The sequence below is a fragment of the Priestia sp. J2 genome (assembly GCF_020790095.1).
In the GTDB taxonomy this organism is placed as follows: Bacteria; Bacillota; Bacilli; order Bacillales; family Bacillaceae_H; genus Priestia; species Priestia zanthoxyli.
In genome coordinates this window covers 2,642,418-3,103,790 of sequence record NZ_CP086208.1, presented here as the reverse complement: position 1 = coordinate 3,103,790, position 461,373 = coordinate 2,642,418, and the positions used below count along the sequence as shown (strand labels likewise).

The following is a 461,373-nucleotide window of genomic DNA, read 5'->3' as shown; positions in this document are numbered from 1 at the left end:
CCGACCTGACCAAATTCTAGAAGTAGCGGAAAAAATCATTACGATTCAACGTGATTACGGAAACCGCTCTGTGCGTAAAAACGCGCGTTTTAAATACACGGTTGATCGTCTTGGATTAGAAACGGTAAAAGAAGAGCTTGAAAACCGTCTGGGCTGGAGCTTAGACGAAGCAAAATCTTATCACTTTGATCATAACGGAGACCGCTACGGCTGGGAAAAAGGTGTGAAAGGAAAATGGCACTTTACTCTTTTTGTTCAAGGTGGACGTATTGCTGACTTTGAAGACTATAAGCTTATGACGGGTCTTCGTGAAATTGCAAAAGTTCATAGCGGTGATTTCCGTTTAACGGCCAATCAAAATTTAATTATCGCGAACGTATCCACTCAAAAGAAAAAGCAAATTAGTGACTTGATTGAACAGTATGGATTAACAGACGGCAAGCATTATTCGGCTCTTCGCCGCAGCTCATTAGCTTGCGTATCGCTTCCGACTTGCGGGCTTGCGATGGCAGAAGCTGAGCGTTATCTTCCAGTTCTTCTTGAGAAAATTGAAGCAATTGTAGATGAAAACGGTCTTCGTGATAAAGAAATCACGATTCGTATGACGGGCTGTCCTAACGGCTGTGCACGTCCTGCTTTAGGTGAAATTGCTTTTATTGGTAAAGCGCCGGGTAAATACAATATGTACCTTGGAGCAGCATTTGACGGCAGCCGTTTAAGCAAAATGTACCGTGAAAATATCAGTGAAGAAGAAATTTTAAATGAACTGCGTGTCTTACTTCCTCGCTATGCAAAAGAAAGAGAAGAAGGCGAGCACTTTGGTGACTTTGTCATCCGCGCTGGAGTAATTGAAGCTGTAACAGACGGCACGAATTTCCACGCATAATACGTATGAAGGGACTTTTCTAACTTACAGAAAAGTCCCTTTTTCTATTTTAATATTCTCTAACAAATACAGCTACTCCAAATACCCCTAATCTTTCAGCAGTAATTTGTTCAAAGCCGTTGTCAAGTAAACAATGAGCTGCAGTGCGGTAGCGCTTGCCTTGAGCTAATGAGCCTCCGCAAGGATTTGCGCGGCCAATTACCGTTGCTTCTACGATGGTACGAGGAGCTTGTCTATCCAATGGATTTCGCTCCCAAAGAATTGTCACCACATCCGGAGGACGCGGAATAGATACATTACCTGTGTGTTCATGCATAGCCATCACCTCCTTACCCTATAGTAAATGTAAAAAACGCCAAACTGCTTGTACACATGCTGATTTTTATTAAAAAAGGCGTTCAACTATGCCCCAGTTAATCAATTTTATGGCAATGAAGGAATCAATAGAAACAGCTGATAGAAAAAAAGAATGCTATAATGTAAAAGAAAGGAATTTTCACCAAGGAGGGAGAAACATGCAGCAAAAACGAGTAGCGGTTATTACAGGGGGAGCAAGCGGGATTGGCAAAGAAACTGCCTTAAAGTTCGCGCAAAAAGGAGACGCAGTGGTCATTGCTGATTATGATGAAGGAAAAGGAAAAGAGACTCTTCAACAAATTGAAGAAGCTGGAGGCCACGCTTTATTTGTGCAAACGGACGTCACCAAGTTTGAAGAAGTGGAAGCACTGATTGAGAAAACGGTGAATACATTTGGACGAATTGATGTGATGTTTAACAATGCAGGGATTGGACGTCCTACATCTATTTTAGATCAAGACTTAGAAGAATATCACCGTATTATTAATGTGAATCAGCACGGCGTTACATATGGGATTATGGCAGCAGGCAGGAAAATGAGAGAGTTAGGTATTAAAGGCGTCATTATCAATACGGCCTCTATTTTTAGCTTCTTAGCCTCACCCGGAACGTATGCTTATCATGCAACAAAAGGAGCTGTTGTGATGATGACAAAATCAGCTGCGCTAGATCTCGCTAAATACGGTATTCGCGTCGTCGCCGTTGCGCCAGGATTTGTTGATACGCCTATTATTCAAGGCTATAAAGACAACGGTATGATTGAAGGAATGAAAGCGAAAACAATGAGCAGAGAGCTCACTAATCCAAAACAAATTGCAGATATGGTTTATTTGCTGTCCTTAGAAGAAGCGGGAGCTGTAAACGGCAGTGTCATCATGGCTGATGATGGGTATACGGCGTTTAAATAAAACGAAAAAGGATTCTTTTCTTAAAAAGAATCCTTTTTTTATTATGTAGGAGGCAGGGAGCTATAAACAAGCGTATCGTGAGCTTTTCCGTTTTGATACATATAGTTTTTTAACACTCCTTCTTGTTGAAACCCGAGCTTTTCAAGCACGTGCTGAGATGCCTTGTTTTCAAGAAACACGACAGCTCCAATTCGCACTAGCTGAAGGGTATCAAATCCATAAGCCATAACAGCCGAAGCAGCTTCCGAAGCATAGCCGTGACTCCAGTGCTGAGGGTGTAGCTCATAGCCAATTTCCGCGCGCTTATGCTTTTGGTTCCACTGATTCAATCCAACTGTCCCGATTAGTTCCCCCGTATCGAGCCGTTCGATTCCCCAGCGCAAACCTTTTTGATTTCTGTAGTTTTCAGCAAAAATATCAATCAGCACCAAAGCTTCTTGGAAAGTTGTGAATTTTTCTTGCCCGTAATATTTGATAACTTCTTCCTGAGAGAAGCAGTCGAAAATAGTATCTGCATCCGCTTCTGTTATTTCACGCAGTGTAGTGCGAGGTGTACGAAGAATAGGAAACATACGTTTCTCCTTTCTATTTTATATAGAAAGATTTCGTCAGCTCAGAGAAAATACCTTTTATTTTTCTGTTATAAATTAAGTAGAAATATGAGCTAAACGACTAATAAAAACATAAGAACAGCTTCTAAATAACGCAAACATTTGTTACGTACTAGCACTAAAAACAGTATACTAAAAAAACAAATAGGACTAGCTGCACGTTTAGCAGCTAGCTTTCCCATTTGCAAGAACCTATTTTTTCGTTAACTGATTGCGATCTTCAATTTGAGGAGGCTCTTCAAGCCATCCGTTTTGAATCATAATTTTTCCACCTTCTTTTGCAAAAAAGTAAATGTCTTTAGCCAGCTGCAGCATTTTGAGCGGCAAATCACTTCTTAAGCTAAAAGCACCCCCTAAAGCATTGCTTCCTAGGCCAAAGGTACTTAGAAGACTGGTGTTGTACATCATTAATTTATCTGAAAAAGGAGAAACAGTTGAGCTTGTTGCTTTTCCGGCATGGGTAGCAGGAGGCTCTATATAGCTATGACGTAAAATATCTCCGAGTTCTGTTTCAATTTTTTTTGATAGCTTCATCCCGCTGACAAAATGCTGCTGTGCCTCTTTGTTGCCAGCTGCTTGAGCAAAGCCAATCATCAGCTGCATTCCGACAAGGTTTGTATCAACGGCATGTTGAATAAGCGACACTTCAATTGTATTAAGAGATCTTTTTTCACTAAGCCAACTTAGCCCGCCGATATAATTTTGTTCGTGGACAAACCGAACTTCTTTTGGCATCGAAACGTAAGGAGGCTTTGCAATGACGCCGGTTTCTAATAATATCTGAGTGGATTGATTGTATATGTTCTGCGATTCTGATGTTGCATTTACAAAAAAACTCCGTATATCTTCCCGGTAGGACATCGTTGAATGCAAAGCAAATAGGCCTGTTTCAATCTGAGACATTAAGCGTACGTACATGATTTCAAACATGGAGTCGAACAGTTTCGGCACTCCTAGGTTTACATCATGTTTAGTAAATCCTAAAGGAATAACCGCACCTTCGTTCTCTAAAATTTCTTTGATTTGCTCTGTAATATTTAATGAGCGGCTATAATACAGCTCAAAAAGCTCTTTATGATCTTCTTTACCTTCAAGACAATATTCTAAAAACCTCGAAATCATCGTTTTTTCTTGATAAGTCATCCATAAGTTAGCGAGCTCCGAGGACGTGAGCGGCGGAAGTTTTGATGTGCTCATTGTACACATTCCTCCTGAAAATAGTGATATGTAAATATGTATAGCTTCCTTAGTATTTCTTTTATTTATAGGAATATTCTTCTTTTTACTTTACTGAAAAAGATTCATTAGCTGTTATTATAGTAAGATAGTTGAAGGAAATAAAACTTACCAACAAGTCAGTTGTATGATAACTGATATGAATAAAACTAAGTTTTTCTATTACTTTAAATAATTTGACAATTGGTGTTATTCTTACTATTATGGAAACATAAGTTTTACATATATTTCTAGAGTTCAGCAACACATTCTAGCAGCACTATAAGTAAGGAGCTTACGATGAAGCACATTGTCCAAGCAACAGATCATCCTAGAACGAAAGAGACGTTAAAAGAAGATTTATGCAGGTTAGGCATCACACAAGGGATGACTATCATGGTTCATTCTTCACTATCTTCATTAGGGTGGGTAAACGGAGGTTCAGTAGCCGTTGTTCAAGCTTTAATGGAGACAGTGACAGAGGAAGGAACGATCGTTATGCCGTCACAGTCGGTCGATCTTTCGGATCCATCAGAATGGGGCAATCCGGCTGTGCCAAAAGAGTGGTGGGAAAATATTCGGGAAACGATGCCTGCATATGATCCAGCCCACACGCCAACAAGCGGGATGGGACAAATCGTGGAAACTTTTCGAACATATCCTGGCGTAAGAAGAAGCAGCCATCCAATGTATTCATTCGCCGCTTGGGGAAAGGACAGCGAAGACATCTTAAGAGATCATCCCCTTGAATTTAGTTTAGGCGAAAATTCTCCTCTTGAAAGGCTTTACAAAAAACATGCCTTTGTTTTATTATTAGGTGTCGGGTTTGGGAATAATACTTCTTTTCATCTAGCAGAATATCGGATTCCATATCGAAATGTGATTCAAAAAGGATCTCCAGTTATAGATTCAGGAAAGCGAGTATGGAAGACGTATAAAGAATTAGAGTTTCGAGAAGGGCTGTTTGAAGAGATAGGTGAAGCGTTTATTGAAGCAAAAGGAATAAAAGCTGAAAAAATTGGTTCAGCACGTGCATACTTCTTTTCAATGCCTAAAGCCGTCGATTTTGCTGAAACGTATTTGAAAGCGCTATAGTGAACGGTTGTATATTTTCTAAGTTGTCTGTATATCAGACAACTTGAAGTGAGACAAACAAGAGTTGCCGACACGTCTAGACTTTATATTAACAAAGCGCAGCAGTGGTTTAAGCAAGATAGTTTACTTTTTATGTTTCTTGTTTCATAATGGCACTTGTCTGTGAATTTATTCAGTCAGGTTGTCTTACAATTATGGAGATAAAAAGCAAGTGTTAAATAAATTCATTAAAAAATTTAAATGTATAGAAAAAAAGGAGAGAATACAATTATGTCACTACGTGATCAAGCACTACATATGCATCAAGAAAAACAAGGTAAGTTAGAAGTTAAATCAAAAGTTGAAGTTCAAAACGCTCAAGATTTAAGCTTAGCTTACTCTCCGGGAGTAGCAGAACCTTGTAAAGAAATTCATGAACATCCAGAAACGGTGTATGATTACACAATGAAAGGAAACATGGTCGGCGTTGTGACAAATGGTACTGCTGTTCTTGGTCTTGGAAACATCGGACCTGCGGCTTCACTTCCCGTTATGGAAGGAAAAGCAATTTTATTTAAAAGCTTTGCAGGCGTAGACGCATTCCCAATTGCACTTGATACAACAGATACAGATAAAATTGTTGAAACTGTGAAATTAATGGCTCATACATTCGGAGGCATTAACTTAGAAGATATCGCAGCTCCACAGTGCTTTGAAATTGAAGAGCGCCTGAAAAAAGAAGTAGATATTCCTGTGTTCCATGATGATCAGCACGGTACAGCAATCGTAACGGTAGCAGGACTTGTAAATGCATTAAAAATTGTAAACAAATCAATGGAAGACTTAAAAATCGTCTTAAACGGAGCAGGAGCTGCCGGCATTGCTATTACAAAACTTCTTTATTCTTACGGCGTACGTGACATGATCATGTGTGATACAAGAGGTGCTATTTATGAAGGCCGCCCTCAAGGTATGAACAAAGTGAAAGCTGAAGTGGCTTCTTATACAAATGTAAACAAAGAAAGCGGTACGCTAAGCGATGTAATTAAAGGCGCAGATGTATTTATCGGCGTATCTGCAGCAGATGCATTATCTCAAGAGATGGTTAAATCAATGAATGAAGATGCAATTATCTTTGCGATGGCAAATCCTAATCCCGAAATCAAGCCAGACGCTGCAAAAGAAGCAGGAGCGGCTGTTATTGGAACAGGTCGTTCAGACTTCCCTAACCAAGTAAATAACGTTCTTGCATTCCCTGGAATTTTCCGCGGTGCGTTAGACGTTCGCGCTACTCATATTAACGAAGAAATGAAAAAAGCTGCTGTTGAAGCAATTGCAGCCCTTATTACAGAAGAAGAGCTAAACGCAGATTACGTGATCCCTGGACCATTTGATCCTCGCGTAGCACCAGCTGTAGCGGAGTCTGTAGCAAAAGCAGCAATGGATTCAGGCGTTGCCCGTATTACAATTGATCCAGCACGTGTAAAAACACATACAGAACAATTAACAAAAATCGAAAACTAATAACGGATAAAAAAGCCCTTTGAAACAGCGTTTCAAAGGGCTTTTAGGTTAAAGACCTGCTGTAACCCCAGTGAAATCTAAACGTAACACCATTTCATCTCCTATATGATGTACAATAAAGAGAAAAGAACCCAGGTTTTGTATCATAAAGGGAGGAACCAAGATGTACACCGTATTTTCAACATTTAATGTACCGGATGAAAAAGCTGAAGAAGTGATTGGAATTTATAAAAATCGTTCAAAATCAGTCGACGAGGCTCCAGGATTTGTAGACTTTCTACTTCTTCAAAACGATAAGCGAGCAGGGGAGCTCACCGTTCAGCTTACATTTGATACGAAAGAGAATTATTTAAGCTGGGTACGAAGCGAAGATTTCAAGCGTATTCATGATTTAGAGAAAAAGTACCCTGATCAAGAACTGGCAGCCGTCATCCCAAAAGTTTCTCAGTACAAAGTGGTGGCACGATGAGTTCACTTCCCGTTAATAAGATCGTCGAAAGAGTAACGGAGAAAATCTACGAGTTAGAACCTTCTTTGCTCGAAAAATTCGGAGAGCGCGGCAAAGAAAGATGCCATGAAGATAATCATTATCATATGAAGTATCTCGAGACAACATATAAGTTAGACAACCTGCAAATTTTTACGGACTATGCCTTATGGTTAAACAATTTACTCACAAGCCGAGGCATGAAAACACAGCATATTATTGATAATTTTAATTTTATACAAGAAGCGCTGTTTGAACTAGATAATTACGGTGATAAACAAGTACAGGCGTATGTGACTTACTTAGAAGAAGCGAATCATATATTGAAGCAACAGCAGCTTTAAAAAGAAGCTAGGACCAAAGTGTTTTAGTTGAAAGAAAATCCGAACGCGTTTGATTCTTGATAAAGAATTCAACCCGTTCGGATTTTTTCATTGGTAGGGTGAACGTAGGTTTCCTGGATGTCGTTATGTTTCATTTTTTGTTTTACATATGTATAAAGGTGGAAATAAAAAAGAAAAAGGAGAATACATATGCAAAAACAGCTAACAAAAGGAATCCTGTCCTTAGTCACTCTCTGTATGATTGGAAGTGCGGCAGCCTGTTCAGGTGAACCGGCTAACAAGACAAAATCAGACAATCATAAAGCAGAGGAAAAACCAATTGAAGACCGTCAAGAATTGATAAAGCTACAGCAGTATTCCAATGACCCAGACATTAAAAAGGGGAAAGAAGAAGATTTTGACTTGATCGGTACGTTAAAAAAAGACGCTAAAAAAGAAATGACGCTGAGTATTGATGATCAACTTGTTAAAGTACCAAAGAGCTCTGGGATGGAAGTGGAAGGCTCACAGCTAAAAAATATGCTTAATAAAGAAGTAGAAGCTGAGATTGACGCAGCTACACAAGAAGCAATTAGTATTGAATTAACTCCAAAAGCAAAAGCAGATAAAGATGGCGTGTACGAACAAGATGGAAACGAACGTAAAGTTGTGGGTATTTTTATAGAAGAAAGTAACAAACATATAACGGTAAAAGTTCCAAACGGCAAAAAAACGTATCAAAAAAGCACTGACTTTGAAAAAGAAGAAAAAGGCAGTTTAAAAGAAAAGACAGTATACCTTGAAATCAACTCAGCTAACGAAGTAGAAAGTATAGAAAAAGAAGACCGTGAATAAATAAAGCTACAGTTCTTCTTTCCTTCCTTGCTCTCTTGACTTTTTGAACTGTGTCACTTAACGTTACAGTAGAGAAAGAAAAAAGGTGGTTTATGGAAGATGAACAGTGAATTTACCATTGCCGTGCACAGCTTAGTGTTCCTAGCAAATTTACCAGATCACCGGGCAAGCAGTGAATCGATTGCTTATAACATCTGTACCAATCCTGCACGGGTTCGGAAAACAATGAGTACACTCAGAAAAAACAACTTGGTTCGGACAAAAGAAGGGCTAGGCGGCGGTTATACTTTAGGCTGCAGCCCTGCTGAAATAAGTCTTGGGCTGATTTACCGAGTTGTATCGACAGGAACGTTGAAGCCTCACTGGTGCAGCGGCGACCCTGACGCTGACTGTATTGTGAAATCAAACATTCAAACAGTTATGGACGACATTTTCACGGAAAGTGAGCAAAGCGTAATCAGGCATCTAGATCAAATTACGATCGAAGACGTGCTGAAAAAAGTTAGAACTGCTCACTAAGAAGCACCTTGCTTATGCAAGGTGCTTTTGTTATGACTCTTTAGAAGCTGCTGTTTCATTCACTGCTGCTTTTAAGTCGTCATTTACTTTTCTTCCATTCTCTAAATACTCTGTTTTGAAGCCGCTTTTTAAAGCCCATGTGTAGAAGAGAAGAGAAACAACAACAATAATTCCCATATCCCATCCATATTTAATAACATTAAGGCCTCCAAACTTTTCGCTTCCAAGCCATGAGATAGTCATCATACAAAGTAAGTATACAACCATCCATACGCCGCCTTTGAAGTTCTGTCGAAAGCCTTTCCATTTAGCCTTTGCTTGATAATAAAAATAAATAGGAAGGCCGATTAAAATAATAAACAAAACTTGTCCAGTTAGCGGCCAGCGCGCCCAATATAGCGTTAAAGAAGCAAAAATAAAACCAAGCGGCGCAATGATGCTTAATCCTTTTAAACGAAGGGGACGATATAAATCGCTGCCAGTTCGTCTTAGCGTCATAACCGTAACAGGACCTGTAATGTAAGAGATAAGCGTAGCGACTGAAATAATTTCAGCAAGCACGCCCCAGCCCCGAAATAAAAACAAAAAGACAAGAGCAACAGCTAAGTTAAAAAACATGGCCTGACGCGGAACACCATAAATCGGATGAAGGCGTCCTAGGACACTTGGCAAATATTTATTTTGTTCCATACCATAAATCATTCGAGCAGTAGTAGCTGTATACGTAATACCTGTTCCAGATGGTGAAACAAACGCATCTGCATACAGGACAATGACAAGCCAGTTAATGTTAAGGGCAATGGCTAAATCTGCAAACGGAGAGTTAAAGTTTAAATGACTCCATCCCTTCGCAATATCAGAAGGATTTACAGCCCCGATAAAAGCAATTTGTAGAAGCAAATAAATGACTGTAGCAACTAAAATTGAGCCTACTACCGCAATCGGAATAGAGCGGCCCGGATTTTTCGCTTCTCCCGCCATATTAATAGGGCTTTGAAAACCGTTAAAAGCAAACACAATCCCAGACGTAGCAACTGCTGTAAGCACGCTAGCCCAGCCGTTTGGTGCGATGCTGCTTCCAGAAGTGAAGTTCTCGCCGTGAAAGCCTACAAATAAAAGTGCTCCGATTGTAAGTCCCGGTATAACAATTTTAAAAATAGTAATTAACGAGTTGGCTTTGGAAAATAGTCCAACTGTCCAATAATTCAGTAAAAAGTAAATAATCAATAGCACAGTAGCGATAGCTAATCCTTCGCCAGTTAACGTTCCTTTTTCTACGAGGTGGCTTGTCCACTGTGCCCACTTCCAAGGCCACGAACTCATATACTGTACAGAAGCTACTGCTTCGACTGGAATAACGGATACAATCGCAATCCAGTTTGCCCAAGCAGCAATAAAACCAATAAACGAACCGTGTGAGTACTGCGTATACTTGACCATCCCGCCGGCTTCGGGAAACATGGATCCTAATTCACTGTAAGAAAGTGCAATAAATAAAATAACGACCATTCCAATGACCCATGATAAAATAGCAGCCGGCCCTGCAATTTGAGCTGCTCGCCACGCTCCAAATAACCAGCCGGAACCAATAATTGATCCAAGTCCCGTCATGGTTAACGCGAATGTTCCCATTCTTCGATGTAAATTGTTCATCTGACTAACACCTTTCATGTAAAATAAGTCTTTCGTTTAAACGTTGTTGCTTTATTATTATTATTCTGAAATCTTTAGCTGTCAACTTTTGTCGTTACATGCAGTTCTTAATACCTATTGATTTCCAGTTATGCAGGACAGCTATCCTCAACCTTTCTGTCATAGCAATTAAAGCGCTTTACTTTCTTTTTCATCCTACAAGAAACCCTACAGAAATAGATAAAAACCGACAAAAAGTTATCAAGTTCGTATCTTATGCACTAGCAATATGAAAAAATTAGGGGATAAGTGGTAGTTATATTCCCTAAAATTGTGAAGAGAAAACACACTTCATAATAAAGCCCCTTTTGAATAGCGGAATAAATACCTTCAAAAGGGGTAAGAATTGGCTTTTTGAGCCTTTATCTTTCTTGATGTTTATACTCGAGTAATTTTACGACGTTTTCTACATCATTTTCAGCAGAAAGGTCGTTGATATTCACTTTGTAAATAAGCGTATCCGTTGCAAAGAATTCATCTTCTCCCTCAGGTTTTACTTTCAAGTTTAAGATTTTTACCCGCACAATATGAGTGAACTTACCGCCTTTACCTGGCTGTATTTCACCCATTTGTATTCCGATATCATCTTTTTTAATCGGGCGAACTTTTACTTTTTTATGCTGTTTACCGTACACCTTCTCATAATGAGAAGTAATATCTTGATGTACCCAAGGTTCAAGAGATTGATAAATAAAATCTTTTACAACAGGCTGACTTACGTGTGATTCTATATTTTCTTCTGGTATATTTTCTTCTGCGGAAATGGAAAGCGTAAAACAAAAAAAGACAAATGCTGCTAAAAACAAAAATTTTCCCACGAAAAAACCCACCTTACCTGTTCGTTTATGTAGCTGATTTTCTAGATCTGCATCTTTATCTTTTGAACAAAGGCATGAAGGTATGCACAGTTTTTTGTGAAATTCACCTGATTAAAAACCAATTTCGTTTAAATAAAATATGTTCTAAATAATTGATTGAAAATTCAAACGCGGTTTACGTACAAAAATAGCCAAGTGCGCCTTTACATAGGGACACTTGGCTATTTTCATGAATATTTTATGCTGCTGGTTTCTTATTGCCTTTGAAAATAAAATAAAGAGCTAATAACATAAATGCTACACCAATCCAGCGGGATAGATCAAAGGGTACTTCTTTGCTTCCAAACCAGCCAAAATGGTCGATAATCATACTTGCAAATAACTGACCGATAACAGTTGAAATATTAGCTGCTGTTACGCCAATTTTAGGAACGGCTAAAACGGTTAGAAACAAATAAGATGCTCCGAATAAAGCGCAAGTAAGCTGCCATTTAGGGACATCAAAAACAGAGAGAATGTTTCCTTGTCCAAAGAAGACCACGACAATCGTTAAAATCATGGCACCTGTTGCAAAGGTTAAAAAAGCTGTTTCAAACGTACCTGTTTTTTTACTTAAAGTACCGTTAATAGAAGACTGAGCGCTTAGCGTTAATCCTCCTATTAAGGTAAGTATCACCATCAATAAACTCATTGTAAAACCCTCCTAGAAAATAAGTACAAGCGCAATTCCCATACATACAATAGCCATTACGCGTTCTTTGTTAATTTTAATTTTGCTGCTGCCAAGCCAACCAAAATGCTCAATGATCATGCTTGTAATCATTTGGCCCACAATAACCGCAACCATTGAAACGCCAATTCCGATAAAGGGGATACTAATCACTAGAATCGTTAAATAAACCGTACCTAATAATCCACCGGTTAAATTCCACTTAGGCGCTTTTAAGACGTAAGGTAAATCTCCCTTTCCAGCAAATAAAGTGGTCAGACCTAAAATGAGCGTTCCCATGATAAAAATATAATAACTGCTTTCAAGTTTTCCAACTGTTTTTCCGAGTTCTCCGGCAATGGCGCCTTCCATACTTAAAGCAGCGCCGCCTAAAACCGCAACTAAATAAACCAACAACTTCACGTTTATCACTCCAATATTTCTTTATATTTGTATATCTAGAAAAATAGATATAATGAGTGAAAAAAACTCGTTAAAGTTTTTTTCGTAAGAATGAAGAAAGCTCTTGAAGCGTCTCTTCGTTTCGGCGATAGTATGTCCATTGACCGTGCCGAATTGACTCTAACAAACCTGCTTTTTGCATCATGGAAAGATAGCTGGATACTGTTGACTGAGACAGCTGAGCTTTTTCTTGAATATCTCCCACGCAAACACCGCCTCTGCTGCTGACCTCCTTAGGCAAATGTGCTTGTTTGTCTTTAAAATGCTTTTCAGGTTCTTTTAACCACTCTAATATATTTAATCGAGTTTCATTAGATAATGCTTTAAAGATATCAATAGGTTTCATACTTATTATTTTATTCGTCACAGCTCAGATGTCAAATGTTCAAGTTTGCATTTTATAGCTAAATAACTAGCAATGGGTTGAATTATAACAGCTGTGAACAAAAAGTCAACTTATAATAGGGTATAAAGAAGAACGTTTTATCCAGCTGCTTTTCTATTTATATAAGTAGAAAGTATCTTATTTTTGTGAGTAGAACAGATGACATATCCCTTATTTTTTAAGGGATAGTTTAGTAAAATAGAAAAAAGTGAATAACAAAAGAAGCTAGTCTATTTACTCAGGGGGAGGGCTGCATATGCAAGGGAAAACAAAACAAGTGCGCTTTCGTAATATGGTAGCGTATGGATTTGGGGATTTGTTTGGCGGAGGATCCTTTTTTATTATCGGCACATTATTTATGGTTTTTTTAACGGATGTAGTCGGGCTTTCTCCTGTAGAAGCAGGAACGATTGTAGCTCTTGGAAAAGTGTGGGATGCTTTGTTAGATCCAACCATTGGGTACATATCTGATCATCTTCAGACAAAAAAAGGACGAAGAAGAGTCTTTTTTCTTTTTGGAATCATTCCAGTTGCCATCACGTTCAGTATGCTGTGGATTCCTATTGAAGGCTCACATATGTTTAAATACTCCTATTTTATCTTAGCCTATCTTTTATTCAACACGGCGTTTGGTATGGTGATGGTTCCTTACAACACGCTAGCAGCAGAAATGACGACAGATTATAGTATTCGTTCGAAAATGACGGGAATACGCATGGTCTTTTCACAAGGGGCTTCATTTTTAGGTGCTTTTTTCCCGAAACGAATCATTGATGCGTTTCCAGGTGGACAAGGATATTTAATCATGGGCATTATCTTTGGTCTTCTTTTTGCTCTTCCATGGATTTTTGTCTACAAGGGAACATGGGATAGCGGAGAAGTAGTGGAACGAAAAAAGAAAAACGGATTTTGGTTAGAATTTAAGCAGCTGTTTATCAGTTTTGGAAGTGCATTTAAAAACAAGTCGTTTAACGTGTACCTTGCCATGTATTTAGCATCTTACATTGCAATGGATGTATTTAATGCTCTTTTCTTTTATTTTATTGCCTATTACATGCTGCGCGAAGCGATCTATGCAGATACCCTGAGCTTTGTGCAAATTACACAAGTGCTATTTATTCCTCTTGTTACGTACATAGCCATTAAGTTAGGAAATAAATTAACCTATAACTTCAGCATGGTCATTTGGGGAACGGGCATTATTTTATTCAGTTTCCTAACAACAGATAGCTCGTTAGTTCTTATTTACTTAGCGGCATTTTTTTTAGGAAGCGGTCATTCGGGAGCGATCATGATTCCATGGAATGTACTGCCATTTGTATCAGATGTAGATGAGATGATTACGACAAAAAGACGAGAAGGCGTGTATGCAGGGCTGATGTCATTTATTCGAAAATCGTCTCAGGCGCTTGCGATTTTTCTTGTTGGTATTGCCTTAAAGAATATTGGCTATGTACCAAATGCCGAGCAGTCAGCGTCTACGCTAGCCGGCTTACAAAAGCTGTTCATGATTGTACCTGCTATTTTAATTCTCATGGGAATTATAGCAACCATATGGTTTAAAATAAGTCCGAAAAATCACAAAATTTTATTAGCTGAAATTGAAAGAAGAAAAAAGGGGGGGCCGGCGACCGCCGTTACTCCTGAAGCGAAAGCGGTTTGTGAAAGTTTAACGGGCTATAAATACGAACAGCTTTGGAAAGACGTAACCATTTCAAAAGAAATTCGAGATAAAACGGTTGTTTAGCCTTTAGATTCACGAAAAAAAGTAAAATTTTTAGCGCGAGGATTCGCTAATTATATCCAATAAGAAACTTCCTCTGACGTATTGCCTTTTAACAACAATAGAAATTCTCCTGCCTATCGACTCATTTTTTAGGTGAATTTTAGAAAGGAAGAATTTCTTGCCATCAAAGATGTGCAATTTGGCACGTCTTGATAGGGTGGATTGTACAATTTATAATGAAACTATAAACTAACCACAGGCGCTTTCAAGGCGCAGGTATAAATTAGAAAAAAGGAAGGTACAGTTTATGCCAATTCGATATGTTTGTCCACAATGCCAAGGAGCCGGTAAGAAATTTGGATTGATAAAGTGCAAAGTGTGCAACGGCGAAGGAAACATCATCATGTCTTCTAATGAGCCAGATCCAACTAAAAATAAAAAATTAAAATCATCTTCTAAACAAGATAAAGCAATGTAGGCTATTGCTAATAAAGGTATGTATGAACCCCGCTTTTCTACAAAAAAGCGGGGTTTTCTGCTAGACAGACGAACGCTTTTCTTATGATACAATAAAATAATAGATAGGGAACCGAAAGAAGGGGGAAATAGATGGAATACACCGCAAAACAATTTACGCCGCAGTTAGAAAAGCATATACATAAGGTTGAAAGGTCTATGCAAGAACTTCTTAAATCCATATATGAACAATATAAAGAAGCTTTTGAAAAAAAGGGGATGGAGATCTCTGTAGATGTGATCCGTGAAGGGGAAAATCCTTTTCACCCTGGTTATCACGCCACTATTCAAGTGGGTATTTTAGAAAAAGATGAGTTTTTAGATGGTCTTTTTATTCCTATCTGGCACTGTGTACGCACATTTTTGGGCATTCGTTCTTCGAAGAAGCTCCCAGGTAGCAAGATAACCGGAGAGCTGATGGAAGAAACAGAAGAGGAAATAACAAAAGAAGTAGTAGCCTATTTAGACATGCAGCTAGAAGATTAGAAGCAACCTGCTTCTAATCTTCTTTAAATTGAAGAAGGTGCAGTTTCTTTTTCAATTTGTCTTTTAGCACGAATAAAGGCCGTCAGCTGCTGAATTTCTTCTTGAGATAGTTCCGCACCGTCGACCGTAATTCTATGAGTCTGAGGCGATGTTAATTCGATGGGTGCATCTGAAGGAGAATGAGGTTCCTTTTCCTTACCTAGCAAGTAGTCTGTTGATGTATCAAATAGTTCTGCGATTGTAACGAGTGCTTCAAGAGAAGGACGACGATAGCCAGATTCGTATCCTGCGTAGGTGCTTTTAGCAATTTCAAGCTGGTCAGCTGTATATTGAAGAGACCATTTTTTTTCTTTCCTGAGTTGAGCTAATCTGCTTAACATTCATGACGCTCCTTTGTAGGTGTAGTATGTAAAAAACCGAGGCATTCAGCTCGCGCGCAGATCTTTGGAATCAAACCGTGAGCTAATTTACATTTTTATTCATTATATCATTGCCGTAGAGAAAAGTGTACGCGAAACGAATAATTTTTCTCTTGATTTATTGAATTTGGGTTACTATAATTACAGGTGAAGTACGCGAAATGAATATAATTTATTTGATAGATTGTCAGGTTTTTTTACAGAAATTAAGCAAAGGGGATGTCGGTTTTGAAAAAACTATTATTGTTATCAACTGGCGGAACGGTCGCTTCACTTGAAGGTGAAAATGGACTTGTTCCTGGAATGGAGCCAGATCAATTACTAAGCTACATACCTGATTTAAATGAACATTGTCAAATTGACAGCAAATCTCTTATGAATCTTGATAGTACAAATATGCAGCCTGAATGTTGGATAGAGATGGCAAAAGCGATTGAAGAGCATTATAATGAATACGATGGTTTTGTTATTACCCATGGAACAGATACAATGGCCTACACATCGGCAGCTCTTTCTTACATGCTTCAGCATTCTAAAAAACCAATTGCGATTACAGGATCTCAAATTCCTATTTCATTTAGTAAAACGGACGCGAAGCGCAATATTGCAGATGCGATTCGCTTTGCATGTGAGGAAACAGGCGGAGTCTATGTAGTCTTTGACGGTCGTGTGATTCAAGGCACAAGAGCAATTAAGCTTCGTACAAAAAGTTATGATGCATTTGAAAGCATTAACTATCCATACGTGGCGTCTATCCATGATAATACGGTGGAATATACAAAATCGGTTGGCTCTAGTAAAGAAGAGTTGACGGTTAATACATCTCTTTGTACGGATGTGGCAGTTGTCAAACTGTTTCCCGGAATTAAGCCTGAATTTTTCGATGGATTAAAAGATGTATATCAAGGCGTTGTTGTTGAAAGCTATGGAAGTGGAGGAATTCCATTTCAAGTTCGCAATATTTTAGCCAAGCTTGTTGAATTGACAAATCACGGTGTATCCGTTGTCATTACTACTCAGTGCCTTGAAGAAGGAGAAGACATGGGCATTTATGAAGTAGGCCGAATGATTAATCATGACAGCGTCGTTCGCTCAAAAAACATGAACACAGAAGCCATTGTTCCTAAATTAATGTGGGTGCTCGGACAAACCAAAGACCCTCACCAAGTGAAAAAGATGATGGAAACGTCGATTGCAGAAGATATTAATTAAAAAAGAAAGCAGGTACAGCTATGAAACAAGAAACAGCAGGATATCGTACAGAAGCTGATTTTCTAGGAGAAAAACAAATTCCAGCAGACGTATACTACGGTGTACAAACCGCACGTGCCGTAGAAAATTTCCCGATTACGGGTTATAAAGTACATGAAGAAATGATTAAAGCGCTTGCTATCGTAAAAAAAGCGGCAGCGCTTGCAAATATGGATACAAAGCGCTTATATGAAGGTATTGGAAATGCGATTGTGCAAGCAGCTGATGAAATCTTAGCAGGTCAGTGGCATGAATACTTTATTGTGGATCCTATTCAAGGCGGAGCAGGAACGTCAATGAATATGAATGCTAATGAAGTGATTGCAAACCGTGCCCTTGAAATTATGGGAGACAATAAAGGCGAATACGGTAAATTAAGTCCTAACAGCCATGTGAATATGTCTCAATCAACAAATGATGTATTTCCAACGGCTATCCATATTTCAACGCTGAACTTATTAAATAAACTTCTTGTTACAATGAATGATATGCATGATGTATTTAAACGAAAAGCGCAAGAATTTGATCATGTAATTAAAATGGGCCGTACGCATCTTCAAGATGCTGTACCCGTTCGTCTTGGTCAAGAGTTTGAAGCATACAGCCGCGTGTTAGCGCGCGACATTAAGCGTATTAGCGCGACGCGTGACCACTTGCATGAAGTAAATATGGGAGCGACAGCTGTTGGAACAGGCTTAAATGCAGATCCTCGCTATATTGAAAATGTAGTCAAACACTTAGCCGATATCAGCGGTCTGCCGCTTGTACATGCAGAGCATTTAGTGGACGCTACTCAAAATACAGATGCTTATACAGAAGTATCTGCGGCGCTTAAAATCTGTATGACGAATATGTCTAAAATTGCCAATGACCTGCGTTTAATGGCATCTGGCCCCCGTGCAGGCCTAGGTGAAATTAGCCTTCCTGCTCGTCAGCCTGGTTCTTCAATCATGCCAGGAAAAGTAAATCCGGTTATGGCTGAATTAATAAATCAAATTGCGTTTCAAGTAATGGGAAATGACCAAACGATCTCTCTTGCTTCAGAAGCAGGTCAGATGGAGCTTAACGTCATGGAACCTGTGCTTGTATTTAATTTACTTCAATCAATCAGCATCATGAACAACGGTTTCAGAAGCTTTACAGATCACTGTCTAGCAGGAATTGAAGCAAACGAAACGCGGATGAAAGAATATGTAGAAAAAAGCGTAGGGATTATTACAGCTGTTAACCCTCACTTAGGCTATGAAGTCGTATCGCGTATTGCGCGTGAAGCGATTTTAACAGGAAAACCAATTCGTGAGCTTTGCCTTCAATACGATGTGTTAACAGAAGAGGAATTAGATCTCATTTTAAATCCATTTGAAATGACGAACCCTGGTATTGCAGGAAGTTCATTATTTGATCGTCAATAAAGAGAACGGCTTCCATAAGGAGGCCGTTTTTTTTTATAAAGACATTTGCTGAATGACGCGGCGCATTTTCTGAGCTGTTGCAGCCAAGACGTCATCATTTTCAGCATATTCGGGAATTTGCGTATAAAAATCTCCGAAACACTCCTCTTTATATCTCGGAACGATGTGCATGTGAAAATGAGTTAACTCGTTAAACATACCCCCGTTTTGAGAGAGAGTAACTCCGTCTGGAATAAAAAGCGTCTTAACTGCTTTTGTCATTAGCTTCGCTGCATTCATCACGGCCAATATGTGTTCAGTATCGAATTCGTCGATTTCCACTATATGTGCTTTAGGAAGAATTAAGAGGTGTCCTTCGTTAAACGGCTTGTGGTCTAGCAGGCATGTCACAAACGAATCTTCAAATATCATATGCGATTTTTCTTGGTTATTTGCTAATCGACACCCTAAGCAATCTATACTTGGATTCCCCATCATATGTTCTCTCCTTTTTTAAGATAACTAAAGTGTAGCATGAGAGGTGTCAGGAGGAATAGATTGAAATATACACAGTTGTTTTTTCGCTTAGTAAAGAGAGCACTGGTATATGACCTGGGCTCTTTGGTTCGTTCTTTTTATTTATAGGCTTTGCTGCTTTATCTAAAATTTACCATGGTTTTAATTGTAAAATAAATATCTTTACAGTATAATGACAGTGTAACAGTTAACTGTAACTGAAAAGGGGGGGATTGTTTGAAAACATATACAGGCAAGCAAATTACGGAATTATTAAACAATGAAGGTGCGGACTTGAACCTGCGTACGGTGCGGTATTACACGCAAATAGAAATTGTTCCTCCGCTGGAGCTAGTGGGAAATAAGCGCGTCTATACAGATCAGCATGTTCATTACTTTCGAGCCGCTTTAACATTATCAAAAGCAGGGGAGTCACTAGCTTCCATTCAAGAAACGCTGCGTTCAATGAGTGTGGAAGAAGTGAAAAGTATAGGTGCGCAGCTCCCTCTTTACCAAAGCAAACAAATTCAAAATCAAGAAATGCATCAAGTCAATGAAGATGTGTTTGTCGCTATGAATCGGAAGTTATCAGCAGACGTACGGCAAAAAGTAATTGAGTCTGTTACTCAGATTTTAAAGGAGCATTCATCGCATGATTAAATTAGCGGTGGCAAAATCAGTAATGGAAAAAGAAGAAGGAATGAACCACCTATGTATTACAATTGAACGATCGCAAATAAAAGTTAAAAACATCACGATTGATATTCAGCTGCCCGAAGGTTTGTTCAAAACAAGAAACTTAAATGGGTACTGTGAAAACCCACAAGGACAAATCGAAGTAAAACATATTGACGATGAACCTTTATTAATAGAGCTCTACACGGAAGAGACCGTTTTATATCCACAGGCAGAGATTGCAGTTGCGGTGACTTACCGCGATGAACACTTGCATATACAGCAAGAAAGACATTCTCTAATGATTAAATTTACCGATGAAGATTTGATAGGGGATTCATTTTTAAATCAAGAAGTCAGTGCAAAAGTAAAAAAATTTGCTCGTATTAATTCAGTGGAAAGAGGCGGTCACATGAACTTAACTCCCTATGTAGTAGAACAAACAAGTAAAGGAGAGCGTGCCTATGACATTTATTCAAGGCTGTTGCTCGACCGAGTGATTATGCTCACAGGTGAAGTTACGGATGAGGTGGCTACTAGCATTATCGCTCAGCTTTTATTTTTAGATGCAGAAAACCCAGAAAAAGATATTAGCATTTATATTAATTCACCGGGAGGGTCCATTACAGCGGGCATGGCTATTTTTGATACGATGCAGCTTATACGTGCAGATGTAAGTACATTGTGTATAGGGCTAGCAGCATCTATGGGTTCAGTTTTACTAGCGGGCGGTCAAAAAGGGAAACGTTTTGCTCTTCCTAACAGCGAAGTGATGATTCATCAGCCGCTAGGAGGAGCAAAAGGACAAGCAGCTGAAATTGAAATTCGAGCGAAGCGTATTTTGCGCTTAAAAGACCACCTAAATGAACTTCTGTCTGAACGAACAGGACAATCGCTGTCAACGATTAATAAAGACACTGATCGAGATACATTCTTTACAGCGGATGAAGCAAAAGAATATGGCTTGATTGATCAAATTTTAGTTCATCAATAAGGAGGATACCATGTGGAAAAGTCAAATCGTTACTCAGTAGAATATGAATGGGGAAACGTGATTTATTACCAAGAAGTAGAAGCAATGACGATACACGAAGCAAAAGAATACGTTCAACATACAAAAGTAAACGCCGCTATTCGCGCTGTTCATGTCATAGAAGATGTCGAATCGTAACGAAAAACTGGATCCTTTCGGGGATTCAGTTTTTTTGAGCAAATGAAGCAGGGATTTATAGGAAGAAAAGAGAATGCAAAAAGAGATTTAAAAACGAGCAGCTGGTAGCATCATTCAGCAAGAACATCTCATTTCAATTACAAAAAGAAAGGTAGATGTAAATGAAAAAAGTATGGTCTGGATTAGTAGTTCTCATTGCTATTTGTTGGGTGATAACAGGATGTCAGCAAAGCAGTGCTTCAAGCGGTACTGTTGAACAAAAGCTCGTAATCGAAAAATACATAGCCGATAATCAATATGGCCATGCGGTTAAAATGAAAGACCAAAATCAAGTGCAGAAAGTGCAGCAGTGGTTAAAAGATGTATCCTGGAGAGAAGAAAAAGCTGAAATGATTCGAAAACCTAACTACATTCTTCACTTTGAACCGGTAGAAACCAAAAAGGATATAAAGGTACAATCTTATCGGATGTGGGTCAACTTAGACAACGAAACCGTTGAATTAGCTACAGATACACACTACGCACAGTTAAAGGGCAAACAAGCAAGGTCATTTATTGAACTAGTAGAACCGAAATAGAAAGCAGCTATAAAACAATGTCCAATGAAAGCTGAAATTTGTTCATATTGAAGCTATCTTCACCGATATGCTTGAGGATCTCGAAGGGACAGAGCTACTCATTACTAACGCGCTTGATATGAGGATGTAGAAATATTAAATGTCAGAGGTGACAAGCAGCAATTATTAAATGTAGCCATAAAGAATTACACTTACAGGTAGGTCCATTATTAAAACATTTTGCTATAAGAAGTAAGGGAAAAAGAGAAATCAAGACGCTGATTTCTCTTTTTTATTTAGGCGTGTCGATGATTATTATTTCCGCGCATTTTGCGTAAAACAAAACTCACAATTAAAACTAAAATAACAGCACCAATAATTGCAGGAACAATTGCGAATCCGCCGATCTCTGGACCGAAATCTCCAAAAATTAGAGAGCCTAACCATGCTCCAATGAACCCAGCGATGATGTTTCCGATAATTCCACCTGGAACATCTCGTCCTGTTAACACACCAGCAAGCCAGCCGATAAGTCCTCCAACAATAAGCGTCCAAATAAATGACATATACCTAACCTCCTTTTTATAGGGAATTCCTTTTCAGTCTTTCCTAAAACACATTTTGTCATGCGACATGCTTGCTGCAAACCCTTTTGCATTTTTTCATCTATTTATCATATATGCTAAAATAGTCTAACTTCAAATTGAAATGTTATGTATGAGAATTCACTGTGAAAGTAACGATAAAATGAAAGAGAGAAGTTCAGCTTATGTACGTTTTAGACTAAATTTAGCTCATTCTATTCGCAAAAAAGGACATCCGGTTTATTTTTAAAAGCTTTTTCCCTTAGTTTTACTTTTTTCAACAGTATTTGTGATATCATTTTAAGTAAACAAATTCTTAACGGGAGAACAATATGGAGTCATTATTATTAGATAAAAAGCTTAAACACATTACGAATTTAATTCTAGAAAAAAAAGAAGAGTTCTCAAAACAAAAACAAGATGAAGACAAAGATATTCAACAACAGTTAGAACCGTGGCGCGTTCATTTAATTAAAATATACGCTGATTCTGTATCAACAAATGATACGAAAAACTTTGAAGTGCTTGAGGAATGGGGAAGAGAAGTAGCGAATTTACTCGTTACTCTTCAGCTTCCGTTAGATGTAGCATTAGAAGAAATCAGCTATTACCGAAATATTATCGGGGAAATTATTAAAGAAGAAGCAAAAGCTGAAACGTTTACGTTTGATGCCTTCTATCAAGTTATTTCTCGTTTCAACTTAGTAGTGGACAAGGCTGTGCACTGGGTTAGTAAATCGTATATGACCGACTTTGCAAACAAAATTCAATCGGCTCGCTATGCAATTGATGAACTTTCAATTCCTGTGGTACGCATTACGAAAGAAATTGGCGTGATTCCTCTTGTTGGCGATTTAGATACAAATCGTGCTCAAATTTTAATGGAAAATGCCCTTCAGCACGGCAGCGAGTACAAGCTAAATTGGCTGATTATTGATTTATACGCAGTTCCAATTATTGATACGATGGTAGCGGACCAAATTTTCAAAGTAATCGGTGCTTTAAAATTATTAGGAATTCAAGTAGTTTTAAGCGGTATCCGTGCTGAAATTGCTCAGACGATGGTGAACTTAGGGTTAGATTTGGCTGATATTACAACTTTCAGTAGCCTTCACCAAGCAGTGGAATATGTTAATCAAGCGGACTAATATAAAACAAAAGCCCATGAGTATGTAACCATATCATGGGCTTCTATTGATAGAAGAAAATTTGAAGTTTATTTAATAAAGCATCTAATGATTGACTAACTTGAAGTGTGTTAGGACTTGTCATTCCTTCACGGACAGCCGTTTGAATCATCAACGTTCGTGTCTGTTCGATCTCTTCTATTAGTATTTGGTACATAGATTTGTCTTTTTGATGGGTTGAAAGCAGCATGTTAATTCCTCTTTTTTATAGTGATTATGGTTAAATTAACATTAATAGGTTTATTTTTCAATATTATGAAATTAAAAATAGTAAATTTTAAGAATTTTTCATATGAAAAAAGAACCTCTTTTTCAGCAGAGGTTCTTTTTCTAATATAATAATTTATTATGCATGTTTATGACTACCACGCATTTTTCTCATAATGAAACTTACGATTAATACTAAAATGATTGATCCGATAATGGCAGGAATAATAGCAAATCCACCTACAACTGGTCCGAAGCTTCCAAAGATAGCTGAACCTAACCAAGAACCTATAAAACCAGCAATAATGTTACCAATAATACCTCCTGGAACGTCTCTTCCCGTAATTAATCCGGCAAGCCACCCAATAATACCACCTACAATAAGTGCCCATAAAAATGACATAAATATCATCCTCCTTTTTAATGATGTATTGCTTATATAGGTTAGTACCCCACTTAAAATAAAACTATTCATAGAATAACAAAAAAAATAAAAAAACTTGGAAAAGGACTTAAGAACTGGGATAGAGTCATAGAAAATAGACTAACTAGTATATAATAGAAAAAGGAACATAATTTAGAAGAGAAAGGAGACATGAAGTGAAAATAAAAAATCAAAGCGATATAGTAGAACAACACTTGATTCAGCACTGGATGTATTTTCAGCATACGAAGAAATCTGTGAAGGTGGATACACCAGAAATGAAATGGATTTCTGCATCTCCTTATAATCGCGGTATATATGCAGGAACCCGTCATATTGAGCCTGCGTTAGAGATATGTTCTTCGGAAGGGGAAGAACCTCTATGGATTGTTGGTCCATCTTCATATGATAACCTTGGGCCAGTTCTTCATAAAAATGGATTTGTTCCTTATGAAAAATGGATCGGAATGATTCAGCACATTCAAGAAAAAGAATACGTACACACAGGAGTAGAAGAGTTTCAATGTAAGCGAGTGCACACAGAAGCTGAATTGAAAGAATGGATTACGGTATACATAGATGGCTATCAAAAACCAAAAGAATATCAAGCTGACTTTCTTGAAAGGTTTAGGGAGCTTATGCAGCACACTGACCAATATCACTTATATTTGGGTCTTTATCATAACCGGCCAGCTGTAGCTGGGTCTCTCTTTTTTTATGACGGTACAGCGGGTTTGTACTGTATCACTACAGCTAGACATATGAGGAGAAAAGGCCTGGCTACCGCCTATTTGAAGGAAGTTCTTACTGAAGCAAAAAAACAGGCAGATACGTGTATTTTGCATGCTACAAGTGCAGGAAAGCCAGCCTATGAAAAACTTGGTTTTACAGCGGTTAACGAATTTGATGTATACAGATGGAGAAATAGAGATAGAAAATAATGTGCTGAAGCTTGTGAAACAAGAGACAAAATTCGACAAAATTTTAAAAAAGTGTAGCTTCCACTTCGTTTTTGGTGTATCCTAGGAAAAAGCAGCAGTATGAGCTAGTGTTGTACATAGAACACAGATAAAAGGAGTCATTATGAAACATTTTTTTAAAACGAGCACGTTTTGGATAGGTTTAGTTGTCGGAATCGCGCTCACATTTGGGGGATATTTTACTGTTACTAGTATTTATGATTATTATTTAGGACGAGAACAGCTGAAAGTATTGACTGCCTCTCAGAAAAACCTTCAAACTGCTTTTAAAGAGTATAATCAGCTTATGGCCGAAAAAAAAACTAAAAAGCAATTTATCAATGAACTCGATGATATTTCAAATACGATAAACTATGAATATAATGAATTAGCTTCCCTTGATCCTACGATGAAAACGATGTATAAGCATACGGGCGTCATCGATGATATGGAACTGATGATTGATAATATTGATAGCATTTATGAATTAACGATGAATGATCATAAAGACGCAACAAAACCGCTTCAAACCTACGTATCTGATTTAATGGAATATGTAGAAAAAGATATGAAAAAAGAAATAAGCATGCTAAGTAAATAGAAAAAAACAGCTGTCTAAACAAATAGGCAGCTGTTTTTTTGTTGATTATAAAAGGAATCTTTTGCTTGCAGGCGAAAGATTATACTATGCACCCACTCACTTACGTGCACCACGTTCACAAAAAAGGGAGGACATAGTATGAAAAAAGTGGTGATTATCCTATTTAGTTTATTTTCATTAGCCGCATGTCAGGTTCCTACAGCTGAAACGCTTGAAGATCCTTATCCACCCGCTATAAAAATAATAGCCGAAGGCAAAGAAGCCATCATCAAGCCTTTATTTTTTTGCTGGACCGAATGTGAAGCTGATTTTGGCGAACGAAAAAATTTTAGACAAATTGTTATGAAAGATAGTATTCCCGTCTCTCAAGATGGTCAAGTGTCCATTGAAATAGATGGTAAAAAACCTAATGCGCTTTATTACAAACAAATTCGCAATCAGTCTATCTATGAAAACATAATAGAAAAAAAGGACATAAAAAAAACAGCTGCTATTACAGTAGATTCTACCTCTCGCAGTGATCGGTATATACTCGTAGCGGACTGGAAAGATAACAACGGTGAAAAGTTAATCGGGCGCGTCTACTATACTCCAGTAAAATTTGAAACGCCATAGATATGGCTCTCTATGCTGTAATAGAGAGCCATATGTTTAACTAATAGAATTAAGCGCCTGTGCAAGAGAAGAAGTAGTCTTGACCTGTTCAAATGAAAGCCCTAAGCGAATTGCAGTTTGAGAAATTTCCGGTCGAATTCCAGATAAAATTGTTTGCACCCCGATCAAACGAAGAGCTTTTACCAAATTAAAAATCTCTTGTGCCATCATCGTGTCAATCGTAGCTACACCGAGCAGGTCAATACATAAATGTTCAACGCCTTTTTCCGAGCATTGCTGAAGCGTGTTTTCTAAAATAAACTGACTTTTGACCGTTCCAATATCCCCCACAAGAGGCAGAAGGGCAACTTTGTTTTGAAGCATGATAACAGGAGAACTTAATTCATTAATTAACTCTTTCTGAGCGTTCAGCTGTTCTTGCGTATTCTTATGATATTCTTGAATAAAGATATAAATAGATAGATCAAAGGCTTTAACAATAATGTCATACCACATAAATATCTTATCCACGCTTACCTCTTCTGGGTGCAAAGAGATAAACTTCTTTAAGTAATTAACGACAATTTTTTGTGAATTAAAATATTCTCGAACGATAAAGTGAAGAGGCGTACTTAAATGCTTTGGATCACGTGCAAGTTCGACCGACCACTGCTGGAAATCGGAAAAAAAGTATTCCTCATCTTTTATAAATACGTCAAATAAATGCTGAAAATAATCTTGATTTTGCTGCTTCAGTTCTTTCACAATTACTGGATTTTTACTCGAATACACGGAGAACTCGTTTTCATCGTCGAGCTGATTGTACCAGTCTTCAGTTAATTGAAGAGAATGTTCTTTAAAAAAATGATATAGGTCCTGATTTCTATGCATGAAGACTCTCCTTACATATGTATAGTCTAATTGTTTTATAAATAAAGGCATAAAAGCATCCACTGACATAGAGTGCGGATGCTTATAAATAAATCCATTATGAAGCGCATTTATTTTCCTATATGCCTTGTTTTCCCCAACTGTAAACTCTCAAACCCAATTTATTAAAAAATAAACATTTTTTAACTAACATCTTCATGCATTTTAACTCTTTTTCATAAGGCATCACTTCTTGCGCTTATAGCTTTAGCTTCGGTAAGGCATCTTTAATGCTTTGATAGACTAAAATAAAGGACATATCATCTTCTATAGTGCTCATATGTATGGCCATGTTAGGGGAAATTCCGGTTAAAACGAGCTGAGTTCCCATTAGCTTCAGCCAATTGTAAATATTAAGAATATCACGGCCGAATGAATCGTTAAATCCAGCTAACCCTGAGACGTCTACGATTAAGTAACGATCTTTGCTGCTTGTGTTACGCGAGGTGAAGCTATTAAATAGCATTTCTATACGCCGCTCGTTTAAAGTTCCGATTAATGGAAGAACAGAGATTCCTTCTTCTATTGGCACGATAGGAGTGGATAGCCTTTCCACTTCTTCTAAAGCTTGCTGAAGCTGTTCCTGGGCTGTAATCTCTATTGTTACGTCTTTTTGAACACCAATAAAGTAGTATTTATCTTCTTCCTCTACATATGTCGGGTCAATCGTTAGCTGATTATGAAAGAAAGAGCCGTCTTTTCGATAATTCACAAGCGTAACAGAAACTGACTGATTGCGGCTGATAGCGCTGCGAATTTCATCAACGTGGTGCGGGCTTGTAAGAGGCCCTTGTAGAAAACGGCAATTTTCCCCTAATACTTCTTCTTCCTTATAGCCGGTCATAAGGGAAAACCCTTGGTTGAGGTAAATAATTGGATTATCAGGTAAAGAAGGATCCGTCACGATAATACCAGATTGCGAACTATGAAGGGCTTTATTTAAAATGGACCATTTTGAATCTTGAGCTTCAGGTGTAGTCAATGCATTCCCTCATTCCTTGGAATTTTTATAAAAATATTGTGACATAAACACGTTTAAAAAACAATTTTCGACGCGTTTGCTTCTAGAGAAAGAATGAAGATAAGGAAAAATATGTTATAATAGTTTTGGGGGGCAAAGGGAGTGTGAACAAATGTGATAACTATCAATTTATTTAACGTTAGTTTCTTTGTGATGGCGCTAGTAGGCTTTATTCTCATTTTTTGTTTGCGTATAAAGTTTAAGCGGCCACTGTCATTCTTTAAATGGTCTTTTTTGTTCGGAACGGTGCTGCTGTTGCTAAGTTTATACTTGTTTATGGCGACCAGCCAATATATTCATTTGATATGCAATACAATCGGCTCAGTTATGACAGCGCTCTATCTTATCAGTATTATGGTGGGAACAGAAGAGTCATAAATACATATGTTTGAAAGTCTATTGAAAGTGGAAGATAAGTAGAAATGCTTAAAAGAGAACGAGACGAACTTACATTCTTTGAGCCGAAATGATGACAACTGGAAAAACACCTCGGTAAAAAATGCCGAGGTGTTTTTCGCAAATAAAAGGGAAAGGAGAATATTTAAAGAAATACTAGTCATGTTTTACTGAGTGTAGTAAAATAAAAAGTTATTATTCTATTTTTATATTGTTGCTATTGGCAACATGTGTTAGTCTAAAAGTGGTATACATTTTAGGCGATCTTGAAAAAGAGAGACGAGAAGCTTTTATTCAAGTTTCTTAAAAGCTTTACGTTTACTGAGGTGAAACAATGAAATCTCAAGTACAAAAATTTGTAGGCTATTTATTAGCTGGTGATCAAGACAGCGCTTGGGAAGTTGTGCTGGAAGAAATCCAACAGGGAAAGAACAGCCTAGATATTTATGAAAATTTAATTACAACCGCAATGCGAGTAACTGGAGATATGTGGGAAGAAAATATCATTTCTGTAGCTGATGAGCATGTTGCAACTACGACGTGTGATTATGTGCTAACTCGCTATCGCTTTTATAAAAAAATTCAGGGACACGCTTCAGACACTGCTCCAAGGGCACTGCTTCTATGCTTGGAACAAGAACAGCACTTCATTGGTTTAAAGATGGTGGCTTTATTGTTTGAGGAACATGGTTGGAATACTCGCTTTTTAGGGGCCAATCTACCTCTGGAATACGCTGAGAAAATGGCTATAGAATGGAAGCCGCACATGGTAGGATTATCTGTCAGCATTCCTTATCATATTGAGAGGCTTGCTGAATATACCAAAACTTTGGACAAATTAGAATCAAGACCAACAGTAATGGTAGGAGGGCGTTTAGTTTCTCAAATTGATTTCCGTTCTTACTGTTCTGAGCATACACGCCTAATTCCGGATCTTTACCAACTAAATAACTGGTTAATCAGTTATCACAAAGGAGTGGAAGTTAATGTCGATGCTTGAATATGTTCCAATTCCTTACTTTCTAGTGGATACTGAATTTAATATTTTGGAATGGTCGCAACAATCAGGTCATTTATTTAAGCCTTCAGCTAATTTTTTAGATCTTGTAGACGTATTTAGTCAAGAAAAGGCGAGAAAGTTTTTAAGCTTGCGCCAAAAAGATTCTCGAGAATTGTCTGTAGACGAACCCCATGATGAGCAAACGCTTGTCCAAAGCCGAGGCCAGGCTATTCAGAAAGTAGAGCTTGTGATGCAAACCAATGATTCGCCGTATTCACTGTTTGAATGCTTAATTCAATGGGATAGTGATATAGGTCATTTAGTTTGTATTCGCCAAGATGAACGTATACAAGAGCTAACGAATCTTGTTCAAGACCATCGGAAACGATTAGCAGATACAGATTTTGAACTGCTTGAACAAAAAGAACGTCTCGAAAAATCATTACAAAAAATTAAGCAATTGTCCGCTTCTTTTATTAAATTATCCTCTAAAGTAGGGCTTATACCTCTTTTTGGAGACTTAGACACAGCTCTTGTAGCTGAAAATACGTCCATTTTGCAAAACTTTGCACATGAAGGAAATTACACCACGCTTCTATTTGACTTTGGGGGCCTAGATATATTAACAACCGAAGGAATTCAAGCTTTTGCAGGCTTTATGCAGTCCTTCTATCTTATGGGGATCACATGCTATATTATTGGCATGAAACCGCACCATACGGCTGCTTTGAAAAATAGAACCTTTGGTGATCAAATTATTTATATGAATAACCTAAGTGAAATTATTGCTGTGAATAAAAATGTGAGTTAAAAGGGTGGAGGAGAAGAAAGTTATTCTTCTCCTCTTTCTGTATACACTTCTTTTGTTACAATTAAACATTTATTAAATCACATACTTGAAGGGTTTAGTGAGTTTTGAAGAATTGAGTCCGTCATCTTGCATTTAATAATTGATTTATTTCCACATCACATGACAAAAAAATTGAAGAAAATAGCAAAGATGACTAAAAGCCTCTTCCTAATGAAAGAAGAGGCTTTTTTGTTAAGAGTTTGCTGACATCGTATGAGACGGCAAAATGATGTCTTGGTCTACTAGGAAGGATAAAAGTTCCCGTGTAGCATATGACATATAGCGATCTTTTTTCAAAATGATGCCGAGCTCCCACATTGGAGTAGGTGCAGCAATTGGAATACTTTTAATAAAAGGGTTATTGATCTTCGGAAACACGGACTTTGGTAAAATGGCAATACCTAATTCAGAAGCGACTAGTTCAATAATCAAATCCCATTGAGAACTTTCGTACGCTATTTTTGGATGAAAACCCGCTTGAATGCACTCATGAATAATGCGATCATGAAGAGAGAAATCTTTGCTGAACAGGACAAACGGCTCTTCTCTAAGCTCGCTCAAAGCAACGATTGATTTGGCTGCCAGCGGATGCTCATGATGAATGTATAAATTAAACTCTTCTTCAATAAACGGATAGACGTGAAAAAGAGGGTTTTGAATAGGCAATACGATAATGCCAAGGTCTACTTGTTCGTTTTCTACAAGTTCGACAATTCGCTTTGCGCCAAGCTCCACAAGCTCTAATTTCACCTGAGGATGTTTTGATGTAAAGTTTTTTGCAATCATCGGGAAAACGACAGTCCCTACTAAAGGAGGAATTCCTACTTTAATATCTCCTGTAGGCAGATTTCGTAAATCATCTAACAGAGCATGCAGCTCGTGAAGAGTGGATACCAGCTTTTGGCTTTGCCCGTACACAATCTGTCCTGCATCGGTTAATGTCAGCTTTCGAGTAGAGCGATCAAAAAGGTCTACGCCGAGTTCTTCTTCTAGTTTCTTTACAATTTTACTTAATGCTGGCTGAGACAAGTGAATCGCAGCTGCTGCTTTCGTGAAACTTTTTTGATTGACTACTTCCATGAAATGTTGCAGTTCTCGAATATCCATAAATTCTCCTCACTAGTATTCTTAGTTTTCATACTATTTATTCTATTTATCTATTTTACTTATGATTCAAATAAATGTAAACTCTTACATAAGGAAGTGAATAGTGATTCATCTAAAAATAGCACATCAAATTCCTCTAAATACGTTAGAAACCCGCATATTTGTAAGCGTTAACAAAAAAGTACCCTCGAAGAAAATCCTAAAAAAATATTTTTTTCTCCCGTAAAACACAGCCGCGAGCGCAGAAATAACACGTGTTGAAATGTTCATTTTGTATACTGTTCTGACAATTAAGAAAGAGGAATAAAATGGTATAGTGCACCACTAAGGTGAGTCTATTCATTCTGCAAACGAGCCGTACATAAAAAAAAGGGCCGGTTTGTTAAAAATAATTGGGGGAGTGGTTGAGATGACATATGTTAAAGGACTAGAAGGAATCGTTGCAGCTGAAACAAAAGTAGGGCATGTTGATGGAGAGAAAGGTCAGCTGATTTATCGCGGATATTGGGCAAAAGATTTGGCCATCAATTATTCTTTTGAAGAAGTTTCTTATTTAATTTGGAACGGTACGCTGCCAAATCATGATGAGTTAAAAGCATTTAAACAAGAGATGGTGACTCATCGTACGCTTCCAGCTAATATTGTTGCGTTAATGGACTGTTTGCCAAAAGACACAGAAGTGATGAGCGCGCTTCGCACATGTATCTCGGCGTTAGGAGACCCTTCATACAGCTGGCCTCCGACAAAAGAGCAGGCGCTTGCGATTACAGCGGTAACACCTACCATTATTGCCTATTGGTATCGTAAAATGAATGATTTAGAAGTAGTAGAGCCTAACGAGCATTTGGATCATGTAGCAAACTATTTATACATGATTAACGGAGAAATTCCAGATCAAAGTTTGGTTACGGCGCTAAACGCCTATTTTGTTTTGACAATTGAGCATGGAATGAATGCCTCAACCTTCTCATCACGCGTTATTTCATCTACCGAATCTGACATGGTTTCAGCTATATGCGGAGCAATTGGCGCGATGAAAGGTCCGCTTCACGGAGGAGCTCCTTCTGGTGTTATTACCATGTTTGATGAAATTGGAAGTGAAGAGAATATTGAGCCTTGGGTTCGTAAAAAATTAGATAATAAAGAGAAAATCATGGGATTTGGTCATCGCGTTTATCGTACACATGACCCGAGAGCAGAAGCATTAAAAGAAGTATCGAAACAAATTTCAGGAGACAACGGGCTATTTGATTTAATTGTTAAAATTGAAGATAAAACCATTGAATTACTCAATGAATACAAGCCGGGGAGAGGCATTTATACCAATGTAGAATATTTCGCTGCAGCGGTTATGAAAGCGGTTGAGCTTCCGTCTGAACTATTCACTCCGACCTTCACAGCAAGCCGTGTAGTTGGCTGGACAGCTCATGTCGTAGAGCAGTCAGAAAATAATCGTATTTACCGACCGCAGTCTGCGTATATAGGTTATACGCCAGTTGAACAAAATCAATAAATAAACTCGGTTTCACCTAAAAAACGTCGGTAGATCCGACGTTTTTTTCATATGGTTAAATATATTCTTTTTGAGAATAAAATCGCTTTAATAAATAGAATAATCCGACTGCTAAGCATAAACTTGCTGCAGCTAAGCTAGAGGTAATCATGGCGTGTTCACCTTCGGTCGGGGTATGTGAAAGTTTATAGCTGCTGTAGCATAAGAGAGCTGTGATACATAAACAGCAGGAGCTAATCAATCCATACCGCTTTTTGAACCCAATAATAGATAGTAATACAATCAAATAAATCCCGCTCACCATCATCATAATTGGAAACTGAGGGTGGAATTTAATTGTATATAACAAATAATCGATGTGAGAATAGTGATGAACCGCCGAGGACTTTGTTAGCCCTCCGGTCAAACTAGCTGATAAAGGTCCTTCAAGCATCGAAGAGCCGTTGTACCAAGTAGCGACTGAGGAAAGTAAAAAAACAAAACAACTTGCAAATAGCTGCGTCATACATTTTATTGACACGTATAGAAAGCTCCTCTCAATAACCATCTTTTGTTAATACAAGTCCGAAAATTATTATAGCAGGTTTTGAAAGTAAAAAAAGCACTATTGGAATGGTTTCATAAAACGTTCATATTTCAAAAGGTTTGTTTTTTCAAAAGAAAGGGAAAAAAGGTGAAACGGAAGATATGAATAGAGGAGAGAGAAAGATGAAGGCAGCAGTGATTTTGAATCCAAACGCAGGAAACAAAAAATTAGTAAATGAAATTGACTTTATATGTGATCGGTTAAACACAGCATTTGAGGCGGTTACTTTATATAAAACAGAGCAGCCTGGAGATGGTGCCGAGCTGGTAAGAAAATTGGAAGGCGAAGCGGATGTCATTATTGGAGCAGGAGGAGACGGGACGATTTATGAGTTGATCAACGCTCTTGCTCCGCTGAAGCAACGCCCTGTATTTGCTATTTTACCCGGAGGAACGTGCAACGACTTTTCGCGTGCAATCGGAATGAATCAAAATCCTTTAAAAGCAGTGGAGCAAATTATTGAAAAGCAGACGGAAGCAGTGGATGTTGGAAAACATGGCGAAGATTATTTTTTAAACTTTTGGGGAATCGGTCTCGTAGCTGATGTATCTGAAAATATTTTAGAAGAAAATAAAGAGAAATTTGGTAAGCTCTCTTACTACATGAGCGTAGGTAGAACGTTAAATCAAGCAGAGCCTTTTCAATTAAAAATGACGAGCGAAAAAGCTTCCTATGAAGGAGAAGCAGTTATGGTGTTAATTGGGAACGGTCCTTTTTTAGGAGGAACTCGCGCTATGCTAGGAAACAGCTCATTTCAAGACGGATTATTAGATGTATTCGTTATTAAAGAAATGGGAATCGAGCCGGTTATGGCATGGTTACAAACAACTCCTGATGAGGAACAGCTTGACCCTGAAAGCAACCTTATGCATTTTCGGACAAAAGAAGTCCATATTGAAACCACTCCTGAAAAAACGGTAGATTGTGATGGAGAAAAAGAAACGACAACACCTTCAACGATTACGGTTCTCCACAATCACATAAATATGATAGTAGGAAACAAATAAAAAAAACGCTGAAACTTCAAGCGTTTTTTTTATGAAGACAGCCATCGCGGAGAAGTGAAGAGCATAATCATTATGCTGCTCATCGTAATAACAAGCATGGAGTAGCAAAAAGCTGTAAATCCGATAATATGTAAGCCCACTATCATAATCGTACTGTCTAAGATAAAAATGGTTATTCCTATATTGATTTTCCATTTTTTTGATACAATAATAGCGATTAAATCCAGACCGTCCGAACTGATGCCGTAGCGAAGCATCAGTCCTATTCCCATTCCTACGAGTGTGCCTCCAAGCAATGAGCTAAAGATCAAAGGAAGCTCCAGCGTGCCTTCGAGAATAGACAGCCATTCTGTCATAAAAAAAGAAACAAACAAACCTATACTTCCATAAAAAAAGTTTTGGCGATGACGAAAAAAAGCATATAAATAGACAGGTACGTTCAAAAAGAAAATGGACATTCCGATAGGAGTTCCAAACACATAATATACGATAAGCCCAAATCCTATAAGTCCACCGTCTAGTAAGTGATACGGAGCAATAAACCCGTTTAGCCCTAGTCCAATTAATAAGCTGCCACAGCAAATCGAAACCACTCTCGAAAAAATATTCCTCACCCTATACGTTAAATTTTAATGGGAGTACTCGTCCATCTATGTATATGACAAGCTTAGGTTATTTAGAAGTAAAGAAGAAGAAAAAAGAAAATTATGTAAAAAGTATTGATTCTATAACTCTGATATTCTATAGTTAATCTAACTTCGTTTTCACGACAATTTCTTGATTTTTTACCATACTGTTTAACTGTTTGTATTTTTTAATATATAAAAAAGTTGTGTTCTGTAAAAAGCATACGATTGTAATAAGTCGATAAAAGCAAGCCGTTATATAAAGGGGTTGATTACGTGTAGGATTCTCTTTCTTTTCAGTCATACTAAAAAGAAAGAGGGATTGTCGTGAAAAATCGTTCCGTACTTTTTTTATGGTTTGGTCAAAGCCAAGCTAATTTAGCAGATGTATTATATATTGTTGCGTTAATAAGCATTCTTTACGCTCAAAATAGTTCTCCTGTGCTGCTTTCATGCATTCCGTTTACCATTACGGCTGCTAAGTTTTTGAGCAGTTTTACGGTGCCTTTTCTTATAGATCGCTACAGAGCTAAGCGTATTCTTGTGGTGTCTCAGCTGTTAAAAACCAGTGTTTTGTCTATGTTTTTCTTGTGGCATATGTCGCTTATCAGCATGCTGTGCTGCGTGGCGCTTATTGCTTTTTTCGATGGGTGGGCAGCTCCGGTTCAAAGCTCTATGCTTCCTCATTTAGTAGATAAAGAGAAGCTGTTAAAATGGAACAGTATGTTTAATGTCACGGATCAAACGATTCAAATTGCAGCCTATCCGCTTGGAAGCTTTCTGATTATTAGCTGGGATGCTACCGGCCTTTTATGGCTGTCATTTTCGTTATTTAGTTTGTCACTCATATTCATGCAGGCCATTCGCATGAACGTTCATTCTTCTAAAACAAAGCAAAAACAAGGGTTAAAAGAGGGATGGAAGCTAATTTGGCATTATCCGCGCCTGCGGGTTTTATTAGTCATGGAGGTTTTAGAAGGGATGGCTGCCGGCGTTTGGGCATCAGCTATTGTCTACGTGTTTGTGAAAGAAATATTAAATAAAAATGAAGCTTGGTGGGGATATATTAACAGCAGTTTTTTTGTTGGAACGGTTCTTGGTGGTTTCGTTTTGCTGAAGATTTCAGTTGAGCAAGAGAGAAGTCTTTATCATATCGTAATACTAGGCAGTCTTTTTTCAGGTTTCTTTACATTATTGTTCGGAGTGATATCTGTGCCGTTTCTTTCCCTTTTACTTAGTTTTACTATTGGCATTGCCCTTCAAATAAGCGCTACGTGTTCTTACACGCTTACACAAACGGCCGTTCCTTTAGAAAAGCTTCCTAAGGTGCTTTCCGCTACGCTGAGCGTTTCATATGTGACGTTTGGGCTTTCGGTGCTGCTGCTTGGCGCTGTTGCTTCGCTAAATGTGACGGCGGCGTTTCTAACGGCAGGAGGACTGATTGTAATCAGCGGCTGCGTAGGTTTATTCTTACGAAATTATGCGCTTGCTAACTAAAAAAGGTTGCTGTTTGCAACCTTTTTTTAAAACAGCGTATTTTCTCTCCTCAACCATAAGCCGTATAAGGTTGTTTGCTTTAAATATCCCCTTGTGTAAAAGTAGGGAGCTTTTCACGAAAACGAAAGGAAAAAAAGTATAGCTATCGAATTATGTTAAGAGCGTTGAGCTAAAAGGAGTGATTAAATGGTTGTCATTCGACAGGCGGTTGAAACTGATCGAGAGCGACTGGCTACGTTAATGCAAGAATATATAGTGAAATTCTGCGAGCAGCCTGACCCTTCCCGGAAAGCTTTAACTTTACATATTAAGCGTCTATTGAATAATCCTTCCTACGGTATCCAGTTTGTTGCTGAATTGGAAGGGAAACTAGTAGGTTTTGCGACGGTGTACGTATCGTGGAGCACCCATTATTTTAAAGAAACAGGCGTCTTAAAAGATTTGTACGTATCTCCTTTAAACAGAGGAAATAAAATTGGTGAACGTTTGTTTAAGATTTGCCTTGCCTATTCTCAAAAGTATGAGTTTGCAGGAATGACCGCTGAGTGCAGCAGTGAAAATAAAGTTGCTCAAAACCTTTATCAAAAAATGAACGGTAAAGAAAATGAAGGGGTTCAATACCGTTTTTTTTAAGAGAAGTACAGCTTTTACTTTTAAGACTTCTACTAAATGGCAAAAATATGTTATAGTATGAAAAGTGAAATTGATGAAAATGTCGGTGGGCTATATGTTAGATGATGGTATGAATAGTAGGGGGAAGTTGGACTAGCTGTTTGAAAGGCGGCCATCCTATTTTTAGTATAGCCGCAAGGAAGGAGCAGGACCTTGAAAAAAAATCCAATCTTAAACGCGTGGAAAATAGTAACTGCGACGAGTGGTTTTTTACTTGCGCTGTTTATCTTTAAAGTCCGAAAAGGAAGATAACCATATAAAAAGAGCTCCTCGATTGAGGAGCTTTTTATTATTTAGTAATAGGAAACGTCAAGGGAGTCACTGTTGATAAAGAATCTCGGTAAGAATGATAGGTGAAATAATGACGTGTTGGACTATAAATAGTCATGTAAAGTAAATAATCATATTTCGTTTCCATATAGAAAAAAACGCCGTCTTCGTGGAGTGCATAGAAAGAGTATGAAATCCCTAGCAGCTTTTGCTTTTGTACGCTTGTGCTTGGATTTTCTTTAATCCATTCATAAAGTTCAAAAACACTCACTCCTGGTGAAGATTGCAGCGTATGTACTTTGTCATGTAACTTATCAGATACATCGGAAACCGACTGTTTTAATTGGTTAAATAAGTTGGACATTTGTTCTTTCATTGTGGTGATCTCCTTTATGGGTAGTCAGCTATTAGCATGCTCAGAGAAATCCACGCTTATGTATAGTTAGTGAATGGCTGATTTGAATTTGCCGCCCTGCGCTTCCTGGGTATCCATAATGGTTGTAAATGCATGTGGATCAATTTCAGAAATAATAGTTTTAAGCTTGGTAATTTCTAAACGCGTCACAACTACGTATATGACTTCTTTTTCTGTGCCTTCAAATCCGCCTTTACCATACAGTTTCGTCACGCCGCGGCCTAGACGATGCGTAATAGCGTCTGATAGCTCTTCATAGTGATTTGAAACAATAAAAGCTGCTTTTGTTTCATCAAGCCCTTGAATAATCGCATCGATTGTTTTAGAAGCAATATAGTACGTAAGGATCGAGTACATGGCTTGTTCCCAACCTAGCACGAACCCTGCCCAAGCGAAAATAAAGATATTTAAAAACATCACAAATTCGCCTACAGAAAACGGGATTTTTTTTGTTAATAAAATACCTAAAATCTCAGTTCCGTCTAATGCTCCACCGTGACGAATGACCGTTCCTACACCTGCTCCTAACAGCAGCCCGCCAAATACAGTAGCAAGAAGCGGTTCAGATGTTACAGCTGGAACATGGTGCAATTGAGATTCTACAATGGATAAAGCAACAACTGCAAACATAGATGAAAAGCAGAAGCTACGACCAATTTGTTTGTATCCACTATATAAAAAAGGGAGATTAAAGATGATGATAAGAAGACTGAACGGCAATTTTGTTAAGTAAACTAAAATTAGAGAAATACCGATAATACCGCCGTCAATGACGGAATTTGGGACTAAAAATAATTCGATAGAAACGGCAGCCAAGGAAGCTCCAATTAACATCATAATGTAGCGATAAATGAGCCGACCTGCCTTTTCCTTTTTGTGCTGTTTCGTTGTCATAAAATCTTTCCTTTCAACATACTGCCTATACGCAACTCTTACTAGTATAACTAAGTCTTGGGAACTCTATCCAATTATCTACTTTAAAAAAGACTAGCCAGAATAAACAAAATCCTGTTAAATTAAACGGTAGACATTTGCTGAAATAAAGGAGCTGTACATATGATAAACGTTTATATTCCACCGCTTCAAACAAGCGCTGGCGAAAAAGCGGCACGCTATATTGATACATTAACCAAACCGATAGGAAGCCTTGGAAGGCTCGAAGAAATAGCAGTTGAATTAGCGGCCATGACTGGGGAAACCTTTCCGACAGTCACGCCGCCAGGAGTCCTCGTTTTTGCAGGCGATCATGGAATTGTAAAAGAAGGAGTTTCAGCTTATCCTCAAGACGTAACGGCACAAATGGCGCTGAATTTTTTGCAGGGAGGAGCAGCTATTAACGTGTTTAGCGGGCAAATAGATGCCCAGTTCAAACTGATTGACATCGGCATTGCTTCTGACCTTTCCCACAAGGACCTTGTACAACGCAAAGTGAAGCTGGGCACAGCAAGTTTTTATAAAGAAGACGCGATGACGCGCAGTGAGGCAGAATTGGCTGTTCAAGTCGGATATGAAGAAGCTGAAGAGCTTATTGCCCAAGGAATTAAATGTTTGATTGTGGGAGAAATGGGCATCGGAAACACTACGTCAAGCACGGCTATTTTAGCTGTATTGACAGGAGAAAAAGTCTCTAAGCTTGCAGGAATGGGCACAGGGATTTCTGACGAACAACTGCGCCACAAAGTGAAGGTAATTGAAGAAGCGCTGCAAAACAGGCACATCAACCCTCAGGATCCGATTGATATTATTAGTAAAATAGGGGGGCTTGAAATTGCAGGAATGACAGGTGCTATGCTGGCGGCAGCTGCTCACCGTATTCCTATTTTAGTAGATGGTTTTATTTGTACAGTTGCAGCTCTTCTGGCGACAGAAATCAATACACAAGCAAGAGACTATATGTTTGCTAGTCACGAATCTGTTGAACAAGGTCATGCGTGTGCAATGAAGCTTCTTGGCAAGAAACCGCTTCTCAACCTCAATCTTCGGTTAGGTGAAGGAAGTGGAGCTGCTGTTACATTTCCGCTGCTGCACTCGGCTTCGCTGATGATTGCTAATATGGCTACGTTTCAATCTGCGGGAGTGTCTGAGAAAGAATAAACCTAAAAAAGACATGGGAACAAAACCATGTCTTTTTTCTTTATTTTATAAAAAAATCTTATATTTTTAACATCATAAACCAATAAACGCTAAAGCTAGCACCTGTTAAAATAAATGATCCAATAATTAACAATACCAGTGCAACGCGTCGTTTAATCGCTTGAATTTCTCTATCTTTTGGCAAACGTCCCATTGGTCTTCCTCCATTATGTAAATATTTCACGTATTTTCCTATTTTACTCCGCTTTAAAAAGAGAGAACATATGTCAAAGTTACTAAAAAACAAATTATTTTACAAAAAAATTGTATCCACGTTACAGCAGGGCAAAGAATACGTATTTTTTCAGTTAGAAAAGGACTGCTCTAAAGGTTTACTTACATGGCAACAACCTTTATCATATAACTGACTATACTATGATGTTATCCAAAGTTGGAAGAAATCTCAATAAATGTGAGTGTTATAATTACATGATAAGAGTCAGAAAATTTTAAAAAAGAGTGTGAGCAAACAATGAACGGTATGTTGATTATTCGGAACGGTGCTCCTTTTGATGAAGGAGCTTCCGTGCCTATTCCAAAAGATAAAGCTTGTATTATCGGACGAAGCAGTGAAGAATGGGAGCCTTATCTGGCCTTTCAAAGTGCTTACATTTCACGCAAGCATTTTGAAGTAACGTACGAAAGCAACGCATTCTTCATTACAGACTTGTTTAGTAAACACGGGACAAAAGTAAACGGAGAAGAGTTACAGCCTGGAACCCCTCGTTTCTTGAAAGAGCAGGATGTCATTACCTTAGCAAATGAGGAGGCAGCTTTAGTATTTAGAAATGATGATATGGATGCAACCCTCGATTTAGGACCTTTGCTAAAACAAATAAATAAGCCATTTTACACATTAGATCCAATTTTGCAGAAAGTAAAAGTAAAAGAGGAAACGTATATTCTGTCAGATAAAGAATACGCGTGCTTAGCTTACCTTCTAGAATATAACAATCAATTTGTTTCAAAAGAAGCATTAAAAAAAAGCGTTTGGCCTGAACGAGTAGAGTCAAATGGAGAAATTCTGGTAGCAGCGGAAGAGCTGAATGCGCTGATTTACCGGGTTCGCAAAAAAATAGGAACATATTTAGAAATCGAAGTGATTCGAGGAAAAGGATATTGGCTGCACTTTAACGAAAATGGACGTGAATAGAATCACGTCCATTTTTTAATCTCGTTTTACAGCATGTACACGTATATGTTTAGCTTCTGCTAGCCAAGATCCGTTTTGAAATAGTTTGTCTTGCATTCGATTTTCTAAGCGCGTAATGAGGACATTTTTAGTTTCTGTCGTCACGTGAGCAAAAAGAGGGGCTGCATTTGTTTCGAGCCAATTACGCAAGCCGTTTTCCCCTTTTAACAAGAGGGGCCGGCTGTAGTGTATGGCCGTGGTGACTTGAAAATTCTGTGATTCCAAAAGAGAAGAATATTCAGCTACAGAAGGGAAGTACCATGGGAAATCTACATCGTTATAAGGGATATCAAACGTTTTAAATTGACGAATGATTTCTGTGAAAATTTCGTCCATGTTTCCTTTTCCCCAAAATTCTGCTACAAATCGGCCATTTGGTTTTAAAGCATTGTAAATGTTTTTAATGACAAGGTGAGGGGGACGGATATCGTGTAAAGTTGCATTGGAAAAAACTGCGTCAAATTGTTCGTAATAAGGAAGGTTAAGGGCGTTTAACTGTTCAAAGGATAGAGTCGGGTACTGATGACGAGCCTGTTCAATCATATTTTCAGAGCAATCGATACCCGTTGCACGGACATGAAGCTTATTGAGCTGCGAAATAAATTCGCCAGTGCCACAGCCAATATCTAAAATATGTTCGCCAGCTTGAGGAGAAAGAAGGTTCATAGCACTTCCTCCAAATGAAGAAACAAACGGAAGATGATACACTTGAGCAATTTTTTGTTGATTAACAGTTTGACTCATGAAGTGATTCCTCCTTTGTAAAAGATGATGACGATCGTTTTATAAGAAGAAACAAGCTTTGAATAGTAGATATGAAGTTATTGATAGAATTATACCATATATCTTACTTATTATGCCGAAAACTCCAAAGAAAAAGCGCACCAAACTTCTAGCTTGGGCGCTTACAAGTCGAACTATTTTATAACCATTAACCGAACTGAACAAATAGAGGAAGATCTGTATGACCCATCTCACGTACGTAGACGTATAAATTTCCTTTATGATGAATTTCATGGTCAATGGCCATTTGTAAAAGCTGTCTTCCAGGAAGCTTTCTTCCAAACGCTGCAGTTGCGTCAATGGTCTTGTTTAAGTCATCTTCGCTAAGTGAGCGTAATACGTCTACTGTTTTGTTCGTATATTCAGCTGCAAGGTCCGATAATGACTTACCGCCAAAATCAGCTTTTTGACCAAGTGGAGATAAATCACCGGATTTTACCACTGATGCAAATGCATAAAAGGATGTTAAAATATGCGTAGATAAGTCAAAAGCTGACATAGATGTCGGGGCAGGCTTGTATTCGTAGTGACCTGCTTCAATTTTGTTGATTAATTCATTAGTTACGTTTCGATGTGCTAAAAAGTGATGAGTCATTTGTTCAACTGTCATGATAAAAGGCTCCTTTATTATGTATTCGCTTCTGAGTATAGCATCTGAAAATCAGAAAGCGAAGAAAAAACTTTAATAAAAAGAAAAACAGCTGCTTACATGCAACTGTTTTTCTTTTTATTAGAAATTACGTTGTTTTAACTCTTCAAGTAATAACTCCATACCTTCGCGGCTTAAAGTTAATTTGCCATCTGCGATTGTTACGTTGTCAGAAGATACTTCACCAGTAATCGCACAAGCACCGTTCGGCTCATATTTCTTTAAAATAATTCGATCTGTTTCGACAAAAATTTCAACAGGATCTTTTACATCTATTTCAAGAACACGTCTTAACTCTTTAGGAATTACGATACGACCTAAATCATCTACTTTTCTTACAATACCAGTCGATTTCATTTTTTAATCACCTTTACTTTTATATTTTATTGAGTACACAAAATATTATTTTTGGAATTTCTAAGATGATTATATACTAGATAACCGCTAAATTTGTCGAAGTTATTAATATGTAAATGAACTGTAATATTATTGAAATATTATCTGTAAATACAAATCCTCCTACAAAATGGAATATGTAGGGCTCTTTGTATGATATAGGAGATGAAGGAATTAATTACATTTGACATACAATTTTATTTATGTTTATACAGCAGTTTAGGAGAGAGGATACATGTAAGCGTGGAAGCAAACAAGTTGAAAAAATGAAGAAAATATGATTAAATTTAAAAAGTAATTTGCTCAAAATAATTAAATCGTAATGATTACGTATTTCAAATAAAAATTGATAAAGCGAAAGGATGACAAAGAGTTTGGCTAAAAAATCAAAAGTTGTAAAAGAACAAAAGCGCCAAGAGATAGTAGCGAAATATGCGCAATTGCGCCAAGAGTTGAAGGAAAAAGGAGATTACGAAGCGTTAAAAAAATTGCCTAGAGATTCTTCACCAACGCGCTTAAATAATCGCTGCCGCGTTACCGGTCGCCCTCGAGGCTATCTTAGAAAATTTGAAATGTCACGCATTGCTTTTAGGGAATTGGCCTACAAAGGACAAATCCCAGGTGTTAAAAAAGCAAGCTGGTAGTATAAAAGCCCTCATAATGAGGGCTTTTATTATTTATTAGCTGCAAAGTATCGAGCAATTCCTTGATAAATACCTGTAGATATTTGCTGCTGATACGCATTAGAAGAAACAATTTGCTCATCGTGAGCATTTGATAAAAAGCCTAATTCAAGAAGTACAGCACGCTGGTTGTTTTCTCGAGTAACATAATAATCTCCAAAACGAACCCCCATATCCTTCATAGAAGGCGCATTTTCAGCCATGCTTTCTTGAATGTATTTTGCTAATTCTTTATCTTTAGCTTCACTGTAATAAAATGATGCGATGCCGTTTGCAGAAGATGAAGTAGAAGCGTTATAGTGAACGCTGATAAATGCATCTGCATGCTTTGCTTCACTAACGTTCACACGTCCGCTCAGTGAAATAAAAGTATCGTTTGAACGCGTCATAAATACATTTGCTCCGGCATTAGCTAAGCGGCTTGCCACAAGTTTTGCGGTTGTTAACGCTAGGTTTTTCTCAATCGATGACTTGCCTGAAGTGCCAGGGTCATATCCGCCGTGCCCAGCGTCTACCACAATAATTTTATCTTTTAAAGCAGCAGATGGGGAAGGCAAACTAGCTGAAGTTGTAGAACCAGCCGCAGCTGTTAACCCTTTTGACACCCATGCTGTTTGACTTGCAGAGTACTGAATTTGCACCCAGTCATTCGTTTCGCCTACTTTTTTGAATCGTTCGCCTGCTTTTGCTACACGAATAATTCCCGCACTTAAGCTCGGCTGACTGCGCAAATTTGAAGCTTTTGTAATTTGAATCGACTGGGCTGGTTGTGAAGACTGTCCAGAATTAGCTTGTAAATACTGACTTGCTACCCAGCCCGTTTGGCCGCTTGCCGTTTTAATCTGAGACCAAGATCCGCTTTCTTTTAAAACCATTACTTTTGAATTGCGCGGTAAGTTTGTTACGACCGATGCGCTTGTGCTTGCAGAAGAACGAACGTTTAATGAACTGGCGTTAACGACCGCTGACTTAGATGACGTGGATCCAGAATCTTTAGCTGGCGCAGAAGAAGCAGAGCCTGCTTGTAGGTACTGACTTGCCACCCAGCCCGTTTGACCACTTGCTGTTTTAATCTGTGACCAGGATCCGCTCTCTTTTACCACCGTTACTTTGGAACCCCGGGATAAGTTCGTCACGATAGACGCGCTTGTGCTCGCAGAAGAGCGAACATTTAATGAGCTAGCGTTAACAACAGCTGACTTGGATGTTGTAGAACCCGAGTTACTAGGCGGTGTAGAAGAACCGGATCCTGCTTGTAGGTACTGACTCGCTACCCAGCCCGTTTGACCTGATGCTGTTTTAATCTGTGACCAGGATCCGCTTTCTTTTACCACCGTTACTTTGGAACCCCGGGATAAGTTCGTCACGATAGACGCGCTTGTGCTCGCAGAAGAGCGAACATTTAATGAGCTAGCGTTAACAACAGCTGACTTGGATGTTGTAGAACCCGAGTTACTAGGCGGTGTAGAAGAACCGGATCCTGCTTGTAGGTACTGACTCGCTACCCAGCCCGTTTGACCTGATGCTGTTTTAATCTGTGACCAGGATCCGCTTTCTTTTACCACCGTTACTTTGGAACCCCGGGATAAGTTCGTCACGATAGACGCGCTTGTGCTCGCAGAAGAGCGAACATTTAATGAGCTAGCGTTAACAACAGCTGACTTGGATGTTGTAGAACCCGAGTTACTAGGCGGTGTAGAAGAACCGGATCCTGCTTGTAGGTACTGACTCGCTACCCAGCCCGTTTGACCTGATGCTGTTTTAATCTGTGACCAGGATCCGCTTTCTTTTACCACCGTTACTTTGGAACCTCGGGATAAGTTCGTCACGATAGACGCGCTTGTGCTCGCAGAAGAGCGAACATTTAATGAACTGGCGTTAACAACGGCTGACTTGGATGTCGAATTTGCCGTAGACGTACTGTTTGTTTGTGTTTTGTTTATGTATTGAGATGAAATCCAAGCTTCTTTACCGTTATACGTAATTTTAGCCCATCCCTTGCTTTCATCTACTATATTAACGGTGTTTCCCTTCGTTACTTTTCCAACGATAGCGCCGCTTGTACTAGGCGTTGCACGTACATTTAACGATGTAGCAGTTACTTTGGCCGATTCAGCTGCATCTGCGTCAATCGAATGCAAAAGCAATGAAGAGCTTAAAAGAACAGAAGAAACGGCTGTGTACATGACATGTTTTTTATTCATTTTTTCCTCCTTGCAAATTACAAATTTCAACATAAGTTAATTAGTATACAAAGCATATATCGGCAAATAGCCCAAAATTTTGAGTTAAATCTACTATTATCTCATAATGCCGATATTATCCATCATACTATATGTCGAATTTCAATTGTATAATGAATTTGAACTATCTGCCATCCTTAACGATAAAATTTTACATTAATGTAAAATATAATTATATCAAAGGTGAAATGTAGGGATGTCAAGGGCATATAAAGGTCTTTAGCCCTTTGTTCACCGATGTTTTGAGGACATGTTTTATACTAGAAAAAATGTAAAATAGTATAAAGCAGCTGAATGTGAATATGATAGAGGAGAGATAGCAAATAAAAGAGTATCTATCTTTTGGAGGAGGAAACATCCACAATTATGAAACATTCAGAATAAAAATAACAAAAATATATAAAATAATATAAAGCCTGTCTATATCGATGGAAAAGCTCATAGCATAAACAAAAAGTAAATAGTTAGAAAATTCTTTCTTTTTATTTTAAAACATGGTACAGTATAAAAAAGTGAAAGGGTGGAAACTGATATGCGAAAGATTGTTCAGTATGAAACAAAGTGGTCGCTTTTGTATCAAATGGAAAAAGAAGCGTTACTTAATACACTAAAAGATTTTTCAGTAGACATCGAACATATTGGAAGCACGTCCGTTCCAGGATTGGCAGGTTCACCAATCGTTGATATTTTAATCGGCGTCAAACGCGAAGAAGACATAAATGAAGTGCGCGCTATATTAAAAAATAAATCTCACGTATACGTAGCGGAAAAGGAGATGTTCGTCTTATTAAAAGAAGGCGTTCCAGCTGCACACTACCCTCCAATTATGACAGCTAAAAATGCCCGTAAGCTCATTCCACATGATGCTAGAAGAAGTCATGTGTACGTAACGGTCAGTGAATCACCTTATTGGAATGAACGAATTAATTTCAGGGAGCAGTTACGCTCGAGCGAACGTGCTAGAAAAAAATATGAAGGTATGAAATACGAGCTTTCAAAACGATTGTGGAACGATATTTCTACCTATGAGTACAAAAAAGAAGAATTCATTCAGCGCAGTCTATAAAAAAACGTCATTTCAATTGAAATGACGTTTTTTTAATTAATTATCTTGTAAAACAATGGTCTCAAGCTTATCAGCAGTATTTACTGCGAGAACCGTATAGTTTTTACCGCTTTGAAGATTTGTTCCAGGAAGACTTAGTATTTCTTTTCCGTCTGCTGTGGAAACAGATAAATCATACGAACCCGGATTTACTACTTGATAACCTGAAATGCTTTTAAAAGACAGATCTTTAAATAAAGGAGCAGCCCCTTTAGGACCTACGTTTACCGCAGGAGCATCAGGAGATAAATGAGCAACACGTAAGCTTGCTTTTCCATCCATCCCTTGCTTATTATTCGTAAAAGCCTGCAGTTCAAGATTTTCGGCTTTATTTACAGCGGCTACTGTATACGATTTTCCACCGTCTACAACAAGGGTAGCTTCGATGATGGAATCTTTTGTTCCTTTTGTCTTCGCTTCGTATACTTCTACTTTATGAGAACCAGCTGACAAAGGCAGGGAGTTGGAGACATCTTTAAACTTTGCTCCTTCTACTAAAGCTTTGTCATCCACAAAAATGTCTACAGCTGGAGCATCTGGTGAAGCATGAACGATACGAACTTCTGCATTTTGAGCTGGTCGCTCATCTGCAGCAGGAGGTGTTTCAGCGGCAAATACTAACATGCGGCTAAGTGCCAAGAAGGCAATCACTGCTACCATTACGAATAGTCGTTTCATCAAGTATCACTCCTTTTTTAGTATACACAGCTTTATGTAAAGAGAAGGACTGTGCAGTTGTTAGCGTATACTAAATAAAATCAACTATTCGTTTGTTTGTTAACTTTTAACGTGTTTACTGAGATTTCTGACGGAAAAATCGAAGAATAGCCAAAATATTGTACAAGGTTGTTAAGAGCCACGTCAATAAAAAGCCTAGGCCAAGTCCGATATTGGCATCTATATACGTATGCGTGAAGTCATCATATACGACGTAGGCAAGAGGAGCAATTGACAGTAAAAGGAGAAGAAAAAACAAAAGTGTTTTCCATCTGCTTAAAGTGAAGGTTAGATAAAAGAAAAGGAAAGCGGAAAACAATAGAAGACCGTCTCGAATAGCCCAAGGTAAAACGCCGATATGTGGATTAGCGAGAAGAAAGGTTGGAACAATTGAAAGGAGGAAAAGGAGAGACAGCAAAGTCACGTGAAGGGTGTTCTTTTTTGTAAAAGCCGGCACCAATAAAAACGCTGCCGTTGCACCTAAAAGAAAATTACAAATTAAAATAAACTCCATCCAAACACCTCATTTATCGAGTATTACTTTTAGTCTATTCAAGACGCTGTTAAAGTAGATAAAAAAAGCTGCGATGAACATCGCAGCTTTTGATCATTCGAATTTAAATCCTTGTTTTTCAAGCATCGCTCGAACTTCTGGATAATAAATGGTTTTGTAAATAGCGGATACAGTTTGTGACCAGTTGCGGTCATCTGCACCGTTTGTTCTCTTTTTCATATACTCTGCCATTTCAGCATCATAGTCTTGAATCAATGACTTTAAGTCATGATTATAGCTTTCACGATGGTGCACAGCAGCTTGTGGTAATCGAGGCTTTTTCGCAGAATGATCTGCCGGATGTCCAATGACAAGACCGCTTACTGGGAATACGTATGCCGGTAAATCTAGGAGTTCAATGACTTCTAGTGGCTTTCTGCGAATTCCGCCGATTGGTACTGTACCTAAACCGAGTGACTCTGCTGCAACTGTTGCTGCTTCTAAAGAAATTCCAGCATCGGTTGCCCCCACTAAAATTGACTCAAGCCCATCGGTTACGCCAAGAGGCGCATCGTTAAGCTCAGCTGCAATCTTAGCACGATTAAAATCTGCACAAAAGATTAAAAATAGAGGAGCTTGGTCAATCCACGCTTGGTTGCCCGCAAGCTCTGAAAGCTTTTTCTTCTTTTCTTTATCTTGGACGCTAATAATAGTTACTTGCTGTCCGTTAATAGAAGAAGCGGCTGACTGAGCAGATTGAATAATTGTATCTAAATGCTCGTCGCTTACTGCTTCGTCTGTATATTGACGGATAGAACGATGATCTTGAATTGTACGAATTGCTTCATTCATGATGCGTCATCCTTTCAAAGAAGTTATTTTTAGCCTTGTAATGTTTTTACATCTAAAGGTGCTACAAGTACGCCAGTTTGAGCAAATGCTACAAAACTTTGGAAATGAGCTGATTTATTGTGTGCTTGAATTGCTTCTTCGCTTTTCCACTCTTCAATCATCATAAATGTGTTAGGTGTAAAAGCATCTTCAAATAGTTGATAGTTGCTGTTTCCTTCTTCTTGTAAAGAATGCTTAATTAGTTCTTGTACGTTTTCTAAAAATTCTTCTCTTTTTGCTGGGTTAACTTTCATTGAAGCTTGTAAATGAATCATGGATGATTCCTCCTTTAATAATGATGGTGCTTTATATTATTTGTTTTGTTTTTAATCTTTCATTCAATTTACGATTAAAATGAAGATAAGTTCGAATATCATCGAACAATGAAACTATAACACCGATTAAATAACAGTGCAAGGAATTTAGTTCGAAAGTTATCGAACATTGATACACAAAAGAAGCTGTGTTATATTTTAAGCATGAGAAAACCTTATCAACCACCGAAATCTGAAATTAAATTAACGCCTATTTTACATGCGTTGAGTGATCCTAACCGGCTGCGAATTGTACAGTGTTTAGCGACAAGAAAGGAGCAGACCTGTTCGTATTATCAAAAATTAAATGTATCAAAATCAACGCTATCACATCATATTAAAGTACTTCGCGAAGCTGGAATTATCAAACTACGTATAGAAGGTACGCAGCACTATTATTCCTTGCGTTTAGAAGAACTTGAGGAACTGTTCCCAGGTCTGCTTCCTTCCATTATCAATATAGATGAGCAATTATTTTAAAAGCTGAACGATGTTTTGTTCAGCTTTTTTGTTCAAAATAAATGTGTCCATGCAGGCTGCATCCGGGATTAAAAGAAGAACGACAGTGAGGGCAAGTCGAGTTACAGGTTAAATATTCATTAATTGAGAGCTCATGTTTACATACTCCGCAAAGAATAGCTTTTTCATTAAACATAGATGTTGGCCATCTTTTAATGTCGTGATCCGCATGTGCGTTATGACATTGATAGCATGGATAATATGTATGACAGCAATAAAATTTTATTGCGATAATATCTTTATCCGTATGATAGTGCGTACAGCGCGTTTCGGAATCCACTGTGTCACCTTTTACTGCAGGTACAGATTTGTTCATTATCATCACTCCTTATGAAAAGTATAGCATGCTTTTATACGCCTTATCATACATATGTAAAAAGAAAAATGCTATAATAAAACCATCGTTTTACATGTCAGATTGCATGCTAAAAAGATTAGATAAAAATTGATGTCAAAACAGATCGATTAAGTGATGCAAAGAGAGGAAGAAAAAATGAGTAAGCAAGTTATCGTTTTTACCGGAGGCGGAACAGCGGGGCACGTAACGCCAAACATTGCCATCATGAAAGAATTAGACAGTGAAAAATGGGATATCCATTATGTCGGTTCTCACAATGGTATTGAGAAAGAATTAATTACAAAATTAAACGTTCCATATCATGCGATTTCAAGCGGGAAGCTGCGTCGATATGTAGATATGGAAAATGTAAAAGATGTATTTCGAGTAGCAAAAGGGGTTGGCGATGCACGTCGCGTGCTGAAAAAACTAAAGCCTTCTCTTGTTTTTTCAAAAGGCGGTTTCGTCACAGTTCCTGTGGTAATGGCTGCTAAATCTTTAAACATTCCCGTGTTCATTCATGAAAGTGATTTAACACCGGGACTGGCAAATAAAATTGCGCAGAAATTTGCCACTAAAATTTTTACTTCTTTTGATGAAGCCGCAAACTACTTTCCAAAAGAAAAAGTGCAGGTTGTTGGTTCACCTATTCGAAAAGAGCTATTTAGCGGAAGCGCAGCGAACGGGGAAAGCTGGCTACGCTTTTATGATAAGCGCCCCATTTTAACGATTATGGGCGGAAGTTTAGGAGCACGCCGTATTAATGAAATCGTTCGAGAGTCTTTGCCTGAACTGCAAAAGAAATTCCAAATTGTACACCTTTGCGGAAAAGGCAATATTGATACAAGCCTTGAAAAAGAGTCAGGATACCGTCAGTTAGAATACGTAAACGAACAGCTTCCTGATGTTCTAGCGGCAACTGATTATGTGATTACACGCGGTGGATCCAATGCCATTTTTGAGTTTTTAGCTCTTCATAAACCGATGATGATTATTCCTTTATCAAAAGCACAGAGTCGCGGAGATCAAATTTTAAATGCACAATCTTTTAAGAAAAAAGGCTACTGTATGGTTGTAGAAGAAGAACAGTTAACAAAAGAATTGTTTTTACGTGAAGTAAGTGAGCTTCAGCAGCAGGCAAGTACAATGAAGCGTACAATGCGTGAAGCAACAAAAACGGATGCTATTTCAATTCTTGTAAATGAAATTGAGAAAATGAGCTAAAAAAAGCGTTCTTATCTCCTCGATAAGAACGCTTTTTTTCTTCTGAAATTATTATTTTAAAATAATGAATAAATATAGAAAAATAAAGCTTTTAAAATTTCAAAAAATGTTGTTGACAGTAAATTTTAACAGGAGTAAGATTACTCTCATAAAACGTTCCACTGTGAAACGCTGAGTCTTTTCTGAAAGAGAAGGAAAGAGCGGAGGACCCAATTATCAGGGGTGAATCTCTTAATTGAGTAGGGTTACTTTCTTGACCCGAACCCGTCAGCTAACTTCGTAAGCGTTAAGAGAGAGGATGGTGTAATCGTGGTCGTTTTCTATAACAGCGGATAGTACGCTCCTTTCAAAATATAGGTGAAAGGAGCGTCAGGATGCATTTATCTAAGCAAATGATTCAAATGATTGAATATCGGGCAATGTGCGACCAGCAATCTTTTGATCTAGCAAACCGCTATTTGTCTACGTTAGCTAATCAAAGTTTTAAACGCAGCAGTAAAAGTCATCATTAAGTCTAAAAATTAAATAACAAATATACGCTTAATCAATTATGAGCGGGGGACCCAATATTTTGTACGTATGTACTAGGGGTGAATCTCTTAACTGAGTAGGGTTACTTCCATAACCCGAATCCGACAGCTAACTCCGTAAGCGTTTTGGGAGTAAAAAATTCGTGTCAATCACGGCTTATTTGTCGTGCATTAAACCGCGGAAGAGAACTCTCTTCTGCGGTTTTTTAGTGGAAAAAAATAGCATCACGTCTCGCGGTTAGCTTTTTTGGACGTGATGCTTTATGAAAAGAAACCGTCACTAAACTTAGAAGCTATCATTTTTGTCAGGAAACAGTTAGGAGGAAGCAACTTGGATATGATGATGCTTGGAACGCTTGCCTTATTAGCGACTGCTATGTACGGAATTATTCGCTGGTCGTCTCATGTAGTAGACGACAGAGAGGAGAAGTGAACATGTCGTTCATTTTGTCAGGTATTTCAGTTCTCGTTTTAATTTATTTAGTATATGTACTGTTAAATCCAGAACAATTTTAATAAGCGGAGGAATAAAAAGTGGGGATTTTTCTACTATCAGTTGCGCTGCTGCTTATTTTTGTAGCGCTTATTGCAAAGCCCGTAGGTATTTATATAGCGAATGTGTTTTCAAACGATAAAAACACTAGCTTGATAGGAAAGATAGAAACGGTGATGTTTAAAGCAGCAGGAATTAAAGGGCTTAATCAGACGTGGAAGCAATATGCATTTGCTCTTGTTTTGGCGAATACGTTTATGATTTTTGTGGTGTACCTTATCTTCCGGTTTCAAGGGGTACTGCCGTTTAACCCAAGCCACATCAAAGGAATGGATCCGGCACTTGCTTTTAACACGGCCATTAGTTTTATGACAAATACGAACTTGCAGCACTACAGCGGCGAATCAGGATTGTCCTATTTCTCGCAGATGGCCGCCATTGTATTTATGATGTTTGCTGCACCAGCAACGGCACTTGCAGTAGCAATCGCTTTTATTCGTGGGCTGGCAGGGAAAGAAATGGGAAACTTTTTTGTTGATTTTGTAAAGTCAATTACGCGTATTTTACTTCCTATCGCTTTTATAACAGGCATTTTATTTATGTTTTTAGGTGTCCCTCAAACGTTAAGCGGAACGGTTACTGCCCATACAATAGAAGGGGCAACACAGCAAATAGCAAGGGGACCAGTTGCTTCTTTTCTTTCAATTAAAGAGCTAGGAAACAACGGAGGGGGATTTTTTGGTGTCAATTCAGCTCATCCATTTGAAAATCCTAACGCGTTGAGCAATGTATTACAAATCGTCCTTATGCTTTTATTGCCAACAGCACTTCCTTTCACATACGGAAAAATGATCGGAAAGCGTAAGCAAGGCCGCATTTTGTTTGTAGCGATGAGTATGCTGTTTATCGTTATTTTAAGCACAGCGTTCGTAACAGAGTGGGGTGGCAATCCAAGACTTGATGCTTTTCATTTGAACGAAGCGAACGGTTATATGGAAGGGAAAGAAGTCCGTTTTGGTGTCGGCATGTCGACGCTTTACGCCATCGTGACGACAGCAAGTGAAACAGGTGCAGTCAACACCATGCACGATACTCTTACGCCTCTTACCGGGTTGTTAACGCTTGGAAATATGATGTTAAATACCGTATTCGGCGGTGTCGGAGCAGGATTTATGAATGTCATGATGTACGTCATTATCGCCGTATTTTTATCAGGTTTAATGGTTGGAAGAACACCAGAATACGTAGGTAAAAAAATTGAAGGAAAAGAAATGAAGCTAATCGCCGTGACGCTTATTTTGCAACCGCTGCTAATTTTAGGAGGAACAGCTGTAGCACTTACCACTCATTTAGGAATAGAAGGTATATCAAATCCAGGCTTTCACGGGTTAAGTCAGGCACTGTATGAATTTACGTCGTCAGCAGCAAACAATGGATCCGGCTTTGAAGGACTCGGTGATGCAACGCCGTTTTGGAACATTTCAACGGGAATCGTTATGTATATTGGACGCTACTTCGGACTAATTACGATGCTGGCGGTATCGAGCTCACTAGCATCCAAACAGCTTGTTCCCGAAACACCTGGGACATTTAAAACAGATACGTCTTTATTTAGCGGCATTTTAATTGGAACTACCGTTATTGTAGGAGCACTTACGTTTTTCCCAGTGCTTGTGCTTGGGCCGGTTGCTGAGTATTTAACACTGTAATCAAGAAAGCGGAGGATCATAATGAATAAACGGAATTTTGCAAATAATATTGAATTGGATCGCAACAGTCATATTCAAGGTTCTGTGGATACACAAGCTTCATCGATTTTTATTCAATCAGTAAAGCAGGCTTTTATCAAGCTCAGCCCAAGAACGATGATAAAAAACCCTATCATGTTCGTAGTAGAAATCGGGTTTATAATTACGCTTTTTTTAGCCGTTGTTCCGGACCTTTTCGGAGAAAGTACAGTAAGCACAGGATTTAATGTTGCCGTATCTCTCGTGTTATTTTTTACCATTGTTTTTGCTAATTTTGCAGAAGCATTAGCAGAAGGTCGAGGAAAAGCACAGGCAAACTCATTAAAGAAATCTAAAGGCGATATTACAGCTAATCAGCTTCAAAACGGGCAAATGATACAAGTTTCGGCATCGCAACTAAAAAAAGGAGATATCGTCGTCGTTTCACAAGGCGAAATGATTCCTGGAGATGGAGAAATTATTAAAGGACTGGCGTCTGTTGATGAATCGGCTATTACGGGTGAATCGGCACCTGTTATGAAAGAAGCAGGCGGGGATTTTAACTCTGTAACTGGAGGTACAAGAGTTGTCAGCGATGAAATTACAATTAAAATTACGTGTGAGCAAGGTGAATCGTTTTTAGATAAAATGATTTCGCTTGTTGAAGGAGCAGAGCGTCAAAAAACGCCAAATGAAATTGCGCTAAACACGGTTTTGACAAGTTTGACGATTATTTTTTTACTAGTTGTTGTGACGCTTCCTGTCTTTACAAACTATTTACATTTTCAACTCGACACGGCTATTTTAATTTCACTGCTCGTCTGCCTTATTCCTACGACGATTGGAGGATTATTATCGGCCATTGGAATTGCTGGAATGGATCGAGTCACGCAGTTTAACGTGATTGCTATGTCAGGAAAAGCAGTAGAAGCAGCTGGTGACATCAATACAATTATTTTAGATAAAACCGGCACCATTACGTTTGGAAACCGAATGGCTCATCAGTTAACGACTGTAGAAGGCGTAGACGAACGTGAACTGTACAAATGGGCGTTTGTTTCTTCTCTTTACGACGAAACACCAGAAGGACGCTCGGTGGTTGATTTTATCCAAACTCGCATGGGAGTAGAAGACCTTAGAAAAACGCAGGGAACGTTTGTAGAATTCAAAGCTGAAACGCGAATGAGCGGCATTGACTTACAGAATGTATCTGTACGAAAAGGAGCAGTGGACGCCGTCACGGCATGGGTAGAGTCAAATGGCGGGAAGGTTCCCTCTGATTTACAGCAAAAAGCGAACGAAATTGCAGGAGCTGGTGGCACGCCGCTTGCCGTCGCCGCCGATGATAAAATTTATGGCTTGATTTATTTAAAAGACACGGTAAAACCAGGAATGAAAGAACGCTTTGATGAACTTCGTAAAATGGGCATTAAAACAGTCATGTGCACAGGAGATAATCCGCTAACCGCAGCAACTATTGCAAAAGAAGCTGGAGTAGATGAATTTATCGCGGAATGCAAGCCAGAAGACAAGATTCAAGTCATTAAATACGAACAGCAGCAAGGCAAGCTAGTTGCGATGACAGGTGACGGAACAAATGATGCCCCTGCACTTGCTCAAGCTGACGTTGGTTTAGCAATGAACAGCGGAACCTCAGCTGCTAAAGAAGCAGCAAATATGGTGGACTTGGATTCGGATCCCACTAAAATCATTGAAGTCGTTTCAATCGGAAAACAGCTATTAATGACAAGGGGTGCCTTAACTACATTCAGCATCGCAAACGATATTGCTAAGTATTTCGCGATTATTCCAGCGATGTTTACCTTGGCGATTCCGCAAATGGAGGCTCTTAACGTAATGAAGCTGAATTCACCTCTATCTGCTGTATTGTCAGCGCTTATTTTTAATGCGGTCATTATCCCGCTGTTAATTCCCTTAGCCATGAAGGGAATTGCCTATAAGCCGATGAGTTCTAACGCACTGCTGCGAAAAAATTTGTTCATTTACGGATTAGGTGGGGTATTAGTTCCATTCATTGGGATTAAAGCGATTGACTTATTACTTTCATTTGTGATGTAGAGGAGAAGAAACGATGATACAAACAGAACGAACGGGAAGCATTATTGTTCGCTTAACGATTATGATGATGATACTTTGTGGTCTTATTTATCCTGTTATGATGACAGGTATTGCTCAAACAGCTGTTCCAAGTAAAGCAAACGGCAGCCTAATCTATTCAAACAATCATCAAGTTATCGGTTCTAAGCTGATTGGGCAGCAGTTTACAAGCAATGCATTTTTTCACGGCAGAGTTTCTAGTATTGATTATAACGGGGCAGGGTCTGGCTCGTTGAATTTAGCACCTTCAAATAAAGACCTTACGAATCGTATCGAGAAATCCGTAGCGGCGTGGAAAAAAGAAAACGAGGTACCAAAAGAAGGGATTCCGATTGATGCCGTCACGAATTCGGCTTCTGGACTCGATCCGGATATTACGCCACAAGCTGCATATGCACAAGTAGAGCGCGTGGCAAAAGCAGCCCATATTAAAACCCAGACGCTAAAAGAGTTAATCAAAGAACATACTCAGCAAGGGGCTTTTGGTGAAAAACGAGTAAATGTAGTAGAGCTAAATTTAGCTGTTCAACGAGAACGCTAATTACACGCACTCGCTTCATGCACTGAAGCGAGTGTGATAAAGGAGCACGAACAATGAAAGAAAAAGAAGCTCATCCATACTTTCGAAGAAAAACTCCGGAAGAACTATTGCGTGAACTTCATGATCAGAAGCGCGGAAAGCTTAAACTCTACATCGGTGCCGCACCGGGAGTAGGGAAGACTTATAAAATGCTTCAAGATGCGCATGACTTAGTCAAAGAAGGCGTAGATGTCGTAGTTGGATATGTAGAAACACACGGCAGGAATGAGACTAAGGCGATGATTGGAAATCTAGAAGTAATCCAAAGAGAAACCGTTTTTTATAAAGGAAAAGAATTACAAGAACTTGATTTACTGGCGATTGTAAGAAGGCGGCCAAAAGTTGTCCTTATCGATGAACTCGCTCATACAAATGTACCGACAAGCCGCCATAAAAAACGTTTTGAAGATGTTTCTTACCTGCTCAACCAAGGTATTTCAGTTATGTCAGCAATGAACATTCAGCATATGGAAAGCGTACATGACCTCGTATATGCTGTTACCCAAGTAAAAGTTCGTGAAACGGTGCCAGATTTATTTATTCAGCAAGCAGATGAAATTCAACTTGTCGACGTTACACCGGAACAGCTGCAAAAGCGTCTTCGTGAAGGCAAAATATACGAAGTCCATAAAATTGAACAAAGCCTGCAGTCTTTTTTTAAGCTCGCAAATCTCCATGCCCTTCGTGAATTAACGCTCAGAGAAATAGCGGATGAAGTGGACGGTAAGCTCATTCATTCCCATGAAATTGGTGTAACAGGTATTTGCGAACGCATTTTAGTGTGCATTCAATACAGTGAAACAGCTGAAAAATTGATTCGAAGAGGCTGGAGAATGGCGAACCGATTGAAAGCAGATTTGCTGCTGCTCCATGTTTTTAAAGGCGATCAGACTGAGAGGGAGAAAACACAAATCAAACAGTGGCAGGCATTCGCTGACCGTTTCCACGCATCGCTAATTGTTGAAGAAGCTAAAAAGCAAAAACCAGCTGCAGTGATTGTGAACGTAGCCAAGCAGTATCGCGTTACTCAAATCTTACTAGGGCAATCAGCGAGGACAAGATGGGAAGAGATTCGAAAAGGCTCTATTGTGAATACAATTATGCGACAGACTCATAACATCGATATTCATATTGTTTCAGATTCAGCAAAACAACAAAAATAAAATGCATATATAACAAAAGGAGAATATGAGTGAATATTGCGTTCTTTTTACTTCCTAAAAAAGAAGTGGTTACCCTATCGACACGGTCAACAATCCGTCAAGCATTGGAGAAAATGGAGTATCATCGCTACTCTTCTGTGCCGCTTATTAATCAAAAAGGAGAATATGTAGGGACTTTGACAGAAGGAGACTTGTTATGGAAGCTAAAAAGCTTAGAACATATAGAACTCCATGAGTTAGAACACCTACGAATTGAGGAGGTTCCAAGACATCGCGATTACGAAGCTATCACCATTAACGACGAAATGGAAAGTATTTTGTCACGCGCGTCTGAACAAAATTTTGTGCCAGTTGTAGATGATCAAAACATTTTTATTGGACTCGTGCGGCGAAGAGAGATTATAGAGTATTGTATCTCCCAAATTTTTATACATGGAGAAACGCCTTTAAATGTGAAGATTTAGTTAAGTTTGCGTAAAAAACATAATTTTTACATAAAAGGTAGTCTTTTTTTATATAATTAATGTTATAATAAGAGATGTAAAGACGAAACTTGCGTAATGTAAGCCTCTAACATTTGTTAGAGGTTCTTTTTTTACATAACATAAAACATTTGATTTCAGTTCTTTCTATGGTTAAGTTAGAATAAGTGTTAAAGTAAGAGGTTTCTTGCTTTTTTACATAAGAAAAGTGAGCTGTACAAAGGAGACAAAGCATATTGACTACGGAAAAAACAAAAAGCGATCAATTACGCAGCATATTCAAAACTATTATCTTCGCTATCGCTCTAGTATTTATGATTCGCGCATTTTTATTTTCTCCGTATATTGTAGAAGGCGCTTCAATGAACCCAACGCTGCATAACGGAGAGCGGTTGTTCGTGAATAAACTGTCGTATTCGCTCCATGATATTCGCCGCGGAGATATTGTGATTATTAAAGATGAGGCTAAGAATAAGCATTATGTAAAAAGAGTAATCGGTCTGCCAGGTGAAAAAATCGAAATGAAAAAAGATCAGCTTTATATTGATGATAAAAAAGTAAGTGAACCTTATTTAAAAACGAATCGTCAAATTGCCAACAACATGGATATGGAGCTTACGGGAGATTTTGAACCCGTACAAATACCTAAAAACGAAGTATTTGTAATGGGTGACAACCGTCTGTACAGTATGGATAGCCGCAACGGTCTAGGTCTTATTGATGAAAAACGAATTGTCGGAAAAAGCGAATTTGTATTTTATCCGGTCAAAAAAATAAGAAAAACAACGTAAAAAGAAATGCCGATAAAGGTATTTCTTTTTTTATGCCTATGTCTACTCCGCTTATAGATGGGCAAGCTAAGGGAAAAAAGGTGTGAATCAATTGAAGACGGCCTATGAAAAGTTATTTAAACATTTTAAATTTGTTGATGCTCTTGAGATGAAAAACCGATTAGCAATGGGACCTATACTCACATACGCTTCACGAGAAAACGGGGAAATATCCGATATCGATCTGACTTTTTACGAAAAACGAGTAGGGGGCGTCAGTACGGTAATTATCGGCCCCGCGTTTATCACAGAAAATGGCCAAGTAGCACATGGTCAAATCGGAATTCATCGTGATCAGGTCATACGAAAGCTTCATCAACTAACCCAAATGATTCATAGAAGAGGAGCTAAAGCGATTCTTCAACTATCGCACGGGGGAAGAAAGTGCGTAGAAATGGAAAGTAAGTGGCAAGCAATTAGCCCTAGTGAAAAGCCTCACAAACGTAAAGGAAAAAAGCCTGTTCAAATGACCGAGCGCGATATAACTTATATTGTTCAAGCGTTTGGCGAAGCTACCACAAGAGCTATGGAAGCAGGGTTTGATGGAGTGGAAATTGACGGAGGAAATGAATGTTTACTGCAGCAGTTTACGTCAAGGCAAGCCAATGAACGAAGTGATTCTTATGGAGGAAGCGCAGAAAACCGCTTCACTTTTGCACTTGAAGTTATTCGTGAAGTGACGCGTCGAGCAGCACATGCGGGCAAACCATTTATTGTGGGATATACATTAGCGCCCAAAGAAAAAGGCTATTTAGGAAATAAAGTGGAAGATACATTTGAGTGGATTGATCGTCTTGTTCATACAGAAATTGATTATTTACATATCAGTGCTTTGCATGAACCTACCTCAAAAAGGGAAGAAAATCATTCACTGCTTTCTTCGATCATTAAGCACGTCAATTACCGGGTCCCTCTTGTGGGTACAGGAGGACTTACGGCAACGGAAGTCGCAGAAGCTTTTGAGCAAGGTCTGGCTTTAATTACGATTGAACAAGCGTTAGTTGTACAGCCAGATTGGGTAGAAAAAGTGATAAATAGCGATGAGCCTACTTCTATGGATGTGACGTCATTAGATAAAGATGTGAGTTTACCACCTGAAGTGCTAGCTCACTGGCAAGACATGCATAAAAATGACCGCCCTTATTAAGTGAGCGGTCGTTTTTATGTTGTTGACTTAACAAGAAGAATTTTATTTTACTGATACTATAACCAAGCAGCATACATAGACTAAAAGAAAAACTAAAAACACAGTTGACTTCTAGGAATAGTTAGGATTACAATATAAACAACTTATTTATAAAACGGACAGCTGATCGGACATACCGAAGGCTTCTAGCAAACAACTGTTGGAGGCCTTTTTGTGCTCTCTAACAGAAGATTAAAGTGGAGGGACAACATGAAAAAGTTAATTACGTTTGCACTTATTGGCTTTTTAGCTCAGTTAATTGACGGATCACTTGGAATGGCGTACGGGGTGACATCAACTACCCTACTTTTAACGTTTGGAATTGCACCAGCTGTGGCTTCGGCATCTGTTCACTTGGCAGAAGTTGTAACAACAGCAGCGTCTGGTGTTTCACATATTAAATTTGGCAACGTAGATAAATCGATGGTTTTAAAACTGATTATTCCTGGTTCCATCGGGGCTTTTGTAGGAGCCTGCTTTCTAAGTAATTTACCTGGAGATGCAGTAAGACCTTACGTTTCAACATTCTTATTGCTCCTAGGAGTTTATGTGTTATTTCGCTTTTTATTTACGTTGAAAACAAACGAAGAAAAGAGCACCAAACCTTTATCGACGAAGCAGTCCATTCCGTTAGGATTAATTGCTGGATTTGCTGATGCTACAGGAGGAGGCGGCTGGGGGCCGATTGCAACGCCTGTATTGCTAGCTAAAAAAGGCACAACAGCACGGAAAGTCGTTGGAACCGTTGATACAAGTGAATTTGCTATTGCCGTCTCGGCTACACTTGGCTTTTTAATTTCTCTTGGCTGGGAGCAGGTAAACTGGTTCTGGGTAGGCGCTCTTATGATTGGCGGAATTATCGCGGCTCCGATTGCTGCATGGTTTGTTCGTATTATCCCGGCTCACTTGCTTGGTTCGCTTGTTGGTGGGTTTATCATTTTAACAAATGCTCGAACACTCTTAAATACATGGGTATCAAGCAGCTCAACGCAGATAGCTGTATACGCATTTATCCTTATTGTATGGGCAGCAGCAATCGTTTACTCATTTTTACAAGGGAAAAAATATAATCAAAATCGAAACGTAGAAGTTTCGTAATAAAAGGATGGAATAAAAATAGCTTAGTTAAAGAAAGATCTGAACGTGTTTGATTCTGTATAGAGAATCAAATGTGTTCAGATTTTTTTATGGTTAGAGTGAAGGCAGTTTCATGTATGTAGTGGCCTCTAGCTGTTGGCCGGAGGGCAAGGCGAGGACTTACGCGTAAAAAGCGGAACATGTGAGACACGGCAAAAGTGGTCGCCCTCGGAAAACGAAGCCTTGCACGGAAGTCAACAACGGTGTAACAAGGGAGCATACTAGCGTATTTATCTCATGCTCGTCTTTAGATTGGGATGATTTTGTTATGTCTCAATCTCTTTTAGTATCTGAATACCGTAAAATAGACGAGCGTAGATATTTTTTTTGCGTCTTATGATACAATAGACGAGTTCATTCATGAGTGGGAATACTTTCTAACACATATAAAATTCATTGAATCGTCGAGGTGTGAAGAGTAAGTGGTCTATTTTATTTTAGTATTAGTAGCAGCTATCGAAGTAATTGTCTTGTTGATTAATCGACCTGTATTTGCAAACATTCCGTATGTGCAAGTATATATTGTTCCTTTGTTAATAGTAATTGTCATAACGATGTTACTTTCGCGAAATCCAAAGAGGTTTATGCGGTGGTTTAAACAAGGGCTTATTACGATTTCAGTCGTTGTACTTGTATTCGTACCGGTTCTCTATGCCAAAAATCTCCCGCTGTATGGTTATAATGAAGCAAAAAAAATGCTTGCGCAAAGAGAACAGCTCTTGCTAAGTCAGTTCCAAAAAGGAAAATACGTATATCCAGCAAAAGACAGCCCTAAAAAATACAGGTATCTATTCAAAGTTAATCGTGGAAACGGCATGCTTGAATATGTATTCGACCCATACACAGGCGGTTATGAAGTTGTGACAGATGTGATAAAAAAATAAAGGTTTAGCTTATTTAAAGCTAAGCCTTTTAATATGAGAAAAATTGAAACTTTTTGAAAATCTGTGCGTATTTATTAAAGAACGTTCACAAAAAAGTCACAAAAGGAGTTGCACAATGGCAAAGTTAGAATACCGACTGCTAAAGCCTGACGATACGTTTGTATCTATTTATCACTATCAGTCTATTGAACTTGAACAAATTTTAGCAAGAAGAGAATGCGAATTTTTTGTTAAAGAAGGAGTAACGTATAAACAAACTTCATCTGCAGTCGAAGATGATATCCATATTGTTTATGTAAAAGAACATGAAAATGGACCGAAAGAGCAAGCAGAAGATGATCACAGAGAGATTACGTTAGAAGTCCGCGAATTAAATTCTCTTCGAGGACATCCAGTTTTATTCGTCTCTTCATTTTATACGCATTTGGACGTATTAAGCTATATCGGAACAGTTTATACATACTATAATGGATGGGAATGGGAAAGAGACTCTGCGGAAATTGATGAAGATCGCAGCGTATACAGTTTATATGTAACAAAAACAGGCGTAACGTATGAAAGGGGAAAGGCGTAATGTCCAAAACAAAAAAAATGATGGCGGGGGTTTTGACCACTGCTTTAATGACATCGCTCGTTGCCTGTGGTTCAACTGATCAGGCAAGACCGGCTAAACCGAAAGATAAATCGTGCGACAAGTGGAAATGGGATGAAGATACGAAAACGTACTACTGTTCAGATTCTTCTTCTTCGCACAGCGGTTCATATTATCACGGAGGGCGCTACTACGGGTCTAAAAAACAGCTGACCTCATCGTCGTCCTATAAGTCATTTAAATCAAGCAGCTCGTATAAATCTGGAATTGGGAGCGGCTCTAAAGGCGGTTTTGGCGGGTAATGCATAAAGAAAAGCGAGAAATGTTTTATAAAGAAATTCAAGATTTTTGGTACGACTTATATGGAACAGAGTATGCTCTTTATGACGTACATATGGAGTCTTCTCACATCATTCATTCTATTAAAGAAGCAGCAAATCAAATCGGGGAACTATTTTTTAAAACGGCACCTTTACTTCGTTCATTAGATGATCAGACGCTTCTTTCTTTAGGATTTCCAAAAGCCAGTTTACCGTACCTGCGACTGAAAACGATGGAAACAGAAAGTGTTATTTCACGCCTTGATTTTGCTGTTACGGCTGATCAAATCAAGCTTTTAGAACTAAATGCGGATACGCCTACATTCATCAAAGAATTATTTCATGTAAATGAGTTAGTCTGTCGGCATTTTCAGGTTCAAAACCCTAATAAGCTTGAAGAAAAAAAGCTTGCTTTAGCATTAAAACACGCCATTTTTGAAGCTTATAACGAGCTCGATAGAACGAACTATCCAAACGTCGTTTTTTCTTCTCATGATACACATGAAGAAGATAAGCTAACCACTCTTTATTTAATGAAGCTAGCCCGTGTAGATGCTACATACGTTCCGTTATCGCAGCTTCGAATTGTCCCTGCCTCTACAGTTGAAGAAGGTGAACATATAGAAGCGGGCGTGTATGATCAACATGGACAAAAAATAGACGTACTCTATCGCCAAACTTATCCGTTTGAACATTTAATTGAAGATGAAGATCCGAGTACGCATGAAAAAGTCGGACACATGCTTTTAACATTGGCACAGCAAAAACAAGTAGCCATAATCAATCCGCCTTCTGCATTTTTACTGCAGTCTAAAGCCGTGCAAGCACTCATTTGGGCTTTGTATGAACAACATCATCCTTTCTTCACTAAAGAAGAGCATCACATTATTGAAACATACTTTTTACCAACGTATTTAGAAGAAGATCCATTTATTGAAAGAAAACAAGCATTTGTGAAGAAACCATCGTTTGGTCGTGAGGGAGATACCGTTGAAATTTATAATGAAGACGGAATCAAAATAGACGAAGATCAGCATAAGACATATCAAGAATACACGGCTGTATATCAACAGTTTATTCCTTTGCCAACTGCAAAAATGAAGACGCAAACGAAAACAGTAGAGGCTCATATCATGTACGGGTGCTTTTTATTAAATGGAAAAGCAAGTGCAGTAGGAATTCGAGCTGGAAATCAAATTACAGATAACGAATCGTATTATTTGCCGATTGGATTAAAATGAAAAGGGGAACTAAAAATGACACAATGGATTGATTGGGCTAGTATAGGGAGTTTTTTATCTCACGTAGCGGTAGGATTAGTGCTATTATTTATCGGAGTAATCGTATTTGAATTAACAACAAAATTTAATGATCGTGAACTCATAAAAAAAGGAAATGTCGCAGTCGCTTTGAAGTTATGGGGAAAAGGAATTGGGCTTGCTATTGTCATTTTCACTGTGTGGAGCAACAGCTTAAATTTGGTAGATGCAACTCTTTGGGGAGTAGTAGGTATCATTACTCAAGTAGTGACATATTGGATTATTGAATTTATTATGACGCCTAAAACGAGCCTAGCCAAAAAAGTAGAAGAAGGAAATGTAGCGGTTGGAGTAACTCTTTTTGCAGCATCGATAGCCGTTGGCCTTATTGTCGCTGGAAGCTTAACATATTAAAAGGAGGCGATTCCTGTTTTACGGGGAATCGCTTTTTTTATGTCCAGATTGCTCGTGTTCACTTAGTAATAATATACGTGTATTTTCACGGTCGGCACGAACAATTTTTTGCTGTGTGTAAAGCGGAATGACAAAGAGCAAAATAAATAAAAAAACATAGCTCATTTTTGTTATCCTCCCATATAAATTGTAAACGCCTGCTAATAGTGTGTGACAAACAATACGTAAATATAGCATATTTGACTGGATAAACTGGGAAAAATTGAGGGGTGCAAAAAGAATATAATCTTACCTTCAACAAAAACTAAAAGCAGTATAGAGACACGTCTTTTATTAAGAAAGGAGTTGGGAAAAGTGAAAAGGTGGCTCATTTTGTTTTTATTGATCGTAATCGCATCTGGATGTGGACGTCCAGATGAAACGTCTCAACCGAGCATTTTCCTTATACCAGAAGGGTACAAAGGATGGGTTATGGTCGAATATGATAAAGATAACGGAAATCCTAGCAAGACAGAAGGAGACTACACTGTATTTAAAGTAAACGAGCAGGGAGTCGGGAAAACCAAAACGCTTTTAAGCGGCGGCGGCTGGGCAAGAAATAAATATTTCTATGTAAATAAAAATGGAGAGCGAAAGCAATTGAAGCAAGGGAAGATGATTCATGGCACGACTCAAGGTAACAAAAATCATACGGTAACCTACTTTTTCGTCGGCACCGCAAAAGAGTTCGACAAGGCCGGGGACTATCGAAGAAAACTTACCGAAGAAAGTTCTTCGTAAAAAAGAAACGCTGCCTCTTTGGCAACGTTTCTTTTCTATCTTCATTTGAATGTGCAAAAGACGGTGTCTTTTAAACGTTGAATTTCGTTTAGTGCTTCTTCCTGCTTATGAATTACCCAATCTGGCAATGAGTGTTCAACCGACAGCTCGTCGAAACAAGCCCCGCATGTTTTAACTTCAATATAAGATTCAATATATTGAAGGTGATCTAAGTTATAAGCCCAAAGTCGACGTTCAGGGCAGATTGTTTCCAAGTAAAGCGGAAGCTGAAAAAAAGGATCTACTGCTTCAGAAAGTTCTAACGGTCCTTGGCCCTCAGCGCTGATGACGTCTAGATAACCACAGTGAGGACACGTGCATGAGTGCGTTGACCCGCTCAATTTTTTATCCAGTTTTACAACTCGCGCACATAGTTCACAGTTTGGACATTTTACTAAGATAAAGTCAAGGAACTTATCTAAAAATTGCTGCTGTATTACTTGTTGATTTGTCATTTTTTGTACCTCTAACTGTCAAACTTTTTTTAGTTACGAAAATAAATCATGAAACCTACATACTATTCATAACACATGATGGGGGTTAAAACAACAAAAACCCTTTTCGACAGCAGGGTTGTGTGATATAGTATGACAAATCAGAATAAATAAAGAAAAATGGTGAGAAAACATGAGTCAAAACGAACAATGGACATCAAAACTCGGCTTTATCTTGGCATCCGCCGGTTCAGCAATTGGAATCGGAGCCATTTGGAAACTTCCTTATGTAGCCGGAACAAGCGGAGGAGGGGCCTTTTTTTTACTGTTTATCTTGTTTACAGCAATTATTGGTTTGCCGCTTTTGCTTGCTGAATTTGTACTAGGTAGACATACACAAAAAGAAGCAATTCGTGCTTATGATGCAGTTGCTCCCGGTTCTCTTTGGAAAGGAATCGGGTATTTAGGCGTGATTACATGCTTCATTTTATTATCTTTCTATAGTGTAGTAGGAGGATGGATTTTACAATATATTTTTGCAAGCGTCACGGGTCAGCTCAATGGAGTAAGTGACTACGGGAGTTTATTTAACTCCACCATTGCTAATCCAACAAATGCTGTTATCTCTCAATTTGTTTTTCTTCTTTTAACAATTGTTGTAGTAGCAAGAGGTATTCAAAATGGTATTGAAAAAGCAAACAAAATTTTAATGCCTGCTCTCTTTATTTTATTTATTATTATTATTATTCGTTCTTTAACATTAGACGGAGCGATGGAAGGCGTATCTTTCTTTTTGTATCCAGATTTTTCAAAGCTTACCTCCCAAACCATTTTGTTTGCAATGGGACAAGCATTCTTTTCGCTTAGCGTAGGCGTTTCGGTTATGGTTACGTACAGTTCGTATCTGTCCAAACAGCAAAACTTGCCAAAATCGGCTATTTCAATTTCAGCGTTAAATATTTTGATTTCTTTACTAGCAGGTTTGGCAATTTTCCCTGCAGTCTTTTCAATGGGCGTAAAGCCGACGGAAGGACCAGGTCTTTTATTTATTGTATTGCCTTCTATTTTTGAACAGCTTCCGTTCGGAATTGTGTTTCAAACTTTCTTTTTGGCGCTGTTTTTATTTGCTACTTTAACATCTGCGTTTTCGATGTTAGAAATTATTGTTGCTTCATTAGCCAAAGGAGAGCAGCATAAGCGCATAAAGCTATCTTGGATTTCGGGCTTACTAATCTTTGTGGTAGGAATACCTTCAGCACTATCGTATGGTTTATTAAGTGACGTATCGATCTTTGGAAAAAGCATCTTTGACGCTTTTGATTTTCTTGTAAGTAATATCCTTATGCCTCTCGGTGCTCTTTTAATTGCCATCTTTGTTCCTTGGAAGATGAAAAAAGATGTGTTAATTGAAGAGTTTAAGCATGGTTCGACGAATGTGAAGCGCTGGTTCTCTTTATGGCTTCTTGCTATTCGATACATCGCACCTGTTTTAATTATCATTGTATTTATTAATATGCTAGGCTTTATCTAACGAAAAAACGCTGTTAAAACGCTTGGTTTTAACAGCGTTTTTTTTGGAGGAAAAGGAGGAGTATGATGCTGGATTTCTTGTACGATATGTTTGTAGGAGCAGGGGTATTTATTTTATTATTCGTTCTTTTGCTAGTAGCGAGAACGTCGGGGAAACGCAAGAAATAGGCGGGTATAATTCCCAGTGTAAAAACCCCAAAAAAGACTAACACCACAGAATTAAACTATGATAATATATTATCCTATGAGCATAACCAATGCTCACATATGTTGTGATGAAGCGTTTTTTAGAAAGAGGGATCATCTTGAGTGGAGAAGTTCTTGTCAAGATTTTATCTCAAGCGTATGAACAAAAAAAGACATTACCAATCGTCTCATTCTCGTCTTTTTTTGAACAAAAAAAGGTGGGCTTTCGTTTAAATAACGATGTGTCCGCTGATATCATCTACCATACGCTTACATGTATTCAGAGAAAAACGTGTGTCCAAGATGTGTTAGTGGAAGTACTAAAAGTTGATAGTCCAAACAATGACGGGGCATTTTCTGATTGTGTATATATTTTAGCAAATGGTACAAACCAGCAAGTGAAAGAATGGGTTCAACCCTTACATCCTAAAAGAGTTACACAAGGATATCAGCACGGGACACCCATTGATGCGCCACAGTTAAAAAATGACTACCACGTGTTTGCCGTTACTTGGTCATAAGCGTTTAACCCAAAAAACATCCTGCTGTCGCTGCAGGATGTTTTTTGTTAATAAGGATGGGCGTCTTTTCCTTTTTCATTAGCTTCTTCTACCGCATCAGCAGCTTTGTTGCTTCCTAACGGTGAACCGCCTTCTTTTGGCAATTTCCCATATGTAGGAGTCATTTCTGCTCCCATTTCAATTTCTAAAGAACCATCATCATGCATGAGAAGACCGATACCATTAGCTACTCGATTGCCGTAGTCAAAATCACATTGAGTTAAAAGCTCAATCATCTTTGTTTGAACGGTATGGTGACAGCACTTTAAACCGTCTACTAAGTTTTGAATAAGCTCATCACGTTCCCAGTCTTCTAATAAACGATAGCGTTCACCAGCTTGCTTAAAGTCATTTGTACGGTCAATTTTTTCTTTTTTTACATTCCCTTCAACATAAGGCTGATGAGGTTTTGGATAATCATGCGCTTCTTGAAGACCTCCAAGAGAAGATGGCTCATAATTCACATGCGGGTTCTGACCAGGAGCTGCATCTACATGATAGGCCATTTGACCATCTCGTTGATTTGTTGCTACATGTTTTTTCGGCGCGTTAATAGGCAGTTGCAAGTAGTTTGTTCCCACGCGGTGACGCTGCGTGTCGGAATAAGAAAACGTTCTTCCTTGCAGCATTTTATCATCAGAAAAATCTAGCCCATCCACAAGCACACCCGTACCAAATGCGACTTGCTCCGTTTCAGCAAATACGTTGCTTGGATTTTTATCTAGGACCATTTTACCTACTGGAAGAAATGGAAACTGGTCTTCCGGCCAAATTTTCGTGTCATCAAGCGGATCGAAATCTAGTTCGGAATGCTCTCTGTCTTCCATGACTTGCATACAAAGTTCCCACTCAGGGTAGTTGCCGCTCTCAATCGCTTCATACAAGTCTTGAGTAGCGTGACTGATATTTTTAGCCTGAATTTCCTCTGCTTGTTTTTGGGTCAAATTTTTAATTCCTTGTTTTGGTTCCCAATGGTATTTAACAAGAAAGGCATCGCCATCTTTGTTTACCCACTTATATGTATTAACACCGGAACCTTGCATTTGCCGATAGTTAGCAGGTATTCCCCAAGGTGAAAATAAAAAAGTAATCATATGCATAGCCTCAGGTGTATGAGAAATAAAATCAAAAATACGCTCGGTATCTTGACGGTTTGTCACAGGATCGGGCTTAAAAGCATGAATCAAATCAGGGAATTTAATAGCATCGCGAATAAAAAATATTTTAAGGTTATTTCCTACTAAGTCCCAGTTCCCGTCTTCTGTATAGAACTTTACAGCAAATCCCCTTGGGTCTCGCATCGTTTCTGGAGAGTCCTTTCCATGAGTTACGGTAGAAAATCTGACAAAAACGGGCGTCTGTTTGCCTGCTCCTGAAAAAATTTTTGCGCGGGTATATTTTTCAACGGGCTCGTCCCCAAGTTTTCCGTACGTTTCAAAATATCCATGAGCTCCCGTTCCTCGGGCATGAACAACACGTTCCGGTATACGTTCACGATCAAAATGCGAAAGTTTTTCAATCAGCTGGTAATTTTCAAGAGTAGCAGGTCCTCTGTTGCCTACCGTTCGAGAATTTTGGTTATCACGAATGGGGTGACCTTGACGCGTCGTAAGCGTCTGCTCGTTCTCTCCGTTTGCATAGCGTTTGTCTTCCGAGTCACCTGATCCGCTAACATTTGTACCATGAATGCCTTTATGGCTCATAAAATAATCCTCCTTATTTAAAACATAACCAAGACTATTTTTTTCAGCACGCGCTTTTTTATTCATTAATATGGAAATAATATAAATTTTTAGAAGAAAAGCTGTTTTGCTGAAGAGGGGAACAAATCCACTAAACGAATAATTTTAAAAAAAGTTTCACATTTCAAAAAAAAATAAATTGTTTTTTTTGAAATATAAAGATAATGTTACGGGTGATTTTTTACCTATTATTAGTGTAGGAAAAGGAATAATATTGGAATATATTAGCTTTTTTGTCGAACTTATTAAGTGTTAAACGACAATAAACTACGACAATATACACCATACGGCTGCGCTACTGTCGTTTCCTGTAACATAAATGTAATATTAGTGATGTTATTTTGTAATAATGTGTTGTTACAATGTAAACGTCTTATAGATTAGTAGATTATGGCATTGGAGGAACCTTTTTTTATGAAAAAGTTGATATATTCGTTAGCGTTATGTGGATCTTTAACAGTAGTACCTACAATTAGTGAAGCTGCTTTAGGAGATGCTACGCTGCACCCAGGAACAAGTAATTCAGATGTGAAAGAATTACAGCAAAAATTAAAAAACAAAGGTTATTTTACATATGGTACAACAACAAACTATTACGGTTCAATCACGACTAGCGCAGTAAAATCGTTTCAGCGCGCAAATGGTTTATCAGCAGATGGTATTGCAGGTCAAGCTACATTTAATAAACTGCTAGGAAGCGGAAGCTCATCAAGTTCATCAGTTAGCTCAAGCTCATTGCTGCGCGTTGGTTCAACAGGACCAAACGTACAATCTTTACAGCAACAGCTAAAGAATAAAGGCTATTTTAAAGGAACTACAACTCAATACTTCGGTTCAATTACAAAGAATGCAGTAATGGCATTTCAACGTGCAAATGGACTGTCTGTGGATGGAATTGCGGGTCCAGCTACGTTAAGTAAATTAAAAAATGGGGGTTCTAGCGCTTCAACTGGCGGTTCTAGCTCTAGCAGCTCAACTATTTTACGTCAAGGTATGAAAGGTTCAGCAGTAAGCAGCCTTCAGCAAAAACTAAAAAATAAAGGTTACTTCTCAGCTGGTGTAACAGGATACTTTGGCTCAATTACAACAAGTGCAGTAAAATCATTTCAACGTGCAAATGGTTTATTAGTAGACGGAGAAGCGGGTCCGGATACGCTAAATAAATTAAACTCAAGCAGCTCAAGCAGCTCAAAACCTTCAACATCAACAGGAAGCAGCACAAGCTCAAGCTCAGCTTCAAAAGTTATTTCATACGGTAAACGTTTTATGGGAACACCTTATGTTTGGGGCGGAGCTGCGCCTGGAGGATTTGATTGCAGTGGTTACCTTAACTATGTATATCGCAATGCAGTAGGTGTAAGTCTTCCTCGTACAGTTTCTAGTATCTATCAAACTGGTACGCGTGTAAGTTCACCTCAGCCTGGAGATATCGTTTTCTTTGAAACGTACCAACCAGGAGCTAGCCATGCTGGAATTTATATCGGAAACGGTCAATTCATGCATGCAGGTTCTTCAACAGGCGTAACAATCACATCATTAAGCAACTCTTACTGGTCAAAACGTTACTTAGGAGCAAAGCGTTACCTATAAGAGTGTAACAAAAAGGAGTAGTTGCATAACTATTCCTTTTTTCTATGCACCGTAAACGTAAAAGTAGGAAATTTTTGTGTCGTTTGGTATGATAATTGGAGAATAAACAAAAGGAGTGTATAACATGGCTATTGTAGATGTAACCATTATTCCGGTAGGTACGGAAACGCCAAGCGTGAGTCAGTACGTAGCTGATATTCAAAAAGTGCTGGCCAAGCATGAAGATGAAATTACATATCAATTAACCCCTATGAATACATTGATTGAAGGGGAATTAAGCACGCTGCTAAAAATTGTTCAAGAGATGCATGAAGTACCTTTTGAAAATGGTATTCAGCGCGTGTGTACAAATTTACGAATTGATGATCGCCGTGATAAAGAAAATCATACGATGGCTGGGAAATTACAATCAGTACAGTCTAAATTAAAAGCGAAATAAATAATATGCACTACAATAAAAAACGCTTGAGTATCTACTCAGGCGTTTTTTATTGTAGTTATACTTAATTGGCATGCACAAGAGAAAAAATTTGAAAAGCTACGCGCAGCCGAAGGGTTTCCTCTGACGTGTGAATAGGTCTTTTTAGTAACTCTTCGCATTTTTCGATTCGATAGATTACCGTGTTCCGGTGAACGAATAACTGCTTAGCAGTCTCTGAGATTTGGCAATTGGAATTTAGATATGTTTCAAGCGTGTCAAGTAAGATGGAGCGATCTTTCTTATCGTACTGCAGCAAACCTTCTAATGTTTGAGAATAGTAATCCTGTAAATCGTTTGCTGGAAGCAACCTCAGCAGCTCTTTGAACTGTTTTGGCTGATAAAATTGAATAAGCTTTGACTGATCTTTAAAATGGATGGTTTCAAGAGCTTCAACAGCTTCTTTATATGAATCAGCGATTGTAAGTAGGGATTGGCTTTGGTTTCCAATTCCAAATGACATTCGCTTATCATAGTGACGGTAAACAGCTTCCTGCAAGCGATGCAAGCATTCTATAATCATAGGTTGAGAATGAGGTGTAAACAAGAGAATGTAAAGATTGTCATAGAAAAACAAAACGGCCTCTGTAGGACCTGCTGATAACTCATATTGAAGGAGCTCATAGATCATATCATCATCGCTGTAAGGCGTGAATGTAGAATGAATTTTCCCAACGGCGCAAATATAGCTGTTTCCTGCTGATAAGCCCATCATCTGTGCTTGAAAGGAAGCATCCTCAGGCGTTTTATAATAATTGTTAACAAGCTGATTGAAAAAATCGTTTTTTCGTCGCCTTTCAGCTTCATACAAAGCCTGCTGTCTCATCATTTCGAAGGATAAAACGTTTGTCGCTTGTTCAATCGTTAGGAGCGCTGAATCGGATAAAGAAACTTGGTGTTCAATAAATAAATAACTGTACTTTCTCGTATGAGTAGCAATCGGAAAAAGCGTAACGGTTTTTTTTGTGTTCAAAAAGGAAAAGGTTGTATATTTTGACGTTCGTAAAAACAGCTGCTTAGCGCCCGCTACCGCTTCTTCCATTGGGAGCGAAAAAGGTTCGCGTTTGTTTGTGTAAAAGAGTTCATGGCCATGGGTATCAAAAAGGGCAACGTGAGCATTGCATAACGTTTGAATGGATTGCATAATTTTCTCAATGCCTTTTCCTTGTAAGATGTAGGAGGAAAATAGCTGATGTGTGACCATCGCTTGCTGAAGCTCGGCTGTTTTTTTATCTAAAATAAAGCTGAGAGATTCATTAATAACCGCGCCTAACGTTTCGTCCGTTTGGAAATCAATGATTGGAAAGTGAAGTTCATCAGCTAGCTGACAAATAGAAACAGGCACGTGTTCGAAAAAACGCTTCGTTTTTATGGCCAATCCTGCACATTTCTTTTTAGCCATTCCTTCTACAAGTTTTGCTAAGCTTTCTTCATGTTCTTTGAAGTGATAACCCGTTGTAATTAAAAATTCTCCTTCTTTTAAAAAAGATAAAATATCGGGTGCGTCCATCATATTGACGTTATGTACTTTGCGGGTGACCCCTTTTTGTCCGGCTACTACAGATGCTTTCTCATAAATCGGAATGCGTAAAAGAGTTTGTAGTTCCATTATTCATTACTCCTTTTGTTAAAAATTCTCACATTTCCCTGCGCGTATTTTTATCTACCTTCTATTTTATAAGAAAGTTTAGTTAAAATAAATAAAATTTTCAGAAAAAAATGTATAAATTGTTAATGAAGAAGTTTATTTAATTCTGTAAGATAAAATAAATAACATATAACGTTAGAAAAAGTAACGTATATAAGACTTTGTGTATTTAGTGATAATAGCCAAAAAAACACTAAATCATTGTAGGAAGTGTTAATGAAAACAATCAGTCATTTTCTTAAAATGAAGATAGCAGGAGGGATAGCAATGGTTGCAGATATGACGGGAAAATCTAAGCTTTGTCAGCAAATCGAAGAAAACATTAGCTGGTTGTCACAGTTTGGGTTAGATGAAAAAGAAGGTGTCACGAGGCTTTTATATACGGAACAGTGGAATGCAGCTCAAAAGGCATTGGAAGAAAAAATGAAGGGACTTCACCTCAAAACGTATTACGATGATGTAGGAAATTTATTTGGACGGTTGCAAGGAACGGGTCCAGAACAACAAGTTATTTTAACAGGATCCCATATCGACACCGTGATAAACGGAGGAAAATATGACGGGGCTTTTGGTGTTGTGGCAGGTATCATTGCTCTGCAGTACCTATATGCGCATTATGGCTCCCCTACAAAAACCTTAGAGGTCGTATCACTTTGTGAAGAAGAAGGTAGCAGATTTCCTCTTACGTATTGGGGATCAGGTAATATGAATGGATTACACAGCAAAAGTGATGCAAAACATGTTATAAATAAAGAAGGGGTTAAGCTGGATGACGCAATGAAACAACTCAATTTCGGAGAAGGCCTCCACAGCGAGCCATACCGCACGGACATCGCTTCTTTTATTGAACTGCATATCGAGCAAGGAAAGCAGCTTGAAATGTCTCATTGCGATATCGGAATTGTTTCTAGTATCGTCGGGCAGAAACGATTTACAGTATCTGTTAAAGGTGAAAGTAACCATGCGGGCACAACCCCGATGAACATCCGGAAAGATGCATTTTATGTGAGCTGCAAACTCGCTAAGGCATTTATTGAATTGAGCGAAAAATATCATAACGCTTTATACGTAACGGTTGGAAAAATTACACTTTCTCCAAATGCACCGAATGTAATACCAGGATATGTAGAATTCACGGTCGATATAAGACATCATGAGTATAAGGTTTTACAAGAAGCAGAACGAGAAATGAAGGAAATTATCAAGCGAACAGCAGGGGATTTAGAAGTGAATCTCAACTGCTGGATGGATGAAAAACCTGTTGCCATGAGCGAACAATTATCTGAACTTTCCAAAATTATTTCCTCGGAAAAGAATATCTCCTCCCGAGAATTAGTAAGCGGTGCAGGACACGACTCGCAGGTATTCGGGCGAAGAGTTCCCACATGTTTGTTATTCGTCCCGAGCCAAGATGGAATCAGCCATTCCCCAAAGGAATTCACCAAAGGAGAACAGTTAGAAAAAGGAGTAAAGGTATTAATAGAACTATTATATAAACTTGCCTACTAGGAGGAATTTGACATGACTATAACAAAACAGCTTCATACACCGCCGCGTACGATTATGACACCAGGCCCCGTAGAAGCAGATCCACGCGTATTAAGAGCATTAGGAACACCTATTTTAGGTCAGTTCGACCCCGCATTTACGCGCATTATGAACGAAACGATGGAAATGCTTCGTGAGCTATTTCAAACCAAAAACAAATGGGCTTTTCCCGTTGATGGAACGTCTAGAGCTGGGATTGAAGCAGTTCTTGCAAGTGTAGTTGAACCGGGCGATAAAGTATTCGTCCCGATTTTCGGCCGCTTCGGCTATTTATTAACGGAAATTGCCGAGCGCTACGGAGCTGAGGTACACAATATTGAATGCGAATGGGGAGAAGTGTTTGACCCTGAGACCGTAATCCAGGAAATAAAAAAAGTAAACCCAAAAATCGTTGCAATGGTTCATGGCGAAACGTCTACAGGAAGAATGCAGCCTCTTAAAGAAATTGGTGCTGCATGTCGCGACCAAGATGTTTTATTTATTGTCGACGCAGTAGCTACTATCGGCGGTACGGATGTAAAAGTAGACGAGTGGAACATTGACGCATTGATTGCAGGTACACAAAAGTGTTTATCTGTTCCGTCGGGTATGGCACCTATTACGTACAATGATCGTATTGAAAAAATTATCATGGAACGTAAAAAAGTTGAAAAAGGAATTGCGACAAAAGCAGATGCTCAAACTGTTCGTCTGCGTCCAAATATTATCAGCAACTATTTTGATTTGAGTCAGCTTCAAGACTATTGGAGTGAGCGCAGGCTAAATCATCACACGGAAGCAACGTCCATGCTCTATGCTTTAAGAGAAGGACTGCGCGTTATTTTAGAAGAAGGGTTAGAAGAAAGATTTGCAAGGCATCGTCTCCACGAAAAAGCACTTGTAGCCGGAATTAAAGCAATGGGATTATCTTTATTTGGCGATGAGCACTCAAAAGTTCCAACCGTTACGTGCGTCTTAATTCCATTAGGAATTGACGGGGAAGCAGTTCGTTCTACGCTTCTTGAACAATTTGGAATTGAAATCGCAAGTTCTTTTGGGCCGATGCACGGAAAAATATGGCGTATCGGCACAATGGGATACAGCTGCCGTAAAGACAACGTTCTCTTTACATTAGCCGGTCTTGAAGCAGTGCTTATTCGAAACGGGGCAAGCGTAAATGCAGGTTCTGCTCTGCAAGCAGCTTTAGAAGTTTATGAGGAAGAAGTAGCGTTGTCTAGTCTGTAAAGATTCGTTATTCACCATATAAAGAAAAGAGGAGATTTTCTATGAGCGAATACTTTTTCACACACCCATATGCATCGCAGCGTACGTGCACGTTTGGAAAAAACGGAATGGTAGCAACTAGTCAGCCTCTTGCCGCTCAGGCGGGTCTTGAAATGTTGAAAAAAGGAGGCAATGCAGTAGATGCTGCTATTGCCTCCGCAGCTTGTTTAACGGTGGTAGAACCTACTTCAAATGGAATTGGCGGAGATGCATTTGCTCTTGTGTGGATAAATGAAGAACTATATGGACTCAACGCGAGCGGTCCTGCTCCTGCTTCTATCTCTATTGAGACTCTGCGCGCCATGGGGATAAAAGAGATGCCGGCTCGCGGTTTTGTTCCTGTTACGGTCCCAGGTGCCCCGAGTGCGTGGGTGGAGCTGTCAAAACGCTTTGGCCGGCTACCGTTAAAAGAAGTGCTGCAGCCGGCTATTTCTTATGCGCAAGAAGGGTTCCCAATCTCCCCAATTTTAGGGTACAATTGGGAACGAGCGTTTGAACGATTTACACACGCGTTAAAAGGTGACGAATATAAACACTGGTTTGAGACATTTACTAACAATGGATCTGCTCCTAAGGTAGGGGAAATGTGGCGATCACCAGACCATGCTGCTACGCTGCTTGAAATTGCCGAAACGAATGGAGAATCTTTTTACAGAGGGGATTTAGCTGATAAAATAGCAGCTTTTTCGAAAAAACACGGCGGATTTTTAGCAAAAGAGGATTTAGCAGCTTTTAAAGCAGAGTGGGTAAAGCCGATTTCAACTTCTTACCGAGGATACGATGTGTGGGAAATACCCCCTAACGGCCAAGGTCTTATTGCGCTTTTAGCTTTAAATACGCTAAAAGGTTTTTCTTTTGATGCCAAAGATTCTGTCGATACATACCACAAGCAAATTGAAGCTATGAAGCTAGCGTTTGCAGATGGACAAAAATTTATTACAGATGCTGATAAAATGACAGTAGCAGTTGAAGATTTGTTGAATGATTCTTATGCAAACAAGCGCAGAGGGCTGATTGGTGAAAAAGCGCTTATTCCCGAAGCCGGACAGCCGTCTCATAGCGGCACGATCTATTTGGCTACAGCTGATGGAGAAGGAAACATGGTATCATTCATTCAAAGTAATTACATGGATTTTGGCTCAGGACTTGTCGTACCTAATACGGGCATATGCCTGCAAAACCGCGGGCACAATTTTTCGTTAGACCCACAGCACCATAACCGGTTAGAGCCTGGAAAACGAACCTATCATACCATTATTCCTGGATTTTTAACAAAGAATAAAAGTGCTGTAGGTTCATTTGGTGTAATGGGTAAATTTATGCAGCCGCAAGGACATGTGCAAGTCATCATGAATATGATTGATTTTCATCTAAATCCTCAGGCAGCTTTAGATGCACCAAGATGGCAGTGGATTGAACATAAAAAGGTTCTTGTGGAAAAAGAAATGCCTTCACATATTGTAGAAGCATTAGAACGCAAAGGGCATGATATTCATGTGGCTACGAGCAGACATACGTTTGGAAGAGGGCAGATTATTTTAAGAGATGAACAAACCGGTGTATTATACGGCGGCACAGAAGCGCGAACAGACGGAGCCGTCGTTGCTTATTAAATCACAGAGAAAGGAGCGCGAGAAATGCGACAATTGGATATTTTTATAGCGTTTTTTCGCTCAGGTATGCTCGGCTACGGAGGAGGACCTTCAGCTATTCCACTTGTAAAAAAAGAAGTAGTCGATACGTACAAGTGGATGGATGACGATGAATTTGGCGATTTGTTAGCAATTGCCAATACGCTGCCTGGGCCTATTGCGACAAAGCTGGCTGGATACATCGGCTATCGAGTCGGCGGTATCTTAGGTCTCGGTACAGCTTTATTTGCAGCCGTTATTCCAACCGTTTTTTTAATGGTATTACTGTTGACCACTTTAACGCAATTTAAAGATCAGCCCTGGGTTATGGGGATGACCAAAGCAGTCGTTCCTGTAGTGGGAGTGATGCTCGCGGTTATGACATGGGATTTTTTTAAAAAATCAACGTCTGGTTTAGGCTGGACGCCAGCTATTATCTTACTCATTATTAGTTTAGGACTAATGGAATTTGCCCATATTCATCCAGCAGTTATTATTATTGTACTTATGGCAGCAGCTTGGATTCCGCTAAAACGAAAAGGAAAAAAAGGCGAAAGTGATGAGCACAAGCAAAAGAGGGAATCGGTATGATTTATATTCAGCTATTTATGGCGTTTTTTGTTTCAAATATTTTAGGCTATGGAGGCGGACCTGCGTCGATTCCGCTCATTCAAAAAGAAGTTGTAGACCGCTACCATTGGCTTACCGTTAAAGAGTTTAGTGAAATGCTGGCAATTGGAAATGCGCTTCCAGGTCCAATTGCGACAAAAATGGCGGGATTTATCGGATATCAGCAGGCAGGGATTTTAGGCTCGGTGATTGCTCTTTTTGCAACGATTGCTCCGTCGGTTTTGCTTTTAGTCATTTTACTTCGAATATTATTTAAGTATAAAGATTCACCAAATGTTAAGAAAATGACCAACTACATTCGTCCCGTAATCGCTATTTTACTTGGCTTAATGGCGTATGAATTTTTTATGAATTCATACGGTGATTCAGGTATATGGCAAACTCTATTTTTAGTAGCAGCCAGCTTTCTTTTATTGGAAAAATTACGTGTGCATCCAGCGTTCGTTATTGTCGGAGCACTCGTATACGGAGCTGTTTTTCTTGCTTAAATGAAGCTCTCAAATGCTGAGAGTTTTTTTTTGTAAAAGAGACGAAAAGAGGGAGAACAATGGTTGAAAAAGCACTATTAGAAGACGTGCAGGACCTGGTTAACCTGCGAATGCTGCTCATGAAAGAACTGGGAGAACTAAATGGGAGTGAGAAGCTGTTTCGAAAAGCGACAGAAGAATATTTTACTGCGAATATAAATAGCCCAAATAATTATACGGCTATTTTAAAAGTCGATGGAAAAGTTGTATCAGCAGGAAGCCTCGTCTTTTTTATACGTCCGCCTTCACCGGGTAACCTTCAAGGAAAAGAAGCATATGTTATGAACATGTATACAGCTTTTGATCACCGAAAGCACGGCTATTCTTCCGCTATTTTAAAGCACTTGATGCAGTACGGCCAAAAAAGTGGTGTAAATCGAATATGGTTAAATGCTTCTGCCGCTGGAAAAAGCTTGTATCAAAAACATGGATTTATTGAATATGACTCTGAAATGGAATACGTGGTTGAAAAAAATTAAAGTGACAAAACTCTTGATAGAGATAGGTTTGAAGGGGCATTGGTTTTTAAAAAATAAAAAAAATTAATAAAAAGTGTTGACGAAGATAAAAAAACCATTCATAATACAAATCAACATCACACAACATTACACACAACTTGGAAGCGACAAACAGTTTCAAACGATCGGAACTGATTATCCAAGTACGCATACATAGTCAATACTGAGCGTTGATAGGAGCACGAGTAGAAAAAATTTCCCTGTATCAGAGAGCTGACGGTTGCTGCGAGTCAGAACAAAAATTTTTTCGAAGTACATTCCTTGAGCATCTTTTCCGAGCAGGAAAAGACGGCCTGGCCGTTATTTTAATGAAGAGGCAAGCAAAATGCTTGCAACTAGGGTGGTACCGCGAATTTTCGTCCCTACTGACTCTTAAGAACAATCTTAAGGGTGAGTAGGGACTTTTTGTATTTCGGTCCATTATAATTTTATATCCATTACAAGCGATGAAAAGAGCATAGTAGCAAAATCTTCCCTGTATTCAGAGAGCTGATGGTTGGTGCGAATCAGTACAAAAGAGATTGCGAATTACATTCTTGGAGCTTTCTTTTGGCAATAGTCAAAAGCGGCAATAGCCGTTATCTTAATGAAGAGGCAAGCAATGCTTGCAATTAGGGTGGTACCGCGATCAATTCGTCCCTACTGATACAATCAGTAGGGACTTTTTGTATATCCGCATAAGCGGCTGTGTAGGTGTAAAACGGATTTTTAAATACAAACTAAACGAAAAGATCCGTTCAAGGTTGTAAAATCAAAGGAGGATTTTTAAAATGACAAAATCACTAGAACAATTACGAGGACAAATCGACGAAATAAATTTAGAAATTTTAGAATTATTAAATAAACGCGGTGAAATCGCACAAGAAATTGGAAAAGTAAAAGGTACACAAGGTGTGAATCGCTTTGATCCAGTTCGTGAACGTAAATCATTAGATCAAATCTTAGCTAACCATAATGGTCCATTCGAAGCTTCAACAATTCAGCATATTTTCAAAGAAATTTTCAAAGCAAGCTTAGAACTTCAAGAAGACGATCACCGTAAAGCACTTCTTGTATCTCGTAAAAAGAAATCAGAAGATACAATCGTTGACATCAACGGCACAAAAGTAGGACCTGGAAACTTAGAATTCGTAATGGGACCATGTGCAGTAGAAAGCTACGAACAAGTAAAAGAAGTGGGCTTAGCGCTTAAAGAACAAGGCATTACATTAATGCGCGGCGGAGCGTTCAAACCACGTACATCACCTTACGATTTCCAAGGTCTTGGAGTGGAAGGATTAAAAATCTTACGTCAAGTAGGAGATGAGCTAGGTCTATCAATTATCAGTGAAATTGTTTCTCCTCAAGATATTGAAACGGCTCTAGACTACGTAGATGTGATTCAAATTGGTGCACGTAACATGCAAAACTTCGAGCTATTAAAAGCTGCAGGTTCTGTAGACAAACCAATTCTTTTAAAACGTGGATTGGCAGCAACAATTGAAGAATTCATTAACGCTGCTGAATACATTATGTCTCGCGGAAATGGAAACATTATTCTTTGTGAACGCGGTATCCGCACATACGAGCGTGCAACACGCAACACATTAGATATCTCAGCTGTTCCAATCTTGAAAAAAGAAACGCATTTACCAGTTGTAGTAGACGTAACGCATTCGACAGGACGCAAAGACTTACTATTACCATGTGCAAAAGCAGCGATTGCTATCGGCGCAGATGCTGTAATGGCAGAAGTTCATCCAGACCCAGCAGTAGCACTATCAGATTCAGCACAGCAAATGAACATTCCTGAATTCCACAAATTCATGGAAGAATTAAAAGGTGCAGCAGTAAAATTATCTTAATTTCATAGTGATACAGTGATAAGAAACTAGTAGCAAACATTTCCCTGTCTCAGAGAGCTGACGGTTGGTGGAAGTCAGTACAAAAATGTGAGCGAATTACACTCTTTGAGTACTCTTTTACAGAGCGGTCAGCGGATCGTTAACAATTCGAGGTGGCAAGTAATGTTTGCAACTAGGGTGGTATCGCGAGAAAAACTCGTCCCTATGACGTAGGGGCGAGTTTTTTATTTTTTATAACAGAAAGGAATCGATAATATGAGATATTTAACAGCAGGAGAATCGCACGGACCTCAATTAACAGCGATTATTGAAGGAGTACCAGCAGGACTTGAGTTAACAGCCGAACATATTAATGAAGACTTAGCAAGAAGACAAAAGGGACATGGGCGCGGACGCCGCATGCAGATTGAAAAAGACCAAGTTCAGATTAAAGGCGGTGTTCGCCACGGTGAGACGCTTGGTTCACCAATTGCTTTAGTCGTTGAAAACAAAGATTTTACGCACTGGAGAAATATTATGGGTGCTGATCCAGTTGATCATGATGAAGAAGTAAAGAGACAAATTACAAAACCTCGTCCAGGTCACGCGGATTTAAATGGAGCGATTAAATACGGCCACAGAGATATGCGAAACGTATTAGAACGTTCATCTGCTCGTGAAACGACGGTACGAGTAGCCACAGGCGCAGTTGCCAAACAAGTATTAAAAGCTGTAGGTGTAAATATTGCATGTCACGTACTTGAAATCGGCGGTGTGAAAGCTGAAAAAACGGCATATGAGTCGCTAACAGAACTTCAGGAAAAAACTGAAGCGTCACCTGTTCGCTGCTTAGATGAAGAAGCGGGACAGAAAATGATGAAAGCAATCGATGATGCAAAAGAAAATGGAGACAGCATTGGTGGCGTAGTGGAAGTAGTAGTAGAAGGAATGCCTACTGCAGTAGGCAGTTACGTGCACTATGATCGTAAGTTAGATTCAAAGCTAGCTGCTGCTATTATGAGCATTAACGCGTTTAAAGGCGTTGAAATCGGCGTAGGCTTTGAAGCAGCTCGCAGACCGGGAAGTGAAGTCCATGATGAAATTCTATGGGATGAACAAAACGGCTATACGCGTAAAACGAATAATGCAGGAGGTTTAGAAGGAGGCATGACAACAGGGATGCCGATTGTGGTGCGAGGCGTCATGAAACCTATTCCTACCTTATACAAGCCGCTGCAAAGTATAGATATTGATACAAAAGAGGCGTTTGCTGCAAGTATTGAACGATCAGACAGCTGTGCAGTACCGGCGGCGGCGGTTGTAGCAGAATCAGTGATTGCTTGGGAACTAGCATCTGCTATTATCGATCAATTTGGGGCAGATCGAATTCAGTTAATTCAAGAAAATGTAAAAAAACACGAAGAATACGCAAAGCAATTTTAAAGAATAGAGGAGAATGAAAGGTGAAAACACGTGTATTACTTATTGGCGTTGGCCTTATTGGAGGATCATTAGCGCTAGCTATGAAGAAGCATCGTCACGTAACAGTCGTTGGAGCTGATATCAACACAAATGAAGTACAAGTAGCCAACCAGCTAGGTATCATTGATTATGTAGCTGAAGATATAAAAACAGAAGCAGCCCAAGCAGATTATATCGTGCTTGCTACTCCAGTAGAGTATACGACAGCATGGATACACGACCTTTCTACTTGGAAGCTTAAAGAAACGGTTATCGTAACGGATGTCGGAAGTACAAAAGGTGAAATTATGAAAGCAGCCCAAGCGCTGAATAAAAAACGTATTTCATTTATTGGGGGGCATCCGATGGCTGGTTCTCATACGAGCGGTGCAGTCAATGCACGAGCGGATTTATTTTGTTCGGCGCGCTATATTTTAACGCCGTTTGAAAATGAGCAAAAAGAAAAAATAGATGCGCTTATGCATTTGCTAGAGCCTACAAGTGCACAATTTGTACCGCTTGATGCAGCTACTCATGACCAAATCACCGGAGTTGTCAGTCATTTACCACATGTGATTGCAACCAGTCTAGTAAGACAAGTCAAAGGCTATTCAGCAAATAATCATCTTGTTACAGAAATGGCGGCAGGCGGTTTTCGAGATATTACGAGAATTGCTTCAAGCAACCCTCATATGTGGAGAGACATATTAAAGCAAAACCGTTCTATGCTTTTAACATTGCTAGATGACTGGATGAAAGAAATGGAACAAGTAAAACTATTAGTAGAAAAAGGTGACGGACACGAGTTATTTGATTACTTTTCAGATGCTAAAGAATTTCGTGATTCGCTTCACGCATAAAAGGAGAGACAGATTGTGACAGTAAAAGCTTTACGAGGAACGATTCAAATTCCAGGAGATAAATCCATTTCTCACCGTTCCGTCATGTTTGGTTCAATTGCAGAAGGAACAACAACAATTAACGGATTTTTGCCGGGAGATGATTGCCTTAGCACCATTTCCTGCTTTCAAAAACTAGGTGTAGATATTCAAATGATTGATGAACAAAGCGTCGTGGTAAAAGGAAAAGGTATACAAGCGCTAAAAGAGCCATCTGATATTTTAGATGTCGGAAATTCGGGCACCACGATTCGCCTCATGATGGGGATTTTAGCAAATACACCCTTTCATTCAACGTTAATTGGAGACGAATCTATTGCCAAACGCCCTATGAAGCGTGTGACTGGTCCGCTTCGTGATATGAATATTCATTTAGACGGCCGAAAAGACGCTAATTTTACACCGCTTGTTATTCGAGGTGGGAAAGCAAAAGGTATACACTATACATCTCCTGTTGCAAGCGCACAAGTAAAATCAGCTATTTTACTTGCTGGACTGCAGGCGGAAGGAACAACTTCTGTAACGGAACCGGCGAAATCGCGTGATCATACAGAACGTATGCTAGAGGCGTTTGGAGTTAAAGTGAAAGAAGAAGGATTAACCGTTTCAATTGAAGGCGGTCAAACGTTAAGAGGAACGCATGTAGAAGTGCCTGGTGATATTTCGTCAGCTGCATTCTTTTTAGTAGCGGGGGCTATTATTGCAAACAGTCGCATTAAAATTCAAAAAGTTGGGATGAATCCGACTCGAACGGGTATTTTAGAGGTGCTTTCAAATATGGGGGCTTCGATCGAGACAGTCAAAGAAACAAAAGAAACGGCAGAGCCTTATGCAGATTTAGTTGTAGAAGCTTCTCACTTAAAAGGTACGGAAGTAGGCGGAGACTTAATTCCGCGTCTAATTGACGAAATCCCAATTATTGCACTAGCTGCCACACAGGCAGAAGGGATTACCGTTATTAAAGATGCTGCAGAGTTAAAAGTCAAAGAAACAAACCGTATTGATACGGTAGTGAATGAGTTAACCAAAATGGGAGCTAACATTGAAGCAACGGAAGATGGAATGATTATTCACGGAGGTACAAAACTTCATGGAGCAAATGTAAACAGCCACGGAGATCACCGTATCGGTATGATGCTTGCTGTTGCCTCTTGTATTGCAGAAGGGGAAACAATTATTGAAAATCGTGACGCGGTATCCGTTTCGTACCCGCAGTTTTTTGCTCACTTAGAGTCTTTACAGCAGTAAATTCCCTTATTATGTTAAAATAGCAGTTTGAAAGTTGTAAGGAATTTATAAAATTAAAACCAATGACTCTATATTTCGCCGGAGAAATCCGATATAATCATTACAACACCTCTAGTATTAAATAGAATTTGGTGAATGATTATGTTTTTGATGATTGTCTACATCGGGGCCATTTTATTTTTTATAAAAATGTTTATGGATCGAGATTTTATTTGGTTTTTGTTTCTATTGCCATTTTTGATGTTTGTTATGTTTTTTGAAACAGACTATCTTGATCATGTCCCTGAATCTGGAAGGTTAATTATCTTTACGTTTTCTTTTTTAGTCATTTATGCAATGGTTTTAGTGTATAATCGATACTTTAGAAAAGAAGGATGTAAAGAGTAAATTCAAATGTGAATCCATTGATAATGATAAAAAAAGCATGCCCTACGGCGTGCTTTTTTTATCGCTTGAATTGACATCCACTGGTGTAAGCGGCTTTTTAGCAGGGCCTTCTACCACAGATCCGTCGTAAGAAAAACGAGAACCGTGACAAGGACAGTCCCACGTGCGGTCACCGGCGTTCCAATTTACTTCACATCCTAAGTGCGTGCATGTAGTATCGACGCAGTGAAGCTTCCCTTGAGGATCTTTATACGCCCCCGTACGTTTGCTGTTTACATATACGACCGACCCTTCATCATTTTGAAGCTGATCGAGTCCTTTTTCAGGCATTGAAAACTTACCGGTAATAAAGTGTTCAGCCACATCAAGATTTTGACGAAAGAAATGCTTAAGGCTAGGGTCCGCATAAAAACGAGACGGATTATACAACTCTGCATATGGGTTGTCTTTCCCGGTTATTGCATCTCGGATAATATGTGCTGCAATGGTGCTATGAGTCATGCCCCATTTTTTAAATCCGGTAGCAATAAAGATATTTGGCTTGCTTTCTTTAAGGGGCCCGATATATGGAATTTTATCAAGCGTAAATAAATCTTGTGCAGACCATTTATAACGAAAATGTTGGACAGTAAAATTTTCTTCGGCGAACCTCTGAAGGGACTCATAGTGAAACATAGTATTAATTCCTTGTCCAGCTTTGTGGCCTTCTCCGCCAATTAAGATGAGTTCTTCTCCGTCAACTTTTGTTGAACGCAGCGAATGAGTAGGCTGATCAGCACTTAAATACATGCCTCCAGGGTAAGCTTGTTCAACTTTTGCTGCTAACACATACGAACGTTTGGCATACATACGCGTATAGTAAAAGCCCGCTCCATCATAAAATGGAAAGTGTGAACACGCCACTACATATTTGCAAGAAATGCGATGTCCGTCTCTTGTGACAACGGTGGGCGATGTGCTTTCTTCTACATCCGTTGCTACGGTGTTTTCAAAAATCAATCCGCCGCTTTCTGTGAATTTTTTTACTAAATGAAGCAGATATTTTAACGGATGAAACTGAGCTTGATCTTTCATAATAGCTGCTGCTCTAATATCAAAACTAAAAGGAAGCTCTGTTGCAAATTCACATGGAATATGTAATCGCTGATAGGCTCGAAATTCTTTACGAACTCGATGGTCAAACTCCAGCGTTTCTCCGTATAAGTAAGCATCTTGTACTGAAAAATCACAGTCAATGTTTTCCGTTTGAATTAAGTTTTTCATAAACTGCAGAGCTTGTTCGTTTGCTTTATAATACAGCAGCGTTTTTTCTTCGCCAATGTGTGAAAGCAGTTCATCGTAGATAACGTCATGCTGAGCTGTAATCTTTGCTGTTGTGTGACCGGTTGTACCATTTAAAATATTATCAGCTTCAATTAACGCCACGTTCAGTCCTTCTTTTTGTAATAAATAAGCCGTTGTAATACCGCTAATACCGCCTCCTACTACTACAACATCAACTTTTCGATTTTCTGAAAGAGATGGGTATGTTGGAAACTTTAAATGATCGCGCCAGTAGGGCTCAGTATCCTTTGGGATATTTGCCAATTTATTCACCTCCATATGATAAGTCTTATTTTTACCATAGTTTTCTAAAAAAATGTATGCAAAATAAAGGAATCTACTCTAATAGCACCTCTTGGCTATACCTATTTAAAGAAAAGGAGGGGAAAAGAGTGATTACAATCAGCCTTTGTATGAATGTTGCGAACAAAGAAGAGGTTAAACGAAAATATTTGGTCTTCAAGATTCTTCTTTTTCAACGTGGCTTCCGCACCTGCACCTTGCCGTCTGCTACGAAAGAATTGGTGAATAAAAAGCAAAGTATGAAATAGTAAAGGTTACAGATTTAAACATGAAGAGCAATAAATTCATATAAATGATAGGGAGTATCATATAATAAAAGTATAGAGGCTGAATTCGGCAAAGGGCATTGAAACATCAAGGTCCAAATAAAAGGGCAAACGGCATGTTTGTCCTTTTTTCATGATTATAGTGACAATTTTCATATATAGTAATAAAGTATATATATAGCAAAAAAATCCCAAATTTCAAGAATATAAAAAACGGCTTAAAACCAAAACAAGTTGTACTCTCAGAGTATGTAGAACGTGCAAAAAAACGAAATAATATGTAGTATTGTAATACAGGACGTAATTGGGAAGAAAAATGAAAACGTTGACAAAAAGAGGAGGGGTACCATGTTGGGTTCACTACCTAATGTTATAAATACGTCAACGCTTGTGTCTTCAAGTGAACAACAAGAAGCGTCATCTGAATCATTTAAAACATATACTCATAAAGGAAAAAAATTCAAGGTCTATTTACCTAAATCTTATCATATTTTAAAATCTTACCCACTAATGGTTATGCTGCATGGATGTACACAAAATGCAGATGATTTTGCGATAGGCACGCAAATGAATGAGCTCGCCGATGAAAAGGAATTTATTGTCGTATACCCACAGCAGTCTTCTAACTCAAATATGAATAAATGCTGGAACTGGTTTGAACCGCTCCATCAAATTAGAGGGTTTGGCGAACCAGCTATTATCGCAGGAATTGTAAAAAAAGTCCAAAACATGCACTTTATTCAGAAAAATAAAGTGTTTATTGCCGGTCTGTCGGCAGGAGGAGCAATGAGCATCGTTATGGGGGTAACGTATCCAGAACTATTTGCTGGAATAGGTGTGTCAGCAGGTATCGAATATCAGGCGGCTCTTAACGTATTTAATGCGTATTCTGTCATGGCCAGTAAAGGTCCTTCCCCCGTTAAACAAGGGAGAATTGCTTATCAACAAATGGGAAAACGGGCAAAGCCACTGCCGCTCATTGTATTTCATGGTAACGCTGATTCTACGGTAAATGTAGCCAATGCAGATCAAGTGGTTCACCAGTGGATTACAACGAATAATCTTGCTTATAACGGAAGAATAGATGGATGGATTCAAGATAGCCCGGTTAAAACGAGAGAAGAAAAAATTCTCTTTGGACGTGATTATACCACATATCGCTACGAAAGCAGTAAGGGAGAATTGGCTATTGATAAATATATTATCAATGGAATGGGGCATGCATGGTCCGGAGGGAATTCAGCGGGCAGCTATACAGACCCTAAAGGCCCCAACGCTAGCCGAATCATGTGGGACTTTTTCATGAGTCAAAAAGTATAAACAGAGCATATAATGAGGTTCAGTTGCGTTCTTATCGCAGAGAAGAAGAGCTGAAAGTAGCTCTTCCGGCCCTTATTAGTATAAAAAAGCAGCTGTAGGAACCATCATTTTAACTAGACGTGTTTTTCTAAAAATTAGGATTTGATTATTTAGAAAACGGGTACTGTAATAAAGAAAATAAGAAGCCGAAATTACATAGCTTAGGATTGACAGCTTATAGTTGTAAATGTAAGATAACTGCGAGCTGCATTTTGTATGATTAAAACATTAAAATAAGCCGAAAACTGAAAAAATAAATAGAAATCGTAAGATGAGCGGGTAAGGAAAAGGAGATTAAAAAATGAATATTGCATTTTTCTTAGTACCAAAAAGTGATGTTGTAACACTAAATATTCAATCCACATTAAGACAGGCTCTTGAAAAAATGGAGTATCATCGCTATTCTACAGTTCCGCTGGTTGACGATGATGGTAAATATGTAGGCGTTCTTACTGAAGGAGATCTTCTTTGGAAGTTAAAAAGCCTAGGAGACTATCGCTTTCAAGATACGGAAAATATTAAATTAACAGAGATTGACCGCTATCAAGATTATAACCCAGTTGCTATATATGATGAAGTTCAAAACATCCTTTCAAAAGCAATTGACCAAAATTTTGTTCCTGTAACGGATGATCAAGGTGTATTTATTGGAATTGTGAGAAGAAGAGAAATTCTGGAGTTTTATGCAGAAAGCGCAAGTAAAGTGAAAAATCAAATATAAAAAAGGCCATCTTTAGATGGCTTTTTTTCTTGTCTTAGCTGCCCCGCATATACTCCTAAAAACAGGCTTAGGTCATGGCCCACAGCAATGCACTTCCTTGTACTAGTTTACATAATCTATTTATATATAGGTATAAAATTGCCTATATAAATCTTATTTATAGATAAGGATGGTTTATGTGAGTTACAACAACAAAAAGAACTGTTGCTGGTGTTCTAATCAGTATTATTACAAAACTTCTGGTTATGATCCAAGAAGTAGCCATGAAGGAAAATGCTGTCATAACGATTATAAGCATAACGATCATTGTCCTAAACATGATGATGATCATCGTTCAGGTCATAAAAAATGTCATCATGGCGGGGGTCACGGTGGCGATCACGGCGGTCACCACGGTGGGGGTCATGGCGACAATCATGGTGGACATCACGGCGGTAACCACGATGGAGGGCATCACGATGGTAACCACAGTGGCTGTCATCACGGCGGTTGTAGAAAACGTCATTGCTGCAAAAGACGTAACTGCTGCTGGGGCTGGGTTTTTTAATACAGGAGCTTCAAAGCAACAGAAAGAACTCAAGAAATTGAGTTCTTTTTTTGTAAGTTGAAACTTATAAACGGTATACTTCGTATATATAGTAAGAGCATTTTGGAGGAGGAAAAAAATGTTTAAAAAAATGTTTGCTAAAATTGGAGTTGGAGCTGCCAAAGTGGATTTACGACTAAATGAAACGGCCTATACGCTCGGTCAAGTAATTGAAGGAGCTATTGTCATCCAAGGTGGAAACGTTCAGCAACATATTAATTTAATTGATGTTGAATTTTGGCTTGAAGTTCAAATGAAAAGCGGTCAAATGCATACACATCGTGTGGAAAGCCTGCGCGCAGCTTCTGCATTTACAATTAATGAAGATGAGAAAAAGGAAATTCCATTTACATATCATTTACCTTTGGATCTTCCAATCTCTGCGAGCAACGTTAGCTATTTCTTTAAGACACACTTAGATATTGAAGGGGGAGTTGACTCAACAGACCGGGACCCTGTGCGCATTAAAGCACCAAAAAGCTTATATCAGCTAGTAGAGGGCTTTGAAGCACTTGGGTTTAGAGAAAAACACCATTCAGGAAAATTTAACGGATACAAACAAGAATTTGCATTTTTTCCTACAGACTTCTTAAAGGGATATGTAAATGAGGTTGAGTTTGAGGTAGCCATTGAACGAGAAGGTATACGAGTGTTATTGGAGCTAGATTTGCCTTCTTTCGGCCGGGAGAGGGAAATAAAAAACGAACTCTTTTTTACAAATGATGAACTAAGCCATCCATCCACTATCGCTCGTTTGCTGGAAGAAGCGATGGAAGAGATGATGGAAAATCCTCGAGACTATGAATATTATAAGCCTTCTCACTATGATCAGCATTCACATCATCCACGTATGAGCGGGTTAGGAGGAGCAATGGGAGGCTTTGCAGCCGGTATGTTAGGCGGGCTGCTCATTGAGAATTTGATCGATGATATGTTTGAAGACTCGGCGCTTGGTGAAATTGGAGAAGATATTGAAGAAGCCGGGGAGGATCTGTTGGATGGAGACTTTTTTGATGGAGGAGACGATTGGTAAAAGGGATTTTGAATAACTAAAAAGGATGATTAATGATGATCATCCTTTTTTTCTTTCTTCTTCCTTTTTTTTACTTCTATATACTTAATGTGAAAATCTTCTATAATCAAAACTTTAAAGTAAAATTGCTCATGCTGAATGATATCATTTTTGGTCACATCAAACTTTTCGGTTAACACCCACCCGGCAATGGTATCTACTTCTTCCTCGCTAATATCCGTACCAAGTAAATCATTTACTTGGCTAATGAGCATTTTTCCGTCAAGAATATAGTGATCGTCTTTAATTTTTTGTACATAAGGAATTTCGTCCGTGTCAAACTCATCTCGAATTTCTCCCACAATTTCTTCAATAATGTCTTCTACTGTCACAAGCCCCGCGGTTCCACCATACTCATCAAAAAGAATAGCCATTTGAATGCGTTCTTTTTGCATCTTTACGAGCAAGTCATGAATAGGTACGGTTTCAATTACTTTAAAAATAGGCTTGACATATGATTCTAACGTATTAGTTCCGTCTTTTTCGTTAAATACAATATCATTATAAATTTCTTTAATATTAACGAGACCAATTATCTTATCTTTATCTCCATCTTCAACAATTGGATAGCGGGTATATTTTTCGACATTTGCAATTTGCAAAAAAACCTCTACCACGTCATCTTTAGAAGCACTTACAATTTCCGTTCGTGGGACCATTACTTCTTTAGCTAAACGGTCATCAAAATCAAAAATTTTGCTCATATATCGATATTCGGACTGATTAATTTCACCGCCTTCAAAGCTTTCAGATAACAAAATGCGAAGTTCTTCTTCACTATGAGCAGCTTCATTTTCCGAAATCATCGTTATACCAAACATCTTGGTCAACATACGAGCTGAGCCGTTTAATATTTTAATGAACGGATACATAAGTTTGTAAAACACGATAATCGGTTTTGCAAAGTTCAGCGTAATTTGTTCAGCCATTTGAATAGCAAACGTTTTAGGAGCTAATTCTCCTAAGACAACATGTAAAAAGGTAATAACAACAAATGCAATGACAAAAGATAAAATACCAGCAAGCGGCTCGTTCGTATGGAAGGTAGTAAAAAGAGGATGAAGCAACCGATCTAGCGTCGGTTCACCAAGCCAACCAAGCCCGAGAGCCGTGATGGTGATACCAAGCTGACAAGCCGATAGATATTCATCTAGATGCGTAATAACGTGTTTGGCAGATACAGCTTTTTTGTTTCCTTCTTCTAGAAGCTGGTTGATTTTTGAACTCCTTACTTTTACAATAGCGAATTCTGTCGCTACAAAAAAAGCAGTTAATGCAATCAAAACTGCGACTAATAGTAATTTTACGGCGATCATCAAAGTCACCACCTTGTACGTAAATGTATATCTTAAGTGTTAGCCAAAGTGGAGAAAACATGTATTAAATCGGGAAAAGAAAAACGCACATAAAAAAACTGCTTCTATCTTTAAAAAGAAAAAGAAGCAGTTTATTATGTTACATGTTCATTTAGGGGAATTAATCTTAACTTTACCATCATGGTCTATCACATATCGGTTCTACAGTTCAACTGACTTTTAGCAAACGTATTGCGAGCGTGTTATGACACCTCCTTTAACTGTAATCCGAGTATATATGATGCATCTCTCACTCCTCTCTATTAGTTAACTGTATTATAATACATAATTAATCAAAATACTACAAATATTCAGAAAATAATCCAAAATGCATAGTTTTTTGTCATTTTCTGAAATATATGCGCAAAAGAGATTGAGACACAACTATATCAATCAAATCTAAAGGGGAACAAATTGGATAAATGGTCGAGTATGGATCGCTTGTTCCACCGCTGTTGATTTCCGTGCATGACTTCACTTCCCGCAGAAGTCTTCGCCTTTCCCTCCAATCAACAGCTAGAATCAACTCTAAACATAACCTATATTCACCATACTAATGAAAAGATCCGAACGATGAATCGTTCGGATCTTCCTTTAATTAAAATACGTTTGCCCCAGCCTCTTTGTAATTAATGCAGCTTATGGTTATTAGGCATCTGAGGAGAGGCAGTAGCTTTTGCGAAACTTGTGATCATTTGCTGCATATCTTCTTTTGCAAGCTGCGGCACTTGATAATAATGATGTTTGTTTTGATAAAGAGAAATTTCATAAGCCATTTCAATCCAATTAGGAACACTGTCTCCGAATATTCGGCGAACAACAGGATTAGTTATTTCTAAAGCTGTCATAGTTAAAAGAGATGCTTGAGACTTGACTAGACCCAGCATATGACCTGAAATTCCTTTTTCATTAATTTCCTCAACGGACTGATTCGGCTTTTTAGGCTGCGAAGGCTTTAAGCCATAAACAAAGGTATGAGACTGCTTCATGTTATATACATGTGTAGAACCGGCCGGCTTTTGGCCAGTAGAAAAAGCCTCTACGATTAAATTATATTCATTTAAAATAAACTGATATTGCCGATCAATAATATCAAGCAGCTCTTGTTCTTTTACATATTGCCTAAACATCATAAACTGATCCATTACATTGATCGAGCCGGCAAGTGTTTCATGAACGTCAAATAGCTCATGCCCTCCATGGTTCAATTGAGGGGGGACAGCTCCAGTTTGCATGTTTGTAGGAAGTTCGTGATTATTCATACTAAGTCCTCCTTAAAATCGGTATCGACTATAGTCTTTAAACTTCTTCAAGTTTTATACTCAAACTTGATTTATTCATAAAATGTTGCTCTACATAACTTAATTTACCTCTAGTTAGTTAATTAAAGGGTAAAAGTGAAAGGGTTTTATAAAAAAAAAGCGAATATCAATAACAATTCACGATCTATAGATAGGGGAATCAAAAAACATGAATGAGCTGCTGTCATACTCAAGTGAATTAAAACATGAAGCAAATCAACTGGTGGTATCCAACCGTTTATTTAATTTGTTAAGAGAATACGGTTGCCCGCTCTCAGGGGAGAGTTTTGAGTTAAATGTCATGACAAATCGCATCATTAATTTTTACGTAGGAAATGATGAAATGGATGAAGAATCTATTTTTCACATGGGGTATCATCTTACAAAGCGTTTTCAACCTTATAAGATGATATTTGCTAATGAAAAAGGTAAGTATCAGTGGAGTGTGTATATGATTCAGAAGGGTGAAGAGTGGAAGCTTGATATTTCCGTGCTTCCAGAAAATATCGTGAAGGGCAAAGTTGAGAAACAAGTATTATTAAAATCACTTCTCACTGAAAAGAAGCGGGAATGTATTTTATTTTTCAAGCAGCAAAGCGGATATAATCGCTACTATACGAGTGATCATGTCTATAAGGCTGTGCTAGAAGATGACATTTACGATGATATGTCTTTTTTTATGTGGCTGCAAAAACAAAAAAAAGGAAATCAACAAACGTAAAAAAAGAGCCGATTGGGCTCTTTTTATGCATGTACGGATGTTTTTACAGGTAAAGCAGCTTTTAGCATCCAAATATGTTTTTCAATGTTGCCAATTGTTCCAATGAATAAGTCAGCTGTTACGTGATCATGTGCTGCTTCAGCTTTTTCAACTGCATTTTTTAGGTTTTTAACAAGTAGCGTATAGTCATTAATTAAGGTTTCTACCATTTCTTCACTCGTTTGCTCATTCCCATCTTCAGAAAGAGTAGCTGCTTGTAAAAATTGCTTCATCGTAGCAATTGGGCTTCCTCCAATGGCTAGTAATCGTTCTGCATATTCATCTATATAGTCCGCCGTCTCATTATAGAATTCTTCAAATTTTTCATGAAGCGTAAAAAATTGAGGCCCTTTTACATACCAGTGAAAGCGATGTAGCTTTGTATATAATACGTTAAAATCGGCAATTTGTTGGTTCAATACGTTTTCTAAATTCATAGTTAATAGCCTCCTAATGAGTTGTTGTTATCTTATGTTTATATTATATCAAATATCAAATTAAAATCAATACTTATTTATAATTATTATTAAATAATAATCAGAATGCTTTTAAATTGCAGTTATTCTCTTTAAAAACTCTAAAGATATGATAGGATAGAGCAAGAGTATTGAAAGGAAGAAGGGGTAGTCATGCATATTACACCAGAAGCAAAACAATTAATTAACAATATACTTGAAGAGCAGGAGATAACAGGAATTCGCTTGTATTTCAAAGGAATTAGCTGTGAAATCCCTAACATTGGGTTAGCTTTTGAAGAGCCTTTTGAAAATGATGAAATGTATGAAGTCGACGGAGTACAAGTAGCAATGGAAGCTTCTATTGTGCCTTATACAAATGAATTAATGTTAGATGTCCATACAACGCCGTACGGCCCAGGTTTAGCGTTAGTTGGAGCTAAAGAAGCTGAGTAAAAAATTTATGTAAGAGAAGCTAACAGGTTTGTTGTTTGTTTTGGTAAACCTTGGTTTACTTAATTCAAACGTTAGTGAAATGGAGGGGGACCTATGCTTCTTTCTCATCATGTAACGGTTGAACAAAGACAGCAAATCAAACGCTTTAAACAGCAAATACAAGACGCAAAAACGCTAGATGAGCGCCGTTTGTATCAAGCCCAGCTAAATAAATTTGTTGAGCGCCTATTTATTGAGAATCGCTTGCAGCGCAGCGGCGAACAATAAAAAACACCTAGAAAAGAAGCCTTCAAAGAAGGTTTCTTTTTTTTTTAGTAGATTATTATACTTTTACACCTTGTAATTATTCATTTTCTTATATATCGCCCTTTATCTATTTGAAATTCGGTTTTCTGTATGAATATAGCACTAAAAACGTGTAAGTGACTGTTAAATGAAAGCGCTTTCTGTTATAGTGAAGGTATAGAATTGTACTTGTTCACCTACAATGTTCATAAGGAGTGGTTTGTATGATTGAAAGAGGAAACTTCTTAATTGGTTTAGCGTGGGGAACATCTTTGAGCATACCTTTATGGATCGCCTTCTTTGGCTGGATAAAATTAGTTTGGCGCTTGCTTTAAATAAATAAAAACAAAAAAGTAAAAAACTTCAGTGGATATGCGCTGAAGTTTTTTTAAATAGTATAAATAGGTATTAAGAACTATTGAATAAATTGTATTTTCAAACGATAAGTAAATAAGACTACTAAAATATTATTTTTGGATTTTTTAGGATTCTAATGTTTTAGGTCTTATTACATAATAGAAAGCGGGAGTACAAATTGAAAAGCTATCGTTTAGTAAGTTTCTCTACCTTATGTATCTGTCTATTCGTTTTATTCATTTCACCTTTTCAAGACACATCTAGTGCATCAACTGATAAATATCAAAATTTCAAGCAGCTCTCACAGCACGAGTCTTCAGCTAGCTATAAAGTGACGACTAAAGAAGCGAAAAGCCCTGTCCTTATCTTTGCTCCACACGGTGGAGGAATTGAAGGCGGGACAAGCGAAATTGCCAAAGAGCTTAGCAAACAAAATGCTCTTTACCTATTCGAATCGTTAAAATCGAAAGGCTCGCGAGATCTGCACCTCACAAGCACTCATTTTGATGAGCCCACAGCGCGTAAGATGGTAAGCATGTATGATAATGTTTTATCTCTTCACGGATATTCCGGGAATAAAAAACATATTTTTGTGGGGGGAACTGATCGGGAACGTGCAAAAAAATTAACGCAATTATTAAATCAAAATGGATTTCCCGCGGAACTGATTACAAAAGGGCACGATGAGATTGCAGGCATTAACTCTAAAAATATTGCAAATAAAAATCGTACCGGCAAAAGTATTCAATTAGAGATTAGCCAACCGCTGCGAAGTGCTATGTTTCATTCATTCACTTCACAAGGAAGAGATTCGTCTAAAACTCAAACTTTTTATAAGTTTACAAATGTGCTTTCTACATTTGTTTCCACTTCTTACTGAATCCAAAAAAGAATGCTTTCGCAAGCATTCTTTTTTTATAAACTAGTTTTGCTATTCGTGACTTATAATAGGTTTCCAGTTAAAATCTTTTACATCTTGAACAGAAGGCTTTCTCACGTGCTGTAAGCTTTCTTTATTACATGCTCCATAAACTGTAAAATTTTGCTGAGCTTCTATTAAAGAAATAGAGTTAGCTCCTAGTTCATTGGCATTCAGCTTTTGATACGGATCGTCTTCCCAAAAACATATCTCACAAATATCATAGTCACCATCACTGTCTAACGATTGATAACCGCAGCAAGGGCACGTATACTTTTTCATTGTTCCTATCCTTTCTGTATGGGATTTTAAGCTAGAAAAAAGTCAGCCATCTTATTTAACTATTTTACTATATTCAAGGATAGTCTGAAAGAATATTCAAAAAATTACGCGGCACCTTACCTAGGATTTGTGAACATTTTATAACGAATTGGTGATAGTTCTTGTGAGATTGAGTGAAAAAGGAGTACACTTACTAGGAAAATAGATCGTGTTCGGAAACGTCTACATAAAAACATTTTTGGATATGATGAATGAAAAAAGAAAAAAGAGATAGGGAGTCATAAATATGAAAAAAATAATAGGTTTACTTTTAGCATGCTTTTTAGCTGTCCCGACAGTTAGTTTTGCTCATACACATGTGCAAACAACAGTACCGGAAAATGGTGCAACTGTTACAGCTCCTCTAAAAGAAATTAAATTAACCTTTGAAACACCGATTGAGAAAATTAGTACAATGACCGTTGCAAAAGATGGACAAAACATTTCACTTGCATCGCAAAAAGTAGAGGGTCATGATTTAATAGCTTCTGTTGATCAGCCTCTTGAAAACGGATCTTACGCAGTAAACTGGGAAATTGTAGGGGAAGATGGGCACGTAATAAAAGATTCGATTGCTTTTAAAGTAGATGTGAAAGATGAAGCAAAAGAAGAGAATACTCAAGCAGCCGGAAAAGATAGTGAAAAAAAGCAGGGCGCCACGCAATCCGAACAGCACCAAAAAAGTGCAGCAGCAAATGATGAAAAAACGGAGAACAATGATTCTTCATCGTTTTTTGTTATCGTGATTATTGCTATTGTAGTGGTGGTTGGAGCATTACTCTTAATCTTCAGAAAGAAAAAGGCTTAAAAAGATGAGTGTTTTGTTGCCTGTTTTTGAGTGGTTCACATACGTAGCTCTTTCCTTATTATTAGGATTTGCCGTACTGCAATATGTACCCCTTACAAAAAAGCCAACAATTTTATTATCAAAGCGATGGCTACTTGCAAGTGCAGCGGCTGTCGCTCTTTTTTCGGTTGGAAATTCGCTTGAGATTATTTTATCTTTTTCAAAAATAAGAGGGTTAGGTGAAACAGTTCGTCTTGTATTATTGGAAACACGAACAGGACACGCTTGGATTTTTGTTGTACTGATTGCTATTTTATGTATCGTTGCTGTTTCAATAGAGAGCCACCCTCATATGTATACATTACTGACTGTAGCCTTAGTGGGAGGAATCGCCTACGCAAGTCACGCAGCATCCGCTTCTGTGCTTAGCGGCATGTTGTCTCATTCCCTTCATATTTTAGCAGTTGGACTGTGGGGAGGAGTGGTTCTGATTGTTGCCGCTTTTTCAAAAGAAACCTCCAATTGGAAAAGTTTCTTAAGCTGGTTTACTCCTTTTGCGATCGCTTGTTTTGTGCTTCTTTCATTAAGTGGGTTCATTTCGATGGTTATTATCATGGGGCTGTCCAACTATGTAAATTCATGGGCTACAGATTACGGGCAATCTCTTTTGTTAAAGCATATTACGATTATTCCGCTGCTTGCATTTGCCGTCATCAATGGCTTTCTTATGAAAAAAGCGATAAAACATCCAGAATATAAGCCCGTGATGTGGATTCGAGCAGAAAGCATTGTTTTGCTGATCATTTTTTTATTTACAGCTATCATGGTAACGCAATCGCCGCCAACTAATATAAGTCATATGGCAATGGATTCATCGATTCTTCCGTTTATTTATGGGAAACAAGTGACGCTCCCTCTAACGTTTCACGTAACGGTTGTAGGTATCCTATTCTTATTTGTCGCACTGCTGTTTTTTGTGTATGTACTTATTTGTTTTTACAAAAAGACAGTATGGCTTAGCTTATTAAGTGCAGGTTTGTGTGTTTTTGCGTTTTATATTGCGATGATGACAAGTATTCAATTCTAAAAACAGTGAGAAATATCTCACTGTTTTTTTATTAGCCATTAAAAGCTGTGTTATCTCTCGGGCCTTTTCCCATAGAGGGAGGCATCGGCATTTGAGAATTAGAACTAGAAGCAGAACCAGAGCTGGACGTAGAGCCGCTTGGAGGCGATATATTTCCTGCGTTTCCAAAAATAACGATCCCGCCAGAAATGGTTCCAATTGAAATAGATTTAATATAAACAGACATTCTTATTCAACCTCTCATCTAGTAAAGAAATTCAGTGTACCATAGTATATGACCAGCTTGTCATTTTTGTATAGACGAGTTCAAAAAATAGGTAAAAGCTTAGAAGTTCAGGTTGAGAAAGGAAATAGTGTAAAATAAGATAGAACTTTGAAGGTAAAGTGTGCGGTGTCTGCCTAAAGTGTGTACACCACCTATTAAAAGAAGTAGAAAGGAACTAAGATGAATACGCAAAAAGGAATTCATTTTTCATTTAAAAAATTGTGGTTGTTAACAAACCCTCCGACAGGGAAGTTAGTCATTTCGTTTATACTGGCCTTAATCAATACGGGAGCTTCTCTTTCCATTCCTCTTGTTATTAAAGAAGTGATGGAGAAAATTTCAACAGGCGTCTCACCACAGCTTGTGACAGGACTTCTTGGCTTATTTGCTGCTCAAATGGTAACAAGCGCACTGTCTCTTTATCTCCTTGCTCAAGTAGGGCAAGGTGTTGTAAAAGAACTCAGACATAAAGTGTGGAACAAGCTCATAAAGCTTCCGGTTTCATTTTACGACCAAAATCGTTCCGGTGAAATGGTAAGCCGCATTACAAATGATACAACCATTGTGATGAACTTATTGTCAACAGAAATGATTGACTTTGTTAAAAATATTTTATCTATTATCGTTGCCATTGTTATTTTATTTACGCTTGATGTACCCATGACGCTCATTTTATTAGCGGTTATTCCCGTTATGTTTGTACTGGTTATGCCGCTAGCGAGAAAAATACATAAAATTTCACGTGAGCAGCAGGATAAAATGTCCAAGCTTACAGCTTTTTTAGCTCAAATGCTGAGTGAAATCCGCTTGATTAAAGTATCCGGTTCAGAGAAAAAAGAAGTTGATTCGGGCTTACAATCGTTTCAGTCACTCTACCTCTTCGGTGTTAAAAGAGCTAAAATTGAAGCCATCATTACACCGATTATTAGCACGGTAATGACTGCTGTTATGATTGCCATCGTCGGGTTTGGTGCGTACCGGGTGAGCGAGGGATTTATCACTGCAGGAGAGCTGGTGGCTTTTGTTCTTTACCTTTTTCAAATTATGGTTCCGGTTGGTTCACTTACCCGATTTGTTACGAGCTTTCAGCAAACTAAAGGAGCTTCAGAAAGAATTTTTGATATATTAGCTGAGAAAGAAGAGAACTATGAAAATGGAGAAGTTCTTGAACAGGTAGGGAGTTTAAGGTTCGATAAAGTTGCTTTTCAATATGAAGATAAACCCGTATTGCAGGAAGTTTCATTTTCTGCTAAAAAAGGAGAAGTTACCGCTTTTGTTGGACCTAGCGGAGCTGGGAAATCTACTGTTTTTTCGCTTATCGAACGCTTTTATGAGCCTTCATCGGGGCACATATTCTTGGATGGAACAGACAGTCAAAACGTCAACTTACGTTCGTGGCGTCACCTGTTTAGCTATGTTCAGCAGGATTCTCCGATTTTAGCAGGAACAATTCGAGAAAATCTCATTTACGGGTTAGAGAGGCATGTGACGGATGAAGAAATAGAAGAAGCAGCGAAGTTAGCGAATGCTCATCATTTCATTCAGTCCTTTGAAGCTCAATACGAAACAATGATTGGAGAAAGAGGTATTAATCTCTCAGGAGGACAGCGACAGCGTATTGCAATTGCCCGAGCACTGTTACGCAATCCCCAGTTTTTACTACTGGACGAAGCGACAGCTAGCTTGGACTCCGAATCAGAAAAGCTTGTGCAAGAGTCATTGGAAACGGTAATGAAAGAACGCACATCACTCGTCATTGCTCATCGTCTATCTACGGTCATTAATGCGGACCAAATTGTTGTAATAGAAGAAGGGCAAGTTACAGGAAGCGGAACGCATAAAGAGCTGTTAGCCTCTCATTCTTTTTACCGGCGTTTGGTAGAGCAGCAGTTTCAAACATCCCTATAGAACAAACAAAAAAAGACTGCTTTCGAGCAGTCTTTTTTTAGTTTATTTATTTAGCTTTTTAACTAATTCATCACCCATTAACTCAGAAGAAAAAGGATCTCGGCTTGTGACAATTTGATCATTTGCCCAAACAGCATATGCTTTTTTATCCATCTCAGGGATGTAATTAGCCACTTCACGAAGTTCTTGTTCTAAACTGTATGGTAAAAAGGGAAGTACTTCTTCCGGTTCAATTTCATCAGGATAACCGGTTACGTCTAGTCCTTTAATTAACAGTTCATCATCGGATCCTTTCAAGAAAGCAAACACAGAAGGTCCGTGACACTCAGCTGCTAAAATACCTCCGTTGTCGTACACTTTGTTCATAAGTGCATGCAAGTCCACATTTTTTGCTAAGTCAAACATAGCGCCGTGGCCGCCTACTACTAAGATAACGTCATAGTTCTCAGCATCTACTTCTTCAAGCTTCATTGTCTGATCCGCTCTTCCTGATTCATATAATTTCTTATATGTTCCATTTGGATCAAAGTCTTCTGAAATACTTCGAACGTCTACTTCCGGCTTACCTCCAAAAGGTGAGGCTAAATCAACGGTGTGTCCTGCGTTCTCAAGCTTCTGCAGCGGAGCAAATAATTCTTCTGCCCACCAACCTGTGTGATAATCTTTCTCTTCGTATCCGCTTGATAATACAGCTAACACTCTTGCCATGTTTATACCTCCTAAATGATGTAAAACGTATAGTGATACATATCATGTATTCATTGTGAACTGTACCCTATATAAAAAAACTTTAAACAATGGCAGGTTATGAAAAGGTAGCGTGAATCATAAACAAAACCAAAAAAGAGATAGCAAATTTAAGATGCCACTTTTTATCTGTACGCTTATAGCGCTTCACGCCCATCACGAGCAGACAAGCTAGAACAGCCATCGTGATAATTCCTGAAAAGTACGTAAAATTTGCTTGAAATCCTTTTATCAAAGCCATATAACCATGTAAAATAATCAAAGCAGTTGATATAAGGGCAACGGGAACGTGCCACTGACGAACGTACTTGGCTAAAAACTGAATAAGCGGTTTTAACTCAAACTTTCCTTTTTTAATTTGCGATATCGGTTTCCATTTTAATAATAAAAAGATAGGATAAATAGCTAAAGCTGCAAAGAAACCAATTCGTGCGATAGAACCAAGCTCTTTAAAATTCCCTTCGTATATTTTAGAATCAAGCGGAAGGGAATGTTTATAAATAGGGACGTAAATAAGCCCTGCTACAACTAGTAAAAAAGATATAGTAAAGATAAAGATCACTTTTTTACGCTCACTTTTATTTTTGATTAACGTCTGTAGCCATGATTTTTTAGCTGGAGATTTAGCGGAATTCATTTTCTTCCTCCTTGGAAAAAACTAGTTAGTATCAGTATGAACTTTTTTTCTTAAAAAATCTTTAAAAATCCTTCTTTTTTAAAAAAATTCATTTTTTTCTTTGCAATACGCGTTATAGTTAAACAAAGGGTTTAAAAAGGAGATGAATACATGAAAAAAAGAATAAGTATATCTATAATCAGTCTTTGTTTACTTTTAACAGCCTGTGGTCAGGAACCTGCTCAAAGCACAAATGCTGAGCAGCCAAAACCGTTGGACGTAAACCTTCAAGGCCCAGAGGCGTTACAGAAAAATGAAAGCGGTATCTACAAAGCCGAAGTTACATATGGAGACGAAAAAGTAAAAAATGATGACGTTGAGATGATTGAATTTGAAATAGAGAAAAAAGATGGCGAAGGGAAAGGGAAGATGTTAAAGCCGAAACAAATAGGAAAAGGTGTATATGAGATACAAACATCTTTCTCTGAGCCTGGCACATATACCGTGCAGTCACATGTTTCTGCAAAAGGGACGCATAACATGCCTCTTATAACCGTTACGGTTAAATAAAAGAAGTCAAGGATGCTAATTCCTTGGCTTCTTTTCGCTTAGTATGTCCGTTAAATTCCCATTCTACAAGGGGAAAAGGTTATTTGGAATAGGATGATGTTTTCTATCATCAATTAAAGTAATACACTGAGCCAGCTGTTCAATCCCTCGTTTGATCGTATTCTTATTTACTTGTGAGATGCTTAATCGGATAAGAGTGTCTCGTTTATATTCTGGTAAAAAAAATCTAGAAGCATCATCAACATATATGTGCTGCTCGTTTAGCATGTGGACAATCTGTTTTACTTTCACATGCTCAGGCAAACTAATGGATAAATAGAATCCTGAAGGTGGCTTAGAAAAATGTGTATGAGCGGGCAGCAGTGAATCACATGCTTCTACAAGAGTTTGCATTTTGGTATGGTATACCTCTTTTATCTTTTTAAGATGACTAGTAAACATGCCGCTTTTTAAATAAATTTCAAGAGCACCTTGGGAAAGCGCTGAACTATTAAAATCTGAACTGAATTTATAGCGTAAAAAGTTGCTATTCATTAACGAAGGAAGCACGATAGCAGCAATGCGTAACCCAGGAAGAAAAATTTTCGAAAAGCTTTTAATATAAATGACTCGTCCAGAAGGATTAAAAGAAAATAAAGGATCTGATTTTGCATCGGGATCAAGGTCGCCCAAAAAGTCATCCTCGACTATATATACATCGTATTTTTCGGCCAGCTCCACGATTTTTTTCTTCTCGAAATTTGTATAACAATGTCCAAGAGGATTATGGAATCTTGGAATAATATAGAAAAATTTTATGTCATTATTTCGAAAAATGTACTCCAAACGATCAAGATCAATCCCTTCCATCGATAGCTCGATCCCAAAAGTAGTAGTTTGGTGCAGGGTAAGAGACTCGATAAAACCGAAATAAGTGGGCTGTTCAATCAGGATATTATTTTTTCCATTTGGAAATGGCATAGAAACTAATAAGTGAAGAGCTTGCTGAGACCCAGATACAACAACTAACCTTTCAGCTTGAGTGAACACCTGTAGGCTCTGCAAGTGTTTCACTAACTGTACCCGCAATGAGTAAGAGCCTTGTTGATCAGAGTATGTAAAAAGCTCTTCTTTGTAGTGTTCAATTGCTTGGTTTATACAATGCTGAAATTCAAGATAAGGCATAACGTTTTTATCTGGACCAGCAGACAAGAAATCAATCACTTCGTTTTCATTCGTCCTATGTTGAAATTCTGCCACAACGTAGTAGCCGCTTTTAGGAACAGAATAAATTAAATGCTCTTTTTCTAATTCGCTGTACGCTTTAATAACGGTATTCTTGCTGCACGAAAAATGGTGGGAGAGTCGGCGAACAGAAGGGAGTTTACCACCTGCAATAAGCGATCCATTTGCTAGGCCAAGCTTAATTTCTTCCATGATTTTTAGATATTTCAAACTCATAGGTCCTACTCCTTTAATTTGTACCCGTACAGTTAGGTAAAAGAATGATTTATTTTACTAGTTGTCCTGCGCTATCCTTTTAATTATATCAGAACTTTTTTTAGAAAAATGGTACAGTTCTGAAAAATAAAAAGACAGGGGTAGGGTAAGATGCAAAAAGAAACGAGAGAGAAAATCGGCTTATTGTTAGGGGTAGTAGGCGTTATCTGTTTTAGCTTAACCCTTCCTTCTACAAGTGTTGCAGTCGAGTATTTCGGAACGACAGTCGCCGGTTTAGGAAGAACAGCTATAGCTGCTATCTTAGTAGCTGTGATATTGATTGTACGAAAAGAAAAATTTCCTTCTCTTCGCCAATTTAAAAGTCTGCTGATCGTTGCTTTAGGCGCAGTTTTAGGGTTTCCTCTGCTCACTTCCTGGGCAATGAAATCATTGCCTGTTTCTCACGGAGCGGTTGAACTCGCTCTTTTACCATTAGCCACAGCCGGTTTTGCGATGTTTAGAGGAGGGGAACGTCCTTCTTTCAAATTCTGGATATCAAGCATGATTGGTTCTGCAGCTGTTATCGTGTATGCTCTTCACCTCGGATTTGGTCAACTGCAGTTTGCCGATGCCGCTCTACTAGCAGCGGTGCTGATACTTGGACTGAGCTACGCAGAAGGAGGGGTGTTAGCAAGAGAATTAGGCAGCTGGCAGGTAATTGCTTGGGCCATTATCATCGGTGCGCCATTTTTTATGATTCCAGTGGGACTAAGCATTACAGCTGAAATGCTTCATGCGCCTTTAAAAGCGTGGGTTAGTTTGATTTATCTATCAGTCGTGAGTCAATTTTTAGCATACGTTGCTTGGTACAGCGGGATGGCTATGGGGGGAATAGCCAGAGTTAGCCAGGTTCAATATTTGCAGCCGTTTTTAATGATTCTGTTTGCAGCTCTATTTCTAGGCGAATCAATTACACTTTTTACTCTTGCTATAGCAATAATTGTTGTCTTTTCGGTTGTACTAGGCAAAAACGCCTCGGTATCAAAAAAAGAAGTGCATCCCCAGAAAATGATGAATAAAGACGCTTAACTAATATGTAAATTTGTTACATTAAAACAGCATGCTCTATTTCCGTTAGCAATCGGCAGGTTCATTCAGTCTCCTGTTTTTCTATGTAAGTTTCAAGAGCCAAAAGATAAGAAATGAATGAATTTCCTATGTAAAAAAGGTATATAACGGTTTTTTTTCACATAGGTTGAACATTATACAAGAACTTGTACACCGAAAAAATACAATTAGACAAATAATTCGTATTGGGCTTGTCATATACATAGAGAGAAGAGGTAGTGATGAAAAAGGACGGGAGATAGAGGAGATAACGAGATGAACACTTTTTTAAAAGGAACGTTTATTCTAGCAGGTGCTGCCTTTGCAGGAGAGTTAATTGAATTTCTTGTAAATATGGTACTTGCTAGAGAATTAGGAAGGGAAGGCATGGGCATGTACATGACTGTTCTTCCTATCATTTTTCTTATTGCCACCGTAGCCAACTTAGAACTGCCTATTTCTATTTCTAAATTTCTTGCTGAACATCATCGCAAAGAACATCAGCATATGATGAAGCATGCCACCATTTTTGCGACTGCTGTGAGCTTGGGGATCTTTTTTATTACACTGGCCGTATTAGCAGCCTTTCCATTTTTCAGTCACTATCATCCTTACTTGAAATGGGTTGTACTATGTTTCATTCCGGTTGTTTCATTTTCAGCGGTGCTTCGTGGATATTTTACGGGTAAAAATAATATGACGACCATCGCTGTGTCTAATTTTATTCGCAAAGCCTTTCAGCTAACTATTTTATTTGTTGTTTTTCAAATGTTCGCTTTCACAGATGTTAAAATGTCTCTGTTTATTGCGATTTGTACACTGATTGGAACCGAAGCTGTTATTTTGCTTTATTTTTTTATCACGTATGTTACTCAGTTAAGTGTTTTATCAAGAGGGCACAGGCCTCTGCTTTCTCCAAGTGAGATTCGGAAAAAGCTGTTAGGCGTCTCACTTCCGACCACGGGACTGCGTTTATTTAATGCGGTATGTAATGCTATTCAGCCGTTTTTAATCAAACACGCGCTCGTTTTATCGGGCATGACGTTAACCGGGGCAACGCAGCATTTTGGTATGCTAACAGGGGTAGCGATGTCGATCGGCTTTTTTCCGGCTTTCTTTGCTCACTCTCTTTTAGTAGCACTCATACCTGCTGTATCTGAAGCTCATGCGAAAAATCAGGAAGAACAGCTTCAAAGACTTTTGACTCAAAGTATGCAAATGACATTTTTATATGGGATTCCGTCTATAGTGGCGATGTATTTCTTTGCTGAGCCGCTTACTAACTTGTTTTTTCATTCTACAGAAGCCGTGTACTATCTAAAGGCTTTATGGCCGTATTTTCTTTTTCACTTCTTTGCCGTCCCGCTTCAAGCTTATTTAATTGGACTCGGCTATGTAAAAGATGCTTTTTATCATACGATTTGGTCTCATATTGTCTCTTTTTCCCTGATGTTTTTCTTAGGATCACAAACAAATATTGGCATGCAGGGAATTATTATCGGGATGAACTGTGGCGTGGTTGTTTTGACCGTTCTGCATTATGTAACGATTTGCAAAGTCATTAACGTTTCCTTTTTTTCACTTAAGCATAAAACGCATTTATCTTAAAAAAAACCTCCAACAGTGAAGTTGGAGGTTTTTTGGTTACCAGTTATTCATAATTGAGCTAAACAGTGTAGCAGGGTCTTGTCCGCCGCCGCCTGATAAGTATTTCGTTGTTTGCGTAGAATTAGCATTATCAAAGCCAGCGTGGATAGAAACGACTGCATCATCGGTATACCCGACAAACCAAGCATCTTTGACGTCGTTGGTTGTACCGGTTTTACCTGCAGCATCTCGTGAAGAACGAGCGTTAACACCTGTTCCATAGCTTTTTTCAATTACGTCTTGCAGCATGGATGTCATTGTATCCGCATTTTCTTCACTCATTACTCGCTCTGTCTGAATGTCTGGCTTTTTCACTTCACCGTCGCGCATCTCAATTTTTCGAATTGCGTACGGCTTAGTCATGACGCCTTTGTTAGCGAAGGTTGTATATCCTTGTGCTAACTGAAGGGGAGAGAACGTTGTCGTCGTTCCTCCAAGAGCAAGCCCTAATTTTGACTTATCGTCATCTTCAAGAGGAAGTCCAGCTTTTTCCATGAATTTTGCGCTTGTATCAATACCAATTTGTTTTAAAAGCCAAACAGCTGGAACGTTAAGTGAACGAGTAAGTGCTTCACGCATTGTCACATGCTTTTGATATTCACCTTCTGCGTTTTTAGGGCTATATCCACCGCCAAAGTCTTGTCGTTCGTCACTTAAGAGTGAAGTTGGTGTATAATCTCCAGTTTCTAAGGCTGGACCATATACGGCTAAAGGCTTAATAGCTGAACCAAGCTGATAGCCGCTTGTAGCACGGTTTAAGCCGTTTCGCTCATAGCTGCGTCCTCCATACATCGCTGAAATCCCACCTGTTTTAGGGTTGACAGCTGAAATCCCAACCTCTACTTTACTGTTGATGGCATCATCTCGGAACGTATGATTTGCTACAGAGTTATTAATCGATTCCTGTAAATTAGGATCTAAATCTGTATAGATGGCATAACCACCCTTATAAAGGTCATCAGCAGATACGCCATATTGTTGAGCAGCTTCTTTAATTACATAATCAATAAATGCTTGATTTGAGTTCGGTTTTTTAACCGGAATACTAGGCTCGACTACACGTTCATTTAACGCTTGCTGATACTGAGTATCGCTAATAACGTTTTGGTCATGCATCAGTTTCAATACAACGTTTCGTCGGGCTGTTGCTTTTTCTGTACTATTGCTTGGTGAATACGTACTCGGCGCTTTTGGGAGTCCTGCTAAAAGCGCAGCTTCGCCTACGGTTAAATCTGATACAGGCTTATTAAAATAAATCTGAGAAGCTGCACCAATACCGTATACACCGCTTCCGAAATAAATTTGATTTAAATATAATTCCAAAATTTGATCTTTTGTAAATTGTCTTTCTAAGCCTAGTGATAGAAACATTTCATCTACTTTACGTTTAATGGTCTTATCACTAGATAAGTAAAGATTTCTTGCTAACTGCTGTGTAATGGTACTTGCGCCTTCAGCTTTACTCATTGTTACAATGTTCTTAAAAAGGGCGCGGCCAATACCTTGTAAATCAATCCCAAAATGCTTGTAAAAGCGACGGTCTTCCGTTGCAACAAACGCCATTTTTACATAATCGGGAATTTCATTGCTCGAAACATTTTGACGGGGAACAGTTTTATACAATTCGTCAATCTTACGGTCATTTTTGTCATAGACTACCGTACTTTGAACCGACTGCAGTTTCGAGTAAGATAAATCAGCCGTTTGCTGAAATTGCTTTAATACATAGGTAACTCCTAGCATTACAATTAAAACAACGACTAAAAAGGCTAAAATAAATTTCCTCATGTTGGTTCACTCCACTAAGTAATAATTCCATGTTCACACATAGCTACATTCTTCGTCTTTACAAGGTCGTTATGTAAAGAATGCTGAAGTTTGTTGACCCATTCAATCTTTTAACAAAGAGATGGGTGATAAAGTATTAACGTTTACAAGCTGACGCGCTAAGTTTAATAAAGGCTATTATTCAAGTGCAGGTAAGTTTTTAGGGTATAAGACGATTGACATAAATAGCTCTTTACGCAGTTATTTTTTGCTTACTCGCAGATGCTTCGTTTTTTTATTAAACTGAAACAAAGTGAAATACAATCATCTGAACTTAGTTTACCCATAAATTTGTGTTTGTCAAATAAAGTCGTATAAAGCACCATTCGGGGCTTTGTTCCCCTTTATGAAAAACCAAGGGGGTATTTTACGTTCTGTTTCTCATAGAAAAAAGTTGTTATAACACGTATAAGAAATACGATTTAGTACGCTCGGGTATAAATGCTGATATCTGTTGAAAGTAACGAAATAAAGCAAAAATTAACTAATTTATCAGACTAGGGCACTTTTTATACGAAGGAGGACGGGCGAGTTTTAATTATTATCCACCTTTTGACGGGAGCACTTAGATAAAAGTGGAATATTTCTTTACCCGCTGTAAGTCAAACGAATTAAATACCTAGCTGCATATGAGCAATGGCCATATGAAGTTATTCAGTATTATGTGATACTGCCAGCAAAACATACAGGTATTTCTTTGACAGTAGTTCCTTTACAAATGCTTCGAAAGTTCTTATAATAAAATTATCTTTAATTCGAGATATTTAAAAGGAGTGGATATACGTGAAACATATTTTTAAAAAAGGAACGGACGAGACGAAACCGACTTTATTGCTGTTGCATGGTACAGGAGGTACAGAACAAGATCTGCTCCCTGTTGCAGATATGATTGATTCCTCTTGCTCCGTATTATCTGTAAGAGGAAATGTACTAGAAAACGGAATGCCCCGTTTCTTTAGACGTTTAAAAGAAGGAATATTTGATATAGAAGATTTAATTGAACGTACAAAAGAACTTCATCAATTTTTAGATGAAGCGGCTGAAACATATTCATTCGACCGACACAACATCGTAGCTGTAGGCTACTCAAATGGTGCCAATATTGCAGGAAGTTTGCTGTTTCATTATGAGAATTCTTTAAAAGGGGCGGCTCTTCTTCATCCGATGGTTCCAAGAAGAGGAAGTGAAGTGCCTAAGACCGACGCCTCTATCTTTATCGGCGCAGGTACAAACGATCCTATTTGCCCAGCATCAGAAACGGAAGAACTTTCTGCTCTTTTAGAAAAAGCCGGAGCGGACGTACAGGTCCATTGGGAATCATTTGGACATCAGTTAACACGAACAGAAATTGAAGCAGCTGAAAAATGGTATCGGTCAAAATTTTAATTTCAAAACTTTCCGCACTCGTGCGGGAAGTTTTTTTATTTTCAAAAAACAAGGACAGTTATCATACAAAAGATAGATATAAATGGTAAAAAGTACTTTTTTTACTGAATGAAGGGAAATTTTATGATATCATTTTATTTCCGGTATATCCTTGCAGAACAGCTATTTTTAGGTAAAGTATCAAATTATTTTAAAATTCCTGGCTTCTATCACAAAAAAATGAAACCAAAGTCTGAGTAAACCGTTATAATAAATGCAGGATTTAAATTCAAAAGGATGGTTAAAAGCATATGACTCGTTTTTTTATTGTTTTACTTTTCGTTCTAATGGTTATATGTGTATATACCATTATTTCGCAAACCCTTTACCGTCGCTATCATTCATCAGTCATAATAAAAGGGGCAAAAAAGCATAAAATAGCTATAACATTTGACGATGGGCCTCATCCTGTTTATACGCCAAAAATTTTGGACTTGTTCAAACTGCATGAAATGAAAGCTACTTTTTTTATTGTGGGAGAACTAGGGGAAAAACACCCGTCTATTTTAAACAGGATGATTGATGAAGGACATGAAGTAGCTATACATCATCATCGTCACGTGAGTGCATGGACGCAAACACCTTGGCAATTAAAAAGACAAATTCATCAATGTGCACAGGTTATAGAGAAAGTAACAAATCAAAAGCCGCTTTTTTATCGTCCGCCGTGGGGACATTTAAATATGAGCAGTTTATTAATGGCCAAGCCATATCACCTCGTGATCTGGACAGGAATCTTTCAGGATTGGACACTAAAAACAACGAAAACGGCATTAGTTCAAAAACTAATGAGTAAAGTAGAAGATGGAGCCATTTTTGTTTTACACGATAATGGAGATACCCCGGGAGCAGATGAAAAAGCACCTGAAATGACGATTGCGGCGTTAGAAGAATTTTTACCTTACTTAAAACAGCAAGGGTATGAAAGTATAACCATGCAGCAATTGATGAATCAATCGTAAATAGAGGAGCGAGCAGTGGACTTAACAATTATTTCTCAGTATATACATTCCTATGGTTATATTGTTATTTTACTTGTACTTTTTTGTGGGATCGTTGGAATTCCAGCGCCTGAAGAATCATTTTTAATATTATTAGGCATGTTTATTGCCAAACATCAGCTGAACTTATACGAATCATCTCTTTTTGCTTTTTTAGGTGTTATAACTGGAATGCTTACTGCTTACGGGCTAGGAAGGTATGCGGGAACCCCATTTTTTGATAAATACGGAAAATACGTAGGGTTAACCAAAGAGAAAATTGAAGCGGCAAGCGGCAGCTACCATAAATATGGGATATGGACCATTTTATTTGGTTTATATATTCCAGGCTTACGTCAAATTAGCCCATATATGGCAGGAATAAGTCGCTATCCGTTTTTGCTTTATTTGCTGTTATCGGTGGTAGGCAGTCTAGTATGGGTCCTTTCTTTTCTCGTTCTAGGTTACTATGTAGGAGACCGGATTCATATTTCGTATATCATTATGGGAGCTGTAGCTTTTTTTGTTATTTATTTACTTATAAAAAGAAAAAGAAACCGAAAACGTCTTGAGAGGAGGGATGGTCAATGAGGAAGGTTCTGTTCTTGCCGCTTTTTCAGATGCCATCTGGTCATCACCAAGTAGCAGACGCCGTTATGGATGCCATCATGGAACGTTTTTCCCACGTTATTTGTCAAAAAATTGATTGTTTAAGCTATTGGAGCAAACCGCTTGAACAAATGATTTCATCGATATACATGAAATGGATTTCTGTTTTTCCAAAGCAGTTTGAAAAATTTTATTACGGGCATGTATACAAAAAAAACGACCATACGATGGATGATTTTGTCGTGAAAAAGTGGCCGATTATCGAATATCATATGAAGAAATTAATTGATGCAGAGCAGCCCGACGTCATTGTTTGCACACACAGCTTTCCTTCCTGTGTATTAAGCGGCTTAAAAGAAAAAGGAATCATTGATCTTCCTATTATAAACGTATACACCGACTTCTTAGTAAGCGACGTATGGGGTAAAAATGGAATCGAGCTTCACTGCGTGCCTGATCAGGATACGAAAGCATTTCTACAAAACGTTCACGGTGTAAAAGAGTCTTCTATTTATGTAACGGGCATTCCCGTTCATAAAGCGTTTTTAAAAAGACGGATTGACCATCTCATGCCACAGAAGCATATCCTGATTGCCGGCGGAAATTCGGGCCTTGGGAATGTACGCAAAATGCTTCAGCAGCTTCCGCAAAACTGTACGTATATGTATTATGTGCTGTGTGGAAAAAATAAAAAGTTGTATCAAGAACTAGTGAAACTAAACCACCCGAAAGTTAAAGCGGTCCCGTATGTAAAATCAAGAGAGAAAATGAATGATTTATATGAAGGAGCAGATGCCATTGTCACAAAAGCAGGAGGCGTTACAATTAGCGAAGCCCTTCATAAGAGACTACCTATTTTTATTCATTCATCTCTTCCCGGTCAAGAACAAATTAACATTGAATATCTAAAAGAAAAAGAGCTGCTGATACCGCTTAATGATGCTGAAGCCTTTGAACAGCAGCTTAAGAACATTTTAGAAAATGATGTGAAACGAAACCGGTTGATAAAACGAATGGACGAATATGTAGACAGCTTAGAAGTAAAAGTAGATCGCGTGCTTGCAGATCACTTTAAGCTGTATCGATATGAGACAAGTCAAAATCAATTTTAAGCAGAACATTGGTTATTTCTTTTTACATTCGATAAACTAACTGTAGATATAACATCTGTAGAAGGTTAAATGAAGTAAAAGGAGATTACAATATGAACTCAGTTATTGAAACGATTTTAAATCATCGTTCTATTCGCAAATATGAAGACAAACCATTGTCGGAAGAGCAAATTCAGACGATTGTAGAAAGCGCACAGGCAGCTTCCACATCAAGCTATATTCAAGCGTACTCCATTATTGGAGTAAAAGATAAAGAAACGAAGCGAAAGCTTGCCCAATTAGCAGGAAATCAGCCTTACGTAGAAACAAATGGACACTTCTTTGTATTTTGCGCTGACTTTCATCGTCATGATGTCATTGCAGAAATGGAGAAAAAAGATTTATCGACAGCGCTCGAAAGCACAGAGCAGTTCATGGTAGCTATTATTGACGTTGCCCTTGCTGCGCAAAATGCAACGCTTGCTGCTGAATCAATGGGACTTGGAGCTTGTTATATTGGCGGTTTGCGTAACGAATTAGAAGAAGTAAGCAAATTGTTAAAACTGCCTCATCATGTAATCCCGTTATTTGGTCTAACGGTTGGACATCCAGCGGGTATGACGGATAAAAAGCCGCGCTTACCATTTAAACATGTGTATCATGAAGAAACATATGAGCCAAACCATGAGCAGACGAAAAAAGAATTAACGACGTATAACGAAGAAATTTCTGCTTATTACAACGAACGAACAAATGGCAAACGCCAAGACACATGGACTGGTCAAATGGCTGAAATGCTTTCCAATCCTAAGCGTATGTACATGAAAGAATTTGTTGAAAAGCAAGGATTTAATAAGAAATAAAAAGGCTGGGACAAAAGTAGTTTAGCCGAATTGAAAAGCGAACCGCTCATCAGAATCTTTGATGAGCGGTTCGCTTTTTTTGTTATGGTGAACATAGGTTTCATTTATGTAGTTCCTTCTAGCAGTTGACTGGATTCATTTCCAACCTCTTTTTTGTTACGAAAAAAACTTAATATACCCGTTAAATGGTCAATAAAAAAGAAGAGGCATAGCCAGCAATGATAGAGAAATTTAACTATTTTGGTTAAAACAACAATAAAAAGCAGTAAAAAGTAGAAACGTTTCATCATATAGCCAAATTATCAGAAATATTACGTTTAAACGTTCCTTTTTGTTAAGTTTTGTAATAAAAGTAGCATGGCTCTGTAACGGCTGTGAAATGTGAGGATGATATCATTCAATCATTGAGTAAATAAGGAGGTATTCGTAATGAAAAAATTTATATTTACTCTAGGAACAACAGCAATCCTTTCAGCGGGATTTGTAGGTGCAGCTTCTGCTTCTACAAGCGGAACGTATCACGTAGAAAAAGGTGATACGTTATGGAAAGTCGCTCAAAAGCACAGCGTGAGCGTAGACGAGCTAAAAGATGCAAATAACTTAACATCTAATATTATTTATCCAAATCAAGAATTAAACGTAGCTACTATAAAAGAAATGACGCACAAAGTTCAGCAAGGAAATACATTATGGTCCATCAGTCAGCAATACGGCGTGACGGTAGATCAAATTAAAGAATGGAACGGACTGAAGTCAGATTTAATTTATCCTGGCGAACAACTAAAAATTCAGTCTCCAAACGGCCAAGCTCAGCAATCAAGCCCTTCAGTAGCCCAAGCTGCTCCAGAAACTCAGCAAGCTCAAGCGCCGGCTGAACAAACTCAAGAAGAACAGCAGCAAGCTCAAGCTGAACAAGCTCAAAAAGAGCAGCAGCAAGCTCAAGCTGAACAAGCTCAAAAAGAACAGCAGCAAGCTCAAGCTGAACAAGCTCAAAAAGAGCAGCAGCAAGCTCAGGCTGAACAAGCTCAAAAAGAGCAGCAGCAAGCTCAAGCTGAACAAGCTCAAAAAGAGCAGCAGCAAGCTCAAGCTGAACAAGCTCAAAAACAACAACAACCTGCTGAATCGTCACAACAAGCCAGCGGCAAATCAATGACAGTTGAAGCAACTGCCTATACGGCTAATTGTGCTGGATGTAGCGGTACAACTGCTACAGGAGTGGATTTAAAAGCAAATCCAAACCAAAAAGTAATCGCTGTTGATCCTAGTGTTATTCCGTTAGGTTCGAAAGTTTATGTAGAAGGCTATGGTGAAGCTGTAGCTGCCGATACAGGTGGAGCAATTAAAGGCAATCGAATCGATGTATTCGTTCCTTCTGAAGGTGATGCTCAACAGTTCGGAAGAAAATCTGTTAAAATCACGGTTATGAACTAAGAAGTTCTTTATAAAATTGCTAGTCTAGTATAGAAATACATAGCTAGTAAAACAAAAGAGGTGCCATAAGGCACCTCTTTTTACTTTATAATACGCTTTGCGCCCGCATAGCTGTTTTTCCAGTACGCTGTTGAAAGTGATTGCGTTTTAACGCCTTTGCTGCTGACATAAATGAATTCTTGTTTGTCTAGGTAAATTCCTACGACTGAAACGGATTTGCCGTTTTTAAAGAAAACTAAATCTCCAGCCTGCAGACTGTTTTGCTTTACGTCCGTTCCGCTTTTATACTGATCTGCTACTGTACGGGGGATAGAAATAGTTGAACCCGCGTTTTTATATACATACTGTGTGTACCCTGATACATCAAAACCTTTTGGTGTCGTTCCTCCATATTTATATGGCTTTCCAATTAGCGTTTTGGCATACGATACGATTTGCTGCTGTTTTGCACTAACAGAAGTTTGGGGTGCTGGAGCCGGCGCAGGTGCGCTTGTACTTTTCACTTTCAGCACTTGTCCAACTTTTAGCGCATCTGTTTTTAAATTGTTTAATTTTTTTAATTCAGCTACCGTCATGCCGTACTTTTTAGCGACTGCTGTCAGCGTGTCTCCCTTTTTCACCGTGTAGGTGCCATTGTTATCAGCCGGTGTAGATGGAGCTGTTGGTGAAGGTTGAATATCTTCATCAAGCAAATAACTCATATTTGCGCTAAACGTTACTTTTCGCTTCGTTTTATAGCTCTTCGCTTTTTGCTGAAATTGCGTATTGTATGCGTTGATTTCTTTTTCAAAATTTGCAGAGATCTTATTAAATTCCGCGTCACTTACATCTCCATACGCATAGTCTTCAAGATCTACAATGTAATTGTAAAGAGCAATTAAGCTGTCATATAAATACCCTTGAAGCTGATCAGCTTCTGAATTAAGATGATTCATCGCGTAATTTTTATCAGTCTTTGTTAGAAACTGGTCAATTTGATCCGCAAGCTGATCATATGCCGCTAACGCTTTTTCGTCATCTTTTATTCCTTCAATTTCTTTTAGCTTTTTTTCTACGGTTTTATAAAATGGTGCGTAATAATCTGCTAGCGAATTAACGTCTTTTTGATAAACGCTCACAGAAGAAGCAGCATAAGCAGAGTGGCTAAAAACAGGCGTTGTCACCGATGCTCCTACTAAAACGGATGCTGCTATAAATGGTACAAGTAGTTTCTCTTTTTTCATTTGTAAAGTCCCCCAAATATCCAAATAATAGTATAGCAGATAGATTATACTATATTAGGTTATAAAAGAACTAGTACTTTTCCTTTAATTTCATATTTTTTAGCAGTTTGCGTACCTGATAGAAGATAATCTAAGGAGCAAAGGAAATATGTGATACAATGTACAAATATTCAGTTAAAAAGGAAGTGTACGATATGCAACAATTTATCAAAGAAATAGCGCGCGGAAAAAGAGGATCAACTGACTTAACGTATGAACAAGCAAAAGAAGCAGCTCGCTTAATCGCTTCTGGACAAGCTACGGATGCTCAGGTCGCTGCTTTTTTTATTGCGGAACGCATTAAAACCGAAAATGCAGATGAACTATTGGGATTCGTTCATGCTTTTCGCGAAAAAACAAAAGAGATACCGCTGTCTCAGCCGTTAAAAGATAAATCAATTGATTTTGCAAGCCCTTATGCAGGGAGAAATTCATTTTTTGCGACCATTCCTGTATCGATTTTATTAGCTGAAAGAGGTGTGCCAGCTTTTTTACACTGTACAGAAGCGCTTCCTCCAAAGTTTGGAACAACGATTGAAGATGTACTTCATTCATTACAGATCCCTCAAGCTCAAACGATTGAAGACATCGGTCATACGTTAGAAACATTAAAAATTGGCTTTGTAAATGCTGAAACAATCTCTTATCCTCTTAGTCGCATCAAACAAATTCGTCATGAAATTGGCGTAAGAACACTAATTAATACGGTTGAAAAACTATTAAATTTATCAAATGCTTCTTCTTTAATGATGGGCGCTTTTCACCGCACGGCCATTAACAAAATTGTGCCCATTTTTGCTTCGCTCCCGTTTAAACATGTATACGTGGTGCAAGGTATAGAAGGATCTGAAGATGTACCTGTACATAGAAGCAGCTTTGTTTTTACTATCTCAGAAGGAGAGATGGAGTCGTTTATTGTCAATCCAAAAGAATACGGACTGTTTGTGGAAGAAGAACACTTTGAAAAGAAAATAAGTGTTGAAAAACAAGCGGCATATGTGACGCGCATTTTGGAGGGTGAATCTTCTTCCGAACTGACTTATGTCTATAATCAAGTAGTATTAAACGCCGGCTTGCGCTATTATTTATTTGGCTATGAAACTTCTATTGAAGAAGGAGTAGACTATGCAAAACGTCAGCTAGCTGAAGGTCTAGGTTGGAAACACCTGCAGAAATGGAAAACACAAGTGATTTCAGAAGAGTAAAAGGTGAGCAAATATGCTCATCTTTTTTTATCGAAAGATATAAATCCTTTGTTTTTTATCAGAAAATTTAATATAATTAGTTGTGTATTTGTGTTAGAAAATATCACATTTGATGTTAACAAGAAAATAGATTAGCAGAAAGGAAGCTTTCATTGAAACTTACGTCGAGAGAACAAGAAAAATTAATGATTGTCGTAGCTGCAGACTTAGCAAGACGCCGTCAGACAAGAGGATTAAAACTTAACTATCCCGAGGCAGTAGCGATCATTACATATGAAATTATGGAAGGAGCTCGCGATGGCAAGACGGTAGCACAGCTAATGCGAGAAGGTACCAAGATTTTAAAACGAGAAGATGTAATGGAAGGTATTCCTGAAATGATTCATGATATTCAAGTAGAAGCTACCTTTCCAGACGGAACCAAGCTCGTCACTGTTCACGATCCAATTCGTTAAGAGGAGGGAAAAATATGATTCCAGGGGAATACGTCTTAAAAAAAGAACCCATCACATGTAATAACAGAAAGCAATCGATTAGCGTGACTGTAATCAATAGAGGCGACCGCCCCGTTCAAGTAGGTTCACATTTTCATTTTTTTGAAGTGAATGCCGCGCTCGAATTCCCCCGCGAAGCTGCGCTTGGCTATCATTTAAATATTCCAGCCGGTACAGCCGTTCGCTTTGAGCCAGGTGATGCAAAAGAAGTAGAGCTGGTTGCTTTTTCCGGAACAAGAGAAATTTACGGTCTGAACAATAAAACAAACAGATCGCTTTCTGATAGAAAGGAAGATGCATAAGATGAGTTTTCAAATGTCGCGACGTCAGTATGCAGATATGTTTGGACCAACCGTTGGAGATGCTGTTCGTTTAGCAGACACAGAGCTATTTATTGAAATTGAAAAAGATTTCACAACCTACGGAGATGAAGTAAAGTTTGGCGGAGGAAAAGTGATTCGTGACGGAATGGGGCAGCATCCTCTTGCAACGCGAAGTGAAGCAGCGGACTTAGTGTTGACAAATGCCATTATCGTTGATTATACAGGCATATATAAAGCAGATATTGGAATAAAAGATGGACTCATTCAAACTATTGGAAAAGCGGGTAATCCGCTGTTGATGGATGAAGTAGACATCATCATTGGTGCGAGTACGGAAGTAATTGCAGCTGAAGGGAAAATTGTAACCGCGGGCGGTATTGATGCGCATATTCATTTCATTTGTCCGCAGCAAATTGAAACCGCCCTTGCCTCTGGCGTGACAACGATGATTGGAGGAGGAACAGGACCTGCTACAGGAACAAAGGCTACCACTTGTACACCCGGAGCGTGGCATATCGAACGAATGCTTGAAGCCGCTGAAGCATTTCCGATGAATATTGGCTTTTTAGGAAAAGGAAATGCAAGTGCGAAAGAGCCTTTAATTGAACAAATTAAAGCAGGAGCAATTGGACTAAAGCTTCACGAAGACTGGGGAACCACGGCATCTGCCATCGACACAAGCCTGCAAGTAGCAGACGAGTACGATGTTCAAATTGCGATTCATACAGATACTTTAAATGAAGGCGGCTTTGTTGAAGATACGATTGCAGCAATTGGTGATCGAGTCATTCATACCTACCATACTGAAGGAGCTGGAGGCGGGCATGCACCTGATATTATGGAAATGGCAAGCTTTCCAAACGTGCTTCCATCATCAACTAATCCAACAAGACCCTATACGGTCAACACGCTTGAAGAGCATTTAGATATGCTCATGGTATGTCATCATCTTGATCCTGCTGTACCAGAAGACATCGCTTTTGCTGATTCCCGCATTCGCAAAGAAACGATTGCAGCTGAAGATATTTTACACGATTTAGGTGTATTCAGTATGATTTCTTCAGATTCTCAAGCAATGGGACGTGTAGGAGAAGTGATTACACGAACGTGGCAAACAGCTGATAAGATGAAAAAGCAGCGAGGAAAAATTGATGGTGACAGCGAAGTCGGCGATAACGCACGTGTCAAACGCTATGTAGCTAAATATACGATTAATCCAGCTATCGCTCATGGAATTTCCGAATACGTAGGATCGGTAGAAACAGGGAAAATAGCTGACTTAGTCCTATGGGAGCCAGCGTTTTTTGGAATAAAGCCTGACTTGATTGTAAAAGGCGGTTTAATTGCTCACAGCTTAATGGGAGACCCTAACGCTTCAATTCCAACCCCACAGCCGGTCTTATATCGTCCGATGTTTGCTTCTTATGGAAAAGCAAGAGCTAAAACCTCCGTTACGTTTGTGTCAAAAGCAGCGTATGAGAACAAAGTGGGCGAAAAACTAGGGTTACAAAAGCTGCTTAAACCAGTAAAAGATATTCGTCAGTTAAAAAAAACAGATATGAAGTTAAATGGAGAAATGCCTAAGATTGAAGTTGATCCCCAAACGTACGAAGTAAAAATAGATGGACAAATGATTACATGTGAAGCGGCAGAAGTTGTGCCTATGGCGCAGCGATACTTTTTATTTTGAGGTGAAAAAATGGTAATCGAAAAAATTATCGGAAATATAGCAACATTAGAAAAACGAGCTCCACATATAGAAAAGGTATATATCGAAAGTGATCACTTAGTAAAACGCGTTCAGCGCGTTGTAACAGATCACGGTAAGGAACTCGGAATTCGTCTGAAAGAAAACCGCGAGTTAGTTGATGGCGATGTACTATTTATGGATGAAAGCAATATGATTGTTGTGCAAGTTCTGGCAGACGATATTTTGACCATTCAGCCGATTGATATTCAGCAGATGGGAGAAATTGCTCATCAGCTTGGGAACCGCCATTTGCCGGCGCAGTTTGAAGGTGGAGACATGCTTGTACAGTACGATTATTTAGTCGAAGAATTGCTTCAGCAGCTCAACATTCCCTATAAGCGCGAAAAAAGAAAAGTAAAACAAGCTTTTAAGCATATCGGACATAGTCATGACTAATTCATTGCTTTCGCTGATTCAACTATGTGATTCAAATTTCCCATCGGGTGCATTTTCGCATTCGTTTGGTTTTGAAACGTATATTCAGCGAAATCAAATTTACGACACAGAAACCTTTCAAGAAGCGCTTCGTACATACCTTGATGTTCAGCTGACGTATACGGACGGCTTAGCATGCAGGCTGGCTTATGAGTATGCTGTTCGTGACCAGTTTAACGAAATTATGAGAATTGATCATGAACTATACGCTCTTGCTTTGTCAAAAGAAACAAGAGAAGGGACAAGACGGGTGGGCCAGCGCATGTTAAAGCTTTGCTTAGAGTTATTTCAAGGCTCTTATTTAGAAAAGTATATGAGTGAAGTAAAAGCAAAGAAGGCGTACGGACATCCTGCTGTTGTATTTGCATTAGCCAGCCTGCAGTTAAACATTACAAAAGAAGAGGCAATTTTAAGTCATTTGTACGCTAGCATCTCTTCATTAATTCAAAATGCTGTTCGCGGCATACCAATCGGCCAAACCGATGGGCAAAAAACGCTCGTTCTTTTTCAGCCGCTGCTGCAGCAAGCGCTTCAGCATATTTTGCAAGCAGATCAAGAGGAATTTGGTGCCGTGACACCAGGGTTAGAAATTGCTCAAATGCAGCATGAACAACTGCATGTTCGATTGTTCATGTCATAAAAAAGGAGGGAAGGCCTTCGAATGATGAAGGCATAAAAAATGGATGCAATTAAAATTGGAATTGGTGGACCTGTTGGTGCAGGAAAAACAATGTTAGTAGAACGATTAACGCGTGCGCTAGAAGGGCAGCTCAGTATGGCAGTCATTACAAACGATATTTATACAAAAGAAGATGCACAGTTTCTAGTAAAAAACAGTATTTTGCCAGAAAATCGTATCGTAGGAGTAGAAACAGGAGGATGTCCTCATACAGCTATTCGAGAAGATGCATCCATGAACTTTGCTGCAATTGATGAGTTAGTGGAACGTCACCCCGATGTTGAACTTATTTTTGTAGAAAGCGGAGGAGATAATTTAGCCGCAACGTTTAGCCCAGAGCTCGTTGATTTTTCAATTTATATCATCGATGTAGCACAAGGAGAAAAAATCCCGCGTAAAGGCGGTCAAGGAATGATTAAATCTGATTTATTCATTATCAACAAAACAGATTTAGCCCCATATGTAGGAGCGAGTTTAGAAGTAATGGAAAAAGATACAATCCAAGCGAGAGGGCACAAGCCTTTTGTTTTCACCAATTTAAAAGAAGATAAAGGGCTCAATCAAGTGATAGAATGGATCAAAAAAGAGGCCTTTTTAATCGGCCTTGAATCATGAGCTACACGGGTTATTTAGAGCTTCGTGCAGAAAGAAACAGTGAGCGAACGGTTATTAAAGATACTTATCATTACGGGGCTTTCAAAGTTGCCAGACCTATTTACATGACTCCTGAATCACCTTTTGTTTATATGCTTCACGTAGGCGGGGGATACGTGAGTGGAGACAAATACAAAACGATGATAACGGTCGAGAAAAATGCTCAGCTGACTGCTACTACTCAATCTGCGACAAAGGTGTACAAAACACCGAACGCAGCTGTTTTACAAGAAACGTGCATAACCCTTGAAGAACAATCCATCATGGAATATATACCAGACCCGCTTATTTTGTATGAAAATGCTGCATTTGTCCAAGAAATAACGGTTCATATGGCAGAAAACGCTGCTTTGTTTATGTGTGACAGCATCACCCCGGGGTGGTCGCCGGATGGGCAGCTGTTTCAATATACCTCTATGCGTTCCAAGCTGAAACTGTATGTAAAAAAGCAGCTGAAGGTATACGATCACTTATACTTGAAGCCAGAAAACCATCTGCGCGGCATGATGAAAATGGAAGGGTATACTCATTTTGGATCGATTATTATTGTTCATCCAAACGCCGACGACGCATTTATAGCGAAAGTACATCAGCTGTGCGAAGAGGCAGGCTGTAAAGCAGGAGCTTCCGCACTTCCGATTTCCGGATGTGCTATTCGAATACTAGCTGCTAGTACACAAGAAGTGGAAGAGATAATCGTCAAAGTATACGGATTGTTCCGGCAGGAGTTATTAAAAGCTGAAGTATCACTTTTGCGTAAGTATTAAAGTGCCTGTACAAAAGTATAGTAGTTAAAGAAAAATCCGAACGAGCTGAACTCTTGATAGAGAATCAAATTCGTTCGGATTTTTTATTGGTAGGGTGAACGTAGGTTTCCTGTATGTAGTTCGTTCTAGCCGTTGATTAGAGGACAAAGCGAAGTCTTGCACAGAAATCAACAGCTGTGGAACAAGCAGTCCAGATCATTTATCCTACTTATTCGTCTTTAGATTGAATTATTTTCATTATGTTTTATGCTCTGTTAGAACCACAGACTAAATAATCCGTCGCTTACACCTAAATTATACATATAATAGAGGCCAAATATAATGCTGACAGCACCTGTTACCTGCATCAACCAGCGGTTTAACGTCACTTGCTTTTTAGTTGTAACGAATGGAATTCCAATAACCGTCGTAAATAACAGCATGCCAAGACAAGTGCCGATTCCAAAAATGATAATGTACAGCGCACCTTGCCATACGTGAGTAACGGTGCTCATCGTTACTACAACCATCGCTGCGCTTCCGGCCAGTCCATGAACAAAGCCAATGCCTAATGACTTTAAGTAAGACGTTTTTTCGTGATGCGTATGCACTTGTTTTTTGTAAGACAGAAACGATGTAAAACCGAGATAAACGAGCATAATGCCCACTAAAAATTCAAGTGACATGCTCATACGTTCAGAAATACTGCTTTTTAACACTATTAAAATCATGCCAAAAATAAACAGCGTAAGCGTATGACCAATCCCCCAGTATACTCCTGCAAGCGAAGAGCGCCACAGCTTTTTACTTTTTGAAGCAATGGTTGATACAGCGATAATGTGATCTGGTTCTAGAGCATGCTTGATTCCTAAAAAAAATCCTAGTATTAAAATTGAAAAAAAACTTGTTTCCATGTCAGCTTTCTCATCCTTTCGTACGTATAAAACTAGTATATCGCACGCTTTTGTTTTAATAAACAGAAAATTCTAAACGAAAATGTCTGGTTGAATAGCTAAAACATTTATCAATTTACAATAAGTTACAAATATTAAAGGAGATGTAGTATAAAAATTTTACATTTACAAAAACTATAAGTAAATTATTGTGAGGTTGATAACTATGGACAAAATTTCTACTGATATCATGCTGTGGAGTTCTTTTATACGCCAAAATGTTGGGATAGAACGTGACTAGACTAGAAGCTCTTTTATGGAGCATTGCGTTGCCAGGCTTTGGACAATTACTAAACAAAAAACATATAAAAGGAATTTTGTTTATTGTACTTGAATTTCTCATTAATATGGGCGCAAATTTTAATGAAGGCATTCGCTTAAGCTTTTTAGGGGAAACAAAGCAATCCCTCGAGGTAATGAACATGCAGTGGTTAATGTTTTATCCATGTTTATATTTTTTTGCAATTTGGGATGCTGTTAAAGAAGCAGAAAACGGCGCATCGAGATTTACATTTATTCCTTTTGTCTCCTGTGCTTATTTTGTTACAGTAGGCATTATGTATTCCTCAGTGACAACCATCAACGGTGTTTTTATAGGCCCAATTTGGCTCCCTATGCTGTCTGTTGTACCGGGACTGGTTATTGGACTCATTGCCAAAAAGCTATTAGAAGTGTATATACATAAGAAAAAATAAACGTCATTTCAATCTATACATCCGTAGATTTTAATGGACGTTTATTTTATTTTTGTTTATAAATAAGTAATAAAGTCTCTTATTTAGGGAACGTACTAACAGTGGCTATTTTCACATAATCTTAAGAGAGTGTGTTCTACTCATAGAAAAGAGCACATTGAAAATGGAGAGAATGTATACAAGCTTATATAATAGCAATTTGATAAAAAGAAGCTGGAGAGAAGGTGAATCGATGATCACAAATGGTATTTATCGTTTTTTTCTTATTTGGTACGTATGCGGAGTCGTTTTGCTTTCATTTGATTTGCTGCCTTCATGGTTAGAATGGGCAAATGCTGTTTTTTTACACTTGAGCAGTCTTCTTGCTCTTATTTATCTAGCTAAAGCCTATGGAGTAAGGCGGGCACTGGTCGTTGCCGTATTTGTGACAGGCGCATCTATTTATGTCGAAAGTCTAGGTGTTAAACATGGGTTTTTGTTTGGATCCTACGATTATGAAAAAGATTTTGGCGCCAAAATTTTAGGAGTTCCTCTGACCATTGGATCGGCTTGGTTTATGGTCGTAATCACAAGCAGAATATTAGCTCTCGGAATTATGAAGCGCATGGAGCTGCCGTTTATTGTCCATGGAATTGCCTATGCGGTCATTAGTTCGCTATTTGCTGTTATTATGGATTTGGCTATTGATCCCGTTGCCTATATTGTTAAACAATATTGGGTGTGGGAAGGGGACAGCTTTTATTATAATATTCCTTTATCCAATTTCTCCGGCTGGTTTTTACTGTCTTTCTTCATTCAGCTGGTCGTATATTTCTTTTTAGCTAAGGTTCCTAAAGAAGAAGAGCCGGTATGGGAAAGAAGAATGGTGTTTTTGTATAGTGCAGTCGTCATGATGTTTGTAATTGTAGCATTAGTAAATGGCCTGTGGCTTGTGGTATGGCTGACGATGATTCCTTTTCTTATTCTTTATATTGTGTATAAAAAGGAGACTCGCTTATGATTTATCCGAAGAAAAACTCACTATTTGAGCGCTTTTTTCAACTGTTTGTCACATATCAGCTCAAAAAACAGTTTTATCGTATTCATTTACATATAGAAGAGCTCCCAAAAGATAAAAAAATTTTATTAATTGCTAATCATTCCAGCTGGTGGGACGGTTTAGTGACATTTTATTTAAATAACGCAGTATTAAAAACAGATCTATACGCTATGATGTCTGAACAAGGAATGAAGGATTTTCCTTTTTTTCAACGAATCGGGGCTTTTTCAGTAAATGCAGCGTCTCCGAAGCATACGATGGAATCGTTAAGGTTTGCCAGTAGGCTGTTAGCAGATAAAAAAGCGGTGCTTGTTTTTCCTCAAGGAAAAGAAGAGCATCTTGAGAAAAGACCGTTAGCTTTTTCTGAAGGACCTGCTTTTCTTCTAAAAAAGCAATCTGACGTTGAAGTTATTCCCATTACATATTATTATACGTTTCGCCATGATCAGCGACCGGAGCTTTTTATCTGGGTAGGGCAAGCTGTTTTTTACGACTTAGCCAATGCAAGAGAAGATATAACCAAAACGCTAGCCGGTGCAGTCACTGCTCAGCTCGATCATCAAAAACAAAAAATCATTCAAGAAAACGATGAGGAATTTACGGTTTTATTAAAAGGACGAAAGACGCTTAGCGAGTGGTTAACGTGGTGGAAAGCGAAGGTGAAAGAATGATTTACTATATGCTTTTATTTATTTTGATGCTGCTTCTGACCATTGTAAATATTCAAGCAATGCCTAAATTAAATAGATACAAGTTGAATTCAAAAACACCTCAGCCTCTCATTTCTATTTTGATTCCAATGCGAAACGAAGAACGAAATGTAAAGCGAATCATTTCTTCTGTTAAAGGATTAACGTACAGCAATCTAGAATGTGTCATACTAGACGATCAGTCCACAGATGAAACACGAACAAAGCTTTTGAAAGAAATTCACGGAGATTCAAGGTTTACCATCATAGAAGGAAAAGAGCTGAAAGAAGGGTGGGTAGGAAAAGTTCATGCCTGTCACCAGCTGTCGCAAGCTGCAAATGGAGACTATTTATTGTTTGTAGATGCCGATGTACAGCTCAAAGAACGCACGCTAGAACATACTTTAGCCACCGCACAAGCGACAAAAGCCGCTCTTTTAACAGGGTTTCCACGTTTTCCCGTAAAAACGTGGTTAGAAGCATTGGTTGTTCCGCTTCAGCATGTTGTTGTTTTTAGCTATTTACCGGTTGTGGTAGCGAACCGTAACAAGGTGAGCAAAGCTTCAGCAGCTCACGGTGCTTTTATGTTTATAAAAAAAGAAGCTTATGAGATCGCAGGAGGACATGAAGCTGTTAAAACTTCACTAGTAGAAGATGTGCATCTAGCTCAGCTTTTTAAGAAAAAGAAACAGCGCGTTATTTTAGCCAATATTACGTCTCACGTTAGCTGTTATATGTATGAAACAACTGAAGAAGTATGGAATGGGTTTGCTAAAAATATCTTTGTTGGTCTAGGCCGATCCGCTAAAGCAGTTTGGATACTGAGCGTTTTTTTTGCCTGTTACTATGTGCTGCCGCTTCCTTTGTTTATAGCAGGAATTCTTACAGGCAACATGCTTTGGATTATGCCTTTTTGCATCATGCTTTTACAGCGGTTTTTAATTGACCAATCGGCTCAGCAAAAAGGGCTTTTGTTTCTTACTATGCCGGCATCCGCAATTGTGCTGATGCTGCTGATGAACCATTCTATGAAGCGTGAACGAAAAAAGCAGGGATATGAATGGAAAGGAAGACATTATCAATGAAAAAAGTACTAATTGTCGGGGCAGGATTAGGCGGATTAGCTGCAGGAGTTCTTCTTCAAACAAAAGGGTTCGATGTCACAATCGTTGAAAAAAACGAGCACGTAGGCGGAAAAATGATGCCTGTGCAGCTAGGAGAATATTCTTTTGATTTCGGGCCTAATACCATTACAATGCCAGAAGTTTTTCAGTGGTTATTTGAGCAAGCGGGCGAACGTGCAGAAGACTATATGCCTCTTGTCAAACTAACGAATCATACAAATAATTTCTTCACCGACGGTTCACAATTTTCCATGTCTATCGACGAACGAAAAATGATTGAGCAGCTTGAACGTCTCGACCCCTTTGCTGCTAAACAATACCCGGCCTATTTAAAAGAAGTAAAAAGAATATATGACATTGCAAAAAGTCAATTTTTCTACCGGACATTTTCGTCATGGAAAGATTACACAAACCCTTCTCTATTAAAAGCACTGCTGCAAGTAAGGCCGTTTGAAACAGTAGATACGTTTCATCAGCGCTTTTTTCGAAATGAAAACATTCGAAATGCATTTAATCGATACGCAACCTATATTGGATCTTCACCTTATACATCGCCGGCTACCTTTTCACTGATTGGACACTTAGAAATGAATGACGGGGTGTACTATGTAAAAGGAGGAAATACTAGAATTGCAAAAGGGCTGGGGCATGTGTTCCAAAAAGCCGGCGGAAAGCTGTACACAAACTGCAGCGTGACTGAAATAGTAGTAAAAAGTAAGCGGGCTGTCGGAGTGGAAGTGAATGGAGAAGAAAAGATAGACGCGGATATCGTTATTGTAAACGGGGACTTGCTAAATGCCTATCCGGCACTCGTAAAAGAGCAGGATAGACCTCATTTTAAAAACAAAAAAGCAGCTGAATTTGAGCCTTCCATATCAGCCTATGTAATTATGGCAGCAGTTAAAAAGCGCTTTTCTCAGCTGATTCATCATCAAGTGTACTTTTCTCAGGATTACAAGCAGGAATTCTATGAACTATTTCAGCAAAAAACGCTTCCAACCGACCCTACCATTTACGTTTGTAATTCTTCGTATACCGATAACACGGTAGCTCCGGGTGATAATTTATTTATTTTAGTGAATGCCCCTGCTGTAAAAGAAGCGAATCAAGAAAAAATGAAATCTTACAGAGAGGTTGTCTATCGCAAGCTTTCTCAGTTTGGTTTAGATATTGAGCCCTCGCTTGTACATGAACGAATTGTTACTCCATGTGAAATTGAACAAACCTTTGGTGCATTTAAAGGCGCTTTGTATGGAGTGAGTTCAAATCGGAAAATGGATAGTTTTCTTCGTCCAAGCAACGTCTCAAAAGATGTTAAAAACTTATATTTTGTAGGAGGAACGACTCACCCAGGCGGGGGATCTCCTATGGTCACAATTAGCGGTATTAATGTAGCTACGCTTATTTCATCTTCCTAATTGATAAATCAGGATTGTCAAAAAGTTTAGTTTTTTGGTACTATAAGAAAGGACAGAGGCTGTTAACCACCTGTTCTCACGGATGGAAAAAAATGTTACATAATGAAGTTGAAAAGGTGATTACATAACTATATGATTGTATTTACGTGTCTTATTATTATCATAAGCATTATTCGTCCGTACTTGGAGAGCGTGACTGTTAAGCGAATTGCTTCAGAAGGCAAAAAAATTCGCTACTACAAAGAACAGTTCTTTTTTTATGTGCTAATTTTACTATTTTATATTGCGGTGATGGTATACCATGCGGTTCCACTTTCTATGTTAGGATTGCAGGGAGTATATCTAGATACGATTCACCGGACGGCTCCGTATCCAGCGTGGATTGAATATCTGCTGCTTTTAATCTTTGCAGGTTTTATTATTATTTCCATTATGATCCAATGGATGAAAGATCATGGAGAAACGGTTTTTGTGGAACAGGAGATGCCCACGTCAATTGAGGCAACCGTTCCTAAAACAGAAAGAGAGCAAAAGTGGTGGCTTGCATACAGCGGTATTTCCAGCTTCGTAGAAAGCACCGTCTATTTTCCTAGCTTTTATTTATATAGTCACTATGTATTAGCCATTCAAAATACATGGGTGTTGGCTATTTTAATTGGTATTGGTTATTTCCTATCACAGCTAGCTTTTCAGCGTGACCGTTTGAGTGTCCAGACGCTGTTAGTTGGTATCGGGCTAGGCGCTTTATTTATCATGACAAAGTCAGTTGTAATCATGGTCTTGTACTATGGTTTTAGTTTCTTAATCTATGATATTTATCAACAAGATCGCAATTTAGTAAAAAGCACAGAAGATCACTAAGAAACAACACGGCATAACGCCGTGTTGTTTCTTTTTTTTTATAATTTATAAAAAAAGCTTGAAAAGCGCTTTCAATAGTCTTATAATTTAGATAAATCGATTTACTAAACCGGTTTAGTAAGTGGTTAGCTAGTATAATAAGAAAGGTAGGTCGATTTATGAATCATATCATTATTCCTTTAAATGCATTTGAAACGACAAACTCTCAGCACACCATGATTGGGAGAATATATGAACAGCAAGTACATGGAGTGGAAATTCGAAGAGAGTTAATGAAAAAAGTAGATCAAGAGATTGAGCTTATTGCCGAAGAATTAAAAAGATATCCGCTTTTTACAGTATATTCGGCTCCAATCGAACTGTGGAAAGAAAGTGGAGAGTTAAACAAACAAGAATTAAAATCTATTCTTGAAGAAGCCGTATCACTTGGCGCTCAGTGGGTAAAAGTTTCTCTTGGTTTTTATCAGCCACAATCACCTATAGGGGAATTGCAGGAGCTATTGCAGGCATTTCCAGCTTTACATCTATTTGTGGAAAACGATCAAACCAGTTATGGAGGCAACATAGCATCTTTGCACGCATTTTTTGATAACGCTTACGAAATTCCTGTTTCCATGACGTTTGATATTGGTAACTGGCTTTATGTACAGGAACGACCCCAGGAAGCAATCAAAAAGCTAAGGTCCTTTGTAGGCTATATTCATATTAAACACGTAATAAAAAATAGCGGAAAGCTAGTAACAACCTCTATATCAAACGATTCAAATGAAATGTGGAAAGATATTTTGAAAGGGTTTTCTCATTCGATTTTTAAAGCTTTAGAGTTTCCAATCGATGAACCGGAACAAATCCCCCGCTTCATTTCATTGGTGCAAGCAGCAGAACAGGAGGAAGTGCAATGAATTCATTAGACGTTATTACCTTCGGAGAAGCAATGGCGATGTTCATGGCAGAACAACCAGGACCGCTGTATGAGATTAAGCATTATACAAAAGAGCTAGCCGGAGCAGAAACAAATGTAGCAATTGGTCTCGCTCGTCTCGGTCTGCGCGCAGGGTGGGTGAGCAAAGTCGGCAATGATCCTTTCGGTACGTTTATTATGAAACGGCTACAAGAGGAGTCGGTCAACACCGATTGTGTACTAGTAGATAGCGAACATTCAACAGGCTTTCAAATTAAATCAAAAGTGGAAGTGGGAGATCCGGAAGTTTGTTACTTCCGAAAAAATTCGGCAGCCAGTCACTTGCACCCACGCGATTTTAATCGAAACTATTTTTTAGCGACAAAACACATGCATATGACAGGAATACCGCTTGCTGTGTCAGCAAGCATGCGTGAATTTGCTCTACACGCGCTTACCTCGATGAAAGCAGCTGGAAGAACGGTTTCCTTTGACCCGAACCTGCGACCGACTCTTTGGACATCAAAAGAGGAAATGATTTTTACAATCAACGAAGCTGCTAAACAAGCAAACTACGTTCTGCCAGGCATTGAAGAAGGGAAAATTTTAACCGGATACGAAAACCCAGAAGACATCGCTTCTTACTATTTAGATGCAGGCGTAGAGCTTGTCGTTATTAAACTAGGTGAACAAGGAGCCTTTTTTAAGACGGCTAAAGAGCAAGGAATGGTTGAAGGAATAAAAGTCAAACAAATAGTGGATACAGTCGGTGCAGGAGACGGCTTTGCAGTAGGGCTGTTAAGCGGACTTCTTCAACATGATTCTCTTACTCAATCTGTCATGAGAGCAAATGCTATTGGGTCATTAGCTGTACAAAGCCCTGGAGATAACGACGGATATCCAACTGAACAGCAGTTGCAAAAATATATGGAATCCCAAAAACAAGGAGTGAAGTGATAATGAAACAGCAGCTAGCAAAAAAAAGATGGCTTCGGTTAATTCCTATCGTATTTATTACGTATAGCCTTGCATATTTAGACCGTGCAAACTACGGGTTTGGAGCAGCGGCAGGGCTGGCAGAAGATCTTCATATTACGCCAGGTATTTCGTCTTTATTAGGATCGCTCTTTTTCTTAGGTTATTTCTTTTTCCAAATTCCAGGCGCTCACTATGCTGAAAATAAAAGCGCCAAAAAGCTGATTTTTTGGTCTCTGATTTTATGGGGAGCACTTGCTACAGCTACGGGTATGGTAAGCCACGTCGGATTTTTGTTTGTTATTCGATTTGCTTTAGGAGTAGTGGAAAGTGCCGTCATGCCCGCTATGCTCGTTTTTTTAAGCCACTGGTTTACAAAAGCAGAACGTTCTAGAGCCAACACGTTCTTAATTTTAGGAAACCCGGCAACCGTTCTTTGGATGTCAATTGTTTCTGGATATTTACTAGAATCATTTGGCTGGAGATGGATGTTTATTTTAGAAGGTTTTCCAGCTGTTATTTGGGCGTTTTTATGGTGGAAACTAGTAAACGACGAGCCAAAAGATGCAGGCTGGCTGTCGAAAAAAGAAAAAGCAGATTTACACGATGCGCTGCAAAAAGAACAAGAAGGAATCAAACCTGTTAAAGGCTATAAAGAAGCTTTCAAAAATCGTACTGTCATTTTATTAAGCATTCAATATGCTTTATGGAGTATTGGCGTCTACGGATTTGTTATGTGGCTGCCGTCTATTATTAAAGCAGCGCCTAACATGAGTATAGTGAAGACAGGGTGGTTAGCGTCCGTTCCTTACGTATTAGCAGTCGTACTAATGTTAACGGTTTCATATCTATCAGATAAGTTTTTAAAACGAAGCGCATTTGTATGGCCGTTCTTATTAGTAGGAGCTCTTGCCTTTTACGGATCTTATTTAGTTGGCACAAGCAACTTCTGGCTTTCTTTTACTTTACTCGTTATCGCCGGAGGAACGATGTATGCTCCGTACGGACCGTTCTTTGCGATTATTCCTGAAATTTTACCGCGTAATGTTGCCGGAGGAGCGATGGCTTTAATCAATAGCATGGGGGCACTTGGTTCATTTGCCGGTTCTTATATTGTAGGATTTTTAAATGGATCAACAGGAGGGTTTGGCGCTTCCTATATCTTTATGGCTGGATCATTATTCCTTGCGGCAGTTTTAACCATTGTCGCAACGAAAAAGCCAAGAGAAGTTCAGAGTGTGAAGCCAGTTGAAACAACGGCTTAATGTAATGATAGAAAAGGAGAATTGAGATGCATATTGAGAAAATTACAAGTAGCGGTATTGTAGCGGTCATTCGAGGAGCAAGCGCTGAGCGAATTATTCCGCTTGCCTACGCGTTAAAAGAAGGCGGAGTAACAAATCTAGAAATCACAATGGAAAACCCTGCTGCCGTAGAGGTTATTAAAGAATTGAAAAATGAATTTGACGATTCAATGTTTATTGGAGCAGGAACTGTTCTAGACGAAGAAACAGCACGAATTGCCATTATGGCAGGAGCGTCATTTATTTTTTCCCCTACGGTGAACGAACGAACAATTAAAACGGCTAAAAGATACGGAGTCATTAGCGTTCCGGGCGCTTTTACACCTACTGAAATACTAACAGCGTATGAATGCGGCGCAGATATGATTAAAGTCTTCCCGGCAAGCGTAGTAGGCCCCGCTTATTTTAAAAATATAGCAGGACCGCTTCCTCATATTCCGTTAATGCCAACGGGCGGCGTTACGGCTGAGAATGCGGGAGCTTATATTAAAGCTGGAGCAGCTGCTATTGGAGCAGGAAGCACATTAGTAGATGGCAAGCAGCTTCCAACTCCTGAATACTTACTTCAAGTAACAAGGGAAGCGAAACGTTTTACTCATGAAATTCAAGAAGCTAGGCTTGCGTACGCTTAATAAATAAAGTCTTCTGCTAGCAAGAAGGCTTTTCCTTTTTCGTTTTTTTCGTTTACACTAGGAGTAGCATAATTTTAGGGATTGAATGAAAAGGACGGATCATGATGCAAAAAGTTACTATGCTGGACGTTGCAAAAGCAGCAAATGTCTCCAAAAGCACCGTATCACAATACATTAACAAGCGATACGAATATATGGGCGAAGAAACGCGAAAGAAAATTAAAGAAGCGATTGATACACTGGGCTATCAGCCCAACTATCTAGCACGAAGCTTAAAACAAAAGCGAACGTCGATGATTGGGATTATTGTCGCCAATATTATGCACAGATTTTCTACGGAAGTCATTCGTGCCATTGAAGACTATTGCCATTCGCAAGATATACATGCCATCATTTGCAACGCAGATGATGACCCTGATAAAGAAAAGAAATATATTAATATGTTAAAAGCAAAGCAAGTAGATGGCCTTATTTTATTTCCAACGGGTGCGAATACTTCTCTTTATGAGCAGATGATCAAAGAAGAATATCCGGTTGTTATTATGGACCGTAAAATTCATGATGTAAAAGGGAAAATTCCATCCGTAGTGGCAAACAATCAAGAAGCCACAAAACAGGCTATTTTGCATCTCCTCGAGCTTGGACATAAGCATATAGCGATCATTACAGAACCCTTAACTATTACACCCCGGATTGAACGTGTAGAAGGTTACAAAGAAGCGTTAACATCAGCCAATATGCCTGTAAATGAATCCATGATTATCAACTGCAAAAAAGCGGACATGCAAAAAGCGCTGGAGAAACTATTTGCAGCCGAAAATCCGCCGACAGCGCTGCTGGCTGGAAACGATTTAGTGTTCATTGAAGTGCAGAAATTTATTAAACAACACGGATTTAATATCCCGAATGATTTATCTTTAATTGTTTATGATAATATTCCTTACGCAGATGTAGCAACGCCTGCCGTTACCACGATTTCGCAGCCTGCTTTTGACATGGGAACAAAAGCAGCAGATTTACTTATTAAACAAATTTTGAAAGAAAAGATAGCTTATGAAGAGTACCAGTATGAATGTGAATTAATTATTCGAGAAACAACGTTGTCGCATTAAGCTAAAAAGAGCGCCTATGGCGTGCTCTTTTTAGCTCATCAAAATATTCGTTTTTTTTACGTTGTTACTAAACCGGTTTAGTAGAAAGTGAGGAGAAGAAAGATGAAGATACAATTAGCATTAGATCGCGTCACAATTGAAGAAGCTATTATCCTTGCCAAGCTGGCAGAACCCTCTGTTGATTGGATCGAAGTAGGTACATCTCTTATAAAAGAGTATGGAATTGAAAGCATTTATAAAATCAAACAGGCATTTCCGCACAAAACGATTGTAGCAGATATCAAAACGATCGATAACGCAGAGTATGAGTTTACCATGTGCTATCAAGCAGGAGCAGATATAGCAACAGTAATGGGCGTATCACCTTTACCCACGATAGAGACGTGTGCAAATGTCAGCGAAAAATGGAATAAAAAAATGATGATTGATTTATTAAACACGTCAAGCAGCTCGCAAAAGCAAGTAAGTATTTATAGAAGCGCTATTTTTTGCCATCATATCAGCAAAGACGAGCAAGAAAAAGAAGGAAAATCGCTGAGTCAAATAAATTTGCGGCAGTATTTTCATTCAGATGCGCAAATAGCAGTAGCAGGAGGAATTAATCCAGCCTCAGCAGCATCATTACTTCAAATGAAAGCGGACGTCGCGATTATTGGATCAGCAATTACAAAAAGTGCGGATGTGGCAAAGGCATCTGCTGAATTTCAAGGCTTATTTATGAGCAGGGGGAACGTATAATGACAAAAACACAAACGATTTTACATGAAATTACAGCCGTAATGAATCACATAAAAGAACCGCAAATAGAAGAAGTAGCGTTTTCACTTTACCAAGCGAAACGAATTTTTGTTATAGGCGAAGGTCGCTCCGGGTTAATGGGCAAATCATTTGCGATGAGACTGATGCATTTAGGTGCAACAGTATACGTTGTAGGAGAGACTATTACTCCTTCGATTGCAGCAGGTGACGTATTGGTGGCTGTATCAGGCTCAGGAAAAACACAGCAAGTGGTGAGCGTAGCTAAAAAAGCCAAAGAAGTAGGATGTTCAGTTATCGGCATTTCAGCTAGTACAGAATCACCATTAACTGCTCATACTGATGAGCTGCTGCACATTCCCGCTGCAACCAAATACCGAAGCGAAAATGAAGCCGCTTCTATTCAGCCGCTTGGTTCATTGTTTGATCAATGTGCTCATGTTGTGTTTGATACGATTTGCTTAGAATACGGGAATTTGAACCAAACGGATCATGAACAGGCGTTTAAACAGCACAGCAATTTAGAGTAAGTGGAAATAGGCTGAAACAAAAGTAGGTTGGTTAAAAGAAAATCCGAACGATGAGTCGAGATTCTTGATGGAGAATCACATTCGTTCGGATTTTTTTATTGGTATTGGTGAGCGTAGGTTTCATGTGTGTAGTTGCTTCTAGCTGTTGATTGGATCGATGTAGTTATGTCTCACTCTCTTTTGATACAGGTAAGTCTAAACGTTTACTTCACTTTTGTTTATTGCGAAGATATTCCTTCTCTTCAAAGTAAATAACAGCATTTTTATGTTGAAATTGCTATAATATACAAGCCGGTACATATACTAAGGCGACTGAAAATAAAGGAGTTTTGATTGATGACAAAAATAAAATTAATTTCACATAACGATTTAGACGGGGTAAGTCCAGCACTGTTGGGTCGGTTAGCGTTTGGCGACGACAACTTTGATTACAGCACGGTAAGCATTGGCCGCATCAATGACACAGTGACGCATTTTATTGAAGAAGAAAACGATGGAGACACAGCTTTATACATAACGGATATTAGCGTAAACGATGAAGTAGCGGAAAAATTAAATGAACTGGTAAAAAAAGGACAAAAAATCACTCTTATTGACCATCATATCTCTGCTCTTCCACTAGCTGAGAAATACGATTGGGTTCATGTTATTGCAGAAGACGAAAACGGTAAAAAGACAGCAGCTACATCTCTTTTCTACGACTACTTAGTGCGCAACAACATGCTTCAAAAAACGGAGTTGCTTGATGAATATGTAGAACTTGTGCGCTTATTTGATACGTGGGACTGGTTTCATGAAAATAATTTGAAAGCAAAGCGCCTCAATCACCTATATTATCTAATCCCGCATGAAGAATTTAAAGAGACCATTCTAGAAACGCTTCGTGAATCGTACCATACTGAAAATCAAGAATTTACGTTTACGGACAAACACGAAATTTTACTAGAAGCAGAAGAAAAAAAGATTGAAAAATATATTTACGACAAGCAAAAACAAATCATAAAAGAAAGTGTTGAAATTGCTAAAACAGCGTACAACGTAGGCATTGTATTTGCAGATACATATCAGTCTGAGCTAGGAAATGCACTGTGTCTAGAAAACGAAGATATCGACTTTTCCGTTATGGTGGACATGGGACGCCAAAAGATTGGCTTCCGTGCAGTAAAAGACGAAATCAACTTAGCCGAAATTGTTGGGCACCTTGGAGGAGGGGGTCATCCAAAAGCTTCTGGATGCAAGTTAACGGCTGAAACATTTGCTCTTTTCGTCACGGATCACTTGTTTAAAGACGAAGAAAAAAGTGAATAAAGCGTATAAGGAGGAGATGATATGTCATTTAAAGATTTAGTTGTTGTTGTTACGGGAGCTGCGAATGGAATAGGAAAAGATGTATCACGCGCATACGCAAAACAAGGAGCAAAAGTGGTATTGGCAGATGTGGACGAAACCGAAGGCGAGCGTCACGCAGAAGCTATTCAAAGACAAGGCGGAGAAGCCATTTTTGTAAAAACAGACGTCCGAAAAGAAAGCGACATTTTACATCTCGTTGAAAAAACGGTCAGTACGTATGGAACGATACATATTTTGATTAATAATGCAGGCGTTTCTCGCTGGAAATCACCGTATGAGCTAACCATTGATGAATGGGATGACATTATCAATACGAACCTGCGCAGCGTGTTTCTATGTTCTCGCGAAGCAGCTAAAGTGATGAGGAAAAACGAAAGCGGAGGCTCCATTGTAAACTTAGCTTCTACAAGAGCTTCAATGTCTGAACCAGATACAGAAGCCTATGCTGCTACAAAAGGAGGAATCGTTGCTTTAACTCATGCACTTGCCATTTCGCTTGGTGATGACAACATCACGGTAAATGCTATTTCTCCAGGATGGATTGAGACATCTGACTACGATGGCCTTCGTGAAATCGATCATACGCAGCATCCGTCTAATCGGGTAGGAACGCCAGCGGATATCTCAAGAGCGTGTATGTACTTAACAAACGTCGAAAATGATTTTGTAACAGGAGCTAACCTCGTAGTAGACGGGGGAATGACGCGAAAGATGATTTATGAACATTAAGTATCTATAAAAAAGGCTGAGATAAAAATATTTTAGACGAAGTGAAAAAATGAACCCTTGATCAAAATTTTTGATTAGCGGTTCGTTTTTTTATTACGGTGAACGTAGGTTTCACCTGTTTCGTTCCTTCTAGCAGTTGATTGAAGGGCACGACGAAGACTCCTGCGGAAAAAGCGGAACAGATGAGACCCCGCAGGAACGCAAGTTACGAGGAGGCTCAGCGGCCGCCCGCGGAAAGCGAAGTCGTGCACGGAAATCAACTGCGGTATCAAAAGCGGTTCAGCTCATATATCCCATTTGTTTATTTTAGATTGGATTCATTTCGTTATGTCTCAACCTCTTTTGATGATCAACAAAAAAAAATAATTTTTCTGTTGACAGGTAATAATAATCATTGTAAAGTAAGTTACATAAAGTAATTAAATTTCAATTAATATTTTTTTAGTTTAATATCTCGAATTAGAGATATAAGAATTCATTATATCTTGTTTATCTCCTTTTATCAGGGGGAAGGGTATAAACATGCAATTTAAGCTTAAAAAAACAAACAATTAGGAGTGTGGAAAATGGGTTTTTTAGATAAATTATTTGATAAATCAAGTGATCAACAACAGGTTGGAAAAGATTTTTATGAAGCAATTAAAAACCGACGTTCTATTTATGCAATTGATAAAAATGTAAAAATGTCAGAAGAAAAAATTGAAGAAATTATTAACTTTGCGGTGAAACATACTCCTTCAGCATTTAATTCCCAAAGCGCACGCGTAGTCGTTTTATTTGGCGAACAGCATGATAAAGTGTGGAATATTACGAGAGAAACGCTTCGTAAAATTGTTCCAGCTGAAAATTTTTCAGATACGGATCAAAAAATGAACTTATTCGGAAGCGGCTATGGAACAGTTCTTTTCTTTGAAGATCAAGAAGTAGTTGAAGGGCTGCAAAAGCAGTTCGCATCTTACAGCGAAAATTTCCCGGTTTGGTCTAACCAATCATCAGGCATGCTGCAGCATGTGATTTGGACAGCGCTTGAGCTCGAAGGCCTAGGAGCAACATTGCAGCATTACAATCCATTGATTGACGATGAAGTAAAAGCAGCTTGGAATATTCCGAGTTCATGGAAATTAATTGCCCAAATGCCATTTGGTAATCCCGTGGCGCCAGCGGGTGAAAAAGAATTTCAACCACTAAGTGAACGTGTAAAAGTATTTAAATAAGCAAAAAAAGAGGTACGGACAAAATTATTTTAGTTGAAGCAAAATCCGAACGATTCATCGTTCGGATTTTTTTATTGGTATGGCAAGCGTAGGCGTTGCGTATGTAGCTGCTTCTAGCGGTTGATTTTGTTATATCTCAGACCCTTTTTTACGGTAAATAGTTTGAATATTCTTTTATGTTTAACCTAAGAAAAATGCGGTTAAATAAGAGGAGTAGTCCTCAAATCTTCTGTGGAATTTATGCGCTATACATAAGCAATTCAACGATGTTTTACAAAAAAAAAAGTTTTTAACTTGGTTTTTTAGAGAATATTTGTTAACATATCCACTTGTGAGGTCTTAGTAAGAGGAGGATGATGTAAAGAATCCCATATCGGACGCAAGGGCGTAGATATGTGGAGTGGAAATTTTAAAGGAGGATATTATGTCTGATCAAGGAAATCAAGGAAAGTTTAAAAAATCAATATCGTTACTTGACCTAACGTTAATTGGGATGGGAGCTATTTTTGGTTCCGCCTGGTTATTTGCGGTTAGTAACGTAGCGTCAAAGGCTGGTCCAGCCGGAAGTTTTTCGTGGCTGATTGGCGGAGTCATTATTTTACTTATCGGTTTAGTGTATGCTGAACTTGGAGCAGCGCTGCCGCGTACCGGTGGAATTATCCGTTATCCGGTTTACTCACATGGTCATTTAGTGGGTTACTTAATTTCATTCATTACCATTATTGCTTACACAAGTTTGATTGCCATCGAGGTAACGGCTGTACGTCAGTATGTTGCGTTTTGGCTTCCTGGTCTAACTAAACATGGTTCTGAATCGCCTACTACAATCGGCTGGTTATTTCAGTTCGCGTTATTAACGCTATTTTTTATCATTAACTACGTAAGTGTAAAAGCATTTGCTAAGTCAAATGTTATTATATCTGTGTTCAAATATGCGGTTCCTCTTACAATTATCGTCGTGTTAGCTTATCACTTTAAATCAGCTAACTTTACAACTGGCGATTTTACTCCGTTTGGTTTTAATGGTATTCAAGCAGCCATTTCAACAGGTGGCGTTATGTTTGCTTACCTAGGACTTCACCCTATTGTTTCTGTAGCCAGTGAAGTTAAAAACCCGCAGCGTAATATTCCAATCGCGCTCATTATCTGTATTGTACTTTCAGCGATTATTTACACAGCACTGCAAGTATTGTTCATTGGTAACATTCCGGCTGATATGCTATCAGGAGGATGGGGAACAATTCAAGAGCAATTCTCTTTACCATTTAAAGATATTGCACTTATTTTAGGCCTTGGCTGGTTAGTAACGCTTGTTATTTTTGATGCTATTTTATCACCAGGCGGTAACGGGAACATCTTCATGAATACAACTTCTCGTTTAGTTTATGCTTGGTCTCGTAATGGAACACTATTTAAACGTTTCTCAAAAGTAGATAAGAAAACAGGAATTCCACGTGCGTCACTATGGCTATCGTTTGGAATGTCCGTATTCTGGACACTGCCATTTCCTTCTTGGGAAGCGCTAGTAAACGTATGTTCAGTAGCACTTATTCTGTCTTATGCGATTGCGCCAATTTCAGCTGCTGCATTCAGAGTAAATGCAAAAGACCTTAAAAAGCCTTTCAAATTAAAAGGCATGAGCGTTATTGCTCCTGTGTCATTTATCTTCTGTTCATACATCGTATATTGGTCAGGATGGACGACAATTTCTTGGCTTCTAGGATCACAGCTTCTAATGGTTGTTATCTACGTAGCATTTAAGAAATACGTACCAACTGACGTTGTAAAATTTGCACAGCAGCTTAAATCTGCTTGGTGGCTAGTTGCTTATTATATTATTATGCTTGTTATCTCTTACCTAGGCTCATTTGGTGGAGGACAAGGTGTGCTAAGCAACCCGCTTGACTTAATTTTAATTGCTCTTGTTTCAATCGGTATTTTCTACTGGGCGAAATACACGGGTTTGCCAAAAGCAGTTATCGATACGGATGATTAATAAAAAACACGGCATGAATTCATGCCGTGTTTTTCGTTTGTATAGGGGCGTACTCTATTTATTTATCAAACAGCCACGTTTTTAAGATAGCAGCATACTCACGAAAGTAGGCTTGAAGTTTAATTGAATTTGGTGTCTTTGCACCTAAAGGATAAACGTCAAAACCTTGACGCTTGGCAATAATAGAGGCGCGAAATAAATGAAAATCACTGCTAACAAGCACGACTTTTTTGTGTTGAATATCAACTTTCTTTTTAGTGAAAGTGAAATTCTCAAAAGTAGAAGTTGACTGATCCTCTTTTATCATTCGATTCTTTTTAATTCCTTCTTTTCGTAGAAAACGATAGGCTGCTTCTGCTTCAGAAATTTCTTCATCGGATCCTTTTCCACCCGTTACGATAACTTTTGTTTGTTTATGAGTCTTTAAATAAGATAAAGCCGTTTTTGCTCGTTCTTTTAAACTAGGAGACATTTGATCTCCGTCTACTTTCGAACCTAAAATGAGCACATAATCTGCTTTTTGCGGAACAGGCTGATGAGCGGTTTGATACATACAAAAAGACATGATTACAGCATAAAGAACAAGCAAACTAATAAAGATATAAATGATTTTTTTCTTCAACTACGAGCACCTTCCTAGCTATTTCATAAGATGTTTGGAAAATAATTGTTATTATAGCATACGAGACCCAAATAAGTATAAACACAGTAATATATAATAATAGAAGAAAATCGTTATTGTGAATGGTTATAAAATTCGTTACAATAAAGAATAAATGATTTTAAAAGTGCCTCTAAGGAGGATAATAGGGAAATCGGTGTAAATCCGGTGCAGCCCCCGCTACTGTAAATGTGGATGAACCTGCAAAGACCCACTAGTCAAACTAGGAAGGATGCAGAAGTAAAATGAAGCATAAGCCAGGAGACCTGCTTTTAAAAACCCCTTATTTTTCGGTGGGAGAAATAAGTCAAGACAATGTGTTAATGAGCGCATGACCAAACCTTGACTTTTACAGTTAAGGTTTTTTTATGTGATAGGGAGTGGAAAAAGTGAAAAAAGGAAAACCTCTTATGATTCAAGGAACGCACTCAGACGCTGGAAAAAGCATGATTGCTACAGCGTTTTGCCGTATTTTTAAAGAAGACGGCTATCAAACTGCACCGTTTAAATCGCAAAATATGGCGCTTAATTCATACATTACAATGGATGGAAAAGAAATTGGAAGAGCGCAAGGAATTCAAGCTGAAGCGGCTGGAGTAGAAGCAACAACCAATATGAATCCTATTTTAATTAAACCAACTCGTGATCATGAATCTCAAATTGTCGTTCATGGAAAGCCGCTTCGTAATATGTTTGCTTTTCAGTATCGGCAAGAATTTTTTAATGAAGGTTTGAACGTTATCACGGAGTCTTATAAAGAGCTTGCCAATCATTATGATCGAATTGTGATTGAAGGTGCTGGAAGTCCTGCTGAAGTGAATTTGAACGATCGGGAACTGGTAAATATGCGCGTAGCAAAGATAGCCCAAGCCCCTGTTGTGTTAGTAGGAGACATTGATAAAGGAGGGGTTTTTGCGAGTCTGGTGGGTACTCTTCAATTGCTTCCAGATGAACATAAACCTAGAGTAATTGGAGTGTTAATCAATAAATTCCGAGGAGACTTAGAGCTTTTAAAACCGGGGTTGAAGTGGTTTGAAGAATACACGGGAGTTCCGGTACTAGGAGTGATTCCTTATATGCACGACGTGGAAATTGACGCTGAAGATTCGCTATCACTCAGAAATTACTCAACGCTTGTGAATCCGTTAAAAGAAATCGATATTGCGGTTATCTCGTATCCTCGCATCTCAAATTTTACGGACATTGATCCTCTAAGCTTAGAAGAAGACTGTCATGTGAGACTTGTAACCAAGCCATCACAACTAGGTACGCCTGATTTAATTGTTTTACCAGGAAGCAAAAATACGATTGAAGATGCGCAGTTTTTACAAGAAAGCGGCCTGGATCTAGCCATTAATCAAGTCTTGAACGCAACGAACGCTCACGTTATTGGCATCTGCGGGGGATATCAAATGTTAGGCGAGACAATTACGGACCCCGATGCAGTAGAGTCCCGGATTGAATCTATTAAAGGGCTGGGTTTGCTTCCAGTGGAAACCGTTATGACAACCAGCAAAAAAACAGAAAGAGTTTCTGGATATGTTCAGTTAGAGAGTGAGAAGGTTTCAATTGAAGGCTATGAAATTCATATGGGAAAGACGATTTCTAAAAGCATGACGGAAGCCTTTGCGGTGGTAGATGATCAAAAAGAAGGAACGGTTAAAGACAACATCATTGGCACGTATGTTCATGATGTGTTTCATAACGATGCTTTGCGCAGAGCTTTGCTTAATCAAATTCGTAAACATAAAAAATTGCCGCCTATTACGGATACATTCAACAGTCGCCTGCAAAAAGAGGAGTCTTTTTCAAAAGCAGCAGCATATGTGAGAGAAGCTGTAGATATGGAAAAGCTGTATCATTTAATAGACAACTATAAAAGCCCGGAGCAAGCACAAAAAGTGTAGCTTGTAGAGGTTTTCGCTTGTTTTTTCACCGAGAACTTTAGTACGCTATTCTACGTTGCCTAGTTCAACAGTCTAGCACTCGTAACAAATAAAAGATGATTGTTTCCAATACTATGTAGGATGGAAACATGGTTTATGGACAGGAAAATGAATGGTTAATGTAATGTAAAACATCACGCCTCGTTTCCTAGAGGAGCTGAAAGTATTGATTTTTAAACGTATTTTTTTAAACAAAGCATCTATTTTATACATAGTCAGTTTATTTATTGTATGTACTTCGGTGATTATGGGAGTATTTATTGGTACAGTTTCGTTAACCGTAGGAGATACAATCAAAATTATTATTGGCCACCTTACCGGACTATCCTTATATCACGGTCCGGAAAACATGGATTTAATCATTTGGCAAATTCGTTTTCCAAGAGTACTGGTGGCATTTTTAGTAGGAGCTTCGCTTTCAATAGCAGGGGCTGCCTTTCAAGGGCTATTAAGAAACTCTCTTGCGGATCCTTACACGATCGGAGTTTCCTCAGGTGCAACCCTTGGCTCTGTCATGGCAATTTATTTTCACTGGAGTATTTTTGGTTTGTCTATCTTCACGCTGCCTGTAGTCGGCATCGTATCTGGTTTTATTACTCTTCTTTTAGTTTTTGGTATTACGAAACTCGCAAGCGGCAATTTGGCCAATGAAACCATCATCTTAGCGGGGATTATTTTATCATCCTTTATGAGCGCGCTTATTTCATTAATTGTAGCTCTTTCTCCTGAAGAAGATGTAAGGCAGGTTTTATATTGGCTAATGGGAAGCGTATCAATGAGAGGATGGTCGCATATTCAAATTTTAGGGCCGTTCTTTTTAGTCGGTACGATTATGCTGCTGTTACATGTGAAAGAGCTGAACGGCTTAGCATTTGGCGATCAATCCGCTCAATTTATGGGGATAGACGTAAAGAAGAAAAAAAGAATGATTTTAATAGGTGCATCCGTATTAACCGGGGCTGCGGTATCAGTATCTGGGGCAATTGGATTTGTTGGCTTAGTTATTCCCCACGTAGTGCGTCTCGTAGCGGGAGCTAATCATAAGCATGTACTGCCGCTTTCTATTTTAATCGGAGGAAGTTATTTGGTTTTAGCCGATTTATTAGCAAGAACGATATTAGAACCTCGTGAACTGCCGATTGGAGTCGTAACCGCCTTAATTGGTTCGCCAATTTTTACGCTGCTGCTTGTAAAAGAACGTATGCGGAAAAGAGGAATATCATGATTGAACTATATAATGTGACGGGAGGATACGATAAACAGAAACCGACCGTTCGTGACATCACGTTCACCGTAGACAAAGGTTCTTTTGTTGCTTTACTAGGACCAAATGGAAGCGGAAAAACAACGCTTATTCGCTTAATTATGAATGTATTAACCACTCAATCAGGAGAAGTGAAGGTAGAAGGGAAGTCAGTGAAGGCTTATTCACCAAAACAACTGGCGCAAAAAGTTGCAGTCATGACGCAAGAAAATCAAATTGGATTAGAATTTACGGTTCAAGAAATTGTTTCACTGGGACGTTATCCTCATCAGGCAAAAGGTTTGTTTAGCACTATATCAGCACAGGATGAAGAAGTGGTAGAAAGCGTGATGAAATTAACAAACGTCTGGCACTATCGAAATCATACCTTTCAATCGCTGAGCGGTGGAGAAAAACAGCGGGTTTTACTTGCTAAAGCACTGGCGCAAGAACCTGACTACTTACTTCTTGATGAACCAACGAATCACTTAGATGTAAAACATACGATGGAACTGCTTCAGCTGTTAAAAACGTTACAGCAGGAAATGAGCTTGACGGTTCTGGCCATTTTGCATGATCTCAACATTGCCTCGCTGTTTGCAGATAATGCCGTATTATTGAAAGATGGAAGAGTAGAAGAAACGGGGATGGATGCCATTTTTCAGGATGCAGCTACGTTAAAAAGAGTATATGGCGTTGATTTGCATGTATTTCACCATCCCGCTGTGAACAAGCGGCAAATTGCTTTTGTGCCGCCGTATCAATATCCAGAGACGGACTTCCATGAGTTGTATCAGTTGCAAAAGGAACCGGGCAAGCTATGTTTATCCTTTGCTCGTCCTTTGAGAACTGTTTCACTGGGTTCCAATGAAACAGGTCTAGACTGGTGTCAAGAAATTGTTCAACAGCAAAGCAGTTCTAACACGGCGTGGAAATCTGCGTCTTTATCTAGTCATGAAGTTCGCTTAAAAGACGATAAAGGTTACTCGTGGCTGACTGTACTGACACATGGACAAAAAGAGAATGAAATGAATATTGTTCTACTAACAAATACACCGCTTTCGGACGCGAACTTACTTCATGCTGCGATGAAGGTAATTGAATACCGGGCTTTCTTAGGAAAAACAGGCCGTATTGTTGTAGCATCATCTCATCATAAAGAAGAAAATCAAGAAGAAATTTCAGCGTTCTTAATGGAACGCCTACAGAAAGAATTACAACTATTTATGGAAACAAAAATGACCGACAATTGCTTTAAATAAGCAGTAGCGGTCATTTTTTATTCTTCGGAGTGATCAGGCTTTTCTGTTTCACCTCCTGAACTCATCGTTGTCTCAGTTGTATGTTCATCAATCTTTTTTTCTTTTAGCTTAACAGAAAATAAGTCTTTGACTTCTTCATCCACTTGACCGGAGTCAGCGCTGTAAGTTGTACCAATGTTTAAGTGGCCGGTCAAATCTTTAATGCCTAGCTGGCCAAAATTATTACTAAGGTCAATTTTGTCTAACAATACTTTTTCCACCATAATTTTTTCAACAACAATGGACTGCTTTGGCTGAGTTACTTCATCAATCTTTTTGTCAAGAGTTTTCACCATCTCATATAAAGCTGTATTGGACGATTCTTCCTTTAACGCAGAGAGCTGATTCTGAATGTCTTCGAAATTAGGAGCTGACTGCATAGCCGAAAGTAAATGAGCTGTTTGCTCGTGCAGTTGAGACAATGATTGAATAAGATGAGCTGATTCATGTAATTGCTGATGAAGCTCTTCTATTTTAGGAATCGCGTCGGTTAAACGCGTCACTTGATCAATAATTCCCTGCAGGTTCAGCGCTGAATCTGACGAATGAACAGGTTTTGTGAATTCAACTTCATCAGATGTCTTAGGCTCCGTTTGGCTCGGCAACTTCTTTGGCTGCTGAGGGGGTTTCTTTAGATTAGACTGTTTTTTAGTTTTCATCTTTTCGGGTAATTCTTTCCGCTTTTGATTAGAGCTTTGGTCTATGGGACTTACTTTTTTTTTGGTTGGAAGGGAAGACGGATTTATTTTGCGGACTGTTTCAATTTTAGGCGATTGTTTAAACCACTTAGAAAACATGAAATTCCCTGCCTTTCATGCTACGTATAGTTCTGCACAATAAATTACAAATCAAATTTCACGTGCAATAGACCATCTTTAAATGATGCGTGACACGGCGCTTCCCCTACAGCAGGTGGAAGGATGATTGATTGTTGAAACGTTCCTTCACGTCTTTCTTTGTGAAGAACATTTGCATCCTTCATCGTTAAAAGAGATGAACCGGATATGTGTAAAGTATTTTCATGCATGGTCAATTCGACGTCTGTTCGTTTAGCACCGGGTATTTCAATCACAACTAACAGTTGATTTGCCCATTCGTATACATCAATTAAAGGATAATCTCGATACTCATTTACAATTTGAGGAGAAGCATCTGCTTCCGTATCATTCTTTTCTTCAGGATCATCATCAAAAATCTTTTCCCAAAATTTTGTATGGTTTTCTTCTTGTAACGTTTCTGCCCACTTTTTAAACTTTCCATGATTCATATTTGTCACCTTCTTTAAAAAAATAAAACAAGGCCTTTTGCCGCTTTCTATTTTATATGTATGCATGAAAACAGAAAAAAACGTCCACTTTAATCTAAATCGTGGACGTCTATTTGAGACATAGGAATATTAACATGTTTAGGCATCCGGATTTCCAACACCCCGGAACGATATACGGCGCGTGTACCTTTTTTGCGAACCGAACAAGGAAGCTGAATTTCTTCTTTGAAGGATTCTTCTCCATCTATTCCTTCAATCGTACACACGTATGGAGTATGATAGACTTTAATGCTTGATACAATATCGCGGTTAGGAATTTTTAACTGAACAATGCATTCGTCTAATGTATTAATGACGTTTGAATCAAATCTTCTTAGCTGTTGTCCATGACCTTCATTTCCCACATCCTGCTGTTCTTTCATCATGTCTTGGGCTTGCTTAAAGAATTCATTTCCTTGCATAAAATCCGGAAAAGAATGGGACATCGTAGAAGAAATCATTTGCTGAATATATTTATTCATGTCTTTAGATGCCATTCCTTTTGGGATATTTTCCATCATTCCTTTAAACGGAGACTTTCCAAATGGAAACATATTTACACACCTCCTTGTAATGTGCCAAGTAAAACGACAAAATCGTTAAATCTAAATTTGATTTCCAATTGGAGCTGAAGGGTTTGCAATTTGATCTTGATCACTTACGTCAGGATCTAACACGCCCGTATTCATTTGAGAGCAAGTAGGAGAGAAGTTACCTAAAGAGAAATTTGCGCCGTTAAACTTTGAGTTCGCCGTGTGACTGTTTTGAATGGTGGAACCGAAATCGATATTTGCATTTTGCGTGACACCGTTTGTTACGATATTAAAAACGTTAATTTGAAGAGGCATAAAGAGACTCCTTACTGTTTTTATTCATTCTACTCCAACGGCCTATTGCGTTCAGAGAGAATGTATTCACCGTTTGTCGTCATGCTATTGACAAGCATTGCCCTATATCACTGCTGATAACCATTGACATGATCAACGTTTGCAATATCTGTTTGGTCATTTGTATCAGGATCGATATAAATGTTTCGCATTTTCGAGGAAGCAGGTGAGACATCGCCATAAGAAGAGTTCGTACCAGTGGATTTTGAATGAGCCGTGTGACTGTTATGGAGTGCTTCGCCAATGTTGACAGAACCGTTGCTTGAGATACTGTTGATCTTTAAATTATAAATGTTAATAACACTTGGCATAGGCTCTCACCCTTTTCTATGGTTGATTAATGTATCCTATGATGATAAGTGCCTAAACGTTCACAATTCCTCATAACTAAAATCGCCTTTTCCGATTGAAGGAAAAAGCGATTGAGAGAGGATTACTTAATGATATGATGGGCTTATGAAATGGGTGCAATACGACAATTCTTTTTTTCTAAAATGTAAGAGATGCTTTGTTGGACAGTGGAAAATGTTCGCCAATTAAACTGAGAATCTACAAGCGACAGAGCCATTTTTGAAGAAAGACCAACAATAAGGCAAGTGGTACCAATCAAACGCAAAGCATCGTGGAGCGTGTTAATATAATAACCGTGTTCTTCATCTAATGAATGAAGGGAAGATAAATCAATAAGCAAATAGCGCGCCTGTTCTTTTACAACTGCCTCCAATACCGTTTCAGTTAGCTTCTTTCCACGTTCTATATCCATCTTACCGGTAATGGGCACAGCTAAAACCTCGTCCCATATCTTTAATAAAGGAGTGGACAAATCCTCGATTAACCGTTCTTTTTCAAGCTCTGCTTCGGCTTGATCTGTAAAGTCTAATAGCATAAGCAAGTAGCCATAACGCTCGCCGTCTTTTGTATCAATGGGGTGAATCACAGCTTCTGCTACGTATTGACTGCCAATCGTTATACGCGTTCTGTAGGTTGTATGAAGAGAGGTGAGTAAATTTTCCGCTTCTTCAGAATTGGAATGAAAGAAGTCCATATGCTTTCCAATTAACTCTTCGATATGAGATAACTGGTAGATTGGGAGTACTGGCTGAAGTGTTTCAATTGCTCTTGCATTCATCCACTGCACACGATAGTCTTGATCTGCAATGATCATGGTTTCTTGAATATTTTCTAAAATCAAATGTCCATTAAGCTTTTGTGGAAGTCGTCCAATTCCATTCATTCTCCATCTCTCCTTATGCGTGTAGTAAGTTTATGTACATCTACTTTATATTTTACAGTGAAAAGAATGAAGAAGGCTATAAAAAATTTATTAACGTATGTAGGGATCATGGTATGTAAAAAAACGTAGGAGTAAGCACTCGCTTCAATCAAAAAACTCCCCTGGGTAAAGGGGAGTTCACTTTATTCATATGATTTAATAAAATCAACGTTATATTTTTCAACGCTTGATAAGTAGGAGTCTCTAAATGATGAATCAGGCGTATACCATGACTTTTCATAAAAATAGGCTTGAAGATCTTTCGATTTAAATACATACCCATGCCGCGCATAGATTTCATTTCGAGCTAGCCTTCGTTCACTCGAGCTCAAACTGCTAATATCACCATAACTTAATTTGTAAGAATCCGAACCCGGAAGAATATAAGAGCTTGAAGTAGCATAAGAGCGCGGCCCAGGCACGATTACTTCTCGTTCTTTTATGACGGTTTTTTCCTTTTCAACGGGCGGCGTTTGTATATTTAATATAATACTTTCTTCATTTTGAATGGTGTAAGGACTGCTTTTGAACGTGGTGCCGCCTTTTTGCACTTCTGCATGAACAGTGACGCTTCCATCCGTGGCAACAGGCCCTATTTGTGATGAGCTATTCACCTGAAGCCCCGTGCTTTTTCCGTTTACGAATAAAATAGCGTCATCTCTATTCGATGAGATTGTAACATAAGCCCCTTTAAATACAACAGATATATTTTCTTCTTTTTGACGGTAAAAATTTACAGTGGTTTGGTCTGTAAGCTTTCCGTAAGAGCTTTCATAAGAAGCTGTAAGCGGGTAATTTCCAATCATAAAAGGCCCTATTTTTTGCGTTTGATTTTTGGATATGGATTGTTTTGTATCATTGACTGTAACTGTTGCATCCTCTGGCGTGGTGAGGGAGATATAATATGATGACGGCACAACCACGTACTGTTTTTTGAAGAGTGGTGAATGTTTCTGTTCTTTTATTGTAAAGTAGATACTCGATTTATTTTTCAAATCATTTTCAACGTCTCGTAAAATAGAACCATCGGAAGTTGCATCCAACAGAGCTTGAATAGATGTGTCATTAATAACTATAGTAGACTGTGAAGAGTCTAATAACTCTCTTAACACAGCTGTATCTTTCGATTCCAATGCCTCAATAAAGCGGTCAGCCGTTTTTTCTTCTGAACCAGAGAAAAAGAAATAAAATACAAAAGTTAAAAGAAGTATAAGCACAATACCCCCGCCAATATACCAGCTCTTTTTATGCTTAGCTGCAGCTGGCGACACGGTGAAAGAAAAGCCGCAGTTATTGCAAAATAATTGATCTGTGCTTGCACTGGCACCGCATTTTGGACATTGATTCATTCACACCATTCCCTTCTTTTTATTCCATTAAATGTATGGAACGTATAGGTAAAACAGACCATTAAATTGGAAAAAGAATAGATTTAACGAGAAAGATAAACACACCAAACATGCACAGAAAAGATGAGGTATGCTATGATAAGAACTATATATTAATCCGATAGGGACACTCTGTCATATAAAAAGGAGATGAAGCAAATGAGTGTTTCATTTGTAAATAAAAATCAAAAGTCTACGTACGAAAAACTGCTACCTCTAGTCGAAAAATTTAAGAAACGAGCTTTTAAAATAGATGAAGAAGGTACGTTTCCGTTTGAAAATATTCAAGAGTTAAAAGAAGCTGGCTATACACGTCTTTCTCTAGAAAGCAACTATGGAGGAGATGAATTACGCCTTTATGATTTTTTATTATTTCAAGAATTAATTGCTCAAGGGGACGCTTCTACGGCTCTTAGTATTGGATGGCATATGGGGATTACAATGGACTTGCGTGAAAAACAGCCTTGGAGTCAGCAAATGCTCGATTTTATTTTTAAAGAAATAGAAAAAGGTGCACTTATTAATACCGCCGCTACTGAACCGAAGACAGGAAGTCCTACTCGAGGAGGCAAACCGGAAACGCTAGCTGTAAAAACAAAAAAAGGCTGGCGAATCAATGGCCGAAAAACATTCACCACGATGTCTCCAGTGTTAAATTACTTCTTAGTAAAAGCAAGCATTGAAGGTGAAGAAGAGATCGGCTTATTTTTAATTCCTCGTGAAACAAGCGGACTTTCAATAGAAGAAACATGGGATATGATTGCAATGCGCGGGACAGGAAGTCACGATCTTGTGCTAGAAAATGTCGATATTGAGCAAGACTTTCTTGTTGAACGCCTAGGTGGCTTTAAAAAGAATGAGCCAAGCGGCTGGTTGCTTCATATACCAGCTTGCTACATGGGTACAGCCATCGCAGCAAGAGATTATGCTGTCGCATTTGCTACAGAATATTCGCCTAATAGTATTGAAGGAACGATTAGCGAGTTGCCAAATGTGCAGCGTTTAGTCGGAGAGATGGAACTTGAACTCATGCAGGCGCGTCACTTTATGTACAGCGTGGCAAATAAATGGGATGAAACAAGCGACCGAGCAGCATTAGCGGGAGAATTAGCAGCTGTCAAACACGTAGTGACCAATAGTGCCTGTACGGTTGTTGACAAAGCCATGCGCATAGTAGGAGCGCGTAGCTTGCAGCGCAGTAATCCGCTGCAGCGCTATTATAGAGACGTGCGTGCTGGGCTCCACAACCCTCCAATGGATGATATGACGGTTGTTAATTTAGCGAAGCAGGCGTTTGCTAGATAAAACTTAATAACATGTTAAATGATGAAAAACTGCTTATTATAGGCTATTCTATAGTAAGCAGTTTTTTCGTTACAAAAGGAGGAATTGAAGATGAAGTCCGTAAGAGAAATTCAGCTGACACCTCATAATATCGCGTGGGAAAAGGAATTTTCAAAAGAAGCTGCCACCTTAACAACTATAATGTCAGCTCAAGTTTTAGAGGTTCATCATATCGGAAGCACTGCTGTTCCCGGCTTAAGCGCAAAACCGATTATTGATTTACTTATTGAAGTAAAAGATATAAAAAAAGTAGATACATATAATCAGAAGATGGAACAGCTTGGTTACGAAGCGAGAGGTGAAAACGGCATAAAAGGAAGACGATACTTCCAAAAAGGCGGAAATGAAAGAACCCATCATGTTCATATTTATGAAAAAGGCCATCCAGAAATTAATCGGCATATATGGTTTCGAGATTATCTGCGTGCTAACCTTGATGCAGCGAAAGAATACGAAGCGTTGAAAACAGAACTAGCGCATCGCTATCGCTTTGAACCGGAAAAATATGTGGAAAATAAAACGAATTTTATTCATAAAATAGATGGGCTAGCTTTAAAATGGAGAAAGGGAAGCAGCAATAAGAATAGGAAAGATGATCTTAGATAAAAAGGAGGAACGAGCTTGACTCCAGTTCTAAATCGACAGACAAATACAGGTAAAAAGAAAAAAACAATATGGATCAGCCTGATATCCTTTGTTATTCTTTGTTTTGTACTTTGTACGGCCATTTCTCTTTATGTAGGCATAAGCCTGACAAAACTAGATAAAAATCCTGCTGTGAAAAATCCTAGTGATTACGGCATGCACTATAGCAATCAAGTATTTTTGAGCAAAGACGGAATAACCCATTTAAAAGGATGGATGATTGAACCAACGGAACAGCCAAAAGCGACCGTTATTATGTCACATGGATACGGAAATAACCGTGAAGCACAAGGAGCTGGCTTTCTGCCGCTGAGTAAAGAATTTGTAAAAGCGGGATATCGAGTAGTCATGTTTGACTTTAGAGATTCAGGAGACTCAGAAGGAAATCAAACGACGATTGGTGTAAAAGAACAGCTCGATTTATTAGGCGTTATTCAGAAAATGAAAGAAACAACAAAAGAGCCAATTGTGCTCTACGGCATTTCAATGGGAGCAGCCACTTCTTTATTAGCAGCCTCTCAAGATGACGACGTAAAAGCAGTGGTAGCCGATAGTCCTTTTAGTGATTTAACCTCTTATTTAAAAGAAAATCTATCTGTATGGTCTCATTTACCAAATTTTCCATTTACACCGCTAACCATTGCTATTCTTCCTGTTATTGCAGATGTAAATCCTGCTGAAGCTAGTCCTATTAAAGCAGTCGAGCATATTTACCCTCGACCAATTTTATTTATACACAGCACAGGAGATACAAAAATCCCTTACACTGAAAGTGAAAAAATGGCTAAAACACACCCGGATGCTTTTTCCTTCTGGAAAACTGATAAAGCAGAACACGTTCAAAATTATCATGTATACAAAAAAGAATATGTAAAGCGCGTATTATCTTTTATTGAGCAATCGCTGTAAAAAAAGTGGATGGGACAAAAATATTTTAGACGAAATGAAAAACGAACCATTAATCAAGACTTTTGATTAGTGGTTCGTTTTTTTATTAGGACAAACGTAGGTTTCATTTCGTTATGTCTCAACCTCTTTTAGCCGTTGGTTTTACCTTGTTCTATAAGCTCAGCATGTAAATTACGAAGAATGTAGGTTTTATAACTTTCTAGCTTTCTTCCATCGATTTTAGATATATTGGCCGCTTTTAACTGCTGAACAAACCAGCCCTTTGAATAGATATGAGCCATTGTTAATCACTCCTTCAAAAAAATCCACTCTAAATAATTAACTATATTCATAAAAAGAACTAAAAAGAAGTGAACGAAGCAAATGAATTGACGTTCATTTTTTACAGCGTTATACTGCTCTACAGCTACATAAAAGGAGGAAATGAACAATGAGCAAACAGTATATAAACGTAAATGGCGTTAATTTGCACTACATAAGCAAGGGACAAGGAGAGCTTATGCTATTTCTTCATGGGTTTCCTGACTTTTCGCATATTTGGCGACACCAGATAGATGAATTTTCTAGTGATTTTCACACAGTTGCTCTGGACTTAAGAGGATATAACTTATCTGAAAAGCCAAGCGGACTAAAATCATACGAGATTGATGTATTAGTAGAAGATATTCGCCAAGTGATTGAAGGCCTAGGATATAGCTCCTGCACGCTAGTTGTACACGACTGGGGAGCAGGAATCGGATGGACATTCGCTTATCGCTACCCGGAATATGTACAAAAATTAATTGCTTTTAACGGTCCGCACCCTTATACATTTATGCGTGAGCTTAGAACAAATAAAAATCAGCAAAAAGCAAGCGAGTATATGAAATGGTTTCAAAAACAAGAAGCACAGGACTATATGGAACGAGACAACTTCTCAGGTTTGCGTAAGCTTGTGATCGACCCAGGTGTAAAAAAAGGATACCTAACAGCTGATGATGTTCAAGCATACATGAACTCTTGGGAAAATGGCTCTGTGCTGTCCATGCTAAGTTATTACCGCAATTTAAAGATTTTCACGGAAGAAGACCTTCGAAGAAAATCTTTGTTTCCGTTAGAAGAAGAAGTGTTAAACATCCCGGTACAAATTATTTGGGGAAATCAAGATCCTACTTTTATGCCTGAAAACTTAGATGGTATTGAAGAATATGTGCCAAACATATCTGTTCACCGATTAGCTGAAGCATCTCATGCCCCTCAGCATGAAAAGCCTCAAGAAGTAAACAACGTGATGTGGAATTTTTTAAATAAGTAAAGAGAAAAAGAAAGGTTTCCTTTAGAAACCTTTCTTTTTCTTTTGAATTTAAAATAATTTTAAAAAAAGTGATCCAACAGAATAAGGTGATCGTTAGGTAAGTAGAAAAGGAAGTACTTCTTGAAAAAAGCGGTTAAAAACTTTTTCAAAAAAAGTGATCTAGCTGAACAAAGCGTTCGTTAGATAAGTAGAAAGGGAAGGAATTCTTGACGAAAATGACATCTTAAAAAAGTTTTAAAAAAGTGATCCAAGGTCATTCGCCAATCGTTTAGTAGATAGAAAGAGAATACTTCCTAAAAAGAGTCATTAAATACGGGAGAACATGAAGGTAAAATATAAAGAATATTCAAAATGTTCAATCTGTTTAATGATTTAAGATGTAGTAAGAATGAAAAAAGTAGCGTACATCAACTAAAAATGAGGAGAGTGGAAAATGATGAAATTAAGCAAAAAGTTAATGATCCCTGTACTAGGAGCTTCACTATTGATGCCCACAATTGCAAACGCAGAGGAAGCACAACCAACGGCAGTAACAAAAGCTGCAGATTTACGAGCGAACTTAGACTACTTATTATCTGAACACTTTACGCTTGCCGTTGCCGCTATGACAACAGCCTATGACGGTTCTAAAGACGCTGACGCTGCGTTTAAAGCATTGGACCAAAATGCCGTTGACATGGAGCCTGCTATTGCGTCTGTCTATGGTGATAAAGGAGCAGCTGAATTTGAAAGAATTTTCAGAGAACATAATAGTTACACAGATGATTTTGTAAAAGCAACAAAAGAAAATGACAAAGAAGCCATGGCTGAAGTAGATAAAGAAGTAAATCAATTCGTAAATGAATTTGCTAAGTTCTTAAGTACTGCTACGGAAGGCAAACTACCTGAAGATGCAGCAAAAGAAGCGCTTCGCGTACATGAAGACCAAGTAAAAGAAACATTTGAAGATTATGTAGCAGGTGACTACGAAGCGGCCGCTAAAACATACCGCGAAGGATATCAGCAAATGTTTGCCATTAGTAAAGCGTTATCAAATGCAATCGTAACGCAAATGCCCGATAAATTCGATAATACCAAAGTAGATACACCAGCAGCAGATTTACGTTCTTCATTAAACAGCTTAGCAGCAGAACATTTTGCTTTAGCAACAATGGGAATGGAAAAAGGGTTCAACGGTTCAAAAGATTACGACTATGTTAGCTGGTTAGAAAATGCTAACACAGCAGATTTTAAAGCTGCAATCGGTTCAGTATATGGCGATGAAGGGGCTGCACAATTCGAAAAAATTTGGCAAGGAGATCACATCAATGCCCAAGCTGAACTAGTAAGTGCACAAGTAAAAGGCGATGAAGCAGGAGAAAAAGCTGCTAAAGACAAGCTCCATAAATTCGCGCAAGAATTTGGTACATTCTTAGGAACAGCAACAGATGGAAACCTTCCAACTGCAGACGCACAGGCAGCTATAAAAGCACATGAAGATACGGTTATTAAAACATTTGAGCAATATGCATCCGGCGACTACGCTGGAAGTTATGATACGTACCGTGAAGGGTATAAATTAATGTTTGGTGTCGGCCAAGCTTTAGGTGAAGCGATTGTAAAACAAAATCCCGATAAGTTTGCTGAGACAGCTATGCCAACAGATATGCCGAAAACAGGTATGGGCGGGGCATCTGAATCAACGATGAACCCACTAACAGCGATCTATATTGCACTAGGTTCGTTAGCTGTATTAACAGCTGGAGTTATTTTACGCAAGAAACCAGTAAGCAAATAATATTTTTTCTCCTTTTCCTTATGAATTACAAGTCAAGAGTCCTAAAAAAAGAAGAGAGGTTGTTCTCTCTTCTTTTTTATAAACAGCTGTGAAACGAGGTGACGATGTGAAAAAAGCGATTGTTCTCGCCTACTGTATATTAAGTTTAGTCCTGCTTGTTAGCGGCGGACTATATTTTAAAGAACAAATGGTAGAAGCAAAAGAAATGAAGCAACAGAATGCAGCTAAGCAAAAAGAAAAAGAATCACAATCAAAGGATTTAAAAAGCCGGGTAACGCTTGAAGAGGAATTTGCTGTATTAAAACAGCATAAAACAGAAGCCAAACAGTTAAACAAAGAATTCAAAGGAATCATTCCTGCAAAAGTGTCCATTCCAGCTATTCATGTGGAGGCTTCAATTGAACAAGTAGGGTTATTAGACAGCGGTGAAATGGCAGCGCCATCTACAGAAAATGGAGTTGCTTGGTTTGAACCAGGAGCTAAACCTGGCGTAAAAGGAAATGCTGTACTAGCAGGACACGTAGACAGTAAAACCGGTCCTGCCGTCTTTTACAATCTAAAAAACTTAAAAAAAGACGATGAAATTACCGTAAGAGATGCACAGGGGACCACGCTTACCTTTGTTGTTAAACGTACAAAAAGCTATCCGCGAGATAAGGCACCTTTAAACGAAATTTTTGGGTACAGCAACAAACGTAATTTAAATCTAATTACGTGTACAGGCACGTTTGACCGTGCAGAAGGAACCCATCAAGAGAGGTTAGTTGTATATACAGAACTAAAAGCTGACCAAGCAAAAGAATTGGAGCGTGAAGCAACTGCACCACAACCTCCTACACATGTAAAGATGAGCGGTAATTTGCTTACGTGGTACGCGGTACGAGAAGGCAATATTATCGGTTACCGAATTTATAAAAAGAACCCAGGCGGAACATTTGTCCATATTGGCAGCGTTTCGGAATTTGAGCGAAAAAGCTTTGCCGACTCCGACGCATCTCAGTCTCGTTATTATGTAACAGCTGTTAACGAGTCAGGAAAAGAGTCTGCCCCATCTAGTATAGCGAAATAACAAAAAGCTCTCTTCAAACGGAGAGCTTTTTGTTATTTTTGATTGTCGATTCAAAAGATCTCTTCTGGCTTTCTATTTATCTAAATGCTATTAGTTTTAATAGATAAATAAAAATTCCTTAAAAATAATACTTGAATAATATAAATATTCAGATTATTATGTACTAATAGTCTTTTTGGTAATTAAAAGGAAAAAAAACAAAAAGAATCTAAAAGAAAAGGGAGAGAAAGTATGGCACAACCTAATTTGCAAACAGAGCAAAAACCACATCTAACAACCTTTCTAGACAAACTATTAGGAAGAGTAGAAGCATTCGGAAACAAACTACCTGATCCTTTTATTTTGTTTGTATGCTTAGCGCTTATTATCGTATTAGCGTCTGTTGCTATTAATAGTATGGGAGTAACAGTGGTCCATCCTGGTACTAATAAGACTCTTCCAATTAAAAGTTTGTTGTCGCATGAAGGCATTCAGTATATCTTAACATCGATGCTGACCAATTTCACTGAATTTAAGCCCCTAGGACTTGTACTTGCTATGATGCTTGGAGTCGGACTTGCAGAAAAAGTAGGTCTGCTTGAAGTGGCCATAAAGAAAACGATTTTAAATGCTCCAAAAGCTCTTATTACATACGCCATCATTTTTACAGGAATTATGGCCAACTTAGCGGCAGATGCTGCTTTTGTCATCGTTCCTCCGCTTGCAGCAATGATATTTTATACAGTAGGAAGGCACCCGCTTGCTGGATTAGCGGCAGGATTTGCTGGGGTGGGATCAGGCTTTACAGCGAATCTTATTATATCCGGAACCGATGGATTGTTATCGGGCATTTCTACTGAAGCTGCTAAAACAATTGACCCAAGCGCTGCTGTCAGTCCTGCAGCGAACTGGTACTTCATGGCGGCTTCTGTATTTGTTTTAACTATTATAGGAGCGATCGTCACTGAAAAGATTGTAGAACCTAGACTGGGTAATTATAAAGGAAAAAAACGCAATGATTTTGGTGAAATTAGTGAGGCAGAAGCAAGAGGCTTAAAAAACAGTATCGTTGCTGCATGTATTTATGTCGTTGTACTAGCTGTTTTCTTATTTTGGCCCAACTCTCCTCTACGAAATGAAGACGGCGGAATTGTTCCATCTCCTTTTTTAGATGGTATCATTCCGATTACGCTGCTGTTTTTTGTGGTAGTTGGCTCTGTTTATGGAATAACAGTAGGGAAAATCAAAAGTTCTAGAGATATACCTGCTTATATGACTGATTCGATGAAAGATATGGCAAGCTACATCGTCCTTATTTTTGCGGCTGCTCAATTTATTGCCTACTTTAATTGGACGAATCTTGGAACGTGGATCGCAGTAGAAGGAGCGGATATATTGAATGCATTACATCTAACAGGCTTTCCCGTTGTAATTGGTTTTGTATTTTTAACAGCTCTGCTGAATCTTCTTATTTTCAGCGGCTCTGCTCAATGGGCACTAGAAGCACCTATTTTTATTCCATTGTTCATGCTGTTAGGGTACAACCCTGGATTTATTCAAGCAGCTTACCGAATAGCAGATTCGTCTACCAATGTAATCACTCCTTTAAATCCTTACATGATTGTCATTTTAGCCTTTATGAAAGAATACGAGCCAAAAGCAGGGCTTGGAACCATCATTTCACTTATGCTTCCTTATACTTTAGCCTTCTTAGGAATTTGGATTATAATGTTGATTGTTTTTGCTGTATTCGGTATTCCTCTAGGACCAGGTGTATATATGTATTTGTAAAGAAAAATCCTCTTCTACTCCAAGAAGAGGATTTTTTATGTTAGAAATTCTAACACTTATAAATGATATTTCAGCTTATGTGTACATAGGAGAATAAATAACAAAAAGAAAAGAGGATAAAAAAACAAAAATTTTCTGAATAAATTTGCAAAAAGTAGTTGCTAAATACATATAAATCAAATATGATAGTAAACATAACAAAACATGTTATATAATCTAACATTAAATTTAGGGGTTATTTATTCGTACTTAAGGGGGAAATCATCATGCAAATGGGCGATTCAGTATTTATGTTTTTTTCAGCATTATTGGTTTGGATTATGACACCAGCTATTGCATTGTTTTACGGAGGCATGGTTCGAAGTAAAAACATGTTAAGTACCGCGATGTATAGCGTAGGTTCATTAGCTGTCATATCTGTTCTTTGGATAGTAGCTGGCTATTCGTTAGCATTTTCGACCGGTGGCAATGCTTTTATTGGAAACTTGGACTGGGTGGGATTAAAAGGCGTTGGATTCACTCCAAACGGGGACTACAGCGCAACGATCCCGCATAACATGTTTATGATGTTTCAACTAACATTTGCTGTGTTAACAGTAGCTATTATCTCGGGTGCTTTTGCAGAGCGCATGAAGTTTTCAGCATTTATCTTATTTGCTATCCTATGGTCATTATTTGTATATGCACCCGTTGCACACTGGGTTTGGGGAGTTGGCGGATGGCTTCGTGAACTAGGAGCTATTGACTTTGCTGGCGGAAACGTCGTTCACATTTCATCAGGTGTAGCAGGATTAATTCTAGCTCTTGTTGTTGGAAAACGAAAAAATGCCGATGCTGCAGCACCTCACAATTTACCGCTAACTCTTTTAGGCGGAATGCTGATTTGGTTCGGGTGGTTTGGATTTAACGTTGGAAGTTCCTTAACTATTAACAGCGTTGCAATGACGGCTTTCATTAACACGAATACAGCGGCAGCAACAGGAATTATCGGCTGGCTTGTAGTAGAGTGGATTATTAATAAAAAGCCTACGCTGCTTGGAGCCGTTTCGGGAGCGATTGCTGGACTTGTAGCTATTACACCAGCTTGTGGATTCGTTACACCGTTTGCTTCTATTGTAATTGGTTTTATCGGCGGAGCAGTTTGTTTCTGGGGTATCTTCTCACTTAAAAAGAAAATCGGTTACGACGATGCGTTAGATGCATTTGGTCTTCACGGTATTGGGGGAACATGGGGAGGTATCGCAACGGGTTTATTTGCCACAACTTCTGTAAATGATGCCGGCGCGAATGGTTTATTCTACGGAGACCCAAGTCTACTATGGAAACAGCTGGTGGCTATCGTAGCAACGTATCTGTTTGTCGGCATCGCTACCTTCATTATTGTTAAAGTGGTTGGGTTGGTAGTATCTCTACGCGCAACACAAGAAGAAGAAACGCTCGGGCTTGATATTACGCTGCACGGTGAAAGAGCGTATCACGAATCGAATATGTAAAAGGGGTGGGCACAGTGAGTGATGTTTTAACAAAAATTGAAATTATTACGCGCCCTTCAAAGTTTGAAGAGCTTAAGCAAGAACTAGCAAAAATTGGCGTGAGCGGTATTACGGTTACAGATGCGTTAGGATGCGGATTGCAAAAAGGCATTACGGAACTTTACAGGGGGGTCAAAAAACAAGACAATATGCACGCCCGAATTAAAGTGGAAATTGTGGTCTGCGAAGTTCCCGTATCCGACGTTGTTGATAAAGCAAGAAAAGTACTAAATACAGGTCAGCCTGGAGATGGGAAAATATTTATCTATGAATTAAAAAATGCGATTAAGATCCGAACAGGGGAAGAGGGATCACAGGCATTACGAAACAATAGTTAAACTCGGGGAGAAGCGGAAAACAAAGGGTCATAAAAAGGTGCATAATATGCACCTTTTTTTAGGTTGAATAGTTACAAGGCATGTTTCTTTATGGTGACATGCTTTTTTGTTATATATACAGCCAAAGAGTATATTGTAGAAAATAACTATATTTTTATTTTTTCAGCTTCTCTTTGTATATGAGATTGAATCTATTATGAAAGATTGCGAGAAAAAAGGGGTACATAAACAGTAATCTTTTTCATCGTTTCCAGAAATAACATTTTTTACAAAGATATTCGAGATTATTATGGAATTAAATAAAAGCGGAATGACCATTTTGCTCGTTGAACAAAACGCTTATCAAGCACTGCAAATCGCGCACCGAGGCTACGTGATTCAAACGGGAGGAATTATTTTGCAAGGAAAAGGACCGGAATTAATTCACAATGAAAAAATAAAAGAAGCTTATTTAGCTTAAAAAACAAACCGCATCGCGTTTTAACGCTGCGGTTTATTTTTGTTCACAGGGGATGATTTGGATAAAGCAGGTAAGCATTGCTATTATCTGGTTTAGTTTCTTAATTAAGTAGGGAACGTTTAAAATAAGATTATTGAATAAGTGAGTAATTAGATAACCTCCTAGATGAAAGGAATGCTTCAATTTAAAGCTTTTTCATAAAAAACAAAAAAAGTTGAAACTTTTTTCATCAAAAAACGTTTATAAAGTAATAGAAAAAAATGGGTACGGTTATTTACACTCAAAAAGGAAGTGAGAGCGTGGCGACGCTGAAAACTAATTATTTGACTGACTTATGCTTAATCTATAGAGAAAGTCAATTTTATGTAATGCAAATACCTAGTTTCTACAAAAAAATGGCTAGCAAATACTTTCAGTTTCAGCCCCAAGAAAAAATAATTGCGTATTTACACAGCTCTTTTATAGCGGGCCTAGATAAAAGGGGAATTTGCTTTACAAATAAGGGGATTTACTGGAAAAGCAGAGGGATGAAAAAAGGAAAAATGTTATGGGAAGATTTCGCTAACATTCAATCCATTACCATTCGAAAAGAAGAAATGATTTGTTTTAATGACGTGGAGAAATTTCAAGTCAATCAAAACGATTACTCAGCTAGAAAGCTAGTATCTCTATTAAAAAAAATCAAGAAATTTATTCGCACTCATTCCCATGAATATATGTGTCAAGACTATATATATCCATGTGTATCCTCAAAAGAATTAACTTCTATTTGTTCATCTTTTCAAATTCATCAAACACCTGATCCAAAAGATGTGTTGTCGGTAGCAGGACAACTATGTGAAGAAGTTGAAAAAGAGATGCGAAACAGGCTCTATTTACCTGCAAAAGAAAAAATTGTAGCTCATTTAAATACATATCCTCTTCAAAAAACCGAGGGGATTACCGTTTGTTCTAAAGGAATTTATTTCTCAAAATCTTTTAAAACAGTTTATTACCCTTGGCACTTATTTCGCCACGTGAGTATTTCAGTGGAAACAGAGGAATTAAAAATTGCTAAAAAACATTCGTTATCTCTCAACTCAGCTGCCGTATCAAGCGGAGAAGTAATGCTGTTTCTCAAACAAATTAAACAGCATGTGCAGGCTTTGCATGAAAAAGAAATCGATATTAAACAAGATAATAAGTTTGCATGGAAAATGTTAATTTAAAAAACAGGTTACCGGTAATCTGTTTTTTTGTTTTGTAGTTCTTTAGAATCATTTATTTGGAATATTGAAAGACATCATACAAGTAAACAAGACTAGAATATTGGAAGTTAAGAAAATTTTTCCATGACTATAAAGTTAATTTTACCAAAATGTCTTTTTCGTTTGGATAATTATGCTAAAATAGAGCTCGAGTTTATTTTAAGGAGCTGACAACAAGATGGAACGTAATTATTCAATTGATTTTATTAAGTTTTTTGCTACAGTGTTTGTGGTTTGTATTCATGTTAATCCATCACATGACGATTTCTTTTTAGGGAACCAGGAAAATGTGCTAGATGTCATTGTTGACACATTTGCACGATTCGCGGTTCCTTTTTTCTTTATTGTATCAGGGTATTTGTTTATGAATAAAATTCAAAAACATCCAAAACCTTCTGCATACTTAAAAAAATACACGTGGAATATTTCAAAGCTTTATGCATGTTGGTTCATCTTTTATTTATTGTTTGGTGTAGTTCTGCGCTTATTTCAAAACCACGGAACATTAGCAGAGCGAAAAGATGCAGTAGCTGATTATTTAACATCATCCATCACATTCAAAGATATCTTTTATTATGGAAGTGACACAAGCGGATTTCAGCTTTGGTACTTGATTGCGTTAATTTGGGCTGTTGTTATCGTTTTCTTATTTCAAAGATGGAAAAAGATCGGTTTATTAATGATTATCAGCACCGTATTATATGTAACTGGGTTATTTGGACAGTCTTATTCTTTATTTTTTCCACTTTCTTTTCAAACGAGAGATGCCCTGTTCTTTGGTTTATTCTATACAGTATTAGGAGCTATGTTTGCCCTTTATGGTAAGCAAATTCTGTCAGTATTAAACGTAAGGCCCATGATTTATTTAGCCAGCTTTTTTGTGTTTTCAGCGTTAGAGATCGCCGAGCGCTACTGGTTGGTCAATATCCAGCACAGCAAGCCCGGAGACTATTTTATTTCTACGATTTTTTTATCGGCATCATTGTTTTTATTCGTATTAAGCAGTCCAAGTCTTGGCAAAAACTCGTTTTTTTCAAAGGTTGGGAAAAATTCAGTTGGCATTTATGTCGTGCATATATGTATATTAAATGAGACCTATCGATTGCTTCGTTCCATAGATTCTTCTTTCTTTACAAATAGTATCGTCGCATATGTACTTATCGTCCCAGCAGTTTTTTGGTGCTCGTACTATTTATACAGAGGGATTCAATGGACAAAGGGAAAGTTACATGCAAAGCCGCACAAACATTCGTTTACAAAGCTACAGCATAAATAAGAAAAGCACCGGAGCAAGGGACTGACCCCAAAGCTTCCGGTGTTTTTTTGATAAAAAATGAGTAATTTAAAACCTAATTGGCTTGAGCTTCGTCTAACGTATTGAAAAAGAGGTGAGTGAAGTGAACGATTTGCTATTTGCATTAGTAGAGCAAGAAGAGTATGAAATTCTTTTAGAAGAGGCTATGAATGAATATGGTCAATCCATCTTGCAGCTTGTATATTCTTACGTGCGAAATTCTACTGTTAGTGAGGATTTGACACAAGAAATTTTTGTGAAGTTTTATAATTCTCTTTCTACGTATTCTAAGCAATCTAGTTTGAAAACTTGGTTATGGCGCATTGCTATTAATCACTGCAAAGATTATTTAAAAAGTTGGTACGTGCGAAAAATGCAATTTACAGAACATATACATATGATTTTTGAATCAAGCAAAGAAATGATCGAAGAAGAAATGGTAAAAAAAGAGGAGTCTGAAGAATTGGTTCAAACTGTAATGAGTCTTCCATTAAAGTATAGAGAACTCATTTATCTGCATTATTTCGAAGAATACACAATTAAAGAAATAGCTGAGCTTTTATCTATTAATTCTAATACGATTAAAACACGATTACGGCGTGGAAAAGAATTGTTAAAACAAATGATAGAGGAGGGCTAATATGGATGAAAGATTACGTCATCTAAAAGGCTCAATGAAGCAATCTGTATTCCAAAACCTGCAGTTTACTGACAAGCACAAGCAAGCTATTAAGCGAAAAATAAAACAAGAAAACATTTTACTGCCAGCGCTACAGCTTCTGTCAGTTGAAAAAAATGGAATAGAACTTGTTCAAAAACTACGGAGTAGAGGAATTCAAGAGTTTGATGAACAAGAAGGGTTTGTGTACATTCTGCTGCATCAGCTTGAGCAAAAATCATACGTAACAAGCCGCTGGAAAGAAGATCAGAAGAAATACTATCAGCTGAATAGTAAAGGTAAAAAGGTAATGAAAAGCTTAGAAAATGGAAGTCAACGATCAGCTTTTGTCCTTCAAGGGTTATTAGGAGGAGGACAATGAAAAAAGAAGAATTTTTACAGTCAATTACTCAAGAAATAAAACATAAAGAAGCAAAAGAAGCAGTGTATCAAGAGCTTGATGCCCATATTAAAAACTTAGAACGAGAATCTATTCAGCGCGGTGTTTCTCAAGAGGAAGCTGAAAAAAAAGCTGTTGAACAAATGGGCAGTTCAGCGGAACTAAGCAGACGCTTTCAAAAGCTATACCGCACAAAGATTGATTGGATCTTAGTTTCATTATTTGTTGCAGCGTTAGGCTTAGGAATGTTGACAATTAAGCTAGGTTCATCTATATCAATGGAAACCAAACTTATTACTGCATTAATTGGACTAGCCCTGACAGCAGTATGTGCTTTTCAAAACTACCGCAAGTGGAGAGAGTGGGGGTGGGTAGCATTTATAGCTCCTATACTCCTCCTTGTAGTATTTAATCTGCATATATTGCCAGAAAGGATTCAACCAAACGTTCAAGGTACAACCGTAGTAAACCTATCTTTTTTTAGCCTAGATTTAAATTTCATTTTAATATTTTATTTAATAGGTTGGGGATATATTTTACAACGTAGGTCATGTAACGTTCCCATTATAGCAGTACTATTTATTTTAACCATAGTCTTATACGGGCGTTTAACTAGTATTCCTAATGTGATGATGTACATCATCATGATCGCTTCTATGTTTATATTTAGTGCTCGTAAACATGCTAAAAAGATCACTTTGTTGTTTCTGCTCACACTGTTTATAATTATAGCCGTTATGCTGCTCCTTTCAGGAAGCTCTTATTACTTAAGTCGTCTATCAATTGTGCTGCATCTAGGGAAAGATCCAGCAGGGGCAGGCTACGTCCCTGTACATCTTTCTCGCCTGTTCCATCAAGCTGAGTGGCTTCCTCAAGCTAATCCATCAGAGGGATACCGAATAGGTGGAATCGACACAGAATTTGTATATGCAGGTTTGACCTATGCCTACGGCTGGGGAATTTCAATTTTTATTATGCTAGTGTTGAGTGCTTTATTAGTAAAAATGATACTGTTAATTAAACAGATTCGCGATCCGTTTGGAAAAATGCTTGTTTCCGGAAGCGTAAGCGTGTATGCATTTCAGTTGCTTTATAATTTAGGTATGTCGTTTAATCTCCTTCCAATTATGGGTGTATGGTTGCCATTTATAAGTTATGGTATGGGTCCCACAATTGCAAATGCGGTGTTCATTGGCATTGTGCTTAGTATATATAAAACAAAAGATATACCGATAAAAGAGCTGGCTAACTAAGCCAGCTCTTTTATGATGCAATAGCATACAAAAGCTGCTTTTGCATTTTAGGAGATAAAGGAATATTTTGATACAATTCGTAAATATGATGTTCGTTCCGGTGATAACAAATCCAATCCTTGTACGTTCCTTTTAAGAAGATGCGAAAAAACACGATTCGCTTATTCGTGCCGCCTGTTTTTAATTCAATTTTCAAATCATCTGTTTCTAATGTATACTGTACTGTAGAAGAGGAGAGAGCAAGTTTAGTTGTTTTTTTACTTGTTTTAATGAATTCGGCAAGTTCAATGATCTTCATTTTTTTACCTCACTCTATTGTAAATTAGGGGTATCTTATACGTATGATGTGTACAAAGAAAATAGAATCGTTTTTTATAGTTTAGAAGAAGGATCTTCAGCCCCTTCGTTAAGGGATTTGCATAAAAGGTTGACGTTTTCTTTGAATACAAATAAAATGCATATTAAGAAGTATTTCCCTCATTGTAACTACAGAAAAAGAAGAATTAAGGGGGCTCAATATGTTGACTGACTTAGTCGTAAGTCAAAAAGTAGTCAAGGTAAATGAATTCACTGTTGTAGGAGTGCCTATTCGAACAGATGAACCTGTGGAAGAAACGGGCACAGGTCTTATTCCTGAGCACTGGCAGACTTTTTATAAACAACAGTTAGCTAATAAAATCGCCAATAAAGTAAATGGTAATACATTTGCTCTTTATACAGAATTTGAATATAATCAAAAAATGGATTTTACATTTGCTCTCGGCTACGAAGTTTTACCCGGCGGCGAACTGAAAGAGGATATGAGAGAGTTCATCATCCCAGAAGGTGAATATATGGTGTTTACAACAGCTGTTGGGCCAGCTAGACAGGTAGTCGTAGAGGCTTGGGCTTATATTCGCGAGTGGGCTAAAAAAAATCATCGTGCCTATAAAATAGATTTTGAACTATATGATGAACGCTGTATTGATCCTGAGTACAGTCAAGTTGATATTTATGTTTCGATTTAATAGCTAGTTTTGCTAAGTAGTTAAGATGCAGAGAAGCGTTTTTTGCTGCGTTCTTACTTTTGACGATAGGAATACAAAAGGGGTTTAGTGAGAGTGATCAGCAACGATTTATTACAAGCTTTAAAAGACGGATATAAACAGAGAATTAAATGGGTACTTATAAGTCAAATGGCACTGTTCATCACCGTAGCAGTCATACTTGTATCAAATTTTGTCACTAAATTTTCGTTTAACCAATTGAGCTTTATTTTTGTTTTGGTTAGTATAAGTTCGCTGTTATCAGGGGTAGAGCACGTATTGTTAAAACGTGAGAAGTGGCAATGGATTTTTGATTTTATTTTAGCTGCTTTTTTTATTGGTTTATCTATTTTTTTACACCGTTAAAGCGCCTGGTTCAGCGCTTTTTTATTTTGAACAGCTCAGCACACAAATTCCGGACCTTTCTAGTATAAACAAAACAAAAATAGGTATTTATGACGAAGATAGTCAGAAAATTTAGTAAAAAAGTCTTGTATCTTGTCTTTATTTCGATTATGATAAGTTTACACCCTTCGTATTCACTTCTTTGGATGTCAGTACCTCTATTTTTACACTACAGAAAAGAGGTGAAGCCATTTCTTCAGTTTTCCTGCTAGCCTGCATATTAACCCTTTTAGCTATTTTATTTAGTAGCAACTACCCTCAAAATTAAAGGAGAGATCCGCGCTTATGTCAAAAGCTCCTGTAAAAAACGATATTGAACTTCAACTATCTGAAACGCACTTTTTTCAACTGCTTGATTTAATTTATTTAGGTAACTGGATGGTCACAGCATGTTCTGGAGTGGAAGATGAGCATGCACAGGAATATACGGATGTAGAAAAACAAATGTTTTCACACGCAGAGCCTTTCCTTGAAAAAGGACCTTTTCACACGCTAAACAGTGAGGTTATGTTTACAGAAGAACATGAAGATTCTCTTCAAGATATTATTGGAGAATACGATAACGAAGTGTTTTGGGAAGCGCTAGCCTATCGCATGGCTAAACGAGATGTGATAGAGCAAATAGGACCCACTAAAGAAATAAAAAATGAAGTTTTTATGCAAATTTTTCATCGAGAAATGGATTATATACGAGAGTTTGAGACAAATGGAATTAAACGAATAACTATACCGCCTTTGCAGTAAAGGAGACAAATCGGCTTTCAACCTTGAAGGCCGATTTGCTGTTAAGCTGAAGCTTTTCTATTCCGCCTAAGAGGCGGGAGAGATCGGTATGTAAAGCTCCGCCATAACCATTCACACGGACCGTAATAGAAATAATAAAGCCACCACTTATTAAGAAAAAGCTGGAGTGTATAGATGATGAGACAAATAACCGTGCTTTCCGTTAAGGTAAGAGTTCCGTATAAACCAAAGACTCGAACCATCCACAGGCAAATTAAAGTTTGGCTAAGGTAAGTTGTTAATGCCATTGTTCCACTATACTTAAAAAGACCCAGCATTGAAGCATAAGGAGAAAATTGCAGGAATAACAGTAAGGTGGTAAGATAAAAAAAACATAGAAAAATGCCGCTCAAACTTGTAAAAAGGTGAATGGCCGCCTGCTGATAGAGTTCGTATCTTAAAATCTCTGTTTTTAGCATGGCCAGAATAATAGTTAAAGTGAAACCTGCTGCGCCTGTTATTGACTGAATTTTCTTGAAAAAAGAACGATTTTGTTCGATATTATGTACCAATCCTTTTTTAGCAGTATATAAGCCAAATAACAACATAGAAAATACGGGAAAGATAGAAAACGGTAGATTTAATAGCATAGGCACCACTTCAACATTCAAACGATAAAACAGCCAAGATAAATAGTCTGCTTGCCTGTAGGTGGATAAATATTGGGTTAAGACATGTTCATGTAAAGCTTTATACTCCCACTGAGCCTCCTGCAAGACGTGTGCTGGAATAAAAAACTGCATACAAGCCAAAAGATAAAAAAAGCATAGCAAGCCTATTGCCCACAGCAAAATCGTCTTAGCTTTTCGATTGTAAAAAAAGAATAATAAAAAACCGCCAATAGCATACACATGCAAAATGTCTCCATACCAGAAAAAGACAAGATGAAAAAGCCCGATTAATAGCAAAGCAGCCATTCTTCTTGACCATAAAGCAGCGGCAAAGTACTGCTTTTCTTCAGCTCTATGCAAAAAAATTCCGCATCCAAGTCCAAACAAAAAAGAAAAAATGGTAAAAAACTTCCCTTGCACAAACAGCTGCAAGAACAAATCAATATAAGCATCTATTCCTTCATACTTATAAGAAACATTGTACAGCTGAAAAATAAATATCGGAGAAGTAAAAGCCGGTATATTCACTAAAAAAATGCCCAGCAAAGCAATGCCCCGAATAATATCAAGAACAACAAGACGTTCGTTAAGGGGAAGTGGAGAAGGATTCATCGCTGTCGCTCCTTTTGGTTAGATATGTACATCTTAACACGGCAGTGGCGAAAAAATAGGTGGAAGTACAAAAAAATAAGCGGAAAGATTCATAGCTTTATGGATGAAAAAGTTGGATAATAATGGTATGGTCACCCATATCAAATATGAAAGGTGGAGAAAAAGATGAAAACAGCACTTGTGTTAGGTGGAACGCGTTTTTTCGGAAAAAATTTAGTTCAGACATTGCTTTCTAAAGGAGTACAGGTTACGTTAGCAACGCGAGGTAAAACACCGGATGATTTCGGCGACCGAGTTGAGCGAATTTTTCTTGATCGTGTAGAAAAAGATTCTGTAATCGAAACAACAAGAGGAAGAAAATGGGATGTTATCTTCGATCAAATATGCTATTCTTCACACGGCGCAGCTGTTGCTGTTGAAGCTTTTCGTCATAGTACGAGTCACTATGTACTTACCTCGACTCTTTCAGTATATGGTTCTTTAGAAAAAACGTGTTATGAAGAAGATTTTGATCCATACAAGTATCCTATTTCATATACACGCCGTGAAAATATTTCCTATCAAGAAGGAAAACGCCAAGCCGAGGCAGTATTCTTTCAAAAAGCACCGTTTTCGGTAACAGCTGTCCGTTTTCCAATTGTTATGGGAAAAGATGATTATACGGACCGCTTGCGTTTTCACATAGAAAAAATTATGCATGGAGAAGAAATTGGTGTACCGGCTATTGAAGCAGAAATGAACTTCATTTCACAGGAAGAAGCAGGTGAATTTTTAGTTTGGTGTGCAGAACAGAAGCTAAAAGGGCCGATTAACGCTTGTTCAAATGGTACCATTTCACTCAAAAATTTATTTTCATATATTGAACAAGCAGCGGATAAAACAGCAAGAACAACCTCTCGTTTAACGGATGAAAATAGTTCTCTGTACGGAGTAGATCATTCTTGGACGATGAGCAATGAAAAAGCTAGCTTTTGGGGATATTCATTTACGAACCTGCAGGACTGGCTGCCTTCATTAATCAAAACTGTCGTTGAAAGCGAAAAGAAAGTACCTTTAAGTTAGAGAACAACAAAGACTGCACGTTTAGCAGTCTTTTTGCTGTTACAAGCAGAACATTTTTATTTTATGAGCAAAAAAGGTACGCTAAGTATACATCATTATATAGAAGAAAGAAGGATACACTATGGCAAAACATCACTTTCATTTGCAAGCAAATTGGCCAGGAGGCCGAAATGAAGTGGGAACAATTGAAGCAGGGCAATTAAAAACAAGCATTTCTATTCCACCAGAAATGGACGGGCCAGGAGCCGGGACAAATCCAGATGAAATGCTGCTAGGAGCAGCAGCCACCTGCTACATTATCACGCTTGCAGCGATGCTAGAAAGAAGTGGAATCCATCAGGAGGCTTTAACGATGGAATCAGAAGCTATCGTGGACGTAACGAATGGTGTGTTTACGTACGAAAAAATCATTCATAAACCTCACGTGATCGTCACACCTAAATTTGCGGCCCAAGAAGAGAAAATCAATCGACTTATAAAAAAAGCAGAAACGTCCTGTATGATTTCAAGAGCCATTCAAGGAAATGTAGAGATCGAATTAGAACCTCAGCTCACAGTAAAAGCGTAATGAATCCATTACGCTTTTGTTATGTTTATTTCTAAAAAATAGCACATTTAAGATTGTAAAATACTCAAATTTGAATATAATAATTTAAGTAGCTATCATTTCTGTTCATCAAAAAGATGACGCGAAAGGAGGAACTGAAATGGTTTCATCAGAAAAACATATTCGTTTTATCGTAGCAGGATTGCTGCTCGGTATTTTTATGTCAGCCATGGATAATACCATCGTAGCGACGGCTATGGGGAAAATCATTTCTGATCTAGGCGGATTAGATAAGTTTGTTTGGGTTACGTCCGCTTATATGGTTGCCGTGATGGCAGGTATGCCGATATTTGGTAAACTATCTGATATGTACGGCCGTAAACGGTTTTTTATTTTTGGGTTAACCGTATTCTTACTTGGATCCGCATTGTGTGGTTTAGCACAAAGCATTGTGCAGCTAAGTATTTACCGAGCGATTCAAGGAATTGGAGGAGGAGCGCTTCTTCCGATTGCTTTTACCATCGTATTTGATATTTTCCCTCCTGAAAAACGCGGGAAAATGACGGGATTATTAGGTGCCGTTTTTGGCTCAGCAAGCGTATTTGGTCCACTTCTCGGTGCTTACATTACGGAATACATCAGCTGGCACTGGGTGTTTTACGTGAACGTGCCAATTGGACTTTTATCGTTATTTTTTATTATGCGCTTTTATAAAGAGTCAAAAAGTCATAAAAAGCAAAAAATTGACTGGGCTGGTGCAGCCACTCTTGTCATTTCAGTAGTAAGTTTAATGTTTGCTCTTGAACTTGGAGGAAAAGAGTATGAGTGGTCTTCTCCGCAAATTTTATCTCTTTTTGCTATCTTTGCTGTGGCGCTGTCACTCTTCTTTTTTGTGGAAAAGCGCGCGCAAGAGCCGATTATTTCATTTTGGATGTTCAAGCGCCGTTTATTTGCAACATCACAGATTCTCGCTTTCTTATACGGAGCAACGTTTATTATTTTAACGGTATTTATTCCTATTTTCGTTCAAGCTGTCTACGGAGGTTCTGCTACAAATGCAGGTTTAATTTTAACTCCGATGATGTTAGGCTCAGTAGCAGGAAGTGCGATCGGCGGGATTTTTCTCACAAAAACAAGCTTCCGAAACTTGATGATTATGTCCGTTTTTTCATTTGCAGTAGGAATGTTCTTGTTAGGAACAATGGAACCTGATACACCTCGTTGGATGCTCACGGTATTTATGATTTTGACTGGATTTGGCGTAGGGTTTAGCTTTTCTCTTTTACCAACGTCGTCAACTCATAAGCTAGATCCACAGTTTAGAGGTTCTGCCAACTCAACAAACTCATTTGCTCGTTCTTTAGGAATGACGCTGGGAGTTACGATTTTTGGAACGATTCAAAGCAATACATTTACAAATGAGCTGCAGCGCAATTTTCAAGGTATGGGAAATGGATCACAAGGAGCATTTTCTCAAATAGGAGATCCGAGTGCAGTTTTTCAATCAAGTGCCCGAAACAGCATTCCGCCTCAAATATTAGATAAGATTGTTGATGCTATGTCTACATCGATCACGTATGCATTTATGCTTGCTCTTATTCCAATTGCAGTAGCTATTATTACTGTCTTTTTAATGGGAAATGAACGAGTGGAAGTTCCCCCTAAAAAGCGGGTAGAAGCTAAGGAACCGGCAGCTCAAAAATAGAAAAGGCACGAATTTATTCGTGCTTTTTTTACTAAATAAGATGCATGTCAAGAGGTGAAAGGTGTTATGAGTGTTAAATTAGTCATACTGGGCTTATTAATGGAAGGAAATAAGCACCCTTATGAAATTCAGCAAACCATTAATGAAAGACAAATGAAGCACTATATTAAACTTGCAAGCGGTTCTTTATATTACGCTTTTGATACGCTCGAAAAAGATCAGTTGGTGAAAGTAGTCGATGTGATTCGAGAGACGAACAGACCTGAAAAGACCGTTTATTCTATCACGGATGCAGGAAGAGAAGAATTTGAACGCCTTTATTTTGAACAGCTGTTAAAAAAAGAGCATATGCATAGACCTGTTTATGCTGCTCTTTCATTTACTTCTTACGTGGATCAAAAAAAAGTGGCTTCTGCTTTAGAAAAAAAGATTGAGGAAACGGCAGCTTATTTAGAAAAAATGCAAAATTTGTACCAAGTTAAAAAGGTCGATCATTCCATTGCAAATCTGTCGATCATTATGCGCACGATTATGCATTTGAAAGTAGAACTAACTTGGTTCACTCATTTACTCAAAGCGGCGAAAAGCAGCAAGCTTACAGAAGTAGATGATGGTTATTTTAAAGACGTTGAAAAAATCGTAGATGAGTTTTAAAAAAAGAAGCAAAACACTGCTTCTTTTTTTAAATAGTCATAAAATATATTTTAAGCAATTTAATTTTGCCAAAAGCTAGGTCAATAACAATTAATTAACACCTGATTCGACCTTTAATCAGCTTTACTTATAAAACGCTTTCAAAAAGTAGTAAGACTATTAAAAAAGTAAAAAAAATTAAAGAAATATAGCGATTTCATTTTGATTGACGAGTAAAAGAGTGGTAAAATATAAGCAGATATCAGATACACACGCAGTGAGATTTATCACTCGTTGTAAAGATGTCAGACGATAAGGTAATCGACATTCAAAATGGAAAGATTGTTGAGTACGACAATTATTATAACTCGTTGGGGGTTTTATCATGGGTAACGAAACGTCGAATAGAGGGGAGCCTTGGCAAGGATTTTTGGGTCCGAACTACGGCTATGTATTAGAACAGTATGAGTTATATGAAGAGCAGTCAGATCTAGTAGATCCAGACTTAAAAGAATTATTTGATTATTGGGGTGCTCCTCCATTAAACGAAAGTGAGCAGGTTCAGCAAGCTGAATACGCACAGACTGCACCTTCAGCTAACACATCTAAAATTGCATCGGCTATTAAGCTAGCGGAAAACATCCGTGCTTATGGTCATCTATACGCGTCAATTAAGCCTCTTGAAAGCGAGAAGAAAGATCCTGTCTTGCTTCACTTGGAAGATTACAATTTAACGCAAGAAGATTTAAAATCAATTCCGGTTGATATTTTATGTACGAATGCGCCATCACACGTCAAAAATGGTTTAGACGCAATTAACTATTTAACAGATGTCTACACAAAAACCATTGCGTTTGAATTCCATCACGTACATAACATGGAAGAGAATAAGTGGCTGACTGATATGGTCGAGTCAGGTGCTATTTTCCAACCTCTTTCAAATGAGAAAAGAACTTCTGTATTAAAGCGTTTAACAGAAGTAGAAGGCTTTGAACAATTTTTACATCGTACATTTGTCGGACAAAAACGCTTTTCTATTGAAGGCGTAGATATGTTAATTCCACTTGTAGATGAACTGATTGCACGCTCAGTGGAAACAAGCCCAAAAACGGTTAATATCGGTATGGCTCACCGTGGACGTTTAAATGTATTAGCACACGTATTAGGCAAGCCGTATGAAATGATTTTTGCGGAATTCCAGCATGCGCCTAACAAGGAATTAGTTCCTTCAGAAGGTTCAATCGGTATCAACTACGGCTGGACGGGAGACGTAAAATATCACCTGGGTGCCGACAAACAAATTAAAGCAGAGAACACAGTTCGAGCTCGTTTGACATTGGCTAGTAACCCTAGTCACTTGGAGTTTGTTAATCCGGTTGTGGAAGGGTTTACAAGAGCGGCTCAAGATGAGCGTGATGTGAATGGATACCCGAAACAAGATGTAAAAAAATCGTTCGCGATTTTAATTCACGGAGATGCTGCGTTCCCTGGTGAAGGTATTGTACAAGAAACGCTGAACTTAAATCAATTGACTGGTTATCAAACAGGTGGAACAATCCACATTATTGCTAACAACATGATTGGATTTACAACAGAAAGCGTCGATTCTCGTTCAACAAAATATGCAAGTGACTTAGCAAAAGGGTTTGAAATTCCAATCGTTCACGTAAACGCGGATGATCCGGAAGCCTGTTTAGCGGCTGCTTATTTTGCTTATGAGTATCGCAGACGTTTTAACAAAGATTTCTTGATTGATTTAATTGGATACCGTCGATTTGGCCACAATGAAATGGATGAACCGTCTGTAACGCAGCCGAAGATGTATGAAATTGTGACAAAACGTCCAACCGTTCGTGCTATGTATGCAAAGCAGCTCGAAGAACAAAACGTTATTCAAAGCGGTCAAGCAGATCAAATTAATGAAGAGTTACAAGCGAAGTTAAAAGCAGCTTATGAGAAAGTACCGCCAAAAGCTGAAAAACAACATAGAATTATGGAAATGCCACAAGCAGTCTTCAAAGGAATTTCAGATATTGATACATCTGTTACAAAAGAAGAGCTGTTTGAAGTGAATCAAGAGCTAGTGAAATACCCTGAAGGATTTAACGTATTTCCAAAACTTGATCGCATCTTATCTAAACGTGCCAAAGCGTTTGAAGAAAATGAAAGCGTGGATTGGTCATTGGGTGAGGCATTTGCATTTGCTACGATTTTAAGAGACGGCACGCCAATTCGTATTACAGGCCAAGATTCTGAACGTGGTACGTTTGCACATAGACATCTTGTTCTTCATGATCATAAGACAGGGGATGTTTACTCACCACTACACGCAATGAAGAACGTAAGCGCTTCCTTTGATATTCGTAACAGTCCATTATCTGAAGGTTCAGTGCTTGGATTTGAATACGGCTATAATGTATTTGCTCCTGAAACGCTTGTTCTTTGGGAAGCACAATTCGGTGATTTTGCCAATGCAGGTCAAGTTATTATTGACCAGTTTATTGCAGCAGGTCGTGCTAAGTGGGGACAAAAATCTGGAATGGTCTTATTGCTGCCACATGGCCATGAAGGTCAAGGGCCAGAACACTCAAGCGCTCGTCTAGAACGTTATTTACAGCTAGCTGGAGAAAACAACTGGACAATCGCAAACGTAACAAGCGCTGCGCAATATTTCCACTTACTTCGACGACAAGCTGCCATTTTACAGCGCGAAGAAGTAAGACCGCTAGTAGTTATGACACCAAAAAGTTTGCTTCGTAATGCTTTTAGTGTGTCAAACCTTGAAGAGTTTACAAAAGGCTCTTTCCGCTTAGTAGTAGAACAGCCTGGATTAGGCAAAAAAGAAGATGCAGTTGAACGAATCGTTCTGTGCAGCGGAAAAATCAGCAGTGAGTTAACGGAACGCTTAAACAAAGCAGAAGATGATAAAGATTGGCTACACGTTCTTCGTCTAGAACAAATTTATCCGTTCCCAAGACGCGTAATTGCTGAAATCTTTGCTCGCTATAAAAATTTAAAAGAGATTGTCTGGTTACAAGAAGAGCCTGAAAACATGGGCGCATGGAACTATGTAGAAGATCGACTGCGTGAAGTAGCACCAGAAGGAGCTACTGTTGACTACATCGGCCGCACAAGACGCTCAAGTCCAGCTGAAGGAGATCCAACAGTTCACAGACAAGAACAAGAACGTATTTTACAAGATGCATTAACTAAAAATGAAATTGCTAACGACGTTGTTACACGATAAGGAAGGGGAATGAATCATGGGAGAGATTAAAGTACCGGAATTAGCAGAATCAATTTCTGAAGGAACAGTTGCACAGTGGCTAAAACAAGTAGGAGATTTCGTTGAAAAAGGCGATTATATCGTTGAACTTGAAACAGATAAAGTTAACGTTGAAATTACAGCTGAAGACTCTGGTGTGCTAACAGAACTTCTTGCTGGCGAAGGCGACACAGTGCAAGTTGGTGAAACAATTGCACGTCTTGAAGCGAAAGAAGGAGCTTCAGCACCAGCACCAGCAGCACCAAAAGCTGAAGAAAAACCAGCAGAAGAAGCACCAAAACAAGAAGCTGCTCCAGCTCAGCAAAAAACAGTTGAAGAAGTAGCGCCAGCAGCTGAAGCGCCTCAACAAGGAAATCAAAAACAATGGCTGATTGCTTCTCCTGCAGCTCGCAAAGCAGCAAGAGAACGTGGAATCAAGCTAGATCAAGTACCAACTACTGATCCTCTTGGCCGTGTGCGTAAACATGATATTGATTCATATGCAGATCAAAAATCAAATGAGCAAAAACAGCAGGCACAAGCAAGTAAGCCAGCTAACCCGGTATCTCCGTCTCCAGCGGCAAGTGAAAATAGCGACAAACCTGTTGAACGCGAACGTATGTCACGTCGTCGTCAAACAATTGCCAAACGTCTCGTTGAAGTTCAGCAAACAGCGGCTATGTTGACAACGTTTAACGAAGTAGACATGACGGCTGTTATGGCTCTTCGTAAACGACGCAAAGACAAATTCTTTGAACAGCACGACGTAAGACTTGGCTTTATGTCATTCTTCACAAAAGCAGTAGTAGCAGCACTTAAAAAATACCCATTATTAAATGCTGAAATTCAAGGCAACGAGTTATTAATTAAAAAATTCTACGATATTGGTATTGCTGTGTCAGCTCCAGACGGTCTTGTTGTTCCAGTTGTACGTGATGCTGACCGTAAAACATTCGCTGGTATCGAAGGATCTATCGTTGATTTAGCGAAAAAAGCGCGCGACAACAAATTAGCATTAAAAGATTTACAAGGTGGAACGTTCACAATTACAAACGGCGGTGTATTCGGTTCATTAATGTCTACACCAATTTTAAACGGGCCTCAAGTTGGTATTTTAGGAATGCACAAAGTTCAGCTTCGTCCGGTAGCAATTGATGAAGAGCGTATCGAAAATCGTCCGATGATGTACATTGCACTTTCTTACGATCACCGTATCGTTGACGGCAAAGAAGCCGTAAGCTTCCTAGCTACTGTTAAAGAACTATTAGAAGATCCAGAATCTTTATTACTAGAAGGTTAATAAAAAGAACCTGCTATTCTCCGAGAGAATAGCAGGTTCTTTTATGTTCGCTTAATGCCTGCAACATAAGCAGGACCCAAAAAAGTCATGCTAGCGAGTGTCAGAGCCATTTCTCTAGGTGACTGCTTCATATCTTGTTCTAGCCAGTGCTGAATGACGCCAAGATGGGCTGACGTTACATAAGACATTAAATGTTCAAGTGGAACAAGCGGAGGCGTTTTACTATCCATGAGCTCTAATTTTTCCAGTATATTGGTTTTCATAACTTCTTTAATTTTAAGATGAAAGCCAGGGTTGCCTTTTGGACCAAGCATAACCTGCATAAAACGCGCATTCTCTTGAATATATTCAAAAAGCGCAATAATAAACGGCAAAGGCTGTTCTTTCAAATTAGCAGATACAATCTCATTTGGATTTGCTTTTTTGATAAATTCTTTTATTTCTTGAATGACTTCATTTTCACTTTTTTCAAGCAAATCGTATTTGTCTTGGTAGTGTAAATAAAAAGTTCCTCGATTAATATCGGCTTTTTTCGTCAGATTTCTGACCGTTACGCCTTCAAATCCTTTCTCTTCCATTAATTCTGTTAAAGCATCTCGGATAAATTTCTTCGTTCGAATAATTCTACGATCTGTTTTTGAATTCCCCACAGTTTTTAAACACCTACTTTTTTCTTTAATAATGAACAGTTATGTGTTTTGTGTTAAGTAAGCGACATTCCCATGATTATTGCATATTGAGAATGCAGGTAAATTTATTATAATTTACATAGTGATCACTAATCAACAGCATGTACATTATCTTTCCGTCAACGTGTATATGCTTAAAGAAGGGAATATCTATATGAAATTAAGTAACCAAAAGCTTATATATCTTTCACCAATTATAGTGGTAGCAGTTATTTTCATTTTTACCCTAACGTTAATTCCTTCAGTAAGCCAAGCACCTAAGAATTTGCCAATCGCATTTGTAAATGCCGACGAAGGAATGACAGTTCCAGCAAAGGGTAAGGTAAATATAGGAGATCATATAAAACAAAATATGAAGAGTTCAAGCGCTGAACAGTCTTCGGTTAAATGGATTTTTGTATCAACTACTAAAGAAGTTGAAAAAGGGTTAAATAATCAAAAATACTACGGAGCGCTTATCATTCCAAAAGATTTCACCAAAAAACAGGTGACTCTTCAGACGGCTCAGCCTGAGGCACCTGCTATTAGATTGTTAGTGAATCAAGGAATGAATACAGCTGCTTCAACACTAGCCAGTCAGGTGCTAAACGGAGCAGTTGATCAGATGAATGAAAATATGCGCTTGCAGCTAGTGAAAAGATTTGAACAAAGCGGAACGCAACTAAGTGCAAACCAAGCATTAGCACTCGCTGTACCGATTCAAAAGACAGTGATAAACGTCAATAAAACAGGGACTCATAGTGTCAACGGAAATGCCCCCGTTTCATTATTTCAGCCGCTGTGGATGGCAAGCATAGCAGGGGCAGCAGTTGTCTTCCTCAGCATCCACAAAATCACGTTTTCTTCTCGCAAAGAGAAAATTGTTAACCAAGTAGGGTTCGTAATCATTGGTGCTACACTTGCTTTAGCTGCAGGTTTCGGGCTAGCGTGGCTAGCTGAAGTAGTTGGAATAAGCGTTCCTTCATTTTTGGATACAGCACTATTCTTAGCTATTGCTTACTTCAGTTTTTTCACCTTGATATCAGCCGCACTTTCATGGTTAGGACTAAAGGGACTTCCGATTTTCGTTATTATTCTATTTTTTGGCGCACCGCTGCTTCCAATGGCCCCAGAAATTATGCCTGATTTTTATCGAGAGTGGATTTATCCATGGCTGCCAATGAGGTTTATGGTAGATGGCGTAAGAGAACTATTTTTCTTTGGAGAACATCTGACATGGAATCATTCTGTATCTGCTCTAGCTCTTATCTCTTTAATAAGTTTGTGTGCTCTGTTTGCTTCTGCTTTACCTGCATCTTCTGTAAAAAAAGAGAAGTCTCGCTCAATATAAAAGATACTGCAACTGAATGAGAAGGAGAGATAATGATGAAGCCACAAATCCTAATCGTTGGTGCCGGACCTACTGGCCTTGTGATGGCCTATAATTTAGCAAGACATAACATTTCTTTTCGAATTATTGATAGAAACGAAGGGCCTGGGCAAGCCTCCCGGGCAATGGCTATTTTACCGCGAACCCTTGAATTTTATCAGCAGTTCGGTTTTGCAGATGAAGTCATAGACCGCGGGATTAAGATGGAAGATGTATACGTCCGAGTAAAGAATAAAATAAAAGCAAAAGTTCATCTAGGATCTTTAGGAGAAGGATTAAGTCCTTTTCCTTTTGTTCTTACATTTCCACAGGACGACCACGAGCGGTTTCTGCTTGAAAAATTAAAAAATCTTGGGATTGAAGTAGAATGGAAGACGGAGTTACTATCTCTAGCTGAACACGGAGAAGGGATAAAAACTTTATTAAAAGCCCAGCAAGAGGAAACCGCTTATTTTAAGTATATTTGTGGATGTGACGGAGCACACAGTACAGTTCGTAAACAAATGAATATAGAGTTTAAAGGAGAAAAATATAAACAGCATTTTTATGTGATGGATGTTCACGGCTCTGGTGAAGTGATGAAGGATCAAAAAATCAGTATTTCATTTAGCAATGAAGAATTTTTGATTTGTATGCCTGTTAGAAGTAAAGGAACGTATCGAATGATCGGCATTATTCCTTCAGCTCTTTTGGATCAAAACGATATAAAAGCTGAAAATATTCAAACTTTTCTTCAACAAACATTTGGTGCTGAGATTGAAAATATAAATTGGTTCTCAACATACAATATCCATCACAGAGTAGCAAGTCGTTTCCGACAAGGGCGTATTTTTCTAAGTGGAGATGCAGCCCATATTCATAGTCCTGCAGGCGGCCAAGGAATGAACACAGGAATTGGAGATGCAATCAACCTTTCATGGAAATTAGCAGCTGTCCTTCAACACAAAGCGGCACTTTCCATATTAGATACATACGAAGAAGAAAGGTTACCTTTTGCAGAGCTGCTTGTAAATACAACTGATCGCGCTTTTAAGCGAATGGTGGCAAGAGATAAAACGAGTCAATTTTTTAGAAAGCATATCTTTCCGCCTGTACTATCCTTTTTATTTCGCTTTCCTTATCCCCGTCACAAAGCATTTACAATTTTATCTCAAATCCGCATTAAATATCGAAATAGTAACCTAAGCAGCGGACAAGGGACAAATGTGCAAAGTGGTGATCGGTTACCTTATGTGGAAGGGAATTTTGAATCTTTACAGTCCTTAAACTGGCAAATACACGTCTATGGAACAGCAGCACAGAAGCTAAAAAAGAGCATGAGAGAAAAAGGCTTCTCTTTGCATGAGTTTTCTTGGAACCCCTATATGAAGAAAGCAGGGCTTCAAAAAGATGCACTGTATGTTATTAGACCGGACGGGTATATCGGTTTTATTAGCAGCGAACAGCGTATAGAGCTTCTTTATCAATATTTGAATACTCATAAAATCCTTCCTTTTACAAATGAATAATAACGCTAATAAAAAGCTAAGACAACATGATTTTAGCTAAAAGAAAATTGGATCGATGAATCGAGACTCTTCAAGGAAAATCAACTTTATTCGGATTTTTTTATGGTCATGTAAACGTAGATTTCATCTGTTTAGTTTACTCAAGCGGTTGATTGGAGGGCAAGGCGCAGACTCCTGCAGGAAAAGCAGAACAGGTGAGACCCCGCAGGAGCGCAAGCGACGAGGAGGCTCAGCGGCCGCCCGCGGAAAGCGAAGCCTTGCACGGAAATCAACCGCGGTGTCAAAAGCGCTCCATACTAAGCCTCCTTTATCTCATTTGTGCATCTTTAGATTGAATTGATTTTGTTATGTCTCAATCTCTTTATTTTTGTTTACAATTTCGAAACAACTTGGAGATGTTTTTGCTAAAGCTGTTTGATAAGATAGACGAAGAGAAATATCAAATGAAAGTACGTGATACATTGAATAAAAGGATTTTAGTAGTAGATGATGAAAAAAGTATTGCCACAGCGGTATCTTATGCTTTCAAGCGCGAAGGATATATTGTAGACACAGCATCTGACGGTGAAGAAGCACTTGAAAAAGTAAAAAGCTTTCGACCTGACGTGATGATATTAGATGTGATGATGCCAAAACTAACCGGCTATGAAGTATGCCGAAAACTTGAGAATCGAAGAGGAATGGGGATTATCTTGTTAACGGTTAAAAATGATATCGTCGATAAAGTTCTAGGTTTAGAGTTAGGCGCTGATGATTACATGACCAAGCCATTTGATGTAAGAGAACTTGTAGCTAGAGCTAAAGCACTTGTTCGGCGAATAGAAAAAAATGAAGCTCCTGAAGCTGTGGGAGAAATCACGGTGGGAAAAGTGAAAGTGAACTTAATTCAGCGCACGTTACATGTTGCCAATGAGTTAGTTAAGCTTACACCAAAGGAGTTTGATCTTATTGCTTTATTGCTTGCCAATTTAGAGAGAGTGTACACACGAGAAGATTTACTAGATCTTGTCTGGGGAATGGATTATGCAGGCGGTACACGTACGGTAGATATTCACATGCAGCGCCTTCGAAAAAAAGTAGGAGAAGCAGAGCCTTATTTGCTTCAAACGGTATACGGGGTTGGATATAAAGCGACTGCAGGGATCAATGAATGAAAATCAGCCTAAAAGCTAAGATGGGACTCGTTCTTGCTTTTTTAATTATTTTAACAGTAACCGTACTGAGCGTACTCGTATTAAAAGGAATTGAGACCAATCAGCGTGATCAGCTAGAAAGTGAACTTATTCAAAAAAGCAAAGCAGCGGAGCAAACGATTCATCAAAGTTATGTAACAGGTGACCCGTCTCTGAATAAAGATTCCTTTCTTCAGCAAAAAGGACAGCGCCTTGCATCTTCAATTGCATCACAAAGCGGAATGCAAACAGTCCTATATAATCAAAAAGGACAGGAAGCAGGAAGCTCTATTCCCATCGGCCAAAAAGATGTGGATGTTTCTGATACGCTTAGCTATGCTTTGAAAGGAAAAATAGCCTATCAAATCTCGGGTTCTTCCCTTATTTACTTTGCACCTGTGTCAATCGAGAATCAATTTATTGGAGTCCTTCGTTTTGACCATTCCCTAAAAAATAATCAGCAGTTTATAGCTGACATTAGGCACTTATTTCGTATGGGGGGAACGATTGCAGCGGCAGCAGCTTTTTTAATTGGCTATGCTTATTTTTATCGCATTGCTTCTCTCATCGCTACGCTTCAAAAAACTTCACAGCAGATTCGAAAAGGCCATTATTTAACTCATGTGCCCTTCAAACGGCGCGATGAACTCGGAGAGCTCAGTCAAGGCTTGTTTTTTATGAGTACGTCGATTGAAAAAAACATCGATCAAATGAATAACGAAAAAAGAAAGCTTGAGTTCGCCATTTCGAAACTGCAGTCTCTCGAACAGCAGCAAAAGCAGTTTATCGGTAACATTAGCCACGAATTTAAGACGCCTTTAACATCGATCAAAGCTTATGTTGACTTACTTGATATGTATCGAGATGATCCTCAGCTTATGGAAGACGGTGTGCAAAACATTCGTAAAGAAACGAATCGCCTCCATGAAATGGTGGATAAAATCTTAAAGCTTTCAGCACTTGAGAAATATGATTTCGAGCAGCGACCAGAGCAAGTTGAATTGAAACGGCTTCTAGAAGACATATGCGATCGTATGAAAGGAAAAGCTGCTAAATTTGATTTGACTCTTCATACAAATATAAAAGAAGCGGTTGTTTGGGCTGATCGCGAAAGCTTAATACACATTTTTATTAATTTAATTGACAATGCTATTAAATATAATGAACCCGGAGGAAAAGTGGAAGTAGCATCTTATACTTTAGAGAATTCTATCATTGTAGATGTAGCCAACACTGGAATAGGAATTCCACCCGAAGCAGAAGAGAAATTATTCCAACCATTTTTCACCGTAAATAAAGATCGGTCGCGTTTATCCGGAGGAACAGGTCTTGGCTTAGCATTAGCCAAAGATTTAACTGAAAAACAAAACGGTGTTATCAAGCTGCATCATTCTGACTCTACATGGACAACTTTTAAAGTGTCGTTTCCTTTAAAAAACGAGAACTGAGTTAGCTAAAAGGAGTGAACCGTTATTGAAACGGTATAGATTAATGATATATATCGCAAGCACTTTTCTTATTTTAGCATCATGCGGCCAAGGAGAAGGTCATAGAGAAACGGTTGAAAAACCAGACAAGAAAATTACTGTATTGGACCACGTAGATCAAGATGGAAAAATAGAAGTGAAAGACGTTCAAGATATTAACGGAGTAAGAGCGTTTCAATTTTTGAATGAAAACACAGTGATTGTTAGTCAAGAAAATAAACAATTTCGGTCGCACGATTTCGGTCCCAAAGAGGTATATGCGCAGAATTTAGCTACTTATAATCTAAAAAACAAGTCTACTTTTGTGTTGCATCCAAGCAATGAAATTCAACATGCGGCGAAGCTTTCTCCAAATGGCAAATATCTTTTTTATAAAGTTGCAAAAGGCGAAGATACATTTGGTTATATAATGAACGTTCAAACAAAAAAAACAGTTGAAATCAAGAATGTTCTTCTCTACCCATCAAGCGGAGAGTGGCTTAATAATTCAGAAGTAATGTTTATTACAATGGAAGGAAAGCTTTCTAAAGCAAATGTAAAAGGAAAAGCAGAACCTCTATTGCACAGAGACGATCGAATCTTAGATGCAGTTAAAGGGATAGGTGGCATTTATTATATTGGTGTAAACAACCAGCTTTTTTTTCTTCATAACGAACAGACGGACCCTGAAAAAATCCGAGATAATGTGGTTTCTATTATCCCGTCTCCAAATGGAAAGCAATTAGCGCTCGTTCAGCAAAAAGATGCCCAAACGAGAACGCTGTCTATCACAGATTTAAAAGGATCAGAGGCCTTTCAGCTTGCTCTGTCCACTCAAATTTTTGGTGTCAGCTGGTCTCCCGACGGTTCGAAATTAGCTTATAATTTTATTTCTGAAAAAGAGGGAGATAAAGGGATATTCATAGCAGATGGATTAACAGGAGATGTTACACACTTAAACGTAAATTTAGACTATGCCGCTGATCAGCTTGCTTGGAGTCAATCAGGAAATAAACTAGTTGCATCGAGCTTTACGCAAAATCAAGTTCATACGTATATTATCTTTTTGAAATAGACTGCTTAGGCAGTCTTTTTTTTACGCATACTAAACTTCTTTAAGAGTGTTTACAAGTTTGAAACAACTGAATAAAAGACAGAAACATTTATGTTTTATTCTTTCTTTACAGGCTTTTATAGCGTATCAAAAGCCATGTGAAAGGAGTAAGACATCATGAAATACTTTTTATTTATTTGTTCTTTAGCTTTTGCGCTGATGATAGCAGGGTGCGGCACAAGCAATTCTTCATCAAAGCCTGTCGGAGAATTCACAAAAAATGGACAGGCTCAAAAACTAGAAAGCTCATCAGCTTCTTCATCTTTAACGAAATCTAATGTAGACGAAACAGTGGTAATAGCCAATCCAGAATCGGTTACGGCTTTAGTTAATAAGAAGCATCAGCTTCCTGAATCTTACCAGCCTTCCGATTTAGTCTATGCCGACGTTCCGTTTATCTTTAACGAAAAAATAGAAAAACGAATGCTTAGAAAGCCTGCGGCACAAGCGCTTGAAGAACTTTTCCGAGATGCTGAAAAAGAGGGGATCAGCTTACTTGGCGTATCTGGTTATCGATCTCACGAGCGGCAAAAAGAGCTTTTTGCATTTTACGCAAAGCGAGACGGTGAAGAACAAGCACGCACCTATAGCGCCTACCCAGGAACGAGTGAACACGAAACGGGACTAGCAATCGATGTCACAGGAGGAAAGGGAATATGTGCTGCGGCAGACTGCTTTGCTGATACACTAGAAGCTCATTGGCTTTCAAAACATGCGTATCAATACGGATTCGTTATTCGATATCCTCAAGGTGAAGAAGAAGTTACCGGTTATAAATACGAACCATGGCACCTTAGATATGTAGGAAAAAAAGCAGCCGCATCCATTTTTAATCAATATATAACGTTAGAAACCTATGCAAGTAAGACAAAAGCTTAATCAAAAGTTCTATAGCTGGAAAACGAAGGAAAGAAAAATGAAAAGTCAGGTTTATCACTCTCACATATGATACAAACTGATACTATAACATGCTTGCTATAGAGGAAGGGTATCAATGTATAAAGATATTGCGATTGAACTGATATGTGGATTTTTAGCGCTATTTATTATGCTGAAGCTTTTAGGTAAGACGCAGTTTGCTCAAATCACTCCGTTTGACTTTATTACAACGCTTGTCCTGGGAAATATTGTAGGGGATGCAGCTCTTGAAAAAGGAGTAGAGTTAACTGAAATTCTTTATAGCGTTTTGATTTGGGGGCTTCTGATCTACGCAGTGACAAAGCTATCTCAAACCTTTACAGGATTTAGGGGAGTTCTTGAAGGCAAGCCTTCAATGATTATTTATAAAGGGAAAATTCATTATAAAGAGCTTAAGAAAAACAACTTGGATTTGAATCAGCTTCAGCATCTAATGAGACAGCAAGGGTATTTTTCACTGTATGAAGCAGAATATGTCATTTTAGAAACGAATGGAGAGGTGAGCGTCGCTCCTAAACATGAATTCGGCCCTCCGACGAAAAATGATTTAAACATCCCTTATTCTCAAACTAATTTACCTATTGCTTTAATCATGGATGGAAAAGTAGTGCCTGGCAATTTGAAAGAAGCAAACGTAGATGAAAAGTGGTTAAAAAAACAGCTGGCAATCAAGAAAATAAAGGAATACAGCGAAGTTTTTTATGCTGAATGGCAGCAAGAGCGAGGACTAGAAATAACAAAATTCTAAAAACCCTTTCCTTTTAAGGAAAGGGTTTTTAGCTTTCTTTTAATAGCTTAGCAAAATCCTCAATCGTTGTAGAATACGTGACGTACAGACGGGGAATAAGATAGTTTTCATTTTTTTGTCCACTTTCAGTAAAAAATTTTGGAATCGTTGAAAGACCAAATGTATAATTCTTTTTTGTTTCTTCGACTACGCGGCTATTGACCTTTCCGTAAGGGTAAGCAAGAGCAATAACGGGCTGGCTCGTGATGGCTTCAATTTTCAGCTTTGATTCAGCTAGCTCATAGGATAAATTTTTCGTCTTAGTTAAATCCGGATGAGTAGCGGTATGAGACTGAATAGAAAAAAATCCTGAATCAACAAATTTTTTTAGATCCGCTGGAGACAAACGGTTGGGACGGCCAATAAAATCTGAAATCACAAAAATTGTAGCCGCTGGATGAAACTGAGGGCTGGCTGCTCTTTGAAAAATAGGCAAGATAGTAAGATTATTTTTATATCCATCGTCAAATGTGATAAATATAGGCTTTTTTACACGCTTCAGCTCCTGCCATTTTTCAAATGTTAGCGGCGTATATCCTTGCTTTTTAAGATAAAGAAGCTGTTTCTCAAAATTTTCAGGTGTCACATACAGTTCTTTTTCCCCGTGGCCTGTGTAGGAATCAATAGAGTGGTAAATCAGTATAGGTACTTTCACTTGGCTAAAAGCGGGGGAAGGGAAAATAACAGTTAGCAATAAGATAACAAAAACCGAAATTTTTCTCATAACAATCCTTTCTAACGCGCAGTGATGACGAGACTATCTTAGTATGTCAAAAGAAAAGGAATGTATAAGCCAAGCTTTCTTTTTTACAAATATAAGCCTTCTTTTTTAAATATTTTATGCAGAACCAAGTGCTCAGCAGAGTTCACAACGGCAAACTGTTTTTTAGAAAGAGAATGAGGAGAAAAACGCATTAACTTAGTAAAGTCTGATGGCAGCGTAGTAGATGAAACATCAGTAGAGAGTATAGGGGCAGACAAAGATGTTTTCGAGCCGATGTGAAAACCCCAATCTCCAAAAGAGGGAATAATGGTGTGGTAGCTCAACGTATAAAACTGAGAAGCTTTCATCGTCTTATTAATGCTCCAAAAAACGATAGGTGTGTCTCTAGGAGAATTTGACTGACACACGACCAAGCCGCTGCGCGATAGTGAACGTTGGAGAAGTTCGTAAAATTCTTTTGTATAAAGAGCACTTATTTTTTTGTTAGTAGGATCTGGAAAGTCGACAATGATAATATCATAAAACGCTGAATTCAAAGAGAGGTAGTCAACAGCATCTTGAATATGAACGGTGACACGAGAATCTTCAAATGAGCGTTGATTTAACTTCTTTAATTCTTTTATATTCATCGCAGCATTTACAACGTCAGCATCTATTTCCACAAGGTCTATTTCTTTAACTTTCTTATATTTAAGGACTTCTCGTAAAGCTAAACCATCTCCACCGCCCAGAATAAGAATGCGGCGAGGACTTAAGGAAGCTGCAAAGATAGGGTGTACAAGAGCTTCATGGTACGCATGTTCATCCAATGAACTAAATTGCAGCTGTTCATCCAAATACATTCGAATATCAGATGCTTTAATCAGCTGAATATCTTGAATACTGTTTTTCTGATGAAACAAAATGTCATGCTGGCCTGATAAGATCTGCTGTAGACTAACGTGATCTGAGTCATCTCCACGATCGAGAAGACGAGTGCTTTCAGCATGCTGACGATTTTTTGTTGGCGTTTCGACGTGTTGAATTCCGCGAGAAATTGAATATACAACAGCTTTTTTTGAAGCTAATTGCTTCAGCAACGCATAACCAATTTCAATTATTTCTTTGTCTCCGCACGTATAAAAATCTAATGAAGCGTAGTTTTCCTCCGGCCAAGTATGAATAGACAAGTGAGAGGTAGCTAATACGAGAATGCCTGTAATGCCGTGGGGCGTAAACTGGTGAAAATAACAGTGCAAAACTTCCATCTCTGCATCTAGTGCAGCTTCAATAAGAATTTGCCTTAAAAGTGAGGGATCATTTAATATCACTTCATCGCATTCGAACGCATCCATTAGCAAGTGTTCGCCTTTAATATCCACTACTTCAGCCTCCTTTCTGAGCATTATTTTCACTATCTTATGAAATTTTTTAGAAAAAGGAAACGCAAGCACGTTAGTTTATAAATATTTTTGGGAAATAACTAGTTATCATCGCATAGAAAGGCGGTTGAGGCAAACATATTTTCGTTGAAGGAAGAGCCGAACAATGAATCCATACTCTTAGTAGAAATCGAAACCTTTCGAATTTTTTCATTGATAGGATGAACGTAGGCTTCATGTAGGCAGGATTTCTAGCGGTTGATTGGAGAGCAAGGCGAAGACTCCTGCAGGAAAAGCGGAACAGGGGAGACCCCACAGGAGCGTAAGCGACGAGGAGACTCATCGGCCGCCCGCGGAAATTGATAGCACTAGCTCACTTATCCAATTTATTCATCTTTACATTGGATTGATTTCGGTATGTCTCAATCTTTCTACTCTTTATCAGCATTAAACCAGCCTTTTCGCTTGAACCATAGAATTAAACCAAGCGTTATCAATCCCATGAAGCCAAGCACAAAGAAATAGCCATAGTGCCACTTTAGCTCAGGCATATTTTCAAAATTCATTCCGTATACGCCAACGATAAAGGTAAGGGGAATAAAGATAGATGAAATAACAGTCAGTGTCATCATAATTGAATTCATCCGGTTTGAATTAAGAGAAAGATAATTATCGCGCATATCAGACGTCATTTCCCGGTTTGATTCAATCATATCGGCTAATTTTAATAAGTGGTCATAGACATCTTTAAAATACCTTTTTTGTTCAGGATGAACATCTAAGCGTTCAGAATTTATAACACGGTACAATAAATCGCGCATAGGCAAAATGGTTCTTCTGATTTTTAGCAAATCACTTCGAAGTTTAAATACATCTTCCATTAAAACAGAGATGGATTTTTTTGCGTCTATGTTTTCTATATCATTCAGCTCATCTTCAATTTGATATACAGTGGGAAAATATTCATCTACCACTTTATCCATCACAGAATACGCAAGGTAGCTTATTCCTTTTTCTTGAATCGAAGGTGTATGAAGCAGCTTTTCCCATACTTTATCAATTGCAGCTGACGGGTGAAAATGAAAAGTAACCATATAATTATCGCCGATAAAAAGATCAACTTCTTCAGCTTCTAACGTTTGCCGATTTAACGAATGAAGGACAAAAAAACTGTATCCTTCATAATAATCGAGTTTTGGACGCTGCAGAAAATGAAAGCAATCTTCAATCGCTAACGGATGAAAGTGAAAGGATGATTGAAGCAGCAGCGCTTCTTCTTCAGAAGGGCAGTTAAAGTCAATCCAATAGTACTGAATAGAGGGGTCGTGAATCTGATCTAATTGTATATGTTTCACAAGTTTGTTATCGTTCATAAGAGCTAACGTTCGTATCATTTGAAAACTCCTTCGTGTTTTTATAGCCATTTTCAATGTAGCATAAAATCAATAAACTAAACGTATTTTTTTAAAAATTTTCTTTCTCCTCTTTTTATAAAACTAGTAAGGGGGAAAAAGTTGAATTATAATGATAGTAGTAGCTCGTATGGAAAGGGGAATTGTTTTGAATAAAAACGAAGCACTTCGAATGTTTTTCTTAAAACATGCAGATCAACTAACGGAAGAATGGTATGAAAGCCTTGAAGACAATGACCCAGAATCGGTTTATGCATCTACTCATCCGGAAGTCATTTCAGTATTAAAAGGTCAAAATAATGAATTTCATTTATACATAGCCGATGTATTTATAAAAAGTGAAAAAGAATTTTTTGATTCATTTGAAACGTGGATTTTAAAGATTGCGGAAGACGGAGAGCATGTAAGAACGCCTATTCATTATATTATTCGAGAATTTTTCCGAGTTAGAAAACAGTATTTAACATATTTAAATCAATTTGTAGAAGCGTATGACCAAGATATTACGCAAGAAGAACTAGACGAATGGAACGAATTGATTGTACGCGTGTTTGATATCACCGTTTATAAATTTGTTGAAGAGCACCATCAGCATTCAAGACGGTTGCTTGAAGCACACAAAGAGCTGATTAACGAACTGAGTTCCCCAGTTATTCCATTGAGCGATCATATTGCGATTCTTCCGCTTGTTGGGGATATCGACACAGCAAGAGCGCGACGAATTTTAGAGAATACGTTAACTCGCTGTGCTGAACAGCAAGTGAATCACCTTTATATTGATATTTCAGGAGTAGTTATTGTTGATACGATGGTTGCTCATCAGATTTTCCAGCTGATTGATGCCTTAAAATTAATAGGCGTAGAATCAACGATCTCTGGGGTACGTCCTGAAATCGCAATTACCGCTTCTCATTTAGGTTTATCGTTTGAAAATATATCAACAAAATCAACTCTTGCTAATGCGATGGCTTCACGTATGAGGAAATAAAAAAACAAGAATTATTTTTAATTCTTGTTTTTTTATTTCAATTCATACTTGACATATAGGTTAAACAGGTATTATGATTTTACTAATTTAATAAATAAAAAGAGTCGTATTACATACGCTAATATACAAATGCATCTCTGTAATTAGCGGACAAGAATTGAACAAATAATATGAAAACGCTTTATATAGAATACGAGAATATTTAGGAGGAAATGGAAATGAACATCTTATGGTTTTTCCCTACAGCAGGCGACGGACATTATCTAGGCACAACCGAAGGAAGTAGAACAAGTGATATTCACTACTTAAAGCAAATCGCACACGGGCTGGATTATCTAGGATATGACGGTGCTTTGTTGCCTACTGGTTCAAATTGTGAAGATTCGTGGGTGATTGCATCGGCACTTGCTTCCGTTACAAACCGACTGAAGTTTTTGATTGCACTTCGCCCGGGTGTCATGTCTCCCACACTTTCAGCACGGATGGCTTCGACATTCGATCAAATATCAAACGGCCGACTTATGTTAAATATTGTGACGGGAGGAGATCCCGTGGAGCAAGCAACGTACGGTAACTATTTAAGCCATGATAAACGCTACGAGTTAACAGATGAATTTTTAACGATTTGGCGAGATGTAATGGAAGGAAAAAAAGTGGACTATAAAGGAGAACATCTTGATGTAACAGGTGCGTACATTCCGTCGCCTCCTGTCCAAAAACCGTATCCTCCGCTGTACTTTGGCGGGTCTTCTCCAGCGGGCAAAGAAGTAGGCGCAAAGCATGCAGATGTATATTTGTTATGGGGAGAACCTCCTGCAGTGATCAAGACGAAAATTGATGAGATGAAAGAAAAAGCTGCAAATGAAGGCAGGGACATTCGCTTTGGTATTCGACTGCACGTTATTGTAAGAGAATCGGAAGACGAAGCGTGGGAATCTGCAGATAAATTAATTAAACATGTTAATGATGATACGATCAAAGCGTTTCAAGATAAGTTTGCGTCATTTGACTCCACTGCCCAAAAAACACAGTCAAGTTTGCACAGCGGCACAAAAGATCGAGGTGCGCTGGAGATTGCTCCGAATCTATGGGCTGGAATCGGCTTAGCACGAGAAGGAGCTGGAACCGCTCTTGTTGGAAGTCCTGAAATTGTAGCGGATCGTTTAAAAGAGTACAAAGAGCTAGGAATTGATACGTTTATTTTATCAGGATACCCGCATCTAGAAGAAGCATATACGTTTGCTGAGCTAGTATTTCCACATATTCAAAAAGAACGAAGCAAGAGATAATTCTTGCTTCGTTCTTTTTGAATCGTAAAAAAATAAATAACCTAGTTGACTTATAGGAATTATAGGTGTATTATAAAGGTAGTTCATTTAGTCAGAAAATTTGTGATAAAGGGTGAAGAAAATGGAACGTTATGACGTAATTCAAGGCGCAGAATCTTTTTATTATAAAGGCAGCGACATTGGTATACTTGTTTCTCATGGATTTATGGGGACTCCTCAAAGTATGGAATATATCGGAAAAGAATTAGCTAAAAAAGGTTTTACTGTGTACGGTTTGCGACTAACGGGACATGGTACTCACTACTATGATATTGAACAAACAACGTACGAGGAATGGAAGCAAGACTTTTTAAATGGGTATCAGCGTTTGAAGCAAGAATGCCGTCATGTATTTATCTTAGGTCAGTCCATGGGAGGCACTCTCACCTTTCATACAGCAAGCCAAGGATTAGATCTTGACGGAGTTATTGCAATCAATCCGGCTATGACGTCCATTCCTTCAATGGAGCCTTACCGCTCTCGTCATACGCCTCGTTATTTAAAAGAAGACCATCCTGATATTAAGGATCCAAACGTACATGAAATTACGTACGACAAAGTACCAGTGCGCTCTATGCGTGAGCTGCTTTCTTTAATGGACGAAACAAAAGAACGCTTATCTTATGTAACATGCCCGGCTTTAGTACTAACATCAACCGTTGATAACGTAGTACCGCCTGAGAATTCAGCTTATATCTTAAACCATATTCAATCAGCAGAAAAAAGACAGCACATGCTTCGAAACTCTTACCATGTTGCGTCGATGGATTTTGATAAAGACACAATTGTTGCACAAACGGCACAGTTTGTACAAGCAACAGTTGCCAAAAAAAAAGTGCATGAGCGAATTTTTTAATTTTTAAATTCGCTCCGTTTCTTTTTTACTTCAAGTAAGATAAAATGAATCTTGAATGAAAACAAAGGAGTGTACATACATGATTCATTTAGAATGGAACGATCGTCCAACAATTAAACAAGTAAAATGCATACATACAGATGCAAAAAAATTCGTGGTTGAAAATGTTTTAACAGCAGGAAAAACATATGATGTAAAAAACGAAACAGAAGAATTTTATTTTGTTGTTGATAACACTGGCCAAGTCGGCGGCTTTTATAAAGAATACTTTGAAGGCTAAACAAAAAAATCATCGTCTCGGCGATGATTTTTTTATTGCAATAATTAAATGGAGCTTTTCTTAATGAAAACGAATGAACATACTTTTAAAGAGAAATTCCATATATCTCATCATTTCGAAAAAAAGCTTTATGATAAAAATAGGATGTAAGACCTAAATTCTTCCGTTTCTTGTTCTGATTAAAAGGGTAACTGACTATAAATACCCATGACAACAATTATTTTACAATGTAAAATGAAAGCGACGCTTAACAGAAAAAGGAAAAGAGGAGGTCATACGATGAAAAAGCGTAATACAGCAGCTTTTACATTTTTAGCATGGACAGCTTTTATTACAGCACTATTAGCTATGTTTATAGGAATTTATACCTTAGATGCATCATTACCGGTAAAAGGTTATTATGCTGTTGGAACATTATACTTAACGATGTCCGCTTTTGTGCTTCAAAAAACCATTCGTGATAACGAAGAAGATACGGCGCACGAACGTAAATATGACAAAGCCGAAGAAGAATTGTAGAGCTAAAAGGCTCTGTTATAAGGTTTTACTTTATTTAACTGTAAAAATAAACCTTTTAATTCTTCACTGATAAAAACACGACATAAAATTAATGTTAGAAACGAGACAGCTTTCCGTATTAGTGGGGAGGCTGTCTTTTTTTGTCTGTAAATAAACGTAAATTAAGAAGAACAAGAACTAGTTCAAACCAATTAACGATAGATGAAGGCTTAAGAATTGTTACTCAAGTCAAAACGTTGGAAGGTTTATCTGAAGGAACTATCCAGTTATATAGAATTGTCTTTAATGACTTAAAAGTCTTCTTTGGAAATGATAAATTGCTAAATGAAATTGATTTAAACGATGCTAGAAGCTTTTTCAATTGGCAACTAAATGACAAAGTGCTACATGATAATAGCAACATTAGGCAAATAAAAAATCAGGGTGTACAAGCTAGTAGCGCCAATACATACCTAATAAAATTACGTGCTGCTTTTAATTTGTTGTTTAAAGAAGGGCTTTTAGAAAACAATGTCTTCGTAGAAATTAAGAATATTAAATTTCAGAAGAAAAAAATTAAGACACTATCGATTGAGGAAATTAAAACAATACTAAATGCTTTTGACCAAACTTATTACAGTCAGTATCGCTCATATGTACTTTTGTACACATTATTTGACTCGATGGGGCGTATCCAAGAAGTTTTGCATCTTACAGAGAGTGATATTGATTTTGAAAGACGGGCTATCACATTTCAAAAAACTAAGAATAAATGCTTTAGGATAGTGCCAATCAGCAAGAAAACTTGTCAAATGCTACAGACTTTAATCATGGAAAATAAAGAAGCGTTTAATACTGATCTTGTTTTTGTCACTAATCATGGGAAACCACTTAAACCAGATACATTTCGTACCCATGTAAACAGAATTCTAAAAGAAAAAGGGATAAACATTGATTTTCATCCACACCTACTAAGACATTCTGCATCACAGCTATTTTTGGAACAGTCTGGAAATATTAAAGTACTTCAAGTTTTACTTGGACATTCTGACTTATCGATTACATCACGAGTGTATGCTCATGTACTGGATAGTACTTTAATTGAACAACATAACCAGTTTGCTCCTATAAAGAGATTAGAAGAGCATAAAGAGAAAATCGTTAAGCGTAAATAAAAATAATCAAAGTGAAAATAAAAAAGAGAGAACTTGGCTGCAACCATGCTCTCTCCCTTGTGCATAATCAAATATACACTGACTCCACTAAATTCAGTGTAAAATAATAGCTTGAAAAAATCAAGAATTTTTAAGCTTATTGGTTATGCCTCCGATTATACCGTATGGGGGTATTTATAATGAAATCAGGTAATATTGAGCAATTTGTACACTTATCGAAGTTTATAGATAAAGACGAATTTAACAATCATATCGAGCAATGGATGGTAGATTTTAAGGCTCAATTTACAAAAGGCGAGTTAATTGGATTAAAACGTCTTATTAGATATTCATGTAAATATGCCGGTATCTCAAATGCCAAAATTCAAACATTAGTATCTGCTACACATAACAAGGAAATTGGAATATCTCGATCAACTTTCGAAAGAATGTTACGTAAAGCAAAACAGTACGGTATTTTAACAGTTCACAATACATTCTGTGGTTCAAATCAACGTCATAATGTTTACGTGTTCAACCGTTATCAAGAAACTAAAGAAATTAAATCTGAAGTCTCTGCAAATGAAGTACCAGAGACAATTGACGTACCAAATCAAGAAACTAGCCAAGTTAAAACTAACAATATATTAATAGATACGTATAAGGACAACGTAATTCCTAATGTTCCAATTAGGTTTCAAAATTTGGTAAAATCTTATTATAGTCCTAAGGTAGTTTTAGAACTGTGGAAATGTGTCAAAAATAGTACACGTTATTTGACGTACATGAACAATCTAGAAAAAGTAAATCTTGCAATAAAGGCATTTAAACAATGTATTGTAAACATAAAATTGGGTTATAAGATTAGAAATATTTTTGGATATTATTTCCGTATTTTGAATGGATTCTTAGATACGGAATATATGAAAATCATATGTAGTTCTTAGAATTCAACTCATGGTGTATTAGTAAGTAAAAGGACAGGGAACTTAAGTTAATCTAAAAAGGCGTTACAAGTTTTAATGGTTCGAACGCAATATAATAATTGTGATAGTTTTTGAGTAGCTGCGCTATCACCTTTTTAATATCAAGAATGAAAGAAGAGGATAAGATGACTAAAAGAAAAACACATGAAGAATTTGTTGAACAGGTTCATGGTCTAGTAGGGAATGAATATGAGCTATTAGAAAAGTATGTAGATGCTAAAACTAAAATTGAAATAAAGCATAATAAATGCAATCATGTTTATCCTGTTAGCCCTAATAAATTCATTGGAGGTAGGCGCTGTCCAAAGTGTACTGCCAAGAAAAGAGGCGATAACAGAAGGATTTCGCATACTGAGTTCTTAGAAAAATTTAACGAACTAGCTGGCGATCAGTATGAAATCTGTAAAGGTGAAAGGTATGTAGGTAATGATGTCCATATTAAAATTAAACATAATATGTGTAACCATGAATACCCTGTTTTACCTAGTAACTTTCTAAGAGGCACTAGATGTCCAAAGTGTTATGGAAATACTAGAATGACTATGTATGATTTTAAGAAAAGAATTTACGAATTGGTAGCAGATGAGTACAGTGTTTGTGAAGGAGAGGACTATAAAAATGCTCAAACCATTTTGATGATGAGACACAATAAATGTGGCTACGAATATCCAGTCACCCCAAATAAATTCACGCAAGGGAGAAGATGCCCTGAGTGCTCTAAAGAGAAGAGGGGTAAGAGCAGAAGAGTTGATCCTGATGAATTTATGAAAAAACTATCTGAAATTACAGGTAGTGAATATGAAGTTTTAGACGGATACACGACTTCTAAAACTCATATTAGAGTCAAACATGAGGTGTGTCAGCATGAGTACTCAGTTCTACCTAGCAATATTCTGAAGGGTAGTAAATGTCCAAAGTGCTATGGGAATGTTAAGAAGGATACTGAATATTACAAGAAAGAGCTTTACGATGTAGTAGGTGACGAATATGAGGTTCTAGGTGAATATGTGAACTCAAACACCCATATTGAAGTTAAACATAATATATGTGATTACGCTTGGAAACTCTATCCTTCGAGTATAATAAGAGGTAGCAGATGCCCTAATTGTTACGGGAATGTTAAGAAAACAATAGAGGAATTTACACAGGAAATATATGATTTAGTCGGAAATGAATATGAGATTTGCAAAGACGAAAAATATCTCAATGCAAATAATGCTTTAATGATAAGACACAATGTCTGTAGTCATGAGTACCCAATTAGACGTGGAGACTTTTTGAGAGGAAATCGTTGTCCAAAGTGCAGAGGCTTAATAAAGAAAACTACTGATTCGTTTAAAAAAGAAGTGGAAAAGTTAACTAACGAACAGTATGAACTTGTTGGAGAGTACAAAAGCGCAAGAGAGCATGTCGAAATAAAGCATATTGCATGCGGGTATATTTGGAATATCAAACCTAATAATTTCTTAAATGGACATAGATGTCCAAATTGTGTAAATACACATAATTCAAAAGGGATTCACAGTATAAAAAATTATCTTACCTATAAAGGGGTTCCATACACTTTAGAGAAGAAGTTTAATGACTGTTTTAATAAAGATAAATTACCATTTGATATATTCATTAACGAAAGTAACATCTTGATTGAATTTGATGGTATTCAACATTTTAAACCAGTGGGTATGTTTGGAGGCAAAGAAACTTTTAAATACAGAGTTAAAAATGATCAAATCAAAAATGATTACTGCATTAAAAACGGAATACAGTTAATTCGCATTCCTTATTGGGAACAAGAAAACATAGACATTATTTTGAATAATGTGTTAGGTTATTTTAACGCTCTAGGTAAAGATAGTGCTGGAATAATGAAAATCCAAAAATACTGGGTTAATCATCAAGACTGGTCTTATGAAAAATATATATCGGAATCTCCCTAAAATTTTAATGGCGAATAATTTAAAATAACCACCCTTTATGTGAGTGGTTATTTTTTATTTGGTATGTACTCAACAACATCCTCTAAATCACAGTCAAGCGTTTCACAAATCTGATCAATCACTTTTACAGAAATTAACTTTACTGGTTTCCCTTGAGCTGCTAACTCTTCATAATTGCACATATTCCAAATTGCTTCATAACGAATACCAGCCAATTTAGCAAATTGATTTAGGGACATATTTTCCTTTGCTAATATTTCTTTCAACTTAAATTTAATCACCGCTTGATCACCTCTTTTTTTATTATACACTATATTATCTGAGTTAGATATAAAAAAATGTTGTTATATAGAGGTAAAACACTAAAGTGTTTTTAAAAAAAGAGTTGACTTGGAATAAATTAGCTAGTAATATAAGGATAAGTTATCTGAGATGAAGATAACAAAATCCGAAAGAGGTGTTTGGAAATGACTAAATTATTTAACGTAATTGTTGAGGTAAATGCCGAATTTATTAACACTGTGAAAGCGTCTAGTGTAGTGAAGGCATGGAAAAAAGCAGTAATGGATACAAACAGCTTCACAACACATTTTAATACTGATATTGAGTTTATGACCGTCACAGGTGAGAGAATGAGCTTCAGATGGTGTGACAACGATTTTGAAGTTGAGGAAATCTACAATGAATTTGAGAATGAGTATAAGGCTTGTGGAAATATGAATCTAGTGATGATGCAGGACATTCAAGCAATATCATATGAAAAAGCAGAAGAATATGCACAAGAAACATTCAATGACTGCTTCTTATCAATGGGTAATGTAACAGTAGTTAATCACGATATGAAAGATGTAAAATTATCAATTGCAAACTACGAAATTGAAGTTGGAAGCATTGAGCGAGTTTATGGAGAGGAAGAAGAAAATGTCGAAAATTTTCAGAAAGTTGTTTACAAATAAAAACGCAAATAGTACAATGATAGAATGGGTGATTTATCCAGTCCCTCGCCAAAGTTTCTGGTTAATGAGTAAGGGGATCGTCGCCAAACTTTCCTCTTACGTACCAATCTAATTGTACTCTCATGTTTAGTATAAAGTTTTACAGCAACGCTACATTGCTGTCTTTAAAGTTATGCATTCTTCGCCAAAGCATCGTCTCATTCAAACAGGATAACAGGAATGAAGCCTTATTTTCCTATAAAAGACTCGCCTAGTGATTTTTATTATATAGGAGTCGTAAATGTAAGTCAACACCTAATATCCTGTTTGAGTCTAAATTTCTAATTAATTTATTAAGAAAAAACAACTAACTACTATTCTAGGTAGTTTACCATTCAAAACTCAAACAGGGGGAAATAACGATGAAATCAAACATATGGGAATATGCAGAAACATTTAACGAGATGGCTGACATCTATAAGAATCTTGGAGCTAATGATAATTACATTGAAACTCTAGATAATTACGAATCTTTGTTATCAGATAGTGTAAAACACAAGTCTGCGTAAAAGGTTGATTTTATCTAGAAAATTAAAGGGGGTGATTTTATGTAATATCTTTTTGTTTTATAAATGTTCTTTGAAAATTGAATAAGTAAATCAATTACAAAAATGAAGAGGGTGATTTAAATGATTATTAATGAAGAATCTGAGAAGGATTATGTAATCTTCAGTCAACGAATGGCAGGTTACCTAATGATGAATGGGTGTAAACTGCTAAAAGTCAAAGAGCATAACAATGGTACAAATAGGTTTGTTTACTTCTTTCCTAACAACACTCATGTACTATCCACAGTCAATACATACTTAAAAATGAAGAAATAAAAACTAAACAATTAATACATACGCGAAATTAAACTATAAATAAGCGGAGGATAACATAATGGCAAAGCAGATTAGCAGGATTCAAATTGCAACAGAAATTGTAAGGGATACGGATTTAAAACCATTAGATTTCGTTTTATACGCTAGGTTGGTGAGTCATCACACTTATACCAAAGAAAAGGAAATGAAAATTGATCATTCTAAGCTTAAAAGTATCTTGAGGATTAAGGATAATGACACATTGAAGAAATCCTACAACAAACTTTATGAGAAGGGGTACATGTTAAATAAATTAGATAAGCTTCCACGAAAAGCTTCAACTTTAATGATTATTAATGAAAAGTACATACCAAAGAATCAAAATGTAAAATGGTTTACGCAGTTTGCGAGTGATGTAGTACACCCCAACATAATTGACGCAATTGGATATACAGGTATTAGAATGTTGTACGTCTATCAATCGCATATTAATTACACAAATTTAAGTAGACATTACTCATTTGCAAGTGAAGAAACAATTGCTAAAGAATCTGGAGTTACTAAAAACACAGTTATAAAGCATAACGACATGCTTAAAAAACATAGGTTCATCAAAATTGAGAAACACAAACTTGAAGAGACGGGTGAATGGGAGGTTAAAAAAGGTAACGTAAATGAAAGCCTGAAATTTACCAAGTACAATAATCATGTATATTTATCCGAGGAAAAAGTGTGTTTATACATAAAAAGGAAGGTAACAGCGCTAGCTTGAGAAAGCCTGTTAAATCAGCATTTCTAACTAAGTCAAATTCATCGGAGATAATTGTCAAAACGTCGGAGATAATAAACCAATTCATCGGAGATAAAAATCAAACTATCGGGGATGATTTACACCCTATATAGATTAACTATTAGATACATAATTAGATACATAACTAGATACATAATTCAGATACAGTATTTGAAAAATGATAAATCAAAGAACGGATTTATTATTTTTCAATTTAATTTTTTCTTACATATTCGAGTGTTATTCAGTTTTACATATTAAGCGTTTATTAAACTAAATCCAATTAATCTAAAGGACGGTAATTAATTATGACAAACTTAACAAATGTAGCGAACATGGAAAAAGGTAATGCAGTATATATCAAATCAGTTGAAGCAGCAGATTTATTCTCTCATATGAATAGAGGTCATGGAATCACAAATGAATATTTAGGAATGTTACCATATAGCTTAGAGAGTATCCAACTTGAACAAGAAGGAATGAAAGTTAAGAAGTCTAAAGAAGCTAAATGGACTAGTGATGATGTGATTAATGTTAAGTTTAACAAGAAGGTTCGCAATGCAGATGAACTATTAATTAATCTTAATGAAAATATCAACAATGTAAGTGAAGCAATTAAGAATGAAACTGATAAGAAGAAGTTAGAAAAGCTAAATGATAAATTAGCAGAAATGAACGAACGTAAAGAACATATCCAAGCAAATAAGGATAATGCAGAATGGAAAGAAATTAAGAGTGATGACCTTCGATACAAATTGTATGAAGAAGGGTTCACTATTTATAAGTACAATAAGAAAACTAAGAAGACTAAACCAATTCATTTTGAAGTGTACAAGAGAAGTGCTTCGAAGTCTCGCACAGGTCAATGTCTTTTTGTGAATAAGAAGTTGAAAGCTAAAATGCAAAATTGGTCACGTATGGGATTAAAGTTTTCCCCAACTAAAAAGCATGATTTAGCTTCACTTTTAGCCTATGAATCTCTTGTGACAAGTAGTTTAGAAGGTATGGTAACAATCAATACTGGAAATATGCTAATCATTGATGATGTTGATTCTAAATTCCCTGAATTATGTTCAGTGGTACGTAAGAATGAACAAACTGGACTATTAGACAGTTTTCCAGAAACAGTAGAAGTAAGCAATAGTTTATTTGATGGTGAATCATTATTAGATGCAGAGTTTTTCCCTGAAGGTAAATCAATGTTATTACTTCGTCAACACATGTTTAAGAGTGCAGCATTTAACACTAACATTCAAAAATTCTTCACTGATCAACATAAAGCTATGACTAATCCTAAGAATGAGAACTATGATTCATCTATTCCAGTGAATTATGATGAGTGGGAAGTGAGAGACCTATTTGGCAATCCTGTCTTACTGTCAAACGTAAAATTCATTTATACGCCTAGTTCGCTGAAAGCTCTAAAATTCAGTTATGTTAAAGGTAGTAAAGCTGAAATGTATGATTATTGGAGAGGGCTAGTAGATGCAGAAGGCTCAAAGTTTGGCGTGTGTAAAGCAGAAAAAAGTTCAAAATTTGAACGTGGTAAAAATGGTGAAATTCTTCATCAGACATCTTATCAACATTTGAACAGCTTACCTTTAAGTCAGAAAAAAGTTAATGAATTAGTTGAAAATGAACAAGGTTATATCATGAATTTAAAGAATGATGATGCTACATTTATCAAACATATTCAAGATAAAGCAAATAACTTGAACAGTAATGAAATGCTTTCTGCTATTTACAATGTAAACGAAGGAATTGTTAATACAGAAGAGTTTAAGAAATTCAGACGTGAAGAAATCAACAAACAAAAGAAACATGTACAGAAAGGTAAGGTTTTGGTAAATGCAGATTACTTGACACTTTTAGGAAATCCAGTCGAATACTTATACCATGCCCTATCTAAGTTTGATACTGATGAACCAAAGTCATTAGAATTACACGACAATGAAATCTACACTACATTATTTCCAACTGGTAAAGAATATGTAGGATTTCGTAACCCACACACTGCTCCATCAAATGTGTTTGTAGGAAAGTCAGTACATAATGAAGCGATTAAGAATTATTTCAATCTCAGTGACAATATCATCTGTGTAAATGCTATCGATCACAATATCCAAAATAAACTTTCTGGATGTGATTATGATAGTGATACTCTAGTCCTAGTTGACTTTGATGAAGAAATTTTAGAGATTGCTAAACGACTAAATAAAGATTATCCAGTGTGTGTAAATAAAATTGATTCAGACCCAACCTTCTACAAGTTAGATAAAGCTAATGCTTCAATGGCAAAGGTAGATAACACATTATCTGTCAGTCAGAAAGTGATTGGGCAAATTGTGAACAAGGGACAATTGTACATGAGTTTATACTGGGACAAAAAGAATAATGATGCCTCTGAAGAAACGTTAGAGGAATTGTTGAAAGGTGTGGACATCCTTACAGTACTTTCAGGGATCGCTATAGATATGTCCAAGCGCATGTACGACTTAGACCTGCCAACTGAAATTGATGTAATGGATAATAAGTTAGAATTAAAACTTGACCCAAAAGATGACAAACGTAAGAAACCTTTATTCTGGAAAGTCAATGGAAGCAAAGACAAGAAAAAGAAGAAAGCAGATAAGAAAGAGAAAACGAACGATAAGAATAATGGTAAGAAGAAACCTAATAAGTTTGTTAAGTATGATACTACTATGGATTATCTGTTTGAAGCTCTTGAAGGTCTTAAATATGCTGATTCAAAGGATAAAGTTGAGTTTAATGATTTGCTTGCTAAAGTGAAAAAATCAGACGGAGACAGACACCAAAGAGCAGCTATCTTAGAAGAGGTTGAGGAAATGTCTAAGTACATTATGTCAATCAATTCAGATGAAAGTAATCTTAATGATAGTGAAAAAGATGAATATCAGTTAAATGTAATGGACAAATCTAAGTACAAGATTGAAAAGAAAGATATTAAAATTGAAACAATGGTATCTACAATTGAATATGCACTTGATCCTAATAACAAATATGTAAGTCCATTACGATTATTGAAAGTGTTATATGAAACTCATACTGAGGTATTCTTAGAAGCATTTAAAAAATAGTCAAAAATGGAAAGAATCTTACACAGGAATGAAAAAATATTGCCTATGAGCCTTGCGTTTATGGGCTTTTTGTGTTAGTAGATGATTGTCTAAAGGAGAGAGTAGGACAGTGTCTTGCATGCATGCGTTTAGACCGTTGAAATCATAGCAGAAGCAATTTAGTGTTTCGTGCGAAAGTAGACACCTACAGACCTCCATTTTTCTTTTTTATTAAAAAATGGTTATAAAACCCCTGATTTTTAATTTCTATACTCAGTATAAGGTATTACTTACTGTGAGTCAACTATTTTTAAAATTTTTTTCATTCTCTTTATTAAAAGTCTAGGGGTACTTATTGCGTCAGCTAGGTACTCCTAGAATAACTTTTCTTACAATTTTCATTGATTACTAATAAATAAATTAATAATGAATGAAGCTTGTAATTTAAAACTAAGCTTACATTAAATTTTAAAGGAGCAAATGACGATGCAAGAAAACAAGAAACATCATAAAAACAATATGTTCTGGTATTGCTACTCTATGGACGTATTCGATTATCTACATGATGAAAAGAAAATCTCTTATATTACAAAGGCTAAACATCATAAGACAAATATGCCTTTTGTATTGTTTTTTAGAGATGAAGTAGCACAAGCATTAAGTGAATTAAAAGTTTCACAAAATTAATTTAATAAAAAACTAAATTTTAAAAAGGTAGGTACTTAAAAATGAAAATTATTGAAAATGGTAAAGAAATCATATTAACTCCAATCCCTGAATTGTTAAATCAGAATGAAGAGGTGTATAAATCATATCTCTGTGATACAGAGGGCGGTAGAATATTTTCAGTACGTAGTGGACGTTTCCTTGTGAGTAATCCGAATCATAAAGGATACTGTTATGTATCATGTAGAGTAGGTGGAAAAGGTAGACCTTACAGCGTACATGTATTAGTTTATTCTTCTTATTCAGGTATGAAACAGTCTGATTGGAGAGCAATGGGATTGGAAATAAACCACATTCAAGAAAACAGCAAACACATCAACGAAATCTCTAACTTAGAACTAATCACTCACAAACAACAATTCCAAGATAAACATGATCCATACATTAGAGCAAAAATGGGAACAAGTAGACGTTTAACAATTCCAGAAGTACGTGAAATCCTACAAGCATGGATTAATTTTGAAGGAGATAAGCGTGGTACATTCGTTTGGGATATGGTTGAGAAGTATGGTGTAGGTTATAAAGCCATTATTGATGTACTAGAAGGTAGAAGCTATAAAAACTTAGGTGAGTTAGCTTAAAATAATACATAAGTAAATAACTGGATGTTGCTGTGGCGCATTCTAGGCGAATTAAAAATAATTAATACATAATAGACATAAATTAATAATGAGAACAGGGAGGCAATACGCCACTCTGTTCTTAATAATTACTTACTTTTCTTTTCTTACACCTTTAAAAGGTTTATTGTCACTTTTTACGTCCATAATACGTCCAGTTGAGGTATCGCGTTTTGCATAATGACCACTAGGAGTTTGGAACTGAGAACGTCCTTTAACAGCACCATCACGATGTTCACCTGAATTTCCTGCCATAGCTATCCACCACCTTTCTATCTATTAAATTACAATATTCTACAATTTAAGAAGGAAATCCTTCCTATAATGTAGAATGTTGTTCTTAGTTGGGAGGTGAAGTACATATGGATAAGTACGTAAGAGTAGTTAAATCAGCTAGGGAAAAAGATTTGGAAGACAAAATTAATAATGTCTTAGAAGAAAATTCCGATTCTGAATTAATAGATATTAAATTAACAGGCTCATACAATGGTAATACAGGGTATTATCTTGCGGTAATTATTTTTAGAAATAATTAATTGGATAAAAATAAATGAGCTAGGGGATTTACTTAGATGACCAAAATATTTACTTTTAAACTAGAAGATTGTTATCAAGATAGAAACATCAAATATTACACTGTAAATTGCTTTGCAGAAGGATTCAATAAAGAATTAAAAGTTATCAATCGAGCAGGATATTTAGATTTTACAGAAAACAGTTTTTTAGAACTTACTTCTCTTGAGAAAACTAGATTGATTAGTAAGTTAACTGATTTTATTAGAAAAAATCCTGAAAATAAATAATAATTATAATAACCAAAAAGCACTGGGATTACTTAGTGCTTTTTTCTTTTGTGAAAATATAGAAAGGTGTTGGATAACTAATGGATCAGTTATTGTTTAAACAATTATTAGATGGTGACATCGAATATGAGAATATTCCAGAAGTTACAGATATGGAATTAAATGATGAGCAAAAACATCAAATGAGATTATGGCTGGTGGGGGTTTATGGATTTTCATATGAAGTAGCTGAAGGGTATATTAGATGAAATTAATGAAACGGAGTGTTGTTTAGTTATGAGTAAACTTAATGAAGCCATTAAAGCCACTAATGAGGTATCAAAACGTGTTAATAAGTTATTTGAAGCAGTATATGAAAAAGCAACAGTAGAAGAAAAAAATGATATGTTACTGGAACTACTTGAATTTAGTTATCAAAGAAATCATGAACTAGCAGAGGAATTAAAATATCTACGTGAAAAGATGCTCCATACATAATTTGTTGCAAAATAGTTAAAAAGTTACAGGAGAAAGCCGTCTTTTGTCGAATTAGGTAGACGAAAGGTGGGGGTGAGATGTCGCAAGGTTATTATGACACAGCGCAAGTATGTTTAAATGGTCATGTTATTACTATGGAATACGAAACCGCTATAGAATTTAGATCTAAGCATTGCGGTGAATGTGGAGAATCCACTATCATTAAATGTTCTAATTGTAATACTAAAATTAGGGGATATTATCATTTACCAGATGTAATTGGTCTCTATAGCGACATAGTATCTAGTTATTGTCATGAATGTGGTAAAGCATATCCATGGACGGAAGCAAAGATTGAAGCAGCTAGAGAGCTTACGGAAGAATTAGAAGAACTAACAGATGAGGAAAAAGAATTATTAAAGAAATCATTAGATGATTTAGTTAAAGATAGCCCTCGTACTGTAGTTGCAACTACTAGATTTAAAAGGTTAGTCGGTAAGGCAACTCCTGAAATAGCCACAGGATTTAAAGACATTCTTGTAGATATAGTAAGTGAGACTGCAAAAAAAGCAATATGGGGATAAAGCATAGTCACTCATTAGAGTGGCTTTTTATTTTTGTTTATAATGCACAAATTAAAATATGTGCTTAATAATAATCAAAGAAAGAGAGAAATCATATGACACATTCATTAGGAATAGAAGGAGTAGATAAGTCATGACACAAGAAGAGTACAATAGCTTAGATCCAACAGTTCAAGCAACAGTAGATAGAATACAGTCATGGGTTACGATGGGTATGATTGGCCAAGAAGAAGCAGACGGATATATCCAAGATATATTAGATACGGTTAATGGAGTAGAGACTGATGGCAAAGGAATGGGCTAAACCTTTTTATAGTTCAAGTGCATGGAAGAAATGTAGGAAAGCTTATATTGATTCAGTCTTTAATTTATGTGAGAGATGTGGAGAATCAAAGGAAAGAATGATAGTCCATCATAAAACCTACTTGACAAAAAGAAACATAAATAATCTAAATATTACCTTAAATCATGAACTATTGGAACTATTATGCCAAGACTGTCACAACAGAGAACATCACGGTGAAGACAAAGGAATGAGAGAAGGATTCGGATTTGATGCAAATGGAAATCTAATTAAAGTGGACTGAGACTAGGTGGAATAAGGGTTGAGAGAGTGTTACCATACTCCCCCCATCAAAAGTTAAATTGAAGGATAACAGATAACCGATACGGGACAACAATTTTTCTGAGTGATTTTTCTACAGACACCCCTACCAGTAAATAATAATCAATTTTTGAGGAAAGGAAGGTAGAGTAATGGAGAGTGATGACAAACTATTAAAAGAGAAACGAATTAAGAAAGAAGAACGCAATCTTAAAAAGTTATTCAAGGACGCACCTACAGATAAGAAGACTTTGATCAATGGATTAATTCAACGTGCGGCATTTATGAGAGTTACACTTGAAGATTATGAAGCTGATATTGATGAGAATGGTTATGTTGAATTATTTTCTCAATCTGAAAAGACTGAGCCATATGAAAGAGAAAGACCAGTTGTTCGCTTGTACAATACGATGAATGGTAACTATCAAAAAATTATAAAACAGCTTAGTGACTTATTACCGAAAGATAATGAAAATGATAAGAATAAAAGTAGTGCTTTAATGGAGTTCTTATCACGATGACTACTTATCTAGAAGAATATGCGAATGCTGTTTTAAGTGGTGAGATAGTTGCATGTCACAGAATTAAACAAGTCTACAAAATGTTATTAGATAAATTACATAATCCAAAAGGTGACTATGTATTCGATGAAGAGTTGGCAAATAAACCAATTGAATTTATTGAGACGTTCTGTAAACAATCACAAGGTAAAATGGGAACACCTATTGAGTTAATGTTGTTTCAAAAAGCTAAATTACAAGCTTCATTTGGATTCGTACATAAAGACACTCGTGCTAGAGAATACCATGAAATATTAGACATCCGTGGAAGAAAGAACGGCAAGACAACTGAACTAGCTGCAACCTCTTTATTTGGATTAGTTGCTGATGGAGAGGGTTCACCTGAGATTTACTTCATTGCTACTGCATTGGATCAAGCTAAAAAAGGTTTCACAGAATCATTAAACATGACAAAGCAAAGTCCTGACTTACGAGCACACATTAAGAAAAGACAATCTGATTTGTACTTTGCTTATAACATGGGGTTCATTAAAGCATTAGCAAGTAACTCTAATTCATTGGATGGACTCAATGGTTCATTAATTATTATTGATGAATTGGCTGCAATTAAGAATCGTGATATCTACGACTTAATGAAACAGTCAATGTCTTCACGTAGACAACCAATGTTATGTACTATTTCAACAAATGGATTTGTACGTGACGGTATCTTTGATTCACAGTATCAATATGCTTGTGATGTTTTAGATGGAAAACTAAAAGATGATAAATTCTTACCATTTATCTATGAGCTAGATGACAGAGACGAATGGGATAAACCTGAATGTTGGGTTAAGTCAAATCCTGGGCTTGGTGTAATCAAATCAGAAGACTTTTTAAAAGATATGGTACAAAAAGCAAAAGGCGACCCTGCATTTAAACCAACTGTAATGGTAAAAGACTTTAACATGAAAGAAAACTCAGCTACAGCATGGTTAAACTGGAATGAAATTGATAACGAAGAACGATTCGACTTTAAGAAAATGGGATTCAGATATGGTATTGGTGGATTTGATGCTGCTGATTCAGTGGATTTAAACAGTGCCAGAGTATTATGTATGCGTCCTAATGATCCGAAAATTTATACGAAATCGATGTATTGGATGCCTGATGAGGTATTAAATAAAATGACTACCGATGGAAACCGTAGGGAACGTGACAATGTTCCTTATTTGCTATGGGAAAGACAAGGCATTCTACGTACTTATAAAGGTAATAAAGTAGACAAACGTGTTTTCTTAGATTGGTTTAAAGAGTTGCGAGACGAAGAAGACCTTTATGTATTGTACATTGCTTATGACCCGTGGCGTATTGATGACACTTTATTGAGAGAGTTTCGTGAAGAGTTCGGGAAAGATTCAATGATACCGATTCGTCAAGGTGCAGCAACAATGTCTCAACCTTTAAAAGACTTAAAAGCAGACTTAGGTGCAAATCTTATTGTGCATAACGGACATCCAATTGACATGTGGTGTTTAGCTAATGCGGAAGTAAGAGCAGATATCAATAGTGAGATTCAATTAGTAAAACAAACAGATAATCGTAAGCGTATTGATGGAGTAGTTTCCCTTGCGTGTGCGTATATCGCATTAAAAGACAACATGGATGAGTACACCAATATCATCTAGGAAAAGGAGGTGAGAATTTGGGATTATTCGGATGGATGTTTGGAGAAAAAACACCTGAAACAACAACGTTACAACGATTTGAAATGGTTAGTGATGCAGGTAATGGATTCTATGCGTGGGGTGGTGACTTATACGCTTCTGATATTGTTCGTTCATGTATTCGTCCTAAAGCAAGAGCAATAGGAAAGTTAATTGCTAAACATATTCGTGATAGTGTGACTGATTTTAAAGAAAATCCTAACGTTGCTATTCGGTTTCTCTTAGAAGAACCTAACCCAACTATGACAGGTCAGATGTTACAAGAAAAGATGGCTACACAATTAGAAATTAATCATAATGCGTTTGCTTATTTAAAACGTGACCCATACACAAACGTACCATATGAAATTTACCATTTAAATTGTGTTTCTGTTGAAGCTTTAGAAGGTCGTGAAGGTGATTTATTCTTAAAGTTTTATTTTGCTAATGGTAAATCTAAAACAATTCCATATACAGATATTATTCATCTACGCAAAGACTTTAATTCTAGTGATTTGTTTGGTGAATCACCTGCAAATGCATTAGCACCTTTAATGGAAATAATCAACACAACTGATCAAGGTATTGTAGAAGCAATTAAGAATAGTGCAGTTATTAAATGGATTCTAAAGTTTACATCTAAGTTAAGACCAGAAGATATGAAAGCAGAAGTGGATAACTTTACTGCTAGTTATCTTGATATTAAAAACTCAGGTGGTGCTGCTGGTGTAGATGGTAAATATGATTTAACACAAGTCAAACCTGAAAACTTTGTACCAAATGCAGACCAAATGGATAGAACTGTTCAACGCATTTACTCATTTTTCAACATTAATGAAAAGATTATTCAATCTAAGTACAACGAAGATGAATGGAATGCTTTCTATGAGTCTGAAATTGAACCTATTGCAAGACAATTAAGTGAAGAATTTACACGTAAGATATTCTCTAGAACTGAAAGGGGATATGGAAACAAAATCATCTTTGAAGCTTCTTCATTACAATATGCGTCAATGCAAACTAAACTTGCCCTTGTTCAAATGGTTGATAGAAGTGCAATGGTTCCTAATGAATGGCGTAGAGTACTAAACCTTGCACCAATTGAAGGTGGAGAATTACCTTTACGTAGGTTAGATACTGCTTTAGTTGACGATGGAAACACTACATCAAATGAATCATCGAAAGGTGGTGAAAATGTTGACAAAGGAGATGAGACAAAACCAACAGATGAACAATCAACAGAAGGAAAAGCAGTTGGAGAACAGACAGATTGATGTAACAAGCCTAGAAGTTCGTGCAACTGGTAATGATGATTACGTTTTAGAAGGATACATAAATAAATTTAATAATCGGTCATATTATCTTGGTGCTTTTTATGAGGAAGTACAGAAAGGTGCGTTTGACCGAACATTAGCAGATGGACATAACATTTACGCATTAAAAAATCATGATGATGAGCTTAGATTAGGCTCTACACATTCAGGATCACTTCAATTACATACAGATGATATTGGTTTGAAGTTCAGTTTAAAAATTAACCCTGAAATCTCATACGCTAAAGACGTTTACCACCTTGTAAAAGATGGACTGTTAGAAAACTGTTCATTCGGATTCTATTGTATTCAAGATGAAATTGTTAGGGTGTCAGATGGAACAGATTTACGTTATCTCAAAGAGATTGAGTTAGTCGAAGTTACATTAACAAACAAACCTGCATATCAATCAAGTCAAGTTGCATGTAGAAGTTACGATGAATTCAAAGCTAAAGAATTAAAAAAGAAACAAGATGAATTAAAACGGAAAAGATTAAAACTAAAACTAAAATATTTCAATTAAAGGGAGTTAAACAAATTATGAAAACATTAAAAGAAATCGAAGTTCGTTCAGCAGAAATTCAAGCACTATTAGATGATGATAACGCAGATTTTGACGCATTAGAAAATGAAATGCGTGAATTAGCAGAAGACAAAGCGAAGCATGAAAAACGTGCTCGACTATTAAAGGAAGCTGGTGAATTAAACGTGAAAGAAGAAGTTCGTACAATTGAATCATTTAACACACAAGAACATCAAGAAACTCGTGAGCAAGCAGATGTAGAAAAACGTGCAAAAGACCTTAAAGAAGACCGTGCTATTACAGTTACAAGTGGTGACTTAGTATTACCTAAACACACTTCATCTTCTATTAATGGTACATTCAATCAAATTTCAACTTTACTTGATCGTGTAAAACTTACACCGATGACTGGTGGAGAATCATTCCAACAACCATATGAAGTTTCTCATGGTGAAGGTGGATACACTGATGAGCAAGGAAACTATGTAGAAGTTGAAGTAGAAACTGATTATGCAACAATCGGTAAAACTAAAATTACTGCTTACAGTGAAGTAACAGAAGAAGTACAAAAATTACCTGCTGCAAACTATGAAGGATTAGTTATTAATGGTGTAGGTAAAGCATTACGTCAAACAATTACAAAAGAAATTCTAGTTGGTAACGGTTCTGTTGGACATTTAACAGGTATCTTCTCTAACCAAGCTAAAGCTATTGACCCTGCTACTGATTTAGCAATCTCTGCAATCACTGCTGACACTTTAGATGAAATTATCTTCTCTTATGGTAACAAAGAGGATGTAGAAGCTGTTGCAACACTTATCCTTTCTAAAGCAGACTTAAAAGCATTCGCTATGTTGCGTGATAAGCAAGATAAGAAAGTCTATGAAGTTAAATCTCAAGGTAACACTGGTACAATCGATGGCGTTCCTTACATCATCAACTCTGTATGTGCTCCTATTTCTGCTGCTGGTACTCCTGCTGGTGCTTACGCTATGGCTTACGGTGTTCTACAAAACTATGAGCTTGTAACATTCTCTGGAACTGATATTCAACGTTCTAATGACTTCAAATTCAAACAAGGTATGATTGCTCACCGTGGTTCTGTATTTGTTGGTGGTAACGTAGTAGCTCACAACGGTTTCTTACGTGTGAAGAAAGCTCCAACAGCTTAATAGTTAATAAATTATAAAGGATTGATAGTTAATGATTTATAAATCGACTGTATTGAAAGCTTTCAAAGACAAAGATACAGGTCGTCACTATGGAATTGGTGGCTTTTTTAGTTCTGAGGATTCTGAAAGAGTCGCCTATTTAGGTGATTTAGGCTTTGTTGATAAAGAAGTAAAAGAAATTGAACCTGTAGTTGAAACTAAACAAAAAGAAACAGCAGACAAACCACCATTTAAACATGTTGGTGGTGGCTGGTATGAACTAGCTGATGGCTCAAGAGTTAAAGGTAAACAGAAGGCATTAGAAGCTATTGAAAGTAGGTGATTAGATGATTGAAAAGGTGAGAAAGAGTTTAAGAATTTCTCACACTGCATTAGACGAAGATATTCAAGACTTAATTGACGCAGCATTAATGGAATTACAGTTGTCAGGCATTAAAAAATTAGATGAGAGTGATCCATTGATTATCCGTGCTGTAACAGTATATTGCAAAGCTGAATTTGGCTTTGATAATCCTGATGCAGATAGGTTCAGAGCTTCATTTGAATCATTACGAACTCATCTAGCATTAGCAGGTGATTATAATGCTTCATCGTGATATCGCTCATCTATTAACAACTGAAATCAAAAAGACAAATGGTGTTCAAAATAAAGTCATCACTAGTAAGCAAATGGTTTTTATAAATAAGAAAAGCATTGGTACTCAAGAATTTTATCTTGCTTCTCAAACTGGTTTCACACTTGAATTAATGTTGGAAATGCACACCCTAGACTACAATTCACAAGAGTATGTTGAGTTTAATTCCAAAACGTACAAAGTCATGCGTACATACGAAAAAGGCGATACGATTGAATTAAAATGTCAAGCTCATAGTGGTAAATTGTAATGCCATTAGAAGTAACTGGATTAAAGGAAATGGCAACCAAGATTAAAAAGATTGAAGCAGTAATGAAGAGTGCCAAAATTAGTGAGAAGGCTTTACGAGCAGGTGCAGAAATCTTACGTGATGAAGTTAAGCGTAGAGCACCACGTTCTAAGGGTGGTAGTAAACATGCTGCTGATCATGTCATTATTTCAGCAGTAGTAGAAGGTAAAATTGCTGTTGGTTTCATACCCGATAATTGGTACATGAAATATCATGAATGGGGAACAAGCAAAATGACACCTCAACCATTCCTTGAACCAGCGTTTAATGCAAAACGAAAAGAAATTCAACAAGCCATGTACAACGTTTATGTAAGAGAGTTGGCGAAAATATGATTTACGATTTAATTGAAGAATTGTTAGCATCTTTTGAAGTGACAACAGGTGTTATTAGAGTAATTGACCCACCTGACACATACATAACTTACTTTCAATATGATGAAAGTGCTACACAGTTTATAAACGATGAAGAATCAAGAACAACATATTACATTCAAGTGGATGTATGGTCAAAGATTGATGCATTCTCACTTGGGAAAGAAGTACAAAAGAAATTAACTAAAAATGGATTCATTAGAAGAAGCGTATTCCACGACTACGAAGAGGACACTGAGTTGTTCCGTCATGGGATGCGCTTTTACTATACACAAAACAACTAACTAAGGAAAGAAGGAATTATTAATGTCAGCAGATAAAATGACAGTCGGTTTTAAAAATATTCATTTCGCAGTAATGCAAAAAGATGAGCGTAAAGGTACAACAACTTATGGTATCCCAAAATATTTCGCAGGAGCAATGCAAGCAACATTAAATCCAAATGCTAGTTCACAAACTGTACACGTAGATGATGTTCCTGTAGCAACTGTAACAAGTACTGGTGTATTAGAAATGGAATTACAAGTGGACGCAATCACTAAAGAAGCAGCAGCAGAACTATTTGGCTACCGTATTGACTCTAATGGAGTATTGCTTGAAGCAACTAAGAATAAATCTCCATATATCGCTTTAGGATTCGAGTCTGAGTCTATCGATGGCGGTAAATTAATGAACTGGATGTACAAAGGTAAACTTACTGTACCATCTCAAGAATTCCAAACTAAAGGTGAATCTGTAGAGATCAAAAACCAATCAGTAACAGGTCAATTCGTTAACCGTTTATCTGATGGTGAAAAGAAAGTGTCTGTACATAGTAACGATGAAGGAATTAACCAAGAAGTTATTCTTGACTGGTTCGATGAAGTGTATGTACCAGCAGAAGTAACTGAACCACCAACAGTTTAATATACCCTATGGGAGTATCTATAATGGGTACTCCCTTTTTTTCTATTAAATCAACTAAAAATATTGGAGGAACTTTAAAATGATGGATTTAAAATTACGAATTAACGGTGAATACAAGCAAATGCACGAACCTTTTATTTCAGGAATGACTTACAGAAAATATCTACCTTTGAGCGAAAAACACGATTACTTGCATGAAGAAGTACCATTCCAAGTATTAGACGATTTGATTGTTCTTATTGTAGAAGCATTTGATAAACAATTCACAGTAGATGAGTTTTATTGTGGTCTAAGCTCTTATGATTTACGTGTAAAAATTGCAGAGTTTTTAGCTATTGTAAAGGGATTCCCTTCACAAATGGAGTTGTCAGATGAAGAGTTGGAAGAATTGACTAAAGAAACGGACGATGATGCCACACCCTCAGACGGAGGCGGAGAAGCTTGACGATTTCTACAACTACATGTTGATTAATCAAGGTTTAAAGCCACATGAAATTGATCAAATGGACATTCATCACTTGTTCAAATTAGTACGTAAACAGATTAAACAAAACAAAGAAAATGATTCTAAAGGTAGCAAGAAACAAGAAGAAGGTAAACCACGACAAGGTTTCTTAGATGAAATTCCTGGATGGTAAAAGAGAAGGAGGTGAACACAGCATATGGATATGGGCAATATGGCTTCAATGAAGTTCAAACTTGATTTAGAAGGACTTGGTTCAGCGACAACAGACTTTGCTAAGTTAAGTCGTGTTACAAAAATTTATGATAGTGAAATCGCCAATGCTAAAGCAGGTATTAAGAAATTCGAAGAAAATTTAGATGCAATGAAAAAAGTTGCAGATGCTACAACTAAGAAATTAGAAGTACAGAAGCTTACTGTTAAGCAAATGGAAGAAGAGTATGCTGATTTAGTTCGCACAAAAGGTGAAGATGATGCAGAGACACAAAAATTATTAACTAGATATAATCGTCAAGTAGCTCAAATGAAGAAGACTGAAATGGGTTTACAAAACCTAAATGGAAAAATTAAAGAACAAGGTAGTGCTTATGTTGAAGTTTCAAAAGAAGCGGACAAAGCCATTAAAGGTATCGAACAAGATTTAAAAGTTTTAAATAGTCAGTATGGTAAAACAACTGATGGAATTAATGATTTAAAGCAAGAATCAGAGAAATTAAATAAGACTTTAGAATTGCAAGGTAAAGTTTCTGAGCAACTAAAGAGAAAATATGAAGCTTTAAAAACTGAGAAGGGTGAAGATAATAGAGCAACGAAAGACGCTTTAATAGCTTATAACCAGTCTATTCAAACAATGAAGAAAACCGAAACAGCATTAGATGGTGTAAAGGTTAAGATAAAAGAACAAGGTAGTGAATTTACTAAAGCATCTAAGGAAGCTAAAGATTCACTAGATGGAATTGAACAAGATTTAAGAGTATTAGCAAGTGAGTACAATAAAACGTCTGCAAGTATGTCTAAAATGGGTTCTAATTCAGAGGACTTATATCAGCAATCTCAACATATGGAAAAGCAATTACAACTTGAAGAGAAAGCAGTTCAAGCATTAAGACGTAAATATGAAGCATCGGCAAGAGAAAAAGGTGAAGATGCTAAAGAAACAAAAGAAGCGTACATTCAGTTAAATGAATATATTGCAAGAATGAACAAGACAGAAAGAGCCTTGAACAGTCTAAATCATAAAATCGATGATTCGAAAGGATCGTTTAGATTATTTGGACGTGAAGTACATATTGCTGGTGGAAAGTTGGATGAGTTTAAAGAACGTGCAGGCGATATTCATTCATCAATGCAAGCTGGTATGGTTGCTGGATTGGCTGCTGGTGGTGCTGCATCTGTAAAGGCTGCTGTTGATATTAACAGTTCTCAAAAGCGTATTCAATCACAATTAGGATTAACAGCTAAAAGTACGAAAGAATTAAATAAAATTACTACAGATTTATGGAAAAAAGGTTACGGTGAAAACATGGATGAGGTTCGTAATGGACTCATTCAGACTAGACAAAATATTAAAGACTTGAACAACGATGAATTAAAACAAGTAACTCAAGACGCTTTAGTATTAGCAGATGTCTTTGAATCAGATGTAAATGAGGTAACTCGTGCTGGTGGAAACGTAATGAGAGGTTTTGGTGAAGACGCTAAACATTCATTTGACCTTATGGCATGGGGAGCACAAAACGGCTTAAACTTCTCCAATGAAATGTTTGATAACCTCTCAGAATATGCTCCACTTTATAAACGTATGGGCTTTAGTGCAGATGAATATTTCCAATTGTTAGCTAAAGGTGCTAAGTCTGGTGTTTATAATCTCGATTACATCAACGATGCAATGAAAGAGTTCCAAATCCGTATTACAGATGAATCTAAAGCTACATACGGTGCATTTGATGGTTTAAGTAAAGGAACTAAGCAACTTTGGAAAGATTTCAAAGACGGTAAAGCAACTGTAAAAGAAGTACATAATGCTGTTATTGATGATTTAAAGAATATGGATAATCAAGTTGATGCTAATAACTTGGGAGTTCAATTATACGGTACGAAATTCGAAGATTTAGAAAAAGATTCCATGTACGCTTTAGGAAACATCGATGGAAAGATTAAAGACGTAGATGGAAGTATGCAAAGAGCTTCTGCTGTAACTGAATCTGTAGGACAACGTGCTAAGGCTGCTTTCCGTGAATTTATGTCTGCAATTGCTCCATTAGGGACTAGACTATTAGATATCGCTGATCGTTGGATGCCTAAAATCGAAACAGGTATTAAAAATGTTACAACTGCATTTGATAAAATGTCACCTTCTGCACAAGATGCCACTATTGCAGTTTCAGGATTTGTAGGTGCTGGTGTTGGTATCGCAGGTATGGTTGGTGGTATCGGTGGAGTAGGTAGAGCATTTGCTTTACTATCTAATCCAATCGGTTTAACAGCATTAGCAATTGCTGCTGTTGGAGTTGAAGGAGCACTAGTTTATAAGAATTGGTATGCTCTAAAAGACTTAATGAAAGACCATCCATTGTTAGGATTAGCAATTAAACTAACTCCTGTTCAGGGACAATTCATTGAACTTGTAGGTAGCATTCGTGAGTTCCGTGATGAAATGAATAAATCAGCTATTGATACTGGATTAAATTCAGATAAGATTTCAGCAGGAACTAAGAAAGCTGTTCAAGCCTACATGGATATGGATAATAAAGCGTATGCTTCAATGGTTAACCTATCTGCAAGAGGTGGAATAGTTACAGATGAGTTTGCGAAGAAACAAATCTCTCAATATGAAGCAATGGCTGCTAAAATCCAATCTTCAATGGATACTGACCATGCAAAACGTATTGAAAAGACTAAAGCTTTATTTGCAACAAATACTGCATTGTCCGATGAAGAAAAAGCAGTAGCATTAAAGAAAATGGACGATGATCATTTCAATAAGAAATTACGTCTTGAAGAGTATGTAAGAAAAGTTTCTGAAATTGAAAACAGAGCATCAAAAGAGAAACGTGATTTAACTGAATCTGAAAAACGTACTGTAAATGGTATTCGTGAAAATATGCGTGTTGAAGCTGTAAAGACTTTAAGTAAATCTGAAGCTGAACAAAAGATGATTCTAGGGCGTTTGAAAAATGACGCTTCTAAATTATCAGCAGAACAAGCAGCGAATGTTGTTAAATCATCTGCAACTCAACGTGACAAGACTGTTAAACAAGCAGATGAACAGTATCAGAAACAAAAGAAAAAGTACGAATATCTACGTGATGTAACTGGTACTATTACAGCAGAACAAGCAAGACGTTCTATTGCAAATGCTAAAGAACAACGTGATCAAACTGTTCGTAAAGCTGAACAAATGCATGAGAGTGTTGTAGAAGAAGCACAAAAGCAAGCACAAGGACATATTGATGCTGTCAATTGGGAAACTGGTGAAGTTAAAACAGGTTGGGACGACATGTACGACAAAGTTCTCAAAGTCTACAACAACATCTTAGAATTCTTCGGAAAAGACCCTAAGAAAAAGAAATCAACTGAATCAACTAAATTCAAAAAGGACACTGGTAAACGTTCTGCTGGCACTGTTAAAAGTGGCGGAGCAGTTGAGAAACAATATGCAATTGGTACACCAAACGGTTCACATCCAGGCGGTTTAGCAAGAGTCGGTGAAGTCGGTGAAGAACTCGCATATATTCCTGGGCGTGGAGTAGGACTAGTCGGAGTAGGTGGAGAGCAAGTTTTAGATTTACCAAAAGGTACGTCTGTATTACCTCACCATCACACTAAGAATCTACTTAAACGTTATGGATTTAGTGGGAAAATGCCTGCTTATAAAAATGGTACAAAGGATAGCGTCTTCGATATGGCAATGAAAGGTGCAGAGCACTTATGGGATAGTGGAATGGAAAAGCTTGGTGTTACTGATAAGCTAATTCCTGACTGGTTCAATAAAATCTCAGGTAGTCCATTAGGTCTTATGAGAGACATTGCAGTAGATAGCGTTCAGGCACTAATCGATGATTTTCTTGGTGCATTTGGTGGCGGTGGAGGTAGTAGTTCTGTAGCAAGTTACTACTTAGATAATTTCCGTGTTAGTACACCATTTAGTCCAGGCAAAGGTCTTAACGATGGTTGGCATCCAGGTGGACATAAAGGTATTGACTTGGCTCGTAAAGGTCAAAAATCAATCATGGGTATGTCAATCAAGTCCTTAACGGATGGCGTCGTATCTCAAGTGTTGGTCAATAACCCTACTGCTGGTAATGGTGTTCGCATTAAGAGTGGTAATCGTGTATTCAGTTACATTCATATGCAAGAACCACCACCTGTTAAAACAGGACAAAAGATTTCAATGGGGCAATTGATTGGGCGCATAGGCTCAACAGGACGTTCTTCGGGCGCACATTTGGATTTGAAGGTGACTGAGAACGGGCGTTACATAGACCCTTTGAAAGTGTTAAAACAAATGGCTGAAGAAGGTGGAGAAGGTGGTTATTCTGGTGGCGGAAACTACAAAGGACAATTCTCTTCTATCATCAACGCAGCAGGTAAGAAATATGGCGTTAGTCCTGCTTTAATCGCTGGTATTATCCAACAGGAGTCTAGATTCAATCCTAATGCTCGTTCAGGTGTTGGAGCAACTGGTTTAATGCAATTAATGCCTGCCACAGCTCGTTCAATGGGTGTTAAGAATCCTCGTGACCCTTATCAAAACATCATGGGTGGTACACGTTACATCAAAGACATGTTGAGATTAAATAACGGTAATTTAGCATTAGCACTAGCTTCTTATAATGCTGGTTACGGAAACGTTAAAAAATATCACGGTATTCCACCATTCAGAGAAACACAGAATTATGTACGTATAGTTCAAGCTAACTACAACAGATTCAAGAAACAAGGTCTTGGTGGATATGCAACAGGTGGTAAAATTACAGACCATCAAGTAGCTCAATTAGGGGAAAATGGATTTGACGAGTATGTATTAACTACTGAGCCACGTTACAGAAATAAAAACTTAGCCTTACTTGCAGAAGTGTCAGAAAGACTAGGTGCATACAGTCCTATTCCTAAAGTGCCTAAGACTTCAAATGTTTCTAACAACATCATCAATAACAACACGACTAATAACTCATCTTCTGCACAGCAACAACCATCAATCAATTATAGTCCTACTATCAACTTCACATACACAGGTAGTCCAGATATGGAAAGCATGAAGTTGGCATATGAGAATCTGAAGAAACTAATGAAAGAGGATATGGAGAAAGCTAACCGTCCTAAAGGTATTAAACTAACAGGAGGTCTAATTTAATGGAAAGTAAGATTTTAAGTTTTGGGGGAGTTCCGACTCCCTCTTTTTTAATTGTTGAGAAAGTTGATTTACCACCGTTAGCACCATCAATTGTAGCAACTAAAGAAATTCCTATGAAAAGTGGAAAATTATTTGCTAATCAAAAGTTTGATTCACGTACAATTCCAGTTGACTTAGCTTTAATTGCACCAAGCAAAGACGAATATCAAGAAACATGTGCAAAATTGGCTGAATGGCTTTATTCAAAAACACCGCAACCTATCATCTTCTCAGAAAGACCAAACATTACATATTATGCAATTCTTGAAGGTGGTACAGATTTTGAACAATTTAGAGAACTAGGAAGAGGTACAGTCAACTTTGTTTGTCATAAACCTCATGGATATGGAACAACACAAGAAGTAGCTTTGGATTTAACTAAAGAATCAACACCTCTTATTAATATGGGGAACATGGAAACCTCACCTATTATTGATGTAACAATGGCTAAAAACGTTACAGACTTCTTTATTGCAACATCTGATAAGTACTACTATTTTGGTGAACCATTTGATCCAACAGAAAAGCAAGTAGTTGATTTATCACCAACAATTATGAATGACCCTTGTAGTACTACACAAAATTGGTTAAATGTAACGGATTGGACAGTAGATGGTGGAGTTATTCGTGGTGCAGCAATTCAATCTAATGGATATTCATTTGAACAAGGTGCAACAGATGGTAAAAGAGATTATGGTACAGCAAGTGGATTGTGGCATGGTTCATCAATGGTTTATTCATTAGACCATGAAGTACAAGATTTTGAGATTGAAGTAGAAATAGGATTTAAAGCAACTGACAAGAATCAAAAGGGTAGAATAGAAATTTATCTTTTAGATTCATCAAATCGTAAACTTGGAAAGCTTGCTATGAAAGATATTGATGATAAACGAGATAATCCAATTTTTGAAACACGATTAAGAGCACCAGATGGATTTACTAAAGGCACTGAGTACACGTATGGTGCAAAGAAGGGTGTATTCAGTAATTTTCATGGACATATCAAATTGGGACGTAGAGGAAGACAATGGCACAGTTTTATTGCCAAACTTGATGAAATGAATGATTACGTTGCTAGAGATTATAAATCCATTACAGACACATGGAATAAATTCGGGACAAAAATAGCTAAAATTCAGATTCACTTTGGAGCTTATGATAAAGCACCACCTGTTAATTCAATGTGGATTGGTAATGTTTTTGTTGAAGAATATCTTCCTAAAGCTAGTAACAAAGTTGATTATTTGTTTAAAAAGAATGACAGACTTCATATCAATTGTGAAACAGGTGAAATCTTACGTAATGGAATGGACGCTTCAAATAAGCTTTACATAGGTTCAGAACCTTTAATAATACCTAAAGGTGTAAGTGGAATAACTGTATCAGACCCTTCCATATTCAGTAGTGGTAAAGTGCGATTTACAGAGAGGTGGCTTTAATAATTAATGTGGTACATATTAGACAGAAACTATAATACGATTGGTATTCTAGATAATAATTTTCCTGAAGGGTGTCCGATTCTTAGAGATATTATGAAATCGACATTAGCCGATGGAGCTAAATATCTAGAATTTGATGTTCCATCTGACCATGAAAAAAGTTCCCTTTTGACTATTGGGAACTTTATTGTTTATGTAGATGCTAAAAGAAACCGTGAACTATTCAGAATCACAACAGGTATTGAAGAAAATGGAGAAAGTATGACTGCTACAATCAAATGTGAATTAGCAGCAGTCGGTGACTTGTTCAGTAAAGTAATTGAAGATAAAGACTTTACCGCAACTAGTTTAGAAGATATTATTAGTTTTCTTGCAACTGATACGACATGGAAACTAGGTGAATGTTATTACAGTGGAAGCATAACTAAATCATTCGAAGATTTACCAAGAGCAAATGCAGCAATTCTTGATGCTATTTCTGATTTTGATGCAGAGGTAGAATTTAAAATTGATTGGGATAATGTACGTCCAGAAAATAAGTTTATTAACATCAAAGATAAGATTGGACAAAAAACAGGCGTAACAATTCAATATGAACAGAATCTTGAAGGACTTACTAAAACAACTGAAGGCAATCCAATTGTTACAGCATTAGTTGTAAAATGTTCAAATAAAAATGGTAATGGTAATGCAATCTTATTGAAGGATGCAAAAGTAACACCGCCTGATGGCTTTGAAATTATCGGAAATAGACTAGTTGATAATGATTCATTAGAGAAATACGGTAATGGTATTAAACATATCGAAGACAGCTTTATCGATCAAACGTCAACTAACCCTGTTGAACTTTACAATAATGCATTAACTTATCTGCAAAAAGTAAATAAACCAAAAGTTACATATGAAGCTTCTGTAGTTATGCTTGAACAATTCGAAGGTTACAATCACATGTATGTTGAAGTTGGTGATACTGTCTATGTAAAAGATACATCAGGCAAAGAAAAGCAATTCTTAGAAGCTCGTATTCTCGAAAAAGAAATAAGTCAAACTGATAACACTAAGGGTGGAATTGTACTTGGTGAATTTGTTGTGCGTCAAGTTACAGCTATTGAAGCAGTAGAGAAGTCACAGAAAAAACTTCAACTCAAAGAAAAAGAGTGGAGTGAAGCTTATGATTTAGCGCATGGTGTTACAAAAGAGCTTGATGAAGTAAAAGATAATCTTGTCTATAAAGTTGATGTACTATCTACAAAAGGAAGTACATTTAAAAATGGAATAATTAATACTCAACTTTTTGCAGCAGTCTATAAAGGAAAAGACGATATTAGTACAACTCTTCAAGAAACAGCATACAATTGGAAAAAGTTCAATGCTGATGGAACACAAGACACAACTTGGATTGGAACAGGTATTGGTAGACTTGTAACAATTACATCTGATGAAGTTGAAAATAGAGCTACATTCCAGTGTGAAATCACAGTAGATGGAAAAATAGTTGCAATTGATCAGATTACAATTGTCGATTTAAATGACGCAATTATAAATGGTGAACGTCCAGAGAATCCAATCAAAGGTGCTATGTACATAGATTCAACCGTATCACCTCCAATTTGGTACACTTATAATGGCACAACATGGGAAAAGCAAGCATTATCAGTTGGTGATTTAGACCCTGCTTTATTAAATACTGTAGATGGGATTGTAGATGAAGTAGATGCTATTGATACTCGTGTTACAACTTCTGAAAGTAGCATTGAACAATTAAACACAGCAATCATTTCTAAAGTTGAGACAACTAAATTCGATGCTTTAAAAACGAATGTAGATACTAACACATCAACTATTTCACAACAAGCAGGACAAATTAGTTCTAAAGTTTCTAAGAATGCTGTCATAAGTGAGATTAATCAAACAGCAGAGACAGTTACAATTGATGTATCTAAGATTGATATGAAAGGCGTAGCTACATATATCCCTATTGGTAGTCCTAACATGATGCCAGCACGTTATGATTCATTTGAGCAATTTGATTTAGGTCAAATCCCTGATGATATGGGGTATGGATTCAGTGGATTAAGTCAAAAGGCTATCACAAATCTATATTCTCTAGACGGTGGAAAATCGTTCGTATTGGAAACAACTAAGGATGGTGAAGGATGGATTTACCTTTCTCCACAATCATACACTTACAACATTCCTTTACAGATGAATGCAACCTATATCTTCTCATTCTACGCTTATAATCCAAGCTTAACTACTCCTGCTCGTATTCGTGGTGGAGTTCGTATGAATAATAATATGGATACAGTTAGAGCTGGTGTTAAAGATATTAAGGGTTCAGATGGTTGGGTAAGACATGAAACTAAAATCACAGTTCCCGAAGGCGTAACAGCTTGTAATGTAATTCTCTATAACTATACTCCAAACCTTCCAGTTTACTATGATTGCTTACAATTTGAACGTGTTGAACCTGACACAATCAAAGCAAGCACATTCAAGCCTATTTCAACTACTGTTATTCACGGTGGGAACATCTTAACTAAAACAATTCAAGCAGACCATATCAAATCGTTAAAAGGACTTAACGTAGGTAATGGTTCATTTGTCGTGGACGCAATTACAGAAATAGTGTCTCTTGGTAGTGGTACAAATTTAATTGCTCCAAATATTGCAGCAGGTACATTTACTGCTTTACGTGGTAACACAATTCGATTTGGTAGTAGAGATGCAAAGATTGATACAACGCCAGCAGGTTCACTTGACCGTATGCGTATAGGCGTAAATGATGATACCTATATTGCAATGGATCATACACCTGCTTACACATTCGTTATGAACAATCTGTTCGATGTTGTTATGAAGAAATACAGTGCTAACTATGGTTTACAACTAGGAAATGCAGTATTGAAAGGTGCAAAGGATTCAGCAACATTCCATCTAAGAAATCAACCTGACAGTGCATTTGGCAACTTAACAGCACAAGATATTGTCACTATTGGCAATCTTACAAGTAACGGGGTTACTACATTAAATGGAAACTTGAGTCTTAATAGCAACGCTGGTATGGTTAAACTTAATGGGAATAATCAAGCATTTATTGAATTTTCATATGGTGGAGTGCGTAAAGGTTTCATGGGTACTGAGTCAGCAACGGGTAGTAATATGGTTATTGCTTCTGATTCGGATGAAATTATCTTCAAAACTGATGTGTGTCGAGTAAAAGTAGATAATGGAACAGCTCGTGTAGATTTTAAGAATGCTTCTGATAGTGCATACATTCCTATTTATGCTTCAAATATTACTTATAATTCTGTGCGTGAGCGTAAGAAAAATATCAAAACTTTTAATGGTACGGAGTATCCTGATGGCTCAGTTAAGACAGCATTACAGCAAATTAAAGAAACACCTATTCGTACATATCGTTTTGTTGAAGAGTTAAATAATGAAAGAAAGCACGTAGGGTTAATTTTAGATGAAGCCCCTGTTGATGTTATTGACATTAGGGGAGAAGGTATTGATGCATATGCAATGGGAACGTACTCTTGGTCTGCTATTCAAGAATTAAGTCAGAAGTTAGAAGAAAAAGAGAACAGAATTAATGAATTAGAAGCAAGATTAAGTCGTCTAGAACAATTAAATTCATAAAGCAATACCTATACCAAACGCCTTGAGCGTTATTTTTTATGTCTAAAATGAGAGGAGATGATTAAAATGGATCAACTATTTGTGGATGTAATGACCAAGGGTGGTGTAGAAGGCATCTTTGGTATTTTATTCGTCTGGCTTTTAATGTCAACTAGAAAAGAAGCAAGAGAAGAAAAGGCAGACTCAAAACAACGTGAGAAAGAGTCAAAAGAGCGTGAGGATAAACTTATTTCACACTTGAATCGTACTACGGAGACCCTTCAAAAAATTGAGCAGTCGATTACCTGTATTCCAATTATTGAACAGTCTATTTCTGGTATGAAAGAAGAAATTAAAGATATTCGTAAAAAGATTGAAAAATAAAAGGAAACGGAGTGTTACAAATGGTAAAGAAAATCTATTTGGATGAAGGACATGGGGAAAGCAAAGATTCAGGAGCAGTTAATGCAAAAGAAGGGTTAATGGAAGCTAAGTTAAATCTACAACTTTCAAACTACGTTATCGCATGTCTAAAAGCTAACTACACAGGATTTGAAATTAATCGCACACGTTCAGACAGGACATTCGCTTCACTAGGAGCACGAGCAGCCAAAGCTAATAAGTGGGGTGCTGATGTATTCGTATCTATCCACGTTAATGCAGGTGGAGGTACAGGTTTTGAATCATTCATCTACAATAAAACTACTTCATCTAAAACTAAACAATTACAAACATGTATCAATGATAAAGCTATGGCTAAAGCTAAGAAATATGGTCTAGGTGCTCATGGCAACCAACCTTATAAATCAGGTAATCTATCTGTTTTACGTAACACTAATATGCCTGCATGTTTAACTGAAATTTGTTATATCGATTCTAAAGATTGTGAACTACTAAAGAACAATGCTTTCTTAAAGGATATGGCTGAAGCTTATGCAGAAGGTGTTGCAGACTTCTTAAACTTAGAAAAAAAATGTGACATAAGTAAACCTGAGCCTAAAAAGGAAACAGCACCTAAAGTATCAGCACCAACTAAAGTTCCTGCTAAATCAAACGATAAGGCAATTGGAACAGTTAAAGTAAAAGTAAACGATCTATATTACTATGACAAAGCTGATTGGAATGCAAAAGCAGGTAAGGCTCAAAAAGGTGATGTGTTCACAGTAGTAGATAAAATCAAAGTAAACACAGCATACATGTACAAATTAATCAGTGGTACATACATTACTGCATATGAAGGCTATGTGCAATTCAAAGATAAATAATACATATAAAAACAATATTAAAAAGAAGAATTTCCCCTTTTCACAGGAAAGAATTATTATAGAATTAGAGAGGGGAGATTCAATGACTTACACAGAGGGAAGCACAATTACATCTAAGGCAATATATGATAGTGAAGAAAGACGGTATCGTTATTTTTTGTCTAGAACTTGGAATAAAGAGAAAAAAATCATAACTACTCTTATGCTCAATCCAAGCAAGGCAAATACCTTAGTCTCTGACAAGACGGTTAACAATGTTATTCGATATTTTGAGAATAGTGAATATGGAAGTTTACAGATTGTAAACCTATTTGCTTATGCTGCTTCTGATCCTAAAGATTTAAAATACAGAAAACAAGATAAAGAAGAACTAAACGATAACCACATAGTTAATGCTTGTGAAAATGCGGACTTAATTATAATTGCATGGACTAGGGGAGGTAAAAAGATACGAAAACGGGAAGTAGCAAAACTATTAGAGCCATTTCAAGATAAAATAAAATGCTTTCAAGACGAAACCGGTAAAAAGCCTAGACACCCTCGTGATTTAAAAAAAGAAGAATGGAAACTCGTTGACTATAGCTTCTCAGAAATAGGAAATGAGTAAGTGAGACTAACTTGCCATAAGCAATACATAACAAAAAAGCCCTTTCCTTAATCGGATGGGGCTTTTTTACTTCTCAATTTCCTCATATAAATCATCTACTTTAACACTTAACACTTTAGCAAGAAGAAATAGCTTATCTGCTGTAGGGAAGTTATTCATCTTAATCCAATTAGATAGTTGAGCAGGAGTTATCCCAACTTCCTTAGCAATATGCTTTTTTAAATACCCTTTCTCTAGAATGATTGTCTCAATACAGGATTTTAATTTCATGTTTTATCACCTATTATAAATATTCTTCGTGTTTTGTTTCATTCCTTTAAAAAAAGATTTGAAAAATAATTATAAAAAATTATAAGTACAAGATATCTTAGACAATCAAACCAACATATCATTTAACATAACTAAAAAGTTCGCTTCACGTGACGTTTTGAATGTTCGATTTACTAGTTCTTTTTATGATACGCACGGTGAACTCTCAAACGAATTTTAAAATGCTATTCTATCAATACTTTAACTTTATTCCATCTAGTTCGTTTAATAAGGGACTATACTACGTATAAAAAGCAGAAGGGTGTGGTGATATGCTTCTTGAATTAGCTACAGGAATTACGGCAGCTTCCGTTTTTGGAGTTGCTAAATTAAAACAAGATGGACGATCAGGAGACGATGCAAAAAAGATAAAACAAATTGCAGACAATAATGGACTAAAAAAAGATGGTCAATCGATCATCATCAAAAGACGAGATCCACTAAACCGAAAAAAGAATAGGCTCTATGCTGAGTACATTTATCAAATTCCATTAGGCTTGTCATTTGATGACTTCATGGATAAATTCGCTAAGTTTGAGGATGGCTTGAACAATAAGAAAACCTTGCACTCAATTAGCTTATTCGATATTAAGAAGATTAACTTCAAAAAATTACGAGCTATCAGAACATGGAAAGGTAAAGTAGAGTATCTACAAAAAATTATCAAGGAAAAACATTTGATAAGAAAATCAATCGATATGTCCTACGATGGAATGCTAAGAGTAAAAGTTTACGAAAACGACATGCCAAGCAAGGTTGAATTTAATTCTGAGAAGTGGAAGAAGTGTAAAGGATGGAATATGCCACTTGGAGAGACGAGAGAAGGGACAGTATTCATTGATTTAGCTAAAGGACATTTTATTGTAGCTGGTGCAACTACATTTGGTAAGTCAGCTCTACTAAAACTTCTTATAAGCACTCTGTTAAATAACAAACCAGATGAGACGATGTTAACCTTAATTGATTTAAAGGGTGGGTTAGAAATGATGTACTTTGAGGACTGTAAACAAACAGTAAACTTCAAAGATGATTTAGAAGGTGCTGTAGAGGTTTTAAAACAGATTAAAGAGGATGTTCAAGCAAGACAACAGCACTTGAGAGAAAAGAAATTTAATAATGTTCATAAGGCAGGAATTAAGAAACGTCACTTTATCATTGTTGATGAAGCATCAGAACTAGCTCCTTCACAAGTTCCACCTCAATACAAGGAGCTTGCAAAAGAAGCACAGGCATACATGAGTTTTATCACCCGCATCGGTCACTCAATGGGTTATACGCTAATCTACAGTACACAATATCCAGTCGGTGATGTAATGCCAAATCAGATAAAAGCCAATTCAGCAACTACACTTTGCTTTCGATTAGAAACAGACACTCAATCTGAAACTGTACTTGATCAAACAGGTGCAGAGCTTATTCAATATCAAGGAAGATGTATCTACCGTACACCAGCAGGAAGAAAACTTGTTCAAACTTACCTCATAAATGATGACACTATCAATGATGTTGTCACTCCAAACATTGTTATCACACCTCGAAAGGGTGAAGAGAATGCAGAAATATGCGAAGAGAGAACAGAAGATAGATGCGATATTGCAATCTTTGAAGACACTGAACTATCTTAGCCGTTCACAGATTCAGACTTTACATGATTTAAAAGGTGATAGAAATGCCCAAAAGTTCTTAAAGTCGATGGATGAATATTTAAACTCATTTAGAGATGGGGAAACAATCTATTACTTGTCTAAAGAGGGAAGGGAACGCGTTGACTGTCCAAGAGTCATTAAGAAAACAACTACAGCTCGTCACTACATCATGCGTAATGCTCTCTATATTGCCTTTAGTCAACCTGAAACATGGAAGAATGAACAACGCATAAAGCACAAAATAGCCACTATTGTATGTGATGCAACCTTTGTAGAGGATAATACACGATACCTTATTGAAATAGATCATGAACAAAAAATGAATGCTAACAGAACCAAAATGGAAAAGTATCGAAAGTTGATTGAGATTAATGCATTCGGTAAAAGTTCGATTCAACTAGTCTGGATGACCACTACTGAATATAGACGTAAACAATTGGAGAAGCTTTGTGAAGGTTTAAATGCACAGATTTTCATGATTACTGATTTTCAATAAACGATTGGGAGCTGGTTAATATGTTTAAGTCAAACAAAATTCAAACGGTTGGTACAGTAAAAGAGTTTTTAAATCCCTCAACAACTACTTCCCCTAAGAAAGACATCGTTCCATTATTAGCTACTGGTACTACACTTCCTCTTATCTTCTCTGCAATGCCTACATTCTCATTCGCTGAATCCGTTACTGCTAGTACATCTGTTAAAACTGAAGTATCACAAAAGATTATTACAGCATTCCAACCACTTACTGACCTTGTTCAAGGTTTATCTTATCCTATTACATTCCTAGTCTTTAGTGCAGCAGGTATCTATTGGTTGATTGGAAATCGTCCTAAAGCAGTTGAAATGCTTCAAGGTGCAACGATTGGTTACATCTTAGTTCAACTATCTCCATTGCTTATGCGCTTATTAGTATCGGTTACAGCAGGATTTTAAGGGGGATTGCAGCATGTGGGGCAAAGTTCAAACCGTTGGAGCAATTGGAGATTTCATGAATAAAGGGGATATGATAGGAACTGCTGCCCCTTTTGAATCTGTATTAGATTGGGCGTTACACCCAGTCGAACAGACTAAAGAAATGGGTACGAACGCTATGTATGATCATATTGAGCCGTTCTTAGATATTTTATGTGTCGCTTCGTATCCAATAGCGAGTGTTATTATAGGTATCGCTGGATTACTATATATCCTTAATTTTAAAGATAAAAGTATCTCATGGATGACTAAAACTAGCTTAACATACGTGCTTATTCAGCTACTACCAATGTTGTTAAAATCCCTATTACAAATGATGTAAAGCAGCTTAATTTTAAGCTGTTCTTTTTTAATTAAAAGTAAATTAATTAAAAACTACAATTATATGACCATATTTCCTGAGAAATGCTCTTACATCATGTAATTTCAACCAATTTTGAAAGATAAAGTTATTAAAAAGAATGGATAAATGCTTTAAAGCCTATTATAGCGTTAGATAAAAGTCAATTAATTATAAATGTTAAAAAAACCATCATTTGACAAATAGAACATTCAGATTTAATCTTTATTCTTAGGTTTAACAACAGGAGGAAGTACATCATGGGAAAAACTAATAAATTGAAAATGGGAAAGATAACTGTATTAGAACCAACTGAAGAAAGAAGAAAAGAAATTCTGGACATAATAGAAAGTATGATGAGGGATTACATAAATAGAAAACCTGAGAAAAAGGACAAATAGAGTAAGAATGATTGGGTTTAGAGTGTTATAGTAATTTTCAACAAGGAGTCCACTTGAACAATTTATAAAATGATACAGAATTTCAGTTGATACATCTGCAAATATTTTCCTAGTATTATCCTGAAAGCTGTTTTAAAATTTAGTAGGGTGATAAAAATGGAACAATTAGGCGAAAAAGTTTATTGTTTTTCTTGTAACCAGAAAACAAATCATAATATTATACATACTTATGAAGAAATGTATGATGAAAGTGACGATATGTTTTGGAATGCCAAATATCATATAACTAAATGTGCAGGCTGTGATAGAGTAACATTTGTAGAAGAATATGCCGATGAGCATACGTGGGAGTACATCAATGGTCATAGAGAGTGGAAAGCGATCTTTAAACCTTTTCCTGAAGAACCAATTAATAAAAGTGCTATAGATAGATTTGAAGAAAGGTTAAATCTAGATAAAAGAACCTTTCCTCACATGCCTAAAATTCTTTATGATTTATATAAGCAAATCATTGATTCTTATAACATGAGACACAATGTTCTATGTGCTTCAGGTTTAAGAACATTAATTGAAGGAGTTTGTAAAGAACTGAAGGTTAAAAAAGGGCATGTTTACAGAGATGATGGAACTATAGAGATTGAAGAGAAAACAGGTAAAGAAATGTATAATAGTACTTTACCAGCAAGAATCTTTGGACTTTATGAAAAAGGTTATATAATTTTTCCGCAGGCATTAATTTTAAATAAAATTAAAGAGATAGGAAATAAAGCAGTACATTCCATAGTTAGTCCAGATACAATGGATTTAAGGGAAGTAATTCAGGTTATGGAACAAATACTATACGTAATATACGAATTGAAAGCCCATAAACTATTAAAGAAAAAAGAAGAAGAGAAAACACAAGAAGAAATACAGAAAAAATAGGTATTTTTCCGCAGGTTTTTTCTCCTAATTGTAGAAATATAGTGAAAAAGGAGGGAATTACTTAATGAAAGATACAAATTGTGAAAAATGTAAAAAAGAAGTTAACCAAAAGAAAATAAAATATAGAGTTGCCATTCCAGAAACAATTTTATCAGTAGACGCAATTCATATACTAACAAATGCATCCTATGTACGTAATCATGATAATTTTTGTAGTGAACAATGTTACAACTTATCACTATTAGATGAATTGATTAACCGTTATGGATTTGCTTTAATGACTCCAGAAGATAATTTCCTTAATCCTGAAAAAGATGTTCCACAAGCCAAAGAAACACTTCGTGAGTTACAAGATTTTAAAACCGAATATGCAAGTTGATTATGAAAATAAATTTGTCGAGTGATTTTCTGCATAATTATATTGATAAAAAGACTACATAAATGATAAGATAAGCTTAAATTACATACGGAAAGCTGTTATATCAACATTTATCAGTAGTCAAATTTGTCCGCTTTTGTGCTCCAAAAAACCATTCGTGATAACGAAGAAGATACGGCGCACGAACGCAAATATGACAAAGCAGAAGAAGAATTGTAGAGCTAAAAAAAGCATTTTTCTAGCTCTTTGAAAAACATCCCCATTTTTGGGAGATGTTTTTTTATATAAAAAAACAGGGAACTTGTCACTCCATGTCGTATTAATAAAGAAGGAGGCGATTGAATTGACACAACTAATGATTAATAACGTAAATTTTCACGTTGATATGTTTGAAGAAAAAATGATTACTGATGCGAATACAGGTGAAGAGTTGAAAAGGCTAAACTTTTCTTTTTCGGTTGTAGGCAAAGCAGCTTATGATAAATATGATGCATTTTTTGAGGATCCGTACTTTGAAGTAACAAATATGGAGACAAAAGAAACGCTAACACTAAAAAACATTTCGCATAGCACATTTTATCAGTCACCTGAAATTACAGATCATACAAATATTGTTTTCAGAGTGAAGCTGCAGCAAGAACCTGTTAAAGAAAAAGAACAAGTGAAAAATGAACGTCCAACAGAGAGCACGGTCAACGAAATGCTTTTATCTAGAATAAAGTTTAAGGCTCTTGTCGAAATACTTGAAGAAAAAGGACTTCTAACAGAGAATGAGTTGTATACTAAAATTGAAGAAGTAGCAGAACGAGATTTTGATATTCTTCGAGATGAATTAAGTCATTCTAAAAAAGAGGTAAAAGCGTAAAAATACCCCACTCTGCAGGGGGATTTTTTATTTATATCCATTAATTTATAACCCTTTTGATAAATCATTCATATATTACATCACGATGAAAATAAAAAGGGTGAGGATAATGCCGATTGTTATTAATCATGTAGTGATTCCAAATGTTACAGGAGGAGTCGTTACATTTGGCGACACGTACTATGTTTCTCCAAAAAGTAACAGTAAAACTGCGCAAGGTTCAGGGTCTTCAAATACAGGAATTTGTGTAAATACAAATTCGGGACTTTCTAATACAAATACGCTCGATCCGGATGGTTCTGACCAAAACGGCTTCGGAAACGGATAAGGAAAGAGATGTTTTACTCTTCTTTCTACACGCCTTTTCAGTATTCGTTTTATCCGTATTTTATGCCTTCTTTTGCACGTCCAATTGGATTTGTCGTGTCACCTGATGGAGCGATGGATAACTGGTGGGGCAAAAAACCATCTTGGTGGGGGAAAATCACGCCTTCAGCCGGCGTTTTCCCTCCTGTTACCCAGTATTATACGGGCAGTTTAGTTCCTTATAGTTTAAGGGCCTATTACTAATATAAAAAAGAAGTTCAGATTAAGCCAACTTGTTAGCGCCTATTTCCTAAAAATAGGCGTTTTTTTCCGTTTTACTTGATTCAAAGTTATTTTTGCTGAATAATAAAGAAAAGAGAATTTTTAGAAGTAAGCTGTAAGTAAGGAGATGTTCAATCATGACAGATAAATGGAGAGTTCATAAAATAAAAAGTGATTGTGAACCTTGGCTTTTTTTAGAAGGCTGGGAAAAAGATATTATTGAAACCATTGAATTTGAAAAAAAAGAAGAAGCGCTTCGCTACTACGCGATGATGATTTATGAATTTCATCAAAAATACGCAAGCGTGCGAAGTGATGAACTAGCGCTCTTTAGCTTTTGGAACGAAGGCGAAAAGGAATTTTGCGAGGCCTGTGATGATGATCTTCAAATCTTCCACGGTGTTTTATTCGCTAAAAACGATGAAGTCTATTCATTAGAAGAAGATGAAGAAGGATTAAAAATGCTTCGTACTAAATAAAAACGTCCTGCGGGGCGTTTTTTTTATATAAAAAATGAACGATTTCAATCGCTCAAGCGTCATATAGGTGATGAAACAAAAAGGAGGGGTGACCGCTTTGGAACAAGATGATTTCATCCTTGTCCAAAAAGCATTACAAGGTGATGATGATGCCTTTTCATTATTATTTCAGCGCTATCATTCATTTTTATATAAATACCTTTTAAAGCTGACATTAGATGAGGACTTATGCAGTGAATTGTGTCAGGAAGCAATGATGAAGTGTTACGTGAATCTTTCTTCATACAAAAATGAAGCAAAGTTTTCGACTTGGATGATATCCATTGCTTCAAGACTGTACATGGACTATTTGCGCAAGCAAAAACGTGAAAAAAGCAGTCTTCAGCGAATAAAGCAGTCTTTATCGCATCAGCTTCAGTGGAAAGCTAAATACAAAGGAGTGGAATGGAGTGAGATGTTTTCCGATTTTAATGAACTCGATTCACGCTTTCGAATTCCTGTCTTGCTTCGACATTATTACGGATATACATACGATGAGATTGCCCATATGCTGAATATGCGAGCAGGAACGGTCAAATCAAGAGTAAACAAAGGAGTAAACATACTGAGAAAGGAGTGGAAAGAATGAGAGAAGAAAATGACAATCAGTCCTTGCATTCTTTAAAAAAAGATTGGGAGCAGCTAGAGAGTTTAGCAAGTCATGAACATATTTCTCTTCGTGTCATTAAAGAGCAACTTCTTATTGAAAAACAAAAGCAGAAAAAGGCTTTTCGGAAAGAGTTATGCTTATTTACATTGACAGCACTTGTTATTTTAACGGTAATGGCGACGGCTATTTTACAAATACCTGCCTTATTTATCGCCATTGAGGTAATTGGCATCATTGTTGCGCCTCTTTCTTTTATCGTTTTTCACTATAAACGAAAAAAGGAGCTGTTTTTATAATGAATGAAAAATGGATTCTTGTGCTGTTTATTTCACCATTTCTCCTTCTTCAAAGCTTTCTACTTTTTATCAATGCAAAAAAACGCGGCGCCCATCCATGGTTTTGGGGAATATGGGGACTGATTCAAATTCCAATGCCAACGCTTTTTTATTGGGTTTTTATTATTTGGCTTCCAGCACGAAAAAAAAGGGGGATATAAATGAATGAAATTAACTGGTTGTTAATTGCTCCAATTCTATTCTTACAATTGCTTTTAATGATTCCAGCGTTAATAAGCTGCATAAAGCAAGAAGAGACAAACGGACCAAAATGGCTATGGGGACTCATCATTTTATGTGTAAGTACAGTTGGCCCCGTTTTATATTTTGTTTTAGGACGTAAAAAACAGTGAGGTGGAGCGAAGATGTTTATGCAAGTAGAAGGACTGACAAAAACGTATCGCAATATAACCGTTGTAAATAACCTTTCATTTAATCTCGATAAAGGAAAATGTGCAGCATTGTTAGGCCCTAATGGTGCAGGTAAGACGACTACTTTGCATATGATTGCAGGTCTTACTGCACCTAATAAAGGGAAAATTTCTTTTGAAGATAAACAGCATCAAGACGTACGATCATTTATTGGCTTTCTGCCGCAGCATCCTACGTTTTTTAATTGGATGACGCCTCAGCAGTATTTAACTTTTTTAGGTCTTTTATCTAACATTTCAAAGAATGTGCTTTCTCAACGAATAGATGAAGTACTTGAAACGGTAGGTTTAAAAGGAAAGGAAAAGCAGAAAATTGCTGGCTTTTCTGGAGGAATGAAACAACGTTTAGGCTTGGCGCAGGCCTTGTTACATAAACCTGAACTGCTAATTTTAGATGAACCCGTTTCGGCTTTGGATCCTGAAGGCAGAAAAGATGTCCTAATGATTATCGAAACATTAAAAAAAGATACGACCATCCTTTTTTCAACTCACATTTTGCATGATGCAGAACAAATATGCGATAACATGATTATGATTAAAAACGGACGCATGAAATGGAATGGAACAAAGAGTTCGCTGCGCCAAGAGTTTGCGGATCCTGCTTTTACGATTGAAACAGAAGAAAGGCTCCCTGCATCATTTAGCAGTTTGCCAAGTGAACAGGTACTGTTTCATTCTCCTTATAAAGCCACTGTAAGTGTAAAAGATACATCTCAGCAGCAGCAGCTGCTTCAACTGCTTGTTGATCAACAAACAAATCTTGTTTTATTTGAACGAAAACAGCATTCTCTCGAAGATGTGTATCTAGAGGTGATGAATAAATGAATATATTTGGAATCTTATTTAAAAAGGAGCTGCATGAATTATTTGCGAACGGCAAAGCAATTTGGCTGCCCATCTCTCTAATTTTGCTAGGCATCACACAGCCTTTAACGAATTATTATATGCCACAAATCATTGACATGGCAGGGAATTTGCCAAAAGGAGCAATTATTCAACTTCCTACGCCAAGCGGTCAAGAAGTATTGCAAGGTGTCCTTTCACAATATAGCACAATAGGAATCTTATTGATTGTACTAGCAAGCATGAATATGATTTCAAATGAACGACAAAATCATGCGGCTGTACTTGTTATGATGAGACCGGTGAGCGTCATTCAATACATTATGAGTAAATGGGCTGCCCAAATCGTACTGGTTATTGGCTCAATGTTTATAAGCTATATAGCAGCGTGGTATTATACAAATCTTTTATTTTCACATGTGGATTGGACTCATATGATAGTTAGCTTTCTTTTATACAGCCTGTGGCTGATTTTTATCTTGTCCGTGCTAGTGGCAGCTGGAACCTTTCTTTTACAAAGCGGAGGAATTGCTGGGGTAAGCATTTTGATTATTGCGTCACTTTCATTTTTAAGTACTTTGTTTACGAATCAATTAAAGTGGAGTCCTGCAGCGCTGTCACAATACGCCGGTCGTATACTTGAACAATTGCACTGGTCACAAAGTGTCACCTATACCGTAGTTGTTACATTAGTGAGCTGTTTTCTTCTTTTAATTGCTGCTGTTTATGGATACAAAAAAGTAGAATATGTATAAAAAGACTTCTGAAACGAAGTCTTTTTTCTAGGGAATTAATTTACAAATCCAAGCGATATAAAGAGCAGCGGGGACTAAGAGAATCTGGGCACATACTGTCCCGCATAAACGAGAGATGACGAGTGTACCAACCATTTTATCCATAGACTGCTTAGTCGATTCACCTTTCATTACCTTTTCAGTTAGAATGGCTACTTGCGGATCTACAAACACTGCAAGGGTAATCATCGCTAGTCCGTTAATAAGACCAGAAGACATCAGAATCGATTTAGAAAGAGTAGGCTCGAGCGTAGAAGCATAAAGAGTGGAAAGAACACCTACTGTATAAATGGTCGTAGCCATTAAATTTAAAAGAAGCAATCGCTTGGGCACTCCGCCTATTCGCAGCTGAGACAGCATAATCCACCTAGGACGCTTCACGTGTTTTTTTGCTTTTTCCAGCGTATGTATGGAAGTAATGTTTTTCATCATTTTGGGTACAGATCCTGCTACTTCTAAGTGTGAAATCATGCGAGAGAAGATTGATACAAAGCTAGGAATTAAAAGAGCACCTGCGATTGTCCCAATAGAGGCCGCGAGCAAGATAGTTTGAAGCTGATGAAGTAGAAGGGACAAATCTTCTTTAGACTGGACCGCATCTCCTAATTTGCCGGTCAGCGGAGCTTGCACCATATTAGCTGTTCTTGAAACGATGACAATAATATTAAAAAGAGATAGGGCCACGACTAGTTTTCCAGTTTTCAAGCCCGCGAGTCTCACAGAGTAGGCTAGTGTTTCAATCATGTGAATAATTCCTACAAATACACAAATAATCAGTAATTTTCCCATCATAATAAGTAAGTTCCTTTCTTTGATACACGCACTTCCTTATTATGTATAATTTTGGTTCATTTGTAAATAAAAAGCCGCTTGCTACTCTTGGTAGCAAGCGGCTTTTTATTATCGATGCTGGTTAATATCACGAAGTATATCTTTGCTAGCCTGATAATCTTTTTCCCGTTCTTTTTCCACCTGTAGACGTTTGTCTAGTTTACGGCTATATTCAGCATACCCCACGCCGTGAGAAAGCTGCATGGCCTTTTCCATTTCTGACGTGTACGTTAGGTGAAGTGCGATAATGAATCAATCCTTTCAGCATTTTTCACTTGTGGCACATGTATTGCTGCTCAAGTGTTTCGATGTTTATAATTCTTGAAGTCTTTCTAGAAATCGTTTTCCCTGTCGCTTTGGATCTAAACATAAATGATTAAAATTTCATAACATTCCAGGTAAAAGCCTTTTTTTCTTGCGTAGTATCCCATATAATAGCAGGAACAACGTTTTTAAAGGAGTTATATATGAACAATACAAAACGAGTATGGTTTGATTTACTTTTTTATATCGCTATTCCTTACCTAATATGGAATCAAGGAAAAGACATTATTGGTGATTACTATGCCATTTTGCTTTCAACAGCACCAGCGTTTGTGTATACCATTTATACATTTATTAAAGATCGCCAGTTTAACGTAACAGGATTGTTTATTGTCATTACGCTGCTGGCACGTACCATTATTGATTTAATTTCAGGAAACGCAGCGACGATGTTAAACAATCAAGTATACTTTATGATTGGACTGGCTGTAGTTGTCCTTTTTACCATTGTGATAAAAAAGCCAATTGGTTTGTACTTTTTTGTAGATACGGCGTACTTAATGGGCTATAAGCGAGAAGATTCTCTTAAGCTCTTCCACCAGCCTGATTTATTCAAAATGATGAACTGGCTTACAGTACTGTTCGCAGGTCGCTATGTATTTTTAGCAATTGTAAAATACGTATTGATTCAAAAGTACGGAGTAGAAGGGTACGGGAACATGATTGTATTCCGTCAAGCCGTTACGTGGGCATTCTCCATTTTAATTGCCGTCTACACGTATTTTATCTATAAAAAAATTCAAGATAAAACAGGGATGGATAATCCAATGAATCCAAATGTAAATGAATAAAAGGAGAAGCGTGCGTTTAACTAACGTACGCTTTTTTTGTTACAAAACAGTGAACAGTGCCCGAAACACTAACATCTCATTTAAAATTAATAGTAAAATAACGCTATTAGAAACGGGATGAAAGTAGGTCAAGAAATGAAACTATTATTAGCATGTCAAAAGCAGCCTTATCGGATCCTAGAAATGATTATGGTGTTTTTCACTTTAATTTTTGTCGTACTGTCGTTTTTTGATTACCGTCAGCTGTTTTTTCTCGTGTTTACCCTTGGAATTGTATTTGCTATTCGAGCGTTTGAAATGCAAGAAGGAGAGAAAAAGACGCAAGGAAACATCTGGCTGCTTGTCGGTGTTGTCATGATTTTGCTAGACATAGTTTTATTTGTTGTATATGCCATTAATCGATCTTAACTAAAAGAAAAAGGCTTCCGTGCAGAGGTTCACCTCTAGCTGCGGAAGCTTTTTTGATTAAGGAATCATCCACGATAATACATTGGATTGTAAAAATGTTAGTAGGCAGACAATCAGCAGTAAAAATAAGCTGTGCTTCACCGTAAAACGAAGCAAATCGGATTCTTTTCCTGCCAGCCCAACCGCAGCACAGGCGACGGCGATGGACTGCGGTGAAATCATTTTACCGGTTACTCCGCCCGAAGAGTTTGCTGCAAGCGCAAGAAGCGGATCCATTCCAATAGACGTGGCCGTGATTTTTTGCAAATTGCCGAACAATAAGTTGGCTGATGTATCTGATCCTGTAATAAAAACACCAAGCCAGCCGAGTACAGGAGAGAAAAAGGGAAATAACGCGCCTGTTTTAGCTAACAGCAGTCCTAATGTTGTACTCATTCCAGAAGCATTTGTCACGTAAGCAAATGCCACAACGGACATAATCGTAAGCAGCGGCAGCGCTAATTCTTTACACGTCTCGTTAAACGTAATAAACCATTCTTTCCAAGAGATGTTGACGATAAATTTTGTGACAACAGCAGACAACAGGATAGCTGTGCCCGCAGCGCCTAGTAATTCTAACTTATACACTGCCGCAATTGGTTCTCCATTTCCATTTAAAATTAAATTATTTAACCAAGGTACTTCTGGCATAAACGTTAAATAATGTCCGACGGAATTGATAGCGCTCAAAAAAGCGTTAGCTCCTTCATAATGTCCCGTCAGAGCGGTTTTAATTTGAGGAATTCCCCATATGGAAATAAAGATCGTTAAAATTAAAAAAGGTGACCACGCCTTTGCAATTTGAGCCCCCGTGAATGCGGGCTGACCTTGAGTTTCTCTTGGCTCAGCCGAAGCGGAAGCTACTTCATGTGCTGCTTTTTCAGATTGAAAGCGAAACGTTGTTTTCGGTTTCCAGAATTTTAAGAAAATAGCGAGCGCAAAAAGTGAAACGAGTGCCGATAAAATATCGGGAAGTTCAGGTCCTAAAAAGTTAGAGCTGACAAACTGTGTAAGAGCAAAAGAGACGCCCGATACTAGAATAGCAGGGAGTACTTCTACTGTTTTCTTAAATCCAGCCATTACAAAAACCAAATATAGCGGAATAAATACAGAAATAAAAGGAAGCTGGCGGCCTACCATTTTAGAGATTTCCATTGCCGCTACTCCAGTAGGACCCTCCATAGCCGTGATAGGAATACCGATTGCACCAAAAGCAACGGGTGCTGTATTTGCTAATAAACATAAGCCCGCGGCATACAGCGGATTAAAACCTAGGCCTACCAGCAAAGCTGCTGAAATCGCAACAGGTGCGCCAAAACCAGCAGCACCTTCAAGAAAAGCCCCAAACGAAAAAGCAACCAACAAAGCTTGAAGTCTGCGATCTTCTGTAATAGATACGACAGAGGTACGAATAATATCAAACTGACCGGTTTTTACAGTTAGTTTGTAAAGAAAAACGGATGTAATGATAATCCATCCAATCGGCAGTATACCGTATACAGCTCCTTGACTAGCTGACATAAAAGCCATGCTAGCCGGCATTTTATAGGCAAGCATCGCAACGGCAAGTGCGACCAGTAAGGTTGTAATCCCAGCCATATAACCTTTCATTCGTTTAATAGCCAGAGCCCAAAAGAAGTAAAGAATAGGAATCAAAGCGATTAATGAAGACCAAATGACGCTGTTTCCTACAGGAGTGAACTGCTGTGTCCATGTCATAACTAACACCTCATTTTCAAATTAGTGAACTACGAATTTAGTAAAACGAAACCATTAAAACTACGATGATAAGGTCATCTGATGACTTATGTAAAAATGAATTCGCTTACATTATATTCTAATACTTTCGTGATAGGCAAGTACTAAAAGAAACTTTTTTTCTAAAGAACGGACATTTTTTTGTTGATAAGAAGAAAATACTGGTTGAAAATCCCAAGAATAGGTGATTAAATGATTGTAAGCGCTTAAAATATATCTTTTCATCTATTCTACTAATTATTCTTCTTATTAATCTACTACTTTCAGTCGTATTATACATGGCACTTCTGTATGTTATTAGTGAAACGTTGTTTGCTATTACAAAACGAGAGGAGTCAATTTATTGAGTACGTTAGAACTTCCAGGTCATTTAAAATCCATTTTATCTCATCCTTCCACACTTGAAGAACAGCATATGAATCACTTCCTTGGAAATAACGGGTCCGTGCATGTTAAGCCAACTTCAGAACAAGAAATAGCAGCCGTTTTAAGGTATGCGGCGGAACACGGAAAAAAAGTCATCATTGAAGGGAACGGTACCAAAAAAGGCTTTGGCGGGCTTATAGACACAGCAGATCTTTTGCTTTCGCTGACTGAATACAGCGGAATTGTTGAACATACAGTAGGCGATATGACGGTTACTGTAAAAGCTGGTACGCCGTTTGGAGAGCTGCAAACGTATTTAAAAACGTACAATCAGCAAGTTTCACTTGATCCAGCTCTAGGAGACTACGCTACAATCGGCGGAGTTATTGCAGCGAATGAAAGTGGCCCAAAGCGCTTGTCTTATGGATCAGCTCGAGATGCAGTAATCGGTATGAGAGTCGTATATTCAGATGGAACCATTGTTCGTTCAGGGGGAAAAGTCGTCAAGAACGTGGCTGGCTATGATATGAATAAGCTGTTTATTGGTTCAATGGGAACGCTCGGCGTTATATCCGAAATAACGTTAAAGCTGCGTCCGCTGCCCAAGTATCAAAGCGTTCTTTTTCTTTCTTTTTCAACAGGCAATATCGAAGAAATTCATGCGTTTGTTAGCAAAGTCTTAGACTCCATGATAGAGCCCGTTTCCTTGGAATTATTAAATCCTTCTCTAGCTGAAGATGTAATAGGGCAGCATCTGTTTACGCTTGTAATCAGCTTTGAAGATGTGGAAAGTTCCGTTCATTATCAAGAGAATTACATCAAAAGCATCCAGCCGTCTGATACGATTTTAAAAGTGCTTCATGAAAAAGAAGCCGAGGTATTTTGGGGATTTTTTAGTAACATTAGTCCAAATGGTGCATGCTGTTCTTCCGAAGAGGAAACGGAAGCCACTTTAAAAGTCGGTGTACCAAATATGAATGTACTTGACGTGATAAACAAAAGTACTGCTTTAAAAACATCCCTTCCCATGCTGGTAAAAGCACATGGAGGAGTTGGACACGGTCTTTGCTCAGTCTACATAAAGGGCTCAGAAGAAGCCATTCTTTCCGTTATCACTTCATTTACTGAAACAGCTAAAACGTACGGAGGATATGTGGTCGTTAAACATTTGCCTTTTATACTGCGTCAAAAAGTCAATGTATGGGGAGAAAAACCTTCTCATTTTCCGTTACTAGCAGGAATTAAAGCAAAGGTGGACGCTAAAAATGTGCTTAACTATAAACGATTTATAGGAGGAATCTAAGTGAATTCAGCGAAAGCGGATATCAAAGATGCTCCATGTCAAAGCGTTAGCAATTATTTGTGGAAAGACGCGCCAGACGAAAAAAAATGGGCGGATTGTGTACACTGCGGAATGTGCTTGGAGTCTTGTCCTACTTACGAAATAACGGGGCAAGAACAGCATTCACCAAGAGGACGCGTGCACCTTATCAAATCGGTAGCAGAAGGAAAGATAAGCGTGAATGAACAGTTTACAGATCCTGTATTTGCTTGTTTGGACTGCCGTGCCTGTACAACTGCTTGTCCTGCAAATGTAGACGTTGGCGGACTCATTGAAGAAGCTCGCGGCCAAATTCGTCAGGCGATGCCTTTGACGGGATGGAAAGGAATGATCAGCAAGTTTTTTCTAAAGGAACTTTTTCCTCATTCCCATCGCTTAGAAGCTGCAGGAAGTCTATTAAAGCTGTATCAAAAAAGCGGGATGCAAAAAATGGTTCGCACAACAGGCATGTTAAATATGATGCCAACACATCTAGCAGAAATGGAACATGTAATGCCTAAAATTACCCGTTCTGTTCGAAAAAAATATAAAAAAGAACGCGTTCTAAAAGCAAAAGCCGAAAGAAAAGCCGAAGTTGCTTTTTTAACGGGCTGCATTATGGACGTCATGTTCAGTGATATTAACGAAGCGACTCTTAATGTATTAAGAAGAAACGGAAACGACGTTGTTATTCCTCATTCTCAGACGTGCTGTGGTGCTTTGCACGTTCATGCAGGAGACCGAGACATGGGAAGGCAGCTTGCCAAAAAAAATATAGAAGCGTTTCAGCATGCCGATACCATTATTGTAAACGCTGCGGGATGCGGCTGCATGTTAAAAGAGTATCCTGAACTATTTAGAGAAGAAGAGCAAGAGTGGCTTGAAAAAGCCGAAGTCTTTGCTAAAAAAGTCCAGGATATTTCAAAATACCTTCACGATACAGGATATCGCCCTCCGCAGGCGAAGCTGCATACGCGCATTACGTATCACGACGCTTGTCATTTAGCTCATGGTCAAGGAGTTAGAGAAGAACCAAGAGATATTTTGCTTTCTATTCCGGGAGTTGAAATGGTTCATATGGCTAACGCAGACAGATGCTGTGGAAGCGCAGGAATTTATAATTTAACAAACCCTGACATGGCGGGAGCCGTGCTTCAAAGTAAAATGGAAAATGTGCCCCCTGACGTAGAAATGATTTCAATGGGAAACCCAGGATGTATGCTGCAGATGGCAGTAGGAGTGAAAAAATATGGACGAAGTCAGCAAATTGTTCACACGGTACAGCTTTTGGAGTGGGCCTATCAAAAAGAAGAGGAGGAAGAGCATCGTGTTGAAGAAAAATAAAATAAAAGATCTTCACGTGAAAAATCTTTCTCAACTAGTAGATGCTCATTCTATTTTGTATCACAAAGAAGATTTACTTGCGTACGACTGCGATGGGTTTACTATTCACAGACACTTGCCTAAAGCGGTGTTATTTCCTAAAAATACGAAAGAAGTTTCTAGCATTGTTAAATACTGCAATGAACATGACTTGCCTTTTCTTGCAAGAGGAGCAGGCACAGGACTGAGCGGAGGAGCGATTCCGCTTAATAACGAAGTGATTATTAGTTTAGTAAAAATGAAGCGGCTGCTTAGCGTCGACTATAAAAACAGACGTGCCGTGGTAGAGCCCGGATTTATTAATCTTAAGTTAACTAATTCAATCTCTGAAAAAGGATATTATTATGCACCCGATCCTTCGAGTCAGTATTGCTGCACCATTGGTGGAAATGTAGCGGAAAACGCGGGAGGGGCACACTGTCTAAAATATGGCGTAACTACCAACCATATTTTAGGGCTAGAGGTGGTGCTTCCAAATGGAGATGTGATTAAACTTGGCAAGCAAGGTATTCCAGATGAACCGGGATATGATTTATTAGGACTTTTAACAGGATCAGAAGGGACGTTAGGAATCGTTACAAAAATTACGGTGCGCATTTTGAAAAACCCCGAAGCCAAACAAACGGTACTTGCCTATTTCGACCGCGTAGAAGACGGCAGTCAAGCGGTATCCGACATTATATCAGCCGGCATTGTGCCCGCTGCGCTTGAAATGATGGATAAAACCGCCATTGAAGGAGTGGAAGCTGCTGCGTTTCCAGTCGGACACCCTAGAGATATTGAAGCTCTTTTATTAATTGAAGTAGACGGCATTTCAGCCGGTATCGAAGAGCAAATCCTACGTATTTTAGACGTATGCAAAAAACAAAACGTACGGGAAGTGAAAGTAGCTGAAAGTGAAGAAGAGCGCGCCAGGTGGTGGGCAAATCGCAAAACAGGATTTGGAGCGATGGGAGCTATATCCCCTGACTACCTCGTACAAGACGGCGTTATTCCAAGAAGTAAACTGCCTCAAGTGCTGAAGCGAATCAACAAAATTAGCGAAGAATCTGGCCTTCGCATTGCCAATATTTTTCACGCTGGAGACGGGAACTTGCATCCGCTTGTATTATTTGATGCTAGAAAGCCGGGGGAAACTGAAAAAGCACTCGAAGCCGGAAGCGCATGTTTGCAAGTATGTGCAGAAGTAGGAGGAACGATTACCGGGGAACACGGTGTGGGCATTGAAAAAAAAGAAGAAATGCGATTTGTTTTTAATGAAGATGAAATTCAAGCACAAACGAATATACGAGAAGTATTTAATCCTAAAAATCTATTAAATGCAGGAAAGCTTTTTCCAAGTCCCAGCCGCTGCGCTGAAGTCAAAAAAGAAAAGAAAAAAGTGGGTTATTTTTAGAAAATTCTTGAAAATACATTCGCTCGATGATATGATTTTTTTAACAAAAATAAAACGCTGTTTTGTAATAAGAAACAGTACCGCATATGTTCGTCTTAACCATTTTGGCAAAAAGAATTGAAAGCGCGTCCAAATTTAAAAATGTAAAGAAGTAAGAGGAGGAAACAGACGGTGACAAACTACAAACAAGTTGGAAATCTGAAAGTAGCTCCAGTTCTCTATCAATTTATTAATGAGGAAGCTCTCCCGGGCAGCGGCCTAAGTACAGAAAATTTTTGGTCTGATTTTGAAGCGTTAGTAACTGAGTTAACACCCGTAAATAAACGTTTGTTAGAAAAGCGTGATCAGCTTCAAGCTCAAATTAATGCATGGCACCAAGAAAATCCTGACGGTGACTTTAACGAATACAAATCGTTTTTAACGAGAATTGGCTATTTAGAAGACAAGGCAGAAGATTTTCTTATTGGTACAGAAGGAGTAGACAGCGAAATTGCCTATCAAGCGGGACCACAGCTTGTGGTACCAGTGAATAACGCTCGGTATGCTATTAACGCTGCTAATGCACGCTGGGGTAGTCTCTATGATGCACTTTACGGCACTGATGCAATCAGTGAAGAAAATGGAGCTTCGCGCACGAGTTCTTATAATCCAATTCGAGGAGAAAAAGTTATTGCGTTTGCAAAGAATTTTCTTGATGAAGTTATTCCGCTCGTTCAGTCTTCTCATGCGGAAGTGGTTCAATACAGCCTTAAAAATGGAAAGCTTGTTGCTCAATTAAACGATGGCAGTTTAACAGAGTTACAGGAAGAAGAGAAATTTGTAGGGTATCAAGGAGAAGAAGAAAGCCCTGATGCTCTTTTATTCAAAAACAACGGCCTGCATTTTGAAGTTCAAATTGATCGTACGGATTCGATTGGTAAAACAGACGATGCGGGTGTAAAAGATATTTTAATGGAAGCAGCTCTTACGACGATTATGGACTGTGAAGATTCAGTAGCGGCAGTAGACGCAGAAGACAAAGTAGACGTTTACCGCAACTGGCTGGGATTAATGAAAGGTGATTTGACGTCTACTTTTAAAAAAGGAAGTCAAAACATGACAAGGCGTTTAAATCCAGACCGTACCTATATTTCTCCCCACAAGGAAAAGATTTCACTGTCTGGCCGTTCGCTTATGTTTGTTCGAAACGTCGGGCATTTAATGACAAACAGCGCTGTTTTGGATCAAAATGGAAGAGAAATCTATGAAGGTATTTTAGACAGCGTGATTACTAGTTTAATTGCCAAACACACCTTGCTTAAAAACGGTACGTATCAAAATTCTAAAAAGAGCTCTATCTATATCGTTAAACCGAAAATGCACGGCTCCAAAGAAGTAGCTTTTGCCAACACGTTATTTAATTCAATTGAAGATATGCTAGGGCTTGAGCGCCATACGATTAAAATCGGCGTAATGGATGAAGAGCGCCGCACAACGCTTAATCTAAAAGCGTGCATCAAAGAAGTAAAAGACCGAGTGGCGTTTATTAATACTGGATTCTTGGATCGAACAGGTGACGAAATTCACACTTCTATGGAAGCAGGCGCTGTTATTCGTAAAAATGATATGAAGGCGTCTAAATGGCTTCAAGGCTACGAGCAGTCTAATGTAAATGTAGGGTTAGCAAGCGGGTTCCAAGGCCGCGCTCAAATCGGAAAAGGAATGTGGGCAATGCCGGATATGATGGCCGAAATGCTGAAACAAAAAGTGGGGCATTTAAAAGCAGGAGCGAATACGGCATGGGTGCCTTCACCAACCGCAGCAACGCTTCATGCTCTTCACTATCATCAAATTGATGTAAGAGATGTTCAAAACGAATTGCTTACTAAGTCCACTGATTTACAAGATGACATTTTGCAAATTCCTGTGGCCGAAAAACCAAATTGGAGCAAAGATGAAATCCAGCAGGAGCTAGACAACAACGCTCAAGGAATACTTGGTTATGTAGTAAGATGGGTCGACCAAGGAGTAGGGTGCTCAAAAGTACCGGATATTAATAATGTAGGATTAATGGAAGACCGGGCAACGCTTCGTATTTCCAGTCAGCACGTAGCCAACTGGCTTCATCATGGAATTTGTACAAAAGAACAAGTAACGGAAACGCTAAAGCGAATGGCAAAAGTAGTGGATCAACAAAATGAAAATGATCCTATGTATCAGCCAATGTCATCGAACTACAGCACATCCATTGCTTTTCAGGCAGCCTGCGATTTAGTATTTCAAGGCTATGATCAGCCAAACGGCTATACGGAGCCCATTTTACACCGCCGCCGTATCGAAGCAAAGGCAAAAGCAGCTATAAAACAGTAAAAAAAACGGCCTGTCAGCATAGAAATGGCAGGCTGTACTTACATCTTAAGAACCTGACTACCTATGATCCTTATTAAAACAAAGCAAATGGGAAAAGGAGCTATGTCATGAAATTTGTAAGGTTCGCTGTACAAGATAGCCGTCATACAGGTGTACTAAAAGAGGATACGATCAGCGTTATTGAAGGAAATATATTTGAGAAATGGAACTATACAGGACAGACTTTTTTAGTAAATGAAGTAAAGCTTTTGGCTCCTTTAGAGCCGAATCAAATTATTGGAATAGGCGCAAATTATGCAGCTGCAAAATCGGAGCTTCCAAAGGAAATGCCTTCTATTCCTGTCTTCTTTTTTAAGCCCACATCTTCTGTGATTGGCCCAAACGAAGACATTGTTATTCCAACTGCTATTAAGCACGTTAAGTTTGAATCTGAGCTTGCAGTTGTTATTGGAAAAGAAGCAAAGAACATCGCAAAAGAAGACGTACTGGATTATATATTTGGGTATACAATTGGAAACGATGTGACGGCTCCGGATTATTTTCATGAAGACGGGCACTGGACCATTGGAAAATCCTTTGATTCATTTACGCCTCTTGGACCCGTAATCGAAACAGAGCTTGATTTTAAGTCCATTCACGTAAAAGCGTTTTTAAATGGTGTTGAAAAACAAAACAGCTCGACAGATTTAATGATTATTTCTGTTGGAGAAATAATCGCTTACCTATCTACTGTTATGACCCTTAAGCCGGGAGATGTGGTTTTAACAGGAAGTCCGGTCGGCGCGGAACTTGTGACCGCAAACGATGTTATTGAATGCACCATCCGAGAAATTGGAACTCTCCAAAATCCATTTGTTGCAGAGAAAGAACGTGTAAACGTATAAAAGTGATAAAAAAATGCCCGGCAGTAAAATGACACATAGAGGAGAGAGGAAAAATGGAGAGAGAAAATATGGTGAAGTCTGTAAGCCGGGCATTGGATATTGTCACAATCGTCAGCATGGAAAGAGAAGGGGTAGGAGTTACAGAAATTGCAAAGCAAATGGACATTAATAAAAGCTCCGTATACCGTATTCTAACTACTCTTGCTCAGTATGGCTATATTGAACAAGATCAAGAAAGCGGTCGGTACAAGCTTGGGTATAAGTTTTTAGAAGTAAGTTCAAAGCTTTTAGATTCGATTGATTTACGGACAGAAGCAAAGCCGTTTTTGCAAGAACTTGAAAGTGAAACAAATGAAGTTATTCATCTTGTTGTCTACGATCAAGGTGAAGTAGTGTATATTGAAAAGCTAGAAGGAAATCAGACGCTGCGCATGCACTCAAAAGTGGGGAAAAGAGCGCCTATGCACTGTACGTCTGTCGGTAAAGCTATTCTAGCTTTTTTACCGCTTAATACGGTAACAAGCATTCTTGAAAGAAAAGGCTTACCAGCGCATACCGATCACACTATTACAGATGAAGAAAGCTTTCTCCGGGAACTTTCAGAAGTGAAGCAAAAGGGATATGCGCTGGATTTAGAAGAAAATGAATACGGAATTACTTGCATCGCAGCCCCTATTTTTGATCACCTTGGTCAAGTCGTTGCTGCAGTCAGCATTTCCGGTGCTACGATGCGTATGACCAATGAGCGATTAACGTACCTTCAAGAACGCATGGTTGATATAGGCAAGAACATTTCGGAGCGGCTCGGCTACAAAACGGAATCTGTGAAAGACAAAAGTTTGTTCTGATTCTTAAAGAACAAACTTTTTCTATATAATAATCTGTAAAATAACGTAATTATATTATGTAAACTATAGGCTAGGATTTTTAATTGATGTTTTATTCATGATACAATAAAGTTGTTAGAATATATACGTAAAGGAGATAAATTATGGAACAGTTTGAGCGCAATATTGAAAAGTACGCCGAGCTAGCTGTAAAAGTCGGTGTAAACATTCAAAAAGGGCAAGTATTAAACATTAATGCTGATATTTCTTCCGCTGATTTTGTTCGTGAAATTGCGAAAAAAGCGTACGAAGCCGGAGCAAAGTCTGTTGATGTAGACTGGCATGACGATCATTTAGTTCGTTTGAAATATGAAAAAGCGGATGAATCTGTATTTAATGAATTTCCTGCTTGGAAAGCTCAGGCAAGAGAAGAGCTTGTGAAAAACGGAGGCGCTGTTTTATCTGTAATTTCAAGCGGTCCTGACTTATTAAAAGGAGTAGACGGCAAACGTATTGCTGCGTTCCAAAAAGTAAGCGGAAAAGCAATGAAAAAATTCCGTGAAGCGATCCAATCTGATAAAATCAGCTGGTCCATCGTAGCTGTTCCTTCAAAAGACTGGGCAGCTAAAGTATTTCCTGACGTTCCAGAAGAACAGCAGCAAGAAAAACTATGGGAAGCTATTTTTAAATCTGTGCGCGTAGACCAAGAAGATCCATTGGCCGCATGGGAAGAGCATAATGCTTCATTACATACAAAAGTAGACATTTTAAATGAAAAGAGATTTTCTAAGCTTCACTATAAAGCGCCAGGAACAGATTTAACAATTGAACTTCCTGACAAACATATTTGGGTGGGCGCAGGCAGTGTTAATGAAGAGGGTAACTCGTTCATGGCCAATATGCCAACAGAAGAAGTATTTACACTTCCAAAAAAAGACGGCGTAAATGGTCAAGTAACAAGCACAAAACCGCTTAGCTACGCAGGAAACTTAATTGAAAACTTCACGCTAACATTTGAAAACGGAAAAATTGTGGATGTAAAAGCAGAAGAAGGCGAAGAAACGTTAAAGCACCTAATTGAAACAGATGAAGGTGCCAAATACTTAGGAGAAGTAGCCTTAGTACCGCATCAATCGCCAATCTCTCAGTCAAACATCATTTTCTATAACACGCTGTTTGACGAAAATGCATCCAACCATTTAGCCATCGGCAGCTCGTATTCCTTCTGTTTAGAAGGCGGAAAAACGATGTCTAAAGAAGAGCTATCACAAAACGGAGCAAACGACAGCATCACCCACGTTGACTTCATGATTGGCTCAGCTGAAATGGATATCGATGGCATCAAAGCTGACGGTACAAACGAGCCTGTGTTTAGAAAAGGGAACTGGGCGTTTTAATAAACAGTTTAATCTATGAAGTCTCTACAATAATCAAGGTAATAAATGAATTAGCCACTTCTCGATTTATAGAAGTGGCTATAAGTTTTTTTAATGTAAAGAGGAGAGTAATACGTTAAATGAATGAATTAGTAAAAATTGTTTTAAATAGTGTAGACCAATTATTTGGCAAAAATTATGTGCAATTAATTACTTATTTATTAATAGCATTAATTGGAACATGGTTGTACAAAGAGTTCAGAACTCAATTACTAAATAGTGAAAACTATAAAAGAGAAAAGTACAGTGAGGTATTAACAATTTTACTAGAATTGGAGTATGCACTAAATAGATTCTTAATAAATGAAGTAGAGTTTAGTCAATTAGAAGAGAATTTAAAGGCTGCTTATCCGTATTTATCTTATGATCTAAGTAAGGAGGTTGGAAGCTTTAGTACTGGAATAGAAAAGAAAAAAGTCGAGGAATTCGTCGAAAGATTGAGTGCAGAGAGAAATAACCTTAAATATAACCAACCTAATGCTTTCTCTTATTTAAGTGAAAGAAGTATATCTCGGTCATTTGGTCACTTATTTAGAACAATGCTTTCACCTGTGCTTATACCTTTCCTGTTGACTTTATTAACTGTAGTGGTTTCATTTATGCTATTATATCTCACGTCTGCTATGTCAACTGTTGAATCTGTTGTCAAACAATATTATTTGATACAAGGTGTAATAGATTACATATGTTTCTTAATGATATTAGTTGGTATCGCTGATATTATTAATAACCAAAAGGTGTCTAGCATGAAACACTTAGTTATTTTTCTTATTATTTTTATAACTTTGTCTATTACTGCATTTTTAATTTTTTCAAAATTCATTATTATTCCTACAATTCTATTTGTATGCTACGGAATATTATTAAAAATGTACTTACCAAAAATTATTGTTGGGCTAAAAATAAATAATATATAAATAAAAAGAAGAATCACGGCAGGCGAACTTCACTCAGTTCCACCTTGCTGTGATTCTTCTTTTTTTACCGGAGCGTCACGCTTGAACATGTGATAGTAAGTAAACCCTAAGCATAGAGCGCCGGCGATTGAACAAAAATATTGCAAAAAACGGACGAAATCCATTGGAATGACCTCCCATTTTCAGTTTCGCTTCTAGTATGTACAGGGAAGTGAAATAATATGTGAAAAAGGGAGGTTTTTTCTTATAGTTCGTATGGTTCTTGGAGAGTAAGGTAAGGCTGCTGATCTTCAAGACCAAGACGCTTATTTAATTGTCTTTTCATTAAATCGTACTGGTAGATGAGGTGAAATTGATTTTTTTTCGGTGTTTCACAGCGAATGTAGGTTTCTTGCCCGTTCTTGTCTGTGAAATGAATGGTTAACTCACCGAAATAGCGTTGAACAGGAGCTCCGTGAAGGCCTTTTTCATTTTTGACAACCTTTGAAAATTCTGCTCGTTGAATACGGTTAAATGGAATAATAGCTACTTGATTGATAACAAGACGCTGATCGTACATGTCAATTTTAGATATGGAAATTTGATTAATTCCTTCTGCAAATTTAACATGCCCGTTTACAGAAACAAGCGGTTTGCGATCCTCAGGATCAACAGCGCCTTGAGGTCGCTTAATGACGTAGAAGCTAGCTACGCCAAGTGCTACGATACCAACCACAACAATAAGTGCAAACATCATTTTGCATTCCACCTCCTGAGTATAGATGTGTAATCTGAATTTAACAGCAAGCTGTTTCAGTTGCCATATTGCCTCAACAATGAGGATAGAGAAAAGCAGTTCGGCAGTTCATTATAAGTATATACATACGTTCGACAATATGGTTTGATATTCCTTCTTATTATGACTTTTTTACGACAAAATGGGCAAAACTCTTTCCGAAAATGAAGTGAATCAGTTACAATTTAAGGATAAGGTACCAAATTTCTTTTCTATCTCAAAAAAGTGCAGAAAAGCGTAAAAAATTCTAGGTACTTTCTCATATTTTTACTATTTTTATAGAATTTATTCCAATTTCTAATCCTTTATCGTGTATAATCTCTTGTGTGCAGCATGATATACATAAAGGTGTAAGGAGGCACAGTTCATTGTCTTTATCAGCAAAAAAGATATTATTATTAGTTTTAGTAGTTATATGTTTAGTGTTAGTTGTGATGCAATTCATAAATCGATCAGCAGAGCCGACTTCTGGACAGGCCCAAGAAACACTGAGTAAGCTTCCTGAACAAGAAACCGTTAAAGAAAAAGCGAAAGGCGACGAGGAAGCGCACAAATATCGAGTGTATTATATTACTATTGAAAAAATCGAAAATGGTACATACAGCGGAACAACAAAAGAAGGAACGGGCATTAAATTTTCCGATAAAAATTTAAATGAACCGATTCCAAGTAATTTGAAAAAAGGGGATATCGTTAAAGCATACTTTGATCTTGAATATAGCACGAAAGGTCTAGTCAAAGTAGAAAAGGTAGACGAGATACCCGATGATGACGAGAGCTCAAGTTAATTGAGCTCTTTTTTTGTGTTTTACGAATGTGGTAAAATATTGAATATATAGATACGATACAGGGGGAAGAAGATGATAGCAGCAATTATAGTAGGAGCGGTAATTCTTTTAGTTTTGATTATTAAAGGGGTTGCAAAGTCGAGAAGATTTCGCTTGTATAAAGAGGAGCTTCCAGATGAGCTCGGAATACATAAAGATAATGGCTTTGAAGATATTGTTCATTCACTAGAAGATTCTTTACCGGCAGCCTATGTTCAGCAAGTGAAACAGCGCATGAAAGGAAAAAATACAAAAGACGATGAAGTGGAATGGACGTTTTTTGAGATGAAGCGCTACTTTTTATTAAATGCAGTCATCAAAGACGTACCGATGTTTAGTGCAAAAGTGGATGAAGTATGGCATGAAATGATTATGTTTACAGTAGATTATGAGCGTTTTACAGAACACTTTTTCAACCGCTTTTTGCATCACCAGCCAAATGTAGAAACAGCTCCATCCCCACAGCCCGATAAGCGAGCGTTCTTCGATTGGATGTATGCTCATTTGTTTGACATAACGGGTAACAGCCGACTGCTTTGGGGGAAATTTTTTCAGCATCCGCTTGATAAAAGTACGCTTCAAGATTTTCAAAGGTTATCAGAAGATGAATTACTAGATCGCTATTTCTTAAGAAACGGCAAATGGGAAACACAACAGAGGCATTTGATTCAAACATTAAAAGAAGAAGTCACTGCTGCACGAAAAAGAAAAAAAACGGGCGGATCAACTTATTTTAAAAAAGCGGCTAAAAAAGGAAATGTATCAAACGAACTTCTTCTTCAAGGCTTTGTTTTTTATTCTCTCTACAAAGCCACCAACTTTTCAAGCCATATGAATGAACTGTTGCTATATAAAAAGACGATGTATGCGGGAGAGACAGCCTCTTACAGTGGGTATAGCTGTTCAAGCCCCTGGGAAGATAACCGCCACCATCACCACAACGATGGAGGTCATCACCATCATGACAGCGGCAGCAGCTGTTCGAGTTCAAACTGCAGCAGCTCAAGCTGTTCAAGCTCTAGCTGCGGGAGCGGGTGCAGCAGCAGCTAATAAAGTAAAAAAACTCGTTTTATACGAGTTTTTTTACTTTAAATGCAACGACGACAAAATGATTCACTGACAAGCAGTGAATCATTTGGTATAATCGTTACGTTTTTAAAAAGGAGAGACAGCGAAAATGAATATTTTATGGGACTTTGATGGAACCATCTTTGATACCTATCCGACTATCGTGAAAGCATTCAAAGAATTACTAACAGATCAAACGATTTCAGAAGATGATATTTTAAAACAAATGAAAATATCTTCTGACGTAGCAATCAAGCATTTTGATATTGAAAAGTCTTTGTTTGATAAACACTTCCATGTGCTCGAACAAAAAATCAATCCTAAAGATAAGCCTGCTTTTTCTCACGTAGAAGACGTACTGAGCTTTGCGGATACAAATGTAATTGTTACGCACAAGTCTAGACAATCTACGCTTGATATCCTGGCATTTTTTAATATGAAGCACTACTTCACAGAGATTATTACAAAGGATGATGGCTACAAACGAAAGCCTGATAGCGGAGCTTATGCCTATCTTCACGATAAGTATCAGCTCGATTTAGTAATTGGGGATCGCGAACTCGACTTAAAACCTGCCCGTGAACTGGGAATTAAAACATGTGCATTTCAAAATAACGATATTGAAGCAGATTATCACCTTACATCATATGATCAATTCTTTACAACGGTCGTAAATAAAAACTCGTGAAGCTATTCTTCACGAGTTTTTATTTGTTCAGGTGTATGTATTTCGGGGATTTCACCGAGCGTGTAGTTCGCTACTTTTGTAATGTTACTATTAGCAAAAAAATAAAACTCTCCGTCGACTCCGCGAATTTTTGTCGTGCGCAATCCAATTTCTTCAACAGTTCCTTTCGTATCATTTATAGATACGTGATCTCCTACTGAGAATTGATCTTCAAATAGAATAAAAAACCCATTTAAAATATCTTTAATCAAATTCTGTGCACCTAAGCCTGTAATAAACCCTGCTACGCTAATACCAGCTAAAAGTGCTTTCATATTAATTCCGATTGCCTCTAAAGACGTAATAAGTGCAATAAAATACACAACGTACATGACAATGCTCAGACAAAGTTTTTTCAGCGTTATTTCTTTTCGTTCGTTGTACCTCAGCAGTTTAGTTTTAAATCTGAAATCAAAGATTTTATTAATGACACTGCGAGCAAACCGGATGACAATTTGAGCAATGATAAAAATGAGGATAATCTTTATGATTACTTCACTAATGTCAATCCACCTACCGGTATTAAATAAAGTTTGCTGTACCCACTGTATGTATTTCATGACTAAGTCCCTTTCTTGCTTTATAAATTTTTCTCTACTGAATAGTATAATTTATTTTAAAAAATATACTACTAGAATTTATTAAGAGGCGTTTGAACTATTGTTTTATTTTAATTTATTTGTATTTGGTATATGTAATGAAAACTCCTTAATTTAGAAAAAGTGAAAATCCTCAGGTATAGATATTTTTAAAACATTTCTTTATACAAATATTAAATAAAATCTTATAGCAGAGATTAGTATAGATCTTATTAGCAAACATTATATACAGATATTAAAGAAAGAAAAATCCTCTAAAAACCTAATGATATCAAGGGTTAGAAAGAAAATAGCTTTTCAATAAATAACTGTGTGGAAAATAGCCCTTTTTTGTGAACAGCATCCTTTGGCTAAAGGATGTTTTTTATCGTAGTAGATATGGAATCTAGTTTATTTACTATGTTTTTTCTTCTACAATAGATGGATTTTAAAATCAATAGAATGAAGATTGCTGTTAAAAGTATGAATTATTTCCACTGTGGATAAAAGTAGTTATGTTAAAGAGTAAATAACCTGGAAATTATCGTTAATAAAAAAATAAAAGGGATGTTTTTATTAATAAAGAGGATGATATAACAGTCATTGAATATGTTTTCTTTCTTTTGTGGATAAGTATGAAGATGTTTTTTTAGTAATATTCCATAGTTATACACAAGAAATATCATTTATTTAAACTCATTACGTTTATATGGATAGGATAATGGAATTGGAGAGCTGAAAAAATGGGTGTTTGTTTGTACTATTTGTATCAAAAAGAGAGGAGAAGGGATAGAAAATAAAAAAAGGCATGCCAAAGAAGCCCCTTATGAAGCTGTAAGTTCGGCAGGGACTTGATCTTGAAGATTTTTTGAAAGCTCTTTTCGAATGAGCGTACGGATTTTCCCACCGTAATTTTCAACGACTTGAGCATCATGGCTGAAGAAGGCCTGTTCAATCAATGTATAAAGGGCAGACTTCACTCGTTCAATACCATATTCAAAAGAAAGCTGAACCAAATCAGCGATGTCTTCGTTTTGGAATGAAGACATAACAATTCCTGTAGAATCTGTGCTGTGTCCAGATAATTTTACAAAAGTCTCTTCAATAGTACGTCGAATCGCCGCATCGTATTGATCTCTCTTTTCTTGTTTTGACATCTTGCCATTTTTAGCTCCGTCTTTTAAAACAAAGAAAATAGTAGATCCTTGGACAACGGTTTTAAATGCGCTCGCCTGCGTTTCAGCTATTTTTTGCATCATACCCTTGTAGTGAGTATATTTCGGCGTAAAAATTTTATAGTCATTAAAGCTAATTTTTGAAGTGTTTTCTCCAGGATTAAACTGACGCTTAATCGTATCGTTGTCATAAACCAATTCTTTGCGCAGCTCTAAGCGAAGGGCATTTACGTTTTCAATTAGAATAAGTTCTTCAAAGCGAGTATATTCTAATTCCATAAACCCAAAGCCGTGTTCTTCAAAATATTGAGGGTAGGGAACAATACAAATATTGATTCCTTTGCCGCTGCGAGAATAGGAAATTAATTCTGTTTCTGCTAATACTACATTGTTGTTGCGAACTGTTCGAACTGTACAATTCAAAGCGGCTGCAATCTCTTTTTCAGAAACATCACAAATAATACCTCTTTCATCAACGTGAAGGAAGTGATAAAAAATTAATTGTGAAATTTGAGATTTAGATAAACGGTGATGTTCTGCCACTGTTTTGATTGTAGGGTTCCCATGAGCGTCTAGGTCCATGTGATCTTCAATATCTTTATATTTTTCTACGGTGCTAGACAATTGGCGAATAATTTGTTTTCCAATTTTCGCAAATTCTTTTTTTATCATGAGAATCCCTCCAATCTATTTCATATCAACAATAATTTATTAGGGTAAAATAACAAAGAATACCTTGTGAAAATTATATCAATAAGAAACAGAATCGCAAACGAACGAGTAGTACGCGAAAAACGGCAAAAGGCTCAAAGAATGCTGTCATAGCAAGGGATTCAGCGTATAGGTTTTTTAGTACGACAAAAACGGCAAAAGCAAGCAAGCGCCGGTAGAACAGTGTTTGTTACGATCAGTAAAAATCAAAAAAAACTTTATGCGTTTTAGTACGTAAAAAACGGCAAAAGGCTCAATATAGTACGCCGAAAATAGCAAAAGTGAAGAGTGGTACGCCAAAAACAGCAAAAGTGATCTCGATTCACCTAAAAAAAGGGAAAAAAATCACTTCTCTGATCGCTGTAAATAACACAATGAATTTCAATAGTACGTCAAAAATGGCAAAAGCTATTTTTAGTACGTGAAAAACGTCAAAAACGACCTGGTAGTACGCTAAAAACAGCAAAAGATATCGTTTGGTACGTCAAAAATGGCAAAAGCTTTATATATGCTGCGAAAAAAATAAAAAATAGGGTTTGAAAAGGACATAACAAAGGGAAAAGCAATGTTTAGTACGCAGAAAACGGCAAAAGTAGTGAAGGAGTACGTCAAAAATGGCAAAAGGTAGGATTGTTTTACGAAAAAAAGAGAATAATTAACAATTAATAAGTGATGACGAGTAAATAAAATGAATTTAGTACGTCAAAAACAGCAAAAGAAGCAAAGTAGTACGTCAAAAACAGCAAAAGACAGTAATTAATACGCAGAAAACGGCAAAAGAAGCGGAGTAGTACGTCAAAAACGGCAAAAGCTTTTGTGTAGTACGTTAAAAATGACAAAACTTCCAAACTATGAAATGAAAATAGAGGGAGATTTTGTATCAAAAAGACGAAAATGGCAAAATGTCAAATAAAAAAGGAAGGGAATGATTTACCCTTCCAATGTTTCTCTATGTTCTCCTCCAAAATAGTCTTGAATTTCATAATTTTGAAGAGGAATAAAAGAGATTTCAAATCCTTGAAGTTTTTGCTGATAACTTTGGATCAGTACTTGATTGCTAACAAATTCTGCTAGAGATTCATTAATTAATTTTAGGTTTACATCAATTTTCTTTGAACGAAAACGAACTTTTGAAGCAAAATATTGATACGGGTAAAAATGAGTGTAAGACTTTTCTTGTAAATAACAGTCTAAACGCTCTTTTTGAAATGCATAAAGCAGTAAAGAAGACAGCGAGTTATCTTTAAACTTTTTAATAACATCACTGTATATTTGTACAAACTGCTGATTTAAAAAGCCTTGATGCGTATCATCGCTAAATACAATCGTTGCATATCGTCTGCCCGTTACTTCATCGGTTTCAATAACAGCCTTTTGAAAGAAGTTGATCGCAAATTTTGTATCTCTGGAATTTTTCTTCTTTGCTACACCTTCTACGTGATACCTGGCAATTTTCATAATGCGGGCTTCAACGGCTTCATAGTTTTTTACACCTTTTGAATTATAAATTTCTTTCACGATATCCGCTAAATCAAGAGTCACCGTTTTTTCTTTATAAAACATCTCGTCGCGCTGTGAAAGAGCAAACTGGATAATTTGGGAATCTTTTGGGTCTAAAACCATATTTCGTTTGGAAAGAACCGTTTGATTATCATTCACAGGGATAATGGTGCGAATGAAATATTCTTCATCAACTTTATAGTCATTATATAAAACGACTTCTTGGGAGTTTGTTTTAACTTCCATATTGGTTTTAAGAGAATGACTTTCGTTTGAGAAGATAGGCGCCTCTACCCACGAATTTAATCGTTTATCAATCCAGTTGCTTAAATTTCCATTGTATTTTTCTAAGATGATTTCCGCAATTAAAAAAGTAAAGTCCGTGTGAAATGCTTTCTCTATTTGATAATTCATTTTTGAATCTAAATAAGGAAAATCGGTAATGTTTGTTTTTTTGCTTTTAGCCCATGCCTCTACTTCTTTTAACTTTATCTTTAAAATATCTTCAGGTTTTTCCACGCCAAACAGCTTTTTTAAGTGTTCGGTATCTACTTTTTTATCCATCACTTTTTTGGCTAATTCAATGTCTTCAAAAATAGGATTAGGCTTTTCTGCTTTAATATCTTTTTTTAATGTTTGCAGCCAGTTTTTCTTATTTGATTGTCTTCTTTTGTAGGCTGGGTTTCGTATTTCCTTAGGATTTATTAATTTATTCTCTAAAACAAACGTATCTTGCAATATATTTAAAATGTAGTCTTCTATAAAATCTTTTTCATTCGAAAAAAACGAATGAGAATCATATAAAAAGTCTATACACTTTGCTTTGATATTGTCATCGATCGCATCGCTGATTTGTTTAATAAGGTAAGGAGAAAAATTGGATGGTTCGTTCATGTTGACCTCCTCTGCATGTATTTAATCTGTAACACTCTTATTATATCTTTTTTGAACGATACTCTAAAGGCTAAAAGGAAAATTCGTTTTTGTGAATGCTGTTTTATATCAAATTAGCCTAACCAGCTATTAGTATATAAAGGCTTATTGCAAATATAAAATTCTTTCTTTATAGCGCTTGTACAATTTTAGATGTAAGGAGAGTATTATAGTAGCTTTATAAAAGAGAAAAGCAAAGTACATTCATTGAGTTTGAAAATGGAAAAGTTTATACTTGCCAAGTACACTCTTTTTACAAATAGGGGGAATAAATATGTTGTTAAAACCTAAAGCAATTTTTTTAGATATGGACGGTACGATATTAAATCGCTCCAACAAAGTAAGTATTCAAACAAAAGAAACCATTGACGAATTACGAAAACAGGGAATTTTTGTTTTTATTGCTACGGGAAGAGCGTTTGATGAAATAGAAGAGTTAGTTCCTGAAGGCTTTCAAGTAGATGGATTTATCACATCAAATGGTATGGCAGGATACGTAGGAAAAGAATCAGTCTTTCAGCATTCGCTTTCACTTCAATTGGTGGAAACTATTATTGAAAAAGCAAGAGCGAACAAGGTATACTACGAGCTTTTCCCGTATGGCACACCTCGCGTGACGTTAAAACAAGATCAGCCGTATGTTGAAAATGAAATTAAAGAGCCAAAGCCAGACAGCGTGGAAATTAACGAATGGCTTTCTCGTAAACAAGCAATTAAAGAAGAAATTGACTGGAAAGATTCCGTAGAAGGAAGTGAATTTTCAAAGTTCTATTTCTTTGCAAGAACGCACGAGCATATCGATAAATGGAAAGAAGAGCTTGAAAAACTCAAGCAAGAAACAGACTTTACAACTTCTACTTCATCTAAACACAATGTCGAAGTGATGGTGGCAAACGTAAATAAAGCAACGGGAATTCAGCAAATGTTAAAACATTTTAATTTGCCCGAGCAAGACATTCTAGCAATTGGCGACAGCAACAATGATTTACCAATGTTTCAGTTTGCCAGCTATGCTGTAGCGATGAAAAACGCGCCGGATCATATTAAAGAAATTGTCGATGACGTAACGGAATTTAACTGTGACGAAAACGGCGTCTCCCATTACCTTTCTAAATTTTTATTACAAAAATCTACTAGAAGTAATCCCGTTTTATAAAAATGAATCTATTTTACGACATATAACCAACTATTCAAAACATCGTCTTTTAGGCGGTGTTTTTAGTATGCATAAGGTAAAAAGTAAACCGTTCATTATTTTTAGTTATAGCACTCTTAGCTAAAAAGAATAGATAAGAATAAATCTTCTATAATTTAAAAATCATGTTATAAACAACATAACTATCCTCGTACCTATCCCTGCAAAACACCTCTCAGCCCTGATGAGTGCACCATGCCAAAGCATAAAACATTTTAAAATCTAAACTTTTTCTTTCTTCAAACTTTTTATAAAATGCGCAGAAAAGGGATTGTATCTCCGTATATTTAATGCTAATATAACATTTAATGAAAATAGTATAACATATTTATCTTTATTTCATAATTAGTATGACATAAATTCTTAATCTAATTGTTTTGTTAAAGTGTTTATAATCACAGTGACCAGCATATTTATTTATTCATTACTATTAAATTGTGTATCTTGTAAGCTGCTAAATAAAAATATTAGCGTTATTAAACTATCAAAATCAAAGAATAGGAAGATTTAATGTGAATAAAAGAAAAATTGTCTATATAGTTTCCGACTCAGTAGGTGAAACGGCTGAGCTGATGGTAAAAGCAGTTTTAACTCAATTTAGTGGAGAAGATATTGAAATTCAAAATACTTCTTACGTAGAAAATGAGGAAAATATTGATAATATCATTGCCGAAGCAAGGTGTAACGAAGCCATCATTGCGTATACTATCGTCATCCCACCTTTAAAGCAGTATCTTGACCAAACGGCACAAGAAGAAGGAATTGTAGCCATTGATTTGATGACCCCTCTTATGAGTGCCTTTAGCCAAACTTTTAATAAAGAACCTAATCTTCAACCGAGATTAACAAGAAAATTAGACGATAATTATTTTCGAAGAGTAGAAGCAGTTGAATTCGCTGTTAAATATGATGATGGACAAGACTTCAGAGGCATCAAGCGAGCTGATCTAGTGTTGATTGGTGTTTCGAGAACATCTAAGACGCCACTTTCTATGTATTTAGCTCATAAAAGTCTTAAAGTAGCGAATATACCGTTAGTTCCAGAAGTGACGCCTCCTGATGAACTTTTTACTATTCCAAAAAATAAATGTATTGGTTTAGTTATTACACCGGATAAGCTCAATGAAATCCGAAAAGAACGATTAAAAAATTTAGGTTTAGCGTCTCAAGCCAATTATGCCAATGTAGATCGAATCCTTGAAGAGCTGGACTATGCTGAGAAAATTATGAAGCGCATTGGTTGTCCTATTGTTAATGTCTCAGGTAAAGCAGTTGAAGAAACCGCTGAAGTGATATTGAGCATGTTAAAAAAGGACAAGATGAAAGGGTATGTATAAAAACTCCCATTATGTAAGACAGACAACTTGTCAGACATACTTAATCTATAGAGAGTCAGGTAGAACAGGCGTGTTGCTAAAAGGTGCTTTTTTAAAATATAAAAGATAAGGAAGATTGTGATGAGCAATGTATATAAAAAAACAGACGTTATCTTAATTGGGGCCGGAGTGATGAGCGCAACGTTGGGATCTTTACTAAAAGAGTTAGCGCCGGAATGGGAAATCAAAGTATTTGAGAAACTCGCAGATGCAGGAGAAGAAAGCTCCAATGAATGGAATAATGCAGGGACGGGCCATGCTGCACTGTGCGAGTTGAACTATACATCTGAACAAGCTGACGGATCCATAGATATTACGAAAGCCGTGCGAATTAATGAACAGTTTCAGCTTTCAAGACAGTTTTGGTCGTACCTTGTAAGCAGTAATTTAATTCATCATCCGCAAGAGTTTATTATGCCAATCCCTCACATGAGTTTCGTACAAGGAGAAAAGAACGTATCCTTTTTGAAAAAACGTTTTGAAGCGCTATCAAATAATCTGTTGTTTCAAGGGATGGAGTATTCGGATCGTCCTGAAAAGTTAAAAGAATGGATGCCGCTTGTTATGAAAGGGCGTACATCGACTGAAGCAATTGCGGCAACCAAAATTGACTCAGGGACGGACGTGAACTTTGGAGCTTTAACTCGTATGTTGTTTACACATTTAAAAAGTAAAAGCGTAGAAATAAACTATAACCACAGCGTTGAAAATCTGACACGTAACGCAGACGGCTCGTGGGAAGTAAAAGTACATGATATTCATAGCGGCAAACAGGAATATCACACGGCGAACTTTGTTTTTATCGGAGGAGGAGGCGGAAGTCTGTCTTTACTCCAAAAAACGGGTATTCCTGAGTCCAAACATATTGGAGGGTTCCCGGTAAGCGGATTATTTATGGTATGCACTAATCCCGAAGTTGTGGCGCAGCATCACGGGAAAGTGTACGGAAAAGCAAAGGTTGGCGCTCCACCGATGTCGGTTCCACACCTTGATACACGCTATATCGACCGCAAAAAAACACTGCTGTTTGGACCTTTTGCCGGATTTTCACCAAAGTTCTTAAAAACGGGTTCAAATTTGGACTTAATCAATTCTGTAAAACCGAATAATATCTTAACGATGTTAGCAGCAGGCGTCAAAGAGATGGGCTTAACGAAATACTTGATTCAGCAGGTGCTGTTGTCCAATGAAAAGCGTATGGAAGAACTTCGCGAGTTTATTCCAAACGCAAAAAGCGAAGACTGGGATATCGTCGTAGCGGGTCAGCGTGTACAAGTAATCAAAGATACGGAAGCCGGAGGTAAAGGAACTCTTCAATTTGGTACAGAAGTTGTGAGTTCAGCGGATGGTTCCGTTGCTGCATTGCTCGGGGCTTCGCCAGGCGCTTCGACTGCCGTTCATGTTATGCTTGAAGTGCTAGAAAAGTGTTTCCCCCAGCATATGAAGAAATGGGAACCAAAAATAAAAGAAATGATTCCTTCTTACGGCTTGTCACTGGTAGAAAATCCAGCGCTTTTTAACGAAATTCATGTTTCTACAGCACAAACGCTGAATTTAAGTAAAAAAGAACTTGCGTACCGCTGATTTTAGGCGGCCTTTGGCACGTATGCTTTAGATTAAAAGAATTTTTTTAGGCTGCTTTATAAAGTGTTTAAAATATAAGTGAAATCTATAAGAAAAAATGAAGGAGCTCCGTTATATAACGGGCTTCTTTTTATTTATTTCCTTTGCTAGCAGAATTTACTTCGTATACATGATATAATTCTCATTAGTAAGCGTTTACATATAATGGAGTGAAGAATTGGAAAATAGCTATTTTGAGGAGCCGATAAAAGATGATTACAACTAATACATCTTTACTAACGAAAGAACAAACGATTTTTAGCCATTCAGGGAATAAAATTAAATTAGAAGACAGAGAGATTAATATTGTTGCTCGATTTGAAGAGCCTCTTGTTCTAGTTTTAGGAAATGTCCTAAGTACCGAAGAATGTGACGAACTTGTACAGCTATCCAAAGATAAAATGCAGCGATCAAAAATTGGAGCTGAACGTGAAGTAAACAGTATTCGAACGAGCAGCGGCATGTTTTTTGAAGAAAGTGAAAACGAGCTTGTACATCAAATTGAAAAGAGACTTTCTAAGATAATGGGACCGTCTATTGAATATGCTGAAGGCCTTCAAGTTTTAAAATACTTGCCTGATCAAGAATACAAAGCGCATCACGACTATTTCACTTCTGCAAGTAAAGCATCTAAAAATAACCGTATTAGTACATTGGTTATGTACTTAAATGATGTGGAAGAAGGAGGAGAAACTTATTTTCCTAAGCTGGGTCTTTCCGTATCTCCGACAAAGGGAATGGCCGTGTACTTTGAATATTTTTATAGTGATGCTGAACTTAATGACCGTACTCTCCACGGGGGAGCTCCTGTTATAAAAGGAGAAAAGTGGGTCGCTACCCAGTGGATGCGCAAACAAAAAATTCGATCGTAAAAACAAAGGTTTGAAGAGCCCTATTAGCTATTGTTAGTAAGGGCTCTTATTTATGTTACAAAAAAATAGTCATTATGGTAGTCAGTTATGATATTGAAATATTCACACTTATTCTATTTGTGCGGCTATTCCTTATTTTTATAAGCCGGTAGACGATAAATGTATTTGTAGTGTAAAATATCCTCATGATTAAAAATCTGGATACACAAAAACGAAAAATGTGTTTGTGAAATAAAAATAAAATAAATGCTATTTAAAATAATGACTTTAAAACAAGCTGCGCGAAAAACTCGTGAAAGGTATTTTCACGAGTTTTTGTTTTTAGGTGATTTACACTATTTATAAAATCATTTTACTTTTATATAGTAGATAGGGAATGTGTTAAAGGAGGACCCGGGTTTTGAAAGAAATAAAAGCAATTATTTACATCATGATCGCGATGTTTATGCTGCTTCTTACTGGATGCAGTGATGAGCAGGCAAGTCATTCAAGCACACCTTCTACGGATACAAAACAAGAAGTTCAAGTAGAAGGTTCATCAGATCAAGAAGAAGACCATAGTCCTTCTAAAGCAAGTCGTGAAGACGTAGTAGGTGAGGCAGCTACGGTAGAAAGAGTGGTGGATGGCGATACGCTTAAAGTAAAAATGCTGAACGGAAAGACGGATCGCGTACGACTACTTCTTGTCGATACCCCAGAAACAAAGCATCCCAAACTAGGCGTACAGCCCTTTGGTCCAGAAGCATCTGCTTACACGAAAAAAAGGCTAGAAGGGCAGGAAATCACTCTTGAATTTGATGTGCAAGAACGTGATCAATATGGACGGTTACTTGCGTATATATGGATAGACAATGAGCTATACAATGAAGAGCTGCTAGCAAAAGGGCTAGCCCGCGTAGCGGTATTTCCTCCTAACACAAAGTACGTAGACGAATTTAAGAAAATACAGGAGCAGGCTCGAAAAAGCGAAAAAGGCATCTGGAGTATTGAAAACTATGCCCAAGAAAAAGGATATAATACGGATGCTGTAAAAAATCAGTCCTCTTCTAATCAAAAAGATACTCAATCTGCCACAAGCTGCGAAGGTAAAATAAAAGGAAATCAAAACTCTAAAATTTATCACGTGCCAACAGGGGCACACTACAATCAAACAATGAACAACGTCATTTGGTTCTGTACTGAAAAAGATGCACAAGAAGCAGGATACAAAAAAGCAAAAAACTAACAAAGAAATTCAGTAGCTGCTGAGTTTCTTTTTTTGTGAGTTCCGTAAGTATGTGTATAGGATTGGCTAAATACCGTCCAACAAAGAACGACCAATTCGTATAAGAAGACGCAGGGGCCATATGAGCAGCTGAGGCACTTGTAAAAGAACCTCCGCTATAAGTTCTCTCCCGCTCATCGTATTATCTTTCTGCTGGCAGCGTTTTTTCATAGTCATCATCCATTCATTTGAAAATATACATTAATTATACAATGAAAGGAAGATTAGGAGTTAATTTTTTCTTTCTTTTCTTTTTCGTGTTAAAGTAGATAGGTAAGAAGTTTTGCTACAAATAACGCAAGCGAAGAGAATAAAGGGAGTTTGAAAATCGTGAAAATAAGGAAAGCAAGAAAAGAAGATGCTTCTGCTGTAACGGAATTACTTTATGACATGCTTGGGAGTATTGCACGCTCTCATACGGCGGCTACAACGAATGAAGAAGCGCTTTTAAGACTTAAAGCGTTTATTCTGTCTGAGAAGAATCGCTATAGCTATCATCATATTACAGTCGCAGAAGTCGATGAGAAGGTAGTTGGACTTATGCTTTGCTACGAAGGAAGTATGTTACAAACGCTTTATGAACCAGTTAAGCGTTTTGTGCGTGCGAAACTTAATAATCCAGCGTGGGAAATTGATATAGAAACTGAACATGGAGATTATTATATTGATTCTCTATGTGTAGACGAAGATTACCGCGGAAAAGGGATAGGAACGGCTCTTTTAAATGTAGCCAAGCAAGAAGCCAAAAAGCGTAAGATGTTTTTATCGTTAAACGTTGAATACAATAACATAGAAGCCAAAAAATTGTATCAGCGTATAGGCTTTCAAGAGCATAAAACCATTTTTATTGATAAAAAACCATTTTTTTATATGAAGACTGCCTGATCATCTTTACGGTAGTATTTTTTGTGATAAAATGGATATATAAGTAAAATAATAAGAACCAACAGCTCAGCACTTTTGCTGAGCTTTCCTGTAAATCGCGTAAACGTATCAAAATGGAAAGAATCCTACATCCAATGGACCATAAGCAAGCGGTCATGAAAGTATGTTTGCTGATGTGCCACATGAAAGGAGCGTGCATGAACATCAGAGATCTTCCGTTTAATATGAGTTATCGATTTAATGAAAAGCTTCGAGAAGTTCCGGTTAACCCAAACCAAATGAAGCAGGGAATCATCTATTTAAAGAAACGAGCTCTTGAAGAAGAGGATGAGTGTGCCGCTGCTAAAACATATGGACATATTGGTGTATATGAGCGCATACTTGGAGAATTAACGAGCAGTGAAAGACACTTGCAGCTGGCCATTTATCTATATGACCGACATGCTGATACAATAGGTGAATTTTTGAATACAATCCGACTTGGACATACATATCACTGGCAAGAACAGTGGGATAAGGCGAATGAAACGTTTCAGCTACTCATCGAACAATTAAAAGCAGATGAAGACCTTCACATATATGAAGACTTTGTCTATCAGCATTATGGAAAATGTTTACTTGATCAGCGGGTTGTTTCCAGAGCACATCACTATTTTCAACGCGCGTTAGAAATTCGATTGAAAAAAGGCGATAAAGAATTAATTGAGTCGACTAATTCCTGCATCCGTCTTTGCTTAAATAAATTAAAACACTCCTAGTATACATAAAAGATAAATGACTCATAGCCTTGGTTACACATAATGCATAAACTTTCCGTTTGACAAACGTATGTGAACATATTATAGTCATACATGGCAATTTAAGAATACGTAATATAAAAACTAAACATAAGCGTCTCTTCTCTTTTGGAGAAGGGGCTTTTTTATGTGAATTTTTATGCCGAGGAGGGTTTAATCGATGAGTAAAATAGTAAAAGATGTCATCTTTTTATTAATAGGTTCGTTTGTATTTTCACTTGCAGTTAACATGTTCGTCATTCCAATAGGACTGGGTGAAGGCGGCGTTACGGGTATATCCATTATTTTATATTATACAACGCATCTTTCAACAGGCGTCACTAACTTTATTCTAAACGGTATCTTGCTTATCGTAGGGTATAAATTTTTAGAGAAAAAAACTATGGTCTATACAATGATTACGATTATCACTACATCTATTTTTCTTCACGTAACTGAAGGCTGGGGTCTTCATCTTCACGAAGAGCTCATTGGCATGGTTTTTGCCGGTGTACTGCTAGGCGTTGGAATTGGGATGATTTTGCGAGTTGGTGGAACAACAGCAGGGTCAGCCATTATTGCTCGAATTCTAAATAAGTTTTTAAACTGGAAAGTCAGTCATGCACTTTTAATTGTTGATTTACTAGTGGTATTGGCTTCTTATTTTATTATTGGAATCGAAAAGTTACTATTTACGATCGTCATGCTTTACATTACAACAAAAGTAATTGACTTCGTTATTGAAGGATTTGATGCCAAAAAGGCCGTTACCGTTATTTCAAGCAACAAAAACGAGGTAGCGGACCAAATCAATGAACAGCTTGATCGCGGGGTAACGATTCTAAACGGTCGAGGGAACTATACAAAAGAATCAAAAGAAATTTTGTACGTTGTCATTAATAAACAAGAGCTTCTTAAACTTAAAAAGTTAATTAAAAAAATTGATGATGAAGCATTTGTGATTGTACACGATGTACGAGACGTAATTGGAAAAGGCTTTTTAAGCGCATAAAGCTGTGGTTCTTGGCAATTTTTTCTGACGTTGGTGTTTTCCGAAAAAGTATGATATAAGTGTGTCTAAAGACAATTCAATATACGAAAGGAAGAACCCATATGCGTAATAAAAGGCATGTAAAACGTCTTCTTCAACGTCGAATCCGTTCTTTACGATACGTTGTCTTGATTTTATTTACGATACTGATTTTAAAGTACGTTAGTGAAATTATGTAACTTTTTTATATGAGTCTTATCGCTCATTTGGAGTGCTTTTTCTTTTAAATTAGTAAACCAATTTGTATAATAGGTTTTAAGAAGGAGGAGTTCCATGAGCATTCCCAAACCATTAGTTCAGCTTAATCAACTCTTTATCGTTATAACGGTTTTGCTCGCTTTACTTGCGGCAAAGTGGCTTTTACTTTTGCCTTTTCTCGTTGGAGTAGTCACACTTGTAACAAAGCGTAATCCTGTAATTATGGCAGGTAAAAAGCTTCTCAAGAAACCTATTTCTTCGTATCAGATGGAAGACCGTGATCAGCAGCTTTTTAATCAATGGATTGCAACGATATGCATTGGGATTGCTTTCATTTCATTTTTACTTAGTTATACGTTTGTTGGCTATGTATTTAGTATAATGGTGATTCTTGCTGCGGGTGTAGCGCTGATGGGATATTGTATAGGCTGCACGATTCGTTATCGATATATGATGTGGAAATATAAAAGAAAAAAACATGCTGTATAAACAAAGCCTCGAGAAGGCTTTGTTTTTTTATGCTCACTTGTATACGTTATCAATAAATTCAATCATCACAACGAGTGAAAGCAGGTGCTAGAGCACCTGTATCCTTTAAAAACCTTTGTTGACAAAGTAAGGTAAACAAATTAAACTTTTTATGATAATAATAATCGTTACGATTTAAAGGAGGATTATATTTAGAGGCAGTACATAAAAGAAGGATAGTTTTTAATAAAGGAAGGGTTTATATGAGAAAAAAGATAAGTCTGCTATGCTCAATGCTTGTTACGATAGGTCTGCTGGCTGCATGTTCGGATAACTCCGCGAGTACCGAACAAAAGAGTGGAAAGAAATCACTTACTTTTGTATCAAATTTTCCAAGCGACACGCTCGATCCGCAGCTAAATTATACAACTGTAAGAGCGGGAATTGCTGAGACGCTAGTCAAAGTGAATGAGCAATTACAGATTGAACCGTGGCTCGCAAAGAAATGGAAAACAGAAGATAATGGGACGACCTGGATATTTGAGATTAGAGACGGAATTACGTTTCAAAATGGCAAGGATTTGAATGCTGAAGCCGTGAAACATTCGTTAGAAAGAACGATAAAAGAAAGTGAAGCAATGAAAAGTGCACTTAAAATTAAAGAAATGAAAGCCAGTGGCCAAATCTTGACCATTACAACAACAGAGCCGCTTGCTACGCTGCCTTCTGAACTTGTTCATCCAAACACGGCAATTATTGATGTAGATACTTCAAATATAAAAAGTAAACCAGTGGGAACGGGACCATTTAAAGTAGCTTCGTTTAAACCGGATAGTGAAATGAAAGTAAAAAAATATAAAGAATACTGGGACGGGGAACCAAAATTGGATGAAGTTGTGTTAACATTTAATGATGATGAAAATGCACGCACGTCTGCTTTACAATCAGGTGAAGCTGATATTGTATATCGTCCGGCAATTGAAAGCTTAAATACTTTAAAACAAGATTCATCTATTGTAGTAGATATACAGCCGAGCCTCAGAAATCAAATGCTTTTCTATAATTCAAGGCAAGAAGCGTTTAAAGATAAAAATGTGAGAAAAGCGTTTGATGTATTATTAAATCCCACGGATGTTGTCAACACAGCGCTCGCAGGTCAAGGTTCACCAGCAGCAGGTCCATTTTTAGATAGTTTGGATTTTTTGAACGATCAAAAAACGAAAACCTACGGACCAAGTGAGGCTCAAAAACATTTAGAAAAAGCCGGTTATATACTCAAGGATGGAAAAGCAATAAAAAATGGAAAACAACTTTCTTTTAAGCTTGTTACATACCCTTATCGTCCAGAACTGCCTTTAATGTCACAAATGCTTCAGTCAGAAGCCAAAAAGATTGGTGTGAAAATAGACATTCAACAAGTGGAAAATATGGATGAGTATATGACAACAAAAGATGATTGGGGAATCGTTACATACAGCCTAGTAACCGCGCCGCGAGGAGATGCAGGATATTTCTTTAATTCTCTTTATACGGAGGGAGGGGCATTTAATGTTGGACATTTTCATGAACCAGCATTAGCTTCCATTATTGATGAGCTTAATAAAACCGTTGATCAAAAACAGCGCAATAAGTTAGCAAGACAAGCGGGAGAAATAGCAGAAAAGGAAACGCTGCATTCTTCGATTGTTCACCCGAACAATTTTGTAGCCTATAGAGACAATGTGAAAAATTGGGTTACAGCCAAAAGTGAATACTATGTGATAACAAAGGATTTAGATGTGAAATAGATATGAAATTAATTGGTAAAAGAATAATAGAATTACTCATTTTTTTAGTTATCCTATCGTTTCTCAGCTTTGTTTTAATGAAGCTGGCTCCAGGAGACCCAGTTAAGCAAATGCTTCGCGTAGATGACGTGGCAGTGTCTGAGGAACAAATAAATAGTTTGCGAACAGAGCTAGGGTTTAACGAACCCGTATATATTCAATATGTAAAGTGGCTGACGCGTTTTTTTCAGTTTGATTTAGGATCTTCATATATGACAAAAGAGCCTGTCATCGACGAATTAGTTGAGAAGTTTTCGGCTACGCTGCGCTTGACGGTTGCATCTTTGGTTGTGATGCTTTTAATAGCTGTGCCACTCGGAACGCTGTCAGCACTATATCCAAATAAGTGGATTGATTATCTCAGCAGAAGTATTTCTCTAATTGGAGCGTCTATTCCAAGCTTTTGGCTCGGTCTTTTGTTTATACAGCTGTTCTCTGTACGTCTTCAATGGCTTCCTTCAATGGGTACAGGCACAGCAGCCCATCTTGTGCTGCCTTCTTTAACACTTGGTTTTGCCATGTCCGCTGTGTATATGCGAATGATTAGAGCTAGTCTGCTAGAAGGATTGAAACAAGATTTTGTACGATCTGCTCGAGCAAGAGGAATAAGTGAAAGCCGCATTTTTATTTTCCATGCGTTTCGGTATAGCTTAACACCCATTCTTACCATTTTAGGGACAAGCTTAGGGAGTTTACTTGGAGGAACGGTTATTATTGAAGTGCTTTTTGCTTATCCTGGAATTGGAAAATTAGTTATTGATGCGATTATGAATCGTGATTATCCTGTGATTCAAGGGTATATTTTGTGGATGGGCCTGTTTGTTGTTTTAATCAATTCACTTGTGGATTTGAGCTACAAATATGTAAATCCCCAGCTCTATGTAAAGGGAGGGGATAAAACGTGAAAAAGCCGCAGCTTCTTTTTGTAGTAATAAGCATGTGTGGTATTGTGCTTATTTTATTTTGTCTGTTTGGAAGTCAGCTAATACCAATGGACCCCACACAAGTCAATATGCAAGACCGGCTTCAAAAAGCCAACAGTGATCACTGGCTAGGGACTGATCACTTAGGCAGAGATCTTTTTTCACGAATCATAGCTGGAGCTCAGACTACAATTGGAACTAGTTTTCTTGTCTTAGTGCTCTCTCTTTTGATTGGAGTCCCGGTTGGTTTAGTTGCAGGGTATATTGGAGGAAAGATAGATCGCTTTTTAATGAGAATTGTAGATGCTTTTTTAGCTTTTCCTGATTATATTGCAGCCATTGTCTTAAGCGGACTGTTAGGGCCTGGATTATTGAACTTAATTGCTGCGATGGTTATTGTAAAGTGGGTTAGTTATGCAAGGGTAGTGCGGAGTATTGTGCTTCAAGAAAAGTCAAAAGAATATGTGCTGATCGCTAAATTAAACGGAGTGGGAACACTACCTTTAATCTTTCGCCACTTTCTTCCTCACGTCGGGGGACATATTCTTGTTCTTGCTACGCTGGATATAGGGAAAATCATTTTAATGATGGCATCATTATCCTATATTGGACTAGGGACTCAGCCGCCTACTCCGGAATGGGGAACGATGCTAAATGAAGGCAGGGCTTACTTTTACAATGCTCCGCAGCTAATGTTGATACCAGGTGTGACCATTATTTTATTTGTGCTGACGTTTACAGCTTTAGGTGAATATATTCGAGGAAAATATCAAGTTAATCGATAAAAGAGGTGATCGTCATCGTTTTAGAAGTAAAGCATCTAGCCATTCATAATAAAACAAAACAAATCATAAAAGACGTTTCTTTTACAATCGAGCAAGGACAGTGGATGGCGCTCATTGGAGAAAGCGGAAGCGGGAAAAGCATCACTGCTGCTTCGATAGGAGGACTGCTGCCTTCAGATGTAACGCTTAAAGGAGGATCTATTATCTTTAAGCAGAAAGGAGGGGCGCCTATCCTTGGAAAAGATATTTCGTATATCTTTCAAGATTATCGAAGCGCTTTTACGCCTTTTTTAACAATTGGAAAGCAGTTTGAGGAAACGGTTCGTACACATAGTGAACTGTCTAAAAAAGACAGGAAAGCCGCCATTTTTCAGGTTTTAAAAGCGGTGAATTTACCTAATGAACGCGTGTATAAAAGCTATGCTTCTCAGCTGAGCGGAGGACAGCTTCAGCGAGCAGCGATTGCTTTAGCGCTGGTGATGAAGCCTGCCTTGATTATCGCAGATGAACCAACTACGGCTTTAGATAGCGTGGCAGCAGCTGAAGTTCTTCAGCTGCTGTATAAGCTGAAAGAAGAAGCTGGCTGTGCCATTCTGTTTATTACTCATGATTTGCGTCATGTGCGGAAATATGCGGACCGCGCAGCCATTATGCTAGCAGGAGAAATCGTGGAAGAAAACAGTATCGAATCTCTGCTTCACACTCCGCGTCATTTTTACACAAAAAAACTGTTTAACGCCATTCCTTCTTTACGGAAAACGCCTGATCGATTGTTAGATACGCAGAAAAAAGTGTTGATATAGGAGTGAGATATGAAAGAAAAAAGTATATTACGCGTCACGCAGCTTGTGAAACAGTACAAAGACGTTAAAGCGCTAAATAATGTTTCCTTGCATATCGATAAAGGGGAATGTGTAGGGATTGTCGGAGAAAGTGGAAGCGGAAAAAGTACGCTTGTCAAAAGCGTGCTAAGGTTAATAGAGACTCAGCAGGGAGAAGTATGGTTTGCAGAGAAACCTCTTCACCGGTTAAAAGGGAAAAAACTGCAGCAAGCTCGTCTAGGCATGCAAGTTGTCTTTCAAAATCCCGCGGCTTCTTTTAATCCGAAAGTGAAAATCATCGATTCTTTGCTCGAGCCTTTGCGACAGCAGCGAACCGTTCCTTCATTTTTATCTCATGTGAGCAGAAATGAAAAAGAAATCGCTTTTTATTTGTTAGAAAAAGTCGGACTCAGCTCGGAATATGCCCTGAGTTATCCTCATGAACTCAGCGGAGGACAGCTTCAGCGTGTAGCGATTGCGCGTGCCATTAGTGTAGGTCCGTCTCTGATACTGTTAGACGAACCAACAGCGAGCCTTGATGTTACGGTACAAGCAAAGATTTTAAATTTATTAAAAGATTTGCAGGAGACTTTTCAGCTGTCTTATCTTTTCATTTCGCATGATTTAGCAGCAGTAAAATTTATGAGCAGTCGCATGATGGTTATGCAGCAAGGCGAGGTTATCGATCAATTTGACCGTGCAAAGCTATTTGATAAAAACAGGCATCCCTATACAAAAAAGCTTGTGCATTTATTTGAATAGAAAATAAAGCTCTTCGTTTAATATAATAAACGAAGAGCTTTTTTATAAATGAGAATGAGACAAAGTCAGGGACGCGGCGGTGGAGTATGCATATGGATAAAGTGATAGCCTGCTTGGCAGAGCATGATAAAACTAATGGTGAGTACAACGAGAGGAATTAGCTTGTTTTTTCCTCGTTCTTCATATAGTCCGGCTGCGCTTAAAAGAAAGCCAATAGTAGCTAAAGGAGGAGAGGCGCGAAAGAATAAATCTGCAGCTGTAAACCCTTGGTTTGTATATTTATAATAAAAAAATAGACCTGTAATTAATAAAAATAGTCCAATCCAAAACAGCGTAAGTTTTCCAAAAAGGGTTTTAGGCACTGTGTTTTCACTCCTTTTGTCAGTCAAGTACCATAAAATACTAGCATAAAACGTTTTGGTTTGCATTAGAGAAAAAGAACTTGAATGATACAATATGTGTAAAAGAACAGGTTTGAAGTAGGAGGAGATGAAGTATTCAAAGCGCTTCATGTAAAAAAATACATATCGTTGGATCCGTTGGAAGTGGAAAAACGACTCTAGCCCGTTTGTTATCCCATAGATTAGAAGTTCCTCACTACGAACTTGATAATATTATGTGGGAACGAACACATGAAGGAGATAAAAGAAGAAGTGAAGCGGATAGAAAAAAGTGTTTACATCATATTGCAGCTTCACAAGGATGGATCATAGAAGGCGTACACTATACGTGGGTGAATGAAAGCTTTAATGAAGCTGACCTTATTATTTTTCTCGACACCCATTACCTAAAAAGAATATGGTTGATTATCAAAAGGTATGTTCTGCAAAAAGCTAAAATCGAAAAAGCGAATTATGCACCCACGTTTTCTATTTTTATTAAAATGTTTCAGTGGAATTCAGATTTCAAAAAGCAAAGTAAACCTGAAATTTTGCATATCCTTCGTACGTCATATAACGATAAACTTATAATAGTGAAAAAGAGAGAAGAGATAGAGCACTTTATATCGTAAGAAAACGCCGCTCAGTTGATGAGCGGCTTTTTTTGGTTTTTATTCTATCAACATAGACCCGCATTTTTTTTCACAAGCTTTTGCAAGGTTTTTGAGAAGCTGATTAAGAAACTCTTTGTCCATTTTAAGCCACTCTTCCTTTTGCAGTCCTTCTACGATATAGGAAGAAAAAACCCACACGTCGTTTTTGATGGCAGAGCGATTTGTTTCAGCGATTACAGTTAATGCCTTAATGACAGCAGACATCACGGAAACATCTTCTTTTCCATAATGGCGAATTTGATAGAACGCTTTGTACAAATAATCCGTAAAAGAAGGTTTTTCTAGCAGCACTCGAATACGTCCTTCTTCATCGCAATAATAAGGAGAGGAAGAATAGCTTTGTCCGAGTTTGATAAACACTTGCGTGAGCTGTTCAATGCAGTTAATAGCTGTTTCAGGGTCATTAATAGCTGGTGAAATAGCTCTTAATGCAATTTCACTTAGTTTTTGAATACCTAATTTTACGTCTTGGATCGATTCTTGGTCATTTGTAATAAACAAGCAATGAAGAAATTTTTCACGTTCTAACGATTGATTGTGAGTGATTACAGTTAACAACGGTGTGTCTGCTTCTACATACTCTCCGGGTGCTTTTTCGAGTTTAACAATGACATTTAATTTAGATGCTAGTGCTGTTAAATGGTTGAGTTCTATATATTGAATATATCCTTGTCTATTACTTTTAATTTGCAGTGTGTTTTCACTATCAAAATCAACCTGTATTTCATTCTTTGATTCGGGGTGCTTTTGTTGTTCTAGCCGTCTCTCTTCAATGGTAAGCATCGTTTTTTTTGCAATGTTTGAAATTAAATTTCCGACTTTAATCCAGTTGATGACGTGGTGAATCAAAAACACAAACATCCCTAAGCAAATGAATGCTACCACGATGGCTAATGAAGGAACAATAAAAGTATTGCTGACTTGGTTGCTGCGAACTTGAATGAGCAGTACAAGCACGTATACGTATCCACCGATAAAAGTGCCAAGCACGCGCTGAGTTTTGGCATCTGTATTAAAGTTCTGAATCGTTCTAGGAGAAAACTGACCTACAAACGTAGTCAGTACCACTAACACAGAAGAAAACGTAATTGTCGTCATCGTTAATAAGGAATTTGATACTGAACTTAAAATAGTATGAGCAAGCTCTTTATCCGTTAGAAACACGGAAGGAACTAACTTTAACCACTGTTTGTGAGCTGTCAAATATCGATCTAAAAATGTACTAATAGTGGCTAAAACAAAAGCAACAATTCCGTATATAGAAGGAGTAATCCAAAAATTAGCTTTTATTCGATTTTGCTGTAGCTTTATTGACATAGCGAACTCTCCCGTATCATGATTTAATAAGTTCGGACTTCTTTTAGTATGAAGAAAAAAGTTAACCATACTTATCCACCTATTATTACCCTCACCTGCATGTGAAAAACTTCTTTAAGAAAAGTTTTATCATTCATTTGTAAAGGGTAGAGATCAAAAAGGAGGGAAGAACCGTGGCATTTGATTATTCACTTGACTTTGAACATATCGATTTTAGAAAGCATCCTGAAAAGTATAGAGTAGGAAAAGGAGAACAAGGAGTTCTCCTTGTTGAGCCATACAAAAGTGAAATTCTTCCTCACTGGCGTTTTCGTACACCTGACATTGCTGAGGAATCCGCCGCCGCCATCTATCAGCTTTTTTTAACCTACAAAGAAAAAAGCGATTTTGTTGGAATGGACATGGCCCGGAAATTTCTCCAAATGGGATACACGCGATCGAGGCGCTACGCGAACTACAAAGGCGGAAAGAAATACAACAAAGACGGCGAGCGTAACGAACGGCAAATTGATGAACAAAAAGCAGAATCGGCATCTATTTTTATGGAAAAATGGAAAGAGGTACGAGAGAATAAAGAGTACTTGAAAATGAAAAAAGAGCATCAAAAAAAGTACGGATAATCAGCTGGGATCCGTACTTTTTTCCTTTGTTATTTCGATTCGTTTAATATGGTGATGTTCAATATCAATGACTTTAAATGAAAAACCTTCGTTTTTGATGCTATCACCTTTAGCAAGATCAAACTTTTCGGTCAGCATCCAGCCGCCAATGGTATCAACGTCTTCTTGTTCAATAGTTGTTCCGAGTAAATCATTTACTTCTTCAATCAACACCTTCGCATCTAGTACGTAGTGATTTTCATTAATTTTGTGTACGTCCGGTATTTCATCATCATCAAATTCATCACGAATTTCACCAACAATTTCTTCTAAAATGTCTTCTACCGTTACAAGCCCGGTTGTTCCTCCATACTCGTCTATTAAGATGGCCATGTGAATTCTGTCCCTTTGAATTTTAAGCAATAAGTCGTAAATGGCGATGGAATCAATGACTTGAATGATGGGTTTCATATACGTTTGCACGGGACGTGGTTTGATATCATCTTCTTTTATGTAATCCGCTAATATTTCTTTAATATTAACTAATCCCACCACTTGATCTTTGTTTCCATCTATAACTACTGGATAGCGAGTATATTGCTCTACTCTAGCCATTTTTAAGAATTCTTCTATCGTTTCATCTGCTGATACGCTAACAATTTCTGTACGAGGCACCATGATTTCTTTAGCCGTACGATTATCAAATTCAAAGATATTATTCATGAACTTAAATTCCGATTGATTAATTTCACCGCTCTGATAGCTTTCAGATAAAATAATTCTAAGTTCTTCTTCACTATGAGCTACTTCATTTTCAGAAGCTGGCTTCAGGCCGAATAATCCGACAACGCCTCTTGCTGAGTGGTTTAAAAGCCAAATAAACGGATAAAGTAACTTAGAAAAAAGAATAAGAGGACGGGAAAATAACAGCGTCACTTGTTCGGCTTTTTGAATCGCCACCGTTTTGGGCGCAAGTTCTCCAGCTACCACATTTAAAAATGTGACAATCGAAAAAGCAAGAACAAAAGATATGACATGCGAAAGTGATGTAGCAAAAGGCAGCATGTCAATAAGCGGCTCTAATAAATGACCTACAGTAGGTTCACCTATCCAGCCTAGACCCAATGCGGTAACCGTAATGCCCAGCTGTGTGGCTGAAAGATAACCATCTAAATTTGATACTACTTTTTTTGCTGCTAAAGCGTTCCGGTTTCCTTCTTCAATTAACTGATCGATTCTAGTCGACCGTACCCTAATGACGGCAAATTCCGTTGCAACAAAAAAGGCTGTTAATATGATTAATACGATGAATAAGATGACATTTACTGTTTCCAAATTTATCTCCTTACCCCGTTGAAACGGATAAGGGAACACCTCCTTTATAAAAGTTTGATGAGCTGATTTATATGGTAAATAAAGAATATCATGTATACTGTTCCCTTAATCTCCGTAGAAATAAACTTATCGAAAAGAAAGAACACTTTTTAATAACCCGCAACATTTTTTGGCAGAAAAAGCGTAAACTAAACATTATAAAATGAACGAAAAGAGACAACGTGATACCTTTAAAGAGATGTAAATAGAAGTAGGAGTCGATTGTTTTTATGGAATTTTTTCTGACGATATTAGTCTTATTGGCTTTGATTGGTCTATCTAATATCATTAATCATTTTGTGCCATTTATTCCTGTTCCGTTAGTTCAAATAGCTTTGGGAGCAGGGCTTGCTATATTGCCATTTGGCGGAGATGTCCATTTGGAACCTGAATTATTTTTTATTTTATTTATTGCCCCGCTATTATTTAATGATGGGAAAAACGTGTCAAGAGCTGCTCTTTGGAAGCTTCGTACACCTATTTTATTACTAGCGCTGGGACTGGTTTTTGTAACGGTGGCAGTAGGGGGATATCTAATCAATTGGCTTATCCCTTCCATTCCGTTACCGGCGGCATTTGCACTAGCCGCTATTTTGTCCCCAACAGATGTAGTGGCAGTTGGAGCTATGGCGAGCCGAGTAAAGCTGCCTAAGCGAATTATGCATTTGCTTGAAGGGGAAGGACTGATGAATGATGCCTCTGGTCTTGTAGCGTTTCAAGTAGCAGTAGCTGCTACCGTAACGGGCGTTTTTTCAATCGTAGATGCTACATTTCAGTTCCTTTGGGTAGCGCTGGGCGGTTTGTTTGTAGGAGCATTTATCGCTTTTCTGATTATCAGACTGCGTGTACTTGTTCGACGTTTAGGAATGGAAGATATTACGATTCATATGTTAATACAAATTCTAACTCCATTTGTTGTCTTCTACATTGCTGAACACTTTCATTTATCGGGAATCTTGGCAGTTGTAGCAGGCGGCATTGTGCATGCGATTGAGCGCGACCGAGAGGAATCACCTAACCAGCAGCTTAAAGTGGTATCAAAAAGTACTTGGACGGTGATTTTATATTTGTTAAATGGCTTGGTTTTTGTGCTGCTTGGTCTGCAAATACCAAAAGTGGCGAAAGCAATTATTCAAGATCCAAACTTTAATAATGGACAAGTGCTTCTTTATATTTTGATTATTACTGTCTTTTTGCTTGTACTACGATTTATTTGGGTGATGGTATCATGGTCAGTAGGCTGGTATTACAAAAACAACAAGCATCTAAAACCTGAGCCTCGGTCTATTGGTATTATTACGGTTTCAGGTGTACGAGGAGCTGTTACGTTAGCCGGAGCGTTTTCGATTCCTTATACGCTTGATAACGGCAGTGATTTCCCGGAACGCTCTCTGATTATTTTTCTAGCAGCAGGCGTTATATTGTTAACCTTAGTTGCGGCAAGCATTCTTTTACCTGTTATTGCGAAAACAGAAAAGGCGCCGAAGAAGCCTGAGCGCAATACAAAAGAGGTTAAAGCACGCATTAAAGTGCACAAAGCTGCTATTCAGCGGTTAAAAAGAGAAATGACCGAGGAAAATCGTGGAGCAGCGCTTTCGTTAATTTCAACGTATAATACAACGATTAATAACATCATTGTTAAAACGCATCCTTTAGAAGCCTCTGAAAACAAACAGTATGAAGAAGAAATTCGATTGCTGGCTCTTCAGGCCAAGGGGAAATTGGTGGAAAAGCTATTAAAAGAGGAAAAAATAGACCGTGAGACAGCGTATATTTGTTTGGAACATACGCACAAGCTTGAAATGGCTGTAACCAATCGTGTAAGGTACAAATTATTGGTGAGCTGGATGAGGTTTAAAAAAGTTTTACTATTACTAGTCCGAATTTTTTCACCGAATAAGCAGGCTTTAAGAAAACAAAGCCTGCGCAGAAGAAGTAAAGTGAACAAAGTACGTATTCAAATGATTGAAGAAGCGATAAAGGTCATTAAAGAAAACATGAACGAAGAAAATCGAATGATTTCACTTGCTATCATCAGTGAATACCATAGATCCATGGCAAGACTTAGAAAAGAGAGTACGGAGTATAATTCAGGCAAACGTAAAAAAGCAACGAGAGATTTATGTTATAAAGCGTTTCATACCGAGCGGGAAACGGTGCAAGAACTTTATGAAAAAGGAGAAATCACGCGTGAAATCGCTCATAATATCCGAAAAGATATCGCTTTGCGTGAAGCATTAACAATTGAAGAAAATGGTTATTAAAAAGTCGCAGAGAATAGTCTCTGCGACTTTTTCTAATAAGTTTCATTCTCTTGCTTTTCAAAAAGATAAAGCTTTCCGTTAACAGCAATATCAAACCGTGGCCCTTTAAAGCCGCGTTTTATAAGTTCTTTACGCATAAATTTCATAATGCCTCCGTGGCTGACAATCAGCAAATCGTCTTCTGACTCGGAAATAGCGCGATCTAGCACTGCTGCTACTTTTCTCTTAGTCTCAGCCATATCTGTACGAGCTTGTTTGTTGATGAGTCCGGACATGCGAAACAGTAATGCCCAGAGGATAAAAGGAAGTTTAAATTTTACTGGAATAATAGGCATGGGTATTTCTCTAAGTTCCGGAAGAAGAGTGATCTCTTGTTTATAAATATGCTTTGCCGTTTTGTGTGCTCGCGGCATATCGCTTGAAAAACAGCGTTTCCATTCAATATTATTTAAATCAGTCTCTCCATACGTAATATCTGATTCATCATATTCCTGAAACCAAGCCACTAGTTCATCGGTGGATAAGCGGTGGTTTTCTGGAAGCCCTTTGTTTACTTTGTAATGACGTACTAATGCTACTTTCATTGTGAAATCTCCTTAAAATTTAAGCGCCAAAAATACTTACTCGGCGCAGCTTGATTTTTTTATTTAACGTTATTTTCATCATGCTGCACCCCCTTTCAAATATTTGTAAAATAAGTATAAAATGGATTGAGAAAATTGTAAATACGGCATAGAAGAAGATTTTTAGATAGAATAATTGGAAAATGAAACCTTTTTATAAGATAAAACGTATTACTTATAGATAATTCAAACAAATTGAAATACATATAAAAGGGTGGATTACAATGATGGAGACAGAGAGAAAAGTAAATATCAGAGAAAAGTTTGGAACTTTATTTGCACAAAGGGATTTTCAGAAGCTTTATGATTGTGTAAGCGAAGAATTTAAACGTCAAGTTTCGCTTCAGCAATTTTTGGAGCAGAGCAAATTGTTTAATCAAGGAGAACAGTTCTACAGACTAGAAACAAATCTTTATTTAACTCCTCAAATTGAGCAGTTTATTTGGATAAATTCTACCCAGACAAAAGCCATCAGCGTTATGTTTGATGAACATAATATTATACAAGCACTTGTGCTTGCTCCTCTAGAATCATTTTCAGAGAGAGAGAGATGGAGTACAAACAAATATACGATGCCGATTCAAAGTGAATGGTTTGTCTATTGGGGTGGAAAGCATGAGGTGTTGAACTATCACCATCCAGTCGAAAGCCAAAGGTATGCATATGATTTAGTCGTGCGAAAAGGAAAGCAAAGCTATAAAAATGATGGAATGAAAAACGAAGATTACTATGCTTATGGAAAAAAGGTTGTAGCTCCGCTTGAAGGAGTCGTTATCGCAGCAGCTGATGGCCAAGAAGATAATGAAATTGGACACACGAATAAAAAAAATCCTTTAGGAAATCACGTTATCATTGAACATGAAGGGAAAGAATACAGTGTGCTTGCACATTTGAAGAAAGGGTCGGTTTCTGTGAAAAAAGGAGACGTGGTTCGTAAAGGAACGCTGCTCGGAAGGTGTGGAAATTCCGGGAATTCATCCGAACCTCACATTCATTTTCACGTCATGGATGCCGCTGACATCGAAACGTCAAAAAGTTTGCGAATTCAGTTTCATGCGGCTATTGAAGCGATTCGCGGAGATACAGTTATTCCATTTTTCTATTGATAAAAAGCCATAGCGTTTGCTGTGGCTTTTTATGCAGGGATTTCCTCAAATATAAAGTCAAGAAGCCGCTGAAACAAGTAAAGGATAATGGCTACGGTAGTCATGACAAGGAAAAGTCCAAAATGACTAATTTCATACAGATTATAAAGCCCAATTTTAGCGAGAAAAGGAACTATAACATAACCATGAATCAAATCCAAAATAATGTTAACCATTATGTACAAGATAAACCCGGGATACGTAAGGTAAAAGACAAAGATCGTAATCACAATATGAAGGCAATAAATCGTTGCTCCCATGCTAGTAAGAAAAAATACGTTTTCTTGAACCGTCCACCAGTGCATTTTTTCCGCTACTTGATAGGCGATTGTCATCATTAATGCAGCAAACAACCCTACAGTAAAAAATCGTTTAACCCGCTGTTTATCAAGCAGCAGCAGTAAAAACCATGGAATAACAAGAATTCCCCATAATATAATTTGATTCATCCATCTTCCCACCTTTTATTTATCAGTAGTTCTTAGTGTAAGAAAGAATTGTAAAAATATACATTTTTCAAAGAAAACGTTTACAGTCAGGTTTCTTATCTATATACTAAATCTTGAATACTTGTATACAAGTTGGTTAAGGAAGTGATGACACATTAAAAAGGTAACCTACCCGGAAAGATGGCTTCGCGGAGCCTCGCTGGGAGAACAAGTGGTAAGCAAATTAAGAATTCAAATTATGAGCGGCGAGCTGAAGAAAGGAACCATACTATCAGAAAATCAGCTCTCGGCAGAGTTTGGAATGAGTCGATCTCCTATAAGAGAAGCGCTGCGGATCCTTTCAAACGAAGGGCTCATTGATTTACAGCGAATGGGAGCAGTTGTTATTGGTTTAACAACTAGGGATTTAAACGAGCTGTACGATGTTCGTCTGCTTTTAGAACACTTTGTCTTAGAACGTTTATCTGAAGTCAACCATGATTCGCTTATTAAAAAGCTGGAGCAAAGCATTGATCAAATGAAGATGGCAGCTAAATACGATGACTATGTAGAGTTTGCTTATCAAGATTTGCGGTTTCATGAGCTCGTGATTATCGAAGCAGACCACAAGCGGATATTAAAATTGTGGGAAAGCATCCGTGAAATTATTTTAGCTGCTCTTTTAATTACGACTGAAAAAAGGTTTCGAGATGATAAAGCAGCTGTGCTCCCACTGATTAAGCAGCATCATGAAATGATTAAGGCATTAAAGTCTCAAAATACAGAACGCATTCAAGATGAAGTGAAACGTCACTTTGAAGACACGCGAAATACCATAACAGCTTCACTTTTGAATGAAGCATAAAAAAGGGATAAAATATTCGAAATATTTTTGAATATTTTTTCTCTTCAACTTGTCGACAAGTGTACAAAGGGGGATGGAGAAATGAAAGCAGGTGTCTACGTTTCAGAAACAAAAGCCGTTATGCAGCAAAAAGCGAAACCGGTTATAAAAGAAGGAGAAGCGCTTGTAAAGGTGTCTCATGCTGGAATTTGCGGAACGGATATGATGATTTATTTTGGAAAACATCCTAGAGCACAGGCGCCACTCACTATGGGACATGAATTCAGCGGAGTGATAGAGGAGATCCGAGGAGAAACGGAATTTTCTTTAGGTGACCGCGTAGCAGTTGAGCCTACGCTTAGCTGCGGAACGTGCGAAGCCTGTGTAAAAGGACAGTTTCACGTTTGTAAAAAGTTAAAACTAATCGGCATTGATCAAGATGGAGGCTTTGCGCAGTACGTGGCTGTTCCGGTGAACCGCCTTCACCTCTTGCCAGAGAAACTGTCTAGCGAGCATGCCGCTCTTGCAGAACCTGTAGCGGTTGCCGTACATACAGTAAGACGCTCGCGGTTGAAAGTAGGAGACCAAGCTGCCATTTTAGGGGCAGGACCTATTGGACTGCTAATCGGGATGATTGCGAAACGAGCAGGAGCAAAAAAAGTAATGATCTCAGATATTAGTTCTTATCGCTTAACTAAAGCGAAAGAACTTGGCTTTATACCAATTGATGCAGCGAAAAGAGACGTAGTAAAAGAAGTGCGTTTGCTTACGAATGAAGTCGGTGCAGACGTTGTATTTGAAGTAGCCGGAAATCAAATTACAGCAAAACAAATGGTTGAAACAAGCCGTATTCAAGGAGAGATTGTAGTGGTGAGCGTATACAAAAGCGCTCCAGAAGTAGATTTAGCAGCGATGCACTTTAAAGAAATTTCATTAACTACAACGAGATGTTATACAAGGGAAGATTTTCAGACGGCTATTGATTTACTGGCAAACGGTGAAATAGAAGCAGATTCTTTAATTTCTCATAAACTGCAGCTTGAAGATATTCAAGCGGGGTTTGAGTTTATGCAGCGGCCTGATGAATCACTTAAGGTTTTATTTGCACCAAACGGAGAGGAGAATGAACAATGACAGTAGATTTGTTTTCTTTAGATGGTAAAGTATCAGCGATTACAGGAGCAACAAGAGGAATTGGAAGATCAATGGCGATTGCTTTGGCAGAAGCAGGTTCGGATATCGCTCTGCTGCAGAGATCAAAGGAATTTCTTGGAGTAAAAGAAGAAATTGAACGTCTGGGAAGAAAATGTTTTATTGTTAATTGTGATCTAGAAAACGCTTCTGAAGTAAGCGAAGCGATCTCATCGGTTGTTGCTTATTTTGGCAAGCTCGATATTTTAGTGAACAACGCGGGCATTCAAAGACGTTCACCCGCTGTAGACTTTGCAGAAGAAGATTGGGACGCTGTTATGAACGTTAATTTAAAAACCGTATGGCTGTTATGTCAGCAGGCGGGCCGCCAAATGCTTAAACAAGGAAGCGGAAAAATCATTAATATGGCATCTTTGCTTTCTTACCAAGGAGGTATTACCGTTCCAGCTTATGCCGCAGCAAAAGGCGGAGTTGCTCAGCTTACAAAGGCTTTATCTAATGAATGGGCAGCAAAAGGCGTAAATGTTAATGGAATTGTACCAGGGTACATTGCTACTGATATGAATGAAGCACTTATTAACGATGAAACGCGCAGCAGACAAATTATTGAACGTATTCCCGCAGGCAGATGGGGACAGGCAGATGATTTTAAAGGAGCAGTTGTCTTTTTAGCATCTGATGCGTCTGCTTATATTCACGGACACTTGCTTGCCGTAGACGGAGGATGGCTAGGAAGATAACGCATGAACCAATAAATTTTTTCATATCATGAACAAACTCGATTAAAAGGAGCATTCATGGTATGAAAGTGTGGATATTGAATGTTGGTATTGCTGTCACAGTGCTGACAACTGCTTGGGCGGTGTATACAAAGCCTGAAGAGAAAGAGGTTTCGCTAGTTTCTTACAATCGGTTCTCCATAGCCGTCCCAAAAGAAAGCAGCGACTTTGAAAAAGAGTTAAAATCAGCTTTGACGCAGTATGGTTTTCAAGAGGTTAGAGTGCTGAATGACTATGCGGAAGCTCAAGTTCTCGTTCTTCTGCCCGCCGAACAACTTTCTTCCTATAAAAAGAAGGAGATTCAGCAAGTCGTAAATCAACTTGCCAAGCAGTATCACGTTAATCCTGATGTAGTTCAGATTCAGTTATATGAAAAAAAGTAAAAGCCTTTTAGAAAGGGGAATCCCCTCTATAAAAGGCTTTTTTTACTCTTTTTTCTTCTCTTGTTCAGCGAGCTCTTCTTGTCTTTTAAAATGTGATTTTCCTAACGCATACACAAAACTAAAAAACAAAGGAAGTAAAATAGTCAACAGCACAAGGCGAGTAAGCATATCGCCCAAGTCATTTCTCGTTAAGTAAATATTAATAGCTGCGATGACAATATAAATAAAAATCCCGAGGTTTCGTAAAAATCTCTTTAGCATAAATGCATTCATTTTTTTCACCTTACTTTTATATACTCACATTTAAGGTAAAGGAAACGATTAATAAAAGCAACCTATTTACTACAAAGCAAGAAGGAATACAGAAATTTATGATGAATGTTTAAATGTTATCTGAAAATTATGTGAATAAAATTGCTAACATGAAGCTTCTTTATACAGCAGTCTGCTTTTAGTACACCGAGTCAGTATAAACAGTTGCCTTCTCTTCAATTAGCTTTATTTTCTAAAAAGGTAAGGTGATGAGATGAAAAGAGTGCTGGTAATGGGCGTTTCTCCAGGAGTAGGAAAGTCCACATTTGCCAAGAAATTAGGGAAAAAGCTTGATCTAGAAGTACATCATTTAGACAGCCTGTATTGGCAGCCGGGCTGGACGGAAAGAGACAATGATAGTTTTAGAGAATTGCAGGAGCACATTGTAAAAAAAGACAGCTGGATTATCGACGGGAACTACAGCAATTCGTATGACCTGCGAGTGAAGCGTGCAGATACCATTATTTATTTAGAGCTTCCGCTAATCGTTTGTGTGTACCGAGTGATAAAGCGGAGGATTGTATATGCAAGAAAAACGCGTGAAGATATGGCAAAAGGATGTCCTGAAAAAGTAGATTGGTCATTTTTTATATTTATTCTTACGACGTACAGAGAGCGGCAAAAAAAGATGAGAAAACGGTTTGAAAAGCTTAGAAACGATGAGGATTGCAAGGTTTTTATGCTGATGAACAGAAAGGACATCGAGAACTATATACAAAACCTATAGGTGGAGTAGAGCTGAATTTTGAACAAAAACAGCCACGTAACAAGTTCGCTTGTTACATGGCTTTATTGAAAAAACAATCACTCTTGCGTAATCTTCAGCATTCCTTTTTTATCTAACGCAACTGCTAGAGAATGATTAACCTTCACCATTAATGGATGAACTTCAGAGTCTCGCTCCGAAAAAAACCACCGTCTTTTAGGCGCCCCTACAAGAAAAAACGCACTGTCGCTTCCTAAAAAGTTAAAGTTCTCGTTTAATGGCCTGTTGTTGCGCACGGTGATACCCGAGTTAATAAGCTGTGTCCCTACAGAGCGGACATGAGGCGTTGTCAAGTTGATTTCTCCTATGCTTAAAAGCGACTTAGAAGAAAAGGGGTCGTTGGATGGCTGGCAGTCTGAATGTCTTGAAATGTATTCAACAATATTATGAGCAGGATCTTCAAAATAAAACGAATGAGCATCAAATGCTTCAAAATAAATCTCATCTTTCTTCTCTTCTGTATTGAGGAAGACTCTTTGAGTAGCCCATTGTTTCGCTTCCATAAAGCGGTTTGCTGGAACATTAAAAGCAAAATGGTAAAAGGGCTTTGTATGTAGAGCACTTTCTTTAAAAATGAGCTCACTTTCACCAACTTTAATGGAAAAAGAACGCGGTGAAGCGGCAGTTAATGGGAAATTGAGGGAATTTACATAAAAAGCCTTCATTTCGTCCAGTAGATGAGTGTACAGGACAGCTTGATTAATCATCATAAACCATTCCTCCTCGTTTAAACGTTGTCTAAATCACATGGCATTAAACAGATGTTTCATTATCATCCCTTTGAACGCTGCTTTTCCAGTGAAGCTGAAAAGATCCTTTATGCTCAGAGCCTATAAAGTTAATACGATATCTTCTCGTTCTTTCGGGTGTTAGATAAAGAGAGTTATTAGTCATCTCAAAGAAACGTGTACGTCTTGGATCTTCTACATATAGAGAAAGGTCTCCACTTTTAGTGTTTTTAGATAGCCTGAAAACGTAGGTTACGCCTTTTTTGAGTTTAATGCTCCGAGAGTAGCGGCCTGTAAAGCTGTCATATTCTCCAAAGAAAACCTCACTTCGCTCTTTTTTTATTCTCCCGCCTACAATTTGATTTTCCTGGCCGTTAAAGTTAATAAGTAAAAAAGCAATAAGAACAATAAGAAAACTATATTTAAACATAAAAACCTCCATCTACTAAATTATAGATAGTTTTGGATTTCGTCAAATAGTGTTATAGTTTAAAAAAGGGAAAAATTAACAAAAAATATTATCCCTTTGTATGTTACGTCTAACGGAAAGGAGAAAAAATTGACTCAGCGTTTTTATTTTTTAGCAGCAAGTCAAGTAACCACAAATTTAGGTTTTGTTCTTTATACAATGGCCCTGACTTCCTATATAAATCAAAACACCGGTTCAACAGCTCTTGCATCAATGATTACGATGACGAGCTTACTTGCTCGCCTCCTTAGTGGTCTTAGCGTACCTTTACTAGCCGATACATATAAATCTATTCATATTATGCGGGCTGTACAGGTTATGCAAATAGGAATGCTCGCTGGATTGTATATGCTACTCACACAAGAATTTACAGTCACAGTACTAGCGATGTGTTTTGTCATTGTTGGGATCATTTCTTTTTTTAACGGTTTTTTTACTATTTTTAAAACGTCGGTTGTCCGTAGCTTAGTAAGTGATAGTCAAAGAATGCAGGCCAATAGTTTGCTTTCAACAATTGACCAAACCTTTCTATTTGCAGGGTGGTCCCTTGGTGGTTTCGTTTTGTCTTTAACAGGATTCACTTATTCTTTATGTATAACGGCAGGTCTTTTATTGTTCTCGTTTGTTTGCTTGCTGTTTATAAAAGAAGCTCATAGATACAAGCAGCCAGAAAAGCGAAGCGTGGCAAAGCTAATGGAAGGATGGCGCTTTTTATGGGTACATAAACGCATCAGAGCACTCGTTATAATGGACATAACTGAATCACTCGTTGGAACCATTTGGATTGGGGCTATTACTCTTTCTTTTGTGAAAGAAGTGCTTGGAAAAGGAGAAGTATGGTGGGGATATATAAACGGTGCGTATTATTTTGGAAGCATAGTCGGAGGAATTATTGTGTACCGAATGTCTTCTATGGTAAAAGGAAGGCTTTTGCTTCTTATGTTCGCGGGCTCAATTGGTTATGCTGTTTTAACCGGTTTTTACGGCTTAGTAACGAACCCGTATTTAGCTTTAGCACTTTTGGTAATGATGGGTCCTGCCTATCAGCTTCGAGACGCAGCGCAGGAAACCATTTATCAAAATGCCTGCAGCAGTTCGGTATTTCCTAAAGTAATAGCGGCAAAATCAACTCTTGTACAGGGTGCGTTTATTCTTTCTATCGCGTTTGTAGGGACAGTAGCGGACTTCTTTGGGGTGAGGTTTGTATATCTATTTTCAAGCTTCATATTGCTGTTAACGGCTCTAACAGGTATCGCCGTATTAGTGCATAATAAGCATTCTATCGAAACAAAATCATCTGCTGAACGGAGAGGGAATATATGAAAATCATCAGGCTAACGTATCTTATGGAGCAGGATATAAAAGAACTGCTAATGGAAAGTCAGCAGGAAGGTTTTGTCTTTCTTACAAAGCTAATAGCAGAATATAAAAATGCTCAAAACGTATTTAACAAAACAGGAGAAAGGCTGTGGGGAGTTTACGGTGAACAAAACGAATTAATAGCCGTAGCGGCCCTTAATCAAGACCCTTACAGTAAGTGTGCTAACGTTGGAAGAGTAAGAAGATTTTATGTTTCAGCTCAGTTTCGCAGAAAGGGTATAGGTAAACGACTTTTAAAAGAAATTATTCACTATGCAGAGAACTACTACGACAGCCTCGTTCTTTATACAGATACTGAGGAAGCGAAGTTATTTTATGAACGAACCGGTTTTAAACGCGTATATAATCAATATAAAATTACTCATGAATACAGTTTAAAAAGAGTCTAGCTGCTTTTTATACAGGTTTGGATATAAAACGAAAATATTGTCATTCGCTTAAATTAACAAATAAACGAAAGGAATGATTTGACGAATGAAAAAACGAACCGAGCGTGTTTATTTTCATGCTGCTATATTTATGCTGGTGGGAACGTTAGTAGGGTGTGCTGGAAACAAGGACGAAAAATCCATAGAAGAAACCACAAGTGAAATGAATATAAATTCCTCAGTAAAAGAAGCTACAGGCAAAACGGATGGAAGCCCCTCAACAAAAGAAGCTGCGAGTAAAACAGATGAAAGTTCCTCAAGCAGTGAGTCGAAGCAATCAGACAAAGCTGATAAAAATGACGCCTCTTCAGAAAAAGCTGTTGATGAAAATTCCGATAGCATTTCGTCTGGAAATAGTAATTCAAAGGTTAGTAAGAAGGAAGACAAAAAAACACTATCTAATTATTCGAGCAAACAAATTGAATATGCTCGAATTTGGTTACAGCTAGGACCAAATCAAGAGATAGATGAGCTAAATGTTCGCCACATTTCAGCCGGAGAATTAGTCAATATTTATGACGATACTAGTGCTAGCTATCCAAAAGACGTTGTTACATTAGAGGGTTCTCGTTCTGTTGATGGTTCAGTGACTTATAGTAGTAACGGAAATGGTACAATTAACGTGTACAACGTTCCTTCACATTGGTCCAGTTCTGCTCAGGTAGATAAGGGTTTTATGAAAAATTACACAGAGGATATTATTCAAAATACAAAGCTGGTTCACGTTGACCCAGGTGAGGATAAAAAAATCATAGAATTAATTAATATAATGAAGGTTCATTAATGAAACTAACAATCGTTTTATTCAATTAGATCAGTAAAATTTCATACGACTAACGCTCAGGTTTTTCCTGAGCGTTAGTCGTTGTCATCTATAGTGTGGATTTACTAGTAAAATAGCTTTTAGCAATTTCTCCGCATCCGTTACTCTTGTTAGTTTGCTTTTTTAAGTTTGAGAGCTGTTTTAGGAGCAGGGCTTTTTTTAACAATATACAAACCGCTAAAAATAATAAGTCCTCCAAGCAGCTGCATGGAATTGATGGTTTCTCCAATGGCTACAGCAGCAAAAACAACGGCAAATAAAGGAATAACATACATGTAAACCATTACTTTTGTAGATCCAATTTTTCCAATTCCTACATACCACATTACTAGTCCGTACACCGTCACGAACAAAACAGAGTATGCCAAAGAGCTCCAGCTGCCTACATCTGTTGGCCAGATAAGCGTTTGATAGGTGAAAAGACAGTAGACAGTAAGAGGAATAGCTCCGATCAAAGCAGACCAGGCAGTCACGCGCAAAGCAGAATATTTTACGACTAAAGGTTTTGCTAAAATTGGATACCAGCCCCACGCAACGGCCGCTACAATCCCCATGATATTTCCGAACCATGCAAGCTGCGACAGCGCATGACTAGAGTGACCAAACAGCAGTACAAACGCAGCACCGAAAAAAGCAAGCACAGAGCCTAGCTGTGTTTTTAACGAAAAAGCTTCATGCTTATATAAGATAGCTAAGATTCCTGTGAAAATAGGAGACATCGAAATAAGTAAAGAAGCATTTGTAGCTGTCGTATATTTAACAGATACCATAAACAGCGTTTGATAGAGTGTAACGCCTACTATGCTGACCGCTATTAAACGTCCCCAGTCTTTCTTTTCGATCCGAATGCCTCGCTCTACTATTCCTGTAATAAGTAAAAGAATAGGAGCAACCATTATAAAACGCAGCGCGCTAAATTGGATAGAAGACATATGAGCAACTCCAAATTTTCCGATTGTATAATTGGCTCCCCAAATTAACGCAACGGATAATAATATCCATTCCAGCCAGCCTTTTTTCATGTCATCACCTCGTGTAAGTATAAAAAGTAAATAAGTGCGGATATCCTTAGTTACAAAGTATACAGGAAGAAATTATGTAAAAGGCCAGCCAATTCAGGTATTTTTATCTCATCCACTTGTTTATAATACAAACAAAAACGCAGCTGCAATGGCTGCGTTCATGACTGTTATCCACATTGTTCTATCTCATCTAATCGCACAAGTTCGACTTTAAAAGCATGATCAATCGGTCGAATTTCACAGTACCCTGAATCATATACGTGAATCAGTACAAAGCGTTTTCCTTTATATAGCACTTCTTTGTAGGCTGTCACGAGATACACCCTTTCTTTTCATAAGTTTGTTTTTCATTCTATGAACAAAAAACGACGTAATTGCCTAATATAAAAAGAATTTTTAAGGTTGATAAAATTGCTTGGCAAAACAAGTTCGCTTATACTGTACTGTGATTCTATTTACGTATAGGTTCTGATTAAGAACAGCTTTAGCATATGGATAACGAAACAAAACAGTAGTACATAAGGAGCAGTACATGGATATTAACTATTTATATACATTTAAAGAAGTAGCGAAGTGGGGGAGCTATACACGAACGGGCGAGGAATTAGGGTATGCTCAGTCAAGCGTTACCACTCATATAAAAAAATTAGAAGATCATTACGGTCAAAAACTATTTGAACGAACAGGACAAAAAATGAAGCTGACTCAGCCTGGTGAAGAATTGCTTTATTATGTGAATCAAGTAACCGAGTTATTAAATGAAGCAAAAGAGCGCCTTACTACGAATGAAGATGCTAGAGGAACAGTTTCAATAGGAACCGTGGAGTCGCTGGCCGCTTATTTTATTACACCGTATATTCGTGAATTAAAAAAGCAGCACCCTTCTCTAAAGATTATGCTAGAAGCGGGTTTATGTCCAAATTTAACACAAGGGATTATTGACGGAAAGTATGACGTAGCCGTTTTGCTTGATCGCCTTCAAACCTCTTCAAGTTTAGAAGTGATTCCTATTCGAAAAGAAAACATGGTTATGATTGCTTCGCCTTCGCATTTTTTTAGTGAAAAAAACAACGTTGTAATGGAAGAGTTTGAAGGTGAAACCATCATTTTAACCGAGAGTGGCTGCCCTTATCGTACGCTTTTAGAAGAGATGATGCGCAGCAGGGGTATTCATATGCAATCGGTGATTTCATTTAGCAGTCTTGAAGCAATTAAACAGTGCGTAGCGGATAATTTAGGTATTGCTCTTGTGCCAGAAATAGCGGTAAAACAAGAGATTGAAAATGGAAAACTGATTAAAATCCCGTTTGACCATGAAGAATTTTATCTTTATTCACAGCTCATATTCAAAAAGAAAAAATGGCTGACGGCACCCATTCAACACTTGATTTCACTTGTACAAGAAGGTTATCAAAAATATTGATAATAGATATAGAGAATCTTCAATAATGATGAAGCTGCTTTCGTGATACACTTTTTACAAGAAAAGAAAACTAGAGGTGTAGAACATGAATATATTTTTGCAGCACAATCCTACCAAATTATACTTTGGAAAAAATCAAATTACGAAGCTATCGCAAGAGCTTGCTTCTTACACTAAACAAGTAAACGTTCTGTTAGTATACGGAGGAGGAAGCATCAAACAAAATGGCGTATACGACGAAGTGAAAGCTGAACTTCAGTCTATTAACGCAGTTGTTCACGAGCTGTCTGGTGTAGAACCGAACCCTCGTTTGACTACGGTAGCTAAAGGCGTTGACATATGTAAAAAAGAAAACATTGATTTTCTCTTAGCCGTTGGGGGAGGAAGTGTGATTGATTGTACAAAAGCTATCGCAGCTGGAGCCGTGTACGAAGGGAATACATGGGACTTAATTACACGCAAAGTAGAGATTACAGGTGCTCTTCCTTTTGGAACGGTCTTAACACTTGCGGCAACAGGATCTGAAATGAATTCAACTTCTGTTATTACAAATTGGGAAACAAAAGAAAAGCTAGGTTGGACGTCTTCTCATGTATTTCCCGTCTTTTCTATCTTAGATCCGGCGTACACGTTTTCAGTGCCGCGCGACCAAACAGTCTATGGAATTGTTGATAGTATGTCGCATGCGCTTGAACACTATTTTCACCGCACAGAAAATACGCCGATGATCGACGGTTTTATTGAATCATTGCTAAGAACAGCTGTACAAGAAGGTCCTAAGCTTCTTACAAATCTGACTTCTTATCAGTATCGTGAAACGATGATGTATATAAGCACGACGGCGTTTAACGGAAGCTTAGCAAACGGAACGGACGGGGGAGACTGGGCTACTCATCGTATTGAACATGCTTTGTCGGCCGTGTATGATATTCCCCACGGAGGCGGCCTTGCTATCTTGTTCCCTAATTGGCTGGAGCATGTGCTAAAAGAAGATCCTTCTCGTGTAAAACAACTGGCTGTAAACGTATTTGGCATCAACCCAGAAGGAAAAAGCGATGAAGAAACAGCAATGGAAGGTGCAAAAGCGCTTCGCACTTTCTGGAATGACTTAGGAGCCCCGAACAGCTTGCGTGACTATGATATTGATGACTCTGAATTTGATGCGATTGTTGAAAAGACCTTTGTAAAACCAGGTGTTGGTACTTATAAAGAGCTTGATTATGCAAGCGTTCGAGATATTCTAGAAAGATCCAAATAAAAAGACGAGCTGCCTGCTCGTCTTTTTTATATGTACTTAATAATCCATTAGAAAATAAAGAAAGAGAAAAAAGCACAGCAAGATGCAGCCTGCTCCTACCGTTATTTCGGAAAAACCTTGAATAAACGTATTTTTGGAAATGCCTCCTTCATTTTGTAGCTGAAATACGCGTTTTCTTTTGCGCTCATGAACGATTACCAACGAACCAAAAGCAACCGATAATAATGTAAAGAGCGGCACCACAATTAAAAACAGTTTAATAGAATACGCCCAGTACGATATATAGAGCGTATAATACATTGCTCCAGTACTTAAGGCAAAGAGTAGTAAAGAAAATAAAAACCACTTCGTAAAACGGTTTTTGCTCATGTATAGTTCACTTCCTTTTATCAAGTGCGTCTTATGATGTAGACAATAAAACACGTCTATCATTTTACCAAAACTTTTTGGTACATTCTATTTTAGCGAAAAAATAGGGTTTGCAAGTTTCTTAAAAGTGGTATAGTTCCTAAGAACTATCCGTGTATACATACAAAAAACTGATGATAAATGAGGGAGAAGATGAGCTATGGGGTGCGACGCGTGTCTGCCAATTAGGACAGGATATACGGTTTCTTTTCAGCAATCAAGGGATGTGAAGAAATTGGAAAAATACTTTAAAGATATTTCTCAAAACCAATGGAAGACTCTTGGAGAAGATATGATCTGGATGAGGGAAGATATCTTTTGGAGTTTTATGGATTATGTTCATCAGCATCTAGACCCTCGGCATGTGTGGGCTGTAGAAGCCAAGCAGCGGAGCCCGTTTGAAAACCTGCGGCGTATGGAGCCAATCACCGCTTTCCAAAAAATGAAAGATGCCTTGTGGGTTGATGAGCTGATTGAAGACAAGCGAATTTGCTCGTATTATCAGCCGATTGTATCGGTTGATCATGAACGCGTGCATATCGTTGGCCACGAAATTTTATCAAGAGGATTAGAAGAAGACGGAAGTATTATCCCTCCTTTTAAAATGTTTGAAGCTGCTCAAATAAGAAATAAAACCTTCGCTCTTGACCGAGCCTGCCGCTTAGAAGCTGTAAAAAATGCTAGTATTATTGATCATCAGCTGATTTTTATTAACTTTATTCCTACAGCAATATATAACCCTGAGCATTGCTTAGCATCTACATTTACATTAATTAAAGAATTGAATATAAAGCCCGAGCAAATTGTGTTTGAAGTGATTGAAACGGAGGATGTTCAAGATATTGAGCATTTAAAAAACATTTTGAATTATTATCGCTCCCACGGATTTAAATATGCTTTAGATGACGTAGGAGTTGGCTATAATACGCTGAATCGGCTTTTAGAAGTGGAGCCTGACGTCGTGAAATTGGCATTTGAATTCACAAACGGAGTCAGTAAGAATGAGAAACAGAAAAAAGTGGCCCAAGAGATGTTAGCTATCACCCATAAAATGGGGGCACAGGCTCTTGCAGAAGGTGTAGAAACAGAAGAAGATTTAAAATGCCTGATAGAGATGGGTTATGATTTGTTTCAAGGGTATTATTTTGCAAAGCCTAATCCTAAACCTTTAAAAGAGATTCATTCTATTTACGTTTAGCAGCCAAAAGCAGAAGAACAGAAACTTCTGCTTTTTTTATGAACGAAAGTAAGAATACTCAAAAAATAAACAATTCACTTTCATTTTGCTAAATAGTTTACAGAGAAAGGGAAGTGCTATAAGATGATAAATATTAATTCTTAGTATTTCTATCAGAAAAGGAGTGGATGATTTGGCACAAACGTTGCACTCATCATATAAATCAAAGCCAACTACTGTTGTAACAGAATTAAGCCCTATGCAAAAGCCGTTATTTTCAGGAGGGGTTATAGCAGCGGTTATTTTACTTCTAGCGATTGTGCTAACGACTGATTGGACGCAAGGTGTGTTATTTATTATCGGTCTAGCACTAGGAATGACGCTTCTTTACGCACGTTTTGGCTTTACATCAGCGTTTCGCCGACTCGTATCTGTCGGCAACGTTCAAGGCTTGCAAGCGCATATGCTTATGCTAGCGATTGCGTCAACGCTGTTTGCTATTATTTTAAGTACAGGCTTTAGCTTTACAGGGGTAACGCCAAAAGGATATGTTTCACCTGTAGGAGTCAGCGTGATAGTTGGTTCGTTTATGTTTGGAATTGGCATGCAGCTAGGAAATGGATGTGCCTCAGGAACGCTGTATTCGTTAGGCGGTGGCTCTTCTTCCATGATTTTAACGCTTTTAGCCTTTATTGTAGGCTCTATGTTCGGGGCGTATCATTTGCCATTTTGGCAAAAACAACCTTCGCTTCCTCCTATTTCATTAGCTGAATCGACAGGCCTTGGTTATTTTGGTGCTTGGATTGTACAGCTTATCGCGTTTGCAGCGATTTACTGGATTACGATTCAAATTGCCAAAAAGAAAAATCCGCCTATGATGAAGCAGCTTCCTACGACAAAAGGGTGGAAAAAGATCATTCGCGGCTCTTGGCCTCTATTCACTGCAGCGATTGTACTGGCTGTATTAAATGCATTAACGCTGGCTGTGAGAGGAAATCCTTGGGGTATTACTTCTGCCTTTGCTTTATGGGGCGGAAAAGCAATGATGGCAGCTGGAATAGATGTATCAAGCTGGGGATTTTTCCAAGGTGCAAATGGAGAAGCGCTAACGCAAAGTGTGCTAGCAGACTCTACCAGCGTATTGAATTTTGGGATCATACTAGGCGCTTTCATTTCAGCGACGGCGCAAGGAACGTTCAAACCAGGAAAGATTAAACCCGGGGTTGCAGGAGCAGCTGTTGTGGGGGGCCTTTTAATGGGATATGGTGCGCGACTTGCTTTTGGCTGTAACATTGGCGCTTACTTTGGCGGCATTGCTTCATTTAGTCTTCATGGATGGGTATGGATGGTTATGGCAATGCTTGGCACAGGCTTAGCACTATTTATCCGCCCGTTATTTGGACTCAAAAATCCTAAATCTAATGATTCGATTTGTTAAGTTTAAATAAAACCTTCTTTGCATGAGCAAAGGAGGTTTTTATTTTAGGTGCCGTTTGGAATCGCTCTGCTATTTTGTGAATCACTTGAAGTTTAGTACAGCTCATCGGCTTTCTGCGCATCGTTTCCGCTGCTTTTCTCTTAGCCAAATCCTCTTGTTCTAACCCAAAAAGAATATAAAAACTTCCTTTTTTTATAAAAATTTCACTTATTTTGCCGATAAAACAGGAGAATTGTATGTATTTGGCGAAATAAGCAGTAAACACCAAGTCCAGACACAGTTATTAAAACGTAAAAAGGGGTTTTAACGTTACATGAACAAGTATTTAAAAAAAGCTGTTATTTATGGAAGTTTGTGTTTTTTATTAGGAGCGTGCGGAGGAGCAGGAGAACAAACCTCTTCTGAGCCGCAGAAAAAAGAAGAAACAGTAAAGTCTAAAGAAGAAGCGAGTAAAAAAGAGAAAAAAGACGCAATCAATACAACCATTAAAGTTAGCGCAGCAGGAGATTTTACCTTAGGAAACGATGAAAGCTTTGGGTACGATTCTACTTTTAACGACGTAGCAGCAAGAAATGGCCTGCCGTATTTTACGCAAAATGTAAAATCGATCTTTGAGCAAGATGACTTAACAACGGTTAATTTAGAAACAACGCTGACAACTGCGACGGAAAAAGCAAGTAAAACATTTCGTTTTAAAGGTGATCCTTCGTTTGTAAATATTTTAAAACAAGGAAGTATTGAAACCGTTAACTTGGCTAATAATCATACGCATGATTATTTACAGCAAGGATATGATGATACACGAGAAAACTTAAAGAAAAGCGGAATAGGCTATTTTGGCTATGAAGATACATATATTACAACGGTAAAGGGAGTCAAAGTAGGATTGCTTGGATATCCGGGCTGGGATGACACAAAAGAAGTAAGAAGTCAGATTAAAGACGGAATTAAGTCTTTAAAAGAAAAAGGCGCTAAAATTATTATTGTGCATTTCCACTGGGGATCTGAACGACACTATGTTCCTGATACAGCGCAGCAGGCACTGGCGAAGTATACAATTGATAACGGAGCAGATTTGATTTTAGGTCATCACCCTCACGTTGTTCAAGGAATTGAAGAATACAAAAATAAATTTATTGTCTATAGCTTAGGAAACTTTATGTTTGGCGGAAACAAAAATCCAAGTGATAAGGATACATTTGTATTTCAGCAGACGTTTACGATTAAAGATGGAAAGCTAACGACTAATAAAGACATCAATGTGATTCCATTCCGCATTTCTTCCACAACGGCGCGAAACGACTACCGACCTACGCCTTTAACAGGAGCAGAAAAGGACCGGGTAAAAAATAAACTGATTGATGTTTCCAATCAAATCAAACAGGAAAAGTGGACGGTCTACGATGAAGATAGTAAATGAAGCTCTCAGCACTGAGAGCTTTTTTTATAAAATAAAGCGATATACATCCAAATAAATAATATAATGTAAAAAAATAGATTAAAGGTGGAACTATGGTTAATATAGGTGATATTATTTTTCAAATTCTTATGCTGCTGATCCTGATAGGAATAGCAGGAGTAATAATTGCATTTATTATAGGCCTAAAAAGGTTGATTCAAAAGCAGGGGGCAAATGAAAAAAGGCTTCAGAGAATGGAACAAAAATTAGATGATATGCTGAAAAATAAAGAGTCATGACTATACAGAAGCACTGTTAACACATCAGTGCTTCTGAACTTGACATTTTATAAAAAAGCAGTAAGATATGTATACATCGTTTATATAGGGAGGAAGTTACATGGCAAAGTCAAAAGCAAAAAAAATGCGTGATAAAATGACGCGTGAAGGAAAACGAAATCCAGAATTAAACCGCAGCCTGTTTATATTTGCAGACATGGAAACGCGCAAAACCAAAACAAAGAAGGAAAAACTTCAGCATCAGCACACAAAACATAAAAAACGATTATCAGACGGAGCGTACAGTACCGGAGATGATCGTTTTTTTATTGCGCTTCATACATCTACAAAATGAAAAAAGAGCTTTTTGACTATCTATCTTCACTTTGCCTCAAACATTTTTACTGTAAACTTTCACAAAAAACCCTTATGATAGGAAAAGAAGGAGATGAACTAAGAATGCTTACGATTGAAAAAGTACCTAAAAGCCAAGCGGGCGTTTTGCAAAATTTGTATTCTCTTTATCTCCATGATTTATCTGCGTATACACCTTCTTTAGATATTCGCGAAGATGGAGCTTTTCATTTTGAAGAGCTGCCCTTGTTTTGGAAAGTAGAAGGCCTCTCGCCATACTTTATTAAAGTAGATGATAAGCTGACGGGCTTTTTTTTACTTCTTGAACAGCCCGCACTTCAGCAAGAAGCAGATTACTGCATCAATGATTTTTTTATCTTAAACAAATACCGAAAGCAGGGTATTGCTTCTGAAACGGTAAAAGACATTTTCTCTCATCGAAAAGGAACGTATATGATTATTGAGCTTGCAGGCAATAAGCGGGCTATTTCATTTTGGAAACATATTTATGAAAGCTTACATATTTCCTTTCAAGAAAAGAAAATTGAACTTGACGGAGAGCCAACTCTTATTCAAACGTTTAGCGTGTAAAACCTTTCTGGAAAACAGAAGGGTTTTTTTATTTAAACTAAATATTAACAATTTTCAACAAATTATGTATAATTAAAGATGCTTGTCGACATTTATTCACAGGAGCATTCCTGTAAAGGAGGAGTAAAATGAAAGCGTTATCTAATTTCTTCACGGCGCTTGTTCAGCGCTTTTTACCTGATCCGTTTGTATTTGCTTTAATCCTGACGCTGATTTTATTTGTATCAGGTATTGTTTTTACTCCTCACGGGCCGATTGAGATGGTTCAGTTTTGGGGAAGCGGCTTTTGGAACCTTCTTGCATTTGCGATGCAAATGAGCTTAGTGCTTGTCACAGGGCATGCGCTTGCCAGCTCGCCGCTTGTAAAGAAGTGGCTTGTAAACATAGCACTGTTAGCCAAAACTCCGGCGCAAGGGGTTATTCTGGTCACGCTAGGCGCAGCCATGGCTTGTATGATTAACTGGGGGTTTGGCTTAATTGTAGGTGCGCTGTTTGCGAAAGAAGTAGCGAAACGCGTGCCGGGATCTGATTACCGGTTTTTAATTGCCTGTGCTTACATAGGGTTTTTAACATGGCACGGAGGCTTGTCAGGTTCGATTCCTCTTGTCGCTGCTACACCTGGAAACCCAATGGAAAAAACGGCTGGACTTATTCCGCTGTCAGACACGATTTTTACAGGCTACAACTTATTTATTACCCTCGGATTATTAATTGTCCTTCCTATTATGACAAGACTGATGATGCCGACGGGAAAAGAAGTGGTAGAAATTGATCCAAGACTGTTGGCGGAAGATGAAATGGCTCCGGCTACAGTTGTTGAGACAACTTCTTCTAAGCCAACATTTGCTGTACGCATGGAGAACAGCAGGTTTTTAAGTCTAACAATTGCACTTCTTGGGTATTCATATTTAATTTATTATTTTGCTACAAACGGTTTTAAAATGGATATCAACACAGTGAATTTATTGTTTTTTACGACGGGTATTTTACTTCACCGCACGCCTTTATCCTATATGAATGCCGTTTCCAATGCTGCGAAAGGAACCGCTGGGATTGTGATTCAGTTTCCATTCTACGCAGGTATTCAAGGCATGATGGAGCTATCAGGCTTAGGCGGGAAGCTAACGAACGCATTTATCTCGATTTCAAATGAAACGACATTTCCGTTTCTTGCGTTTTTAAGTTCTGGCGTTGTGAACTTTTTTGTTCCGTCAGGAGGAGGACACTGGGTTGTACAAGGACCTTTTATTATGCCGGCAGCTGAACAACTCGGCGTAGATCCGGGAGTCGCTGCGATGGCCATTGCTTACGGAGAAGCATGGATGAATATGGCGCAGCCGTTTTGGGCACTACCTGCACTAGCTATCGCAGGGCTCGGAGCACGCGATATAATGGGCTACTGCGTGACGACCTTAATTGTATCAGGCTTTATTTTTGCTATAGGACTAACGTTTTTTTAATACGAAAAGGTCAGCTGAAAAGCTGACCTTTTTCATTACTTTTTTCTTTCCCAAGCGTATCTATCTACTTTATAAACCAACTTCGCGCGCACTCCAGTCCCAAAATTCTTCTGCAAGCCGCTCATTTTTTGCTCTTGAAGAAGGAGGAGTCAAGCGTTTTTTATAAAAATAAGCGCCGCTAATATGCGTCACTTCAGGACTGTCAGCTAAATAAATAGCTGTTTCGGCACCTTGAAGAGGTGTTAAAAAGAAAGGGCGAAGCACGGCGTGAATGCTTTTTCCAAAACCTGTTTGACGATTAACGCCGATAGCGGTAGAAACGGCTCCGGGGTGAAGGCAATTTACGGTTACAGAGGTGTCTTTTAACTTTTTACTTAAATGAACCGTAAATAAGTTATTTGCTAATTTAGACTGAGAGTATCCTCGCCATATTCCGAATCCTGTTGTTAAGTGAGGGTTGTTGAGGTCTATTTTCCCCGCTTTATGAGCACCGGATCCAACGTTTATAATGCGTCCCTGTTGAGATTTTTTCAGCGGATCTAAAAGTAAATTAGTTAATAAAAAGTGACCCAAATGATTGACACCAAGCATCATTTCAAATCCGTCTTGTGTTGTTTCCCGCTTAATTGTCACGACGCCCGCGTTATTAATCAGCACATCAAGTACACTGTAGCGAGACGTAAAGTCTTCACTGAAAGCCCGGATACTGTCAAGAGAACCTAGGTCACAGGTCATAAGAGATATGGAATCCGATCCGCTTTGGCGTTTCGCTTCTTCTAAAGCGGCATTTCCTCTTTCTTCATTTCGGCATACCATAATGACTTCGAATCCTTTTTTGGCTAGTTCAATCGTTGTGGCCAGCCCCATTCCTGAATTGGCACCTGTAATTAGCGCTCGTTTTGCTGTCATGAGTATGTTCCTCCCAACTACATCTTTTTTCTAGTGTATAAGATAAGAAGATATGTCGTCCACTTCTAGCTTTTTCTTATATTTCTTTCATGCTTTAGAAAAGTATGTAAAATGTGCACAGGGGAGAAAATGTTGCACAAAGGTCAATATTTTACACCCTACTCGTCAATTAAAGCGGTTTCATAAATAGCGGATTTCGCTAAAATAAGACATAGGGAGGTGCTAGTAAGATGAATAGCCAAAGTAAATTACAGGAGACAGAATATGTTCCTTTAGAGCAAGAACTTAAAAGAGAACCATCAGTTAATACGAAAAAACGTAAAAATTTGAAAAATGCAGGTTTATTTGCTCTATTTGTAGGGCCCGCACTTTTAGCGTTTTGTGTGATTGTACTTATACCATTTTTTACAGGGATTTATTACTCATTTACAGACTGGAACGGAGTAAACGGCACGATTAACTGGGTGGGGCTTGATAACTTCAAGTACTTGTTCACCGAAGATAAGCAGTTTCAGCAGTCGTTTTGGATCACAACAAAATATACGGTCGTTGCGATTATCTTAACGAATGTGGTTGGGTTCGTGTTAGCAATCCTTGTTACTCAAATGTTAAAAACACGAAATATTTTACGTACGGTTTTCTTTATGCCGAATTTAATTGGCGGACTTTTACTAGGATTTGTATGGCAGTTCATTTTCGTAAAAGGATTTGCATCTATCGGACAAATCACGGGAATCTCGCTTTTTGAACTTCCTTGGTTGGGAGACGCAAAAACAGCATTTTGGGGCATCGTGATTGTAAGTGTATGGCAAGGAGCAGGTTATATCATGCTTATTTACACAGCAGCACTGCAAAACGTACCGCAAGAGCTTATTGAAGCAGCAAAAATTGACGGAGCAAGCAGATGGCAAATTCTTCGTCACATTACAATTCCAATGGTAGCGCCGGCAGTAACGGTTTGTTTATTCTTAACGATTTCATGGTCATTTAAAGTATTTGATGTCAACTTATCATTAACAAACGGTGGTCCATTCAAATCAACAGAAATGTTAGCGCTTAACATTTATACAGAAGCATTTGTGAATAACAGATACGGTCTAGGTGAAGCAAAAGCCTTAATTTTCTTCATCGTCGTAGCAGCGATTACGATTATTCAAGTAACATACACGAAGAAGAAGGAGGTTGAATCGTAATGGGAAACAAATATACGAGCAAAACCTTTATTGTTGAAATTTTAGCGGTCCTGCTTGGACTAGTGTTCTTGGTTCCCTTTTATTACGTGCTTTCAAACTCGCTGAAGTCATTTGCAGAAATTTTATCAAACACATCGGCACTGCCAACAACGATTCAGTTTCAAAACTTTGTTAATGCATTTAACCAAATGAACTACTTAAAAGTGCTTAGCAACTCGCTAATCATTACAGTCATCAGTAACGCAGTTCTAGTCATCTTCTGTTCAATGGCAGCTTACATGCTGGTTCGAACAAAGAAAAAAATCAGCAGCATTATCTTTATGGCATTCGTAGCGGCAATGGTTATTCCATTTCAATCCATCATGATTCCACTTGTAAAAGTAGCAGGAAACTTAAATCTGTTAAACAGCATTTGGGGTATTGTGATCATGTACTTAGGCTTCGGTTCAGGTATGACGATTTTCTTATACCACGGATTTATTAAAGGAATTCCAGTTGAGCTAGAAGAAGCGGCAATCATCGACGGATGCTCACGTCTAGGCGTATTCTGGAGAATTGTATTCCCGTTATTAAAGCCAATTACAGTGACTGTCGTCATCTTAAACAGCCTATGGATTTGGAATGACTTCTTACTTCCGTCTCTTGTTTTGCAAGATCCTGAGCTAAGAACGATTCCGCTTGCGACATTCTTCTTCTTTGGTCAGTATACAAAGCAGTGGGATTTAGCACTAGCAGCACTTGTAATCAGTATTATCCCGCTATTAATCTTCTTCTTTGCAATGCAAAAACACATTGTTAAAGGAATTACAAGCGGTTCAATTAAATAATAGAAGCGGCAACAGGGCTGGTTTTGAGGCTGAGGCATCAAAACCAGCAGCAAATAGGGAGGAACGGAAAATGGCATTTAAAATGAAAAAATGGCCTTTAGCAGTAGGTGTTTTATCGGCTACGCTGTTATTTTCAACCGCATGTTCAAACGAAAGCGCATCTGGTAATAAAAAAAGCGGCGGAGATCAAGTAGTAGTAGATGTATTTCAAGGAAAAGTAGAAATTGCAGATCAGCTAAAAGCTCTAACTGATCAATATACAAAAGAACATCCAAACGTGAAGTTCAATATCCAAACGGTTGGTGGAGGAGCTGACGGTGCAGCAGCTTTAAAAGCGCAGTTTGCGTCGGGCAATGCACCCGACCTTTTCACAAACGGAGGATATCAAGAGGCGAAAACGTGGAAAAATAAATTAGAAGATTTATCGGATCAGCCTTGGATTGATGACGCGTACGAAAACACACTTACTCCAATGACGATGGACGGTAAAGTATATGGACAGCCGATCAGTCTTGAAGGCTATGGATTTACATATAACAAAAAACTGTTCAAAAAAGCAGGCATTAAAGAACTTCCAAAAACATATTCGGAATTAGAAGCAGCGGCTAAAAAGCTAAAAGCTGCCGGTATTACGCCATTTTCTATCGGCTACGGCGAGTGGTGGGTGCTTGGAAACCACGGCTTAAACATTCCATTTGCCAGTCAAAAAGATCCGGATGCATTTATTAAAGGATTAAATGACGGCAGTACGAAAATTGAAGGAAACGAGCAGTTCAAACAGTATGTAAAGCTGCTTGATTTAACAGTGAAATATGGAAATAAAAATCCGTTAACGACGGACTATAACACGCAAGTAACGAAATTTGCGAACGGTGAAGCAGCGATGATTCAGCAAGGAAACTGGATTCAGCCAATGCTTGATAAAATTACGCCGAACATGGATGTAGGGATTCTACCTATGCCGCTAAGCGACGATGCAGCTGCATCTGACAAGCTTGCAATTGACGTTCCAAGTAACTGGGTTATTCACAAACAAGCACCAGCGGCAGATAAAAAAGCAGCAAAAGACTTCTTAAACTGGATGGTTACATCTAAAGAAGGTCAAAAAGCGCTAGTAGAAGACTTCAAGTACATTCCAGCCTTTAAGTCAATTGAAGCAAAAGACATCGGACCTTTAGGTGAAGAACTTCTTAAATATTCTAAGGAGCAAAAAACGCTTCCTTGGGAATGGACAAAATTCCCTGAAGGCGTAACGCAAAAATTTGGAGCAGATGTACAAGAATACATCGGTGGCCAAACGTCTGAAGATGAGCTGTTAAAATCATTAGATAAAAGATGGGCTGAGTTGAAGTAATGGAAAAGACAACCTTTGGGTTGTCTTTTTTTGTGGAATCAAAGATATGATATTTTTGTATCTTTATCCTTTTTATAGAAATTAATTGTGTATAAAAGGTTAGATATTCCTATTTAGATAGGTTAGCTGAAACTTTATAATGGATAATATAGGGAAAAGTTAGATTAAATACAAAAAGTTTGATGGTTTTCTAATTAAAGTGATAAAAGAGGGAATTTAATGGGTAAAGTGTATGAAGCAAGTTCGCTGCTTGCTTATGCAAAAGAGCGTGTAAGTACATATAAAAAGTTTAATGAAGAATTAGGTGAACTGATGAAAATATGGCAAATGTATTGCACCGACGAAGCTGTTCAACTGACAGTAAAGAATAAACAAAAGAATGAAGATCTTTTCGATAGGGGACTTATGGGAGAGTCACTTCAGCACAGCTGGGAATCTATTGCGATGGAAACTTTTCAAGAAGGAGAGTATAAGGACTACATAACATATAAAGGGCGTTCGAATCCCCCTATTTTCTCAGAAAAGGCTACTCAGCATTTAGGCAGTTATTTAACAGACAGTGCTGAAATACTACGGTTAGTTCACAATGACGAGAACTATTATGCAATTAATATTACAAATATTTTAGAATGTATTGATTATGACAATTCAATACCTAATAAGTTTGGCGGTTTTGAACAAATAGCATTTATAGAAAACGAATTAAAAAAGAGTCATATCTTCCGTACAAAGTCGACTAAACACCGCTTTGGAGATTTTCCAATAATCTCTCAAGAAATTTATGTATCAGATGACGTACGCGATTATATCCTTCAAAGTGATTTAACCGGTTTTACTTTCTATGAAGTATGGTCATCACAGGAAGCAGAAGCTTCAGTTGAAGAGTTAAATCCATTTGTTCGGGAATCGCTCGATGAGGATGTGGAAGCTCACTTACAAGCATATTATGGGCCAATTATCCGCCGTGTTGAAGCAGAATCAGCTGAGGTGACAGAGGCAGGTTTTTATGAAATGGCTCCTACAGAATCAGTGCCGTTTTATACGGTCGCAACACATGGTTATAGTACGCTTCGCCTGCCGGCACCCCCTGGATTAGACAGCGCGTACGTTGAACTGGTGATGCATGCAGATCAAGATCCGTTTGAAGATGAAAAGTACAGCTGGATTCCTCAAGTCATGCATCAAGTAGGAAGCTTTGCGGTTAACAATATGAATTGGATTGGTCAGTGGATGGTGTTTCCAAATCAAGAGCTGGATCGCTACGTGGATACCTATGAACGAACGTTAACAGGTGAAAAAGTGAGGCTGCCATTACAGGTTCAACCGTATTCACCAGAAAGCGGCTTTTGTGGTGTTATGGTCGTGCCTCCTTTGCCGCAGTGCCAAGAGGCATTTATGATGCCGTATCTTGAAAACGGAAAAGAAACCCACGGAGAGTGGCCAGTCTATTTCCATACGCTTCTCCCTTTGTATGAAGAAGAAATGGAGTACTATTTCCAGCATGGACAAGAAGCTTTGCTAGAAAAGATGATGGAAAATGGCATTGAACACTTATTTAATTTACATAGACCTAATACGTTTAAGGAAAAAAGAAAAGGCTTTTTCGGCAGATTTAATAAGTGATAAATAAAAAGTAGCCAATATATAGGCTGCTTTTTATTTTGGTTCCTCTGAACAAAAGGGGAAAAAGCGCGCTCTTTCCTGTGTGATTACTTAACTTCTTGGCCAAAGCATAACCGCTACGCCAATCAGACACACAAGTCCGCCAATCCAATCGTATGTATCGGGCATTTTTTTATCAACCCACCATGCCCAAAACAGGCTTAAAACAATAAAAATACCGCCGTAAGCTGCATATACACGTCCAAAGTCGGGGAACGACTGCCACGTAGCAATGACGCCGTACAGCACCAAAGCAATACCGCCCAGAAGTCCTAACCAGCTTGATGTTCCTTCGCGCAGCCACTGCCAAATCAAATAGCCTCCGCCAATTTCAGCGAGACCCGCTAAGATAAAAAGAAAAATCGCTTTAATCATAAACTATACTCCTTATATCATCATTTCTTCTCTTTATTCTATCTTACTTTTTTCGTTTGATGGACCATTTGTTCGTTTTAAATAAGTGTACTGGAAAGCATTCCTTTATCAATTTGTCTTCAAACCTGCTAAACTATTAGTAGTATGAATTCATTATAAAACGTTTGTAAGAGTACAAAGAGTCATCCAATTATTGATGCTCAGCGCACTTTTACAAAAGGTAGAAGTTAGTAGTAAAGGGACTATTTAAAAGAATAAAACGTTTAACAGTATAAAGCAGTAAAAAGAATGCAGATATAGGGGTTTGGTAAAATGAGTTTAGATCATAAAGTGATACGCATTGAACTGCCTACGCCATTTCCAATTGGACCAGTGAATGTGTTTTTATTAAAAGCAGACAAGTTAACGTTAATTGATGCAGGTATGAAAACAAAAGAAGCGTGGAGCGTTTTTGAAGAGGCACTATGTAAAGAAGGATATAAAGTCACAGATATTGAACAAGTTATTCTGACTCACCAGCATCCGGATCACACTGGATTTTTAGAATGGCTGCCGAATGATATACCAGTTTACGGTCATAAGCTTGTGGAGCCTTGGATTTACCAAGATGAAGAGTTTGTTCGGCAGCATAGTGAGCTATATCGTAATTTTCTTACGGAGTTTGGAGTCAGTGATGATGTAATGGACACATGGCTTCGTAAAGCAACGGCTGCGATTCAAGTTTATTCACCTAAAGGGCAGAAGCTAACGGGGTATTTAAAAGAAGGAGATACACTTCCATATGCGAGTGAGTGGGAAGTCGTTGAAACGCCAGGACATTCTTTAAGTCAGCTGATGTTTTACAATCGCAAAGAAAAAGTTGCGTTTGGCGGAGATCATATTTTGCCAAAAGTCCCGTCAAACCCGTATTTAGAGCCAACCATTCAAAACCCTAAGCCAACGCCGCTATTGGACTACTTAGCGTCTCTAGAAAAAACGTTGAACTACGACATTGATTTGATTTACAGCGGTCATGGTGAACCGCTTAGTGACATTCATTCTTTAATTATGGAACGTATTCAAAAGCAGCATAAATGGGCGCTGCGCGTGTTACAAGCGATGGGGGAAGGAAAGAAAACAACGCTTGAAGTCAGCGCTGCATTTTTCCCGGATATGTATCAAAAAGCACCTGACTTTATTTTCTCAGAAGTGTACGGCCAGCTTACGTATCTAGAAAAAGAAGGCTACGTGGAATTAACAAAAAATAAAGACGGCGTCTTGCTGTGGGAAGCTGCACGTGTGCTTGCTCCTCAGTCATAACATAAAAAAACCAGCTTCCATAAAGAAGCTGGTTTCTTTTGCTTATAGTGAATGCAAGCGCTCAATGCGTTTTTCAAGCGGCGGGTGAGTAGAGAATAAGCGTGAGAATTTTTCTTTACCGCTAATTTTAAAAGCGGCAATTGATTTTTGGCGGTCATCTACTAATGAAGTAGTATGACGAAGCGATTCTAACGCATAAATCATTTTTTCCTTACCACCGAGTTTAGCTGCAAGCTCATCGGCTTTGAATTCACGTCTTCTTGAATGCCAGAAGATAATTGGACTGCTTAAGATACTAAAGAGAATCTCAAATACAATCGATGTAAGGAAATAAACAACCATCGCAAACTCTTCTCGCACGAAGTTTGACACCGCTTTGGCTACTAAACGAGAGAAGAAAATAACGAATGTGTTTAATACTCCTTGCAGCAGCGTAGTTGTGACCATATCACCGCTTTTAATATGCGCTATTTCGTGAGCGATAACGCCGCTGATTGCATCGCGGTCCATTCGTTCAAGCATTCCACTTGAAACAGCAACAAGTGAGCGTCTTTTACTTGGCCCCGTTGCAAAAGCATTAACTTCCGCCGAGTGATAAATTCCGACCTGAGGCATTTTTCTTAATCCTGCCACAGATGCAAGTCGGTGCGTTTCTTCTAAAACAAATCGTTCGTATTCACCTTGAGGGGAACGTTCATCAATAACTTGAACACCCATCATCCACTTTGCCATTAAGCGTGACATCATAAGAGAAATAATCGCGCCGCTGAAGCCGGCAATGACGCTAAATGCCAGCAGGCCGCCGTAACCGCCGCTTCCCATATAGCTTTGAACACCTAATAAAGATGTAATCGTTGTGATTGTAATTAATACTAGAATATTAACGAAAATAAACAGTGAAATTCGTTTTAGCACAAGTCTTCCTCCTTTAACTAATACGTGCATGATAGGTATACGGTTAGTAGAGAGGAAAGGTTTCATTTATTTATTCAAATTTACTAAAAAGATTACTATGTTAAGTGGTTTAATAAAAAAAGTAAATAAATGGTTGAAACTTTACCATAAATAGGTTATTATGAATGATATAAAGCTATCTTGTCTTGCAAGGTAGCTTTACTTTAAAAATGTATCTTGTATAACAAGATAGTGAAAAGGAAGAAATCGATATGTCTTTGAGAAGTCAATTGTTAAAAGGAATTTTAGAAGGGTGTATCTTATCAATCATTCAAAAAGAAACGGTTTATGGCTATGAGCTATCCCAGAAGCTTCAACAATATGGATTAAATGATGTGAGTGAAGGTTCGATTTACCCAATTTTACTACGTCTTCAAAAGGAGGGATTAATAAAGGGAGAAATGAAAGAATCGCCTTCGGGTCCTAAACGAAAGTACTATCATCTTACGGCATCTGGTGAGAGCGCATTATGTGAAATCCAAGAGGAATGGATCAACATTCAAAACCCTGTAAATAAATTGTTGAATAGGAGTTTTTACGATGAACGCTAAGGAATTAATTAAATTAAATAATAAGAAGCGAAAAGAGCTGACCAAGGAAAATGAAGAGTACTATGATAATATGCTTGTTTACATTCGAACGAGTGTGTCAGTTTCTGAACAGCAGGCTGAAGAGTTATTGATGGAGCTTTTAGATCACCTTATTGACGCACAAGCGGAAGGGAAGCGTGCTGAAGAGGTGTTTGGAGAAAACCTTAAGACGTACTGTGATGAAATGATTAAACAGTTACCTAAAGAACCCTTAAAAAGCACTGCTTTTTTTATAAGCTTTTTATTGTTACAGCTTGCAAGCTTGATGGCTATAGTAAGCGGGATAGGAAATATTGTTGTACATTATGTTAAGGATAGCAGCCAGACTGTTTATATCGGAACGGCAATCGTCACTTTTGTTATTGTTGCAGCTATTATTTCTCTTGATGTTTTTCTGCTTTTGAAATGGATACAAAAATCTGTTTACAAAATTACGAATAAGATTAAGGACTTTTTTCTACTCTTTGTCTTAATTTTTATTTCTCTTGCAGGGATGGTTTTTTTACCAAAGCTTATTCCACCTTTTGGGTATGTAATAGAATTTGGAGGCTTCTTATATTTAGCTGCTGGTGCCGTAACACTCATCGTTTTAAGGTGGTTAAATAGTAAATATCAAATTACAAAATGAGATATAGGAAGCAGTAAAGTGTATTGTTTACTCTATAATCAAGAGCATTTTTAAAGAAATTTCATAATTTACGTCTATCTTGGGACAAGGCGTACTAAAATAATAAAAAAAGGTGTTCAACTCATGAACACCTTTTTGGTAAACATATTTAAAGATTACTAGTCAATAACTTCATGACGTTTAAAAATTAACCTTAGGCTCTGTACCCAATTTAATTCGTTTGAAGTTTTTAATATGCTTCCATGTAATGAAAACAAAAATAACGGCTGCAAATACGATTAGTACAACATCACCTACATAAATTGATGCTAAAAAGGCAACCAATGCGCCAATAGGTGAAGATAAGGATACGTATTTAGAAATTTTGAGAGAAATTAAAAAAGCAAGAATCCCTAGAATGAAAGCTAATGGTGAAAATGCAAGGAATACACCAGCGGCAGTCGCTACAGATTTTCCTCCTTTAAACTTTGCAAAAATCGGATAGCTATGTCCAAGAATAGCAATAAATCCAGGGACAAGCATATGCAAGTGACTATTCATCATAAGCGGTAAACAGACGGCTAGCGAGCCTTTTGCTATATCGCCGATCAATACTATAATACCTGCTTTCTTTCCTAAAGTGCGAAAGGTATTAGTAGCTCCTAAGTTACCGCTTCCGTGCTTACGAACATCGGTTTTGTAAAAGCCCTTTCCAATCACTAAAGCAAAAGGAATTGACCCAATTAAATAAGCTAATAAGATAATTATAGCGTTTGTTAGTACGTTCATTATTGGCACCTCAAATTGTGTTGTTAGTATTCATTAAAATATAAATGCGGTAAAAGCAGTTTTTTGTATGGCTAAAGGCTTCTAGTTTTTTCGGTGGAGTTTTTGTAAATTCCATTGGATTTCTAGTGGAACAATCCAATGCTTTTTAGTATGTTAAGATATTTTTGAATTTTTAAGCCTTGATACGTATTAGTATAGATTGATATGTCTATTATGAATATGTAAAAAGAAGAAAAGAGAAGAAACGAAAAGGCAAAAACAAAAAAACTTGTAATACAATTTTAAAAATATACCATAAATATTTAAAGGTTAAAAGATATTTTGGGTATATTGTAGTGGAAAAAAGCGTTTTGATCATTTTTTATGAAAAACAAGACAAAAAAATTAACAAATCCAAAAAAATATAATAAAATGTAAAACAGTGTTTCGAAATATTAACTTCTTAAAATTGAAAGGGGTTCTGCACTTGTTGTGGACAGATATCAAAGAACGAGAAGTAGTTATGTACAAAAACTGCCAGGCGAAAATTTTAGAAAAAAAAGGGCCGAATAAAATAGTCGTTCGAAATCTAGAATTCCCGGAAAAAGGCGATTGGATATCAGCCGAACTTGATTTTGAGGCTGTTGAAAAATTTGAGAAGAGTCGAGAACACTAATACAAAAAACATTTTATAATACTTCTATTTATCATATAAGAAAAAGCCGAGCTTACATTTTGAGTTCGGCTTCTTTGTTGATGTTTACTTCATTCTCTCGACGAAGAGCTCCTCGTTATTACATGTAAAACAAAGCCTTTTCCTCTCATTCATTTTCCACTACTACACTAGTCCCGTATAAAAACGTATCTTTATATGGGACTATCGATTTATTTTTAGTACACGTATTTTTACCACTTTTTTCATATACAACCGTTCAGAAACAAAACTTCTGTGCATACATTGAAGACAAAGGGGGAGGATACATTGGGAAAAACAAGTCGTATATTGAAATGGGTCAGCGGAGGATTAGAGGCTCTTTGGGGGATTCCAATTCTAGGCGGGACCTTGGTTATTGGCCTAGCCTACACGCCGCTTATTTTAATGCTCGCATTGCATATTGTAGGTTTAGTATTTGCGATTAAAACAAACAAAGTTCGGACAGGGCATATCATGGGAATTGTCTGTTCTGCTATTGCGTGGATTCCAATTGTCGGCATGATCATGCACATCTTAACGGCTATTTTCTTACTTATAGAAGCAGCCAAAGATAATGAACCATCTGAAGACGCAGCATAAAAGAAGAGCCGCCTGATTTTAGGTGGTTTTTTTATATTTCCAAATAAAGACTGGTAGGCTCTTTTGCTTTGAAAAATCCTTTTTATGTTAGAATATTAGAAGTATTTTCTAAAAAAAGGGAGTAAACACAATAGATAAAGAAAATCAAAAGAAGAACAGATTTCTTGCCGTAGGAGTTATATTAGCCGCTCTTGTAAGTTTTATATTTCTACTATGGAGTATAGGCTGGGTAATTCCAAATGCAATGAGTGCCAGCGGCTATAAAGGTAAAGAAACGTTTATTGATTTAAATGTGTTTAACGGAAACAAAGCAGAATTTGAAAGATACTAGTTTACTAGAAAGGTAAGAGATGGAGGAAAAAATAATGCCTACTTATAACAAGCTAGTGCGAGATAAAATTCCAACAATGATTGAGCAAAGTGGAAACACCTTCAAATCACGCGTGCTGCAGCGAGAGGAGTATCAAAATGAGCTGAAGGAAAAGGCAAAAGAAGAGCTTCAAGAATACATAGAAGCCCAAACCCATCAAGATGCTATTGAAGAACTCGCAGATTTACTGGAAGTGATGCACGCGTTAGCAACTGTGCACGGAGCCACGCCAGAACAGCTTGAGAAAGTGCGTGAGGAGAAGGCCAAGGAGCGCGGGAAGTTTGATGATCGGATTTATTTAGTGGAAACAGAAGAAGCGTAGTTTGGTGGTGCAATAGTGGAAGGAGCGAGCGGTGGCAGGTGAGTTTTAATTTAAAAGTAGGAGAAATAAAAAAAACTTATTTAACAGAACAAGAAATTTGGAAGATCATTAATCAATTTTTCGCTAATGGTCACTTTACCACAACATATAAATATGGATTGATGAAAGCTTTAATTGAAAACCTATATAATGTTGACAATCGGTTAGTCCTCACTTTTGATCAAGTGTATTTTTCATTTGCTAAAATATATTGGAACTTGGTTATTCACCATGATTTAAATCAATTAAATACGTCCAACAGACAAGCTGGAATTCAAAAAGAGTTAAAGGAATTTCAGTTAATGCATGGTGTCCCCAATAAAGTAGTATTTGATCATTTACCAAGTAATCTTCAATTGCAATTAGTAGAAAGAACTAAAAAAGTGGGGGCAAGGTATGTAGTAGGGGCGTTATATGGAGATATGGAAGGTTCTGTTTATGAGTTTGATAAAAGAACAGAATACATAAAGTTTAATAGCAGTATATATATTTTTTTACAAAAATATAGACAAATTGTTACTCATTTAACCAATTATCATTTGGCGAAATTTTTAGAAAAGCACAATGACAAAAATAAGTTGGAAGATGTCTTGTTGAAAGTGGAAAATATATCAAAACGCGAATCGCTGCATGCATTCTATAACATCCTTTGGAAATATGAAACAAAAGAATGTTTTTATTGTGGGAAAGTTCTTTCTGATAAACGCATCGCTACTCATGTAGATCATTTTATTCCATGGAGTTATATCCAATCAGATAATATGTGGAATTTGGTGCTAAGCTGTCAAAGCTGCAACACAAAAAAGAGCAATAAACTTGCTAAGAGCTTATATCTTGAGAAGATGTTTGTTCGTAATGAGAATCTTAAATTAACAGCAGTTCACAATGATTTTAACTATTATTCGGAGCGTAAGTTAGAAGCTCTTTATGAGTATGCTGGAATGAATGGATACGTAGAAAACTGGTCTCCTTAAACCCGAGTATTTCTCTTTTCATCTCAGTTACAAAATCCCCTCTTGAAATTTTGTTCACCAAACAAGTAAACTAAAGACATAAGTTTGGTAAAATTGGGATAAGAAATTCATGAGGTAAGGGAGAACAAGTCGATGGAGATGGATCAAGAGAAATTTAATAAGGTGATTGAAGCGGCAAGGATGTATTATATTCTTGATTATAATCAAAGTGAAATTGCAAAAAAGCTTGGTGTATCAAGGCCTACGGTTTCTCGATTGCTGCAGACAGCAAAAGAAGAAGGCATTGTTCAAATTAAAATTGTGGATTCATCTATCAATAGTGAAAAATTGTCTTCTCAGCTTGAACAAAAATTCAATCTAAAAAAAGCAATCGTCACACCGGTGCCTCAATATGAAAATCACATTATTAAAAGTCATCTAGGCGTAGCAGCAGCTGACTATCTCTATGACATCGTAAAAAATGGAGATATTATTGGGGTGACGTGGGGAACAACTCTTTATCAAGTGGCCATCGATTTAAAACAAAAGTATGTGAATGACGTTCAGGTTGTGCAGTTAAAAGGCGGAGTAAGCCATTCGGAAACGAGCACATATGCTTCTGAAATTATGTACTTATTTGGAAAGGCATACAATACGCCTCCTATGCATCTTCCTCTGCCTGTGATTGTCGATCACGTGGTAGTTAAAAAAGCAATGGAAACGGATCGTCATATTAAGCGCATTTTAGATTTAGGCAAACAAGCCAACATTGCTGTGTTTACTACGGGCCCCATCAAAACGGATTCGCTGCTTTTTCAGCTTGGCTACTTTTCCGAACAAGATGTAGAGATGATTTCCTCCCGAGCAGTAGGAGACATTTGTTCACGCTTTTTTGATAAAGATGGACAAATTTGCAATGAAAGCCTGGATGAACGGACGCTTGGACTTGATTTGGAGGAGCTTAAGAAGAAAGAGTACGCCATTTTAGTAGCTGGCGGGGATCAGAAAATCGACAGCATTTACGGAGCGCTGCAAGGGAAATTTGCAAATGTGCTCGTTACTGATCAGTTCACGGCGCGCTTTTTATTAGATAAACAAGAGTAAAGGAGATGAAGACGCTGTTTTTTCAAGAGCAAAAGCTTCATCGAATTGAAATAGTAGAAGATATTGTATCTTATTCTGTGTCATCTCTGCAGGCACAGCGAAACCGGTATCCTTTTCAAACAGACGTTTCAAAAGATGGAATGATTGCCAAGGGAACGACGGGCTACATCATTAAACGGTGGGGAAGAATGTACTTTTCTCCTGATGCTAATCAAAAAGGAATTGAACGATTTACGCCGCCTGATCAGCAATATGTATTAATTCCTTATAAAAAGGTAAAGAATAAGTACCAAATCATGTTGTCATTTGTGATAAAAGCTGAAAAATAAGGGAAGACTTCCGAGTGCGGAAGTCTTTTTTTATTCACTAAGACAGCGGCTATAAATATTTTTGAACAAATGTAAATATATCTGTTTACAATTGTTCAAAGCTATTATATAGTAAGGGTGTAAGTTGTTGAAAACGTTTTAGTGGATGCACAATATGCAGATACTTTTAGGGGGAAAACGTCATGAGAATGGTTGACTTAATTGAAAAAAAACGTAATGGACATGAATTAAATAAAGCAGAAATCGATTTTATTATCGAAGGTTATACAAAAGGGGATTTACCTGATTATCAGTTATCGGCATTTGCGATGGCGATTTACTTTCAAGGAATGACGCAGGAAGAACGCGTAAATTTAACGCAAGCAATGGTTGAATCAGGCGATCAAATTGACTTATCAAAAATTGAAGGTATTAAAGTAGACAAACACAGCACAGGCGGCGTAGGTGATACAACAACACTTGTATTAGGACCTTTAGTAGCTGCGGTTGATGTACCAGTTGCTAAAATGTCTGGCCGCGGCTTAGGACATACTGGCGGTACGATTGATAAACTTGAAGCAGTGCCTGGCTTCCACGTTGAAATTACAAACGAAGAATTCATTCGTTTAGTAAATACAAATAAAATTGCCGTTATCGGTCAAAGCGGAGACTTAACGCCAGCGGATAAAAAGCTTTATGCACTTCGTGATGTAACCGCAACGGTTGATTCGATTCCGTTAATTGCAAGCTCAATTATGAGTAAGAAAATTGCGGCTGGAGCAGATGCCATTTGCTTGGACGTAAAAACGGGGAACGGCGCATTCATGAAGAAGCTTGAAGACGCTGAAGAATTAGCAAAAGCAATGGTTGAAATCGGAAAAGGCGTAGGCCGAAACACAAAAGCAATCATTTCAGATATGAGCCAGCCTCTAGGTTTTGCGGTTGGTAATGCGCTTGAAGTGAAAGAAGCAATCGACACGTTAAAAGGCGAAGGCCCTGAAGATTTAACGGAGCTTTGCTTAACATTAGGAAGTCATATGGTTGTACTTGCTGAAAAAGCAAGCAGCCTAGACGAAGCGCGTGCAATGCTTCAAGAAGTAATTAAAAACGGAAAAGCATTAGAATCATTTAAAACATTCTTAAGCGCACAAGGCGGAGACGCTTCTGTGGCAGACGATCCGTCTAAATTACCGGATGCAGCGCACAAAATTGAAGTACCAGCAAAAGAAGATGGCTACATTTCAGAAATCGTTGCAGAAAAAATCGGCGTAGCGGCAATGAAGCTAGGTGCAGGACGTGCAACAAAAGAATCTGAAATCGACTTAGCAGTTGGTATCATGCTTAATAAAAAAGTTGGAGATTCAGTGAAAAAAGGCGACGCTCTTGTTACAATCCACAGCAACAGCGAAGATGTACAGGAAGTGATGGATATCGTTTATGATTCTTACAGCACGGTCGCTGAAAAAGTGGAAGCTCCAACGTTAATTTATAAAGAAATTCATTAAGAAAGAGAGAGGAAGAACAAAATGAGTCAAAACATTACGGGTATTATTGATCATACATTATTAAAAGCAGATGCAACAGAAGAGCAAGTTACGGTTTTAGCACAAGAAGCAAAAGAATATTCATTCGCTTCAGTTTGCGTAAATCCAACGTGGGTAAAAAAAGCAGCTGAATTATTAAAAGATGCTCCAGAAGTAAAAGTGTGTACGGTAATCGGTTTCCCTCTTGGAGCTACGACTTCAGCAGTAAAAGCATTCGAAACAACAAATGCAATCGAAAACGGTGCAGATGAAGTAGATATGGTAATCAACATCGGCGCGTTAAAAGATAAAAACTATGACTTAGTGCAAAGCGACATTCAAGCAGTAGTGGATGCTGCAAAAGGAAAAGCGCTAGTAAAAGTAATTATTGAAACAGCTCTTTTAACAGACGAAGAAAAAGCAAAAGTTTCTGAGCTAGCTGTAAAAGCTGGAGCTGATTTTGTTAAAACGTCAACGGGCTTCTCTACAGGAGGCGCAACGGTAGAAGACGTAGCGCTTATGAGAAAAACGGTTGGACCAGATGTAGGTGTAAAAGCTTCTGGCGGCGTTCGCGGCTTAGAAGATGCAAAAGCAATGATTGAAGCTGGTGCAACACGTATTGGTGCAAGCTCTGGCGTATCAATTGCAAAAGGTCAATTAAGCAACTCTGATTATTAATAAATGACAGCAGGTTAGTACTAACTAACCTGCTGTAAACTAAGCAAAGGATGATGACTGTGGAGCCAAAACAATTAATAGATGAAGCAATCGCAGCAAGCAAACAAGCACATGTACCGTATTCTCACTTCCATGTTGGTGCAGCTCTTTTAACAACCGATGGGAAGATTTATCGTGGATGTAATATTGAAAACGCTTCCTATGGATTGACGAACTGTGCTGAGCGAACGGCTATTTTTAAAGCTGTTTCAGAAGGGGACAAGCAGTTTTCAGCTATTGCAGTTGTAGGAGATACGGACGGCCCAATTTCTCCTTGCGGCGCATGCAGACAAGTATTAGCTGAGTTCTGTGATGATCACACACAAATTATCTTAGCAAACTTAAAAGGAGATTTTGTGATTACAAACATTAACGAAATCTTACCAGGCTATTTTTCATCAAAAGACTTACAAAAATAAGTAAGCAGTGGAGGATACTATGAAATATTTAATTGGCATCTTAGGATTACTCGTTGTCTTTGGATTAGCGTATCTTGCAAGTAATAACCGTAAAGAAATCAAATATAGACCAATCGTTATTATGGTTGTGATTCAGCTTCTTTTATCAGCTTTACTTCTAAACACGAAGTTTGGCTTGATTATTATTAATGCGATTGCCAGCGTTTTTGGAAAGCTGCTTTCATACGCAAATGAAGGCGTAGAGTTCGTATTTGGCGGAATCGCGAATAAAGGATCAATGCCGTTTTTCTTAAACGTGCTGCTTCCAATCGTTTTTATCTCTGTCTTAATCGGGATTTTACAGCACTTTAAAATTCTTCCTTTCATTATGAAATGGATTGGGTTGGTTCTCAGTAAGATTAACGGAATGGGAAAATTAGAGTCTTATAACGCAGTAGCTTCTGCCATTGTAGGTCAGTCAGAAGTATTTATTACCGTTAAAAAGCAATTAGACAAACTGCCGCCAAACCGTTTATATACGCTTTGTGCATCAGCTATGTCGACTGTTTCAATGTCCATTGTTGGTGCTTATATGACAATGATTGAACCAAAATACGTAGTAACAGCAATTGTGATTAACTTATTTGGCGGATTTATTATTTCTTCTATCATTAACCCTTACACAGTAACGGATCAAGAAGATATTTTAGAGGTACAAACAGGTCATAAGCAAACGTTCTTCGAAATGCTTGGCGAATATATTATGGACGGATTTAAAGTAGCGATTATCGTAGGTGCGATGCTGATTGGTTTCGTTGCGCTGATGGCTGCGATTGATAACGTGTTTGAAATGTTATTTGGTCTATCGTTCCAGCATCTCCTTGGATATGTGTTTGCACCGTTTGCATTCATCATGGGTGTTCCTGCTTCAGAAGTTGTGGCAGCGGGTGGAATTATGGCAACAAAACTTGTAACAAATGAATTTGTGGCAATGATGAGTCTTTCAGATATGGCTTCAACATTCAGTGCTAAAACGCTTGGAATTGTATCCGTATTCTTAGTATCATTTGCTAACTTCTCATCAATTGGAATCGTGTCAGGAGCGGTTAAAGGCTTAAGTGAAAAGCAAGGAAATACAGTAGCGCGCTTTGGTCTTCGTTTACTGTACGGAGCTACGCTTGTAAGCGTACTGTCAGCGATTGTTGTCAGCTTCATTTTATAAATGTAATAGAAACAGAAAGAAAAGCAGTTTCCTTTTCAAAAGGAAGTGCTTTTTCTTTTTTACATGTAAACCGTAACTCCGCACATCCTAAAGAAAAACATCGACACAGAGGAGGACAAGAAAAGCTGGGGGCTTTTCTTACTGAAAAATGGATCAAATTGGACTATTGCTGTCAGGAGCAGCTTTATTTTTAAACGGACTCATGCTGCTTGGAAAAGCAGATGAAAAAAACGTAGGCGTATTTAACTTATTTGTTGGAGCTTTTCAAGTTATTGTTCCGTTTTATTTAATTATTACGTCAGACCAAAGCAACTGGATTTTATATGAAAGAACGGCAATCTTTTTATTTGGCCTTACGTATTTATATGTAGGCGTGACGGTATTAAAAGGAATGCAGGGAACGGGGCTGGGCTATTATTCACTTTGGGTATCGATTATCGCTTTAGTGTACGTGACGGTTTCTCTTGTTCACTATCATGACGTCGTAAACGCCATTACATGGATTCTTTGGTCGTTTTTATGGTTTTTATTTTATGTGCTTAATACGAGCAAAAAAGATGTATCTGCATATGTAGGGAAAGTGGCGATTGTACAGTCGTGGGTTACCTTAACAATTCCAGCGCTGTTTTCGCTAACGGGCGTATGGGGAAATAAAGATATGTACAATATGTGGGGAATCGTGCTGGTAGCTTCCATCATTTATTTTGTATACGTAGGATACCGACTATTCTTTTCTCAGCCGAAAAAAATGATTTTGAAATAAAGTATTTACAAAAAATAGATAATAATGGTAAGATGTTAGAAATTAAATGCCGTGAAGAGAAAAGTAGACAGCGCGTATTCTTAGCAGAGAGCTCCGGAAGCTGAAAAGGAGCAAGAAAAACGCTGTTGAAGCAAGCCTCTGAGCAGCGCATTGGATCTAACGTGATAGTGCGACGGCTGCTTCCGTTACAGAGCTAGAGTATAAGCGAAAGCCGTACTCGACAAGGTTTATATGGCGACATATGAACAAACTAGGGTGGCACCGCGATTTATAATCTCGCCCCTAAGACAGATGTCTTGGGGGTGGGATTTTTTTATTGATCGAAATCAATAGTGAAGCGGAGGCCTTTCTTTTATGAAAAGTAAGCTGTTGTCTTGGAAATACCCGTGTTTATTGCTGTTTGGAATTGGCACTAGCAATATTGGCGACTGGATTTATTTGATCGCTTTAAATGTCATGATGCTTGATATAACGAATTCGCCGCTTGCGGTTTCAGGACTATACATGATAAAGCCGCTTGCTGCGCTATGTACAAATATATGGTCTGGAAGCTTAATTGACCGCATGAACAAACGGAAGCTTATGATGGTTTTAGATTGGATGCGCGCCGGGGTCATTGCTTGCCTTCCGCTCTTCTCATCCATACTGATCATTTATGTGCTGGTATTTATCATCAGTATGGCAAGTTCGATGTTTCGTCCGGCATCAATGGTCTATATTACAAAGCTTATTCCAACTGAAAAGCGAAAAAGATTTAATTCGCTGCGCAGTTTGATTGACTCAGGAGGCTTTCTTCTTGGTCCGGCCGCAGCAGGTGCGTTATTTATGGTTGGAACGCCCGCGTTTGCTATCTATGCCAATGCTGCAGCGCTCGTGTTGTCAGGAATGGTTACTTTATTAATGCCTAACTTAGATATAAAAACAAAAACTAAAGAAAATAAACTCTCTGTAAACACCATTCGAGAAGATTGGAAAGCGGTGTTTCGTTTCAGTAGAGCCAACAGATACATTATCACCATTTATGTATTGTTCAGTTTCTTAATGGTCATGGCCACGGCAATTGATTCTCTTGAAGTTTCATTTGCAACAAGAGTCATTCATTTATCCGAAAGCGAATACGGATTTTTAGTAAGCGTAGCAGGTGCTGGCATTATGATTGGCGCAGTTGTGAATACACTGTTTGCTCAGAAGCTGTCGACGAACTTTCTCATAGGCGCCGGCAGTGTAGGAGTATCGCTTGGCTATTTGCTGTATGCGTGTTCGTCTTCTTTTCAAACTATTGGAGCGGGATTTTTTAGCTTATCCTTTGCGTTAGCTTTTGCAAGTGCTGGTTTTCAAACCTTTTATCAAAACAGCATTCCCGTTGACATGATGGGGAGAGTAGGAAGTATCTATGGACTGCTTGAGTCACTGCTAATTATTATGATGACCTTCCTATGCGGAATGGCTGCACACATTGTTTCAATTCAAGGAGCTGTAATTGGTGGAAGCCTGGTTATGCTTTTAAGTACGGTTGTACTGTTTTTGTGCACGTTAAAGCCGGCGTTTTATAAAATAAGTTTAGTCAAAAAACAAGGAATCTAACGCATAGGTACTAATGGACAAATAAGCTAAGAAGCCGATAAAAAGAAATGAATACAGAATAAAGGATGAGAAAGCATAGTGAAAATGAAAGATGCGTTAAAGAAAAAAGGAATGTTTGTTAAAAAATTACCGAATCAAGGTGAGCTCTTCCGAAAGCAGTGGGAACATGAATTTGCAAGTGCTTTAAGCGCATCGCAAAAAAAGAAAATTTATATGGACCAATTTTTATGGCATGCGTTTAGCTATGAAAAGCTACCTTGTTTACAAGGAGAACAAGCGATCCAAACGTTTGAGAACCAAGTTAAGAACGACTGTTATTTGCTGTTTGAGCATGATGAACGAGTGCTGCAGCTATCTAAATGTAAGCATCTAACAAGCGCTGATTTAAGTGAAAATACAAACATGTATTTAGAAGATTTATATGTCGTAGATAAAGACTTTACATGGACTTACGTGATTACTCATGAAAGCTCATGTGGACCTTACTTTTACCGCACGTAAGTAAAGATAGAGCCTGCCGATTAATACGGCAGGATTTTTGTTATAAAAAAACATTTTATAAATTAAAAGTAATTATAGTAATTAAATGGTTTTTTAACTGAATTTATTGGGTATTTATTACTAACTATTATCCATCTCTCTCCTATATCTATATTACCATTTGGGATTTTTTCAAAAAATAGGATATGAAATTAATTTTTTGTATGCTAAGGTAATTACTGCTAGTAAGCTTGTCTTACAAAATTCGGTTTAAAAAGGAGGTTTTTGTATGAAATGGTATTTACATGTGCTAAAAAATTATGCAACGTTTCAAGGAAGAGCAACACGTAAAGAGTATTGGATGTTTGTCTTATTTAATTTTATTATATGGTGTGTGCTTTCAGCTATTGAACTTATAACAGATATGCCTCCGTTTTTGCGTATAGTTTATCTTGTTGCAGTCTTCATTCCATCCCTTGCTGTGACGGCACGTCGACTGCATGACATAGGAAGAAGCGGGTGGTGGCAGCTCATTACTATTATTCCGATTGCGGGAAGTATTTGTCTATTAATTCTTCTTTGTCTACGAAGTGAGTCGCAGTTAAACCGGTTTGATGTACCTAATAAAGTTGCGTAGGACTTAAACGGTTAGGTAGTTTAATTTAATAAACAAAGAGAGGGTTTAAAAATGTACTGGTATATAAAAGCGTTAAAAAATTATGCGACGTTTCGAGGAAGAGCAACGCGTACGGAGTATTGGATGTTTACATTATTTGCTTATATCTTTATGATCATTCCATATATCTTGGTTTTTATCGATTCACTTGCAGTATTTGGAGTTATTTTAGTATTACTTTACGGAGCAGCAATGATTCTGCCTTCACTTGCCGTTACTGTTCGCCGACTTCATGATACAGGAAGAAGCGGCTGGTGGTATTTAATTAACTTTGTTCCAGTTATTGGAGGCATTTGGCTGCTCATCTTACTTTGTCAAAGAAGCGAAGTAACAGCCAATATTTACGATACAGACACGCAGGCGTCTTAACCAGAGTAGTTTATTAGTTTAAAAAGTTAGTAAACTAAACGTGCGAATTGTATCTAAATTAAAAAGAGGTTGGGACAAAAGTAATTTAGTTGAAGGGAAATCCGAACTAATTAAGATTCTTGATGGAGAATCCAATTAGTTCGGATTTTTTCATAGCGTGATTGTGAACGTGAATTTTATGTGTATAGGTTCTTCTAGCGCCGCCCGCGGAAAGCGAAGCCTTGCACGGAAATCAACGGCGGTGTCATAAGCGGTTCAGCTCATGTATCTGATTTGTTCGTCTTTAGATTGGATTGATTTCATTATGTCTCAATCTCTTTTTTTCATTTTCCCATACGCTGCTAGGAATTTCTTTTCGAAGAACAGGTGCAATATCACTTGCGAAGCGCTCTAGCTGTTCGCGCTGTTCCGCTTCGCTTAGACCGTCTACGCTGATGCTCAGCACTTCGTTTCCATAAGCGTTGTGATAATCTATTATTTTTTCAATGATTTGCTCCGGGCTTCCTACTAAAGCAGGACCGTGTTGAACGATATCTTCTAGTGACGTGAACGGCGATTGATTATGTTTCGCTGCCTCTGTATTGCTAAACGCGTTATAGTACGGGCGATAGCGGCGAATCGCTTCTTCCGTTGTATTAGAAATATATAGGCTGCTTGCCCCTGAACCGACGATAGCCTTGCTTGGGTCATGACCATAATAAGCGAAACGTTCGCGGTAATGGTCAATCAGCGCTTTATATTTAGCTTGAGGGTGAAAGGAGTTAGATGAAAATAGAGGCTCTCCGTATTTAGCCGCAAGTTCTGTAGACAGCGGGCTTGACGCGCTTCCATGCCAAACGGGAATAGAAGGCTGAAACGGTCGAGGCTGAGTCGTAACGTTAGTTAAAGGCGGACGATAACGGCCGCTCCACGTGACATTTTCTTCTGTCCAAAGCTGTTTCAAAAGAGTATATCTTTCAGCAAGAGATTCCCATTGTTCTTCTTCCGTAATGCCAAAAAGCGGATAATGACGCGGATCATTGCCTTTTCCGATAATCAGTTCAAGACGGCCACCCGACAGGTGATCGAGGGTGGCATAATCTTCAGCTACTCGTACAGGGTCTAAAATGCTTAGAACGGTAACGGTAGTAATGAGACGAATATGTGACGTTTTAGCAGCGATTGCACTTAAAACAACGGGAGGAGAAGAAGACAAAAAAGGAGCTCCGTGTCTTTCGCCGACTCCGTAAGCATCAAAACCTAATTTTTCTGCCAGTACTGCTTGATTTAACACATGCTGAAATTTTTCTTGAGCAGTTAATGTTTTTCCAGTAACCGGGTTTGGAATGTTTTGAATAAGGCTAAATAAAGCAAATTTCATACGTTTTACCTCCAAAAGATAAAATGGTGGACGACAATAAAAAAAGCAAACGTACACATATTGCCGTGTCCATTTGCCTCCAGTTGACTGGTAGATATGCAGTTTTATTGTTTTATTAGTTGTATCTTAAGCGGTAGACACTGAGCTGTCAAGATAATCTTTTTTTAAAACCTACTTGATTTATCGGTTAACTAGTATTATGATGTGAATAATCTTACACGAAGTAAGCCCACTGGTTAACCAGAGGCTCTTGATGAAGCAGATGCTTTATCAAGAGCCTCTTTTTATTACATAATAGAGGGATTCAGGGGAGGAACGTATGAAAAAATATTGGCTGTTTTTACTTTCAATTGTAGTAGCTGTGAGCGTGGCAGGATGCGGAACAAACGCATCTTCAAGTGCGGGAGAAAAGAAAGAAAAAGATGTTCAAACGATTGTTGTTGGAACGGGCACTCAGTTTCCTAACATTTGCTTTATTGATGATAAAGGCAAACTGACCGGTTATGATGTAGAAGTAGTAAGAGCGATCGACAAAGAGTTAAAGGATTATAAATTTGAATTTAAAACGATGGAATTTTCAAATCTGCTTCTTAGCTTAGAAAGTAATAAAATTGATATGATTGCTCATAACATGGCTCAGAACGCTGAGCGAAAGAAAAAGTTTTTATTTAATGATGAAACATATAATTATTCTCCGCTTTATGTAACAGTTCCTAAAACTCGAAATGATATTCATTCATTAAAAGATTTAGAAGGGAAAAAAATGATTGTAGGAGCTACAAGCAATGCGGCTGTCTATCTAGACAAATATAATAAAAAACACGGCAATAAAATCGATGTAGTTTACGCCGGTCAAGGTGCGGATGATGCTACCACTCAATTAAAAACAGGCCGAGCAGATGCTACGCTTGCGACGCCATTTTCCATCGATTTTAGCAATCAAGCGCTAAAATTTCAGCAAAAAACGGTTGGAGATATTGTGATTAATTCAAAAGTGTATTTTATGTTTAACAAAAAGGACGAAAAGTTAAAGTCAGAAGTTGACCAAGCGATTAAAAAACTGAAAAAAGACGGGACGTTAAAAAAACTCAGCACAAAATGGCTAGGAGAAGACTACACGGTGCAAAATTGACTATAGCAAAAAAAAGCAGCTGTCCATACAGCTGCTTTTTTTGCATGATATAAATCCAATAGATAGAAGAAACGATCTGCAAAGAAAACAAAAATTAGTGTATAGTAGAGCTATAAGTACTATAAAAGCAGGACCGCAGTAGGAGGCCATTCATTGATTACGGATTTACAGCGCGGAGATTTCTTTCAAAAAGGACATCGTTATCGCAGAAAACAAATTCATAAGCTTTATAAAGGACAGGAACAAAGCGAAATATCAACGCCAAAAGCGCATCCATATATTTTTATTTTCACAAAAGAAAGCGGAAGTGAATACGGTACAGGGCACGGATGGAACAAAGATAAAACCGCTTTTTTCTATACGGGGGAAGGCCAAAGAGGATCGATGCAGCTCATTAAAGGCAATAAAGCGCTTCGTGAACATTTTTTATCAGGAAAAGCCGTTTATTTGTTTCACTACGTGGAGCCAGGAGTGGTCGAGTTTGTTAATGAAGTGACGTATATCAATCATCAATTAGAAATTATGTGGGATTCAGACGGAGAGCTGCGTGAAGCCATTATTTTTGAACTTGAACGAAATTCCGTGATTGAGGAAAAAGCAGCACAGCTGGATGTTTCAGCTTATTCAACTGAACAGCTTCGTCATATGGCGTTAGGGAAAGAAAAAAAGACAAGTATTTATGAACAAACGGCAGCTCTTGGACAATATGTTCACAAACGCGCAGCGGGTATTTGTGAAGCCTGCGGAGAAAGTGCGCCGTTTATCGCAAAAGATGGAAGCTCCTTTTTGCAAATGTACTATCTTTCAAAGCTATCAGAGAGCGGACTCGCTAAGCCAATGGATGCTGCAGCACTATGTCCCAACTGTCATAGCCGTCTACGCTACGGGAAAGATAGTGAAGTATATAAAGAAGAGCTGATCACTAAAATTAATGAAAAAGAAGCAGGAAAGAAAAATGAGTAATATCGTCTTTTTTCATTTTATAAAAAACCGTCTCTAGGCAGGGTAGCTGCCGAGGCGGTTTTTTGTATGTAGAATGACTTCAAAAAATAAAGACAATAAAGCGTATAAAAATAATACAAAAACAGATAATGAGAAACTGAAGCTTTCGTTTAGAAAATAGTAAAAGCTGGGGTGATGTGCTGTGGCAGACAAGTATGACTGTGTCATTATAGGTGGAGGAATTGCAGGACTTCAAGCCGCTATTCAGCTTGGAAGATATAAGCGCAGTGTATTGGTTATTGATTCAAACGATGGACGTTCCAATCTCTGCAAGAATTATCAAAATATATTGGGATGGCCTGAGGGAATAAGCGGGCAAACTCTAAGAGAAACGGGAAGGCAGCAAGCAAAAAGCTACGGCATTCAATTTAAAGAAGATCGTGTCATACAGTGTCAAAAAGAAATAGATGGGTTTAACGTCATCACAAACTCTGCGAACTACGAAGCAGCTACTTTACTGTTTGCGACCGGAGTCGTAGATCTGATTCCTTCTGAACTTCGGCAAGAGCTATATCCTTGTATGGGAACAACCGTATATGTATGTCCCGACTGCGACGGATATGAAGTAAATAATAGAAGGGTATTAGTACTAGGGTCAGGAAAAGCAGGAGCCAGTTTATCTCTTACGTTAACATATTGGACAAATGACATTACGTACATTAATCATGACAAAAAAGAAATCGGACCTTTAGCAGATACCTTGATGCAAAAGGGAATTACCTATAAAGAAGCGGCAATAAAAAAAGTCATAGCTGAAGCAGAAATGTTAAAAGGCGTCATCCTCGAAAACAATGAATTTATTTATGGAGAAAGAGGTTTTTCAGCGTTCGGAGGAAATAAAGTTCGAACAGAATTAGCGCATGAGCTCGGAGCAGAACTCCTAGAAAATCAGCACATTATCGTAAATCCGCGTACAAAAGAAACAAATGTTTCAAGTGTGTGGGCAGCAGGAGACATTGTGGCTCATTCTGAACAAGTGACAGTAGCGATGGGAGAAGGTTTACAAGCCGCTATTTGGATACACAAACGCTTGTTAGAGCTTTATGAAAAATAATTGTTTTTTTATAAAAAAAGTTAAGATTGCATGTTTTGTTTCCTTTTTGTTAGGGAACTGGAAATAAAAGAGAGATAAAAAATGATTAAAAATGAGAAGAAGGAGTGGCAAAAAAGTGGTATATAGTCAAGCAGTAAGAAAACCTGAGTTTCAACAAGCGGAATCGGAAGGGTTAAATGAAGCCATTCACGAGTACATAACTCGTCGTACACGTCACAATGCACCGGTTGTGGATGCGCTTCGATATATTATGACCATTGAACATAAACATGAACGCATGCAGGTAGCAGCAGAACTGTTCGGAACAGCTATCCAGCGTGTAAAAGATCAAGATATTATTCAATATCTAAAAAAGTGCGGAAGTTACAAAAGAATTTCTGATACGACGGAATAAAACCGTTTTCTTTGAAAAAGCGCCTTGAATGGAAAGGGGCTTTTTTTGTTTCCTCCATTTAAAAGCAAGGGGAAATACATAGAATTCTTCCAGTTTGCGCATAGTAAATGAAGCAGAATTAATTGAGGAAGAGACAGAGTTTTGTATCTGATTACGTGAATGAACTTTAAAGTAAAATACAATCTTCACTTGTACAGATGCCGACTTTTGAATAAATAGAGCTCTATGTATCCCTAGCAGGAGGTTTAGTGTATGAGTCAAGAAATACCCTTAAGTTCAAGTGAAATTGCTACTCTTTGGATGACCTATCAGCAAAAGACAATGGTCCGAAGAATCTTAGAATATTTTATTGCACACGCAGAAGATGACGGGGCAAAAGAAATTATGCAAGATACGTATACCCAAGTGGTGAACTACATTGAAGATATCAAAAAAATTTTACAGAATGAAGGGGCAGCCATACCGGTAGGATACACAGGAAAAGACGTAAATGTCGATGTTCCTAAGCTTTATGATAAGATGTTTGATATTATGTTTCTTCGCCTTTTAAAAGAAATTAGCATGGGGCTACATACGCTTCATTTAACCATGTCCTACAGAAAAGACATGATTTCACTATATAAAGAGCTTACCGCTTTCACGCAAAGTGGCTATGACAAATGTGTAGATTATCTTCAGGAAAAAAACGTGCTTCCAAGACCTCCAGCTGTTTCAGTACCTAAAACAGTGAAGTTTGCCGAAGGCACAGATTACATGAATGGAATCCATTTGTTTTCGAGTAAACGTGCATTAAATACTGTAGAGGTAGCACATATTTATTATGCAATTGAAAGCAACGTTCTTGGCATGCAAATGATTACAGGGTTCGCTCAAGTAGCAAATGAACCTGAAGTGAAGAAGTACTTTGTAAAAGGAAAAGAGCTGGCTAAAAAAGTTGTAAGTGATTATAGCAAAATTCTTCTAGAGAGCGATATCCAGACGCCTGCGACGTGGGGTGCGAAAGCGACCGAGTCAAAAATAGCGCCTTTTTCAGATAAACTAATGATGTACTGCGTGAGTTTATTCTGCAGTTTCGGGCTGGGAAGCAACGCTTTAGGCACTGCCTTTAGTTTGCGTGGAGATCTTCCTCTTACACTTGTCAGTACGGCCAAAGACATTTTAACATACGGGCAAGACGGGGGGAAAATCATGGCCAAAAACGGATGGCTTGAGGAACCGCCAAGTATGGAAGACCGAAATGATTTGATTAAATAGAAAGATCATAATACATCAAGAAAACTTCTTTTTTAAAAGAAGTTTTTTCTTTTGGATAAAAATGTCGTTATTTGTTCATTTAACGGTTTGTTTTTTGAATAAAAAGGATATATAAACTATAAATTTACAATTATATGATAAAAAAGGAGGGTTTTGCAGATGGAATGGTACATAAAGGTGTTAAAAAATTACGGGGTATTTTCTGGTCGAGCAAGCCGAACTGAATACTGGATGTTTGTGTTAGTTAACTTTGTTATTTCGTGTATTCTTTCGTTCCTTCAGTTCGTTATTGATAAGCCTCTTTTTCTGCCGGTTATCTATTCGTTATTGGTTGCAGTCCCATCGTTAGCGGTAGGAGCAAGAAGACTCCACGATACGGGAAAAAGCGGATGGTGGCAGCTTATTACATTGGTTCCACTTATCGGCGGTATTTGGCTAATTGTGTTATTCTGCCAGCCTAGCGATCCAAAAGAAAATCGTTTTGGTACAACGGCCAAAGCAGCATAAATAGAACTCCCCCTTATATAAGGGGGAGTTTTTTAGTGCACAGGTTCCACTATAGCTCCATCATAAGCCGATTGGTAAATGGCTCGTATGTCTTTTTCATGAAGAGGTAAAGGACTGCGAGCAAGAATTCGTTTTTGCTGGACGCCATCTTCTGTCAGCCTTTGAAGGGCACTTTCTGGAATATCAAATCCGCGAAGGGTTTGAGGAATGCCGACGTCTTTAACAAGTGACTGCAGTTGTTTTACACACTGATAAGAAGCTTTCTCTTCTGATAAAGAAGTAGCGTTTCCGCCTAGTGCTTCAAAAATATCCCGCATCTTTGTCACGCAGCTGCTGCGGATATAGCCCATAACGTATGGAAGCAGTACGGCGTTTGATTCACCGTGAGAAATATGAAACTGTCCACCTAATGGATATGCAAGTGCATGAACACCAGCAACACCAGCGTTAAAAAAAGCGAGACCTGCTAAATAGCTTCCGTAGCTCATCTGAGTTCGCGCTTCTTTATCTTCGCCATTTTCTACAGCTGTTCTTAAAGAAGAGCTGATCATGCGTATAGCCTTTAGGGCTAAGGCGTCCGTTACTGGATTTGCATTTACCGATACATAAGCCTCAACGGCATGAGTTAATGCATCAATCCCTGTAGCCGCCGTTACTTTAGAAGGAACGCTCAGCGTAAGCTCGGGATCTACAATGGCGGCGTCCGCAAGCAAATGGTCGTGGGTCACGACGTCTTTGCTGCTTTCAAGAGATAATACAGAAATATTCGTTACCTCTGAGCCTGTGCCGGAGGTCGTAGGAATTAAAATTTTTGGAAGCCCTTTTTCCGTAATTTGTTTCGTGCCAGTTAAGTTCAAATATTCTTCTACAGCTCCGTCATGAACGGCTAAAACGGCCGTAAGCTTTGCTAAATCTAATGCGCTACCGCCGCCAACGCCAATGACTAAATCATACTTTCGGCTTTTTGCGTAAGATACGAGTTTTTCACCAAGTGCTAAGGGCGGCTCTGGTGCCGTATCTGCGTATACATCTACTTCGTATCCATTTTGGATAAGAGGAGCACTCACTTTATCGACAAGTCCAATGTCTTTTAACACGGGATCTGTGACGATTAAAATATGAGCAGGGTCATATTTTTTTACTTCCGGAAGCAGTTGCTGAAGTGATCCCCATCCTGTATAGCTAAGAGGGGTAAAAACTAGTTTTGACACAGTCATTCTTTTATCCTCCTATAGGCACTGTTTTGTTGGCGGTTTCAAAGATGTGGTTTTGCTTCTACGTATATTATAATGAAGTATCGCAAATTTTTCATTGAATGCAAATTAGCCGTCACGAAAAAATTGAGCTTTACTTCACAGAGGCAAAGGATGGGGAAATGTTGAGATACGTAACAAAAGAATTAGCTCAGAAAATTGTTTGTAGAACGATGGAAATTATTGATTGCAACATTAACGTGATGAACGAAAAAGGAGTCATTATTGGTTCTGGTGACAAAAAGCGAATGGACCAAATTCACGAAGGAGCGCTAATGGTATTAAAAAGCGGCAGTTCTTACGAAATTACTCAGCAGGAGGCTGACACGCTGCGCGGAGCCAAACCGGGCGTGAATTTGCCTATTTTCTTTAACGGAGAAATTGTTGGAGTCGTGGGATTAACAGGACTGCCAGAGCAGATTCGTAATTACGGAAAGCTCGTGCGTATGGCTGCTGAAATGATTTTTCAAGAAATGATTTTAATAGAGGAAATTCAGTGGGATGAACGATTAAAAGAAGAGCTGGTTCATCAGCTTCTTCAACAAGAAGAGCCGCTGGATTCCTTATTTTTTGAACGAGCGAATCGGTTTAATATTAACTTATACCTTCCAAGAATGGCACTAATTATTAAAGCTGAAAATCGCCATGAAGTTATGAAGGTTGTAAAGAAATACATAGCTAATAATGATCTATACGCTATGCTTCCAGACGGAGTGGTTCTATTAAAATCTATAGAAGCCGGCAGCGCTAGCAGCTATGCTGAACAGCTGGAAAAGCAGCTTCGTGCGTCTGATTGCCTTTATAAATTATCTGCAGGATCTGTTCAAGCTGACTTTAAAGGCCTTCATGTATCGTATCAGCAGGCAAAAGATACGCTTTCGGTTGGTTCGAAGCTTCATCAAGAAGCTGATTTCTACTGCTATTCGGATTATCAAATTCCCGTACTGTTACGTCAACGCGCCGGTTTTCAAGAAAATCATGATCTGTTGCAATACTATGAAAAGCTTAAGGAATATGATAAGAAAAAAGAGCTTATCGAAACGTTAACGATCTACATAGAAGAAAATGGCGAAGGAAGCACGGCAGCTAAAAAGCTTTTTATTCATCGAAATACGCTAAGCTACCGTTTAGATAAAATTCAAGATATTACGGGAAAAGATCCAAGGAAAGTAAAAGACCTTCTTGAACTATATGTAGCCATGCTGCTATCTAAAATTTCATAATTGTGCACGTGCATAAAAGATCTTGCGATAGCAAGGTCTTTTTCTGTTGAAGTGACTAATGAAAGAATATTAGATAGCGCTTACAATTTACTTTAGGGACAGGAGAAACAAGAAAGGGGATGCTTTATGGACGTTCAAGTAAGCGCATTAGGCGCTATTTGTGCATTAGTAATTGCTATTATATTAATCTTAAAGAAAGTGGCTCCAGCATACGGAATGATAGCCGGAGCTTTAATTGGAGGACTGATTGGCGGAGTTAATATCGCTGATACCGTTAATTTAATGATTGAAGGAGCGCAAGGCATCATTCCTGCAGTGCTGCGAATTCTTGCAGCTGGGGTATTGGCCGGGGTATTAATAGAATCAGGTGCTGCAGCGGTTATAGCAGAAACCATTGTGAAAAAACTCGGGGAAACAAAAGCACTTTTAGCTCTAGCGCTAGCCACACTTATTCTAACCACAGTAGGCGTGTTTGTTGATGTTGCTGTGATCACAGTAGCCCCTATTGCTTTAGCTATTGCGAAACGTACGGGTATGTCAAAGCCTGCTATTTTACTAGCAATGATCGGAGGAGGAAAGGCAGGGAATTTAATGTCTCCTAATCCTAACGCCATTGCTGCTTCAGATGCATTTAATATTCCGCTTACATCCGTAATGGCCGCAGGGATTATTCCCGCTATATTCGGCGTAGCAGCTACTTATGTAGTAGCCAAACGATTAGTGAAAAAAGGAACAATGGTTCAAGCTGAAGAAATAGATACAGTGGATGCAAGCAGCTTGCCGCTGTTTTTAACAGCCATCATAGCGCCAATCGTTACCATCGTCCTGCTGGCGCTGCGTCCGCTTTTTGATCTTAATGTTGATCCGATGGTTGCTCTTCCTGCAGGAGGGATTGTTGGTGCCATTGTGATGAAAAAAGGAAAACAGCTTAATACATACGCTATTTCAGGGTTAGGGAAAATGTCAGGTGTAGCCATTATGCTGCTTGGAACGGGGACATTAGCAGGAATCATTGCTAACTCTCAGCTAAAAGACGTGATCATTCAAGGCTTGTCTGCCATTGGGTTGCCTGCTTATGTTTTAGCACCGGTTTCAGGTATTTTTATGTCAGCCGCAACGGCTTCGACAACGGCAGGAACAGCAGTCGCAAGCCAAGTTTTTGGATCGACGATTTTAGAGCTAGGCGTTTCTGCTTTAGCCGGAGCTGCTATGGTTCATGCTGGAGCAACCGTACTTGATCACCTCCCCCACGGAAGCTTTTTCCACGCAACGGGCGGAAGTGTAAATATGAAAATAAAAGAACGTTTAAAATTAATCCCTTATGAATCGCTGATTGGACTCATTATGGCAATTGTATCCACGCTTATATTTGGTGTATTAAAGCTATACGGGTAAAAACAAAAAGGAGTGTTTCTATGAAAATTGTGATTGCACCTGATTCATTTAAAGAAAGCTTAACGGCTCTGCATGTTTGTGAAGCGGTTGAAAAAGGAATAAAAGCTCATTTTCCAGACGCGGAGATTAGTAAAGTACCTATGGCAGACGGAGGAGAAGGAACTGTTCAGTCGCTTGTAGACGCAACGGGTGGAGAGATTATACAAGCGCGAGTAACCGGACCTTTAGGTAAAGAGGTGGAAGCTTTTTACGGAATTCTTGGAGACGGCAACACGGCTGTTATTGAAATGGCAGCCGCTTCAGGTCTTCATCATGTCCCTTTCGATAAACGAAACCCGCTTATCACAACAACGCGAGGAACCGGCGAGCTCATTCTTAAAGCGTTAGATTACAAAGTAAAGCATATCATCATTGGCATCGGAGGAAGTGCTACAAATGATGGAGGAACCGGTATGGCAAAAGCTTTAGGGGCAAAGCTTCTTGATGCTAACGGAGCAGAAATAAAAGAAGGAGGAGGCAGTTTAGCTCAGTTAGCCTCTATCGATCTGACAAACTTGGATTCTCGGCTTGCTGAAGTCAAAGTAGAAGTGGCGTGCGACGTAGACAATCCGTTAACGGGTGAAACCGGAGCATCCGCCGTATTTGGCCCTCAAAAAGGGGCAAATACGGATATGGTTAAACAGCTTGACCGTAATCTAGCTCATTACGCAGCAGTTATTGAAAAAGAAATGGATATTCATATTCAAAGTATTCCTGGTGCCGGAGCGGCAGGAGGACTAGGAGGCGGCCTGCTGGCATTTTTATCTGCGGAGTTAAAGCCAGGTGTAGACATAGTCATTAAAGCAACTGAGCTAGAAAGCTATATTAAGAATGCTGATCTTGTCATTACCGGTGAAGGAAGAATAGATGGTCAAACCATTTACGGGAAAACCCCCATTGGCGTAGCCAAAACAGCAAAAAAGCATAGCGTTCCGGTGATAGCGATAGCAGGGAGCATTGGAACGGGAAGCGAAGCTGTATATGAACATGGTATTTCTGCGTTATTCAGCGTCGTGCCCGGAGCGGTCGATCTGTCAGAAGCGCTGGAAAAAGCGAGTGAAAACATTGAAAGAACGGCTAAAAACGTAGCGTCAGTTATACGCTTAGGCATCAAGTGAAGAAGTTACAGTTTTTATTGTTCTCTTTTTAATAAATAGTAAAAGGTCTCTTCCATAAGAAGAGGCCTTTTTTTCGTTTAGTGCTGAAGTAAGCTGCTATCATTCTTTTAAATTTTATATAGGAAATAGAACTAAACATTTTCTAAAGCGTCATAGTAAGTAAGCAGTTCCAAAGATTCTCTAGCATTCTCGTCGGCTTACTAACTGCTACTTACGGAAAGGAGAGGTAAACGTGCAAAAAAAGTTTAGGTTCTTGAGAATTTTACGAAACATGATAGTAGCTATTTTAGGGATATGCATCATTTGGGTTGTAACGAATCAAGTAATGACGGCAGTAGAAAAGAAAAAGTACCCGCCTATTGGTCAATTAGTAGAGGTTAATGGCAGAGATATTCATGTATATACAAAAGGTAAAGGGGAAAATACGATTGTACTACTAACCGGCCTAGGAACGACTGCGCCTGCACTGGATTTTGAACCTTTAGTAAATGAACTGTCGAAGGATAATAAAGTTGTGGTAGTAGAACCATTTGGATACGGATGGAGTGACACTACGAATAAAAAACGTACGGTAGAAAATAGTGTAAGCGAAATGAGAGAAGCTTTGCAAAAATCGAATATAAAGGGTCCGTATATATTAATGCCGCATTCAGTTTCTGGCGTGTACAGCATGTATTACGCTAATAAATATCCAGATGAAGTAAAAGCAATTATTGGAATAGACCCTACGTTGCCAAAAGCGCCGGATTATTTTAAAGAAGAAACGCCGAATATACCAAGTTTGATGAGTGTTTTAGCGCCAAGTGGACTTGCGCGCTTAGCCCTGCTTACTAGTCCTAATCAGTATCTACCGCTAGCCGAAGAAGGAACGTATACAGCAAAAAATTTAAAAATGACAAAAGCAATCTCCAGCTGGAAAGGCTACAACAAAAACGTCATTGATGAAGCAAAAGAGCTGAACAACAATATAAATAAAACTCTCGATATGTCGTTTCCTTCAAAAATGCCCGTAATGATTTTTACTAGAAAAATAGATAAAGAAGCAAAAGAAGGAAAATCAAATATTACGTTTTACCAAAATCAATTAAGTCACGTATTGTCGCAAAAACTAGTTGTTTTACAAGGTCATCACTATTTACACTGGACGAAGTACAGAGAAATAAGCAAATATGTAAATGATTTTATAGATACATCTATTAATTCAAGTACAAGGAAATAAAGGATATAAGAAAAAGGAGTCCAAACAAGAGGTCTCCTTTTTTATAGGAAAGAATTAAATCTAGTTAGCTGTCTAGCTATAAATGTTATAATTAACCAATCGCTGGAATGATTTATATATAAAGGAGGAAAATCATGATTAAAGCCGTCATTTTTGATTTAGATGGGACACTATTAGACCGAGACAGTTCACTAAAGCTTTTTATTCAAGATCAGTACGAGAGATATAGTGAAGAACTAGCACTCATACCGAAGCAAGAGTACACATCTAGATTTATTGAGTTAGATCAAAAAGGCTACGTATGGAAAGATAAAGTATATGAGCAGCTTTTGAACGAATATGATCTTTCGAATCTGACGTGGGAGGAGATGCTAGATGATTACCTTCACTATTTTCCAGCTCACTGCGTTCCGTTTTTACATATGGAGGATGTACTAAAAGAGCTAAAGAAAAAAGGGTTGTTACTAGGCATGATCACAAATGGTTTTACGGACTTTCAGTGGATGAATATTAAGGCGCTTGGAATTGATCACTATTTTGATACCATACTTGTTTCCGAACAAGAAGGCATTAAAAAACCGCATAAAGATATCTTTTTGCGAGCATTAAAAGCGCTTGATGTGTCGGCTGAAGAAAGTGTATACATCGGGGATCATCCAGAAAATGATGTGCTTGGCGCAAGAGGCGCGGGCATGCATGCTGTATGGAAAAAGGCGCTTTCTTTGACGGAAGTTTCAAAGATTCGTATGTAATAGAGAATTTAAAAGAGGTGTTAAACGTTATTAATGAGTTTCAAGAATGCTGATGTGAAAAGGAGAAACACGATGAAAACCGAAGTTCGTCTATTGACTGATGAAGATCTTAAAGAAGCAGCAATCATCTATACAAACGTTTTTAGCGTCCGGCCTTGGAATGAACCTTGGAGTATAAACACTGCTTATGCCCGTTTATACGATATCAGTAAAACTCCAGGTTACATAGGGATAGGTTACTTTCATAGTGAAAACAATAAACTCACAGGATTTATAGTAGGAAATGAAGAACAGTGGGCGAACTATAAGACGTTTTATGTAAATGAAATTTGTGTGTTAAGCAGCACTCAGCAAACTGGCATAGGAACGAGTCTTTTATCTTTCCTTAACGAGTTACTTATACAAAAAGAAGTGAAAGAAGTCTATGTGTCTACTGAAAGAGGCCAAGGCAAACCAGAACGTTTCTTTGAAAAAAACGGTTTTGCAACTGATGAATCTCGTATACTGATGGCGGTAAATGTAGATTGAATATAAGTGAATGGGTGTAAGGTATCCGTTTTGTTGTTCCAGGAGGAACGGTTTATAAAGCAGGAGGAAATAATTTATGATTTTTTCGCTACTAGTTTTAGCCGCTATTTTAATGGTGAGTATTCCGTTGATGATTATTATGATTAAAACGGTGTGGCATCGAAAGCTTCCCCGTAATTACTATACGCCGTTTGATTATCTTGCTGCACAAACAGAAGAAGAGTTTCACGAAGCGCAAAATGAACGAGAAATAGAAGAAAAAGAAGGAGATGCCAAAAGAAGAAAAAGCTAAGGTGATATGTGTATCCTTCTTTGTAATACTAGAAATAAACAGGCTATAAACCGTGTTAAGGAGTGGAATTGACTCTTTGTTTTTTACAAACGTAAATCATTTGGGTGCTTTGGTTGGTCAAAGCGCTCTTTTTCCAATCTCCGTAGACGCTCGTAATCATAAATCCGCTACGTGTTAAAAGATGCGCCATTTCTTGCGGGAACGTGTAGCGTAAATCTATTTTCGTTGTTATTTCTTTTATGATTGTTTTATCGTAATCTCTTATCTTTCTAGTGGTGAGGTTATGCTGAATTTGCTTGATGGCGTCATAGTGGCTGTTTATGTAGACGTCTGTTGTATATCCGGTGTCGGAATCTTGATAGCTTTTCCAATACTCTTCGGCGTCTGTTGACGTTAGCTCTTCTATAGAAGGAAAACGTATTCCAACAATAAAGGTTCCACCTTCGTTCAAATGCGTATGAACGCTTCTTAAAAAGGCGTGCTGCTCTTCATTTGTTAGAAAATGCTGAAATGAATTTCCTACGATATAAATAAAGTCGCTTTTTACTTTTAAGTCGAGTTTAGTACAGTCTTGTTCCACCCATTTAACAGATAGCTTCAAAGCCTCGGCTTTCTTCTGCGCTTCTTGCAGCATAGGTGGATGAATATCTACTCCAATCAGTGAATGTCCCGCTTGTGCTAATGGAATAGTTGCGCGCCCTGTACCACAGGCTAAGTCAAGGATCATTCCGCGTTTGTTAGCTGCTTCTGTTAGTAAAAAAGCAATGTCTTCTGTATACTGCTCATTTTCATCATCGTATAAAAGAGGGTTATTATATTCGTCTAAATTTGTTAACATAAAGGCTGGCCTCCGTGTAGGCGTATTTTTACATAATTATAGCAAATAAGGTTCCTAATGTTCTTACAAACATAGAGAAATGGAGTGGTAAATAATTTGGAGTATCTATATTCTTTTATGATTAGAAAAATAGCGGTGGGATTTGTCGTCGTGAAGGTTTGGACTTTATGCGTATTCTTAGCTGCTGTATCTATTATTTTCAGCTATATAGATCGGTGGCTGCATTTGGATCTTAACCTGCCAGTATTTGATATTCCTACTCGATTTGGTGATTTTAGTTGGATGGGTAAAGTAATAGCACTGCTCATTTTGCTTTCCGCTGTAATTGAATTAGCCGTGAACGTTTCAATTAAAAAAACAAGTAAAAAACGTGAACCTATGTTTTCAGCGCTCTACCATTTAATTGCTGTATGCTCATTGGTGTTCACGTTAGGAAGACTAGTCGCTTTATTTTTTATTGCTGCTTTTATTTCAGAACGAATTTTTATGAGGGCAGGGCTGCGTAATAAAGCATCAAATATCGCCCGAAATAAAGAGGCTTAAATTACAAAAAGAAAGAGGCAAAACTAGTTTCAGCTCTTTCTTTTTACAGCCCAATCCTCCACAATTTCCGTGAATTCATCTAGGTGTTCTTCAAATATCCGTTTTCGATGTCCGTTTGCTCCGGATGGATGAGGAAAGCCAAATAAATACGTATGCCGAGAAAACGAAGGTTCACGCGAAAGTTTTCTTAAAACATTTTCAACTGCTTTTCCTAGCGGAATGATTAAACATGGATTCTTTATTTCGCTCAATTCATGCGTGAACACTTCAAAAGCATAGTGTGAAAGAAGCGCTGATCGTTCAATTGGCGGCTGATGACCCGTATAGTTTTTTCCTTTGTAAAACACAGGATACTTTAATACGGACGTGGTATGCAGCATATCTCGCTGTGAAGCAAATAACTCAGCGGCACTGTCTATATCGATCGCTTTTTGAACGCCGCATCGATCTAACATGTCTATTAAATTTACTCTCATCGTTCCGCTAAAGCTAGCGGATTTTTTTGTTTCGTACAGTACTTGTTCAAGCGGATGATGATGGGACAGGCTGGAAACGCATTGTTTAAAAGCGGTTTTCATTTGAAACCAGCCTGGTGTGATGCCGGCAATAATAATATGAGCGTCTGGATTTATGTAATCGTTATGGGGTGAGTAGTACATGCTTAGTTCCTTTTCTTGACCGATTAAAAAGTCTTTTTGCAACAGCTGTTCTTTCGTGAAATTCATGTTATGCAATTGTTGAAGGGCAGGCAGACATTGTTGAAAATAAGAATGTTTGCTAATCATATGCGCTCTCTTTCCTTATCAGTATTTCTTCTTTTATTTTCCCCAACAAACCGTTTTATATCAAATATGAACAAATTCTTATAAAAATTAATATTTACTAAAAGTTTACTTAAGTTTTAGTGCGGTTTGATAAAAACAAGGCAGTGGTAGCGGCTTTTTTGTCACTTTAACGGCGAAACTAACAAAAGAAATGAAGAATTTTGGAGAATATTTTAATAAATTTACTGAAATTTTAAAATTATTTATTGAAAGCGTTTTATTAATGTGCTATTCTTCCAATATAAGAGATAAATATTTAGTAAAAATAGAAGATTATAATAGAGAGGTAAAAAGATGGCAACTTTAAAAGATATAGCGGCGTACGCTAATGTTTCCAGTTCAACCGTATCCAGAGTACTAAATAATGATCATACGCTTTCTGTATCTGAGGTTACCCGTGAGCGCATTCTTCATGCAGCCAAGGAGCTGCAATATACGCCTGTGAAGATACGAAAAGGAACGGCAAACGGAAAAGACATAGAAGCTCCAAGGATAGGTATTATTTTTGCTCAATCCCTTGAAGAAGAGTTAGTAGACCCTTTTTTCTCTTCTATTCGCCATGGAATAGAGAGTGAATGCGCAGAAAAAGAAATTTTTACAGTAAAGTCATTTAGACTAAAAGGCATGAAGCAAGAAGAGCTGCTGCAGGATCTTGATGGAGTAATTGTAGTGGGAAGAGTTAGTCCAGAAACGGTTCAAGAAGTGAGCAATCATTTAGATACTATTGTTTTTATCAATCACAAAGCGGATGAGGATTTGTACGATTCGGTCATGATTGATTTTGAGAAAGCTACTAAACATGCATTAAATCATTTATTTGACCTCGGTTATAAAAGAATTGGCTATATCGGAGGGACAGAAAGAGAACACTATATAAATGGAAGTTCTATTATTGAAGATCAGCGTCAAACAGTTTTTGAAAGCGTTATGCATGAAAAAGGCCTGCTTGATTCCGAGAAAGTTTATATAGGGGAGTACTCAATGACTGAAGGCTACGAGCTGATGGCACAAGCGATTAAGCAAGGAAATCTTCCTCAGGCATTTTTTATCGCAAGTGATGCAATGGCGATAGGGGCGATGCGTGCCTTGCAGCAATCAACTATAAAGGTTCCTGAAGACGTAGCGATTGTAAGCTTTGATGATGTGGATGTCGCAGCATTTGCGAGCACGCCGCTCACCACAGTTAAAGTATATACCGAAGAAATGGGAAGGCAGGCTGTTAAACTGCTAGTAGATCGGTTAAGCGGCAGATCCGTTCCTTTAAAAGTCATGGTGCCGACTAAATTAATTTATCGTGAAAGCTGCGGAGCTTTACTCAAGAAGCAGTAACCTAAAAGCTATAACTCGAAAGGGGATGATAGAAAAGAAGAATTCATACATAAAGAGTGATAAGGGGGAAGAAAAATAGAAAAAAACATAAAAAAGGCAGGTTAAAAAGCCCTAGAAACTACATACTTATTGGCAGATAAGTATGTAAATGAAAAAGCTTTTTCATCTCTAGGACTCTTTGAACCTTTGTAAAAGTATAGGATTAAATTATAAGTGACTTTATTTCGTTGTGCAATGAATTTGTCTATGTATAAATAACTGAATATTCAGTCATTTATGTCTTGATAGAGTATAAGGGGGAAAAAAGATAAATGAAAAAGCTTACGTATCTTTTCGTTCTATTACTAGTCTTTTCTGTTGTGGCAGCAGGCTGCGGAAATAAAGAAGCAGCAACAGGCGGAAATGGGAAAACAACGTTAACGCTTTTTTCTACGATGAGTAATAAAGGCGAGAGAAAAGCGCTTCAAAACGCGATTGCAGAATTTGAAAAACAAAATCCAGATATTAAAATTGATGCAAATTTTCCGGGTAACGGCTATGAAGATATGCTTCGTGTGAAAATGGGTGCAAATGATATGCCGGATTTATTTGATACGCACGGCTGGTCTCAGCTTCGCTACGGGGAGTATGTAGCAGATTTAAAAGATATGGATTGGGTTCAGCATTTGGATCCGGCGCTAAATCAAATTTTAAAAGATAAAAGCGGCAAAGTGTATGCGTATCCTTTAAATCAAGCAAAAGACGGAATTAGCTATAATGCGACGCTGTTAGAAAAATACGGAATAAAGCCTCCTAACACAATGGATGAATTTATAACAGCGTTAGAAACAGTAAAAAAGAAAAGCAAAGGAGAAGTAGCGCCTCTATGGATTCCAGGAGGGGAAAATGGAAATATTGCTCAAGTGTTTGATCAGCTGGCTACACCTCAGCTTATTACAGCAAAAAATAAGAACTATGCTAAGCAGTTAGAAAAAGGAACATTTAATTGGTCAAACTACACGCCTCTAGCGGAAACAATGGCAGAAATGAAGAAAAAAGGGCTGCTGAATGAAGATGTATTAACCGCAAAAGTATCTCAAGCAACGGAATTAATGGCTCAAAATAAAATTGCTTTTACATTTGTGGGGGGATCTCTTGGGCCTGATGCAACTGAATTAAACCCTGAAGTAAAAGTAGGAACGGTACCGGTGCCTGCTATTCATAAAGGGGGCACGCAAAGCTGGATTGGCGGAGAGCGCTTTACCCTTGCTGCGTGGAAGGATTCTAAGCACCTTAAAGAAGCGAAAAAATTTATTGAATTTGTGTCACAGCCGGAAGTTGCCAAAAAGATTGCCGAAGGAACGTCTTCAGCATCGGCTCTGACAAACAATAAAACCCAAAACTACTACTCTGAATACTACGATAAGTATAGCGATATTAAAGTTGAGCCATACTTCGACCGGAAGTATTTACCGAGCGGCATGTGGGCGGTGATGTCTTCTACAGGTCAAGAATTGCTAGCGGGAAGTTTAACGCCAAAGCAATTATCAAAAGAGATGGAAAAAGAGTACAAGCGTCTCAGTAAACAATAAAATAGTGTGCAAAAGTTCCTTGTTCGCTAAGAAGCAGGGAGATAGGCTTCTGCTTCTTTTCAACACAAGCTGAAATAGGAGTGAACACGATGAATGAATTAGTCAGGAAAGAGCCGGTTTCTGTAGTGAGAGATACGGAAAAACGAAAGAAAAAATTAAAAACAGAGTCTTCTTTATGGTGGATGTACCTTCCCGGCTTAGTAATTATCACCGTTTTTATTATCTATCCTTTTATTAACGGAATTAGACTTTCCTTTACTAATTGGAATGGATTTTCACAAACATACGATTGGATTGGGCTCCAGCAGTATAAACGTTTGCTTGCAGATCCAACGACTTGGCTTGTGATAAAAAATACGCTGCTCTACGGAATAGGCAGTACAATTTTCCAAAACATTATTGGCTTGTTATATGCTTTGCTTCTCAATCAAAGCATTAAAATGAAAGCTGTAACAAGAACAATTGTCTACCTTCCGGTTATTATCAGCCCAATTATTATGGGGTATATTTGGTACTTCTTTTTTGCCTACCAAGGAGGCGCTTTAAATGACCTTCTTGTATTTTTAGGCTTTGAGAAGATTAATGCTTTGGGGACCCCGGAGCTTAACTCTTGGATTATTGTGTTCGTCAATACGTATCAATTCGTTGGAATTGCGATGATTATTTATTTAGCGGGGCTGCAAAGTATTTCAAAAGATTATTACGAGGCGGCACAGCTTGACGGAGCATCGGCTCTTCAGCAGTTTAAAAACATCACGCTTCCACTGCTTATGCCTTCGATTACAATTAACGTCGTTTTAAATATTATCGGAGGTTTAAAACTGTTTGACGTCATTGTTGCGCTGACAGGAGGAGGGCCTGGAGATGCATCGCAGTCAATGTCTACTTTTATGTATGACTTATATTTTAGAAGACAGGACGCCGGCTATGCTGCAACTCAAGGTGTGTGCATGGCGCTCATTATCTTAGTCATTAGCTTATCAGCACTTGTGTACTTTAAACGAAAGGAGACAGAAGCGTGATGGACTATACAAACAAACGGAAAAAACGATTTTTTACCTTTCTAGCTCTTTGTATAACGCTCGTTCATATTGTCCCTTTTTATATTCTTGTTACGACTTCTTTAAAAGCAACCGGGGATTTTAGTTCCAAATGGGTATTTCCAAAAAGTATACACCTTGAAAATTTCACAGCGGCTTGGGAGCAAGCGAACTTAGGAAATTCTTTTGTTAATACATTTATCATTACGTTCGTTTCGGCGATTCTGCTTATTTTTTTAGGATCAATGGCTGCGTATCCTTTAGCGCGCCGCCAAACGAAACTAAATAAGTACGTCTATTTTATTTTTATCGCCGTGATGGTAATACCGCCTTTAACAGCGCTAGTTCCGCTGTACAAAATGGTTGTGAATATGGGGATGATGAACACGTATCAAATTGCTATTTTAAATAATGTCGCAGCATTTTTGCCGCTAACGATCTTTTTATATGCGAGCTTCATTCGCTCCACTATTTCTAAAGAGCTCGAGGAAGCAGCAAGAATCGACGGGGCCGGCACGTTAACGATTTTCTTTAAAATCGTATTTCCACTGCTAAAGCCTGTCACTGCGTCTATTTTAATTATTGCAAGCGTCTATATTTGGAACGACTATCAGTTTGCGATTTTCTTCCTTCAAGATAAGGAAATGCATACATTAACCGTTACGCTAGCAAGCTTTTTTGCCGAAAATCAAAATAATCTTAGCTTAGTAGGAGCAGCTGCAATCATTGCGATGCTTCCAATGACCATTTTATTTTTAGTGCTACAAAAATACTTTATTGCAGGGCTTTCATCAGGATCTGTAAAAGGATAAAACCAATACGAGGAAGGAAGATGACGATGTCTAAAATCACATTTATCGGAGCGGGAAGTACAGTTTTTGCAAAAAATATTTTAGGAGACTGCATGTTTGTGCCTGCTTTAGCTGGCTTTGAGTTTGCACTTTACGATATAGATGCTGAGCGTTTAAGAGATTCAGAAAATATGCTAAACAATCTAAAAGAAAACTACAAAGTGAATATTACGGTTAAAGCCTATTTGAACCGCAGAGAAGCTTTAACAGGAGCAAAGTATGTGATTAACGCGATTCAAGTAGGCGGATACAAACCAAGCACCGTCATTGATTTTGAAATTCCTAAAAAATACGGCTTGCGTCAGACGATTGGAGATACAGTAGGAATTGGAGGAATCTTCAGATCACTGCGCACGATTCCAGTGCTGTTTGATTTTGCAAAAGATATTGAAGAAGTATGTCCGGATGCGCTGTTTTTAAATTACACCAATCCAATGGCAACACTAACGGGTGCAATGCTTCGCTATACAAATGTAAAGACGGTGGGCCTTTGTCACAGTGTTCAAGTATGTACAAAAGATTTATTTGATTCTCTCGGAATGGATCATGAAGGAATACAAGAGAAAATCGCAGGCATTAACCATATGGCATGGCTGCTAGAAGTAAAAAGAGATGGACAAGACTTATACCCAGAAATCAAGCGTCTGGCAAAAGAAAAACAAAGAACAAAGCATCATGATATGGTGCGTTTTGAGCTAATGGATAAGTTCGGTTATTATATTACCGAATCGTCTGAGCATAACGCAGAATATCATCCATACTTTATTAAACATAAATATCCAAATCTTGTTGATCAGTTTAACATCCCTCTTGATGAATATCCGCGCCGATGCGAAGAGCAAATTAGCAATTGGGAATCCATGAGAGAAGAAATGGTTAACAACAGTCAGTTAACTCATACACGTTCACATGAGTACGGCTCTAGAATCATTGAAGCCATGGAGACAAACGTGCCGTTTAAATTTGCCGGTAACGTATTAAATACCGGAGGCTTAATTAGTAACCTGCCGACAAAAGCGTGTGTAGAAGTGCCATGTGTTGTAGACCGAAGCGGTATTATGCCGACTTATGTAGGAGATTTACCAGAGCAGCTTGCGGCGTTAAATCGCACGAATATTAATACGCAATTACTAACTATTGAAGCAGCTGTCACTAGAAAAAGAGAGCACATCTATCAAGCAGCGATGCTAGATCCTCATACAAATGCGGAATTATCCATGGATGACATCATTCGTATGTGCGATGATTTAATTGAAGCACACGGCGAGTGGCTGCCTGACTTTACAGGGAAAGTGAACCAATACGTGTAATAAAGGAATCCTCGGCTGTGATTGGCTGAGGATTTTTTTGTACTTAGGAAAAGAAGGGAATATCATCCAAATCGATATTGACATTTAAAAATGTTCGTCATACACTGTAAGAAGCAAGTCATTTTATACTAAGAAAGGAAAGGTACCGTAGACAATGGATAAGTAATCCTATTTTTTTAGACATTCTTTTAAAACTTTATTTTAAATGAACATTTGTCTAGATAGGATTAGTCTGTACATTTTTAGGTGCCATTTCTATATGTCTTATATGAAGTGATTTCTCCCTTTTTTTACTCTATAAAAAGGGTGCATATTTGCGTATGCCTAATTATGACCTCTAATCCTCTCTAGAAATCCTAGGGAGGTTTTTTTATGTTATTGTTAGAAGCTATAAATATTGAAAAAAGCTATGGAGACCGCCTGCTGTTTCAAGCAGAGAAACTTCAAGTACATCGCGGAGAGCGAATTGGAATTGTTGGGAAAAACGGAGAAGGCAAGTCGACGTTGCTTCATATTTTAATGAAAAAAACGAGTCCAGATCAAGGGATTGTGCAAACATATTGCCGTTCCTCACTGATTCCACAGCTTGATATTCAACCTACAGGAGACGTTTCTCCTGAGATGAAAAGTCAGTGGAGTGTGCCAACTGAAGCGGACTTTCTTAGCGGAGGAGAAGAAACAAGAAAGAAAATTGCAGCTGCTCTTTCATCCGGCGCGGAACTGCTTGCAGCCGATGAGCCAACGAGCCACTTAGATGTAAAAGGCGTAGAGAAATTTGAAGAAGAAATGAAGTCTTTTACAGGCAGTCTGCTGCTGATTTCACATGACCGAGAATTATTAAACCGCCTTTGTACGTCTATTTGGGAAGTAGAAGGCGGCAAAATTCACTGTTATGAAGGCAATTATCAAGAATATGTGACGCAAAAAAAACACGCAGTTGAAAGACAGCAGTTTGAATATGAACAGTATGTAAAAGAAAAGCAGCGTCTTGAACTGGCGTCTGAAGAAAAAAGCCAAAAATCAAAGTCGCTTAAAAAAGCGCCGAGCCGCATGGGCAACTCTGAAGCGAGACTTCATAAGCGAGCGGTCGGAAAACAAAAAGCGAAGCTAGACAGAAGCGCAAAAGCGATTGAAACAAGAATTGAAAAGCTGGAGAAAAAAGAAAAGCCAAAAGAAATGGAAGAAATTCATTTTGACCTATCGCAGTTTCACCAAGTGCACAGCAAGCAGGTACTAAGCTTTGACAAAGTCTCAGCATCAGCTGGTAATCATATCTTGTTTCAAAACCTAAAAGGCGGTGTGAAGCCAGGAGCGAAAGTAGCGATTGTCGGCAAAAACGGCGCCGGAAAATCTACGCTGCTGAATATGATTGAGCAGCGAACAGAAGGGATTACGGTTGCGAAGCCTGTAAAACTCGGCTTTTTCCATCAGCGCCTTGAAAATCTAGATCCCGCTAAAACCATTTTAGAAAACATTAAAGAAGACAGCCCGTACACTGAACAGTTTATTCGTACGGTGCTATCGCGCTTACTTTTTAAACGTGAAGACGTGTATAAAAAAGTAGAGATGCTAAGCGGAGGAGAACGAGTCAAAACGGCATTAGCAAAAGTCTTTTTAGGAAACTATAACGTTCTTCTTTTAGATGAACCGACCAACTATCTTGATCTTCATACAAAAGAAGCGCTTCAAGAAGTGTTAAAAGCTTATCCAGGGACGATTTTATTTGTGACGCACGACCGCTATTTTGTTAAAAAGCTTGCGACGCATGTTTTGACGTTAAAACAGTCCAAAGCGGAGCTCGCGGCGATTGAAGACACGGGTAAAAGCAAAAAAGCGTCACAGCAGCAAAATGAAGCCGAGAAACTTGCGCTTCAACTAGAATTAACAAAAGTGATTAGCGAGCTTTCTATCACGCCAGAAGGAAAAGACAAGCAGCGTCTTGAAAAAAGATACGAAGAGCTTTTAGAAGAAAGAAAACGATTAAATAGAAAGGAAGGGTAATATCACTTCACCTAACAATGAATACAATGATGTTACTGAACATCAAAAGCGTATTGAAGGAAAATTAACGGATATGAATGTAAAAGGAACGCCCAAAAGAATAAAATGGATTGGCTATGGAATCATTATTTTCTTTGTGATTCTTATTCTAACGATGACCATCGGCGTATTTATCAATTAAAACAAAAAGCAGCCGCTTCAATGTTGAAGCGGCTGCTTTTTTATTTTCCTACTTTGGTAACGATCGCATCTCCATTTTTTCCAACTCGTACAGTAGCAAAACGAGCTTCGCTTTCCACTTTGCTGCCGGTTCCTTCTGGAATAAAATAATGTTCAATTCCGTACTGAATTCCCCAGTCGTGATAGCTGCCCGTAATGACAACGTCTTTTTCTTTAGAAGTATACGGCTTATTCCAGTCATCATCCGCTTGGTAGATTTTTGCGTATTTATACACGCCTTGTTTGTCAGGGCGAAGAACGAGCTTCACTTTTTCACCGTCTTTTACATGAGGTAAGGTAACGTGCGCAATGTCGTAATTCAGCTCAACGTAATCGCCTTGCAGCAGCGAGCGCGGATCGATCGGCTGTAAAGCGAGCTTAATTTCTTTTCCGTTTTGAAGAAGCACTTCGTTTTTAGTGAAAATGCCGCCCAGCATAATAAGCTGAACAAGAATGATGATCCATACAGCGGTTCGGCTGCGATCAAGAAACGACGGCTGCGGCTGATCAGGCGTTGACAGGTCCCATTTCCTGCTTAGGAAAAGAAAGATAAGACCTAAAATAACGAGCACAAGTGATTTATTAAATAAATCCCACACAAAGTCGTAATATTTCATCGCTAAAAAAACAAACCAGAAAATCATGCCAACAATAAAATCATACTTTGGCTCTTTTCGTACCGTCACAAATAAAAAGACGGTCGAAATCACAAAAAACACCGTGCAGTAAATGATATTTAAAAAAGACGGTTCGCTTAATTCAGTCAGCGACAGTAAAAAGATAAAAGCAAGAAGCAGCGCTGCTTTTTTAAACGCGTGGTGCACGTTTATCGCGTACACAGCGGCATTTAATAGAAACAAAGCGAGCAGCACATAATCTATTTTGATAGTGTCATAGTAAGCAGTCGGAACCTTTATTAACAGAAGCCCTTGCACTAGCACAAAAAGCAGCAGGCGAACGGGCGTATGCTTTGTGAATACTAAAAGCGCTACAAGTGCGATGACGTAGATAAAAAACAGAATGTCGTTCACAAAAAAAGAAGCGCCGCCGCTAATTAATACGCCCATCATTAAAAGCGTATATTTCACGGTTGGAATATCTGCTTTAATCAAATAACATGCCACAATCAGCAAAACGCCAATCACAAGCATTCCGTTTGTTGGGTACGTTCCTGTAATAAGTGTGACAAGTCCTCCTAAAGAGCTGCTGCCGATGACCGATGCAATGGCCGTAATCCCAATCACCGCTATTCGTTTGATTACGCGGAGCGAGGTTTTTTGTGCTGACGTGTTAGCAGTGAGCCATTTGACAAACCATACGCTTGCACCAATAAACAAAATCACGAACCCTAAAGCTAAAAACAGCGACCATTCAGCGTAGTGTTTAAAAATAAAAGAGAAAAACTGTTCAATAACAAATAAAGCAAATGCCACAATGGAAATCCCTAAAAACGACCTTTGCGGCTTCACTTTTGAAAAATAAAAAAAGGAGCTTAGTAGAAACAGCAAATAAAAAATAATAAGACCAATCCGTAAGCTAGAGCTGCCTGTGAAATCCGGCAGGGAAACAGTTAAAAAAATGTAGTGAAACAAACAAAACGCTGCATATATGATCACAGGAGACGAGCGCTGTTTCTTTTTTATGATCCAAAAGATGAGTAAGTTCACAAGCGCCATTCCTGCGTAAAGTAAGAGCGTCTCGTGTTCACCTCGCTGTGAAACTGCGCCTGTTGGTGAAATAAAAAAAGCCATGGTGAATTGAAATAAAACAAACGATAACACATAAAACGGCTGATACTTTGTAAAAAAGCTAAACAAAATAACCGGCACAAGCCAAATTAAAAACAGCCAGTACGATTCAGCGTGCGTGTTGTAAATTTGAGAAAGAAGCGCGATGCTTAATCCAAATGAAAGAGCGCCGGCCAAAAGCGTCCAGTGACTTAAAAACGCCTGCTGAGGAAGCAGCTTTCGCACTACAAACGCACTTCCGTAAAACAGCAGCATCAGCCCCACGCTCAGCGCAATTTTAATGTAGCGGTCAAAGCCTTGCCAGTTCGATGCGAAAAAATATAAAATGCCGGACAAAACAAGAGCCAATCCCAGTAAATAACCGAGTCTTACGAGCTTTTCTCTCATACTCAACCTCCTCTTTATATTATGTATATACTAGCGCATGTTTAAATATTTGGAAATAGAAAGAATGAATGCGTTTTAACAAAAAAATTGTGTAAAAAGGCCTTTTAGTGGCGCGGAAATAACAAGCAAAGTAGTCCGAAAATCTTGATAAATTGTCAATAGTAAGATAGTTTTGGTTATTTTATCCTGAAGAGTGGGTATTGAACTAAAAACCTACATTATTCCCAAAAAATATAAGAAAACATGCCGATGTGCTCTCTTTCTTTATTTGATAAGCTATAAAAGGGAATTACTGTTAGAGAAACCAAGAGATAGATATAAAGGAAGTGTCATCATATGAATGAGATGTTTGTTGCTCATCTGTATACCCAAGTGAAGCAGGCACATGAAGATATCCAGCAGCTTACCGCTAGTAAAAACACGTTAACGGAAGTCAAAGGAGAGCTTGAACGTGCAAAGGAAAAGGTAAAAGAACCAGAGCTTACTTCCGCCACTTGGTCAGGCAGCCTTGCTGTTGGGTTTGAAGACATCCGCACCGCTATGTTAGACGAATACGATGATTTGCTGACCCGTCAGCTGACGGACGCCATCACGACAATTGATGCAAAAATTACGGCGCTTCAATCAGATATACAAGGGATGGAACGCGCCATTAAAATGCAAGAAGACGAAGCAAAAGATAAGGTGTGATGCAATATGGCAGACGAAATTAAAGTAATAGATGGTGAAATTAATAGAACGCTTAGTGACCTAAGCGCTGCTGCGCAGCAGTTTCAGCCGCTTTTTCCGTTTCACGTCGGAAGCGGACAAGAACTAGAGGTGCTCGATGAATTAAACCAGCTGAACCAGCAGCTGCAAACGTTAATTGTGGACTACAAGCAAACGCTCCTCGATGATTTGAACGCCACCAAAAAATCCGTGCAGTCCATAAAAGAAGCAGATGAAAAAGCTGCAAACGCCGCTAAATAATGTTCATATTTTATATAAAGCTATCAAAAACAACCTTTCAACCAGCATAGATGTGGCATTCAAATAAAAAGGTTTTATCTAGCGGATGATGCAAGCCTTGTAAAGAGGAGCGTCCGCTTAGGTTTAGAAAAATGACGGGCGGTTGTTCGTTAACCGTTCGTTGTTTTTCTACATCGATACAGCTAGGAGGTTACAGATTATTGAAAACACTTGATGTCGATGCTTTTCACGAAAATATTCAAGCTATCTTAGACTCTATTAAAAGTCAAAAAGAACAAATTCAGGGCCTGGTTTCACAGGTTCAGGCATTTTCAAGCTTAGATGATGCGTTTAAAGGAAAAGGAGGAGAAGCGATTCGGTCTTTTTACGAAACGGGACATGCTTCTTTTTTAACGCTGTATCATTCATTACTCACTTCCTATGAAGCTCGACTAACTCAAATCACACATGCGCTGCGCTCATTTGAACCGAGCGAAGACGGCTACATCACGCAGCCGTTTCTGCAAGACACTATTCCCGCGCATTTAAATCAAACAAGAAATACAACAGTTTCGCTTGTCGATCAAGCGAATGCAGCAATTCAAAAAGTCAGTCATCTTGCTTCTGTTTCAGCGCTTAACGATCAAGGTTTTTTAACAGAAGTAGAACAAGCAAAAAACAAAGCGGACAAAACGATGAATGATTTAGTCCGTTTTGACGAACAGCAAACGCAAAGCCTTTCAGCCATTCAAGATCAGCTGACGTCTTTAAATTCGCTGCTTTCTAAAGTGAAAGCTGGGTTTCAAAATGGTTCCATTCAGCCGGGCAATGTAAGTGAGCTGAGCGCGTTGGCGAAAAAAGCGATGACCGATTCAGGAGGCGTGTCGGTTTTTGAAGAAGGTATTCCAACAACCTTGACAAGAAAAGAAAAACAAGAGAAAGTGATAAAGGAAGTAGGCCTTAAAAAACTGATTCAACTTCAGGCAATGACGCCTGCTGAACAGTTAAAAGAAATTCACAAGCTTGAAAAAACCTCGCCTTACATAAGAGAAGTGCTAACGCAAATTCAGCAGGATACGGCACCTGCTAACATGAAAAAACTAGCGGAACTGTCACCTGCAGAGCAAGCAGTGGAACTTGAAAAAAGCCCATACCTGCAGGCACTCAACGATTCTTCAACTGTAGGCATGCTAGCGTCTCAACAGGTTCTTCAAAACGCTACGGGCGTTGAGGGAATGCTTATGCAGTCGGTGATGAGTCAGGGGCAGATTAGGAGTGTCGGGACTAAAAAAACAGCTGAATCCTTTGACTTTACAGAAATCTGTGAAAATCCTAAAGCTAAAAAAGAAGAAACTGGTATAAAAGCTGTAGTCAAGGACGTAGGAGAAGGTGCTATAACTTTAGCAAAAGGTACAGTTACGGGTACTAAAGGCGTAGTACAAGACGTTTGGGCCGGTATGGGAGAGAGAGCAGATAAACGGTACAACTCCTTGTATGACTTTGGAAACTATATAACGATGGGCGGATTTGATGGCGCTGTTTCCTTCAAAGAAGGCTTAATTGAGCGAGGAGAAAAATCGTTTGATTCACCGTATGACTTCGTCAATCACGCAACGATGGGACTTTTAGATGTAGGGCAGCAGGCACTTAATCCGGACAAACCTCTTTCAAAAGAGCACTGGGAAAACAGCATGTTTCTGTTTGCGAGCGTAATTGGAGGAGCGAAACCCGCAGGAGCCGTAAAATCCGTTCCAAAAGTAACAAACGTTCCGCGTGTACCTGCACATAAAGCAACCAAAACATTAAGCAATATGCGAAATGTCGTCAGCCCAAAAGCAGCAAGCAATTGGTCGAAGAAGGTATATGAACCTGTTCAGAAGAAGCTTCAACCTTTATTAGATGCTGAGATACCTACTTTACGTCCTCGACCTCAACTGGTAGGAATAGGAGAGGCGTTACCTGGAAAGACCGTTGGTGAAGCGTTAAATGGATTAACGACGTATAAGATGGGGAATGTTTCGAAAGGTCAGTCCAAAGCGTTGGAGAAAGTGGAAAAACCTGGTGGTAAAGCGGATGTTGAAGGGGTTTATGATCAGGATGCGGTGGTTAAGGGGAATATAAGATATAAAGAAGGCTACTATATTGAGCATTTAACTGGGAAAGTAGAAAAGTGTACAAAACGTCACGGTGTAAGTGGCGGACATAACTATGATGAATTTAAAAAATACTTTGATAATAGTGATCAATATAAATTAGATGAAGTTAAGAAGGATGAGCATCCAGATGTTAAAGGGGTATACGATATAGAGTATAGATTAAAAGTTGAGATAAAAGATTATAGAGGACAAGGAACCGGAGAATTTAAATTTGTACCAAAGGAAGATAAACCTCCTCATAAGAAAACGGTTTATGACCCTGCTTTAATATCCAGTGACGAAATTGTTCGATTGGGGAATGAAGCAATGGAGGAAGGTATTGAATCGTCAAGAGTTAAACAATTAAAAGGCCAGACAAATAAACAAATGATTCGGGGAGTTTCAAGTAATGGATTGAAGTTTGAAGGATTTAAAAATACTGATACCGGGGAAATAGAAAATTTTTATCCAGTATTGAAATTTGGACAGAACTAAGGAGATAATACAATGAGTACTGTTTTTGATGATAAAAATAAGTTGATTCGAATGTATGAGGAGCAAGGGCTCCATAAAGGTTCAGTTATTGATGTGCTTGGTGATTTTGTAATGGAGTATGACTTTGTTAGGATACTAGAAGGCTTTTTGGAGGAATATGTCGAAAGACGGGATTATATGGGTGTAGTATATTCAGATGAATTTGATAGAGATGATGAAGAATTTTTTGGAGAAAATAGAGTTCTATTCTACTATGGTGTAGATGAAGAAATAGAAAATATTGTAGATTATGAAGAGTTATGTAAATATCTTCAAACTGCATGCCAATTTTACATTAAAAAACATCCTGAGCGTACTGAAAACGTGAAAGAACTTCTTTTTAAGATAAAAGATAAATATAATATAAAAGGTTAATTGATTCCTCTCTTTAAAAAAGAGATTATTGAAGAGTTGTTGATGAAAACTAAAGGCAAATATGCTTATTAAATAAGGGATAGTAAAAGCACTTCTGAATAAATCCAGAAGTGCTTTTTTCTTGAAAACTATAAAAACCATTAGACAAATTACAAAAAAATTTTGAAAAACTCAAAGAAGAATCTATGCATGCTATTCAAATTAAGCGAATTGAGCTATTTTTGAAGAACAGCTAGCAATAAATTAATTTATTATAAGTGGGTGAGAGCGTGGAAAATAATCCGAAAATTATTTTGGGAATACCGGGCACATGGAAAGATAGACAAGCATTTAAAGACAAATTTAACGAAAGTCAACAAGAGTTTGTATACCTAGGGGAACATATAGGCAAATTACAGACGCCTGAATATTTTTATCAAGTGGAATTTGTTAATGAACATATTCCTCATGTAGCTGAAGCGTTTGAGCTTTGTGGAAATGGGACATTTACTAAAGATGATATTGAAACCCTTCAAAATCACCGTAGTATGGCATATATTATTGCAGAAGGTGATCACTTGAGCAAGTTTTTGAAATTATAAGTGTCGGGAAGGCAGTCCTTCAATCGGGCGGTTTAGCAGTGAACGTTGAGTCATCTGGAAAGGCCACTACCAAAGATAATTGGTTAGAATACGTTAACAATGGTACAGAGAACAGAGCATTTGCTGCTTTCGTTCAAATGTCTAGAGAAGAAGATGTGTTTTACACCTGTGGTATGCATAATTTTTGGCTATAAAGATTTACTAACATCTACATCTAATACCAATCCAGCTGAAACAGTAGAGTTGTTTCAAACCTTTTGCCTATATACGTTGATCGAAAATCCTGTATTTAATAGTGGAGAAACATTTAGTGTTGATCCTAAAGCTCCGGTTTTTCAATTAAGGGAAGAATCGTGTGTGCTGTTTGAAAGTGATGACCCTTTTTATAACCCTTATGGGGTTTGGCGTTTAAATAAAATAAGCTAGTCATTTAAAGAACAAGGTTGAAAAACTTTGTCCTTTAAGCGTTAATCGGAGATGTAGAGTGTACTACTAATGGTTCAGTGGTATTACCATATCAATTTGAGGTGGATGGTAAATAATTATTGGGAGGGATTTGTATTGGCACTCAATGATCAAGTGTATGACCAAATTGTAAAGTTATGTAGTGAAGGAAATGCTTTTGTTGAAAAAGGAAAAGATAATAAAGCAATAGAGAGCTATATAGCTGCTCTAGATTTAGTTTCGTTACCGAAGAACAATTTGGAAACAAGTACATGGATTTATACAGCATTAGGAGATACTTATTTTTCTAAGTATGAGTGACTGGTTTACAGTTAAAGATATCCTTGAATTTGAATTAATAGCTCATTAAGGAAAGCCATTAAGAGATGCTATTTTAATACTAATGTAATAAGAGCAAGAATAGGAGAGGTGACGTTTTGTATTTTTACAAGAGACAGTTTTATAATACTTGCTATTTGTTTAAAGTACGTTGTGGAAATGACAATTAGTGGTGGAGTAGGAGAGATAAGATGAAAATAAATGATGCGGTTTTTGGTGAGCTTGAATATAATTATGGATGGGTTAAGTACACTACCATTGAATTTTGTGGAAAAGAAGCTGGAATAGCATTAAGGGTTAAAGGTGAAGAAGACGGTAAGTTTGATGAAGAACAATATAGTGCTTATAACTCATTAGTGCAAAATTGGGAACAATTACAGCAAGGTTTTTTACAAGCAATATTAGACTATTACAAACTAGAGCGCCAAGAACTAGGGTATGACATTGAAGTTAATGAAAATTATCCGCAAATCGAAACGACTAATCAATTACTTGAGATGATAACTTTAGTTGGAATTGTTGTTCCGTATGGAGATATTAATGAAGATCGAGATATTGGGATAACCTTCGATTGTACATGGGACACAGAAAATGGACTAGGGCTTCGTCTATTAAATGAAAAAGTAACTGAAGTGGGTTACCAGGATGTTGCAATTTGAAATAGGCTGTTAAAAAGTAAAAACTCATGATGGTTGTACCGTCAGGGAGTACTGAGCGTAATGATAGAATAGAAAAACGGAGTACGAGCTTAGGCGAGATGACATTTTACTGGGTGATGAATATAGACACATGGCCGATATACAAAAGGTGCCATCCTGTTTTTATAACGTTACGAAATTTATATCCTATATTGTATGTAATCTAATAATAAAAGCATGTGTTGCCTACCGTAGACAATCAAGTGCTTTAAGTACATATGTTTTCTAAATTTCTATGTTAGCTTTAAATTTATAGGTAAGGTTGCTGATTTTTGAAGAAAATAGAAGAAAATGATAAGTATTACCTTGATTTATTAGTAGATTGGAAATTTAACGAATATATTATTTATTCCTTGATTGGCTAAATGCCTTTCAAGGGTTTTTTATAAAGTTGCATGTGATGAGAAGGTATTCAAGGAAGAGTAGAGATAGTAATCAAGAATTAATGACAGTAGGTAATGAGGGGTAAGGCTATATTTGAAAAGTCTTGACACGAAAAGAAAAACAAGAGAACGTGATAAAGGAAGTAGGTCTTGAAAAACTGATTCAACTTCAGGCAATGACGCCTACTGAACAGTTAAAAGAAATTCATAGGCTTGAAAAAACCTCGCCTTACATAAGAGAAGTGCTAACGCAAGTTCAGCAGGATACGGCACCTGCTAACATGAAAAAACTAGCGGAACTGTCACCTGCAGAGCAAGCAGTGGAACTTGAAAAAAGCCCATACCTGCAGGCACTCAACGATTCTTCAACTGTAGGCATGCTAACGTCTCAACAGATTCTTCAAAACGCTACGGGCGTTGAGGGAATGCTTATGCAATCAGTGATGCGTCAGTTGCAGGTTAGGAGTGTTGGGACTAAAAAAGAAACTACAAGTCCTAAAAAGCTGACTATTCAACAAAAAGAAAAGCAAGTTATTAAAACAGTTGGACTAAAACAGCTAAAAGAGCTGGAAATGATGCATCCACTGGATCAAAAAAAGAAGCTCGAACAGCTTGAAAAAAAAGCTCCCCATGTTAAAGAAGTTTTTAAACATATTCAAAAGGAAAACAGTCCAAAGGTTCAGAGGGATCTTGCGGCGCTTGCTCATTCTAAAGCAAAATTAGAAAAAGAGTTGAAAAAGTATCCGTATCTATATGAGAATTACAAAAAGCCTGAAATCGCAAGAAGTGTATATGAGGAAGAAGCCAAAAAGCAACAACAGGATGGTCTAGCAGCTGTTTCTTTTGTAGCGGATATGGTGCCTGTAGTTTCCAATGTAAAAGGTGGATGGGAAGCAAGTGTAGGATACGATCCTATTACGGGGAATGAACTATCTAGTTTTGACCGTTCTGTTTCTGGAGCAGGAATTGTTTTTGGCGGCTTTACGAGAGTGCCAGGGAAAGTGGTGAAATACGGAAGCGAAGGAGCAGAATACGTACTTCGCGTAAACAAAGCAGAAAAGACCGTAACCAAGCATAAGGTTAAAGATGTTTCCAAGGGTACGGGTAATAATAGTAAGCCGGTCAGCGGAGCCAAATCAATTATCACACCTGAAATGGAGGGAAAAATCCTTTTGGGACAGAGAAAGAACCCTAATAAAAATGAAATTATTGGAGGGCATTCATCAAACATTAATAATAGCCATTCTAACTATGTTACGGAAGCTATTAAAATCAACCCTGATGGTACAAAAGATATTAAATATATAACTCAATTTCCGGATGGGAATCTTTCAAAAATAAAAAATAGTACAATATTTCCCGAAGGTTGGAGTGATATTAAAATCTTAGATAGTATAACTGATATTGGTAATTCTCCTCCAATAAGTATTAGAGGTAGAGATGGAGCAACTTTCCATAGGGGAATTGTTGAGGGTGTAGAAATTGATGTTATTAAAATAGGTGATACGGTAGTTAGCGGCTATCCAACAGGACAAATTAATGCTCCATTACCAGGTGGTTTTAGTAAATAGAGGAGGAAAGTGAATGTACGAAAAAGTAGATGCAGTATTATCTGAAAATAGCGCAGATAATTATTTTTATGACGATGAATTTATGTATGTGCAAGAATTGATGAGTGAGTTTACTAATATTGATTGGGAGAATTTAATTCGAGGATTAAAAGATAAAGATGATAAATATAAAATTAGATTGGCCTACTGTATAGATGAAGATAACGGAGTATATGGATTTAATTTATTATTAGATTTACTTAATGAGAGTGATGAAGTGGCTGAATATGCAATAGATTCTTTACGTTCTTTTTATGGAGAAGAGTATAAAAAAATAATTGCTTCTAATAAGCAAATAAAGGACAAAGTAGAGAAATTATTAAAAAATGCTCGTTTACCTATTGAAAGGATTTTAGGAGCATTTTTACAACAAAACAAATTATAAAAATTTGCAAATAATATTAAACATTAAAAAATGTACGAAATCACTTGATTCCCTAAAATTTGGACTGAGTTGATATAGTAAACTTATGGTGAAATGTCTCAAATCTTGTGAAAGCTAAAAAGTCAAAGTATAGTATTGAAAAATTAGATGATTATTTAGTGAAATTAATTGATAAGCATTATGAAAAAATAGACTTAGGTGACTAGTATATTAGTCAATAAATCTTAATACCATTCTTCATTCTTAAACCTTGATTGGATAAATGCCTTTCAGGGTTTTTTTATAAAGTTGGATGTGATGAGAAGGTATTCGTTTATAATGTGGTGAGACAATAAGAAAATGGTTAGTTTGAGAATCGAGAGCTCATGAGTAATACCATTAAGGAGTTTTAATTTAATACTTGCTATTCGTTTAAAGTACGTTGTGGAAATCACAATTAGTGGTGGAGTAGGAGAGATAAATGTGGCAGCGTTTAAGCCGGGAGGATTTGCTAATAAATAAAAAGGAGAAATAAGATGAAAATAAATGATGCGGTTTTTGGTGAGCTTGAATATGATTTGGTGTGGTCTAAGGATACTAGCATTGTCTTTTTAGGCCATGAAGTTGAGATAGCGTTAATGGTAAAAGGTGCTGAGGATAGCAAGTTTGATAAGGGACAATATGCAGCATATACTTCACTTATGCAAAATTGGGAGCAGTTACAACAAAGCCTTTTGCAATCAATATTAGACTACTACAAACAAGAGCGTCAGGATCTAGGTTATGATATTGAAGTAAATGAACACTATCCATTCGTTGAAACAACTGATGAAATAGCAGAGATGATACGTTTAGATGGAATAGTTGTTCCCTATGTAGGTTCTTTTGACGGTCGGGATATTGGACTTACATTTAATTGTACATGGGATATAGAAAATGGGCTAGGGATTCGTTTATTAAATGAAAAAGTAGCTGAAGTAGGTTACCAGGATGTTGCAATTTGAAATAGGGTGTTAAAAAGTAAAAACTCATGATGGTTGTACGGTCAGGGAGTACTGTGTGTAATGATAAAATAGAAAAACGGAGTACGAGCTTAGGTGAGATGACATTTTACTGGGTGATGAATAGACACAATGAAGATGGTGATAATTTGTAAAGGAAGAAGACGAACGATTACAAAAAACTTGATATACTCTTTTCAAAGTTTTTTTGAAAAGTGAATATATAGAAATTCTAGAATGGAATGTTCCCTGTCCAGCCCTTATTGAATCAATTTTTGTTAATGAAGAAGATTTATGACCAGAAGACATAGTGGAGATTGTCTCACCCTATGAAGAAGAATTCCCTATTATTAATTAAAGATATAATGTTACGGGAGGGCGAAAATGAGTAGAGAATATCAAGTAAATGAAAGTAAAGAAGAGATTGATAAATTGATGGTAATCTATTTTAATTTCATAAATGGAAAATATCTAGAAAAAGCATTAAAAAGCTTTGCTGAAAGAAAAGGTTATGGACAAGAGATTGTCTTTGCTCTTTTTCAGTCTGATTTAGATGAATATGATATGGCGCAACTGCCTAGACTACTAGATGAAAAACATGTTTTGATAGAGTTGGGGTATCCAGCTGTTAAAATTGAACAAATAGCTTTTTTAGATTTTAAAACATTTTATGATTATTTAGATATAAATGTACATAAGGAAATGGAGAAAAAACCAGAGAAAACTGAGCTGATAGATTTATTGGCAGAAGTGAAACGTAGTTTATGTATATAATTTTTTTATCATTACCTAAAAAGGCACTCTATCACCTGAATGGGGAATTAAGTGACAAAGCGTTGTAAACTCACTACTGAGTTTTGGATATATGATAAAAATCTAGCTTTTATAAACTGGTAACGATCCCCTGAATATATAGTAAAGCAATTGAAGCACAGCGATCAAGCACCATATTTTGAAAACATAAATCGTAGTAGTGTCTGTTAAAGGAAACAGGTCTTGAAAAACTAATGCGACTTCAGATAATGACGCCTGTTGAACAGTTACAAGCCATTCACATGCTTGAACAAACATCACCTTACATAAGAGGTAAAGAATATATTTATTCCTATAAATAGTATGGGCATAATGGTTTGAAGATATTTGGCAAGTTAAATTACCAATGGATAGAAAGGGAGAAAAGCACCATGAAATTTCAAGAGGATATTTCTATTTTATACAAAATGCGTTTTCTAGATAATGAAGGAGATAACATTGAAGAGTTTGAAAATATTCTTAATGAATTATCGCACAGAGGAACAAATGATATAATCCCTGACCTTTGTACAGTTTTTGAGGAAGATATTGCTGAGCCATCAGCTGGCGATTACCTTATTGAAACGATATTTTATATTGCTGACCGTTCTGGGACGGAGGAAGGACTATACAACTTGGCTATTGGTATTCCTAAAATGTTACCTCATGCAGAATTCTGGGCGGAAAGAATTCATCGGAGACTTTTAAATTCGGAAGGTTTAGTAGCATCTTATATTAACGCGTTAGAAGATGTAGATAGCTCAACAAAACAAATAATTAAAGGAATTCTTCTTGAGATAAGAGAGGACAATCCAGATGTATATTCAGAAAAAGTTAATTCAATCTTAGAGAAATTAAATGAAAATCAATAAAACAGAATCTGTACATAAAGCAACTAAAATATTACTTGATATCGGACCTGTCATCAGCACAAAAGCAGCAAGATCTTGAAGATGTTAAGGTAGCGGGGTTATATGTAGGAGTAGATTTACATAAGGAGCATCATACGGCTGTTATGATTAATTGGTGTTAAGAGAAACTAGGAGAAATACAACTTGAGAATAAATCATCTGCATTCTTTTTGATACTAAGGGGGATTTAAATGAAACCTCATTATTTTACAATCGGTGTTTACGGAAGAAATGTTTACAGAAAGTATAATTAATAGATGATTATATTCCATGTGGATGAACTGGAGAATATCCTAAAAGAGATATAAAAATTATATGATAAGGAGTGAAATTTTTGGAAGAAAATAAAGATTTCCTCAATGAATGTATAAGTATTACAAACACTACTATAGATAAGGTTTTTAAAATAGACAGCAATGATGAACAAGAAAAGCAAATCTTGGGTGCGTACCTTTTTGGAATGTTTAATGGGTTGGGGCATGAAAAAAATAGTACACCTGTTGAGATACAGGGTGCTATGATTCAGGTTGCAAATGAAAAACTAAAGTGTTCTTTAGAGTCTGATAATGCTAAACTTTGTTACAAGAAATAATAGTCAACGTAAAAAGCTGTTCGTACGCTTTGTTGAAGTTAAATTTCAGGCTGCATTATTAAAAGAGAAGGGCGTACAGTCTTGCTGTTCGGTAGTGGACTTGTGAAACTTTTTCCCCTTTATCAAAAATAAAAATATGAGACGGAAATGAAAATGGGATATGCTTTTAAATTTAGTGAAGATGGCTATTATATGCCAAGGCTAGGTGCCGAGCTTAGACTAATGAGCAAACAGTGGTGATGATTATGATTATTGAAATTGACGGTTTCTTTCATCAAGTTCTACTTACGGGTAAAAAGTGTTCAAAACAACAATTGAAGCAAATGTATCTTCAAGCCAAAGAGATAACCATTGAGTCAAAAGACTTTTCTAACGTATTTTGCAGGCTCCACAACTTTGAGCAAATCCCCTATTCGAAGGATATTAAGGTTGACTTCGTGTTAGATACTAATACCGATAGAATTTACGCTCTGTCATATTAACAAATGGTAGTGCTTTTAGGTGGGCTTTTAAAAACAAGGGCTCCCTAAGGTGTATACAAGAATCAACGTTTTATATTATTTAATATCTCATAAGAAAAGAATTAGAACGTTTTTATCCTGTTTCCAACAAAGGAGAAAGATACGGAATACAAATTGGTGGAAGAGTATGAAGGAATAGAAGTTTTGTTAGAAGCTATTTTTACAGAAATAAATATAAGATAAAACGAATTTATATATTAAAGAATTAAAAGCGTTAAATCATGAAAATAATAAAGATATTTTGAAATTGGAACCTTTGATACTAGAAATAGAAAAATAAATTAACACAGTATGAGTCAGATAAGGTAGTTACTACGCAATTTGTGTCAACAGAAAGAAATGCCAGGGGTTTTTGTGAAAAATGGGGGGATTATAAAATGACAATAAACGATAAAGTTTTTGGAGAACTTGACTACCAGTATAAATGGGTAGGGTATAGAACTATAAAATTTTTAGGAAAGGATACGAAGGTAGCATTATTAATAGGTGGAGAAGATGATGGAAGCTTCGATGAAGGTCAATACGTGGCATACAGCTCGTTAATGGATAATTGGAACAATGTCCAACATAATATATTGCAGCGAATTCTAAAGTACTATAAGCAAAAAAGGCATGAGCTCGGTTAAGATGTTTCATTTAGCCAAGACTATCCATTAATTGAAACCGTTGATCAATTAATAGAACATATAACACTAGTAGGCATTTCGGTTCCCTATGAATTCCTTCGCGATGGACGTGATATAGGAATCTCATTTGATTGTTCATGGAATCAGGAAAATGGTTTAGGAATTCGTCTTATAGATGAAAAAGTAGAAGAAGTAGGTTATCAAGATGTTGCCATCTAAAGTAGGCTCTTGAAAGTATAGATGATAAGGTTATTAAATCAAGCTTTGATGCAACATTAAAAATTTGATACATCCAAAACAAAAACAACACAATAGTATCCTTTTGTGACTTAAAGGAGTGTATGCATGATTAATTCAAGTAGGATAATGAATGCTCAAGCCATTACTGGCATTTTTGGAAGGATGCTAACGTTTAATGGTTCTGAATTATTAAATGTCCAAATAAAAAGAGATGGTCCAACACTATTCATTGAATTATCTACTAAAGAGATGGTCAAAAATAAGCCTAAACGATGGAATGAATGGGACATAGTATATGTTGAGATGTCGTTTTTTGGTGTAAGAGACTTAGAAATCAATTCATTTGGAACTATGAATGAAATAAAACAGTTCGCAATGGAAGACATTGGGGAAGAGGGATCTATAAAAATTCAGTGTAGTAATAAAATGTCTATTGCGTGTTTATTTGACTGGGCAAGGGTTGAGAAAATAAATCCTGGTTTAATAGGTACACCATAAGAACGATGGTAGAGTGGGTGGATTGGTATGAATGTATATGAAGAATTTATTGAGGTTATGAAACAGAATAACTTGAATAAAGAAGCAGTTATTGATGTTTTGAATAGATATGTAAATGGACATGATTTTTTACAACGCTTAGAAGATTTTAAAAATAAAGAAGGAGAGCGTCGGGAGTATAGTGGAGTAATTTATTCCGATGAATATGAACAAGATGATGATGGGTATTTTGGACAACATCACGTTTTATTTTATTCAGGAAATGGTGATGAAGACTATGATATTGTGAATGATGAGGAGTTGTATCCGTATATCAGTGCTGCATGTGAATTTTACATAAGGAAACACCTTGAAAAGGAAAAGATTATTAAAGAATTATTATTGCAAATAAAAGACAAATATAATCATAGTAACAGCCCTTTAGAATAATTCGAAAAGGCTTTTTTACGGGCCATTATAAGCAGAGGGAGGAATTTTTATTCTTGCTTTGTAACTTTAAAATAATAAGTTGTTTCGTGATAAATTATGCTAACGATAGAAAAAATGAGTTGCGGAGCTTATATTATAAAACCACTCAATATCCCTGTTTCTTGTATCCCCCAAAGGAGGAGAAAAATTGGCTTGATGTGTACTTTCCTGCTCTTGGATTAGAACCACTTCAGTGGCTCTATGAAGTAGTTGAGCAAATAAAAGAAGCTGTTAAAACAAAATAGAGTCATGGTGATGAAAACGGTAATTTGGTCTACAGCTTTTATGGGTTATTGATTGGGTTAATAAAGGTATGAATAATCGTACAAACATTGAGGTGGATGGAAAGGTAGCGATGATTAAATATAACTATAGATTTAAGTATATAGAGGAATTTAATGTGGTGGTAATGGATTTTGATGAAGAAAAGTCTCTAGAATTTGCTAATATGATAAATGATCCTTTAGGATCTGATATACCTTGGAGGTTAAGCGAGTTAAAAAATGATATTGAACATTTTATTGATTTATTAAAAGGGAACATACCTCACTATAAACACGGAGGAAATGCTTCTAGCATAGTAGCCTATAAAGATTTCACTATCATTGAAGATCCATTTTACGACGAAGAGGAAGATGAGGTTGAACCAGTATGTAAATTAGAAACAGTTGAGTTTGTTAAAATCATATTGGTTTGGGCTTATGAAACATATAAGTATAAAAGCCAAAAAAGAGTCATTTCTCAAGAAGATGCAGAAATAGCTATGAATTGGATTGAGGAAAAAATGGAATCCATCACTTAGCCATAAGAAGTGTGAAGTGTACTAAAGCCTGAAACCACAATGGGTGAATGCTACTCAAACTCAGCAAATCAAGCTATTGTTGAAAAACTGTTAGTGCTGGTTTTAAGGCTCCGGTTTTTCTAAATTACTAGTTTAATAAAATAAATCAGTAATCAAAGGACAAGGTTAAAAACGTTGTCCTTTAAACGTTCAGTTACCTATTAGTAAATGTTATTTTAAACTATCTATATAGTAGAAATAGCAATGAAATGGTGAAAAAGCTAATCAATAAGGAGTGAGTTTTAGTGAAAATGGAAAGAATGCATGAAAGTTTATCCATTGAAGATTTAGAACGATTTGAGCATAGTCATTCTATTACAATTCCAAGAGAGTATAGAGATTTTTTACTGGAATATAACGGTGGTTATCCAAATCCAAGTGTTTATAAGATATCTGAAAAGCTGGGTGAAAGTATAGTAAACATTTTTTATGGAATTGGAACCATGTATGACAATTTAGAGAAAAAGTTTGATCTTTTCGACGAGATTGTAGAAGCGGGGTTTATGCCAATAGCAGATGACCCAAGCGGGAATCAAATATGTATTGGGATCAGCAACCAGTATTTCGGACAAGTCTATCATTGGGCTCATGGTGAGGAAACTGAAGAAATGGAAAATATATATTTTTTGTCAAATAGCTTCAACGATTTTCTTAATTGTTTATATGAGGACTGATCATTTTACATATAAAAAAAGAACGGTTGTAACAGGTGACACGAAAGGAGAAGTAACATGAAAAAAGAAAAAAACATAGAGGTTACAAACGAATATAATGATTCTGTCTTTTTGACTGATGGAGTCAGTATTGATGAAATAAAAAAGAGAGAAGATACGATCAACGTAAACTTGCCAGATAGTTATCAAATGAATGTAAATGCTTTTGGTCAAGCAACGGAAGAATCAATTGGCAAATTAGAAGAACTTTTGGGGTTTTTACTTCCCGAAGATTATAAAAAATTTTTAGGTGAATATAACGGAGGAACTTCGAAAGTAAGATATAGTAAATTTTTTGTTGAAGAATTAAAGCAAGAAATTCCTTTAGATGTTTTGTATGGGATAGGTGTAACAAGAACGTTTGATTTAATTGAATGCTATGAAGAGTTTGAAGAAGATATGCTGCCGTGTAGTTTGGTAATAGGAGATGATCCTGGTTCGGGACTTATTGTACTTATTACTGATACGGAAAGGCACGGTGTGTATTACTGGGACCACTCTCTTTCTTTCCCCCAATCTCGTGAAGAAGAAAATACATATAAAGTAGCCCATAGTTTTAAGGATTTTTTAAACGAATTAATTCATCCGAGATAACAGGGCGTGAAGAAACAGAACTAACATATGCTGAACGATTAGAAAAAGTCTTAAGTGAAGGTGATGTTATTGGTAATGAAAGATGCTATGAGCAACTATTTTAAGGTAAGAAGAGAATATTTTGAAAAAGGTTTGGATTTCCTATTTAAAACATCCTACAACGAAAATGTTCAATCAATGATTTATCAAGGGGAAGTGGATGAAGACGAAGAAATTTTATGGAACCCTGTTCAAAAAAATAATCATAGCGATATAAAACCACTTGAAGAAAGGTTTCATATTGAATTTCATTCTTCAATTGACTGCTATTTTAATTCCTACTGGTTTGCGGAGTTAGATGGTTTTCTGGATAGCCATTACATCACGTTAGAAGCTGTATTACCAAATATTGAATTGGATACGTTTGAAAGGAACTTAAAGGGATATAAAAAAAATCGCGATAAGCTTGATAAGGTTCCTATAGGTATAGAAGGCAATGGTTTGGTAGTTGTGATTGATAACCTCAGCGGCAGAGTAGAATTAGAAGATTTTGAACGAGGTTGCTTTAAAGAAATTGCAAACTCCTTAGAAGATTTAATTTCTAGCCTGCGTTTACAAAGATAACAAAAGATACTTTTATGGATTTTTTAAGTAAATTACATGATTGAAAAGCTTTTTGTAAGTGCACGTTGATTTGCTAAAGTCTCTAAGGGGTATTTTTGTGGAAATGCTTCATCGAAAAAATGCTCGAGCGTATAACAATATGTCACTCGTCCAAATTTGGAGGGTTTTCTTTTAAATATTCAAATATAGTCTATGTAAAAGTCAACATACATGTTAGGTTTTATAACATAAATTTCTGAATAATCATTTACTTATTCACTTATTTCATGGTATGTTATATGACATAGATATTGTAACTTGCAATATGGGCTGGAAATTAGCCATTGCAATATATACTTATTTTTCTAAAAATGCACCTGGATAAGCTGGTGCTCTATACATATATGAATACATCTACGTATAACTAGTCAAAAGAATGAAGGCATTTCTAATTATAGTGCTGTTTGTTCTTTCAAATGAGTATAGTTATAGTAGGTGAAACTTTCAAGGCAGTTATTTTGGTTTTTAAGCTGAATTTTTGGAATAGTTTGTTATTTTATTGATCGATGCTTTGCCACTTAGAAGTAGGTATAAAAGTTTACTAATAAAAGAAAATGCAGACGGAATTTAATAAGTTTTTTGGAATTTGTGGGCGATTTTCTCACTTTTTTATCATTTTTGAATAGTTTATAATCATCAGACAATTATACTGTGATATAGTTATAAGTGAGACAGAAAAAGGTGTGTTCTTAGGTCGCACCTGAATTTTTTTACTACGTAAGCAGGAGCGCCTACATCTTTTTACAAATATAGGGGATGAGGAAGGTTATAATGAGCAACGTACAGAAAAAAACAGACGTTATCTTAATTGGTGCCGGAGTCATGAGCGCAACTTTGGGATCATTACTCAAAGAGTTAGCACCTGAATGGGACATTAAAGTATTTGAAAAACTCGCAGACGCAGGGGAAGAAAGCTCGAACGAATGGAATAATGCAGGGACGGGCCATTCTGCGCTGTGCGAACTAAACTATACATCAGAAAAAGCTGATGGATCTATAGATATAACAAAAGCGATCCGAATTAACGAGCAGTTTCAGCTATCAAGACAGTTTTGGTCTTATCTGGTAAGCAGCAAGTTGATTCGCAATCCGCAAGATTTTATCATGCCAATTCCGCATATGAGTTTGGTACAAGGGGAAAAAAATGTATCGTTTCTGAAAAAGCGTTTTGAAGCGCTGTCAAACAATCCGTTGTTTCAAGGAATGGAGTATTCCGACAGTCCTGACAAACTAAAAGAATGGATTCCGCTAATCATGAAGGGGCGCACGTCAAATGAACCAATTGCCGCAACTAAAATTGATTCGGGGACAGACGTAAACTTCGGTGCTTTAACACGCATGTTGTTTGATCATCTGAAGAATAAAGGGGTTCACGTTCATTACAAACGAAGTGTAAAAGATATTAAACGTAAAAGTGACGGTATGTGGGAAGTAAAAGTCGCAGATGTAGACAGCGGCAAAGTTGAGTACCACACGGCAAAGTTCATCTTTATCGGTGGTGGAGGCGGAAGCTTGCCTTTACTTCAAAAAACAGGTATTCCTGAATCCAAGCATATTGGAGGCTTCCCGGTAAGCGGATTATTTATGGTATGCAATAACCCTGAAGTGATTGCGCAGCACCACGGGAAAGTATACGGAAAAGCCAAAGTCGGAGCTCCGCCAATGTCAGTTCCGCACCTTGATACACGCTATATTGACAACAAAAAGACGCTGTTGTTTGGTCCGTTTGCCGGCTTTTCACCGAAGTTCTTAAAAACAGGTTCAAACCTGGACTTAATCAGTTCTGTAAAGCCGAATAATATTTTAACCATGCTAGCAGCAGGCGTCAAAGAAATGGCGTTAACAAAATATTTAATTCAGCAAGTGCTGTTATCAAATGAAAAACGTGTGGAAGAACTGCGTGAGTTTATCCCGAACGCGAAAAGCGAAGACTGGGATATCGTTGTAGCAGGCCAGCGTGTTCAGGTAATCAAAGACACGGAAGCCGGAGGAAAAGGAACGCTTCAGTTTGGTACAGAAGTTGTAAGTGCGGCTGATGGTTCTGTTGCTGCACTTCTTGGCGCTTCGCCTGGTGCATCAACGGCGGTTCACGTTATGCTTGAAGTATTGGAAAAATGCTTCCCAGAAAACATGAACAAGTGGGAGCCAAAGATAAAAGAAATGATTCCTTCCTATGGCATGTCGTTAGTTGATCATCCAGACTTCTTTAACGAAATTCATGCGTCTACTTCACAGACGCTTGGTTTAATTAAAAAAGAGTCCGTTTATAGCTAAAGATTTTACGCTGCAACAAACAGCACATGCGTATGTGAAGAAATCTACAGGCGTGCACAAACACCACCTTTTATTGAGGTGGTGTTTTAATGGTCTTTATATGTAGAGTTTGATTTAAGAGCGGTATTGATTGCTTCCAGGCTGAACTTTTAAATGCTTCCACGCCGCAATTGCATCATCGCGGCTTTTTCCATTGTTTTTCGGATCCTTAAAAAAATCGCGAATAAAGCGGTTGTATTCAAACTCAGGCGCAATTTCTTTTTGATAAGAAGGCTGCTTTTTTCGTTTTTCTTCTTCATGCCACGCTTTTACCACATCTCGATAGGTTTTCCCTACATTTTCTTTAAAGTAGTTTTGAATATATGTGGAAAAATGAAACGTAGGATGAATGGCGTCTTTAAAAAAAGTCCGTACTTTTTGACTGCAGCGGTGATTTTCCCCAATGAAGGTATCTAATGTTAGCGGCGCTTATGTTTTAGAGGACGAGCGTCTTTTAGAAGGTGATTTTGATTGTTGAGTGTCACCGGTTGTTAAAAACACTTCAATTCTTTTTGAAAGTTCCATTTTAGATCCAGACGGGCTCATGTTGTTTTCTCGGCAAAATTGCTGCAGCTCGGTTTTGAGCCAGTAAAAATCGGTAAAGTCTTTGATGGGTAAATCTTTTGTAAGTTCAGGTCTCATCGTTTTTACCTCCATATATTTACTGTAGAACATTTGTTCTTGTTGGTCAATTGTTTTTAGAGAAGTACGAGGGAATGTCTTTATATTTCTTCCTATTTTATAAAGAAGAAAAAGCATCTAGGCAAGAGATCTCTTGCAAATTCCAAAATCAAACAATTACAATAATAGAAAGGAGTTGATTGCATGACGCTACATAAAAAAGTCCTTTCTACAATTCTAGGAGGAGCTGTCGGAGACGCTTTAGGCGTTCCAGTTGAGTTTAAAAAACGCGATTCATTTCGGATCACAACTATGACCGGCTACGGTACGTATAACCAGCCTGAAGGAACGTGGTCAGATGATACATCTCTGACGATGTGCTTGATTGATAATCTACTAGAAAAACAAGATGAATATGATTTGATGCAAAAGTTTGAGAGCTATTGGTCGGATGGCTACTGGACGCCGTACGGAGAAATGTTTGATATTGGCATCGCAACAAGCGAAGCGATTCGCCGCTATAAAAGCGGGCTTCCTAAAGAAGAGTGGGGAGGAAGCGCTGAATACGACAACGGAAACGGAGCGCTTATGCGTATCTCACCGCTTGCGTTTACACTATGTGATGAACCTAGCTTTACAAAAAGAAAAGAAGCAATAGAAAGAATTGCGCACGTCACGCACCGCCATGTGCGCTCTACTCTTGGCTGCATTATATACGTGGAGCTGCTTATTCGCCTTCTTGACGGCGACGAGCCTTTTAAAGCATATGAAAAAGCGGTAAATCTCTGTCAAAAGCAGCTAACAGGTACGGAGTATGAAGCAGAGTTCACTGCGTATGAACGAGTGTTAAACCTAAGCTTGCCGCACGCAGCGAGAAATGAAATCGGGTCAACTGGATATGTTGTTAGCTCGCTAGAAGCATCTCTTTGGTCTTTTCTGCAAAGTGATGACTACAAAGAAGCTGTACTTACCGCTGTGAATTTAGGAGAAGACACAGACACAATAGGCTTTATTACCGGTACTATGGCAGGAGCATATTATCAGCTGGATGGCATTCCTGAAGAGTGGGTTTGTCAGCTTGCTAAAAAAGAAGAGTTAGAGAAAGCGTGTAAGAAGTTTGCGGATGCGTGTGTATGAAAAAGACAATGAAAAGAAGCTGTATTTCACGAAATAGAACAAATCCTTATCAACGGAAACAAAACGCCCGAATATGCAAAAATACAAGTAAGCAATGATAAAAAAGGGTTCCTTCTTGGAGACTTTACTAGCGAAGAAACAAAAGGCTATACGTTTAAGAGCTTGCAAAGTGTGAAGCTACAGCCGCATACAGGCCCTGACGAACAGCTAGAAAGATCGTACAAAGGAAAAGAAAGTGATCAGATATATGCGCTTTCTCTTGCAGATAATATAAGTATACAAGAAGTAACCATCTTAGGAATCTCACATCAGGAGACAATTTCTACTGGGTTATAATAAGGGTCGATAAGCAGCTTACCTAGATGGGTGAGCTGCTTATCTTTTTTAAGAATCTACCACAATTCAATTTGATTTACAATCCCTTTCTCTCTTAATTTAAAGAATATTCAAACAATATTTTTCCTTTGGTAACGGAAAAATATTGCGTTTAATTGAAAGCGTTTTCAATATATAGTGAAGGTAACAAGAAAACATCTTAGCAAGATACTTATCTCACTTATGGATGTTAATCAATCACTGATCAAGGGGGAATTGGAAATGAATATTTTACTATGCTGCGCAGCAGGGATGTCTACAAGTTTGTTAGTGACTAAAATGGAAAAAAGCGCAAAAGAAAAAGAGACGACGTGCAAAATCTGGGCAGTGCCAGGAGACGCGGTTAGAAATCATATCGATAATGCAGATATTTTACTTTTAGGTCCACAAGTGCGCTACTTGCTTCCTCAAATGAAAAAGTTAGGAGAGGAAAAAGGAATTCCAGTAGAGGTTATTAATCCGGTTCATTACGGAATGTGTAACGGAGAAGAAGTGCTAAAATCTGCTGAGCAGTTAGTTTCGAAATAGGAGGGAATCAATTGAGCAAAATGAATCGTGTACTTGAAACATATATTATGCCGCTTGCTGGCAAAGCTGCTCAGCAGCGTCATCTTCAAGCATTAAGAGACGGTATGGTCCTGACGATGCCGCTTATTATTATCGGTTCACTTTTCTTAATTTTAGCCAATTTACCTTTTCAAGCCTACACAGATTTTTTAACAGAACATCCTAAGCTAAAAGCAAGCATTTTATATCCGTACAGAGGAACGTTTGAAATTATGGCTTTAGTAGCTACGTTCGGGATTGCCTATCGCTTAGCAGAATCGTATAAAGTGGATGCACTTGCTTCAGGTGCAGTGTCTTTAGCTGCTTTCTTTGTCGGTACACCTTTTGTTTCGTATACGATTGGAGAAAACGCAGATGGAACGGCTATGGTCGAAACAGCTTATCAAACGGCGATGTTCACGAGTAAAGGTCTTTTTGTGGGGATGGTCATAGCGGTTATCGCCACAGAAGTTTACCGGAAGATTATTCAAAAAAATATTGTGATTAAGCTTCCAGAAACTGTTCCGCCAGCTGTCGCCCGTTCATTTTCAGCTTTAATACCAGGGTTTGGCGCTGTAATGGTTATATGGATGCTACGTTTGCTTGTAGAAAACGTCGGAGACTTCGGGAATTTACATAATGTCGTGACGGTTTTACTGCAGCAGCCTTTAACTCATATTGGTACAAGCTTAGTCGGTACGATTCTGATTTTTATCTTAATTACTCTTATGTGGAGTACGGGGCTACACGGTGCGACGATTGTTGGTTCTGTTATGACGCCTGTATGGCTTACGCTAACAACGGAAAACGCAACCGCTCTTGCTTCTGGTGAGCCAGTAAAGCATATTGTAACGAATGAATTTAACGATATTGTGTTTGTGGGAGGGTCCGGCACTACGCTTTCTCTTGTGCTGGCGATGGTGCTGTTTGCGAAAAGCCAGCAAATGAAGCAGCTAGGAAGACTAAGCATCGGACCAGGCTTCTTTAATATTAACGAACCTGTTATTTTTGGAATGCCTATCGTATTAAATCCGATTATGATTATTCCGTTTATTTTAGCGCCGCTTCTATCGGTCATCATTACGTATGTATCGATGGATATCGGCCTCGTTGCAAAGCCAATAGGAATTGTCACGCCGTTTACAATGCCGCCGGTGATTAGCGGCTACTTGATTACAGGAAGCATATCAGGGGCTATTCTGCAGCTTGTGCTAATGGTGGTATCGTTTGGTGTCTATTTTCCATTTTTTAAAATGTGGGACAAACAAAAGCTTATAGAAGAAACCGGAGCTTCTATAGATCGTGATCGTTCACCGGTAACAGAAGAACAGCAAAGTATTGTATAACGTATTTTTTAAATCATTCATTATAGCGGAGGGATTCAAATGACAAAAGGAATTAAAATTGTAACCATTGGTGGAGGTTCAAGCTACACGCCGGAGCTTGTCGAAGGATTTATTAAGCGCTATGACGAGCTGCCTGTACGAGAGCTTTGGCTAGTAGATGTAGAAGAAGGAAAAGAAAAGCTAGAGATTGTTGGAAACCTGGCAAAACGAATGGTCGAAAAAGCAGGAGTCCCAATTGATATTCATCTTACGTTTGATCGAAGAAAAGCGTTAAAAGATGCTGACTTTGTCACTACACAATTTCGCGTAGGATTGTTAGACGCCAGAATGAAAGATGAACGAATTCCGTTAAAATACGGCGTGATTGGGCAAGAAACAAATGGACCGGGCGGCTTATTTAAAGGGCTGCGCACAATTCCTGTGATTTTAAGTATTGTGAAAGATATAGAAGAACTATGTCCAAATGCGTGGCTTGTAAACTTTACGAATCCAGCTGGTATGGTGACAGAAGCCATTTTACGCTATAGCAATCATAAAAAAGTAGTGGGCTTATGCAACGTGCCAATCGGTATTCGTATGGGGATTGCTAAAGCGCTAGAAGTAGACGAAAGCCGGGTACAAGTTAGCTTTGCCGGATTAAATCATATGGTCTTTGGATTAGATGTCTTTTTAGACGGAGTGAGCGTAAAAGATCAAGTGATTGACGCTATGGCAGACCCGACGAATGCGATGTCTATGCGAAATATCAAAGGAGTTTCATGGGATCCTGACTTTATTAAAGGCCTAGGAGTTATTCCATGTGGCTATCACCGTTATTATTATAAAACAAACGAAATGCTGCAAGAAGAACAAAATGCAGCTGAGCTCGAAGGTACACGAGCTGAAGTAGTGCGCGCGTTAGAAAAAGACTTATTTGAGCTCTATAAAAATCCTAATCTTGCAATTAAACCGCCTCAGCTTCAAAAGCGAGGAGGCGCGTACTACAGCGATGCAGCCTGCAGCTTAATTTCATCTATCTATAATGATAAAGGCGATATTCAGCCTGTAAATACCATTAACAATGGGGCAATTGCCAGCATTCCAAATGATTCTGCTGTTGAAGTGAGCTGTGTGATTACAAAAGAAGGGCCAAAGCCAATTGCAGTCGGTGATTTACCTGTAGCTGTTCGAGGACTTGTGCAGCAAATCAAATCTTTTGAACGAGTGGCGGCCGAAGCAGCCGTTACGGGAGATTACAATACCGCGCTTGTTGCAATGACAATCAATCCGTTAGTCCCATCTGATACTATTGCCAAGCAGCTCTTGGACGAAATGCTAGACGCGCATAAATCTCATTTACCGCAGTTTTTTAACTCGGTGAATGTCTAATACGTATAGTGAAAAAACCTTTGACAACGAGTCAGAGGTTTTTTCATTTTTATAGTATACTTTACATACAAAATCAACATCAAAGAAAGGTGAGTACAATGCCAAATGCATGGGATGCAGAACAAATCGTATCAGCACCGTTTGCCAAAACGCTAATCGAGACGCAGTTTCCAGAACTTGCGCCCGCTAAAATTTCGCTGCTTGGCTACGGCTTTGACAATACGGTTTATCAAGTAAACGACCGCTTTGTTTTCAGGTTTCCAAGACGAGAACTAGCAGTGGGACTATTAAAAACAGAAAATCAGCTTTTACCAAGTCTTGCTTCTCAATTGCCTCTATCGATTGCAGAGCCCATTTTTTTCGGTAAGCCGAATGCAGGCTATCCTTGGCTTTTTACGGGCTATCACTACGTTCAAGGAACTCCACCTGGAAGATTAACAGAAGAAGAACGCATACAATCCGCTTCTGTACTAGCGAGGTTTCTTCGCACGTTACATCACTATCCTTACTCAAAAGCGCAAGAGCTCAGTGTTCCGTTTGATGAGTTAAATCGGCTTGATATGATGAAGCGAAAGCCTGCGCTAGAGAAGTATGTCAAGCAAATGAAAGAGCGTAGTCTTTATTCAAAACAAGAGATTCTTGAAGACTATGTAAATGACATACAAGAAATTAAGTATCAAGAAAAACATGTACTAGTTCACGGAGATCTTCATATTAAAAACATGATTGTTGATCAAACCAATATGGTTTCAGGCATTATTGACTGGGGAGACGTTCATATTGGTCATCCGGCAGTTGACCTAGCGATTGCTTATAGCTTCCTACCATCTAAAGGAAGAGCTCGTTTTTTCAAAGAATACGGAGAAGTAGATGAAGAAACGCACAGGCTTGCAAAATGGAAAGCCGTATTTACAACCGTAGTGCTTGTGGCACATAGCTACGATCAAGGAGATAAACAAACGTTAGAAGCGGCTTTAGAAAGCTTGAACCTGATTTTTCAAGAGTAATAAAACTGTAATAGAATTTCTGTTCAATTCCTGTATAGTTAAGAAAGGATAAAAATAAAAACAACAGGTGAAGCAAACGATGAATACAAGCCACTGGAATGAATCAGCAGCACATTTACTAGAAAGGTGGATAAAGCTATATAAAGAAAAAACATTTCTTATTGAAGAAACGGAATCTTTAAACATGCTAAAAGAAGAAGTAGACGGGATGGATAAAGAAAAATTCCTCTCCATAGTAGAACGTCAGCTGCAGAAAGTGTATGACGAACTGGAAAAAGAACGGACAGAGTACAATATGAACAATAGTGAATATACAATGGTGACGTTTCTTTCAAGCGACTATCCGGAGTACATAAAAAAGCGTCAAAGCAATATGAGACAGTTTGAACAGTTAACAAACATACATAGGAATGTGACAGAGTTTTTCGGAAAAGAACTTTTTTCTGAAGCGGATATGGTAGCGTTTAGAAACGACTTTTTTCAACTAACAGAAAGACATGCTAACACGTCATTGCTAAAAGAAATCAAGGAAAGCTGGAATGCTTATTTGCCCGCGTTCGTTGACTTTCAAAAAAAGCATGAACATGTAAAACAAGCGATAGCCACAGTACTCGAAGAAGACAAGAGCTTGAAGCAAGAGTGGCATCAGCTAAGCAAAAATAAAGTAGTGACCAAACAAAAAGCGACCGCCTTTCGCACAAAGCAGCATGAGCTAAATGAAAACATTCGAAAAGCCACAACTGCACAAAAACAGTTACTCGAACTGCACTGGCCTGATGTTTGCAGCCAGTTTGATGCGCTACAAGAAAAAATGAGTAAGAGTCTTTCTACTGTGCTGAAAGAAACGCAACGCAGTATGGAAGTGATTAGCCAAAACGATGCAAATGAACATGCCAAGTTAAAGCAATCACTTAACGACCTACATGCAGTCCACAAAGTCGACGTTCATCAAACGTGGTTAGCGGCTTTTATTAAAAAATCACGACCATTTTTTAACGAACTGAGTGAAGATATAAAGGATACTCGGTGTCAAGAGCTATGGAACCGAATTTACGGCATGTATAAAGGAATAGCAGTAAACGAGTTTATTGTTGCATATGAAGAATTTTTAGCGCTTCAGCCGCTTGCCAGTGTAAAAAGCACGGAAATACCAAAGCCATTAGCTCGGTTAAAGGTAGATATAGAACCTGTTACACTGCCATCCTACGCAGACTTTCCCGTGCTTAAAAAGCAGCAAGCATCACGACGAACGTTTCCTATTTTAATAGGAACTATTATTGGACTTCTCTTATTACTGACGTTTGTATACATGAATCGTGACCATCAAACGGCAGAAACAAGCTCAGATATAAAAGAAACGCCCAGCACGAAGACGTTAAAAAATGAAGATGTCAAACCAGATTCTGTAAGCAAAACGGATCTTGAAAACTTTTTTATCTCCTATAAAGCCGCTTACTTTTCAAGTTTAAACAGTGGAGACTTTAGTGGGATGGCACCCTATATCGACTCGGATCAGCCAGTGTATAAGCAGCTAAAAAGCTATATCACATCCCTAGCCGGAAAAAACGTATCGTTTGCTAACGATCAATTTTTAGTGACAAAAACAGAGTCACATGATGACGGAACCTACAGCATTTATACAAACGAAGTGTACACGTTCACTGATTCATATGACGCGAGCACGCAGTTCAAAAAAGAACGAATTTACCATGTGAAAACTGCTGGTAAAGACAAACTTCAAATTACTAAAATTGATACATTAACAGATGAGCAGAAGTCGGTGGAAGAGTGAACGGTTTCTGAGAGATTATGAATAACCGCTAGTTCCTTTGGAGCTAGCGGTTGTTGTGGTTGGAGCGACTTTTCCTTTTTTTTGTAGAGTGGTAGCGGCTATTTGTGAGTCTTTCATTGATTATGTTCATGCTTCTTACAGTAGAAGTATGGTAGTATCGAACATGTATAAAATATAGGTTGTAACATAAGTAAAAGGAGGTGCTATGATGAAAAAACGCACAAAAATAGTTAGTGCAGTCATTGCTGGAGCTACTATTTTAATAGGAGGTATATGGATGATAAATGAAACCCGTTATCCAAACGTCCCCGCTTTTAATGATCACTTTACACGAGAATTCTTAGATAAAGGCAAAAAAGCAGATAACGAGTTTTACGAGTTTAAGTCAAAGACAGGGCAGTATACGATGTGGTTTCCAGAGGAGTATCAGTTAGTTCATGAAAATAAAGAAGATTATGCTATAAGCGGTCAGTTTTATGAGCGATGGGTGGCTTCTTCCGAAAATTTCTTTAACAATAAAAATGAAATTTCATACATGAACGTAGAACTGGCAGAGAAGGTAAAAGAAAATGAGGAGGTAAATGTAGAGAGTCTGTTCAAAAAGAACATACATGTGAATAAACCAAAAAAAATGGACACAGCTAATGTCAGTATATATTACGATTCAGCATATACATATTTTAAAGGTACTGAAGAAAAAGTTGTAAAGAACAATATTAAGTACGTTCCAAATACATATGTAGCATATATAGCAGATAAAAATACGGATAAAGTAATCGAGCTTTATTACAAATACACTGGAGATCAGTTAACAGAGAAACAAGGGGAAAAACAAGAAAAATTCATTTTTAAAATGCTGAAAAGCGTAAAGTTCTAATATCTAATAGGGGAAATAGGCAAGAATGAAAAAGGAATTCGTGTTCATAAAACAACAAATTCCCTATTTTAATACTCTTCTCAAAAAATATTAGCACTTCCAGTTTTTTTCAATGAAATGAAACGCAGGTCGTAAATTCGTTTTATTAGCAATCGAAATAAGAGCGGGAACAACCGAAGGGTCCGTTTTAGAGAAATTAGGAATTCGCGGATTCAACCGGAAAAACTGATCCCCAAGAAGCTCAGAGCTAACCATTGATTCATAGTAGCTCGATCCACCGGAGATAATCTGAAGAAACGGCAGTAACGGCTCATTAGGGGATCGGTCTAAAAGCACTCCCCAATTTGGCGGCAAGTCCTCCATATCTTCAGGACGTATGTTATCCGCACTCACCATTCCCCATCCCTTCGTATCTCTTCTTAATTGAGTGGGCTGCTCACCTGTTCCGATGGATAATACGGCAATTTGATCCAACGGCTGCTTTGCTTTTCCCACTGCAAACGCGATACTAGCTGTACTGGTATTAGTTGCTACTGTATAACCATCCACATAGTTTTGATAAGCTCTTTGCGTTGCGGGAGCAGCGCTGCTCCTAAGTATTACGTCACTTGCTTTTTCATTAAGATAGGGAGAGCCAGGAAAATTATGAAATAACACAGGATTCCAACGATTCAGCTCCGGTGAAAATAAGTGAAAGGATGGCACAACAATTCGTTTCTTTAAGTCTCTAAGGCGAAGGTCTCGGGGGAAAAACGTTCGTATGGCTTTAATAAAACCAGAATAGGGTAGTTGTTGGTTAAAAACAGGTCCGCCCGGTCGGGAAACGCTGAACGCCGGTAAGATGTAATCTTTGAAAAACTGAAACGTCTCTTCTGGTGATCTTCCGCTTGCTAATGCAAGAGCAGTGAATGAACCAATGGAATTCCCTGAAAAAACATTGGTTTTACTAATTAACTTTGGATTTTGATGAGCCAATCTATTCAAAAGCTGTAAACTTAAAGCACCTAAAGTACCGCCTCCATCAAAGGTCATAATCCGATATGTTGTCAAAGGTGATTTCTCCTTTCGAATCCCATCAGAGTTATCATTCTGTATATGTTTATTTGATGTGCTGGAGAGGTATGATTATCTCTTTTATTGATTATGTAGGCGAATATTAATTAATGGTAGGAGTTAGACAAAAGGTCCCTTTGGAGTCTAAATAAATGGGAAAAGAGATTTATTCAGAAAACCCTGAGCTAAAGCCATTTGTCGAAGAAATAAATATGTTGGAGGTATCCATAAGTTAAATCTAGGAGTAAATAAAGAGGCTTTAAAAGAGTTTGAACCGAAATTTAATATTCAATTTACTCAATATTATAAACATCATATTTATCCAGAAAATGGAAGGATCCTGCCTTGGGGATATACGGAGAATGGTGACGAATTATATTGGCTAACTAAAGGGAGCCCTGACGAATGGAAAGTGATGGTGTATGAATCTAGATCGCCTGAAAATCATATTTACTCACTGTCCATGACCGATTTTTTTATGTAAAATCATTACAAAAAAGTTAGCTTGTGATGCATTTCTAGATGATTTTCCGAGTGATGCTGCTACATTCATTTCGGTAAATGTTGAATAGGCAATTAATTAGTAGAAAACAAGACATAGGAGGAATGTTAGATTAAGATGTTGCCAAATAAATTGAACCAAGCTCTTGAAGGGGAAATATATATACGTGAAGGTAAAGCTGCAGTAAAGGATGCTTTATCACGGCTAGAAGTAAAGGTATCCCAAACCTTCACAGAATTTTATAACCGGTATGCTCGGCCATTCTGGGAAGAATACGTACCTTTTGAATTACTCGATTTAGTAGATCAAGAAAATAACATTGAAGCATATACGCTTATTTCCCGAAGAGAATACGGCTTTCCTAAACAATATCTGATTTTAAGTGAAATATCAGCTAATGCCGCACTAGTGCTTGATGCTTTAACCTATAGCGTGTACATAGTTAATTTCGAAGGAGGAGACGAGCTGCTGTTAAAAGGAGAATTAGAGGCAACGTGGCCTACCTTTTCTGATTTTCTGAAATCCTATTTTAATTGTTAGGTATGGATTTTAGCGGTTATATTCCGTGTGAATGGGACGGAGAATATCGAGTTGGAAATATAGTTGTATATAAGGTAGGGGGAAGCTTTTGAAACATGCAATGAAACAATATTTTAAGAAACTAACGGGAAAATGGGAAGAGTTCAATGGAACGTTGCCTTTGATTTCTTGGAATGAAGAAGCAGATGCACATATTTATGTAGGTTCTCAAGACGAAGAAGGCTATATAGCGTGGAAGCCTCTAGAAAAGTATGAAAATACAAATTTTCAACAGTTTGAACAAGAAATAAACGTGATACTTCATAATGATGTAAAAGCTTATTTTAACGCGTATTGGTTTCTTGAAATGATTGGATGGGTGTCTCAGTATAATATTAACTTATATCCTGTCATTCCCGGTGTAGAACCTGAAACATTTTGTCAACGTGTAAAGGAGTATATTCTTGAAAAAGAAAACAGTACGTACATTCCGTTAGGTTTTGAAAGCAATGGCATGCTAGTTGTTATGAATAATGAGTCTGGAGAAATTTTCGTAGAAAACGATGAAGAGAAAAGCTATAAATATTTGTCGTCTAGTTTAAAAGAGCTCATTTCTCAGCTGGATTTTAAGTGAAATAGATATTTTGCACTTTCGCTAATCGTACACAGTTTTCACCATTGGAGTGAATCTAATTGATCATAAAGAATGTATGAACGGCATCTCATAGGAGGTAACAGCAATGGCAGATTTTGCGTTTATTAATAATGGGAAAAATAACATTTATCATGTATCTGAGCAGGAGATTTTACAAGCAGAAGAAAGAATGGGTATTCGTTTTCCTAACGATTTACGGCAGTTATATTTAGACGTTGGGTATGGATTTATTAAGGAGCCAAGTAATACGGCAATCAATAGAATTATGGGACCCAAAACGATAGCAGATGCTAAACTACGAAAAGGAATATTTGAATTCGACTTCGATTTAGAAGAACTTGACGAAGAAGGTAAACTTATTTTCTTTGAAGTGAATGAAGGAGTATACATATCGTTAGACTTAACATTACCTCATAATCCAGTCTTTTATATGGACACGGCAATCGCAGACTCATTAGAAGATTTTTTTAAGAAATTTGTAGACAATAATGAGTATTACATGGATTTAATTGAAGAGTAGAAAAAACGGTAGCTGCTACAAATAAACAGGCTATGTAATTTAAAAGCCAAGCTAGGAGAGCAATCAGAATGACAAGGATTAATGATGAGTTATTTGGAAAGCTTGAACATAAAAACAACTTTTGGCGAGGGAAAACTAGAATTAAAATGTTTGGTGAAGAAAAGGAAATTCTTTTAAGCATTGATGCATACGAAAACACTGATTTTTCAAATGTACAAAAAGAAGCATTTCTTAGCTTCATTCAAGATATGGAAAACATAATGAACGAGACAGAAAAGCACATCTATGATTACTATATTGAGAACTATGAAGAGTATAGAGAGATGATAGGTAATAAATTAGAAGCCGATCAGGTTGTTCCAAACATTTATTCCGTCTCAGATTTAAAAAAATTAGTGGAGCCTGCTGAATTAATTGTAAGAAGAGTAAGGAAGAATGGAAAAAGAAGACTGGGTTTACTTTGCGATGTCTGTTGGGATATTGAAAATGGAATAGGAATTAAAATGGAAGATGAAGGTGTAGAAGAAGTGGGGTATCGGGATATTGTGTCGTAACGAATCTACTAGACGTTAAAGCTAACCTAATAGATAAACACAGGGGACTGTTGGATTTGACGGATTTGCAAGTATGAATAGGAGGCTTAAAATGAGTGTAAAAGCGGCCATGACGGATTATTTTGAGAAACTGCTATATCATTGGAATGAAAACTATAACACATTTCCAAAGGCACCGTGGGATGAAGATATACATCCACTGCTATATGTAAGTGAGCCTGATGAAGAATAGTATGTTTTTTGGAAACCAGTAGAAAAAAAGGCTGTTGAAAACTTTAGTATGATCGAAGCTGAAATTAAAATGCCTTTGCATCATTCAATTAAAGAGTATTTTAACAGTTATTTATTTTTAAGCTTAGAAGGTCTTTATCATTCGAAATATATATGCCTTGAGCCTGTTGAACCGGGTAAGGATGTACAAAGTTATTTTAAACATCTTACGCATTATGATGAAAGTCAAGGAAAGGAATTTAGATACATACAGATAGGTTTTATTTCTCCGGACGAAATGGCCATTAACATAGATAATAAGACCGGAAACGTTTATATAGAAGATTATGAAACAAACGAATTAACATTATTGGAGCATTCCCTTGAGGAATTAATAAGAAAAATAAAGCTGAAGAAATCATAGTTTATCGAGAAGATGAGGAAAGGAATAGTAAAGGTGAAACAAGCTTGGAAAGACATTAGAGAATTAAAAATGAGTGACGTATGGGAGCGATATTATGATTTAACGGACGCTGAAAAACCTCGTGAGTTAGAAGGAATAGTAGAAGTTATAGCTGGAAACTTACGACAGAGCCTACAAGGTTATGATGCCTTTTTTGAAGACATCGTAGCAGATTTAAACAATTGTGCAGTTAGTAGAGCGGTTAATGGTACTAAAAATAACTTTTTTGAAATCATATTTAAATTACATAGATCCGGGTATTTGCCTTGTGGATGGTGTGGGGATTATCCAGATGGTGGAATTATTGCATATAGAGGGTGACTTCATAGCATCATGGAAGAATTAGAGGATGTTAGTGATGCTTTTGCTTTGTCTGATGAGGATTAAGTTAAGCAATGTGTAATGAGAGTGTACGTATGTGTAAAATCTAAAGGAGAGGAAATGATGAGATACGACTTTGTTGCGAATCAACAAGATAATCAGTTTTACCCCGTATGTGAAGCTGATATTGAAGAGGTAGAAGGAACGTTAGGCTTAAAGTTTCCTTTTGAGTTGAGGAAGTTTCTTTTAGAGGTGGGTTATGGTTTCCTCCAGAGCTCAAAAGGTAATATAAACCGTATCATGGGTCCTTCCTCAATCAGAGACGCTAGATTAAAAGTAAACGATTTTGAATTTTACCCTGATATCGAACTTTACGAAGAGCTGGAAGAGGGCAAATTGATATTTTTTGAAGCTAATGAAAGTGCGCTGCTGCTGATAGAAATAAGTGAAGAGCAGAACAATGCGATTTATTATGATGATATAAAAATTGCCGATTCTTTAGAAGAGTTTTTGGAGAAGGTGATGGAGAATGATGGGTATTATTTGGGATAGTACGCCAATTTAGATAGTGATTACTTTATCCTAGGTTCATAGTAAAAGATGCGTTATAATAATTATGGGATGAAAATTAGTTAATAAATCAAATTTATAAGATATTTGCTGAATTATAAAAGCGAATTCTTATTGTTAAAGTATACATATTTTGAGGTGGTAGTAATTGCAAACACATAATTTTATCTTTCTGCAAGATAAATTTCCAAAGTTAGCCGAGCTTTGTGAAAACATTGAAGAAATCTTTTATCAAGATCCACAAACAGTACTAATAAAAGGAAGAATATTCTCAGAGGAATTATTGAAAGAAGTTACAAATCAGCATGACGATCTATTGAGTATTGATAATTTAAGGTTAGTTGAACGAATTCAGTACTTAGAAAAGGAAGAAATTTTAACAAATCAAATCGCTCGCTCTTTTGATACAATTCGATATCTTGGTAACAAAGCATCCCATAAGTATTTAGAGTATGGTTTAGGTCAAGCTTTTAAGATGCATAAGCGTCTCTTTGAAATAGCAGTTTGGTTCATGGAAGTATATGGTGATTATTCGTTTGTTGCTCCTAAATATAAATATCCTCAACCTAAAAGTAATCCAGATATAGTTAATAAATTGGAAGAAAAATTAACTTCTAGTTTAGAAGAGAAATTTGAACTTTTACTACAAGCGACAAGGGCGACTGCTGCTACGGTAGAAGTGCCAGATGAAAAACTTGAGGCACCTACAGAAGATAGAGAGTATCTAAAAAATGAAAAATTGCAAACTGCTAATTATGAATTGAATTTTAACCTTAAAGAAGGCGAAAGCTATCTTTTGCAGGAACTGTCAAAGTTAAAAGAATCTTCGCAAGAAGCAATAGAAAACTCAAATCAATTTAGTTTATTTAAAGAGTATTTACATGTAAAGCGTTCTATACAGGATGATTTAGAAACCTCACTGCTTTCTTCAGTAACTCAAGAGAATTCAAAATTAATTTTTTTATGCGGTAGTGTAGGTGATGGTAAATCCCATTTACTTGCATACATGAAAAATAAGCATCCTGAGTTAGTAAATGAATTTGTAATTCACAATGATGCTACAGAAAGCTTTGATCCACATAAAAGTTCTTTAGATACGTTAGCTGAAGTATTGCAACCATTTAGTGATGAAAATATTGAAAGTTCCCAAGAAAAATTAATTTTAGCTATTAACTTAGGAGTGCTTCATAATTTTATTGAGTCGACGTATTGTAAAGAAAAATTTAAGATACTAGCTGATTTTATCGAAAAATGTAAAGTTTTTGAAGACTCTATGATTACTCAAAATCGTAATGATTGTAACTTTCAATTAATCAGTTTTAGTGATTATCAACCATTTGAATTGACTGATAGTGGACCTGAATCTCAGTATTATTCAACTTTGTTAGAGAAAATTATTAGTCCCTTAGATACAAACCCTTTCTACCAGGCCTATAGGAAAGATAAGGACAATAAAATTCGTGGATTTTTTATAGAAAACTATGAGTTACTTATGCTACCTCAAGTTAGAAAACATGTTGTGAATTTACTAATTCAAGTTATTATCAAACATAAAACTATTATTTCAACACGTGCACTTTTGAATTTTATTCATGATATTTTGATTCCTGCAGATGCAAATGTTGAATATTTTAATGCTGATGTAATTCAAAAAACTGAGCGTTTATTGCCAAATTTAATTTTTGAAGGGAAAGAAAAATCTCCATTATTAGCAGCTATCTCGCAATTGGATCCAATCCATGTACGCTCGAGTTTATTTGATCAAATGTTAATTGAGCTCAATAATTCAATTAATATTCGACATACATTTGAGCAGTATATTGATTTAGAATCATTAGAAGAGTGGGATTCTGAAATTAAAGAGTTAGGGGCTTTTCAAGAATTAAGTAATGCTTCATGCCAATTATTTAATAAAACATTAATTCGTTTTTCAGCATTCTTATCAAAATCAGAAAAAGAAATATTTAACAATGAAAATTATAATGATTACCTTATATATCTCTACCATTTTAATGTAGGAAACCGTTCTGGACTAAAAAAATTGTATAAGCTCTTAAAAGATTCAATTTTTCTATGGAATGGTAAACCAAAAGATAATTACATCTACATTGATAAATCAAATCAAGATATACAAGTGGCACAGTATTTAAATATTTACCCTTCTTTTTCTCATTTGCCATCTAATAGCGAAGATAAGCTAAATCGTTTTCATTTAACAATCGTGTTAGCGTATAGCGATGAAAATAAGAAAAACCCAGTCTCAATAGACATTGATTACCCTTTATACGAAATGATGGTTAACATTTCTAAAGGGTATAGACCTAATAAAAAAGATAAAGAGGATTGTATTCAATTTGTAGAATTCATTGATAAAATAATGAAACATGGGAATAAAGAGACAGAATTAATGTTTATAAATTTGCAATCAAATGCACTGTTTAAGTTAACGTACGATGAGGATTATGAAGAATTTACTTTTAGAAGGGAATAAAAGATGATTGAACAAAACAATTTACAAGAACTAAAAGACGCTTTGTCTATTAAAAATGAAAAAGCTGGTTTAAAACATACAATCAATCGGAAATCTACGTTTCTACCTTTTCTGACTAGGGGGACTGAAAGACCAAAATTTAGAAAAGGGTTTGAAGGTGTATTAGGCGGTTTTACGCGTTATATTTCCCATAATGAATTGAGGGAAGAATTAGATTTAGAAAGACTAATAAACAATGTTAGCAATTTGGTAGACGTAAAACCTGAAGATCAGTCTTATTTTCATGAAATATTACGTATGTTTTTACAACAAAAGAATGGGAAAATTAAAGTTTTTCATCCACATATATTTCAATATTTACCTTATAGCAGTGGGCCAGAAATGAAAGGAGAGCAGGAAATAGCTAAGTTTTTAGCAGACATTTTAACTGACCATGACAGTGAATTTAAAAGTTTGTTTGAAAATCATTCCTCAGATGATTTAGTAGCAAAACTAATCTTGAATAAATTGCAAGGACTGGAGAATATTGAACGAAAGAAAAAGTATATAAGTAAACTTCCTTTTCTCTCTGAAATCTTTAAAAATGATTTTTTGTTTTTAGTGAAGCATCAGGATTATTTTAAAGATCATTATGAACTGCTATTAAGTTATTATTATTTCACCTACATTACACAGTTAACATTGAAGTTAGCTCAACAGTCTAAAGCAACTTACTATAATAGTAATGAAGTTTATTACACGTTGGATTGGGAGGCTACTAGTAAAAATCGTAAAGGGTATGGATATGGATATCATATGATCAAAGATACAGCTCGAAATCTATTAATTCATATCAATACATTAGAACATTTAAATACATTAATGGGTACAAAGAATTCACAATCATATTCAGAACTGTTGGATACATATGAAGCAATGCCTCAAGAACAAAAAGAACTGTTCTTGAAACTTTTAGAACAATGGATTACAGAATATCGTTTGCATTCTTTATTACCTGAAGAAGATAAGAAATTTTCTTCTACTTATCAGTCTTTGACGGACAATCTATTCTCCAGTATTGAAGAGGCATATCAGAAGCCTAGTATGCAAGGTCCTAGAAACCGTTACTCATTATCAATTGAAGAGGTTGGGAAAAAATATTTCTTGAAGACAAGAGGATCTTTAGGGTATATGTTAAATGTTTCTCAAGACTTATTTTTACTATTAACTGCTTTATGCTTGAAGAATGAGAGAAAGTCACTTAAACAAGTCTTTTTTGAATTAGAAAAGCGCGGCATGTATTTTGATAGATATTCTAAGGAAGAAGTTGTAAAATTGTTAGATAAATTAAATTTACTAGATAAAAAAAGTGATAGTGGTGATGCTCAGTATGTTAAACCAATTTTATAAGTACCTCTCAGATGAACTAATTCATTACTTAAAAAAAGCGTCTTTCAAAGCAGGAGAACGCTTTTATTTGCAATTTGATAACAAAGAACAAGTAAATCAATTTTATAATGTGTTACAGGTAACAGAATTTTCTCAATCATTTCAATATCAACATCAACAAGGCTCGCCCTATCAAACATTTTTGCTGAAGTTACCAGGAAAGGCTAATGTAGTAGTAGCAGCTACTTCTGAAAGTGTAACCCCTGACTTTTTAGTTACGTTACGAAATCAAGTAGGAGAACAAAAAGGTGTTTGGGAAAATACAGCTCTATTAAGCATTTGTTATGAAACCTTAGACAGTATTAGAGGAGGAAGTAGTGATCTTCAAAAAGAAGGTATGCCATTTAACGTAAAAACTGTATTAGCAACTTTAAAAGAGAAAATCGAAGATTCTCATTTAGAGCGAGCTAATAAAGAAGTGCTGATTTTTCATCTTTCTAAAAAGTTAGACGAAGCTTTTGTTCAATCTTCTCTATGGGATTATGAAGAAATACTTGGTTTTTTAAGGCAGGGACAAATCAATCAAGAAGACTATGCACATTTAGGACTATTTTTTGATAAAACACTGGAGCAATATACACCTACTCAAATGAGAAAGAGGCTTGAAGATAATTATAGCTTATTTGAGAAAGTACAACATATTCACGAGTATGAGAACCTTGAAGTACAGTTGGAAAAGAACTTTGGAGACAAGGGCGTACATGCTCTAAAGAAAGAAACTTGGAGAGAAGAGGAATATGGAAAAGTTAAAGAATGGAATGAGGAAGGGATTAAGCCTCAAAGAATGCTTAATTATGTAGAGTCTCCATATAAACTTACTAAAGAAAAGTTATTATATTGGGATAAGCCAAACAAAGATACAAAAGCTGGGCAAAAAAAACGTCATATTATGGTGTTTAATCCTACTAAACAGAAGGAAGTTAACTTAACTTTTGAATTTGATGATCGGTTAAAAAAAGAATTTATTCATAAAAAATCAGAGAGACATTGTGTTGTTTCAGGGAAAAAGCTATTAGTTTCGTTAGAACACCAACCTGGCACTACTACTTTTTGTCAAGTAGTATATGCACATAATAATCAATCAAAATCAAAATATGATTTCAATATTGTAATCGTAGAATGTGAACCGCCATTCTTGCAAGATATAAAGACTTTATACGAAGTAAATGTTCGAACAAGCAAAATTGTTATTAACAAAAAGGAAGATGAGATTGTTTTTGGAGATAAATCCAATGGTATAGTGGAATTATTTATAGAAGAAGAGAATCAAAAAATTGAGGAACAAAAAAACGCATTTCGAATTTCTGCCAGCTCTTCTGCGTGGAATGATGATACTCTTAAATTTGAACTTCAAATAATGGATTCTTTAATTCCTTTTATTATTAAAGAAGAGACTTCACGAGTAACTCCTATATTTGGAAGTCGTGTTTGGAAGTTGAAAAGGGAGCGACAAGAAGACTTTCAATACGATGAAAATACCAATAAATTAAAGCAAGGGACGGTCGAGTTTTCTGCTCGTGAAGAATTCAAACAATACTTGCTAGATGAATATGTTTGGATAGCTGAAGGCTTGTTATTTGCTAGAAGAGACGTTACAGGTTTAGAAAACTCTGCATTGAATATACATGAGTCCGTAGAGCAAGCATATAAAAATTTAATAAATTACTATCAGTCTCATGACCAAGTACCAAGTCTAACGTATATGAATGAAGAATTATACAATTTATCGCTTACATACGTGAATATATTTATTAACCAAATTGCTAATATTACTGAAAACACTATTCTGCCAGAAGAAATTAAAAATTTGTTTAAGTTGGGAAGCATTATTGAAAATAATCGAATATTATTTACTCCATTACATCCTTTAAATGTAGCTTATCAACTACAGGTTTCTGAGTCATTAAAAAATGAAAAGGTAGATATGCATATCTTAAATAGATTAAATCCCAATAATTTACTGCCTTATATTTATGGAAAAGGGGCAGATCTTTATCGTCCTGTTACCCAGAAAGATGCCCCAGAATGGCTTATTTATGAGCCGCTAAAAAAAGTTGCAATAGGCGAATCTAACGCATTTTTATCTAATGTAGTAGAAGAAAAACTTACACAGTTTGTAGAACATTTTCAGTATTTATTTATAAAAAACTCCAAATCTCCTATTCAAATTAATGTCATTAACATTACTAATGATCGGGAAGTAGTAAAAGGTTTAATTAATTTTATAAAAAAACAAATCGATAAAAAAGGTCCAGCAGAAATTGTACCTATTGAAGTGGCATTGCATAGTAATCCCTACTTAATAAGTTCATTTGAAAGGTTTTCTTCATTTGAAAATGTGGAGGAATTCGAAGATGCTTTTGGGGTATCGTTGAATACAAAAAAGCTTGATTCCACAGATGTATTACGTCTGATTAGAGAAAATATTTTATACTATAGGCCTTTGGATAATCAGGCCTATGGATATGCTCATATTTCTTTTTATAAAATGCTTTCCAACGATTTACCTGCTAAAAATACAATTGAAGAGATTGGAGCAGGAAGTTCTCTAGATGGCTTGTTGTCTTCGTTATCATTCTTAGAGACTGCGCATGATTATAGAACAGGTTTTGGATTGAAGAATGTGAGTGGGCCCTTAAATCCGCTTCTTCAAGTAGCAAAAGTTCTCAATGAGTTGGCAAGTAACTTAGAAAGTGGAGGAACAAACCCCTATCGTAAAAATGAGACAATTGTAACTAGAACAGCGAGTTATGACGAAGATATCTTAAGTCATTTATATGATGCGTCATATTGGGTGACCTTTATTGAACCAAATGTCGATTTGAATTTCTTTCAAACATCATCAAAAAATTTATTGGTCATTCATTACAGCGATCAGTACTCTTCTTCTGCTCAATATGATGCTATAACTGTTACTAATAGATCTGAACAATATAAGTTAATTATTGAACAATATCTATCCGCAAAAGATATACCTGTAACAGATAATGGCATTGAAACTGCTATTAAAAGTTTTAATACGTTGAATGGAGAATGGTTGCTTCGTATTATTGGAAGCAAAGGCCAGTTTTCTAGAGAAAAATTAAGTATCATTTCAGCTATCAAATATATTATTAGTACGTTAGATCATGAAAATATATTTTGGGTCCCTGTTTCTTTAGAAGAAATTCTTCGTATTGCTGGTGCAGTAAGATTAACAAAAAGCGAAGGCGTTTTTTCGGCTAAGAACCTAAATGTCAATGGAATGCATAGTGATGATTTATTATTAATAGGAGTAGAAATTGAAGGTGAAGATGTTAAATTGCATTATTATCCTGTAGAGGTTAAGATAGGTAACAATCCAGATTCTACCATTTCTAAGGCTAGAGAGCAAATTAATAAAACCTATAATTTATTTAATAAGCAACTTGCTAAACATAATGAGGATGGGGAGTACTTATTCAAAAACAAGTTTTTTAGAAACTTCTTTTCTCAACTGCTTATTTCCAATGTAGAGAAATTAATCGTGAATTCTATTTGGCCTGAGAAACAATATGAAAAAGTTGAAAGACTAAAAGAGAAGTTATTAAATGATAACTATCAAATCGCTGATAATCTCCAAGAATTTATCGGAAAGGGTGCAGTATTATCCTTTAAAAAAGAACAAAATTGGCGAGCTGTTAATTTAGAAGATGATATTTTAATTGTGGAATTAACAGAAGAAGATGGATACGAAGGTATTATGGTTGAACTACAAGCATTAAAAGAACAGATAATGGGTGGGAAGACAGACATTAGAGTTGAAAAGCTTTTATCTCACAATTATAACAGCGCTAAGCAGTTACAAGTAAAGGAAAATATAATAAATCATTCCCAACTTACAATATCAGCTACAGAAGAAGCAGTAAATAAAAATACTGAAAATGAGACTACTGATTTTTCCACTGTGGATTTAAAAGATGTAAGAGTGCTTTTAGGAACTGTTGAGGGTTCAAAAAAAGAAATCTACTGGGAGTATGGTCATTCTGAATTAGCTAATAGACATATTTTAATCTCAGGAAAATCTGGTCAAGGAAAAAGTTATTTTATACAGTGTTTATTACTTGAACTGGCTCAAAAAGGAATTTCAAATATTATTTTTGATTACACAGATGGCTTTAAAAGTTCAAAATTGGAATCGCAGTTTAAAGAGAAGTTAAATGGACGCTTAGAGCAGTTTATTGTCGCAAAAGATGGCTTTCCAATTAACCCTTTTAAACGTAATAAAAAAGAATTAGATGAGAACCTTTATATTGATGAGGATAATACGGATATTGCTGAAAGAATTAAAGCAGTTTTCTCCTCTATATTTAAAGATTTAGGTATTCAACAACAGAATGCTATTTATGAAGCAGTACTGCGTGGGTTAGATAAATACAAAGAAGGTATGAATTTGGAGCTTCTTTTAAATGAATTAGAACAAGATAATTCAGGTCCGGCTAAGACTGCACGATCTCAAATTAAGCCGTTGATTGATAAGAATCCATTTAATAATGAAGGTCAATATAATTGGAGTGAGATACTTGCAGATAAAGGAAAAGTATTTATCGTTCAGCTAACTGGATACAGTCGTGAAGTGCAAATGATGATTACAGAATTCATTTTATGGGATATGTGGAATCACCAGTTAAATCATGGAGATAAAAATAGACCTTTACCAGTGGTATTAGATGAAGCTCAGAATCTTGATCACCGTGAGTATTCTCCTAGTGCAAAAATACTGACTGAAGGAAGGAAATTTGGTTGGTCGGGTTGGTATGCCACTCAATCTTTAAAAGGTCAATTTAGTACAGATGAAATTTCAAGGCTTCAAAATTCAAGTCAAAAAATATACTTTATGCCACCAGAAAATGAAGTCATTTCAATTGCGTCTAACCTTTCCCAAGATAATATAAGTCGTAAAGAATGGGAAAAGAAATTATCTACGTTAAAGAAAGGGCAGTGTATTGTAGCGGGACCAATGCTACAAGCAGATGGAACTTTAAAACAAAATTCACCAGTTGTTATTAACATAACCTCATTAGAGGACAGGTTAATTTAAAGAGTCGATTATTGATGTAATTAGAGAACAGGAGACTAGCCACAATGAATTTGTCGCTAGTCTCTACTTTTAATTTAAATCTTTAAGAAGTGAAGCAATATATGTATCGTTTAGCCAATAGCATTGTTTTGTTATTACTTGTCCATTGGGTAACGTCACTTTGTCCTCTCCGTTTTGCCCCTTTGGACGAATATGAGTAACTCCATTAAAATTTTTTTTAGGAAAATTGTTATATTCTCTTAACTTTTTACCATATGGTTTATATTCAATTTGTACACCAGTTGCTATGAGTCTATTAACTTCTTCCCAAAGCTGCTTTATTTCATTCTCTATTGTAGTAACTGGCATATTCCAGAGCTTAATACCTTTAAAGTAAGGTTCTCGATTCGAATTATCTTTCTTCTTTTCTTTAAATTCAAAAATAACAAACAAAAATTTAGTTTCATAAAATGTTTTTCTTATGTAACTGTTTTCCCACTCTTCGTTTGTCCAAAGTTGGAAATCAATATTTTTAAATGACATGCTTTGTTCAGGTTTTCCATTTGGTTCTAACCGAATGGTCTTAAATTGAATGTTTGCTTTTGAAAATTCTTCTATGTTTTCTAATTTTGTTCCTTTGATTCCCAATAGAGAACTGATTAATAGAGGAATAAAACTTTTTCCAGTAGGTTTATACGCTACACCTAAATTCTCTGAAATTTGCTTTGCAGAGAGCCCTTTATAAGGTGAGAATCTAGATATTAAAATATCTTCTAAAGATTTTTTCTTTAATTCACCGGAAGTAGTAAGGCTTACTAAGTTATCTTTTTTGAGGTGTTTTCTAACCAGTGCAGTCATATAAGATTGTTTAAGGGAAAAAGCTCGTTGCATTGCAAGTGTTGTGGAATTCGGTTGAGATCGGAGAGACTGCTTATTTGCACCTTTCGAACAAGCTCCTAAATAATTTGTGTCTCCTTCAGAGAGCTCGTGTGCTTTTCCATCCCGAATTTTTTTGGTTATGATTTCCCAATCATGTTTAATAATCTCTAAGTCGGATTCGGGAAATGTGAACAGTACGCTCTTAAAAACTTTTAAATCTTCTCTGTTTACGTAGGGTAACCATTCATAGAACATTAAAAGCATTTGTTGGTTTTTTTTCCAAAAGCTAGATGTTTCAAATGTATAATTGATTTCTTCCATGTAATTAATTATGTTTAGAACAAGGCGTTCTTTTGCCGCGAGTTTTCCGTTTTTATTCCGTTTAAAAGGAGTAACCTTTAATTCTACATTTAAATATTCAAAATCAGGTTTGGCATTTGAGTTAATCTTGTACCCAAATAAACTTTCTTCTATTACTTGTCCTAATCCACCTTTAGAATTCTTATTAGATAATCGATTTGTTATATCAATTTCTTTAAAGGATTTTCCTTCGGCTTCTTGTGCTTTTTTCATTAGTTGCGTAGTTGTTAAGTATTCCATATTATCACTCCTTTCGTATAATTTATATTGGAAAGTATAAATTATAAGTACTAGGCCTAGTATAATACACTAAGGCAATACATACTAGTTTTATCCATTTAACTAGTAAGGACTTAGTTGATAATAGAAATAAAAAGACTCTCCTTGGGTAAGGAAAGTCTTTTTGTTTTTTAAAGCATACTAGGTTGTTCAAACCCTTGTTTATGGAATTTATCAATATCGAGTTCATACACTTCTTTAATTCTTTGTCCCATCAGTGTAACTAAACCTACAACTAAAGCATTTCCCATACAGAAATATCGAGTGCGTACAGGCATACCAGTATTCGTCCAGTTTATGGGGAAATCATTCAAGCGTTCACACTCTTCTGGAGATAAATAACGCAAACGTTTTGTGTACGGGTCTTCAATTACATGAGAACTACGATTGGAAGTTCCTTCACTTGTCAGCATAGTTCTTCCTGGTGAGGTTACGGGCTCTGGAAAAGCCATACCGCCCTCTGAATAAACGTATTTATGACCTGTTTGTGAAATTCGCTCAATTTTCTTAGGGCCTTTTAAATAACGTAGCTCTTCAATTTCAGTACGACCTTTTTTATTAATTTTAGTCTCATCTAGATAGAATCTCTCATCAACCGGTCCCAATTCATTATAAACTTCTTCTACAATTTCACCTAAAGTTTTTGCTTTCTTTATTATCGGAATAAGTTCAGCGGTGTATACCATTCCATCACGCATAATACCAGCATTTTTATAATTTGCACTAAATTCATCTGAGACATCTATAATGTCTTTCGGTAAAATAAAGGAAGCGTCTTTATGTTTCAAAGAAGGTTTTTTTTCGACTTGAAATGCCGGAGAAAAGAAACCATTATGGTGTAAAATTTGCTTATCTTTGAATTTGAATTGTTGACTAGCAAATTCAGTTTCTACGGCATAAGCAAAAATAAATACTCGCCTTCTGCGCTGTGCAAATCCATAATCCGCTGCGTTAATTACTCGCCACTCAACGCAATATCCAGCATCACGGAAGGCTGCTAACATTATTGAAAAATCTCTACCGCGCTGTTTAGAAGGGGATTTTAATAATCTATCTACATTTTCTAAAAGTACATATTTTGGCTTTTTATATTGAACGATGTTCATGATTTCCCAGAAGAGAACACCTTTTTTTCCTTGTATACCTTTTTCACCCGATAAAGATCGTGCGACTGAGTAATCTTGACAAGGAAACCCACCTACTAGTAAGTCATGATCTGATATATCTTTCCATACTTGTGAAATGTCCTCATTTACATGGGAAGGATTTTCCCCAAAGTTTTCTACGTAGCAATTAAACGCATGTTGACTCTTAGTTGCAGGTTCCCACTGATTAGTCCAATTAACGTCAAACCCACCTGCATTTTCTAGACCTAAACGAAATCCGCCAACGCCTGCGAACAATTCGGCTACCTTAATATCTTTCATTACCAAATAAGAACATCCTTTCGCTTTAGAATAGCTTGTCTTCTATTATAATAAATATTGAAAGAAAGATCAATAGTTTAGCTTATGATTTTATAAAGTTTTTATAAGGTACATACAGTGAGAACGAATAAAGAGTAAATTAAACATCATTAAAGAAATATTCTGTTGAGGAATCTATTCATTGTCTGGAATGTTAAAAAATTCAGTTTGGTTTGACATTCCCTCCCAAACCGCATACAATAGCTACTAATAAAAGCACACAAATTCGTTGAAGAGAATCAGTACGCTGCAAGTTTGTTCCACAGAGAGCTGGTGATAGCTGAAAGCCAGTGTTCAAGCCGCAGGGGAATATCCTCTCTGAGAAGTCAAACTGAACTATAAGTAAGTTTGAACGGTAGTCTACCGTTAAAAAGAACGCGTATGATTGTACGTTGCTGAGTGCTATTGATGAACGGATCAATAGAAGCCAGGGTGGTACCGCGGTTAAAACCCGTCCCTAGTCATAGGGACGGGTTTCTTTGTGTGCTTTTAACTTTAAAAGGAGTGGTATCACATGAAAGAAGTGAATGTAAGGGAGTCTTCGCAAGAGCGCGAACAGCGTATCCTGCAGCAGTGGCAAAAAGGAAATGTGTTTCAGCAGTCGGTTCAAAACCGAGAAGGGCATCCTTCGTTTGTATTTTATGAAGGGCCTCCAACAGCCAACGGTTTGCCTCACGTGGGGCATGCGCTAGGCAGGACCATTAAAGACGTGGTGGCTCGTTATAAAACGATGACGGGGCATCAAGTGATCCGAAAAGCAGGCTGGGATACGCACGGACTACCGGTAGAGCTCGGTGTCGAAAAGCAGCTCGGAATTTCAGGGAAGCATGATATTGAAAAATACGGCGTAGAAGCTTTTATCAACAAGTGTAAGGAAAGTGTGTTTGTGTATGAAAAGCAGTGGCGCACGTTCACGGAGCAGCTTGGCTATTGGGTTGATATGGAAGACCCTTACATCACCTTGGAGAATTCATATATTGAAAGCGTATGGAACGTGCTTGGCACGATTCATGAAAAAGGACTTCTTTATAAAGGCCACCGCGTATCACCTTACTGCCCGAGCTGTCAAACATCATTAAGTTCACATGAAGTGGCCCAAGGGTATAAAGATGTAAAAGATTTAACGGTAACGGTGAAATTTAAAGTGAAAAATCGCGATAACGAGTATTTTTTAGGCTGGACGACAACGCCATGGACGCTTCCGTCAAACGTGGCGCTTGCGGTGCATGAAGAGATGAACTACGTTCGAGCCCAGCAAGGCGACAGCGTGTATATAGTGGCAGAAGCGCTCGCAGACAAAGTGTTAAAAGGAGAATATAGCGTTTTATCTCATCATAAAGGAAATGAGTTAAAAGGGATCTCGTATGAGCCACCGTTTGATTTTGTGAACGTTGAAAAAGGTCATGAAGTCGTAACGGCTGATTATGTAACGGACCAAAGCGGAACGGGTGTTGTTCATTTAGCACCTGCATATGGTGAAGATGATTACAGAGTCGTAAAAGAAAACGGCTTTTCGTTTGTGAACGTAGTGGATGAAAAAGGACAGTACACGTCTGAAGTGCCGCCTTTTCAAGGGCGTTTCGTGAAAGACTGCGACGTTGATATCGTTCGTTATTTAGCAAATGAAGGCGTGCTGTATCATAAAGAAAAGCATGAGCACAGCTATCCGTTTTGCTGGCGATGCGACTCGCCGCTTCTTTATTACGCAAATGAAAGCTGGTTTATCCAAACGACGGCGTTGAAGGAACAGTTTTTGAAAAACAATGAAAGTGTGACGTGGTACCCGGATCATATCAAGCACGGCCGCTTTGGCAACTTTTTAGAAAATATGGTGGACTGGAACATCAGCAGAAAGCGCTACTGGGGAACGCCGCTGAACGTATGGGAATGCGGGGAATGTGCGCATCAAGTAGCTCCGAAAAGTATCAAAGAGCTTCAAAATCATGCGTCTCATTCCGTTGATGACAGTATTGAACTTCATAAGCCTTATGTAGATGACGTGCAGCTGACGTGTCCGGTCTGCAGCGGAGAAATGAAGCGAACGCCGGAAGTGATTGACGTTTGGTTTGACAGCGGCTCGATGCCGTTTGCGCAGTATCACTATCCGTTTGAAAACAGCGAGCTGTTTCAAAAGCAGTTTCCAGCAGACATTATCGCAGAAGGAATTGATCAAACGCGCGGCTGGTTTTACAGCTTGATGGCAGTTTCAACGCTGTTTACTGGAAAAGCGCCTTATAAGCGCGTTTTGTCTCTTGGCCACGTGTTAGATGAAAACGGTCAAAAGATGTCTAAAAGTAAAGGAAATGCGCTAGACCCTGTTGATCTTATTCATACATTTGGTGCGGATGCGCTTAGATGGGCGCTTTTAGCAGACAGTGCGCCTTGGAATCCGAAGAAATTTTCAGAGCGCGTCGTGCAAGAAGCGAAGTCAAAAGTGATTGATACACTCGTGAACGTGTACGGCTTTTACGTGTTGTACGCTAAGCTTGACGGCTATGACCCGAAGCAAACGTATGAATTGAAAAAAACAAAATTGGATAAGTGGATTCTTTCACGTTTGCATAGTACGGTTAAGCGAGCAACAGCACATCTTGAAGATTACGGGTTTACAAGTGCCGCTCGTGAAATCGCAGCATTCATTGAAGAGCTAAGCAACTGGTATGTACGACGTTCTCGCGATCGTTTTTGGTCAGAAGGGATGGACGGCGAAAAAGCAGCGGCTTACGATACGCTTCATAAAGTGTTAGTCACGCTTAGTCAGCTGTTAGCGCCGTTTACTCCTTTCGTTGCGGATGACGTTCATGAAAATCTGACAGGAAAAAGCGTTCATTTGGCAGACTATCCTGTGTGTGATCAAACCAAAGTGAATGAAAAGCTGGAAAAAGAAATGGCAGCGGTGCTTCAAGTGGTGGAACTAGGCCGAAGCATCCGAAATACGCATTCGTTAAAAGTAAAGCAGCCTCTGCAAAGTCTTTCACTTGTGGTAACGGAAGAAGATGTAGAGTGGGAAGCATACCATGATGTCATCAAAGATGAGCTTAATATAAAGAACTTTAACGTGGAGCAAGACGACGACAAACTTGTTTCATACGTATTAAAACTTGATTTTAAACAGGCTGGGCCAAAGTTCGGGAAACAAGTTAATGAGGTCAACCAAGCGCTGAAAAACCTTTCAGAAGAGAAAGGGAAAGAGTTTGTTGAACAAGGCAAGCTGAGTGTTACGCTTGCTTCAGGAGAAAACCTAACGCTTGAAACGGCAGACGTACTCGTTGAAAAAGTGCCAAAAGAAGGTTTTGCAGTTGCATCCAACGGCACGTACACTGCGGTGTTGGATACGGCGTTAACCGAAGAACTCGTGCAGGAAGGAGTCGCTCGTGAAGTAATTCGAGCGGTTCAAGATTATCGCAAAAAGCTGGATTTACCCGTGAACTTACGTATTGATTTGGAACTTAGCGGAGACGAAGAAGTGAAGGAAGCCGTTGCGAAGTTTGAAACGCTGCTTCAAGAAAATCTTCTGCTGCACAGTCTCAGTGTGAAAGAAGCCATCAAAAACGGAGAGACGGTAAAAGTCGGAACAAAGCAAGTTACGCTTCGCGTTTTAAATCAGAGCTGATAAAAAGCACTTACCTCATAGCAGGTAAGTGCTTTTTTACCTTTAATCAAACTGTCCGAGAACATTTTTAAGACTCGGCCAAACGATTTCAAAAGGAGCCGCTAGTACATACTCTTTTCCGTTTTCATCTTTAAAGTGTTGAACAAAACGATATTTTCCTACTTTGTAGTTAGGAGTTGCGATATCTAATTTGAGTGATTTCCCTGGCTTCAGCGTGACAGTTTTATCAGGAAACTCCAATCCGTTTAGCACAACTTCGTACCACTTTCCGTCTTTTAAGTGATCCGCCGTATTTTCATAAGGAATCGTTAAGGTATGCGTCGAATTGTTTTGAATAACAAAAAAGCCAAACTGCGTTTTATCGTATTTTTTACTGATAGCAGATAGCGTAATAGTTCCCCCGTCAGTGTTAATGGAAGAAGGAATGTTTTTTTCTTGTTTGGCTCCAAGTTCCATTTTTTGACCGTTATAATCGATATAGCCAAAGATACAAAACAAGATAATAAAAATGCCTAGTATTAGTAAAAGTGTTCGTACTATTTTCAAGAGCTTTGCACCACCTTTTTATCACTCTTCCATTATACGGAAAACTTCTTGTTTGAAATAGTATGAATTTCCATTTTCTATATCACTTTTTTGAAAGGAAGAATTGAAATGAGACAAATTATAGCCATGGGCGGCGGAGGTTTTTCGATGGAGCCGGATAACTTGCTTCTGGATCAATACATACTTTCACAAGCTCATATAGATGTGCCGAAAATCTGTTTTATCCCTACAGCCAGCGGAGATGCCGATAATTATATAGAAAGGTTTTATGAAGCGTTTGAGAAGTTGGTATGTACACCGTCTCATTTATCGCTGTTTTCACCAAACTTTATAGATTTAAAAGCATATGTGCTGCAGCACGATATTTTGTATGTAGGCGGCGGTAATACAAGGAATATGCTTTCTTTATGGAAAGAATGGGAACTGGATACGATTTTAAAAGAGGCTTATGAAAAAGGAGTGATTTTAGCGGGAATAAGCGCAGGTTCGATTTGCTGGTTTGAAGAAGGCGTCACCGATTCAATGAACAATAAACTGTCTAAAATCGACTGTTTAGGATTTTTAACGGGAAGCAACTGTGCTCACTACGACGGAGAAAGCAATCGAAGACCCTCGTATCATGAGTTAATGGCAAGCGGGGAAATGAAAGAAGGCTACGCTGTAGATGACGGAGTCGCGCTGCATTTTAAAGATGAGAAGCTATCCACGTCAGTTAGCTCAAGGTCTACAGCAAAAGCGTACGCTGTTGATCGAAAAGCGAGCAAAATCATTGAACGTGAACTCCTGGTGACCTATTTGGGTGATCACAAGCAATAAATGGCCGCTTTTCATGTTTCTCTGTATAAAATGGAGCTTATTCGTACATACATAAGCAGAGATTCTATATAGGAGGGTGCTTCAGTGAGTTATAAACAATACTGGGGAAACATACATGAACAAAGCGATAAGCTGCAGGAGTTATTATCGTCGTATTGGCATCAGTACTCAGATTTCGGAAACTGGCAGTTTTGGGTGGTGGTTGCTTCGCTCGTTCTTCCTCTTGTGTTGTTGTATTTTACCGTAGATCGGACGAGGATCTTTGAGGTGTTTTTCTTCGGTTACACAGTGCACATGCTCTGGGCATATATTGATATTGCACTTGGGAGAAGCGGTCATTTAACGCACACGTTTTTTTTAACGCCGCTGCTTCCGAACGCAACGAATATTACCGCTTCTATTTTGCCGGTAGGCTTTCTGCTGCTTTATCAATATTGTACGAATCACCAAAAGAATTTTTATCTGTATACAATTCTGCTGAGCGCTGTTTTTTCATTTGGGCTAGCCCCTCTTGAACACCATTTTAAATTTATTGATTCAGGAAAAGGAATGAGCTTGTTTTATATTTTTCTGATTGATATAGGAATAACGTTAGTAGCGTATTGGGTTACAAGGCTGCTCGTAAAAGCAAAAGCCGCAGCCTATCATAAAGTAGAAAAAGAACGCTGAAAAAATGTTTTAAAATGAGTAGTTAAGGGTATACATACATTTAAGATAAATTGAGGTGAAGAAATTGTATTACTACCGTATTTCAGAAGGGCAAGGCGAAACGTACTCTGAAACAATTGTTATTCATGAAGAACAATTTGATCAAGGTACATTTGAAAAAATGGTGAAAGAAGCGATGGTCGATAAGCCTGGCAAAATCGATCAAGTGGATATTGTGAAATATTTAATTGGACATTATCATTTCCAAGTTGCATATATTGAAGCCGCTTTTCACAGTACATATACAGATTAATAACGTTATGTATTCGTTAAAAAACCCCGTTGCACTGGCAGCGGGGTTTTTTTATCTCTACCAATATCGATAGTGATAGGGATTTTGAGGAGAGTAATAAGGATTTTGAGGCGGAGGATACGTATAAGTAGGCTGCTGGTGGTGTACAGGGCCTACTTGTTTTTTCTTTTTATAGTGTTCTTTTTCTCCGCATTCGTCCGTTGGTCCAATCACGATGGTTTGATTTTTTAGCGGAGCCAGCGTTTTCTTTAGCTGCTCCGGATCTAAGCAGTACGTGTGAGCAAGGACTTCAATAGGCGTTTTATTTAAAATGTCCGATCCAAAAATATATTCCGGGTAAGGGGCGTCAAAAATGGCAAGTAAATGCGTATTGTCTTCAGACGCAATTTCCCAGTGCCACCAGCCTTGAGGGATATTGGCTACTTGACCGGGAGTAATCGGAATATTTGTGACTTCGTTGTTAAACGGATTGATTAATGAAACGACGGCTGAGCCTGAAATGCAGTAGACAAGCTCAGCGGCATTTTGGTGATAATGCGGTTCGACTACGCGGCTTTTGCTTAAGTAAATATCAAGTAATGATACATTTCCTAATGTGTTGAGCACATCCCGGCCCAATCGGTTAATGTAATTTTGATCGTTTCGCGTATTAAGTCTGTTTTTGTTCACATCAGAAAAGTATTGTACGTTTGGATTATTGTAATCCATATAGGGCGTTGACAAGGGTCTCCAGCTCCTATCCTTGAATTTTTTATGATGCTGTATCGTATGTAGAGAGTTTTATTTCGTGACAGAAGCCTAGGAGGATATGTAGGTAAGGCCTATTTTTGATAACGTGTACAAACATTTGTCCACTGATTTTCATACACTGTAACAGGTTCTTTTTTTACAGAGCCATGATCAATGTCAGACGCATAAGACGGATCATTTTAAGGAAAGTGAGTTGCAGAGCTGTTGCTTGATCAATATGAAAAGATAAATAGTACGTATGAAAAGCTGGATGAACTTCAGCTGCCGTTTGATAAGCCCATTTTAGTAGGAGTCGAGTGGAACGGAGTGCTGTTTGAGTTTTTGGTGAGATTAAAAAAAGAGTCTTCTCATTTGCTTGTGTTTGGTTCAGGAGGAGGAGCAAGTCAAGAAATGCCGGCAGGTCCTCCATATTTTCAGCGCCATTCGTGGATGAATGAATTCCAAGATTCAATTATTTATTATAACGATCCTACGCTTTATTTAGGAAAGGTATCGCTTGCGTGGGGGCAAGGGACAAGCGACCGTTTTTATTTAAAAGACATTGCGGTTTTAATTGAAAAGTTCATGAAAAAAGTACAGGTGAGTCCGTCTAATGTGCTATTTTACGGATCTTCGGGCGGCGGCTTTATGTCAATGTTTTTAGCGGGGTACGTAAAAGGAGCAAAAGCGCTTGTCAATAATCCGCAGACTTGCTTGACCAAGTGGCTGAAAACGCCGGTTCGGCAAGTGTTTAATTTATCTTATCCGAACTTGACAGAAGATGAAGTGATCGCCTCATACGGTGAGCGAATTAACGTAGTGAAGTTTTTTCGCCATATTAACTATGTGCCAAAGGTGTATTACTTGCAAAATGGGGCGTTTGAATACGATATGAACAATCACTTGTTGCCGTTTCTAACGGATTTGCAGGATATGCCAGACGACTGTGAAATTAATAATATAAAAGTGGAGCTCTATTATAACCCGAAGCTGAAGCACGCAGCTGTTAGTAAGCAAGAAACGATTGATTATGTGAATATGGCGAAGAAGATATAAGAAAAAAGGCAAGAGTTTATCCTTTAAGGAGCTCTTGCTTTTTTATGTCGAATTTTCTACCTCAATAGATACAAGTAGGAAGTTATGTTGCTTTTTCTTTTGAATATGATAGTGAAGATGAGGTGTAAGGAGGGGAAGTATGGCCGATCAAGATGAGAGAAAAAGATACTTGATGGAAGTTCAGACCTGGCTTGAACAAGTATGTGATCCTGTATTTGAAGAAGCCTTTACAGAAGTAGATATAACGTCATATATCACGCGCACGCAAGAAGACGTTCTTGAATATTTAAGTGAAGAAGATGTGAACGAATATACGTTAGAAGAAATCAATAATGCGGTACGGCACATTGATAAAATCTTAAAAGAGCGGCTTGGAGACGACGGCAGGGAGAGGGAATCGATAGCTCCGGGGCAGCATGAGCTGCCGCCGCTTGGCTATAGCTATTCAGCTCTTGAACCGTATATTAACCGGGAAATTATGCGTCTTCATCACAGCAAGCATCACCAAAGCTATGTCGATGGATTAAATAAAGCAGAGCTCATGCTGCAGCAAGCCCGTAACACAAACAATTTTGACCTCATAAAACATTGGGAACGGGAAGCTTCTTTTCATGGCTCCGGTCATTATCTGCATACAATCTTTTGGGAAATCATGAGTCCAGAAGGAGGAGGACGACCGAGGCGCCAGCTGCTGCAGCAGCTTCAAAAAGACTTTGGCAGCTATGAGAAGTTTATGATGCACTTTTCTCAAGCCGCTAAAAAAGTCGAAGGTGTTGGCTGGGCAATCTTAGTATGGTCGCCGCGTTCGCGAAAGCTTGAAGTTCTGCAAGCTGAGCGCCATCAGCTTCTCACGCAGTGGGATACGATTCCGCTTCTTGTATTAGACGTATGGGAACACGCATATTATTTACAGTACAAAAATGAACGTGATCCATACGTTGATAATTGGTGGAAAATCGTTTACTGGCCGAATGTAGAAAAAAGGTTTGAGGCAGCTAGAATGCTTCAGTGGCAGCCGTATTAACAAGTATTGCAGGTATTTTAATTTCAAATAAAAAGGCTATGATAAAAGCATTTTAGTTGAAGGGAAATCCGAACGATGAATTGAGATTCTTGATGGAGAATCCAACGCGTTCGGATTTTTTATTGTTATGGCGGTTGATATATGTATACGCTTCTAGCAGTTGATTGGAGGGCAAGACGAAGACTCCTGTAGAAATAGTGGAATAGATGAGACCCCGCAGGAGCGCAAGCGACGTGGAGGCTCATCGGCCATCCGCGGAAAGCGAAGTCTTGCACGGAAATCAACTGCGGTGTAAAAAGTGATTTATATTAAGATCCTTTAACGCATTTATTAATTTTAAATAAACTATGTTCTAAATAACTAATTTAAAATAAAGTATAAGCCTCTAGAACCAGTTAAATGTTACAAATGAAATAATCTAATATCAACGTGTGTAAAAGCACCGTTATATGCCTAAATATGTATGTTTTTGAAGAGTAAAGGTGATTAATTTACTAGTTTAAAAGGAAGAATCTTTATTTTTACTGTAACTAAACTATCAAACTATTGACATGTTAATGAAATATAACTGTAATATTCATGTGTTATTTTTTATGTATTGGTAGATAAAGGGGAAATCAATTACATGAAAAAGACAATGATTACGTTCAGTTTAGTTCTAATGTCACTGTTCGGTGTGGCAAGTGGTGCATCAGCTGCAACAAATACATATACAGTAAAAAGCGGAGATTCGCTATACAAAATTGCAAAGACATATAAAATATCGGTTAGTCAGCTGAAACAGTGGAATAACTTAAAGTCAGACAGCATTCATCCGAAACAAGTATTAAAAGTATCTCAAGTAAAATCAAGCACGCCTGCTAAAGCAGCGCCTGCGAAGTCTTCAAACGTGGTGAAAGAATTTAAAGTAACAGCAACAGCGTACACAGCGAACTGCAAAGGCTGCAGCGGAAAAACGGCGATTGGAATCGATTTAAAAAAGAATCCAAATCAAAAAGTTATTTCTGTCGATCCAAAAGTGATTAAGCTTGGTTCAAAAGTATACGTAGAAGGTTATGGCACGGCAATCGCAGCTGATACGGGCGGCGCGATTAAAGGAAATAAAATTGATGTTCTTCTTCCTTCTCAAAAAGAAGCGTTAAAATGGGGAAGAAAAACAGTAAAAGTTCAAATCTTAAAATAAGTATTTCTTAAGGAAATGAGAGCCTTCGTTGAAGGGCTCTCATTTTTTTCTTCATTAAAGGGCATGCTACTTTATATATACTGATGGAAAAGTTTTACGAAAATGATCATATTTGTTGACAAATATTTCGGAAACGGATATATTTATTCGGTATATAATTAAGTTCATTAAATATTCGTGACATAAATTAATAGAATGAACACATAAACTATATTCTTAACCTGTTTGTCATCTGAAGATTTACATACAGATAATTTTAAAGGGAAAGGTCTTGTTAAAATGAATACACAAACACAACAGTCCGATCAAGCCCGAACTCGGTCTATTTTTGGCGTAATGATAATGGGAGCGCTCGTCGCTTTTTTAAATCAAACGCTAATTAACATTGCGCTTCCGCAAATGATGGATCATTTCCATGTAACGGCGGCTACGGGGAACTGGTTAACAACCATCTTTATGTTAGTAAACGGAATTGTTATTCCAATTACAGCATTTTTAATGAATCGATTTACGACAAGGCAGCTGTATATTACAGCAATGGGTCTGTTTACAGTAGGAACACTCCTTTGCGGTATCGCACCGACATTTTCTGTTATTTTAGTGGGACGCGTCGTGCAAGCTGCAGGAGCAGGAATTTTATTTCCGTTAATTACAAACGTTATTTTTACGTTATTCCCGCCTGACCGACGCGGTTTTGCGATGGGGATTTTTGGAGTAGCCATGAACTTCGCACCGGCAGTAGGGCCGACACTTTCTGGTTTAATCGTTGAGCACTACTCATGGCGTGTTTTATTTTTTATGATGTTTCCAATTGCACTTATCAACGTAATTGCGGCTATTATTTTAGTGAAAAACGTAACGGAAACAAGCCGACCTAAGCTAGACGTGCTTGGCGTTATTTTATCAACAATTGGATTTGGCGGCTTACTGTATGCGTTCGCTACGGGCGGTACAAAGGGGTGGACCAGCACTGAAGTATTAGCCATGTTCATTGTAGGCGGTATTTCAATTCTGTTCTTTATTTTCCGTCAGTTAAAAATCGATCAGCCGCTTCTTGAATTCCGTATTTTCCGTTACCGTATGTTCACGCTGACAACAATCATTAACGTGATTGTGACAATGGCAATGTTTTCAGGTATGATTTTAATGCCGATTTATATGCAAAACGTACGGGGCTTCTCACCGTTTCTTTCAGGATTGCTGCTACTTCCTGGGGGAATTGTAATGGGGATTATGTCTCCGATTACAGGAAGGCTGTTTGATAAGTTCGGCGCAAGATGGCTTGCTGTTATTGGTTTAGCAATTACCGTTGTGACAACATATGAATTAACAAAGCTTGAAACAACCACAACATTTATGTATGTCATGATTGTCTATACTGTTCGTATGTTTGGGATGTCACTGCTCATGATGCCGATCTTTACAGCAGGATTAAATGAGCTTGCGCTTAGCTTAAATAAATACGGTACCGCGATGGTTAATACGCTTCGAATGGTTGCCGGAGCTGTAGGAATGGCGTTCTTTGTATCCATTATGATGAATCAAGGTGAAAAACACGTGAAAAACATCGTAACGAATCAGCAAATTTTGCCGACAGATAAAGGCAGTATGGCTGAAGCTGTGAACCAAGGTACAGCAATGGGTATTAACGATGCGTTTATGATTGCAACGATTTTAAGTGTGATCGCGTTTGTGTTAGCCTTCTTTATTCGTAAAACATCACCAAAAGAAGATACCATTACAAATCGTGTAAAAAAAGCAAGCTAATAAAAAATCCGTGCCTTTTGGTACGGATTTTTTTATGAGTTAAATTTGTCTTTTTTATAGTCAATGTAAAGCGATCCGTCTGACTGAACCTCAGCGTAAAAGACGTCATCAATTGATTTGACTCCCGCTTTTTCGAGCTGCTTATGCAGCCAGTTATGATCTACATGCAGGTCCTTCAACGCATCTTCATTCGCTTTTCCGTCGTAAATAACGCCGGTTGAAGTGGGAAATAAAAGCGTTTTTGACCACGCGTTTGGCTTTTTATCTTGTTTTTGCATAACGGAAAGATTTCCATTGATTTCTAATATGGCGTATTCGACATCTTTTATGGAAAATACGTTTTGCTGCCTCAGCATGCCTAAAAGAGATTCAATATCTAGCCGCACTTGTTTTAACGCCTTTTCCATCACTTTTCCTTGCTTAATCACAATTTTAGGCTCACCGGTAATAAGATGCCGTGCTTTTTTCGATTTCATTCCAATATAGCCCATAGCGATTGTTAAAAATGTCCATCCTAGCAGTGAATAAACTCCTTTATCAATCTCTACTCGCTTATCAGTGGAAAGGGAAGAAGCAATATTACCAATCGTAATCGCCGTAATAAATGTAAATACATTTAACTGGCTGATTTCTGTTTTTCCCATGAGCCGCGTTAAAAGAAGCAGCACAAAAAATGAACAGGCGATTCGAAACGTCGATTCAGCATAGCCCATACATTTCACCCTTCCTTCATTTCATTGTTTTATGTTGTGAAAAAATAGAAATTTTATGCAGTTAAAAGGATAAATTCCATGCTTGTCTCCCAATCGCTTTTGCTTTTGCGCTACAATAAAGAAGCAACGTGTTTAACTAGACAAAAGAAGGTGAAACCATGAAACCATTTAAAGCCTCAGCCCTACTAGATGTTATCAGTGAATTGTTCTCCGATGAAGCGTCGATTGCCGTTTCAGATCTAGAAACGTACGTGTATTACCGAGCAAGCAAACGAATTAATTTGAAAATCAGCCCTGGAGATCAAATAAAAAAAGGAACGATTACATATAAAGCATTAGAACGAAAGCAAAAAGTATCGGAATTTATTCACCGAGACGTGTTCGGCACACCTTACTACGGCATGGCCGTGCCTTTTTTAGATGAAGGAGATGTTCAAGGATGCGTAACGGCGATTTTTCCTGCGTTAACGAGCGGAAAGTCAGTTGTGACGTTAAAGGTGAACGAAGGATGGATACCGGTTCCTTTCTCAAAAATCATCTACGTAGAAGCGCGTGACCGAAAAACCTATGTGTACGCACAGAAGTATACGGGTACGCATAAATACACGTTAAATGAATTTGATTATGTGCTTCCAAAAGAAGAGTTTGTGCGCTGTCATCGTTCCTTTATCGTCAATGTGACGCAAATTCAAGAAATTTATCCTGATACACATTCAACCTTTTTATTAGTGATGAACAATGGAGAAAAAATTCCGGTCAGTCAGTCGTACGCCAGTTATTTTCGAAAGCTGCTTGGGTTTTAACCGTCATTTAGCTTCATTATCATCAAATATGCTGTTTTGTCGCTATTTTTGTCCATTTCATTCCAAAAACTCTTGTGGACGCTTTCTTTACAGTAAAATGGTAAAAAGAGCAAAAACAAGGAGTGAAGAGAATGGAAAACGTACGTAATCGAATTAAGCATGAAGCATTACAGAATCGCGTTGTCTCTGCTGAAGAAGCAGCGTCTTGGATTCAAGATGGAATGACGCTTGGTCTAAGCGGTTTTACACGCGCGGGCGATGTCAAAGCTGTGCCGTTTGCGCTAGCGAAACGAGCGGAAACTGAGGCAATAAAAGTCAGCGTGTATACCGGTGCTTCACTTGGGTCAGATGTGGATAAGCTATTTGCAGAAAAAGGCATGTTAAACAAACGCCTGCCGTTTCAAGCGGATCCGACGATGCGTAAAAAAATTAATGAAGGTGAATTTCAGTTTATTGACCAGCATTTATCGCATACTTCTGAATGGGTGCGTTCAGGCGTGTTAGATTCAATAGATTTCGCTATTTTGGAAGCGGTTTCTATCACAGATGACGGAATGATGATTCCAACAACGTCAATCGGCAATTCAATGGTGTTTGCCGAGCATGCAAAATCAATTATTATTGAAATAAACACAGCGCAGCCAGAGCTGTTAGAAGGTATTCACGATCTGTATGATCCGGGCGCTCAAGGAAAGCGAGATGCAATTCCTTTGAAAAAATCCGATGATCGTATTGGTTCGTTAGGCATACCAATTGATTTAGATAAAGTAAAGGGTATTGTATTTACAAATCAGCTAGATTCACCGTCTACAATTGTAGCACCTGACGAAGAAACGGTTGTGATGGCTCAAAATTTGATTTCATTTTTACGCCAAGAAATTACAGAAGGGCGATTAACTGAATCGCTTGCTCCTTTACAATCTGGAATTGGATCTGTGGCAAATGCCGTTTTCCACGGTTTGTTAGATTCGGAGTTTCATGATTTAGAAGTATATTCCGAAGTATTGCAGGACGCCGTGTTTGATTTATTTGACGCAGGAAAAGTTACGTTTGCTTCCTGCTGCTCGATTACGCTTTCAGCGGATAAAATGGAACAAGTTTTCTCTAATTTTGAAGCCTATCGAGGTAAACTTATTCTTCGTCCGCAGGAAATTTCAAACCACCCAGAGATTATTCGTCGTTTAGGGCTGATTTCCATTAATACCGCGCTAGAACTAGATATTTACGGAAACGTCAATTCCACGCATGTGATGGGAACAAAAATGATGAATGGCATCGGAGGTTCAGGGGATTTTGCCCGAAATGCGCGTCTCGGCATTTTTGTAACAAAATCCATTGCTAAAAACGGGGATATTTCAAGCATAGTGCCGTTTGTTTCACATGTTGATCATACGGAACACGATGTGGATGTCATTGTAACAGAGCAAGGATACGCAGACTTACGCGGACTCGCTCCAAGAGAACGGGCAAAGCGCATTATTGAAAATTGTGCACATCCAATGTATCGCGATCAGCTTATGGCGTATTACAAAGAAGCGCTCACGCGAGGCGGCCAAACACCGCACGTTCTTGAAAAAGCCTTTTCTTTTCATACGTCTTATCAAAAGAATGGAACGATGCGAGAAGTTGTAGCGCAAACAAAGTAAATGAACGCTTTGTCTCATGAGGAGACAAAGCGTTTTTTGCTGAGTAAGAAACTTGTGTTTGTTATCTCGTTGAATTACGATGAAAGGGAATACATAAAGAAAACGAGGTAACTTATATATGAAAGCATTAGTATTTGAAAGATTTGGAGGACCTGACGTTCTTCACTATCAAGATATACCAAATCCCTCTATTGGTCCAACAGACGTACTAGTAAGAACAAAAGCAATTGGACTTAATTTTGCGGATGTGTACCGAAGAAAAGGGAACTATCACTTAACGGGTACACCTCCATATATTTTAGGATATGAAGGAGCAGGTGTGGTAGAAGAAGTAGGAGCAGAAGTAAGTCACGTTAACGTAGGAGACCGCATTGCGTTTGCTGACGTTCCTTTTGCAAATGCAGAGCTTGTTGCCGTGCCACAGGATAAAATAATTGCTGTACCTGACGATATTTCGTTTGATGCAGCTGCTTCTGTGCTTTTGCAAGGGTTAACGGCTCACTATTTAACACAAGACAGCTACAGCATTCAGCCGGGTGATTATGTACTTGTTCACGCAGCTGCTGGAGGTGTAGGGCAGCTTTTAGTTCAAATTTCTAAGCTGTTAGGCGGACAGGTTATTGGCTTAACGTCATCTTCTGAAAAAGCAAAAGCAGCGGCTCAAGCAGGGGCTGACTATGTCTTTTTATACGAAGATAACTGGGTGGAACAAGTGAAAGAAGTAACGAAGCGAGGCGCAGATGTTGCCTACGAATCTGTAGGGGTTACGCTAGAAAAAAGCTTTGAAGCCGTAAAAACAGGAGGAACCGTAGTGTTTTACGGAATGGCAGGAGGCGATCCGGCTCCAGTGGATCCGCGTATGCTAATGGATACCTCTAAAACGCTTACAGGAGGAGATCTGTGGAACGTGCTTGTATCTTATGAAGAACGCAAAGTACGCTCACAGCAGCTGTTTGAGTGGGTCAGCAAAGGTCAGCTTGTGCTAACTGATCCTGTGGTATTTGACTTAAAAGACGGGGCGAAAGCACATGAGCTTCTTGAAAGCCGAAAAAGTACAGGTAAAATTTTGTTAAGACCGTAAAAGAAAAGCCCTTTCGTCAAGGGCTTTTTTCCGTTAGTAAAGGAGAAATCAAGGAGCTGTCTAATATATATAGTAGAGAAGTAGAGTAAAAGAGGTGAAGGTCGATGAAACATGCATTAATTACGGCAGGTCATAAAGGTATTGGCAAAAAAGTAACAGAACAGTTTCTGAAAAAGCAGTATTCCGTTACCGTCCATTTTCGCAGTGATAAAAATAAAGTGCGAGAACTGCAAGAAGAATGGCATCAATATAGTGATAACGTACAGTTTGTAGAAGGAGACATAACAAATAAAGAAGATATTGAATATGTCGTTGCGCAGGCTATGGAGCGGTTTGGACGTATTGATGTTTTAATTAATAATGCAGGTCCGTATGTATTTGAAAGAAAGAAATTAATAGAGTACACAGACAGTGAATGGTATGAAATGGTGGAAGGGAATTTAAGCTCTGTTTTTCACTTTGTTAAAGCTGTTGTTCCTATTATGAAAAAGCAGCAGTTTGGAAGGATTATTACATACGGTTTTCAAGATGTAGAGCATACCCCTGGATGGATGGACCGCGCGGCTTTTAGTGCCGCTAAGTCAGGGCTGGCTTCTCTGACCAAATCGCTTGCTCTAGAAGTAGCTGAATACGGGATTACGGCCAATATGGTCTGTCCCGGAGATATTGTAGGAGACATGAAAGAAAGTGATATCATAAAAGCAAGATTACTAGAAGACAAGGAAACGCCTGTGGGCCGATCAGGTACGGGAGAAGACATTGCGCGTATTATTGAGTTTCTTTGTGATGAAAACTCAGATATGATTACAGGCAGCATTATATCTGCTTCGGGTGGAGTAGACGTTGTTCATAAAAGCAAAAAACAAGCCCCTGGCAGATAATGCAGGGGCTTGTACGTTACAGCAGCGATTCTCCGCCGTCAATAAACATTTCACTTCCGGTAATATGTTTGGACGCGTCAGAAGCTAAAAAGGAAATTAAATCTGCTACTTCTTCAGGCTTAGCCGAGCGTTTAGCAAGCGGCTGATTGCCGTTTGGATATTCAATTGGAATCGCGACTTCTTTTAATTTGTCTTCTTGACGGAATGTATTGCTTTCAATATTTGTATCAACTGCTCCTGGACAAATGACGTTAACCCGTATTCCGTATGTAGAAAGTTCAAGAGCTGCCATTTTGCCGAAGGCCATTTGGCCAGCCTTTGAGGAACTGTATGCGCTCATGCCGATGTTTGAAAATGTACGGTTGCCGTTAATCGAGCTAGTAATAATAACGCTTCCTCCCTGAGCTTTTAAATAAGGAATAGAATGCTTCACGGTTAAAAAAGTACTCGTTAAATTTGTATCAATTGTTTTTGTCCAATCTTCTGGTGATAGTTCTTCAATAGAAGAAAACGTACCGTTGATGCCTGCGTTAATAGAAACAATATGTAATTGACTCCATAAGCTGCTAATCGTTTCGATACTTTCTTTTATACTTTCAGAGTCAGATACGTCTGTTTTAACGGCTATACACTCTCCGCCGCTCGCCATGATGGTCTCTTTTACTTCTTGTAATTTTTCTTCCTCTAAGTCTAAAAGAGCAACGCGCGCTCCTTGTTCAGCTAATGTGATGGCTGAAGCGCGTCCAATTCCAGATGCCGCTCCCGTCACAAGCGCAACTTTTCCAGTTAATGCAATCATTTGTAACCCCTCCATATAAAAATGTTGTTTCCTTTCTTTAACCTATAAGAAGGAAATAAAAACCTCTTTTAAACTATTTGTGTTTAAATTTGCTAAAAGATGCCAAAAGGAAAAGAGAAAACAGCGGCGAATTATTAATATGACGCCAGAACACGAAAAAGGCTAAGGTCAAATGAGCTTGCTTGAGTAGCTAAAGATATACTCTGTCTTTTCAGAAGAATGTTTATATAAAATTTTACATCAGAGGGACTTGCAAATCGTTCCTTGAAAGCTTACACTAGTAAAGCACAGAAAAAGGACGGTGTTTTATGAAGAAGAAAGATAATGTGATTCCATTCCCGCAAAGAAGGGAAGCAGCTGCTTATGTTCCCGCTTCTATTAGCTTAGATAAGGATATTGTGGAGTTTTTAGAAATTATGAATTTTGAAGATCGAAATGATTTTTTAAATGAAATGATTGATTCATTTTTTAAATATGTAAAAGGTGAAGAAGACGAAGTAAGATAAAAAGTAACGTAAAGACATCCAAAGAGATGTTTTTTATTTTGTGACCAACTGCTTAAAATGCATGCTTAAGCCTCGTATAGTTATTTATGGTATAGTATACATTAGATACTATCTAGCAGGTGCAAATGCGAGGAGTGATAAGATGAGTGGATTTAAAAAAGACATTCGTGCCGGATCTGAAGAACCACACTCACTAGAACAATTAAAGCATGAAATGGAGCAAAGCCTGTGGAATTTAAGAAAAGATTTGCGAAATGAAAATCGTTCGGAAACGGAAATGGAAATGATTAAAATTTCGCTGCTGTCACTATTTGAGGAGCAGGCCAATAATTTGAGCAAAACGGAGCTCTCTGATTACCTTGCGGACTATCACAAAAGAGTCGAGCAATTATTCGACAGGTATAGCTATAAATAAGACAAGCATCCTTGTGGGGATGCTTGTTTTTATTTGAGCAAAATTCGCTTGTATTCGTTGCGTTTCAGAGGTTTGGATACATATCCGTCAGCTTCTAGCTGATAAATAATGGTGGCAGCTGCATATACGCTAAAGGCATGATCAAGACCAAAGTAGTCTTGCAAGGCGGCGACGCTCACTTCCTCTTGAAAGATTTTACTGCGGTTCGATAAGACAATAGGGTAGACGTTTTTAACGATTTGCTTTGAAATTTCGAGTGTTAACATATTGAATCCCTCCTGTGTGAGTGTACATAACTAAAGGTATTCAGCGCATTGTACATTCATGAAAAAGGGAGCGATTACATTTTTAAAAGATAAAGAAAAGAGGAGTAAATGCCCATAAAATCAGATATTTTATCACTTTGTGGAACTTGTTTGAGAAGCTCAGTATTTTAGTGTATGACAAACATTTTCAAAAGTTCTATGGAATTATTAGGAGCAATTTAACTAAATCCACATATCTTAAAGTATAGCAAATGGAGGTGAAACACATGGGATACTACGGAGGTTACGGATACGGTTGTGGTTATGGCGGCGGTGGCTGCGGCGGCGGTTTCGCTTTAATCATTGTACTTTTCATCTTATTAATCATCATCGGCGCTTCTTGCTTCGGCGGCGGCTGGTGCTAATTATTAAAAAATGAGGACGATGCAACATCCACACTTTATTTCTTCAACTATTTCTTCCACAAAAGGTCTCTTCGGAATGAAGAGACTCTTTTAGTTTACTATTTATAATAACGTGTACAAACTACATGTTAAAAAAATTTATGCGTAGCTCTACATAAAAAAAGACTCTGACTAAAATCAGAGTCTTTTTACTACTTATGCTTTTTGAACGTTAGCAGCTTGAGGTCCGCGTTGACCTTCTTCAACGTCGAATGTTACAGCTTGACCTTCGTCTAAAGATTTGAATCCTTCGCTTTGGATTGCTGAGAAATGTACGAATACATCGTCGCCGTTTTCGCGCTCGATAAATCCGAAACCTTTTTCTGCGTTAAACCATTTTACTGTACCTTTTTCCATGAATGTTGCCTCCTCGTGTGCTATGCACACATTGTATTACTATCCTTGCTCATGATCAAAATCTTTAAGACGAAAGTATTCACCTATCGATTGTTGCCGAACAAAAATAATTCTTCTTATAGAATAGCAAAAGATAATGATAATTGCAAGGAATGAAGAAAATTTAACGAAGATGTTGTCTTCCTTTAACGAAAGAAAACGAAAATTATACGACTGAAAATAAGTAAGAAAGAGCGTATCAGGTCACACTATCTCTATATATAAGAAGAAAGGGGTAGTCATATGTTTAAACAAAAAGCTGGAGAAAAACTGATTGAACTGCTAATTGAATGGGGCGTTGATCATATTTACGGCATGCCGGGAGACTCCATTAATTCAATTATTGAACCGCTTCGCAAAGCCCAAGATAAAATTAAGTTTATTCAAGTGAGGCATGAAGAAGCGGGAGCTCTCGCAGCAGCTGCATATGCGAAGTTAACGGGTAAAATCGGTGTATGCACGGCTATTGCCGGACCGGGAGCAATTCATTTACTAAATGGCTTATATGATGCCAAATTAGACAAAGCGCCCGTTTTAGCACTTACGGGGCAAGTAGAATCAGATCTCATCGGCAGCGATGCGTTTCAAGAAATTAATTTAGAGAGAATGTTCGATGATGTGGCTGTATATAACCAGCGAGTCATGTCCGCTGAGCAGCTTCCGACTGTTGTCAATCAAGCGATTCGAACAGCGTATGCTAAAAAAGGTGTGGCTGTGTTAACCATTCCCGATGATATTCCTCGTTTTGAAGTTGGATCAGAAGCACGAGAAACATCAAGCATCATTGTCAAGCAAGACATTTTTCCCCATAGAGAAGATCTTGAAAAAGCAAAAGATTTGATTGGTAAAGCGGAAAGCCCGGTTATCCTAGCCGGTCGAGGCACACATGAAATGAGAGAAGAGCTGCTTGCATTTGCAGAAAAAATCGCAGCACCTATTGTCCTTACGCTTCCTGGAAAAGGCGCAATACCGGATGAGCATCCATATTGTCTCGGAGGACTTGGATTAATCGGGACAAAGCCAGCGTATGAAGCGATGCAAGAAGCGGATACGCTCATCATGATTGGGACGTCCTATCCGTTTACAGGCTTTTTGCCAGACCATGCGAAAACGATTCATATTGATATTGATCCTGCACAAATTGGCAAAAGATATCCTGTAGATGCGGGGCTTGCAGGAGAAGCGAAAGCAACGGTTCAGTGGTTTTTAGAAAATGTGGGCCGCTCAGAGCATCGCCAGTTTTTAGAGCAAAGTCAAGAACGTATGAAAAAGTGGTGGAATCAACTTGATAACCAAGAAGCCAAAGAAAGTGTACCTATCAAGCCTCAGCGAGTGATTCGAGCGCTTCAGCACGTAGCGGATGATAACGCGGTCTTGTCTGTAGATGTAGGAAACGTCACAGTATGGATGGCGCGTCATTTTCGGATGACAAATCAGCAGTTTGTGATTTCAAGCTGGTTAGCCACTCTCGGATGCGGGCTGCCGGGCGGAATTGCTGGAAAAATTGCTTATCCCGAGAAGCAGGTGTTTGCGGTGTGTGGAGACGGCGGCTTTGCGATGACAATGGCTGACTTTATTACAGCTGTTAAATACAATCTTCCGCTAGTCGTAGTGCTATTTAATAATCATAAAATCGGCATGATTAAATTTGAACAAGAAGTAATGGGAAATGCTGAATTTGGGACAGATTTAACAAACCCGAATTTTGCTAGGTATGCAGATATCTGCGGAGGTGTTGGCTACCGAGTAGAAAAGGAAGACGAGCTGTTGCCGGCTTTTGAAAGTGCAGTTAGACAGAATAAACCGTGTATTATCGATGTAATCGTTGATGCAAACGAAGCGCCTATGCCAGCAAAAATAACGCTTGGGCAAGCAACAGGGTATGCCAAGCACATGGTGAAAGAATTGTTTCAAGAAGGCAAGCTAGATTTACCGCCTTTATAAAAAAATAGGCTGTGACGAAAGTAATTTAGTTGAAGAAAGATCCGAACGATGAATCGAGATTCTTGATGGAGAATCAACTTCGTTTGGGTTTTTTTTATTGGCATGGTGAATGTAGTTTTCATGTATCCCATTTGTTCGTCTTCAGATTGGACTGGTGTGGTTATGTCTCAATCTCTTTTTCATGGTGAAATTCATTCAATGTGATTAACTATAAAATTATTATGTAAACTAAAATACCTAAAAATAAAAAATAGCTACTATTATAATTTTTGATAAAGTGGATGAGCAAAAAAACGCCGAATTGGATGGTCTTTTTTTATAAAACTGCTTTAAGATAAGAGAGATAAAGGATAAACTACTAATTAAGAAAGTTTAAATGTAAGGACTGACGCCGCATGAACTGGAGACCAGATCGCGCTAGCAAAAAAGCGATTTATAAACAAATTGCAGAATATATTGAAAGCTGTATTTCATCGGGAGCTTTTCCACCGGATTCTATGCTGCCATCAGAACGAACGCTTGCCGCTGAGCTCAACGTGAACAGAAGCACGGTAGTAGCTGCTTATGAAGAGCTGCAGGCACTTGGAATCGTAGAACGTAAAAAAGGAAGCGGCACGCGAGTTAGTTCGAGCATCTGGGGAATTTCCCGAAAACGCATTCCAAACTGGGGGAGATATGTAGAAGACGGTTCATTTTTGCCTAATTTACCGCTCGTACAGCGAATCAGAAGCGAGGCTTTGCGAACAGATTTTGTGAACTTAGCCAGCGGAGAGTTAGCTCCTAGCTTATTTCCAAGCGAAGATTTTCAGCAAATATTAGCGGGCATGCCTTTTAATGAACATTTAGGCTATGATCATCCCCACGGCAATGAACGTTTGCGCGATGCTATTGCTGCTCATGTTTATGAGTACCGGAAAATCTCCACTGACTCCAATTCTATTCTAATTACATCAGGTGCACAGCAAGCACTTCATTTGATTGTGCAGTGTTTGTTAAAACCAGGGGATGCAGTAGCGATTGAAGATCCATCCTATAGCTATTCACTGCCGCTCTTTCAATCAGCAGGTCTACGAACGTTTTTACTGCCTGTAGATAAAAATGGAGCCAACCCGGACGACTTAGTAGAATTACATAAAAAGCATCGCATTCGAATGATTTTTTTAAATCCGTACTATCAAAACCCGACCGGTATTGTGTTATCAGAAGCGCGTCGAAAGCGGTTTTTAGAGCTTTCTTCAGAATACGGCATTCCGCTTATTGAAGATGATCCCTATTCACTCACGGCATTTGACGGAAATGTACATCAAACGCTGAAATCGATGGACGAGAATGGAAATGTCCTCTATATCAGCTCGCTTTCTAAAATTGTTGCATCAGGCCTTCGAATTGGATGGATAGTGGGGCCGGAGCAAGTAATTCAGCGCCTGGCAGACGCTAAGCAGCAAATTGATTTTGGTCATAGCATCTTTCCGCAGTGGATTGCTTATCAATTCTTAGATTCTCCTACGTTTTCTTCTCATATTGAAAAGCTTAGACAAGAGCTCAAAAAGCAAGAGTATGCCCTGTCGTCGAGTCTGAACGAATTGCTTGGATCAAAAGTATCTTTCGATTCGCCTCAAGGCGGGATTCACTTATGGTGCAAAGTGAATCAGCCGGTCGATGACTATCGTCTATTGGAAGAATCGCTTAAAAAAGGAGTGGCCTTTGTCCCAGGAAGCGTGCTGAGTTCTCAAAGCGGAGCTATTCGCTTTACATTTGGCAGAGGGGAAGAAGAGGTTATTCGAGAAGGAATTAAACGATTTGCGAGCGCCCTAGAGAGTCTGGAATAGCTATAAACATAGGTAAACGTGCCGGATGAAAGTTTTATTTTATTATTTCGTATAGATTGTTATGATCTTGTGCTATACTAAGAGTACCATTAACTTTACTTCTGTATTTGTACCGACTGGCCCTGTTGAAAAACAGGGCTTTTTTATGTTTGTACACAAAAAAACAGATCCTTTAAAGGATCTGTTTCTGATATGTTGTGTTTCTTATGCTTTTTGAACGTTAGCAGCTTGAGGTCCGCGTTGACCTTGTTCTACGTCAAATGTTACAGCTTGACCTTCGTCTAAAGATTTGAAGCCTTCGCTTTGGATTGCTGAGAAGTGTACGAATACATCGTCTCCACCTTCGCGCTCGATGAATCCAAAACCTTTTTCTGCGTTAAACCATTTTACTTTACCTTGTTCCATAATTGTTGCCTCCTCGTGCGGACTCGCACATTGTGGTACTATTCTTGCTCAAATCTAAAGACGAAAAGTGACAATACTCATACATCCCCACCGAACAAAAATAATTCTCTTATATCTTAGCAGAAATTTCCTATGCTTGCAAGCGCTTTATTTAAAAACTATCCGTATTTTTTTGACAAGTTTTTCATAAGACACGTCTAAAAAATGTCACATTTTGAACATTTTAGAAAGGCTATTCTTTGTATTCGCTTTTACTGTAGTTATATAATAATGAAAATATGGTTTTTCTAAAGGTAGAAAACAAGTATAAATGTACATACTGAGCGCTGAAATGGAGTGGTAAAGATGAAAGTGGGTTTAATTGGTTTAGGAAATATGGGATTACCGATGGCGGAAAATATGATAAAAGCGGGTCATGAACTTGTGATTTATAACCGAACTGCTTCAAAGGCGGAAAGTCTTGTGAAAAAAGGAGCAAAGGTTGTAGAGACACCTGCCCAAGCAGCACAAGAAGCGAATCTTGTCTTTACGATTCTTTCCAATGACGAGGCTTTAGAAGAAGTAACGATGTCACAAGACGGTATACTTGCAGGCCTCCAAGAAGGCGGTATTCACGTTTCTGTGAGTACTATTAGCGTAGATTTGTCCGAAAAATTAACAAGCGCACATGCTGCATCAGGACAGCATTTTGTTGCAGCGACCGTTTTAGGGCGCCCCGACGCAGCAGCTGCTGCGGCTCTCAAAGTAATAGTTGCAGGTAATAAAGAACCAAGAGAGCACGTTTGGCCGCTGTTTGAAGCGATTGGTCAAACTATTTTTACTGTAGGAGACGAGCCTTACTTATCAAATGTAGCTAAGCTTGGCAATAATTTTTTACTAGTATCGATGTTAGAAGCTGTTTCTGAAGCAGTAGTCATGGTAGAGCAGTACGGGATGCAAGCGGAGCAGTTTCTTGAAGTGGTTAACAGCTTATTTGCATCTCCTGTGTATAAAAATTACGGCAATTTAATTGCTAAAAGAGACTTTGATCCAGCCGGATTTAAGCTGGAGCTTGGATTAAAAGATGTAAACTTGGCTATTGATGCAGCCAAAAAAGTGTCCGCGCCGCTTCCGTTAGGAGAGCTTGTGAAAGGTCATTATGAACAAGGAATTGAAAATGGCTGGGGTCATTTAGACTGGTCGGCGTTACTAAAAACAGTTGAAGCTCTAAAAAAAGATAACTAAAAAGACGAAAAGGAGTGCAGCCAGTGAAAGCGAAAGGAAAGTGGGTATGGATCGTATCCTTTATTTCAATTATTTCGTGTCTGCTGTTTGCAGCAGGGCTTGGAATGTCTATTTATGATTATGTTAGCGCCTCAAAAGCTACTGTAAAAGAAATGCCAAAGCCGAAGCAAGAAACAAGCAGCAGTAACAAAAGTACCAAAAATTATACGATTGTTGCTTTAGGAGATTCACTGACAAGAGGAACAGGAGACGCAGCGGGGAAAGGATACGTTGGGTATTTAAAAGATAACCTTGAAGAAAAAACGAAGAAAAAAATCCTCTTAAGTAACTTTGGAATAAAAGGTCAAACGTCTTCGCAGCTAGCAAGTCAAGTAAAGCAGCAGCAAATTCAGCGACAGATTAAGTCTGCAGACACCGTGCTGATTACGATTGGCGGAAATGACTTATTTCAAGGTGGACAAACGCTGCAAAACTTAAATAAAAACAATATTCAAAAGCTAGAAAATGACTATTTAAAAAACGTAGACAGCATCTTAAAAAGCATCCGTTCGGCAAATAAAGACGCGACGATTTTTTTAATTGGTTTGTATAATCCGTTTAGTAACCTGCAAGATGCAAAAACGACAACGGCTATTGTACGAGAATGGAATTATAAAAGCAGCGAATTAAGCGCTAATTATAAGCAAACTGTTTTTGTTCCGACCTTTGATTTGTTTCAGTTAAAGGTAGATGACTACTTATATACTGATAAGTTTCATCCGAATGCAAAAGGCTACAAGCTGATCGCAGAACGTGTAGCATCGCTTATTACGTGGTAAGGGAGGGAATGATATGAGTGAAGTAACACTTTCCGTAAAAGGACTGAGAAAAGTAATAGGAAAACGTGAAATCATCAAAAATATTGATTTTGAATTAAAAAGAGGCGAAGTGTTCGGTTTTTTAGGACCCAATGGAGCCGGTAAAACGACAACGATTCGAATGCTTGTCGGCTTGATTCGCCCGACGGCTGGTTCCATTTCTATCTGTGGATACAGCGTATCAAAGCAGTTTACAAAAGCGATGGAGCATATCGGCTGTATTGTTGAAAATCCTGAGCTGTATCCATACTTAAGCGGCTGGGAAAATCTGCAGCATTTTTCACGTATGATTCCTTCTATGACGGAAGAACGCATTCATGAAGTTGTGGCATTAGTTGGCTTGCAAGAGCGCATCCACGACTTAGTTCGCACGTATTCGTTAGGCATGAGGCAGCGTTTAGGAATTGCGCAAGCGCTTCTCGGAAAACCAAAAGTGCTCATTTTAGATGAGCCAACGAACGGACTCGACCCATCTGGGATTCGGGATATGCGTAAATTTATTCGCTTTTTAGCTGAAAGTGAAGGCCTAAGCGTCTTAGTATCGAGTCATTTGCTGAGCGAGATTCAGCTGATGTGTGACCGAGTAGCGATTATTGCAAAAGGAGAAGTTATTCACACAGAATCGGTGAAGACCCTGTTAACTCAGCAGGAGCGCTTACTGTGGAAGCTAGATCCGCAGCCAGCGGGAATAGACGTCTTAAAACAAGTGACGGACTTTGTGCAAGTGCAGGGAGAATATGTCACGACGTTTTATGAGGAAGCTGAAGTGGGAGAGTGGAACAAACAGCTCATTCAAGCAGGAGTAACGGTAAAAGAAATGAACCGAAAGCTTCCGACTCTTGAAGATTTATTTATCGAAATGACAGGAGGCGAATCGATTGATTAGTTTGGTTCAAAATGAAATGATCAAGCTCGTTCGAAAAAAGCGCCTGTTAATCGTTACCCTTATTATGGGCGTTTTGATTTCCATGTTCACCTATGCTCAGCTTCGCGAAACGCAGCGCCTTCAAGAAAAGCTAGGAACGACCGATTGGCGCAGTACGCTGCAGCAAGAAATTATCGATACGCAAAACCGGCTGAGCGGAAGCCAAATTTCAGATGATTGGCGCAAGCAGCTTGAAATTCGCGTGGCGCAGCAGCAGTATTACTTAGATAACGATATTAATCCTTCGGAACCAGGAGCCCCAACGTTTGTGCGAGGGTTCATTGAAAACGCCATTCAGCTTTTGCTGCCGCTAATGATTATGATTATTGCAGCGGATTTAGTGTCTTCAGAATACAGCTTGGGATCCATCAAGGTACTGTTGACGAGGCCTGTGAAACGGTGGAAAATCCTGCTTAGTAAATACATCACGCTCGTCATGTCCGTCTCGTTTTTAATTTTAATGTTTGGCGTTTTGTCGTATCTCATTTCTGGCGTTGTATTTGGATTTAAAGGCTGGACAGCGCCTATTCTTACGGGATTTAGCGTGCAGGGCAATGATTTGAATACAGCGGACGTTCATTTAATTTCGCAGTGGAGATATATTTTAATGGAATTTGGCCTTGCTTGGTTTGTATCACTGGTGGTTGGGACGCTTGCTTTTATGCTGTCCGTTTTAATTAAAAGTACGGCTGCTGGCATGGGGGTGATGCTTGCTTGTTTGATTGCAGGTACGATTTTAAGCAGTATGGTTTCTTCGTGGAATTCAGCTAAATACTTGTTTATGGTCAATTTAAATTTAACTTCTTACCTGCAAGGCACAGCTCCTCCGACTGAAGGAATGACACTAGGATTTTCCTTAGGTGTTTTAACCATCTGGGGACTTGCCGGGCTGCTCGTGTCGTTTCTGGTATTTACCAAAAAAGATGTGTATTAATTCCATATAAATAAGTTGACGATAATCAGGAACATACGTTATGATTGTGTTAACAAAAAATGCTGTTTTGCTCAAAGGGGAGTAGCTCTTGCAGTAAAGTCGTCATTTCGAGATTATTATCTCCGGCTTTATTGACAATGCAAATTGTTAGCGAGACCTTTGCCAATGTTGCCATTGGTAAAGGTCTGGATACAAACACCTTTACCACATATGGTAAAGGTGTTTTTTGTTATTTCAAAAGAAGAGAGGAGCTTAAAAATGTCAAAACTATCGAGACTGTTAAAAAGCCCCGCTGTAAAAAAAGGAATAAAAAAAGCTGTACCGATTATTATGAAAGAGTTAAAGAAACGAAAATCGAAAAGAAGATAGCAGAAAAGAAAATAAGAAAGGTTGAGTGCTAAGTGAAAAAGTGGATGCTGGTCATGTCAACTGCTGTTCTCTTTATGGTCGGCGGCTGTTCTTTTCTTGAAGATACAAGCAGTACGTTGAACTACGCAAACAATGCGAAAGATTACGTGAGTGAAGCTCAAAAGTTTGCTGAAGAAATACCGCCTCTAGCGGAAAAAGCTGTTAATGACGATGAGGCAATAAAAAAGCTCGAGCAAAAGCTGCAGGAAATGAAAGGGAAAGCCGAAGAATTTAATCAAACCAAAGCTCCTGACATCGCTTCTGATGTGCACGATCAGCTTGTTCAGCAAAACGAAAAAATCATTAGTGGAATTGAAGCGTATGAAGCCAATATAAAGGATGGCAGCTTCAATCCAGAAGCGCTAAAAAACCGTGAATTGTTTCAATCAATTCAAGATGTATCAAGTATTATGAAACAAATTAAAGAATTAGGTCAGTAAAAAAACAAACCTGGGACAAAAGTGTGCTAATTGAAGAAAATCCGAACGATGAATCACGATTCTTGATGGAGAATCAACTTCGTTCGGATTTTTTTATTTGTAGGGTGAACGTATGTTTCATGTGTATAGATGCTTTAGATTGGATTGATATAGTAGGTATGCCTTATAATTCAACCTCGTTTCCATGTTATAAATGTAAAATTATATAAATATATCTATTTATTAGAAGACAAAACCTTCTCTTTCTTTTTTATATCTACGAAATTTTGTTAGAAGCTGTGACAAACTTAATGTCTGCTTTTCATATCCTATGTATAGTACATATATACACACCGCTTGAAATAAATTTTTTTTGAATGAAAAGAGAACGTGGGAACGTTGATGTATTAGGTAATAAGGCTCATTTAAAAAGGAGGGTTCATCCAATTAATAAAACTATAGTCCTTTGTTTTAAAGAGAGAAACTAAAAAAATTTTTTCGGTTTACAAAAAGTTAATAAAACGCATACAAATGGTTTACTAAAAAATCAAAAAATTTACATCCTTTATAAATCTTTTCTGCTATACTATTTTTGAACAGTTGCTAGATTTATAGCGATGATAACTTACTTGAAAGGTGAATGGTAGATGAAAAAGAATAAACGCAGCAAAACGAAGAAAATACTAACTACATCACTGGCACTTTCTTTATTATCAATGCCGCTTCTAACTACACAGGCAGGAGCAGAAGAACGTCACCCTGGACAAAGCTCACAGCAAAGCAAGCATCAAGGCCACAATAAAAAAGATGCGCTTGTGAATATACGCCTGATGGAAACAACTGATGTTCATACGAATCTATTAAACTATGATTATTTCAAAGACGCCCCTTATGAAAAAGTAGGTTTAGCTAAAACCGCTACCTTAATCAAAAATGCTCGAAAAGAAGTAAAAAACAGCTTATTAGTAGATAACGGAGACCTCATTCAAGGAACGCCTCTAGGCACGTATAAAGCCAAGATTAACCCGCTGAAAAAAGGTGAAGTTCATCCTGTATTTAAAGCCATGAATCAGCTGGATTACGATATTGCAACACTTGGAAATCATGAGTTCAACTACGGATTAGACTTTCTAAAAGAAGCGTACAACGATGCGAACTTCCCTTACATAAATGCCAATGTCTATGTTGACGATCATGACAGCAACCCGAAAAATGACAAAAATAAATTTACGCCGTATAAAATTATGAATAAAAAAGTCGTTGATGAAAACGGTAAAAAACGAACGATTAAAGTCGGTTTCATTGGCTTTGTGCCTCCTCAAATTAACGATTGGGACAAAGCAAACCTTGATGGAAAAGTCATTACAAAAGGCATTGTGGAAACAGCCAATAAGTACATTCCAGAAATGAAGAAAAAAGGCGCGGACGTAGTTGTCGCGATGGCTCACTCCGGGTTTAGCAGCAACAAGCAAAACACGGAAGATGTCATTTACTCATTAAGTGAAGTAAAAGGCATTGATGCTATTACGTTTTCGCATACGCATAAAGTCTTCCCTGCTAAAACGGAAGCTTCGCTAGACGGTTTGTTCCTTGGAGCAGATAAAAAGCCTCTTCCTGGCGTTGATAATGCAAAAGGAACAATCAACGGCGTTCCCGCTGTCCAAGCAGGTTACGGCGGAGGGTCACTTGGTTTAATTGACTTAACGTTAAAAGAAGAAAAAGGAAAATGGAAAGTAGTAAGCTCTCAATCGTCTACGCGTGAAACGTATAAAGATGTAAAAGACGCGTCAGGGAAAACGGTTACGCAAAGTACGGTAGAACCGGATAAAGGTGTTGTTAAAGCGGTTCAAAAAGATCACGATGCAACGGTTAAATATGTGAACACACCAATTGGTAAAACGACGGATGATATTCACAGCTATTTTTCTCTTGTAAAAGATGATCCATCTATTCAAGTGGTAACAAATGCACAAAAAGATTACGTAGAAAAGTACGTTTCTCAAAACAAGCCGGAATATAAAGACCTTCCGATTTTATCAGTGGGAGCGCCTTTTAAAGCAGGAAGAAACGGCGTTGATGAATATACGGAAATTAAAAAAGGTGACTTAACGATCCGAAGCGCTGGCGACCTGTATCTATATGACAACACGTTAAAAGCGGTTAAAGTAAAAGGTTCTGTTGTAAAAGACTGGATTGATATGTCTGCCGGTAAATTTAATCAAATTACACCGAACAAAACAGAAGAGCAGGAATTATTAAACCCAAGCTTCCCTGTTTATAATTTTGACGTCATTGATGGCGTTCAATACCAAATCGACGTAACAAAACCAGCAAAATACGATGTGAATGGAAACGTGATTCACGCAGATTCAAGCCGAGTTGTTAACTTAACGTATAACGGTAAACCAGTTGACCCGAATCAAAAGTTTATCGTTGTGACAAATAACTACCGAGCTGGCGGAGGCGGAAACTTCCCTGGTCTAAAAGGAAGCGAGCTTGTGGTGGATTCAGCGGATGAAAACCGTCAAATTCTAATGGACTACATCACCGAACAAAAAGAAATTACGCCGACAGCTGATGATAACTGGTCCATTGCACCAATTAACGGAACGGCTAACGTGACGTTCACAAGCTCACCGCGCGGAGAAAGCTATTTAACTGAAGGAAGTAACATTACGTATACAAATAAAACGGACGACAAAGGATTCGGCATTTACAAAATTAATTTAAACGGCGAATCAAAAGATAATACAAAGATTCAGCTGTTAGGCATGAACGACCTTCACGGTCAGCTCGATACAGATACAAAAATCAATTCAAATGGCCAATCGCTGTTAGCTGGAAATATGAAATATACAGCAGCAGCTATTCGTAAACAAGAAGCTGAAAATCCGAATACGCTTTTAGTTCATGCAGGAGACATGATTGGCGGAAGTCCGCTAGTTTCAGCGCTGTTTCAAGACGAGCCAACGGTTGAAGTGATGGAATCGCTTGGATTTGATGTAGGGACGCTTGGAAACCATGAGTTTGATGAAGGTATTGCTGAGCTTCACCGTATGATTGAAGGCGGAGACCATCCAAAAGGAACAAAAGGATACGACGGCATGAATTTCCCAGTAGTAGCGGCAAATGCTTATGATACGTCAACGAATAAATTAATTACAGAACCTTATGCAATAAAAGAAGTAGGCGGTAAAAAAATCGGCTTCATCGGCGTTGTAACACAAGAAACGCCAAGCATGATTGTTCGTAAAGGAAATGAAAACTTAAAAATTACGGACGAAGCAGAAGCAATTGATAAATACACGGCAGAGTTGAAAAAGCAAGGTATTAAAGCCATTGTGGTACTTGCTCATAATCCATCTAATCAAAATGGAACGTCTACCGAGTTTGATGCAGCAGATATCGCTAAAAAAGTTGACGATGAAGTTGACGTGATCTTTTCAGCTCACAATCACGTATACAACAACAAAGTAGTAGATAACAAACTAATCGTTCAAGCTTATTCATACGGCTCAGCGTTTTCTGACGTAGACGTTGAAATTGATAACACGGGTGACATCGTGAAAAAAGATGCAAAAATTGTGACCGTATACCAAAAAGACTATACGCCAGATCCTGAAGTTTCAAGCATTATGAAAAAGTACGAAGATTTAGCAGCGCCTATTAAAGCACAAGTGGTTGGGAATTCATCTACAGATTTGGCAAAAGGCTATCCTTCTAGCGGAGCAACAGGGGATATCGCGCTTGGAAACTTAATTGCTGACGGTATGAAAGCAGAAATGAACGCTGACTTTGCTTTAATGAATGGCGGAGGCGTTCGTTCACAGCTTGATGCTGGTGATGTGACATACGGTGATTTGTTTGCGATTCAGCCGTTTGGCAACGTCTTAAATAAAGTAAAGCTAAGCGGAGCGGATTTAGAAACGGTGTTAAATAATCAAATTACATCATCTGGACTAGATTTCCATATTGCAGGATTTAACTATACGTGGAATGGAAGCACAAATAAAGTAGTCGATATTACGCTACCAGATGGAAGTAAAATCGACAAAGAAAAAGAATATACGGTAGTAGTGAATAACTACATGTACGGAAATGAAAAATATGGTATTGGTGCACTTTCGTCAGATATGGAAGTGGGACCAGAAGATTTACAAGCAACGGTAAACTATATTAAAACACTTCAGAGCCCGTTTGAATACAAAGCTGAAGGCCGTATTCAAAACGTGGCAGCTGCTAAAACAGCTGAACAGCAAGAACCGACTTTAAAAATAGCTCAATAAGCCAAAAAAGGCTGTCTCATAACTCGGATTTCCGGTTTAGAGACAGCCTTTTTTTAATAGTTTAACTTAAATTTTAAACTCTCAGTCAATGAATTTACGTTATAAAACATAGCTTAATTTTTGAAACAATCACCAAATTGTGGTATTCTCTCCATAAGAAGACTTACGTAAACGTTAAAAATAGTATCAAAGATTTCACTATTTTTTCATTTATCTACGCTATTATGTAAAGTTATATAGAACCTGTAAAAGAATGTGTTCGCTATAGTAAAGGAGTAAATAAACGTGGCTATTAATCTACAAAAAGGGCAGAAAATTGATTTAACAAAGGGCAGAGAAGGGTTATCTTCTATTACGGTTGGATTAGGATGGGATCCTGTAAAAAAACGCAGCTTTTTTGGTTTTGGAGGAAGCGGCCCAGAGATTGACTGCGATGCATCTGTTCTTATGCTCAATTCGAACGATAAACTTGTAAGTAACTCAGCCGTTGTGTATTTTGGAAATCGTCATAGTAACTGTGGAAGCGTCAAGCATTCAGGCGATAATCTTACCGGAGCAGGTGAAGGGGACGATGAACAAATTTTTGTTAATTTAAAAAATGTTCCTGGAAACGTACATAAACTTGTGTTTGTAGTCAACATCTATCAGTGTGTTGAGCGAAACCAAGATTTCGGTATGATTAAAAATGCTTTTATCCGTGTTGTGGACAGTGCTAAAAACGAAGAGCTTGTACACTTTAATCTATCTGAAGATCATTCAGGAGCAACAGCTTTATTTGCAGGTGAAATTTATCGAGACGGAAAAGAGTGGAAGTTTTCAGCAACTGGAGATGCAACGAGAGATACTGGATTGGCTGAAATTGCAAACAAATATACAAAATAAACAACTAGAAAAGAGGGAATAAAATGGCTATTAATCTTTCAAAAGGACAAAAAGTAGATTTAACAAAAACAAATCCAGGATTAACAAACGTAGTAGTAGGTCTTGGGTGGGATGTAAATAAGTATGACGGTGGAAACGATTTTGATTTAGATTCATCTGTCTTTTTATTAAACGGAGCGGGAAAATGCGCTTCAGAATCTGATTTTATTTTTTACAATAATACGACGGGTGCAAACGGAGCGGTCGAGCATACCGGAGATAACCGTACAGGCGTAGGTGAAGGAGACGATGAGCAGGTTCAAGTAGATTTGAAAAATGTGCCTCAATCTATTGAACGTATTGCGTTTACCATTACGATCCATGAAGGGGAAGCACGCGGTCAAAACTTTGGCCAAGTAAGCAACGCCTACGTTCGTATTTTAAATGCAACAAATGACGAAGAGTTAATTCGTTATGATTTAGGTGAAGACTTCTCGATTGAAACAGCGGTCGTGGTAGGCGAGCTGTATCGACATGGTGGAGAATGGAAGTTCAATGCCATTGGCAGCGGCTATCAAGGCGGCTTGGCGGCACTTGTAAACGACTTTGGTTTAAACGCCTAATCATTAAAGTAAGAAAATGTACGGAGGATGTTTTTATGTCAATTTCTTTATCAAAAGGTCAGCGCATTGACCTAACCAAAACGAACCCAGGCTTAACAAAAGTAATAGTAGGTCTTGGGTGGGATACAAATAAATATGCTGGATCTCAAGATTTCGATTTAGATGCATGTGCATTTTTAGCCAATAAATCAAGCCAAGTTGTAAATGACGAGGAGTTTGTTTTTTACAACAATTTAAAAAGTCCAAACGGAGCTGTGGAGCATACCGGTGACAATCGTACAGGTGCAGGAGATGGAGACGATGAGCAAATAGCTGTTGATTTTTCTCTTCTTCCTGACCATGTTGAAAAAATCGGAATTAGCGTCACGATTCACGACGCAGATGCTCGCGGACAAAACTTTGGACAAGTATCCAACGCGTTTGTTCGTCTCATTGACGCCCAAACAAATGAAGAAGTGCTTCGTTATGATTTAGGCGAAGATTTTTCAATCGAAACAGCTGTTGTGGTGTGTGAGCTATACAAGCACGGAAACGACTGGAAATTTAATGCCATTGGCAGCGGTTTTTCTGGCGGATTGGCCGATCTTTGCCGCAACTACGGACTATCCGTATAAAAAAGGCATGCGATAAATGAAAAAGAAAGGGTGCTTTAACGAGTACCCTTTCTTTTTAGCATGTATATGTCTGAAAAGAAAGGAGCTGTAAGGTGTGAGTAAATTAATTGATCCTCATATGATTAATCTTAACGAGGAGGATGGAACTTCTCTTTTTTCTAAAGATGTTTCTCTGCGAGGTGACTTTATACAAAATGAGCAGCAAACTACCTATAAACAAGTGGCAGGCAGATATTTAGGCACTCATCTTGATGCGGACGAGTACGCAGATTTTCTTTATGAACTTGCGCATTCATCACCATCGATCCTTGTCCTGCACGATAAGCTTGATAAGTCCATTTCTAATGATAGATTAAAAGAAGTACAAACGATCCTTAAAATTAATCAAGAAGAACGCGGCCTTTCTGTCAATCGGCTATTTGCTTTTTTAGAAGGGAAAAAGCTGATCGTGAAGTCAGAAAATCCCGCTATACATAGAAGAGTACGTGAAAAATTTATTGAAACGTTAACGTGTTTTAAAGAACAGCACGCAGAGGGCTTTATGGACGGGCATTTTCAACGCGTATTAATCGATTTAATAAAGTGGCAGTGGAATCATGTAAAACCTTGGATGGTAGATAAAGCATTTCCTGAGCACGCGCCTCGCATCATGTGGTATGGGGATGCAAATAAAAGCGAGCAGTATTTTCTCCATTATTTAATTTTACTAGGTTTTGACGTCCTTACCTTTCATCCAGAAGGAAAGGATCATTTAAAAGAAGTAGATAAGAATCAGCACTTAACAACGGTTTATACGTTTCCTTCTACTAGCTCTCTTGTACCTTTTCCAACGGATAAACCGGTTCGAAAAGGTACGGTAGCATTTCGAGCTTCTCAAGAAATTGAGCAAGTGCTTCATTCAGAGGAGTCCATGCTGTATAAACCTTGGCAATTTCGTTCGTATTTTCCAACTTCAGTCACTCTCAAAACGACGTATGATGAAATCTTTTTATTAATGAGAGAACGGGCGTTTATTCGTCCTAATTTTCAAGTGTCCAAGCCATATGTACACGTGCCGGTCTTGTTTTCAAAAGTACTTGGTATCTCTAAAAACCGAAAAGAGTACTGGAGTAAAGTGCATGAGCTCATGCAAACGGAAAATGAGTTAGCTCTGACGATTGATTCTGTTCCTTTTGCTAAAAAAATAGAAGGAAATAATCACTTTCACTATCAAGGAGCTCTCGGAAGTGATGGCACACTCAGTCCTGATAGAATGATTGAAAGCAACTGGTGGCGCTATAAAGAGCTGCCTATCGGGCTTCAGAAAGGGCTCGCTGCAGCTATTTCTAGGTATTGTGCACATTCAAAGCTCCTTCGCTTGGATCATGAAGATGCGTATCAGCATCAAATGTATTTGTTTAATCAGTCTTTGAAGCTTCCAAACAACGTGCTTCGCATGCTTCAAAAGTTTGATTATACGCAGCATGTACCCCGTCTCATTATTTATCATGGAAATGAACGAGAAGCGTTTACGCGTGAAGATGCAGCTTTACTGCTTCTATTAAATGAATTCGGCGTTGATATTGTTCTCTTTAATCCAACCGGTCAACTGGATATAGAAGCGTTCGTCGAAGAAAAGTATTTCGATATGCACTGGCTAGAAGATATTAGCTTTAATGAAGAATTCAAAGAACCATCGCTCATTCAAAAATGGTTAAAACGAATCTTTTAAAGAAAGAAGGGTTTTTAAATGGCAACAAATGAATTACAGCCTTTAAATGTAAACGAAGCCGAAGAAGTTTTAGAAACAAAGCCTACCGAAGTAAAAGCAAAACTGCGAGAAGAGCCAGAAGTACGTCGCTTGGCAGAACAAATTGATTATAAAAATCAGCTGGCTCTGCTTGAATACGGGAAAGAAACAGCTAATGAAATTTCCTCGTTTTCCGGAAAAGTGCTTAGTACAATTAAATCGTCTAGCATGGAAGAGTCCAGTCAATTATTAAAGCAGCTTGGAAAGATTATGGATAAATTTGATGCAAAGGATTTTGTTGAAGATAAAGGGTTTTTCTCTAATCTTTTTAAACGCGGTCAAAAAATAGTGGACAAGCTGTTTCAAAAATATGAAACAATGGGCTCTGAAATTGATAAAGTATATGTAGAGATTACAAAATATGAAACGGAAATGAAGCATTCGACCACAACGCTTGAACAGCTTTACGAGCAAAACTATCAGTATTATATGGAGCTTGAAAAATACATTGTAGCGGGCGAAGTGAAAGTAGAAGAGTTGAAACAAGAGCTAAAGGTGCTTGAAGAAAGAGCGTCGAGTGGAAATCAGCTGGCGGCAATGGAGCTTCAAACTTTAAAAAACGCAGTTGAGCTAATGGAGCAGCGATTATATGACTTAGAAATGGCAAAACAAGTATCTTATCAATCTGCTCCTCAAATCCGTATGCTGCAGCGAGGAAATACAAAGCTGATCGGCAAAATCAATTCGGCGTTTATTACAACGATTCCTATTTTTAAAAATGGACTTATTAATGCCATTGCAGCAAAGCGTCAAAATTTAGTAGCGGAGTCTATGAACGAATTAGACAAACGCACAAATGAACTGCTCATTCGAAATGCAGAAAATATTTCACAGCAAAGTGTTAAAATCGCCAAAATGTCCGGTGCCCCTAGCGTAAAAGTAGAAACGATGGAACAAACGTGGAATATTATTATGAAAGGAGTGCAGGAAACAAAAGCAATTGAAGAAGAAAATAAACGCCTTCGTGAAGAAGGACTTGTTCGCTTGGAGCAATTTCAAGAAAATTTTAAAGCACTTGAACAGAAGATGTAACGAAAAAGCGGGAATCGTAAAGATTCTCGCTTTTTTTTGCATATGCGCTTGCTAGAAGTCTGAACAATAAGCGATTAGTAAAAAGCGTGAAAGGGTATCAGATATAAGTATTATCCAAAATAAGATAATTATTTCCACAAAATGTTTTGTTTACTTTTATTAATTAAGTTAAAAACGTAAAAAACTTAATTATTTTAAGTTTTTTAGTGGTTTTTAACTTTTCTTTGCGCTACAATTAGCTCATATCAAAGTAAAAAAGGAGGGTATTCGGGTGTATCAAGAGCAGCGCATGAGTGCGATTATTGAATACCTTCACACACACCGCACGATTACATTAGACGAAATTTGCGATATGTTCACCGTTTCAAAAGATACGGCGAGACGCGATTTAGTCAAGCTTGAAGAACACGGTGAGGTTATGAGAGTCAAAGGCGGAGCGACGCTATCGTCAAGTCATATCATCGATTACAGTGAGCGAACGCCTACCAAAGCGAAAGAACAAATTGCTAAAGAAGCAGCTGCGTTAATGTCGGAGGGGTATGACGTGCTTTTAGATACGTCTTCTACCATCGCACTGATGGCAAAGTATATGGATGTAAAGCTTGTAAACGTTATTACAAATTCCATTGATAATGTGGATTTGCTCGATCAATATACCCCGTGTGATACGTTTTTGCTGCCGGGCAAGTTTAACGGGAAAAACCGTAACGTCACCGGGCCAAGAACGATTTCTACGTTGCAGGAATACAAAGTAGATCAGCTGTTTTTAGGTACGTGCGGCGTTGGTGCAGATGCTATTACGTCTCCAAGTGAAGAAGAAGCGTTTTTAAAAAGACAGATGATTCAATGTGCAAGACAAGTGATTATGCTTGCGGATCATACGAAGTTTGAACGTGAATTTTTACATCGAGTATGTGATATGAGCGACATTGATATCTTAATTACAAATAAAGACCCAGAAGCGGATGTAAAAGAAAAAATAGAACAAAATCAAGTGCGGCTTATCGTCACAGATTTTGATAAAGGAGAGGAAAAACGATGAAAAAAATAAAAGTAGGATTAGTAGGATACGGATTTTCAGCAACGGTCTTTCACACGCCGCTTTTAAGCGTGTTAGACGAATTTCATATTTCAAAGGTAATGAGTTCAAATCCTGAAAAAGTAAAGAGCGACTTAGAAGATGTTGAAGTAGTGAGCACTCTGTCTGAACTTCTAGAAGATGACAGCATTGATTTAGTGATTATTACAACGCCTAGCGGCATGCACTATGAAATGGTGAAAGACGCACTACGCGCAGGTAAGCACGTAATTGTTGAAAAGCCGATGGTGGTATCAGAAAAAGAAGCAAATGAATTAATTCAATTAGCAAAAGAACAAGGTGTTCAACTAAGCGTCTATCATAACCGTAGATGGGACAATGATTATTTGACAGTGAAACAGCTGATTGAAGAAGGGAAATTAGGCGACGTAAAAATGTATGAAGCTCATTTTGATCGCTATCGTCCAGCTGTTCGAGACCGCTGGAGAGAAAATGAAGGACCTGGGTCAGGAGCGCTTTACGATTTAGGATCTCATTTAATTGACCAAGCTTTACATCTTTTTGGAATGCCTGACTTTGTTCAAGCTGATGTGTTTGGGCAGCGAGATCATGCACGCACGGATGATTACTTCCACTTAGTGCTTGGATACGGTTCTCTTCGTGTTATTTTACATTCAAGCGCCATTGTGCCAAGCAACGGGCCTCGCTTTCAAGTTCACGGAACAAAAGCAAGCTATATCAAATACGGAATTGACGGCCAAGAAGATATGCTAAGAGCCGGCAAGAAGCCTGTGGATGATACGTGGGGAGCGGATCGTCCTGAACACTACGGTAAGCTGACAACAGGGGAAGGAGAAACAACAGAAATTGAAACGCTGCACGGTTCTTACGTAATATATTATCAAAAAATCGCCGACAGCCTGCTTAGAGGAGAAAAACTTCCGGTTTCAGCAGAAGAAGCTCGTGACGTGGTTAAAGTCATTGAAGCGGCATTTGAAAGCAGCAAAGAAAAACGAGCGGTTTATTTTAACTAAGGAGCGAGAAACAGTGAGTAATCATTCGACAGAGACGCTGCTTGAAAAAGTAGTTCAACAGGAAAAAGAACTAATCTTTCATCAATTTACAAATGACCAGGCGTTACAGATCGGCACGGCCATTATTAATGAAGCGAAAAGCAAAGGTAAGGCAGTAACCGTAAGTATTAAACGAAATGGTCAAACTCTCTTTCAACATGCGATGGAAGGGGCTATTCCCGATCATGAAGAATGGATAAAACGAAAATCAAACACCGTTCTTCGTCACCATCACAGCTCGTATTATATGAAGCTGTACTGCGAGTTAAAAGATCGTTCTTACGCGCAGTTTTACGCAGCGAATCCTCAGGAATTCGAAGCAGTAGGAGGGTCATTTCCAATTTCGGTTAAAAACGTCGGCGTAATTGGAACCATTACCGTATCAGGTATGTCGCAAGAAGAAGATCATGCACTTGTGGCAGATACGATTCGCAGCTTTATTTCGTAAAGAAAGAACTTAGGGTAGGAATAGTTTAAGGAAGATCCGAACGATAAATCGTTCGGATCTTTTTATTGGTTTGGTAAACGAAGGTTTCGCCTACTTAACTATGTCTCAACCTCTATTTTTGCGGAGCCATTATCTGCTGAAGTGCTTAATGGCAGAATCATTTAAAGAAAAATCTTCTTTGGTAAGCGCCGTTTGATTCTGTGTTTCGCATTCTTTAGTAGGATGCTCTTCTTTTTTAGAAACAGTAGAAACTTGTTCGTTATTTTCATACGTGTAGTTTGTTGACAATATGTTTCACCTCTTGTATCTAGTGTTTGAGGTACAGAAAATAAAATAAGAAGAAATATCAGGAATACCTTAAAGAGAAGGGTACTCTTTAAATTATTTGAACTCGTGCAAAAAATTGTCTACACTAAACACTGATACATAAATCAAGTGAGGAGAACGTGGACAGTTTATGAAGTTGATTTCCTGGAACGTAAATGGCATTCGCGCGTGTGTGCGAAAAGGTTTTTTAGATTATTTTCAAGAAGTGGATGCAGATGTATTTTGTATTCAAGAGACGAAGCTGCAGGAAGGCCAAATTGATTTGCAGCTAGAAGGGTATTATCAGTATTGGAATTACGCCGTGAAAAAAGGCTATTCTGGAACGGCTGTTTTTACAAAGCAGAAGCCTTTATCGGTTTCATACGGTGTGGATAAAGAATCGGAAGACGAAGGACGTATCATTACGCTTGAATTTGAACAATGCTATGTAGTAAATGTGTATACGCCAAATTCTAAAAGAGATTTAGCAAGGCTTGAAGAAAGGCTTCAATGGGAAGACGATTTGCTCGTGTACTTAAACAAATTGAATAGCCGTAAAGCGGTGATTTTGTGCGGAGACTTAAACGTAGCACACGCAGAAATTGACTTGCGTAATCCGAAGCCAAACCGAGGGAATTCTGGTTTTACCATAGAAGAGCGAGGAAAAATGACGACGCTTCTTGCTAGCGGATTTCTTGATACATTTCGCTATTTGTATCCGAATCAAGAAGGAGCATACACGTGGTGGTCGTATATGAACAAAGTGAGAGAACGAAATATCGGATGGCGCATTGATTATTTTATCGTCTCGGAGAGAATCAAAGATGTTATTCAAGAAGCTGCTATTCATCCGCATGTAATGGGAAGCGACCACTGTCCTGTGATGTTGGAATTAAATGTACCTCATCTATGATATCTTTCTATATAATAGAAGAAAAACGGAAAAAAGGTTGGTTCACGCGAACGGTTGCGGTATAGTAAACATATTAAAAAGTACAGAATGTTTCATGAGATAAAGGGGGAGACAGAGGTGAAGCGAGACTCGCTGCAAACCATTGAACACGAAATTGCGCTGCTTGTTCGTCTAACAACGACGCACAGTCCTAAGCTTGGAAGCTTGGACCGTTCTGAGTATTTACTGTTAAGCGAGCTAGATCAGCGCAGTCCGCTCGGGATTAATGCATTAGCTGAAAATTTAAAGCTGAGCTTATCTACAGCTAGCCGGCAAGTATCTGCGCTTGAGACTAAGCAGTTTGTTCGTCGCTTTCCGAGTCCAGAAAATGGGCGGATTAGTTTAATTGAAATGACGGATGCAGGGAAAGATATTTTGCAGCATGTACAAAGCAAGCGTAAACAAGCCTATGCTGAAGTGTTAGAAAATTGGTCGGAAGAAGAGGTTTTGGCACTGGAAAAAAGTTTATCACGCTTGAATCTTGATTTTAAAAGATGGCGCAGTAATGGATGTTAAAGCGAATACATATAGATGAACAAAAAGGCTATTGAAAAATAGTCTTTTTAAGTTGAAACAAAGAAGTTGATTTCTTCTTTAAAAGATGTATAATATGTAGTGCTGCTATAACTTGCATGATACAACTTGTACAATAAAATATGTAAGGAATTGTTAGTCATATGAAAAGAATTTAATAAAAGGAGGAATAAATATGAGTCAGAATAATCCAGCAGTAGCCTCCGACAAACAAGGTTTAAGCGTACCTAAATACTTAATTATGGCGATTTTAACGCTATTTTCAATTGGCCCTCAGTATTTTTTGAATTTATCTTACACGGTCAATCAAGTATTGATTCAAAATCGATTTGATGCGAGTACACAAAGCTTACTATTGCCATCTATTATTTCTAACTTGGCATTTGGACTTGGGGTACCAATTGGTCCGATGCTTGCGAAAAAATATGGCGTACGTAAAGCATACTTAACGTTCGTTTTAGTCTTTTTAGCAGGTTCGATTATCAACGTTTTTTCTGAAAATGTGGCGTTTTTATCCCTTGGTCGTCTGATTCAAGGCTTAAGCTCAGGAATGCTGTTTTTAACCATTATTCCAGCTGCGCTGATTTCGTTTCCGAATAAAATCCGAAACTTCTTTTTAGTATTAGCGATCGGCGGACTGTTCGGTTCAACGGCGATTGGAGCCTTTTTAGGCGCTGTATCTCTTAGCATGGATAATTGGCGCTGGGTGTTTGTTTTAGGAATACTTGCTTCTCTTGTCTCTCTGTTTATCGGATATAAGGTATTACCTGCTCATGATCCAACTCAGCAAGAAGACCGTCCAGTGGATAAGAAAAGTATCTTTATTCTTAGCCTTATTATGATTTTATTAGTTTATCCACTGTATGAACTAAGATACGAAGGATTTGCTTCTATCCAAGTGTGGCCGTTCTTACTAGCTGCAGCAGGGTTAGTTGTCATTTTTGTCTTAGTTGATTTAGCGGCTGAAAATCCGTTAGTACCATTAAAATCGCTGCTAGCCGTAAAACCAGTTGCGGGTACAATTATGGCCATTGGCGGTCATATGGCATACATCTTAGCAATTGCAGGTATTAATGGCGTCATGCAAAATGTGCAAAATGCATCGTACACCACGCTTTCCTATTTTTATTTATACTTTTTTGTTGGGGTACTCATTTCAGCATTTGCGACGACATTCTTGTATGACAAGTTTGGTCCAGGTTATCTTGGAGCGATTGGATCACTTCTCATTGTCATTGTAGGATTTAGCTGGGTAAACGTATCAGCCGATACATCACTAGTGAGCTTGTATGTTCACATTATGCTCTTTGGTATGGGTGTTAGTATGGCACTTGTATCCGGTGCATTAGGAGCGGCACTAGCCGGAGATTTACATCAAGCTTCGATGCGTTCCATTTCACTGCACTCCATTCGAAATTTATTAGGAGCGATTGTAGCACCTGTGATTGGGTGGTTTGTTGTTCGACAAAACGCGATTTATTATGAAGATTTCCGAGGTCAAATTAGCTCAGTAGATCCTCAGGTGAAGATGCAGCTATCTGAAATGATCAAACGCTATATGGGTATGGGAATGAGTCAAGCAGACGCAAAAACATCGGCCGTGACGGCTGTTGTAGCAGGCGCTAAAAAAGCGTCGATTTTACATGCGTATCACAACTTATTTTTCATGCTTGGTATTTTAGGCGTAATTATGCTCATTGCTTCACTAAGTAAAGCGTGGAGCGGTGAAAATAGAATTCTTGTTCAAAAAGAAGAGGTTCAAGAAGAAGCTGAGCCGCAAGAAGAAAGAAAAATGCTGCCGGCACCTCAAACAGAAGAAACCTCTGTATAATATACTAACTATAGAAAGAAGGAATTCCGATGAGTAAAAGTCGTTTATTGGTTACTAACATTGTTGGAATCATTGTGATTTTATTACTAGTAGGCTTTGGTGGATATTATTTCTACGAAAAAGCAAATTACGTTAAAACAGATGAAGCACAGGTAGAAGCACCGCTTTCACAAGTCATCGCTTCAGCTAACGGTCAGTTAAGCGAATGGAATGTAAAAGAAGGAGATAGCGTTTCACAAGGTGATTCTGTTGGAAGCTTAAAAGAAGGCGAAAAATCAACAGACGTAACGTCTATGATTGACGGAACAATTATTAAAAACAACGCATCTCAAAATCAATTAGTAAAAGCTGGCGATGTGTTAGCACAAACAGCTGATTTATCTAAAATCTACATCAATGCAAACATTAAAGAAACAGACCTAGGTGACTTAGAAGAAGGAGACAGCGTTGACATTACAGTGGACGGAGATTCAGGTAAAGTCTTTAAAGGCCATGTTGAAGCAATCGGTCGCGCAACAAACTCAGTGTCTTCTATGCTTCCTGCTCAAAATACAGGAAACTACACAAAAGTAACGCAAAAAGTACCGGTGAAAATTTCAATTGATGACGCATCAGATAAAGTTCTTCCAGGTATGAACGCAGAAGTGAAAATTTCAATTTAATAACGGAAAAAAAGCTGCTTCCTCTAAGGAAGCGGCTTTTTTTATGCCTAAACAAATAAAATAAAAAATGTGCTAAAAAGGGGATGTATACAAAGGAAATGTGTGGTAAGATACTTCTTGTTTGAAATTGGATATCGGTAAAGAAGGTGATGGGATGACTGCGGTCGAAACAAAAAAAGGGCCAAAAGAAAAGCTGAATTTGTTTTTCTTAACGTGGCCGATCTTTTTAGAAGTGTTTCTTTTTATGTTAATGGGGATTGCTGATACCTTTATGCTAAGTGCGCTGTCGGATGATGCCGTATCAGGAGTCGGAGCAGCCAATCAATACCTTCACATTGCGATTTTGGTGTTAGAGGTCATTGGTAACGGAGCGGCAATTGTTGTCTCTCAGTATTTAGGATCAAAACGGTATATGGAAGCGTCAAAGATTTCTGCTTTGGCCGTTACGTTAAATTTAGGAGTCGGGCTAGTCATTAGCGCGGGTTTTCTTTTGTTTTCAAGACATATGATGGAAGCGATGAACTTACAAGGTGACGTGCTGATGTATGCACAAAGCTATTTATCCATCGTTGGAGGAGCTATTTTTCTTCAAGCGATTATTAACTCTCTTGCAGCAATTATTCGCGTACATGGCTTTACGAAGCAGGCAATGTTTGTTTCACTTGGAATGAACATTTTTCATATTGCAGGAAACTATGCTTTAATCTTCGGGAAGTTCGGCTTTCCGGAAATGGGCGTGCAAGGAGCAGCGATTTCATCTGCGTTCAGCCGATTTGTTGCCCTTATTGTGTTCTTTTGGCTGCTGTATCAAGTGATGGAATATAGAGTGAAATTTCAATACTACATTACTCTTTCAAAAGAATATATCGGTAAAATTTTAAAAATCGGTATTCCCTCGGCTTTTGAACAAGTGATGTATCAAGGCTGTCAAATTGTCTTTTTATACTATGCAACCTACCTAGGAGCAGAATCACTTGCTGCGAGACAGTACGCAATGAATATTTCAATGTTCATTTACTTATTTGCCATTGCAATTGGAATGGGTACAGCGATTATTGTCGGCCGTTTAGTAGGCGGAAACGAAAAAGATGAAGCGTACCATCGCGTATGGAAAAGCGTCAAATGGGCCAGTGCCGTAACGATGATGATGGTTGTTCTTGTGATGACATTCAGAACACAGCTGATCAGCGTGTTTACAGACAATCCGCATATCATTGAGCTTGGGGCGACGGTGCTGCTTCTGAGCATTGTGCTTGAAACGGGAAGAACGATGAACATTGTGCTGATTAACTCGCTGCGGGCAGCGGGAGATGCCAAATATCCGGTGTTAATTGGTGCGATGTCGATGGTCATGATGAGCTTGCCGCTCGGTTATTTCTTCGTTTTCCATTTAGACATGGGGCTCGCTGGCATTTGGCTTGCCATCGCAGCCGATGAATGGACGCGCGCAGTTATTATGTTTTTTCGCTGGAAAAGCCGAGCATGGGAAAACTACGGACTTATACAGCACGAACAAACAGCTGAAGAACCAACGCCGGTTCAAGTATAAAACAAAACCTCTGCAGAATGTGCAGAGGTTTTTTGCTGTGTAAAAAAACGAAGTAAAGTTGGTCTTTTTACGCAAAAAGCTTTAATTTGTGGGAAAAAACGGGTATGGGTACAAAGAAATGGTTTTATTCTACTTATTCTTTGTTTTAGATAACGGTATATGGTTGGATGACGTATTTAGACATGAGTCTTTTTTCTCTGATTTTCCATTTTTATCTCAATTCATGAAACTAGAAGCATAAAAAAGAGAGTTTTTTCCTATTTAGCTATAATGAGACAAATTTTATACTTATAATTATTGGATTAAACTCGAAATGTGCGGAACAGGAGGAACGATATGGGGTTAGGAAGCGTATTAGACGGACTGCTGGGTGAAGTATCTGGAAGAGTCTCAGATGTAGAAGGGAAAATTTCTAAGCTAAGAACGGCTAAAAGTAAAATTGAGCATGAACAAGCTGTTTCATTAAAAGAAATTGAACACATCAAAAAGCCTGAGCTGGGAGACAAATGGACGGGTACGTTATCGGATGATTTTGACGAAAAACGTACGGCAGCCTACGACAACATAAAAGGCATTTTAGACGGTGATTACGATGGATACATTCGTGAAATTGAAACAAAGATATGGGCGCTAGAAGCTGAAAAAGGAGCTTTGAGTGGCTTGAACGCCGTTATTGGAGAAGCGGATTCTTTATTAGCTAAAGGTGAAGAAGCCTATGACGCAGTAGAAAACAAGATTAGTGAAATTAGAAGGGGGCTGTTTTCATGACAATTAAGCTTGATCACGCTGACGTTATCAAAAAGCTTGAAGCAGTCAGCACAGCGATTGGAAATTTATCCATTAGCAAAATGCCTGACCTTGGAAAAAACAGCCTTGATACTACAGAGAAATGGGAAGCGCGCGAAGAAGAAATTCAAACGCTTATTTCTACTTATATAAAAGCACTAAACAAAAACGTAAAAGATACAAAATCTAATGTAGACTTACTAAAAGAACAAGACGAATCTATTATCCATTCGTAGCAGCAAAGGGGGATGACTGTGGGAAAGGTATACGATGCAAAAGCGCTGTTTGATGTAGCAAAAGACAGGGAAAAAGCCTACGATGAGTTACTAAGCCAGCTGGGTGAACTGAAAAAAGCGCTGCAGGGCGTAGCGGACTTAGATGGCAGCTTAGAAGGAAAAGGCGCTGACAATATAAAATCTTTTTATAAGCAGCACGCCGATACGGCCGGACAGTGGGAAAACTTAATTAAAATGCAGCAAAGCTATTTTTCAACGCTTCACGTTAAAGCTGAAAAAGCAAAGCTATCAGGAAGCACGATTGTAACTGAATCATTTTTAGAAACAGAGCTAAAAAACGCCAATAGCAATGCTAAAGAAATGGTTGCGCAGCAGCACGACGATCTGCAGAGTATTTTAAACGGCATCGATGATATCGTCTCTATTTCAGCGTTTTCAACGAGTGAGTTTAACGATAAAATAGAAGAAGCAGAGAAAAAACGCACCGATACAATTGAAGCAGTGAACCAGCTTGACGCTGAATGGTCAAAAGAATACAGCGAAATGGATGACTTCTATGCGGTAGTGGATACGCTAGTAAGCGGCTTAGAGCTTGCTACGAGTCAAGGAGGAAGTGTCTATCAGCTTGCCTTTGACGAAAAAGCCTATCACGACAGCGAGCTGTATAAAGTGCAAACAAAGCTAAACGACTATGCCACTTCATATGTTGACTACAACAAGCAGCAAGAAGAAGTATACGAGCTGGAAAAAAAGCAAGAAGAAGAAGCAAACAAGCCGTGGTATGAAAAAACGTGGGACGCGGTTTCTACCTTTACAGGAGAGGTCAGCGGATATTATGATTATAAACGAGCAGCAGAAGGCGTGGACCCTGTTACGGGTGAAAAACTTTCCACCTCACAGCGCGTCGCAGCGGGAGCCATGGCAGCAGCCGGCTTCATTCCGGTTGTCGGCTGGGTAGGAAGAGCCGCAAAAGGCGGAAAAGCCATCTACAAAACAGCTAAAGGCCTAAGCGCAGCGGATCACGCCTTAGACGCCTACAAATCTGCCAAATCCTTCAAAGTCCTGGAGCAAACGGAAAAAGGCCTCTACGGTCTTGTGGCCGCAAACGGGCTAGGAGAATACATGACCGGACGCGACATGTTTGGGAATAAAATCAGTGAAGAGCAGCGTAAAGCAAGCCTTCTGCAAGCATTAGGAATTGCTGGAGCTGGAGCGCTTTCTACGAAGGTAGCGGGGAAAATGGGACAAAGCCTTGCGACCAAAGGAACCGAAAAGCTCAACAACATGCGCAACACGCTTCGCACAAGCGCCGTTGCCAACGTCACAAAGCAAGCCTACCAAAGCGTCAAAAACGCACCGGCCTCTTGGACACAGTCGCTACATAAAACGTATAACAACATCCTAGACAGCAGTATGCCAAGACTCATGCCAGAACTTGTGCCGGCAGGTCCAGCACTTGCCCAGCAGACGGTGAGGGAGACCTTGCAGAATGTGAAGCAGCAGACGATGCAGATGATTGGTAAGGTGACCTACGATCCTATTCATAATCGCTATCGCAGAGCTGATGGAAGGTTTATGTCCAAGCGTGATGTGGAGAAGCTGGGTGATTCGGTTAAGGTAGAGACGGTCAAAAAGGTTGATGAGCCTGTAAAAGTAGAGCATGTGAGTGAACGTTCAATTCAAAAGGATACTGAGGGTACTGGTAATGGTAATATCCACTTTGGTAAGACAGATTTGGACGCTTTAAGAAAAAAGTGGAATGTTCCAGAAACTGATACAATAGCGGTAGGTAAAACTGATGTAAAGGAACTTGAAGGGTTGATTTTTGAAGGAGGGTCACCGAAAGTTAGGAAAGAAGCTGGCCTTCCAGACCTTGATGTATCAAATCCAAACAGACCAATAAAATCTTCGGGGAAAATACCATCTGCTACAAGACATGCTGAAGAGGGAGTAGCGAATCAATTTGTTGAGGCAGTCGAGAAAGCAGGTATACAACCTCAGGATGTAGTTGGGATTTTTAAGCTACATCAATCTAACCCCTCTGGGGTATGTCCAACTTGTCTTAGTGGGTTAGGAAATCCTAAAAAAGATCCAGGTATAATAAAACAATTAAGTTTAAAATATCCTAACTTAATTGTTGAGGTAACCTCACAGGCGGTAGAAGGTACTAAAGTCACTGGAAGGTTAAATTTTAGAGTGAAAAATGGTGTATATATTGATTAGGAGTGGGTTAAATGAATCGATTTAATAATTTGAGTGAGGATGCCAAAGTAGTTTATCTATTGTCGCTATCGGACTTGATTATTGACAAGATTTCTAAATCTGAAGGATTTGAAGTAGCTGTTGAGTCATTAGAAAAAGCTTGGGAATGGTTAAAATTTAAGAATATTGACGCATCTAACCTTTATTTATATTTAGAAAACATGGATGAAACAGATATCATGACTTATATGCAACTCGATAATGATGAAGATAATGAAAAAGTATGGATATGTATAGGAAATGCTTTGGCATATACAATTTGGGAGGCGTATCAATATGAACAAGGTAAATATCTCCCACAGACTATTGAAAGTGTTGATTACGAGACTGTCGAAAGTTTCATAACAAACTTTGAGAAGGTTTATGAGAATAATAGCTTGTCAGATGGATTATTACACTTTCTGGAAGAAAATTATCCGAAAGATACTGATAAAAAGGTGGATTTAACTTCAGTAAAGATTTTTATTAATGAATCTATTGAGAAATAAATAACTAAACAACCCCAAAAAATTCATAATTATTTAGTAATCTAAGCACACTTGTTATACTTTTAAAGACTGATTTTACCTTAAATGATAAGAGAGAATCAGCCTTTTAGGTAACAAGTGTTTTTGTTTTTTTGAGATAGTCATACTTTGTGTACTTAAATGATGATTTATTGAAGTTCATAACCCATTAAGGTAGTACCATCAAGGAGTATCGATTTAACTTCATAATGGTGGTACTCCTATAATGGTAAATACTCTTAGAACCCCATAAATTGAATGATGCTTGGGAAGAGGGGGATGAGAGCTACGATACATCCGCACCACGAATTTTTATGGTATTAGATATTTTAAATGAGGATATTGGGAAAATTAAAGTATTGTATCAAGAGCATCAAAGAGATATGCTTACTAAGATGAAATTAATCTATGATGTAAGGATCAGCAATTTTAAAGCTGAATACAAGTATGACTTATATACGCATGATGATATTAAAACAACAAGTCATATTGCTGTTGAATGGTTTGAAAACGTGAAAGATAATAAGTTTTAATTTCGTATTGATATGTGAGCTTAGTAGAATTCAGCTTGGTTTGAATCAATAGATCATCATATTTGATATTCTTTTGAAGTTTTTTGGTATATAACGACTATAAAAGTGCAAGTATCTCTGTGAAAATACGGATGGTGCTTGCATTTTTTATATGAGTATGAAATTGTGAAACAAATTAATTCAATCTATGGAAACCGAAAAAGGAATCTACGATATTTTTACCATAAATGGCTTGAAAGAATACATAACCAGACGCGACATGTTGAGGAACAACATTAGTGCAGGTAAAATAGATAACAATCGTTCTAATGGAATTTGGTTTATTATGGAGAAAGATAAAGGTTGGGCAAATGCTTTGGAGGAAGCTTTTCTAAAAAAGTATCGGTAAAAATATTTTCCTGTTAAAAATGGCATTCAATACGCCCTATTAAATTTAGAATATAGTATCAAATTGAAGGTGAAGAATTAGAGAGAGTAACAATTAAAAATCAGGCGGGAGGATAAATTTTATGCAAATGGAAATTCAGGTACAGGAATTATATCAAGAGATAGCAGAAACAGTTAACAATATGATTCCAGGAAAATGGGGGAAATTTCATAAGATGCAACTTGTGGTATCTAAAACGCATAAAGTAAATCATTTAGGTGGAAATAAATTATGGGAGATGCTATCAGATGAGTAATATAAATTGGAGATCATGGGATGAACCAGTCACTAAGAATGAAGTGGAGAATGTTGGAGAAAAATTAGGGGTGAAATTTCCCTTAGATTATATAGAGGTTGCTATGGATTATAATGGTGCCCATGTTAGTCCTGAATTATTTCAAGTTGAAGGAAAAGAAAAGGTATTTGGAACATTATTAACATATGACGTTGAAGATGATGAGCATATTCTAGAAGTCTTTAATGATTATCAGGATACACTTCCGAAAAAGTTAATCCCTTTTGCTTTCGATCCGTCTGGAAACTTAATATGCTTTGATTATAAAAATCATGAAGATAATCCGATTGTGGTTTTTTGGGAACATGAAAATGCTTGGGAAAAAGAAATGTTAATCGAGGAAGAGGGTTTAACGGAAGAGCAGGCGGAAGAGCGTGCAAGAGAGAATGTATTTTACGTTGCAGCAACATTTACTGAATTTCTTGATAAGTTACATGACTAAGGGTTAAGAGTAAACACTTAGCTCATGGAGGTTGTATGGCTGTGGAATTGTGTAACAATATTTTGTGGGAAAAACAGATACACTTACTAGGCCGGATGGAATTTTAAATTTCGAAATTATTCGTTACATGGAACATGGAGCACACAAGAAACTTACAACTTATTCTATATAGCTAACTATAAAGCACTTGATGGTCTATAACAGCCAGCAAGTGCTTTCTTTTATCTGAGGATATATAATTTCAAAGAGTCTTCATTTTTATTTGTTTCAATTAAATAGCTAAAGGCCTAAGCGCAGCGGATCACGCCCTAGACGCCTACAAATCCGCTAAATCCTTCAAAGTCCTGGAGCAAACGGAAAAAGGCCTCTACGGTCTTGTGGCTGCAAACGGCTTAGGAGAATACATGACCGGACGCGACATGTTCGGGAATAAAATCAGTGAAGAGCAGCGTAAAGCAAGTCTTCTGCAAGCATTAGGAATTGCTGGAGCTGGAGCGCTTTCTACGAAGGTAGCGGGGAAAATGGGACAAAGCCTTGCGACCAAAGGAACCGAAAAGCTTAACAACATGCGCAACACGCTTCGCACAAGCGCCGTTGCCAACGTCACAAAGCAAGCCTACCAAAGCGTCAAAAATGCACCGACTTCTTGGACACAGTCGCTACATAAAACGTATAACAACATCCTAGACAGCAGTATGCCAAGACTCATGCCAGAACTAGCACCAGCAGGTCCAGCGCTTGCCCAGCAGACGGTGAGGGAGACCTTGCAGAATGTGAAGCAGCAGACGATGCAGATGGTAACGAAGGTGAAATATGATCCGAACCACAACAGCTACCGTGGACCTGACCGAAGGTTTATGTCAGAGAGCGATGTTACAAAGATGGGTGACGAGGTTGAGGTTGAAACGCTTCGGAAAGTTGACGAACCTGTAAAAGTAGAGCCTGAAATTCAAAAGGTTACGGATGAAGTGGTGGAAAATGGTGATGTTTCTAAGAAACCTTACAGTAGCAGTAGACCAAGTTATGGGAAGGGCCAAGTTGAACAGGTATGGGAAAATGCTAAAGATCCTATTAATGGAAAAATCTACGATCCATCAGGTGTCGAAATAGGTTGGGGTAAATCTAAACCTAGAAATGGGCAGTGGGATATGGGACATATCCCAGGAGAAAAATATTCTGATATTCACGAATTGTATATGAATGGTACTATTACAAAGAAAGAATTTTTAGAGTGGTACAGGGACCCTGCAAACTATAGACCAGAATTACCAAGCACTAACCGAGGTCATGAGTATGAATAAGGGAGGTAATGATGTAAATGGACATTAACAAGGCTGATTTTTGGACTATAATAAAGTTTGGAAATCTCGAAGAATTTTTAAAAAAGTTGAAGATTGAAAATAAATGTATCGAAGAGGTAATAAACTCGGTTGATAAAAACGGTATTAGTTTACTTGAAAAATCACTGATTAGTAGAAAGTTTGATATAGCAAAGTTTTTACTAGAAAACAATGCAAAAGTTAATATTGTTTCAAATGAAGGATGTAATGAATTGCACTATTTAGCAGCAAATATTAATTATGTAGGTGCTGTTGACTTAGCATATAAGTTAGTTGAAATGGGTGTTGATTTAAATTTAAAAGATAAAAAATTTTCTAATTCTGCAATATTATCTCTGTGTCAAGAAGTATTAAAAGAACGCACAAGGGATGGAAATGAATTAATTTTATACTGTTTGGAAAAACACCCCGATTTTAATGATTCCAATAAATTTGGTTATTCTTTAAAGCGAATAATTGAAGAACGTGGAACTGAGGATATGAAAAAAGTCATGGAGGCGGTTAGTTGAAAACAAGTAGTGGATTAGGCGGTAGCGTTGTATCAAATAATATTCTAAAAAATATAGGGGACTTAAAATGGTGCATTAAAGAAGAACCAGTAAATGATCTTGATAATGGGTGGAGATTTTTGTCTGATATCGATACAGAGGAATTTCTTGCAAATGCATCGAATATGTCAGTTTGCGACTGGGGAACGATTATTGAAATAGAACCTGCTATAATAAATATTTTTGATATGCCTATTGGTACAGATATAACTTTACTAAGCGAAAATAATAAAAAGTATTTTGTTTATACTGATTCAGGAGAAAAGGTAGTTTTTTAAGGTTGTATATTAGTGACTGATACAGATTTGGATTTATTAGTATGAAGTTCCGTTAGTGTAAATAAAGGTTAAGGATTAAAAAAATAGATAATATATACTATGAAAATCAGCAAAATATTATTAAACCTTTGATTGGATATAGCCTTTTGAGGGTTTTTTTAAATGTTTTTTATGTTAAAAATGTCTTTTCTTGAATTAAGAAGTTCATGTTGGGTGGTAGACATAGGAGATCGGAGGCAGTTACATTTAAATAAAAATTTTATAAAGAATGTAAAAGAGCCATGCCAATGGAGATAAAGGTAATTTATGATATGAAGAGTGGCTTAAAGCTGAATACAGTTTTGAGTTAATTGTAAGAAAGAGATAATAAGTATTAAGATATAGGAGTAGCTAGAACACAATTAGACGAAAGAATTCTTTTTGATGAAAATTTAGTAGGTGTTGAATTACCCCTCATAGCTGTTTTATTTGCAGGGAACTTTGTTTAGATGATTGCTACCATGTTGAAGAGCCTATTGTATACGTTTGAAATTATGAAGAATCCTTGAATTTAAATCCTGTAACATATATTGTAAGTAACAGCTTTGAAAAATTTCTAAATATGTTAGCAGAATAGGTAGTTTGATAGTATCTAAACTAGAGTGAATACTCATATATTCGTCAGACCTATTTAATTCGTTAGAGAGCACTAATTGTCTACAACAGGCAGCAAGTGCTTTCTTTTATGTGAGGGTATATAATTTCAAAGGGTTTTCATTTTTATTTGTAGTCAAATGAATAGCCTAAGCGCAGCGATCACGCTGCAAATCTGCCAAATCCTTCAAAGTCCTAGAGCAAACCGAAAAAGGCCTCTACGGTCTTGTGGCTGCAAACGGCCTAGGAGAATACATGACCGGACGCGACATGTTCGGGAATAAAATCAGTGAAGAGCAGCGTAAAGCAAGTCTTCTGCAAGCATTAGGAATTGCTGGAGCTGGAGCGCTTTCTACGAAGGTAGCGGGGAAAATGGGACAAAGCCTTGCGACCAAAGGAACCGAAAAGCTCAACAACATGCGCAACACGCTTCGAACAAGCGCCGTTGCCAACGTCACAAAGCAAGCCTACCAAAGCGTCAAAAACGCACCGGCCTCCTGGACACAGTCGCTACATAAAACATATAACAACATCCTAGACAGCAGTATGCCACGACTCATGCCAGAACTTGTGCCGGCTGGTCCATCACTTGCCCAGCAGACGGTGAGAGAGACCTTGCAGAATGTGAAGCAGCAGACGATGCAGATGGCGCAAGCTCTCTATAACCCAACTGCCAAGCGATACCAAGATTCAGAAACCGGACGATTTGTGGCTAACCCGAATGTGGAGAGAGTGGAGAAACCGGTTGTTAAAGAAGTTGAGAAGGTTCAAGAAGTTACTAAGGGTACGGGTAATAAGATAGATTCTGATACAATAAAAAAATATATTAGAGATATAGAAGGGCGAACCGGCAGAGAGTTACCTAAAAACCAAATAGAGAAGTTGAAGGAAGCCTTAAGAAATAAAGAATATAAAAAAATGTCACCAATAGAAACAGCTAAGCACAGGGCAGAATTTGATAAAGTAAAAAATAAAGTAATTATGACTTTTTTATAACATACGGAGCGGAAAAGTTTGAAGAGTTGTTAGAAGAAAGCGATGTAAATCCTTTTAATGTTAATAGAAAGTCTGTAATTTGATAGCTGGTACTTACTGAAAACTATAATTGTAAAACACTTAGCTGTCTATATAAGGGCGTCACTGCAAAATACGAAGCAGCAAGTGATACAGATGGTTTTGCGGGTAACTTATAATCCACCTCGTAATCGATTACAAACATAACTGATACTAATTCATTTAAAGAATGTACAGGATTTGACTCCGCGGGGAATTTAATATGTTTTGATTACAAAGGGCATGAAAATAATCCAATTGTAGTTTTTTGGGAACATGAAAACGCTTGGTAAAAAGAAATGTTAATCGAGGAAGAGGGTTTAACGGAAGAGCGTGAAAGAGAAAATGTATTTTATGTTGCACCAACATTTACTGAATTTCTTGATAAGTTACATGACTAAAGATTACATCAGCAAGTGACCGTGAATGTTTTGATGACTGAGTAGGAGGAGTCGTACATATGCACACCATTAGTTTAGTAGTTTTTAATGACTCAAATGTTAATAAATATATTCCTTTATTAAGACAAAAAACACTTAAATCTATAAGTGACATAAAACAAAATATCAGTATGAGAATCCCTGTGATTGTATGTGATTATTATGATGCAGAAGCCTTGGAAGGTTTAGTAGCGTCTGCTGAAGAGTTACTTTTAATGGGAGCAAGTATTAAGGTTTATGAAGATGAAGAAGAGAATTACACTTAATATGGTGAAAAATTTAATCAAAATGACAGAAGGCATTGCAAAAGATAGGGAAGAAATGGATAACTTAGTGCTTAATGAAGCAGAGAGAAATCATACGTCATTTGAAAATGAACTTCAAACACTTTATCGTAAACTTACTCAAAAGATAAGCGATATGATTCCTGTTGAATGGGGCAGCTTTTACTTTAATGGTGAAGTGAAAGATGGAGAAGGTGGAGTATACTTTTTTTATAAAGTTGTAGGAGAAGAAAATGAATATCAATATTCACATTTAATACCTCGAACATATCAAGTCGAAAAAAAAGCGTACAATCATTCTCTTCATGAATTATTTCATTTAACGGTTCAATTACAAAACGTATTTATGGAGAATCAACAAGAACCTTGGTATTCAGTTACGATGATAGTAAATGATGAAACAAAATTAAAGGTGCACTTTAGTTATGTGAACTGGAACGACTCACTATTTGGCCCTTCAGCTCGAATTAAGTATTTTGAGTACAAATATTTAAGTAGAGAATTGGCGGATGAAAAAGATAAAGAACAAATGATGAAAATGAAAAGATATGAAGAAGATTTTAACAGCAATAATCAATGAGTTATAGCATCTGAGTGTTTTTAAAAGGAGGCACGAACTTATGGATAAGGATGATATTCATTTTCTTCAACAGTTACTTAATAGCACAGATAAGGATTATATAATAAGTTATTTGTAGATGATAATGAAGGAGTTTGCATAGTGGACCGAAACCATAGTAAGAAATTGATAAGAAATGCCATTAAAACTGGCGATATCAACGCAGTGAAAAAACTAATAGGAGATGATATAGAGGTTTTAAATACCGTGACTGTATTTGGTACGTGGTTACATGTAGCGGTTAAAAAAGAGAACCTTCAAATCGTCCGATATTTAGTTGAAAAAGGAATTGACGTTAATGCGAAAGGCGGGACATTTGATGCTTCTGTGTTAAATCTAGCAGCTGGGGCCGGTAATTTAGAGATAGTAAAGTATTTAATAGAATCTGGAGCAGAACTAGATGTGAGCTTAGCGAAGAGAAATCCGCTGTTTGGAGCAATTTATGGGGGGCATCAAGAAGTAGTTAAATATTTAGTACAAAAAGGAATAGATGTGTCCATTAGATACACGGGAGAAAATATCAAAAATATGAATGCTTATGAATATGCAAGAGAGTTTGGGCAGACTGAGATTGCTGAATATTTAAAGCAAAGGATGACTGAAAATTAATAAGTATTTAAATGAGTATCCCAATAATCCAATTTAGCATAAATCCAGTATTTGTGGTTAAATTCCCACCTCATGAAGGTACTAAATTAACCCTAAAGAATTGCATCAAGGGAACATTTTACAAGCGTAGAATTAAAAGTTTATAAGCGAGGTGCACCATCATATGAAAGAATTTGAAGAACGATTCACTGAACTCCAAGCTGATACGATATCAATTTGTATGGAATATATTAACGATAGAGCCGACAAAGTGTATATCTATGCTTCGTGTGAAGGAAACATTATTTCCAGTAAATTCTTTTATCTTATTAACAATCAATATGTAAAATCTCATCAAGTGAACGACGCCTTAGAGGATGAGGATGAAAGATATGATACATCTCCGAAAAGAGGATTTATGGTATTAGATATTTTAAATGAAGATATTGAAAAAATTGAAGCGCTGTGTAAAGAAAATAACAGAGACATGCCAACGGAGATGAGATTAATTTATGATGTGAAGAGCGGCCACTTTACAGCGGAATACAATTACGAGTTGGTCTATACAAATGATGATGTTAAAACCGCTAGTTATAATGCTAATGAGTGGTTTGAAAAGGTGAAACGTAATAATAGGCTTTAATATTTTGCTAGGGCTTCTTAGGCAATTTAACAAGGCAGCAGGAGGAATGTTAGATGAACGAAGAAAAAGTGAATAAGCTATATCAAGACATAGGCAATATCGTAATAGAGACCATTCCGGAAGCGTGTTCTAAAGTTTATCTTTATGGTGAAGTTGTTGATGGTGCCCAAACAGCGTACTTCTATTATTATCCTAATAACAGTGATGAAATTATATACAGTCATGACATTCCTGAAATTTTTGCTGTAAGTGAAGAAGACTATGTTAAACAATGGAACAAATTATTAGACTGCATCCAAGAATTGTGGAAAGTGTTTACCTGCAGTGAGAACCAAGAGCCATGGACCAACTTCACTTTAATTTTTAATCACAAAGAAACGTTTACGATTCAATTTAATTATGATGATCTTTCAGCCGCAGATTCCCATGCTAGGAAGACAATATGGAAATATGAATACCTTGGTATCTTGCCAAAAAGTAAGCTAGGACAAAAGCATCTAAAGAGATATCTCGAGGCTGTAAAAGATAGATAAAAAATGAACAGCTTATAGTGTAATTCATTATGTTAAATATACATATTTCAATAGGGAATGAAAGAATACTACAGAGAAGGAGTACATTCAATGGAAATAAAAAAAGATTCAATCATTTATCCATTACCATCGGATAATTTACTAGCTGAAAAAGAAGCGTTTTGGAGAGTGAAATTACCTCCAGACTATAAACAAATGATAAAAAGAAATAACGGGGCTTCTCCAGAAGCAAAAGCTTTTAAAGTGAAGAGTCATAGCTATGTATTAATAAGGTTTTTATGTATTCTTGAAGCCCCAGAGAACAATGAAGCCGGTACGTTTGATATTGATGTAACATGGACTCAATTAGAGGATCGGCTTACAGATGATGGAGATTTATTGGGAGTAGCTTTATTACCAATCGCGACTTTATTTGCAGGAGATTTTGTGTGTTTAGATTATAGAAATTCAAGAGATAACCCTAGCGTTTGTGTATGGGATCATGAAAATTCTGCTGAGCTTGAGCCGAACACGTACCCTGTTGCAGATACATTCAAAGAATTTTTAGCTATGCTTCATTAATCCGCAGCTAAAGTAGGGCATGAAAATAATTGTGGATTTTTTGAGGCTCTCATAGAAGTAGGCGTGATCAAATAGTAAATGTTGATTCAATTAATTATAAAAAGGGGATATAAATGAAGAAGATCGTAGAATTATTTCATGATATAGATTGTACGTTGTCTCCCATGATAAGTTTTTATAGCGCTTTATCAGATCAAAAATTTTTAAAAGTCTTACACTATTTTTCAGAGGAAACTGGTTATGGAAATGAGTACCACATTTGTACATTTTCAGGCGACTTAGAGCCGTGGGAAGAGGACCATGTTGAAAACGGTATTGAATTTCTAGACGGTACGGGTGACACTGACAAAAGTGTTATCGTTGATTATGAAACGTTTTTAACTTACTTGAACAAAATTTGCCACGTATATATTGAAGATCATGCCCATGATAAAGAAAAAGTGATGGCTCTTTTACATAAAATCAAACAAAATTATAGTATCGAAGACTAGTAGGAGTACATAAAGAAGCCGCGAAT

Annotated in this window: 485 protein-coding genes, 10 pseudogenes, 3 riboswitches and 5 other annotated features (1 of these 503 cut by a window edge); of the genes and pseudogenes, 391 read left to right on the top strand and 104 right to left on the bottom strand. The window is 37.7% G+C overall.

The window, feature by feature from the left end; genetic code table 11:
• Nucleotides 1–886: the 3' portion of an assimilatory sulfite reductase (NADPH) hemoprotein subunit gene (cysI, locus tag LJY09_RS15770; RefSeq protein WP_099000333.1), read on the top strand. The gene continues 836 nt to the left of window position 1, outside the view; 886 of the gene's 1,722 nt are visible here — the last part of the coding sequence; the start codon falls outside the window, past its left edge; the stop codon is at nucleotides 884–886.
• 49 nt (nucleotides 887–935) lie between these two features.
• On the opposite strand, the gene LJY09_RS15765 is transcribed toward cysI, so the two are convergent.
• Entirely contained in the window at nucleotides 936–1,202 is a 267-nt protein-coding gene (locus LJY09_RS15765) for a hypothetical protein (protein ID WP_029714425.1), read from the bottom strand.
• A gap of 199 nt (nucleotides 1,203–1,401) precedes the next feature.
• Between LJY09_RS15765 and LJY09_RS15760 the strand changes: the two genes are divergently transcribed.
• Nucleotides 1,402–2,151: an SDR family NAD(P)-dependent oxidoreductase gene (locus LJY09_RS15760; RefSeq protein ID WP_221816806.1), complete on the top strand. Its 750-nt coding sequence runs from the start codon at nucleotides 1,402–1,404 to the stop codon at nucleotides 2,149–2,151.
• Between the two features lie 41 nt (nucleotides 2,152–2,192).
• Here the strand turns inward: LJY09_RS15760 and LJY09_RS15755 are convergent, their stop codons facing one another.
• Nucleotides 2,193–2,723 carry a GNAT family N-acetyltransferase gene (locus LJY09_RS15755; protein ID WP_155010023.1) on the bottom strand — a complete coding sequence of 177 codons (531 nt, stop codon included), beginning with the start codon at nucleotides 2,721–2,723 and terminating at the stop codon, nucleotides 2,193–2,195.
• Nucleotides 2,724–2,954: 231 nt separating this feature from the next.
• A complete protein-coding gene (locus tag LJY09_RS15750; RefSeq protein WP_034270240.1) occupies nucleotides 2,955–3,959 on the bottom strand; it encodes a DUF3231 family protein in 1,005 nt (334 codons plus the stop codon).
• A 318-nt stretch (nucleotides 3,960–4,277) separates the two neighbouring features.
• Between LJY09_RS15750 and LJY09_RS15745 the strand changes: the two genes are divergently transcribed.
• The 6 genes from LJY09_RS15745 to LJY09_RS15720 all read left to right on the top strand — a co-directional run bounded on the left by LJY09_RS15745 (nucleotide 4,278) and on the right by LJY09_RS15720 (nucleotide 8,759).
• Nucleotides 4,278–5,072: an AAC(3) family N-acetyltransferase gene (locus tag LJY09_RS15745; RefSeq protein WP_028414395.1), complete on the top strand. Its 795-nt coding sequence runs from the start codon at nucleotides 4,278–4,280 to the stop codon at nucleotides 5,070–5,072.
• 270 nt (nucleotides 5,073–5,342) lie between these two features.
• Entirely contained in the window at nucleotides 5,343–6,575 is a 1,233-nt protein-coding gene (locus LJY09_RS15740; RefSeq protein ID WP_014459372.1) for an NADP-dependent malic enzyme, read from the top strand.
• Between the two features lie 163 nt (nucleotides 6,576–6,738).
• Complete coding sequence (locus LJY09_RS15735) at nucleotides 6,739–7,044, top strand: antibiotic biosynthesis monooxygenase family protein (protein WP_013057785.1); 306 nt, start codon at nucleotides 6,739–6,741, stop codon at nucleotides 7,042–7,044.
• Nucleotides 7,041–7,406: a hypothetical protein gene (locus LJY09_RS15730; RefSeq protein WP_025751140.1), complete on the top strand. Its 366-nt coding sequence runs from the start codon at nucleotides 7,041–7,043 to the stop codon at nucleotides 7,404–7,406. The genes LJY09_RS15735 and LJY09_RS15730 overlap by 4 nt, the downstream gene beginning before the upstream one ends.
• Nucleotides 7,407–7,595: 189 nt before the next feature.
• Nucleotides 7,596–8,240 (top strand): hypothetical protein, encoded by a 645-nt coding sequence (locus LJY09_RS15725; protein ID WP_028414394.1) that lies wholly within the window; start codon nucleotides 7,596–7,598, stop codon nucleotides 8,238–8,240.
• A 99-nt stretch (nucleotides 8,241–8,339) separates the two neighbouring features.
• Entirely contained in the window at nucleotides 8,340–8,759 is a 420-nt protein-coding gene (locus LJY09_RS15720; protein ID WP_155017379.1) for an Rrf2 family transcriptional regulator, read from the top strand.
• 30 nt (nucleotides 8,760–8,789) lie between these two features.
• Here LJY09_RS15720 and LJY09_RS15715 read toward each other — a convergent pair whose 3' ends face one another.
• The 5 genes from LJY09_RS15715 to LJY09_RS15695 form a co-directional block, all read right to left on the bottom strand.
• Entirely contained in the window at nucleotides 8,790–10,412 is a 1,623-nt protein-coding gene (locus tag LJY09_RS15715) for a glutamate/serine transporter AimA (protein ID WP_028414392.1), read from the bottom strand.
• 401 nt (nucleotides 10,413–10,813) lie between these two features.
• Entirely contained in the window at nucleotides 10,814–11,269 is a 456-nt protein-coding gene (locus tag LJY09_RS15710) for a hypothetical protein (RefSeq protein WP_028414391.1), read from the bottom strand.
• A gap of 238 nt (nucleotides 11,270–11,507) precedes the next feature.
• Complete coding sequence (locus LJY09_RS15705) at nucleotides 11,508–11,960, bottom strand: DMT family transporter (RefSeq protein ID WP_228307320.1); 453 nt, start codon at nucleotides 11,958–11,960, stop codon at nucleotides 11,508–11,510.
• Nucleotides 11,961–11,972: 12 nt separating this feature from the next.
• The gene (locus LJY09_RS15700; protein ID WP_028409192.1) at nucleotides 11,973–12,401 is read right to left on the bottom strand and encodes a DMT family transporter; all 429 of its coding nucleotides are present in this window, start codon (nucleotides 12,399–12,401) and stop codon (nucleotides 11,973–11,975) included.
• A gap of 70 nt (nucleotides 12,402–12,471) precedes the next feature.
• On the bottom strand, nucleotides 12,472–12,786 hold the full coding sequence (locus LJY09_RS15695) for an ArsR/SmtB family transcription factor (protein ID WP_013083854.1): 315 nt from the start codon (nucleotides 12,784–12,786) through the stop codon (nucleotides 12,472–12,474).
• Nucleotides 12,787–13,081: 295 nt separating this feature from the next.
• Between LJY09_RS15695 and LJY09_RS15690 the strand changes: the two genes are divergently transcribed.
• From LJY09_RS15690 to LJY09_RS15680, 3 genes are all read left to right on the top strand, one after another.
• Nucleotides 13,082–14,572, top strand: a complete 1,491-nt coding sequence (locus LJY09_RS15690) for an MFS transporter (protein WP_028414389.1) — start codon at nucleotides 13,082–13,084, stop codon at nucleotides 14,570–14,572.
• 286 nt (nucleotides 14,573–14,858) lie between these two features.
• Complete coding sequence (locus tag LJY09_RS15685; RefSeq protein ID WP_013083852.1) at nucleotides 14,859–15,029, top strand: hypothetical protein; 171 nt, start codon at nucleotides 14,859–14,861, stop codon at nucleotides 15,027–15,029.
• A 131-nt stretch (nucleotides 15,030–15,160) separates the two neighbouring features.
• A complete protein-coding gene (locus LJY09_RS15680; RefSeq protein ID WP_028414388.1) occupies nucleotides 15,161–15,553 on the top strand; it encodes a hypothetical protein in 393 nt (130 codons plus the stop codon).
• A gap of 23 nt (nucleotides 15,554–15,576) precedes the next feature.
• Here the strand turns inward: LJY09_RS15680 and LJY09_RS15675 are convergent, their stop codons facing one another.
• Nucleotides 15,577–15,933 (bottom strand): helix-turn-helix domain-containing protein, encoded by a 357-nt coding sequence (locus LJY09_RS15675; RefSeq protein ID WP_028414387.1) that lies wholly within the window; start codon nucleotides 15,931–15,933, stop codon nucleotides 15,577–15,579.
• 267 nt (nucleotides 15,934–16,200) lie between these two features.
• Here LJY09_RS15675 and LJY09_RS15670 point away from each other — a divergent pair, with 267 nt between their 5' ends.
• Together LJY09_RS15670 and aspA are read left to right on the top strand one after the other, a co-directional pair.
• Complete coding sequence (locus LJY09_RS15670) at nucleotides 16,201–17,184, top strand: asparaginase (RefSeq protein WP_028414386.1); 984 nt, start codon at nucleotides 16,201–16,203, stop codon at nucleotides 17,182–17,184.
• 20 nt (nucleotides 17,185–17,204) lie between these two features.
• A complete protein-coding gene (gene aspA / locus LJY09_RS15665) occupies nucleotides 17,205–18,635 on the top strand; it encodes an aspartate ammonia-lyase (protein ID WP_014459383.1) in 1,431 nt (476 codons plus the stop codon).
• A 33-nt stretch (nucleotides 18,636–18,668) separates the two neighbouring features.
• Here aspA and LJY09_RS15660 read toward each other — a convergent pair whose 3' ends face one another.
• On the bottom strand, nucleotides 18,669–19,112 hold the full coding sequence (locus LJY09_RS15660) for an HIT family protein (protein ID WP_084595970.1): 444 nt from the start codon (nucleotides 19,110–19,112) through the stop codon (nucleotides 18,669–18,671).
• 255 nt (nucleotides 19,113–19,367) lie between these two features.
• Between LJY09_RS15660 and LJY09_RS15655 the strand changes: the two genes are divergently transcribed.
• From LJY09_RS15655 to LJY09_RS15640, 4 genes are all read left to right on the top strand, one after another.
• On the top strand, nucleotides 19,368–19,790 hold the full coding sequence (locus LJY09_RS15655; RefSeq protein WP_028414384.1) for a MerR family transcriptional regulator: 423 nt from the start codon (nucleotides 19,368–19,370) through the stop codon (nucleotides 19,788–19,790).
• A 427-nt stretch (nucleotides 19,791–20,217) separates the two neighbouring features.
• Nucleotides 20,218–20,799 (top strand): ATP-dependent Clp endopeptidase proteolytic subunit ClpP, encoded by a 582-nt coding sequence (clpP, locus tag LJY09_RS15650; RefSeq protein WP_028414383.1) that lies wholly within the window; start codon nucleotides 20,218–20,220, stop codon nucleotides 20,797–20,799.
• A 12-nt stretch (nucleotides 20,800–20,811) separates the two neighbouring features.
• A complete protein-coding gene (locus LJY09_RS15645; protein ID WP_165573521.1) occupies nucleotides 20,812–20,976 on the top strand; it encodes a hypothetical protein in 165 nt (54 codons plus the stop codon).
• 161 nt (nucleotides 20,977–21,137) lie between these two features.
• The gene (locus LJY09_RS15640; protein ID WP_028414382.1) at nucleotides 21,138–21,554 is read left to right on the top strand and encodes a YhfM domain-containing protein; all 417 of its coding nucleotides are present in this window, start codon (nucleotides 21,138–21,140) and stop codon (nucleotides 21,552–21,554) included.
• Between the two features lie 275 nt (nucleotides 21,555–21,829).
• Here the strand turns inward: LJY09_RS15640 and LJY09_RS15635 are convergent, their stop codons facing one another.
• A complete protein-coding gene (locus LJY09_RS15635) occupies nucleotides 21,830–22,099 on the bottom strand; it encodes a GlsB/YeaQ/YmgE family stress response membrane protein (protein WP_013083843.1) in 270 nt (89 codons plus the stop codon).
• A 350-nt stretch (nucleotides 22,100–22,449) separates the two neighbouring features.
• Here LJY09_RS15635 and LJY09_RS15630 point away from each other — a divergent pair, with 350 nt between their 5' ends.
• Complete coding sequence (locus LJY09_RS15630; RefSeq protein WP_028414381.1) at nucleotides 22,450–23,265, top strand: STAS domain-containing protein; 816 nt, start codon at nucleotides 22,450–22,452, stop codon at nucleotides 23,263–23,265.
• Between the two features lie 43 nt (nucleotides 23,266–23,308).
• Here LJY09_RS15630 and LJY09_RS15625 read toward each other — a convergent pair whose 3' ends face one another.
• Both LJY09_RS15625 and LJY09_RS15620 read right to left on the bottom strand, forming a co-directional pair.
• Nucleotides 23,309–23,494: an aspartyl-phosphate phosphatase Spo0E family protein gene (locus LJY09_RS15625; protein WP_028414380.1), complete on the bottom strand. Its 186-nt coding sequence runs from the start codon at nucleotides 23,492–23,494 to the stop codon at nucleotides 23,309–23,311.
• A gap of 156 nt (nucleotides 23,495–23,650) precedes the next feature.
• Nucleotides 23,651–23,914 (bottom strand): GlsB/YeaQ/YmgE family stress response membrane protein, encoded by a 264-nt coding sequence (locus tag LJY09_RS15620; RefSeq protein ID WP_013083841.1) that lies wholly within the window; start codon nucleotides 23,912–23,914, stop codon nucleotides 23,651–23,653.
• 197 nt (nucleotides 23,915–24,111) lie between these two features.
• Between LJY09_RS15620 and LJY09_RS15615 the strand changes: the two genes are divergently transcribed.
• The 3 genes from LJY09_RS15615 (at nucleotide 24,112) to LJY09_RS15605 (ending at nucleotide 26,110) form a co-directional block, all read left to right on the top strand.
• Nucleotides 24,112–24,876, top strand: a complete 765-nt coding sequence (locus LJY09_RS15615; RefSeq protein WP_028414379.1) for a GNAT family N-acetyltransferase — start codon at nucleotides 24,112–24,114, stop codon at nucleotides 24,874–24,876.
• A 142-nt stretch (nucleotides 24,877–25,018) separates the two neighbouring features.
• Nucleotides 25,019–25,495: a hypothetical protein gene (locus LJY09_RS15610; protein ID WP_014459392.1), complete on the top strand. Its 477-nt coding sequence runs from the start codon at nucleotides 25,019–25,021 to the stop codon at nucleotides 25,493–25,495.
• Between the two features lie 138 nt (nucleotides 25,496–25,633).
• Nucleotides 25,634–26,110, top strand: a complete 477-nt coding sequence (locus tag LJY09_RS15605; protein ID WP_099331120.1) for a hypothetical protein — start codon at nucleotides 25,634–25,636, stop codon at nucleotides 26,108–26,110.
• A 36-nt stretch (nucleotides 26,111–26,146) separates the two neighbouring features.
• Here LJY09_RS15605 and LJY09_RS15600 read toward each other — a convergent pair whose 3' ends face one another.
• Both LJY09_RS15600 and LJY09_RS15595 read right to left on the bottom strand, forming a co-directional pair.
• Nucleotides 26,147–26,980 (bottom strand): STAS domain-containing protein, encoded by an 834-nt coding sequence (locus LJY09_RS15600; protein ID WP_028414377.1) that lies wholly within the window; start codon nucleotides 26,978–26,980, stop codon nucleotides 26,147–26,149.
• Nucleotides 26,981–27,218: 238 nt separating this feature from the next.
• Nucleotides 27,219–28,001, bottom strand: a complete 783-nt coding sequence (locus tag LJY09_RS15595; protein WP_028414376.1) for a YtvA family blue-light photoreceptor — start codon at nucleotides 27,999–28,001, stop codon at nucleotides 27,219–27,221.
• A gap of 153 nt (nucleotides 28,002–28,154) precedes the next feature.
• Here LJY09_RS15595 and LJY09_RS15590 point away from each other — a divergent pair, with 153 nt between their 5' ends.
• From LJY09_RS15590 to LJY09_RS15580, 3 genes are all read left to right on the top strand, one after another.
• On the top strand, nucleotides 28,155–28,418 hold the full coding sequence (locus LJY09_RS15590) for a hypothetical protein (RefSeq protein WP_081732902.1): 264 nt from the start codon (nucleotides 28,155–28,157) through the stop codon (nucleotides 28,416–28,418).
• 352 nt (nucleotides 28,419–28,770) lie between these two features.
• A complete protein-coding gene (locus LJY09_RS15585; RefSeq protein WP_028414375.1) occupies nucleotides 28,771–29,436 on the top strand; it encodes a cobalamin B12-binding domain-containing protein in 666 nt (221 codons plus the stop codon).
• On the top strand, nucleotides 29,423–30,247 hold the full coding sequence (locus LJY09_RS15580; protein WP_014459398.1) for an STAS domain-containing protein: 825 nt from the start codon (nucleotides 29,423–29,425) through the stop codon (nucleotides 30,245–30,247). The genes LJY09_RS15585 and LJY09_RS15580 overlap by 14 nt, the downstream gene beginning before the upstream one ends.
• A 231-nt stretch (nucleotides 30,248–30,478) precedes the next feature.
• Here LJY09_RS15580 and LJY09_RS15575 read toward each other — a convergent pair whose 3' ends face one another.
• Nucleotides 30,479–31,393 (bottom strand): LysR family transcriptional regulator, encoded by a 915-nt coding sequence (locus LJY09_RS15575; protein ID WP_013083830.1) that lies wholly within the window; start codon nucleotides 31,391–31,393, stop codon nucleotides 30,479–30,481.
• A 409-nt stretch (nucleotides 31,394–31,802) separates the two neighbouring features.
• Between LJY09_RS15575 and LJY09_RS15570 the strand changes: the two genes are divergently transcribed.
• Nucleotides 31,803–32,906 carry a citrate synthase/methylcitrate synthase gene (locus LJY09_RS15570; RefSeq protein ID WP_028414374.1) on the top strand — a complete coding sequence of 368 codons (1,104 nt, stop codon included), beginning with the start codon at nucleotides 31,803–31,805 and terminating at the stop codon, nucleotides 32,904–32,906.
• A 55-nt stretch (nucleotides 32,907–32,961) separates the two neighbouring features.
• Here LJY09_RS15570 and LJY09_RS15565 read toward each other — a convergent pair whose 3' ends face one another.
• A complete protein-coding gene (locus LJY09_RS15565; protein WP_223260182.1) occupies nucleotides 32,962–33,426 on the bottom strand; it encodes a DUF4306 domain-containing protein in 465 nt (154 codons plus the stop codon).
• A 188-nt stretch (nucleotides 33,427–33,614) separates the two neighbouring features.
• On the opposite strand from LJY09_RS15565, the gene LJY09_RS15560 reads away from it, so the two are divergent.
• Entirely contained in the window at nucleotides 33,615–34,499 is an 885-nt protein-coding gene (locus tag LJY09_RS15560; protein ID WP_028414373.1) for a diacylglycerol/lipid kinase family protein, read from the top strand.
• Between the two features lie 29 nt (nucleotides 34,500–34,528).
• On the opposite strand, the gene LJY09_RS15555 is transcribed toward LJY09_RS15560, so the two are convergent.
• The gene (locus tag LJY09_RS15555) at nucleotides 34,529–35,092 is read right to left on the bottom strand and encodes a YitT family protein (protein ID WP_028414372.1); all 564 of its coding nucleotides are present in this window, start codon (nucleotides 35,090–35,092) and stop codon (nucleotides 34,529–34,531) included.
• A gap of 360 nt (nucleotides 35,093–35,452) precedes the next feature.
• Here LJY09_RS15555 and LJY09_RS15550 point away from each other — a divergent pair, with 360 nt between their 5' ends.
• Nucleotides 35,453–36,622: an MFS transporter gene (locus LJY09_RS15550; protein WP_028414371.1), complete on the top strand. Its 1,170-nt coding sequence runs from the start codon at nucleotides 35,453–35,455 to the stop codon at nucleotides 36,620–36,622.
• 186 nt (nucleotides 36,623–36,808) lie between these two features.
• Entirely contained in the window at nucleotides 36,809–37,255 is a 447-nt protein-coding gene (locus tag LJY09_RS15545; protein ID WP_028414370.1) for a GNAT family N-acetyltransferase, read from the top strand.
• Between the two features lie 328 nt (nucleotides 37,256–37,583).
• Here LJY09_RS15545 and LJY09_RS15540 read toward each other — a convergent pair whose 3' ends face one another.
• Together LJY09_RS15540 and LJY09_RS15535 are read right to left on the bottom strand one after the other, a co-directional pair.
• Nucleotides 37,584–37,940, bottom strand: a complete 357-nt coding sequence (locus LJY09_RS15540; RefSeq protein WP_028414369.1) for a hypothetical protein — start codon at nucleotides 37,938–37,940, stop codon at nucleotides 37,584–37,586.
• 66 nt (nucleotides 37,941–38,006) lie between these two features.
• On the bottom strand, nucleotides 38,007–38,873 hold the full coding sequence (locus tag LJY09_RS15535; RefSeq protein ID WP_014459409.1) for a YitT family protein: 867 nt from the start codon (nucleotides 38,871–38,873) through the stop codon (nucleotides 38,007–38,009).
• A 162-nt stretch (nucleotides 38,874–39,035) separates the two neighbouring features.
• Here LJY09_RS15535 and cobT point away from each other — a divergent pair, with 162 nt between their 5' ends.
• On the top strand, nucleotides 39,036–40,073 hold the full coding sequence (gene cobT / locus LJY09_RS15530; protein ID WP_028414368.1) for a nicotinate-nucleotide--dimethylbenzimidazole phosphoribosyltransferase: 1,038 nt from the start codon (nucleotides 39,036–39,038) through the stop codon (nucleotides 40,071–40,073).
• 58 nt (nucleotides 40,074–40,131) lie between these two features.
• Here cobT and LJY09_RS27670 read toward each other — a convergent pair whose 3' ends face one another.
• On the bottom strand, nucleotides 40,132–40,266 hold the full coding sequence (locus LJY09_RS27670; protein ID WP_255219782.1) for a hypothetical protein: 135 nt from the start codon (nucleotides 40,264–40,266) through the stop codon (nucleotides 40,132–40,134).
• Nucleotides 40,267–40,584: 318 nt separating this feature from the next.
• Here LJY09_RS27670 and LJY09_RS15525 point away from each other — a divergent pair, with 318 nt between their 5' ends.
• A complete protein-coding gene (locus tag LJY09_RS15525; RefSeq protein WP_028414367.1) occupies nucleotides 40,585–41,265 on the top strand; it encodes an FHA domain-containing protein in 681 nt (226 codons plus the stop codon).
• Between the two features lie 15 nt (nucleotides 41,266–41,280).
• Here the strand turns inward: LJY09_RS15525 and LJY09_RS15520 are convergent, their stop codons facing one another.
• The 3 genes from LJY09_RS15520 to LJY09_RS15510 form a co-directional block, all read right to left on the bottom strand.
• Nucleotides 41,281–42,048: a class I SAM-dependent methyltransferase gene (locus LJY09_RS15520; RefSeq protein ID WP_028414366.1), complete on the bottom strand. Its 768-nt coding sequence runs from the start codon at nucleotides 42,046–42,048 to the stop codon at nucleotides 41,281–41,283.
• A 187-nt stretch (nucleotides 42,049–42,235) separates the two neighbouring features.
• Nucleotides 42,236–42,697, bottom strand: a complete 462-nt coding sequence (locus LJY09_RS15515) for a DinB family protein (protein WP_028414365.1) — start codon at nucleotides 42,695–42,697, stop codon at nucleotides 42,236–42,238.
• 120 nt (nucleotides 42,698–42,817) lie between these two features.
• Nucleotides 42,818–43,093 (bottom strand): AbrB/MazE/SpoVT family DNA-binding domain-containing protein, encoded by a 276-nt coding sequence (locus LJY09_RS15510; RefSeq protein ID WP_013057736.1) that lies wholly within the window; start codon nucleotides 43,091–43,093, stop codon nucleotides 42,818–42,820.
• Between the two features lie 413 nt (nucleotides 43,094–43,506).
• On the opposite strand from LJY09_RS15510, the gene rpsN reads away from it, so the two are divergent.
• Nucleotides 43,507–43,776, top strand: a complete 270-nt coding sequence (gene rpsN / locus LJY09_RS15505; RefSeq protein WP_028414364.1) for a 30S ribosomal protein S14 — start codon at nucleotides 43,507–43,509, stop codon at nucleotides 43,774–43,776.
• Nucleotides 43,777–43,805: 29 nt separating this feature from the next.
• Here the strand turns inward: rpsN and LJY09_RS15500 are convergent, their stop codons facing one another.
• The gene (locus LJY09_RS15500) at nucleotides 43,806–46,019 is read right to left on the bottom strand and encodes an N-acetylmuramoyl-L-alanine amidase family protein (RefSeq protein ID WP_228307319.1); all 2,214 of its coding nucleotides are present in this window, start codon (nucleotides 46,017–46,019) and stop codon (nucleotides 43,806–43,808) included.
• A gap of 571 nt (nucleotides 46,020–46,590) precedes the next feature.
• On the opposite strand from LJY09_RS15500, the gene LJY09_RS15495 reads away from it, so the two are divergent.
• A complete protein-coding gene (locus LJY09_RS15495; protein ID WP_028412757.1) occupies nucleotides 46,591–47,124 on the top strand; it encodes a GrpB family protein in 534 nt (177 codons plus the stop codon).
• Between the two features lie 36 nt (nucleotides 47,125–47,160).
• Here the strand turns inward: LJY09_RS15495 and LJY09_RS15490 are convergent, their stop codons facing one another.
• From LJY09_RS15490 to LJY09_RS15475, 4 genes are all read right to left on the bottom strand, one after another.
• Nucleotides 47,161–47,841, bottom strand: a complete 681-nt coding sequence (locus LJY09_RS15490) for a DUF4397 domain-containing protein (protein WP_033580604.1) — start codon at nucleotides 47,839–47,841, stop codon at nucleotides 47,161–47,163.
• A gap of 115 nt (nucleotides 47,842–47,956) precedes the next feature.
• Nucleotides 47,957–48,394, bottom strand: a complete 438-nt coding sequence (locus LJY09_RS15485; protein ID WP_033580605.1) for a hypothetical protein — start codon at nucleotides 48,392–48,394, stop codon at nucleotides 47,957–47,959.
• Between the two features lie 93 nt (nucleotides 48,395–48,487).
• On the bottom strand, nucleotides 48,488–49,225 hold the full coding sequence (gene nfsA / locus LJY09_RS15480) for an oxygen-insensitive NADPH nitroreductase (protein ID WP_099000325.1): 738 nt from the start codon (nucleotides 49,223–49,225) through the stop codon (nucleotides 48,488–48,490).
• 29 nt (nucleotides 49,226–49,254) lie between these two features.
• Nucleotides 49,255–49,539: a putative quinol monooxygenase gene (locus LJY09_RS15475; protein WP_013057729.1), complete on the bottom strand. Its 285-nt coding sequence runs from the start codon at nucleotides 49,537–49,539 to the stop codon at nucleotides 49,255–49,257.
• 204 nt (nucleotides 49,540–49,743) lie between these two features.
• Here LJY09_RS15475 and LJY09_RS15470 point away from each other — a divergent pair, with 204 nt between their 5' ends.
• A complete protein-coding gene (locus LJY09_RS15470; protein ID WP_013083811.1) occupies nucleotides 49,744–50,058 on the top strand; it encodes an ArsR/SmtB family transcription factor in 315 nt (104 codons plus the stop codon).
• Nucleotides 50,059–50,077: 19 nt separating this feature from the next.
• Here the strand turns inward: LJY09_RS15470 and LJY09_RS15465 are convergent, their stop codons facing one another.
• On the bottom strand, nucleotides 50,078–50,413 hold the full coding sequence (locus LJY09_RS15465; protein ID WP_028412761.1) for a CHY zinc finger protein: 336 nt from the start codon (nucleotides 50,411–50,413) through the stop codon (nucleotides 50,078–50,080).
• Between the two features lie 177 nt (nucleotides 50,414–50,590).
• On the opposite strand from LJY09_RS15465, the gene LJY09_RS15460 reads away from it, so the two are divergent.
• The 16 genes from LJY09_RS15460 to LJY09_RS15390 all read left to right on the top strand — a co-directional run bounded on the left by LJY09_RS15460 (nucleotide 50,591) and on the right by LJY09_RS15390 (nucleotide 65,373).
• Entirely contained in the window at nucleotides 50,591–51,658 is a 1,068-nt protein-coding gene (locus LJY09_RS15460) for an undecaprenyldiphospho-muramoylpentapeptide beta-N-acetylglucosaminyltransferase (RefSeq protein ID WP_028412762.1), read from the top strand.
• Nucleotides 51,659–51,817: 159 nt separating this feature from the next.
• Nucleotides 51,818–51,960, top strand: a riboswitch (cyclic di-AMP (ydaO/yuaA leader).
• Nucleotides 51,961–52,032: 72 nt separating this feature from the next.
• A complete protein-coding gene (locus tag LJY09_RS15455; protein WP_014459426.1) occupies nucleotides 52,033–52,170 on the top strand; it encodes a hypothetical protein in 138 nt (45 codons plus the stop codon).
• A 15-nt stretch (nucleotides 52,171–52,185) separates the two neighbouring features.
• Nucleotides 52,186–52,326: riboswitch (cyclic di-AMP (ydaO/yuaA leader) on the top strand.
• A 297-nt stretch (nucleotides 52,327–52,623) separates the two neighbouring features.
• Nucleotides 52,624–52,704 carry a K(+)-transporting ATPase subunit F gene (gene kdpF, locus LJY09_RS27845; protein WP_099000324.1) on the top strand — a complete coding sequence of 27 codons (81 nt, stop codon included), beginning with the start codon at nucleotides 52,624–52,626 and terminating at the stop codon, nucleotides 52,702–52,704.
• Between the two features lie 24 nt (nucleotides 52,705–52,728).
• Entirely contained in the window at nucleotides 52,729–54,390 is a 1,662-nt protein-coding gene (kdpA, locus tag LJY09_RS15450) for a potassium-transporting ATPase subunit KdpA (RefSeq protein ID WP_228307785.1), read from the top strand.
• Nucleotides 54,391–54,411: 21 nt separating this feature from the next.
• Nucleotides 54,412–56,487: a potassium-transporting ATPase subunit KdpB gene (gene kdpB / locus LJY09_RS15445; protein WP_099000322.1), complete on the top strand. Its 2,076-nt coding sequence runs from the start codon at nucleotides 54,412–54,414 to the stop codon at nucleotides 56,485–56,487.
• A gap of 13 nt (nucleotides 56,488–56,500) precedes the next feature.
• Entirely contained in the window at nucleotides 56,501–57,067 is a 567-nt protein-coding gene (gene kdpC / locus LJY09_RS15440; RefSeq protein WP_154973704.1) for a potassium-transporting ATPase subunit KdpC, read from the top strand.
• Between the two features lie 53 nt (nucleotides 57,068–57,120).
• On the top strand, nucleotides 57,121–58,269 hold the full coding sequence (gene kdpDN / locus LJY09_RS15435; RefSeq protein WP_099000321.1) for a KdpD-like non-kinase potassium sensor: 1,149 nt from the start codon (nucleotides 57,121–57,123) through the stop codon (nucleotides 58,267–58,269).
• Between the two features lie 29 nt (nucleotides 58,270–58,298).
• The gene (locus tag LJY09_RS15430; protein ID WP_099000320.1) at nucleotides 58,299–58,733 is read left to right on the top strand and encodes a CBS domain-containing protein; all 435 of its coding nucleotides are present in this window, start codon (nucleotides 58,299–58,301) and stop codon (nucleotides 58,731–58,733) included.
• Nucleotides 58,734–58,987: 254 nt separating this feature from the next.
• The gene (lepB, locus tag LJY09_RS15425) at nucleotides 58,988–59,542 is read left to right on the top strand and encodes a signal peptidase I (protein ID WP_028412768.1); all 555 of its coding nucleotides are present in this window, start codon (nucleotides 58,988–58,990) and stop codon (nucleotides 59,540–59,542) included.
• Nucleotides 59,543–59,624: 82 nt separating this feature from the next.
• Nucleotides 59,625–60,728 carry an oxidoreductase gene (locus LJY09_RS15420; protein WP_223546159.1) on the top strand — a complete coding sequence of 368 codons (1,104 nt, stop codon included), beginning with the start codon at nucleotides 59,625–59,627 and terminating at the stop codon, nucleotides 60,726–60,728.
• Nucleotides 60,729–60,977: 249 nt separating this feature from the next.
• A complete protein-coding gene (locus tag LJY09_RS15415) occupies nucleotides 60,978–61,865 on the top strand; it encodes a sulfite exporter TauE/SafE family protein (RefSeq protein ID WP_028412770.1) in 888 nt (295 codons plus the stop codon).
• A gap of 461 nt (nucleotides 61,866–62,326) precedes the next feature.
• The gene (locus LJY09_RS15410; protein ID WP_013083806.1) at nucleotides 62,327–62,788 is read left to right on the top strand and encodes a hypothetical protein; all 462 of its coding nucleotides are present in this window, start codon (nucleotides 62,327–62,329) and stop codon (nucleotides 62,786–62,788) included.
• Nucleotides 62,789–62,903: 115 nt separating this feature from the next.
• A complete protein-coding gene (locus LJY09_RS15405) occupies nucleotides 62,904–63,362 on the top strand; it encodes a hypothetical protein (protein ID WP_028412771.1) in 459 nt (152 codons plus the stop codon).
• Nucleotides 63,362–63,682 (top strand): hypothetical protein, encoded by a 321-nt coding sequence (locus tag LJY09_RS15400; protein ID WP_028412772.1) that lies wholly within the window; start codon nucleotides 63,362–63,364, stop codon nucleotides 63,680–63,682. The genes LJY09_RS15405 and LJY09_RS15400 overlap by 1 nt, the downstream gene beginning before the upstream one ends.
• Nucleotides 63,682–64,941, top strand: coding sequence for a glutathionylspermidine synthase family protein (locus tag LJY09_RS15395; RefSeq protein ID WP_098113294.1), 1,260 nt, complete (start codon nucleotides 63,682–63,684; stop codon nucleotides 64,939–64,941). Before LJY09_RS15400 ends, LJY09_RS15395 begins: the two co-directional genes overlap by 1 nt.
• A 15-nt stretch (nucleotides 64,942–64,956) precedes the next feature.
• Nucleotides 64,957–65,373, top strand: a complete 417-nt coding sequence (locus LJY09_RS15390; RefSeq protein ID WP_034327662.1) for a DUF350 domain-containing protein — start codon at nucleotides 64,957–64,959, stop codon at nucleotides 65,371–65,373.
• 18 nt (nucleotides 65,374–65,391) lie between these two features.
• Here the strand turns inward: LJY09_RS15390 and LJY09_RS15385 are convergent, their stop codons facing one another.
• On the bottom strand, nucleotides 65,392–65,538 hold the full coding sequence (locus LJY09_RS15385) for a hypothetical protein (protein WP_165351762.1): 147 nt from the start codon (nucleotides 65,536–65,538) through the stop codon (nucleotides 65,392–65,394).
• A gap of 189 nt (nucleotides 65,539–65,727) precedes the next feature.
• Between LJY09_RS15385 and LJY09_RS15380 the strand changes: the two genes are divergently transcribed.
• Nucleotides 65,728–66,153 (top strand): DUF6843 domain-containing protein, encoded by a 426-nt coding sequence (locus LJY09_RS15380; RefSeq protein ID WP_033580617.1) that lies wholly within the window; start codon nucleotides 65,728–65,730, stop codon nucleotides 66,151–66,153.
• A 41-nt stretch (nucleotides 66,154–66,194) separates the two neighbouring features.
• Here the strand turns inward: LJY09_RS15380 and LJY09_RS15375 are convergent, their stop codons facing one another.
• Nucleotides 66,195–66,647, bottom strand: coding sequence for a hypothetical protein (locus LJY09_RS15375; protein ID WP_028412776.1), 453 nt, complete (start codon nucleotides 66,645–66,647; stop codon nucleotides 66,195–66,197).
• A gap of 172 nt (nucleotides 66,648–66,819) precedes the next feature.
• Between LJY09_RS15375 and LJY09_RS15370 the strand changes: the two genes are divergently transcribed.
• Together LJY09_RS15370 and LJY09_RS15365 are read left to right on the top strand one after the other, a co-directional pair.
• Nucleotides 66,820–68,157, top strand: a complete 1,338-nt coding sequence (locus LJY09_RS15370) for a sodium-dependent transporter (protein WP_028412777.1) — start codon at nucleotides 66,820–66,822, stop codon at nucleotides 68,155–68,157.
• Between the two features lie 304 nt (nucleotides 68,158–68,461).
• A complete protein-coding gene (locus tag LJY09_RS15365) occupies nucleotides 68,462–68,863 on the top strand; it encodes a hypothetical protein (protein WP_224980258.1) in 402 nt (133 codons plus the stop codon).
• A 217-nt stretch (nucleotides 68,864–69,080) separates the two neighbouring features.
• On the opposite strand, the pseudogene LJY09_RS15360 reads toward LJY09_RS15365, so the two are convergent.
• Nucleotides 69,081–70,605: pseudogene (locus tag LJY09_RS15360) on the bottom strand (catalase); the annotation flags it as partial.
• Between the two features lie 453 nt (nucleotides 70,606–71,058).
• Between LJY09_RS15360 and LJY09_RS15355 the strand changes: the two are divergent.
• Nucleotides 71,059–72,234, top strand: a complete 1,176-nt coding sequence (locus LJY09_RS15355) for a C40 family peptidase (protein WP_155010029.1) — start codon at nucleotides 71,059–71,061, stop codon at nucleotides 72,232–72,234.
• A gap of 124 nt (nucleotides 72,235–72,358) precedes the next feature.
• Nucleotides 72,359–72,673: an MTH1187 family thiamine-binding protein gene (locus LJY09_RS15350; protein ID WP_013057706.1), complete on the top strand. Its 315-nt coding sequence runs from the start codon at nucleotides 72,359–72,361 to the stop codon at nucleotides 72,671–72,673.
• A 64-nt stretch (nucleotides 72,674–72,737) separates the two neighbouring features.
• On the opposite strand, the gene LJY09_RS15345 is transcribed toward LJY09_RS15350, so the two are convergent.
• Nucleotides 72,738–74,321 (bottom strand): PucR family transcriptional regulator, encoded by a 1,584-nt coding sequence (locus tag LJY09_RS15345; RefSeq protein WP_028412781.1) that lies wholly within the window; start codon nucleotides 74,319–74,321, stop codon nucleotides 72,738–72,740.
• Between the two features lie 306 nt (nucleotides 74,322–74,627).
• Here LJY09_RS15345 and allC point away from each other — a divergent pair, with 306 nt between their 5' ends.
• From allC to LJY09_RS15290, 11 genes are all read left to right on the top strand, one after another.
• On the top strand, nucleotides 74,628–75,869 hold the full coding sequence (allC, locus tag LJY09_RS15340; protein WP_224980593.1) for an allantoate deiminase: 1,242 nt from the start codon (nucleotides 74,628–74,630) through the stop codon (nucleotides 75,867–75,869).
• 12 nt (nucleotides 75,870–75,881) lie between these two features.
• Nucleotides 75,882–77,132 (top strand): pyridoxal-phosphate-dependent aminotransferase family protein, encoded by a 1,251-nt coding sequence (locus tag LJY09_RS15335; protein WP_028412783.1) that lies wholly within the window; start codon nucleotides 75,882–75,884, stop codon nucleotides 77,130–77,132.
• 41 nt (nucleotides 77,133–77,173) lie between these two features.
• Nucleotides 77,174–78,784, top strand: a complete 1,611-nt coding sequence (gene ggt / locus LJY09_RS15330) for a gamma-glutamyltransferase (protein ID WP_028412784.1) — start codon at nucleotides 77,174–77,176, stop codon at nucleotides 78,782–78,784.
• Nucleotides 78,785–78,808: 24 nt separating this feature from the next.
• Nucleotides 78,809–79,393, top strand: a complete 585-nt coding sequence (locus tag LJY09_RS15325) for a chromate transporter (RefSeq protein WP_028412785.1) — start codon at nucleotides 78,809–78,811, stop codon at nucleotides 79,391–79,393.
• Nucleotides 79,390–79,920: a chromate transporter gene (locus LJY09_RS15320; protein ID WP_014459451.1), complete on the top strand. Its 531-nt coding sequence runs from the start codon at nucleotides 79,390–79,392 to the stop codon at nucleotides 79,918–79,920. Before LJY09_RS15325 ends, LJY09_RS15320 begins: the two co-directional genes overlap by 4 nt.
• 59 nt (nucleotides 79,921–79,979) lie before the next feature.
• Entirely contained in the window at nucleotides 79,980–80,438 is a 459-nt protein-coding gene (locus LJY09_RS15315) for a GNAT family N-acetyltransferase (protein WP_028412786.1), read from the top strand.
• A 200-nt stretch (nucleotides 80,439–80,638) separates the two neighbouring features.
• Nucleotides 80,639–80,844, top strand: a binding site (T-box leader).
• A 70-nt stretch (nucleotides 80,845–80,914) separates the two neighbouring features.
• Nucleotides 80,915–81,121 (top strand) — a binding site (T-box leader).
• A 126-nt stretch (nucleotides 81,122–81,247) separates the two neighbouring features.
• Nucleotides 81,248–82,321, top strand: a complete 1,074-nt coding sequence (locus tag LJY09_RS15310; protein ID WP_013057698.1) for a bifunctional 3-deoxy-7-phosphoheptulonate synthase/chorismate mutase — start codon at nucleotides 81,248–81,250, stop codon at nucleotides 82,319–82,321.
• Nucleotides 82,322–82,327: 6 nt separating this feature from the next.
• Nucleotides 82,328–82,528, top strand: a binding site (T-box leader).
• 48 nt (nucleotides 82,529–82,576) lie between these two features.
• Nucleotides 82,577–83,743: a chorismate synthase gene (gene aroC, locus LJY09_RS15305; protein ID WP_028412787.1), complete on the top strand. Its 1,167-nt coding sequence runs from the start codon at nucleotides 82,577–82,579 to the stop codon at nucleotides 83,741–83,743.
• Between the two features lie 20 nt (nucleotides 83,744–83,763).
• Entirely contained in the window at nucleotides 83,764–84,621 is an 858-nt protein-coding gene (locus LJY09_RS15300) for a prephenate dehydrogenase (RefSeq protein ID WP_028412788.1), read from the top strand.
• Between the two features lie 15 nt (nucleotides 84,622–84,636).
• A complete protein-coding gene (aroA, locus tag LJY09_RS15295) occupies nucleotides 84,637–85,908 on the top strand; it encodes a 3-phosphoshikimate 1-carboxyvinyltransferase (protein ID WP_028412789.1) in 1,272 nt (423 codons plus the stop codon).
• 141 nt (nucleotides 85,909–86,049) lie between these two features.
• Complete coding sequence (locus LJY09_RS15290) at nucleotides 86,050–86,295, top strand: hypothetical protein (protein WP_013057694.1); 246 nt, start codon at nucleotides 86,050–86,052, stop codon at nucleotides 86,293–86,295.
• 42 nt (nucleotides 86,296–86,337) lie between these two features.
• Here LJY09_RS15290 and LJY09_RS15285 read toward each other — a convergent pair whose 3' ends face one another.
• Nucleotides 86,338–87,882 carry an FAD-dependent oxidoreductase gene (locus LJY09_RS15285; RefSeq protein WP_028412790.1) on the bottom strand — a complete coding sequence of 515 codons (1,545 nt, stop codon included), beginning with the start codon at nucleotides 87,880–87,882 and terminating at the stop codon, nucleotides 86,338–86,340.
• 128 nt (nucleotides 87,883–88,010) lie between these two features.
• On the opposite strand from LJY09_RS15285, the gene LJY09_RS15280 reads away from it, so the two are divergent.
• The 5 genes from LJY09_RS15280 to LJY09_RS15260 all read left to right on the top strand — a co-directional run bounded on the left by LJY09_RS15280 (nucleotide 88,011) and on the right by LJY09_RS15260 (nucleotide 91,886).
• Complete coding sequence (locus tag LJY09_RS15280) at nucleotides 88,011–88,169, top strand: hypothetical protein (RefSeq protein ID WP_155017373.1); 159 nt, start codon at nucleotides 88,011–88,013, stop codon at nucleotides 88,167–88,169.
• Nucleotides 88,170–88,535: 366 nt separating this feature from the next.
• Nucleotides 88,536–89,507, top strand: a complete 972-nt coding sequence (locus LJY09_RS15275) for an extracellular catalytic domain type 1 short-chain-length polyhydroxyalkanoate depolymerase (protein WP_016764703.1) — start codon at nucleotides 88,536–88,538, stop codon at nucleotides 89,505–89,507.
• Nucleotides 89,508–89,847: 340 nt separating this feature from the next.
• Nucleotides 89,848–90,267 (top strand): CBS domain-containing protein, encoded by a 420-nt coding sequence (locus LJY09_RS15270; protein WP_013057690.1) that lies wholly within the window; start codon nucleotides 89,848–89,850, stop codon nucleotides 90,265–90,267.
• 263 nt (nucleotides 90,268–90,530) lie between these two features.
• Nucleotides 90,531–90,875, top strand: coding sequence for a hypothetical protein (locus LJY09_RS15265; protein WP_028412791.1), 345 nt, complete (start codon nucleotides 90,531–90,533; stop codon nucleotides 90,873–90,875).
• Nucleotides 90,876–90,932: 57 nt separating this feature from the next.
• Nucleotides 90,933–91,886 carry a sporulation protein gene (locus LJY09_RS15260; protein ID WP_028412792.1) on the top strand — a complete coding sequence of 318 codons (954 nt, stop codon included), beginning with the start codon at nucleotides 90,933–90,935 and terminating at the stop codon, nucleotides 91,884–91,886.
• 29 nt (nucleotides 91,887–91,915) lie between these two features.
• Here LJY09_RS15260 and LJY09_RS15255 read toward each other — a convergent pair whose 3' ends face one another.
• Both LJY09_RS15255 and LJY09_RS15250 read right to left on the bottom strand, forming a co-directional pair.
• Nucleotides 91,916–93,241: a hemolysin family protein gene (locus tag LJY09_RS15255; RefSeq protein WP_028412793.1), complete on the bottom strand. Its 1,326-nt coding sequence runs from the start codon at nucleotides 93,239–93,241 to the stop codon at nucleotides 91,916–91,918.
• Nucleotides 93,242–93,909: 668 nt separating this feature from the next.
• Nucleotides 93,910–94,542 (bottom strand): spore coat protein, encoded by a 633-nt coding sequence (locus tag LJY09_RS15250; RefSeq protein ID WP_028412794.1) that lies wholly within the window; start codon nucleotides 94,540–94,542, stop codon nucleotides 93,910–93,912.
• Nucleotides 94,543–94,750: 208 nt separating this feature from the next.
• Between LJY09_RS15250 and LJY09_RS15245 the strand changes: the two genes are divergently transcribed.
• On the top strand, nucleotides 94,751–95,302 hold the full coding sequence (locus LJY09_RS15245) for a hypothetical protein (protein ID WP_028412795.1): 552 nt from the start codon (nucleotides 94,751–94,753) through the stop codon (nucleotides 95,300–95,302).
• A 23-nt stretch (nucleotides 95,303–95,325) separates the two neighbouring features.
• On the opposite strand, the gene LJY09_RS15240 is transcribed toward LJY09_RS15245, so the two are convergent.
• A complete protein-coding gene (locus LJY09_RS15240; protein WP_028412796.1) occupies nucleotides 95,326–95,778 on the bottom strand; it encodes a Dps family protein in 453 nt (150 codons plus the stop codon).
• A gap of 192 nt (nucleotides 95,779–95,970) precedes the next feature.
• On the opposite strand from LJY09_RS15240, the gene LJY09_RS15235 reads away from it, so the two are divergent.
• The 3 genes from LJY09_RS15235 (at nucleotide 95,971) to LJY09_RS15225 (ending at nucleotide 97,774) form a co-directional block, all read left to right on the top strand.
• Complete coding sequence (locus tag LJY09_RS15235; protein ID WP_013057684.1) at nucleotides 95,971–96,252, top strand: hypothetical protein; 282 nt, start codon at nucleotides 95,971–95,973, stop codon at nucleotides 96,250–96,252.
• 93 nt (nucleotides 96,253–96,345) lie between these two features.
• Nucleotides 96,346–96,519 (top strand): hypothetical protein, encoded by a 174-nt coding sequence (locus tag LJY09_RS15230; RefSeq protein WP_013057683.1) that lies wholly within the window; start codon nucleotides 96,346–96,348, stop codon nucleotides 96,517–96,519.
• 553 nt (nucleotides 96,520–97,072) lie between these two features.
• On the top strand, nucleotides 97,073–97,774 hold the full coding sequence (locus LJY09_RS15225) for a poly-gamma-glutamate hydrolase family protein (RefSeq protein WP_098113300.1): 702 nt from the start codon (nucleotides 97,073–97,075) through the stop codon (nucleotides 97,772–97,774).
• A gap of 51 nt (nucleotides 97,775–97,825) precedes the next feature.
• Here LJY09_RS15225 and LJY09_RS15220 read toward each other — a convergent pair whose 3' ends face one another.
• Entirely contained in the window at nucleotides 97,826–98,095 is a 270-nt protein-coding gene (locus LJY09_RS15220) for a CPCC family cysteine-rich protein (protein ID WP_098113301.1), read from the bottom strand.
• Nucleotides 98,096–98,381: 286 nt separating this feature from the next.
• Here LJY09_RS15220 and LJY09_RS15215 point away from each other — a divergent pair, with 286 nt between their 5' ends.
• Complete coding sequence (locus LJY09_RS15215; RefSeq protein ID WP_049165347.1) at nucleotides 98,382–98,942, top strand: copper resistance CopC family protein; 561 nt, start codon at nucleotides 98,382–98,384, stop codon at nucleotides 98,940–98,942.
• A gap of 4 nt (nucleotides 98,943–98,946) precedes the next feature.
• Entirely contained in the window at nucleotides 98,947–100,008 is a 1,062-nt protein-coding gene (locus tag LJY09_RS15210; protein WP_223546155.1) for a copper resistance D family protein, read from the top strand.
• Between the two features lie 31 nt (nucleotides 100,009–100,039).
• On the opposite strand, the gene LJY09_RS15205 is transcribed toward LJY09_RS15210, so the two are convergent.
• Nucleotides 100,040–100,234 (bottom strand): hypothetical protein, encoded by a 195-nt coding sequence (locus LJY09_RS15205; protein ID WP_099331115.1) that lies wholly within the window; start codon nucleotides 100,232–100,234, stop codon nucleotides 100,040–100,042.
• A 219-nt stretch (nucleotides 100,235–100,453) separates the two neighbouring features.
• Between LJY09_RS15205 and LJY09_RS15200 the strand changes: the two genes are divergently transcribed.
• Nucleotides 100,454–102,181 (top strand): ABC transporter ATP-binding protein, encoded by a 1,728-nt coding sequence (locus LJY09_RS15200; RefSeq protein ID WP_099331114.1) that lies wholly within the window; start codon nucleotides 100,454–100,456, stop codon nucleotides 102,179–102,181.
• 42 nt (nucleotides 102,182–102,223) lie between these two features.
• Here LJY09_RS15200 and LJY09_RS15195 read toward each other — a convergent pair whose 3' ends face one another.
• A complete protein-coding gene (locus LJY09_RS15195; protein ID WP_098113304.1) occupies nucleotides 102,224–102,889 on the bottom strand; it encodes a type 1 glutamine amidotransferase domain-containing protein in 666 nt (221 codons plus the stop codon).
• Nucleotides 102,890–102,986: 97 nt separating this feature from the next.
• Nucleotides 102,987–103,565: a hypothetical protein gene (locus LJY09_RS15190; protein WP_028412804.1), complete on the bottom strand. Its 579-nt coding sequence runs from the start codon at nucleotides 103,563–103,565 to the stop codon at nucleotides 102,987–102,989.
• Nucleotides 103,566–103,715: 150 nt separating this feature from the next.
• Here LJY09_RS15190 and LJY09_RS15185 point away from each other — a divergent pair, with 150 nt between their 5' ends.
• Nucleotides 103,716–104,114, top strand: a complete 399-nt coding sequence (locus LJY09_RS15185; protein WP_028412805.1) for a FixH family protein — start codon at nucleotides 103,716–103,718, stop codon at nucleotides 104,112–104,114.
• A gap of 63 nt (nucleotides 104,115–104,177) precedes the next feature.
• Here LJY09_RS15185 and LJY09_RS15180 read toward each other — a convergent pair whose 3' ends face one another.
• A complete protein-coding gene (locus LJY09_RS15180) occupies nucleotides 104,178–105,554 on the bottom strand; it encodes an aminotransferase-like domain-containing protein (RefSeq protein ID WP_228307318.1) in 1,377 nt (458 codons plus the stop codon).
• Between the two features lie 150 nt (nucleotides 105,555–105,704).
• On the opposite strand from LJY09_RS15180, the gene LJY09_RS15175 reads away from it, so the two are divergent.
• Both LJY09_RS15175 and LJY09_RS15170 read left to right on the top strand, forming a co-directional pair.
• A complete protein-coding gene (locus LJY09_RS15175; protein WP_028412807.1) occupies nucleotides 105,705–106,622 on the top strand; it encodes a DMT family transporter in 918 nt (305 codons plus the stop codon).
• A gap of 294 nt (nucleotides 106,623–106,916) precedes the next feature.
• Nucleotides 106,917–108,248, top strand: coding sequence for a polysaccharide biosynthesis protein (locus LJY09_RS15170; protein WP_013057669.1), 1,332 nt, complete (start codon nucleotides 106,917–106,919; stop codon nucleotides 108,246–108,248).
• A 36-nt stretch (nucleotides 108,249–108,284) separates the two neighbouring features.
• On the opposite strand, the gene LJY09_RS15165 is transcribed toward LJY09_RS15170, so the two are convergent.
• Nucleotides 108,285–110,075 (bottom strand): transglycosylase domain-containing protein, encoded by a 1,791-nt coding sequence (locus tag LJY09_RS15165; protein ID WP_028412808.1) that lies wholly within the window; start codon nucleotides 110,073–110,075, stop codon nucleotides 108,285–108,287.
• Between the two features lie 822 nt (nucleotides 110,076–110,897).
• On the opposite strand from LJY09_RS15165, the gene LJY09_RS15160 reads away from it, so the two are divergent.
• The 6 genes from LJY09_RS15160 to LJY09_RS15135 all read left to right on the top strand — a co-directional run bounded on the left by LJY09_RS15160 (nucleotide 110,898) and on the right by LJY09_RS15135 (nucleotide 116,513).
• Entirely contained in the window at nucleotides 110,898–111,500 is a 603-nt protein-coding gene (locus LJY09_RS15160) for an alpha/beta hydrolase (RefSeq protein WP_028412809.1), read from the top strand.
• A gap of 290 nt (nucleotides 111,501–111,790) precedes the next feature.
• On the top strand, nucleotides 111,791–112,501 hold the full coding sequence (locus LJY09_RS15155) for a polysaccharide deacetylase family protein (protein WP_028412810.1): 711 nt from the start codon (nucleotides 111,791–111,793) through the stop codon (nucleotides 112,499–112,501).
• Between the two features lie 15 nt (nucleotides 112,502–112,516).
• Nucleotides 112,517–113,110, top strand: coding sequence for a DedA family protein (locus LJY09_RS15150; RefSeq protein ID WP_028412811.1), 594 nt, complete (start codon nucleotides 112,517–112,519; stop codon nucleotides 113,108–113,110).
• Nucleotides 113,107–114,240 carry an MGDG synthase family glycosyltransferase gene (locus LJY09_RS15145; RefSeq protein WP_028412812.1) on the top strand — a complete coding sequence of 378 codons (1,134 nt, stop codon included), beginning with the start codon at nucleotides 113,107–113,109 and terminating at the stop codon, nucleotides 114,238–114,240. The genes LJY09_RS15150 and LJY09_RS15145 overlap by 4 nt, the downstream gene beginning before the upstream one ends.
• 92 nt (nucleotides 114,241–114,332) lie before the next feature.
• Nucleotides 114,333–115,082, top strand: coding sequence for an oxygen-insensitive NADPH nitroreductase (gene nfsA / locus LJY09_RS15140; RefSeq protein WP_028412813.1), 750 nt, complete (start codon nucleotides 114,333–114,335; stop codon nucleotides 115,080–115,082).
• A 429-nt stretch (nucleotides 115,083–115,511) separates the two neighbouring features.
• Entirely contained in the window at nucleotides 115,512–116,513 is a 1,002-nt protein-coding gene (locus LJY09_RS15135) for a 3D domain-containing protein (protein WP_028412814.1), read from the top strand.
• An 80-nt stretch (nucleotides 116,514–116,593) separates the two neighbouring features.
• Here LJY09_RS15135 and LJY09_RS15130 read toward each other — a convergent pair whose 3' ends face one another.
• The gene (locus LJY09_RS15130) at nucleotides 116,594–117,736 is read right to left on the bottom strand and encodes a C40 family peptidase (RefSeq protein WP_028412815.1); all 1,143 of its coding nucleotides are present in this window, start codon (nucleotides 117,734–117,736) and stop codon (nucleotides 116,594–116,596) included.
• A gap of 194 nt (nucleotides 117,737–117,930) precedes the next feature.
• Here LJY09_RS15130 and LJY09_RS15125 point away from each other — a divergent pair, with 194 nt between their 5' ends.
• The 8 genes from LJY09_RS15125 to LJY09_RS15090 all read left to right on the top strand — a co-directional run bounded on the left by LJY09_RS15125 (nucleotide 117,931) and on the right by LJY09_RS15090 (nucleotide 124,082).
• Nucleotides 117,931–118,980 (top strand): anthranilate phosphoribosyltransferase, encoded by a 1,050-nt coding sequence (locus LJY09_RS15125; RefSeq protein WP_028412816.1) that lies wholly within the window; start codon nucleotides 117,931–117,933, stop codon nucleotides 118,978–118,980.
• Between the two features lie 152 nt (nucleotides 118,981–119,132).
• On the top strand, nucleotides 119,133–119,435 hold the full coding sequence (locus tag LJY09_RS15120) for an urease subunit gamma (protein ID WP_013057659.1): 303 nt from the start codon (nucleotides 119,133–119,135) through the stop codon (nucleotides 119,433–119,435).
• A gap of 14 nt (nucleotides 119,436–119,449) precedes the next feature.
• Nucleotides 119,450–119,776, top strand: a complete 327-nt coding sequence (locus tag LJY09_RS15115) for an urease subunit beta (protein WP_028412817.1) — start codon at nucleotides 119,450–119,452, stop codon at nucleotides 119,774–119,776.
• A gap of 1 nt (nucleotide 119,777) precedes the next feature.
• Entirely contained in the window at nucleotides 119,778–121,487 is a 1,710-nt protein-coding gene (gene ureC / locus LJY09_RS15110; RefSeq protein ID WP_028412818.1) for an urease subunit alpha, read from the top strand.
• A gap of 9 nt (nucleotides 121,488–121,496) precedes the next feature.
• Nucleotides 121,497–121,943 (top strand): urease accessory protein UreE, encoded by a 447-nt coding sequence (gene ureE / locus LJY09_RS15105; protein ID WP_028412819.1) that lies wholly within the window; start codon nucleotides 121,497–121,499, stop codon nucleotides 121,941–121,943.
• Nucleotides 121,936–122,622 (top strand): urease accessory protein UreF, encoded by a 687-nt coding sequence (locus LJY09_RS15100; RefSeq protein WP_028412820.1) that lies wholly within the window; start codon nucleotides 121,936–121,938, stop codon nucleotides 122,620–122,622. Before ureE ends, LJY09_RS15100 begins: the two co-directional genes overlap by 8 nt.
• Nucleotides 122,623–122,661: 39 nt before the next feature.
• Nucleotides 122,662–123,276 (top strand): urease accessory protein UreG, encoded by a 615-nt coding sequence (gene ureG, locus LJY09_RS15095; protein ID WP_028412821.1) that lies wholly within the window; start codon nucleotides 122,662–122,664, stop codon nucleotides 123,274–123,276.
• The gene (locus LJY09_RS15090) at nucleotides 123,273–124,082 is read left to right on the top strand and encodes an urease accessory protein UreD (protein WP_098113311.1); all 810 of its coding nucleotides are present in this window, start codon (nucleotides 123,273–123,275) and stop codon (nucleotides 124,080–124,082) included. Before ureG ends, LJY09_RS15090 begins: the two co-directional genes overlap by 4 nt.
• A 254-nt stretch (nucleotides 124,083–124,336) precedes the next feature.
• Here LJY09_RS15090 and LJY09_RS15085 read toward each other — a convergent pair whose 3' ends face one another.
• A complete protein-coding gene (locus tag LJY09_RS15085; RefSeq protein WP_098113312.1) occupies nucleotides 124,337–124,975 on the bottom strand; it encodes a HoxN/HupN/NixA family nickel/cobalt transporter in 639 nt (212 codons plus the stop codon).
• A gap of 272 nt (nucleotides 124,976–125,247) precedes the next feature.
• Between LJY09_RS15085 and LJY09_RS15080 the strand changes: the two genes are divergently transcribed.
• From LJY09_RS15080 to LJY09_RS14995, 18 genes are all read left to right on the top strand, one after another.
• Nucleotides 125,248–125,709, top strand: coding sequence for a hypothetical protein (locus LJY09_RS15080; protein ID WP_033579442.1), 462 nt, complete (start codon nucleotides 125,248–125,250; stop codon nucleotides 125,707–125,709).
• Between the two features lie 232 nt (nucleotides 125,710–125,941).
• Complete coding sequence (locus LJY09_RS15075; RefSeq protein WP_028412825.1) at nucleotides 125,942–126,709, top strand: carotenoid biosynthesis protein; 768 nt, start codon at nucleotides 125,942–125,944, stop codon at nucleotides 126,707–126,709.
• Entirely contained in the window at nucleotides 126,706–127,419 is a 714-nt protein-coding gene (locus LJY09_RS15070; RefSeq protein WP_099000315.1) for a lysophospholipid acyltransferase family protein, read from the top strand. The genes LJY09_RS15075 and LJY09_RS15070 overlap by 4 nt, the downstream gene beginning before the upstream one ends.
• Nucleotides 127,416–128,522, top strand: a complete 1,107-nt coding sequence (locus LJY09_RS15065; protein WP_028412827.1) for a glycosyltransferase family 2 protein — start codon at nucleotides 127,416–127,418, stop codon at nucleotides 128,520–128,522. Before LJY09_RS15070 ends, LJY09_RS15065 begins: the two co-directional genes overlap by 4 nt.
• Nucleotides 128,519–129,979, top strand: a complete 1,461-nt coding sequence (locus LJY09_RS15060) for a phytoene desaturase family protein (protein WP_028412828.1) — start codon at nucleotides 128,519–128,521, stop codon at nucleotides 129,977–129,979. Before LJY09_RS15065 ends, LJY09_RS15060 begins: the two co-directional genes overlap by 4 nt.
• Before the next feature lie 132 nt (nucleotides 129,980–130,111).
• The gene (locus tag LJY09_RS15055; protein ID WP_028412829.1) at nucleotides 130,112–130,840 is read left to right on the top strand and encodes a hypothetical protein; all 729 of its coding nucleotides are present in this window, start codon (nucleotides 130,112–130,114) and stop codon (nucleotides 130,838–130,840) included.
• 158 nt (nucleotides 130,841–130,998) lie between these two features.
• On the top strand, nucleotides 130,999–131,742 hold the full coding sequence (locus LJY09_RS15050) for a sugar phosphate isomerase/epimerase family protein (protein WP_098113315.1): 744 nt from the start codon (nucleotides 130,999–131,001) through the stop codon (nucleotides 131,740–131,742).
• Nucleotides 131,739–132,698: a sugar kinase gene (locus tag LJY09_RS15045; protein ID WP_028412831.1), complete on the top strand. Its 960-nt coding sequence runs from the start codon at nucleotides 131,739–131,741 to the stop codon at nucleotides 132,696–132,698. Before LJY09_RS15050 ends, LJY09_RS15045 begins: the two co-directional genes overlap by 4 nt.
• Nucleotides 132,699–132,700: 2 nt before the next feature.
• Nucleotides 132,701–133,981 carry an MFS transporter gene (locus LJY09_RS15040; RefSeq protein ID WP_013083743.1) on the top strand — a complete coding sequence of 427 codons (1,281 nt, stop codon included), beginning with the start codon at nucleotides 132,701–132,703 and terminating at the stop codon, nucleotides 133,979–133,981.
• Between the two features lie 26 nt (nucleotides 133,982–134,007).
• Complete coding sequence (locus tag LJY09_RS15035) at nucleotides 134,008–134,652, top strand: bifunctional 4-hydroxy-2-oxoglutarate aldolase/2-dehydro-3-deoxy-phosphogluconate aldolase (RefSeq protein WP_014459503.1); 645 nt, start codon at nucleotides 134,008–134,010, stop codon at nucleotides 134,650–134,652.
• 101 nt (nucleotides 134,653–134,753) lie between these two features.
• Nucleotides 134,754–135,764, top strand: coding sequence for a LacI family DNA-binding transcriptional regulator (locus tag LJY09_RS15030; RefSeq protein ID WP_154973695.1), 1,011 nt, complete (start codon nucleotides 134,754–134,756; stop codon nucleotides 135,762–135,764).
• A 102-nt stretch (nucleotides 135,765–135,866) separates the two neighbouring features.
• On the top strand, nucleotides 135,867–136,502 hold the full coding sequence (gene hxlA, locus LJY09_RS15025; protein ID WP_154973693.1) for a 3-hexulose-6-phosphate synthase: 636 nt from the start codon (nucleotides 135,867–135,869) through the stop codon (nucleotides 136,500–136,502).
• A complete protein-coding gene (hxlB, locus tag LJY09_RS15020) occupies nucleotides 136,502–137,050 on the top strand; it encodes a 6-phospho-3-hexuloisomerase (protein ID WP_154973691.1) in 549 nt (182 codons plus the stop codon). The genes hxlA and hxlB overlap by 1 nt, the downstream gene beginning before the upstream one ends.
• 336 nt (nucleotides 137,051–137,386) lie before the next feature.
• Complete coding sequence (locus LJY09_RS15015; protein ID WP_098113318.1) at nucleotides 137,387–138,358, top strand: DHH family phosphoesterase; 972 nt, start codon at nucleotides 137,387–137,389, stop codon at nucleotides 138,356–138,358.
• A gap of 21 nt (nucleotides 138,359–138,379) precedes the next feature.
• Entirely contained in the window at nucleotides 138,380–139,129 is a 750-nt protein-coding gene (locus LJY09_RS15010; protein ID WP_028412836.1) for an SDR family oxidoreductase, read from the top strand.
• 136 nt (nucleotides 139,130–139,265) lie between these two features.
• Entirely contained in the window at nucleotides 139,266–139,439 is a 174-nt protein-coding gene (locus LJY09_RS15005; protein ID WP_228307317.1) for a hypothetical protein, read from the top strand.
• 256 nt (nucleotides 139,440–139,695) lie between these two features.
• Complete coding sequence (locus tag LJY09_RS15000) at nucleotides 139,696–140,343, top strand: nitroreductase family protein (protein ID WP_154973687.1); 648 nt, start codon at nucleotides 139,696–139,698, stop codon at nucleotides 140,341–140,343.
• A 424-nt stretch (nucleotides 140,344–140,767) separates the two neighbouring features.
• Nucleotides 140,768–142,339 (top strand): APC family permease, encoded by a 1,572-nt coding sequence (locus tag LJY09_RS14995; protein ID WP_028412838.1) that lies wholly within the window; start codon nucleotides 140,768–140,770, stop codon nucleotides 142,337–142,339.
• A gap of 58 nt (nucleotides 142,340–142,397) precedes the next feature.
• Here LJY09_RS14995 and LJY09_RS14990 read toward each other — a convergent pair whose 3' ends face one another.
• Nucleotides 142,398–142,961: a YdcF family protein gene (locus LJY09_RS14990; RefSeq protein WP_028412839.1), complete on the bottom strand. Its 564-nt coding sequence runs from the start codon at nucleotides 142,959–142,961 to the stop codon at nucleotides 142,398–142,400.
• Nucleotides 142,962–143,108: 147 nt separating this feature from the next.
• A riboswitch (cobalamin riboswitch) is annotated at nucleotides 143,109–143,289 on the top strand.
• Nucleotides 143,290–143,380: 91 nt separating this feature from the next.
• On the opposite strand from LJY09_RS14990, the gene LJY09_RS14985 reads away from it, so the two are divergent.
• From LJY09_RS14985 to LJY09_RS14975, 3 genes are all read left to right on the top strand, one after another.
• On the top strand, nucleotides 143,381–144,907 hold the full coding sequence (locus tag LJY09_RS14985) for a cobyric acid synthase (RefSeq protein ID WP_028412840.1): 1,527 nt from the start codon (nucleotides 143,381–143,383) through the stop codon (nucleotides 144,905–144,907).
• 205 nt (nucleotides 144,908–145,112) lie between these two features.
• Nucleotides 145,113–146,171 carry a FecCD family ABC transporter permease gene (locus tag LJY09_RS14980; protein WP_028412841.1) on the top strand — a complete coding sequence of 353 codons (1,059 nt, stop codon included), beginning with the start codon at nucleotides 145,113–145,115 and terminating at the stop codon, nucleotides 146,169–146,171.
• A complete protein-coding gene (locus LJY09_RS14975; protein ID WP_154973686.1) occupies nucleotides 146,168–147,451 on the top strand; it encodes an ABC transporter ATP-binding protein in 1,284 nt (427 codons plus the stop codon). Before LJY09_RS14980 ends, LJY09_RS14975 begins: the two co-directional genes overlap by 4 nt.
• Before the next feature lie 17 nt (nucleotides 147,452–147,468).
• On the opposite strand, the gene LJY09_RS14970 is transcribed toward LJY09_RS14975, so the two are convergent.
• The 7 genes from LJY09_RS14970 to LJY09_RS14940 form a co-directional block, all read right to left on the bottom strand.
• A complete protein-coding gene (locus tag LJY09_RS14970) occupies nucleotides 147,469–148,287 on the bottom strand; it encodes a hypothetical protein (RefSeq protein ID WP_154973685.1) in 819 nt (272 codons plus the stop codon).
• Nucleotides 148,288–148,331: 44 nt separating this feature from the next.
• On the bottom strand, nucleotides 148,332–148,757 hold the full coding sequence (locus LJY09_RS14965) for an Hsp20/alpha crystallin family protein (RefSeq protein ID WP_228307316.1): 426 nt from the start codon (nucleotides 148,755–148,757) through the stop codon (nucleotides 148,332–148,334).
• An 89-nt stretch (nucleotides 148,758–148,846) separates the two neighbouring features.
• The gene (locus LJY09_RS14960; RefSeq protein WP_028412845.1) at nucleotides 148,847–149,350 is read right to left on the bottom strand and encodes an Hsp20/alpha crystallin family protein; all 504 of its coding nucleotides are present in this window, start codon (nucleotides 149,348–149,350) and stop codon (nucleotides 148,847–148,849) included.
• Between the two features lie 51 nt (nucleotides 149,351–149,401).
• Nucleotides 149,402–149,644: a spore germination protein gene (locus LJY09_RS14955; RefSeq protein ID WP_013057626.1), complete on the bottom strand. Its 243-nt coding sequence runs from the start codon at nucleotides 149,642–149,644 to the stop codon at nucleotides 149,402–149,404.
• 107 nt (nucleotides 149,645–149,751) lie between these two features.
• A complete protein-coding gene (locus LJY09_RS14950) occupies nucleotides 149,752–149,994 on the bottom strand; it encodes a spore germination protein (RefSeq protein WP_013057625.1) in 243 nt (80 codons plus the stop codon).
• A gap of 143 nt (nucleotides 149,995–150,137) precedes the next feature.
• The gene (locus tag LJY09_RS14945) at nucleotides 150,138–150,917 is read right to left on the bottom strand and encodes an STAS domain-containing protein (protein WP_028412846.1); all 780 of its coding nucleotides are present in this window, start codon (nucleotides 150,915–150,917) and stop codon (nucleotides 150,138–150,140) included.
• A 182-nt stretch (nucleotides 150,918–151,099) separates the two neighbouring features.
• Nucleotides 151,100–152,305 carry a TcaA 3rd/4th domain-containing protein gene (locus tag LJY09_RS14940; RefSeq protein WP_028412847.1) on the bottom strand — a complete coding sequence of 402 codons (1,206 nt, stop codon included), beginning with the start codon at nucleotides 152,303–152,305 and terminating at the stop codon, nucleotides 151,100–151,102.
• Between the two features lie 198 nt (nucleotides 152,306–152,503).
• Between LJY09_RS14940 and LJY09_RS14935 the strand changes: the two genes are divergently transcribed.
• The 3 genes from LJY09_RS14935 (at nucleotide 152,504) to LJY09_RS14925 (ending at nucleotide 155,242) form a co-directional block, all read left to right on the top strand.
• Nucleotides 152,504–153,649, top strand: coding sequence for an acyl-CoA dehydrogenase family protein (locus LJY09_RS14935; RefSeq protein ID WP_033579423.1), 1,146 nt, complete (start codon nucleotides 152,504–152,506; stop codon nucleotides 153,647–153,649).
• Nucleotides 153,650–153,739: 90 nt separating this feature from the next.
• Entirely contained in the window at nucleotides 153,740–154,294 is a 555-nt protein-coding gene (locus LJY09_RS14930; RefSeq protein ID WP_099000305.1) for a GrpB family protein, read from the top strand.
• 15 nt (nucleotides 154,295–154,309) lie between these two features.
• A complete protein-coding gene (locus LJY09_RS14925) occupies nucleotides 154,310–155,242 on the top strand; it encodes an alpha/beta hydrolase (protein WP_099000304.1) in 933 nt (310 codons plus the stop codon).
• Nucleotides 155,243–155,370: 128 nt separating this feature from the next.
• Here the strand turns inward: LJY09_RS14925 and LJY09_RS14920 are convergent, their stop codons facing one another.
• A complete protein-coding gene (locus tag LJY09_RS14920) occupies nucleotides 155,371–155,523 on the bottom strand; it encodes a YflJ family protein (RefSeq protein ID WP_081732856.1) in 153 nt (50 codons plus the stop codon).
• 149 nt (nucleotides 155,524–155,672) lie between these two features.
• On the opposite strand from LJY09_RS14920, the gene LJY09_RS14915 reads away from it, so the two are divergent.
• The 12 genes and pseudogenes from LJY09_RS14915 (at nucleotide 155,673) to LJY09_RS14860 (ending at nucleotide 168,334) form a co-directional block, all read left to right on the top strand.
• On the top strand, nucleotides 155,673–156,536 hold the full coding sequence (locus LJY09_RS14915) for an alpha/beta fold hydrolase (RefSeq protein ID WP_099000303.1): 864 nt from the start codon (nucleotides 155,673–155,675) through the stop codon (nucleotides 156,534–156,536).
• 433 nt (nucleotides 156,537–156,969) lie between these two features.
• Complete coding sequence (locus tag LJY09_RS14910) at nucleotides 156,970–158,313, top strand: copper amine oxidase (protein WP_099000302.1); 1,344 nt, start codon at nucleotides 156,970–156,972, stop codon at nucleotides 158,311–158,313.
• 106 nt (nucleotides 158,314–158,419) lie between these two features.
• The gene (locus LJY09_RS14905; protein WP_099000301.1) at nucleotides 158,420–159,382 is read left to right on the top strand and encodes a class F sortase; all 963 of its coding nucleotides are present in this window, start codon (nucleotides 158,420–158,422) and stop codon (nucleotides 159,380–159,382) included.
• 231 nt (nucleotides 159,383–159,613) lie between these two features.
• The gene (locus LJY09_RS14900) at nucleotides 159,614–161,152 is read left to right on the top strand and encodes an AbgT family transporter (RefSeq protein ID WP_176551777.1); all 1,539 of its coding nucleotides are present in this window, start codon (nucleotides 159,614–159,616) and stop codon (nucleotides 161,150–161,152) included.
• Between the two features lie 266 nt (nucleotides 161,153–161,418).
• Nucleotides 161,419–162,645 (top strand): ammonium transporter, encoded by a 1,227-nt coding sequence (locus LJY09_RS14895; RefSeq protein ID WP_028412855.1) that lies wholly within the window; start codon nucleotides 161,419–161,421, stop codon nucleotides 162,643–162,645.
• A 14-nt stretch (nucleotides 162,646–162,659) separates the two neighbouring features.
• Nucleotides 162,660–163,022 (top strand): P-II family nitrogen regulator, encoded by a 363-nt coding sequence (locus LJY09_RS14890; RefSeq protein WP_013057611.1) that lies wholly within the window; start codon nucleotides 162,660–162,662, stop codon nucleotides 163,020–163,022.
• A gap of 271 nt (nucleotides 163,023–163,293) precedes the next feature.
• Nucleotides 163,294–163,482: pseudogene (locus tag LJY09_RS14885) on the top strand (ABC transporter ATP-binding protein); the annotation flags it as partial.
• A gap of 527 nt (nucleotides 163,483–164,009) precedes the next feature.
• Nucleotides 164,010–164,690 carry a hypothetical protein gene (locus LJY09_RS14880; protein WP_223546143.1) on the top strand — a complete coding sequence of 227 codons (681 nt, stop codon included), beginning with the start codon at nucleotides 164,010–164,012 and terminating at the stop codon, nucleotides 164,688–164,690.
• 217 nt (nucleotides 164,691–164,907) lie between these two features.
• A complete protein-coding gene (locus tag LJY09_RS14875) occupies nucleotides 164,908–166,005 on the top strand; it encodes an acyltransferase (RefSeq protein WP_099000300.1) in 1,098 nt (365 codons plus the stop codon).
• Between the two features lie 121 nt (nucleotides 166,006–166,126).
• Nucleotides 166,127–166,663 carry a sigma-70 family RNA polymerase sigma factor gene (locus LJY09_RS14870; protein WP_099000299.1) on the top strand — a complete coding sequence of 179 codons (537 nt, stop codon included), beginning with the start codon at nucleotides 166,127–166,129 and terminating at the stop codon, nucleotides 166,661–166,663.
• 1 nt (nucleotide 166,664) lies between these two features.
• Complete coding sequence (locus LJY09_RS14865) at nucleotides 166,665–167,063, top strand: PadR family transcriptional regulator (RefSeq protein ID WP_033579410.1); 399 nt, start codon at nucleotides 166,665–166,667, stop codon at nucleotides 167,061–167,063.
• On the top strand, nucleotides 167,060–168,334 hold the full coding sequence (locus LJY09_RS14860; protein WP_228307315.1) for an FtsW/RodA/SpoVE family cell cycle protein: 1,275 nt from the start codon (nucleotides 167,060–167,062) through the stop codon (nucleotides 168,332–168,334). Before LJY09_RS14865 ends, LJY09_RS14860 begins: the two co-directional genes overlap by 4 nt.
• Nucleotides 168,335–168,344: 10 nt before the next feature.
• On the opposite strand, the gene LJY09_RS14855 is transcribed toward LJY09_RS14860, so the two are convergent.
• Entirely contained in the window at nucleotides 168,345–168,632 is a 288-nt protein-coding gene (locus LJY09_RS14855; RefSeq protein ID WP_028412858.1) for a hypothetical protein, read from the bottom strand.
• 220 nt (nucleotides 168,633–168,852) lie between these two features.
• Between LJY09_RS14855 and LJY09_RS14850 the strand changes: the two genes are divergently transcribed.
• The 3 genes from LJY09_RS14850 to LJY09_RS14840 all read left to right on the top strand — a co-directional run bounded on the left by LJY09_RS14850 (nucleotide 168,853) and on the right by LJY09_RS14840 (nucleotide 170,508).
• On the top strand, nucleotides 168,853–169,341 hold the full coding sequence (locus LJY09_RS14850; protein WP_028412859.1) for a GyrI-like domain-containing protein: 489 nt from the start codon (nucleotides 168,853–168,855) through the stop codon (nucleotides 169,339–169,341).
• A gap of 93 nt (nucleotides 169,342–169,434) precedes the next feature.
• Complete coding sequence (locus tag LJY09_RS14845) at nucleotides 169,435–169,725, top strand: hypothetical protein (RefSeq protein WP_013057601.1); 291 nt, start codon at nucleotides 169,435–169,437, stop codon at nucleotides 169,723–169,725.
• A 324-nt stretch (nucleotides 169,726–170,049) separates the two neighbouring features.
• Entirely contained in the window at nucleotides 170,050–170,508 is a 459-nt protein-coding gene (locus tag LJY09_RS14840; protein ID WP_033579407.1) for a hypothetical protein, read from the top strand.
• Nucleotides 170,509–170,549: 41 nt separating this feature from the next.
• On the opposite strand, the gene LJY09_RS14835 is transcribed toward LJY09_RS14840, so the two are convergent.
• Nucleotides 170,550–171,770 (bottom strand): DUF418 domain-containing protein, encoded by a 1,221-nt coding sequence (locus LJY09_RS14835; RefSeq protein WP_099000297.1) that lies wholly within the window; start codon nucleotides 171,768–171,770, stop codon nucleotides 170,550–170,552.
• A 165-nt stretch (nucleotides 171,771–171,935) separates the two neighbouring features.
• Between LJY09_RS14835 and LJY09_RS14830 the strand changes: the two genes are divergently transcribed.
• The 6 genes from LJY09_RS14830 to odhB all read left to right on the top strand — a co-directional run bounded on the left by LJY09_RS14830 (nucleotide 171,936) and on the right by odhB (nucleotide 180,282).
• Nucleotides 171,936–172,832: an NAD-dependent epimerase/dehydratase family protein gene (locus tag LJY09_RS14830; protein ID WP_228307314.1), complete on the top strand. Its 897-nt coding sequence runs from the start codon at nucleotides 171,936–171,938 to the stop codon at nucleotides 172,830–172,832.
• A 121-nt stretch (nucleotides 172,833–172,953) separates the two neighbouring features.
• Nucleotides 172,954–173,400 (top strand): OsmC family protein, encoded by a 447-nt coding sequence (locus LJY09_RS14825; protein ID WP_099000296.1) that lies wholly within the window; start codon nucleotides 172,954–172,956, stop codon nucleotides 173,398–173,400.
• 139 nt (nucleotides 173,401–173,539) lie between these two features.
• Nucleotides 173,540–175,084: an MDR family MFS transporter gene (locus tag LJY09_RS14820; RefSeq protein WP_028412865.1), complete on the top strand. Its 1,545-nt coding sequence runs from the start codon at nucleotides 173,540–173,542 to the stop codon at nucleotides 175,082–175,084.
• Between the two features lie 66 nt (nucleotides 175,085–175,150).
• Complete coding sequence (locus LJY09_RS14815) at nucleotides 175,151–175,738, top strand: PadR family transcriptional regulator (RefSeq protein WP_099000295.1); 588 nt, start codon at nucleotides 175,151–175,153, stop codon at nucleotides 175,736–175,738.
• Nucleotides 175,739–176,102: 364 nt separating this feature from the next.
• The gene (gene sucA / locus LJY09_RS14810) at nucleotides 176,103–178,964 is read left to right on the top strand and encodes a 2-oxoglutarate dehydrogenase E1 component (RefSeq protein WP_028412867.1); all 2,862 of its coding nucleotides are present in this window, start codon (nucleotides 176,103–176,105) and stop codon (nucleotides 178,962–178,964) included.
• 16 nt (nucleotides 178,965–178,980) lie between these two features.
• Nucleotides 178,981–180,282, top strand: coding sequence for a 2-oxoglutarate dehydrogenase complex dihydrolipoyllysine-residue succinyltransferase (odhB, locus tag LJY09_RS14805; protein WP_099000294.1), 1,302 nt, complete (start codon nucleotides 178,981–178,983; stop codon nucleotides 180,280–180,282).
• Between the two features lie 41 nt (nucleotides 180,283–180,323).
• Here odhB and LJY09_RS14800 read toward each other — a convergent pair whose 3' ends face one another.
• Nucleotides 180,324–180,932 (bottom strand): TetR/AcrR family transcriptional regulator, encoded by a 609-nt coding sequence (locus LJY09_RS14800; protein ID WP_099331108.1) that lies wholly within the window; start codon nucleotides 180,930–180,932, stop codon nucleotides 180,324–180,326.
• Between the two features lie 193 nt (nucleotides 180,933–181,125).
• Between LJY09_RS14800 and LJY09_RS14795 the strand changes: the two genes are divergently transcribed.
• The 8 genes from LJY09_RS14795 (at nucleotide 181,126) to LJY09_RS14760 (ending at nucleotide 189,266) form a co-directional block, all read left to right on the top strand.
• Nucleotides 181,126–182,301 carry a YhgE/Pip domain-containing protein gene (locus tag LJY09_RS14795; protein ID WP_028412869.1) on the top strand — a complete coding sequence of 392 codons (1,176 nt, stop codon included), beginning with the start codon at nucleotides 181,126–181,128 and terminating at the stop codon, nucleotides 182,299–182,301.
• A 35-nt stretch (nucleotides 182,302–182,336) separates the two neighbouring features.
• Nucleotides 182,337–183,848, top strand: a complete 1,512-nt coding sequence (locus LJY09_RS14790; protein ID WP_223546141.1) for an FAD-dependent monooxygenase — start codon at nucleotides 182,337–182,339, stop codon at nucleotides 183,846–183,848.
• A 55-nt stretch (nucleotides 183,849–183,903) separates the two neighbouring features.
• Nucleotides 183,904–184,188: a hypothetical protein gene (locus LJY09_RS14785; protein WP_228307313.1), complete on the top strand. Its 285-nt coding sequence runs from the start codon at nucleotides 183,904–183,906 to the stop codon at nucleotides 184,186–184,188.
• Nucleotides 184,189–184,309: 121 nt separating this feature from the next.
• The gene (locus tag LJY09_RS14780; protein ID WP_028412871.1) at nucleotides 184,310–185,002 is read left to right on the top strand and encodes a response regulator transcription factor; all 693 of its coding nucleotides are present in this window, start codon (nucleotides 184,310–184,312) and stop codon (nucleotides 185,000–185,002) included.
• Complete coding sequence (locus LJY09_RS14775) at nucleotides 184,999–186,468, top strand: sensor histidine kinase (protein WP_099000464.1); 1,470 nt, start codon at nucleotides 184,999–185,001, stop codon at nucleotides 186,466–186,468. Before LJY09_RS14780 ends, LJY09_RS14775 begins: the two co-directional genes overlap by 4 nt.
• Nucleotides 186,469–186,493: 25 nt before the next feature.
• The gene (locus LJY09_RS14770) at nucleotides 186,494–187,561 is read left to right on the top strand and encodes a TolB family protein (RefSeq protein ID WP_028412873.1); all 1,068 of its coding nucleotides are present in this window, start codon (nucleotides 186,494–186,496) and stop codon (nucleotides 187,559–187,561) included.
• A 156-nt stretch (nucleotides 187,562–187,717) separates the two neighbouring features.
• A complete protein-coding gene (locus tag LJY09_RS14765) occupies nucleotides 187,718–188,479 on the top strand; it encodes a M15 family metallopeptidase (protein WP_099000463.1) in 762 nt (253 codons plus the stop codon).
• 115 nt (nucleotides 188,480–188,594) lie between these two features.
• On the top strand, nucleotides 188,595–189,266 hold the full coding sequence (locus LJY09_RS14760; protein ID WP_028412875.1) for a DUF421 domain-containing protein: 672 nt from the start codon (nucleotides 188,595–188,597) through the stop codon (nucleotides 189,264–189,266).
• A gap of 28 nt (nucleotides 189,267–189,294) precedes the next feature.
• Here the strand turns inward: LJY09_RS14760 and LJY09_RS14755 are convergent, their stop codons facing one another.
• The 3 genes from LJY09_RS14755 to corA form a co-directional block, all read right to left on the bottom strand.
• On the bottom strand, nucleotides 189,295–190,029 hold the full coding sequence (locus LJY09_RS14755) for a polysaccharide deacetylase family protein (RefSeq protein ID WP_099000462.1): 735 nt from the start codon (nucleotides 190,027–190,029) through the stop codon (nucleotides 189,295–189,297).
• Nucleotides 190,030–190,112: 83 nt separating this feature from the next.
• On the bottom strand, nucleotides 190,113–191,390 hold the full coding sequence (locus LJY09_RS14750) for a polyamine aminopropyltransferase (protein WP_028412876.1): 1,278 nt from the start codon (nucleotides 191,388–191,390) through the stop codon (nucleotides 190,113–190,115).
• A 431-nt stretch (nucleotides 191,391–191,821) separates the two neighbouring features.
• The gene (gene corA, locus LJY09_RS14745; protein ID WP_028412877.1) at nucleotides 191,822–192,784 is read right to left on the bottom strand and encodes a magnesium/cobalt transporter CorA; all 963 of its coding nucleotides are present in this window, start codon (nucleotides 192,782–192,784) and stop codon (nucleotides 191,822–191,824) included.
• A 130-nt stretch (nucleotides 192,785–192,914) separates the two neighbouring features.
• Here corA and LJY09_RS14740 point away from each other — a divergent pair, with 130 nt between their 5' ends.
• The 8 genes from LJY09_RS14740 to LJY09_RS14705 all read left to right on the top strand — a co-directional run bounded on the left by LJY09_RS14740 (nucleotide 192,915) and on the right by LJY09_RS14705 (nucleotide 200,829).
• Complete coding sequence (locus tag LJY09_RS14740; protein ID WP_049165233.1) at nucleotides 192,915–193,790, top strand: STAS domain-containing protein; 876 nt, start codon at nucleotides 192,915–192,917, stop codon at nucleotides 193,788–193,790.
• A gap of 218 nt (nucleotides 193,791–194,008) precedes the next feature.
• Nucleotides 194,009–195,079, top strand: coding sequence for an FMNH2-dependent alkanesulfonate monooxygenase (ssuD, locus tag LJY09_RS14735; RefSeq protein WP_028412879.1), 1,071 nt, complete (start codon nucleotides 194,009–194,011; stop codon nucleotides 195,077–195,079).
• Nucleotides 195,080–195,200: 121 nt separating this feature from the next.
• Nucleotides 195,201–195,974, top strand: a complete 774-nt coding sequence (locus LJY09_RS14730; RefSeq protein WP_028412880.1) for an alpha/beta hydrolase — start codon at nucleotides 195,201–195,203, stop codon at nucleotides 195,972–195,974.
• A 79-nt stretch (nucleotides 195,975–196,053) separates the two neighbouring features.
• Entirely contained in the window at nucleotides 196,054–196,254 is a 201-nt protein-coding gene (locus LJY09_RS14725; RefSeq protein WP_013057578.1) for a DUF6501 family protein, read from the top strand.
• A gap of 279 nt (nucleotides 196,255–196,533) precedes the next feature.
• Entirely contained in the window at nucleotides 196,534–196,773 is a 240-nt protein-coding gene (locus LJY09_RS14720; RefSeq protein ID WP_013057577.1) for a YiaA/YiaB family inner membrane protein, read from the top strand.
• 140 nt (nucleotides 196,774–196,913) lie between these two features.
• On the top strand, nucleotides 196,914–197,927 hold the full coding sequence (locus LJY09_RS14715) for a tyrosine-type recombinase/integrase (protein WP_228307312.1): 1,014 nt from the start codon (nucleotides 196,914–196,916) through the stop codon (nucleotides 197,925–197,927).
• Nucleotides 197,928–198,106: 179 nt separating this feature from the next.
• On the top strand, nucleotides 198,107–198,853 hold the full coding sequence (locus LJY09_RS14710; protein WP_228307311.1) for a hypothetical protein: 747 nt from the start codon (nucleotides 198,107–198,109) through the stop codon (nucleotides 198,851–198,853).
• Between the two features lie 164 nt (nucleotides 198,854–199,017).
• Nucleotides 199,018–200,829 carry a PDDEXK family nuclease gene (locus tag LJY09_RS14705; protein WP_228307310.1) on the top strand — a complete coding sequence of 604 codons (1,812 nt, stop codon included), beginning with the start codon at nucleotides 199,018–199,020 and terminating at the stop codon, nucleotides 200,827–200,829.
• Between the two features lie 47 nt (nucleotides 200,830–200,876).
• On the opposite strand, the gene LJY09_RS14700 is transcribed toward LJY09_RS14705, so the two are convergent.
• Nucleotides 200,877–201,110, bottom strand: coding sequence for a helix-turn-helix domain-containing protein (locus LJY09_RS14700; RefSeq protein ID WP_228307309.1), 234 nt, complete (start codon nucleotides 201,108–201,110; stop codon nucleotides 200,877–200,879).
• A gap of 186 nt (nucleotides 201,111–201,296) precedes the next feature.
• Between LJY09_RS14700 and LJY09_RS14695 the strand changes: the two genes are divergently transcribed.
• The 7 genes from LJY09_RS14695 to LJY09_RS14670 all read left to right on the top strand — a co-directional run bounded on the left by LJY09_RS14695 (nucleotide 201,297) and on the right by LJY09_RS14670 (nucleotide 207,801).
• Nucleotides 201,297–201,785 carry a hypothetical protein gene (locus LJY09_RS14695; protein WP_228307308.1) on the top strand — a complete coding sequence of 163 codons (489 nt, stop codon included), beginning with the start codon at nucleotides 201,297–201,299 and terminating at the stop codon, nucleotides 201,783–201,785.
• A gap of 401 nt (nucleotides 201,786–202,186) precedes the next feature.
• Nucleotides 202,187–202,333 carry a hypothetical protein gene (locus tag LJY09_RS14690; protein ID WP_228307307.1) on the top strand — a complete coding sequence of 49 codons (147 nt, stop codon included), beginning with the start codon at nucleotides 202,187–202,189 and terminating at the stop codon, nucleotides 202,331–202,333.
• 120 nt (nucleotides 202,334–202,453) lie between these two features.
• On the top strand, nucleotides 202,454–202,648 hold the full coding sequence (locus tag LJY09_RS27840) for a DUF5659 domain-containing protein (protein ID WP_416339289.1): 195 nt from the start codon (nucleotides 202,454–202,456) through the stop codon (nucleotides 202,646–202,648).
• A 58-nt stretch (nucleotides 202,649–202,706) separates the two neighbouring features.
• The gene (locus tag LJY09_RS14685; RefSeq protein WP_228307306.1) at nucleotides 202,707–203,399 is read left to right on the top strand and encodes a hypothetical protein; all 693 of its coding nucleotides are present in this window, start codon (nucleotides 202,707–202,709) and stop codon (nucleotides 203,397–203,399) included.
• 326 nt (nucleotides 203,400–203,725) lie between these two features.
• Nucleotides 203,726–206,515: a hypothetical protein gene (locus LJY09_RS14680; RefSeq protein ID WP_228307305.1), complete on the top strand. Its 2,790-nt coding sequence runs from the start codon at nucleotides 203,726–203,728 to the stop codon at nucleotides 206,513–206,515.
• A 465-nt stretch (nucleotides 206,516–206,980) separates the two neighbouring features.
• A complete protein-coding gene (locus LJY09_RS14675; protein WP_228307304.1) occupies nucleotides 206,981–207,181 on the top strand; it encodes a hypothetical protein in 201 nt (66 codons plus the stop codon).
• A gap of 41 nt (nucleotides 207,182–207,222) precedes the next feature.
• Nucleotides 207,223–207,801 carry a hypothetical protein gene (locus tag LJY09_RS14670; RefSeq protein ID WP_228307303.1) on the top strand — a complete coding sequence of 193 codons (579 nt, stop codon included), beginning with the start codon at nucleotides 207,223–207,225 and terminating at the stop codon, nucleotides 207,799–207,801.
• Nucleotides 207,802–207,933: 132 nt separating this feature from the next.
• On the opposite strand, the gene LJY09_RS14665 is transcribed toward LJY09_RS14670, so the two are convergent.
• On the bottom strand, nucleotides 207,934–208,095 hold the full coding sequence (locus LJY09_RS14665) for a hypothetical protein (RefSeq protein WP_228307302.1): 162 nt from the start codon (nucleotides 208,093–208,095) through the stop codon (nucleotides 207,934–207,936).
• A 107-nt stretch (nucleotides 208,096–208,202) separates the two neighbouring features.
• On the opposite strand from LJY09_RS14665, the gene LJY09_RS14660 reads away from it, so the two are divergent.
• From LJY09_RS14660 to LJY09_RS14530, 26 genes are all read left to right on the top strand, one after another.
• Complete coding sequence (locus tag LJY09_RS14660) at nucleotides 208,203–208,376, top strand: sporulation protein Cse60 (protein WP_228307301.1); 174 nt, start codon at nucleotides 208,203–208,205, stop codon at nucleotides 208,374–208,376.
• Nucleotides 208,377–208,412: 36 nt separating this feature from the next.
• Entirely contained in the window at nucleotides 208,413–208,643 is a 231-nt protein-coding gene (locus tag LJY09_RS14655; RefSeq protein ID WP_228307300.1) for a hypothetical protein, read from the top strand.
• Between the two features lie 80 nt (nucleotides 208,644–208,723).
• Nucleotides 208,724–208,891, top strand: a complete 168-nt coding sequence (locus tag LJY09_RS14650; protein ID WP_228307299.1) for a hypothetical protein — start codon at nucleotides 208,724–208,726, stop codon at nucleotides 208,889–208,891.
• 28 nt (nucleotides 208,892–208,919) lie between these two features.
• Nucleotides 208,920–209,120 (top strand): hypothetical protein, encoded by a 201-nt coding sequence (locus LJY09_RS14645; RefSeq protein WP_228307298.1) that lies wholly within the window; start codon nucleotides 208,920–208,922, stop codon nucleotides 209,118–209,120.
• Between the two features lie 77 nt (nucleotides 209,121–209,197).
• Nucleotides 209,198–209,683 carry a DUF2321 domain-containing protein gene (locus LJY09_RS14640; RefSeq protein WP_228307297.1) on the top strand — a complete coding sequence of 162 codons (486 nt, stop codon included), beginning with the start codon at nucleotides 209,198–209,200 and terminating at the stop codon, nucleotides 209,681–209,683.
• A 133-nt stretch (nucleotides 209,684–209,816) separates the two neighbouring features.
• Nucleotides 209,817–209,987 (top strand): hypothetical protein, encoded by a 171-nt coding sequence (locus LJY09_RS14635; RefSeq protein ID WP_228307296.1) that lies wholly within the window; start codon nucleotides 209,817–209,819, stop codon nucleotides 209,985–209,987.
• Nucleotides 209,968–210,270, top strand: a complete 303-nt coding sequence (locus LJY09_RS14630; protein WP_228307295.1) for an HNH endonuclease — start codon at nucleotides 209,968–209,970, stop codon at nucleotides 210,268–210,270. Before LJY09_RS14635 ends, LJY09_RS14630 begins: the two co-directional genes overlap by 20 nt.
• 169 nt (nucleotides 210,271–210,439) lie before the next feature.
• Nucleotides 210,440–210,808, top strand: a complete 369-nt coding sequence (locus tag LJY09_RS14625) for a hypothetical protein (protein WP_228307294.1) — start codon at nucleotides 210,440–210,442, stop codon at nucleotides 210,806–210,808.
• Nucleotides 210,805–212,475, top strand: a complete 1,671-nt coding sequence (locus LJY09_RS14620) for a terminase large subunit (RefSeq protein ID WP_228307293.1) — start codon at nucleotides 210,805–210,807, stop codon at nucleotides 212,473–212,475. Before LJY09_RS14625 ends, LJY09_RS14620 begins: the two co-directional genes overlap by 4 nt.
• A gap of 17 nt (nucleotides 212,476–212,492) precedes the next feature.
• Nucleotides 212,493–213,767 (top strand): phage portal protein, encoded by a 1,275-nt coding sequence (locus tag LJY09_RS14615; RefSeq protein WP_228307292.1) that lies wholly within the window; start codon nucleotides 212,493–212,495, stop codon nucleotides 213,765–213,767.
• Nucleotides 213,748–214,329 carry an HK97 family phage prohead protease gene (locus LJY09_RS14610; RefSeq protein ID WP_228307291.1) on the top strand — a complete coding sequence of 194 codons (582 nt, stop codon included), beginning with the start codon at nucleotides 213,748–213,750 and terminating at the stop codon, nucleotides 214,327–214,329. The genes LJY09_RS14615 and LJY09_RS14610 overlap by 20 nt, the downstream gene beginning before the upstream one ends.
• Nucleotides 214,330–214,346: 17 nt before the next feature.
• Nucleotides 214,347–215,501, top strand: coding sequence for a phage major capsid protein (locus tag LJY09_RS14605; protein WP_228307290.1), 1,155 nt, complete (start codon nucleotides 214,347–214,349; stop codon nucleotides 215,499–215,501).
• Between the two features lie 31 nt (nucleotides 215,502–215,532).
• Entirely contained in the window at nucleotides 215,533–215,823 is a 291-nt protein-coding gene (locus LJY09_RS14600; protein ID WP_228307289.1) for a hypothetical protein, read from the top strand.
• 4 nt (nucleotides 215,824–215,827) lie between these two features.
• The gene (locus tag LJY09_RS14595; RefSeq protein WP_228307288.1) at nucleotides 215,828–216,097 is read left to right on the top strand and encodes a head-tail connector protein; all 270 of its coding nucleotides are present in this window, start codon (nucleotides 215,828–215,830) and stop codon (nucleotides 216,095–216,097) included.
• Nucleotides 216,084–216,386 (top strand): phage head closure protein, encoded by a 303-nt coding sequence (locus tag LJY09_RS14590; RefSeq protein WP_228307287.1) that lies wholly within the window; start codon nucleotides 216,084–216,086, stop codon nucleotides 216,384–216,386. Before LJY09_RS14595 ends, LJY09_RS14590 begins: the two co-directional genes overlap by 14 nt.
• Nucleotides 216,386–216,760: an HK97-gp10 family putative phage morphogenesis protein gene (locus tag LJY09_RS14585; RefSeq protein ID WP_228307286.1), complete on the top strand. Its 375-nt coding sequence runs from the start codon at nucleotides 216,386–216,388 to the stop codon at nucleotides 216,758–216,760. The genes LJY09_RS14590 and LJY09_RS14585 overlap by 1 nt, the downstream gene beginning before the upstream one ends.
• Nucleotides 216,757–217,083 carry a hypothetical protein gene (locus tag LJY09_RS14580; protein WP_228307285.1) on the top strand — a complete coding sequence of 109 codons (327 nt, stop codon included), beginning with the start codon at nucleotides 216,757–216,759 and terminating at the stop codon, nucleotides 217,081–217,083. The genes LJY09_RS14585 and LJY09_RS14580 overlap by 4 nt, the downstream gene beginning before the upstream one ends.
• A 22-nt stretch (nucleotides 217,084–217,105) precedes the next feature.
• Nucleotides 217,106–217,705, top strand: coding sequence for a major tail protein (locus LJY09_RS14575; RefSeq protein WP_228307284.1), 600 nt, complete (start codon nucleotides 217,106–217,108; stop codon nucleotides 217,703–217,705).
• Nucleotides 217,706–217,784: 79 nt separating this feature from the next.
• Nucleotides 217,785–218,150: a phage tail assembly chaperone G gene (gene gpG, locus LJY09_RS14570; RefSeq protein ID WP_228307283.1), complete on the top strand. Its 366-nt coding sequence runs from the start codon at nucleotides 217,785–217,787 to the stop codon at nucleotides 218,148–218,150.
• Complete coding sequence (locus tag LJY09_RS14565; RefSeq protein ID WP_228307282.1) at nucleotides 218,113–218,343, top strand: hypothetical protein; 231 nt, start codon at nucleotides 218,113–218,115, stop codon at nucleotides 218,341–218,343. Before gpG ends, LJY09_RS14565 begins: the two co-directional genes overlap by 38 nt.
• Before the next feature lie 24 nt (nucleotides 218,344–218,367).
• Entirely contained in the window at nucleotides 218,368–223,524 is a 5,157-nt protein-coding gene (locus LJY09_RS27785) for a transglycosylase SLT domain-containing protein (RefSeq protein ID WP_323134956.1), read from the top strand.
• Nucleotides 223,524–225,002 carry a distal tail protein Dit gene (locus LJY09_RS14550; protein WP_228307281.1) on the top strand — a complete coding sequence of 493 codons (1,479 nt, stop codon included), beginning with the start codon at nucleotides 223,524–223,526 and terminating at the stop codon, nucleotides 225,000–225,002. Before LJY09_RS27785 ends, LJY09_RS14550 begins: the two co-directional genes overlap by 1 nt.
• A 6-nt stretch (nucleotides 225,003–225,008) precedes the next feature.
• A complete protein-coding gene (locus LJY09_RS14545; protein WP_228307280.1) occupies nucleotides 225,009–228,647 on the top strand; it encodes a phage tail spike protein in 3,639 nt (1,212 codons plus the stop codon).
• A 66-nt stretch (nucleotides 228,648–228,713) separates the two neighbouring features.
• Nucleotides 228,714–229,010, top strand: a complete 297-nt coding sequence (locus LJY09_RS14540) for a BhlA/UviB family holin-like peptide (protein WP_228307279.1) — start codon at nucleotides 228,714–228,716, stop codon at nucleotides 229,008–229,010.
• A gap of 20 nt (nucleotides 229,011–229,030) precedes the next feature.
• Entirely contained in the window at nucleotides 229,031–229,891 is an 861-nt protein-coding gene (locus LJY09_RS14535; RefSeq protein ID WP_228307278.1) for an N-acetylmuramoyl-L-alanine amidase, read from the top strand.
• A gap of 82 nt (nucleotides 229,892–229,973) precedes the next feature.
• Nucleotides 229,974–230,498 (top strand): DUF1643 domain-containing protein, encoded by a 525-nt coding sequence (locus LJY09_RS14530; protein WP_228307277.1) that lies wholly within the window; start codon nucleotides 229,974–229,976, stop codon nucleotides 230,496–230,498.
• Nucleotides 230,499–230,564: 66 nt separating this feature from the next.
• Here LJY09_RS14530 and LJY09_RS14525 read toward each other — a convergent pair whose 3' ends face one another.
• Entirely contained in the window at nucleotides 230,565–230,768 is a 204-nt protein-coding gene (locus LJY09_RS14525) for a helix-turn-helix domain-containing protein (RefSeq protein WP_228307276.1), read from the bottom strand.
• Between the two features lie 311 nt (nucleotides 230,769–231,079).
• Between LJY09_RS14525 and LJY09_RS14520 the strand changes: the two genes are divergently transcribed.
• The 17 genes from LJY09_RS14520 (at nucleotide 231,080) to LJY09_RS14440 (ending at nucleotide 240,414) form a co-directional block, all read left to right on the top strand.
• Nucleotides 231,080–232,432 (top strand): FtsK/SpoIIIE domain-containing protein, encoded by a 1,353-nt coding sequence (locus LJY09_RS14520; RefSeq protein WP_228307275.1) that lies wholly within the window; start codon nucleotides 231,080–231,082, stop codon nucleotides 232,430–232,432.
• Nucleotides 232,359–232,949, top strand: a complete 591-nt coding sequence (locus tag LJY09_RS14515) for a replication-relaxation family protein (RefSeq protein WP_228307274.1) — start codon at nucleotides 232,359–232,361, stop codon at nucleotides 232,947–232,949. The genes LJY09_RS14520 and LJY09_RS14515 overlap by 74 nt, the downstream gene beginning before the upstream one ends.
• 20 nt (nucleotides 232,950–232,969) lie before the next feature.
• The gene (locus tag LJY09_RS14510) at nucleotides 232,970–233,386 is read left to right on the top strand and encodes a hypothetical protein (RefSeq protein ID WP_228307273.1); all 417 of its coding nucleotides are present in this window, start codon (nucleotides 232,970–232,972) and stop codon (nucleotides 233,384–233,386) included.
• Between the two features lie 13 nt (nucleotides 233,387–233,399).
• Nucleotides 233,400–233,747 (top strand): hypothetical protein, encoded by a 348-nt coding sequence (locus LJY09_RS14505; RefSeq protein WP_228307272.1) that lies wholly within the window; start codon nucleotides 233,400–233,402, stop codon nucleotides 233,745–233,747.
• A 278-nt stretch (nucleotides 233,748–234,025) separates the two neighbouring features.
• On the top strand, nucleotides 234,026–234,166 hold the full coding sequence (locus LJY09_RS14500) for a hypothetical protein (RefSeq protein WP_228307271.1): 141 nt from the start codon (nucleotides 234,026–234,028) through the stop codon (nucleotides 234,164–234,166).
• 156 nt (nucleotides 234,167–234,322) lie between these two features.
• Nucleotides 234,323–235,090 carry a DUF4145 domain-containing protein gene (locus LJY09_RS14495; protein WP_228307270.1) on the top strand — a complete coding sequence of 256 codons (768 nt, stop codon included), beginning with the start codon at nucleotides 234,323–234,325 and terminating at the stop codon, nucleotides 235,088–235,090.
• A gap of 64 nt (nucleotides 235,091–235,154) precedes the next feature.
• The gene (locus LJY09_RS14490) at nucleotides 235,155–235,469 is read left to right on the top strand and encodes a hypothetical protein (protein ID WP_228307269.1); all 315 of its coding nucleotides are present in this window, start codon (nucleotides 235,155–235,157) and stop codon (nucleotides 235,467–235,469) included.
• A gap of 343 nt (nucleotides 235,470–235,812) precedes the next feature.
• The gene (locus LJY09_RS14485; protein WP_028412881.1) at nucleotides 235,813–236,334 is read left to right on the top strand and encodes a hypothetical protein; all 522 of its coding nucleotides are present in this window, start codon (nucleotides 235,813–235,815) and stop codon (nucleotides 236,332–236,334) included.
• Nucleotides 236,335–236,443: 109 nt separating this feature from the next.
• Complete coding sequence (locus LJY09_RS14480) at nucleotides 236,444–236,662, top strand: spore germination protein (RefSeq protein ID WP_013083687.1); 219 nt, start codon at nucleotides 236,444–236,446, stop codon at nucleotides 236,660–236,662.
• An 8-nt stretch (nucleotides 236,663–236,670) separates the two neighbouring features.
• On the top strand, nucleotides 236,671–236,904 hold the full coding sequence (locus LJY09_RS14475) for a hypothetical protein (RefSeq protein ID WP_155010041.1): 234 nt from the start codon (nucleotides 236,671–236,673) through the stop codon (nucleotides 236,902–236,904).
• A gap of 155 nt (nucleotides 236,905–237,059) precedes the next feature.
• On the top strand, nucleotides 237,060–237,401 hold the full coding sequence (locus LJY09_RS14470; RefSeq protein ID WP_013057574.1) for a DUF1033 family protein: 342 nt from the start codon (nucleotides 237,060–237,062) through the stop codon (nucleotides 237,399–237,401).
• 97 nt (nucleotides 237,402–237,498) lie between these two features.
• A complete protein-coding gene (gene sigY, locus LJY09_RS14465) occupies nucleotides 237,499–238,029 on the top strand; it encodes an RNA polymerase sigma factor SigY (RefSeq protein ID WP_013057572.1) in 531 nt (176 codons plus the stop codon).
• A complete protein-coding gene (locus LJY09_RS14460) occupies nucleotides 238,026–238,346 on the top strand; it encodes a YxlC family protein (RefSeq protein WP_155010042.1) in 321 nt (106 codons plus the stop codon). Before sigY ends, LJY09_RS14460 begins: the two co-directional genes overlap by 4 nt.
• Nucleotides 238,346–238,546, top strand: coding sequence for a transcriptional regulator (locus tag LJY09_RS14455; protein WP_155010043.1), 201 nt, complete (start codon nucleotides 238,346–238,348; stop codon nucleotides 238,544–238,546). Before LJY09_RS14460 ends, LJY09_RS14455 begins: the two co-directional genes overlap by 1 nt.
• A complete protein-coding gene (locus LJY09_RS14450) occupies nucleotides 238,547–238,738 on the top strand; it encodes a PLD nuclease N-terminal domain-containing protein (protein WP_155010044.1) in 192 nt (63 codons plus the stop codon).
• A gap of 12 nt (nucleotides 238,739–238,750) precedes the next feature.
• A complete protein-coding gene (locus tag LJY09_RS14445; protein ID WP_155010045.1) occupies nucleotides 238,751–239,641 on the top strand; it encodes an ABC transporter ATP-binding protein in 891 nt (296 codons plus the stop codon).
• Complete coding sequence (locus LJY09_RS14440) at nucleotides 239,638–240,414, top strand: ABC transporter permease (protein WP_155010046.1); 777 nt, start codon at nucleotides 239,638–239,640, stop codon at nucleotides 240,412–240,414. Before LJY09_RS14445 ends, LJY09_RS14440 begins: the two co-directional genes overlap by 4 nt.
• Nucleotides 240,415–240,441: 27 nt before the next feature.
• On the opposite strand, the gene LJY09_RS14435 is transcribed toward LJY09_RS14440, so the two are convergent.
• Nucleotides 240,442–241,245 (bottom strand): lipid II flippase Amj family protein, encoded by an 804-nt coding sequence (locus LJY09_RS14435; protein WP_155010047.1) that lies wholly within the window; start codon nucleotides 241,243–241,245, stop codon nucleotides 240,442–240,444.
• Nucleotides 241,246–241,751: 506 nt separating this feature from the next.
• Here LJY09_RS14435 and LJY09_RS14430 point away from each other — a divergent pair.
• On the top strand, nucleotides 241,752–242,399 hold the full coding sequence (locus LJY09_RS14430; RefSeq protein ID WP_013057564.1) for a VC0807 family protein: 648 nt from the start codon (nucleotides 241,752–241,754) through the stop codon (nucleotides 242,397–242,399).
• 135 nt (nucleotides 242,400–242,534) lie between these two features.
• Entirely contained in the window at nucleotides 242,535–242,807 is a 273-nt protein-coding gene (locus LJY09_RS14425) for a hypothetical protein (RefSeq protein ID WP_223260190.1), read from the top strand.
• 57 nt (nucleotides 242,808–242,864) lie between these two features.
• Here LJY09_RS14425 and LJY09_RS14420 read toward each other — a convergent pair whose 3' ends face one another.
• Nucleotides 242,865–244,565, bottom strand: coding sequence for an L-lactate permease (locus LJY09_RS14420; protein WP_155010048.1), 1,701 nt, complete (start codon nucleotides 244,563–244,565; stop codon nucleotides 242,865–242,867).
• A gap of 382 nt (nucleotides 244,566–244,947) precedes the next feature.
• Between LJY09_RS14420 and LJY09_RS14415 the strand changes: the two genes are divergently transcribed.
• From LJY09_RS14415 to LJY09_RS14380, 8 genes are all read left to right on the top strand, one after another.
• Nucleotides 244,948–246,273 (top strand): FAD-binding oxidoreductase, encoded by a 1,326-nt coding sequence (locus tag LJY09_RS14415; protein WP_155010049.1) that lies wholly within the window; start codon nucleotides 244,948–244,950, stop codon nucleotides 246,271–246,273.
• Nucleotides 246,274–247,635: a (Fe-S)-binding protein gene (locus LJY09_RS14410; protein WP_155010050.1), complete on the top strand. Its 1,362-nt coding sequence runs from the start codon at nucleotides 246,274–246,276 to the stop codon at nucleotides 247,633–247,635.
• Nucleotides 247,619–249,070 (top strand): FAD-linked oxidase C-terminal domain-containing protein, encoded by a 1,452-nt coding sequence (locus LJY09_RS14405; RefSeq protein ID WP_155010051.1) that lies wholly within the window; start codon nucleotides 247,619–247,621, stop codon nucleotides 249,068–249,070. The genes LJY09_RS14410 and LJY09_RS14405 overlap by 17 nt, the downstream gene beginning before the upstream one ends.
• 171 nt (nucleotides 249,071–249,241) lie before the next feature.
• Nucleotides 249,242–251,419 carry a malate synthase G gene (locus LJY09_RS14400; RefSeq protein ID WP_228307268.1) on the top strand — a complete coding sequence of 726 codons (2,178 nt, stop codon included), beginning with the start codon at nucleotides 249,242–249,244 and terminating at the stop codon, nucleotides 251,417–251,419.
• 107 nt (nucleotides 251,420–251,526) lie between these two features.
• Nucleotides 251,527–252,303, top strand: a complete 777-nt coding sequence (locus tag LJY09_RS14395; protein ID WP_228307267.1) for a fumarylacetoacetate hydrolase family protein — start codon at nucleotides 251,527–251,529, stop codon at nucleotides 252,301–252,303.
• A gap of 53 nt (nucleotides 252,304–252,356) precedes the next feature.
• Nucleotides 252,357–253,151: an IclR family transcriptional regulator gene (locus LJY09_RS14390; protein WP_034268928.1), complete on the top strand. Its 795-nt coding sequence runs from the start codon at nucleotides 252,357–252,359 to the stop codon at nucleotides 253,149–253,151.
• 143 nt (nucleotides 253,152–253,294) lie between these two features.
• Nucleotides 253,295–254,527: an aminopeptidase gene (locus tag LJY09_RS14385; protein WP_228307266.1), complete on the top strand. Its 1,233-nt coding sequence runs from the start codon at nucleotides 253,295–253,297 to the stop codon at nucleotides 254,525–254,527.
• A gap of 119 nt (nucleotides 254,528–254,646) precedes the next feature.
• Nucleotides 254,647–255,483: a hypothetical protein gene (locus tag LJY09_RS14380; RefSeq protein WP_228307265.1), complete on the top strand. Its 837-nt coding sequence runs from the start codon at nucleotides 254,647–254,649 to the stop codon at nucleotides 255,481–255,483.
• Between the two features lie 29 nt (nucleotides 255,484–255,512).
• Here LJY09_RS14380 and LJY09_RS27665 read toward each other — a convergent pair whose 3' ends face one another.
• Nucleotides 255,513–255,647 (bottom strand): hypothetical protein, encoded by a 135-nt coding sequence (locus LJY09_RS27665; RefSeq protein WP_014459590.1) that lies wholly within the window; start codon nucleotides 255,645–255,647, stop codon nucleotides 255,513–255,515.
• A gap of 80 nt (nucleotides 255,648–255,727) precedes the next feature.
• On the bottom strand, nucleotides 255,728–256,219 hold the full coding sequence (locus LJY09_RS14375) for a hypothetical protein (protein ID WP_028409022.1): 492 nt from the start codon (nucleotides 256,217–256,219) through the stop codon (nucleotides 255,728–255,730).
• Between the two features lie 407 nt (nucleotides 256,220–256,626).
• Between LJY09_RS14375 and LJY09_RS14370 the strand changes: the two genes are divergently transcribed.
• The 3 genes from LJY09_RS14370 (at nucleotide 256,627) to LJY09_RS14360 (ending at nucleotide 258,841) form a co-directional block, all read left to right on the top strand.
• Nucleotides 256,627–257,046 carry a hypothetical protein gene (locus LJY09_RS14370; protein WP_028412901.1) on the top strand — a complete coding sequence of 140 codons (420 nt, stop codon included), beginning with the start codon at nucleotides 256,627–256,629 and terminating at the stop codon, nucleotides 257,044–257,046.
• Between the two features lie 72 nt (nucleotides 257,047–257,118).
• Nucleotides 257,119–258,135, top strand: coding sequence for a glycine-rich domain-containing protein (locus LJY09_RS14365; protein ID WP_228307264.1), 1,017 nt, complete (start codon nucleotides 257,119–257,121; stop codon nucleotides 258,133–258,135).
• A 127-nt stretch (nucleotides 258,136–258,262) separates the two neighbouring features.
• Nucleotides 258,263–258,841, top strand: coding sequence for an HAD-IA family hydrolase (locus LJY09_RS14360; protein WP_028412903.1), 579 nt, complete (start codon nucleotides 258,263–258,265; stop codon nucleotides 258,839–258,841).
• 2 nt (nucleotides 258,842–258,843) lie between these two features.
• On the opposite strand, the gene LJY09_RS14355 is transcribed toward LJY09_RS14360, so the two are convergent.
• The 3 genes from LJY09_RS14355 to LJY09_RS14345 all read right to left on the bottom strand — a co-directional run bounded on the left by LJY09_RS14355 (nucleotide 258,844) and on the right by LJY09_RS14345 (nucleotide 263,738).
• The gene (locus LJY09_RS14355) at nucleotides 258,844–259,440 is read right to left on the bottom strand and encodes a mechanosensitive ion channel family protein (RefSeq protein ID WP_028412904.1); all 597 of its coding nucleotides are present in this window, start codon (nucleotides 259,438–259,440) and stop codon (nucleotides 258,844–258,846) included.
• A gap of 842 nt (nucleotides 259,441–260,282) precedes the next feature.
• Nucleotides 260,283–261,305 (bottom strand): hypothetical protein, encoded by a 1,023-nt coding sequence (locus LJY09_RS14350; RefSeq protein ID WP_033579375.1) that lies wholly within the window; start codon nucleotides 261,303–261,305, stop codon nucleotides 260,283–260,285.
• Between the two features lie 969 nt (nucleotides 261,306–262,274).
• Nucleotides 262,275–263,738, bottom strand: a complete 1,464-nt coding sequence (locus LJY09_RS14345; protein WP_013083667.1) for a hypothetical protein — start codon at nucleotides 263,736–263,738, stop codon at nucleotides 262,275–262,277.
• Between the two features lie 313 nt (nucleotides 263,739–264,051).
• Here LJY09_RS14345 and LJY09_RS14340 point away from each other — a divergent pair, with 313 nt between their 5' ends.
• The 5 genes from LJY09_RS14340 (at nucleotide 264,052) to LJY09_RS14320 (ending at nucleotide 270,068) form a co-directional block, all read left to right on the top strand.
• Entirely contained in the window at nucleotides 264,052–264,933 is an 882-nt protein-coding gene (locus tag LJY09_RS14340; protein ID WP_028412906.1) for an HAD family hydrolase, read from the top strand.
• 551 nt (nucleotides 264,934–265,484) lie between these two features.
• The gene (locus tag LJY09_RS14335; RefSeq protein ID WP_042992073.1) at nucleotides 265,485–266,309 is read left to right on the top strand and encodes a pyruvate, water dikinase regulatory protein; all 825 of its coding nucleotides are present in this window, start codon (nucleotides 265,485–265,487) and stop codon (nucleotides 266,307–266,309) included.
• A 120-nt stretch (nucleotides 266,310–266,429) separates the two neighbouring features.
• On the top strand, nucleotides 266,430–267,932 hold the full coding sequence (locus LJY09_RS14330; protein ID WP_099331104.1) for a malate:quinone oxidoreductase: 1,503 nt from the start codon (nucleotides 266,430–266,432) through the stop codon (nucleotides 267,930–267,932).
• Between the two features lie 251 nt (nucleotides 267,933–268,183).
• Entirely contained in the window at nucleotides 268,184–268,843 is a 660-nt protein-coding gene (locus tag LJY09_RS14325; protein WP_028412909.1) for a 2OG-Fe(II) oxygenase, read from the top strand.
• Nucleotides 268,844–269,243: 400 nt separating this feature from the next.
• Entirely contained in the window at nucleotides 269,244–270,068 is an 825-nt protein-coding gene (locus LJY09_RS14320) for a thermonuclease family protein (RefSeq protein WP_028412910.1), read from the top strand.
• A 66-nt stretch (nucleotides 270,069–270,134) separates the two neighbouring features.
• On the opposite strand, the gene LJY09_RS14315 is transcribed toward LJY09_RS14320, so the two are convergent.
• Entirely contained in the window at nucleotides 270,135–270,278 is a 144-nt protein-coding gene (locus LJY09_RS14315) for a hypothetical protein (RefSeq protein ID WP_155017337.1), read from the bottom strand.
• Nucleotides 270,279–270,437: 159 nt separating this feature from the next.
• On the opposite strand from LJY09_RS14315, the gene LJY09_RS14310 reads away from it, so the two are divergent.
• From LJY09_RS14310 to LJY09_RS14270, 9 genes are all read left to right on the top strand, one after another.
• Nucleotides 270,438–270,992 (top strand): GNAT family N-acetyltransferase, encoded by a 555-nt coding sequence (locus LJY09_RS14310; RefSeq protein WP_047750646.1) that lies wholly within the window; start codon nucleotides 270,438–270,440, stop codon nucleotides 270,990–270,992.
• Between the two features lie 197 nt (nucleotides 270,993–271,189).
• Nucleotides 271,190–271,750, top strand: a complete 561-nt coding sequence (locus LJY09_RS14305; RefSeq protein ID WP_098113167.1) for a hypothetical protein — start codon at nucleotides 271,190–271,192, stop codon at nucleotides 271,748–271,750.
• A gap of 199 nt (nucleotides 271,751–271,949) precedes the next feature.
• Entirely contained in the window at nucleotides 271,950–272,780 is an 831-nt protein-coding gene (locus LJY09_RS14300; protein WP_099331103.1) for a YitT family protein, read from the top strand.
• A 312-nt stretch (nucleotides 272,781–273,092) separates the two neighbouring features.
• The gene (locus tag LJY09_RS14295; RefSeq protein ID WP_098113165.1) at nucleotides 273,093–273,506 is read left to right on the top strand and encodes a DUF4395 domain-containing protein; all 414 of its coding nucleotides are present in this window, start codon (nucleotides 273,093–273,095) and stop codon (nucleotides 273,504–273,506) included.
• A 242-nt stretch (nucleotides 273,507–273,748) separates the two neighbouring features.
• Nucleotides 273,749–275,272, top strand: coding sequence for a nickel ABC transporter substrate-binding protein (gene nikA / locus LJY09_RS14290; RefSeq protein WP_228307263.1), 1,524 nt, complete (start codon nucleotides 273,749–273,751; stop codon nucleotides 275,270–275,272).
• Between the two features lie 2 nt (nucleotides 275,273–275,274).
• Nucleotides 275,275–276,216, top strand: a complete 942-nt coding sequence (gene nikB, locus LJY09_RS14285; protein ID WP_228307262.1) for a nickel ABC transporter permease — start codon at nucleotides 275,275–275,277, stop codon at nucleotides 276,214–276,216.
• Entirely contained in the window at nucleotides 276,213–277,019 is an 807-nt protein-coding gene (gene nikC, locus LJY09_RS14280) for a nickel transporter permease (protein WP_028412917.1), read from the top strand. Before nikB ends, nikC begins: the two co-directional genes overlap by 4 nt.
• 5 nt (nucleotides 277,020–277,024) lie before the next feature.
• Nucleotides 277,025–277,822, top strand: a complete 798-nt coding sequence (locus LJY09_RS14275) for an ABC transporter ATP-binding protein (RefSeq protein WP_154973663.1) — start codon at nucleotides 277,025–277,027, stop codon at nucleotides 277,820–277,822.
• A gap of 9 nt (nucleotides 277,823–277,831) precedes the next feature.
• Complete coding sequence (locus LJY09_RS14270) at nucleotides 277,832–278,602, top strand: ABC transporter ATP-binding protein (RefSeq protein WP_154973661.1); 771 nt, start codon at nucleotides 277,832–277,834, stop codon at nucleotides 278,600–278,602.
• A 65-nt stretch (nucleotides 278,603–278,667) separates the two neighbouring features.
• Here the strand turns inward: LJY09_RS14270 and LJY09_RS14265 are convergent, their stop codons facing one another.
• Both LJY09_RS14265 and LJY09_RS14255 read right to left on the bottom strand, forming a co-directional pair.
• Nucleotides 278,668–278,964, bottom strand: coding sequence for a hypothetical protein (locus LJY09_RS14265; protein WP_028412920.1), 297 nt, complete (start codon nucleotides 278,962–278,964; stop codon nucleotides 278,668–278,670).
• A 689-nt stretch (nucleotides 278,965–279,653) separates the two neighbouring features.
• Nucleotides 279,654–280,973, bottom strand: a complete 1,320-nt coding sequence (locus tag LJY09_RS14255; RefSeq protein WP_228307261.1) for a DUF2254 domain-containing protein — start codon at nucleotides 280,971–280,973, stop codon at nucleotides 279,654–279,656.
• 173 nt (nucleotides 280,974–281,146) lie between these two features.
• On the opposite strand from LJY09_RS14255, the gene LJY09_RS14250 reads away from it, so the two are divergent.
• Nucleotides 281,147–281,593: a DUF4385 domain-containing protein gene (locus tag LJY09_RS14250; RefSeq protein WP_028412923.1), complete on the top strand. Its 447-nt coding sequence runs from the start codon at nucleotides 281,147–281,149 to the stop codon at nucleotides 281,591–281,593.
• Here the strand turns inward: LJY09_RS14250 and LJY09_RS14245 are convergent, their stop codons facing one another.
• Entirely contained in the window at nucleotides 281,594–282,907 is a 1,314-nt protein-coding gene (locus LJY09_RS14245) for a hemolysin family protein (RefSeq protein WP_028412924.1), read from the bottom strand.
• A 269-nt stretch (nucleotides 282,908–283,176) separates the two neighbouring features.
• Here LJY09_RS14245 and LJY09_RS14240 point away from each other — a divergent pair, with 269 nt between their 5' ends.
• On the top strand, nucleotides 283,177–285,210 hold the full coding sequence (locus LJY09_RS14240; protein WP_028412925.1) for a Na+/H+ antiporter: 2,034 nt from the start codon (nucleotides 283,177–283,179) through the stop codon (nucleotides 285,208–285,210).
• Between the two features lie 32 nt (nucleotides 285,211–285,242).
• Here LJY09_RS14240 and LJY09_RS14235 read toward each other — a convergent pair whose 3' ends face one another.
• A complete protein-coding gene (locus LJY09_RS14235) occupies nucleotides 285,243–285,794 on the bottom strand; it encodes a histidine phosphatase family protein (protein WP_028412926.1) in 552 nt (183 codons plus the stop codon).
• 263 nt (nucleotides 285,795–286,057) lie between these two features.
• Here LJY09_RS14235 and LJY09_RS14230 point away from each other — a divergent pair, with 263 nt between their 5' ends.
• Nucleotides 286,058–286,939 carry a M23 family metallopeptidase gene (locus LJY09_RS14230; RefSeq protein ID WP_228307260.1) on the top strand — a complete coding sequence of 294 codons (882 nt, stop codon included), beginning with the start codon at nucleotides 286,058–286,060 and terminating at the stop codon, nucleotides 286,937–286,939.
• Between the two features lie 29 nt (nucleotides 286,940–286,968).
• Here the strand turns inward: LJY09_RS14230 and LJY09_RS14225 are convergent, their stop codons facing one another.
• On the bottom strand, nucleotides 286,969–287,427 hold the full coding sequence (locus tag LJY09_RS14225) for a hypothetical protein (RefSeq protein ID WP_028412928.1): 459 nt from the start codon (nucleotides 287,425–287,427) through the stop codon (nucleotides 286,969–286,971).
• A gap of 211 nt (nucleotides 287,428–287,638) precedes the next feature.
• Here LJY09_RS14225 and LJY09_RS14220 point away from each other — a divergent pair, with 211 nt between their 5' ends.
• The 4 genes from LJY09_RS14220 (at nucleotide 287,639) to LJY09_RS14205 (ending at nucleotide 290,564) form a co-directional block, all read left to right on the top strand.
• A complete protein-coding gene (locus LJY09_RS14220; RefSeq protein WP_228307259.1) occupies nucleotides 287,639–288,271 on the top strand; it encodes a GntR family transcriptional regulator in 633 nt (210 codons plus the stop codon).
• 81 nt (nucleotides 288,272–288,352) lie between these two features.
• A complete protein-coding gene (locus LJY09_RS14215) occupies nucleotides 288,353–289,384 on the top strand; it encodes a zinc-dependent alcohol dehydrogenase (RefSeq protein WP_028412930.1) in 1,032 nt (343 codons plus the stop codon).
• Entirely contained in the window at nucleotides 289,381–290,142 is a 762-nt protein-coding gene (locus LJY09_RS14210) for an SDR family oxidoreductase (protein ID WP_155010059.1), read from the top strand. The genes LJY09_RS14215 and LJY09_RS14210 overlap by 4 nt, the downstream gene beginning before the upstream one ends.
• A gap of 62 nt (nucleotides 290,143–290,204) precedes the next feature.
• Nucleotides 290,205–290,564, top strand: coding sequence for a hypothetical protein (locus tag LJY09_RS14205; RefSeq protein ID WP_155010060.1), 360 nt, complete (start codon nucleotides 290,205–290,207; stop codon nucleotides 290,562–290,564).
• A 42-nt stretch (nucleotides 290,565–290,606) separates the two neighbouring features.
• Here the strand turns inward: LJY09_RS14205 and LJY09_RS14200 are convergent, their stop codons facing one another.
• Complete coding sequence (locus LJY09_RS14200; protein WP_155010061.1) at nucleotides 290,607–290,837, bottom strand: hypothetical protein; 231 nt, start codon at nucleotides 290,835–290,837, stop codon at nucleotides 290,607–290,609.
• Nucleotides 290,838–291,090: 253 nt separating this feature from the next.
• Here LJY09_RS14200 and LJY09_RS14195 point away from each other — a divergent pair, with 253 nt between their 5' ends.
• A complete protein-coding gene (locus LJY09_RS14195) occupies nucleotides 291,091–291,603 on the top strand; it encodes a P-loop NTPase family protein (RefSeq protein ID WP_228307258.1) in 513 nt (170 codons plus the stop codon).
• Nucleotides 291,604–291,680: 77 nt separating this feature from the next.
• On the opposite strand, the gene LJY09_RS14190 is transcribed toward LJY09_RS14195, so the two are convergent.
• Together LJY09_RS14190 and LJY09_RS14185 are read right to left on the bottom strand one after the other, a co-directional pair.
• Nucleotides 291,681–292,352: a glyoxalase gene (locus LJY09_RS14190; RefSeq protein WP_228307257.1), complete on the bottom strand. Its 672-nt coding sequence runs from the start codon at nucleotides 292,350–292,352 to the stop codon at nucleotides 291,681–291,683.
• Nucleotides 292,353–292,395: 43 nt separating this feature from the next.
• Nucleotides 292,396–292,800 (bottom strand): hypothetical protein, encoded by a 405-nt coding sequence (locus LJY09_RS14185; protein WP_028412934.1) that lies wholly within the window; start codon nucleotides 292,798–292,800, stop codon nucleotides 292,396–292,398.
• A 129-nt stretch (nucleotides 292,801–292,929) separates the two neighbouring features.
• On the opposite strand from LJY09_RS14185, the gene LJY09_RS14180 reads away from it, so the two are divergent.
• The 3 genes from LJY09_RS14180 (at nucleotide 292,930) to LJY09_RS14170 (ending at nucleotide 295,431) form a co-directional block, all read left to right on the top strand.
• Nucleotides 292,930–294,162, top strand: coding sequence for an MFS transporter (locus tag LJY09_RS14180; RefSeq protein WP_028412935.1), 1,233 nt, complete (start codon nucleotides 292,930–292,932; stop codon nucleotides 294,160–294,162).
• Nucleotides 294,159–294,608 (top strand): GNAT family N-acetyltransferase, encoded by a 450-nt coding sequence (locus LJY09_RS14175; protein ID WP_034327686.1) that lies wholly within the window; start codon nucleotides 294,159–294,161, stop codon nucleotides 294,606–294,608. Before LJY09_RS14180 ends, LJY09_RS14175 begins: the two co-directional genes overlap by 4 nt.
• An 85-nt stretch (nucleotides 294,609–294,693) precedes the next feature.
• On the top strand, nucleotides 294,694–295,431 hold the full coding sequence (locus LJY09_RS14170) for a hypothetical protein (RefSeq protein ID WP_028412936.1): 738 nt from the start codon (nucleotides 294,694–294,696) through the stop codon (nucleotides 295,429–295,431).
• Nucleotides 295,432–295,580: 149 nt separating this feature from the next.
• Here LJY09_RS14170 and LJY09_RS14165 read toward each other — a convergent pair whose 3' ends face one another.
• A complete protein-coding gene (locus LJY09_RS14165) occupies nucleotides 295,581–296,492 on the bottom strand; it encodes a DMT family transporter (RefSeq protein WP_028412937.1) in 912 nt (303 codons plus the stop codon).
• Nucleotides 296,493–296,659: 167 nt separating this feature from the next.
• Nucleotides 296,660–296,806, bottom strand: a complete 147-nt coding sequence (locus tag LJY09_RS14160; protein ID WP_013057506.1) for a hypothetical protein — start codon at nucleotides 296,804–296,806, stop codon at nucleotides 296,660–296,662.
• A gap of 218 nt (nucleotides 296,807–297,024) precedes the next feature.
• Between LJY09_RS14160 and LJY09_RS14155 the strand changes: the two genes are divergently transcribed.
• Both LJY09_RS14155 and LJY09_RS14150 read left to right on the top strand, forming a co-directional pair.
• On the top strand, nucleotides 297,025–297,915 hold the full coding sequence (locus LJY09_RS14155; protein ID WP_028412938.1) for a LysR family transcriptional regulator: 891 nt from the start codon (nucleotides 297,025–297,027) through the stop codon (nucleotides 297,913–297,915).
• A gap of 85 nt (nucleotides 297,916–298,000) precedes the next feature.
• On the top strand, nucleotides 298,001–299,173 hold the full coding sequence (locus LJY09_RS14150) for an iron-containing alcohol dehydrogenase (protein WP_028412939.1): 1,173 nt from the start codon (nucleotides 298,001–298,003) through the stop codon (nucleotides 299,171–299,173).
• A gap of 36 nt (nucleotides 299,174–299,209) precedes the next feature.
• On the opposite strand, the gene LJY09_RS14145 is transcribed toward LJY09_RS14150, so the two are convergent.
• Complete coding sequence (locus LJY09_RS14145) at nucleotides 299,210–299,542, bottom strand: hypothetical protein (protein WP_028412940.1); 333 nt, start codon at nucleotides 299,540–299,542, stop codon at nucleotides 299,210–299,212.
• A gap of 199 nt (nucleotides 299,543–299,741) precedes the next feature.
• Here LJY09_RS14145 and LJY09_RS14140 point away from each other — a divergent pair, with 199 nt between their 5' ends.
• From LJY09_RS14140 to LJY09_RS14110, 7 genes are all read left to right on the top strand, one after another.
• Nucleotides 299,742–300,779 carry an EAL domain-containing protein gene (locus tag LJY09_RS14140; RefSeq protein ID WP_228307256.1) on the top strand — a complete coding sequence of 346 codons (1,038 nt, stop codon included), beginning with the start codon at nucleotides 299,742–299,744 and terminating at the stop codon, nucleotides 300,777–300,779.
• A gap of 172 nt (nucleotides 300,780–300,951) precedes the next feature.
• Nucleotides 300,952–302,196 carry a YeeE/YedE family protein gene (locus LJY09_RS14135; RefSeq protein WP_028412942.1) on the top strand — a complete coding sequence of 415 codons (1,245 nt, stop codon included), beginning with the start codon at nucleotides 300,952–300,954 and terminating at the stop codon, nucleotides 302,194–302,196.
• Between the two features lie 313 nt (nucleotides 302,197–302,509).
• Nucleotides 302,510–303,616 (top strand): CapA family protein, encoded by a 1,107-nt coding sequence (locus tag LJY09_RS14130; protein WP_014459640.1) that lies wholly within the window; start codon nucleotides 302,510–302,512, stop codon nucleotides 303,614–303,616.
• A gap of 92 nt (nucleotides 303,617–303,708) precedes the next feature.
• Nucleotides 303,709–303,894 carry a DUF4083 family protein gene (locus LJY09_RS14125; RefSeq protein WP_013057499.1) on the top strand — a complete coding sequence of 62 codons (186 nt, stop codon included), beginning with the start codon at nucleotides 303,709–303,711 and terminating at the stop codon, nucleotides 303,892–303,894.
• 100 nt (nucleotides 303,895–303,994) lie between these two features.
• A complete protein-coding gene (locus tag LJY09_RS14120; RefSeq protein ID WP_028412944.1) occupies nucleotides 303,995–304,228 on the top strand; it encodes a hypothetical protein in 234 nt (77 codons plus the stop codon).
• 104 nt (nucleotides 304,229–304,332) lie between these two features.
• The gene (locus LJY09_RS14115; RefSeq protein ID WP_028412945.1) at nucleotides 304,333–304,818 is read left to right on the top strand and encodes a GNAT family N-acetyltransferase; all 486 of its coding nucleotides are present in this window, start codon (nucleotides 304,333–304,335) and stop codon (nucleotides 304,816–304,818) included.
• Nucleotides 304,819–304,946: 128 nt separating this feature from the next.
• Entirely contained in the window at nucleotides 304,947–306,278 is a 1,332-nt protein-coding gene (locus tag LJY09_RS14110) for a TIGR00366 family protein (RefSeq protein WP_014459643.1), read from the top strand.
• 69 nt (nucleotides 306,279–306,347) lie between these two features.
• On the opposite strand, the gene LJY09_RS14105 is transcribed toward LJY09_RS14110, so the two are convergent.
• The gene (locus LJY09_RS14105; protein WP_228307255.1) at nucleotides 306,348–307,187 is read right to left on the bottom strand and encodes an SDR family oxidoreductase; all 840 of its coding nucleotides are present in this window, start codon (nucleotides 307,185–307,187) and stop codon (nucleotides 306,348–306,350) included.
• 230 nt (nucleotides 307,188–307,417) lie between these two features.
• Here LJY09_RS14105 and LJY09_RS14100 point away from each other — a divergent pair, with 230 nt between their 5' ends.
• The 4 genes from LJY09_RS14100 to LJY09_RS14085 all read left to right on the top strand — a co-directional run bounded on the left by LJY09_RS14100 (nucleotide 307,418) and on the right by LJY09_RS14085 (nucleotide 312,184).
• Nucleotides 307,418–308,380, top strand: coding sequence for a carbohydrate ABC transporter permease (locus LJY09_RS14100; protein WP_028412947.1), 963 nt, complete (start codon nucleotides 307,418–307,420; stop codon nucleotides 308,378–308,380).
• A complete protein-coding gene (locus tag LJY09_RS14095) occupies nucleotides 308,380–309,207 on the top strand; it encodes a carbohydrate ABC transporter permease (protein WP_013057493.1) in 828 nt (275 codons plus the stop codon). The genes LJY09_RS14100 and LJY09_RS14095 overlap by 1 nt, the downstream gene beginning before the upstream one ends.
• 70 nt (nucleotides 309,208–309,277) lie before the next feature.
• The gene (locus LJY09_RS14090; RefSeq protein WP_155010068.1) at nucleotides 309,278–310,561 is read left to right on the top strand and encodes an ABC transporter substrate-binding protein; all 1,284 of its coding nucleotides are present in this window, start codon (nucleotides 309,278–309,280) and stop codon (nucleotides 310,559–310,561) included.
• Between the two features lie 219 nt (nucleotides 310,562–310,780).
• Nucleotides 310,781–312,184: a suppressor of fused domain protein gene (locus LJY09_RS14085; protein WP_051418555.1), complete on the top strand. Its 1,404-nt coding sequence runs from the start codon at nucleotides 310,781–310,783 to the stop codon at nucleotides 312,182–312,184.
• Between the two features lie 90 nt (nucleotides 312,185–312,274).
• Here LJY09_RS14085 and LJY09_RS14080 read toward each other — a convergent pair whose 3' ends face one another.
• Nucleotides 312,275–312,598 (bottom strand): YnfA family protein, encoded by a 324-nt coding sequence (locus LJY09_RS14080; RefSeq protein WP_028412949.1) that lies wholly within the window; start codon nucleotides 312,596–312,598, stop codon nucleotides 312,275–312,277.
• A 312-nt stretch (nucleotides 312,599–312,910) separates the two neighbouring features.
• On the opposite strand from LJY09_RS14080, the gene LJY09_RS14075 reads away from it, so the two are divergent.
• Nucleotides 312,911–313,897, top strand: coding sequence for an MBL fold metallo-hydrolase (locus LJY09_RS14075; protein WP_028412950.1), 987 nt, complete (start codon nucleotides 312,911–312,913; stop codon nucleotides 313,895–313,897).
• Nucleotides 313,898–313,939: 42 nt separating this feature from the next.
• On the opposite strand, the gene htpX is transcribed toward LJY09_RS14075, so the two are convergent.
• Nucleotides 313,940–314,812 carry a protease HtpX gene (htpX, locus tag LJY09_RS14070; RefSeq protein ID WP_014459652.1) on the bottom strand — a complete coding sequence of 291 codons (873 nt, stop codon included), beginning with the start codon at nucleotides 314,810–314,812 and terminating at the stop codon, nucleotides 313,940–313,942.
• A 251-nt stretch (nucleotides 314,813–315,063) separates the two neighbouring features.
• On the opposite strand from htpX, the gene LJY09_RS14065 reads away from it, so the two are divergent.
• A complete protein-coding gene (locus LJY09_RS14065) occupies nucleotides 315,064–315,402 on the top strand; it encodes a PadR family transcriptional regulator (protein ID WP_028412951.1) in 339 nt (112 codons plus the stop codon).
• Complete coding sequence (locus tag LJY09_RS14060; RefSeq protein ID WP_028412952.1) at nucleotides 315,392–316,069, top strand: DUF1129 family protein; 678 nt, start codon at nucleotides 315,392–315,394, stop codon at nucleotides 316,067–316,069. The genes LJY09_RS14065 and LJY09_RS14060 overlap by 11 nt, the downstream gene beginning before the upstream one ends.
• A gap of 180 nt (nucleotides 316,070–316,249) precedes the next feature.
• Here LJY09_RS14060 and plsY read toward each other — a convergent pair whose 3' ends face one another.
• Complete coding sequence (gene plsY / locus LJY09_RS14055) at nucleotides 316,250–316,837, bottom strand: glycerol-3-phosphate 1-O-acyltransferase PlsY (RefSeq protein ID WP_028412953.1); 588 nt, start codon at nucleotides 316,835–316,837, stop codon at nucleotides 316,250–316,252.
• Between the two features lie 466 nt (nucleotides 316,838–317,303).
• On the opposite strand from plsY, the gene LJY09_RS14050 reads away from it, so the two are divergent.
• The 15 genes from LJY09_RS14050 (at nucleotide 317,304) to LJY09_RS13980 (ending at nucleotide 328,938) form a co-directional block, all read left to right on the top strand.
• The gene (locus tag LJY09_RS14050) at nucleotides 317,304–317,492 is read left to right on the top strand and encodes a hypothetical protein (RefSeq protein ID WP_016764545.1); all 189 of its coding nucleotides are present in this window, start codon (nucleotides 317,304–317,306) and stop codon (nucleotides 317,490–317,492) included.
• Nucleotides 317,493–317,798: 306 nt separating this feature from the next.
• Nucleotides 317,799–318,110 (top strand): hypothetical protein, encoded by a 312-nt coding sequence (locus tag LJY09_RS14045; RefSeq protein ID WP_028412954.1) that lies wholly within the window; start codon nucleotides 317,799–317,801, stop codon nucleotides 318,108–318,110.
• Nucleotides 318,111–318,475: 365 nt separating this feature from the next.
• On the top strand, nucleotides 318,476–318,802 hold the full coding sequence (locus LJY09_RS14040) for a nucleoside triphosphate pyrophosphohydrolase (RefSeq protein WP_028412955.1): 327 nt from the start codon (nucleotides 318,476–318,478) through the stop codon (nucleotides 318,800–318,802).
• A 38-nt stretch (nucleotides 318,803–318,840) separates the two neighbouring features.
• Nucleotides 318,841–319,815, top strand: coding sequence for an HNH endonuclease (locus LJY09_RS14035; RefSeq protein WP_028412956.1), 975 nt, complete (start codon nucleotides 318,841–318,843; stop codon nucleotides 319,813–319,815).
• Between the two features lie 132 nt (nucleotides 319,816–319,947).
• A complete protein-coding gene (locus tag LJY09_RS14030; protein ID WP_034327688.1) occupies nucleotides 319,948–320,898 on the top strand; it encodes a DNA-binding transcriptional repressor DeoR in 951 nt (316 codons plus the stop codon).
• Between the two features lie 5 nt (nucleotides 320,899–320,903).
• The gene (locus LJY09_RS14025; RefSeq protein ID WP_028412958.1) at nucleotides 320,904–321,227 is read left to right on the top strand and encodes a hypothetical protein; all 324 of its coding nucleotides are present in this window, start codon (nucleotides 320,904–320,906) and stop codon (nucleotides 321,225–321,227) included.
• 182 nt (nucleotides 321,228–321,409) lie between these two features.
• A complete protein-coding gene (locus LJY09_RS14020) occupies nucleotides 321,410–322,711 on the top strand; it encodes a pyrimidine-nucleoside phosphorylase (RefSeq protein WP_028412959.1) in 1,302 nt (433 codons plus the stop codon).
• A gap of 21 nt (nucleotides 322,712–322,732) precedes the next feature.
• Nucleotides 322,733–323,407 carry a deoxyribose-phosphate aldolase gene (deoC, locus tag LJY09_RS14015; protein ID WP_014459662.1) on the top strand — a complete coding sequence of 225 codons (675 nt, stop codon included), beginning with the start codon at nucleotides 322,733–322,735 and terminating at the stop codon, nucleotides 323,405–323,407.
• A 59-nt stretch (nucleotides 323,408–323,466) separates the two neighbouring features.
• Nucleotides 323,467–323,865 (top strand): cytidine deaminase, encoded by a 399-nt coding sequence (locus LJY09_RS14010; RefSeq protein ID WP_013057475.1) that lies wholly within the window; start codon nucleotides 323,467–323,469, stop codon nucleotides 323,863–323,865.
• 19 nt (nucleotides 323,866–323,884) lie between these two features.
• Nucleotides 323,885–325,066, top strand: coding sequence for a NupC/NupG family nucleoside CNT transporter (locus tag LJY09_RS14005; RefSeq protein WP_028412960.1), 1,182 nt, complete (start codon nucleotides 323,885–323,887; stop codon nucleotides 325,064–325,066).
• 148 nt (nucleotides 325,067–325,214) lie between these two features.
• Nucleotides 325,215–325,829, top strand: a complete 615-nt coding sequence (locus LJY09_RS14000; RefSeq protein WP_013057473.1) for an AmiS/UreI family transporter — start codon at nucleotides 325,215–325,217, stop codon at nucleotides 325,827–325,829.
• 42 nt (nucleotides 325,830–325,871) lie between these two features.
• Nucleotides 325,872–326,116, top strand: a binding site (T-box leader).
• 67 nt (nucleotides 326,117–326,183) lie between these two features.
• Nucleotides 326,184–327,413: an MFS transporter gene (locus tag LJY09_RS13995; protein ID WP_098999496.1), complete on the top strand. Its 1,230-nt coding sequence runs from the start codon at nucleotides 326,184–326,186 to the stop codon at nucleotides 327,411–327,413.
• Nucleotides 327,414–327,497: 84 nt separating this feature from the next.
• A complete protein-coding gene (locus LJY09_RS13990; RefSeq protein WP_228307784.1) occupies nucleotides 327,498–327,914 on the top strand; it encodes a DUF4275 family protein in 417 nt (138 codons plus the stop codon).
• A 268-nt stretch (nucleotides 327,915–328,182) separates the two neighbouring features.
• On the top strand, nucleotides 328,183–328,530 hold the full coding sequence (locus tag LJY09_RS13985; RefSeq protein ID WP_028412962.1) for a DUF805 domain-containing protein: 348 nt from the start codon (nucleotides 328,183–328,185) through the stop codon (nucleotides 328,528–328,530).
• Nucleotides 328,531–328,581: 51 nt separating this feature from the next.
• Nucleotides 328,582–328,938: a DUF805 domain-containing protein gene (locus LJY09_RS13980; protein ID WP_028412963.1), complete on the top strand. Its 357-nt coding sequence runs from the start codon at nucleotides 328,582–328,584 to the stop codon at nucleotides 328,936–328,938.
• A gap of 283 nt (nucleotides 328,939–329,221) precedes the next feature.
• On the opposite strand, the gene LJY09_RS13975 is transcribed toward LJY09_RS13980, so the two are convergent.
• On the bottom strand, nucleotides 329,222–330,298 hold the full coding sequence (locus LJY09_RS13975; protein ID WP_154973055.1) for an LLM class flavin-dependent oxidoreductase: 1,077 nt from the start codon (nucleotides 330,296–330,298) through the stop codon (nucleotides 329,222–329,224).
• Between the two features lie 319 nt (nucleotides 330,299–330,617).
• Here LJY09_RS13975 and LJY09_RS13970 point away from each other — a divergent pair, with 319 nt between their 5' ends.
• The 6 genes from LJY09_RS13970 (at nucleotide 330,618) to LJY09_RS13945 (ending at nucleotide 335,641) form a co-directional block, all read left to right on the top strand.
• The gene (locus LJY09_RS13970) at nucleotides 330,618–331,430 is read left to right on the top strand and encodes an amino acid ABC transporter substrate-binding protein (RefSeq protein ID WP_033579330.1); all 813 of its coding nucleotides are present in this window, start codon (nucleotides 330,618–330,620) and stop codon (nucleotides 331,428–331,430) included.
• Between the two features lie 153 nt (nucleotides 331,431–331,583).
• Nucleotides 331,584–332,393 (top strand): SRA domain-containing endonuclease, encoded by an 810-nt coding sequence (locus LJY09_RS13965; protein WP_154973053.1) that lies wholly within the window; start codon nucleotides 331,584–331,586, stop codon nucleotides 332,391–332,393.
• Nucleotides 332,394–332,574: 181 nt separating this feature from the next.
• Nucleotides 332,575–333,486, top strand: coding sequence for an NAD(P)/FAD-dependent oxidoreductase (locus LJY09_RS13960; protein WP_154973052.1), 912 nt, complete (start codon nucleotides 332,575–332,577; stop codon nucleotides 333,484–333,486).
• 115 nt (nucleotides 333,487–333,601) lie between these two features.
• Complete coding sequence (locus LJY09_RS13955) at nucleotides 333,602–333,880, top strand: hypothetical protein (RefSeq protein WP_028412968.1); 279 nt, start codon at nucleotides 333,602–333,604, stop codon at nucleotides 333,878–333,880.
• A 252-nt stretch (nucleotides 333,881–334,132) separates the two neighbouring features.
• Nucleotides 334,133–335,134 carry a DUF3231 family protein gene (locus tag LJY09_RS13950; RefSeq protein ID WP_155010079.1) on the top strand — a complete coding sequence of 334 codons (1,002 nt, stop codon included), beginning with the start codon at nucleotides 334,133–334,135 and terminating at the stop codon, nucleotides 335,132–335,134.
• Between the two features lie 159 nt (nucleotides 335,135–335,293).
• Entirely contained in the window at nucleotides 335,294–335,641 is a 348-nt protein-coding gene (locus LJY09_RS13945) for a DUF805 domain-containing protein (protein ID WP_154973050.1), read from the top strand.
• A 32-nt stretch (nucleotides 335,642–335,673) separates the two neighbouring features.
• On the opposite strand, the gene LJY09_RS13940 is transcribed toward LJY09_RS13945, so the two are convergent.
• Complete coding sequence (locus LJY09_RS13940; protein ID WP_154973049.1) at nucleotides 335,674–336,858, bottom strand: iron-containing alcohol dehydrogenase; 1,185 nt, start codon at nucleotides 336,856–336,858, stop codon at nucleotides 335,674–335,676.
• 158 nt (nucleotides 336,859–337,016) lie between these two features.
• Between LJY09_RS13940 and LJY09_RS13935 the strand changes: the two genes are divergently transcribed.
• The 7 genes and pseudogenes from LJY09_RS13935 (at nucleotide 337,017) to LJY09_RS13905 (ending at nucleotide 343,460) form a co-directional block, all read left to right on the top strand.
• Nucleotides 337,017–338,117, top strand: a complete 1,101-nt coding sequence (locus LJY09_RS13935) for a sugar diacid recognition domain-containing protein (protein ID WP_228307254.1) — start codon at nucleotides 337,017–337,019, stop codon at nucleotides 338,115–338,117.
• 126 nt (nucleotides 338,118–338,243) lie between these two features.
• Nucleotides 338,244–339,512, top strand: a complete 1,269-nt coding sequence (locus LJY09_RS13930) for a GntP family permease (protein ID WP_228307253.1) — start codon at nucleotides 338,244–338,246, stop codon at nucleotides 339,510–339,512.
• Nucleotides 339,513–339,532: 20 nt separating this feature from the next.
• On the top strand, nucleotides 339,533–340,669 hold the full coding sequence (locus LJY09_RS13925; protein ID WP_228307252.1) for a glycerate kinase: 1,137 nt from the start codon (nucleotides 339,533–339,535) through the stop codon (nucleotides 340,667–340,669).
• A gap of 325 nt (nucleotides 340,670–340,994) precedes the next feature.
• A complete protein-coding gene (locus LJY09_RS13920; protein WP_155010444.1) occupies nucleotides 340,995–341,888 on the top strand; it encodes an alpha/beta fold hydrolase in 894 nt (297 codons plus the stop codon).
• Between the two features lie 134 nt (nucleotides 341,889–342,022).
• Nucleotides 342,023–342,693, top strand: a pseudogene (locus tag LJY09_RS13915) (HAD family hydrolase).
• A gap of 19 nt (nucleotides 342,694–342,712) precedes the next feature.
• Entirely contained in the window at nucleotides 342,713–343,168 is a 456-nt protein-coding gene (locus LJY09_RS13910) for a GNAT family N-acetyltransferase (RefSeq protein WP_228307251.1), read from the top strand.
• Between the two features lie 76 nt (nucleotides 343,169–343,244).
• Nucleotides 343,245–343,460, top strand: a complete 216-nt coding sequence (locus LJY09_RS13905) for a DUF3951 domain-containing protein (protein WP_014459685.1) — start codon at nucleotides 343,245–343,247, stop codon at nucleotides 343,458–343,460.
• A 55-nt stretch (nucleotides 343,461–343,515) separates the two neighbouring features.
• Here the strand turns inward: LJY09_RS13905 and LJY09_RS13900 are convergent, their stop codons facing one another.
• Nucleotides 343,516–344,298, bottom strand: a complete 783-nt coding sequence (locus LJY09_RS13900) for a class I SAM-dependent methyltransferase (RefSeq protein WP_098999509.1) — start codon at nucleotides 344,296–344,298, stop codon at nucleotides 343,516–343,518.
• Between the two features lie 117 nt (nucleotides 344,299–344,415).
• Here LJY09_RS13900 and LJY09_RS13895 point away from each other — a divergent pair, with 117 nt between their 5' ends.
• On the top strand, nucleotides 344,416–344,841 hold the full coding sequence (locus LJY09_RS13895; protein ID WP_141558874.1) for a hypothetical protein: 426 nt from the start codon (nucleotides 344,416–344,418) through the stop codon (nucleotides 344,839–344,841).
• A 29-nt stretch (nucleotides 344,842–344,870) separates the two neighbouring features.
• Here the strand turns inward: LJY09_RS13895 and LJY09_RS13890 are convergent, their stop codons facing one another.
• On the bottom strand, nucleotides 344,871–345,626 hold the full coding sequence (locus LJY09_RS13890) for a hypothetical protein (protein ID WP_098999510.1): 756 nt from the start codon (nucleotides 345,624–345,626) through the stop codon (nucleotides 344,871–344,873).
• A gap of 333 nt (nucleotides 345,627–345,959) precedes the next feature.
• Here LJY09_RS13890 and LJY09_RS13885 point away from each other — a divergent pair, with 333 nt between their 5' ends.
• The 6 genes from LJY09_RS13885 (at nucleotide 345,960) to abc-f (ending at nucleotide 353,767) form a co-directional block, all read left to right on the top strand.
• On the top strand, nucleotides 345,960–346,994 hold the full coding sequence (locus LJY09_RS13885; RefSeq protein WP_154973044.1) for a LacI family DNA-binding transcriptional regulator: 1,035 nt from the start codon (nucleotides 345,960–345,962) through the stop codon (nucleotides 346,992–346,994).
• Nucleotides 346,995–347,305: 311 nt separating this feature from the next.
• Nucleotides 347,306–348,565: an ABC transporter substrate-binding protein gene (locus LJY09_RS13880; RefSeq protein WP_025751562.1), complete on the top strand. Its 1,260-nt coding sequence runs from the start codon at nucleotides 347,306–347,308 to the stop codon at nucleotides 348,563–348,565.
• An 89-nt stretch (nucleotides 348,566–348,654) separates the two neighbouring features.
• Nucleotides 348,655–349,587 carry a carbohydrate ABC transporter permease gene (locus LJY09_RS13875; protein ID WP_016766148.1) on the top strand — a complete coding sequence of 311 codons (933 nt, stop codon included), beginning with the start codon at nucleotides 348,655–348,657 and terminating at the stop codon, nucleotides 349,585–349,587.
• Nucleotides 349,587–350,417 carry a carbohydrate ABC transporter permease gene (locus LJY09_RS13870; protein WP_028412981.1) on the top strand — a complete coding sequence of 277 codons (831 nt, stop codon included), beginning with the start codon at nucleotides 349,587–349,589 and terminating at the stop codon, nucleotides 350,415–350,417. Before LJY09_RS13875 ends, LJY09_RS13870 begins: the two co-directional genes overlap by 1 nt.
• Nucleotides 350,418–350,443: 26 nt before the next feature.
• On the top strand, nucleotides 350,444–351,766 hold the full coding sequence (locus LJY09_RS13865) for an alpha-glucosidase/alpha-galactosidase (RefSeq protein ID WP_014459694.1): 1,323 nt from the start codon (nucleotides 350,444–350,446) through the stop codon (nucleotides 351,764–351,766).
• 372 nt (nucleotides 351,767–352,138) lie between these two features.
• Nucleotides 352,139–353,767, top strand: coding sequence for a ribosomal protection-like ABC-F family protein (gene abc-f, locus LJY09_RS13860; RefSeq protein ID WP_228307250.1), 1,629 nt, complete (start codon nucleotides 352,139–352,141; stop codon nucleotides 353,765–353,767).
• A gap of 221 nt (nucleotides 353,768–353,988) precedes the next feature.
• Here the strand turns inward: abc-f and LJY09_RS13855 are convergent, their stop codons facing one another.
• A complete protein-coding gene (locus tag LJY09_RS13855; protein WP_098999513.1) occupies nucleotides 353,989–356,121 on the bottom strand; it encodes a GDYXXLXY domain-containing protein in 2,133 nt (710 codons plus the stop codon).
• A gap of 336 nt (nucleotides 356,122–356,457) precedes the next feature.
• On the opposite strand from LJY09_RS13855, the gene LJY09_RS13850 reads away from it, so the two are divergent.
• The 22 genes and pseudogenes from LJY09_RS13850 (at nucleotide 356,458) to LJY09_RS13750 (ending at nucleotide 375,245) form a co-directional block, all read left to right on the top strand.
• A complete protein-coding gene (locus LJY09_RS13850; protein WP_014459697.1) occupies nucleotides 356,458–356,811 on the top strand; it encodes a YwqH-like family protein in 354 nt (117 codons plus the stop codon).
• 6 nt (nucleotides 356,812–356,817) lie between these two features.
• The gene (locus LJY09_RS13845) at nucleotides 356,818–357,090 is read left to right on the top strand and encodes a DUF5344 family protein (RefSeq protein ID WP_028412986.1); all 273 of its coding nucleotides are present in this window, start codon (nucleotides 356,818–356,820) and stop codon (nucleotides 357,088–357,090) included.
• A 200-nt stretch (nucleotides 357,091–357,290) separates the two neighbouring features.
• Nucleotides 357,291–359,699 carry a T7SS effector LXG polymorphic toxin gene (locus tag LJY09_RS13840; RefSeq protein ID WP_167387323.1) on the top strand — a complete coding sequence of 803 codons (2,409 nt, stop codon included), beginning with the start codon at nucleotides 357,291–357,293 and terminating at the stop codon, nucleotides 359,697–359,699.
• Nucleotides 359,700–359,711: 12 nt separating this feature from the next.
• Nucleotides 359,712–360,113 (top strand): ribonuclease toxin immunity protein CdiI, encoded by a 402-nt coding sequence (gene cdiI, locus LJY09_RS13835; RefSeq protein WP_098999515.1) that lies wholly within the window; start codon nucleotides 359,712–359,714, stop codon nucleotides 360,111–360,113.
• Nucleotides 360,114–360,382: 269 nt separating this feature from the next.
• On the top strand, nucleotides 360,383–360,694 hold the full coding sequence (locus LJY09_RS13830; RefSeq protein WP_098999516.1) for a hypothetical protein: 312 nt from the start codon (nucleotides 360,383–360,385) through the stop codon (nucleotides 360,692–360,694).
• Between the two features lie 99 nt (nucleotides 360,695–360,793).
• A complete protein-coding gene (locus LJY09_RS27835) occupies nucleotides 360,794–361,120 on the top strand; it encodes a DUF4261 domain-containing protein (RefSeq protein ID WP_098999517.1) in 327 nt (108 codons plus the stop codon).
• Between the two features lie 135 nt (nucleotides 361,121–361,255).
• Nucleotides 361,256–361,456 (top strand): annotated as a pseudogene (locus LJY09_RS13825) (tetratricopeptide repeat protein); the annotation flags it as partial.
• A gap of 212 nt (nucleotides 361,457–361,668) precedes the next feature.
• The gene (locus LJY09_RS13820) at nucleotides 361,669–362,136 is read left to right on the top strand and encodes a DUF2004 domain-containing protein (RefSeq protein ID WP_098999518.1); all 468 of its coding nucleotides are present in this window, start codon (nucleotides 361,669–361,671) and stop codon (nucleotides 362,134–362,136) included.
• 553 nt (nucleotides 362,137–362,689) lie between these two features.
• A complete protein-coding gene (locus tag LJY09_RS13815) occupies nucleotides 362,690–364,129 on the top strand; it encodes an EndoU domain-containing protein (RefSeq protein ID WP_141558875.1) in 1,440 nt (479 codons plus the stop codon).
• 13 nt (nucleotides 364,130–364,142) lie between these two features.
• Nucleotides 364,143–364,553, top strand: coding sequence for a hypothetical protein (locus tag LJY09_RS13810; RefSeq protein WP_098999520.1), 411 nt, complete (start codon nucleotides 364,143–364,145; stop codon nucleotides 364,551–364,553).
• A gap of 515 nt (nucleotides 364,554–365,068) precedes the next feature.
• Nucleotides 365,069–365,536 (top strand): DUF6985 domain-containing protein, encoded by a 468-nt coding sequence (locus LJY09_RS13805; RefSeq protein ID WP_098999521.1) that lies wholly within the window; start codon nucleotides 365,069–365,071, stop codon nucleotides 365,534–365,536.
• A gap of 381 nt (nucleotides 365,537–365,917) precedes the next feature.
• Entirely contained in the window at nucleotides 365,918–366,307 is a 390-nt protein-coding gene (locus LJY09_RS13800) for a hypothetical protein (protein ID WP_098113107.1), read from the top strand.
• A gap of 410 nt (nucleotides 366,308–366,717) precedes the next feature.
• Nucleotides 366,718–367,197: an Imm30 family immunity protein gene (locus LJY09_RS13795; protein ID WP_098999522.1), complete on the top strand. Its 480-nt coding sequence runs from the start codon at nucleotides 366,718–366,720 to the stop codon at nucleotides 367,195–367,197.
• Nucleotides 367,198–367,570: 373 nt separating this feature from the next.
• Nucleotides 367,571–367,828 carry an Imm48 family immunity protein gene (gene imm48, locus LJY09_RS13790; protein WP_108674781.1) on the top strand — a complete coding sequence of 86 codons (258 nt, stop codon included), beginning with the start codon at nucleotides 367,571–367,573 and terminating at the stop codon, nucleotides 367,826–367,828.
• 898 nt (nucleotides 367,829–368,726) lie between these two features.
• A pseudogene (locus LJY09_RS13785) lies at nucleotides 368,727–369,194 on the top strand (DUF6985 domain-containing protein).
• A gap of 126 nt (nucleotides 369,195–369,320) precedes the next feature.
• A complete protein-coding gene (locus LJY09_RS13780) occupies nucleotides 369,321–369,713 on the top strand; it encodes an immunity 50 family protein (RefSeq protein ID WP_098999524.1) in 393 nt (130 codons plus the stop codon).
• Nucleotides 369,714–369,740: 27 nt separating this feature from the next.
• On the top strand, nucleotides 369,741–370,142 hold the full coding sequence (gene cdiI / locus LJY09_RS13775; protein WP_098999525.1) for a ribonuclease toxin immunity protein CdiI: 402 nt from the start codon (nucleotides 369,741–369,743) through the stop codon (nucleotides 370,140–370,142).
• 394 nt (nucleotides 370,143–370,536) lie between these two features.
• Nucleotides 370,537–370,983, top strand: coding sequence for a hypothetical protein (locus LJY09_RS13770; RefSeq protein ID WP_098999526.1), 447 nt, complete (start codon nucleotides 370,537–370,539; stop codon nucleotides 370,981–370,983).
• Between the two features lie 290 nt (nucleotides 370,984–371,273).
• Nucleotides 371,274–371,696, top strand: a complete 423-nt coding sequence (locus LJY09_RS13765) for an SMI1/KNR4 family protein (protein ID WP_260506539.1) — start codon at nucleotides 371,274–371,276, stop codon at nucleotides 371,694–371,696.
• A 189-nt stretch (nucleotides 371,697–371,885) separates the two neighbouring features.
• Nucleotides 371,886–372,329 (top strand): SMI1/KNR4 family protein, encoded by a 444-nt coding sequence (locus tag LJY09_RS13760; protein WP_221818147.1) that lies wholly within the window; start codon nucleotides 371,886–371,888, stop codon nucleotides 372,327–372,329.
• A gap of 87 nt (nucleotides 372,330–372,416) precedes the next feature.
• A complete protein-coding gene (locus LJY09_RS13755) occupies nucleotides 372,417–372,932 on the top strand; it encodes a SecY-interacting protein Syd (RefSeq protein WP_176551726.1) in 516 nt (171 codons plus the stop codon).
• Between the two features lie 810 nt (nucleotides 372,933–373,742).
• Nucleotides 373,743–375,245 (top strand): malate:quinone oxidoreductase, encoded by a 1,503-nt coding sequence (locus tag LJY09_RS13750; RefSeq protein WP_013083523.1) that lies wholly within the window; start codon nucleotides 373,743–373,745, stop codon nucleotides 375,243–375,245.
• Between the two features lie 114 nt (nucleotides 375,246–375,359).
• Here LJY09_RS13750 and LJY09_RS13745 read toward each other — a convergent pair.
• Nucleotides 375,360–375,926 (bottom strand): annotated as a pseudogene (locus LJY09_RS13745) (DUF6434 domain-containing protein).
• Between the two features lie 183 nt (nucleotides 375,927–376,109).
• Between LJY09_RS13745 and LJY09_RS13740 the strand changes: the two are divergent.
• The 8 genes from LJY09_RS13740 to LJY09_RS13705 all read left to right on the top strand — a co-directional run bounded on the left by LJY09_RS13740 (nucleotide 376,110) and on the right by LJY09_RS13705 (nucleotide 384,353).
• The gene (locus LJY09_RS13740; protein ID WP_228307249.1) at nucleotides 376,110–377,042 is read left to right on the top strand and encodes an ADP-ribosylglycohydrolase family protein; all 933 of its coding nucleotides are present in this window, start codon (nucleotides 376,110–376,112) and stop codon (nucleotides 377,040–377,042) included.
• A gap of 171 nt (nucleotides 377,043–377,213) precedes the next feature.
• On the top strand, nucleotides 377,214–377,378 hold the full coding sequence (locus LJY09_RS13735; RefSeq protein ID WP_155726331.1) for a hypothetical protein: 165 nt from the start codon (nucleotides 377,214–377,216) through the stop codon (nucleotides 377,376–377,378).
• A 261-nt stretch (nucleotides 377,379–377,639) separates the two neighbouring features.
• Nucleotides 377,640–377,945, top strand: a complete 306-nt coding sequence (locus LJY09_RS13730; RefSeq protein ID WP_028413003.1) for a PTS sugar transporter subunit IIB — start codon at nucleotides 377,640–377,642, stop codon at nucleotides 377,943–377,945.
• Between the two features lie 11 nt (nucleotides 377,946–377,956).
• On the top strand, nucleotides 377,957–379,309 hold the full coding sequence (celB, locus tag LJY09_RS13725; protein WP_228307248.1) for a PTS cellobiose transporter subunit IIC: 1,353 nt from the start codon (nucleotides 377,957–377,959) through the stop codon (nucleotides 379,307–379,309).
• Between the two features lie 39 nt (nucleotides 379,310–379,348).
• Nucleotides 379,349–380,677, top strand: a complete 1,329-nt coding sequence (locus tag LJY09_RS13720) for a 6-phospho-beta-glucosidase (RefSeq protein WP_228307247.1) — start codon at nucleotides 379,349–379,351, stop codon at nucleotides 380,675–380,677.
• A gap of 98 nt (nucleotides 380,678–380,775) precedes the next feature.
• Entirely contained in the window at nucleotides 380,776–381,684 is a 909-nt protein-coding gene (locus LJY09_RS13715; protein WP_228307246.1) for a phosphotransferase, read from the top strand.
• 79 nt (nucleotides 381,685–381,763) lie between these two features.
• A complete protein-coding gene (locus tag LJY09_RS13710; RefSeq protein WP_228307245.1) occupies nucleotides 381,764–383,476 on the top strand; it encodes a TcaA NTF2-like domain-containing protein in 1,713 nt (570 codons plus the stop codon).
• A 208-nt stretch (nucleotides 383,477–383,684) separates the two neighbouring features.
• The gene (locus tag LJY09_RS13705; RefSeq protein WP_228307244.1) at nucleotides 383,685–384,353 is read left to right on the top strand and encodes a hypothetical protein; all 669 of its coding nucleotides are present in this window, start codon (nucleotides 383,685–383,687) and stop codon (nucleotides 384,351–384,353) included.
• Nucleotides 384,354–384,443: 90 nt separating this feature from the next.
• Here LJY09_RS13705 and LJY09_RS13700 read toward each other — a convergent pair whose 3' ends face one another.
• Nucleotides 384,444–385,403, bottom strand: coding sequence for a patatin-like phospholipase family protein (locus LJY09_RS13700; RefSeq protein ID WP_228307243.1), 960 nt, complete (start codon nucleotides 385,401–385,403; stop codon nucleotides 384,444–384,446).
• 622 nt (nucleotides 385,404–386,025) lie between these two features.
• Between LJY09_RS13700 and LJY09_RS13695 the strand changes: the two genes are divergently transcribed.
• From LJY09_RS13695 to dptH, 11 genes and pseudogenes are all read left to right on the top strand, one after another.
• Nucleotides 386,026–386,448 carry an SMI1/KNR4 family protein gene (locus LJY09_RS13695; RefSeq protein WP_228307242.1) on the top strand — a complete coding sequence of 141 codons (423 nt, stop codon included), beginning with the start codon at nucleotides 386,026–386,028 and terminating at the stop codon, nucleotides 386,446–386,448.
• 88 nt (nucleotides 386,449–386,536) lie between these two features.
• Entirely contained in the window at nucleotides 386,537–387,061 is a 525-nt protein-coding gene (locus LJY09_RS13690) for a SecY-interacting protein Syd (RefSeq protein ID WP_228307241.1), read from the top strand.
• A gap of 106 nt (nucleotides 387,062–387,167) precedes the next feature.
• On the top strand, nucleotides 387,168–387,602 hold the full coding sequence (locus LJY09_RS13685) for an SMI1/KNR4 family protein (protein WP_034268630.1): 435 nt from the start codon (nucleotides 387,168–387,170) through the stop codon (nucleotides 387,600–387,602).
• Between the two features lie 68 nt (nucleotides 387,603–387,670).
• On the top strand, nucleotides 387,671–388,156 hold the full coding sequence (locus LJY09_RS13680; protein WP_047750774.1) for a DUF6985 domain-containing protein: 486 nt from the start codon (nucleotides 387,671–387,673) through the stop codon (nucleotides 388,154–388,156).
• Nucleotides 388,157–388,247: 91 nt separating this feature from the next.
• Nucleotides 388,248–388,388, top strand: coding sequence for a hypothetical protein (locus LJY09_RS13675; protein WP_228307240.1), 141 nt, complete (start codon nucleotides 388,248–388,250; stop codon nucleotides 388,386–388,388).
• 15 nt (nucleotides 388,389–388,403) lie between these two features.
• Nucleotides 388,404–388,790: pseudogene (locus LJY09_RS13670) on the top strand (SecY-interacting protein Syd); the annotation flags it as partial.
• Nucleotides 388,791–388,823: 33 nt separating this feature from the next.
• On the top strand, nucleotides 388,824–389,150 hold the full coding sequence (locus LJY09_RS13665; RefSeq protein ID WP_228307238.1) for a hypothetical protein: 327 nt from the start codon (nucleotides 388,824–388,826) through the stop codon (nucleotides 389,148–389,150).
• A gap of 123 nt (nucleotides 389,151–389,273) precedes the next feature.
• Entirely contained in the window at nucleotides 389,274–389,702 is a 429-nt protein-coding gene (locus LJY09_RS13660) for an SMI1/KNR4 family protein (RefSeq protein ID WP_228307237.1), read from the top strand.
• Nucleotides 389,703–389,868: 166 nt separating this feature from the next.
• The gene (gene dptF, locus LJY09_RS13655) at nucleotides 389,869–392,211 is read left to right on the top strand and encodes a DNA phosphorothioation-dependent restriction protein DptF (RefSeq protein WP_228307236.1); all 2,343 of its coding nucleotides are present in this window, start codon (nucleotides 389,869–389,871) and stop codon (nucleotides 392,209–392,211) included.
• Nucleotides 392,212–392,214: 3 nt separating this feature from the next.
• Entirely contained in the window at nucleotides 392,215–393,600 is a 1,386-nt protein-coding gene (dptG, locus tag LJY09_RS13650) for a DNA phosphorothioation-dependent restriction protein DptG (protein ID WP_228307235.1), read from the top strand.
• Nucleotides 393,581–398,698 carry a DNA phosphorothioation-dependent restriction protein DptH gene (gene dptH, locus LJY09_RS13645; protein WP_228307234.1) on the top strand — a complete coding sequence of 1,706 codons (5,118 nt, stop codon included), beginning with the start codon at nucleotides 393,581–393,583 and terminating at the stop codon, nucleotides 398,696–398,698. Before dptG ends, dptH begins: the two co-directional genes overlap by 20 nt.
• Nucleotides 398,699–398,767: 69 nt before the next feature.
• Here the strand turns inward: dptH and LJY09_RS13640 are convergent, their stop codons facing one another.
• The gene (locus LJY09_RS13640; RefSeq protein WP_228307233.1) at nucleotides 398,768–400,156 is read right to left on the bottom strand and encodes a Sau3AI family type II restriction endonuclease; all 1,389 of its coding nucleotides are present in this window, start codon (nucleotides 400,154–400,156) and stop codon (nucleotides 398,768–398,770) included.
• 170 nt (nucleotides 400,157–400,326) lie between these two features.
• The gene (gene dcm, locus LJY09_RS13635) at nucleotides 400,327–401,622 is read right to left on the bottom strand and encodes a DNA (cytosine-5-)-methyltransferase (RefSeq protein ID WP_228307783.1); all 1,296 of its coding nucleotides are present in this window, start codon (nucleotides 401,620–401,622) and stop codon (nucleotides 400,327–400,329) included.
• Nucleotides 401,623–401,881: 259 nt separating this feature from the next.
• Nucleotides 401,882–402,123: a binding site (T-box leader), on the top strand.
• A 52-nt stretch (nucleotides 402,124–402,175) separates the two neighbouring features.
• On the opposite strand from dcm, the gene ileS reads away from it, so the two are divergent.
• Nucleotides 402,176–405,274 (top strand): isoleucine--tRNA ligase, encoded by a 3,099-nt coding sequence (ileS, locus tag LJY09_RS13630; protein WP_228307232.1) that lies wholly within the window; start codon nucleotides 402,176–402,178, stop codon nucleotides 405,272–405,274.
• 42 nt (nucleotides 405,275–405,316) lie between these two features.
• Here the strand turns inward: ileS and LJY09_RS13625 are convergent, their stop codons facing one another.
• Nucleotides 405,317–405,820, bottom strand: coding sequence for an immunoglobulin-like domain-containing protein (locus tag LJY09_RS13625; protein WP_028413031.1), 504 nt, complete (start codon nucleotides 405,818–405,820; stop codon nucleotides 405,317–405,319).
• Nucleotides 405,821–405,928: 108 nt separating this feature from the next.
• Between LJY09_RS13625 and LJY09_RS13620 the strand changes: the two genes are divergently transcribed.
• The 3 genes from LJY09_RS13620 (at nucleotide 405,929) to LJY09_RS13610 (ending at nucleotide 407,597) form a co-directional block, all read left to right on the top strand.
• On the top strand, nucleotides 405,929–406,636 hold the full coding sequence (locus LJY09_RS13620; RefSeq protein WP_154973019.1) for a Type 1 glutamine amidotransferase-like domain-containing protein: 708 nt from the start codon (nucleotides 405,929–405,931) through the stop codon (nucleotides 406,634–406,636).
• A gap of 84 nt (nucleotides 406,637–406,720) precedes the next feature.
• Entirely contained in the window at nucleotides 406,721–407,305 is a 585-nt protein-coding gene (locus LJY09_RS13615; protein WP_108674779.1) for a hypothetical protein, read from the top strand.
• A 55-nt stretch (nucleotides 407,306–407,360) separates the two neighbouring features.
• Nucleotides 407,361–407,597, top strand: coding sequence for a hypothetical protein (locus tag LJY09_RS13610; protein ID WP_226313298.1), 237 nt, complete (start codon nucleotides 407,361–407,363; stop codon nucleotides 407,595–407,597).
• Between the two features lie 57 nt (nucleotides 407,598–407,654).
• Here the strand turns inward: LJY09_RS13610 and LJY09_RS13605 are convergent, their stop codons facing one another.
• Entirely contained in the window at nucleotides 407,655–408,320 is a 666-nt protein-coding gene (locus LJY09_RS13605) for a cupin domain-containing protein (RefSeq protein WP_098999540.1), read from the bottom strand.
• Nucleotides 408,321–408,551: 231 nt separating this feature from the next.
• Here LJY09_RS13605 and LJY09_RS13600 point away from each other — a divergent pair, with 231 nt between their 5' ends.
• The 5 genes from LJY09_RS13600 to LJY09_RS13585 all read left to right on the top strand — a co-directional run bounded on the left by LJY09_RS13600 (nucleotide 408,552) and on the right by LJY09_RS13585 (nucleotide 413,356).
• Entirely contained in the window at nucleotides 408,552–409,382 is an 831-nt protein-coding gene (locus tag LJY09_RS13600; protein ID WP_098999541.1) for a glycosyl transferase family 2, read from the top strand.
• A gap of 139 nt (nucleotides 409,383–409,521) precedes the next feature.
• Nucleotides 409,522–410,406 (top strand): superoxide dismutase, encoded by an 885-nt coding sequence (locus LJY09_RS13595; RefSeq protein ID WP_098627470.1) that lies wholly within the window; start codon nucleotides 409,522–409,524, stop codon nucleotides 410,404–410,406.
• Nucleotides 410,407–410,566: 160 nt separating this feature from the next.
• A complete protein-coding gene (locus tag LJY09_RS27660) occupies nucleotides 410,567–410,701 on the top strand; it encodes a hypothetical protein (protein WP_261763655.1) in 135 nt (44 codons plus the stop codon).
• 330 nt (nucleotides 410,702–411,031) lie between these two features.
• Nucleotides 411,032–411,589: a 3D domain-containing protein gene (locus tag LJY09_RS13590; protein WP_045292183.1), complete on the top strand. Its 558-nt coding sequence runs from the start codon at nucleotides 411,032–411,034 to the stop codon at nucleotides 411,587–411,589.
• A 279-nt stretch (nucleotides 411,590–411,868) separates the two neighbouring features.
• Nucleotides 411,869–413,356: a DHA2 family efflux MFS transporter permease subunit gene (locus tag LJY09_RS13585; protein ID WP_028413037.1), complete on the top strand. Its 1,488-nt coding sequence runs from the start codon at nucleotides 411,869–411,871 to the stop codon at nucleotides 413,354–413,356.
• A 32-nt stretch (nucleotides 413,357–413,388) separates the two neighbouring features.
• Here LJY09_RS13585 and LJY09_RS13580 read toward each other — a convergent pair whose 3' ends face one another.
• On the bottom strand, nucleotides 413,389–414,069 hold the full coding sequence (locus LJY09_RS13580) for a DUF421 domain-containing protein (RefSeq protein ID WP_033579243.1): 681 nt from the start codon (nucleotides 414,067–414,069) through the stop codon (nucleotides 413,389–413,391).
• A gap of 158 nt (nucleotides 414,070–414,227) precedes the next feature.
• Between LJY09_RS13580 and LJY09_RS13575 the strand changes: the two genes are divergently transcribed.
• The 4 genes from LJY09_RS13575 to LJY09_RS13560 all read left to right on the top strand — a co-directional run bounded on the left by LJY09_RS13575 (nucleotide 414,228) and on the right by LJY09_RS13560 (nucleotide 418,480).
• On the top strand, nucleotides 414,228–414,872 hold the full coding sequence (locus LJY09_RS13575; protein ID WP_014459738.1) for a LytTR family DNA-binding domain-containing protein: 645 nt from the start codon (nucleotides 414,228–414,230) through the stop codon (nucleotides 414,870–414,872).
• Between the two features lie 131 nt (nucleotides 414,873–415,003).
• Nucleotides 415,004–416,518, top strand: a complete 1,515-nt coding sequence (locus LJY09_RS13570) for a succinyl-CoA:acetate CoA-transferase ScpC (RefSeq protein ID WP_154973018.1) — start codon at nucleotides 415,004–415,006, stop codon at nucleotides 416,516–416,518.
• A 118-nt stretch (nucleotides 416,519–416,636) separates the two neighbouring features.
• Nucleotides 416,637–417,599: a quinone oxidoreductase family protein gene (locus LJY09_RS13565; RefSeq protein WP_154973017.1), complete on the top strand. Its 963-nt coding sequence runs from the start codon at nucleotides 416,637–416,639 to the stop codon at nucleotides 417,597–417,599.
• 104 nt (nucleotides 417,600–417,703) lie between these two features.
• Nucleotides 417,704–418,480 (top strand): SDR family oxidoreductase, encoded by a 777-nt coding sequence (locus LJY09_RS13560; protein WP_028413041.1) that lies wholly within the window; start codon nucleotides 417,704–417,706, stop codon nucleotides 418,478–418,480.
• A gap of 16 nt (nucleotides 418,481–418,496) precedes the next feature.
• On the opposite strand, the gene LJY09_RS13555 is transcribed toward LJY09_RS13560, so the two are convergent.
• Entirely contained in the window at nucleotides 418,497–419,279 is a 783-nt protein-coding gene (locus tag LJY09_RS13555; protein ID WP_033579236.1) for an SDR family oxidoreductase, read from the bottom strand.
• 308 nt (nucleotides 419,280–419,587) lie between these two features.
• Here LJY09_RS13555 and LJY09_RS13550 point away from each other — a divergent pair, with 308 nt between their 5' ends.
• Both LJY09_RS13550 and LJY09_RS13545 read left to right on the top strand, forming a co-directional pair.
• Entirely contained in the window at nucleotides 419,588–419,785 is a 198-nt protein-coding gene (locus tag LJY09_RS13550) for a hypothetical protein (RefSeq protein WP_014459743.1), read from the top strand.
• A gap of 142 nt (nucleotides 419,786–419,927) precedes the next feature.
• Nucleotides 419,928–420,200 (top strand): hypothetical protein, encoded by a 273-nt coding sequence (locus LJY09_RS13545; protein ID WP_033579235.1) that lies wholly within the window; start codon nucleotides 419,928–419,930, stop codon nucleotides 420,198–420,200.
• Nucleotides 420,201–420,229: 29 nt separating this feature from the next.
• Here the strand turns inward: LJY09_RS13545 and LJY09_RS13540 are convergent, their stop codons facing one another.
• Nucleotides 420,230–420,466: a hypothetical protein gene (locus LJY09_RS13540; RefSeq protein WP_013057410.1), complete on the bottom strand. Its 237-nt coding sequence runs from the start codon at nucleotides 420,464–420,466 to the stop codon at nucleotides 420,230–420,232.
• 266 nt (nucleotides 420,467–420,732) lie between these two features.
• Between LJY09_RS13540 and yjcZ the strand changes: the two genes are divergently transcribed.
• Nucleotides 420,733–420,870 (top strand): sporulation protein YjcZ, encoded by a 138-nt coding sequence (gene yjcZ / locus LJY09_RS13535; RefSeq protein WP_013057409.1) that lies wholly within the window; start codon nucleotides 420,733–420,735, stop codon nucleotides 420,868–420,870.
• Nucleotides 420,871–421,065: 195 nt separating this feature from the next.
• On the opposite strand, the gene LJY09_RS13530 is transcribed toward yjcZ, so the two are convergent.
• Nucleotides 421,066–421,266 carry a cold-shock protein gene (locus LJY09_RS13530; protein ID WP_013057408.1) on the bottom strand — a complete coding sequence of 67 codons (201 nt, stop codon included), beginning with the start codon at nucleotides 421,264–421,266 and terminating at the stop codon, nucleotides 421,066–421,068.
• A gap of 282 nt (nucleotides 421,267–421,548) precedes the next feature.
• Between LJY09_RS13530 and LJY09_RS13525 the strand changes: the two genes are divergently transcribed.
• Nucleotides 421,549–423,249, top strand: a complete 1,701-nt coding sequence (locus LJY09_RS13525) for a pyruvate oxidase (RefSeq protein ID WP_034268570.1) — start codon at nucleotides 421,549–421,551, stop codon at nucleotides 423,247–423,249.
• Between the two features lie 395 nt (nucleotides 423,250–423,644).
• Nucleotides 423,645–425,078, top strand: a complete 1,434-nt coding sequence (locus LJY09_RS13520) for a MocR-like pyridoxine biosynthesis transcription factor PdxR (RefSeq protein WP_028413044.1) — start codon at nucleotides 423,645–423,647, stop codon at nucleotides 425,076–425,078.
• Nucleotides 425,079–425,282: 204 nt separating this feature from the next.
• Here LJY09_RS13520 and LJY09_RS13515 read toward each other — a convergent pair whose 3' ends face one another.
• Nucleotides 425,283–425,483, bottom strand: a complete 201-nt coding sequence (locus LJY09_RS13515; RefSeq protein ID WP_013057405.1) for a cold-shock protein — start codon at nucleotides 425,481–425,483, stop codon at nucleotides 425,283–425,285.
• 345 nt (nucleotides 425,484–425,828) lie between these two features.
• Here LJY09_RS13515 and LJY09_RS13510 point away from each other — a divergent pair, with 345 nt between their 5' ends.
• The 14 genes from LJY09_RS13510 (at nucleotide 425,829) to LJY09_RS13445 (ending at nucleotide 442,015) form a co-directional block, all read left to right on the top strand.
• Complete coding sequence (locus LJY09_RS13510; protein WP_098627197.1) at nucleotides 425,829–426,707, top strand: NAD(P)-dependent oxidoreductase; 879 nt, start codon at nucleotides 425,829–425,831, stop codon at nucleotides 426,705–426,707.
• Nucleotides 426,708–426,730: 23 nt separating this feature from the next.
• A complete protein-coding gene (locus tag LJY09_RS13505) occupies nucleotides 426,731–427,525 on the top strand; it encodes a GDSL-type esterase/lipase family protein (protein ID WP_033579231.1) in 795 nt (264 codons plus the stop codon).
• A 13-nt stretch (nucleotides 427,526–427,538) separates the two neighbouring features.
• Nucleotides 427,539–428,450: an ABC transporter ATP-binding protein gene (locus LJY09_RS13500; RefSeq protein ID WP_014459750.1), complete on the top strand. Its 912-nt coding sequence runs from the start codon at nucleotides 427,539–427,541 to the stop codon at nucleotides 428,448–428,450.
• The gene (locus LJY09_RS13495; protein ID WP_014459751.1) at nucleotides 428,443–429,423 is read left to right on the top strand and encodes an ABC transporter permease; all 981 of its coding nucleotides are present in this window, start codon (nucleotides 428,443–428,445) and stop codon (nucleotides 429,421–429,423) included. Before LJY09_RS13500 ends, LJY09_RS13495 begins: the two co-directional genes overlap by 8 nt.
• A gap of 401 nt (nucleotides 429,424–429,824) precedes the next feature.
• Nucleotides 429,825–430,271 carry a DUF6376 family protein gene (locus LJY09_RS13490; protein WP_228307231.1) on the top strand — a complete coding sequence of 149 codons (447 nt, stop codon included), beginning with the start codon at nucleotides 429,825–429,827 and terminating at the stop codon, nucleotides 430,269–430,271.
• A 626-nt stretch (nucleotides 430,272–430,897) separates the two neighbouring features.
• Nucleotides 430,898–434,536, top strand: coding sequence for a multifunctional 2',3'-cyclic-nucleotide 2'-phosphodiesterase/3'-nucleotidase/5'-nucleotidase (locus tag LJY09_RS13485; protein ID WP_155010095.1), 3,639 nt, complete (start codon nucleotides 430,898–430,900; stop codon nucleotides 434,534–434,536).
• Nucleotides 434,537–434,821: 285 nt separating this feature from the next.
• Nucleotides 434,822–435,418, top strand: coding sequence for a TerD family protein (locus LJY09_RS13480; RefSeq protein ID WP_028408239.1), 597 nt, complete (start codon nucleotides 434,822–434,824; stop codon nucleotides 435,416–435,418).
• A 23-nt stretch (nucleotides 435,419–435,441) separates the two neighbouring features.
• Nucleotides 435,442–436,020 (top strand): TerD family protein, encoded by a 579-nt coding sequence (locus LJY09_RS13475; protein WP_025751616.1) that lies wholly within the window; start codon nucleotides 435,442–435,444, stop codon nucleotides 436,018–436,020.
• 35 nt (nucleotides 436,021–436,055) lie between these two features.
• Nucleotides 436,056–436,634: a TerD family protein gene (locus tag LJY09_RS13470; protein ID WP_028408240.1), complete on the top strand. Its 579-nt coding sequence runs from the start codon at nucleotides 436,056–436,058 to the stop codon at nucleotides 436,632–436,634.
• A 94-nt stretch (nucleotides 436,635–436,728) separates the two neighbouring features.
• Nucleotides 436,729–438,345 (top strand): YceG family protein, encoded by a 1,617-nt coding sequence (locus LJY09_RS13465; protein WP_098113083.1) that lies wholly within the window; start codon nucleotides 436,729–436,731, stop codon nucleotides 438,343–438,345.
• Nucleotides 438,346–438,363: 18 nt separating this feature from the next.
• Nucleotides 438,364–439,455 carry a toxic anion resistance protein gene (locus LJY09_RS13460; RefSeq protein WP_154973015.1) on the top strand — a complete coding sequence of 364 codons (1,092 nt, stop codon included), beginning with the start codon at nucleotides 438,364–438,366 and terminating at the stop codon, nucleotides 439,453–439,455.
• A 271-nt stretch (nucleotides 439,456–439,726) separates the two neighbouring features.
• The gene (locus LJY09_RS13455) at nucleotides 439,727–440,497 is read left to right on the top strand and encodes a DeoR/GlpR family DNA-binding transcription regulator (RefSeq protein WP_154973014.1); all 771 of its coding nucleotides are present in this window, start codon (nucleotides 439,727–439,729) and stop codon (nucleotides 440,495–440,497) included.
• Entirely contained in the window at nucleotides 440,494–441,528 is a 1,035-nt protein-coding gene (locus LJY09_RS13450; protein WP_034269027.1) for an oxidoreductase, read from the top strand. The genes LJY09_RS13455 and LJY09_RS13450 overlap by 4 nt, the downstream gene beginning before the upstream one ends.
• Before the next feature lie 13 nt (nucleotides 441,529–441,541).
• A complete protein-coding gene (locus LJY09_RS13445) occupies nucleotides 441,542–442,015 on the top strand; it encodes a heme-degrading domain-containing protein (RefSeq protein ID WP_154973012.1) in 474 nt (157 codons plus the stop codon).
• 129 nt (nucleotides 442,016–442,144) lie between these two features.
• On the opposite strand, the gene LJY09_RS13440 is transcribed toward LJY09_RS13445, so the two are convergent.
• Complete coding sequence (locus LJY09_RS13440; protein ID WP_165635279.1) at nucleotides 442,145–442,303, bottom strand: hypothetical protein; 159 nt, start codon at nucleotides 442,301–442,303, stop codon at nucleotides 442,145–442,147.
• A 169-nt stretch (nucleotides 442,304–442,472) separates the two neighbouring features.
• Between LJY09_RS13440 and LJY09_RS13435 the strand changes: the two genes are divergently transcribed.
• The 24 genes and pseudogenes from LJY09_RS13435 to cdiI (LJY09_RS13315) all read left to right on the top strand — a co-directional run bounded on the left by LJY09_RS13435 (nucleotide 442,473) and on the right by cdiI (LJY09_RS13315) (nucleotide 461,347).
• Nucleotides 442,473–443,234 carry an exodeoxyribonuclease III gene (locus tag LJY09_RS13435; protein ID WP_047750804.1) on the top strand — a complete coding sequence of 254 codons (762 nt, stop codon included), beginning with the start codon at nucleotides 442,473–442,475 and terminating at the stop codon, nucleotides 443,232–443,234.
• Between the two features lie 117 nt (nucleotides 443,235–443,351).
• The gene (locus LJY09_RS13430) at nucleotides 443,352–443,789 is read left to right on the top strand and encodes a MarR family winged helix-turn-helix transcriptional regulator (RefSeq protein ID WP_014459764.1); all 438 of its coding nucleotides are present in this window, start codon (nucleotides 443,352–443,354) and stop codon (nucleotides 443,787–443,789) included.
• 193 nt (nucleotides 443,790–443,982) lie between these two features.
• Entirely contained in the window at nucleotides 443,983–445,638 is a 1,656-nt protein-coding gene (locus tag LJY09_RS13425) for an MFS transporter (protein ID WP_028413057.1), read from the top strand.
• Nucleotides 445,639–445,667: 29 nt separating this feature from the next.
• Nucleotides 445,668–446,300 carry an HlyD family secretion protein gene (locus LJY09_RS13420; RefSeq protein ID WP_025751627.1) on the top strand — a complete coding sequence of 211 codons (633 nt, stop codon included), beginning with the start codon at nucleotides 445,668–445,670 and terminating at the stop codon, nucleotides 446,298–446,300.
• Between the two features lie 154 nt (nucleotides 446,301–446,454).
• Nucleotides 446,455–447,849 (top strand): MATE family efflux transporter, encoded by a 1,395-nt coding sequence (locus tag LJY09_RS13415; protein WP_014459767.1) that lies wholly within the window; start codon nucleotides 446,455–446,457, stop codon nucleotides 447,847–447,849.
• 336 nt (nucleotides 447,850–448,185) lie between these two features.
• Nucleotides 448,186–448,617 (top strand): YwqH-like family protein, encoded by a 432-nt coding sequence (locus tag LJY09_RS13410; RefSeq protein ID WP_013057382.1) that lies wholly within the window; start codon nucleotides 448,186–448,188, stop codon nucleotides 448,615–448,617.
• Nucleotides 448,614–448,871 carry a YwqI/YxiC family protein gene (locus tag LJY09_RS13405; RefSeq protein ID WP_013083474.1) on the top strand — a complete coding sequence of 86 codons (258 nt, stop codon included), beginning with the start codon at nucleotides 448,614–448,616 and terminating at the stop codon, nucleotides 448,869–448,871. The genes LJY09_RS13410 and LJY09_RS13405 overlap by 4 nt, the downstream gene beginning before the upstream one ends.
• A gap of 18 nt (nucleotides 448,872–448,889) precedes the next feature.
• Nucleotides 448,890–451,094, top strand: coding sequence for a ribonuclease YeeF family protein (locus LJY09_RS13400; protein ID WP_228307230.1), 2,205 nt, complete (start codon nucleotides 448,890–448,892; stop codon nucleotides 451,092–451,094).
• Nucleotides 451,095–451,105: 11 nt separating this feature from the next.
• A complete protein-coding gene (locus tag LJY09_RS13395; protein WP_098999559.1) occupies nucleotides 451,106–451,621 on the top strand; it encodes an Imm6 family immunity protein in 516 nt (171 codons plus the stop codon).
• 240 nt (nucleotides 451,622–451,861) lie between these two features.
• Nucleotides 451,862–452,172 (top strand): annotated as a pseudogene (locus tag LJY09_RS13390) (DUF600 domain-containing protein); the annotation flags it as partial.
• Nucleotides 452,173–452,681: 509 nt separating this feature from the next.
• The gene (locus LJY09_RS13385; RefSeq protein WP_116516022.1) at nucleotides 452,682–452,855 is read left to right on the top strand and encodes an immunity protein YezG family protein; all 174 of its coding nucleotides are present in this window, start codon (nucleotides 452,682–452,684) and stop codon (nucleotides 452,853–452,855) included.
• Entirely contained in the window at nucleotides 452,848–453,336 is a 489-nt protein-coding gene (locus LJY09_RS13380) for an SMI1/KNR4 family protein (protein ID WP_034269045.1), read from the top strand. The genes LJY09_RS13385 and LJY09_RS13380 overlap by 8 nt, the downstream gene beginning before the upstream one ends.
• A 404-nt stretch (nucleotides 453,337–453,740) precedes the next feature.
• Nucleotides 453,741–454,637 (top strand): HNH/ENDO VII family nuclease, encoded by an 897-nt coding sequence (locus LJY09_RS27655; RefSeq protein WP_416339288.1) that lies wholly within the window; start codon nucleotides 453,741–453,743, stop codon nucleotides 454,635–454,637.
• Nucleotides 454,638–454,654: 17 nt separating this feature from the next.
• On the top strand, nucleotides 454,655–455,185 hold the full coding sequence (locus tag LJY09_RS13365; protein WP_154973011.1) for an ankyrin repeat domain-containing protein: 531 nt from the start codon (nucleotides 454,655–454,657) through the stop codon (nucleotides 455,183–455,185).
• The gene (locus LJY09_RS13360) at nucleotides 455,182–455,502 is read left to right on the top strand and encodes an immunity protein Imm33 domain-containing protein (protein ID WP_014459771.1); all 321 of its coding nucleotides are present in this window, start codon (nucleotides 455,182–455,184) and stop codon (nucleotides 455,500–455,502) included. Before LJY09_RS13365 ends, LJY09_RS13360 begins: the two co-directional genes overlap by 4 nt.
• A gap of 1,416 nt (nucleotides 455,503–456,918) precedes the next feature.
• Nucleotides 456,919–457,116: pseudogene (locus tag LJY09_RS13355) on the top strand (hypothetical protein); the annotation flags it as partial.
• Between the two features lie 272 nt (nucleotides 457,117–457,388).
• Nucleotides 457,389–457,589 (top strand): annotated as a pseudogene (locus LJY09_RS13350) (SMI1/KNR4 family protein); the annotation flags it as partial.
• A gap of 59 nt (nucleotides 457,590–457,648) precedes the next feature.
• The gene (locus LJY09_RS13345; protein ID WP_154973010.1) at nucleotides 457,649–457,894 is read left to right on the top strand and encodes a hypothetical protein; all 246 of its coding nucleotides are present in this window, start codon (nucleotides 457,649–457,651) and stop codon (nucleotides 457,892–457,894) included.
• Nucleotides 457,872–458,492, top strand: coding sequence for an immunity protein YezG family protein (locus tag LJY09_RS13340; protein WP_228307229.1), 621 nt, complete (start codon nucleotides 457,872–457,874; stop codon nucleotides 458,490–458,492). Before LJY09_RS13345 ends, LJY09_RS13340 begins: the two co-directional genes overlap by 23 nt.
• A 141-nt stretch (nucleotides 458,493–458,633) precedes the next feature.
• A complete protein-coding gene (locus tag LJY09_RS13335) occupies nucleotides 458,634–459,140 on the top strand; it encodes an ankyrin repeat domain-containing protein (protein WP_114895645.1) in 507 nt (168 codons plus the stop codon).
• A gap of 163 nt (nucleotides 459,141–459,303) precedes the next feature.
• On the top strand, nucleotides 459,304–459,762 hold the full coding sequence (locus LJY09_RS13330; RefSeq protein ID WP_154973009.1) for an immunity protein YezG family protein: 459 nt from the start codon (nucleotides 459,304–459,306) through the stop codon (nucleotides 459,760–459,762).
• A gap of 53 nt (nucleotides 459,763–459,815) precedes the next feature.
• Nucleotides 459,816–460,295, top strand: coding sequence for an antitoxin YezG family protein (locus tag LJY09_RS13325; protein WP_154973008.1), 480 nt, complete (start codon nucleotides 459,816–459,818; stop codon nucleotides 460,293–460,295).
• 90 nt (nucleotides 460,296–460,385) lie between these two features.
• Entirely contained in the window at nucleotides 460,386–460,856 is a 471-nt protein-coding gene (locus LJY09_RS13320) for an SMI1/KNR4 family protein (protein WP_033579207.1), read from the top strand.
• A 113-nt stretch (nucleotides 460,857–460,969) separates the two neighbouring features.
• A complete protein-coding gene (cdiI, locus tag LJY09_RS13315) occupies nucleotides 460,970–461,347 on the top strand; it encodes a ribonuclease toxin immunity protein CdiI (protein ID WP_154973007.1) in 378 nt (125 codons plus the stop codon).
• Nucleotides 461,348–461,373 lie beyond the last annotated feature (26 nt).

Excerpts from the sequence above, each read along its gene's own strand:
- LJY09_RS15765 (WP_029714425.1), bottom strand. The coding sequence starts at position 1,202 with ATGCATGAACACACAGGTAATGTATCTATTCCGCGTCCTCCGGATGTG.
- LJY09_RS15760 (WP_221816806.1), top strand. The coding sequence starts at position 1,402 with ATGCAGCAAAAACGAGTAGCGGTTATTACAGGGGGAGCAAGCGGGATT.
- LJY09_RS15755 (WP_155010023.1), bottom strand. The coding sequence starts at position 2,723 with ATGTTTCCTATTCTTCGTACACCTCGCACTACACTGCGTGAAATAACA.
- LJY09_RS15750 (WP_034270240.1), bottom strand. The coding sequence starts at position 3,959 with ATGAGCACATCAAAACTTCCGCCGCTCACGTCCTCGGAGCTCGCTAAC.
- LJY09_RS15745 (WP_028414395.1), top strand. The coding sequence starts at position 4,278 with ATGAAGCACATTGTCCAAGCAACAGATCATCCTAGAACGAAAGAGACG.
- LJY09_RS15740 (WP_014459372.1), top strand. The coding sequence starts at position 5,343 with ATGTCACTACGTGATCAAGCACTACATATGCATCAAGAAAAACAAGGT.
- LJY09_RS15735 (WP_013057785.1), top strand. The coding sequence starts at position 6,739 with ATGTACACCGTATTTTCAACATTTAATGTACCGGATGAAAAAGCTGAA.
- LJY09_RS15730 (WP_025751140.1), top strand. The coding sequence starts at position 7,041 with ATGAGTTCACTTCCCGTTAATAAGATCGTCGAAAGAGTAACGGAGAAA.
- LJY09_RS15725 (WP_028414394.1), top strand. The coding sequence starts at position 7,596 with ATGCAAAAACAGCTAACAAAAGGAATCCTGTCCTTAGTCACTCTCTGT.
- LJY09_RS15720 (WP_155017379.1), top strand. The coding sequence starts at position 8,340 with ATGAACAGTGAATTTACCATTGCCGTGCACAGCTTAGTGTTCCTAGCA.
- LJY09_RS15715 (WP_028414392.1), bottom strand. The coding sequence starts at position 10,412 with ATGAACAATTTACATCGAAGAATGGGAACATTCGCGTTAACCATGACG.
- LJY09_RS15705 (WP_228307320.1), bottom strand. The coding sequence starts at position 11,960 with ATGAGTTTATTGATGGTGATACTTACCTTAATAGGAGGATTAACGCTA.
- LJY09_RS15695 (WP_013083854.1), bottom strand. The coding sequence starts at position 12,786 with ATGAAACCTATTGATATCTTTAAAGCATTATCTAATGAAACTCGATTA.
- LJY09_RS15690 (WP_028414389.1), top strand. The coding sequence starts at position 13,082 with ATGCAAGGGAAAACAAAACAAGTGCGCTTTCGTAATATGGTAGCGTAT.
- LJY09_RS15685 (WP_013083852.1), top strand. The coding sequence starts at position 14,859 with ATGCCAATTCGATATGTTTGTCCACAATGCCAAGGAGCCGGTAAGAAA.
- LJY09_RS15680 (WP_028414388.1), top strand. The coding sequence starts at position 15,161 with ATGGAATACACCGCAAAACAATTTACGCCGCAGTTAGAAAAGCATATA.
- LJY09_RS15675 (WP_028414387.1), bottom strand. The coding sequence starts at position 15,933 with ATGTTAAGCAGATTAGCTCAACTCAGGAAAGAAAAAAAATGGTCTCTT.
- aspA (WP_014459383.1), top strand. The coding sequence starts at position 17,205 with ATGAAACAAGAAACAGCAGGATATCGTACAGAAGCTGATTTTCTAGGA.
- LJY09_RS15660 (WP_084595970.1), bottom strand. The coding sequence starts at position 19,112 with ATGATGGGGAATCCAAGTATAGATTGCTTAGGGTGTCGATTAGCAAAT.
- clpP (WP_028414383.1), top strand. The coding sequence starts at position 20,218 with ATGAACTTAACTCCCTATGTAGTAGAACAAACAAGTAAAGGAGAGCGT.
- LJY09_RS15640 (WP_028414382.1), top strand. The coding sequence starts at position 21,138 with ATGAAAAAAGTATGGTCTGGATTAGTAGTTCTCATTGCTATTTGTTGG.
- LJY09_RS15635 (WP_013083843.1), bottom strand. The coding sequence starts at position 22,099 with ATGTCATTTATTTGGACGCTTATTGTTGGAGGACTTATCGGCTGGCTT.
- LJY09_RS15630 (WP_028414381.1), top strand. The coding sequence starts at position 22,450 with ATGGAGTCATTATTATTAGATAAAAAGCTTAAACACATTACGAATTTA.
- LJY09_RS15625 (WP_028414380.1), bottom strand. The coding sequence starts at position 23,494 with ATGCTGCTTTCAACCCATCAAAAAGACAAATCTATGTACCAAATACTA.
- LJY09_RS15620 (WP_013083841.1), bottom strand. The coding sequence starts at position 23,914 with ATGTCATTTTTATGGGCACTTATTGTAGGTGGTATTATTGGGTGGCTT.
- LJY09_RS15610 (WP_014459392.1), top strand. The coding sequence starts at position 25,019 with ATGAAACATTTTTTTAAAACGAGCACGTTTTGGATAGGTTTAGTTGTC.
- LJY09_RS15605 (WP_099331120.1), top strand. The coding sequence starts at position 25,634 with ATGAAAAAAGTGGTGATTATCCTATTTAGTTTATTTTCATTAGCCGCA.
- LJY09_RS15600 (WP_028414377.1), bottom strand. The coding sequence starts at position 26,980 with ATGCATAGAAATCAGGACCTATATCATTTTTTTAAAGAACATTCTCTT.
- LJY09_RS15585 (WP_028414375.1), top strand. The coding sequence starts at position 28,771 with ATGAAATCTCAAGTACAAAAATTTGTAGGCTATTTATTAGCTGGTGAT.
- LJY09_RS15580 (WP_014459398.1), top strand. The coding sequence starts at position 29,423 with ATGTCGATGCTTGAATATGTTCCAATTCCTTACTTTCTAGTGGATACT.
- LJY09_RS15575 (WP_013083830.1), bottom strand. The coding sequence starts at position 31,393 with ATGGATATTCGAGAACTGCAACATTTCATGGAAGTAGTCAATCAAAAA.
- LJY09_RS15570 (WP_028414374.1), top strand. The coding sequence starts at position 31,803 with ATGACATATGTTAAAGGACTAGAAGGAATCGTTGCAGCTGAAACAAAA.
- LJY09_RS15560 (WP_028414373.1), top strand. The coding sequence starts at position 33,615 with ATGAAGGCAGCAGTGATTTTGAATCCAAACGCAGGAAACAAAAAATTA.
- LJY09_RS15545 (WP_028414370.1), top strand. The coding sequence starts at position 36,809 with ATGGTTGTCATTCGACAGGCGGTTGAAACTGATCGAGAGCGACTGGCT.
- LJY09_RS15540 (WP_028414369.1), bottom strand. The coding sequence starts at position 37,940 with ATGAAAGAACAAATGTCCAACTTATTTAACCAATTAAAACAGTCGGTT.
- LJY09_RS15535 (WP_014459409.1), bottom strand. The coding sequence starts at position 38,873 with ATGACAACGAAACAGCACAAAAAGGAAAAGGCAGGTCGGCTCATTTAT.
- cobT (WP_028414368.1), top strand. The coding sequence starts at position 39,036 with ATGATAAACGTTTATATTCCACCGCTTCAAACAAGCGCTGGCGAAAAA.
- LJY09_RS27670 (WP_255219782.1), bottom strand. The coding sequence starts at position 40,266 with ATGGGACGTTTGCCAAAAGATAGAGAAATTCAAGCGATTAAACGACGC.
- LJY09_RS15525 (WP_028414367.1), top strand. The coding sequence starts at position 40,585 with ATGAACGGTATGTTGATTATTCGGAACGGTGCTCCTTTTGATGAAGGA.
- LJY09_RS15520 (WP_028414366.1), bottom strand. The coding sequence starts at position 42,048 with ATGAGTCAAACTGTTAATCAACAAAAAATTGCTCAAGTGTATCATCTT.
- LJY09_RS15515 (WP_028414365.1), bottom strand. The coding sequence starts at position 42,697 with ATGACAGTTGAACAAATGACTCATCACTTTTTAGCACATCGAAACGTA.
- LJY09_RS15510 (WP_013057736.1), bottom strand. The coding sequence starts at position 43,093 with ATGAAATCGACTGGTATTGTAAGAAAAGTAGATGATTTAGGTCGTATC.
- LJY09_RS15500 (WP_228307319.1), bottom strand. The coding sequence starts at position 46,019 with ATGAATAAAAAACATGTCATGTACACAGCCGTTTCTTCTGTTCTTTTA.
- LJY09_RS15495 (WP_028412757.1), top strand. The coding sequence starts at position 46,591 with ATGCGAAAGATTGTTCAGTATGAAACAAAGTGGTCGCTTTTGTATCAA.
- LJY09_RS15490 (WP_033580604.1), bottom strand. The coding sequence starts at position 47,841 with ATGAAACGACTATTCGTAATGGTAGCAGTGATTGCCTTCTTGGCACTT.
- LJY09_RS15485 (WP_033580605.1), bottom strand. The coding sequence starts at position 48,394 with ATGGAGTTTATTTTAATTTGTAATTTTCTTTTAGGTGCAACGGCAGCG.
- nfsA (WP_099000325.1), bottom strand. The coding sequence starts at position 49,225 with ATGAATGAAGCAATTCGTACAATTCAAGATCATCGTTCTATCCGTCAA.
- LJY09_RS15475 (WP_013057729.1), bottom strand. The coding sequence starts at position 49,539 with ATGATTCATTTACAAGCTTCAATGAAAGTTAACCCAGCAAAAAGAGAA.
- LJY09_RS15470 (WP_013083811.1), top strand. The coding sequence starts at position 49,744 with ATGAGAAAACCTTATCAACCACCGAAATCTGAAATTAAATTAACGCCT.
- LJY09_RS15465 (WP_028412761.1), bottom strand. The coding sequence starts at position 50,413 with ATGAACAAATCTGTACCTGCAGTAAAAGGTGACACAGTGGATTCCGAA.
- LJY09_RS15460 (WP_028412762.1), top strand. The coding sequence starts at position 50,591 with ATGAGTAAGCAAGTTATCGTTTTTACCGGAGGCGGAACAGCGGGGCAC.
- LJY09_RS15455 (WP_014459426.1), top strand. The coding sequence starts at position 52,033 with ATGCATTTATCTAAGCAAATGATTCAAATGATTGAATATCGGGCAATG.
- kdpF (WP_099000324.1), top strand. The coding sequence starts at position 52,624 with ATGTCGTTCATTTTGTCAGGTATTTCAGTTCTCGTTTTAATTTATTTA.
- kdpB (WP_099000322.1), top strand. The coding sequence starts at position 54,412 with ATGAATAAACGGAATTTTGCAAATAATATTGAATTGGATCGCAACAGT.
- kdpC (WP_154973704.1), top strand. The coding sequence starts at position 56,501 with ATGATACAAACAGAACGAACGGGAAGCATTATTGTTCGCTTAACGATT.
- kdpDN (WP_099000321.1), top strand. The coding sequence starts at position 57,121 with ATGAAAGAAAAAGAAGCTCATCCATACTTTCGAAGAAAAACTCCGGAA.
- LJY09_RS15415 (WP_028412770.1), top strand. The coding sequence starts at position 60,978 with ATGAAAAAGTTAATTACGTTTGCACTTATTGGCTTTTTAGCTCAGTTA.
- LJY09_RS15405 (WP_028412771.1), top strand. The coding sequence starts at position 62,904 with ATGGCAAAGTTAGAATACCGACTGCTAAAGCCTGACGATACGTTTGTA.
- LJY09_RS15400 (WP_028412772.1), top strand. The coding sequence starts at position 63,362 with ATGTCCAAAACAAAAAAAATGATGGCGGGGGTTTTGACCACTGCTTTA.
- LJY09_RS15395 (WP_098113294.1), top strand. The coding sequence starts at position 63,682 with ATGCATAAAGAAAAGCGAGAAATGTTTTATAAAGAAATTCAAGATTTT.
- LJY09_RS15390 (WP_034327662.1), top strand. The coding sequence starts at position 64,957 with ATGACACAATGGATTGATTGGGCTAGTATAGGGAGTTTTTTATCTCAC.
- LJY09_RS15385 (WP_165351762.1), bottom strand. The coding sequence starts at position 65,538 with ATGAGCTATGTTTTTTTATTTATTTTGCTCTTTGTCATTCCGCTTTAC.
- LJY09_RS15375 (WP_028412776.1), bottom strand. The coding sequence starts at position 66,647 with ATGACAAATCAACAAGTAATACAGCAGCAATTTTTAGATAAGTTCCTT.
- LJY09_RS15370 (WP_028412777.1), top strand. The coding sequence starts at position 66,820 with ATGAGTCAAAACGAACAATGGACATCAAAACTCGGCTTTATCTTGGCA.
- LJY09_RS15355 (WP_155010029.1), top strand. The coding sequence starts at position 71,059 with ATGAAAAAGTTGATATATTCGTTAGCGTTATGTGGATCTTTAACAGTA.
- LJY09_RS15350 (WP_013057706.1), top strand. The coding sequence starts at position 72,359 with ATGGCTATTGTAGATGTAACCATTATTCCGGTAGGTACGGAAACGCCA.
- LJY09_RS15345 (WP_028412781.1), bottom strand. The coding sequence starts at position 74,321 with ATGGAACTACAAACTCTTTTACGCATTCCGATTTATGAGAAAGCATCT.
- allC (WP_224980593.1), top strand. The coding sequence starts at position 74,628 with ATGGTTGCAGATATGACGGGAAAATCTAAGCTTTGTCAGCAAATCGAA.
- LJY09_RS15335 (WP_028412783.1), top strand. The coding sequence starts at position 75,882 with ATGACTATAACAAAACAGCTTCATACACCGCCGCGTACGATTATGACA.
- ggt (WP_028412784.1), top strand. The coding sequence starts at position 77,174 with ATGAGCGAATACTTTTTCACACACCCATATGCATCGCAGCGTACGTGC.
- LJY09_RS15325 (WP_028412785.1), top strand. The coding sequence starts at position 78,809 with ATGCGACAATTGGATATTTTTATAGCGTTTTTTCGCTCAGGTATGCTC.
- LJY09_RS15320 (WP_014459451.1), top strand. The coding sequence starts at position 79,390 with ATGATTTATATTCAGCTATTTATGGCGTTTTTTGTTTCAAATATTTTA.
- LJY09_RS15315 (WP_028412786.1), top strand. The coding sequence starts at position 79,980 with ATGGTTGAAAAAGCACTATTAGAAGACGTGCAGGACCTGGTTAACCTG.
- LJY09_RS15310 (WP_013057698.1), top strand. The coding sequence starts at position 81,248 with ATGACAAAATCACTAGAACAATTACGAGGACAAATCGACGAAATAAAT.
- aroC (WP_028412787.1), top strand. The coding sequence starts at position 82,577 with ATGAGATATTTAACAGCAGGAGAATCGCACGGACCTCAATTAACAGCG.
- LJY09_RS15290 (WP_013057694.1), top strand. The coding sequence starts at position 86,050 with ATGTTTTTGATGATTGTCTACATCGGGGCCATTTTATTTTTTATAAAA.
- LJY09_RS15275 (WP_016764703.1), top strand. The coding sequence starts at position 88,536 with ATGTTGGGTTCACTACCTAATGTTATAAATACGTCAACGCTTGTGTCT.
- LJY09_RS15270 (WP_013057690.1), top strand. The coding sequence starts at position 89,848 with ATGAATATTGCATTTTTCTTAGTACCAAAAAGTGATGTTGTAACACTA.
- LJY09_RS15265 (WP_028412791.1), top strand. The coding sequence starts at position 90,531 with ATGAAGGAAAATGCTGTCATAACGATTATAAGCATAACGATCATTGTC.
- LJY09_RS15260 (WP_028412792.1), top strand. The coding sequence starts at position 90,933 with ATGTTTAAAAAAATGTTTGCTAAAATTGGAGTTGGAGCTGCCAAAGTG.
- LJY09_RS15255 (WP_028412793.1), bottom strand. The coding sequence starts at position 93,241 with ATGATCGCCGTAAAATTACTATTAGTCGCAGTTTTGATTGCATTAACT.
- LJY09_RS15250 (WP_028412794.1), bottom strand. The coding sequence starts at position 94,542 with ATGAATAATCACGAACTTCCTACAAACATGCAAACTGGAGCTGTCCCC.
- LJY09_RS15245 (WP_028412795.1), top strand. The coding sequence starts at position 94,751 with ATGAATGAGCTGCTGTCATACTCAAGTGAATTAAAACATGAAGCAAAT.
- LJY09_RS15240 (WP_028412796.1), bottom strand. The coding sequence starts at position 95,778 with ATGAATTTAGAAAACGTATTGAACCAACAAATTGCCGATTTTAACGTA.
- LJY09_RS15235 (WP_013057684.1), top strand. The coding sequence starts at position 95,971 with ATGCATATTACACCAGAAGCAAAACAATTAATTAACAATATACTTGAA.
- LJY09_RS15230 (WP_013057683.1), top strand. The coding sequence starts at position 96,346 with ATGCTTCTTTCTCATCATGTAACGGTTGAACAAAGACAGCAAATCAAA.
- LJY09_RS15220 (WP_098113301.1), bottom strand. The coding sequence starts at position 98,095 with ATGAAAAAGTATACGTGCCCTTGCTGCGGTTATCAATCGTTAGACAGT.
- LJY09_RS15215 (WP_049165347.1), top strand. The coding sequence starts at position 98,382 with ATGAAAAAAATAATAGGTTTACTTTTAGCATGCTTTTTAGCTGTCCCG.
- LJY09_RS15210 (WP_223546155.1), top strand. The coding sequence starts at position 98,947 with ATGAGTGTTTTGTTGCCTGTTTTTGAGTGGTTCACATACGTAGCTCTT.
- LJY09_RS15205 (WP_099331115.1), bottom strand. The coding sequence starts at position 100,234 with ATGTCTGTTTATATTAAATCTATTTCAATTGGAACCATTTCTGGCGGG.
- LJY09_RS15200 (WP_099331114.1), top strand. The coding sequence starts at position 100,454 with ATGAATACGCAAAAAGGAATTCATTTTTCATTTAAAAAATTGTGGTTG.
- LJY09_RS15195 (WP_098113304.1), bottom strand. The coding sequence starts at position 102,889 with ATGGCAAGAGTGTTAGCTGTATTATCAAGCGGATACGAAGAGAAAGAT.
- LJY09_RS15190 (WP_028412804.1), bottom strand. The coding sequence starts at position 103,565 with ATGAATTCCGCTAAATCTCCAGCTAAAAAATCATGGCTACAGACGTTA.
- LJY09_RS15185 (WP_028412805.1), top strand. The coding sequence starts at position 103,716 with ATGAAAAAAAGAATAAGTATATCTATAATCAGTCTTTGTTTACTTTTA.
- LJY09_RS15180 (WP_228307318.1), bottom strand. The coding sequence starts at position 105,554 with ATGAGTTTGAAATATCTAAAAATCATGGAAGAAATTAAGCTTGGCCTA.
- LJY09_RS15175 (WP_028412807.1), top strand. The coding sequence starts at position 105,705 with ATGCAAAAAGAAACGAGAGAGAAAATCGGCTTATTGTTAGGGGTAGTA.
- LJY09_RS15170 (WP_013057669.1), top strand. The coding sequence starts at position 106,917 with ATGAACACTTTTTTAAAAGGAACGTTTATTCTAGCAGGTGCTGCCTTT.
- LJY09_RS15165 (WP_028412808.1), bottom strand. The coding sequence starts at position 110,075 with ATGAGGAAATTTATTTTAGCCTTTTTAGTCGTTGTTTTAATTGTAATG.
- LJY09_RS15155 (WP_028412810.1), top strand. The coding sequence starts at position 111,791 with ATGACTCGTTTTTTTATTGTTTTACTTTTCGTTCTAATGGTTATATGT.
- LJY09_RS15145 (WP_028412812.1), top strand. The coding sequence starts at position 113,107 with ATGAGGAAGGTTCTGTTCTTGCCGCTTTTTCAGATGCCATCTGGTCAT.
- nfsA (WP_028412813.1), top strand. The coding sequence starts at position 114,333 with ATGAACTCAGTTATTGAAACGATTTTAAATCATCGTTCTATTCGCAAA.
- LJY09_RS15135 (WP_028412814.1), top strand. The coding sequence starts at position 115,512 with ATGAAAAAATTTATATTTACTCTAGGAACAACAGCAATCCTTTCAGCG.
- LJY09_RS15130 (WP_028412815.1), bottom strand. The coding sequence starts at position 117,736 with ATGAAAAAAGAGAAACTACTTGTACCATTTATAGCAGCATCCGTTTTA.
- LJY09_RS15125 (WP_028412816.1), top strand. The coding sequence starts at position 117,931 with ATGCAACAATTTATCAAAGAAATAGCGCGCGGAAAAAGAGGATCAACT.
- LJY09_RS15115 (WP_028412817.1), top strand. The coding sequence starts at position 119,450 with ATGATTCCAGGGGAATACGTCTTAAAAAAAGAACCCATCACATGTAAT.
- ureC (WP_028412818.1), top strand. The coding sequence starts at position 119,778 with ATGAGTTTTCAAATGTCGCGACGTCAGTATGCAGATATGTTTGGACCA.
- ureE (WP_028412819.1), top strand. The coding sequence starts at position 121,497 with ATGGTAATCGAAAAAATTATCGGAAATATAGCAACATTAGAAAAACGA.
- LJY09_RS15100 (WP_028412820.1), top strand. The coding sequence starts at position 121,936 with ATGACTAATTCATTGCTTTCGCTGATTCAACTATGTGATTCAAATTTC.
- ureG (WP_028412821.1), top strand. The coding sequence starts at position 122,662 with ATGGATGCAATTAAAATTGGAATTGGTGGACCTGTTGGTGCAGGAAAA.
- LJY09_RS15090 (WP_098113311.1), top strand. The coding sequence starts at position 123,273 with ATGAGCTACACGGGTTATTTAGAGCTTCGTGCAGAAAGAAACAGTGAG.
- LJY09_RS15085 (WP_098113312.1), bottom strand. The coding sequence starts at position 124,975 with ATGGAAACAAGTTTTTTTTCAATTTTAATACTAGGATTTTTTTTAGGA.
- LJY09_RS15075 (WP_028412825.1), top strand. The coding sequence starts at position 125,942 with ATGATCACAAATGGTATTTATCGTTTTTTTCTTATTTGGTACGTATGC.
- LJY09_RS15070 (WP_099000315.1), top strand. The coding sequence starts at position 126,706 with ATGATTTATCCGAAGAAAAACTCACTATTTGAGCGCTTTTTTCAACTG.
- LJY09_RS15065 (WP_028412827.1), top strand. The coding sequence starts at position 127,416 with ATGATTTACTATATGCTTTTATTTATTTTGATGCTGCTTCTGACCATT.
- LJY09_RS15060 (WP_028412828.1), top strand. The coding sequence starts at position 128,519 with ATGAAAAAAGTACTAATTGTCGGGGCAGGATTAGGCGGATTAGCTGCA.
- LJY09_RS15055 (WP_028412829.1), top strand. The coding sequence starts at position 130,112 with ATGATTGTATTTACGTGTCTTATTATTATCATAAGCATTATTCGTCCG.
- LJY09_RS15050 (WP_098113315.1), top strand. The coding sequence starts at position 130,999 with ATGAATCATATCATTATTCCTTTAAATGCATTTGAAACGACAAACTCT.
- LJY09_RS15045 (WP_028412831.1), top strand. The coding sequence starts at position 131,739 with ATGAATTCATTAGACGTTATTACCTTCGGAGAAGCAATGGCGATGTTC.
- LJY09_RS15040 (WP_013083743.1), top strand. The coding sequence starts at position 132,701 with ATGAAACAGCAGCTAGCAAAAAAAAGATGGCTTCGGTTAATTCCTATC.
- LJY09_RS15035 (WP_014459503.1), top strand. The coding sequence starts at position 134,008 with ATGCATATTGAGAAAATTACAAGTAGCGGTATTGTAGCGGTCATTCGA.
- LJY09_RS15030 (WP_154973695.1), top strand. The coding sequence starts at position 134,754 with ATGATGCAAAAAGTTACTATGCTGGACGTTGCAAAAGCAGCAAATGTC.
- hxlA (WP_154973693.1), top strand. The coding sequence starts at position 135,867 with ATGAAGATACAATTAGCATTAGATCGCGTCACAATTGAAGAAGCTATT.
- hxlB (WP_154973691.1), top strand. The coding sequence starts at position 136,502 with ATGACAAAAACACAAACGATTTTACATGAAATTACAGCCGTAATGAAT.
- LJY09_RS15015 (WP_098113318.1), top strand. The coding sequence starts at position 137,387 with ATGACAAAAATAAAATTAATTTCACATAACGATTTAGACGGGGTAAGT.
- LJY09_RS15010 (WP_028412836.1), top strand. The coding sequence starts at position 138,380 with ATGTCATTTAAAGATTTAGTTGTTGTTGTTACGGGAGCTGCGAATGGA.
- LJY09_RS15000 (WP_154973687.1), top strand. The coding sequence starts at position 139,696 with ATGGGTTTTTTAGATAAATTATTTGATAAATCAAGTGATCAACAACAG.
- LJY09_RS14995 (WP_028412838.1), top strand. The coding sequence starts at position 140,768 with ATGTCTGATCAAGGAAATCAAGGAAAGTTTAAAAAATCAATATCGTTA.
- LJY09_RS14975 (WP_154973686.1), top strand. The coding sequence starts at position 146,168 with ATGATTGAACTATATAATGTGACGGGAGGATACGATAAACAGAAACCG.
- LJY09_RS14970 (WP_154973685.1), bottom strand. The coding sequence starts at position 148,287 with ATGTTTTCTAAGTGGTTTAAACAATCGCCTAAAATTGAAACAGTCCGC.
- LJY09_RS14965 (WP_228307316.1), bottom strand. The coding sequence starts at position 148,757 with ATGAATCATGGAAAGTTTAAAAAGTGGGCAGAAACGTTACAAGAAGAA.
- LJY09_RS14960 (WP_028412845.1), bottom strand. The coding sequence starts at position 149,350 with ATGTTTCCATTTGGAAAGTCTCCGTTTAAAGGAATGATGGAAAATATC.
- LJY09_RS14955 (WP_013057626.1), bottom strand. The coding sequence starts at position 149,644 with ATGCCTCTTCAAATTAACGTTTTTAATATCGTAACAAACGGTGTCACG.
- LJY09_RS14950 (WP_013057625.1), bottom strand. The coding sequence starts at position 149,994 with ATGCCAAGTGTTATTAACATTTATAATTTAAAGATCAACAGTATCTCA.
- LJY09_RS14945 (WP_028412846.1), bottom strand. The coding sequence starts at position 150,917 with ATGAATGGAATTGGACGACTTCCACAAAAGCTTAATGGACATTTGATT.
- LJY09_RS14940 (WP_028412847.1), bottom strand. The coding sequence starts at position 152,305 with ATGAATCAATGTCCAAAATGCGGTGCCAGTGCAAGCACAGATCAATTA.
- LJY09_RS14935 (WP_033579423.1), top strand. The coding sequence starts at position 152,504 with ATGAGTGTTTCATTTGTAAATAAAAATCAAAAGTCTACGTACGAAAAA.
- LJY09_RS14930 (WP_099000305.1), top strand. The coding sequence starts at position 153,740 with ATGAAGTCCGTAAGAGAAATTCAGCTGACACCTCATAATATCGCGTGG.
- LJY09_RS14920 (WP_081732856.1), bottom strand. The coding sequence starts at position 155,523 with ATGGCTCATATCTATTCAAAGGGCTGGTTTGTTCAGCAGTTAAAAGCG.
- LJY09_RS14915 (WP_099000303.1), top strand. The coding sequence starts at position 155,673 with ATGAGCAAACAGTATATAAACGTAAATGGCGTTAATTTGCACTACATA.
- LJY09_RS14910 (WP_099000302.1), top strand. The coding sequence starts at position 156,970 with ATGATGAAATTAAGCAAAAAGTTAATGATCCCTGTACTAGGAGCTTCA.
- LJY09_RS14900 (WP_176551777.1), top strand. The coding sequence starts at position 159,614 with ATGGCACAACCTAATTTGCAAACAGAGCAAAAACCACATCTAACAACC.
- LJY09_RS14895 (WP_028412855.1), top strand. The coding sequence starts at position 161,419 with ATGCAAATGGGCGATTCAGTATTTATGTTTTTTTCAGCATTATTGGTT.
- LJY09_RS14880 (WP_223546143.1), top strand. The coding sequence starts at position 164,010 with ATGAAAAAAGGAAAAATGTTATGGGAAGATTTCGCTAACATTCAATCC.
- LJY09_RS14875 (WP_099000300.1), top strand. The coding sequence starts at position 164,908 with ATGGAACGTAATTATTCAATTGATTTTATTAAGTTTTTTGCTACAGTG.
- LJY09_RS14865 (WP_033579410.1), top strand. The coding sequence starts at position 166,665 with ATGGATGAAAGATTACGTCATCTAAAAGGCTCAATGAAGCAATCTGTA.
- LJY09_RS14860 (WP_228307315.1), top strand. The coding sequence starts at position 167,060 with ATGAAAAAAGAAGAATTTTTACAGTCAATTACTCAAGAAATAAAACAT.
- LJY09_RS14855 (WP_028412858.1), bottom strand. The coding sequence starts at position 168,632 with ATGAAGATCATTGAACTTGCCGAATTCATTAAAACAAGTAAAAAAACA.
- LJY09_RS14850 (WP_028412859.1), top strand. The coding sequence starts at position 168,853 with ATGTTGACTGACTTAGTCGTAAGTCAAAAAGTAGTCAAGGTAAATGAA.
- LJY09_RS14840 (WP_033579407.1), top strand. The coding sequence starts at position 170,050 with ATGTCAAAAGCTCCTGTAAAAAACGATATTGAACTTCAACTATCTGAA.
- LJY09_RS14835 (WP_099000297.1), bottom strand. The coding sequence starts at position 171,770 with ATGAATCCTTCTCCACTTCCCCTTAACGAACGTCTTGTTGTTCTTGAT.
- LJY09_RS14830 (WP_228307314.1), top strand. The coding sequence starts at position 171,936 with ATGAAAACAGCACTTGTGTTAGGTGGAACGCGTTTTTTCGGAAAAAAT.
- LJY09_RS14825 (WP_099000296.1), top strand. The coding sequence starts at position 172,954 with ATGGCAAAACATCACTTTCATTTGCAAGCAAATTGGCCAGGAGGCCGA.
- LJY09_RS14820 (WP_028412865.1), top strand. The coding sequence starts at position 173,540 with ATGGTTTCATCAGAAAAACATATTCGTTTTATCGTAGCAGGATTGCTG.
- LJY09_RS14815 (WP_099000295.1), top strand. The coding sequence starts at position 175,151 with ATGAGTGTTAAATTAGTCATACTGGGCTTATTAATGGAAGGAAATAAG.
- sucA (WP_028412867.1), top strand. The coding sequence starts at position 176,103 with ATGGGTAACGAAACGTCGAATAGAGGGGAGCCTTGGCAAGGATTTTTG.
- odhB (WP_099000294.1), top strand. The coding sequence starts at position 178,981 with ATGGGAGAGATTAAAGTACCGGAATTAGCAGAATCAATTTCTGAAGGA.
- LJY09_RS14795 (WP_028412869.1), top strand. The coding sequence starts at position 181,126 with ATGAAATTAAGTAACCAAAAGCTTATATATCTTTCACCAATTATAGTG.
- LJY09_RS14790 (WP_223546141.1), top strand. The coding sequence starts at position 182,337 with ATGAAGCCACAAATCCTAATCGTTGGTGCCGGACCTACTGGCCTTGTG.
- LJY09_RS14785 (WP_228307313.1), top strand. The coding sequence starts at position 183,904 with ATGAATCGAGACTCTTCAAGGAAAATCAACTTTATTCGGATTTTTTTA.
- LJY09_RS14775 (WP_099000464.1), top strand. The coding sequence starts at position 184,999 with ATGAAAATCAGCCTAAAAGCTAAGATGGGACTCGTTCTTGCTTTTTTA.
- LJY09_RS14765 (WP_099000463.1), top strand. The coding sequence starts at position 187,718 with ATGAAATACTTTTTATTTATTTGTTCTTTAGCTTTTGCGCTGATGATA.
- LJY09_RS14760 (WP_028412875.1), top strand. The coding sequence starts at position 188,595 with ATGTATAAAGATATTGCGATTGAACTGATATGTGGATTTTTAGCGCTA.
- LJY09_RS14755 (WP_099000462.1), bottom strand. The coding sequence starts at position 190,029 with ATGAGAAAAATTTCGGTTTTTGTTATCTTATTGCTAACTGTTATTTTC.
- corA (WP_028412877.1), bottom strand. The coding sequence starts at position 192,784 with ATGATACGAACGTTAGCTCTTATGAACGATAACAAACTTGTGAAACAT.
- LJY09_RS14740 (WP_049165233.1), top strand. The coding sequence starts at position 192,915 with ATGATAGTAGTAGCTCGTATGGAAAGGGGAATTGTTTTGAATAAAAAC.
- ssuD (WP_028412879.1), top strand. The coding sequence starts at position 194,009 with ATGAACATCTTATGGTTTTTCCCTACAGCAGGCGACGGACATTATCTA.
- LJY09_RS14730 (WP_028412880.1), top strand. The coding sequence starts at position 195,201 with ATGGAACGTTATGACGTAATTCAAGGCGCAGAATCTTTTTATTATAAA.
- LJY09_RS14725 (WP_013057578.1), top strand. The coding sequence starts at position 196,054 with ATGATTCATTTAGAATGGAACGATCGTCCAACAATTAAACAAGTAAAA.
- LJY09_RS14720 (WP_013057577.1), top strand. The coding sequence starts at position 196,534 with ATGAAAAAGCGTAATACAGCAGCTTTTACATTTTTAGCATGGACAGCT.
- LJY09_RS14710 (WP_228307311.1), top strand. The coding sequence starts at position 198,107 with ATGAAATCAGGTAATATTGAGCAATTTGTACACTTATCGAAGTTTATA.
- LJY09_RS14705 (WP_228307310.1), top strand. The coding sequence starts at position 199,018 with ATGACTAAAAGAAAAACACATGAAGAATTTGTTGAACAGGTTCATGGT.
- LJY09_RS14695 (WP_228307308.1), top strand. The coding sequence starts at position 201,297 with ATGACTAAATTATTTAACGTAATTGTTGAGGTAAATGCCGAATTTATT.
- LJY09_RS14690 (WP_228307307.1), top strand. The coding sequence starts at position 202,187 with ATGAAATCAAACATATGGGAATATGCAGAAACATTTAACGAGATGGCT.
- LJY09_RS27840 (WP_416339289.1), top strand. The coding sequence starts at position 202,454 with ATGATTATTAATGAAGAATCTGAGAAGGATTATGTAATCTTCAGTCAA.
- LJY09_RS14685 (WP_228307306.1), top strand. The coding sequence starts at position 202,707 with ATGGCAAAGCAGATTAGCAGGATTCAAATTGCAACAGAAATTGTAAGG.
- LJY09_RS14680 (WP_228307305.1), top strand. The coding sequence starts at position 203,726 with ATGACAAACTTAACAAATGTAGCGAACATGGAAAAAGGTAATGCAGTA.
- LJY09_RS14675 (WP_228307304.1), top strand. The coding sequence starts at position 206,981 with ATGCAAGAAAACAAGAAACATCATAAAAACAATATGTTCTGGTATTGC.
- LJY09_RS14670 (WP_228307303.1), top strand. The coding sequence starts at position 207,223 with ATGAAAATTATTGAAAATGGTAAAGAAATCATATTAACTCCAATCCCT.
- LJY09_RS14665 (WP_228307302.1), bottom strand. The coding sequence starts at position 208,095 with ATGGCAGGAAATTCAGGTGAACATCGTGATGGTGCTGTTAAAGGACGT.
- LJY09_RS14660 (WP_228307301.1), top strand. The coding sequence starts at position 208,203 with ATGGATAAGTACGTAAGAGTAGTTAAATCAGCTAGGGAAAAAGATTTG.
- LJY09_RS14655 (WP_228307300.1), top strand. The coding sequence starts at position 208,413 with ATGACCAAAATATTTACTTTTAAACTAGAAGATTGTTATCAAGATAGA.
- LJY09_RS14650 (WP_228307299.1), top strand. The coding sequence starts at position 208,724 with ATGGATCAGTTATTGTTTAAACAATTATTAGATGGTGACATCGAATAT.
- LJY09_RS14645 (WP_228307298.1), top strand. The coding sequence starts at position 208,920 with ATGAGTAAACTTAATGAAGCCATTAAAGCCACTAATGAGGTATCAAAA.
- LJY09_RS14640 (WP_228307297.1), top strand. The coding sequence starts at position 209,198 with ATGTCGCAAGGTTATTATGACACAGCGCAAGTATGTTTAAATGGTCAT.
- LJY09_RS14635 (WP_228307296.1), top strand. The coding sequence starts at position 209,817 with ATGACACAAGAAGAGTACAATAGCTTAGATCCAACAGTTCAAGCAACA.
- LJY09_RS14630 (WP_228307295.1), top strand. The coding sequence starts at position 209,968 with ATGGCAAAGGAATGGGCTAAACCTTTTTATAGTTCAAGTGCATGGAAG.
- LJY09_RS14625 (WP_228307294.1), top strand. The coding sequence starts at position 210,440 with ATGGAGAGTGATGACAAACTATTAAAAGAGAAACGAATTAAGAAAGAA.
- LJY09_RS14620 (WP_228307293.1), top strand. The coding sequence starts at position 210,805 with ATGACTACTTATCTAGAAGAATATGCGAATGCTGTTTTAAGTGGTGAG.
- LJY09_RS14605 (WP_228307290.1), top strand. The coding sequence starts at position 214,347 with ATGAAAACATTAAAAGAAATCGAAGTTCGTTCAGCAGAAATTCAAGCA.
- LJY09_RS14600 (WP_228307289.1), top strand. The coding sequence starts at position 215,533 with ATGATTTATAAATCGACTGTATTGAAAGCTTTCAAAGACAAAGATACA.
- LJY09_RS14595 (WP_228307288.1), top strand. The coding sequence starts at position 215,828 with ATGATTGAAAAGGTGAGAAAGAGTTTAAGAATTTCTCACACTGCATTA.
- LJY09_RS14590 (WP_228307287.1), top strand. The coding sequence starts at position 216,084 with ATGCTTCATCGTGATATCGCTCATCTATTAACAACTGAAATCAAAAAG.
- LJY09_RS14585 (WP_228307286.1), top strand. The coding sequence starts at position 216,386 with ATGCCATTAGAAGTAACTGGATTAAAGGAAATGGCAACCAAGATTAAA.
- LJY09_RS14580 (WP_228307285.1), top strand. The coding sequence starts at position 216,757 with ATGATTTACGATTTAATTGAAGAATTGTTAGCATCTTTTGAAGTGACA.
- LJY09_RS14575 (WP_228307284.1), top strand. The coding sequence starts at position 217,106 with ATGTCAGCAGATAAAATGACAGTCGGTTTTAAAAATATTCATTTCGCA.
- gpG (WP_228307283.1), top strand. The coding sequence starts at position 217,785 with ATGATGGATTTAAAATTACGAATTAACGGTGAATACAAGCAAATGCAC.
- LJY09_RS14565 (WP_228307282.1), top strand. The coding sequence starts at position 218,113 with ATGATGCCACACCCTCAGACGGAGGCGGAGAAGCTTGACGATTTCTAC.
- LJY09_RS27785 (WP_323134956.1), top strand. The coding sequence starts at position 218,368 with ATGGATATGGGCAATATGGCTTCAATGAAGTTCAAACTTGATTTAGAA.
- LJY09_RS14550 (WP_228307281.1), top strand. The coding sequence starts at position 223,524 with ATGGAAAGTAAGATTTTAAGTTTTGGGGGAGTTCCGACTCCCTCTTTT.
- LJY09_RS14545 (WP_228307280.1), top strand. The coding sequence starts at position 225,009 with ATGTGGTACATATTAGACAGAAACTATAATACGATTGGTATTCTAGAT.
- LJY09_RS14540 (WP_228307279.1), top strand. The coding sequence starts at position 228,714 with ATGGATCAACTATTTGTGGATGTAATGACCAAGGGTGGTGTAGAAGGC.
- LJY09_RS14535 (WP_228307278.1), top strand. The coding sequence starts at position 229,031 with ATGGTAAAGAAAATCTATTTGGATGAAGGACATGGGGAAAGCAAAGAT.
- LJY09_RS14530 (WP_228307277.1), top strand. The coding sequence starts at position 229,974 with ATGACTTACACAGAGGGAAGCACAATTACATCTAAGGCAATATATGAT.
- LJY09_RS14525 (WP_228307276.1), bottom strand. The coding sequence starts at position 230,768 with ATGAAATTAAAATCCTGTATTGAGACAATCATTCTAGAGAAAGGGTAT.
- LJY09_RS14520 (WP_228307275.1), top strand. The coding sequence starts at position 231,080 with ATGCTTCTTGAATTAGCTACAGGAATTACGGCAGCTTCCGTTTTTGGA.
- LJY09_RS14515 (WP_228307274.1), top strand. The coding sequence starts at position 232,359 with ATGCAGAAATATGCGAAGAGAGAACAGAAGATAGATGCGATATTGCAA.
- LJY09_RS14510 (WP_228307273.1), top strand. The coding sequence starts at position 232,970 with ATGTTTAAGTCAAACAAAATTCAAACGGTTGGTACAGTAAAAGAGTTT.
- LJY09_RS14505 (WP_228307272.1), top strand. The coding sequence starts at position 233,400 with ATGTGGGGCAAAGTTCAAACCGTTGGAGCAATTGGAGATTTCATGAAT.
- LJY09_RS14500 (WP_228307271.1), top strand. The coding sequence starts at position 234,026 with ATGGGAAAAACTAATAAATTGAAAATGGGAAAGATAACTGTATTAGAA.
- LJY09_RS14495 (WP_228307270.1), top strand. The coding sequence starts at position 234,323 with ATGGAACAATTAGGCGAAAAAGTTTATTGTTTTTCTTGTAACCAGAAA.
- LJY09_RS14490 (WP_228307269.1), top strand. The coding sequence starts at position 235,155 with ATGAAAGATACAAATTGTGAAAAATGTAAAAAAGAAGTTAACCAAAAG.
- LJY09_RS14480 (WP_013083687.1), top strand. The coding sequence starts at position 236,444 with ATGCCGATTGTTATTAATCATGTAGTGATTCCAAATGTTACAGGAGGA.
- LJY09_RS14475 (WP_155010041.1), top strand. The coding sequence starts at position 236,671 with ATGTTTTACTCTTCTTTCTACACGCCTTTTCAGTATTCGTTTTATCCG.
- LJY09_RS14470 (WP_013057574.1), top strand. The coding sequence starts at position 237,060 with ATGACAGATAAATGGAGAGTTCATAAAATAAAAAGTGATTGTGAACCT.
- LJY09_RS14460 (WP_155010042.1), top strand. The coding sequence starts at position 238,026 with ATGAGAGAAGAAAATGACAATCAGTCCTTGCATTCTTTAAAAAAAGAT.
- LJY09_RS14455 (WP_155010043.1), top strand. The coding sequence starts at position 238,346 with ATGAATGAAAAATGGATTCTTGTGCTGTTTATTTCACCATTTCTCCTT.
- LJY09_RS14450 (WP_155010044.1), top strand. The coding sequence starts at position 238,547 with ATGAATGAAATTAACTGGTTGTTAATTGCTCCAATTCTATTCTTACAA.
- LJY09_RS14445 (WP_155010045.1), top strand. The coding sequence starts at position 238,751 with ATGTTTATGCAAGTAGAAGGACTGACAAAAACGTATCGCAATATAACC.
- LJY09_RS14440 (WP_155010046.1), top strand. The coding sequence starts at position 239,638 with ATGAATATATTTGGAATCTTATTTAAAAAGGAGCTGCATGAATTATTT.
- LJY09_RS14435 (WP_155010047.1), bottom strand. The coding sequence starts at position 241,245 with ATGATGGGAAAATTACTGATTATTTGTGTATTTGTAGGAATTATTCAC.
- LJY09_RS14430 (WP_013057564.1), top strand. The coding sequence starts at position 241,752 with ATGAACAATACAAAACGAGTATGGTTTGATTTACTTTTTTATATCGCT.
- LJY09_RS14425 (WP_223260190.1), top strand. The coding sequence starts at position 242,535 with ATGAAACTATTATTAGCATGTCAAAAGCAGCCTTATCGGATCCTAGAA.
- LJY09_RS14420 (WP_155010048.1), bottom strand. The coding sequence starts at position 244,565 with ATGACATGGACACAGCAGTTCACTCCTGTAGGAAACAGCGTCATTTGG.
- LJY09_RS14395 (WP_228307267.1), top strand. The coding sequence starts at position 251,527 with ATGAAATTTGTAAGGTTCGCTGTACAAGATAGCCGTCATACAGGTGTA.
- LJY09_RS14390 (WP_034268928.1), top strand. The coding sequence starts at position 252,357 with ATGGAGAGAGAAAATATGGTGAAGTCTGTAAGCCGGGCATTGGATATT.
- LJY09_RS14385 (WP_228307266.1), top strand. The coding sequence starts at position 253,295 with ATGGAACAGTTTGAGCGCAATATTGAAAAGTACGCCGAGCTAGCTGTA.
- LJY09_RS14380 (WP_228307265.1), top strand. The coding sequence starts at position 254,647 with ATGAATGAATTAGTAAAAATTGTTTTAAATAGTGTAGACCAATTATTT.
- LJY09_RS27665 (WP_014459590.1), bottom strand. The coding sequence starts at position 255,647 with ATGGATTTCGTCCGTTTTTTGCAATATTTTTGTTCAATCGCCGGCGCT.
- LJY09_RS14375 (WP_028409022.1), bottom strand. The coding sequence starts at position 256,219 with ATGATGTTTGCACTTATTGTTGTGGTTGGTATCGTAGCACTTGGCGTA.
- LJY09_RS14365 (WP_228307264.1), top strand. The coding sequence starts at position 257,119 with ATGATAGCAGCAATTATAGTAGGAGCGGTAATTCTTTTAGTTTTGATT.
- LJY09_RS14360 (WP_028412903.1), top strand. The coding sequence starts at position 258,263 with ATGAATATTTTATGGGACTTTGATGGAACCATCTTTGATACCTATCCG.
- LJY09_RS14355 (WP_028412904.1), bottom strand. The coding sequence starts at position 259,440 with ATGAAATACATACAGTGGGTACAGCAAACTTTATTTAATACCGGTAGG.
- LJY09_RS14350 (WP_033579375.1), bottom strand. The coding sequence starts at position 261,305 with ATGATAAAAAAAGAATTTGCGAAAATTGGAAAACAAATTATTCGCCAA.
- LJY09_RS14345 (WP_013083667.1), bottom strand. The coding sequence starts at position 263,738 with ATGAACGAACCATCCAATTTTTCTCCTTACCTTATTAAACAAATCAGC.
- LJY09_RS14340 (WP_028412906.1), top strand. The coding sequence starts at position 264,052 with ATGTTGTTAAAACCTAAAGCAATTTTTTTAGATATGGACGGTACGATA.
- LJY09_RS14330 (WP_099331104.1), top strand. The coding sequence starts at position 266,430 with ATGAGCAATGTATATAAAAAAACAGACGTTATCTTAATTGGGGCCGGA.
- LJY09_RS14325 (WP_028412909.1), top strand. The coding sequence starts at position 268,184 with ATGATTACAACTAATACATCTTTACTAACGAAAGAACAAACGATTTTT.
- LJY09_RS14315 (WP_155017337.1), bottom strand. The coding sequence starts at position 270,278 with ATGAAAAAACGCTGCCAGCAGAAAGATAATACGATGAGCGGGAGAGAA.
- LJY09_RS14305 (WP_098113167.1), top strand. The coding sequence starts at position 271,190 with ATGAACATCAGAGATCTTCCGTTTAATATGAGTTATCGATTTAATGAA.
- LJY09_RS14300 (WP_099331103.1), top strand. The coding sequence starts at position 271,950 with ATGAGTAAAATAGTAAAAGATGTCATCTTTTTATTAATAGGTTCGTTT.
- LJY09_RS14295 (WP_098113165.1), top strand. The coding sequence starts at position 273,093 with ATGAGCATTCCCAAACCATTAGTTCAGCTTAATCAACTCTTTATCGTT.
- nikA (WP_228307263.1), top strand. The coding sequence starts at position 273,749 with ATGAGAAAAAAGATAAGTCTGCTATGCTCAATGCTTGTTACGATAGGT.
- nikB (WP_228307262.1), top strand. The coding sequence starts at position 275,275 with ATGAAATTAATTGGTAAAAGAATAATAGAATTACTCATTTTTTTAGTT.
- LJY09_RS14270 (WP_154973661.1), top strand. The coding sequence starts at position 277,832 with ATGAAAGAAAAAAGTATATTACGCGTCACGCAGCTTGTGAAACAGTAC.
- LJY09_RS14255 (WP_228307261.1), bottom strand. The coding sequence starts at position 280,973 with ATGTCAATAAAGCTACAGCAAAATCGAATAAAAGCTAATTTTTGGATT.
- LJY09_RS14240 (WP_028412925.1), top strand. The coding sequence starts at position 283,177 with ATGGAATTTTTTCTGACGATATTAGTCTTATTGGCTTTGATTGGTCTA.
- LJY09_RS14235 (WP_028412926.1), bottom strand. The coding sequence starts at position 285,794 with ATGAAAGTAGCATTAGTACGTCATTACAAAGTAAACAAAGGGCTTCCA.
- LJY09_RS14230 (WP_228307260.1), top strand. The coding sequence starts at position 286,058 with ATGATGGAGACAGAGAGAAAAGTAAATATCAGAGAAAAGTTTGGAACT.
- LJY09_RS14225 (WP_028412928.1), bottom strand. The coding sequence starts at position 287,427 with ATGAATCAAATTATATTATGGGGAATTCTTGTTATTCCATGGTTTTTA.
- LJY09_RS14215 (WP_028412930.1), top strand. The coding sequence starts at position 288,353 with ATGAAAGCAGGTGTCTACGTTTCAGAAACAAAAGCCGTTATGCAGCAA.
- LJY09_RS14210 (WP_155010059.1), top strand. The coding sequence starts at position 289,381 with ATGACAGTAGATTTGTTTTCTTTAGATGGTAAAGTATCAGCGATTACA.
- LJY09_RS14205 (WP_155010060.1), top strand. The coding sequence starts at position 290,205 with ATGAAAGTGTGGATATTGAATGTTGGTATTGCTGTCACAGTGCTGACA.
- LJY09_RS14200 (WP_155010061.1), bottom strand. The coding sequence starts at position 290,837 with ATGAATGCATTTATGCTAAAGAGATTTTTACGAAACCTCGGGATTTTT.
- LJY09_RS14195 (WP_228307258.1), top strand. The coding sequence starts at position 291,091 with ATGAAAAGAGTGCTGGTAATGGGCGTTTCTCCAGGAGTAGGAAAGTCC.
- LJY09_RS14190 (WP_228307257.1), bottom strand. The coding sequence starts at position 292,352 with ATGATGATTAATCAAGCTGTCCTGTACACTCATCTACTGGACGAAATG.
- LJY09_RS14185 (WP_028412934.1), bottom strand. The coding sequence starts at position 292,800 with ATGTTTAAATATAGTTTTCTTATTGTTCTTATTGCTTTTTTACTTATT.
- LJY09_RS14175 (WP_034327686.1), top strand. The coding sequence starts at position 294,159 with ATGAAAATCATCAGGCTAACGTATCTTATGGAGCAGGATATAAAAGAA.
- LJY09_RS14170 (WP_028412936.1), top strand. The coding sequence starts at position 294,694 with ATGAAAAAACGAACCGAGCGTGTTTATTTTCATGCTGCTATATTTATG.
- LJY09_RS14165 (WP_028412937.1), bottom strand. The coding sequence starts at position 296,492 with ATGAAAAAAGGCTGGCTGGAATGGATATTATTATCCGTTGCGTTAATT.
- LJY09_RS14155 (WP_028412938.1), top strand. The coding sequence starts at position 297,025 with ATGGATATTAACTATTTATATACATTTAAAGAAGTAGCGAAGTGGGGG.
- LJY09_RS14150 (WP_028412939.1), top strand. The coding sequence starts at position 298,001 with ATGAATATATTTTTGCAGCACAATCCTACCAAATTATACTTTGGAAAA.
- LJY09_RS14145 (WP_028412940.1), bottom strand. The coding sequence starts at position 299,542 with ATGAGCAAAAACCGTTTTACGAAGTGGTTTTTATTTTCTTTACTACTC.
- LJY09_RS14140 (WP_228307256.1), top strand. The coding sequence starts at position 299,742 with ATGGGGTGCGACGCGTGTCTGCCAATTAGGACAGGATATACGGTTTCT.
- LJY09_RS14130 (WP_014459640.1), top strand. The coding sequence starts at position 302,510 with ATGAACAAGTATTTAAAAAAAGCTGTTATTTATGGAAGTTTGTGTTTT.
- LJY09_RS14125 (WP_013057499.1), top strand. The coding sequence starts at position 303,709 with ATGGTTAATATAGGTGATATTATTTTTCAAATTCTTATGCTGCTGATC.
- LJY09_RS14120 (WP_028412944.1), top strand. The coding sequence starts at position 303,995 with ATGGCAAAGTCAAAAGCAAAAAAAATGCGTGATAAAATGACGCGTGAA.
- LJY09_RS14115 (WP_028412945.1), top strand. The coding sequence starts at position 304,333 with ATGCTTACGATTGAAAAAGTACCTAAAAGCCAAGCGGGCGTTTTGCAA.
- LJY09_RS14110 (WP_014459643.1), top strand. The coding sequence starts at position 304,947 with ATGAAAGCGTTATCTAATTTCTTCACGGCGCTTGTTCAGCGCTTTTTA.
- LJY09_RS14105 (WP_228307255.1), bottom strand. The coding sequence starts at position 307,187 with ATGACAGCAAAACGAGCGCTAATTACAGGTGCCAATTCAGGAATGGGG.
- LJY09_RS14100 (WP_028412947.1), top strand. The coding sequence starts at position 307,418 with ATGAATAGCCAAAGTAAATTACAGGAGACAGAATATGTTCCTTTAGAG.
- LJY09_RS14095 (WP_013057493.1), top strand. The coding sequence starts at position 308,380 with ATGGGAAACAAATATACGAGCAAAACCTTTATTGTTGAAATTTTAGCG.
- LJY09_RS14090 (WP_155010068.1), top strand. The coding sequence starts at position 309,278 with ATGGCATTTAAAATGAAAAAATGGCCTTTAGCAGTAGGTGTTTTATCG.
- LJY09_RS14085 (WP_051418555.1), top strand. The coding sequence starts at position 310,781 with ATGGGTAAAGTGTATGAAGCAAGTTCGCTGCTTGCTTATGCAAAAGAG.
- LJY09_RS14080 (WP_028412949.1), bottom strand. The coding sequence starts at position 312,598 with ATGATTAAAGCGATTTTTCTTTTTATCTTAGCGGGTCTCGCTGAAATT.
- LJY09_RS14075 (WP_028412950.1), top strand. The coding sequence starts at position 312,911 with ATGAGTTTAGATCATAAAGTGATACGCATTGAACTGCCTACGCCATTT.
- LJY09_RS14065 (WP_028412951.1), top strand. The coding sequence starts at position 315,064 with ATGTCTTTGAGAAGTCAATTGTTAAAAGGAATTTTAGAAGGGTGTATC.
- LJY09_RS14060 (WP_028412952.1), top strand. The coding sequence starts at position 315,392 with ATGAACGCTAAGGAATTAATTAAATTAAATAATAAGAAGCGAAAAGAG.
- plsY (WP_028412953.1), bottom strand. The coding sequence starts at position 316,837 with ATGAACGTACTAACAAACGCTATAATTATCTTATTAGCTTATTTAATT.
- LJY09_RS14040 (WP_028412955.1), top strand. The coding sequence starts at position 318,476 with ATGCCTACTTATAACAAGCTAGTGCGAGATAAAATTCCAACAATGATT.
- LJY09_RS14030 (WP_034327688.1), top strand. The coding sequence starts at position 319,948 with ATGGAGATGGATCAAGAGAAATTTAATAAGGTGATTGAAGCGGCAAGG.
- LJY09_RS14025 (WP_028412958.1), top strand. The coding sequence starts at position 320,904 with ATGAAGACGCTGTTTTTTCAAGAGCAAAAGCTTCATCGAATTGAAATA.
- LJY09_RS14020 (WP_028412959.1), top strand. The coding sequence starts at position 321,410 with ATGAGAATGGTTGACTTAATTGAAAAAAAACGTAATGGACATGAATTA.
- deoC (WP_014459662.1), top strand. The coding sequence starts at position 322,733 with ATGAGTCAAAACATTACGGGTATTATTGATCATACATTATTAAAAGCA.
- LJY09_RS14005 (WP_028412960.1), top strand. The coding sequence starts at position 323,885 with ATGAAATATTTAATTGGCATCTTAGGATTACTCGTTGTCTTTGGATTA.
- LJY09_RS14000 (WP_013057473.1), top strand. The coding sequence starts at position 325,215 with ATGGATCAAATTGGACTATTGCTGTCAGGAGCAGCTTTATTTTTAAAC.
- LJY09_RS13995 (WP_098999496.1), top strand. The coding sequence starts at position 326,184 with ATGAAAAGTAAGCTGTTGTCTTGGAAATACCCGTGTTTATTGCTGTTT.
- LJY09_RS13990 (WP_228307784.1), top strand. The coding sequence starts at position 327,498 with ATGAAAGATGCGTTAAAGAAAAAAGGAATGTTTGTTAAAAAATTACCG.
- LJY09_RS13985 (WP_028412962.1), top strand. The coding sequence starts at position 328,183 with ATGAAATGGTATTTACATGTGCTAAAAAATTATGCAACGTTTCAAGGA.
- LJY09_RS13980 (WP_028412963.1), top strand. The coding sequence starts at position 328,582 with ATGTACTGGTATATAAAAGCGTTAAAAAATTATGCGACGTTTCGAGGA.
- LJY09_RS13975 (WP_154973055.1), bottom strand. The coding sequence starts at position 330,298 with ATGAAATTTGCTTTATTTAGCCTTATTCAAAACATTCCAAACCCGGTT.
- LJY09_RS13970 (WP_033579330.1), top strand. The coding sequence starts at position 330,618 with ATGAAAAAATATTGGCTGTTTTTACTTTCAATTGTAGTAGCTGTGAGC.
- LJY09_RS13950 (WP_155010079.1), top strand. The coding sequence starts at position 334,133 with ATGAGTCAAGAAATACCCTTAAGTTCAAGTGAAATTGCTACTCTTTGG.
- LJY09_RS13945 (WP_154973050.1), top strand. The coding sequence starts at position 335,294 with ATGGAATGGTACATAAAGGTGTTAAAAAATTACGGGGTATTTTCTGGT.
- LJY09_RS13940 (WP_154973049.1), bottom strand. The coding sequence starts at position 336,858 with ATGACTGTGTCAAAACTAGTTTTTACCCCTCTTAGCTATACAGGATGG.
- LJY09_RS13935 (WP_228307254.1), top strand. The coding sequence starts at position 337,017 with ATGTTGAGATACGTAACAAAAGAATTAGCTCAGAAAATTGTTTGTAGA.
- LJY09_RS13930 (WP_228307253.1), top strand. The coding sequence starts at position 338,244 with ATGGACGTTCAAGTAAGCGCATTAGGCGCTATTTGTGCATTAGTAATT.
- LJY09_RS13925 (WP_228307252.1), top strand. The coding sequence starts at position 339,533 with ATGAAAATTGTGATTGCACCTGATTCATTTAAAGAAAGCTTAACGGCT.
- LJY09_RS13920 (WP_155010444.1), top strand. The coding sequence starts at position 340,995 with ATGACGGCAGTAGAAAAGAAAAAGTACCCGCCTATTGGTCAATTAGTA.
- LJY09_RS13910 (WP_228307251.1), top strand. The coding sequence starts at position 342,713 with ATGAAAACCGAAGTTCGTCTATTGACTGATGAAGATCTTAAAGAAGCA.
- LJY09_RS13905 (WP_014459685.1), top strand. The coding sequence starts at position 343,245 with ATGATTTTTTCGCTACTAGTTTTAGCCGCTATTTTAATGGTGAGTATT.
- LJY09_RS13900 (WP_098999509.1), bottom strand. The coding sequence starts at position 344,298 with ATGTTAACAAATTTAGACGAATATAATAACCCTCTTTTATACGATGAT.
- LJY09_RS13895 (WP_141558874.1), top strand. The coding sequence starts at position 344,416 with ATGATTAGAAAAATAGCGGTGGGATTTGTCGTCGTGAAGGTTTGGACT.
- LJY09_RS13890 (WP_098999510.1), bottom strand. The coding sequence starts at position 345,626 with ATGATTAGCAAACATTCTTATTTTCAACAATGTCTGCCTGCCCTTCAA.
- LJY09_RS13885 (WP_154973044.1), top strand. The coding sequence starts at position 345,960 with ATGGCAACTTTAAAAGATATAGCGGCGTACGCTAATGTTTCCAGTTCA.
- LJY09_RS13880 (WP_025751562.1), top strand. The coding sequence starts at position 347,306 with ATGAAAAAGCTTACGTATCTTTTCGTTCTATTACTAGTCTTTTCTGTT.
- LJY09_RS13875 (WP_016766148.1), top strand. The coding sequence starts at position 348,655 with ATGAATGAATTAGTCAGGAAAGAGCCGGTTTCTGTAGTGAGAGATACG.
- LJY09_RS13870 (WP_028412981.1), top strand. The coding sequence starts at position 349,587 with ATGGACTATACAAACAAACGGAAAAAACGATTTTTTACCTTTCTAGCT.
- LJY09_RS13865 (WP_014459694.1), top strand. The coding sequence starts at position 350,444 with ATGTCTAAAATCACATTTATCGGAGCGGGAAGTACAGTTTTTGCAAAA.
- abc-f (WP_228307250.1), top strand. The coding sequence starts at position 352,139 with ATGTTATTGTTAGAAGCTATAAATATTGAAAAAAGCTATGGAGACCGC.
- LJY09_RS13855 (WP_098999513.1), bottom strand. The coding sequence starts at position 356,121 with ATGAGAGAAAAGCTCGTAAGACTCGGTTATTTACTGGGATTGGCTCTT.
- LJY09_RS13850 (WP_014459697.1), top strand. The coding sequence starts at position 356,458 with ATGAATGAGATGTTTGTTGCTCATCTGTATACCCAAGTGAAGCAGGCA.
- LJY09_RS13845 (WP_028412986.1), top strand. The coding sequence starts at position 356,818 with ATGGCAGACGAAATTAAAGTAATAGATGGTGAAATTAATAGAACGCTT.
- cdiI (WP_098999515.1), top strand. The coding sequence starts at position 359,712 with ATGAGTACTGTTTTTGATGATAAAAATAAGTTGATTCGAATGTATGAG.
- LJY09_RS27835 (WP_098999517.1), top strand. The coding sequence starts at position 360,794 with ATGGTACAGAGAACAGAGCATTTGCTGCTTTCGTTCAAATGTCTAGAG.
- LJY09_RS13820 (WP_098999518.1), top strand. The coding sequence starts at position 361,669 with ATGAAAATAAATGATGCGGTTTTTGGTGAGCTTGAATATAATTATGGA.
- LJY09_RS13810 (WP_098999520.1), top strand. The coding sequence starts at position 364,143 with ATGTACGAAAAAGTAGATGCAGTATTATCTGAAAATAGCGCAGATAAT.
- LJY09_RS13805 (WP_098999521.1), top strand. The coding sequence starts at position 365,069 with ATGAAAATAAATGATGCGGTTTTTGGTGAGCTTGAATATGATTTGGTG.
- LJY09_RS13800 (WP_098113107.1), top strand. The coding sequence starts at position 365,918 with ATGAGTAGAGAATATCAAGTAAATGAAAGTAAAGAAGAGATTGATAAA.
- LJY09_RS13795 (WP_098999522.1), top strand. The coding sequence starts at position 366,718 with ATGAAATTTCAAGAGGATATTTCTATTTTATACAAAATGCGTTTTCTA.
- LJY09_RS13780 (WP_098999524.1), top strand. The coding sequence starts at position 369,321 with ATGATTAATTCAAGTAGGATAATGAATGCTCAAGCCATTACTGGCATT.
- cdiI (WP_098999525.1), top strand. The coding sequence starts at position 369,741 with ATGAATGTATATGAAGAATTTATTGAGGTTATGAAACAGAATAACTTG.
- LJY09_RS13770 (WP_098999526.1), top strand. The coding sequence starts at position 370,537 with ATGATTAAATATAACTATAGATTTAAGTATATAGAGGAATTTAATGTG.
- LJY09_RS13765 (WP_260506539.1), top strand. The coding sequence starts at position 371,274 with ATGGAAAGAATGCATGAAAGTTTATCCATTGAAGATTTAGAACGATTT.
- LJY09_RS13760 (WP_221818147.1), top strand. The coding sequence starts at position 371,886 with ATGAATGTAAATGCTTTTGGTCAAGCAACGGAAGAATCAATTGGCAAA.
- LJY09_RS13755 (WP_176551726.1), top strand. The coding sequence starts at position 372,417 with ATGAGCAACTATTTTAAGGTAAGAAGAGAATATTTTGAAAAAGGTTTG.
- LJY09_RS13750 (WP_013083523.1), top strand. The coding sequence starts at position 373,743 with ATGAGCAACGTACAGAAAAAAACAGACGTTATCTTAATTGGTGCCGGA.
- LJY09_RS13740 (WP_228307249.1), top strand. The coding sequence starts at position 376,110 with ATGACGCTACATAAAAAAGTCCTTTCTACAATTCTAGGAGGAGCTGTC.
- LJY09_RS13730 (WP_028413003.1), top strand. The coding sequence starts at position 377,640 with ATGAATATTTTACTATGCTGCGCAGCAGGGATGTCTACAAGTTTGTTA.
- LJY09_RS13720 (WP_228307247.1), top strand. The coding sequence starts at position 379,349 with ATGACAAAAGGAATTAAAATTGTAACCATTGGTGGAGGTTCAAGCTAC.
- LJY09_RS13715 (WP_228307246.1), top strand. The coding sequence starts at position 380,776 with ATGCCAAATGCATGGGATGCAGAACAAATCGTATCAGCACCGTTTGCC.
- LJY09_RS13710 (WP_228307245.1), top strand. The coding sequence starts at position 381,764 with ATGAATACAAGCCACTGGAATGAATCAGCAGCACATTTACTAGAAAGG.
- LJY09_RS13705 (WP_228307244.1), top strand. The coding sequence starts at position 383,685 with ATGAAAAAACGCACAAAAATAGTTAGTGCAGTCATTGCTGGAGCTACT.
- LJY09_RS13695 (WP_228307242.1), top strand. The coding sequence starts at position 386,026 with ATGTTGCCAAATAAATTGAACCAAGCTCTTGAAGGGGAAATATATATA.
- LJY09_RS13685 (WP_034268630.1), top strand. The coding sequence starts at position 387,168 with ATGGCAGATTTTGCGTTTATTAATAATGGGAAAAATAACATTTATCAT.
- LJY09_RS13680 (WP_047750774.1), top strand. The coding sequence starts at position 387,671 with ATGACAAGGATTAATGATGAGTTATTTGGAAAGCTTGAACATAAAAAC.
- LJY09_RS13675 (WP_228307240.1), top strand. The coding sequence starts at position 388,248 with ATGAGTGTAAAAGCGGCCATGACGGATTATTTTGAGAAACTGCTATAT.
- LJY09_RS13660 (WP_228307237.1), top strand. The coding sequence starts at position 389,274 with ATGAGATACGACTTTGTTGCGAATCAACAAGATAATCAGTTTTACCCC.
- dptG (WP_228307235.1), top strand. The coding sequence starts at position 392,215 with ATGATTGAACAAAACAATTTACAAGAACTAAAAGACGCTTTGTCTATT.
- dptH (WP_228307234.1), top strand. The coding sequence starts at position 393,581 with ATGTTAAACCAATTTTATAAGTACCTCTCAGATGAACTAATTCATTAC.
- LJY09_RS13640 (WP_228307233.1), bottom strand. The coding sequence starts at position 400,156 with ATGGAATACTTAACAACTACGCAACTAATGAAAAAAGCACAAGAAGCC.
- dcm (WP_228307783.1), bottom strand. The coding sequence starts at position 401,622 with ATGAAAGATATTAAGGTAGCCGAATTGTTCGCAGGCGTTGGCGGATTT.
- ileS (WP_228307232.1), top strand. The coding sequence starts at position 402,176 with ATGAAAGAAGTGAATGTAAGGGAGTCTTCGCAAGAGCGCGAACAGCGT.
- LJY09_RS13620 (WP_154973019.1), top strand. The coding sequence starts at position 405,929 with ATGAGACAAATTATAGCCATGGGCGGCGGAGGTTTTTCGATGGAGCCG.
- LJY09_RS13595 (WP_098627470.1), top strand. The coding sequence starts at position 409,522 with ATGGCCGATCAAGATGAGAGAAAAAGATACTTGATGGAAGTTCAGACC.
- LJY09_RS13590 (WP_045292183.1), top strand. The coding sequence starts at position 411,032 with ATGAAAAAGACAATGATTACGTTCAGTTTAGTTCTAATGTCACTGTTC.
- LJY09_RS13585 (WP_028413037.1), top strand. The coding sequence starts at position 411,869 with ATGAATACACAAACACAACAGTCCGATCAAGCCCGAACTCGGTCTATT.
- LJY09_RS13580 (WP_033579243.1), bottom strand. The coding sequence starts at position 414,069 with ATGGGCTATGCTGAATCGACGTTTCGAATCGCCTGTTCATTTTTTGTG.
- LJY09_RS13575 (WP_014459738.1), top strand. The coding sequence starts at position 414,228 with ATGAAACCATTTAAAGCCTCAGCCCTACTAGATGTTATCAGTGAATTG.
- LJY09_RS13570 (WP_154973018.1), top strand. The coding sequence starts at position 415,004 with ATGGAAAACGTACGTAATCGAATTAAGCATGAAGCATTACAGAATCGC.
- LJY09_RS13565 (WP_154973017.1), top strand. The coding sequence starts at position 416,637 with ATGAAAGCATTAGTATTTGAAAGATTTGGAGGACCTGACGTTCTTCAC.
- LJY09_RS13560 (WP_028413041.1), top strand. The coding sequence starts at position 417,704 with ATGAAACATGCATTAATTACGGCAGGTCATAAAGGTATTGGCAAAAAA.
- LJY09_RS13555 (WP_033579236.1), bottom strand. The coding sequence starts at position 419,279 with ATGATTGCATTAACTGGAAAAGTTGCGCTTGTGACGGGAGCGGCATCT.
- LJY09_RS13550 (WP_014459743.1), top strand. The coding sequence starts at position 419,588 with ATGAAGAAGAAAGATAATGTGATTCCATTCCCGCAAAGAAGGGAAGCA.
- LJY09_RS13545 (WP_033579235.1), top strand. The coding sequence starts at position 419,928 with ATGAGTGGATTTAAAAAAGACATTCGTGCCGGATCTGAAGAACCACAC.
- LJY09_RS13540 (WP_013057410.1), bottom strand. The coding sequence starts at position 420,466 with ATGTTAACACTCGAAATTTCAAAGCAAATCGTTAAAAACGTCTACCCT.
- yjcZ (WP_013057409.1), top strand. The coding sequence starts at position 420,733 with ATGGGATACTACGGAGGTTACGGATACGGTTGTGGTTATGGCGGCGGT.
- LJY09_RS13530 (WP_013057408.1), bottom strand. The coding sequence starts at position 421,266 with ATGGAAAAAGGTACAGTAAAATGGTTTAACGCAGAAAAAGGTTTCGGA.
- LJY09_RS13525 (WP_034268570.1), top strand. The coding sequence starts at position 421,549 with ATGTTTAAACAAAAAGCTGGAGAAAAACTGATTGAACTGCTAATTGAA.
- LJY09_RS13520 (WP_028413044.1), top strand. The coding sequence starts at position 423,645 with ATGAACTGGAGACCAGATCGCGCTAGCAAAAAAGCGATTTATAAACAA.
- LJY09_RS13515 (WP_013057405.1), bottom strand. The coding sequence starts at position 425,483 with ATGGAACAAGGTAAAGTAAAATGGTTTAACGCAGAAAAAGGTTTTGGA.
- LJY09_RS13510 (WP_098627197.1), top strand. The coding sequence starts at position 425,829 with ATGAAAGTGGGTTTAATTGGTTTAGGAAATATGGGATTACCGATGGCG.
- LJY09_RS13500 (WP_014459750.1), top strand. The coding sequence starts at position 427,539 with ATGAGTGAAGTAACACTTTCCGTAAAAGGACTGAGAAAAGTAATAGGA.
- LJY09_RS13485 (WP_155010095.1), top strand. The coding sequence starts at position 430,898 with ATGAAAAAGAATAAACGCAGCAAAACGAAGAAAATACTAACTACATCA.
- LJY09_RS13475 (WP_025751616.1), top strand. The coding sequence starts at position 435,442 with ATGGCTATTAATCTTTCAAAAGGACAAAAAGTAGATTTAACAAAAACA.
- LJY09_RS13470 (WP_028408240.1), top strand. The coding sequence starts at position 436,056 with ATGTCAATTTCTTTATCAAAAGGTCAGCGCATTGACCTAACCAAAACG.
- LJY09_RS13460 (WP_154973015.1), top strand. The coding sequence starts at position 438,364 with ATGGCAACAAATGAATTACAGCCTTTAAATGTAAACGAAGCCGAAGAA.
- LJY09_RS13450 (WP_034269027.1), top strand. The coding sequence starts at position 440,494 with ATGAAAAAAATAAAAGTAGGATTAGTAGGATACGGATTTTCAGCAACG.
- LJY09_RS13435 (WP_047750804.1), top strand. The coding sequence starts at position 442,473 with ATGAAGTTGATTTCCTGGAACGTAAATGGCATTCGCGCGTGTGTGCGA.
- LJY09_RS13425 (WP_028413057.1), top strand. The coding sequence starts at position 443,983 with ATGAGTCAGAATAATCCAGCAGTAGCCTCCGACAAACAAGGTTTAAGC.
- LJY09_RS13420 (WP_025751627.1), top strand. The coding sequence starts at position 445,668 with ATGAGTAAAAGTCGTTTATTGGTTACTAACATTGTTGGAATCATTGTG.
- LJY09_RS13415 (WP_014459767.1), top strand. The coding sequence starts at position 446,455 with ATGACTGCGGTCGAAACAAAAAAAGGGCCAAAAGAAAAGCTGAATTTG.
- LJY09_RS13410 (WP_013057382.1), top strand. The coding sequence starts at position 448,186 with ATGGGGTTAGGAAGCGTATTAGACGGACTGCTGGGTGAAGTATCTGGA.
- LJY09_RS13405 (WP_013083474.1), top strand. The coding sequence starts at position 448,614 with ATGACAATTAAGCTTGATCACGCTGACGTTATCAAAAAGCTTGAAGCA.
- LJY09_RS13395 (WP_098999559.1), top strand. The coding sequence starts at position 451,106 with ATGAATCGATTTAATAATTTGAGTGAGGATGCCAAAGTAGTTTATCTA.
- LJY09_RS13385 (WP_116516022.1), top strand. The coding sequence starts at position 452,682 with ATGCAAATGGAAATTCAGGTACAGGAATTATATCAAGAGATAGCAGAA.
- LJY09_RS13380 (WP_034269045.1), top strand. The coding sequence starts at position 452,848 with ATGAGTAATATAAATTGGAGATCATGGGATGAACCAGTCACTAAGAAT.
- LJY09_RS27655 (WP_416339288.1), top strand. The coding sequence starts at position 453,741 with ATGACCGGACGCGACATGTTCGGGAATAAAATCAGTGAAGAGCAGCGT.
- LJY09_RS13365 (WP_154973011.1), top strand. The coding sequence starts at position 454,655 with ATGGACATTAACAAGGCTGATTTTTGGACTATAATAAAGTTTGGAAAT.
- LJY09_RS13345 (WP_154973010.1), top strand. The coding sequence starts at position 457,649 with ATGCACACCATTAGTTTAGTAGTTTTTAATGACTCAAATGTTAATAAA.
- LJY09_RS13340 (WP_228307229.1), top strand. The coding sequence starts at position 457,872 with ATGAAGAAGAGAATTACACTTAATATGGTGAAAAATTTAATCAAAATG.
- LJY09_RS13330 (WP_154973009.1), top strand. The coding sequence starts at position 459,304 with ATGAAAGAATTTGAAGAACGATTCACTGAACTCCAAGCTGATACGATA.
- LJY09_RS13325 (WP_154973008.1), top strand. The coding sequence starts at position 459,816 with ATGAACGAAGAAAAAGTGAATAAGCTATATCAAGACATAGGCAATATC.
- LJY09_RS13320 (WP_033579207.1), top strand. The coding sequence starts at position 460,386 with ATGGAAATAAAAAAAGATTCAATCATTTATCCATTACCATCGGATAAT.
- cdiI (WP_154973007.1), top strand. The coding sequence starts at position 460,970 with ATGAAGAAGATCGTAGAATTATTTCATGATATAGATTGTACGTTGTCT.